Genomic DNA, 461,373 nt, shown 5'->3' with positions numbered 1-461,373 from the left:
ATTCACCAGCCATACTTCACCCCTTTGCAGGCTCATTCGGAGCGGTCTTCCCAATCCGCTGCATCCAGGCTGCTGAAGGCGTTCAATTCATTGTCGGTCTGGTAGATGCCTTGTAACTCACGTGCCGCGCGCATCAGGCTCGCATCGCTACTGGCATTCATTTTCTCGTCCACCAGTTCGCGCAGCAGGGCAGAGATACTGCGCCCGCTTTTCTTGGAAACTCGTGCCAAATAGGCTTGCTGGCGTGGTTCCAGCAGAATTTGTACGCGTTGTACTTTATGTTTGGGCATGCCGTAGTATACACAACTTGATTGTGTATACGCGTAGCCCGCATTAAACAACCTTCTTGTGTGGGTGGGGCGAGAGCGGTGCAGTACAATCGTTCTACTTATGGATTTGTTCGACCACGCGCTCAAGGAGCGCCTAGCTAGCGAAAGTCCGCTGGCTGCCCGTATGCGCCCACGCAATCTGGACGAGTACATCGGCCAGGATGACATCTTGGGTGAGGGGCGGCTGCTGCGCCGCGCCATCGCCGCGGACCGGCTGTTCTCCTCGATTCTGCTGTGGGGGCCGCCAGGCTCGGGCAAGACCACGTTGGCGATGGTGATCGCCAACCACACCCAGTCGTACTTCGTTACCCTCTCAGCGGTGATGACTGGCAAGGCCGATTTGGTAGCGGTTATCGAAGAAGCGCGCGAACGCCGCCGTTTGCATAGTGTTCGTACGATCCTATTTGTGGATGAGGTGCATCGCTGGAACAAAGCCCAGCAAGATGCCCTGCTGCCGCATGTCGAGAACGGCACGATCACGCTGATCGGCGCCACCACCGAGAATCCCTACTTTGAGGTCAACGGGGCGCTGGTTTCGCGCTCGCGCGTCTTCCAACTGCGCCCCCTCTCCGATGAGGATGTGCGCCGCGTGCTGGAACAGGCACTGCAAGACCCTGAGCGCGGCTACGGCACGCGCAAAGTCATGTTTGATGAGGAGGCGGCGCAGCACCTGATCCATGTTGCCGGCGGTGACGCGCGCAATGCGCTCAACGCGCTGGAACTAGCGGTGGAATCCACCCCTGCCGTGGATGGTGTCGTTCACGTCACACTCGCCGTGGCACAAGAGTCGATCCAGCGCCGCGCTGTCTTATACGACAAAGACGGCGACGCTCACTATGACACCATCTCTGCCTTCATCAAGTCTGTGCGCGGTTCCGACCCCGACGCGGCGCTCTATTGGCTGGCCAAGATGCTCTACGCAGGCGAGGACCCGCGCTTCATCTTTCGCCGTTTGCTGATTTTGGCCGGCGAGGATATTGGCATGGGTGACCCGATGGGTATGGTGGTGGCCAACGCCGCCGCTCAGGCCTTCGATTACATCGGCTTGCCTGAGGGCATCTTCCCGCTCGTGCACGCGGTGATCTACCTCTCCACCGCGCCCAAGTCCAACAGCAGCTTGGGCTATTTCTCGGCCTATCAGAAGATCGAGGCCGATGGCATGGTGGAAGTGCCCGACCCGCTCAAAGATAAAAACCGCGATGGCAAAGCTCTTGGCCACGGCCAGGGCTACGTCTACCCGCATGATGCGCCTGACCATTTTGCCCCGCAGCAATACTTGCCCACGGGTGTGCTTGGTACGTATTTCTACACCCCGTCTGACCAGGGGTACGAGGCTGAAGTCAAAGAACGGCTGGCGCGTTGGCGTGAAGCCCAGCGTAAGGCGCTTGGCATCACGCGCAGCGAAGAAGTGCCCACGCCTAGCAAAGAGACGGCAGATACATTGAAGTCTCGCCACAAAGCCGGAGGAAACCACTAAGCTATGCCCACTGTTTTGTTGATCCGCCATGGGGAGAATGAATACGTAGCCAAAGGCCGCCTGGCCGGGCGCCTGCCCGGCGTGCATCTGAATGCACGCGGCAAAGCTCAGGCTCAGGCGCTGGCCGCTGGCCTGCAGCACGTCAAGCTCACTGCCATCTACAGCAGCCCGCTGGAGCGCGCGGTCGAGACCGCGCAGCCGCTGGCCGCCGCCAACAAGCTCTCCATCGTCAAGCGCAAGGGTTTGTTGGAAAGCGACATTGGCCAATGGGAAGGCAAGCTGCTCAAGACGCTGCAGAAAGACAAACGTTGGGCTGTGCTGCAAAACCGCCCCTCCGTATTCCGTTTCCCTGGCGGCGAAGGCATGTTGGAGCAGCAAGCCCGTCTGGTAACCGAGATCGAAGCGTTGCGTGCGATGCACAAACCCAAAGATACGATTGCCTGCGTACTGCATGCTGACCCGATCAAGCTGATCATTGCTCACTATGCCGGCATGCCGCTCGACCAGTTCCAGCGTTTGCAGATTAGCACCGCTTCGGTCAGTACGCTGGTGCTGCATGAGGGCCGCAGTATGCTCGAGCGTTTGAACTGGACTGCACCCGAGAACTAAACTTCGATTAAGGACTATACTGCGCGCCATGTCTAGAACCATTGAACTCCGCCCGGTTGACCATATCACTACCGACGCAATTGGCCCGGCGGGCCAGCGCGTCTTCTATATTCAAGCCTGGAAGGAAGAGCGCATCGTCGCCGCCATCGTTGAGAAGGTGCAGGTGCAGAGCCTGGCCGTGGCGATTGAGCAGTTCCTGGCTGAGCTGAACACCCAGCATGCCGACCTACCCAACGCCTCTGCTGATTTTGACGAAGACCTGATGCACATTCACCCGCCGGTGGACGCACTGTTTCGCGCCGCTGAGATTGGCCTGGGCTATGACCCCGAGCAGGATCTGGTGGCCGTAGAGTTGCGCGAGGCACCGGATTCGCCGGATGCCAGCGAGGACGATCTCTACATCGCGCGCCTATGGTGCACGCGCTCGCAGATTCGTAGCATGGCCAACTGGGGTATCGAGATCGCCTCGCGCGGCCGGCCCACCTGCCCGCAATGCGGCGAGCCGATGGACCCCGCGGGTCACTTCTGTGTAAAGAAGAACGGCCACAAGCATTAGGAGCGGGCCTGCACGTTTTATCGGTCTTGCAGACGGGGGAGCTGACGCTGGAGGGCCAGTTCACCTGGGGCTCTAACTACACCTTCCTGGTGCGCGTAGGCGCCGAGCTCGAAGCCGTCTACAAGCCGGTGAAGGGTGAGCAGCCCTTGTGGGATTTCCCGCCAGAGACGCTGGCGGGCCGCGAGGTGGCTGCCTACCTGCTCAGCGAGGCGCTGGGCTGGGCGCTGGTTCCGCCCACCGTGCTGCGCGCCGATGGCCCCTTTGGCCCCGGCTCCTTGCAGTTGCGCGTCGCTCATGACCCTGAGTTGCATTACTTCACATTCGAAGATGCTGTGCGCCAGCAACTGCGCCCAGCGGCCGTGTTTGATTTGCTCGCCAATAATGCGGACCGCAAGGGTGGGCATGTTCTGCTGGGGGAGGATGGGCATCTGTGGTTGATCGATCACGGTATCTGTTTCCACGAAGAGCCCAAGCTGCGCACCGTGATTTGGGATTTTGCCGGGGAGCCGATCCCTGCAGAGTTACTGGAACCCGTGCGCCAGTTGCAGCCCGCGTTGGCCGCGGGCGGCCAGCTGCTCAGCCAGCTGGCCGCCTACCTCAGCCCAGCCGAGCTGGAGGCCTTACGCCAGCGCGCCGCGGCACTGCTGGCCGCACCCCACTTCCCGCAGCCACCCGAGGATGAGCGCTACATGCCCTGGCCGCCGGTCTAGCGGGATGGGCTAGAATGCAATCTTCATGAGCAAAGCAAAATCTACATTTCGTTGGCAATTCTGGCTGGGCATCGGCATCAGTGTGCTGTTCCTGTATCTGGTGCTGCGCAACATGCACTTTGGCGACTTTTGGCAGCAGGTGCGCCAGGCCAACTACGTGTGGCTACTGCCGGGTATCGGCGTGTATTTTCTGGCGGTGTGGGCGCGCGCTTGGCGTTGGCATTACTTGCTGCGCCCGCTGAAGTCTGTACCCACACGCACCATGTTCCCCATCGTCGCCATCGGCTACATGGGCAACAACGTCTATCCCGCCCGCGCTGGCGAAGTGTTGCGCGCTGTGATCCTTAAGCGCAAAGAAGGGGTGGCCGTATCTGCGTCACTCGCCACCATCATCGTCGAGCGTATTTTTGACGGCGTGGTCATGCTGGCGTTTATCTTTGTCAATCTTGGCGAGCTGGCCGAGATGGGCGGCGGCTTGGTGGCCGGCCTCAGCATTCAACAACTTGCCGTGTGGGGGAGCCTGCTGTTCGTCGGCGCGCTGGCCGTCTTCCTGCTGGCGGCGATGTTTCCGAGCGCCAGCCAGCGCCTGCTGGCCTGGCTCACCGCGCGGCTGGTGCCGGCGCGTTTCCGTGGCCGCGTGTTGGAGGTGGGCAACCGCTTCCTCGGCGGGCTGGAAGCGCTGCGCTCGCCCGTTGAAGTCATCATGGTGTTCATCAGCTCATTGGTGATCTGGCTGCTGGAGACGGGCAAGTATTGGTTCGTGATGCACGCCTTTAACTTTGAGGTGAGCTTCTTTGCACTCATGCTGATGAACGGCGTTGTCAATCTGGCTACCACGATCCCCTCGGCGCCTGGCTACATCGGCACCTTTGATGCGCCCGGCATTGCCATCCTCGAAGCGTATGGCGTGCCGAAAGAAGTCGCCACCAGCTATACCTTTGTGCTGCATATTGCGCTATGGCTGCCGATCACCTTGCTGGGCGCCTATTACCTGGCTAGAGAGGGCATCAAATGGGGCGAAGTGCCCGCGACGGAGAGCGCATGAAGATCGCTATCGTCGGCGCGGGCTTCGGCGGCATGGCCGCCGCGTATGACTTGGCCAGGGCTGGCCATCAGGTAACGATCTTTGAGGCGGCCGGCCATGTTGGCGGCCTGGCCTCCGGTTTCAAAGAGACACATTGGGAGTGGAGCCTGGAAAAGTTCTACCATCACTGGTTTGCCAGCGATGCGCACATGCTGGGCTTGATCGATGAGCTCGGCCTTAGTGAGAATGTCATCTTCCCGCGGCCATACACGGTGATGTATTACAACGGCAAGTTCTATCCATTTGATTCGATCCCGGCCGCGCTGCTGTACCCTGGGCTGGGCTGGGGGTTAGACAAGATTCGTTTTGGCCTGGTGGGCCTGTACCTGCGCATCACCAACAACTGGAAGCCGCTGGAGCGCAGCACCGTCGACGCGTGGATGCGCAAATGGGCGGGCACGCGCGTGTATGAAAGCATGTGGCTGCCGCTCATCGAGGGCAAGTTTGGCCCATTTGCAAAGCAGGTCAATATGGCTTGGCTGTGGGCGCGCTTGCACGCGCGCACCACGCGGCTCGGCACGTATAAGGGCGGCTTCCAGGCTTTTGCTGACCAATTTGCCAAAAAGCTAAAAGCGATCGGCGTTGGTTTTGAGCTGCGCGCCACGGTGGAGAGCGTCACGCAAGCTGGCGCCCAGCTGGAGCTGCGCGTCAACGGCAAGCCCCATCAGTTTGATCAAGTATTGGTCACCACATCCCCACAACTGCTCGCTAAACTGGCGCCCGAGCTCAGCCAGGAGTATTTGCGCGGTCTGCTCGATCTCAAGAGCATGGGCGCGGTGGTGATGACGCTCAGTATTGACCGCCAGCTCTCGGCGCAGGGCTACTACTGGTACAACATCCCCAAGAGCGCCGGCTTCCCGTTCCTGGCGCTGGTGGAGCACACCAACTATGTCTCCCCCGAGCACTTTGGCGGTGACCACATCTTGTATTGTGGCGATTATCTGGAGCTAGGCCACGAATACTTTGCACTCAGTGATGAGCAATTGCTCGAATGCTTCCTGCCGGGCATCCAACGCATCAATCCGTCCTTTGAACGCAGCTGGATCAAGAAGGTGTGGGTGCATAAGACCAATTACGCCCAGCCGGTACCGCTGGTGAACCACTCTCGCAATATCCCTGAGATTGCAACGCCCATGCCCGGCTTGTACTTTGCCAGCATGAGCCAGGTCTACCCCTGGGATCGCGGCACGAATTTTGCCGTAGAGATTGGCCGCAAGGCTGCCCGGCTCATGCAAGCATAACCCCCTGAGAGGATAGCTGGCCAGGCAGAGTGGGGGTGGCTCTAAGGGTGGAATCACATCGGGCTAAAGGGAGAGGACGAGATGGACGAAGAAATACGGCTACAAGTAACTGTCGCTACAACTCCGCAAGAGGTTTGGACCCTGTGGACAACCGAAGAGGGCATATGCTCCTTCTTCGCTCCCGCCTGCAAGGTGGACTTGCGCCCCGGTGGTGCATATGAAATCTACTTTGACCTAGAGCAGCCGCCCGGGCTGCGTGGCGGCGAGGAAATGGTGTTTCTGGCCCTGGAGCAACCCAGTATGCTTTCCTTTACATGGAACGCTCCGCCCGCGTTGGCGGAAGTGCGCAATCAGCGTACGCAAGTTGTCATCCGCATCGATGCAGTAGACGCTGGACACACCCGAGTGCGCCTTGTAGATCATGGTTTTGGTACGGGTGGGCAATGGCCTGAGCGCGTGGCCTACTTCCGCCGTGCGTGGGGGCAGATCGTTCTGCCGCTATTGGCCTACCGAGTTGAAAATGGCCCTATCGACTGGGACAACTATCCTGACTTCAGTAATTACGTTGAGCGCGTTAGTTCCTATTGAGTAGTTATTGGCACCAACTGCCGTAGCCGTAGCTTTCGAGGTTCTGCAGCAAACGGCTGCCTGCTTGCACATCCGGCTCCAGCCCACAAAAATCGGCGCGTGCCACTACGTAGCCCAGCGGCACCGCCAACGGTAGGGCGGGCAACTGCTCGGCAAAGATCGCCTGGGCAGCCTGCTGCGCCGCTGCATAGTCCGGCGTTCCGGCCAGGTGGCTGAGCGCGCTGCGGCAGGCGCTATCAAAAGCCTCATCCTGCCAGCCACTCACATTCCAGCCGCCCCAACCATAGGCGTGGGTGCTCCAATCGGTGCCAGGCACCGCGTCTCCCAGGAACAGGTAGCAGGCCGGCTGCTCGCCAAACGGCCAGGCAAATAAGGCCAGATCAAAATTACGCCCAAACACGGGGCTTTGCGGGCCGGTGGCAAATAGCTCTTCTGTGGGCAAGGCCTGCAGGTTCACCTTAACGCCGCACTCTGCCAGGTTGGCTTGCACGCGTTCAGCCGTCGCCAGGTCACTCTCGGCCACGGCCAGGTTCATTTCCAGTGCCTGGCCGAACAGCGCCCCGGCAAAGCCTTGCGCGCTGCGCCAGCCATCCGCGCCCAGGCGCCAGCCCTGCGCTTCCAGGCTGGCGGCGCCGGCCGCCGGATCGAAAGCGGGCAGCGCCGCGGCCGCAGTGGCATAGGGGCTGCTGTCTGGCAGGTAGCTATTGGCCAGGCGGCCACCCAGGCCTGCCGCAATCGCTTCACGGTCAATACATTGTGCAAAGGCCGTGCGCATGGCGGGCGCGCTAAAGAAATCGGCCCGGTCAGCATAGACGTTGTAGCCATCATCGTACGCTTGCGGCGTGATGCCAAATACCAGATGCAACCACTGGTCTTGCTCAATGGGGAAGTTTTGCCCGTCGGCCACTTCGCTGGCTCCGCTGGAGGGCAACAAAAGATCGCAGCGCCCATCGGCCAGCGCCGCTGCGGTGTTGGCATTGTGGCCGATAAACACGAAGCGCAGCTCAGCAAAGTGCGGCGCGGGGCCAGCGTAATTTGGATTGCGGCGTAGCTGGATCTGCTCCCCCGCGATCCATTGGTCGATTACATACGGCCCCCAGCCCAGCGGGCGGCGCGCCACCTGCTCCTCGCCGGCCAATGCGGCCACCGGGAGGCTACCCCAGGCATGCTGTGGCAGCGGCGACCAGAAGCGCGTGGCTGCTTGCGCATCCAGATAGCCCGGCACGCCGACCCAGGTGACCGTGCGTGCGTCACTGGCGCTGTAGCTGGCTGTGCGGCGAATGATCTCTTTGTCGGTTGGGGTCTCGGCTGCCGCAGCGACTTCAAACGCGTACACCGAGTCGGTGGCAGTGAGCGGCGCCCCGTCTGACCAGCCCAGCCCCTCACGCAGGGTAAAGGTGACCGCCAGTTGGCTTACCTGCACCTCCCCTTCGCTATAGGTCAGCAGGCAGTCGCCCTCGCGGCAATCGCCGCTGCGTAGAACCACGCCCGCTGCCAGAGTCACCAAGCGGCCCTCGGCATCCACCACCAGGTCGCCCTGGCGCACGGTCACACTTTGCGTGCGCACTTGCGGGGCGCCATCAAAGAGCACCCCCTGCGGTTGGTAGCCAACCCAGTCAAAGGGGCCATCGTAGATCGCCTGGCGCACGGCTTGGGCACTGCTGGAGTTATCGGCATACAAATAGAGCGAAGCGGGCTCGTTCCCCAGGCAGATGCTGAGTGTTTGCGGCCCTTCGGGTGTGGCGCTGGGTTGGGGCGTAGCAGTGGCGCTGGGTTGGGCTGCGCCACAAGCGGCCAGGTACAAAGTACACAGAGCGATCAGTAACCAAGGGGAACGCGGCATCAACATGCGCACGATTATACAAGGCGCACCCAGGCCGCGCCCGCATGTTAAAATCCGCGCATGCAGGCCGCCCCCGTGTATATCTGTGTCGATGTGGAAAGCGCCGGGCCCAATCCTGCCAGCTACGCCTTGCTATCGATCGGCGCCGCGCTGGTGGAAGACCCGGCGCGTTCCTTTTATGTTGAATTGCAGCCTGACAAACCCGGGCAGACGCAAGAAGCGGCGCAGATACACCAGCTCGATTGGGCGCACTTGGTTGCACACGGCCGGCCAGCGCAGCACGCCCTGCAGGATTTTGTGGCCTGGGTGCAGGCGCAATGTGGCGAACGGCCGCCGGTTTTTGTGGCCTTCAATGCGCCCTTCGATTGGATGTTCGTCAATGATTATTTGCACTACTATCTAGGCAGCAACCCCTTTGGGCACCGCGCCCTGGATATCAAGGCGGTGTACTTTGGCTTGCGCGGCGTGGCCTGGGATGCCACCAGCTTTCAGGCAGTCAGCGCCGCCTATGGCTATACCGATACACTGCAACACAATGCTGAGCAAGATGCCCGCCAGGGGGCCCAGTTGTTTGCCGCGATACTGCAGGAAATTGAGGAGCGCCATGGACAGCCAAACGAATCAGGATCTGCAACGCATTATTGAATCGGCCCAGCGCCTGGGGGTCCAGATCGATGAAGCCGAGGCGCGGCAATGGCTAACCGCCGCGGCGCTTACTTCGGATGGGGATGATGTAGTCCTGGATGCCAAAACCGGCGTGTTTGGCCACCGCCTGAGCATGCTCGATTTTAGCCCCGCCGATCTGGAACACTTTCGCAAAATTGGCCGCTTGGTTGAGTTTATGGATGTGCCCGGCAAGGTGGAAACCGCCCTGGCGCTTTCCGGCTCAGCCGCACAATCCAAAATCCAAACCTATCCGGGAGATGCCGATTACTTTGAGCGCATTAATATCCTGGCTGCAACGCGCCAGGCTGCTTGCATAACCCTGGCAGAGCTGATCCGCGCCAAGGCAGTATCTACTCTGCGCGGCCCCACCTACCAACTGATGGAAGTGAAGTTTGGCAGCTACCCGCAGCCGGTATTGCGCGAGGGCCGTGAGCTCAGCCAGGGCTCGCCGATCTCGTGGAGCCCGGCGGAGCTGCAAGCCGGCCAGTTGGACATGCAAGACCTGCAAGGCCAGCCGCTGCTCATCACGTGGGAGCAGGCCGCCGAGCAACCCGGCTGGTGCAAGCTGGATTGGGTGGTGGTAGACCCGGTGCGCAAGCAATTGGTGAACGCCAGCAACATGCTGGATGTAACCTGGGAGGCGCCGGATGGCACCTTGACGCCGTTGGATGGCTATCTGGACCCGTACTTTCAGGAGGTCTATTTAGAGGCCGAGTCGATCCCGCTCTTCACCAAGCTGGCCAAGCAGGTGGATAGCAACGCTTTGGATGAATATGTGCACCAGCTTGAAAAAGAGGTGCGCAAATACGTCACCAAAGATCGTAATTTTGGCAAGGCGGCCAAACGCATGTACAACATCTTTCGCCTCACCGGACGCTATGGCGATGCGGCGTTTTTACGCGAATTGTTTGATGAGCCGGCGACGGTGCTTTATCAAGTCTGGTCGCTGATCCGTACCATCGATGATTGCTTTCAGCCCGATTCGGCGGTGGAGTTAAGCCACCTGCTGGCGCAGACGGATCAGTTGATCTTGTCGGTGGTGCGCGTGTTGGAAGGGGCAGAGGAAGAAGAGATCGTGCGCGAGCTCTTGCAGTTGCGTGATGCGCTTTCGCGCGAACATACCGGGGCGCCCCTGTCGCAGCGCGCCGAAGCGGCGCGGGCCGAGGTGATCAACCTGGTGAACAATTTCTACTATGCGCGTCTGAGCGGTGTGCCCAGCATCAAAGCCTATATGGATGAGATGTCCAGCCCGGCAGACTAGTGCCCGCTCTTGCGCAGGCGGCTGGCGGCGCGCTTGTATTCGGGCAGGGAGAGCATCGGCGGGCGCGACTGTTCGTTGATCTCCTGTACGTCCAGGGCGTAGCGTTCGCCGGTGTAGCGAATCAGCTTCATCGTCTTGTTCACATCCTCCAGCAGCTCCAGCCCTTTGCGGCGCTCAAGCTTGTGGATCACCACCTGGATGATGGCGAAAGACATCATGCTCAGCGCTTCCAGGCTTTGATTGTGGTGGATGCGCTCCATTAAATCGCTCTGGCCAATCGCCGAGAGGCCGAACTTCTCCAGCACATCGATCAGCAGGCCTGTTTCCACTCCATAGCCTGAGTAAAACGTCAGCTTCTCCAGCGCGACGCGGCGGCCACCATATTCGCCCGAGAGCGGCTGTACCACTCCGGAGAGTTCTGGATAGAACAGATTAAGCAAGGGGCGCGCGGTAAGCTCGGTCACCCGGCCACCTTCCCCGGCACTCAGGTGGCGCCCCCGCCGTAGTGGCCGCCGATAAAAACCTTTGACGAATTGCAGTTGAGGATTGACCAGCAGCGGGCCGAGCAGGCCGTAGACAAACCGCGGATGGATGTTGACGATATCCGTATCGATCCAGGCCACAATGTCGCCGCGGGTGGCGTACAAGCTCTTCCACAGCGCTTCGCCTTTGCCACTGCGGGCGCCGTACTCCGGCAGCAAGTCCTGGTGCACATGCACCGGCACCCCCAACTCCTCGGCGATGGCGCGGGTGCGATCGGTGGAACCGGAGTCGATCAGGACCAGCTCGTCCACCAGCGGCACGCGCTGCATCAGGGCGCGCTGCACCGTGCGGATCACTTTGCCCACGGTGGCTTCTTCATTCAATGAGGGCATCGCCAGGCTGACCGTCAGCCCCTGCTGCTCTTTGAGCGCCACGAGTTGTTTGAGATTGGCAAACTCATCCGCGTGGTAGGTATTCTCCGCGAACCATTTATCCACCAGTACCGAGATGGCTCTTTGGCCGGCGCGCTCAGTGAGGCGCCCCTTGGGCACCGGCTGGCTGGAGCGCACCAGGATCACACTGCCGGCGCTTTCAGCCAGCACGCGTTGCACGGTGCGGCCAAACGAGTGGCCGCTGGCCGGCAGGTGCGCGGCCACACCCAGCAGCGTCAGGCTGCTGCGCCGTGAAGCCTGGATGATCGCACCGGCCGGGTCGCTGCTTGCGCTGTGGCGTTGCTCTACCTCAGGCAAGTTTTGCAATACTTGCTGCAAACCGCGGAAGGCGGCCTCGCGCTGGGCGATCACGCGCCGCGCGGCCGGCTGGGCGGGTGTGCGCGTGGAGCGCACGTGCAGCGATTGCACGCGGGCGCCGCTGCCGCGCGCCAGGGTGAGCGCCAGGCGTAGCGCCAGTTCGGCAAATGGCCCGCCGCGCAGCGCCACCAGAATCTTGCTGAGCTTGCGCGGCAGCGGGCCGCGCACCAGCGCCAGGTTGCAGGGCAGCTCTTGTAGCAGCGTATCCAAAGAAACGCCCAGTTGCTCCAGCGCGTGCGGCCACTCCAGGATCAGCAGATCAGGCTTTTCATCCAACACCCAGCGCAGAAGCTCTTGCCAAGGATTGTACGCCACCAGGGTGGGGAGCGGCGGCTGAGCACCCGGCAGGCTGCGCATCTGCTCGCGCAGTTGGCGTACGGCGGCGGTGGCTGTGCTGAGCGATTCGTCTGGGCTGACGCGCACGATACCGAGCCACTGCAGCGGCTCGCCGGGTAGCAAGCGCGCCAGGCTGGCCGGCAGCTCGGCAGCGCTGCCGGAAAACACAGGCAGCACGATCGAGCGCAACAGATCCGATTTTCGAATGGCTTTCATGGGCTCACCAGTGGGGCCAGATGGTGCGTGTAGATCTGTTGCCAGGTGTATTGGCTGCGCACACGGGCCCGCAGCCGCCAGGTAGCGCTGGCCTGTAGTTGGTCGTAGATCAGTGTCGCCACACTCTCGGGATTTGCATCCGGCGCAAAGTAGCTTACATCCTGGGCACCGAGTTCTTGTAGGGCCGGAATGGCGGAGCAGAACACGGGGATTTGAGCCAGGCCGGCTTCCAAAAGCGGGATGCCAAAACCCTCATCCTGGCTTGGAAAGAACAGTGCATCGGCCAGTTGGTAAAAGTCACTGATGACTTCATCCGGAATGAAGCCCTCTACGTGCTCCGCCAGGAAATGGGCGTGGGCCTGTAAGCCCAGCTCGGCGCGCAGGCGCAGTAGCGCTTCAAAATAGCTCTGGTTTGCGGGGTTGTGCGGCCCCAGTGGGCCGGTCACCAGCAGCCGTGCGGCGGGCATCTTTGTGCGCAGCGCCGCCAGAGTGTGCAAAGCAAGCTCGATGTTCTTGCGGCGCGTCAGCCGCACGGGCATCAGCAGCAGCGGGCTGGCGGCTAGCAGATCCAGCCTTTGCAATAGCCCGATGCTCGTGCGGCCCAGCTTGTAGAACAGCCGCGGGCTGACGCCGTTGGGGATCACGCGGATCTCCTCGCGGGGTAGTTGTAGCAGAGCGGCCAGCTCAGCTTGGCGCGCCGCCGAAATGGTAACGTGGGTGGCGTTGGGCCACGGTGTGTGCAATAGCTCCCACGGGGGGCCAGGATGCAGCTCAGTGTTGTAGCGCAGCGCACCCCAGGCCACATCATGGTGCCACAACACCAGGCGCCCGAAGCCGGGTTGTTGGGCTAGCTGGTACAACGCCTGAGTGAGGGCCAGATTCTTATGTAGCGAGGCCACATTGTGAGCGATGACAAGCTCTACGCCGGCCAGCGCATCCGCCAGGCGCTGCTGGATATCGTTCACCAAGCGCGCCCAGCCAGCCGGCTGGCGGCCGGCGTCCAGCGCTTGCTTAGCCGCCAGCACGCGCGAATGGCGCGAATCCATCAACGGGATCTTGAAGAGGGCAATGCGCCGGTCGGTGGGCTGGCCGCGGCCGGCCACCAGCCGCACCGTATGTCCAGCCGCGGTCAACAGGCGCGCATGGTGCTCCATGACGCTTTCCACCCCGCCGACCACAGGCGGCGCAGAATAATGAAGGAGGGCGATGGTATTCATAACGATTTGATGGCGCCCATTGCGGGCAGTCTTTGTGCCCCGTGGCAGCAAAGCGGAAGAGACTACATTTTAGGAATGCTCTTGCGAGCACAAACAAGGCAGTGAACCTGAGAAAAGTATAGCACCTGGCCGTCAGCTACCAGCCCCCGGCTGAACGATAACTAAATGATTACGAACTAAAAACCGGCAGGTGCCCCAGAGCGATCACTTGCGCCCATTTTTCAGCATCGCCCTCGGTGAAAATGGCCGCCTCAGCCGCCACCTCGGCGCCGGCTTTTTCCATCACCGCGCGCATGCCCTTCTGGGTCGAGCCTGTGCTCACGACATCATCTACCAGCACCACGCGGCGCCCGGCCACCAGGGCGCGATCCTTGGCGTCGAGGTACAGGGCTTGCGTGGCATTCGTGGTGATCGAAACCGTCTCCGCCGAGATGGCGTCACCCATGTAGGATTTGTAATTCTTGCGTAGGATCACATACGGCTTGCCAGTTTCTTCGGCCAGGCAATGCACCAGCGGAATGCTCTTGGCTTCGGCGCTTACCAGCACATCGTACGGATGTGTAGCCAAGCGTGCCGCCAGCGCCTGCGCGCAGGCGCGTACCAACTCCACATCGCCGAGGATATTGAGAATGGCGATGGTAACCCCCGGGGCCACTTCAAACAGGGGCAGTTGGCGGGTAAGCCCGGCCACTTCGACCGGATAGGTCTTGCTCATCGCCTCATTATATATAATCTCGGCCATGTCCTTCCCTTTGCGTATTGCCGCCCTCGGGCTACTGCTCCTCACTGCCTGCGCAGCCCCCGCCGCGCTGGCCCAGCTGGGGGCGCGCCCCGCGGCGCAAACCCCTGGCGAGCCTAACCCGCCAACGCCGCAGCCGGCCAACCCGCCAGCGGATTGGCTGGGTGCCTACTTCACTGACCCGTACGCCGCTGGCGCCCGCGCCGTGGAAGGCGGCCCGGATGAACTGCTGGCGGCAGCGATCGACCAGGCGCGCAGTAGCGTCGACATGGCGATCTATGATCTCAACTTGTGGAGCGTGCGCGATGCGCTGCTGGCCGCTCAGCAGCGTGGCGTCGTGGTGCGCCTGGTGGTCGAGGCCGATAACCGCGGCCGGCGTGAGTTCGACGAATTGGCCGCCGCGGGCATCCCGATCGTGGCGGATACCAGCCCCAATTACATGCACAATAAATTCACCGTCATCGATGGCTACGAGGTCTGGACCGGGTCAACCAATTACACCGTCAGCGACATGTATGGCAATCGCAACAACCTGCTGCGCCTGCGTTCTGCCGAAGTGGCCGCCAATTACACCGCCGAGTTTGAAGAGATGTTTGTGCGCGGCTACTTTGGTGAGATCACCCTCGACAATACCCCCTACCCGCAAGTGACGATTGCCGATGTGGAGATCCAAACCTACTTTTCACCGGATGATCGCGTGGCCGCCGCGTTGGTAGACGTGATCGACAGCGCCGAAGACACAGTGTACTTCCTGGCCTTCTCGATCACGCTGGATGAGATCGGCGATGCGTTGGTGGCGGCGCACCAGCGTGGCGTGGAAGTGTATGGCGTGATCGATGATGCCCAGGTGGGCAATCAGGGCGGCGAATACGAGCACCTGCGCCGCAATGGCGTGGCGGTTTACCTTGACGAGGCCGGGGTTAATCTGCACGACAAGGTGCTGATCGTGGATGATGCCATCGTGGTGATGGGCTCGTACAACTTCAGCTCGAATGCCGAACGGCGTAACGATGAAAATACGTTGATCATTTACAGCGAAGCCCTGGCCAGCCAGTATCGCGAGCACTTTCGCCAAGTCTGGAGCTTGACTGAGCGTTGATCAGGCGTTGGCCAGGCTCAATTCGGCCACAAACGTTTGCATCGCCAGCGCAGGCTCCATCTCCCCGGTTTTGATCTGCTCATCATAGGCCTGCAGGCGTGCATAAATGCGTTCCAGCGTCGCGGCCGAGAATAAGCGCGCCTGCGCGGCCAGTTTTTTGGCGCGATAGGGATGCATGTGTAGTTGCTTGGCAATGTCTGCTTCGTTGCGCCCGGCATCCAGTAGATCGCGGCTTTGCAGCAGCCCGCGGAAGTGCCCCACCATGCTGAAATACAGCAGGATCAGATCGCGCTCTTCCAGCAGGGGCAGCAGTGCTTGCATGGCGCGCGTGCCGTTGTTGGCACTGAGCGCATCTGCCAGAGCAAAGAAATCGCCGTGTTCGCCGCTGGAGAGGCACACACGCTGCACATCGTCTACGCTGATCGGGCGCTGGTAAGCGGCATAGGCCAGCAATTTATGCAGCTCGTTCTCGGCTGCCTGCCGGTCGCTGGCCTGCAACTGCGCCAGCGCCGCCGCGGCCGGCGGCAGCAATTCGCCGCCCAGCTCACGGGCGCGCACCACCAGCCAGTTGGCCAGTTGGGCGCCCTGTGGCAGATTGAATTCGCGCACAAACCCGCGCCCTTCGGCGCCATCCGTCCATTTCATTAACCAGTGCTTGTCTTCCAGCACACTATTCTCAAGCAGCACCAGCGCGGCGCTGGGGGGTAGCTCATCCAGAAATTGCACGAAAGGCTTGCGCGCCTCCGCGCTGGTGAACGCTTTGGATACCTGGCTGGCGATCACCAGACGGCGTTCGGCCAAAAAGGGCGCGGCCAACGCCGCACGGCGCAGGGCATCCAGGGAGGGGTTGCCCTCCAGCCGTGTGGTGTTCATTTCCGCCGTGGCCGGCTCGCCCAGTTTGCTGATCAGCTTGCTGACCTCGCTGCGGATGGCACTGTCATCCGCACCCATGAAGATGTATACGCGTGGTTTGGCGGCCATATCAATCTGCCGTATCGATGCGGTGCAGGGTACGCGTGCCGAGCTGGCTGCGCTGAATGCGGGTGATGTGCAGGCGCCCCGGGTCTCCCGAAGTGGTGACGTATTGTTGCAGGCGTGTGCCCAGCGGGCGCGCCAGCAGCAGGCCCGCGCTGGCCAGTACGAAGGCCAGCGGTAGCCGTTCAAGCCGCTGGCGATCATCGCGGGCAGTGCCCAGCGCCAAGGCGCTGCCCAGCCCGGCGGCCACCCCCGCGGTCACCAGGTTGGTGCCGCAATTGGGGTGGATCGCCAGTTGGCGTTCGCCGGCTTGCAGGCGGCGCAGCGCTTCCATCACCGCCGCTTGCACCGCCTCCGTGCTCAGTTCACCCAGCAGCCAAAAGCCGCCCGGGTTGGAATAGCCCGCCGTGGCCACCCGCGGCTGGCTGCGGCTGAGCACATGGATCGTGGCGTGCTCCAGGCCGTGATTGCGCCGCAGGCGCGAGATTCCGGCGGCGTCCACCCCACGCATTAGGCGCTCTTGATACGCTTGCTGGCCGGCACGGCGGTGAGCTGAGCGTAGGCCAATGTCCAGGCGGCTTGCAGGTAGCTTTGCACGATACCACCCGCCAGGATCAGGAAGGGCAGCGCCACCACCACGCAGATCAGGGCCACGCTGATGTTGCGCATGGCATCGCCGTTGATGGCGCCCAGTAGCAGCGGCACAGCAGCGATGAAGAACGGAACGGCCAGCAACAGGCTGACCAGAAAGCCACCGATGATCAGGATCAGCGCCAGCACGGCCAGTGGGCCGATATTGCCGGAGAGCACCTCCCAGCCGCGCTCCAATGAGGCGCGCACACCCAGGCGCTCTTTGATCAGCGCAATGTTGGCCAGATCGCCAAAGACGGCATAGGCCAAGCTGAGCGGTAGCGCCAGGCAGCCCAGCGGGATCAGGCACAGCAGGCCGATGCCCAAGGTAGCGATGGCGATGAAGGCGAACACCAGGCCGAGCACTACCGGCGGCAGCGCCAGCACAAAATTCAACGCCACTACCCGGTCAAACTGGCCCCAGGTTTCCTGCCAGACCGTGCGGAAGGTGACGGCGCTGCCCGCTTCGGCGCGCAGCGTGCCCACCGTCAGGCCAGCTTTGCCATACAGGCCGACCAGCCAGGTGATCACCGCCAATAGGAGCACCGCGGCCACCACCAGCAAGCCGATCAGCAGCCAGCGCTCCTGCGGAATGGTCTGGAAGCTGCGTTCAAGGTTATCAAGGTAAGGCTGCCACTCGGCCGGCGGGGTCATACCCTGGCCGCTGTTGCTGCTGCTGAAATTGCTGCCGCCACCGCCGCCGCCACTACGCGAGCCGCATGAGGCCAGAATGCCAAAGATCCACAAGACCTTGTGTGTGCGAATGATCTCCCATGCGCGTGAAAGTACTTTGCCAATATCCATGAATTGATCGCCTCCTCGGCTCTATGTGATCATACACGCGTAGAACGTCTTTGCGGGCGGGTTTGAAACGCGTTTGAATAAATTGCTACTGTATTGCGGTGAATAGCTGCGAATGCGGGCGCTATTCCCATTCGATCGTAGCGGGCGGCTTGCTGCTGATGTCGTAGACCACGCGGTTCACCCCCGGCACTTCATTCACGATGCGGCTGGAGACGCGGCGCAGCATATCCTCGGGCAGGCTGGCCCAGTCGGCAGTCATAAAATCCTGGCTGGCGACGGCGCGCAGCGCCACGGTTTCCTGGTAGGTACGCTGATCGCCCATCACGCCCACGCTGCGCACGGGCAGCAGCACTGCAAAGGCTTGTGCCAACGGCGCCTCGGGCCGGTTCACGAGGCCGGCCTGGCGCAGCTCAGTGGTGAAGATGGCATCGGCGGCGCGCAGGGCGGCCAGCCGCGGCGCGGTGACCTCACCCAGGCAGCGCACCGCCAGGCCCGGCCCGGGGAAGGGCTGGCGCCAAAGCAGCTCGGCCGGCAGGCCCAGGCTTTGGCCCACTTTGCGCACTTCATCTTTGAATAGATAGCGCAGCGGCTCAACCAGCTTGAAGCCCATGTTCTTGGGCAGCCCACCGACATTGTGATGCGTTTTGATGCGCTGGGCGTGCTGGCGTTCCGGGGCGCGCGATTCGATCACATCCGGGTAGATCGTGCCTTGCACCAAATAGGGTGGCAAGCCGAGTTGTTGCGCTTGGGCTTCAAACACGCGGATAAAGCGTTCGCCAATGCGGCGGCGCTTCTCTTCGGGGTCACTGACCCCTTGCAGATCGGCTAGGAACATTGCCGCCGCATCCACAACCACCAGCTCGATGCCCAGCCCGCTTTGCAGGGCCTGGATCACCTCTTCGCGCTCGCCTTGGCGCAGCAAGCCCGTATCCACAAACATGGCGACCAGTTGGTCGCCGATGGCGGCGTGCACCAGCGCCGATGCCACGCTCGAATCGAGCCCGCCACTGATCGCCGCCAGGGCGTTCTCGTTGCCTACCTGGTCTTGAATGGCCTGGATCGATTGCTCTACGATCACCCCCGGTGACCAATCCGGCGTGGCCCCGCAAATATCCACCGCAAAGCGGCGCAGGATCTCACTGCCACCGGGGGTGTGATGAACCTCAGGGTGGAACTGCACGCCAAAGTAGCCGCGCGCCACATTCGCCATGGCGGCCACGGGGGCATTCGCCGTGGCGCCAATGGCGGTAAAACCTTCCGGGGCGTGCTCAATACGATCCCCGTGCGACATCCACACCGTCTGCTCCCCGCTGGGCAGCAGAGGGTTGGCGGCGATGGTGCGCAATTGGGCCGAGCCGAATTCACGCTGTTGGCTGGCGGCCACGCTGCCGCCCAGGCTGTGAGTGAGCGCTTGCATGCCGTAGCAGATGCCTAGCACCGGCTTGCCGCTTTCGATCACATATTCAGGAAGCTGCGGCGCCCCGGCTTCGTACACCGAAGCCGGCCCGCCGGAGAGTACATAGCCCTGCGGTTTGAGCGCCAGGATCTCATCCGCTGGAGTATCCCAGGCGAAGAGTTGGCAAAAGATCTGCGCCTCGCGCAAGCGGCGGGCAATTAGTTGTGAGGTCTGTGAACCAAAATCCAGAACAATGATCATGGGGCAAATTCGATGCGCTCGCCATCCATGCTGCTGATGGCTACCAGGGAAACGATAGGCACATTCAGCACCGCCAGCGCGGCACGCCCCGCTTCAAACGTTTTTTCCACCAAGGTGCCCACGCCTACCACTTCGGCGCCGGCGGTTTGCGCCAGGCGCGCCAAACCCAGGATGGTAGCGCCGCTGGCGAGGAAATCATCGATGATCAGTACCTTCTCGCCGCCGGAGAGATACTCCGGTGAGACGATCAGCTCCACCATGCGCCCTTTGGTGTGCGAGGGCGCCAGCGTCAGGAAGACCTGGTCTGGCATGGTGATCGGTTTGTTCTTGCGGGCGTATACCACCGGCAGGTTCAAGTGCAACCCGGTGGTGAGGGCAGGGGCAATGCCTGAGATCTCGGCGGTGAGAATTTTGGTGGCGCCACGATCTTTGAACTGCTCGGCGAAGGCGCGGCCACAGGCTTCCATGAGTGACGGGTCGACTTGATGGTTGATGAAGCCATCCACCTTCAAGATGCCGCCACCCAGGTTGCGGCCTTCAGTACGAATGCGCTCGCGCAGCATGTCCATACGGCAGCATTTTAACGCAAAGGTGGCTGGGGGCCGCAGCGATTGGCAGCGGCTAAAATGGAGTGATGCAAAACTTGCCCTTGATCCTCGCTTCCACCTCGCCGCGGCGCAAAGAATTGCTGGGGCTTTTTGGCCAACCATTTGAAGTGATGCCCGCGGATATTAATGAGGACGTGTTGCCGGGCGAGGTGCCGAGCGACTATGTGGTGCGCCTGGCGCGCGGCAAGGCCCAGGCCATCGCCGCCCGCCTAGAGGCACGCCAGGCAATCGTCATCGCCGCCGACACCACGGTAGTGCACGCCGGCGAGATCATCGGCAAGCCACAGGATGCCGCCGACGCCGAGCGCATCCTGCGGGCCTTGCGCGGCCACGCCCATGAAGTCTATAGTGGCCTGTGCCTGCTCAACACCGCCAGCGGCGCCGAGGTGGCCGAGCTGGCTTTTAGCCCGGTGCCGATGCGCAACTATTCTGATAGCGAGATGAGCGCCTATATCGCCAGTGGCGAACCTCTGGACAAAGCTGGCGCCTATGGGATACAAAATGCCAGCTTTCATCCGGTGGAAGACTTCAGCGGATGTTTTGCCAATGTAGCTGGGCTGCCGCTGTGCCATCTGCTGCGTAACTGGCTGCGTTGGGGTATGCCCCTGGCGGTGGATGTGCCCGCGGCATGCCAGCACCATCTGCACTATGCCTGCCCTGTCAGCCAACCAATCTTGAACTGGGAGTATTAAATGCAACGCACCTTCCTGCGCCGCAGTCTGATATGCCTCACCTTCCTGGCCGTGCTGTTAAGCGCCTGCGGCTTGGGCGGCAGTGCAGATCTGCCTACTCCACAAATCAACATCAGCTCCGCGCCGGATGTGGAACAGGCGGCGCGGGCCTATTTGGATGCCTGGAACGCAGGCAACTACCCGGCGATGTATACGATGCTGGATGCCGAGAGCCGTAGCCGCATCAGCGAAGAAGATTTTGTGGCCCGCTATGCTGACGTAGCCACCCAGGCGAACCTCTTCCGCGTCGATTACGAAATTTTGCAAGCACTCACCAACCCGCAGACCGCGCAGGTGGGCTACCGCGTCACCTTGAACTCGGCGGTGATCGGCCCGATAAGCCGCGACACGGCGATGGATCTGAGCCTCGAAGGCGCCAACTGGCGCGTGCGTTGGGATGAGCGCATCATCCTGCCGGAACTGGCCGGCGGCAACACACTCAGTATGCAGCGCGCCGTGCCCACGCGTGGCCTGATCTATGACCGCAATGGCGATGTGATCGCCGGTGGCACCACTGCCGTGGCGGTGGGGGCCCTGCCCAGCTTGATCCAGGAAGAGCACGCCAACCGCGTGATTAGTGAGTTGGCCCGCGTCAGCCGCCGCCCGGTATCTGAGATCAGCCGGCTGCTGTTCCCTGAAAATAGCGAAGCGCCTTTTTATGTGCCCATTGCCGAAGTGTCTGAGGATGAATTCCAGGCGCGTGCGGGCGATTGGGGCGAGCTTTCGGGCATCCGCTTTGAGTATTACGACACGCGCCTCTATTACAACAGCGGCCTGGCGCCGCAGACGGTAGGCTACTACGCCTCCATCCCCGCGGAGCAAGTGCCCGAGTACATTCCGCGTGGCTACCACAGTGATGACCGCATTGGCCGCCTGGGGCTCGAGGCCTGGGGCGAGGAGTACCTGGCCGGCAAGCGCGGTGGCTCGTTGTATGTGCTCAACCCTGCCGGCGAAGTGGTCACCAAGCTGGCCGAGAGCGCCGCGCAACCGGCGGATTCGATCTACACCACCTTGGATGCCGAGTTGCAGCGCCGCGCCCAGGAAGCGATCAAAGATTTCCGCGGCGCCATCGTGGTGCTCGAGCGCGACACGGGCAAGATCCTGGCGATGGTTTCCTCGCCCGGCTTCAACCAAAACTGGGCCGATTTCAACGACCCGAACTCGGAGTGGAACTCCTACTTCACCGGCGGCGATGACGTTTTCTTCAATCGCGCCACTCAGGGGCAGTATCCCCCAGGCTCGATCTTCAAGCTGATCACCTACTCGGCGGCCGTCGAGAGCGGACAGTTCACCCCTGATCAAACTCTCGACTGTGTGCAAGAGTGGCACGGCCTGCCCGGCCAGCCGCTGATCGACTGGACGCTGGACAAGGACTTGCCCGCCAGCGGTACGCTGACCCTGATCGAAGGCATCATGCGTTCCTGCAATCCGTGGTTCTACCAGATCGGTATGGATCTTTACAACGCCGGCTTCAAGAACGCCGTGGCCGAGATGGCGCGCGGCTTTGGCCTGGGCAGCCCCACCGGCATCCAAACCCTCAACGAGGTCGCCGGCTCGGTGGTTGACCCTGAGGCCGCCGATGAGGAGCTGGGCCGTAGCCAGGCGGTGCAGCAGGCCTTTGGCCAGGGCACCACGCTGATCACGCCGCTGCAAGCGGCGGTGTACACCGCCGCCATCGGCAATGGCGGCACCCTGTATGTGCCCAGCCTGGTGGAGCGCGTGGTCAACGCCAACGGCGATGAAGTGCTCAGCTTCGCACCAGAAGTCAAAGGCACTTTGCCGATCAGTGAAACTACGTTGGAGACGATGCGCGAAGGTATGCGGATGGTCGTAGCCAATTCGCGCGGCACCGCCTACCGCCGCTTCACTGGCTTTGGCTTCCCCGTCTACGGCAAGACTGGCACGGCCACCGCCGGCACTGGCCTGCTGCCGCATGCCTGGTTTGTGGGCTACACCGATGCCGGCCGTGAAAACCAGCCGGATATTGCCATTGCGGTGCTGGTGGAGAACGTCGGCGATGGCTCAGATTTCGCGGCGCCGATCTTCCGCCGCGTGGCCAGCTACTACTTCCTGAACAGCCCTGGCCCCAATTACCCGTGGGAGCTGGAATTCGGCGTAGTTAACCCGATCTTCTTCAGCGCCGCGCTGCAAGCGGAGGCCACCGCCACGGCGGAGGCCTTGGCCACGCAGCAAGCCGCCGAAGAGACGCCAGAGCCTTAGCCGCCATGCAGCTCCGCGGCCTGGTTACGCGCTCGCAATCCGGTTTCTACACCGTCGAAACCGCTCAAGGAGAATTTGTGGCGCGGTTGCGCGGCCGCCTGAAGCAAGGGCGCCCCACCGGCGACATCGTTGCCATCGGTGACGAAGTGGAGCTGCTCGTGGAGGCTGGCGCCGAGCCGATGATCGAGGCCGTGGCGCCCCGCCGCCGCGCTCTGGTGCGCCAGGACCCGCGCCCCAATGGCGACTACGAGCAGGTGCTGGTGGCCAATCCTGACCAAGCCTTGTTCATCTTCGCCTGTGCTGACCCAGCGCCGCGCATGCGCATGCTCGATCGCTTTCTGGTGATCGCTGAGGCGCAAAACATCCCCGCGCACATTGTGGCCAGCAAGGTCGATCTGGTGGGGCAGGCACAGGCCGCAGCGTTGTTTGGCCACTACGCCAGCTTGGGCTACCCGCTGCACTATACGTCGGTAGCACAGGGGCTGGGCATTGATGAATTGCGCAGCACATTGCAAGGCAAGCTATCGGTTTTGGCGGGGCCTTCGGGTACCGGAAAATCCAGCCTGATGAATGCGGTGCAACCCGGCCTGAATTTACGCGTGGGCAGTGTGCAAGCCAGCTCTGGCAAGGGGCGCCACACCACGGCCGAACGGCTGATGTACAAGCTGGAAGGCGGCGGCTATGTGGCTGATACGCCGGGCATCAAGGCGCTAGCCCTGTGGGACATTCAGCCTGAAGAGTTGGATGGCTACTTTCCCGAGATCAAACCTCTGATTCACGCCTGTCATTACCGGGCTTGCCGCCACCTGGATGAGCCTGGCTGTGCGGTGACTGCCGCGGTAGCCCAGGGGCAGATCCATCCTGAGCGCTACGAATCCTATCGCCTGCTGCGCAGCGGCGCAGAATAGTACCTTCTTGCGATTGCAGACCCGGCGCCCAGATTAATCTTAAAAAGATGGGCGAAACACCAAAAATGATATACTCTCTTTTTACTGTTTGATAGTACAAGACTTGTACAAGCCCTACATGCACTCTACGTCAAAGGAGAAGCGACGATTTAAATGGCTGACATTTTGCTGAACGTCAAAGACTTGGAGACTACCTTCAAAACTGCAGAAGGTGTGATCCATGCAGTCAACGGTGTATCCTTTGATTTACATAGTGGCGAAACATTAGCGGTAGTGGGCGAGAGTGGTTCCGGTAAAAGCGTAACCATGCTGTCTGTCTTGGGTCTGGTGCCTAGCCCTCCGGGAAAAGTGGTGGCGGGCGAAGCCGTGTTTGACGGCAAAGACCTGTTGAAAATGAATAATGAGCAGTTGCGCCAGGTTCGTGGGGCGCGCATCAGCTTGGTATTCCAAGACCCCATGACCTCGCTCAACCCTGTGCTCACCATCGGCAAGCAAATTGAAGAACCGCTGCTATTGCACCTCAAGATGAGCAAGGCCGAGGCGCGCAAGCGTGCCGCTGAGCTGCTTGAGCTGGTGGGCATCCCCAACGCCGAAGCGCGCCTGGATGATTACCCGCACCAGTTCTCCGGCGGTATGCGCCAGCGCGTGATGATCGCCATGGCGCTCTCGTGCAACCCGCAGGTGCTGATCGCCGATGAGCCCACCACCGCCCTGGACGTTACCATTCAGGCGCAGATCATCGATTTGGTTAAGCGCCTGCGCCAGGAGATGGGCATGTCCATCATCTGGATCACGCATGACCTGGGCGTAGTGGCTGGTTTAGCCCACCGGGTGATGGTGATGTACGGTGGCTTCATTATTGAAGAAGCCAAAGTAGATGCGCTCTATGCCAACCCTGAGCATCCTTACACCCAGGGCCTGCTGGATAGCTTGCCGCGTATCGATAAAGATGGCCGCCGCCACCTCGAGGCGATCGAAGGGTTGCCGCCGATCCTGTACCAGAAACCCACCAGCTGCCCCTTTGCGCCGCGTTGCAAATGGGTGCAGCCCAAGTGCCGCACGGAAAACCCGCCCCTGATCACAATCGAAGAAGGCCATAAGGTGGCCTGCTGGGTAGACACCAAGACTGGGAAGTTGCGCAAATGAATCAGACGACAATGAACAACGGCAACAACGATTACTTGTTGGAAGTAGAAGATCTCGAAATGCACTTCCCCATTTACCGTGGGGTGGTGCGCCGCCAGGTAGGCGCCGTGCGCGCCGTCGACGGTGTGAGCTTCCAGGTCAAGCGTGGTGAAACGCTGGGCCTGGTGGGCGAATCCGGTTGTGGCAAATCCACCACCGGGCGCACGATCTTGCAGCTCTACAAGCCCACGGCCGGTAAGGTGATCTTCGATGGTGAGGATTTGTCCACCTTGCGCAACAATGAAATGCGCGCCATGCGCCGCAAGATGCAAATGATCTTCCAGGATCCGTATGCCAGCCTGAACCCGCGCATGACCGTGGGCGAGATCGTTGGCGAGCCGCTGGAAGTGCACAAGGTCACCCATGGCAAGCAGACGCGCGACCGCGTCAAAGAGCTGCTTGAGCTGGTGCGCCTCAACCCCTCGTTCTCTGACCGCTACCCCCACGAATTCTCGGGGGGGCAGCGCCAGCGCATCGGCATTGCGCGTGCCCTGGCCTTGAACCCGTATTTCGTGGTGTGTGATGAGCCCATCTCGGCCCTGGATGTATCCATTCAGGCCCAGGTGGTCAACTTGCTGCAGGATCTGCAGTCCAAGTTCAAGTTGACCTATCTATTCATCGCCCATGACCTTTCGATGGTGCGCCATATCAGTGACCGCGTAGCCGTGATGTACCTGGGCGTGATCGTCGAGCTGGCTGACCGCAACGAGATCTACGATAACCCCCTGCACCCCTACACCCAGGCGCTGCTCTCGGCCATCCCGGTGCCGGACCCGCGGGCGGATGCCCAGCGCCAGCGCACCATCCTCACCGGCGATGTGCCCTCCCCCGCCAATCCCCCCTCCGGTTGCCGCTTCCGCACCCGCTGCCCGATCGCCGAGCAGCGCTGCGCCGAAGAGCGCCCGGAATTCCGTGAATTAAAGCCGCACCACTTTGTAGCCTGTCATTTTGCTGACCAGTTTGTTAGCTAATGATTTAGTGGTAGACTGCTTAGTTAATAACGAAAGGAGGTGGAAACCTCGAGTAGCCTATACTTCGTTTCAAGCATTACCACAATAAAGCAAAAATGAAAGAGGAGAAGATAAATGCGTAAACTGTTTACTTTGTTTAGCCTCCTTGTCATTGCTAGCTTTGTGTTGGTGGCTTGTGGCGGCACCGCCGCCCCGGCTACCACTGCCAATACTGACTCTGGCACAAGCTCCAGCACTGACAGCGGCAGCAGCAGCAGCGCTGAGTACCACTCAGCCGACCCCACGACCTTCGTGGAAGCCACCATTGGTGACATCGACACCCTTGACCCCGCGCTCGCTTACGATACCGCCAGCGCCACGGTCATCTTCAACGTCTATGAGACGCTGGTGTTCTACGATGGCGAGAGCACGGACAAGTTCGTGCCTCAGTTGGCCGAGTCCTGGGAGCTGTCTGACGACGGCACCGTGTACACCTTCCACATCCGCCCAGGCGTCACCTTCCACGAAGGTGGCGAGCTGACTGCTTCGGACGTGGCGTACTCCTACCAGCGTGGCATTCTGCAGGGTAGCTACAGCTCCCCGCAGTGGATGCTGGCTGAGCCCTTCTTCGGCGTAGGTAACGACGACATCAGCATCATTGTTGATGGCGGCGCCTCCGCTGACGATCGTGCTGCCATGCAGGCCGCTGACCCGGCCGCTTTGGTTGCCGCCTGTGAGCAGATCAAGGCCGCCATCGTGGCTGACGACGCCGCTGGCACCGTCACCATGACCCTGGCTCAGCCTTGGGGTCCTTTCTTGCCCACCATCGCCAACGCCTGGGGTTCCATCATGGACCAGGAGTGGGTGGTAGCTAACGGTGGTTGGGATGGTTCCTGCGACACTTGGCAGAACTTCTACGCCATGACCGCCGCTGAGGATCCCTTCACTGGTATCGCCAACGGTACCGGCGCCTTCAAGTTGGAGCGCTGGACCCCGGGTGAGGAAATCGTTCTGGCCCGCAATGAGAACTACTGGCGCGAACCCGCTAAGCTGGAGCGCGTGGTAATTCAGGGCATCGACGAGTGGGGTACCCGCTTCGCCATGCTGCAGGCCGGTGACGCTGACGTCGCCGTTGTGAACCGCCAGGATGCGCCTCAGGTGGATCCGCTGGCTGGTGAGTGGTGCACCTGGAACTTGGACACCGAATCCTACGAATGCGAAGCCGTGGGTGATGGCCCCCTGCGCGTGCGTGTGGGCCGCCCGGGTCTGACCCAGGACGTGATCCTGTTCACCTTTGACATCGCCACCGCGGGCAACCCCTATGTGGGTTCCGGCGCGCTGGATGGCAATGGTGTTCCGGCTGACTTCTTTGCCGATGTCAACATCCGCAAGGGCTTTGCCTATGCCTTCGACTATCAGACCCTGATTGACGAAGTGTTCCTGGGTGAGGCTGTTCAGCCCGTCTCCCTGCCGCTGCCGGGCATGCCTGGCTACGACGCCAACGCCCCGCACTACACCTTTGACTTGGCCGCTGCTGAAGCTGCCTTCAAGGCTGCTGACCTGGATCACGACGGCATCCCCGCCGGTGACGATCCTGAGGGCGACGTTTGGACCACTGGTTTCCGCGTCCAGATGCTGTACAACCTGGGCAACACCTCCCGCCAGAACGTGGCCGAGATCATGGCCGCCAACCTGGCTGTGGTGAACCCGAACTTCCGCGTGGAAGTCTTGGGTCTGCCTTGGCCGTCCTACCTGACCGCTCAGCGTGCTTCCCAGATCCCGGTCATGACCGGTGGTTGGTTGGAAGATATCCACGACCCGCACAACTGGTACCAGCCGTACACCACGGGCACCTATGGCAACCGCCAGCGCCTGCCCGAGGCTTTGGTTGAGCAGTTCCGCGAGTACCTGAACGCAGGTGTGGCTGAGACCGATCCGGCTGCTCGCCACCAGATCTACCTGGACTTCAACCAGGCGTACTATGAGAACGTCCCCGGTGTGCCCATCGTCAACGCCACCGGTCACGGCTTCTCGCAGCGCTGGGTTCAGGGTCAGGTTCTGAACGCGATCTTCCCCGGCAACTACTACTACACCATCTACAAGGACTAGTAGTAGCGCTTAGAAGCAACTGCAACAAAAAGGGTGGGGAGCTTTGCTCCCCACCCTTCCTGTCCCTTTTTCTTTTGCCGCTGCCGGTCAAACTCCATCTTTGACCCGCAGCGGAAGAAGAACAACTGGAGAAGCGAATAAATGCTCACCTACATTATCAGACGCCTGTTGCTGGTTCCCGTACTGCTCTTCGGGGTGACCGTGCTCATCTTCGGCATGTTGCAATTCCTCAGCCCGGCTGAGCGTGCCGCGCTGTATGTGCGCGATATCCCGCGCAATGAGAAGATGGTCGACGGCATTATCAAGATCTATGGCCTGGACCAGCCGATCCATATTCAGTACTGGCGCTGGCTCACCGGCACGGTGAATGAGACCACCGGCGAGCGCACCGGTGGCATCCTCTACGGTGATTTTGGCTACTCGCGCACCGCGTCTCAGCCGGTCGCCGATCTGATCCGCCAGAAATTCCCCAATACGCTCGATCTGACGATCTGGGCGGCTGCCCCGGTGATCCTGGTGGGCATTTGGCTGGGTGTGCAAGCCGCGGTGAAACACAACAGCCTGGTGGATCAGCTGGCACGTGTCTTCAGTATTGTCGGCACCTCGCTGCCCACCTTTGTGTTTGGCCTCATGGCGCTAATGATCTTCTATGTTGGCCTGGACTGGTTTGCTCCTGGCCGTATCGCCGATGTCTCCAGCCGCGTCATCCATAGCCCTGAATTCCAGCGCTTTACGGGCTTGCTCACCTTTGACGCTTTGCTGAATGGGCGCTTTGATATCTTCTTTGATGCCCTGCGCCATATGGTGCTGCCGATCCTCACCCTCTCCTACATCAGTTGGGCTACTTTCCTGCGCGTCACGCGTGCTTCCATGCTCGAGACGCTGCGCCAGGAGTATGTGGTGACGGCGCGCGCCAAGGGCCTGCCGGAGAAGACGGTGATCAACAAGCACGCCCGCCCCAACGCCATGATCCCCGTGATCACCCTGGCCGGCTTTCAGGTCGTGGGCTTATTGGGCGGTGTGGTGATCACCGAGACCGTCTTCAATTACCCTGGCATCGGCCAGGCGGCCGCCAATGCGGCCCAACAGCTCGACGTGATCACCGTGTTGGGCTTTGCGCTCTTCAACGGCTTCATCCTTATTGCTGCCAACCTCGTGGTCGACGTGCTCTATGCAATGATCGACCCGCGTGTAAGACTCTCCTAGGAGCGAAATCAGAATGGCTGAAACGACTGTTAACTCGCCAGACGCGGCATTCCCCGCCGCTGAGCTCGGCGCCCCGGTGCGCAAGATCAGCGCCCTGGAGCGTGCTGTAGGCCCGGAGTATTACCGCGTCCTCACCGGCCTGGCCAAAACACCGGCCTCGGTGATTGGCTTTATCCTGATTGGCTTTTTTGCTTTGATCGCCCTCGGTGCCCCGTGGATCATTCCGCCGGTCAACGCCGATGACCCCTACACGATCCCGCGTGACGGCTTCAGCGCCGAGCCCAAACCGCCCGGCACCCCCTGGACCCGTAATGTGCCCGAGTTGCCCTTCTGGTGGAAGCCGATTATGGGCACCGAGGAATGGACCCATGTCCTAGGCACTTCGCAGGGTCAGTACGATATGTTCTATGGCCTGGTATGGGGCACGCGTACCGCCTTCAAGACCGGTTTCATCGTGGTGATCGTCACCTTTACCATTGGTATCGTCGTGGGCTCGGTTTCAGCCTACTACGGTGGTTCAGTTGACAACGTGATCATGCGTATTGTCGATGTCTTTTTGACCCTGCCGTTCATCTTGGCGGCATTGATCTTAGCGGCCATTCTGACGCCAAAAATAGGTAAGAGCCTGATACCGTCTATCATCGCGCTTACTTCATTTGGGTGGATGGGCTATTCACGTATCATCCGTGGCGATATTCTCTCGGTAAAAGAGCGTGATTACGTGATGGCAGCCAAAGTGATCGGCGTCAGCGATCCGCGCATCCTCTTCCGCCACATTCTGCCCAATGCCATCTTCCCCTCACTGGTGCTGGCTTCGCTGGCCATCGGTGATGTCGTGCTCTCATTTGCAGCGTTGTCCTTCCTGGGTATCGGTACCGAGGTCGGCTATGCAGACTGGGGCCAGGTGCTCAGCTTCGCCCGCAACTGGATCACCAGCCTGAATACCTACTGGTACATTGTGGCCTTCCCCGGCCTCACCCTGGTGTTGTTCGTGATGGGCTGGAACCTGGTGGGCGACGCGCTGCGCGATGTGCTTGACCCGCGTATGCGTGGCAAAGCCTAACCTCGCGAAGAACGTTGCACTCCGCGCGTTTGCAAACACTGGCAGGGTTGTTACTAGCGTTAGCGGTAACAACCTTCTTGGGCGCGTCTGCATTCCGTACCTCGGGCGCCGTCCAGGCCCAGGTGCCTACCGCCACCTTTGTTCCTAGCAGCCGCCTGGATCAGCCCACCCTGCCTGCGGCGCCCTCGCAGGCCGATGAGGGTGCGGTGGATTTTTGGCTCAATTGCATGGTGTGCCATGGAGACCGTGGCCAAGGGCTGACCGAAGAATTCCGCATGATCTATCCGCCCGAGGAGCAAAATTGCTGGCAATCGGGCTGCCACGGCAATCGCCCTTACGAGCAGGGCTTTACCCTGCCGGGCAAAGTGCCGCCGCTCATCGGCGATCAAGCCGATCTGAATAAATTCTCCACCGCTGCCGCCTTGCAAGGTTTCATCGGTGCCACCATGCCCTGGCACAATCCGGGCAGTCTTGAGCAGGATGTGTATTGGCGCTTGACGGCCTTTTTGTTGCGCGAGAATGGCTACGCTAACCCATTTCCGGTGCTGAATGCAGAGAACGCCGCCCAAGTGATCGTGGGTGGCCAGCAGCCTACCGCCACCAGTGAGCTGGCCACGCCGCAGGCGAGCACGGGCACGCCGCGGGCGGCGCGCTTGGCCGTGGTGGCTGGCTTGGCTTTGTTGCTGGGCGCGCTGTTGGTGGCGCTGCTACGCCGCGTGGCTAAAACTCGCCAGTAGGGCGGGCAGCTCACTCAGGCTGCTGATCGTGGCGCTGGGCTGAATGGTGTCTTGATGTTCGCGATTGGCCGGTGTGTCTGCTCGGCGGGTTAGCCAGATACTGTACATGCCAGCATGGTTCGCCCCAAGAATATCGGCCCCCAACGTATCCCCCACCATGGCGCTATTTGCCGCCGCCACCCCGATTTGTTCCATGGCCATCGCAAAAATACGTGGGTTGGGCTTGCGTAGCCCATAAGCGGCTGAACTGAGCACTAGATCGAAGTAGGGGCGTAGCTCGGCCTTGTCCACCAGCGTTTGCACATCCTCATCGTCGCCGGCGTTGGAGATCAGCCCCAGGGCATAGCCAGAGTGACGTAGCTGCTGCAACATGGGGATCGTGTCCTCTTCGCGCGTCCAGTGAGCTTGCGAGGCGGCATATAGTTGGCGCAGGGCCGGGCGCAGTGTATCTTCTGCCACGTTGGGATAGCCCAAGTCATGCAACAGGTTGCGCAACACGTAGGCGGTGGTGTGCTCTACGAACTCAGCTTCGCGCTGGATGTAGTAGTTGTTCAGCCGGGCACGAAATTCACTGAGGAACTGAGCTTCGTCGAGTGCAAAGCCCGCGGTGCGCAGATGGGCAAACAATTGTGCATCGGCGCGCTGCAACACCTGCGGCCAGGCACCGTCAAAATATAGCAGGGTGTTGCCCAAATCAAAGAAGACCGCGCGCAGCGGGGCGGCGGGAGGCTGATGCACGTGCATACCTATATAACGCATAACACAGGCTAACGGTTTCGCTTTTAACAAAAAAAGCCCGCATGAATTCATGCGGGCTTTTTGATTGCGCTATCGCAGCTTACGGAGTGGGGGTGACTGCCAGCGTGGGGACTGAATTGGGCACGTTGATGTCCACCCAGAACCATTCCTTGGCATTGTTGCCCACACCAAAGATCACGCCATCGCCGCGTATCATCCAGTAGCCCTTGTAGTGCCCGGACTGTTTAGGAGCACGCATGCTGACCTCAACTTCGGCGTAGCCACCCGGGGCGACTTCCTTGGTACCGATCGTGATCACGGAATCGGCACCCAGCAGATCACCCTGCACATAGATCAGCGAGAAATCATTTTTCCAGGTGCAGGAGCCCGTGTTCTTCAGGCGCCACATTTTGGTGAACGGCGTGTCGGCATTGATGTAGCTGCCGTCCAGAATGGTTTCGGATTCCAGGTTGGCCCGCAGGCACGGCACGCCCGAGGTGCTGGGCTGCTGCGGCTGCTGCGGCAAGGCCTGCTGCAGCGTAGCCGTGGGCTGGTCCCCTTCCAGGGTGGCCGTCGGGGTCGGCGGCTCTGGGGTGAAGGTGGGGGTAGGCGGAATGGGCGTATTGGTAGCCGTAGGCGGTGCCGCGGCAGCCGTTTCTGTCAGAGCCTGGAAGGCAATTTGCGCCGCCTCGGTCAGCACGGCATCGGTATTGGTTGCAGAGCCGCCGCAGGCGCTCAGGAGCACGGCGCCCAGCAGCAATACAGATACCACAACCATTTTTAGTTTGTTCACGACAACACCTCAGTTTTTAGCGTAAGCAGCCATTATATCCTCTGCGATGGGGATAGTGCACAATCAGCGGCCAGGGCTGGCAGGCGGCTGAAAGTACTCGGCGGGTTGGCTCCAGGCAGGCGCCTGCGGGCGGCTGCTGCGGCCAACAAAGACCGCATAATCGCTCAGGTGGCAATTGCGCGCATTGGCGGCGCGTTGCGGGTTGAGCACGATCAGGTAACTGCGCTCATAGTCACCTGTGTCCAGGCTGGTCTCGCCATCCTGCAGGGGGAAGACATCGCTCCAGCCATCGGCAATGCCAACCGCCACGGCGCGTAGCCCTTCGCCGTCAAGGGTGAGCGTAAGGATCTCGTCAGCGGGCAGGGCAATGTAATCCGCGCCGAGCTGTTCCACGCCGTCGGCGGGGTAAAACCACGCGTCGGGCGTGGCCACCCCCTCCAGGCGCACGGTGGGGTAGCGCAGCCCCTCTTCAAAGTTGCGCGTGAGCAAGGCTACGCTGTAATCCGTGAACACGTCCTCCAGCGTAGTGTCATATTCCGCCAACAGCGCATCCCAGGCGGCATAGCCGTTCAGATCGATGATTTGCTCCCACAGACGCACAATGATGGAATGGCCGTATTGCTCAGAGAGATAGCGCATCAGGATCCACATGCCATACCAGCGGTCAATATCTTCGTCGCCTGTTTCGCCGCCCTCCGCCAACTGGCACGAGTCGGTAGCGTCAAAAATCGAGCCCAGCGTGCTGACCGGATCGTTGACGCTATCGAACAACTCTTCCTCGATCCAGGTTGAGGTCGCTTCCCACACCCAGTCGTGCGGCTCCTCGCCGTCGTAGCCAAACTGGATCGCGTGGTGAAATTCGTGTGCGGCGGTGCTGCGCATGTAATCCAGCTCTTCTTCGGGCGGGTAGCTGGCATCCGTTTCTTCCAGGTAATCGTTGTCCAGCACGATATATGTATGCGTAGCCGCCCGCTCGACCAAGCGGGTCAGCGGGTTATCTCCGATGACTGAGGCCCCCAGATCCGATTCGGTGAAGCCGGCATAGTCCTCACCGAGGATCTCCTGAAGGTAGACGTCATAGCGATCGTCGCCACCCAGGCCACCATCGCGCGGTGACGGCGCCCAGCCAAAGTGGTCGATGGCGCCATACCAGGCGTATTCCATGGCACGCGCCACCTCGATCACATAGTCTGGCTGGCCACTGGGGTGATTGCCCTGGGCTGGCACAGCATCCACGCCATCCAGTGTGTAGTGGATGCGGAAGTGCTCGCTATCCAGCGTATAGGCTTCGCCGCTCAACTGCGGCCGGTCCGGCTCGTAGCGGCTGGCGCCCGGCGGGCCGGGGTCCAGCGTGGGCAGCAGGCTGAGCCCATCGAGGCGTTGGCTGGGCTCAGCCTGGCTGACGGTGCGCGTGGCCTTGACCGCAGGCACGCTGCCAAACGGGGCGTCTTCGGGCGCCCCCAGCAGAGTGCGGCAAGCCAGGCTGCTGAGCGTTAATGTCGCCAGGAGCAAAGCAGCGGCGAAGGTGGCGTTGCGGTTATGGGCCATCAGATTTCCTTTAGTGAGGGTGATTAATAGTGTACTGGCGCAGCTTGCGCTGCGCCAGTACACATGAAATCGAGCGAGAAGCGCTGCTTATTCGATAACGGTATTGGTCTGCTCGTGCATGTAAAGCGGCAGGTAGTAATGCCCGCCGGCGCCTTTGCCCGAGGAGCCCGAGCCCTTCCAGCCGCCGAAGGGCTGGAAGCCCGGCCAGGCGCCGGTGCTGGCGCCTTGCGGGCGGTTGGCGTAGGTTACGCCGGCCTCAATGTTTTCGAAGAACCACTTGGATTCATCGCTGTTGCCGTAGAAGCCAGCAGTGAGGCCGAAGTCCACATCATTGGCCAGCGCCATGCCTTCGTCGAGGCTTTTGATCTTGTGCAGCAGAGTGATCGGCAGGAACATCTCCTGCTTCCACAGCTTGTGGCTGGTGGGCACATCGGCTACCAGGGTTGGTTCGCAGAAGTAGCCCTTGCCGTATTCGCCCTCGGTGAGCACGCGGCCACCGGTCAAGATCGTGCCGTTCTGCGAGAGCTCTTCGCTCCAGCCCTTATAGTTGTTGTAGGCGCTCTCGTTGATCACCGGGCCCATGAAGGTTTCCTTCAGGGTCGGGTCACCGATCTTGAGCGATTGGGTGACGGTGAGGAGCTTTTCAACCAGCTCGTCGTACACGGGCTCTTCCACATAAATGCGCGAGCCGGCCGAGCATTTTTGGCCTTGCAGGCCAAAGGCCGAGCGGTACAAGCCCTGTGTGGCGCGCTCCAGGTCGGCGTTGCGCGAAACCAGGATCGGGTTCTTGCCGCCCATCTCCAGCAGGATCGGGCGCGGGTAGCGCCCGTTGGCGAAGGTACGGTAGATATGCATGCCTACGTCGTACGAGCCGGTGAAAGTCAGCCCGGCCGTACGCGGGTCGTCCACCAGCGCCTGGCCGGCCACTGCGCCGTCACCGGTGACGTAGTTGACCACGCCATCGGGGAAGCCGGCATCACGGAAGACTTCGATCAGTAGCCGCGAGGCCCACGGGGTGTCCTCGGCGGGCTTCATCACCACGGTGTTGCCCGCCACCAACGCGGTGCCGGCCGGGCCAGCAGTGAGCGCGAAGGGGAAGTTGAACGGGCTGATCACCACCCATACCCCGTAGGGGCGCAGGCGGTTGGTGTTGGTGGCCTTGTAGCCCTTGAGCGGGTCAACCCCCATGGGGCGGATGTAGCCATTGTTGGCTTCCATCTGCTCGCAGGCGAAGTAAAAGAAATCGGCGGCCTCGGAGACATCGCCCAGCGCTTCCATGCGGTTTTTGCCGACTTCGATGGAAACTACCGCGGCGATGTCAAAAATGCGCTCCGTGATCAGATCAGCCGCTTTGCGCACCAGCGCCACGCGCTCCTGCCAGGGGCGGCGGCCCCAGTCTTGGGCGGCGGCGTGGGCCGCCGCCATGGCCGGGGCCACTTCGGCGGCGCTGGCTTCCTGGAAGCTGCCCAGCAGCCAATCGGTGTTGATCGGCGAGCGGTCCTCAAAGGTGGCCGCGGCGTATACATCCTTGCCGTTGATGAACATAGGGTATTGCTTGCCCAGGTTGGCCTTTACCTTGCTGATCGCCGCCTCAAAGCGGGTGTGCAGGTCCTCTGGGGGGTCATACATGGTGGCGTAGGTGAGTCTGAACGCGCCGGATGTTGTCATTATGCTTGGCTCCTTACTTCACAAAACAGCTATATAGAGGGACGGAGCTAAGTATAGCCCAGCTCTTACGCCCCAATTAGCGCCTGTATAGCGCTTTGATTGCGGAAAGATGCACAAACGGTGCACTTGTGTTACAATCCGGTTTATATGTAAATCTGCCGCATAGTGAATCTTTTTGCGGCAAATCAGGACAAAGAGACCCAATCCGCATGGAACAAAACTGGCTTTTTATCGGCGTATTTGTTGCAATTGCAGGCGTCTTTCCCCTGCTGCCCATCATCATTGCGCGCGTCTTGGCCCCCCGCAAGCCCAACTACATTAAATTAGAAACGTATGAATGTGGTATGGAGACGGTGGGTGACACCTGGGTGCAGTTCAAGGTGCAGTACTACATCTACGGTTTGATCTTCCTGATCTTTGATATTGAGACCGCGTTCCTGTATCCGTGGGCGGTGGCTTACGATGTGCTGCCGATGTTTGCGGTGCTGGAGGGTGTGCTTTTCATCCTCATTCTCGTAGGCGGTTTGTTCTACGCATGGCGCAAAGGCGCCCTGGAATGGTCATAAAAGGCTGCAGCCCGCGCTGAAACAGCCTTTTTATTTGCGTATAGAGGATAACGAATGTCTTTTTGGAGCGACCCAATCCGTGTGATTAACGAATGGCTGACTGGCCTGCTGGCCAGTTTGCTGCCCGAGGCGTGGGCCACCCTGCTCAGTAACGTAATCGGCGTGGTGGCGGTTTCGTCTTTCGGCCTGATCCTGGTGATCTTCCTGATCTGGCTGGAGCGCAAGGTGGCCGCCCGTTTTCAAGACCGCATCGGCCCGAACCGCGCTGGCCCGTATGGTCTGTTGCAAACCATCGCCGATATCGTAAAGCTGCTTACTAAGGAAGATAGCATTCCAGAGAAGGCCGATAAGATCACCTTCAACCTGGCGCCGATCATCTCGATGATCGCCGTGTTGCTGATCTGGGCCGTGGTGCCCTTTGCGCCCGGTTGGATCGGTACCGATCTCAACGTTGGCGTGTTGTACATCGCCGCGGTGGGGTCCTTCGGTATTCTCTCGATCCTCATGGCTGGCTGGTCTTCCAATAATAAGTACGCCTTGCTGGGTGCGTTCCGTGCGGTGGCGCAGCTCATCTCGTACGAGGTGCCGATGCTGCTGACCCTGCTGGTGCCGGTGTTGCTGGCGCGTAGCATGGGCATGGTGGATGTTGTGCAAGACCAATCGGTATGGTTCATTGCCCTGGCACCGCTGGCCGGCATCATCTTCCTGGTCTCCTCGATCGCTGAGGTGGGCCGCACTCCGTTTGACCTTATCGAAGCTGAATCTGAAATCGTGGCCGGCTATCACACCGAATACACCGGTATGAAGTTCGGCTTGTTCTTCGCTGCCGAATTCCTGCATGCCTTCACCGTGGGCGTTTTGTTCGCCATCCTGTTTCTGGGTGGCTGGCGTGGCCCCGGGGCGGAGCAGTTCCCCATTCTCGGTGTGCTGTACCTGATGGCCAAATCCACCATCGGCTATTTCATTGTGATGTGGGTGCGCAGCACCTTGCCGCGCATCCGCATTGACCACATGCTGGATCTGAACTGGAAGGTGCTCACCCCGGTGGCGCTGGCCCTGCTGATCATTACCGCCGTGCTGGATAAGCTGTTCAGTGAGACCGCGCTGCGTGTGCCGGCGCTGCTGGCTGGCAACCTGGTGGTGCTGGCGCTTGCTTGGGCCATTATTCGGCTCGGCACGCGCCGTGCCCGCCGTGAGCGCAAAGCCTTCAAGGAACGTCCAGAGGCGCGCGCGGCCTAGCGCCCGCCAGCCTCTTCTGATGGAGTCGAACGCATGACTGCAATGCAAGGTGTTTTTCTGTTCGCTGCTGGCCTGATCCTATGGGCGGCTTTTATGATGGTGACACGCCAGAACCTGGTGCATGCCGCCTTCTATCTCATTCTGGCCCTGTTTGGTGTGGCCATCGTCTTTGTGCTGCTGGATGCCGGGTTCCTGGCGGTGGTGCAAGTGCTGGTGTACATCGGTGCCATTTCCATCATTATGATCTTCGCGGTGATGCTGACCCGCGGCGATGTAATTGAAGAGGCCCCGGTGAACAAGGGCTATGGCTGGGCCTTGTTGCTCAGCGCGCTGTTTGCTTTTGGCCTGATCATCCTGATCGGCCAATGGCCGGCGGTGGCCAGCCTGCCGGGCGAGATCAATACCGCCCGCGATCTGGCGGCGGAGTTGGGTGTGAGCTTGGTGTCCCCCGAGGGATTTGTGATCCCGTTCGAAGTGGCTTCGGTTTTGCTGCTGGCGGCCCTGATCGGCGCGCTGGTGGTGGCCCGCCCGCAGAAGAAAGGTAAGTAGGCAACGTATGATTCCGCTTTCCTGGTATCTGGTGCTGGCCGCGCTGCTGTTCTGCATCGGCCTGTACGGCGTGCTGGCTCGCAAGAACGCCGTGGCCATCTTGATGGGCGTTGAGCTGATGCTGAACGCGGTGAACATCAATCTGGTGGCGTTCTGGCGCTATTTCACCCCTGACAAGATCGGCGGGCACGCCTTTGCCGTGATCGTATTCGCCGTGGCCGCCGCTGAAGTGGCGGTGGGCCTGGCCCTGATTATTTCCATCTACCGTCGCCGCAAGACCGTGGCCGCGGACGAAATTAACTTGATGAAGTGGTAAGCGATGCCGACTGAAACCCTGATCTGGCTTATTCCGCTCCCGCCGCTGCTGGCGTTCTTTTTGATCTTGCTGTTCACTCGCAAGAACAACGCCCTCAGCCACACCGTAGGCGTTGCCGCGGCGGCCATCTCCTGGCTGCTGGGCATGGTGGTGTTCTTCACCGCCATCGGGGTGGAGCACCTCGGTGAGCACCCGTTCCGCTCGGCGATCAACTGGTTGCCCACGGGTGACACTTTCTTCAATATCGGCGTGTTTATTGACCCGTTGAATGCTGCGGTGCTGTTCTTCGTAGCCTGGACGGTGCTGATGATCTTCATCTACAGCATCGGCTATCACAACTTTGGTGCCCCCAAGGGCGAGCATGACAAGCCGGGCCTGCCGCCGCATGGCGCAGAGGTGCACGGCCACCATGTGCCCTCGGTGGAGCCGTTGTACGCGCGCTTCTTCGCTTTCATTGCCCTGTTCGCCTTCGGCATGTTCACGCTGGTGGTCTCCGACAACTTGCTGACCCTGTTCGTGGGCTGGGAGATCATGGGCTTGTGCTCCTACCTGCTGATCGGCTTCTGGTACGCCAAACCCTCAGCGCGCAACGCCGCCATCAAAGCCTTCCTGACCACACGTATCGGCGATGTGTTCATGCTGCTGGGTATCGTGGCGCTCTATTCCGCCACCGGCACGCTGAACTTCTACGACATCCTGCGCAACGAAGATATTCTGCACACCCTGGCCACAACGCCCAGCGGTGTGTTTGGCCTCTCGGCAGCTGGCTTGATCGGCTTGCTGCTCTTCATCGGCACGGTGGGCAAATCGGCCCAGTGGCCGCTGCACGTCTGGCTGCCGGATGCGATGGAAGGCCCCACACCGGTTTCGGCGATGATCCACGCTGCCACGATGGTTTCGGCGGGCGTGTACATGGTGCTGCGTATGTTCCCGCTGATCTCGGCGGGCTGGCACCACGGTGACCCGCTGAACACCACGATGACGGTGATGGCCTTTATCGGCGCGCTGACCGCTATCTTCGCCGCCACCATCGCTGTGACACAAAATGACATCAAGCGCGTGCTGGCGTATTCCACCATCTCGCAACTGGGCTTTATGATCGCCGCGCTGGGCATCGGCGCCTATGTGGCCGCCGCCTTCCACCTGGTGACCCATGCCTTCTTCAAGGCGCTGCTGTTCCTGGGCTCGGGCTCGGTCATTCACGGCATGGAGCACGGCGTGCTGCATACCGGCGAACACGTAGACCCGCAAGACATGTTCAACATGGGCGGCCTGCGCAAGAAGATGCCGATCACGTTCTGGACCTTTTTGATCGGTGGTTTCGCGCTGTCCGGCTTCCCGCTGATCACCTCCGGCTTTTGGTCCAAAGATGAAATTCTGGCCGATGCCTTTGCCAATGGGCACCTCGGCGTATTGATCACCCTTTCGCTGGCGGCCTTGCTGACTGCCTTCTACACCATGCGCCAGATCACGCTGACCTTCTTCGGGGCGCCGCGCACCAAGGCCGCCGAGCACGCCAGCGAGAACAAGCTGGTGATGACCGCCCCGCTGATGGTGCTGGCGGTCTTCGCCGTCATCGCCGGCTGGGTGGGCATTCCTGAGCACTTCCCCGTCATCGGCGGCCTGCTGCCCAGTTGGTTCCACGATTTCGTGGGCGGCACCCTGCTGGAGCACCCGCATGCGCCGGACTTTAGCACGATCCCCCTGGGTATCTCGCTGGGTGTAGCGTTGGGCGGCTTGGGCCTGGGGTACCTGGTGTATCGCAAGGCCGGCACGGTGGACCCGCTGCGCAAGCCGCTAGGCCCGCTGTATACCTTGCTGCAAAACAAGTATTACATTGACGAGCTGTATGAGCGCATCTTTGTGCGCCCGGCTCGCGTGATCGCCGAAAAGTTCTCGTACTGGTTCCTCGATCGCACGGTGATCGACGGGGCGCTGCACTGGGTGGCGCGCAATTCGCTGGACCTGGGCACCTTCTTCCGCTATGGCTTTGAAAACCCGGTGATCAACGGCTTCGGCAATTGGATTGCACACATGACGGCCGCAATCGGGCGTGTGTTGCGCAAAGTACAGACCGGTGCGGTGCAGCAATACATGCTGGTGGTCGCGCTGGTAGCCTTTGGCGGCCTCTTCTACTATCTATTCACTGTGCTGCGCTAACGAGATCTCATGGACTTTCTGAATTCACATCTTCTCTCGTTCATTCTGTTCAGCCCGCTGGCCGCGGCGTTGCTTGTGTTGTTGCTGCCGGGCGAGAATAAGAAACTCATCCGGCTGGTGGCCTTTGCGCTCAGCCTGGTGCCCTTTGCCCTCACGCTAGCTGCTTGGCTGGGCTTTCAGGCGGCTCCGGTGGTGGATGGCTTCCGCTACCAGGAGCAGGCTGTCTGGTACAGCGCCATCAACGCCAATTACCACCTCGGCATCGATGGCCTCTCGCTCAGCATGGTATTGCTCACCACCTTGTTGACCCCAGTAGCGATTTTGGCTTCGTTTAGTGTTGAAGAAAAGGTCAAGGCCTATATGGCTTTGTTCCTAGCGCTGGAAACCGGCATGCTGGGTGTGTTCCTCTCGCTGGATCTGTTGCTCTTCTTTGTCTTTTGGGAGATCGGCCTGGTGCCGATGTTCTTCCTGATCGACCAGTGGGGCAGCGCAGCGGGGGAGCGCACGCTATGGAACGGCATCAAGGTGCCCGCCCGCCGCTACGCCTCCTTCAAATTCATCATCTACACCATGGCAGGCTCGCTGGGCCTGTTGTTGGCGATCCAAATGATCGGTGTCGTCTCTGGCACCTTTGATCTGATCAGCATCTTCCAGAGCTGGCCAGCATTGCAAGGCACCCTGTTCGGCCTGCCGGTCGAGACAGTCAAGACGGTCGCCTTCTGGGCCTTCGTGATCGCCTTTGCCATCAAGGTGCCGGTGTGGCCCTTCCACACCTGGCTGCCGGATGCGCACACCGAAGCGCCCACTGCCGGCTCGATGGTGCTGGCTGGCGTGCTGCTCAAGCTGGGCGCCTATGGCTTCCTGCGCTTGATCTTGCCGCTCTACCCCGAGCAGGCGCACCAGTACGCCGGCGTGCTGGCCGCCCTGGCCACCGCGGCGATCGTGTTCGGCGCCCTCTCGGCCTGGGCACAGACCGATTTCAAGCGCTTGGTGGCGTATTCCTCGGTAAACCATATGGGCTTCGTGGTGCTGGGCATTGCCGCTGCGGCGCATGCCGCTGGCACGCCGGATGGCACCATCGCCATGAATGGCGCGGTATTGCAAATGTTCAACCACGGCATCTCGGCTGCGGCGATGTTCTTCCTCGTCGGCGCGATCTACGAACGCACGCACACGCGTGACCTCGAGAAGTTCGGCGGTTTGTTTGCCTTGCTGCCGGTCTACGGCGCCTTGCTGATCTTTAGCTCGATGTCCTCGCTCGGCCTGCCGGGCTTGAATGGCTTCGTATCCGAATTCCTGGTGGTGCGCGGCGCCTGGCCGGTGTTTACCGTCTATACCGCCATCAGCATGATCGGTTTGTTCTTCACCGGTGCCTATATCCTCAAGGGGATCGCCAAGACCCTGCATGGCCCGCTGAATGAGCACTGGAAGAATCATTTTGCAGATCTGAGCCGCCGCGAGTTGCTGGTGATGGCTCCGCTGGTGGTGCTGATGCTGTGGCTCGGTTTTTGGCCGGCCTGGCTGCTCAGCGTAATCAATCAGGCCGTGGTTGCTTTGTTCGGCTAAAGGTGAATTAATGGGCTTTCCTATCCTTAGTGCAATTGTCTTACTCCCCATCCTGGCTGGCGTGGTGCTGTTGTTCCTGCCGCCTGCCAACCGCAAGCTGATCTACAGCTTCGCCTTGGCGGTGGCCACAGTGACCTTCTTCTTGTCGCTGCTGGTGTTCGTGGGGTTTGATGCCAACGGTGCGCAGTTCCAGTTCATCGAGCAGTATGACTGGCTGCCGGCGCTGGGCATCAGCTACCACGTGGGCGTAGACGGCATCTCGGCCCCGCTGGTATTGCTCACCGGCGTAGTCATCTTCACCGGCGTGATCATCTCGCAGCGCATTGATGACCGCCCGCGCGAATTCTTCGCCTTCTTGTTCCTGCTGGCCAGCGGTGTCTTCGGCGTTTTTGTGGCGCTGGACCTGTTTGCCCTGTTCTTCTTCTACGAGATCGCCGTATTCCCGATGTACCTGCTGATTGCCATTTGGGGCTGGAAGCAGGCACGCGAATACGCCGCCATGAAGCTGACCCTGTATCTGTTCATTGGCTCGGTGATCGCCCTGGTGGGTGTGCTGGCGATGTATTTCACCTCCGGCCTGCACACCTTCGACTTTCTCCAATTGCAAGGCGCAAACTTCTCGCCGGAGTTTCAACGCCTGTGGTTCCCGTTTGTATTCTTTGGCTTCGCCATCCTCGGCGGCATTTTCCCCTTCCATAACTGGAGCCCGGATGGCCACGTGGCCGCCCCCACGGCGGTTTCGATGTTCCATGCCGGCGTGCTGATGAAGCTGGGCGCGTTCGCCGCGTTGCGCGTGGGCATCATGCTCATGCCTGAGGGTGCCCAGTACCACATGTGGTGGATCATTCTGCTCACCTTGGTGAACGTGGTCTACGGCGCCTTCATCGCCATGACCCAGACCGATTTCAAGTACATGATCGGTTATTCCTCCGTCTCGCATATGGGGCTGGTGGCGATGGGCTTGGCGACGCTCAACCATGATGGTTTGGTGGGCGCCGGCATCCAGATGGTTTCCCACGGGGTGATGACCGCCCTGTTCTTCGCCGTGGTCGGCATGATCTATGATCAGGCACATACGCGCCAGATCCCTGAGCTGGGCGGCATGATGAAGATCATGCCCTACGCCGGGGTGGCGTTCATCATCGCTGGTTTGGTGGGTATGGGCATGCCTGGCTTTTCTGGCTTCGTGGCCGAATTCCCCATCTTCATGGGGGTCTGGGCACGCACGCCCTGGATTGCGATTGTGGCGGCGATTTCGATTGCGGTCACCGCGGCCTACATCCTGCGCGCCATCGGCAAGGTGTTCTTTGGCGAGATGCCAGCCAATCTGGAAGGCCACATGCACGACATCCGTATTTCGGAGAAGGTGGCCCTGGCGGTGCTGGTGGTGATCATGGTGGGTATCGGTATCTTCCCCGGTGTGGTTGTTCCCATGGTTGAGCACGGCGTGAACGCGGTGCTGGCCCTGGTAGGAGGCGCATAACAGTGTTTGGCTCCATTACCCCTGACATGCTTTTGACCATTCTGCCGGAGATTGCCCTGCTGGTGGTCTTGCTGGTGGTCTTCACCTTGGATCTGGTATTGGCCGAGGCACGCCGTGGCGTGCTGGCCACGGTGACCGCCGTAGGCTTGCTGGCCAGTTTTGTGATCACCTTGCTTTACACCCACCCGGGCGCCAGCGCGACGCTGGTGTGGGGTGGCATGCTGCGCCACGATATGCTCGGCTACATTGCCAAGCTGCTCTTTATCTTCGCAGCCTTCATCACCACGCTGCTCTCGGTGGGTTGGGGCGAGCTATGGCGCAAGGGCGAGTACTACACCCTGCTGCTCACCTCCACCATCGGTATGACCCTGATGGCCGCCTCGGCGGACCTGGTGATGCTCTTCCTGGCCATCGAGACTACCTCGATCCCGCTGTATATTCTGGCTGGCTTCCTGCGTGAGGACAACAAGTCCACCGAAGCAGGCTTCAAGTACTTGCTGTTTGGGGCGATGACCACCGCAGTGATGCTGTATGGCTTTAGCTTGCTGTACGGCTTCGCCGGCAGCACGAACCTCTACAGCATGGCCGCGGCGATCACCGCCGGCGCCGTGCCCGGGCCGCTGCTGATCGGTGCCTTGGTGCTGGTAATGCTCGGCTTTGGCTTCAAAGTGGCCGTAGTGCCGATGCACTTCTGGGCGCCCGATGTGTACGAAGGGGCACCGACCCCGGTGACGGCTTTCCTCTCCACCGCCTCCAAGGCCGCAGGCTTCATGGTGCTGGTGCGCGTGATGCTGGCTAGCTTCCCGCAGATCCTGCCTGACTGGCAGATGATGCTGAGCATCCTGGCCGTGGCTTCGATGTTCATTGGCAATGTGGTGGCGCTGACGCAGAAGAACATCAAGCGTCTGCTGGCCTATTCGGGTATTGCCCACGCCGGGTACGCCATCCTGGGCGTTGTGGCGGCCTCGGAACTGGGTGTGGCCAGTGTCGTCTATTATTTGATCGTATACGTGCTCACCAACCTGGCCAGCTTTGGCATCGTTGCCGTTGTTGGCAAAGCGCTGGGCTCTGACGAAGTCGAAGAGTACTCCGGCCTCAGCCGGCGCAACCCGATGCTGGCGTTGGCGATGCTGCTGGCCTTCCTCTCGCTGGCCGGCATTCCCCCGCTGGGTGGTTTCATCGCCAAGGTGCTCGTGTTTGCCGCGGCGGTGGAGGCCAACCTGATCTGGCTGGCCGTGCTGGGTGTGCTCAACTCGATCGTGGGCCTGTACTACTACCTGGTGGTGCTCAAGGTGGTGTACCTGGATATGCCCAAGGATGAGAGCCCGCTGCCTGTGCAGCGCGCGTCGGGCATCGCCATCACACTCAGCGTGCTGCTGGTCTTGGTGCTGGGCGTAGTGATTGCCCCCTGGTATGACTGGGCTATCGCTGCGGCGCGCTCGCTGTTTTAGGCCTGTTTGACAGCCCCTTAGATTGTGATATAATTCTCGAACGATGGGCCTGCGACGAGACAAGAATCCCCGCCGCTATGCTGCTAACTTAGCGTTGGTAGGGGCGGCCTCTCTCGCCGGGTTCATCACGGTTGCTATTCTCTTTGTAGCCTTGTTCGCCGGCTTTTGGCTCGACAACTACTTTGCAACTGGAAGCCATGTGTGGAAGATGGGCTTGCTCTGTGCGAGCGTGCCCGTTACATTGCTGGCGATGCTGTGGGTGGTGAACTTCACCACGGCACGCATTCGCCCGGCGGATTCACCAAAAGATGAGGAGGACGCGGCTAGTGGCTAAAGAAGAAGCTACCCGCAAATGGAAGTACGGTGTCAGTCGCTGGATTGCTCTAGCGATTATTGTCGTCAGCGTAATTGTCTCCGGGAAAATTCCCCCGTTGCGCCCGTACATTGCACTTCCGGCGGAACATCTAACCGAAACACTTTTCCAGTTCCCGCTCACCGGTGAGGCATTTTTCCTCACCAACACGATGACGGCCGTCATCATCGCCGATATCTTCATCCTCGGCCTGGCCTTCTTCGTTCTGCGCCCGGCATTCAATTCCGGCAAGCATGTCTTCAAGGGCATTGTGGGCGCGGTGCAGGCGCTGGTGGAAGGCCTGTACAACCTGACCGAGGAAACTGCGGGCAAGTGGACACGTACTATCGTGCCGATCTTTGCCACGCTGACCCTGCTGATCCTTACCGTCAACTGGATGGAACTGATTCCGGGTGTGGACAGCATTGGCGTGATCAATGAGATCAGCCTGGAGCACGCCCACCATGTGGATCCGGCGCTACACGTTGAGACCGACTGTGACATCAACCCCCTGTTCACCCTCGGCAACACGCAGGTGGTTTCGATCGGCGGCGAGAACACCAATTGCGCCGCCGCGTTGGCGCCTTTTGTGCGTGCGGCGGCTACGGATCTGAACTTCACGCTGGGCTTGGCGATCATGTCATTCCTGATGATCCAGATCATCGGTGTGCGTGCCCAGGGCCTCAGTTACTTTGAGAAGTTCATCAATATCCGTGCCCTCGGCAAACCCGGCATCGGCAAGATCGATTTCGTCGTCGGTATCTTCGAGATCGTCTCCGAATTCTCCAAGATCATTTCGTTCTCTTTCCGTCTGTTCGGTAACATCTTTGCCGGCATGATCTTGTTGCTGGTCATTGGTACGCTCATCCCGGTGGCGGCACAAACCGGGGTGTTGATGCTTGAATTCGGCGTGGGTCTAATTCAGGCCGTGGTGTTCGGTATGCTGACCATGATCTTTATGGCGCAGGCTACCCAATCGCACCACGGTGACGAAGAGCACCACTAAAAAATAACTCATCATTGGATGGAGGTTGAAAGATATGGAAGCTGAAGCCGCAAAACTGATTGGTGCTGGGATTGCCATGATCGGCGCAATGGGCGCCGGCCTGGGTGTAGGCCTCGCCGCCCTGGGTGGCGTGCAGGGCATCGCCCGCAACCCGGATGCTGCAGGCACTATCCAGACCAGCATGATCCTGGGTATCGTGTTTACTGAAGCTATCGCCATTTATTGTCTGGTGGTAGCCATGCTTATCCTGTTCGTCTAAACGAACAGCACTGAAAGAAACACGATAGGAAGGAGCTCCGACATTGGAAGCCTTAGGAATTAATCTGGGTTTTCTGCTCGTCCAAATTTTCAACTTCCTGTTGCTGCTGGTTCTGCTGCGCAAATGGGTGTTCACGCCCATCATGAACATGCTGCAGAAGCGCCGTGAAACCATCAGCAAGGGTCTCGAAGACGCCAGCATTGCGGCGGAAGCGCGTGAGAACGCCGAGAAGGAAGCGGAGAAGCTGCTGAGCGAAGCCCGTGCCAAAGTAGCCAGCGAAGCGCGCGAGATCACTGCCCGCGCCGAAGAGCAGGCCAAAGAAATTGTCAAGGACGCCGAAGCCAAGGCGGGCAAGGCGCGTGAAGTGGCCCTGGCCGAAGTGGAACAGGAACGCGTCCGTGTGCTCGGCGAAGTGCGCGGCCAGGTGGCCGCGTTGGCTGCCGCCGCGGCGCAGAAGCTGATTGGCGAAGCGCTCGACGACAAACGCCAGCATGCGCTCATCAATGAGTTCTTCTCTGGCGTCAGCGCCGGCAAGGTGACCGTGCTCGACGGGGCCGAGGCCAATGGCCCGGCGGTCGTCACCAGCGCGCTGCCGCTGACCGCCGACGAACAGGGCGAAGTGCAGAAGGCCCTGGGCAAGGGCGCCGAAGTTACCTTCAAGGTCGACCCGAACATTTTGGGTGGCCTGGTAGTGCGCATCGGCGACAAAGTGCTCGACGGCTCGGTTTCCGGGCAGCTCGGCACCCTGCGCCAGAACCTGCGCTAAGTCAGCTGACAGCTTACAGTAGACAGTTGACAGGTAGGATGTAACTGAGAGGCGCCCGGCAACGGGCGTCTCTTTTGCTATAGAATGAGCGCCATGAAACTACGCCAATTGCTGCAAGCGCTTGCCCTGAATGCAAGCGTACCGGATGTGGACGTGACCGGCCTGGCCGTCGATTCACGCCTGGTGCAACCCGGCGATGTGTTCTTTGCCATCGTGCGCGGGGTAGACCGTTACCAGTACCTTGACGAGGTGGCGGCGCGCGGCGCAGTGGCGGTAGTGGGCGAGCGCACGGATGTGCAGTCGCCCTTGCCGCATATCCGCGTGCCCGATGCGCGTGCGGCGCTGGCGGAGGCCGCGGCCGCCTTTTACGCCTACCCGGCGCGCGAGATTGGCTTGATCGGCATCACCGGCACGGATGGCAAGACCACAACTTCGAACTTCATCTATCAGATCTTGCGCGCCGCCGGTGTGCCCACCGGCATGGTCAGCACGGTGAACGCCCAGATTGGCGAAGAGGTGCTGGATACCGGCTTCCACGTCACCACCCCGGAAGCCTTTGACACCCAGCGCTACCTGCGCCAGATGGTCGATCGCGGGCTCACCCAGGCCATCCTTGAGATGACCTCGATCGGCCTGGTGCAACAGCGGGGAGCACGCCCGCGTGAATTTGATATTGCCGTAGTGACCAACATCACGCACGAGCATTTGAATGACCACGGCACCTATGAAGCCTACTTCGACGCCAAGGCGCGCTTGTTTGAAGGGCTGCACCAGCCCTTTGAAAAGACGCGCCCGCGCGAACGCCTGGCGGTGCTCAACCGCGATGACGCTTCGTATGCGGGGCTGGCCAAACGCACGCAGGCCAGGCAAATCTCGTACGGCCTGCACCCTGAGGCCGATTTGCGGGCTAGCGAGATACGCAACCAGCCCGGCCGTTTGAGCTTTGTGGCCCACGGGCCGGGCTTCAGCTTCCCGCTAGAGACCAGGATGTTCGGCGCCTACAACGTGTCCAACTCACTGGCCGCCATTGGCGCCACCGTAGTAGGCCTGGGCTTGCCGCTGGAGGCGGCCCAGGCCGGCATCGCCGCCTTGGAGGGCGTGCCCGGGCGCATGGAGCGCATCGAGATGGGGCAAGACTTCACCACCATTGTGGATTTTGCCCACACGCCCAATGCGCTCAAAGTGGCCCTCGAATCGGCACGCCAGTTTACGCACGGGCGCGTGATCACCGTGTTCGGCTCGGCGGGCTTGCGCGATAAGGCCAAGCGGCGCATGATGCCGGAGCATGCCGCCGTGCTGGCCGATATCAGCGTGCTCACCGCCGAGGACCCGCGCACGGAGAGCCTGGACGATATCCTGGCGGAGATGGCGCAGGCCGCTGAGAGCCGCGGCGGCGTGGAAGGCCAGAGCTTCTTCCGCGTGCCCGATCGCGGCGCGGCCATCTCGTTCGCGCTGCTGCAAGCCCAACCGGGTGACGTGGTGATCGTGTTGGGCAAGGGCCACGAGCAATCGATGTGCTTCGGCGAAACCGAGTACCCGTGGGATGACCGCGTGGCGACGCGGGCGGCGCTGGCGGAGCTGCTGGGCGTGCCCGGGCCCGATATGCCGCGCTTGCCAACGGCAGGGTAACTGCCAACGACAAGATAGCCGTCAACATTAAGCAAGGCTTCAAGCTCACGGGTTCAGACGTGTTTGCGCTAAAACGTTGCCTTAACGGATTCCTCCTCACGGCTTCGCCGCTCGTTCGGAATGACAAAAACATTCCTGCCTTGAGGGATTCCTCCTCATGGCAGCGCCATTCGTCGGAATGACAAAAAACATTCCTGCCTTGAGAGATTCCTCCCCACGGCTACGCCATTCGTCGGAATGGCAAGAGCGTTTTAGTCAGACGTTGTAGCTTGTGTCACTCAGGTCAGTTGTGTCACACTTGTCGCTGTTGTCGCTGTTGTCGCTGTTGTCGCTGTTGTCGCTGTTGTCGCTGTTGTCGCTGTTGTCGCTGTGGCATCAGGCAGTTGAGCGCTCAACCGCCTGATGCCAGTTTCCACCCATCTTCCCTCCTGTATTTGCTCAGCAGCCGGCTACCTGCAGGGTAGCGAGCTGTGCTGGCGGCGCAAGCGGCCGGCCGTTGCGCGTCTGGCCGCATAGTGCCACAAGATAGTGCTAGAGGCGGAAATCGCTGAGGAAATCAAGGCGCTGGACAAATGTGGCAGCTTTGTGGGCTGATACTATATACCTAGCCTTTACTTCGATCCTCCAGGAGGAGTCTATGCCCAGCACGGATAGCGTCATCGATTGGTTGCTTGAGTCTGATCCGAGTATCCGCTGGCAAGTAATGCGTGATTTGACGCATGCACCTGCTGAGCAGGTACGTGCCGAACGGGCCAGGATTGCTACTGAAGGCTGGGGAGCGGCATTGCTTGCAGAGCAGAGCGAGATCGGCTTATGGGGCACAGATCCCAAGCTTCCCGAATCACTAACCTTGCGCACTTTGCTTTTGCTTAAAGAGATGGGGCTTGACCCCAAGAGTGAGCAAGCTCAACGGGCGCTAAGCCGTGTGCGTACCAATGTGCAGTGGCTGATGAACATCCCCGAAGAGGTTCTACCGAAAGACCAGGACATTTGGTGGTGGCACAGGCCGTTCTTTGCGGGTGAATCGGAGCCGTGTATCAATGGGCGCGTGGTGACGGTGGGCGCTTATTTCGGTGAAGATATGCAGCCTGTGGTTGAGCGGCTGCTGCTTGAGCAGATGGCAGACGGCGGCTGGAATTGCGATCAGGATGCCGGCTCCACGCGTGGATCGTTTCACTCGACCCTGGTGGTGCTTGAGGGGTTGCTGGAAGTCGAGCGTGCGGTAGGTAGCTCAGTGGCCGTCAGCGCGGCCCGTGTGCGCGGCCAGGAGTATCTGCTGGAGCGGAAGCTCTTCAAGCGCCTCTCGACAGGCGCGGCGATCGAGCACGACCGCAAAGGCGGGCCGGCGTGGAGCCAATTCTCGTTCCCGGGGGGCTGGCGCTACGACATCCTGCGCGCGCTAGACTATATGCGCGCCGCCGGGGTTGCCCCGGATGCGCGTATGGATGAGGCCGTTGCGCTGCTTGCCTCCAAGGCTGATGCGGCCGGCCGCTGGCGGCTGGGCATCGTGCATGCAGGGGAAGCCATCGCCGAGCCGGGCGTCGCCGAGGGCCAGCCCAGCCGTTGGAATACCTTGCGTGCTCTGCGCGTGCTGGAATGGTACGGCGCCTGAGCGCCAGCGCAGTTAACGAAAAAACAGCCCCGCCAATTGGCGGGGCTGTTTTTTTTGCAGTCTGGCGGGTACGCGCTTAGCGGCGCCCGCCGCGGTAACCACCGCGGTCGCCACGGTCCCGGCCGCCATCGCGGCCGCCACGGCCACGATCGCCGCGGTCACCGCCGCCGCCGCGCGGGCGGCTGCCGCCACCCTTATCCTTCTCGCGCGCTTCCTCCGCGGTCCAGCCTTCCAGCACGGCCTGGCGGCTGAGGCGGATCTTGCCGCTGGGGTCCACATCGGTCACCATCACGGTCAGCTCGTCGCCTACCTGGGCCACGCTTTCCACGCTCTCGACGTGGTTGCTGTCGAGCTGCGAGATGTGCACCATACCGTCGATGTTGGGCAGGATTTCGACAAACGCGCCGAAGTCCGTGGTGCGCACCACCTTGCCGGTGTAGATCTTGCCGATCTCGGCGGTTTCGGTGAGCGCTTCGATGCGCTCACGGGCGATACGCGCCTTCTCGCCACTGTCCGAGGCGATGAACACGGTGCCGTCGTCGGCGATATCGATCTTGGCGCCGCTCTCTTCCTGAATGGCACGGATGGTTTTGCCGCCTGGGCCAATCACCGCGCCGATCTTCTCAACCGGCACCATCACCGTGGTGATACGCGGTGCATGATCCTTGAGGTCGGCGCGTGGGGCTGCCAGCACTTCCAGCATCTTGTCGAGGATGTGCTTGCGGCCTTGCTTGGCCTGCGCCAGCGCTTCGGCCATCATCGCCGGCGTCAGGCCGGAGATCTTGATGTCCATCTGTAGGGCCGTGATGCCCTTATCGGTACCGGCAACCTTGAAGTCCATATCGCCGAGGTGATCTTCGATGCCCTGGATGTCGCTCAGGATCTGGTACTTGCTGCCATCGGTGATCAGGCCCATGGCAATACCGGAGACGGGCGCCTTGATCGGCACGCCAGCATCCATCAGCGCCAGGGTGCTACCGCACACCGAGCCCATCGAGGTGCTGCCGTTGGACGACAAACACTCCGACACCAGACGCAGCGTGTAGGGGAACTCTTTTTCAGTGGGCAGCACGGCCACCAAGGCGCGCTCGGCCAAGGCCCCGTGGCCAATCTCACGGCGCGAGGAGCCACGCAGCGGGCGCGCCTCGCCAGTGGAGTAGGGCGGGAAGTTGTAGTGATGCATGTAGCGCTTGGTATTGATCGGGGTCAGATTGTCCAACTCCTGCGCTTCCTTGGGCGTGCCCAGCGTGGTCAGGGTCAGCACCTGGGTCTCGCCGCGGGTGAACAGGCCGGAACCGTGCGCGCGTGGGCTTAGGTCCACCTCGCACCAGATCGGGCGAATCTCGGTCGGCGTGCGGCCATCCGGGCGCTTGCCGTCGTTAATGATGCGGCGGCGCACCACAACCTTTTCGGCGGCGGTGAAGGCTTCCTTCACCGGGCCGGCCAGGCTGGCGTCGTCACCGGCCACTTCGGCCACGATCGTGTCGCGCAGCGCGTCGATCGCCTCATATTGCGCGGCTTTGCCGCTGGTGTGCTCGAGGATGTTCTCCAGCTCGCTTTCGGCGCGGGCCAGCACTTGCTTCTTGAGCTCTTCGTCAATGCTGAACTTCTGATAGTCGCGCTTGGGCTTGCCCACCGCGGCGGCCATCTCCAGCTGAATATCGATCAGCGGCTGCAGGGCCTTATGGCCCAGTTCCAGCGCCGCCGCCATTGAGTCTTCGTCCACCTCGCTGGCGCCGCATTCCACCATGAGGATGGCGTCACGCGTGCCGGCGATGCGCAGGTCAAGATCGGATTCGGGGAGCTGGCTGTAGGTGGGGTTGACCACGAACTCGCCATTGATGCGGCCGACGCGCACCGCGCCGACCGGGCCGTTCCACGGGATGTCTGAGATGGTGATGGCGGCTGAAGCGGCGTTCACTGCGATCACGTCGAGCACGTTCTCGGTATCGGCCGAGAGCGCGGTCATGATCACTTGCACGTCATTGCGCAGATCCTTGGGGAACAACGGGCGCAGCGGGCGGTCGGTCAGGCGCGAGGTGAGAATGGCCACTTCGGTGGGGCGGCCTTCACGGCGGAAGAAGGAGCCGGGGATGCGCCCGCCGGCGTACATGCGCTCTTCAAAGTCCACACTCAGCGGGAAGAAGTCAATGCCGGTGCGCGGCGAGGGGCTCATTGTGGCGGTGGCCAAAATGAGCGATTCCCCAATGCGCGCCGTGACGGCACCGCCGGCCAGGCGAGCCAGCTTGCCGGTCTCCAGCGTGATCGCCTGGTTGCCCACCTGGGCGGTAAAACTGTGTACTTCAGGTTTCATAAATCTCCTATAGGCCCTGAGGGCCTAACCCACCTGTTGAGGAACTGGTACTTGCCGCCAATTGGTTTGGCGAATTGGCGGCAAGTACCAATGCCCCTAACGGGCAGGCACTAGTTGGTATTGGGGCTAGTGTATCCGTAAACCCGCCCGCCTGCCCCGCAAACGGCGAGCTAAACAAAAAACGTGGTTGGGCAGGCCCAACCACGTTTTGTTTACTTGGCCTTGCGGCGAATGTTGAGCCGATCTGCCAGCGCAACGTAGGCTTCGTAATCCTTGTTGCGTAGGTAGTTGAGCAAGCGGCGGCGCTGGCCCACCAGCTTCACCAAGCCGCGGCGGGAAGCCACGTCTTTCTTGTGGGTTTGCCCGTGAGCGGTGAGCTGCTCAATGCGCTTGGTCAGCAGGGCAATTTGCACCTGGGTGGAACCCGTGTCGCCCTCGGCGCGGCGGTATTCGCCAATGATCTGGTCTTTCTGTTCTTTTGGTAACGGCATGACGTCTGCAAGCTCCTTTTGTTTGGCAGGTCTCCTGGCCCGCAGGTAGCACTCACAGGAGTGTTTGCCGCGGGCCGGTCGAGTCAGGCCAAGATTATATCAGGTGGCGGACTGGGTGGGGACTGCAAAGGCGTTTTTAACCACAGATGAACGCAGATTGACACAGATACCCCCATAACTTTCAGAAGGAACTTGGCTGCTTAGGTTTTGCTGTCAACTGTCAACTGTGAACTGTCTACTATTTCGCCAATTCGCGCAGGCTGGCCTGCATTTCCGGGGGGAGCTGGCGTAGTACCTGGCGGGCGACCCAGCGCGAGCCCTCGCTGTGTTGCCCGGCCAGCAACTGCTGCAGGAAGAAGGCGGTTTCCTTGGGTGTGCGCTCGGCCAACTCGCTCAATACATCCGCCAGAAAAGGTTGTAGCTTGCGCGGCATGTCCTGGCTGATCGGCAACAAAGCGTTGAACAGCGCCGGCAGATTATCAAAGCCGCGACTGCTCAGCAGCGTTTGCAGGCAGCCCAGCCCCAGGATCTGTTTGCGCAGGGTCTGGCTGGCCAGCATGACACGCCCAAAGGCAAGCAATGCCTGCGGCTGCTGCTCGGCCAGCCCGCGTGCCCCGGATTGGAACAGCAGGCTGACCAACAGCTCTTCCTGGTTCTCGGCGCTCCAGGCTTCCAGCCGCGCGGTGATCTCGTGGCTGGACGCTGGGGTAGCGCCCAGCAGGCGAATGGCCAGTTGGCGCGTTTCGTAGCTGCGCCGCGCCCACAGGGCATCTGCTACCGCCAGCGCCGCGGCGGGCTGCTGGTTGGCCTGGAATTGTTGCTCAAGTTCAAGGCGGTGCAGTACCAGCGCCGGCACCTCGTAGCTGAACAGAATCGGGCGCATGCCGCGCACACGCCCGTGGCGGTGGATCGGGCTGGCGTAGCTTTCCAGCAAACGCTCCAACTGCTTGAGATAGGTTTCCGGGTCAGAAAAGTGGGTGGAAAGCTGGGCGGCCTCTTGTTGTAGCTGGCCAAGCTGTACATTGGCCATCAGGCCGCCTCGGTGTGCCCCAACGCCTGGATGGCGGCATCGATATTGGCCGCAAAGTACAGCAGCTCGCGGTGCGCCGGGCGGATGTGCTCGGCTTGCGCCTCGAGCAGGGTGGTGAAGGTGCGCTGCCAGCCGGCGCCGATCAGGATCAGGGGGCGCGTGGGCATGGCCTGGGTTTGCATCTGGCTCCACATGGTGACGATCTCGTCGAGCGTGCCGATGCCGCCGGGCAGGGCCAGCGCGGCATCACAACTATCGATCAGCGCGTAGAGGCGCTCTTGCAGGGTGACGAATTTGCGCTCCTCCAGCACCCAGGGGTTGTGGCGGGCGTTGCGCCAATCTTCGATCTGTTGGCAGGTGATGCCGATGACATGGCCACCGGCTTCCGCCGCGCCGCGCGAGGCGGCCTCCATGGTGCCCATGTAGCCGCCGGTGAGCACAGTGTGGCCGGCGCCGGCCAACTGGGCGCCCAACTGGCGCGCGTCTTCATAAGCTGGCTGGCCGGGCAAGGGAGAGGCGGATCCGAATACGGTGATGTGCATAGAATGACCCTAAGTATAATGACCCTTCGGAGTTCTTCGTGAGCCAACTTTCCCTGCCACACCGCATCCTGCGCTTCACTAACAAGCTGCGCGTGCTGGGCCCGCGCCAGGCGTTCCGCAGTGTGACGGCATTGTTCACCGCGCCGCCAGCCCAGCGCTTCCCGTTGGCCAATGCCGACCCGGATCTGATGTTGGCCTCAGGCGTCAGTGCCATTCGCGATTTTGCCCGCAAGCAAAGCCGCAGCAATCTAAAAAAAGAAGATAGCCGCAAAGACCTCACCAGTCATTTCCCGCATGTATATGATCACAGCGATGGGCGCAGCATGCGCTACGCCTTCTTCCCCGCGCTGGAACGTTCCAAGGGGTTGGTGGTGGTCTTTCATGGCTATCTGGGCTTTGAGATCTATCCCCTGCGCTATAGCTGGAAGCATTTTGATTTGCTGATCCCGTATGACAACTTCGGCTGGAAGTCGCTGGGCAGTTGGTTCTGGGGTACGGGCGGCGAGAATTACGTTGAGCAGATGACGCAGGCACTGATTCAAAAGACCCTGCAGCAACGCGGCCAGACTCGCTGGTTTTGCGTTGGCGCTTCGATGGGCGGCTTTGCCGCCCTGTATCATGGCATCAAGCACGCGGCAGACGGTGTGTATGCTATGACGCCGATCATTGACCTGAAGAGCAAGATTGATGATTACCGCAAGCGCAACATCCAAACCAGCTATACCGAAGTGGCTGCCGCCGAGGATGCGCGCTTGCAGCGCGTGCCGGATATCTATGCTGAAGCCCGCGCGGCGCAAAGCTTACCGCCCTTGTTTCTGATCCAAAACCAGTACGATCGCACGAACCCGTTTGGCAGTGCAACCTTGCCGTTATTGCAATGCTACGAAGACAAGAAGGGCTGGCTGGGGCTGCGCGTGCAACCGGCCATTGGCCACCAGGGCCACGATGGCAGCTACGAGGAAGCGCAATACTTCTTCGAGATGATCGCCAGCAAGACGCCGCCGCGCGTGGTGGATTTCTACAATCAAGACGAAGGTGGCTAGTTACTCCACCAGGCTGATCGCAAAGCCATCGTAGCCTTTGCTGCCCACGGTTTGCAGCAGCGTGCTCGGCCCAGCCTGCCTGCCCAGCAGCTCCACCAACGTGCGTGCCCCCGCACTGTTCGCATCTTCGCCTGCCAACACCTGGCCGCCGCGCACCACATTGTCACTAATGATCAAGCCGCCTTTGCGGGTCAGTTGGCGCGCCCAATCGAAATAGGCGGGCAAGTTGGCCTTGTCGGCATCCAAAAAGCACAGATCGAAACGCTGGGCAAACTCCGCCAGCAGGGTAGGCAGCGTCTCCAAGGCTGGCCCCACCAGCAGGCGAATGCGCGGCGCCAGGCCGGCGGCGGCGAAGTTGGCTTGCGCCACCTCGGCATGCGTGGCGTCCGCCTCCAGCGTGACCAGCAAACCATCCGCCCGCAGGGCGCGGGCCAGGCAGATGGCGCTGTAGCCGGCCAGCGTGCCGATTTCTAAAATGTGGCGCGCCCCAATGGCACGTGCCAGAATGTGCAGGAATTGCCCCTGCATCGCCGACACCTGGATGTTGGGCAGCTTGGCGTCTTGTGCCGCGGCGAGGGCCTGCGTCAAGGCAGGGTCATTGGGGTGGAGGTGCTGCTCGGCAAATTGATCTACGGAGTGCCACAGGCTTTCCATTTATTTTCCCTCGAGACGTTGATTGGCAAGGTGAATGTACTTTTTGTCCAGCTCGTAGCCTAGGTAGACGCGCTGCATAGTTTGGGCGGCCAGCGCCGTAGTGCCGCTGCCCATAAAAGGATCCAGCACCACTTCGCCGGGGAAGGTGTATAGCTCGATCAGGCGGCGCGGCAGCTCCAACGGAAAGGGCGCCGGATGGCCGATCTTGCGCGCCGACACCGTGGGGAAGCTCCACACGCTCTTCGTGTTCTGCAGGAAGTCATCGCGCGGCACGCTGTAGCGCTTGCTGCCCGCAGGTGCTGGGCGGCCGAAGCGCTGCTTGCTGAACACGAGGATGTATTCGTGCACATCGCGCAGCGTGGGGTTGCTGGCGCTGCGCCAGGAGCCCCAGGCCGTCGAACCGCCGGCCGAGCTGGCCTTATCCCAGATGATCTCGCCGCGCATCAGGTAGCCCAGCGAAAGCATGTCGTTGATGATGAAGGCGTGCAGCGGCAGGTAGGGCTTGCGGCCCAAATTGGCCACGTTGATGCAGGCGCGCCCGCCAGGCACCAGCACGCGCAGGGTCTCAGCCCACACGCGCCGCAGCAAGGCCAGGTATTCGCCCAGGTCCAGGTCAAGATCATATTCCTTGCCGGCGTTGTAGGGCGGTGAGGTCACCATCAGATGCACGCTATTATCAGGTAGCTCGTGCATCGCTTCACTGCTGTGGTTAAGAATACGGTTGTGTAGCTCGGCGGGCAGTTCGGCTTGAGTATAGGCGGCTGTGCTCTCTACCGGCAGCGAGGCATACAACGAGCTATTGTAGAAACTGCTGGCATCGTGATTTTCGCGACTGGAGGAGCCAAAGGCGCGGCTGCGCGTGCCTTTCTTGCGATCCGGTTTGTCTGCCGCCATAGGTTGAAATGTAACAGAAAACCGCAGCCAGCCTGCGGGTTTGGCTAGAGATAATTTGGGCGCCTAGCTGGGCCACACCGCGCCGGCACGCACCACGCCGCCATCCGGCACGTCATCTTTCACCGTGGCGCCGTTGCCGATGCGCGCCAGGCTGCCGATGCGCACGCCCAGATTGACGGTAACGCCCATGCCCACCAGCGTGCCGCGGCCCACGCGCACGTTGCCGGCCAGAATGCTGCCAGGCGAAAGATTGGTGTATTCGGCTAGCTCACAATCGTGCGAAACGATGGCGCCGGTATTGATGATGGCGCCTTGACCGATACGCGCGTCCGAGCCGATGTACGCGTGCGGAAAGACGTGTACCCCGGCGGCCAGTTGCGCACTGGGCTCCACCACGGCGCTAGGATGGATCAGGCTGGGCAGCTCAAAGCCGGCCGCCTCGAGGCGCTCAAATACGGCGATGCGGCTGCTCATTGCGCCGATGCCGCCCACCGCATTCAGCGCCAGGCGGCAGCCGGCGGCGTGCAGTGGCGCCAGGGCTGCCTCGCCAGCGATAACGGCGGCATCCAACACTAGCTCGCCCGGCTGGCGGCTGTCGTCGATCACGCCGGCCAGTGTGTAGCCACCCGCGGCGCGCAAGAGGTCGATCACTGCTTTGCCGTGGCCGCCGCCGCCGTATACGATGACCGCGTTGGGCAGCTTGGCCGCCTCCGGGACGGTGATGGCGCGGGCGCCGGCTTGTTGGGCCGCCAGCTTCGAAATCAACGCTTCTGTAACGATTGGGCCGATGGGCAGGCTCGCCAGCGGGATGTTGTGTTGCTGGGCTAATTGCAAAGCGGGCTGGGTAATGCGCAGGCCATCGGGCAGTGCGCCGCTTTCTGCGGTGGCCGGGCTGGCGGCAGGCGGCTGCCAATCGGGGCTGGGGGCGATGTACAGGAAGACTTGCCCAGCGGCCAGCATCTGGCCCTGGCGGGCTTGCAAGCCGGCCACAAAGCCTTGCGCCTCGGCGAGCAGCTCGAAGGTGGATTTGGTGGTTTCGAGGGTGGCGAGTACATCGCCTTTGGCAACCTCAGCGCCGTTGCTCACGGCCAGGTTCACCAGCCGCGCTTCGGTTTCGTTGGGGTTGATCAGGGGAACCCGGATGAGATGGGCATCAGCCATGAGGCTTTATACCATTTCCCGCGCGGTGCGGAGGATGTCTGCCACGGAGGGCAGGGCCGCCTCTTCCAGCGCACGCACCGCCGGAATGGGCGCTTCGTGCGCTGCCAGACGGCGGGCGGCCAGTAGCCGCGGCCCCAGCGCTTGGCTGGCACGTGCCAGTTGCTCCGCGCCCCAGCCAAGCGAATAGGTGCCCTCTTCGATCGTGAGCAGGCGGCCGCTGCGTTGCAGCGCGGCGGCCAAGGCCGGCTCCAGGCCGCCGCCCGCTGGCAGCGGCGCCAACTGCGTAGGCACCACCAACTCGGCGAAAATCTCGTGCTCGAAGGCCAGGCGGGTCAGCGCTTCGCGGGCCAGCTCAGCCATATAGCCGTAGGCGCTCAACGTCAGCGTAGGGGGCGGGGCGCCTTTGAGGCGCAGGGTGTGCACCGGGGCAAACTCGCCCTGCGTCTGCTCGATCTCAAAATCCTGCAGGGTTTGCGCGTCCAGCACGGGCTTGGGATACAAAACTTTGTTTTCGACGAAGAAAACTGGATCGTCCTGCTCGAGGATGGCGCGGCGCAACAACTCGCCCGGATCACTGAGCGTGTTGGGCGCCAACACCCGCAGCCCGGGCACGCCCAGATAAAGTTTCTCCAGGGTTTGGCTGTGCGTTGGACCGTAGCCACGGCGCCCGCCCATCGGCGTGCGGATGACGATCGGCACGCGCACCGTGCCGTTGAACATGGCCGGGAACTTGGTGATGCTGTTGATCAGTTGGTCGGCTATTAGCGTACTGAAATCACCGAACATCAGCTCCACCACGGGGCGCAGACCGCGCAGCGCCATACCGGCGGCCACGCCGGTGATGGCGGCCTCAGAGACTGGGCTGCTCCACACGCGCCCGGGGTATTGGCTGGAAAGCCCGCGGCTGACCTTGAACGCGCCCCCATAGGGATCGAGCAGATCTTCGCCGATCAGGTAGACGCGCCCATCCTGGGCAAAGGCGGCATGCAAGCCGCGGGTAAGCGCTTCGAGTACGCTAGTCATCGCCGCATGCCCGTAAAGCGTGAATGCTGCGCCTGGCAGATCATTGGCGGCCTGCCTGTGTGAGCGCGGGGAGGCTAGGTAACGGGTCGGCTTCGGCCTGGGCATAGGCACGCGCGATCTCCGCATCGACGGCGCTTTCGAGTGCCTGGCGGGCGGCGGGCTCCAGGCGCGCCGCTTGCAGGGTCAGCGGGTCACGCGTGGCGCGCCAACTGGCCACCAGCGCCGGATCGCGCGTATCGTCACCTTTGGAATGCGGCCCGAAGCGCGTGGTGTTGAGGATCAACGCCCGCGGGGCAGCAGTGTGCCGCAATGCGGCAAATTCGCTGGCGGCGGCGGCATAGATCACATCGACATCGTTGCTATCCAGCTCGTTGACCGGGATACCAAAGGCGGCAAAGCGTGCTGCCAGGCTGCCGGCCAGCGCCAGCTCAGTGGGCGTAGTTTGGGCGATGTGATTGTTCTCCACCACGAACAAGACCGGCGCACCCCACAGCGCCGCCAGGTTGAGGCTCTCGTAGACTACGCCTTCGCCCATGGCGCCATCGCCCAGGAAGAGGACACAGATCGCCGGGCTGCCCTTTTCTTTTTCGGCCAGGGCAGTGCCCACCGCAATCGGCGCGGTGCTGCCCAGCACTCCGTTGGAATAGAAATCCTTCCAATGCAGGTGCTGCGAGCCGCCCAGGCCGGCGCACACCCCGGTGGCCTTGCCCATTAGCTCGGCAAACAAGCCGTGGGGCTCGCCGCCATAGGCGAGGAAGTGGCCGTGGCAGCGGTGATTGCTGAAGACGATATCGCCGGGCTGCAGGTGGGCTAATACGCCCACGGCGTTGGCCTCCTGCCCGATGTAGGTATGGGTAGTGCCGTAGAATGCGCCGCTGGGGAAGGCTTCCAACAATGTTTCTTCAAAACGGCGAATGGTGTAGAGCTGCCGGTACAGCGCGGCGTGGGTAGGCATGGCGCGCATTATAACGGCGGGTGCTTTTCGGCGGCGGAGCTGCCCATGAACTCCATGGCGGTGGCGTTGCCGGGCTGGTTGATACCTTCGCGGCGCAGCACTTTGAACGGGGTAAGCAGCAGGATCTTTATATCCAGCCACAAGGACCAATGGTCTACATACCAAACATCCAGGGCGAACTTATCTTCCCAGGAAACATTGTTGCGCCCGTTGATCTGCGCCCAGCCGGTGATGCCCGGCAAGGTGAGGTGGCGGCGGAACTGCTGCGGGGTGTAGCGATCGAGGTAGCGCATCAGCAAGGGGCGCGGCCCCACCAGGCTCATTTCGCCGCGCAGCACGTTCCACAGCTCGGGCAGCTCATCCAGGCTGGTGGCGCGCAGCAGGCGCCCAAAGCCGGTGAGGCGCTGGGCATCGGGCAGCGGTTGCCCGTCGGGGCCGCTGGCCTCGCGCATCGTGCGAAACTTGTAGAGCGTGAAGGGCAGGCCGCCGATGCCCGGGCGCGGCTGGCGGAAGAGTACCGGGTGGCCGAGGAACAGGCGCACCAGCAGCGCCAGCAGCAGGATCAGCGGCAGCAGCAGGATGCCGCCGAATATGGCCAGGGCCAGATCGAGCAGGCGCTTGCTACGCGGAATGGTGAGACGCGGGGGCACGCACCGATTTTATCAGTGCGGGGCAAACATCTTTTCCACCGCCCGCGCATAGATCGCCTTGGCTAGGGCGCGGTTCTCGGGGCGGTGGCGGGCGAAGTGCTCCATCATGATGCCCGAATTCACTTCCAGCACGCGCAGCTCGCCGCTGACCTCAACAATATCGACCGAGGCAAAGCGAATGTTGATCGCCTGGGCGGCGGCCTGGGCCAGGCGCGCCAACGCGGCCAACTGCGGCCCGGCGGCCAATGGGCGCGGGGTGGCCCCGGCACCCAGGTTGTGCTTCCAGCTGATCGTGAGCGACTCGCCAGCGGCCAGCACGCGCTCCAGTTGGCCCTGGTGCTGCTCCAGCGCCTCGCTGGCCTGGGCCTGGCTGATCTGCCCGGAGAGCAGGGCGGCCGCCAGCAAGCTGCGCAGGTGGCTATGGCCATCGCCATGCAGCGCGGGGCGTTGCTTGCTATAGGCCAGTTGGCATTCGGCATCCAGCATCACCAGGCGGAATTCGTTATCAATGGGATAGAAGGGTGACAGGCTGAGCGATTGGCCGCGCTGGAAGATGGTTTGCACGGCGCGTTCCAATTGCGCCTGGGTTTGCACATGCGTCACGCCCAGCCCGCCGGTGCCGTCGTTGGGCTTGGCCACCAGTTGGTAGTGCTGCGCTTCGGCGTAGGCGAGGATGGCCGGCCAATGCCCGTGATCGGGCACATAGGCGGCCCGGCTGGGGTTGAGGAAAAAGCGATGCTCGATGTGCGCCACGCCTTGATCGGCGAGCAGGGCGGCCACGGCCGCCTTGTCGCCGGCCAGCGAGAGCGCGGTGGCCGAGTTGATCTCAAAGTTGAAGCCGAACACGTGGCGCGCCTGGCCCTGGCGCGCCAGGCGCAGGATCCAATCTTGCGAGAAGCTAGTGAAGCGATAGCCTTGTTCCGCGGCGATCTCGCGCAGCAGCGTCACCAGGATACGTTCGCGTGGGCTGGACATGCGCCATATTCTAAGCGTATGCAGCAAAACTGCTGGGCCAGTTTGCGGCCGGCGCGAGGGTTGGCGAGATAACAAAAGCCCGCGGATGGCGGGCTTTCGGGTTAGTAGGGTTGGGTGCAGGAGTAGGTTAGTTGGGGGCGGCCATCTGGCGGATGACCATGACCACTTTGCCCTGCACTTGTACGGCGCGCGGGTTATCCACAAAGATCGGCTGCATGGTGGGGTTGGCGGGCTGCAAGCGAATGCCACCGTTCTCTTTGTAGAAGTATTTCAAGGTGGTCTCGTCGCGATCGGTGAGCCACACGGCCACCATTTCGCCGTTGCGTGCATCCTGGGCCTTTTTCATTACCACGATGTCACCATCATTGACCATGGCATCGACCATCGAGTCACCCTGCACTTCAAGGGCGAAGAGGTCTTCTTCTTTGTCGCCGGGGCCGAGCAGGCTGCGGGCGATCTCAACGCCGCTATCCTGATCGTAATAGGCGAAGTCAGAGCCGGGCACCGGCATGGGCGCACCGGCCACGATGCGGCCAACCACCGGCACTTTGATCAGATCTTCGATGGCTTCGCGCACCGCAGTGGCGGCAGAGCTGATGCCCTTCACCAGGCGCACGCCGCGCGAGATCTTGCGATCGCGCTCGATGTAGCCTTCTTCTTCGAGCTGGTTGAGGTAGTAGTTGACCACCGAGGTGGAGGAGATGCCGGTCTGCTTGCCGATCTCGCGGATGGAGGGCGGGTAGCCATTTTCATCCTGGTAGCGTTCCAGCAGATCCAGGATCTTCTTGTGGCGTTCGCTCAAACCTTTGCGTCTCTTGGCCATCATCATTTGCGTACTCCCAGCACTTGACTCGCTTTGTAGGTCATTTGTGCTAATACAGAATAACATGAACAAGCGTTCTGCGTCAAGCGCCTTGAAGCCAGATTTGGTGGGGAGCGTGGTGCAGCCTTTTATAATACGCAGCGTGCGGCACCTGCCGCTCAGCGAAAACGCTAGGTTGCGATGCAGAAAAAGACGATCTTGATCACCGGCGCGGCCGGCGAAATTGGCCAGGCGCTGGTGCGCGCCCTGGCCGCGGCTGGCACGCACCGGCTGCTCACCCTGGATTTGGCGCCGATGCCGGCCGAGCTGGCCGCGCTGACTACGCATGTGCGCGGCAGCGTGGCTGACCCGGCGGTGCTGGAGCAGATTGCGGCCGAGCACCACCTCGATACTATTTTCCATCTGGCCGCCCTGCTTTCCACCCGAGCAGAGCACTCCCCAGCGCTGGCCCACGAAGTGAACGTGGAGGCCAGCGTTTTGCTGTTGGAGCTGGCCGCGGCGCAATCGGCGGCGCACGGCGAGGCGGTGAAATTTCTCTTCCCCAGTTCGATGGCGGTCTACGGCTTGCCCAGCCTGGAGGCCAAGCACGCCGCCGGTGCGCTGGCCGAAGAAGAGCACCTGCACCCCACCACGATGTACGGGGCCAATAAGCTGGCGGTGGAACTGTTGGGCAGCTACTACGCCGAGAACTATCGCCAGTTGGATGAGCAGCCCCCGGTGCGCGTGGATTTCCGCGCGTTGCGCTTTCCCGGCTTGATCAGCGCCTTCACGTTGCCCACCGGCGGCACCAGCGATTACGGGCCGGAGATGTTGCACGCCGCCGCCCAGGGCCAGGCGTATGCCTGCTTTGTGCGCCCAGATGCCACAATCCCCTTTATGGCCATGCCGGATGGCGTGCGCGCCCTGTTGCAGTTGGCCGCCGCGCCGCGTGCCGCCCTAACCCGGCACGCCTATAACGTCACCAGTTTCAGCCTCTCCGCCGAAGCCTTCCGCCAGCAGGTGCTGGCCGCCTTTCCGGCGGCGCAAATCACCTTTGCGCCGCATGCCCAGCGCCAGGGCATCGTGGATGCCTGGCCGATGGACATGCAGGATGCCGCCGCGCGCGCCGATTGGGGTTGGGCGCCCGAGTTGGACCAGGCGCGCTGTTTTGACGAATATCTCGTGCCGGCCATTCGCCAACGCTATCAGGCCGCATGAAGCCACCTGCGGCCACCCCGCGCGCCCTGGCGCGGGTGCGCCGGCTGTGCGCCGCGCTGCCAGGGAGTGTAGAGCAGGCTGCCTGGGGCGAGCCCACCTGGCGGCGCGGCGGGCGCATGTATGCCATGTTCGCCAGTGCCGCCAACCATCATGGAGCCGGGCGCAACGCGCTGTGGATCAAGGCCGAAGCGGCCGAACGCGACCTGTTGGTGCAGGCCGCGCCGCAGCGCTATTTTGTGCCACCCTATCAGGGCAGCCAGGGCTGGATCGGTGCGTATCTGGATGAAGGTACGGATTGGGATGAGCTGCAGCGCTTACTGCAGGAAGGGCACCGCTTGCTGGAGCGCAAGCCGCGCCGCGCTCACAAGTAGCGCACGAACTTGTTGTTCTCGTCCACCAGGATGAAGGTGGCTTCCACCGGCTCGGCGCTGATCTCGAAAGCCATGATGATGATTTGCTCGCCGGCTTTCACCAGGTGGGCGGCGGCGCCGTTCATCGTGATCGTGCCGCTGCCGCGCGGGCCGACGATCACATAGGTTTCCAGGCGCTGCCCGCTGGTATTGCTGACCACCAGCACTTTTTCGCCCGGCCACAGCCCGGCGCGTTCCACCAATTCTTCGTCAATCGTAATACTGCCGATGTACGCCAGATTGGCTTCGGTGACCGTGGCATTGTGGATCTTAGAGCGAACGAGGATGCGCATAGGGGCTGATTCTACTCCCTGGCTGGGGGCGCTGGCTATAATAACGCCGTGATCTTGCGCCGTTCTTTTTTGACGTTGCTGATGGGCAGCGTCTTACTGTCTGCCTGCTTTGTGCCGCTCGCCGCGCAGGAGCTGCCCACCGAGGCCTTGCTGCCCACGGCCACCGCCAGCGAAACGCCGGTGTGGTTCCCGCCGACGCCCACGCCCTCGCCGTTCCCCACGGCGGTATTGAGCCCCACGCCGGATATGCGCCCCGGCGTCACGGAGCTGCTGCTGGCGGATGATTTTAGCGATGCGAGCCTATGGAGCACCAGCCGTTCGGCCAGCGCCAGTGCGCAGATCGCCAATGGGCGCTTGACCCTGGTGCTGAAGAGCGCGCACAGTTACCTGGTGAGCACGCGCAGCGAGCCGGTGTTTCGCGATTTCTATGCAGAGTTGACCGCCACCACCAGCTATTGCCACGCTGAGGATGAATACGGCCTGGTGCTACGCGCCCAGGACGGCAACCATTTCCGCTTTTCGCTCTCGTGCGATGGCCGTGCCAAGGTGGATCGTTTTTACAACGGCGCCCTGAGCCGCCAGGCCGACTGGCTGAGCAGCGGGGCCGTGCCCTCCCTGGCGCCCAGCACTACCCGGCTGGGGGTGTGGGCGGCCGGCGGGCAGATGCATTTCTTCGTCAATGATTTTTATCTGTTCAGCGTGACCGATTCGCTCTTGTATCGCGGCACACTGGGCGCCTTTGTACACGCCGCCAGCGAAAGCGACATCTCGGTGGGGTTCTCGGATCTGAAGGTGTGGCAGGTGGAGCGTTAGCCCGCCGCCATGGCAATGTAGGAGCTGTAGTGAACGCGATCGAAGTTAGCCATTTGCGCCGGGTCTACAAGACCCACGTGGGGCACTTCCGCCGCCAGGTGAAAGAAGTGGTGGCGGTGGAAGATGTTTCTTTTGCCGTTGAGGAAGGCGAGCTGTTCGGCTTGCTGGGCCCCAATGGCGCCGGCAAGACCACCACCACCAAGATGCTCACTACGCTGCTGGCCCCCAGTGGCGGCGAGGCGCGCGTGGGCGGCTACGATGTGGTGCGCCAGGCCGAAGCCATTCGCAGCCGCATCGGCTTCATTTTCGGTGGGGAGCGCGGCCTGTATTGGCGCCTGTCTGCCTGGGATAATTTGCGCTACTTTGCCAGCTTGTACGGCGTGGATCCGGACGTGGCCGCTCGCCGTATTCCTGAACTGCTCGAAATGGTCAGCCTGCGCGAACGGGCGCACGAGAAAGTGGAAGGTTACTCGCGCGGCATGAAGCAGCGCTTGCACATCGCCCGCGCCTTGATCCATGACCCCAACATCCTCTTCCTGGATGAGCCCACCATCGGGCTTGACCCGGTGGGGGCGCGCGATCTGCGCCAGGTGGTGCGCAACCTACAGGCGCAGAAGAAGACGATCCTGCTCACCACGCACTACATGTTTGAGGCGGATGCGCTGTGCCAGCGCATCGCCGTGGTCAACAAGGGCCGCATCGTCGCGCTGGATACGCCCGCCAAGCTCAAGACCCTGGTGCAAGACCTATCGGTGATCGAAATCGAAGGCTTCGGCATTGCCGAGGAGATCGTGGCGCGCCTGCGCGCCGCAGCCTTTGTGGATAACGTTTCGATCAAGGATTACGAGCAGACGCAACTGCTCTCCATCCATACCCAGCGTGGCGCCGAAGCCATCCCGGATCTGATGCATATGCTGGAAGGCCAGCGCATCGGGCGGGTGACCTCGCGCGAGCCGACCCTGGAAGATGCTTATGTGCGCCTGGTGGGAGACACGCGTGTCACTGACTAAGTTGCGCCAATACTGGCATGCGGCCGCGCTGAGCGGTGAGATCACCATCAAGCAGGTTTTTGTGGATGCGTTCGTGATCTTCACTGTGCTGGTGCAGCCGATGATCATCGCCCTGTTGGCGTTGTGGATGCTGCAAGCGCGCGGCGGCGACCAGGCGATGTTCGTGGTGGTGGGCAGCGGCATGACCGGCCTGTGGAGCAGCCTGCTGTTCGTATGCGGCAATAGCATCACCGGCGAGCGTTGGACCGGTACGCTGGAGAATTTGGTGGCCGTGCCGATCCCGCTGCAGGTCATCGTCTTCGGCAAGAATCTGGCCAGCGTGCTGCAATCGCTGCTCTCCATGGTGGTGAGCTACACGCTGGTGGCCTGGCTGTTCCAGTTGGATGTGCGCATTGCCCAACCCGGCCTTTTTATCGCCAGCCTGGTGGTAACGGTGGTGGCTTTCATCTGTTTTGGGCTGATCATCGCCTCGCTGTTCATCATCAGCCCGGCGGTGCAGCACTGGCAGAACGGGCTGGAGTTCCCGGTGTACATCTTGTGTGGCTTTTTGTTTCCGATCGCGCTGTTGCCAGGCTGGACCACGCCATTGAGCTGGCTGCTGACTCCGTATTGGGCCGGGCGCGCCTTGCAGGCCAGCGCCGCCGGCAGCGCCACCCCGCAGGAAATGCTGCTGTGCTGGGGCATGATGCTGGGCTTCAGCGCGCTGTATCTACTGGGCAGCCGCTGGCTGTTTCGCTATGTACTCTACAAGGCGCGCGTTGAAGGCACGCTGGGAATGCAATGAGCCTACGCACACTGCGCAACAACTTCCGTCTCTTCTTTGAGGGTGCGCTGCTCTCGTATGTGGCGCTGTTCCGTTGGCTCCGCCCGATGACCTACCTGGCCTCCAAGGTGGTCAGCCCGCTCAGCTATATGCTCTTTTTTGTATTCCTGGGCAAGTACGCCAGCAATGGCAGCGAGGCCAGCTTCTATATTGTTGGCAATGCGCTCCAGATCGCCGCGAGCAGCGGCATTTACGGCGTCACCATGAGCATCGGCGGTGACCGGCGGGACGGTACTTTGCTGTATCTGTTTGGCTCGCCGGCCAATCGCCTGACCGTCTTTTTCGGGCGCGCCTTTATGCACATCATTGACGGTGCCTTCGGCGTAGTGCTGGGCTTCTTCTGGGGCGTGGTGCTGCTGGGGCTGGATCTCTCGCAGGCCAACCTGGGCGCGCTGGCGCTGGTGATCGTGATCACCACCTTCAGTACCTGCGGCCTGGGGCTGCTGTGCGGCTGCCTTAGCCTGGTGACTTTGAATGTAATGTTCGTCAACAACACGGTGTTCTTCCTGCTGCTGTTGTTCTCGGGCGCCAATGTGCAAACCGCGCTGTTGCCCGCCTGGGCGCAGGCGATCGGCCAGGCGCTGCCGCTGACCCGCGGCATTGCCGCGGCGCGCCAGATCGTGGGCGGGGCCAGCCTGGCTGAGGTCAGCCACTTGCTGGCCGGGGAGCTGTTGTTTGGCTTCGTTTATGTTGCGCTGGGTTACCTCATGTTCCGCTGGTTTGAAGCGTTTGCCAAGCGGCGCGGCACACTGGAGGCGTTTTAGCCCCCTGTTGACTTGTTTCGCACAGATGGTCTATAATTTAAGTGTCGGTGAGTGAATTTTATTTAGCACCGGGTAATCAGCCTGGGAAACGTACTCAAACGCTCATCCGAAAAGGAGCCCCACCAACGACTTAACTGAATAGCTAAAACCCTTGAGTTTTGTTAACTCTATTTTGCGTACCTATTTTGGGAACAGGAGAAAAACATGTCTTATCACAAGATCACCATCGTCGGCAATTTGGGGCGTGACCCTGAGATGCGCTATACCCCCGGGGGCCAGGCGGTCACCAACTTTAACGTAGCCAGCAATCGCCAGTACACCGGCTCAAATGGCGAGAAGATCAAAGAAACGGTGTGGTTCCGCATCTCGGCGTGGGGGCGCCAGGCGGAGATCTGCAACCAATACCTGAAGACCGGCAGCCAGGTAATGATCGAGGGGCGCATGACCCCGGATAAAGCCAGCGGTGGCCCGCGGGTGTGGACGCGCCAGGATGGCACCCCGGCCGCCTCGTATGAGGTCACCGCTGAACGCGTCGTCTTCCTCGGCGGGCGCGGCGGCGGTGGCGATATGGGCGCTGGCGGCGGCGACTACGGCGGCGTACCGGCGGAGCCGGATGGCATGCTGGGCGGCAGCGAGGACGAGATCCCCTTCTAGGCAGCCATGGCCCAGCCTACCGATCCCACCCCGCCGCGGCGCCCACGCCTGGTGATCGCACCGGGCGTAGATGCCTTGTACAGCAATGTGGTGCGCGTGGCGCATTCGCCGGCCGAATTCGTCTTCGATTTCGGCCGGCGGCTGCCCGGCGAACTGGATGTGTTCATCAAAGGTCGCGTGCTCATGTCGCCGCTCAGCGCCAAGCTGCTGCAGCGCGCCTTGCAGGAGAACCTGGCCCGCTATGAAAGCCAATTTGGGGAAGTGAAGCTGCCCGAAGGCAAGAGCCTGGCCGACGATCTGTTCGGCGCGCTGCACACTCCCGAGGAGCCGGAGACATGAGCGCGCCGCGCCTTGCCATGATCGCAGACAGCATTCGCACGGACCTGGAAGCCCAAACCGCAGCGCGCGATGCCGCCCTGGCGCAAACCCGCCAGCTCACCCGGCATTGCTCGCAAGCCATTCGCGCCATTCACCGCGACGAGCCCGACGCCGCGGCCGCCGAGCTGCAGGCGGCGGCCGATCTGGCCGCGGCGCTGCGCGCCGGCTTGCAGAACTTTCCCGATCTGTATTTTGCCGGCTACACCCAGGATGCCCTCAAAGAATATGCTGAAGCCAATCTGGTGCGCGCCCTGGTGAACAATGCCGCGCTGCCCAGCCCGCAGGAGCTACAGGTGGAATCGGCGACCTACTTGCAGGGCCTCTCCGAAGCGGTGGGCGAACTGCGCCGGCGCTGCCTGGACATCCTGCGTCACGGCCATTCCGAGGAAGCCGAGCGCCTGCTCGGCGAAATGGATGAGATCTACGCCGTATTGGTGACGATGGATTACCCCGATGCGGTCACGCGCGGGTTGCGCCGCCTGACGGACATCTGTCGCAGCCTGGTGGAGCGCACGCGTGGTGACATGACCATCAGCCTGCGCCAGCAACGCCTGGAGGCGCGCCTGCACTCGCTCGAGGAGAAGCTCAACGACGCATGAGCAGCCGCGAGTGGATCAAAGCTTCTGAGATCGGCGAGTACATCTATTGCCAGCGGGCCTGGTGGTTGCGCCGCCAGGGTGTGCCGCAGGCAAACATCGCCGAGCTGCTCGAGGGCAGCCGCCAGCATCTGCGCCACGGGCGGCGCTGGCAGGCGCTGGCCTGGCAGCGCGGGCTGGCGCTGGCCTTGCTGCTGGCAGCCGTGCTGCTGCTGGCGCGGCAGTGGGCGGGCTAGATATGTACGCTGCCTGGGCCGCGCTTCTATTTTTGCTGGCTGTGCTGCTGTGGGGCTGGAGCCAGCGCCAGCGCGCCGGCTTGGGCTTGCCCGCCGGGGCGGTGGTGTACTCCGACACGGGAGTAGAGCGCCGTGTGGAGCAGGCCTTGTTTGACGAGGCGTTGGGGCTGGTGGGGCGGCCGGATTACTTAGTGGAAAGCGCCGCCGGGTTGGTGCCGGTAGAGGTCAAAAGTGGCCGCACGCCGGCCAGGCCCTATCCTTCGCATGTGTACCAATTGGCCGCCTACTGCTTGCTGGTGGCGCGCAGCTTGCAGCGCCGGCCACCGTATGGCATTTTGCGCTATCCGCAGCGTAGCTTCCAGGTGGAGTTCACCGCCGCGTTGGAGGCCGAGGTGCTCGAGCTGCTCAGCGCCATGCGCCAGAGCATGCGCCAGGTGGAGGTGCACCGTTCGCACCAGCAGGCGGCGCGCTGCCAGTCCTGCGGTTACCGCCAGGATTGTACTGAACGGATACACTAAGAAAGATGGTACCCATGCCTGCGTTCAATCATGTCACCGTGCTGGCCAGCGCGTCCAACCCTGCAGCGATGGCGTTGTGTGCCGACGTAGTAGCTTTCTTGCAGCAGCACCAGCTGCCAGCCAGCCGCGCCGTGCTGCAGGGCGCTACCACCCAGGCCGAATTGCAGCAGCAGGGCACTGATTTGGTGGTTGCGCTGGGCGGCGATGGCACCATGTTGCGCGCCGGGCACCTGTGCGCTCCGCTGAACATTCCATTGCTGGGCATTAATTATGGCAACTTCGGCTTCCTGATCGAGCTCGGCCCGCAGGAATGGCAGCACTACCTGCCACGCTTGGCCAGCGGCGAATACAGCCTGGAAAAACGCATGCTGCTGCATGTGCAGTTGCGCCGCGGCGAAACGGTTCTGGGAACCTGGGAAGCGCTCAACGAAGCGATGGTGGGCCGCGGCCGCGTGGTGCGCCCGGTGCACCTGAGCGCCAGCGTGGATGGCACTGCGCTGACCACCTATGTGGCTGACGGCGTGATCATCGCCACGCCCACCGGCTCCACGGCCTATGCCCTGGCCGCCGGCGGGCCGATCCTGCCGCCCACGCTGCGCAATGTGCTGCTGTTGCCGGTGGCGCCGCACCTCAGCGTGGAACGCGCCCTGGTGTTGGATCAAGGCGCCAGCATTACTGTGTGCCTGGAACGCGGCGATGAAGCCGTGCTGAGCGTGGATGGCCAGGCGCCCGAGGCGATGCAGATCGGCGATTGTGTGGACGTGCGCGCCAGTGAGCACAGCCTGCATTTTCTGCGCTTCCGCGAGGCCAGCTATTTTTATCAACGGCTGTTATCTTTGATGGCCACCAATCCTTCGGCAGGAGCTGCCGCATGACGACTGCAACTTATTGTGCCAACCACCCGACGCGTGAAACTGGGCTGCGCTGCAACCAGTGTGAGAAATACATCTGTGCCCAGTGCGCCATCCACACTCCCACTGGCTACCGCTGCAGAGAGTGTGTGCGTGGCCAGCAAAAGGTGTTTGATACCAGCACCTCGCGCGATTATGTACTGGCCATCCTCGTAGCCACGCTGCTTTCGGCGTTGGGTGGCTACCTTGCGCTGCGTATCGGCTTCTTCACCCTGTTCCTGGCGCCGCTGGCGGGCAACCTGATCGCCGCGGCGGTGCGCCGCGTCACGGGGCGGCGCCGCTCGCCGCGGCTGTTTCAGTTGACCGCCCTGGCGGTGGGCCTGGGAGCGGCGCCTTTCGTGTTGCTGCCGCTGGCGTATGTCTTTGGCGGGGCAGGGTTGGGCGCCTTCCTGAGTGCGCTGTGGCCGCTGGCCTATCTTTCGCTGGCGGTCTCAACCACCTACTATCGCTTGGCAGGCATTGAGATCAATTCCTAATATGCTGACCGAACTGCGTATTCAAAACTTTGCCATCATCGAAGACCTGACCCTGGAGCTGGGCAGTGGCCTGGTGACCTTCTCGGGCGAGACCGGGGCGGGCAAATCGATCCTGATCGACGCGGTGGAAACCCTGCTGGGGGTGCGCGCCGACCTGAGCCTGATCCGCGCCGGTGACGAGCGCGCCTCGGTAGAGGGCACCTTTCGCATTCCCGATGTCACCCGCGAGCTGATCCACGCCATTTTGCAGCGCGAAGAGCTGCTGGATGATGGCGATTATGTGCAGATCGCGCGCGAGTTCCGCCGCGAGGGGCGCAATGTCGTGCGCATCAATGGCCGCCCCTCGACGCTGGCGTTGGTGCGCGAACTGGGCGAGCTGCTGATCGATCTGCACGGCCAATCTGAGCATCTCTCGCTGCTGCGCGTGCCGGCCCATCGGGTGCTGTTGGATCGCTATGCCGGGGTGGAGCGCGAGCTGGCCGCCTATCAAAAAACCTATGGCCAATTGCAGGGCCTGCGCCGTGAGCTGGCCAGCCTGCGTGAAGCCGAGGCGGATGCCGCCCGGCGCATCGAATTGCTCAGCTTTCAGGTGCAGGAGATCGAGGCGGCCAAGCTGCAGCCGGAGGAAGAAGCCAGCCTGCGCGATGAGCGCACGCGCCTGGCCAACGCCGAGAGCCTGGCCGCCAACGCCACCCTGGCGCTGGCCGCGCTGGATGAGAGCGGGGATGAAAGCCCCGCGGCCAATGACCGTATGGGCGCCGCGGTGGATGCGCTCAGCGGCCTGGCCCGCGTGGATGCCTCGCAGGCCGGGCTGCACAAGCGTGCCCAGGGCCTGCTGGATGAAATGGCGGATGTGGCGCGTGATCTGCGCAGCTATTTGGAACAGATCGAGTTCAACCCCAAGCGGCTCGAAGAAGTGGAAGAACGCCTGGCACTGCTGCAGGGCCTCAAACGCAAGTATGGTGAGGATATTCCCGCCATTTTAGAATTTGGCCAACGCGCCCGCAAAGACCTCGAGAATATCTCGAATGCGGAGGAGCGCCTGGCTGCGCTGCAACACGGCGAGGGCGAATTGCTGGCGCAATTGGCCCAGGACGCGCAGGCGCTCTCCGCCAAGCGCCATGCGGCCGCCGCCGAGCTGAGCAAGGGCATCGAAGTGGAGCTGGACGACCTCAAGATGGAGGCGGCGCGCTTCGGGGTGGATTTCCGCACTACGCCGGACGCGGCCGGCCTGGCCATCGCGGGCCAACGCTTCGCCTTTGATGCGCACGGGCACGAAACGATCGAGTTTCTGGTGGCGCCCAACCCCGGCGAGGGGTTGAAGCCACTGGTCAAGATCGCCTCAGGAGGTGAGACGGCGCGCCTGATGCTGGCGATGAAGAATGTGCTGGCGCGCGCAGACCACACCCCCACGCTGATCTTTGACGAGATCGACCAGGGCATCGGCGGGCGCGTGGGCAGTGTGGTGGGGGAGAAACTATGGCGCTTGGCACGCGCCCATCAAGTCTTGTGCGTGACGCACTTGCCGCAACTGGCCGCGTATGGGGACCAGCACTTCAAGGTGGAAAAAGTAGTGAGCGAAGGGCGCACGCAAACCCAGGCTGTGCGCTTGAAAGAAGAGGCGCGTATTCACGAGCTGGCCAACATGTTTGGCGAAGTGAGTGAAGGTACTTTGCAATCGGCGCGCGAATTAATGGACGCCGTGCGCACTACCACGAATGCGTGAAGGTGATATACAATAACGTAACGCGCTTTCAATGCTGACTTTATTGTTCGCCCCGGACGCAGACGAAGCAGCTGTACTCACTCTTATTCTTCAACGCGCTGGCTTCGAAGTCCGCCTGGTTACTGAGCTCGACCAGCTTTCGCAAGGCGATCGCCCGGCGGAGCTTTTCTTCTTCGCGTTTACTACCGAAAAAGCGATTACTTCTGAGTTCATCAGCCAGTTGCGCCTGGAGAATCAGGCGCCGATCGTGATGCTGATGGAAGCCGGCAATGAAGGCGCGCAGATCGATTTCATCGAAGCCGGCGCCGATTTGGTGTTCAGCCGCCCGTATAGCCACAAATTCATGGTGGCGCAATTGCGCGCCCTGATGCGTCGCAGCTCGGGCCTGCCTTACTTTAGCCTGCCGGCGCTGAGCCAGGCGGGCATCACGCTGGATCCTGCGAAGCGCAGTGTACAGGTGGGCAAAGACGCGCCGACGCGCCTGACGCAACTGGAGTTCCGCCTGCTGTACGCACTGATGACCCACCCGGGGCGCATCATCCCCTCCGAGAACTTGGTGGAGTACGTGTGGGGCTACGGCGGCGAGGGCAGCCAGGGCCTGGTGCGTGGTTTGATCAGCCGCTTGCGCGGCAAGATCGAGCCGGATCCCTCGAACCCGCGCTACATCATGACCGATGCGGGTATCGGCTATTACTTCGAGCCTGAGCCTGACCAGCAGCGTATGTTCAGCAAGACGGAGAAGAGCGCTAGCGAGGTTCGATAGGTTCGCTAAAATGCGGTCTGCTAGTCTTCAAGCCTCCCCCAGATAAGCTTTCTTCGGTCCCCAAAATCCAAGATAGTTTTCCTGTGCGCTTCGCTAGCAATTGCGCTACATTGCCATCCACTCTATTTGCAGCCTGCCTGTGGCTGAAAGGAAGCTTGCATGAGCGATGCTGTTTGCCCCTCGTGTGGTGCTACGGTGAAAGTAAAGGGCACCGCAAAAATCGGCATGAGTGTCACCTGTTCCTCTTGCTCAACGGAGTTGGATGTGGTCTGGCTAGACCCGCTGGAGTTGGACTGGCCGATCGAAGACGATGACGACTTTGATGCCTATGAAGATGAATGACCTGCCCGGTCGATGCACAAAAAAGCGGCTCCGAATTCGGAGCCGCTTTTGTTTCTCTATATAAGGCTAGTTGCCGCCCAGATATTCACGCAACTGGTGGCTGCGGGTGGGGTGGCGCAGTTTGCGCAGCGCCTTAGCTTCGATCTGGCGAATGCGCTCGCGCGTCACGTTGAAATGCTGGCCCACTTCTTCGAGAGTGTGGTCCTTGCCGTCCAGCAGGCCGTAGCGCATTTGCAACACATCGCGCTCGCGGTCGGTGAGGCCAGCCAGGGCGCCCTGCACCTGCTCGCGCAGCATTTCGCGGGCGGCGGCATCCATCGGGGCCAGCGCATCCTCATCGGGAATGAAATCGGCCAACTCGCTGCCGTCGCCGGCGCCTACCGGGCTCTCCAGCGACATCGGCTCCTCGGCGCTGCGCAGGGTTTGCTCCACCTTGGTGGTGGCGCGGGCCCAGCGGCGCTTGAGGTCAGGCGCCAGCGGCTGGCTGGCGGCTTGCGCCTTGCGGATGGCGGCCACATCGGCCTCGTCGAGGAAGCCGCTCTCGAGCGCCAGCTCCTCAAAGGTCGCCTCGCGGCCTAGGGTCTGCGTCATCTGGCGTTGAGCGCGCATCAGGCGCTGGATCGATTCCAACAGGTGCACGGGGATGCGAATGGTGCGTGCCTGATCGGCGATCGAGCGCGTGATCGCCTGGCGGATCCACCAGGTGGCATAGGTGCTGAACTTGAAGCCACGCGTGGGGTCAAACTTGGTGACGGCACGCAGCAGGCCGATATTGCCTTCCTGGATCAGATCCTCGAAGGTGGAGCCGCGCCCGACATAGCGCTTGGCAATGCTCACCACCAGGCGCAGGTTGGCATTGATGATGGCGATCTGCGCTTCCATGGCGCGGCTGTGCACGGCGGCCGCGGCCACCTTGAGCTCCTCGGCGGCCGGTAGCAGGTTGGCGAAGCTACGTGCGCTGGGCAGGCTGCCGCCCTCGATGGTCTTTTGCAGCTTTTCGGTCAGCTCGGCGGGGAAGAGATAAAAGCCGATGAAGATGATGAAGGTGCTGCGGGCTACTGCATCCCAGCGCGGATCACGCCCCCACATGCCGTTATCGAGGTAACTGCGCACATACGAGGGGGTTTCCATCGTCCAGGTTTTTTGCAGGCGCAGCGCTTCCTGCGCCAGGGAGAGCAATTGTGGCGGTTTGTGCCCGAATGCCTTCACTTCTTTGGCCAGGCGCAGCCAGGCCTCGTTGAGCTCGGCATAGGCGGCTTTGAACACCAGCTCCGGGTCGGGCTCGGGCTGCTTTTCGCTGGCGGCTTGCGCCTGCAAAAAGCTGAGCCGTTTTAGCGCCTCGACGCGGGTGGCCAGCCACAGCTCGCGGTCGGTATCCAGCAGGCTGACGCGGCCGATTTCCTTAAGGTAGAGGCGCACCGGGTCATCGCCCAGTTCAATGGCGCCTTCCTGGCGCACGCGTTCCTCCAGCTTGCGCAGGTCTTCACGCAGGGCATCTACGCCATCCTCGTCCTCGGAGAGTTCGTTGAGCAGGTCACCGTCTTCTTGGGCGGCGTCTTCCAGCAACTCATCCTCGTGTTCGGAGTGCTCCAGGTTGTCTTCGGGTCGTTCCACGTCGGAGTCCATCATAGCACTTGGGCTGGCCTATCGGGTGGCTGAGCGCGTTTGCGGGCCGTTGGCCAGGGCTTGATCCAGGCGTCGCAAGGTTAGGGTGTTTTGTACCATTAGCTGTTGGTACTCGCTGGCTTTTGGATCGCCCTCTTGTTGGGCTTCCTGCTGCAGGAAGCGCATTTGCTCGTTGCTCTTGTGCAGTACGCGCCGGCGCAGCAGCAGGAAGGTGCGCAGCAAATCTTCGAAGACTTTATCGTCCTGCGGGTCTAGTTTTTCGGATTGCTTGATCAGTTGCTCCACCCGGTCGAATAGCGCCGGGGGCACTTGTTGCATCACATAGCTGTTGGGCTCTTGCTCGTTTTGCTCCAAGGCTTCGCGCACCAGGCGAAATAACTCCTGATGGTCGCTGTGCTCAAACTCGCTTTGCGACAGGCGTGGCAAGCCGGCTGCCAATAGGGCCCGGTCGGCACGATACAACGATTCGGGGTGGCGAATGAGTAGGCTGAGGCAATGCGCTTCCAGCAGGGCCAGGCTGTCTTTGGCCACGGGCAGTTGCAAAGGCGGCGGCTTCGCCGCGGCCTGGCTGCGCCGGGCGCGGGGCGCAGCGCGCCGCGGGCGTTCGGCCATCAGGCTGCGTTCATCTACTTGCAGCAAGCGCGCCAATTTTTGGGTATAGCTATCGCGCTCCACCGGGCTGGGCACATCGGCGATCAGTGGCAAAATCTGCGTCGCCAGCGCTTGCTTGACCTTGGCGTCTTGCAGATCTTTGCCGGCGGCCAGGCTGTACATCACATGCTCAACGATGGGACGCGCCGCCTGCAGGATGCCGGGCCAGGCCGCCGGGTCGGCGGCGACGATCTCATCCGGATCCTTGCCCTCCGGCAAGGTAGTGACGCGGATGTCGGCTTGCAGGCGGCCCTCGTGGCGCAGCAAACCGCGCGCATCGAAGACCGGGTCGGCCTGGCGGTCGAGGCTTTTGCGGGCCACTTCCAGGCCGCGCAGCGTGGCTTTGTCGCCGGCGGCGTCAGCATCCAGCGCCAGCACAATGCGCGTGCTGAGGCGCTTGAGGGCGCGCAGCTGTTGCTCGCCGAGGGCCGTGCCCATCGGGGAGACGGCGTTGGGGTAGCCGGCCTGATGCAAGGCGATGACATCCATATAGCCTTCCACCAGCACGGCTTCATCCTGGCTACGGATGTGCTTGCGCGCTTTATCCATGCCGTAGAGCAGGTTGCCCTTGTCAAACAGCGGGTTCTGGGCGGAGTTGAGGTATTTGGGTAGCGCTTCCTCACTGAGGGCGCGGGCGCCGAAGCCGGCCATCTTGCCATTTGCATCGCGAATGGGAAACATCAAGCGATGGCGAAAGCGCGGGTAGCGGCGCCCGTCCTCGGACTGGCTGAGGACGCCTGCTTCGAGCATCTCCTCCAGCGTGAAGCCGGCGGCTTGCAGCGCGGCGCTGAGTGGCTCGAGCGCTTCGGGGGCGTAGCCGAGCTCAAAGGCGGCAATCGTTTCATCCGTAAGGCTGCGGCCATGCAGGTAGGCCAGCACGCGGGCGCCGGCGGGGGTTTGCAATTGCGCCTGGTAAAAACGCACCGTCGCTTCCAGCACGGCACGCAGGCGGCCGTGCTGTTCCTTGGCGGCTTGTTCGCCGGGGCTGGGTGCGCGCAGCTGGATACCCGCCCGGTCGGCCAGGCGGCGCAGGGCTTCTGCAAAATCGAGCCCTTCTTTTTTCATTACATATTTGAAAACATCGCCGCCCTCGTTGCACTGGCCGAAGCAACGCCAGGTGCCTGATTCAGGGAAGACGACAAAAGATGGCGTGCGCGTGTTGCTATGGAAGGGGCAGAAGCCGCTTAGATTCTTGCCGGCGCGACGGAGCTGGACACCGCTCTCCGAGACGATGTCTTCAATGGCTACGCGTGCCTTGATCTCCTCGACATTGCTCATACTGTCCGTCTGCTGGGGGCAGGATGGGCATTATACCCGCCGCCCCTTCAGCGCTTAGGGTATGCCCATCTTGGGCATGGTAGCATTTTGTGGATTTTGTGCACAGAATAGGACTTCGTATGCCGTTTAACTCACAACCCCTGTTGCAATTGGCGCTGCCTGAGCGTGTGGCTCGTCTGGCCGACCTGGCCTATAACCTATGGTGGACCTGGCAACCGGATGCGCAGGATTTGTTCCAGCGCATTGACCCGTTGCAATGGCAGGCCAGTGGGCACAACCCTGTGGTCTTTCTGCGCGATGTGCCGCCGTTGATTTTGCAGAGCGCCAGCGCTGACCTGAACTTTACCGAGCACTATGACCGCGTGGTGGCAGCCTTCGATGAGTATCTGCGCACGCCGGCTACCTGGTTCCAGCAAACCTATCCACAGCACACCCACAAGCCGATCGCCTACTTCTCCTCCGAATTTGGCTTGCACGAAACCCTGCCGATCTATGCCGGTGGCTTGGGCGTGCTGGCCGGCGATCATTTGAAAGAAGCCAGTGATCTCGGGTTGCCGCTGGTGGCGGTGGGCTTCTTGTATACCCACGGCTACTTCTTCCAACATATCAGTGAGGACGGCTGGCAAGACTCGCGCCCGGTGACGCTGAAGTTTGACGAGATGCCCGTGCTGGCGGTCAACGATGCGCAGGGCGAGCCGCTGATGGTCTCGATCGAGCTGCCTGGGCGCAGCTTGCATGCGCGTATTTGGCAAATTCGCGTGGGCCGTGTGCCACTCTACCTGCTGGATAGCAATGTAGAGCTCAACACCCCGGCCGACCGCGAGCTGACCGCGCGCCTCTACAGTAGCGATCTGGACCTGCGCATCTCGCAGGAGATGCTGCTGGGCATTGGCGGCGTGCGCGCCCTGCGCATGCTGGGCTACAACCCCACCGTGTGGCATATGAACGAAGGCCATTCGGCGTTTTTGGGGCTGGAGCAGGCACGCGAGCGCGTGCAGGGCGGCATGCCCCTGGTGGAGGCGATCCGGGCGGTGCGCGCCGGCAACGTGTTCACCACGCACACCCCCGTGCCGGCCGGCAATGATGAATTTCCGATCTGGCTGGTCGATCGCTATTTCTCACAGTACTGGCCTGATCTGGGGCTGGACCAGGCGGGGTTTGTGAAGCTGGCCTTTCAGCAAGTCAGTTGGGGCGAAGCGTTCAGTATGCCGGTGTTGGCGCTGCGCTTTTCGGCGCAGCACAACGGAGTATCTGAGCTGCACGGCCAGGTGGCCCGGCGCATGTGGCACGGCTTGTGGCCGCAGTTGGAGGAGCGCCAGGTGCCGATCGGGCATATTACCAATGGCATCCATACGCCTACCTGGCTGAGTAAGCGTATGGGCCAACTGTATCGCAAGCATCTCGGCCCGCTGAGCGAGCGGCTGGATGATGCGCAGGCCTGGCAGGCGATCCATACCATCCCCGATGCCGAGCTGTGGCGCGCCCGCCGCCATGCCAAGCGCAAGCTGGCCTTCTATGTGCGCGAACGGGTGCGCCAGCAATGGTTGCACGATGGCATTCACCCGGTGCAGGTGGTGGCCGGCGGTGCGCTGCTCGACCCGTACGCGCTGACGATCGGCTTCGCCCGTCGCTTCGCCACGTACAAGCGCGCCAACCTGGTCTTGCAGGATGTGGAGCACCTGCTGGCGCTGATCAATAAGCCTGACCGGCCGGTGCAGATCATCTTCGCCGGGAAGGCCCACCCGGCCGATGAAGGTGGCAAGCTGCTGATCCAGGAGGTCTACCGCGTGGTCAAGAAGGCCGAAGCCGGCGGGCGGCTGGTGTTCCTGGAAGGCTATGACATGGAGTTGGCGCGCTATCTGGTGCAGGGCGTGGATGTGTGGCTCAACACGCCGCGCCGCCCGCTGGAGGCCTCGGGTACTTCGGGGCAGAAGGCGGCGTTGAACGGTGCGCTCAACTTCTCGATCCTGGATGGCTGGTGGCGCGAGGGCTACAACGGCAAGAATGGCTGGGCAATTGGCACCGAGCAGGAATATGCCGATGCAAGCGAACAAGACCTGGCCGATGCGCACAGCTTGTATGACGTATTAGAGAACCAGATCATCCCGTTGTACTATGGGGAACGCTTGGGCAACCAGCCCTCAACTGGCTGGCTGCAGATGGTGAAGGAATCGATCAGCAGCCTGGCGCCGCAATTCAGCGCCCGGCGCATGGTGAAAGACTATATGAATAGCCTGTATGTGCGGGCGATGGATGCCGCCGCCGATTCAGTGGAGTTCGACTAATGGAGTTTTCGTTCACGCAACAAGAAATTCTGATGGCGCTGGGCATCTTCATGCTGCGCGTGGTCAACCAGAGCCTGGATACGCTGCGAGTGGTGATGATGTTGCGCGGCCGCCGGCTCTCCACCTGGATCCTGGGCTTTGTGGAGACGGCGATCTTTGTGGTGGCGTTGAGCTCGGTGATCTCCGGCCTCGACAATATCCTCAACATCATTGGCTATTCGGCGGGCTTTGCCACCGGCAATACCCTGGGTATGTGGGTGGAAGACCGCCTGGCGATCGGCTTTATTAATTTGCGCATCGTTAGCCCCAAGCGCGGCACCGCCATGGTGCAGCGCTTGCGCGAGGCCGGCTTTGGCGTCACCGAGATCCCCGCGCGCGGCAAAGACGGCACGGTGAGCCTGCTGAACCTGAGCGTGCGCCGCAAGGAAGTGGACGAGGTGCAGACGATCGTGGAGGCGGTGGATGGCACCGCCTTTATCACCAGCGAAGAGACGCGGCCGCTGCGGCGCGGCTTTTGGGGCTGATGCGCCGGTTTCGCCAGCGCCGGCGAGGCCCATCAAGTTGCTTTTGTGGCCCGAACTGCATGGGTGCTTCGCCTGTGCCTTGGCTGCGTGGGCATTGCAACTCGGCTGAGCCGGGTATCTCAAGCGCCGCTTCTGTTCCGCTTACGAGGCCCTAGGATGATTTGCACACAATGCAGCGCGAAAGTGCCCGATGGAGCGCAGTGCGCCGACCGATTCTGGGAGGGGCAGATATTGGAGGGCGATGACCCTGCCTATTATGCTGTTCATCATTTGAGTGTTCCCGCCTATTACCTGCAGCACAACATGTACTCACGTGAAGGCTGGCTGACGATGCACAAATTGTTAGGCGAATTTGTATATGATGGCCTAACCCCACAAGGCGCGCGCCAGAAATACAAGCATGAGGTGGATTCAGGCAGGCGTACATTCAGCATTGTGCGCGGCGAGAGGCTGCCCGGCGTGGAGCAGATAACCTGGGGCTTCACTATCGCTGGCGTGCGCCTGGACACAGCCGCGCATTATTGCGAAGATGTGCGCCGTTGGGCACGCCAGGTGTACGAAGACGCCGCCGCGCTGGTGGCAGCGGCGGGCGCAGGCTAAATTACAAACTCACCATTCTTATAGAAGAGCTCGCCGTCTACGTGGATCTCCGAGTCGGTGCGCAGATCGCAGATCATGTCCCAGTGGATGGCGCTGACGTTGGTGTTGCCTGTTTCGGGGTAGCCCATACCGAGGGCCATGTGGAAAGAGCCGCCGATCTTCTCGTCCAGTAGGATGTGGCCGGTGAAGCGGTCAATATCCTTGTTGAGGCCGATGGCAAATTCGCCCACATAGCTGGCACCGGGGTCGGTGGCTAGCATTTGTTTCAGGTGGGCTTCCTGGCTGCGCGCCGTGGCTTGCACGACCTTGCCGTCCTTGAAGTGCAGCTCGGCGCCTTCCACCACGACGCCGCCCTCCATGGCGGGGTAGGTGTAGCGCACCCAGCCGTTGAGCGAGTCTTCCACGGGGCCGGTGTAGATCTCCCCATCGGGCATGTTGTAGCGCCCGTACGAATTCTTCCACGTACGATCCTTGATCGAAAGCGTCAGATCCACATTGGGGCCACGCAACTGCACGCGGTCGTGCCCGGCCAGCGCATCCATATAGTATTGCTGCTGCTCTTTGATCTTGAGCCAATGCGCCACCGGATCGGCCTCGTGGGCGTGCACTGAGCGCAAAACGAAATCGGTGTACTCGCTCAGGCTCATTCCGGCTTGCATGGCATAGCCCTGCGTGGGGTAGATGCTGGTGACCCATTTGAATTGCCCGGCGGCCGAGCGTTTGAACTGATTTTTGAGGCTGGGCGAGAAGGCGGCCGCGGCGGCCGACTGCTTGGCCGGATCGACATTGCTGAGGGCGCGCGTGTTGGCCTCAGACCATAGGCGAATGCGCGCTTCGAACTCGCGGTAGGCCAGGGCTACGAATTCGTTCTGCATGCTGAGCAGCTCAGGCGAGGCCAACTGTAGGAACAAGGCACGCTGCTCAGGAAACTCCAGTTGCAGGTGCGGGCGGCCGCCGCGCAAAATCACCTTCTTGAATACTTCTTCAATCAGCGGTAGCGCCTCGGTGCTGGCTTCGATGATGACGCGATCGCCGGGTTGGATATCCGTAGAATATTCGACAAGGATGCGGGCAAAATTCTCAATGCGTGGGTCGGCCATGTAGATCTCCTTAGGGTGCGCGCATTATAAGCCCGCAGGTCTGGCCTCACTGCGCGGCGCGCATAATCCGCCGATGCAAAAATCGATCAGGCGCAGCGCCCGAATGGTAGAATGCGCTCAGCTTAACCTTAAAGAAAAGCCCATGAAACAATTATTGCAAAACATGCGCGCGCGCCGCCCCCACCTGGCCGAAGTGCCGGTGCCCACTCCGCCGCCTGGCTTTGTGCTGGTGCGCACTGTGGCCTCGCTGGTCTCGGCGGGCACGGAGCGCATGCTCGTGGAATTTGCCAGCGCTTCGCTGCTGGGCAAGGCGCGTTCGCGGCCCGATCTGGTGCGCCAGACCCTGGATAAGGCGCGGCGCGAAGGCGTGGTGAGCACCGCCCAGGCCGCCCTGGGGCGCCTGGGGGAGCCGGTCCCTCTCGGATATTCTAGTGCTGGAATAGTGGTTGAGCTGGGTGAGGGCGTGCAGGGGTTGCGGGTTGGGCAGCCGGTGGCCTGCGCCGGCGGCAACTATGCGGTGCATGCCGAGTATGTCAGCGTGCCGCGCAACCTGGTTGCCAGCCTGCCAAAAAACGTGAGCTTTGATGAAGCTGCCTTCACCACGCTGGGGGCGATCGCCCTGCATGGCTTTCGCCTGGCCGAAGTGCAAGTCGGCGCGCGCGTCGCCGTGGTGGGGCTGGGCTTGCTGGGCCAATTGGCCGCCAGCCTCGCCGCCGCCGCCGGCTGCCAGGTGCTGGGCATCGACCTCGACACGGAGCGCGTGGCGCTGGCGCGGGCGCGCGGCTTAGCAGCTACCGGGCGCGGCGAGGCCGCGGCGCGCGGCGCCAGTTTTACCGCCGGGCAAGGCTTTGACGCCGTGCTGATCTGCGCCGACACTGAATCGAATGACCCGGTAGCGTTGGCGGGGGAGTTGGCGCGCGATCGCGCCACGGTGGTGGCGGTGGGCGCGGTGGGCATGGATGTGCCGCGACGCAGCTACTATGCCAAGGAGCTGCGTTTCGTGGTCTCGCGCTCGTATGGCCCCGGCCGCTACGACCCGGGTTACGAAGAAGGCGGGCGCGACTACCCGATCGGCTATGTGCGTTGGAGCGAAGGGCGCAACCTGCAGGCCTTTGTGGATCTGCTGGCGGCGGGCCGTGTGGATGTTGGCAAGCTGATCAGCCACCGCTTTGCGATCGCCCAGGCGCCGGAGGCGTATGACTTGATCCAGAGCCGCAGCCCATTTTTGGGCGTGCTGATCACGTATCCTGGCACGCTGGTCCCGCGCCCGCCGCGCGCCGCCAGCCGCCGCGTCACCTTTGCAAGCCAGCCGCGCCAGCAAGGCACGCTAGGAGTGGGCATTCTGGGGGCCGGCAACTACGCGCGCAACACCTTATTGCCGGCGCTGCGCGGGCTGGCGGGCGTGGAGCGCGTGGCGATCAGCTCGGCCAGCGGGCGCGCCGCGGCCGATCTGGGGCGGCGCTTTGGCTTTCAATACGCCGCCAGCGACGAAGCCCAAGTATTGGCCGATCGCCGCGTGGCCGCGCTGGTGATCCTGACCCGGCATCATTTGCATGCCCGCCAGAGCCTGGCGGCGCTTAAGGCCGGCAAGCACGTCTTCTGTGAGAAGCCGCTGGCATTGAATGAAAAGGAACTGGCCGCGTTGGAGCGCCAGGCAGGCAAAGCGGGCAGCCCCTTGCTGATGGGTGGCTTCAACCGGCGCTTTGCCCCGCTGGGCCAGGCTACCAAACAATTCCTGGCCGGCCGCAGCCAGCCGCTGGCGGCGCACTACCGCGTCAACGCCGGGGCGCTGCCGGCCACCCACTGGCTGCACGACGCGCAGCTGGGCGGCGGGCGCATTGTGGGCGAGGCGTGCCACTTTATTGATTTTATGATCTACCTGGTGGGGCAGGCGCCGTACACGGTGTATGCCGAGGCGCTGCCGGATGACGCGCGTTACCAGCAAGATAACGTTCAGATCACGCTGCGCTTTGCCGAGGGCTCGCTGGCTACGGTGAGCTACCTGGCGAATGGCGACCGCGCGTTACCGAAGGAGCGCCTCGAAGTCTTTTGTGGCGGCAAAGTGGCCGTGCTGGATGATTTTCGCCGGCTGGAGCTGACCGCAGAGGGCCGCACGCGCACGCTGCGCGGGCGGCAAGACAAGGGCCACCGCGCCGGGCTGGAGGCGTTCTTTGGCGCCATTAGCGCCGGCGGCCCCGCGCCGATCCCCTATGAGGAGCTGTTTGGCGGGGCGCGGGCGGCTTTTGGGGCGCTGCAATCGTTGCAAACGGGCAAGCCGGTGGAGTTTTAGCCCGGCAGCTGGCCTATGCGCCCGTTTCGTTTGTGAAATTTGACACCTTTTAACCCCTGTGATAAACTGAACTTAACCTACAATCATCAGAATATTCGCTCTGGTTTAGCATTGTAGGCAACTACCTATGTTGCAAGACTACCTACCTATCGCTGTACTGTTGATTGTCGCCACGGGGTTGGCGGTGTTGATCGTGATCATCGGCAACATCATTGGCCCGCGCCGTACGGATAGCCGCAAGACGGCTCCCTACGAATCGGGTATGCGCCCGATTGGCCCAGGCACCCGGCGTATGCCGGTGCGCTTCTACTTGATCGCGGTCCTGTTCATCCTGTTTGACATTGAAGTCGTCTTTTTCCTGCCCTGGGCGGTGGTTTTTCGCCAGCTGGGTGTTTTCGGTTTGATCGAAATGTTTGTGTTCATCGCCATCCTGCTGGTTGGCTATGTGTACGCCTGGAAGAAAGGCGCGCTGGAATGGGAATAGAGCAAAAACTTGGCAATATGGGCATCGTCACCACCACCTTGGAACAGGTGGTGAACTGGAGCCGCACGCGCGCCATGTGGCCGATGCTGTTTGGTTTGGCGTGCTGCGCCATCGAGATGATGGCTTCGCAAGGCGCTGATTACGATGCCAGCCGCTTTGGTATGGAACTGATGCGTGCCTCTCCCCGCCAGGCGGATCTGATGATCGTGGCGGGCCGTTTGAGCCGCAAGATGGCGCCGGTATTGCGCCGTTTGTATGACCAGATGCCCTCGCCCAAATGGGTGATCTCGATGGGTGATTGTGCTTCCTGTGGTGGCGTATTCAACAACTACGCCATCGTGCAGGGGGTGGATGAGATCGTGCCGGTGGATGTGTATGTGGCTGGCTGCCCGCCGCGCCCGGAAGCATTGATCCACGGCATTATGACCCTGCACGAGCGCATCAAGGGCGAGACCTTTAAGGACTGGGCGTAAGCGCATGAACGCAGAACTCCAAGCGGTGATGGACGCGCTGCAACGCGCGTTCGGTGCAGAGATCAGCGAGTTTCGCGGGCAGCCGCGCGCCCTGCTGGCCGCCGAGCACATCGTGGCGGCGGCGCGCAGCCTGCGGGATACGCATGGTTTCGCCATGCTGGCTAGCCTGAGCGCGGTGGATTACTGGCCGCAGCGCCAGCCGCGCTTTCACGCGGTGTACCAGTTTAAAAATCTGACCCAGAACCTGCGCTTTGAAGTGCGCGTGCCGCTGGACGGCGATGAGCCGCAACTGCCCTCGCTGACTGAGGTGTTCCCGAATGCCAATTGGCACGAGCGTGAGCTCTGGGACATGTTTGGCATCCACATCACCGGGCACCCGGATCTGCGCCGCATTCTGATGCCGGCCGACTGGGTGGGGCACCCGCTGCGCAAGGATTACCCGCTGGGCTACGAAGAAGTGCAGTTCAGCTTCAACTTCGAAGAGATCGATCAGCGCAAGCCGCGCCCGCAGGACTAAACCCTATGAACGCTTCGCAACCGATGAACGTCTCTCAGATGGAGATCACTGCGGATGAGCTGAAACATCTGGTTTCGGCGCGTGCGCATACTGGCGAAACCCTGCTGCTCAACATGGGCCCGCAGCACCCCAGCACGCACGGCGTGCTGCGTTTGCTGCTGGAGCTGGACGGCGAAATCGTCGTCAATTGCATTCCGGATATCGGCTTTCTGCATACCGGTATCGAAAAGAATATGGAAGCCAAGACGTATGAGAAGGCCGAGGTAATGACCGACCGCCTGGATTACCTCAATACGATGGGTAACAACCTGGCTTACTGCCTGGCCGTGGAAAAGCTGGTGGATCTGGATGTGCCGGCGCGCGCCCAGACGGTGCGCGTGATCTTTGCCGAGTTGCAACGCATCGCCTCGCACCTGGTGTGGCTGGCAACCCACGCGCTGGACCTGGCGGCGATGTCGATGTTCTTCTATTGCTTCAACCAGCGCGAGCGCATCCTCGACATTATGGAAATGTGCGCCGGCCAGCGCATGATGACCACCTACTTCCGCCCCGGTGGCCTGTGGCGTGACGTCACCCCTGAGTTCACCCAGGCGGTGCGCGATTTCGTCAGCAGCTTCCCGGCCGAGATTGATCTCTACGAAGGCCTGCTGGATAAGAACCCGATCTTCCTCGATCGCACCAAGGGGATTGGCGTCTACAGCGGCGCCGAGGGCATTGCCTGGGGCATCACTGGCCCTTCGCTGCGCGGTTCGGGCGTAGCCTATGATCTGCGCAAAGCGGAGCCGTATAGCGGCTATGAGCAATATGACTTTGAGGTGTGCACCGAAGCAGAGGGCGATGTATACGCCCGCTATCGGGTGCGCATGCGTGAGCTGCGCGAATCGCTGAAGATCATTACCCAGGCGCTGGATACGCTGCCCAGTGGCCCGTTCCGCAGCAACAATCGTAAGTTTGTGCCGCCACCGCGCGCTGAACTGGGCGAGAGCATGGAAGCCGTGATCCACCACTTCAAGTTGTGGACCGAAGGCTTCCCGGCCCCCAAGAATTCGGTGTACCTGCCGGTGGAATCCCCGCGTGGGGAACTGGGCGTTTTGCTGGAAGGCGACGGCGGCCCCAAGCCGTATCGCTGCCACTGGCGCACGCCCTCGTTCGTCAATTTGCAAATTCTGCCGAAGATCTCGCAAGGCTGCTATGTGGCCGACCTGGTGGCGATCATCGGTAGCATCGATATTGTGTTGGGAGATACCGACCGGTGAATCCGCTACGCGAGCGATACGGCCAGGAGATCGATGAGATCCTGGCGAAGTACCCGCCGGAGCAAAAGCGCTCGGCGGTGATGCCTTTGCTGTATGTAGCCCAGCGCGAGCACGGCTACGTTACCCGCGAGCACCTCGGCCAGATCGGCGAGCTGCTGGCCATCTCGGCGACGGAAGTCTCTTCCATTGTTGGGTTCTATACGCTGTATCATGACAAGCCGGGCGGCAAATATCGCCTGCAGATCTGCAACGATCTGCCCTGCGCGCTGCGCGGTGCCGATGCATTTTTGGATGGCGTGTGTGATCACCTGGGCGTCAAGCCCGGCGAGACGACTGAAGATGGCGTGGTGAGCGTGGAAGCGGTGATGTGCCTGGCGGCCTGCGACAAGGCGCCGATGTTCCAGGTGCAGAGCGCGGAGGGCATCAGCTATCACGAGAACCAGACGGTGGCGAGCACGATTGCCCTGGTGGATGAATGGCGCAAGGAGGAAGGCAAATGAACGAGATCCTTCTGCGGCATCGCGAATTCCCCGAGATCGGCCAACTGGCCGGGTATCGCCAGCAGGCTGGTTTTGAGGCGATCAAGCAAGCGGTGACCGGCATGCAGCCAGACGAGCTGATTGAGCTGGTCAAGGCGTCTGGCCTGCGCGGGCGTGGTGGCGCCGGCTTCTCCACCGGCATGAAATGGTCGTTCATTGATAAGAACGCCTGGCCGCACTATGTAGTGGTCAATGCGGATGAATCTGAGCCGGGCACCTTCAAAGATCGCGAGATCATGGAGCGCAATCCGTTCCAGTTCCTGGAAGGCGTGATGCTGTGCGCCTACGCGGTGGGCGCCCACGCGGCCTATATTTATCTGCGCGGTGAGTTTTGGGAATTGGCCGCTCACCTGGATGCTTGCATTGCCGAGATGGAAAAAGACGGCTTGCTGGGCGATGGCTTGTTTGGCAGCGATTTCAACTTGCGCATCTACACCCATTTGGGCGCAGGCGCGTATATCTGCGGTGAGGAAACCGCGCTGCTCGAATCGCTGGAGGGCAAGTTGGGCCAGCCGCGGCTGCGCCCGCCGTTCCCGCCCAGCTTTGGCTTGTATGGCAAGCCAACGATCGTGAACAACGTGGAAACGCTCACCAATGTGCCGATGATCGTGCATAAGGGTGTCGATTGGTTCCGTGGCTTTGGCACCGAGAAGAGCCCGGGCAACAAGATCTTCAGCTTGTCTGGCCATGTAGTCAAGCCGGGCAACTATGAATTGCCGTTGGGCACCACCTTCCGCGAGTTGATCTATACCCACGGCGGCGGCATTCTGGATGGGCATGCGATCAAAGCGATCATGCCGGCCGGCGCCTCGTCTTCGCTGATCGTGGCGGATGACAAGGCGTTGGATACGCCGATGGATTACGAAAGCGTGCCCAGCGTGGGCGCCATGCTCGGCTCGGCTTCCATCATCGTGGTGGACGAGACGGTGAGCATGGACTGGCTGATCAACAAGACCATGCACTTCTTCCAGCACGAGTCGTGCGGCAAGTGCACCCCGTGCCGTGAAGGTACCTATTGGATGCGCCACTTGACCGAGCGCATTCACCACAACCAGGCCACCTGGGATGATGTCATCATGCTGCAGGATGTGGCCAGCAACGTAAAGGGCAAGTGTTTGTGCGCCCTGGGCGATTTTTCCACCGAAGCGGTGATCTCCAGCATCACTCGCTTCCGCAGTGATTTTGAAGCCAAGGTGGGCGCGCCGCTGAGCGCGCCGGCCCAGGCTGACCTGAAAGAGCAAGTGAGCAACTAAGATGGCCGTTGCCGATACCACCCAACAAAAATTGGTCACGCTGACCATTGATGAACAGCAGATCAGCGTAGCGCCGGGCACTCTGGTGGTGGATGCCGCCAAGCGCGCCGGCATTGATATTCCTGTCTTCTGCTACCACCCCAAGATGGAACCGGTGGGCATGTGCCGTATGTGCCTGGTGGAAGTGGGCCGCCCGGTGATCGATCGGGCCACCGGCCAACCCGCCATCGGCGAGGATGGCCTGCCGCAGATCCAGTTTGGCCCCAAGCTCGAGACCGGCTGCACCGTGCCGGTGAGCGAGGGCATGGTGGTGCGCGGCTACACCGAGAAGGTGAAAGACGCGCGCAACGAAGTGCTGGAGTTTTTGCTCACTTCGCACCCGCTGGATTGCCCGATTTGCGATAAGGGTGGTGAGTGCCCGCTGCAGAACCTGACCATGCGCTTTGGGCCGGGCCAATCGCGTTACTTGTATGACGAAAAGATTCACCTGGATAAGCACGTGCCGCTGGGTGATTTGATCTACCTCGACCGTGAGCGCTGCATCCAGTGCGCGCGCTGCACGCGCTTCCAGACTGAGATCGCCGATGACCCGGTGATCGGCTTCAACGAGCGCGGCCGCAAGCTGGAGATCGTGACTTTCTCGGACCCGGGCTTCGACTCGTACTGGTCCGGCAACACCACCGACATTTGCCCGGTGGGTGCGCTGACCACGGCGGATTTCCGCTTTGGCGCCCGCCCGTGGGAGCTCAAGCCGGTGGCTTCGATCTGCACGCACTGTCCGGTGAACTGCAACACCACGCTCAACACGCGCCGCGAGGCCAAGGCCGGCGGCAAGCCGGTGGTCAAGCGCGTGATGCCGCGCCAGAACGAAATGGTGAATGAGATCTGGCTGTGCGATAAGGGCCGCTTTGTCTACCAATATACGGAAGCGGCCAACCGCCTGACGCAGCCGCTGCTACGCAAGAACAATCAAATGGAAGCGGCCAGTTGGGATGAGGCCTTGGCGGCCGTCGCCGACAAGGTCAAGAAAGCCGGCGGCAAGCTCACCACCGTGGTGAGTGGTGGCTTGAGCAACGAAGACTACTTCAACCTCAAGGCCTTCACCGAGGCAGCCAAGGGCCAGATCGCGCTGTACAGCCACATGGCCGGCGGCGACCTGGTGAGCCAGGTTGGTTTGGGCCAGGGCAGCAACCTGTCTGCGCTGGGCAAGGGCAGTGTGATCCTGGTGGTGGCCAGCGACCTCGAAGAAGAGGCGCCGGTGTGGTGGCTACGCATCAAGCAGGCCGCCGAGCGCGGCGCTACGCTGATCGTCGCTACCCCGCGCCGCACCAAGCTGGAGCGCGAGGCCACGCATGTGGTGCGCTACAGCTACGGCGAAGAAGCCGCGGCGGTGCACGCCTTGATCGACAGCATCTCCGCCAAGCGCCCCGAGCAAACCGAAACGGTCAAGCGCTTGATGACCCAGGAAGAAATTAAGGCCGCCGCCAAGGATATTGCTGAAGCGCAAAACCTGGTGGTCTTCTACGGCAGCGAAGGCACCGATCTGGCTGCCTCCGAATCGCTGGCCGCCGCGGCTGCCAATCTGCTGATCGCTACCGGCCATGTGGGCAAGCCCAACAATGGCCTGGTGGCGGTGTGGGAGAAGGGCAACCTGCAGGGCGCCTGGGAACAGGGCTTGCGCCCGAGCGGCGATCTGGCGGCGCTGATGAAGGATGCCGAAGTGCTGTATCTGGTGGGGGTGGACCCGAGCGGCGATGACCCGCAACTGGCCGCCGCCGTGGAGAGCGCCAAGTTCGTGGTGGTGCAGGAACTGGCCGCCACGAAGACGACGCAAGCCGCCGATGTAGTGCTGCCGGCCCAGGCCTTTACCGAACGTGAGGCTACCTACACCTCGGGTGAGCGCCGCGTCCAGCGCGCCTACCCGGCGGTGCCTGCCGTCGAGGGCACGCGGGCTGACTTCACCATCGCGGCCCAGTTGGCCCAGTTGCTGGGCAGCAGTCTGGAAGCCGTGAGCGCCGGGCGCGTGTTCGCCCAGGTGGCGCAGGGCTATGCGGCCTACGCCGGGTTGAGCATGCAGCAATTGGCCGAAGTCACCGAGCAGTGGCCGATCATTGGCCGTGCCGATGTGTACTACGGTGGCACCACCTACGACAACAAGAGCGGCCTGGGCGTGCAGGTGCCCACGGCGGCCGAGCGCGGCGAAACGCCAGTGCTCTCGTTTGCACAACCCTTCGAACGCGCCCGCGCGGATGGCTTGCTGGCCGTGCCGGTAACCAAGCTGTATGACCACGGCAACATGATCTCGAAATCCACCCTGCTGCACAATCGCTTGCAGCCGGCGCAGGTGACCCTGAACCCCGAGGATGCCGAGGCGCTGGGCCTCGAGCACGGCCAGGCCACCAAGGTGACGGTGAACGGCGTGCAGGCGGCAGTGACGGCCTATGTAGACAACAGCCTGCCGCGCGGCACGGTGCTCATTCCACGCAGCCTGGGCTTGCCGATCAGCGGCCCGTATGCACTGAAAGTGGAGGCCTGAGATGGTTGTTGATTGGGCGCTGGTGCTGGAATGGGTGATCAAGAGCATAGTGCTCGTATTCATCCTGCTTACCGGCTTTGCCTACACCACGTTCTATGAACGCAAGCTGGCCGCGCTGATCCAGTTGCGCATTGGTCCCAACCGCGCCGGCCCGGGCGGCTGGCTGCAACCGGCCGCCGATGGTGTAAAGCTCATCTTCAAGGAAGAGTTCACCCCGGCGGAAGCGTATAAGTTTGTCTTTGTGTTGGCCCCGATCCTCACTGTGGTGCCCGCCCTGGTGATCATGGCGGTGGTGCCGTGGGGCGATGTGATCAACTTCTTTGGCCGCATGGTGCCGCTGCACATTGCCGATATCAATGTGGCCGTGCTGTACATTCTTTCGGTGGCCTCGATCTCGGTGTACGGCATTGTGCTGGCCGGCTGGGCCTCGAACAACAAATACTCGATGCTGGGTGGCTTGCGCTCCTCGGCGCAGATGTTGAGCTACGAACTGGCGCTGGGCCTGGCTTTCATTGGCCCGATCCTGATCGCCGGTTCGATGAGCCTGACCGATATCATCGATGCGCAGCGCAATGTGTGGTTCATCATCTATCAGCCGCTGGGCGCGATCATCTTCTACATCGCCATGTTGGCCGAAGTCAACCGGGCGCCCTTCGACATGCCTGAAGCGGAACAAGAGCTGACCGCCGGCTACCACACGGAATACTCGGGGATGAAATTCTCGCTGTTCTTCATGGGCGAGTACATCAAGATGGCCGCGGTGAGCGGCATCTTCGCCAGCTTGTTCCTGGGCGGCTACCGCGGCCCGTTCGTCGATCAGTTGCCGGTGTTGGGGCCGCTGTATTTCTTCTTGAAGATCGTGGCAAGCCTGGGCGTGATGATCTGGATCCGTGCCACCTTCCCACGTTTGCGTTATGACCGCCTGATGGCCTTTGGCTGGAAGGTTCTGTTACCGCTCGCCTTGTTTAATGTGCTCATCACCGCTGTGGTGATTGTGGCGTTGGGACTGTAAGATGCTGAGAGGAATTTTCGAAATTGCCAGGGGTATGTGGCTGACCGGCAAGCAGATCTTTAAGCGCCGCCAGACCTACCAATACCCCGAACAAAAGCGCCCGGTACGCACGCGTTTCAAAGGGCGCCACGAACTGCGCCGCTATGAGAACGGCCTGGAGCGCTGCATTGGCTGCGCCCTGTGCGCGGCAGCCTGCCCGGCGGATGCCATCTTTGTTGAGGCTTCCGAGAATACCGACGCGCAGCGCTTCTCGCCCGGTGAGCGTTATGCCAGCACCTATGAGATCAATATGCTGCGCTGCATCTTCTGCGGCTATTGCGAAGATGCCTGCCCGACGCAGGCCATCGTGCTGGGCGACAACTACGAGTTGACCTTTACCGATCGCTCGCAATCGATCTACACCCGCGAGAAGCTACTGGTGCCGGTGCCGCCGGGCGGCCAGCCGACCCCGCAGCAAGTGGAGCCGGGCACCTTCAACCGCTCGATCCCGGTGATGAAGAACCCGGAATAATGAACGAGTGCTGACATGAATGGTGAACTAATTCTCTTCTTTGTTCTGGCTGCCGTGGCGATTGGCGCGGCGCTGGGCATGTTGTTCAGCCGCAACGCAGTGTATTCGGCGTTGTTCCTGATCTTGAACTTTGCCACGGTGGCGGTGTTCTTCCTGCTGCTGGGGGCGCCGTTCATTGCCATGGCGCAGGTGACCGTGTATGCCGGCGCGATCATGGTGCTGTTCTTGTTTGTGATCATGCTGCTGGGCGCCGAGCATATCCAGCATGCCGCGCGCCGCGGCTGGCAGCGCCCGCTGGCGATGCTGCTGACGCTGGTGTTGCTGGCCGAAAGCGCCTATTTGATCTTTACGCGGAGTGACCTGCTGACGGTGCTGCAGCCGGCCGCCTCGGACTACGGCAACCCGCAGGCCATCGGCATGCTGCTGTTTAGTGAGTACCTGCTGCCGTTTGAAGTCACCTCGATCCTGCTGCTGGCAGCGATGGTGGGTGCGATTGTATTGGTCAAAGAAGACAAAAAGCGTGCAGGTGGCCAGGAATGATCCCGATCTCGTATTACTTTGCCCTTTCGGCCATTTTGTTTTCGCTGGGCGCGTTGGGTGTGTTGATCCGCCGTAATGCCATCATTGTGTTCATGTCGATCGAATTGATGTTGAATGCGGCCAATTTGCTGTTTGTGGCCTTTGCGCGCGCCAACGAGGCGATCAGTGGCCAGGTGATCGTGTTCTTCGTGATCGCCGTGGCGGCCGCCGAGGTGGCGGTGGGCCTGGCCTTGATCGTGATCATCTTCCGCAATCGCCAGAGTATCGATATTGATGAAATGAGTAACCTCAAGGGCTAATATGGATGCCTTCGCACTCGTCCCCTGGATTGTTTTTTTCCCGCTGATCGGCCTGGTGATCAATCTGGCCTTTGGCCGCCGGTTGGGGGAGCGCTTCAGCTCCGTGGTTGGCACGCTGGCGGTGCTGGCAGCGTTCGGCGTGGCGGTGCTGCAGTTCCTTAGCTTGCAGGCCCACCCGCACGGGCAGGTCGTGCCGTTGGCGGATTGGATCAGCATCGGCAGCCTGCAGATCCCGTGGGCCTTCAACGTCGATTCACTTTCGGTGACGATGATGCTGGTGGTCTCCGGCGTAGGCACGCTGATCCATATCTACGCCGCCGGCTATATGCACTATGACGTGCGTTACAAAGAAGACCCGGGAAGCTTCAACCGCTTCTTCGTGTATTTGAACCTCTTCATTGCCGCCATGATGATCCTGGTGAGCGGCAATAGCTACCTGATGCTCTTCGTCGGCTGGGAGGGCGTAGGTTTGTGCTCTTACCTGCTGATCGGGTTCTGGTATGCGCGCAACCCGGATGGCAACAAGGGCATTTTGAACTCGCAAGCGGCCAAGAAGGCGTTTGTGGCCAACCGCGTCGGCGATTTCGGCTTCTTGCTGGCCATGTTCCTGACCTTTTGGGCGTTTGGCTCGCTGACCTTTGACCAGGTGCTGCCGCAGGCCGCCAGCGTCGATCCGCGCATCATCATGGCGATCACCTTGTGCATGCTGATCGGTGTCACCGGTAAATCGGCGCAACTGCCGCTGTACATCTGGCTGCCGGACGCGATGGCCGGCCCCACGCCGGTATCGGCGCTGATCCATGCCGCCACGATGGTGACGGCCGGCGTATATCTGGTGACGCGCTCGGCGCCGCTGTTTGCTGCCGTGCCGGATGCCGGTAACGTGGTGGCGATCGTGGGGGGCATCACTGCGTTCTTCGCCGCGACGATCGCGGTGGGCCAGTACGACATCAAGAAAGTGCTGGCGTACTCCACCATTAGCCAACTGGGCTTTATGGTGGCGGCGGTCGGCATGGGCGCGTATGTGGCGGGCATGTTCCATCTGATCACGCATGCCTTCTTCAAGGCGCTGTTGTTCCTGGGCTCGGGCTCAGTGATCCTGGCAGTGGAACGTGCTCACCATCCCTTGGATGGGCATCACGACGAACACCATGATGAGCATCACGATGATCATCATGCGCCCTTTGACCCGCAAGATATGCGCAACATGGGCGGGCTGCGCAAGCAGATCCCGGCCACCTACCGCGTGTACCTCATCGGCGCGCTGGCCTTGGCCGGCCTGCCGCCGTTGGCGGGTTTCTTCTCCAAAGATGAAATTTTGACGGACGCATTGCATGCCAATCTGCCCGTATGGGTGTTGCTGACCGCGGCTGCCTTCCTGACCGCGTTCTACATGGGGCGCCAGATCTGGCTGGTGTTCTTTGGCGAGGCACGCACCAAGGCCGCCAAGGAAGCGGTTGAAAGCCCGCTGACCATGCTGATCCCGCTGGGCATTCTGGCGGCCCTTTCTATTCTGGGCGGGCTGATCAATATGCCCGTGCTGCACCCGCTGACCCACTGGCTGGAACACACCCTGGGGCATGAGTTCGCTCATCCCACCAGCTTCAACTTCGGGGTGGCAACCTTCTCCACCGTATTGGCGCTGGCGGCCATCTATCTTTCGTGGCGGCTGTATGGGCGCAAGCCCTTGGCGGCTGGCGAAGCCGACCCGCTGAAGCGGCGCCTGGGATTTGTGTTCACCGGCATGGAGCGCAAGTGGTGGGTGGATGAGCTGTACGATGCTGCCATCATCCAGCCCTACCGGCGCCTGGCCGCCTTCCTGGCGGATGTGGTGGATTGGCGCTTCTGGCACGATTGGGTGCACGATAGCTTGATCGCGCGCGGCTTCCGCGGCTTTGCACGCTTCCTGGCGGAGCCGGTGGACCTGGGCGTGGTGGATGGCATCTCGCGAGCCTTGGCCGCGTTGGCCAATGGGCTCAGCCGGGTGTTGAGCAGCGTGCAGAGCGGTTTTGTGCGCAACTATGCCCTGATGGTCTTTTTCGGTGTTGTGTTGATGATCGGATACCTGGTCTTTTCGAGCTGAGGACGAAATAATGGAATTTCTTTTACAACCCCTGAATGTGCTGACGTTTTTCCCACTTGTTGGCGTACTCGTTCTTTTGTTCTTGCGTGAACAGAAGAATGCCAGCCGCTGGGTGGCGTTGGTCACCTCATTGCTCACCTTCGGTATCTCGCTGTGGGTATTGAGCTTGTTCCGTGCCGAGGAAGCTGGCTTGCAGCTTGACTTTGCCTACAACTGGATCCAGGCTGCAGGCTGGACGATCAAATACGCCATGGGGATTGACGGCCTCAGCATTCTGCTGGTGTTGTTGACCACCTTCCTGTCGCCGATCGCCATTCTTTCCACCTGGAATGCGGTCGAAGAGCGCGTGCGCGACTTCATGGTCTTCTTCCTGCTGCTCGAGCTGGGCATGCTGGGTGTGTTCCTGGCGCAGGATCTGTTCCTCTTCTATATCTTCTGGGAATTCACGCTGGTGCCGATGTACTTCCTCATCGGTATCTGGGGTGGTGCCCAGCGCATGTACGCTGCCATCAAGTTCTTCCTCTATACGATGGCAGGTTCGATCCTGATGTTGCTGGCGATTTTGTGGCTGGGCATCAACCAGGGCACCTTCCATTTGCCGGATCTGATCGCCATGGGCGGCATTCCGGCGGAGGCGCAGTTCTGGCTGTTCCTGGCGTTCGCCGCCGCCTTTGCGATCAAGGTGCCGATGTGGCCGCTGCACTCTTGGCTGCCTGATGCTCACGTGCAGGCGCCCACCGCTGGCTCGGTGATCCTGGCCGGCGTACTGCTCAAGATGGGTACCTATGGCTTCCTGCGCTTCAACCTGCCGCTCTTCCCGCAGGCGTCGATCGAGCTGGCCCCGGCAATGGCCACGCTGGCGGTGATCGGCATTGTGTACGGCGCGATCGTGTCGTACTCCCAGAAGGATGTGAAGAAGCTGGTGGCGTATTCTTCGATCAGCCACTTGGGTTTTGTGATGCTGGGCTTGTTTGCCCTGAACGCTCAGGGTATTGAAGGCGCTATTTTGCAGATGATCAACCACGGTATCAGCACCGGTGCGTTGTTCTTGATCGTCGGGTTCATCTACGAGCGCCGCCACACGCGTGAATTCAGCGAGTTTGGCGGTCTGTGGAAGGTGATGCCGGTGTATGCGGTGTTGGCGCTGATCGTCTCGCTCTCCTCGATGGGCCTGCCTGGCCTGAACGGCTTCGTGGGTGAGTTCACCATTCTGCTGGGCGCCTGGGGCGCTGGCGAAGGCGGCGCGCTGGGCTCGATCTGGTTTACGGTATTTGCGGCGCTGGGCGTGATCCTGGCGGCGGTCTATATCCTCTACATGTTCAACAAGATGTTCCTGGGGCCGGTGACGGTGAAAGCCAACGAAGCCCTCAAAGATTTGAGCTGGCGTGAACTGGCGGTGATGATCCCGCTGTTGATTGTGATCTTCTGGATCGGCTTGTATCCCAAGCCCTTCTTTGCCCTGATGCACCCGGCGGTGGAACAACTGGTGACTTTGTTCCAGACCGCGGCAATCCACTAAGGACCTATGAGCTTCTCATCTGCTGACCTGATTACTGCGCTGCCCATCGTCTTTCTGGTGGTGTGGGCCTGCGTATTGCTGCTGGTGGCGGTGTTCGCCGGCCGGCGCCCTGGGCTGCTGCCGGCGCTCTCGCTGGCCGGCCTGCTGCTGACGGAGTACCTGCTGGTGAGCCAGATGGGCCTGCAGGCCGATGCGTTTGGGGGCATGTTCGTCACGGATGGCTTCTCCATCTTCATCAATCTGGTATTGATCCTGGGCGGCGTGCTGAGTGTGGCGCTCTCTTACGGCTACATTCAACGCATGCAGATCGCCAAGCCTGAATACTATGTGCTGATGCTGTTCTCGATCAGCGGCATGATGCTGATGGCTTCTGCCGCGGATCTGATCATTGTGTTTCTTGGGCTGGAGTTGCTGTCCATCCCGTTGTATGTGTTGGCGGCGATCGCACGGCCAGACAGCCGTTCGGAAGAAGCCGGTTTGAAATACTTCCTGCTGGGCGCGTTCGCCAGCGGTTTTCTGGTGTATGGCATTGCCCTGGTGTATGGTGCCACCGGCACCACGCTGATGAGCGGCATTGTGGCCGCGGTGGCGGCCGGGCTGGCCTACCCGATCTATCTGGTGCTCGGCGCGGGCTTGATCCTGGTCGGGCTGGGCTTCAAAGTAGCGGCGGTACCCTTCCATATGTGGACGCCGGATGTGTACGACGGCGCGCCCACCTCGGTGACGGCGTTTATGGCGGTGGGTGCCAAAGCCGCCGGGTTCGCGGCGCTGCTGCGCATCTTTGTCGTGGCGTTCCCCTCGATCAGCGAGCAGATCACCCCGGTGCTGTATGTGATGTGCACGGCCACTTTGTTGGTGGGCAACCTGCTGGCGATCAAACAAAATAATGTGAAGCGCATGCTGGCCTACTCCAGCATCTCGCATGCCGGCTTTATCTTGATGGCCGTGGTGGCCTATGGCAACGATGCGGCGCGCTTTGATGTAGTTTCCTCGGCCTTGTTTTACCTGCTGGCCTTCACCTTCGCCAGTTTCGGCTCGTGGGCGGTGGTGATGGCGGTAGAGAAAAGCCTCGGCCGCGGCTTGGAGTTCAGTGATTATGCCGGCCTGTTTCGCCGTAGCCCGGCGCTGGCCGTGGCGATGATGATCTTCATGCTCTCGTTCACCGGCGTGCCGCCCACCTTGGGCTTCGCGGGCAAATTCTATTTATTCCGCGCCGTGCTCGAGGGTGGTTACGTGTGGCTGGCGATCGTGGGTGCGCTGGCTTCGTTGATCTCGGCCTATTACTACTTGCGCCTGATCGTAGTGATGTTCATGCAGGATGGCGAGCCAGAGGTGCACAGCGAGCGTTGGCTCAACCTCACCGCCGGGGTGAGCGCACTGGCTACGGTGGGCTTGTTCATCTTCTCTGAGCCGCTGGTAGCCTGGGCCACCCAGGCGTTGCTGAGAATCTTCTAAGCGGCACTGCGCTTCTGGGTTATAGTCTTACCTTATGGCGAAGATACGCGCCCTGTTATTTGATTTCGATGGTTTGATCCTGGATACGGAGCTGCCCGATTACGAATCGTGGCAGGAGGTCTACCGCGCCCACGGCTGTGAGCTGCCCATCGAAACCTGGGGGCAGATCGTGGGCGGCAATGGCGCCACAGACTTTGACCCCTATACCTATCTGGAGCATCTCAGCGGCAAGCCAGTGGACCGCGAAGAGATCTGGGTGAACCGCCGCCAAAAATACCTGAGCAATATCAGTGAGCAACCGGTGTTGCCCGGGGTAATCGATTACCTGGACGCCGCCGAGGATCTGGGGCTGCTGCTGGCGGTGGCCTCCAGCTCGCCGGAGAACTGGGTGCGCGGCCACTTGGCGCGCCTGGGCTTGTATGATCGCTTTGATGTGGTGAAGACCGCCGACGACGTGCAGCGCACCAAACCAGACCCGGAGTTGTACACTCTGGCGATGGCAGAGCTGGGCGTTGCGCCGCACGAGGCGATTGTGTTGGAAGATTCGCCCAATGGAGTGCTGGCAGCGAATGCCGCTGGCGTGTTTGCCGTGGCGATCCCAAACCAGGTTACCGGGCAACTGACCCTGGACCATGCGGATTTGCGCCTGCCTTCGCTGGATGCGATGAGCCTGGTGGAGTTGATTGCACACGTGGAAGCACGGCGTGCATAGCCGTAAAGACTGTTGATGAAAAAGCCCGCAATCTTTGCGGGCTTTTTGTTTTTGTGAGCCTGGTTAGGCGGCGGCCTGGCCGTAGAGCTTGCGGTGCACCGCGCTGAGCGCACGCACCTGATCGGCGGCGTGGTAGCTGCTGCGCACCAGAGGGCCGCTTTCAACCCACTTGAAGCCAATGCTGAGGCCGTAGGCTTTGAAATCGGCAAATTCTTCGGGAGTGACGTAGCGCTCGATCGGCAGGTGCTGCTTGCTGGGCTGCAGGTACTGGCCGAGGGTCAGGATGTCTACGCCCCACTCACGCTGATCACGCATGACGGCTTTGACCTCTTCGTTGGTCTCACCCAGGCCGAGCATGATGCCGCTCTTGGTCAGCACTTCGGGGTCCATCTTTTTGGCGTTGCTCAGCGTGGCCGCGGCCCAGGCGTAATTGTCTTGCGGCTGCACCTTCTTGAACAGGCGCGGCACGGTTTCCACATTGTGGTTGAGGATCTCGGGGCGGGCATCCATCACGATCTTGAGCGCCTCGGGGCTGCCCTTGAAGTCAGGAATGAGCAATTCGATCGAGCAGCCGGGGTGGATCTGGCGAATGCGCTTGACCACCAAGGCCAGGATCGGCGCGCCACCATCGGCGCGCTCATCACGGTTGACGCTGGTGATGACTGCGTGGCTGAGGCCCATGTCTTTGACGGCCTGGGCCACGCGCAGCGGTTCGGCCCAGTCCATCGCATTGGGCATGCCGCGCTTGATGTCGCAGAAGCCACAGGAGCGCGTGCAGACATCGCCCAGCATCAGGAAGGTGGCGGTGCCGTCTCCCCAGCATTCCCCGATGTTGGGGCACATCGCTTCTTCGCACACGGTGTGCAGCGCTTTGCTGCGCATGAGGCGCTTGATGTTCTCGTAACTCTCGCCCATTGGGGCGCGCACGCGGATCCAATCCGGGCGGCGGCTAGGCTTGGGGGCCAACTGGATATCTTCCAGCGGGATGCGATTTCGAGTGGGAGCAACCATGTGACTATTTTACCTGTGCGGGCTGGCGGCGGTGGGCTTAGCCAGCCTTGGCAGACTGGAAATTTTCAAAGGCTTGCTGGATCATTTGGCGTGCTTCGGCGGCGTCTCCCCAGCGGAGGATCTTGACCCACTTGTCTTCTTCCAGATCTTTGTAATGGGCGAAGAAGTGCTCGATCTGTTGCAGGGTGATGGCGGGCAGATCGTGGGCTTCGAATACGTGGGCGTAGCGCTTGGTGAGTTGCGGCGCGGGTACGGCCAGGATCTTCTCGTCGGGGCCGGCTTCGTCTTGCATGATGAGTACGCCGATCGGGCGCACGCGGATCAGCGCCCCGGGGATCAGGGCGCGGGTGTTGGCCACCAGCACATCGCAGGGATCGCCATCGCCGGAGAGGGTGTTGGGGATGAAGCCATAGTTGCCCGGGTAGTGCATAGGCGTGTAGAGGAAACGGTCTACGACCAGAGCACCGATCTGCTTGTCGAATTCATACTTGATCGGCTCACCGCCGGTGGGCACTTCGATGATGACGTTGACTTCATGCGGCACATTGGGGCCGTGAGTGATGGCTTCTAAACGCATGCTAAACCCTCCCGTAGGGTGACTGGCTAGCAGCCGGGCTCGGCAAGTTCTTGCGGGAGCTGGGCATCGGGCCGCCATGTTTTCCAGGCATGGCAAAGCTTGTCTCGCGCGGCTGGCTGCTTGAGCAGTATATCCGCACTGAGCAGGCGTGCTTCTTGTTCGCGGCCGGTCATCAGCAGGGCTTCCACGGCAGGGAAACGGCCAAACTGCAGGTTGGAGGTATAGCCCTGGGCTTTACTTTCTTCCCATAACGCCAACACCTCATCCCACTCGCCTTGTTGCTGGGCCAGATCCATCTTTTGGAAGTAGTAGCACCAGGTATGCTCTGGCTCTGCACCGAAGATGGCGGGATTGGGCAATGGCCCGGGAACGGAGGAGGCGAGACTCAGCTGGCTGAGTGGGGCGATGCTGCTGATGGCGGGATCTGCCAGCCGGTTGTACTGATCCATCTCGTTTAGAAACCAGACACATTGCCCATAATTGGAATTGTCGTAAAGGATCAGCTTGTGCGCATCTGCGGTGAAGTGCAAATTGCTGATGTGAAAATCGAGCTCGATGCCGCTCTCCAGGTCTTCTTCGTGGCTAAGGAGATTGTCGTAATAATCCAGAACCCAGTAGTCAACCTGGCCTGTGGGCGAGATCGGGGCATGGTAGAGCGTATTGATCGCCGCGGCGGCTGCGTAGCTGCTGGTGTAGGCAGTCATCACTTCGGGGCCAACCAATGAGGTGCCTGCGGCCAAGCTGGGGGCGCGCCAGTAGAACTGCCAGTACATGCGTTGCTGTTCTTCCCAATCCCAGCGGTATTCATTGGCGAAGCGCAGCTGAGCGCCGGCGGCCAGCCCCACCAGCGTAGCCAGCAGCAGGATGCGCGGCAGGCGGTTGGCCACCAGGGTGTGCAACAAACCCGCGAGCAGTAGGCCAGCCCCCAGCATAGCGGGCAACGAGAACCTGTCGACAAATAGGCCGCCCAGCAGCGTGCGGCCAGTGAGTTGGATCGGCAGCAAGCTGAGCACGATGCCGGCGGCGCCAAGCCATACCGCCTGGCGGCCAGGTTGCTGGCTGGGCTGCTCTTCTGCCGGCAGGAGGCGGAAGTAGGCAAAGCACGTGGCGGCGGTGATGGCGGCCAGTGCCAGCGAGAACATGGCGGTGCGATTAGAGAAATCGATCAGTGCGGCGTTGAGGGTATTTGCCCAGGCATCCACGATCATCCTGACCCCGTTCTGCAGGGTGGCTTGAAGGAAGGCGGGGATGCCGATCCATTCCAATCGGTTGGGATCCTCAGGGATCACCAGGGTGGTACGCCAGATGAAAAAGCCCACGAGGACGGCCAGATAGGGCAGCCATTGGCGTGCTGCGCTGAGCAACGATTGCTTGAAGGAGCCATGGCGCGGATAGAACCAGACCAGTAGTAGCAACGGACGCAGCAGTTCCAAGCCGGCGAAGTATTCCATTGTGAACAGGTGGGCGATGGCGGCCAGGATGGCAAGCGCCCGCCAGAGATTGCGCCGTGGCTGCGCAGACAGTGAGCGCAGCATGGCATACAGCGAAAAGATGCACAGGTTGTATACGATGAAATGCTGGCTATAGGCCACCGCGATCGAACCTTGGCTGAAGGACGGGTAGACAAGAAATAGCAGGCTGGCCATGCCGGCCAGCTGATCTGCGCGCGGCCACAGGGTGCGCAACGTGAGCCACAATTGTGCCGCCGCCAGGATGCGCAGGCCTAGAAAGAAGAGATGCCAGTGGAGAGGGGTGACGCCCAGGATGGGCATGGTGAGCGAATAGGTCCAAAACGATAGCGGGCGAATGTAGCTGAAAAAGCCGCGCAGTAATTCGGGGGAGCCTTCCTGCGCCAGCAGGATCAGCGGCCAATCGTCCCAGTAGAAGCCGAGCCGAGGGATGAGCAGGCCAAAGGCGGCGATGGCGATCAGTACAAGGAATAGCGGGAAAGGAAGCTTTTTGAATTTCACGAGCATGTATTTATTTTATTCTTCTACAGAGAGAATTGTACGAGCGTAGGATTAAGGTGTGAGTGTGGGGCCGCGAGGTAAGCGCGGGCGAGTGGCCACAATGGAATATAATCGTGGCGAAGTTAACTGCGGGCGTCGCCAAGTGGTAAGGCATCAGCCTTCCAAGCTGACATACGCGGGTTCGAATCCCGCCGCCCGCTCTCGAATGACGATGAAGCTCACGCGTAGGGGAATGATCTTTCGGATTGTGCGCCTGGTAGGCAGCAAGCTTATCAAGGGCGAGTATAGCTACCCCAATGTGAGCGAGATCTCGGCTGAGCAATTGTTTGAGAAGCTGAGCTCGGCCAAACCGCCGTTACTTATCGACGTGCGCTCACACACCGAGTTCACTACCGCGTATGGGCATTTGCCAACCGCACGGCTGATCCCTCTAATGGAGCTGGTCGGCACTTTTCCGAGCGCAAGTAAATTCAAGCAGGCGGTCAGCATGGTGGAGGCGCAATTTGCCGAGATCGAGGCCTATAAGCCGCACGAAGTGGTCACAATCTGCCCTGGCGGCGGCTTCTCGCTGGTGGCGGCTGAGATCATGGCAGAGGTAGGCTTTGAACGGGTGACGAGCCTGGCGGGCGGCGCGGATGGCTGGTTCAAGCAGGGATACCCGACCTCTGGGCCGGTTCGTGCGGAGGAGACGTGATGAAAATTGATGCCGTGGCGGTGAGCTCTACCAACATGAAAAACACGATGGCTTTTTATAAGCTGCTTGGCTTCCAATTTGATGCATATGATGCGGATGCTCAGCATGTAGAACCGCGCACGCCGCAAGGCTCGGCGCGGCTGATGATCGATGCCGCCAGCCTGCTGGCTGACCTGTTGGGCGAAGCGCCGCGGCCGGGCAACCACGCGGTGTTTGCGCTGCAGCTTGCTAGCGCGGCCGAGGTGGATCGAGTTTCGGCGGCCGTCAAAGCGGCTGGGCACCCGCTTATAAGGGAGCCGTGGGATGCCCCGTGGGGGCAGCGCTATGCGATCGTGCAAGACCCGGATGGCTACCGTATCGATCTGTATGCGCCCCACTGAGCCGCGCCGGCCCCTCAAGTTCCCATTACAATAATTCACGCATGCGGCCGTTGCATACGGCTGCGCTACAGTTCACCGGAAGCACGGGCCCGTAGCTCAATGGCAGAGCAGGCGGCTCATAACCGCTAGGTTTCAGGTTCGAGTCCTGGCGGGCCCACACCGACTAGACAGAGGCAACGATGACAGAGAACGGTACGAGTACCAACGGATTTATCCAATCTCTGGGGGCCGTGCTATGTACGGCACTGGCGCCAATCCTCGCACTGCATAACTTCAACATCCAGTACATCCAGCCCCCTGCGGTGGTGCGTACCCTGTGGGTGGCCATAGCGCTGGCCGTGGGGCTGTTTTTGTTCGCATGGGTGATCTTGCGGCGGCCCTATACGGCAGCCGCGTTGACTATTCTGTTTCTCTTGCTTTTCTTCTTGTACGGCCACATCTTCGATCTGCTCAGCCGCTGGTTGCCCGTTCGCAATCTGCTTTTTTCGGGTGCCTGGGTGCTGCTCTTGCTGGTGGGCGCCGTATGGCTGCTGCGGCATCCTGCGCAGGCGGCGCGCTTTACCCAGATCGTGCTGGTGATGACTGCGCTGGTGGCAACCTTCAACTTTGCCAACATCCTCACGTATGAAGTGGCGCGCCGGCGTGCTAACCAGGCCAGCCTGGAACAAACCGGGGCGATCGGGGCCGCGACCAATTTTGGCCGGCCAGATATTTATTACATCATTCTGGATGCGCATACCCGGCCGGATGTGATGGCGCGCTTTGGCTATGACAGTTCTCCATTTGTGCAGAAGTTGGAAGCAATGGGCTTTTATGTCGCCAGTTGCAGCCAGGCGAACTACTGGCTCACCACATTCTCCGTGGGCGCCACGTTGCGCATGGAATACTTTGGCCCTGAGTACGACAACGAAAGCGCACTGCCTGACTGGAAGGTGAGTGCCGCGCTGCAAAATCTGCGGCAGCTTGGCTACCAGGTGGTGACCTTTGAAACGCGCGCCAACGAGATCAATAATCAAGATCTGGGCGAGGATGTGTTGCTTGCCAGCGCGCGCCAGGAAACCTTGTATGAAGACTTCTATTCTTTGGCGAGTCTGAATGATTTTGAAGCCAATGTGATCCGCACCACCTGGCTACACTCCTGGCTGCAACTGGTGGGCAATTATCGTCACTTGCTCCCCGCAGGCGCTCTGGATGCGCAGGCCGCTGCGTACTTGCGGCACTACCGCCAAACCAATTACATCCTTGAGCAACTGCCTGAATTGGCATACCTCGAATCGCCTAAGTTTGTGTATGCGCACCTTCTTGTGCCGCATGAACCCTTTATCTTCGATGCCAGCGGGGCATACGTCTATCGCAATATGCAGGATGATTTTACGGAGGGCTATCGCAACAATGCCGAGTTTATCGATCGGCGCATTGCCGAAGTCATCGAGCAAATCCTGGCAAACTCGGCCCAGCCGCCGATCATTATCTTGCAAGGAGATCACGGCCCGAATGGTTCACAGCCCGATCTGTTGCTGCCGATCTTGAATGCCTACTACTTCCCGTACGGTGGCGATGAACAGCTCTATGATCACATCACCCCAGTCAACAGCTTGCGCACACTCTTCTCGTATTACTTTGGCGCCGAGTACCCACCTCTGGAGGACCTGAGCTACTACGGGCATACCCCTAACCTGAGCGAAGGTGTGCTGACCCCGAATAGCTGCGTTCCGGCAGCTAATTGAGCTCGCGCAGGTTTTCCCAGAGGATGTAAGTGCCGGCCACGATAATGAGGCCGATCAGCAAGGGCCAGAAGAATTGGTAGAGCAGCACGAGAGTGGCAATCAGCGCCAAGGCATTGGTAAGCCGGCTGAGCAACCAGCCCAGGCGGCTGCGGAACACCGCCTCGATCACCGCCACGATGCCGAGCATGGCGACGACGCCAATCAGCAAATACTGGCGGGCAAACAGCACAATCCCCACAAAGGTCAAAAGCACCAGGCCAATGCTGGCCGCAGCCCACACTTCGGCGATGCGGCTTAGGCGCAAGCCAATGGCGCTGGCGGGGTGATGGGCGCGGTGAATGTGCGAACGCGCACCCACCTTATAGCCGCCGCCAAGACGCGCTGCATACAGGCCCAGCGCTTCGCGCAACGCGCCGTCTTGGGAGAGCTGGGCGCGCAGGCCGTCAATCTCCTGCGCTAGTTGGCGAATGCGCTCTTTGCGCTCGTGGTGCAGCGCTTGCATGTGCGGCTGCTCCAATAGTGCTTCCGCCTCGATCTCCAGGTCACGTAATTCGCGCGTTTTTTCGGCAATGCTGATCTTTAGCGCATCCTGGCGCTGCTGGATCATGTGCTGGCGGCGGCGGGCGCGATCTTGGGCGCGGTTGGGCGGCACTTGCTTATCCAGCCCGGCCCAGCCCAGCGGGTCGTACCAGGTGCGACGCACCGTGCCGTTGCGGTCATACATTGGGCCGGCGGGCGCGTTCTCGCCGGCAATCGGGTCACGCGCCCACAGGCCCCACAGGCCGCGGTAGCTGCGCACCCAGGCCGGGGCGGGGCTGAGCAGTACCGGCTCGGCCCAGGGCTGCGGCTGGCCGGGGCCGATGCACTGGCCATCGCCGCGGGCATAATCCACGAAGGGGATGCGGAACAGGGTGGCATTGGGCCGCGAGCCGTCCTCGGTGCGCAGCAGGCGCTCCCAGGTGGCACGCACGCGGCCCCAGAACGCCGAGAGCGGTGAGAGCAGTGGCAGCTCAAGCTCAGTGAGGTATTCGCCGGCCTGGTAGTAGCTGGCGTGCGAGCCGGCGCCCACATACACCACCGGGTGTTCGCCAATCTTCTCCAGCTCAGGGTCATCCCACCGCCGGCGCAGGTCATCGCCGTCAAAATCATGGCTGGCATAGCCAGACCATTCCGGTTGCCAGCTGCCGCTATCGTCTTTGTAGAGGTAGAGGCACACCATTTCCCAATCGGCCTCGTGGTCATTCACCCCTGAAAAGCCAGAGCGCCAATTGTTGAAGGCGTAAAAGTACCAGTATTGCAACACCAACCAGCCTTCTTGCTCTACCACGCGGCCATAGTATTGGTATTGCTCGGCTTCGCTTTGCAATTGCTTATAGCGCATCGCCGCGGCGGCGGCGGTATCACCGGGGACGCGGCCGCGCACGAACAAGCTCAGCGAGAACAACGCATCGAGCAGGCGCGAGCCGTAGCCCACGCGGGCCAGCCGCCCGGCGCCGGCGTGAAAGGCCTGCTCGCGCCCGGCCCGCGTCAGGGTCTGTTGGAGTTGGTAGGAGGCCAGCTCGGTGATGGTGAGCGGCTCAATAAACTTCAGAAATTGGATCGTACCGAAGGGCTCCAGCCGGCTGTGCGCCAGGCTATCCAGGCTGAGCGCCCCTTGGGCATGAATGCGCTCGAGTGGTTGGTTGGGGCGCTGCACCCAATAGCTGCAGTTTTGTAGATAGCGCTCGACATCCATCGGGTAGAAGCGCTCCCCGTGGGTGAAGCGTAGCACCGGCTCGAAGCGGCGCAACAGCGCGGTCTGCTCCAGCGGGGAAAGCGAGCTCATCGCGCCTCTTCAGCGGGTGTGGCTTCGATCAGTTCGGTGGGAAAGCTGGCGCGCAGGCTGGCCTGGTTGAGATTGACCACGATGATCACGGCCAATAGCATTTGAATATAGATGTAAAACGGGCGTTCAGCGGCGCGGTAGAGCGCCAGGGCGTGCAGCAATGCCGTGCCTTGCACTAGCATGGCCAGGTTCCAGGCCGAGGGGCGCAAACGCAGCAGCCCCAAGCCGGACCAGGCGCTGAGGAACGCCAGGGTGATGTACAGCCCGGCGCGCCAGACCTCGCGCCATTCATGGTTGGCGATCGGCGGCTCAGGCGCGGCCAGCAGGGCCAGCACGATCAGGCCGATGCTTTGCAGGCAGACCAGGCGGCCGGTAAAGGTAATCGCCGCCGGGCGAACGGAAGCCGGGTGCGCAGGGGCTGCAGAGTCCATCCGGCAGAGTCTACCATTTGGCGCCAAGTGGATTGTGCTGCGATGCCGTGCAGCTATGCGGCGATGTTTCTGCTATTATCGCCACATGTTGCGCGAAATTCTTAGCGACCGGCGCTTGATGCGCTATCTGGTGCTCAATGTCATCGTTTCGGTTGTCAGCGCACTGATCGTCATGTCGCTGTGGACGTTCTTCGTATTCCGCGACCCGCCGGAGCTGACGATCCTCAGTAGCGCGGCAGGCGGCGGCAACAGCAGCCCGTTGCGCATTGCTGCGGTAGTAGCCGCCGGTGACCTGCAGAATGAGCGCGTGACCTTGGAGCATAGCGGCGCGGAGCAATTGGCGCTGGCGGGCTGGCGGCTGCGCGACAGCAGCGGCATTGAATTTCGCTTCCCTGCGTTGGTGCTGCACCCCGGCGGGCAAGTATCCGTGTACACGCGTACGGGCGAAAACACGGCTGCCGAGTTGTTCTGGGATCGCCAAGTGGCCGTGTGGGAACGTGGCGAAGAATTGACCCTGCTGGATGCCAGCGGCACTGTGCAGGCGACCTATACGGTGCCGTAAGAAAGAATGAACAGTGAAAGAGTGAACAGTGAAGAGGTTTGTCGTTGACTGAGATAAACTCATGGAATCACTAATCACTACTCACCGTGTATCTATGCCTAATATCGACGAGATCATTCGCAAGGCAATGGACGCAGGGGCGTTTGACAACCTGCGCGGGGCGGGCAAGCCGCTTCGCCTGGAAGATAACCCGTATGTAGAGCCGGATTGGCAGTTGGCATATCACTTGCTGAAGGAGAACGGCTTTGCTCCCGCCTTCATTGAGGTGCGCCAAGCTATCGAGCAGGATCTGGCGGCCGGGCGCGCTCGCCTGGCAGAGAACTTGGCCTGGCGCACTCAGGCAGGGCAGGCGGGAATGAGCGCAGCGTTTGTGGCAGTGCAGTGGCAGCAGGCCCAGCAGCAGTTTGGGGATTTGGTGGCGCAACTCAATCAACGCATCCGTGACTACAACCTCACCGTGGGCCATGTGCAGCTCACTCGCGCCCTGATTGACGCGGCGCGGGAGGCTGCGGCCATTTGCCAACCCGGCGATGCGCGCGGCTGAGTTGTAGCTGCGCATGCGCTCTGTTACACTAGTTGAGAGCTGCTAAGCTCCCCAACGGCCCATGTCTCAATCTCTGTATCGGAAATATCGCCCCAATCATTGGTCTGATGTCGTAGGCCAGGAGCATGTGGTCAGCACGCTGCGCAACGCGGTAGCGGCTGGCCGGGTAGGGCATGCCTACTTGTTCTCCGGGCCGCGCGGCACCGGCAAAACCAGCGTGGCACGGCTGCTGGCCAAGGCAGTTAACTGCACCAACGCCAATGCCGCCGAGCGCCCGGATTGCACTTGTGAGCACTGCCTGGCCATGCAAGCCGGCAGCTTTATGGATCTGATCGAAATTGATGCTGCCTCCAACACCAGCGTGGACGACGTGCGCGACTTGCGCGACAAGATCAATTTCTCGCCCAACCAGGGCCAATACAAAGTCTATATCATTGACGAAGTGCACATGCTCTCCACTGCAGCTTTCAATGCGCTGCTAAAAACGCTGGAGGAGCCGCCGCCGCACGCCATCTTTATTCTGGCCACCACGGAGACCCACAAAGTGCCGGCTACGGTGCTCTCGCGCTGCCAACGGCATGAATTCCGTCGCCTGCCGCTCGACGAGACGGTAGCCCAACTCGAAAAGATCGCCAATGACGAGGGTGTGGATGCGGAGCGGGAAGCGCTGGAGTTGATCGCCCGCCAGGGTACTGGCAGCCTGCGCGATTCGATTTCCTTGCTGGATCAGTTGGCGGTGCCCGGCGAACGCTTGCAGTTGGCCTGGACGCAACAGGTGCTGGGCACCTCGGCCAGCGAAGCGGTATTGGCCGTGATCGATGCCATCGTGGCGGGCGATGCGGCCGCTGGGCTGGAGCAATTGGGCGCGGCGCTGGATAGCGGCAGCGATGCCCGTCAATTGGCGCGCCAGATCGTGAATACCCTGCGCGGCATCTTGTTGCTGCGCATGGGCGCCAGCGTGGGGCATGAATTTGCCGGAGACGAGATGCGCCGCATGCAAACCCAGGCCGAGCAGTTGGAGACCCGCGCCGTGTTGCGCACCCTGCACCTGTTCAACGAGGCTGCGGCTGAAGTACGCCAGGCCTGGCAACCTGGCCTGCCGTTAGAGATGGCCTTGGTCGAAGCGCTGCAGGCGCCGGCCGCCGCCGTCCCCGTTGCGCGCGCGGCCGCTGCGCCCGGCCGGGCTGCGCCTGCGCGCCCCGCGGCACCATCGCTGGCTCCTGCGGCGCCGGCTGCAGATCACGCGGCGGCCGGCCTGGATGGTAGCCAGTGGAACAAGATCAAAGAGGTGGCCAGGCAGCACAGCCCCAACCTGGCGGCGCTACTCAACTCTTCTAAAGCGCGCCAAGTGCGCGGCGAGGAATTGATGCTGGGCTTTGCCACGGATGTATTGAAAGAGAAAATGGAAAAAGCCGAAAACCTGCAGATGCTGGAAACTGTGTTGCAGCAAGTGCTGGGCGGCGCTTACAGGGTGACCTGCTTTGTGAGCAGCGCCAAAGCGTCAGACCTGCCGGCGGGTGTGGATAGCGCTGGCATCGTGGCCGCAGCGGTGCGCCTGGGCGGCGAAATTGTCGATCAAAGTGATCAAGCCACAGATGATTAGTGGCCATATCAAAACAAACGAACGGAGTTTTTAACTATGGATAAATTGCCCGGACTTGGCGACATGGGTGGCATGCTCAAACAACTGCGCCAACTGCAGAGTGACTTGGCCAAGGCACAGAAAGAGCTGGCCCGCCAGACGGTAACCGCCGAAGTGGAAGGCGGCGCCATCAAAGTGGTCATCACCGGTGATCAACGTATCACCAGCCTGGAGATCGCCCCTGAGCTGGCCGCCGATCCGCAGAAGCTCAGCAAGCTACTGATGGAAGCTACCAACCAGGCGTTGGAAGCTTCGCGCGAGATGGCGAAGGACCGGCTAGGCCCGCTCTCGCAGGGGTTTGGCCTCTAAGCCGTGTTACTGCCCGAGCCGATCCAGCGCGTCATCGAAGCATTCTCGCGCCTGCCTGGGGTGGGGCCTAAAACCGCCTCGCGCCTGACTTTCTTTTTGTTGCGAGGGGATGGCGGCTTGGCAGAAGAGATCTCGCGCGCGCTGGGCGGGCTGCGCGCCGGCACGGCGACCTGCCAGCAATGTTTTAACATCACCACCGCGGGCGAAGCGCTGTGCCCGATCTGCGCCCACCCGGAGCGCCAGCAAGAATTGTTGTGCGTTGTTGAAGAGCCGCTGGATGTGCTCGCCATCGAACGCACGCAAGGCTACCGCGGCCTGTACCATGTGCTCGGTGGTGCGCTCTCGCCGATCGAAGGCGTTGGCCCCGAAGATCTTAAGATTGCTGAGTTGTTGCAACGTTTGCAGCAAGGCACGGTACGTGAACTGATCCTGGCTACCAACCCCAGTATGGAGGGCGATGCCACCGCTATGTATCTGCAGCAGCAGGTGGTGCCATTGGGTGTGCAGGTGACGCGCTTGGCGCGCGGCCTGCCGATGGGCGGCGACCTGGAGTATGCCGATCAAAGCACCCTGCTGCGTGCCTTGGCGGGCCGGCAAAACATGTAGCTTAAAATATTCAGAATCGCTTGCTATTTGTGAAATTCTGCATATAATCTCGCTTGCATTTGGTAACGGAATATCTGTAGCGAGTACAGCATTCCCTAACAACTGAACAAGTTGAGAAGCGACGGAGGCCCCGACTGCCTTGATCGGCAGCGGGACTTTTCTTGTCTGCCAGCCTTGACAGGCCACAAAGGTGCAGGTACAATCCCGCCCCTGTGTATGCGCCGGACCTTAACATCTGAATAGTGATAAGAAGTAAAAGATAGCTTGCGTTTTCTTTTGACAAACCGCATAAGTTTGTAACTATGTGTGTCGCAAGACACACTTTTTTGCGGAGAGTTTGATCCTGGCTCAGGATGAACGCTGGCGGCGTGCCTAATACATGCAAGTCGAACGAGGCCCTTTGTATTCGTACAAGGGTGTCCTAGTGGCGAACGGGTGAGTAACGCGTTGGTGACCTGCCCCGAAGTGGGGGATAACAGTCCGAAAGGGCTGCTAATACCCCATGTGACTGTGAGAGTTAGAGGTCTCACTATCAAAGGAGTAATCCGCTTCGGGAGGGGCCTGCGTCCCATCAGCTAGTTGGTAAGGTAATGGCTTACCAAGGCTAAGACGGGTAGGGGACCTGAGAGGGTGACCCCCCACACTGGAACTGAAACACGGTCCAGACACCTACGGGTGGCAGCAGTAGGGAATATTGCACAATGGGCGAAAGCCTGATGCAGCAACGCCGCGTGCACGATGAAGGCCTTCGGGTTGTAAAGTGCTTTTATGAGGGAAGAGAAAGGACTGTACCTCATGAATAAGGATCGGCTAACTACGTGCCAGCAGCCGCGGTAACACGTAGGATCCGAGCGTTATCCGGATTTACTGGGCGTAAAGCGCGTGCAGGTGGTCTATTAAGTTGGATGTTAAATCTCCCGGCTTAACTGGGAGTTGTCGTTCAAAACTGGTAGGCTAGAGGACGGTAGAGGAAGGTGGAATTCCGGGTGTAGTGGTGAAATGCGTAGATATCCGGAGGAACATCAGTGGCGAAGGCGACCTTCTGGACCGCTCCTGACACTCCAACGCGAAAGCTAGGGGAGCAAACGGGATTAGAAACCCCGGTAGTCCTAGCTGTAAACGATGTGAACTTGGTGTCGGTGGGGTAAAACCTATCGGTGCCGAAGCCAACGCGATAAGTTCACCGCCTGGGGACTACGGCCGCAAGGTTAAAACTCAAAGGAATTGACGGGTGCCCGCACAAGCAGCGGAGCGTGTGGTTTAATTCGATGCTACACGAAGAACCTTACCTGGGTTTGACATATACGTGGTAGAGAAGGGAAACCGGATCGACCCTTCGGGGAGCGTATACAGGTGCTGCATGGCTGTCGTCAGCTCGTGTCGTGAGATGTCCGGTTAAGTCCGGTAACGAGCGCAACCCCTGCTGTATGTTACATGTGTCATACGGGACTGCCGGTATCAAGCCGGAGGAAGGTGGGGATGACGTCAAGTCAGCATGGCCTTTATATCCAGGGCTACACACACGCTACAATGGTCGGTACAACGGGTTGCAAGACCGCAAGGTGGAGCCAATCCTCAAAATCGGCCTCAGTTCAGATTGCAGGCTGCAACTCGCCTGCATGAAGTCGGAGTTGCTAGTAACCGCGCGTCAGCATTAGTGCGGTGAATACGTTCCCGGGCGTTGTACACACCGCCCGTCACGTCATGGAAGCTGATAACACCTGAAGTCGGTATCCTAACCGCAAGGAGGGAGCCGCCCAAGGTGGGATTGGTAACTGGGACGAAGTCGTAACAAGGTAGGTGTACCGGAAGGTGCGCCTGGATCACCTCCTTTCTGGAGCATTGAGTCTCCTCCAGCATCCTCGTGGTGCAGAGGAAGCACTCCACTCTCCACATCAGGCATACACTCACTGAGTGATGCCAAGTCTCACTGCGGTGGTGAGGCGAAACTGCCAATCACTTTCTCACAAGTGTGCGGCAAAAAATGCAAACTGTCTCCTTCTTATCACTATTCAGCGGTTAAGGTACCGCAGCGCTGCGTTGCGTGCCAACGCAAGGGCCTGTAGCTCAGTTGGTTAGAGCGCTGTGCTGATAACGCAGAGGTCAGAGGTTCGAATCCTCTCAGGCCCACTCTACCGGCCAGGGGCTCGGGGATGTAGCTCAGTTGGGAGAGCACCGCCTTTGCAAGGCGGGGGTCAGGGGTTCGAGCCCCCTCATCTCCACTCTCTGGAGTGGTCGCCTTCACAAGTGAAGGCGGTGCGGTATAATGCAGTGAAGTAGTACGAAACGGAGAAAGACTTCTGACTGTACAGTTGGTGGTTTCGTAAAAAACAAGCGTGTCGTAACGCAAGAGGCTTCGGTTTCGAGGGCCCGGCGTTGCGCCGGGCCCTTCTGTCTAAGGTGCCCGAGATTAACAAGTAAACGTGTATGAATATCCAGCCTGGCGCTCCTCTGGGGCCCCAGGCCGGCTATTGATGCCGGAGCATAACGGGAGCGTTTTGCGGCGTAGCAACCGTAGGGCAAGTCCCAAGGCGGGCAGCGATGCTCGTGTGCACTTTACCAACTGAATAATGATCCTAATAGCAAAAAATGTAACAAGGGTCTTATCAAACGTGAGTTTGATATTTCCTTGTTGCGGAAAATTTTCGATTTCTCCGCATTACCATATGATTAAGCTACTAAGAGCTTATGGTGGATGCCTTGGCGCGACGTGCCGATGAAGGACGCGGGACACTGCGATAATCCCCGGGGAGCCGTGAACAGGCTTCGATCCGGGGGTCTCCGAATGGGGAAACCCGCTGCGATGAACTCGCAGCACCGCCTAGTTGAACACATAGACCTGGCGGAGGGCACCTGGTGAACTGAAACATCTTAGTAACCAGAGGAACAGAAATCAACGAGATTCCCTTAGTAGTGGCGAGCGAACGGGGAACAGCCCAAACTCAAGAGGCTTGCTTCTTGAGGGTTGTAGGGTCTGGCACATGGAAGTGATCAATCATGAAGTTAGCAGAATGGTGTGGGAAAGCCTACCAAAGAGGGTAACAGTCCCGTATGCGAAAGCTTCATGACTTCCGTCAGATACCTGAGTACCACTGGACTCGTGTAATCCGGTGGGAATCTGGGGAGACCACTCTCCAAGGCTAAATACACGTTGCGACCGATAGTGAACAAGTACCGCGAGGGAAAGGTGAAAAGCACCCCGGTGAGGGGAGTGAAATAGAACCTGAAACCATAAGCTTACAAGCAGTCGAAGGGCTATGACGCGTCTGTGAACCCAGAGATGGGCATCGCGGCGTTAGGCCTGACGGCGTGCCTTTTGGAGAATGAGTCTGCGAGTTAATTTTTGTGGCAAGGTTAAGGGAGTAACACCCGAAGCCGGAGCGAAAGCGAGTCTGAATAGGGCGTGCAGTCGCAAGAATTAGACACGAAACCTGGTGAGCTACCCATGGTCAGGGTGAAGCGAGTCTAACCACTCGTGGAGGCCCGAACCTTTCAACGTTGCAAAGTTGTGGGATGAACTGTGGGTAGGGGTGATATGCCAAACGAACCAGGAGATAGCTTGTTCTCCCCGAAATAGCTTTAGGGCTAGCGTCTTGCGTTTAGTGCCGGAGGTAGAGCACTGGATGGGCACGGGGGCTTACTGCTTACCAACCCCAACCAAACTCCGAATGCCGGTACTCCAAAGCAAGGCAGTCGGACCACGGGAGATGAGTTTCGTGGTCGAGAGGGAAAGAGCCCAGACCATCGTCTAAGGTCCCAAAGTCTACGCTAAGTGGGAAACGTTGTGAGATTACTGAGACAACCAGGAGGTTTGCTTAGAAGCAGCCATCCTTTAAAGAGTGCGTAACAGCTCACTGGTCAAGTGATCTTGCGCGGAAAATGTAACGGGGCTAAGCGTAGCACCGAAGACATGGGTTTCAACGTAAGTTGGAGCCGTAGGGGAGCGTTCCATAGGCAGTGAAGGTCGACCGTAAGGACGGCTGGAGCGTATGGAAGTGAGAATGCAGACATGAGTAGCGTAAAACATGTGAGAATCATGTTCGCCGTAAATCTAAGGTTTCCGACGGCAGGTCAATCCGCGTCGGGTTAGTCGGTCCTTAGCCGAGGCCGAGAGGCGTAGGTGATGGATATCCGGTCAACATTCCGGAACTATTTGAGATGAGCGATGGGGGGACACAGCGAGGTAGGCCAGCCTGCGATTGGTTGTGCAGGTTCTAAACGTGTAGGCGTTGAGGTTCGTAGGTAAATCCGCGAGCTGAGCTGAGGCGTGATGGCGTGCCCTGAGGCTGAAGTGGTTGAGCCTTGCTGTCGAGAAAAGCCTCTAAGCGTTGACCCTCAAATAACCGTACCGCAAACCGACACTGGTAGATGGGTTGAGTATACCAAGGCGAACGGGAGAACTTTCGTTAAGGAATTAGGCAACTTAACCTCGTAACTTCGGGATAAGAGGTGCCCATAATCGTGAAAGAATTTCTTCTGTAGCGAATTTGGGTCGCAGTAAACAGGCTCTGCTGACTGGTTAACAAAACCACAGGTCTCTGCTAAGTCGTAAGACGATGTATAGGGGCTGACTCCTGCCCGGTGCTGGAAGGTTAAAGGGACGTGTTAGCGCAAGCGAAGCACTGAACTGAAGCCCCAGTGAACGGCGGCCGTAACTATAACGGTCCTAAGGTAGCGAAATTCCTTGTCGGGTAAGTTCCGACCCGCACGAACGGAGTAACAAGTGGAGCACTGTCTCAACGAAAGACCCGGTGAAATTGAAATACGAGTGAAGATGCTCGTTACCCGCATCAGGACAAAAAGACCCCGTGGAGCTTTACTGTAGTTTGGCATTGATTTGGGGCTTGACTTGTGTAGTATAGCTGGGAGGCTTTGAAGCTGGGGCGCTAGCCTCGGTGGAGCCATCAGTGAAATACCAGCCTGGTCAAGTTTCGCATCTAACCCCACGCCGTTATCCGGGTGGGGAACCGTGCCAGATAGGCAGTTTGACTGGGGCGGTCGCCTCATAAAGAGTAACTGAGGCGCTCAAAGGTTCCCTCAGGCTGAATGGAAACCAGCCGTAGAGTGTAAAGGCACAAGGGAGCTTGACTGTAAGACCAACGCGTCGAGCAGAGACGAAAGTCGGACTTAGTGATCCCACGGTACCGAGTGGAAGGGCCGTGGCTTATCGGACAAAAGCTACCCCGGGGATAACAGGCTGGTCACGCCCAAGCGTCCATAGCGACGGCGTGGCTCGGCACCTCGATGTCGGCTCGTCGCATCCTGGGGCTGTATCAGGTCCCAAGGGTTGGGCTGTTCGCCCATTAAAGCGGCACGCGAGCTGGGTTCAGACCGTCGTGAGACAGGTCGGTCTCTATCCGATGTGGGCGTAAGGGATTTGCGAGAATCTGCCCCTAGTACGAGAGGACCGGGGTGGACAGACCTCTGGTGTGCCAGTTGTCCTGCCAAGGGCATAGCTGGGTAGCCACGTCTGGCAGGGATAACCGCTGAAAGCATCTAAGTGGGAAACCCGTCTCAAGATGAGATCCCTCATCCGTTATGGAGTAAGACCGCAGGTAGACTACCTGCTTGATAGGCAGTGGGTGGAAGCGCAGCAATGTGTGGAGCTAAACTGTACTAATGGTCGAGGGCTTAATCGGTAATGTGGAGAACTCGAAGATTTTCCGTGCAGCAACCCAGGGTCATTATTCAGTTACCAGACTTGTGAAATAGTCTCTTGGTGATTTATGCAGCGAGGGTACACCCGGTCCCATCTCGAACCCGGCAGTTAAGCTCGCTAGCGCCGATGGTACTTGGGGGGCAGCCCCCTGGGAGAGTAGGTCATTGCCAAGAGACTTTTCTTTTAACTCAAAATGCCGCCAGATCCTGGCGGCATTTTTGTTTCCGCATCGCCCCCATTTATAATGCCCGCCATGCAGGGCGCGGACAGCAAACGTGTGCCGGCCTTCGTCCACTTGCCGCTCTTGTGGACCAGTCTGGCATTTCTCCTCGGTATCCTGGCCGCCAATCGCTGGCCGCACGGCGCGGCCTGGCCGTGGCTGGCCGCGCTGTGCCTACTGGCCTTACTCGCCGCGCTGTGGCGCTGGCCCCACGCGGCGGCGCGCCTGGCCTTGTTCGCCGCCTTGCTGCTCACACTGGGCGCGCTGCGCTACCAGGCGGCGCAGCCGCAGCTCACCCCCGCCGACCTGGCTTTTTACAACAATGCCGAGGGGCAGCTACAGGTGTGGGGCCATCTGACCCAGCCGGCCGTGGCGCGTGAAAACCACACCGAGCTGTGGTTCGAGGCGGAGCAGCTGGAGCTGGACGGGCAGCTATACGCCGTGCGGGGGCGCGCCCTGGCACGCGTGGCCTTGGGCCAGCAGTGGCATTATGGTGACGGCGTGCTGCTCACCGGCCGGTTGCGCACTCCAGGGGGCGATGAAGATGACACCTACGCCGAATACCTGGCGCGTCAAGGCGTACATAGTGAGATGCCTTTTGCTAACGTGCAGGCCAGCGGTCAATGGCACGGGGATCGCCTGCGCCAGTGGCTGTACAGTATTCGATCAGCCGGGGTGGAGCGCCTGCACCAGCTCTATCCTGACCCGGTGGCCGGTTTGCTGGCTGGTATTCTGCTCGGTGATGAAAGTGGCATCAGCCAGCAGCTGAAGCAGGCGTTCAACACCACCGGTACCCGTCACATCGTAGCCATCTCGGGCTTCAATATCAGCATCATTGCCGGGTTAGCGCTCAGCGTGTTCACGCGAGTGGTCGGCAAGCGCCGCGGCCTGTGGCTGGCGGGCCTGTGCATTGTGGCTTACACCGTCTTGGTCGGAGCGCAAGCCTCCGTAGTGCGCGCGGCGATCATGGGCCTGGTGGTATTGGCCGCTCAACTGGCCGGACGCGATCAGCACAGCCTGAACACGCTGGCCTTCACCGCGGCTCTGATGGCCTTGGTGAACCCTTTGATCCTGTGGGATGTTGGCTTTCAGCTCTCCTTTATGGCCACGCTGGGGCTGCTGGTGTATGCCGGCCCCTGGCGAGCCTGGTTAGAGCAGCAGCTTGAGGCGCGTCTCCCCGCAGTGTGGGCCACGCGCCTCGCCGGCCCGATCAGCGAATACTTTTTATTTACCTTGGCAGCGCAAGTACTCACCCTGCCGTTGCTGCTGTATCACTTTGGGCAATTCTCGCTAATTACTTTTCCGGCCAATCTACTGATCTTGCCATTGCAGCCGGCGCTGTTCATTCTGGGCGGTCTGTCCCTACTGGTGTCCTGGGTTTGGCGCTTACCCGGCCAGCTATTGGCGCTTTGTGCCTGGCCGCTGGGCGCGCTCACCGTGCGCAGCGCGCAGTGGCTGGCGCAGCCCGCCTGGGCCGTCTATCCTGTTGAGCATGTTAGTTTAGCTCTGGTGCTGTTGTATTACGCCGCCGTGCTGGCGGCCAGCCTGGCGCCCTTGCGCCAGGCGCTGCGCCGTTTGCAGCCGCGCCCGGCGCTGGTTGCCGGCCTGTTAGCAGGCGCGGCACTGGCCGCCTGGGGGCTGGCGGCGGCCGCACCCAGCGGGCGGTTGCAAATTACCCTGTTGGATGTGCCCGGTGAGGCAATTCTGATCCGCACACCCACCGGGCGTAATGTCTTGATCAACGGTGGGGGCAGCGCGCTCGAACTTTCCAGCCAGCTCGGCCAACATTTGCCATTCTTTGCCCGCCAGCTGGATTGGGTGCTGCTGGGCGGCAGCCGTGCCGAGCAGATCGACGGCCTGCGCAGTGGCTTTGAACGCCTACAGGCCAATGGGGTGCTATGGGGACACAGTTGGCCCACTCCACAGCTCAGCGCATTGCTGGAGAACTTGTCTACTTATGCCCCCAGTCCTTTAGCCCAAGGGCAAACGCTGGATTTAGGGGATGAGGCCTCTTTGCAAGTGCTCGGCATTGGCCCGCGTGGCGCCACCTTCCTATTGCAATGGCGCAACTTTCAGGCGCTACTGCCCACCGGCATCGATGTAGACCAACTGGCTAGGTTGCGTGCTGAGCCGGTAGCCGGGCTGGATCTGCTCTTGTTGCCTGAAGGCGGCTATCCCCCGCTGAACCCGCCGGAATGGCTTGCTGGCAGTGGCGCCCGCGTATATTGGCTCAGTGCCGAAGGCACCGCGCCGAACGCCGCGCTGCCGGGCCGGCTGCTTTCGGTGGCCGAGCACGGCTGGCTGCGCGCCGAGACCGATGGCTACCGGCTATGGCTCAGCAGCGCCACCCCGTGAGTGCCCGGGCTCTCATGCAACCTTAAACCCAGGCTCGGCGCGGCGGCGCGGCGTTCGGCTATAATCCGCGCTCCATGTTTAAGAAACCTGTGATCCGGCTGGCTGTTTTGGGAATGGCCTTGTTAGGCTCGTCCGTGGCGTGGTATTTGATTTCCCCGCTGTTTACCAGCCGGCAAGCTTACACCATGTTTCCCACGCTGGCGCTGATGGCCAGTGCTACCCCGCGCCCGGCCACGGCCACTCCATTGCCAACCGCCACCCTGGAGACGATTGACTTCAGTAGCATGCCACAAGCACAACGCGTAGCCAGTGGTAGCTTTATGGCGGTGGCCGTGGCAGGCAGCGGCAATGTGGAGATCTACGCGCTCGAGAATGGCGCCCACATTGTGGCTTTGGAGGACGTGCAGCTGGATGCGTATCCGAATCTGCACGTGGTGCTGGCCGATGGCGAGGTTGATGCCAGCAACGCTCCCGATTGGGCCACCAGTCTCGACCTGGGCTTGTTGGCGCTAGCCGAGGGCGATGCCCAACTGGCGCTGCCCGCTGACGTTGAGCTGGCCGAGTATCGCGCCGTAGTGCTTTGGTCTTACCCTGAGCAGGTGCCCTATTTGGTTGCCGAACTCGAACCCATTACCCCAACTGACTAATCAGACCACGGGGCCACTTTGCGGTCCCAGCGGTGCGCCTTAAGTTGCTCCAGCAGTTCTGCGGGCAGGGGCTTGCCATCGCTCAAGGCGATGTTCTGCTCCACATGCGCCAACTTGCGCATCCCCGGGATGGTGGTGCTGACTGCCGGGTGGGCCAATACAAAGCGCAGGGCCAGCTCCGGCAGCGGCATGCCGGCGGGCAGCAAGGCCTTCAGTGCTTCGGCGCGTTCAACCGTGGGCTTTAAATTCTCTGGCCCAAAATAGCCCGAGCGCCAGTCATCTTCGGCAAACTGGGTCTCTAGCGTGAGCTTACCGCTAAGGCCGCCTTCATCCAATGGCACGCGTGCCAATACCGCCACGCCCAACTCCTGGCACAGCGGGAAGAGTTCATCTTCGGGCGCCTGATCGAAAATGTTGTAGATCACCTGCACCGCATCTACTGCGCCGGTGCGAATTGCCTTGAGTCCATTCCAGGGCTCCCAACGGTTCAAACTCAAGCCGAAGAATTTAATCAGTCCTTCCGCCTTCAATTGTTCAGCGGCTTCGATCCACCCGGGGGCCTCGGCCCACTGGTCATCCCAGACGTGCAGTTGTTGCAAGTGCAGATGGTCAGTGCCCAAATTATCCAGGCTGCGTTTTGTGAAATCGATAATGTGCTGGGCGGGGAATACATCCTCGAGCGCATCGTTTGGATCGGCCGGCCATACGCCGTTTTTGGGCGGCACTTTGGTAGCAATGATGATCTCGCTGCCCGGGTGATTGCGGATCAACTGGCCCAGCAGGCGCTCGCTATGGCCCGCGCCATAGGCCCAGGCGGTGTCAAAGAAATTGCAGCCCAGGGCCAACGAGCGCTCCAGCGCGGCCATAGATTGTTTATCATCGGCGTCTGACCACCCGCCCATCCCCCACAAGCCGTGCCCCATCTCGCTGACGCGCAGCGCCTGTTTGCCAAATTGTCTGTATTCCATTGCCGCAGATCCTTTCCGTGCAAGTATAACGGCCAGAAACAACAACGCCGGCTCATCGCCGGCGCTGTTGTGTTGGTTCTGCGGTTTGGGGCTATTGGCTGCTTAGTTCTACGGTCATCAACTCCTTTCCTGCACGAAGTTCCTTCTCGTAGCGGGCATGCCGGCGAATCACTTGCATGCCCGCGCGTTCATACAAGCGCACCGCGCCGGTGAGGCTGCTGCCATCTACGTTGAGCTCGGCGCGTTGCCAGCCGCGCGCCTGGAAGGCGCGGAAGCCATGCTGCAGCAACGCCAAACCCAGCCCCAGCTTGCGCCAGGGGCGGCGCACGCCGAGCAAATTGACCCAGCCCAAATCGCCGCCATCGCTGCGTTTGCGCCCAACCAGGTAGCCGGCGATCTCATCGCCATCCATGGCGATGAACCACAGGCTCGGGTCGTACTCGGTGCCTTCCGCCACCAACAGATGGCGGAAGCGCTCAAGACCCTTCTCGAACTCTTCGGCCTGGTGGCCGAAGTGGTCTTCGAAGGCCTGATCGTGAGCGGCATATACCTTGCGTAGATCCCGCTCGAGATCGAAAGGCTGTAAGCGGATACCGTGCGGCCACTGCGGCGCGGGGATCTCACCGTTGAGGGCAATGCCCATCTCAAAGGTATAGCGCGTCTTGCTGAAGCCACGCTCGGCCAGCAGCGCCTCCTGCGCGGGGATATCCATCAGGCTGAAGGTGCCGATCGAGACGCGCAGGTCCTCGGGTACTTTGTCCAGCACCGCGTGGCTGCGTGCGATGGCCCAATCCAGCAGCTGCGCATGGGCTGGGCTGCCGACCAGCTCAGGCAGCACGCGCTGGTAGATGTTGGGATGCACGGGCACCTCATTCCACGCGGTGGTTTCGGCGTACCCGGCAATGCGGCCATCCGCGGCCACTAGCACGCGCAAGTCATCGGCGGGCGCTATACCGGGCGTTTTCCAAAATCCGGCCAGGCCCTCCACCGTCTCCTCGGCGAAGTTGCCAAAGGTTTGCGAGAACTGGTTGATCACCGCCACCACGGCGGCGGTGTCCTCGGGCGCTACCGGGCGCAGCGCATACTGGCTATACAATTCGTCATCCATAATGCCTCCAAAGAATAAAAAAAGGCCGCAGGCGGGCGCCCGGCGACCTTAAACAAAAAAGGCCGCAGGGCGGTGCGCCATGCGGCCGGTCACTAAACAGAATTTGTCTATTGGCCAGATGCAGGCACACTACGCCAAGGCAGAGCGAAAACGCCAGCCTTATTGGCTGCGCTCTGCTGAGCAATTGGGGTGGTGTAGAAGGTCTGCATCTTACAAACTCCTGATAGCGCATAGTGTACATCAGGTGCGCCAGGCTAGTCAAGCAGCAAGCACGTATAATCACCGCAATGAACAAGGCTGGCACCCCCTCTCCGTTTGCCTTCCTGCCCATCACCATCCTGTTGCTGGTGCTGGGTTGGGGTGGGCTGAGCTTGCTGCTCACCAGTACCCAGCCCACGCTTGTGCCGCGCTGGCTGTTCTTCTTCCTGGTGGTGATCGCGTTCAGCGGCCTGGGCCTGCCGGTGGTGTCCTTCCTCAATTACCGCTTCCCCAGCGATCCGCCGGTACGCAGCAATGGCATCGTGCGCCAGGCCTTGTGGGTCGGCGTGTATGCGGCCACCCTGGCTTGGTTGCAATATGGCCAGGTGCTCACGGGCGCGTTGGCGCTTTTGCTGGCGATTGTGTTCCTGGCGATCGAGTGGTTCTTGCGCATGCGTGAACGCAGCCAGTGGCGTTATTCTGAACCTGAGGATATATAATCACGCTAGTGACGATCCATACCGCCCTTGAAGTGCTGGAGCAAACCAGCCGCACCTTTTATCTGCCGATCATCCGCTTGCCCAATGGCTTGCAGGAAGCCGTGGCCGCGGGCTACCTGTGCATGCGCGCCATTGACGAGATCGAAGATCATCCGCACTTGCCAGCGGCGGCCAAGGCCGAGCTCCTGCAAACTATTTGCCTGCTGCTCGATTCGCAAACCTCGGCCGAGCGCTTTGACCATGCGCGTTTTAGCGCGCTCTTTGCCCCCTATACAGAGCAGTTGCCTGAGGTGACGCTGCGCCTCTCCGAATGGGCGTGCTATGCCCCGGCGTTCATCGCCCCGCGCGTCTGGGAGGCCACCTCGGCGATGGCCGGGCGCATGCGCGATTGGGTGCTCAACGGCTTCACGGTAGCTTCGCAGGCTGATCTGGATCGCTACACGTATAGCGTGGCGGGCGCGGTGGGCCTGCTGCTGTGTGACTTGTGGGCTTGGTTCGAGCACGTGCAGATCCACCGCAGTTTGGCGATCCAGTTTGGGCGCGCCCTGCAATCGGTCAACATCCTGCGCAATCGCAAGGAAGACTTGCAACGCGGTGTGGATTTTTACCCCGATGATTGGGGCGATGCTGAAATGCAGAATTACGCCCGCCACAATTTGAACGACTTTGATGCTTACATGCAAAGCCTGGCGGCCAACACCTTCTCAGACTTTGTCAATATCCCCCGGGCGCTGGCGCATGCCACCCTGGAGGCGCTGGCCGAAGGGCGCGAAAAACTTTCGCGCGCAGATGTGCTCAAGATCCTGCAAGCGCTTGAAGCGCAAAATTCCCTCGGCTCCGCGTAGCTGGCATGGCGGCGCCCTCCTATGACGTCGCGGTGATTGGCGCCGGGCCGGGAGGCTCGGCGGCTGCGTTTTACCTGGCGCGCCAAGGCCAGCGCGTGCTGCTGCTGGATAAGGCTAGCTTCCCGCGCGATAAGACCTGTGGCGATGGCCTCACCCCGCGTGCCCTGGATATCCTGGCGGATATGGGCATTCTGGCGGCGGCCGAGGCGGCGGGATGCCGTATCCATGGGGTTTCGATCTTTGCCAAACGCGGTGCGGTATTGCACTCCAGCATTCCTGCCCACCCTGATTTTCATGATTACTTATTGGTGGTGCCGCGCCTGCGCCTGGATGATCTAATCCGCCAGCGCGCCATTCAACAAGGCGCCACGTTCCAGGGCAATGCCCGCGTCACCGCCTTGCATGCCGAGACCAGCGGCGTGCAGATCCAAGCCGAGCTTGACGGCCAGCCGGCCAGCTTTCAGGCGCGTGCCGCGGTGGTGGCGGTGGGCGCCAATATGGGCTTCTTGCGCGACAACCAGATCCTCAGCTATGCCCCGCGCCCGATTGTGGCGGTGCGCGCATACTATGAGGGCTTGCACGATCTGGGCGATCATATTCAGGCGCACTTTGAACAAGTGCCCATGCCGGGCTATGGCTGGGTCTTTCCCACCGGGCCGGCTTCGGCCAATATCGGCTTGGGCATGTGGCGTGATCAGGCCACCAGCGCCGGCTCGTTGCGCACGGCTTTCGATCATTTTCTGCAAGGCCCGCGCCTGAGCCAGCTAACCGCCGGGGCCCAGCAGGTTGGCCTAGTCAAGAGCTACCCGCTGCGCATTGATTTCACCACCGCACCTACCCACGCCGAGCGTATCGTGCTGGTGGGCGAGAGCGCCGGCCTGGTGAGCCCGCTCACTGGCGAAGGCATCGACTTCGCGCTGGAGAGCGGCCGCCTGGCAGCCCAATTCCTGCATGATGCGCTGGCCTCGGATGCGCTTAGCCGCAACGCCTTGCGCGCGTATGACCGCCTGCTGCGGGCGCACTTCCAAAGCATGTTTACCTTTCTGGGGTATCTGCGCAAGGTTTACGTCAACCCGCTGCTGATGGATCGCATTGTGCGCGTGTGTGCGCGCAGCCCAGAGCTGCGCGAATTGTTTGTTAGTATCTTGATGAGTCAGCAGCACCCCGCGGCCTTATTGCGCCCGCGGATCGTACGCAAAGTATTGATAGGAGTGTAAGGATGAAATCAGATTTGCCGGCCCTGATGGACGCGCGTGGCTTGGACGCTTTATTGATCTTTGGCGATGCATTGCACAACCCTCCGATGACGTATTTCACTGGTGTGGCCCATGTTACCGAGGGGTTACTGGTGGTCAAGCGTGGTGAGGCGCCGGTGCTGTTTTGCCACAACATGGAGCGTGATGAAGCGGCCTCCACCGGCTTGGCCACGCGCTCGATCACTGATTACAACTATCGCGAGCTGTACGAGCAGGAGGGCAAAGATGCGCTGCGTGCTACCGCGCGCCTGTTCCAACACATGCTTAGCGATGTAGGTCTGACGGCTGGCAAAGTGGCGGTGTATGGCCAGCGGGATGCCGGGCAATCCTTCGGCCTGCTCTCGGCCCTGCAGGAGTTCATGCCGGGTTTGCAATTGGTTGACGAATTCCGCAATTCCGTGTTGCTGCAGGCGCGCGCCACCAAAGACGCCGCTGAAATGGTGCAGATGCGCAAAGTGGCCCAGCAGACGGTGGACGTGGTGGGCCAGGTGGCTGATTTCCTCAGCCGCCAAAAAGATGTCGACGGGGTGCTGACCGGTGAAGATGGCCAGCCGGTCACCGTGGCCAAGGTGAAATCGCTGATCAATCGTTGGCTGGCCGAGCGCGGCCTAGATAACCCGCACGGCACTATCTTTGCCCCCGGCGCCGAGGGCGGCGTGCCCCACAGCCAGGGCAGCCCGGACGCTGTGCTGCGCCTGGGCGAACCGATTGTCTTCGATATCTACCCGGTGCAAGCGGGCGGCGGCTACTTTGCCGATTTTACGCGCACCTGGTGCATCGGCTACGCCACACCCGAAGCGCAAGCGCTATATGATGACGTGCGCTCCGTATTCGATACCGTGATGGCCGAGATCAAAGCCGGCGTGCATGGCACGGTCTATCAAGAGCGCGTGTGTGAGCTCTTTGAGGCCCAGGGCCACGCCACCGTGCGCCAGGATCCGCGCATCCGCTCCGGCTATGTACATTCGCTGGCCCACGGCCTCGGCCTGGATGTGCACGAGCGCCCCTCCACCGGGCGCGATGCCTCCCCCGAAGATGTGCTGCAGCCCGGCATGGTGATCACCGTCGAGCCGGGCCTGTACTATCCCGAGCGCGGCCTGGGCGCGCGCATTGAGGACGCCGTCTACCTGCATCCCGATGGCCATCTTGAAATCCTGGCCCCGTATCCTTATGACCTGGTGATCCCGCTAAAATCGTAGCGGGAGCCTCTTTGACCAAAATCACCCTGGGGTTGATCGCCGATACGCATGTACCAGACCGCAAGCGCGGTCTGGACGCGCGTATCCTGCCCGCACTGCGCCAGGCGGGCGTCAGCGCAATCCTGCACGCCGGCGATATCTCCACCGCGCGCCTGCTGGCCCAACTGGGGGAGGTGGCCCCAGTGCTGGCGGTGCGCGGCAACACCGATTGGTTCCCCTCCGCCGATTTGCCCAATCAGCGTCATTTGCAGTATGGCGGTGTGCGCATCGGGTTGGCCCATGGGCACATCAACTGGCGCAGCTACCTGCGCGACAAACTGCACTACCTGCTGCACGGACCGCGCAGCTTCGATTACTTTGCCGAACGCATCCTGCGCCAGTTTCCGCAGGAGGATGTGATCGTCTTCGGCCATACGCATGAGCCGCTCATCCGCCGCGTGGGGCGCCAATTGCTGGTCAACCCCGGCTCGGCCTGTTACCAGGTGCTGCCCGGCAACCCCCCCAGCTTTGCTCTACTGCACCTGCAGGCCGGCCAGGCCGAGGCCGAGCTGATCGAGCTGCCCCCGCAGCCAGATGAGGACAACTTAAAAATGGACACTACCCGCCGCTAGTGGTGATAAATGCCCCTGTGGATTCGTTGCCAGCTATGTAACACTTGAACTGGAAGCGCGTGGATCAACTATCGCAGGAGGTACTATGAAAACCAAAACCAAGACCAAAGCGTCTGCCGCGGTTTTACAGGCCAAAGCGGACCTCATCGAGAGTTTGAATGAAGACCTGGCCGGTGAGCTCAGTGCCATCGTGCAGTACATCGCCTACGCCGCCAAGGTCACCGGGCCTTACCGCCCGCAATTGGTGGAGTTCTTTCTGGCCGAAGTGCCCGACGAGCAGCGCCATGCGCAGTTCCTGGCCAACAAGATCGTAGCTCTGGGCGGCGAGCCCACCACCCAGCCGCGCCCCGTGGCCACCGTCGAAAGCAACCGCGAGATGCTCGAGGCGGTGCTGGAGGCCGAGCAACGCGCCGTGCGCGATTACACCCAGCGTGCTGAAGACGCTGAAGAGTACGGTGACAAGGGTCTGGCAGTGGAGCTGGAGAACATCGTCAGTGATGAAACCCGCCACGCCGAGGAAACCGAGCGCATCCTGCGTGACTGGCCGCTCTAGCTGGCCGCGGGCTTGCGCGTGTACCAAAAGCCACCCCGTTCGGGGTGGCTTTTGGTTTCGGACTATAATTCCGCCATTCCCCCTTCTGGAGACACAATGGCAGGCAAACGCATCAAGCTCATCATCAACCCCAATGCCGATCTGGGCAATGCCTGGCGGCAAGCCACTGACCTACGAGCGATTGCGGAGCAATTTGGCGGTGCGGATTGGGCTGGCACCGTATACCCCACGCATGCCACCGAACTGGCCCGCCAGGCGGCCGAAGAAGGCTACGAGATCGTGATTGCCGTAGGCGGCGATGGCACGGCCCACGAGGTTATCAACGGCTTGATGAGCGTGCCGGCCCATCAGCGCCCCAAGTTTGGCATTGTGCCGCTGGGTTCCGGGAATGATTTTGCGCACAATCTGGGCCTGCCGGATGGCCCGCGTGATGCCCTACAGATGGCCTTGCAGGGAAACACACGCAAAATTGATCTGGCGCTGATCGAAGATGAGAACGGCCGCAAAGAATACTGGGATAACACCATGAACATCGGCTTTGGCGGCTCGGTCAACATTTATTCGCACAATTTGCCGCTGGTGCGAGGCTTCCTTATGTATTTCGCCGCCACCTTGCTCACCATCATCCGCCGCTATGACGTGATGTCGATGAAGATCAGCACGGACCAGGAAAGTTGGGATGCCGACGTGCTGATGCTGGGGGTGTGCAACGGCAAGCGTGAGGGCGGCGGCTTTATCACCGCTCCCGAAGCTGAATTCGATGATGGCTGGCTGAATTACACCCAGGTGGGCAAGGTTTCACGCCTGAGCATGTTCCGCCTGATCCCTGAGTTCCTCAAGGGCACCCAGGGCCGCTTTGATAAGCAGGTCAAGATGGGCAAGGCCAAGAGCATTGAACTCGAATCGCAGCAATCGCTCACCATTCATATTGACGGCGAGACCTTTGCGGGCTTCAATAGCAACGTGCACAAACTCAAAATTTCTGTTCTGCCCCAGGCACTGGAAGTGCTGGTGCCGCCAGCCAGCTAGTAGGCCATGCCCGGCCTTGCGCACAGCCTGGAAGGCCAGGATTTCGCCTACTTACGTAGCGTAGCCGACCTCTGGCGCATTGAGTTGGATGCGCCAGATCGCCGCGCCGCGGCGCAGCAACTGGCCAGCCACATCCAGCAACTACTGGCTGACCGTGAAGCCTTGCCCGGCCCCTGCCAGGTAGCGCTGCAGGCTTTGGCCGTCTTGGGCGGCCGCATGCCCTGGCCGCAATTTATCCGCTCCTATGGCCCCCTGCGCGAGATGGGTGCCGCCCGCCTGGAAAAAGAACGCCCCCAACGCCAGCCGGTTTCGGTGGCCGAACAGTTGTGGTACCGCGCTCTGGTGGCGCGGGCGTTCTTCGCCACGCCCGCTGGCCCCGCTGAATTTGCCTATTTGCCCGATGAAGTCTTGGCTACCCAGCCTGCCGCCGGGCAGCGCCCGGCAACGCTCGGCCGCCCGGCACGCCCAGACGAGCGCGCCGAGCTGCGCCTGGGCAGTGATGTGATCGTAGATCAGATCTGCAGCCTGCTGGCGGCCAACCGCAGCCAATTGCCTTTGGCGCAAGCCGCAGAATTGGAAGGCTGGCCCGCGGATACCAGTTTCTTGTTGGCCTTGGCGCAGGCGGCCGGGCTGCTGGAGCCCGGCGGCAAGATCAACGCCAGCGCCGCCCGGCGCTGGCTGGAGCAGGAGCGCAGGGCGGCTTGGCTGGCCCTGGTGCAGGCCGCCCTGGCGAGTGAGCAGCTCAACGAGCTGCGTTTGCTGCCCGGGCTGAGTGCCGAGGGCGGTTGGGCCAACCAGCCACAGCTCACGCGCCAACGCGTACTCGAATTGCTGCCCAACCACCTGCCGGCTGGCCCATGGTGGAGTCTTAGCGCCTTTGTAGCCGACGTGAAAAAGCATCATCCCGATTTTCAACGCAGCGCTGGCGAGTACGATGCCTGGTATCTGCGCAACCCCGCCGGGGAGTACTTGCGTGGCTTTGCCCATTGGGATGATGTAGAAGGTGCCTTGCTGCACTACATGCTTAGCGGCCCGCTGCATTGGTTAGGCTTGCTGGATCTGGCTGCGCCCAATGCAGGCGCCGCACCGCTCGCCTTCCGCTGGAGCGCCGCGGCACTGGATCTGCTCTCCGGCCGCCCGCCGGCTTTGCCTGCCGAAGCCGACGTGCTCAAGATCGATTCGATGGGCACCATCAGCGCCAGCCCGCAGGTGCCGCGTGCCATTCGTTATCAACTGGCGCGTTTCTGCAGTTGGCAACCGCGCCGCAAGCAGGTATACCGTTACCAGATTTCAGCGCGCGGCCTGCAGGCGGCGCGCCAACAAGGCTTGCAAGCCAGCCAATTGCTGGCCCTATTGAAAGCCCAGGTAGACAAGGCGCTGCCACCCAATGTGGGGCAAGCGTTGCAGCGCTGGGAGCAATACGGGGTTCAGGCGCAGTTGGCGCCGCAGCTGGTGCTGCGCCTGCCGTCGGCCGCCGCGCTCAAGGCGTTACGCGCTTCGCGGGCGGCGCGCTGGTTGGGTGAGCTGCTCGGCCCGCTGGCGATCACGGTGCAACCCGGCGCGGGCCATCAGGTCATCCAGGTTTTGCTGGAGCTTGGCTATCTAGGTGAACTGGAGGAGAGAGAATGAGTGCGATCCATTGGAGCGCGGCCAAGGTACCGCTGCGCCAGTTGCTGGCCGAGCCGCAATTTGGCCTGTTCAGTGATCTGGATGGCACGCTCGCCCCGATTGCCGCTACGCCTGAGGCCGCCGCGCTAACGCCCACCAATCGCCAGCACCTGCAAGCCCTGGCCGCAGAGCTGCCGCTGGTGGCGCTGATCTCCGGCCGCCGCGCCGCCAGCCTGCAAGCCAAAGTAGGCTTGCCTGGCCTGGTCTATGTGGGTAACCACGGCCTGGAACAATGGCTGGATGGAAACGTAGTGGGCCTGCCGCAGGCGGCCAGCTACCGCGCCGCCTTGCAGCAGGCGCATAGTGAAATTCAAGCCTTGCTGCCGCCCGGCGCCGTGGTGGAGGATAAGGATCTCACCCTGAGCATTCATTACCGCCAAACACCGGATCCGCGAGCATTCTTGCTCAGCTGGGGGGTGCAATTGCGCGCCATCGCCCAGCAACATGGCTTGGAGATGTTCACAGGGAAGATGGTGCTAGAGGTGCGCCCACCGGTGGCGGTGGACAAGGGCGTAGCCTTGCAAGCCTTGGCGGCAGAACACCAGTTGCGTGCGGCCCTATTTCTTGGCGATGATATTAGCGATCTAAGTGCTTTGCAGGCGGTGCGTACTTTGCGCGCGCAGGGCGTGCACGCCTGGGGGGTTGGGGTGCGCTCGGCGGATGCACCCGCCGAGCTTTTGGATGAAGCCGATTACCTGGCGGATGGCGTGGCGGATGTAGAAGCGTTGCTGGCCTTTATACTCGCTGCCCGCCAGGCCGCCGGCGCCTGAGCGCGCTTAGGCGCGCGGCGGGCTGCCCATGGCGTGCAGCGCATCGTCTACCTGCGCTGCAAACCACTCGCGCACATCGTTCTTGACCACGATCTCGCGCAGCGCGGCGGCCCGGCGGCTGCGCTCCTCCATTGGCATGGTGAGCGCCTGGTGCATCGCCTCGGCGGTGCCATACACATCGAACGGCGAAACGGTGAGCGCATCCTGCCCCAGCTCATAAAAAGCACCAGCAAATTCGGAGAGTAGCAGAACGCCATTCTTGCGGTTGACCAAAACCCCTTCCTTGGCCACCAGGTTCATGCCATCGGCGATGGGATTGACCAGTAAGAGGTCATACAGTTGCATCGCCGCAATCGCACGGGTGTAGTTATCCCCCACCACGATGCGCACTGGCTCCCAGATCGAATCGCTGTAATACGCATTGATCAGCCCAGCTTCGGCCATGATCTCGCTGAGGTAATTCTGGTATTGGTCCACTTCCATGCGCGAGGGCACCAGCAGGGCCAGCAACTGCACTTTGCCGCGGTGCTGCGGGTACTTGCGCAGCAGGGTGCGGTAGGCCTGCAAGCCGCGCAAATTGTTCTTGCTCGGTTCGATGCGGTCGACGCGCAGGATCACGGCGCGGTCACCGACGGTATTGAGCAGTTGCGAGCGCTCCAGCCGGGTAACCTGCTCGTCAGCCAGTTGGCGCAGCTTCTCTACATCGATCGAGATCGGGTAGGCCAGTGCGCCCACATCGCGGCCGGCATACTCCACTGCATCGCGGCGGCCGTGCGCATGCGCGCCGAGATAAAAACGGCAGCACTGCACGAAGTTGAAGGCATCCTTCTCGGTTTGAAAGCCCACTCGATCCGATTCCAACAAGCTGCTCAACAGCGCATCACGCATCGGCTGCGGCAGAATGCGCCAGGCATCCGGCCCCGGCCAGGGAATGTGTACGAAGGGCTGAATTTGCACGCGCTCGCCCACCAAGGCGCGCAGGTAGTGCGGAGTCAGATAGAGATGATAGTCTTGCGGCAGCACGATCACCGGCCGGTCTGTGTTGCCGATGGCCTCGGCGATCGCCTGTGCAAACAATTCGTTCACCGGCTTGTAGCCGTGCTCCCAGGCATTCCAGGTATCTTCGGTGATGCTGGGATCGCGCGGAATATCCCATAACTGGTGTTGGATGAACCACAGCAAGGGATTGGCGATCTCGTTGTAATAGCCTTCGTAAGCTTCCAGCGAAGGTTCCACCAACTTCAGGTGAATGCCCTCAACGGTTTGCACTTTGCCTTGATGCTGCTGTGACCACAGGCGGTCATCTTCGCTCATCGCCGCCGCCACCCACAGCACTTCGTGGCGCTCGGCCAGGGCCGCCAGCGCGGTCACCAGGCCGCCGGCGCCGCGCTCTACTGAAAATGTATTGCCCTGCTTGTGAAAAGTGAATGGCCCGCGATTCGAGGCGATGATGATCAGCGCCTTTTCGTGAGCGGATGATGCGGCCATGCTACAACACCCAGCCCGGGTCAATATCCATCGCCAGCCCGCTGGCGGCCGGGCGCTTGAGCGCATGGCGGAAGTAGCCCGCCGCGGCGATCATGGCGGCATTGTCGGTGCACAGCGCCAGGCGTGGCAGATGCACTGGCAGGGTCAGCTCGCGCTGCAGGCGCTGGCGCAGCGCCTGGTTGGCTGAGACGCCGCCAGCCACCAACACATGCTGGGCGCCAAATGTCTCACAGGCCATGCGCAGTTTGCCCACCAGCACCTCCACCACGGCCTCTTGAAAGCTGGCCGCCAGGTCGGCGGTGGGCAGCTTGGCCGGATCTTCGCCTGGATCCAGGGCGCGGATTTGGTGCAACACGGCCGTCTTCAGCCCGCTGAATGAAAAATCCCAGGTGCCGGGCAGCCAGGCGCGCGGCAATGTGAACGCGGCCGGGTTGCCTTGCTCTGCCGCCTTTTGGATGCTCGGCCCGCCGGGGTAGGCCAGGCCGAGCAGGCGCGCCACCTTGTCAAACGCCTCACCAGCGGCATCGTCCAGCGTGCTGCCCAGGCGTTGGTAGCGCAGGTGATCCTGCATCAGCACCAACTCGGTGTGCCCGCCGGAGACGATCAGCGCCACCAAGGGGAACTCGGGCGGGGCGGCCAGCTCAGTCACAGGGGCGTCTGCCGCCGCGGGCAGATGCACCCAGGCGGAGTACAAATGGCCCTCCAAGTGATTGATGCCATACAGGGGTTTGCGGCTGCCGAGGGCCAGGCCCTTGGCCATGTTGAGGCCCACCACCAGCGAGCCTGGCAAGCCCGGGCCGCGCGTCACGGCGATGGCGTCAATATCCGCCAGTTCCAGGTGCGCCTGGCTCAGCGCTTCGCTCAGTACGCGGTCGATCACCTTGATGTGTTGGCGCGAAGCAATCTCGGGGAAGACGCCGCCATACTTGGCATGCATCTCGGCCTGCGAAGCCACCACGTTGGAGAGCGCCAGACGGCCATCCTCCACCACTGCCGCGGCGGTTTCATCACAGGAGGTTTCGATGCCCAGAATGCGGGCGGGGCCTAGTTTTTTGCGCGGAGACATCGCATGTATTGTATGCGATGCGGCCCCGCTTTGCCGAGCCGATAGGCCCTGCCGGTTATTTAGTGAGATACGGTTTCAGAAACTGGCCGGTGTAACTGCTCTTGATCTTGGCTACCTGCTCGGGGGTGCCCTGCGCCAGCAGCTCACCGCCGCGCAAGCCACCTTCTGGCCCCAGGTCGATCAGGTGATCGGCCACCTTGATGATATCCATATTGTGCTCAATGATCAGCACCGTGTTGCCGCTATCCACCAGGCGTTGCAGCACCTCGATCAGCTTGTGCACATCGGCGGTGTGCAGGCCCACTGAAGGCTCGTCGAGCACGTAGATGGTTTGCCCGGTGGAACGTTTGGAGAGCTCCTTGGCCAGCTTGACGCGCTGCGCCTCGCCACCCGAGAGGGTGGGGGCGGATTGGCCCACGCGAATGTAGCCCAGGCCAACATCCTTCAGGGTCTGCAATTTGCTGGCCATACCTGGGAAGGCGGCGAACTCCTCCTGGGCGCGCTCGATCGAGAGCCCGAGCACATCGGCGATGCTCATATCCTTGAACTTGACTTGCAGCGTTTCTGAGTTGAAGCGCGCCCCGTGGCACACTTCGCAGGGCACGTAAATATCCGGCAGAAACTGCATCTCAATGCGCACTTCGCCCTGGCCCTCGCAGGCCTCGCAGCGCCCGCCGCGCACATTGAACGAGAAGCGCCCAGGCTTGTAGCCGCGTGCTTTGCTTTCCGGCAGCTCGGCGAACAGATCACGGATCAGATTGAACAGGCCGGTATAGGTGCCGGGGTTGGAGCGCGGGGTGCGCCCGATCGGCGATTGGTCGATGTTGATGATCTTATCGAGATGCTCGATGCCTTCGATCTTGTCGTGCGCGCCGGGCATCAGGTGCGCCCCGTTCAACTCGCGCGCTAGCGCCTTGTAGACGATCTCGTTCATCAGGCTGCTTTTGCCCGAGCCTGAGACGCCGGTAATGCAAATCAGCGTGCCCAGCGGAAAAGCCACATCCAGGTTCTTCAGGTTGTTCTCGCGGGCACCGCGCACCACCAGAGATTTTCCGTTGCCCTTGCGGCGCTGCCCCGGCACTTCGATCGCCTTGCGCCCGGAGAGGTACGCGCCGGTGAGCGATTGCTTGCTGGCGAGAATATCCTTGATCGGCCCGGCGGCGATCACCTCCCCGCCGTTCTCGCCGGCCCCCGGCCCCATGTCGATCACCCAATCTGCCCGGCGGATGGTTTCTTCGTCGTGCTCCACCACCAGCACCGTGTTGCCGATGTCGCGCATATTGGTCAGCGTGTGCAGCAGGCGCTCATTGTCGCGGGCGTGCAGCCCGATCGAAGGCTCATCCAGCACATACAGCACGCCCATCAGCCGCGAGCCAATTTGCGTCGCCAGGCGGATGCGCTGGGCTTCACCGCCGGAGAGGGTGCCGGCCGAACGGTCGAGCGTCAGGTAATCCAGGCCAACATCCACCATAAAGCCCAGGCGCTCGTTGATCTCTTTGATGATCGGCTTGGCGATCAGGGTTTGGCGTTGGTTAAGCGTATTGGCGGCCAGGCTGCGCGCCCATTGCAGTGTTTCCAGCACCGGGCGCTGGGTCACTTGCAGAATGTTGTCGCCCAGTACTGTCACCCCCAGCGCTTCCGGGCGCAGGCGTGCGCCGTGGCAGGCCGGGCAGGGCCGGTCGCTCATGAATTCCATAATGCGCTGGCGCATGTACTCGGAGTTGGTTTCGCGGAAACGGCGCTCCAGGTTGGGGATGATGCCCTCGAATTTGGTGCTGAAGGTGTAATCGCGCCCGCTGCTGCGCTGCTTGTATTTCACCGTTACTTCGCGCCCCTGGGTGCCATACAAGATCAGGTCGATCTGCTTCTGCGAGAGTTTCTCCACTGGCGTATTCAGATTGATCTTGTAGGCGCGCGCCGCACCCTCCAGGGTCGACCAGTAGTAGCCGCCCTCTTCACGCGGGCCGCCCCATTCCGAGGCGCTCACCGCACCTTCGGCGAAGGAGAGCTCTTTGTTGGTGATCAACAGGTTGGGATCGATCTCCAACTTGGTGCCCAGCCCCTGGCACTCCGGGCAGGCGCCGTGCGGCGTGTTGAAGGAGAAAGTGCGCGGCTCGATCTCCGGCAGAACGCTGCCATGCTCGGGGCAGGTCAGGCTCTCGGAGAACATCAGGTCTTCGCCGGCGTCTGCGGCCAGGTTCTGCACGATCAGCGTACCCTCGCCAAAACGCAGCGCCGTTTCCACTGAATCGGTCATGCGTGTGCGGGCCGCCGCGGCCTCTTCCTTGCTGGTATCTTTGTGCAGCACCAGACGGTCTACCACCGCTTCGATGGTATGCATCTTGTAGCGATCCAGCTTCACTTTGTCTGTATCGAGCTGGTAGACCTCACCGTTGATGCGGGCGCGCACAAAGCCTGCCTTGGCGATCTCTTCCAATACGTTCTCGTGCGTGCCCTTGCGGCCACGCACCACCGGCGCCAGCACCAGCAGGCGGCTGCCCTCGGGCAGCTTTTCGATGGCGTCAACAATTTCCTGAGCGGATTGGCGCGTGACTTCGCGCCCACACAGTGGGCAATGCGGCGTGCCCACGCGGGCGAACAGCAGGCGCAGATAATCGTAGATCTCGGTAACCGTGCCCACGGTAGAGCGCGGGTTGTGCGAGCTGCCCTTTTGGTCGATCGAGACCGCCGGCGAGAGCCCTTCGATGTACTCAACATCAGGCTTGTCCATCTGCCCGAGGAACTGGCGCGCATACGCCGAGAGCGACTCGACGTAGCGGCGTTGCCCCTCGGCAAAGATCGTGTCGAACGCCAATGAGGATTTGCCAGAGCCAGACAGCCCAGTGATGACCACAAACTTATCGCGCGGGATGTCTACGCTAACGTTTTTAAGATTGTGCTCCTTGGCCCCCACAACACGGATTACATTTTCTGCCATTTGGGTTGGTTCCTTCTCGACTACATGCGCACGGCATTGTAGCACAGATGTTTTAGAGTGCTTTTTACCCGATTTAAACCCAAACCGCACCCACGGTACGGGTGCGGTTCGGTAAGTGAGGAGGAGATTCTCGCTATGCCGGTAGTATGCCGCGCGCGCATAAGCGCCAAATGAAATCAATATGAGGTGCGGATAAGTGTCACTCGGCCTGCAAGGCGGCCAGGATCTGCGCGGCACTGATCGGCCCGGCCCGCAGGATCTGCGGCGGGCTCAGCGTGGTATCCACCACGGTGGAGGGCACTGCGCCCGGCGTGCGGCCGCCATCCAGCAGCAGCTCGATCCCGCCGCCGAGCTGCGCCAGCACGGCCGCGGCATCCAGCGCGTCCGGCTCGCCAGAGCGGTTGGCGGAGGTGACCGCCAGCGGCCCGCTGGCCAGCAGCAGTTGCTGGGTAAGCGCATGGGCGGGCACGCGCACGCCCACTGTAGCACTGGGCGAAAGATTTGCGGGCAGCTCCGGGCGGCGCGGCACCACCAGGGTCAGTGCCCCCGGCCAGAAGCGCGCCGCCAAGCGCTGCGCCGCGGCGCTGGGCTGCTGTGCCACTCGATCCAGTTGCTCGGCGGCGCCCAGCAACACGGCGATGGCTTTGGTGTGCTGGCGGCCTTTCACCGCATACAAGCGCTCGATGGCCTCGGGCTGGCTGATCAACGCCGCCACGCCATACACCGTATCGGTGGGCAGCGCCACCAGGCCACCGCGCTGCAGCACGGCCAGCGCCTGCGCCTGGGCATCACGGGCATCCGCGGCGATGTGCATCGTGTTCATGCTAGCTCCCCTGCCAACGCCACGCGCAGCAGCCGCGGCCGCCCGGCCAGATCAGGCAGCACGTCTACCTGAGCGCTGGGCCAGGTTTGCCGAGCGAGGTGCAGCGATGCGTCTTCCAGCTCAGGGTCAATTTCTTCCAGCAGTAGCCCGCCGGGCTGTAAGCATTGCTGCGCTTGCTGCAAGAGCGTGCGGATCAGCACCAGCCCATCCGCGCCGCCATCCAGCGCGATCTGCGGCTCCCAGGCAGCCACCGCCAGCGTGGGCACGCGTGGGCTGGGGATGTAGGGCAAGTTGGCGGTGATCAGATCCAGCGGCGTGTGCAGCGCCGCCAGCAGATCGCCACGCTGCAAGCGGATGCGCTGGCTCAGGCCGTGGCGAGCCACGTTGCTTTGCGCTACGGCCAGCGCTTCGGCGGAGAGGTCGATGGCGTGGAAATGTACATCCGCCACGTTGGCAGCGATGGCAATCGGTATGATGCCCGACCCGGTGCCCACATCGGCGGCGCGCGCCGGCGCATAGGGCTGGGCCTGGGCTTTACGCCCACGCAACCAGCCAATCGCCTCTTCCACCAATAGCTCGGTCTCCGGGCGCGGAATTAACACCGCCGGGCTGACCTGAAAGGTCAGCCCGTAAAATTCCCATTCGCCTAGTAAATAGGGCAGAGGTTCGCCGGCGGCCAGGCGCTGCAAGCCGCTGGCCCAATCACTGGCTTGCCGCTCGCTGAGCGGCTGTTCACCGTGGGCCAGCAGCCAACTGCGCTCAGCGCCCAGCACGCGTGCCAGCCACACTTCGCCATCCAGCCGGGCGGTCTCGCTGACCGAGGCCAGGGCGGTGAGGGACTGGTGTAATGCTTCAGCGATGCTGATTGCCATTCAAGAGCCCACAGCTATGCGGGATGAACACGGATCAAGGCAGGCATCGGTGTTCATCGGTAGATGATCTCCGGCGCTTACATTCCCGCCGCGGCCAGACGGTCGGCTTCGTCTTGGGTGGCCAGCTCATCAAAGAGCTCATCCAAGTCACCATCCATCAGGGCTGGCAGGTTGTGCGAGGTAAAACCGACGCGATGATCGCTGACGCGTGATTGCGGGTAGTTGTATGTGCGGATCTTCTCGGAGCGTTCGCCCGTGCCCACTTGCGAACGGCGGGCGGCCTCCTGCTCGGAGCGGCGCTTCTCTTCTTCGATCTCGTAGAGGCGGGCGCGCAGGATCGCCAGAGCGCGCAAGCGGTTTTGCAGTTGCGAGCGCTCGTCTTGGCATTGCACCACGATGCCCGTGGGCAGGTGGGTGATGCGCACGGCGGTCGAGTTCTTTTGTACGTTCTGGCCGCCGGCGCCCTGCGAGCGGTAGACATCCATCTTGATGTCAGTCTCCGGGATCTTGATCTCCACTTCGTCCACCTCGGCCAGCACGGCCACCGTGGCGGTGCTGGTATGGATGCGCCCCTGCGCTTCAGTAGCGGGCACGCGTTGCACGCGGTGCACCCCGGATTCGAATTTAAGGCGTGAAAAGGCGCCCTTCCCCTTCAGCATGAAGGTGACTTCTTTGTAGCCACCCACGCCCGTGGGGTTGGTGCTAAGCAGCTCCTGCTTCCACCCCTGGCGTTCGGCGAAGCGTGTGTACATGCGATACAAGTCAGCCGCGAAGATGCCGGCTTCATCGCCGCCAGCACCGGCGCGGATCTCAACGATCACGTTGCGCTTGTCGCGCGGATCGCTGGGCAGCAGCATGCTCTTGAGCTCCAGCTCCAACTTGGGCACCTGCTCGTCCAGCTCGGCCAGTTCCAACTCGGCCAGTTCGGCCAGCTCGGCATCTTTGCCGTAGGCCAGCTCCTTGGCCTCCGCCTGGCGCTGCAGCGCGGCACGGTAGGCGCGCGCCTTATCCACCAGTGGCTGCAAATCCGAGCGTTCTTTGGAAAGCTCGGCAACGCGCTGGTAATTGCTGGCCGCTTCGCTCAGCTCTTTTTCAATTTCGTCGTAGCGGGCTTCGATACCCGCGATTTTGTCCAGCATGTACTAGATCACCTCATAAACCTGAAGAGTATACAGAATAAGTCGATTTGTCGGTTAGTCAATTGGTCGCCCGCTGATCATTGCGGACCAGGGAACTAAGTAACCAAGCGACTGAAGTTATATGATCTTCACCTGTGAACCGCGCGGCCCCTTCTCCACTTCGATGCGTGAGGGGAAGGCATCTTTGAGCGATTCGACATGGGTGATGACCAGGATCTTGGCAAAATCTTCTTTGACCAGGTTGATGACCTCGACCAGGCGTTGGCGGCCGCCTTCGTCCTGGCTGGCAAAGCCTTCGTCGATCACCAGGGTTTGCAAGCGTGCCCCGGCGCGCTGTGCCAACACCTCGGAGAGCGCCAGGCGGATGGCGAAGTTGATGCGGAAGGCCTCGCCACCCGAGAACATCTCATATTCGCGCATACCCACACTGTCGCGGATCTGGATCTCCAGCGTTTCACGCTTGTCTTCGCGGCGGCGGTCTTTGTAGGCTTGCTGCGTGATGAACGAAATGCTCATCTCGCCATTGCTCAGGCGTTCGAGGATCTCGTTGGCCTTGGCTTCGATTTGCGGCAGGGCCTGTTCGATCAGCATGGCTGGCACACCGTCTTTGCCGAACGAGCGCTCCAGTTGGTCAAAGCGGCTGGCTTGCTGGCTGTGCAGCTCGCGCTCGGCTTCCAGCTCATCCTGCCGTTTGCGCAGCGTGTCCAGCACGGCCACGCGTTGTTGCGCCTGGCCCAGTTCCATACGCATGCGGTTTTCCTGCTCCTGCAGGGCCAACATCTCGCGCTCGGCCGCCTGCAGATCGGGCAGCCCCTGGCGGCCGGCTTGCACCGCCGCCTCGGCGCTGGCGGCGCTTTCCTGCTGGCGGGTTACCTCTTGCTCCTGCTCGGCGATCTGGGCTTGCAGCTCGCTGATTTCGCGCTCCACCGGTTTGGTGGCCCCTCGCGCGGCCTCCAGGGTGCGCAGCTCAGTTTCGGCGATGCGCACCTCGGCTTCAGCCTTGCGCACGGCATCGTGCGCGGCCGGATCATAGCCGGTGGCTTTGAGCTCCGCGTCGATGGTGGCCAGTTGGGCGCGCGCCTCCGGGGCAAAGCTGTCTTCGGCCAGCAGGCGCTGCAGCTCTTGTATGCGCGCCGCGCCGCGGGCGTCCCACTCGGCTTCCAGCTTCATCAGCTCGGCCAGGGTCAGACGCGCCTGGTCTTCAAGGCGCGTCTTTTCACGCACTTCCTGATCGGCTTCGCGGGCGGCGCTCAGGCTGGCTAGCTTCTTTTCAATAGTCTTTTCCTGAGCTTCAAGCGCCACGCGGTTCTTGCGCCACAGATCACCCATTTGTTTGCCTTCTTTTTTGAGCGAGGCAGCCGCCTGGGTGCGGTGTTCTTCGGTGAGCGCCTGGCCACAGGTCGGGCAGAAGGCTCCGCGGGCGGTTTCGATCAGATCCAGCCGTTTTTTCAGCTCCTGCATCTGGTCAGCCAGCAATTTGTTTTCTGAGGCGGCTTTGGTTTGCGCGGCCTGCTCGTGCTTCAATTCAGCTTCCAGCTCAGGTAATTGGGCTACTTTGAGGTTGAGTGTTTTGATCTGGGCCGTCAGCGTGCTGAGCTGCTTCTCGTATTCGCTGCGCTGGGCACTGGCATTCTGTACGCGCGCCTGCTCCACTTGTAGCGCGGCCAGTTCAGTCTGCAAGCGGGCGCGCTCGGCTTCGATGGTAGTGAGCGGGGTGGCACGCTGTTTTTCCTGGGCATTGAAAGTGACGGCAATCGCATCCCAACTGCGCAGCTCACTGCGCAGGGCTTCCAGTTGCGCAAAGGCCTGCTCGATCTCGGCGGCACGCGCCAGCAGCGCCTGATTTTGGGCGTGCTCGCCACTGCGCTGCTCCAGGCGCTGGCGTAGGGTGGCCAACTGCGTTTCGGCGCGCTGCAGGCTTGCCTGCTGGCTGGCTGCTGCCTTGGCCAGGGTGTCAACATTGGCGGCCAGGATGCGCATTTGCTGCACGCTGGCTTCTTGCTTGGCGCGCTGCTCAGCCAGCCCCTGCAGGCTGGTTTCCAGGTCTTGCAGGTGCGTTTTGCGGGCGGCTTCCTCGCCGAGCTCATTGGCCACTTCCTGCAGGCGGCCTTGTAACTCCACCACGTGCGCTTCGATCTGCTTGCGGCGCTCAGCAGCCACCAGGCGGTACTGCTCCCAGACTTCTAGCCCTAGGATATTACCGAGGATCTTTTTGCGTTCCGTAGGGCGCTGCTGGGTGAACTCATCTGCCTTGTCTTGCAAGAAGAACGAAGCATTGACGAAGGTTTCATAATCGAGGCGCAGCGTTTCGCGAATGCGCTTTTCAGTCTCACGCACGCTGCGCTCAGTGAGCGGCTTCCAATTGCCGTCCGCGTTGCGGATCTGGAATTCGAGCTGCGTGGTCTTATCGCGCGGCAGCAGGCGCTGGATGCGATAGACGTTGCTCTCGTATTCAAAGGTCAGGGCGACCTCGGCGGCCTGCACATCCGGGCTGAGATTGATCAGCGCTTCGCCGCGGTTGCGCGCTTCACCGAACAGCGCATAGGTAAGGCCATCCAGCAGGCTGGATTTGCCCGCGCCGTTGGCGCCGGAAATGGCGGCAATACTAAAGCGCGTGAAATCAATTTCCACCGCATCGCGGTAAGACAAAAAGCCTGAAAGCTTGAGCGATATAGGAATCATGCTGAGTTGATTTTAACTGCTATCCTCTACACTATAATCATTTGGCGGTCACGCAGCACACATTTTCGGGATGGAGGCATCATGCAAGTAGCATTGGATTGGAAAAAGGGCTTGAATTTTCGCGGCAAGGGGCTGAGTAGCAATTTTTCAGTCGATGTGGATGCGGATGCCTCGGTGGGCGGCACCGAAGAAGGCTTGCGCCCGATGGAGCTGGTGGCGCTCGGCCTGGGGGGCTGCACGGGGATGGATGTTATTTCAATTTTGCAGAAGAAACGCCAGGATGTGACCGCCTTTCAAGTCAAGGTGACCACGCAGGCGGCCAAGGAACACCCCAAAGTGTGGACGCATGTGTTGATCGAGTACTTGATCACCGGCAACGATATTGACGCCGCCGCGGTGGAGCGCGCCATTCAGCTTTCGGCGGATAAGTATTGCCCGGCGCAGAACATGCTCAAGATGGCCGTGCAGATCGAGACCGATTACGAAATCATCCCGGTCTAGCCAAGCAGGTTAGGGATTGGGCGCGGCCGTCTCGCTCGGCAGCATTTGCAGCGTAGGAAACGGCACGATGGCCGCCCGCGAAACAATGCTGCTGGCGGCATCTGAGCAGGTGCACGCCCGCACCACCTGGCCCAGGCGGGTAAGCGTGCCGGTGTAGCTGCCGCCGCTGCCTTCCCCCGCCGTCCAGCCTTCCATTACAAACGGCAGCGCGCCGGCCGCTTCGATCCACTCCCCGTTGTACTTACGCGCAATATGCACATGCGTACCGGTGGCCGAGCCGCCCTCGCACGAGGGGTGGCCCAGCGGCCAGCCGGCTTGCACTTGCTGCCCGGCCGCCGCCCGCCCGTTGGTGGCCAGGTGCAGGTAGAACAGCACCCAGCCGGTGCGCTCATCGCCATCGCCATCCAAGTCCAGCACAACCGTGCCCGGCTCCGAGCGCACCACCAAGCCATCCGCCATCGCCAGCGCCCATGAGGTGGTGCTAACGCAGCCCCGCGTCTCGCTGCCCGGGGCAAAATCCAGCGCGGCCCAGGGATTGCCAGTGCCCCACCCCGTGTGTGGGCCACCGGTGTAGGACCATAGCTCGCCCGGTGGGCTGGGCAAGCGTAATTCGGGTTGTAGCAAGCTGCCGGGGATGTGCGGCTCATCCGCTGCCCAGGGGTCACCGAATAGATCGGTATAGGTTTGGATAAAGCCCTGTGGGCCGATGGCCGTGGCAAAATCTGCTTGTGGCAATGTGGTGTTAAAGAATTCCTGCAGGCTGACGCTGGCTGCGTTCTGCCAGGGGTCAGGGCGGTAGATCGTGCCATCCGGGCGATCAAACTCGATCAGCTTGCCATTGCGCCATTGGTAGTAGGCATTATTGAGGGTGTTGGCGGCCCACACCAGTTGCAAATAGACGCCACGGTGAAACTGGTGTTCATAGCCCAACATGTAGGGGCCGATGGCATCGTCGAGCACGGGTTGGCTTAGCGCTCCGGCCTGGTATTCGAGCAGGGCCAGCAGCAGGCGCGGGCTGACGCTGAAATTTTGCGCCACCAGATCCACCAGGCCGGCGCCATCGCGGTGCTGGCCGGCGGCGTATTCGCGGTAGTTCTTCAGCCAGCCGGGCTGGGCGGCCACAAAGGCGTGGGTGTCAAAATCCAGCTGGGCCGGGCCATTGACATACAAGCTGTCAGGCAGAATTTGAAATTGCGAGCCCCAATAGGTGCGGTAATAGACCGGAATCTTCATTGGAAAGCCGGCGGGCATCGTCGTAGCCGTATCGGGGATGATCGGGTTGGCGGCGCGGATCTCGCGCACCGTGGTATTGAAGCGGGCTGCCAGGGCAATCAGGTTATCGCCGGTTTGGGCGGTGTAGTCCACCAGCGTACCGGGATCGTACAGCGGGCGCGCCGGCGGCGGCGTAGCGGTGAGCTCAGGGGTGAGGATGGCTACCTGGGCGGTACTCACCTGGGCGATGCTAGCATCCGCGGTGGCGGCGGCGGTTTGCGTGGGGGCGGGTTGGGGGCGGCAGGCCGCCAGCAGGCAGCCGCACAGCCATAGGCTGGCGAGTAAGGAGAGGGGCTGCTTAGTAGGGGTCATCACTGCTGAGGGTGATCTGGCTATCCTTGCCGCTGCAAGTGCACGCCACCACCACGCGCCCATCACGGGTCAGGTTGCCCAGATAGGCGTCTGCCCCGTATTCTACCGTCCAGCCGCTGAGCACGAAGGGCAGTGCCCCGCCGCCGCCAATCCATTCGCCGTTGTACTTGCGCGCCAGATGTACATGCGTGGCGGTGGCCGCGCCGCCTTCGCATGAAGGGTGGCCGAGGCGGTCGCCACGATCCAGCCAGGTGCCTTCGGCCGGAGTGCTGTCGCCGATCACATGCAGGTAGAGGATCACCCAGCCGGTCTGCTCATCCCCATCCGCATCCATATCTACCACGATCACCCCGGGGCTGGTGCGCACCACCAGGCCCGGGGCGGCGGCGGTGACCCAGTGGGTCGAGGCCACGCACCCGGGCTGGCTGCTGCTGGGCGCAAAATCCAGAGCGGCCCACGAGCCTTCGCGCTCCCAGGCGCCGTGCGGCCCGGCGGTGAAATACCACACCTGGCGCTCGAGGAAGGGCAGGCTGAGCGCGGGTTGCGAGAGCGCTGGCGGAAACAGCGGCTCGATCTGGGCAGCGCGCACCCAGGGATCCGGAAACATCGAAGCGTGGGTGAAGGGATAGCCGGTATGGCGGTTGATGACATCTAGCCATTCTTCGTAGTCATACAGTTGGGCGAACAGATACTGAATGGCGACACTGCCCGCATTCAGCTCCGGGGCGATACGCATGCGCACCCCGTCGCGAAAGCTGATCTCGGTGAGGCGGCCTTCGCGCCAGCCGTAGTAGCCAGTGGAGAGCTGCTTGGCTACCCAGGTGAGTTGCTGGTACAGGCCGTGGGCCTGCGGCAGGCGGTAGCCAATCGGGAAATCGATGGCGCTGTTGTTGGTGGGTTGGCCCAGCACCCAATTGCTCTGGTATTGCAGGATGGAGAGCAGCAGGCGCGGGTTGAGCGAATTCTCCTGCGCTACGCGCAGCACCACGCCGGCCCCGCTGTACCACGCGGAGGGTAGGTATTCGCGATACGTGCTCATGTAGCCGGCAAAGGGATCGCTATAGGCCTGCGGGTCAAAGCCGCTGGCCGAGGGCGAGTAAACCACTTCGCTATCCGGCACGAGTTTGTCATTGGGCGTGGTGATGCCGACGGCATGCGGAATGGTGAAGATCTGGCCGGGGGGGATCAACCCGCTGGGAATATCCCGCGGCGAGGCGATCTGGCCGGGGTCGACGCCAAAGCGCACCGCCAGCGCCGCCAGCGTATCGCCGGATTGCGCCGTGTAGATGAACGGCGGCGCCGGCGAAGGGCTCTCTTGCGGGGTGGGGCTGGGGCTGGCGGTGGCGCGCAAACTTGGGGTCAGGCTGGGCAGCTCGGTTGGCGTGGCCGAGGGCACGAAGGCGCTGGCGGTGGCGCTAAGCTGGGCCAGCAGATCCTGCGTGGCGCGCAGGCTCTGCGGGGTGATGTACCCGCTGCTGCACATCAGGCTGGCGCCCGCCAGCGCCAGGCTGAGGACGAGGAGTCGTAGCATTCGTGAAGTCATGGCTAACGCTGCACCATATTGGCGGGGAAACGGCATTCGCAGGCATCCACCTGCACGCCATCGCGCAGCAGGCTGCCATCGTAGAGCAAGCCGTTGCTCACCGAGACCCAGCCCTCGAGGGTAAAGGGCAGGTTGCCGGCAGCCGGGATCCACTCGCCATTATAGCGACGGGCAATGTGCAAATGGGTGGCGGTGGCCACGCCGCCTTCGCACGAGGGGTGGCCGATGCGTTGGCCGGCGCGCAGGTAAGTGCCCGCCGCCACGCGATCGTGCGGAGCGATGTGCATGTAGAGCAGCGTCCAGCCGGTTTGCTCGTAGCCGTCGCCATCCAGGTCTTGCACCACGGCGCCGTTATCGGCGCGCACGATCAAGCCGTCTGCGGCGGCCACGATCCAATCGTTGCTGGCATTGCAGCCGCTGATCTCGGCACTGGGGGCGAAATCGAGCGCCGCCCAGGCGGAGCCGTTGCCCCAGCCCCCGTGCGGGCCACCCGAGAAGACCCAGCGCACGCCGGGCTCAAAGGGTAGCTGCAGCGCTGGTTGGCTGAGCCCGGCAGGCAGCACGGGTTCGATGGCGTAATCGAAGGGGTAGCCATACAGGCGCAGATAGGTTTGGAAGAAGCCCGCCTCGCTCACCGCGCTGCGCCAGGCAGGTTCGGCGTGCATCAGCGCCAACAGGTTCTGCAGCGCAGCCGTGCCGGCATTGATGCTGGGGTGGGGCGGAATGGCTACGCCATCCTGCGTGCGCCAGGCGGTCACCTGGCCGGCGCGCCAATCGTAATAGCCCTTGTTGAGATTATCTGCCGCCCAAGAGAGCTGCAGGTATAGGCCACTGCGCCAGGCATCTTGCTTGCCCATCGGGAAGCTGAGGCTGGCGCCGTTGGGGCTGGGGTTGCTCAGCCAGGCACTGTGATACTCCAGCAGGGCCAGCAGCAACTTGGGGTTCACCGAGTATTCGTTAGCCACGCGTTGCACGATCGCCGCGCCGCTGAGAAACTGCTGGTCCACCTGCTCCTGATGCTGTTTGAGGTAGCCTGGCTGGTTGTTGACGAAATCGGCAACGTTGAAGACGATGGCATAGGGGCCGTTGACCAGCTCCGAATCAGGGATGAGCTTGAAATCCGGCCCGAGGCTGCTGATCTCCTGCGCGGGGATGTTGATCACCTGACCGACGTTGAGTGCATTCGGGTTGGCGATGGCGTTGACTGCCAGCAACTGCTGCAGGCTGAGGCCCATGCGCTCGGCAATCGCATTCAGCGAATCGCCGGGCTGCACGGTGTATTGGCTGGCTTCGCTGCGCAGGGCGAGTTGGGTATGCGGCGCATCCGGCGTAGGGGTGAGGATCGGGGTGTTCGGGTCACGCGTCGGCGGCAGCGTAGGCGGCGGGGCCGCGGCACCCTGTGGCGTGGCGGCAGCCAGCGCCGGGCTGGGGGCGGCCGCGGCGGGGCCGAGCGTGGTGCGCGGGTAGTTGCAGGCCAGCGCGGCCAACAGCAGCAAGAGCCAGGGGAGCCAGATCGTTCGTTGCATGGGAATGAGGCCGGAAACTGTTCCTATCAGGGTTATACAAAGATTGCAAAAAATAAGCCACCTGTTTTATTGTGCAAACAGGTGGCTTATTTTAAAAAGTGAGGGGCAGGCTTACTTTTTGCTGCTCTTCTTCGTAGCCGCTTTCTTGGCTGGCTTGGCGTTCTTGCTCTTGGCCGGTGCTTTGGCCTTGCCTGCCGCCTTGGCCGGGGCGGCTTTGGTGGGGGCGGCCTTGGCCGGGGCTGATTTTGCGGGCGCCGGCGCGGCGGGTTCGGCGGCGCTCTCGGCCGCGGCGTTGATGTTGGTTACGGGAATGCGCGCCAGCGTGGCGATGCTATCCTCGCGGGCCACGTGCATGATGCGCACGCCGCGTGTGGCGCGGCTGGCCTGTTTGATCGCCTTGACCGCGGTGCGCAACACCACGCCGGCCGCCGAGATGATGGTGACTTCGTCGTCCTCTTGCACTACGCGGGCGGCGGCGATGGGCCCGATATCCTTGAAGGCTTTGACGTCTGTGGTGAGGACGCCGCTGGTGCCGCGGCCCTTGGCCGGGTATTGGGTCAGCGGCGTGCGTTTGCCGTAGCCCAGCGTGCTGATCACCAGCAGGTCGGCGCCGGGTTCCACCACTTCCATGCTAGCCAGTTGATCATCGGCCTTCATCTTGATGGCGCGCAGGCCGCCGGCCTGGCGGCCCATCGGGCGCACCTTGTCCACCGCGAAGCGCAAGGCCTGGCCGTTGCGTGAGATCAGGATGATGTAGTCTTTGCCGCCCACCAAACCGGCCCAACCCAACTGGTCATCCTTCTCGAGGTTGATGCAGATCAGGCCTGAGGCGCGCACGCTTTCGAATTCGCTGAGCTCCATGCGCTTGATCTTGCCGTCGCGGGTGGCGACGATGCAGAAATCCACCGCCTGGAAGCTGGGCACCGCAATGGCCGCGGTGATGGTTTCGTTTTGGCCCACGCTGAGGATATTGACGATCGGCGTGCCACGCGCGGTGCGCTCCGCCTCGGGGATGCGGTAGGCCTTCTCCGAATACACCTTGCCGCGATTGGAGAAGAACAAGATCGTATCCAAGGTGCGCGCCGGCACCAGCAGCACCACTTCGTCTTCGTTCTTGGTGGCGTGGCCCTTGACGCCGGAGCCACCGCGCCCCTGGGCGCGGAAGGCTTTGGCGGCCACGCGCTTGACGTAGCCCAGGCTGGTGATGCTCACCAGGGTGGCTTCATCCGCCACCAGGCTTTCTTCGCTGACGTCGCCCTTGCCTTCGCCATCCAGCGCGGTGCGGCGTTCGTCACCATAGGTTACGGCCAGCTCCCCCAGATCGCTCTTGATCAGCGTCAGAATCTTCTTGGGGTGCTTGAGCAGGTCTTTCAAATATGCAATGCGCTCTTGGATCTGCTTGTATTCGTCTTCGATCTTCTGGCGTTCCAGCGCGGCCAGGCGGCGCAACTGCATATCCAGGATGGCCACGGCCTGCTTGTCTGACAGCTTGAAGCGCGTCATCAAGCGCTCTTTGGCGATCTCAGTGTCTTTGGCTTCCCGAATGGTGCGAATGACATCATCAATGTTGGCCAGCGCGGTGAGCAAGCCTTCAAGGATGTGAGCGCGTGCCTCGGCCTTGGCCAGCTCAAACTTGCTACGGCGCGTGATCACTTCCTGACGGTGATCGAGGAAGATTTGCAGCGCACGCTTGAGCGAGAGCAAGCGCGGTTCGCCATCCACCAGCGCCAGGATTTGCGCGGCAAAGCTGGATTGCAGCGGGGTGTATTTGTAGAGGCGGTTGAGCACCATTTTGGGCTGCGCGCCGGCCTTGAGCTCCAGCACGATGCTGAGGCCTTCGCGGTCGGACTCATCGCGCATGTCGGCGATACCTTCCAGGCGGCCTTCGCGCACCAACTCGGCGATGCGCTCGATCAGATTGGTCATGTTGACCTGGTAGGGGATGGCGCTGATCACGATGCGCATGCGCCCGCGGCGGCCTTCTTCAATGCGGGCCCGGGCGCGCACGATGAGCTGGCCCTTGCCCTTGCTGTACAGATCGCGGATGCCTTCTTCGCCCACGATGATGGCACCGGTGGGGAAGTCTGGGCCTTTGACAAAGCGGCGCAGGTCCTCGGTGGTGATGTCATCCATCTTCTCGTAGTTATCGATCATGTATTGCAGTGCGCCCACCAGCTCGCCCAGGTTGTGCGGCGGGATGTTGGTAGCCATGCCCACGGCGATGCCGGAGGAGCCGTTGAGCAGCAGATTCGGCAGGCGGGCGGGCAGGACGGTAGGCTCTTTGAGCGAGCTATCGAAGTTATCGGTGAAATCGACGGTTTCCTTGTCGATATCGGCCAACAGTTCCTCGGCCATCGAGTGCAGGCGCGCCTCGGTGTAACGCATCGCCGCTGGGGGGTCACCACCGATGGAGCCAAAGTTGCCCTGGCCGCTGACCAGGGTATAGCGCAGCGAGAAATCCTGGGCCATACGCGCCATGGCATCGTAGATGGCTACATCACTATGCGGGTGATACTTACCCAGCACTTCACCGACGATACGGGCGGATTTCTTGAAGGCGGTATTGGAACGAATGCCCATATCCAGCATGGCGTACAGAATGCGGCGGTGCACGGGCTTGAGGCCGTCACGTGCATCGGGCAGGGCGCGTGAAACGATGACGCTCATGGCGTAATCGAGGTACGCCGAGCGCATTTGATCGCCAATATCTACAGGCTTGATGGAACTATTCGCCATAAAAACCTTTCAATCCATGGGAAAAAGAAGAATTTTGTTCAGAACTTGGTCAGAGCCTTAATTATACCGTTAGGCCTTGTGAGGCTCCTCGTAAGCAGCCGGCCAATTTCCATATTTATGCTGGGAGCTTGGTAGGGTTGTACACGCGCGGAGCAGTTATGTATACTTTTCGCACAGAGATGCAGCTGCGCCGTGAGTTGACGCTGCTTTTACTCACTCGCGTAGGTTGAGGCTGATGAACTCCGATTCAATGATTCCTTCGATCTCCCGCACAGGCCCGCTATCGCCCGAAGTGCTGGTGCCGCGTCTGGGCGATAGCCTGCTGGAGAAGGGGCTGCTCACCCAGGCCGACCTACAGCAGGCCCTGGCTTACCAGAAACGCATGCGCGCCCAGGGCCAGCGCGTGCTGCTGGGGCAGGCTCTGGTGGATCTGGGCCTGATCGATCGCGCCAAGTTGGATGCGGCGGTGACCGAACAGATCGCCCACCTGCAAGAAGCGCTGCGCCAGAGCAACTTGTTTCTGGAGCAGCGCGTGGAAGAGCGCACGGCCGAATTGCAAGAGGCGCTCAACAAACTCACCGAGCTCAACCGGATGAAGAATGACTTCATCTCCAACGTCTCGCATGAGCTGCGCACGCCGCTTTCGCATATGGTTGGCTATATTGATCTGCTGGCTGCCGAAGCGCTGGGTACGTTGAGCGCGGACCAGCGTGCTGCGGTCAACGTGCTCGAAAAATCGTACAAGCGCTTGGCCGGCCTGATCGATAATTTGCTGTTCCTGTCGTTCGACACCGTGGAAACCCTGCACCTGGAAACCGGCCCGGTGCAACTGCAAAGCTTGCTGCCGCAACTGCTGGAGCCGTACCGCGCCCGTGCGGAAAATGAGCAGATCGAGCTGACCCTGGAAGTGGCCGCGGATCTGCCCCACGCGCTGGCCGACAGCAACCGCCTGGAGTGGGCCATCGGTCAGCTCATCGATAATGCCCTCAAGTTCAATGTACGTGGCGGGCGCGTGCATATCAATGCCCGCCAGCAGGGCCAACGTATCGAATTGGCGGTGGCCGATACCGGTGTAGGCATCGCGCCTGAGCGCATGCACGAGATCTTTGAGCCTTTTCACCAACTGGATAGCTCCTCGACCCGCCGGCACGCCGGTACGGGCATCGGCCTGACCCTGGCCAAACGAATTGTCGAAGGCCACGGGTCAAAACTGCTGGTTGATTCGTTACCAGGAAAGGGCAGTCGCTTCTCGTTTAGCCTGCCCATCACTGGGGCGATATGAGCGAGCAAACACGGAATACGCTTCCACTCAATGAGCTACAGGCGGTATATGCGATTAGCCGTGCCGTCACCGAGACGCTGGATGTAGACAAAGCGCTCTCTGAAATTGTGCGCCTGGCGCGGCCAGTCTTTATTTTCGATAATGCCGTCTTGTATTTGCAGAACGAAGCCAACGGCGTGCTGGAGGCAGCCTTTGCGCGTGCCATCGGGCGTGGGCGCTCCTCGGAGGCCGATTCGGCCTGGGGCGAGGCGGCCGGGTTGGCCGCCTTCCGCGAGGTGCGCACGGTGGTGACGCAGCCCGAGCTGGATGCCGACCCTGACCGCTTGCAGCAGCGCTTCTTCCTGGCCCTGCCGCTATTGGCCGGCGGCCAAGCCATCGGCGCGCTGGTGTTTGTGCGCTTTGGCGGCCCGGTGTACACCAAGGCGCAGATCAACCTGGCGCAATACATTGCCGCCCACGTCACCCAGGTGCTGGAGCACAAGCGCCTGGTGGAACGGATTGCCAGCCTGGAGGCGGAACGCCGCCTGAGCCAACTGCAATCCGATTTCATCGCCACGGTGTCACACGAACTCAAAACCCCGCTGGGTTTTATCAAGGGCTATTCCACCACCTTGCTGCGCCCCGACGCGCGCTGGACGCCTGAGGAGCAGCAGGAGTTTCTGGCGATCATTGATGAAGAGGCCGACCGCCTGGTGGAGCTGGTGGACAACCTGCTCGATTCCTCCCGCTTGCAAAGCGGCAACCTGGATATTGATTTCCGCCCGATGGATCTGACCGCCGTGCTGGAAGAAAACATCGAACGCCTGCGCGTGCGCTTCGCTGGGCTGGATATTCGCTGGCATCCGCCTTCGCAGGATGGCCTGATGGAAGGGGATGCGCGCCGCTTGGGGCAGGTGCTGGAGAACCTGGTGAGCAACGCCGCCAAATATGCCTACCAGGGGCCACTGCATATTCACCTGGAGCTCAGCGCCAGCGAAGCTACCCTCACCGTGCGCGATGCTGGCCCGGGGGTGGCCGCGGCGCACCGCGAGCGCATCTTCGAGCGCTTTTACCGCGTGCCGGCCACCCAGGAACTGGCGCGCGGTAGCGGTTTAGGGCTATATATATGTAAGCAAATTGTCCTGGCGCATGGAGGGGAGATCCGTCTGGCAAAACCGAAGGGGAAAGGGACCGAGTTTGTCATTCGCCTGCCGCGCGCGCACGCAATGCCAAATAGAGAGGGCTGAAATGAACCAACGTATATTGATTGTGGATGATGAACCGCGCTTTATCCGCCTCATTGAAGCCAACTTACAGACCGAAGGCTACCAAATTTTGCAAGCCAAAGACGGCAAGCAGGCCGTGGAGCAGGCTGCCAACGGCAAGCCTGACCTGGTGCTGCTGGATGTGATGATGCCCGAGATGGATGGCTTTCAGGCCTGCGAACGGATTCGCCAATTTTCCAACGTGCCGATCATCATGCTCACGGCGCGCGGCGAGGAAGACCAGCGCATTCGCGGCCTGAACCTCGGTGCGGATGATTACATCGTGAAGCCATTCTCCGCCGGGGAGATGCTGGCGCGGGTGCGCGCCGTATTGCGCCGGGCCCAAACCGCCGCCCCGGAGAGCGGCGAAACGCTGTTCAGCCGCGGCAGCCTGCAAATTGACTTTGCCCGGGCCGAGGTGCGCCTGGACGGCGAGCTGGTCTCGCTCTCGGCTACCGAGTACCGCCTGCTGCTGCAGTTTGCCCATTCGGCCGGCCGCATCCTGACCGCAGAGGATCTGTTGCGCAATGTGTGGGGCGAAGAATACAAGGATGAAAAAGAGATCCTGTGGGTCAGCATCTCGCGGCTGCGCCAAAAGCTGGAGAAGGACCCCAAACAACCAGAATTGATAGTTACCCATTCCGGGGAAGGGTATTCAATGCCCTAGTTGCATCGTTCTCTCCCCACGGAGGAAATCGATATGTTGCCAACGCGTGAGCGCGGCTTCAGACCGCAAGCGAGTACCTTTCAATTCCCGGTCATTATCCAAACCATCCATAACCGCATTGCCGGCAATTTGCATGCCCGTGAGAATGAGCGCATCAAAGATGCGCTCAACTCCACGGATCCGTTCCTGGCGATCACTCAGGTGCGCATCTTTGATGTGCACGGGGAGCGCCAGCTCAGTACCAGCGATTTTTTGGCGATCAATCGCGCCAATATCATCTGGGTGATCGAGAATGCCGCCGGGGGCGCAGTTCCCTGAGCGCTAGCTTTGCTATAATGCCGCTATGAGTCAGACCCAGGCAATCCAGTTGCGCTCCAAGATCATCGGCGTCTTGCTGCGTGATGCGCGGCTGGCCGCCGGCAAATCACTCAAGCAAGTGGCTGATGTGATCGGGCTCTCCAGTGGCACGCTGAGTGCTGTGGAGCGCGGCGCCAACGCCCTGTCCCTGCCGGAGCTGGAGCTGCTGGCCTTCTACCTGCGTATCCCGCTGGCGCACTTCTGGAGCGAAGACATCGTCTCGCAGGAAGTCTCGCCGGCCGAGACCCTGCAGGCCGAAGGCTTGCTGGCCCTGCGCCACCGCACCGTGGCGGCGCTGCTGCGCCAAGGGCGCAACGAAAAGAGCCTGAGCCAGAAAGAACTCTCTGACCGCACGGGCATCTCGCCCAGCCGGATTCGCCGCTACGAAAGCGGCGAAACCGCCGTGCCGCTGCCTGAGCTCGAGAGCCTGGCCGCCAGCCTGGGCTATACCCTGGATGACTTTACCGATAGCAGTGGCCCGGTGGGCGAATGGATCGTGCGCAGCAAAGCCGTGGCTGAGTTTGATGAGTTGCCGCGTGATCTGCAAGAATTCCTGGCCGCCCCCAGCAATCATTACTATCTTGAGCTGGCTCAGCGCTTGAGCAGCATCCCCGTTGAACGCCTACGTGTGTTGGTGGAAACACTCAACGCATTAATCAAATAACCTTACAACTCCGTTTCTAACAAATCTGTAAGTCAAGAGTAGCAATAGTACTTCTATACTGACCTTGCACTCTTGTAAGTGTTCTTAACGAACACAGCAACGGCCTATCCGGTAGTTCTAGCAAAGATGTGATGTTGTATGGTTTGCACAAAACACGTGGCAGAAATCCAATCGTGTGGATGGGCGCCTGATCCGCTATTTGTTCAAAGCATCCCACATCCGTATGGGGAGTTATGACACCGTCTGCCACGGGCTCGCTGCCGCCCATCAAACCCACTGAACGCAAATCCATCCGTCTGCTGTTGGTAGAAGACAACTTAGGTGACGCGCGGCTGATCCAGGAGATGCTGCGCGATGTCTCCGTGCCGGATCTACGCATGGAGCATGCCGCCACCCTCAAAGATGGCTTGCAATACTTGGGTGATCCCGAAAAGCCGCTGGATGCCGTGCTGCTCGATCTTGGGCTGCCGGATAGCCAGGGTTTTGAAACCTTTGCGCGCTTCAAAGAAAAAGCCGAAGCTTTCACCGTCATCATCCTCAGCGGCTTGAACGATGTGGATATGGCGCTGCACGCCGTGCGCAACGGCGCGCAAGACTACCTGGTGAAGGGGCAGATCAGCGGGGAGTTGTTGCTGCGTTCGATCCGCCACGCCATCGAGCGCGATGAAGCTGACCGCTTGCTACGCGAGAGCCGCGAACGCTATCAGAGCCTGGTAGACCTTATGCCCGATGCGATCCTGGTGCACCAGGAGGGCCGCATTGTCTTCGTCAATCCGGCTGCGGTGCAGATCCTCGGCGCCGGCGCACCCGATGCACTGATCGGTAGCCAGATGATCGATCTGGTCCATCCCGATTTTCGCGAGATGGCCAACGAGCGCATGCGCAAGGTGGCCACCGGGCGCAGCCAGATGGCGCTGGAAGAGAAATTTCTGTGCCGCGATGGGCGCGTGATTGATGTGGAAGTGACCGGCAGCCCCTTTGTATTTGAAGATGGCCCGGCTACTCAGGTGATCTTCCGCGATATTACCGAGCGCAAGCAGCGCGAGCGCGAAATCGAAGCGGTGGCCGCGGTGAGTAGCAGCCTGCGCCAGGCCCGTCGGGTAGAGGAGATCCTGCCCGTCATCCTGGATCAGGCCATGGTCTCGATGGATGCCGTCGTTGGCACGATCACCCTGGTGGAAGCAGAAAGCGGCGATCATGTGATCGCCATGGGCAAGGGCCGGCCGGATCTCCCCGTCGGCCAGCGCATCCCGGCCGGCATGGGGCTCACCAGCCAGGTGGTCAGCAGCGCTACTGCCTATCTCAATAATCAATTTCGCCACCAGCCAGACCCGGCCACGGTGGATCTGAACGCCACCATGGAGCGCACGCAGTCCCTGGTGATCGTGCCCATCACCGCCCAGAACGAAGTCATTGGCACGCTGGGCTTGGGGCGCCAGGCGCATGTAGAGCAAAGCGATGTACGCGTGCTCAGCGCCATTTGCGACATCGGCGGCGCCGCCATCCACCGCGCCAGCTTGTACGAACAGACTGAGCGCCGCCTGCAGCACTTGCGCAGCCTGCGCGAGATCGACAATACCATCGCCACCAGTCTCGATCTCAAGATCACCTTGAACATGATCTTGAGCCAGGGCAGCGCCGGATTACGCGTGGATGCCGCTGCGATCCTGCTGTTGGATCAGGACCAGGTGTTGCGCTATGCCGCCGGGCTCGGGTTCCACACGGATGAAATCAAACACACCGCAGTGCGCTTTGGTGATGGCCTGGCTGGCATGGCGGCGCGCACGCGCAGCTTGGTGGCCGAGAACGATCTCAGCGCGGCGCACAGCTTGTGGTCGCGCAGTTCGCTTTCGGCGGCGGAGGGCGTGGTGTGCTATTGCGCCGCGCCGCTGATCGCCAAGGGGCGCGTGATCGGCGTGCTGGAGACGTTCCACCGCAGCAACGAACCGCGCGATGCAGAATGGCGCGATTTCCTGCTCACCCTGGCCGGCCAGGCGGCCATCGCCATCGACAATGCCAGCCTGTTTAACGATCTGCAGCGCTCCAACCAGGAGTTACGCCAGGCCTATGACCGCACCATCGAAGGCTGGGCGCACGCCCTGTCCTTGCGTGACATGGAAACCATCGAACACAGCCGGCGCGTCACCGAGATGACCGTGCTGCTGGCGCGTGCCCTGGGCGTGCCCGAGGAAGAGATCGTGCATGTGCGCCGCGGGGCGCTGCTGCATGATATTGGCAAGATGGGCGTGCCAGACAATGTGCTCGGCAAGCCCGGCCCGCTGGATGCGGACGAATGGGAGATCATGCGTCGCCACCCGGTGTATGCCGGTGAGATGCTCTCCGCCATTCAATTTTTGCATCCCGCCCTGCCCATTCCCACCTACCATCACGAAAAATGGGATGGCAGCGGCTACCCGCAGGGCTTGAGTGGGCGCGAAATTCCGTTGGAGGCGCGCATCTTTGCCATCGTAGATGTGTGGGACGCGCTGACCTCGAACCGGCCCTATCGCGAGGCCTGGGATGCCGACCGCGTGGCAAATTATCTGCGCGAAGAATCCGGCAAGCATTTTGACCCGGCGATCGTAGAGGCGTTCTTCGAACACATCCTTAAGCGCCCACTGGCGTAAGTGCGCCGCCGGGTATAATCCACCCGATGGCTCCTGCCGTCTTCACCCTGCGCCCTGCAATTGAAGAGGATCGCAGCCGGTTAGCCAACCTGCTGCACTTTGAACCGCATGTACACCGCCACTTGGACTGGCGGCGTCCTCTGGAATGGCTGGGCCAATCTCCTTTCTTCGTACTCGAGGATTCCGGGCGGCTGTTGGCCGCACTGGCCTGCCCGCAAGACCCGCCGGGCCTGGCCTGGCTGCGCCTGTTCGCCGTAGTGACCCGCATCGAGATCCAGCAAGCCTGGGATGCTTTGTGGCCCCAGGCGCAGGCGCAGTTGGCTGCCGGAGGCGCCCAGTTGGCGGCCGCCATCCCGCTCAATGAATGGTTCGTTGCGCCCCTGCGTAGCAGCGGCTTCGTGCACGCCCAGAATGTGGTGGTGCTCGATTGGCCGGTGAGCGCCACGATCCTGGATGCGCCGCAGCATGCCGCCATCCGCCGCATGCGGGCTGAGGATTTGCCCGCGGTCTACTCGGTGGATAAGGCCGCCTTTGCCCCCCTGTGGCAGAACCCGTTGGGCGCGCTGGAGCATGCCTTCCAACAGGCTGGTTTTGCCACCGTGCTGGAGCAGGATGGCGAGATCGTGGCCTACCAGATCAGTACGCACAGTGCGCAGGGTTTGCACCTTGCGCGGCTGGCGACTCATCCCGCGCAGCAAGGCCGCGGCCTGGCGCTGGCGCTCACCACCCATTTGCAGCAGTATGCCCATGCGCGCCAGGAAGCCCGGCTCACCGTCAACACCCAAGACACCAACCAGCCCTCGCTGGCGCTGTATCAAAAGCTGGGTTTCCGTTTGACGCAAGAAACATTTCCGGTCTATCAGCTTGAGATCGCAGCAGATTAACCCTGCGTGAATTTGGGAGTCATCGCTAGGGCGGCGAGTTAAATTCTGCTACACTGAGGCCAGCTCGCCCTTGGGCGGTTAATTTTCGGAGGAAGAAGAGATGGATCGAAGTGCACGCCAAGCTCGCTTGGATCGTCGCCGTGGTGCGGAGCGCCGCGGACAAATGAAGGGGATTGTGTACATCGGCATCATTGCCGTAGTGATTGCGGGCCTGCTTATTTACGCCAGCCGCGTCCGCAGCGCATCTGAGCGCACCTACCTGCAGCCGGATGGCATGAGCCTGGGTGACCCTAACGCGCCGGTGAAGATCACCGAGTTCGCAGACTTTCAGTGCCCGCACTGCTACAACGTCTACCTGGGTGCGGAAGATCAGTTGATCGCCAGCTACATCGATACCGGCACGGTCTATTTCACCTACAAGCCGGTGGGCTTCCTGGGGCCGGATTCGGATAGCTCAGCGGCGGCCGCGTATTGCGCTGCCGAACAAAATGCCTTCTGGCCGTATCACGACACGCTGTTTGCCAATTTCTCGCATAGCAATGCCGGCGGGTATGCCGAGGGCAGGCTGCTTTCGATGGCGGATGCCGTAGGCATGGACCGTGACGCCTTGCAGCAATGCATTGCCGAGGGGCGCGGCGCCGCCGCCATGCAAGCGGCGATGGACGAAGCGCGTTCTATGGGCATCACGGGCACCCCGGCCTTCGTGATCAACGACACGATCGTGGGCGGCGAGAAGACCTTTGCCCAGCTTGCGGACCTGATCGAAGCGGAGTTGGCCAAGACCGGCAACTAAGCTGTTCTTACTCATATACACAAAAAAAGAGTGCCGCAAGGCACTCTTTTTGCTTTTAGCTCAGTGCTAAGGCGTCAGGCTCCACCCGAGCGCATCCAATAAGGCCACGAGCAGTGGGGCGATCAGCAAGGCGGGCAGAAAATTAGCCACGCGGATCTTTTTGATCTCCAGCAGGCTGCTGATCGCCACGCCGAGCAGCAGCACCCCGCCTACCGCGCTCAGCTCAGCGATCATGGCGCTGGTGAACACGGCCTGGGCCTGTTGCGCCAGCAGGCTGATGCCACCCTGCAGTACCAGAATCACCAACGTGGAGAACAGCACCCCTACACCCAGGCTGGAGGCGAACACCATCGCGGCGAAGCCATCCAACACCGCCTTGATCGCCAGCAGGCGGTAATCTCCGGTGAGCCCATCCTGGATCGAGCCCAGGATCGTCATCGGCCCGACACAGAAGACCAAAGAGGCCGTCAGGAAGCCGCGCACAAAGCGCGTCGTACCGCCCTCAGCCTGGGCGGCGAAACGTTGTTGCAGCCAAGCCCCCAGGGCTTCCAGGCGGTCTTCCAGCACCAGCCATTCGCCCAATATGCCGCCGCACAGCAGGCTCACCAACACCAGGATGACGTTTTGGCTATCCAGCGACATGCGCGCCCCGATCGCCAGAGTAAAGAGCCCCAGGCCGGCCACTACAGTTTGGCGCAAGCGCTCGGGAAAGCGCGCCCCAAACAGCAGGCCCATGATGCCGCCCACCAGCACGGTGGCGATGTTTAGCAAAGTTCCGATCATGCGGGGATTATACGTGCCCGCGCGCCGGAGGCTGCAGGATCAACCGTATAATTCGACGCGTATGGCCCCGCCTGAGACCCCCACGCGCTCACTCTCGCCCGCCTGGTGGCTGCTGTATGGCGTGTTGTGCGGCTTGGCCGGGGCCGGGCTGCTGGCCTATCTGATGGCGCCGCCGCGCGGCCATGCCATCGAGCTGGAGGCTGCGCCGACCTATTCGTTCGTATCGATTCCGGTCACGGCCGTCACGCGCACCCCCTGGCCCACCGAAGCGCCGCTGTGGATCAACATCAATGAAGCCACTCTGCAGGATCTGCAAAAGCTGCCCAACATCGGCCCGGCCACGGCCCAGGCGATCGTGGCCTATCGTGAACGCTATGGCTTGTTCACCGCGTTGGAAGACTTGCAAAACGTGGCCGGCATTGGCCCCAAGACCTATGCAGGCTTGCTGGGCTTTATCACACTGGAGTCCGAATGAAACCACCCTTACTGGAACGCTATCAGGCCTTGGTGGAGCTGCCTGCCCACACCCGCCAGGTTTCGCTGGGTGAGGGTGACACCCCGCTGATCCCAATGCCGCAGGTGGCCGAACACCTGGGCGGCGGGTTCGAACTCTATGTGAAGTACGAGGGCCTCAATCCCACCGGCTCCTTCAAAGATCGCGGCATGACCACCGCAGTGGGCGAGGCGGCCGGGCGCGGCATGCGCGCCGTGATCTGCGCCTCCACCGGCAACACCGCCGCCAGCGCCGCGGCCTATGCGGCGCGGGCCGGGCTGGCGGCCTATGTGCTCATTCCGCAGGGCCAGGTGGCCGCCGGCAAGCTGGCGGGCGCACGTGCCTACGGCGCGCGAGTATTGCAGATCCAAGGCTCGTTCGATGATGCCCTGGCCTTGGTATTGGAGATTTGCCAGCGCCAGCCCTTGGCCCTGGTGAATTCGCTCAACCCGTTCCGTTTGCAAGGCCAGAAGACTGCCGCGTTTGAGATTGTGGAGCAACTGGGCGCCGCACCGGATTGGCTGTGCCTGCCGGTGGGCAACGCCGGCAACATCACCGCCTACTGGCAGGGGTTTCAGCAATATCACCAGCTCCACCAGTCTGGCGTGCCGGCGCTGCTGGGTGTGCAGGCGGCCGGCGCCGCGCCGCTGGTGCACGGGACGGTGATCGCGCAGCCGGAAACGGTGGCGACCGCCATTCGCATCGGCAACCCGGCGCGCGGGCCGCAGGCCTTGGCGGCCGCCAAGGAGTCTGGCGGGCGCATCGTGGCAGCGGCAGACGAGCACATCCTGGCGATGCAACGCCGCCTGGCGGCCGAAGGCGTTTGGGTGGAGCCGGCTTCCGCGGCCGGGTTGGCCGGGCTGGCCGCCGAAGTGGCCGCCGGGCGGCTGGACCTGCGTGGCCGCCGTGTGGTGGCGGTGTGCACCGGGCACGGCCTCAAAGACGCCGAGAGCATCAGCCGTGCTACGCCCGAACCACAGCGCATTCCCGCCGCGCTGGGCGCGTTGGAAGAGGCGCTGGGGAATCTGGCGTAACCTGTGCTGAGAGTGAGCGCTGAATGAACCCACAGCATGTACGCATCCAGGTGCCGGCCAGCACGGCCAATTTGGGCCCGGCCTTCGATTGTCTGGCCTTGGCGCTGGACCTGTGGAACGTGGTCGAGTTTGAGGTCGGCGGCAACGGGCTGCAGATCGAAGTCGATGGTGAGGGTGCCGAGCGTTTGCCGCGCGACGGGCGCAACCTGGTATGGCGCGCCGTGCAGCGTTTGTATGCCGAGGTCAGCGCTCCGCCGCCGCAGAACCTGCGCCTGCGTTGCCACAATCACATTCCGCTCAGCTCAGGTTTGGGGTCCAGCGCGGCGGCCAGCCTGGCGGGCTTGCTGGGCGCCAATGCCCTGTTGGGCGCGCCGCTCAAGCCTGAATTGATCCTGCGTCTGGGCGCTGAGCTGGAAGGCCATGCGGACAACCTGGCCGCGGCGTTGTATGGCGGCCTGGTGCTGGTGAAGCACACGGATTGGCGCACCACCGCGCTCCCGTTGCCCTGCGCGGCGTGGCAGGCCGTGTACGTCTTGCCACGCATTCGCCTGAGTACGCGTGCGGCGCGAGCGGCCTTGCCGCGCCGCGTGGCGCTGGAGGATGCGGTGTTCAATATAGGCCAGGCGCTGGCCCTGCAGGCGGCGTTGGCCCAGGGCGATCTGGCCGCCCTGGCGGAGGCGATGCAAGACCGCTTGCACCAGGCGCACCGTCTGGCGCTGTTGCCGGGGGCCGCCGCCGCGCTGGCGGCAGCCCAGCGCCTGGGCGCAGCCGCCTGCCTGAGCGGCGCCGGGCCGGGGGTCATCGCCTTTACCCACACCGCCGAAGCCCCGGCGGTATTGGCGGCCATGCGCCAGGCTTTCGAGGCCGAGCAGGTGGCGACGCGCGAATATCTGCTGCACAGCACGCCGCGCGCGGCAGACGTGCAGCCCGGCTGAGCCGGCCCGCTGGCCTTGCGGTAATATCAGTGGCGGAGGCTCGATGCAACAAATCATAGAGTGCGTTCCCAATTTCTCTGAAGGCCGCCGCCCAGAAGTGATCGAGCAGATCGTGGCCGCCATCCGCTCCGTGGATGGCATTACCTTGCTGGACCAAAGCTCCGATGTGGACCACAACCGTAGCGTGATCACCTTTGTGGGTGCCGCGGGCACGGTGGAAGAAGCCGCCTATCGCGGCATAGCTAAGGCCGCCGAACTGATCGATATGGAGCAGCACCACGGGGAGCACCCGCGCATGGGCGCTACGGATGTGGTGCCCTTTATCCCTATCGCGGGTGCCAGCATGGAAGAGTGTGTGCAGATCGCCCAGCGCGTCGGCCAACGCGTCGGGGAGCTGGGCATTCCCGTCTATTTGTATGAAGATGCCGCCACGCGTGAGAGCCGCCGCAACCTGGAAGATGTGCGCCGCGGCCAGTACGAAGGCCTTCGTGAAGCGATCAAGACTCAGAAAGCGCGCAAGCCGGATTACGGCCCGGCGCACTTGGGCCGCGCCGGCGCGACCGCCATCGGGGCGCGTGCTCCGCTCATCGCCTATAACGTGTACTTGAACACCGCCGATGTGCGCGTGGCCCAGGCGATCGGCAAGGCGGTGCGCCACTCCTCAGGCGGGCTGCGCTTTGTCAAGGGCGCTGGCTTCCTGGTGGATGGCAAAGCGCAAGTCTCGATGAACCTCACCAACTTCCGCAAAACGCCGTTGGCGCGCGTCATTGAAATGATCCGCAGCGAAGCGGCGCGCTATGGCGCCTCGATCGAAAAGAGCGAGCTGATCGGCTTGATCCCCCAGGAGGCGCTGGATGATGCCGCCGCTTGGTATTTGCATTTGCACGACTTTGACCGCCAGCAGATTCTGGAGCGCCGGATCCACAGCATGGCTCCTCCGGCGGAGAATTCGTTCCTCGATGCGGTTGCATCGGCCGAGCCGGCCCCCGGTGGCGGCTCGGCGGCGGCGCACGCCGGCGCCCTGGCGGCGGGCTTGGTGGCCATGGTGGCGCGCCTCACCCTGGGCAAGAAGAAGTATGCCAATGTGCAGGATGCCATGACTGCGCTGCTGAGCGAGGCCGAGACGCTGCGTAAGCAGTTCAGCCTGGCCGTCGAGCAGGATGCGGCTGCGTTTCACGCCGTGATGGCGGCGTTCAAGTTGCCCAAGGAGCCTGAAGCCAAGGCCGCCGAGCGCCGTGCCGCCATTGAGGCTGCCACGCTGGAAGCGATGCGCTTGCCGCTGCAGGTGGCTGAGATGGCCTTGCGTACCTTGCAGTTGGCCACCCAGGCCAGCGAGCTGGGCAATACCAATGCGCTCAGTGATGCCGGCACGGCTGCGGCGCTGGCCAAAGCCAGTCTGCAGGGCGCCGCACTCAATGTGCGCATCAATGCCAATAGCTTGCCGGGCAGCAGCCAGGCGGCGGCCTATATCCAACAACTCAAAGACTTGGAACACCAGACGATTGCGCTCGAGGCCCAAGCCCACCAACACATGGCCGCCCGCGGCGGCCTGTAGTCTCGGAGCACGCATGCACACACCACCAACTTTCGCCCGGCGTTTGCTGGCCGCCCGGCGCCTGCTAGCCGCTCTTGGCCTGCTGGCCACTTTATTGGCCGGCTGCAATTTGCCTGCCCAGCCTGCCGCAGACGCACCGCCGCCCGCTGCCACCACGCTGACGCCGTTCCAACCCCAGCCGGCGGATGCGGCCGCCGAGAATCAGCCCGTGGCGCAGTGGTATTTCTCCACCAGCCTGCCTGACGGTTTCTACGCGGGCATTACGCAGGAGCGCTCGATTGCGCAAACTGATGTGATCGATTCGGCGCAATATCGGCTGGCGGTGGCGGGGGAGGGCGAACGCGTGGCCGAGTGGGTCTACGCGCTGGTGGCACCATTTCCTACGATTGCCGAAGAGGTCTCTTCGGCTGATTTGTACAATGCCTGGCAGGGCAAGGATGGCGGCCCCTTCGCTGGCCAACCCTTGCTAATGAGCGCCGAGACGCAGCAAGCGTTACAAGCCCTGTGGGGCGAACCGGCCGCCGGGGCCGTGCAGGTGGCCGCGCCCGATGAGCTGGTGGATCTGGCCTGGGCGCAGCAGCCCAGTTGGGCGATCGTGCCATTTGAGCAGCTGGCGCCGCGCTGGAAGGTGCTCGCCATCGATGGGCAATCGCCGATCTGGAAGGATTTTGACGCGGCCACCTATGCCCTGGCGTTGCCGATCACCCTGGCTCAGGATGCCAACTGGCCCCCGCTCGCCGAAACCGGGGTGAGCTTCCCGGCCAGCAACCGCGACGCGGATAAGCTCACCACTGTGATCATGACCGGGGTCACCGCACTTGTGCGCGCCACCGCCTGGGAGATGGAACGTAAGGGCATCACCTACCCGGCGGACGAGGTCGGCGCGGTGATGCGCGCCGCCGATATCGCCCACATTAGCAACGAAGTGCCCTTCGCCGAGAACTGCCCGCGGCCTGATCCCAGCCAGCGCACGCTGGTGTTTTGCAGTGATGCCAGCTATATCGCCTTGCTGGAAGCGCTGGGCACCGATGTGGTTGAGCTAACCGGCGACCACTTCAATGATTGGACGCGCGCCGCCATGGAGTACACCCTGGAGGTTTACCGCCAGCACGGCTGGCCGTATTACGGCGGCGGCGAAAACTTGCAGGAGGCAATGCAGCCGCTGCGCCTGGAGAGCAATGGCAACCGTATCGCCTTCATCGGCTGCAATGGCAAGGGCGGCGGCTACGCCTCGGCCACGGATAGCTACCCCGGCACCTGGGCCTGTGATTACGAATACATGCAGCGCACGATTGCCCAGTTGGTTGATGAAGGCTACACCGTCATCACCACCTTCCAGCACAATGAGATCTACCAGTACAAGCCCTCGGATACGCTGGTGCGCGATTTTGGCCGCGTGGCCGCGGCTGGCGCCAGCATCGTCAGCGGCAGCCAGGCGCACCAGCCGCACGGCGTGGAGTTTTACGATGCGGACACGCTGATCACCTATGGCCTGGGCAATATGTTCTTTGACCAGATCATTTTTGGCTACGACACCTCGCACGGCATGATGGTGCGTCATGTGATCTACGACAACCGCTATATCAGTTCCGAATTGTTGCCGTTTGTATTTGTAGATTTCGCCCAGCCGCGCTGGCTGGATGCAGAAGAGCGCGCAGAATTTTTAGGCCTTATTTTCGAGAACAGCCTGTGGGCGCCGCGCCCGCCTGCAGAAGGCTCTTAGCCTATTGCATTGAGATGGAGGAGTGAAGCATGGGACTAAAACCGGACCACTGGATCGAAGCGATGGCGCGTGAGCACGGTATGGTCGAGCCGTACGAGGCCAGCCAGGTGCGCCAAGGTGTCATCTCCTACGGCGTATCCTCATATGGCTACGATATTCGCGTGGCCGATGAGTTCAAGATCTTCACCAACGTACACTCGGCCGTCGTCGACCCTAAGAATTTTGACGAACGATCGATGGTCGATTTCAAGGGCGAGGTATGCATCGTGCCGCCGAATTCATTTGCCCTGGCGCGCACCGTCGAGTACTTTCGCATCCCGCGCGGCGTGCTCACCATCTGCCTGGGCAAGAGCACCTATGCGCGCTGTGGCATCATCGTCAACGTTACGCCGTTCGAGCCGGAATGGGAAGGCTATGTGACCCTGGAGATCTCCAACACCACGCCGCTGCCCGCCAAGATCTACGCCAACGAAGGCATTGCCCAGGTGCTGTTCTTTGAGGCCGATGAGGAATGCCGCGTCTCCTATGCAGACAAGAAGGGCAAGTACCAGAAGCAGCAAAGCATCGTGCTGCCCAAGCTGTAAGTAGCTGATAGCTGTCAGCTATCAGCTGGTGTGTTTGGGACAGAAATAAAAATCCCGCCGAACGGCGGGATTTTTTGTTTAGATGTGGGTGTGCGAGCTAGCCCAGCGGAATGGCGATCGAGCCAGTGATCAGCAGGAAGAAGGTGCCGATGATCAGCACCATAAAAAAGAACAGGATGGCGATGATAAAGCGCTGCCCGGCGGTCATGCCCAGGAAGCCCGTTTCGTCATCCGCCGTGGGGTTGAGCGCCGGCGTTTCTTGAATTTCATTCAAGAAACTTTCGGTATCATCGTCGCGTAAAAAATCGTCGAGCATAGATCTCCTAATCCAGTCTAGCCTAATTACTGGCGCTGTCAACCGCGGGGCGCAGCTGCACCTGGCCGGCCTGCACGTTGCGCTGGCTGCCATCGGCAGCCAGCAGACGCAGGCCGCCATCGGGCGCCAGGCCCAGCAGGGTGCCGCGCTGGGGCGTGCCGTGCTCCACAATATCCACCGCCTGGCCGCGGTAGGCCAGGCGCTGCTCCCAGGCTTGCAAAAACTCATCGCCGGCCAGGCCGGGCAGCCAAGCCAGCACCTGCTGCAACACAGCTCGCAACAGGTCGCCGGCGGCCAGTGGGCGCCCCAGCGCCTGCTCCACGCTGGTGGCCGGGAAGCTCAGCGTGGCCTCATCGGGTACGGCAGAGGCTGCAATATTGATGCCAATGCCCAGGATCACGGCTTGCAGTTGGCTGCCGTTCCATTGCGCTTCGGGCAGCACGCCACATAGCTTTTTACCGCCGGCGAGCACATCGTTGGGCCATTTGATCTCGGTAGCCAGGCCGAAGCTCTCCAAGGCCAGGTTGACGGCCAGGGCGCCCAAACCCGACACACGCCCGATCTGCGCGCTGGCAAAGCTTGGCGGCAGAGGCAGCAGCAGGCTCAGCGCCAGGGCGCTGCCGGGCGGCGTGTGCCAGTGGCGGCCGGCCCGCCCACGGCCGGCGGTTTGCTCGTCGGCGGCGGCCACGCACACTCCGGCGGGGGCCGCCGCAGCCCAGCCGGCCACGATGTCATTGGTGGAGCCGGCCTGGGCGAAGAACTCGGCGCGGGCCAGCGGCAGCCCGGCTACGGCGCGGGCGAATTCGGCAGCTTGCATGCTGCGATTGTATCAACCCGCTGGACTCTGGCGCCGCGCGCTGGTATACTCTCTGCCGCGCTCGCACTCGCGGGCGCTTGTGCTGCTCACGGCAAAGTGGCGGCACACATCTCACACGCTCACCTGACTTGGCGGTGCGTGCCCCCTAGTGGGTCACCGGCAGGGATGACGGCAGCGGACGTATAACGCAAAGGAGTATTACCTATGGCCCCCATTGATATGAAGGCCCTTCTCGAAGCGGGCGTGCACTTCGGGCATCGCACCCAGAAGTGGGATCCGCGCATGAAGCCGTACATCTTTACTGAGCGCAACGGCATCCACATCATTGACCTGCAGCAAACCGTAAAGGCACTCGAAGAAGCCTATAAGCTCGTGCGCGAAGCCGTGGCCGAGGGCAAGACGATCATGTTCGTCGGCACCAAGCGCCAGGCCGTGGAGACGATCGAGGCCGAGGCGCAGCGCGCCGGTATGCCCTACGTCACCGTGCGCTGGCTGGGTGGCATGCTCACCAACTGGAGCACGATGCGCCAGCGCATCAGTGAGCTGGACACCCTGGAGCGCATGGCGCAACAGGCCCCGGCCGAAGGGGAAGCTAGCAGCAAGCTCAAGCTCACCAAGCGTGAGATGCTGACCAATTCGCGCAAGGCGGAGAAGCTGCAAGAGCGCTTTGGTGGCATCCGCAATATGAACCGCGTGCCTGACCTGCTGTTCGTGGTCGACGTCAACCGCGAAGAAACCGCCGTGCGCGAGGCCAACATCCTCGGCATCCCGGTGGTAGGCCTGGTGGACACCAACTGCAATCCCAGCGTGATCGATTATGTGATCCCCTCGAATGATGACGCCATCCGCGCCATCAAACTGATGGTGTCTTACATTGCTGACGCCGCCCTGGAAGGCGCCTCGCTGCGTAACGATAAGCAGGATGCCGAGCCCGCCAAGGTGGAGCCCAAGACGGCCGCCCCGCGCCGCCGCGAAGACGGCGAGGTGACCGAGCTGGCGGATGATGCCCTGCTGGGCGAGGCCACGCTGGCCAAGGTAGCCGAAGAGCAGGCCAAGGAAGCCCAGAAGGCCGGGAGCGGCGAGGCCAAACCCGCCGTCAAGAAACCCGCCGCAGGCGCCCCAGCCCCCAAGGCGCGCAAGCCCAAGCTGAAGAAGTCTGACCTGCAAGGCGAGGGCGAGGACGAAGCTGAAGCTGAGGCTGAAACCGAAACCGAGAATGAGACTGAGACCGAAGCCCCGGCTGAGGCCCCAAAAGAGACTGAAGAATAAAAACGATGGAAATTACGACTGAACTGATCAAAGAATTGCGCCAGGCCACCGGCGCTGGAATTTTGGATTGCCGCGCCGCGCTCGAAGAAGCCCAAGGGGATTTCGACAAAGCGGTGGATGTGCTGCGCCAGAAGGGCCTTTCCAAGGCGGCCAAGCGTGCCGACCGCGAAGTGCTCAACGGCGTGGTGGAGCTGTACTCCCACGGTGATGGCCGCGTCGGTGTGATGGTGGAAGTCAACTGCGAGACGGACTTTGTGGCCCGTTCCGAAGCCTTCCGCAAGCTGGCGCACGAGATCGCCCTGCAGATCGCTGCCAGCAGCCCGCAATGGCTGACCGAGGAGGAAGTGGACCCGGCGGCGGTGGAGCGCGAGAAGGAAGTGGCGCGCAACACGGCCAAGGAATCGGGCAAGCCAGAGGCCTCCTGGGACAAGATCGTCGAAGGCCGCGTGCAAAAGTTCCTGGATGAGAGCGTGCTGCTGCGCCAGGGCTACATCCGCGATGACAGCAAGACCATCAAGGACATGATCAGCGAGGGCGTGGTAGCCACGGGCGAAAACATCGTCGTGCACCGCTTTGCCCGCTGGGAGCTGGGCGGCAAGTGACCTTGCGCCCGATGCGCTCCTGTTCCCCCACGGCCGCGGCCTCTGCCGCAGCGTGGGATTCACAGACGCACAAGGATGAAAAAAACGGCCAACGTTGTGTTGGCCGTTTTTGTAGATCGAGGTGATATGAGCCAATTGCAAAAATCTGTGTATTCGCGTGTGCTGCTCAAGCTGAGTGGGGAAGCCCTGGCCGGCGCGCAGGGCCTGGGGATTGATCCGCTCAAGGCCGAGGGCATCGCTGCCCAGGTCTCCGAAGTGGTGCAAATGGGGGTGCAGTTGGCCATCGTCATCGGCGCCGGCAACCTGTGGCGCGGCCGCAGCGGCATTGAGCGCGGCATGGAGCGCGCCAACGCCGACTATATGGGCATGCTCGGTACGGTGATGAACGCCCTGGCGCTAATGGATGCCATCGAGCGCGCCAAGATCGAAGTGCGTGTGCAAACCGCCATCGAAATGCGCGCCGTGGCCGAACCCTACATCCGCCGGCGCGCCATCCGCCATTTGGAGGCAGGGCGCGTGGTCATCTTCGGCGGCGGGATCGGCAACCCCTATTTCTCCACTGATACCACCGCGGCGCTACGCGCCATGGAGATCGGTGCCAACCTGGTGATCAAAGGCACCAAGGTGGACGGCGTATATGACTCCGACCCCAAGAAGAATCCGCAGGCCAAGCGTTTCGAACACCTCACCTATATCGATGCGCTCAGCCAGGGCCTGGGCGTGATGGATAGCACCGCCATTTCCCTGTGCATGGAAAACCATATGCCCATCCGCGTGCTCGATTTCTGGGAAGAAGGCGCATTGCGCAAAGCGCTGCTCGGCGAATCGGTGGGCACCCTGGTTGACGCCGGGGACTAAGCGCCGATGCGCCTCTGGTCGCTGCACCCCGGCCATCTGGATGCGCGCGGCCTGACCGCGCTATGCCGCGAGGGGTTGCTGGCGCAGCGCGTGCTGCAAGGGCGCACGCGCGGCTACACCCACCATCCCCAACTCGAGCGCTTCCGCGAGGGCGGCGAGGCAGAGGCGCTGATCGCCAGCTATTTGCTGGCGGTATGGCAGGAGGCTAGCCAGCGCGGCTACCGTTTTGATGCCAGCCGCATCGGCACGCCGCGCACCAGCCTGCAACTCCCCGTGACTGAGGGCCAGATCGAATACGAGTGGCGCCACTTGCTTGCCAAGCTGCAGCGCCGCGCCCCGGCCTGGTATGCCGCGCAGCAAGCCAGCCAACCGCGCCCGCACCCGCTGTTCTATGCCGTGCCTGGCCCGCGGGCCGCCTGGGAGCGCGAAAAGGCGGGATGAGCCAATGGTAAAATGCCCGCATTCGTCTTACCGCTTGTACCAAGCGGCCTTTAGGAGGCTTTTGTGATTGCAGACATGCTCAAAGAGTCCAAAGAGCGTATGCGCGGCGCCATTTCCGCGCTTAAGGAAGATCTGGCCGCCATCCGTACCGGGCGCGCCACCCCCGCCTTGGTGGAAAAACTCAGTGTGGAGTATTACGGCCAGCCCACCCCGCTGATGCAGATGGCCTCGATCAGCGTGCCTGAACCGCGCCAATTGCTGATCAAGCCGTTTGACCCCAGCAGCATCCGCGATATTGAAAAAGCCGTGCAAACCTCGGATCTCGGCCTGACGCCGAACTCAGACGGCAAGGTGGTGCGCCTCAACCTGCCGCCGCTCACCGAGGACCGCCGCCGTGATCTGGTCAAAGTCGTCAATGCGCGCCTTGAAGAGGCCAACGTGGCGGTGCGCAATATCCGCCGGGATGTGATCAAGGATATGCGTGAAGCCAAGGATGAGAAGCTGGTCTCGGAAGATGAGCTCAAGCGCGGCGAAGAGGACATCCAGAAGCTCACTGATGAAATCACCGCCGAGATTGTGGCGATGGGGAAGCAAAAAGAAAAAGAAGTGATGGAGGTTTAGCTTGGCACCCAGGGCGGAGCCCGCTGCCGAGCACCCCCGGCGCATCCCTCAACACATCGCCATCATTATGGATGGCAATGGCCGCTGGGCCAAAGCGCGCGGCTTGCCGCGCCTGGCCGGCCACCGTGCCGGCACCGAGAACCTGCGCAACATCGTACGCGCCTGCGGTGACCTGGGCGTGAAGTATCTAACCATCTATGCCTTCTCCACCGAAAATTGGGGCCGCCCCGAAGAAGAGGTGAGTGGCCTGATGGGCATTTTCGATGAAATGTTTGAACGCGAGCTGGCGGATCTGCATAAGCAAGGCGCGCGCCTCAATCACATCGGCAACCTGGATAAGGTGCGCGCCTCGCTGCAAGAGAAGATCCGGCGTGGCATGGAACTTACCAAGAACAATCACGGGCTGACGCTTAGCGTGGCCTTCAACTACGGCGGCCGCGATGAGATCGTGCAAGCCGTGCGCGCCATTCTGCGTGATGGCTTGACCGCGGATGAGGTCAACGAGGAAACCCTCTCGCGCTACATGTTCACCGCCGGCATTCCAGATCCTGATCTGGTGATCCGCACCTCAGGCGAGCAGCGCACCAGCAACTTCCTGCTGTGGCAGAGCGCCTATGCTGAATGGGTCTTCCCGCAGACCTACTGGCCTGATTTCGGCCCCGCAGAGTTGCAGGCCGCGGTCACAGAATTTGCGAACCGCCAGCGGCGCTTTGGTGGCCTGGTGAGTGAGGAAGCCAATGGCCGCTAAACGCATCCTGGTGGCTTTGATCGGCTTGCCGATTGGCATTACCCTGATCATGCTCGGCGGCGGCTTGTTTGCCGCGCTGTTTGCAGTGTTGTTGGGGCTGGCCGCCTGGGAATACAGCGGCCTGTTTATCAGTGGTGGCGCCCAGCCGGCGCGCCTGCTGGTTGTGGCCGGCACGCTGCTGCTGTTCCTGGCGGCGCATTGGGGCTTGCCGGATGGCGTGCTGCTGGCCGGCCTGCCCATGCTGGCGCTGGCGGTACACCTGGTGAGCTACGAGCGCGGGCGCGAGAGCGCCGGCACAGACTTCGCCATCACCCTCAGTGGCATCTTTTATATCGGCGTCTTGGGCGCCTACTTTGCCCACATGCGCAATCTGCCCTACGGTGAGTGGTGGCTGTTGCTCACTCTGCTCTCGGTATGGCTAACGGATACCGCGGCCTACGCCATCGGCACCCCGCTGGGGCGCCACCGGCTGGCGCCGCGCCTCAGCCCTAAGAAGAGCTGGGAAGGCTACCTGGCCGGCTTGGTGTTTGCCGTGGCCGGCACGCCACTGTTTGGCTGGCTGCTGGCGCAGCTGGGCTTGCCGGCGGATGCGCAATTTGCGCCGGCCCATTTGGCGCTGCTCGGCCTGGCGGTGGGGGCGCTGACCACACTGGGTGATCTCGGCGAGAGCATGATCAAGCGTCAGATGCGCGTCAAAGATGCCAGCCAGATCCTGCCTGGGCATGGCGGCATTCTCGATCGTATCGATTCGTGGCTATGGGCCGTGCCGATCGGCTTTTATCTCGTCACCCTTTTATTCTCATAAAGGAGTTGTGTTGAACGATCAGTCCCCCTCTCGTAATCTGGCGTTGGAACTGGTGCGGGTCACCGAGGCGGCGGCGTTATCCGCGGCGCGCTTTATGGGGCGCGGCGATAAGCCCGCCGGCGACCAGGCGGCCGTGGATGGTATGCGCCTGGTGCTCAACAGCATCGAGATGAGCGGAGTGGTGATTATTGGCGAGGGCGAGAAAGACGAAGCGCCCATGCTGTACAACGGCGAGAAGGTTGGCTTTGGCGGCGCCCCGGAGGTAGATCTGGCGGTGGACCCGATCGACGGTACCCGCCCGTTGGCGGAAGGGCGCCTGAACTCCATCGCCACTGTGGCAGTGGCGCCGCGCGGCACCATGTTTGACCCCGGCCCCTTCGTATACATGAACAAGATCGCAGTGGGCCCGGCGGCCAAAGGCGCTATCCATGTGGAGTGGAGCATTCAAGAGAATTTGCAAGCCATCGCCAAGGCCAGCGGCAAACGTATTCAAGACCTGGCGGTGATCATGCTGGACCGGCCACGCCATGATGAGCTGAAGGCTGAGGTACGCCGCTGCGGCGCGCGCATCCGCCTGATCGATGATGGCGATGTGGCCGCCGCGCTGATGACCGCCATGCCGGATGCCGGCATTGACGTACTGCTGGGCATTGGCGGCACGCCCGAGGGCGTGCTGGCGGCGTGCGCCCTGCGCGCCATGGGGGGCGAGATCCAGGGCAAGTTGTATGCGCGCAACGAAGACGAACTGCGCCGTGGCCGCGAAATGGGCTACGACTTTGACAAGATCCTCACTATGGATGACCTCGTGTCTTCGGAAGATGTGTTCTTTGCCGCCACGGGCATCACCGATGGTGAGCTGTTGGACGGCGTCAAGTATTCCTCGCACGGGGCGCGCACGCACAGCCTGGTGGTGCGCGGCACCACCGGCACGGTGCGCCAGGTGATCGCCACTCACAGCATCGAGAAGCTCGAAAAGATCAGCCCGATCGAGTATTAGCCCCAATGAGTATTCGCGCCGTCATTTGGGATTTTGGTGGTGTGCTGGTGCGCACGATGAGCTTCGAGCGCCGCCAGGCGTTGGCCGCCCAGGTGGGCCTTAGCCCGCAGGAGTTGGAGCGGCGCGTCTTTGATAGCGATCACCGCCGCCAGGCCCAGTTGGGCGCGGTGGATGGCGGCCAGTATCTGCGCAGCGTGGCGGCTGAACTCAACCTGGATGTGGACGAGCTGATGCGCTCGTTCTTCGGCGCCGACGAGCTGGATCTTGAGTTGATGGCGTATATTCATGGCCTGCGCCCGCAGTACAAGATTGGCCTGCTCAGCAATGCGATGTCCAGCCTGCGGCCGATGCTCACGGAGCAGTATCCGATCCTGGATGCGTTTGATGAGCTGATCATTTCCGCCGAAGTGGGGCTGGTGAAGCCAGACGCGGCGATCTACGCCTTGGCGGTGGAGCGCCTGGGCGTGCACGCCAGCGAAGCCGTATTTGTGGATGATTTCATCGAAAATGTAGAAGGTGCCCGGCGCGCCGGTTTGCACGCGGTGCACTTCCGCTCGCGCCAACAGGCTTTGGCTGAGCTGGCGGCGATCCTGAGCCCAGCCTCATAATGCTAAATTGACACTGCCTCTCGGCAGTGGTATAGTCTCGCCCGACAAACTGAATACTGCCCAGCCTGCGAACATTCGCCGGCATTTCATCCAGAGAGGTTGAGGGAATCGGCCCGTTGAAACCTCGGCAACCCCCGCTGCGCGGGATGGTGCCAATTCCGACAGAAAGTTTCTGGAAGATGAGAGGGTGCAAAATCCTGCTGGTTTGCCCTTCTCTGCTGTCTGAGGGCAAATTTTCGTTTAACGGAGGATTATTGTAATGAGTAGCACCTTTACCCAGGCAGAAAAACTGCTGTTCACTTCTGAATCTGTAACCGAAGGGCATCCTGACAAGATCTGTGATCAGGTCAGCGATGCGGTTTTGGATGCCTGCCTGGCGCAGGATAAAAATTCCCGCGTAGCCTGCGAAACGGCCGTCAAGACCGGCTTCGTGATGCTGCTGGGCGAGATCACCACCCAGGCCAACATCAACTATGACCAGTTGGTGCGCTCGGTGGTTAAGGATATTGGCTACACCAGCAGCGATTACGGCTTTGACGGCGAGAGCTGCGGCGTGCAAGTGGCGATTGCCCAGCAATCCGGCGATATCGCCATGGGTGTGGACAAGGCGCTCGAAGCCAAGTCTGGCGAGATGACCGAGGCCGAGCTGGAAGCGGTGGGTGCGGGTGACCAGGGCATGATGTTTGGCTATGCCTGCGATGAAACGCCGACCCTGCTGCCGATGCCCGTCTACCTGGCCCACAAGCTCACCCGCCGCCTGACCGAAGTACGCAAAGACGGTACGCTGAAGTGGCTGCGGCCGGATGGCAAGAGCCAGGTGACCGTGGAGTATTCCAAGGGCAAGCCCAAGCGCATTGATACCGTGCTGATCAGCACGCAGCATTCAGACGAGGTCAGCCAGGAGCAGATCCGCGAAGCGATCATCAAGCATGTGATCGAGCCGGTGCTGCCCAAGGAACTGGTGGACGGCGAGCTGAAGATCTACGTCAACCCGACCGGGCGCTTTGTGATCGGTGGCCCGATGGGTGATGCCGGCCTGACCGGGCGCAAGATCATCGTAGACACCTACGGGGGCATGGGCCGCCACGGCGGCGGTGCCTTCAGCGGTAAGGACCCCACAAAGGTGGACCGCTCCGCCGCCTACGCGGCGCGCTGGGCGGCCAAGAACGTGGTGGCGGCCGGCCTGGCCGAGCGCTGCGAGATCCAGGTGGCCTATGCCATCGGTGTCGCCCGCCCGCTGAGCGTGAACGTAGAGACCTTCGGCACCGGAAAGATTGCCGATGACAAGATCGCCGCGCTGGTGGAAGAGCACTTTGACCTGCGCCCCGGCGCGATCATCCGCGATTTGGACCTGCGCCGCCCGATCTACCGCCAGACGGCCGCCTACGGCCACTTTGGCCGCGATGACGTCAAGCTGCCCTGGGAAGATACCGGCCGCGCCGCTGCGCTGGCCAAGGCCGCTGGCCTGAGCTAACCCCAACCCGATAAAACAAAAAAGAGCGGTGCAAACGCACCGCTCTTTTTGTTTTCAGAAAGTCGATTACCTCACACAAACAACGAAACAAGCAAGGCGGCGGGCACTACAAAGACAGCACTGTTGGGGATGGCTTTTAGCAGGGAGTGGAAGTGGAAGTTCATGTCCTTCCATCCGTGTGCTCCCTCGGTACCCTTGATGGGTGGGTGGTTGGGATTAATGATCAGCGTGTGGATGAAATCGATCACTGCAAAATCATACGTATGCACAACAAGCATAACCAGGTAGAGGTGCACGAGAGCGCCCAGGAAACTGAGCTCAACGTTGGCTGATTGCGCGGCGTAGATTGTTGAGACGATAGATAGCCCGGGCAGAATGATCAGATAGGGCAGGAGTAGAAAGGTGGTGGCACGTTCTTCGGCCGGTGTTTTTGGGCCAGCCAATTTGGCTATGTCTTCGGGGAGGCTATGTAACCACAGCCGAGGCCAACCCCAGAAACTGACTACTACGAAGATGGTGAACGGAATACAAAGCAGCAGGGCGTGCGTCAAAGTGATGGCAATAGGTATCATTGTGCCCTGTTTATTTAGTTGCACCTAAATATAAACCGAAATTACGCCGGTGTCAATAACAGGCTATGTGCTTATGTGCTCAGCCTTATTACAAAAGGAGCGGTACATGTACACCGCTCCTTTTTTGATTCAGTTGGGGATTGCTGCATGCGCCTGCTGGGACTAGCTGATATGTGGCTCTACTTTGCTTTGAATTTTGTCTTTGGGCTGGTAGCCAGTCATGCGTTCAACGATCTTGCCGTTTTTGAACAGCATCACTGTGGGCACACTCAGCACCTGGTACTCCTGAGTGAGTTGGGCAGCTTCGTCAACGTCCAGCTTGGCTACGGTGACCGTATCGCCCCATTCCCCAGCCAATTCTTCGAGCACTGGCTCGAGCAGGCGGCAGGGCTGGCACCACACCGCGCCGAATTCCACCAATACGGGTTTGGGGGCCTGCAACACATCGGCGTCAAAGCAGTGGCTATCAATCGGCTTCAGTTGGCTCATCGCTCCCTCCGCTGAGAAGACCGCGCCGCGCACGGGAAGAAATACTAGCAAGCCCATCTGCCCCTGTCAAGCGCTGCGCTGCGGCTGGGCGGCGAGGCATGATAAAATCTTGCACGTTCTGGGCGCGTAGCTCAATGGCAGAGCAGTGGCCTTTTAAGCCAACGGTTGAAGGTTCGAGTCCTTCCGCGCTCATCATAAAGAAAGCCCCGCAAACATTGCGGGGCTTTTTGTTATTCGGCAACTGTTCAGCGCTTCCATCAGATCTTGCAGCAGCGCGTTCACGCCGCGGAAGCCAGGGTAGCCCAGGCGATCCAACACCGTGACCCGCCCAGCTTGCACCGCCGGAATCTGCTGCCATAGCGGGTTAGCGGAAACTTCGGCCAATGAGTCTGCTTCCCCCTCCACGCTATCGTTTTGCAGCAAGAAAAGCTGTGTGCCGGAGAGCAGATCGAGGCGCTCGAGGCTGATGAAGGCGCGGCCATCGCGGAGGCTCAAGCCTTCCTCGCTGCCATCCGGATGCAGGCTGACGCCGAGCTGGCGCAGCAGCCAGGGCACCGTGCGCGGGCGATCGGTAAAGACGGCCACGCTGTTGCCGGGGTAGATGGCCGCCACCGAAGCATCTACTGCGCTGCCCAGTTGGCTGCGCGCCGCTTGCAGCGCGGCCTCAAAGGCGGCCACCTTGCTGGTGGCTTCGTCGGCCAACCCCAAGGCGGCCAGGGTTTGCGCGTAGTTCTCCACTTCATTCTCACCGGCCACAGCAATGGTGGGGGCGATTTGGGAGAGTTTGGCATAACCGATGCGGTCCACAAAGAATGCCGTACCGATGATCACATCAGGCTCCAGGGCCGCCAGGCGCTCAAGCGATACGCTAGTGGAGGAGGAATACAACTCCACGCCGGCCACCTCTTGCGGGGCGATCAGGGCTGGCAAATAGTCAGGCAGGTTAACGATCGAGGCCAACGGGGTGATCCCTGCGTCGAGCAGATCCGCCAGCAGGCCCTCTTCGCCCAGGGCGATCACGCGCTGCGGGGCGGCGGGAATTTCGGTAGTGCCAAAGGTGTGCTCGATGGTGCGCGTGGTGGCGGTTTCACTTGTCACGCGCAGCGGCACGGTGTCCAGAGTGCTGCGGCAGGCCGACAGGGCCAAAGCCAGCAGGGTGGGGAGCAAGAGCTTTCGAATATGCATAGACGCCTTTCTGTCGCGCCTATTGTAGTGAACCATGACCCCCAGGCAAGTACCGCAGGTTCGTGCGATCTTCAAAGCGATTGATAGTTAGCGGTCTTTTACGTACAGATCGAAAAATTCGATCGTGCGCCGCATGGCAGCGGAAAAATAGGTGGAGAGGTTGTGATTATCGCCATCATAGATAAACAGCTCGGCGGTTTGCCCGGCGGCGCGGGCTTGCTCGGCCACTTGGTATGACATAAAAACCGGCACGGTGGCATCGCTGCTCCCGTGGTGCAACTGCAGCGGGCCGGAGAGTTCGTCCAGGTAGCTGTTGGCCGAGAGCGAAGCCCAGAATTCGGGGTCGGCCGTTGGCGGGCCGTAGGTTCGAGCAGGCTGCGCGTGCCAAAGCGCGGCCTGCCGCCGATATCGATCATATCGGCGTAGGCGGAGATAACCCCGGCCCAGATCACGCCCGCCTTAATGTCCGGGTCCACCACCATGGCGCGCAGGGTGATATAGCCGCCCATCGAATGGCCCCACATCCCAATGCGGTTGGGGTCCGCATCGGCATAGGCCTTCAGCGCGGCGGTGGCATTGAGTACATCGATCACGTAGTCGGGCCGGCCATAGGCACCGCGGGCGATGCCCTCCGAGCGGTCGTGCCCGCGGTAATCCGGGCGGAAGACAATATAGCCGGCGCTGGCCAGGCGATCTACGTAAGCAATATAACGCTCGGTAGTGCGGTATTCCTGCGGGGCAATATAGCCGTGGTTGAAGATGATCACGGGCCAGCCCGTGGCGGGTACTTCCCCGAAGGGAACCGTGAGCAGGCCATATTGCTTAAGCCCATCCGATAGATACGAGGCAATGTAGCGGGCGTAATTACTGCCGTTTTCCAGCACTTCTTCGATGGTGAGCTGCGTGGCCGGGTAACTGCGCTGGCGCAAGTACTCGATACTTAACGGATGCAGCGGCAGCGGGGTCGCCGTCGGGGTGAGGGTGGCGCTGGGGCTAGGGCTGGCGGTGAAGGTGGCGGTAGCGCTGCTGCGCACGATGAACGGGGTGGGCAAACCTGCCGCGCCGGCCTGCGGGAGGGTGCATGCGGCCAGCAGCACACAACAGAGGATCGCCAGGCGGATAAGGCGGAGCTTCACGCGCAGTAGTGTACCCAACCACTTACGCACGGAGCGAACAAAAAAAACCACAGCCTGCTTTGCAGGCTGTGGTTTTTTTAATAGTGAGCGCTATGCGTTAGGCCGCGGCGGGGTACAGCTCCTGCCAGATCTGATCGAGCGCCTGGCTGAAGGCTTGGGTACCTTGAGCACCGGAGACGGCGTACTTGCCGTCGAAGATAAAGAAGGGCACACCCTGGATGCCATACTGGGCTGCCTGGCCCAGATCCGCCTGCACTTCGGCAGTGTAAGCATCTGATTCCAAGGCGGCACGCGCCGCCTGCGCATCCAGCCCCACTTCGCTGGCCAACTGCACCAGCGTTTCGCTATCGGCCACGCTCAGCCCGTCTGTGAAGTACGCCTTGAACAGGCGCGCCAGCATGGCGGCCTGCTTGCCCTGGCTGGCGGCGAAGTGCACCAGCCGGTGGCCGTGCAAGGTGTTCACCATCTTGGCGGCGTGGTGGTTCATCTCCAGGCCCAGCCCGGCAAACATCTCGGCTACTTGCTGGTTCATGTGATCGGCTTGGTCCTCGCTGATGCCGCGCTTGGCCGCCAGCATGGCATTGATGCTTTGCTCGGCCACGAACGGTGCGTTGGGGTCCAACTGAAAGCTGTGATGCACGATCTCCACCTGGTCTTTGTGGGCGAAGCCAGCCAGGGCTTGGTTGAGCTGGGTAGTGCCCGCATAGCAGAAGGGGCAGGCGATGTCGCTCCAAATATCAATTTTCATGTTCACTTCCTTTGCACTGATTATATCTACTGTGCTCGATTTGAATTCCGCGCGTTGCTTAGCCAGCATTACCCCGTTTTGCTTGACAGACGCGGCAAACTTTCATAAGACGGCGACGTGTCCAACTTCACTGGCCAGCCGTGAGCTGCAATGTGCACGTGTATGCCAAAGCGATGGAGCTTCTTCGCCGCACTGGTACACACTGCCTGTTAGCCGTTACCAACGCTTCCAGACGGAGATCATGCTAATCACGGTGACCTTGCTGGTGGTGCTGGTGCAGGCAGTGCAGGGTGTGGGTAATTGGCTGGCGGCGCGTCTCTCACACCGCTAGAGCCGCCCGCGCGCTGTAATACTCGGGGGCGAGCGGCGTTGTATTGGCATAGCGTATCCGCGCGCGACAGTGCAAACTCATTGTATTGTGTAACATGTATTCCGCGCGCCAAGCAACACCGACCTAGGGAGTTACCCATGCGAAACTGGTTTCTTTTTTCAATGTTGTGTGTGGCTGTGCTGACTGGCTGCGCGTCGGGCAGTGCTGCCTCGGCGAGTGCAGAGCCTGTTTCAACGTCAGCCTCAGTAGCTGCTCAAGCTACTGAGGCGCAATCTGACCCGCTGCCGGAGCCTAGCCCCACGGCAACGCTGGCTGCTTACCGCGGCCCCAACCCGCGCCTGGCGCTGTGGGGCTATGAGGGCGAACAGTTTGTTCCCCGCGTGATTGAATTGGGCAGCGAGGAACTTGTGGCGACGATTCCCATAACGGACTCGTGGAGATTGGCGCTTTCCCCTGATGGTCGTAAATTGTTTAACGCTACGGGTTTTGGTGACCAGGGCACGATATACGATTTGGACAGTGGGGAGAGCAGCAGCATTGACCTCTCAACCCAAGTGACTGCTGGGGGCACTCTCGGGCCGGCGGTTTGGTCGCCCAGCCAGCGATGGCTGAACTTCCAAACCCACAATGGCGGCCTCGACTCACTGTGGGCCTATAGTCTGGAAACCGGCGACCTAAAACATGTTGCCGATGCGCGCGTGGTTAGCTGGTCCAGCACAGAAGACATCCTCAGTTACGTAAGCGGCAATCTGCGTGCCACCTACGACCTGACTACCGGCCAGGAGACGGTTTGGCCCAGCCCCAGGTATGAGGCACTCGAGGTTTTACTCACACACGACGGTCTTAAGCCAGACTTTAACTCCGCTTCGTGCTGGTATCTATGCGTACTTCCGGATCTGGGGCAGGTGCGCGACTACCAGTCTTCCCAGCGCAGCGCCGGCCGCTATCACTACGACCTTGTTGATAGCGAGACGATGACGCTGCTGGCGCATGTGGCCACCTTCCAGACGGAGCGCGCCCTGGAGCAGGAGTACTTCTTACCGGATGTAGCAAAACTGTTCCCATTGTGGCAGCGAGGCGATTACTTGCTTTTTGTGCAACAGATCGCAGGAGTTACCATCGAAGGATCCGAAACGGAATACTATTCCGCCTGGAGCCCATCCGGCGAGATGCCTTTCACAGTCGTGGAAGGTGAGCCGGCCTATACGCTGCCAAACGTGCTGCCCATGGCCGTCAGCCCGGATGGAAGCGCTTTTGTGGGCTTTCGATTTACGCGTCCTGACGAATATACTTTTGTGGTGGAAAGCGCCGTGGTAGTGGACTTGGCCACAGCAGAAACACTGTATGAGTATCCAATGTCATCCGAGGTCGTATACCTTTTACCTCCCTTAGAGGTGTTAGGTGCACACATCGTGTGGCCGTCACAGTAGCTGTCTCCCAGCGTGTCTAGGGCAGGAAGTTGACCCATGCGTCGTACACGGGGCGTTTGTCCCCGCTGACAGTGCGTAGAGATATGCTGCCAAATAACTGCACTTCCAACGAGTTGGGTTCGGCGGCGATAGGGTTGATGAACAACCAGTTTAGGATGCTTACGCTGGTCCCTTGAAGTATGCGCTGCAGCGCATCCACATAGGCCACCTGCGTCTGCGGGCTGGCCTGCCAAGGTGTCTGCAGCCCTTGTGTATCCGCAGGCCAGCCCGTTTCAGTGATCGCAATCGGTGTGGCGCCGGTGTGCTGTAAGAGGGGAGCCAGATAGTCATCCGGAATCTGCTGGGGAGTGGCAACGCTGAACCAGGGGTAGAGCGTAATGCCGACGACATCCACCTTGTTCAGATCGTGGGCGTCGAGCGCGCCCCAGTGGGCTTCGTTCCAGCCGTTGAGCAGGCCGAGGCCGGCCATGCGCTCATACTGAAAGATGGGGCCGACCTGGGTTGCAGGCGAGGCGGCCTTGATGGCGTCATAGGCCTGGTTGTAGACCTCGACCCAGCGCACATAGTCCTCGGGCTGGGTGATGAAGTATTCATCGTTCTCGTTACCGAGGAAGAGATAGGGCGGATGGTGCTCGGCGGCAAAGCCCACCAGCATTTGGATGAACAAGGCACGCGCCTCGGCATTGCTCCAGTTGTTGGTGGCGTTCGTGGGGAGATCCAGATGCAGCTGGGCGCCGCTGCGCCAGCCAAAGACGATGATGGGGGTGAAGCCGTATTGGGCCGCGGCCTGCATGAGACCGGCAGCTGCCTGCGGCGGCTGGCCGCGGCTGTCGATCGAATCACGCCAAGCGCCGTTGAACATGACTGCGCCGTTGGGCAGGCCGGCTACTTCTTCAAGGAATTGGGGATACTGGCTGTAATCGCCCGGGAAGCCCAGCGGCGAGATGCCGTAGCCTTTGAGTACAGCACTGCCCGCCGGAGGTGCGGGCAGTGTGGTTGGCAACGCGGTGGGGGAAGCGCACGCGGCGAACAGCAGAACTGCTGCAACCCACGCCCAAGGTTTCATTGCACTAGCGCAGCCCGGTCTCCATACGGGCGATGACCATGCGCTGAATCTCGCTGGTGCCTTCGTAGATCTCGGTGATCTTGGCGTCGCGGAAGTAGCGCTCCACCGGCAGCTCTTTGCTGTAGCCCATGCCGCCGTGAATCTGCACGGCGTGATGGGCGCAGAACATGGCGGTCTCGGAGGCGTAGAGCTTGGCCATCGAGGCTTCCAGCGTATAGCGCTCGCCGCTGTCCTTGCTGCGTTCTTTGGCCAGTGCGGCGTTGTGGATCAGGCCGCGGGCGGCCTCGATGCGGGTCTTCATGTCGGCGATCTTGAAGCTGGTGCCCTGGAACTCGCCGATCTTGGCGCCGAAGGCTTCGCGCTCGCGCACATACCCCACGCTGGCCTCGTAGGCGGCTTCGGCGATGCCGAGCGCCTGGGCGGCGATGCCGATGCGCCCAGCATCCAGCACCGTCATGGCGATCTTGAAGCCATCGCCCTCGTTACCCAGCAGGCTGCTGGCCGGGGTGCGGTAATTGTCGAAGACGATCTCGCTGGTGGCTGAGGCGCGGATGCCGAGCTTGGGCTCGGGCTTGCCGCGCTCAAAGCCGGGCTGGTCACTATCCACCAAAAAGGCGCTGATGCCCTTGGCACCCTTATCAGGATCGGTCATGGTGAAGAGCAGAATGTAATCGGCCACCGGGGCGCTGGTGACCCAGCTTTTGCGGCCGTTGATGACGTAATGATCGCCGTCTTTGACGGCGCGGCTACGCATGGTGGCAGCGTCTGAGCCAGACATGGGCTCGGTGAGCGAGTAGGCGCCAATCTTCTCGCCTGTGGCTACGCCACGGACGTATTTTTGTTTTTGCTCCTCGCTGCCAAACTTCATGATGCCATGGCAGAAGAGAGAGTTATTGACTGACATCACCGTACCGTGGGCGGCATCCGCTTTGCAGATCTCCTCCAGGGCGAGCACGTAGGCCAGCGTGTCCATTCCGGCGCCGCCGTAGTCCTCCGGCACTTCGATGCCCATGAAGCCCATCTTGCCCATCTTGCGGATGGTGGCCAGGGGGAACTCGCCGCTCTCGTCGTGTTCAGCGGCAATGGGTGCAATTTCTTTCTGTGCGAAATCGCGCGCCGCCTGGCGCAGCATCTCGTGCTCTTCAGTGATGTAGCTGGGGGTATAAGCCATTGGGGACTGCCTCCGGAGAATGTTGGAGTGTTCGATACGGTCATCACATCGATGATGCGCCTGACTACGGCTGCGATTATAGCATTTGGAGCTGGCCAGGCCTCGGATGGTATACTGCCGCGAGCGAGCGTGAAATGACCGAACAAATCTCCCCTGATCTCTTTAAACATCTCGTAGAACTGGCTGCCCTCGAGCTTTCGCCTGAGGATGGCGAATATCTGCGTGACCAGATGAACAAACAGCTCAAGTCGATTGAAGAGCTGGCGGCCATCCCCATCCCTGAGGGCACGCCCTCGGCGGCGCACGGCGTGCCGTTCCCGGCTGAGCTGCGCGCACCGCTGCGCAAGGATGCGCAGGTGCAGGCGCCGGAAGCGGCGGATATCCAGGCTGGCGCGCCGCAGACCAGCGATGGCTACTTTGTGGTGCCTGAGATTCCGCACCAGGATTTGGACTGATATGCATCTCGCTGATCTCTCTGCCCACCAGCTCGCTGAGCTTGTTAAGAAGAAGGAAGTCTCTGCACTGGAGGCTACCGAAGCTGCGTTGGAGCGCGTACGCGCCGTGGACGGCGAACCCGGCCGCTTGGACGGCCCGGCCGATGATGTGGAGAAGGTGCACGCCTTCATTACTGTGACGGATGAACGTGCCCGCCAGCAGGCCAAAGACATTGACGCCCGCCTGGCTAAAGGTGAGGTGCCCGGCCCGTTGGCCGGTGTCCCCTACACCGTCAAGGATATTTTTGCGGTCAAAGACGTACTCACCACGGCCGCCTCGCGCATCCTCTCCAACTTTGTAGCGCCCTATACGGCAACCCCGGTAGCGCGCATGGATGCGGCCGGTGCGGTGATGCTGGGCAAGGTCAATCTGGATGAGTTCACCTATGGCTCGTCCAACGAGTCATCTGCGTACCAGCCCGCCGCACGCAACCCGTGGAACCCAGCGCATGTGCCCGGCGGCTCCAGCGGTGGCAGCGCTGCCGCGGTGGCTGCGGGCGAGGGCGCGCTTTCGCTGGGCACGGACACGGCCGGCTCGATCCGCCAGCCCGCGGCGTTCTGTGGCATTGTGGGCATGAAGCCCACCTATGGCCGCGTCTCGCGCTATGGCCTGATCGCCTTCGGCTCCTCGTTGGATTGCCCAGGCCCGATGGCGCGCAACGTGCGCGATACGGCGTTGATGCTGAATGCCATCGCCGGGCCAGACCCGCGCGATAGCACCGCGGCGGCCACGCCGGCCTCGGATTACACCGCCGCGCTGGAGGAGGGCGTGAAGGGGCTGCGCATTGGCCTCTCGCCGGATTACGACAAGATTACGTTCTTCAACGCGGAGACGGGCGAGATTGACAGCCAGCCGTTGCCCAAAGAGATCGCCGCTGCGGTGCTGCGCGCCGCCGACAAGCTCTCGGACGCTGGGGCGCGCATTATTGAGAATGTGCCCATGCCGCACACGCGCTATGGCATTCCGGCCTATTTTGTGATCTCACGTGTGGAAGCCGCGTCCAACCTGCATCGCTTCGATGGCGTGAAGTACGGCTACCGCACGGCGCTGAAACCCAAGGATTTGCGGGACCTGTACCGCAAGACGCGTGCCGAAGGTTTTGGCCCGCAGCCCAAGTTGCGTATCCTGATGGGTATGTACGTCAGCGCGGCGCAATACAGCGAGCAGTACTATCACCGCGCCCTGCAAGTGCGCTCGCTGATTCGTGGTGACTTTGATACCGCCTTTGACGCCAATGGCACGCACAAGCTGGATGCCCTGCTGACCGCCACCACGCCCACCACCGCCTTCCCCGTGGGCGACATCTACGGCGACTCAGTGCTGATGCAATACGCCGACCAGTTGGCGGTGCCCGCAAACCATGCTGGTGTGCCGGCCATCTCGCTGCCCGCCGGGCTAAGTGGTGACAAGCTGCCGCTGGGTATCCAGTTGGTGGGGCCGGACTTTTCCGAGGCGACGCTGCTGCGCACCGCCCGCGCCTACGAAGCCGCCACTGAAGGCGATGCCTGGCGCAGTGAGCGGCCGCAGGTGCTGGCTAACATCTAAATCTTTGCCGCAGATAAACGCAGATGTACGCAGATAAAACCATAATCACAAAGGCATAGGGAGTTATGTATGTCCCCGAATGAAGCGAGGGGTATACATGACCTAATGAGGTTAATCCACTGATGTGTGCGGCAAATCGGACGAGAGGCTAAGAGGTCAGAATGAGCCTAAAGCAATTTCAAGAAGACATAGGAAAACTGCATCCTCAGGTACGCCGACGATTTGACAGGATATTTATGCTGTTACTGTTTTTACCCTTACTGTGTCTGCTACTTCTAATTGCGGCCATCGCGCTGGAGCTACCAAGTCATATGCGCACCAGTTTTGGATACGCGGTCGTGGTGGCAACAATCGTTTCGCGGGCTGGTTTCCTTCTGTTGAAACGGCATGTGGCTAAGATAACCGCGGAATAAGTGTGGATGAGATCACAGCGCTAACCACAAGCCATAAAGGACACAAGAAAGCATTTATTTGCGTCCATCTGCGTCCATCCGCGGCAGAATTAAACTAATAATGAGCGCTAAACTCAACGCCATTCTCAAGCAGCTCAAATCCCAAGGCACAGCCAAGAACCTGGCTGGTATGATGCGCTTTAGCATCTCAACTGAGAAAGCCTTCGGCGTGCCGCACCCGGCGTTGCACGCCATCGCCAAGCAGTACCGCCGCGACCACGCGCTGGCGCGGGAGCTCTGGGAGAGTGGCTACCACGAAGCGCGGTTGCTGGCTGCGTTTGTGGATGACCCCAAGCAGGTTACCAAGACCCAGATGGATGCCTGGGTGCGTGATTTCAACTCCTGGGACATTTGCGATACAGTGACCGGCCACCTGTTTGAGCCCACGCCACATGCCTTCGATAAGGCCTATCAGTGGACGCGCTCCAAACGTGAGTTTGTGCGCCGCGCTGGGCTGGCGATGATGGCCTGGTTGGCCGTGCATCGCAAAAAGGAGCCAGAGGACACCTTCCTGCGCTTCTTTCCGGCTATTGAAGCCGTGGCGGATGACGAGCGCAATTTTGTAAAAAAGGCCAGCAGTTGGGCGCTGCGCCAGCTGGGCAAGCGTAGCCAGTTTCTCAACAAGCACGCCGTGGCCGTGGCCACGCGTATTGCGCGTGCCGCCGAGGTCAGCGGTTCCAAGTCCGCCCGCTGGGTGGCCGCCGATGTGCTGCGCGAGATCACCAACGCCAAGACCTTGGCACGCTTGCGTTAGCGTGGCTGTGCTAAAGGCACAGCAATAGCACGCCGCCACTGGCGCAGCCGCTAGCGCCGCAGCCGCTAGCTCGCTCAGTTATACTTCCCTCTCTATGCAACATATCCGTAACTTCTGCATCATTGCCCATATTGACCACGGCAAGTCCACGCTGGCGGACCGTTTGCTGCAACTCACCGGCACGGTGTCGGCGCGAGATATGCAAGCCCAAGTGCTGGACAGCATGGACCTGGAGCGCGAAAAGGGCGTCACCATCAAGGCCTCCGCCGTGCGCATGCAGTACAAGGCCAATGACGGGCAGACCTATGAGTTGCATCTGATCGATACCCCGGGCCACGTAGATTTTGGCTACGAGGTCAGCCGCGCCCTGGAAGCCTGCGAAGGTGCCATCCTGATCGTGGATGCCACCCAGGGCGTGCAGGCGCAGACGCTGGCCAACCTGTACCTGGCGTTGGGTTCGGATCTGGAGATCATTCCGGTGATCAACAAGATCGATATGCCGGCCGCCGACCCGGTCCGCGTGACGGCTGAGATCGTTGAGCTGCTCGGCGTGCCCGAAGAGGATGTGCTGCAAATTTCCGCTAAGTCGGGCTTGAATATCGAGAGTGTGCTCGAAGCGGTGGTGCAGCGCGTACCGCCGCCCAAGGGCAACCCGGACGCGCCGCTGCGCGCCCTGATCTTTGACTCGCACTACGACACCTACAAAGGGGTTGTGGCCTATGTGCGTGTGATGGATGGCAGCGTGGTGGGCGAGGAGCCGCTGCGCTTGATGGCCACCGGTGCGGAGTTCAAGCCGATCGAAGTCGGCAGCTTCACCCCGCGGCTCACCGCCGGGGCCAGCCTCAACACCGGCGAGGTCGGCTACGTGGCGACCGGCTATAAGTCCGTGGCCGAATGCCGCGTAGGCGACACGCTTACCTATAAAGCCAACCCGGCCAGCGAACCGCTGCCCGGTTACCGCCAGGTTAAATCGATGGTCTTCGCTGGCATCTACCCAGTAGAGGGCGACGACTACCAGGAGCTCAAAGAAGCGCTGGAGAAGCTGCAGCTCAACGATGCCTCACTGGTCTACGAGCCAGAGACTTCGCAAGCGCTCAACTTCGGCTTCCGTTGTGGTTTCCTCGGTATGTTCCATATGGAGATCATTCAGGAGCGCCTGGAGCGCGAGTACGACCTGGACATCATCGTTACCGCACCCTCCGTCGCTTACGAAGTGGTGCTGCACAGTGGCGAGACGCGCCGCATTGATTCGCCCGCCGAGCTACCCGACGAGGGTGAGATCGCCGAGGTGCGTGAGCCGTGGATGGACATTCAGATATTTACGCCCACCGCCTATTACGGCCCGGTGATGGAAATGGTCAAGCGCCGCCGCGGGATTTTCACCGGGCAAGACCACCCGGGCAAAGACCGCGTGCAGCTGAGCTTTGAGATCCCGCTGGCCGAGATCATTGTCGATTTTTTCGACCAGTTGAAATCGGTGACGCGCGGCTATGCCTCGCTGGACTACCAATTCAAGGAATACCGCGCCGACCGCCTGGTGAAGCTGGAGATCCACGTCAATTATGAGCCGGTGGATGCCTTCACTACCATCGTGCACAAAGATGCCGCCTATCACAAGGGTCAGGCGCTGATCACCAAGCTCAAAGATTTGATCCCGCGCCAATTGTTTGTGGTGCCGATCCAGGCGGTTTCGCAGGGGCGCGTGATCTCGCGCGCCAATGTGCAAGCCATGCGCAAGGACGTGCTGGCTAAATGTTATGGCGGTGATATCACCCGCAAACGCAAGCTGCTCGAAAAGCAAAAGAAGGGGAAGAAGCGCATGAAGATGGTGGGCAGTGTAGAAATTCCACAAGAGGCCTTCCTGGCGGTATTGCGCCTGAGCGATGACAAAAACTAACGCCTCTACGCCCAATCCCTGGCTGCGCTTACTGCCCGGCTTGCTGGTCACCGCCGCCGCCGTGGTGGGCCTGTTCTACTTTATTGATGTTGACCAACTCGGCCCGGCTTTGCGCATTGCTGACTTTAGCTGGTTCCCGCTGGTGGTGCTGCTGTTCTTCGGCACTCTGCTGACGCGCAGCCTGGCCTGGCGTACCATCTTGCAGGAACGCGCCTCCATCAAGGAGGCGTTTCTGGTGGTCAACCAGGCCTATCTGCTCAACAATGTGCTGCCCTTCCGCCTCGGCGAGTTGGGGCGCGCCCTGCTGATCAGCAACCGCGCCAAGCTCAGCTTCTGGGAGGCGCTCTCCACCGTGGTGGTCGAGCGCGTTTTCGATCTCGGCTTGGCCGCCGCGCTGCTGCTCTTCACCCTGCCGCTGGTGGTGGGCGCGGAGTGGGCGCGTACCGCCGCCTACGTTTCGCTGGGTTTGGTGGGGATTGGCTTTGGCCTGCTGTTCTGGATGGCCAGCAACCCCAAGCAGGTACCGGCGCTGATCCAGCGCCTCACCGGCCGCTGGCCGGCGCTGCGCGAGTGGCTGGTGGATAAGGCTGGCGCCTTCACGGAAGGGCTCTCAGCCCTGCGCGATGGCAAACGCTTTTTGCAGGTGCTGTTTTGGATGGTGCTGACCTGGTTGTTCAACGTAGCCTGGTACTTCGTGCTGATGCGCGCCTTTTTCCCCATGGCGCAATGGCTATGGGCCTTCTTCAGTATTGGCGTATCCTCGTTGGGCGTGGCGTTGCCCTCATCGCCGGGCTACATCGGCGTATTTGAGGGCGTGCTGGTGGGCGCGCTAAGCTTCTTCAATGCAGACCCCGCCATCGCGCTGGCCTATGCCGTGGTGGGCCACCTCACCTATTTTGTGATCACTGGCATCATCGGTATCATTGGCTTCTGGCAACAGGGTGAATCCCTGGGTGATATTTACCGAACCTTGCTTAACCGGCAGGCCTGACCTATGGCAAAGAAAAAGTATCTGATCACCGGCGGCGCCGGATTCATCGGCTCCAACTATGCGCATGCGTTGCTGGAGCGCGGCGAACGCGTCGTCATCTTCGATAATCTCTCGCGCAAAGGCGCCGAGCGCAACCTGGCCTGGTTGCGCCAGGCCCACGGCGCCGAGTCGTTCGAGCTGGTGGTTGGCGATGTGCGCGACGCCGAGGCACTGCACGCGCCGGTGGCCGGTGCAGAGGTGATCGCGCACCTGGCCGGCCAGGTGGCGGTCACCTCCTCAGTGACCGATCCGCGCACTGATTTTGAGATCAACGCCCTCGGCACCTTCAACGTGCTTGAAGCGGCGCGGCGGGCCGGGCATGCACCCTTCATTATCTATGCCTCCACCAACAAGGTCTATGGCGAGATGCTGGAGCACCGTCTGCTCACAGGCAAGACGCGCTACCGCTACGCCAAGCTGCCCCACGGCCTGCCCGAAACGCAGCAGCTCGATTTTCACTCCCCGTATGGCTGCTCCAAAGGCGCCGCCGAGCAATACGTGCGCGATTATGCGCGCATTTACAACATCCCCTCAGTCGTCTTCCGCCAGAGCTGTATCTACGGCCCGCGCCAATTCGGCGTGGAGGACCAGGGCTGGCTGGCCTGGTTCGTGATCGCCGCCGTGCTCGGCAAGCCGATCAGCATCTATGGTGATGGCAAGCAGGTGCGCGACATGCTGCACGTGCGTGATCTGATCGCGGCCTACGATGCCGCGGTGTCGCGCCAGCGCATAGTGGCTGGCGAAGCCTTCAACATCGGCGGCGGGCCTGATTTCACGCTGTCGATCTGGAAGGAATGCGGCCCGCTGCTGGAGAAGTTGCTCGGGCGCAAGATCCCGGTGAGCTATGGGCCCACTCGTCCCGGCGACCAGAAGGTCTATATCAGCGATATCCGCAAGGTGCGCAAGGCGCTAGCCTGGAAGCCCACGATTGGCGTAGAGCAGGGCACGGCCGAGCTGGTCGCCTGGGTGCAAGCACACCGCGAGCTGTTTGATTAGTAAGTAACCGGTAACCACAAAGACAAAAGGGCACAAAGAAAGACTTTACGGTAACTTGCATCCAGGGTGGTTGGCAATGTACTTGGGATTGCTTCGTTGTTCAGCGGCTCTGCCGCTTCACGTCTTTGCGAGCGTAGCTGAAAGTCGCATAAAAATGCGACTTTCAGCCCCGAAGCAATCCCCGAGCTGGTTGCACTTATAACTTCTGCGATAAACTCACCCCGTGCGTATCCTTACGGTTCTCACCTATTATCGCCCGCACACCAGCGGGCTGACCATTTACGCCGAGCGCCTGGCCAAGGCGCTGGTGCAGCGCGGGCACGCGGTCACTGTGCTCACTTCCCAGTTTGAGAAGGACTTGCCGCTGGAAGAGATGCAGGATGGCGTGCGCATCCGCCGCGTGCCGGTGGCGCTGCGCATCAGCAAGGGCGTGATCATGCCCAGCCTCGGCCGCCTGGCCTGGCAGGAGACGCGCAAGCATGATGCGCTGCTGCTGCACCTGCCGCAGTTTGACGCCGCCGGCCTGGCGATCCGCGGCTGGCTGCTCAAGAAAGCCACCGTGATCATTTACCACTCCGATCTGATCCTTTCGTCGGGCCTGTTTAATCGTTTTGTCAACTTTGTTGTCAATTTCATGAATGACTTGGCCGCCCGCTTTACGCACCGCATCTCTTCATATACAGAAGACTTTGCCAGTCATTCGCCGTACCTGCGCCGCTTTGCGTCAAAGGTGCGCGTAATCTCCCCTGCGGTGGAGTTGCCGCAAAGCGAGCCGGAAAAAGCCTTGGCTTTTTCCGCTCGCCACAATCCTGAGCAACGCGGCCCAGTGATTGCCATGGCCACGCGCTTCGCTGCGGAAAAGGGTGTTGAAGTCTTGCTGCAAGCGCTGCCCGCGGTGCAGCAAAAGTTCCCCAACGCACTGGTGTGGTTTGCCGGGCAGTATCAGGATGTGCTGGGCGAAGAAGCCTATGCCCAGCGCCTGTTCCCGCAGATCGCCGAATACGAGAAAGCCGGCCAGTGGAGATTTTTGGGCACGCTGCCCATGGAAGACATGCCCTCGTTCTATCAGGGGCTGGATCTGCTGGTGGTGCCCAGCACCAATTCCACTGAGACCTTTGGCTTTGTACAGATTGAAGCGATGATGAATGGCAAACCTGTGGTGGCCGCCGCGCTGCCTGGCGTGCGCCAACCCGTGCGCATGAGCGGCATGGGCCTGGTCTCGCCCGTGGGCGATGCCGCCGCGCTGGCCGCCAACATGATCGAGGTGCTCTCGCACCCCGAAAAATATCGCGGCGATGCCGACGCGCTGCGTACGGAGTTCAGCCCGCAAACTTGCGCGGCGCGCCACGAAGCGCTCTTCGAAGAGATTGCGCGTGAGCTTGCCGGATGTGGGGCGTGAGCTTGCCGCCGCAATCAGCGCCCCCACCGCGCCAGGGCGAGAATAAACACTGGTGGATCCAGTTACAGGCCTTGCCGTATTTCCGTGCTTTGTTGCGCGCGGTAGAGGCTGATTTTTACAAAGATTTTGAACTCGCCGCGCCGGTGTATGACCTCGGCTGCGGGGATGGCCATTTTGCCAGCCAGGTATTTACGCAAAAGTTTGAGGTCGGGCTGGACCCGGCCTTCGTCTCCCTGCAGGAAGCCAAGCAGTGGGGCGCCTATGGCGGCCTGGTGCAGGCCCTCGGCCACCGCGCCCCGCTGGCCGGCGGCCACTTTGCCAGCGCGCTCAGTAATTCGGTGCTTGAGCACATCCCCAATTTGCAAGCGGTGCTCAATGAAACCGGCCGCCTGGTGCGCAAGGGCGGCCTGTTCCTGTTCTGCGTGCCCAATCATCGCTGGCCGCACAATCTTTCGATTGCCAATTGGCTCAGCAAGCTAGGCCTCAAGGCCCTGGCCGCCGCCTATGTGCGCCTGTTCACGCGTATCTCGCGCCATATCAACATGCTCTCGCCTGAAGAATGGGCGACGCGGCTGGACGAAGCCGGCTTTGATATAGAAGCATGGTGGCACTACTTCCCACCCGCCGCGCTGCACGCACTGGAGTGGGGGCATTACTTTGGCTTGCCCAGCTATGTGGCGCGCAAGTTGTTCGGCCGCTGGGTGCTGTGGCCCAGCCGCGCCAACTTGGGCATCACGCAACGCCTGTTTGCGGCGCACGCCAATCACGGCGCCGACCCTGAAGGCACCTATACCTGGTATGTCGCGCGCCGCCGCTAGCGCCGCGCATTAACCCTGGCGTCATCTGCACACAGGCGCGCTATCGTGCGCTACGATAAAATCAGGCGTGGCCTCAGCAGGCCATTCGCCCTATGCCCGAACCCAGTCTGCTCGATTACCTGAAAGCACTCCTGCGCGGCCAGCAGCCGCCGGCCATTCCGCCGCTGCCAAGCGGCAAGGGCCGCCGCACCCGCCTGCGCCCCGCAGCCACGTCGGCGCGCAGGCCGCGCAGCAAGGCGGCTGCACCTGCCTTCACGCTGGCTCAGCTGCCCTGGCGCAGCCTGGGCGCGGTACTGCTATTCCTGGCCGGGCAAGCCTTGCTCAGCCTGGCGGGCAGCAGCCCGGCCACGCTGGCCTTGGCCGTGCCCCTATGGGTGCTGGCGCTGGGCCTGGCTATCTGGGCCAACCGGCACGGCGAATGGGCGCTGCCGGCTTTGCAGCCCGCCGCGGCCAATAAGGCCGCGCTGAGTTTCCGGCGCACGCCGTTGATTGTAGCGGCAGTGCTGTTTGTGCTCACCTTTTTGCTCAGCGGGCACAACCGCTTCAATTTGCTCAATGTCGTGTGCTGGCTGGGTGCGCTGGGCAGCCTGCTGTATGCCTTTTGGCAGCCCGGCCCGCGGCGCCCAGGCTGGCGCACGCGCTGGGCGGCGTTTTGGGCCCAGCCCGAGTTCACCTTGCGCGTGGGGCGGCATACATTGCTGCTGTTGCTGCTCGGCGCCTTGATCCTGGCGGTGCGCTTGTACGCGCTGCGCAGCGCGCCGCCCGAAATGGTCAGTGATCATGCCGAAATGCTGCTTGATCTGCTGGATATTCGTAATGGCCAAGCGGCGATCTTCTTTGAGCGCAATACCGGGCGCGAGCCGCTGCCGTTTTATCTGGCGGCATGGGTGGGCCGCTGGTTTGGTACCGGGGTCAGCTTTCTGACGCTCAAGCTCACCAGTACGCTGGCTTCACTGGCTGGTTTGGTGTTCATGTACTTGATGGGCGAAGAGTTGGGCGGCCGCCGGGTGGGCGTATTCACCCTGGCACTGGCTGGCCTGGCGTACTGGCCCAACGTGCTCGCCCATCTCGGCTTGAACTTCTATTGGTACGCCACGCTTACTGCACCCACGCTTTACTTTTTGCTGCGCGGCATACGCCGCGGCCAGCTTAACGACTATTTGCTGGCCGGCGTGTGCCTGGGCATCGGCTTGAATGGCTACACCGCCTTTCGCATCGTGCCGCTGGTGGCCGCTGCCGCGCTAGCCATCTTCCTGCTGCATCGCAGCAGCGCCAGCCTGCGCAACCGCGCCATCACGGGTGCTTTGCTGCTCTTGGTGGTGGCGTTGGTGGCCACCACGCCGCTACTACGCTACTCCATCGATCATCTCTTGGTAGCCAACCAGCGCATTCTGACCCGGCTGGGTGAAGCCGAGCGCGCCTACCCCGGCCCGGTGGGTTTCATCCTGCTGAGCAACATGCTCAAGGGATTGGGGCTATTCAACTACTCCGGCGGCAGTCAGTGGGTGGTGGGCACTGTGCGCAGCCCGGCCTTTGACCTGTTCACTGCCACGCTGCTCTTGCTGGGGGTGTGCTTCACGGCGATGCGCTATGCACGCCAGCGCCAATGGCAGGATCTGTTTCTGCTGCTCAGCCTGCCCTTGCTCCTCTTGCCGTCTACGTTGTCCCTGGCATTTCCGGAGGAGAACCCGGCGATGAACCGCGCCAGTGGCGCCTGGGTGCCCGCCTTTGTACTCGCCGCCTTGGCGCTGGAGACTTATCTGCGCAGCCTGGGCCAGCGCCTGGCGCCCAAACGTGCCGCTGCAAGCCAGCTCGCCGCCGCCGGGCTGCTGGCGCTGGTGGCCGCCAGCAATCTGGGACTGTTCAACCAATACACGCGTGCCTATCGCGCCAATTCCTGGAACAGTGCTGAAATGGGCGCGGTGATCGCTGATTTCGCCGCTAGCTTCGGCTCATTGGAGAGCGCCTGGGTGGTGGCGTACCCGCACTGGGTGGATACGCGCCTGGTGGCGATGGAGGCCAACAACCCGGGGCGCGATTACGCCATCTGGCCCGAGCAGTTGACCCAAACGGCGAGCGTGGCCGCGCCGCGGCTATACATTCTGAAACCAGAGGATACACTGGCGCTCAGCACCCTGCAGCAATTGTTCCCGCAGGGCGTGCTGACCACGTACACCAGCCAAGTGGCCTCACGTGATTTCTATCTCTATCTGGTGGCGAACAACTAACCCATGCCCAAGCACACCTACCGCATTCCGCAATGGCTGTATCAGGCCGCCCTGGTGGCCTTGTTGCTGGCCGCCGCTACCCTGCGCCTGGCGGGGCTGGATTGGGACGAGAGCCGCCACTTGCACCCCGATGAGCGCTTTCTGACCCAGGTAGCCGCGGCGCTGCACAGTGTCCCCAGCCTCGGCGAATACTTCAACACGGCCAGCTCCACGCTGAATCCCAGCAATGCCGGGTTTAGCTTCTTTGTCTACGGCACGCTGCCAGTGGTCTTGGTGCGCTATGTCGGCGAGTGGACCCAGATGACCGGTTACGACTCCATCTATCTGGTCGGGCGCGTGCTTTCCGCCCTGGCCGATGTCGGCGTGATCGCCATGGTGTACTTCACCGCCCGGCGCCTGTTTGATCGCCGGGTCGGCTTGCTGGCGGCGGCCTTCTACAGCGTCTCCGTCATGGCGATCCAGCAATCGCATTTTTGGACAGTGGACAATTTTGTCAACCTGTTCACTGTCATCACGGTGTATTTCGCCGTGCGCGTGGCCACTCCCTCCACCAAAGCCAAGGGGCGCTTTGACCTGTGGGATTTCGTGTGGTTCGGCGTGGCGTTGGGCAGCGCCATGGCTTCCAAAGTCAGCGTGGGCCTGGTGTGCCTCACCTTGCCGATCGCCGTGATCATTCGGGTGCAGGCGATGGAGGCCGAGTGGCGCGAGGCGCAGCTTGGCAAGGGTGTGCTGTATACGCTGATGGCGGCCGGGCTGAGCCTGCTGGCCTTCCGCATTTTTCAGCCTTATGCCTTCATCGGCCTACGCCTCAACCCTGAGTGGGTTGAGACTATGCGCCAGCTTGCCGCCCAGGTGAGCGGCGATGCCGATTGGCCGCCCTCGATGCAATGGGCGCGCCGCCCGCTGTGGTTCGGCTTGCAAAACATTGTGCGCTGGGGGCTGGGTTGGCCACTGGCGATCACTAGCTGGCTGGGCTTTGGCTGGGCAGCCTGGCGCGCCCTTAAAGGCGAGTGGCTCAAGCCGTACTTTGTGGTTTTGGCTTGGGGCCTGATCTATTTTGTGCAACAGTCGCTGGCCTTCAACCCCACCATGCGCTATTTTCTGCCGCTGTACCCAATGCTGGCGATCTTGGGCGCCTGGGGCATTTTTGAGCTGTGGCGGTTGGCCGCGGCGCGCCGCGGCGCAGCGGCGCCTGCCAGCCGCTGGCTGCGTGCCGCCGCGCTGGGCCTGGGCGTGCTGGGCGTGGTGGGTGGCCTGCTATGGTCGCTGGCCTTCGTCCAGGTCTACCTGCAGCCGCACGCCCGCGTGGCCGCCACGCGCTGGATCTATGACAACATCCCTGGCCCGCTGACACTCATTGTGCAAAACGAGCAGGGCACCAGCCACCAGCCGCTCTCGCTGCCCTACAACACGCGCATCCGCGCCGAAATGCCCTTGCTCACCAGCTTCTCGGCGCGCCAGGGTGGCGTGCTGACCCAGCTGGACTTCAAGACGCTGCAAACGCCGCTGGCGCTGACGCTGCGTTCGGGCGCCAGTGGCGAGGTGCTCAACGCCGATTACGGGCAGGTGGTTGATTTTGCCAACCTGCCTGTGGGTGAGACCAGCGCAGTGGCAATGGCGGTAGGCGCCACCACCTTCGCTGACCCGTTGGCCTTGTACCAATTGCATGTGCAGTTTCCGGCGGGCACAGGCAGCCTGTGGGTGGAGCGCGTGGTGGTGAGCCACTCGCAAAGCAGTGAGCTGCCGCAACAAGACGTGCTCGACGCGCCGCTACTCACCCAACTGGGCGCGGCGTTGGATCTGCAATTTGCACTGGCACCAGGCAACTTCCCTGACCAGGTGGTGCTCTACTTGCGGCCGGAGAAGGCCTTGCGGCCGGCGCCCGTGCCGCTGCGCGTGCAGCTCAGCCTGAGCCCGGATATGGCCGAGCCCCTGCTGGATACTACGTTGGCGGTGGCGCCCGGCGCCAGCCTGGCCAACGCAGCCAGCCTGCCGCTAGAGTCGCCAGTGACCCTGCAGCAAGGCATCATCTACTACTTGCAACTCAGCACACTCAATGCAACGCAGGCGATTTTGCAAGGGAGCCCGGTGGCCAACGAAACCAGTTGGGATGACGGCCTGCCCCTGCGCATCGATAGCTACGACGGCTTTGGGGGCATCTACCAGGGCGGGCTGAACTTTGAAATGTACTGGAACGAGAACGCCGAGAAGGTGCAGCGATTTCAGAGCACGCTCGATGCGGCGGACTATGTGTTCATCTCGTCCAACCGCCAATGGGGCAGCCTGCCGCGCCTGCCGGAACGCTTTCCGCTGGCGATCACTTATTACCGCGCCCTGTTAGGCTGCCCCACGGAGCGCAGCATTGAGTGGTGCTATGCCGAAGCACAGCCCGGCCAGTTCAGCGGCCAACTGGGCTTTGAGCTGGTGCAAGTGTTTGAGAACGCCCCGCACCTGGGCGGTTGGAGCTTCAACGACCAATGGGCCGAAGAAGCCTTCACCGTCTACGACCATCCCAAGGTGCTGATCTTCAAAAAGACCGCCGCCTACGACCCGGCCGCGGTGGCCGCCATTCTGGCCAGCGCTCCGGTAGACCAGGCGGTCAACCTCACCCCGAAGCAAGCCTCGGGTGGTGTGCCGCCCACGCTGATGCTGCCCGCCGACCGGCTGGCAGAGCAGCAGGCCGGCGGCACCTGGGCGGCGTTGTTCAGCCGCCAGGCCTGGGTCAATGCTGCGCCATGGGTCAGCCTGGTGGTGTGGTATCTGGCGCTGGGCGTGCTGGGCGTGCTGGCGTATCCCTTGGTGCGCTGGGCTCTGCCCGGCCTGCGGGATGGCGGCTACCCGTTTGCGCGCTTGGCAGGGTTACTGCTGCTGGCCTATCTGGGCTGGCTGGGCGGCTCGCTGGGGCTGAGCTTCAGCCGCGCCTGGCTGGCCGTGTGCGCACTGCTGATCGGCTTGTTGGGCGTGCTGGCGGCCCGGCCACAATGGCCGCAGATCAAGGCGGAGTGGAAGAGCCAGCGTGCCATGTTCCTGCGCACCGAGGCGTTGTTCCTCGGCTTCTTCCTCATCATGCTGCTGATCCGTCTGGGCAATCCTGATTTATGGCACCCTGCCAAAGGCGGCGAGAAGCCGATGGATTTTGCCTATTTCAACGCGGTGCTCAAGAGCAGCAGCTTCCCCGCGTATGACCCGTGGTTCGCCGGCGGCTATATCAATTACTACTATTACGGCTTTGTATTGGTCGGCGCCCTGGTCAAGCTGCTCGGCATTATCCCCGCGGTGGCCTACAACCTGATCCTGCCCAGCTTGTTCGCCATGCTGGCCTTGGGGGCCTATAGCGTCGCATGGAATCTGTGGGCCGCCTGGCAGGCACGCCAGGCGGTGGCGGCGCGCGGCCCGGGTGCGCATGCCGTGGGTTTGAGCGCCGCGCTGGCCAGTGTGCTGCTGGGCAACCTGGGCAGCATTCAAATGATCTTGCAGGGCTACGCGCGGCTGGGCGGCGGCGGGGCCGCGTTGGAAGGCGTGGGCACACTAACCCAGCTGGGCTGGATGCTACGCGGGCTGGCCCTCTCGCTGACCGGGACGCCGCTGCCGTATGGCTTGGGCGAGTGGTATTGGAACCCGACGCGCATCTTCCCCGCTCCGGGCGAATCGGCGCCGATCACTGAATTCCCGTTGTTCACCTTCACCTACGCCGATCTGCACGCTCACATGATCGCCCTGCCGGTCACATTGCTGGCGCTGGCCTGGGCGCTCTCGGCGGTGCTCAGCGGCGGGTGGGGCACGGCACGCGCCCAACGCGGGCTGCGCGGCGCGCTGCAACTGGCCTGGGTCTTCGTTTTTGGCGGCATCGTCATCGGCAGCTTGCGCCCGATCAACACCTGGGATCTGCCGGTCTACGCGCTCTTGGCGGCGCTGGCTGCGGGCTATGCCTTGTGGCGTTACCTGCCGCGTAGCACGGCGCAGGGCTTGCCGCGCAGCCTGAAGATGCTGGCCGGGCCGCTGGTGCTGGCGGCGTTGTGCTACCTGGCCTATGTGCCGTTTGGCTGGTGGTATCGCCAGGGCTACAGCTCTCTGCGCGTGTGGGATGGTGTTCACGTGGCCTTTGGGCCTTACTTTACGCATTGGGGCGTGTTCCTCTTTTTCCTGGTGGCCTGGCTGGCCTGGGAGACGCGCCAATGGCTGGCCAGTACGCCGCTTTCCTCGGTGCGCAAGCTCGAGGGCTATGTGTGGGCGCTGCCCCTGGGCGCGCTAGCTATTTTCCTGATCTTGTTTGCCCTGCAGATTCTCGGCGTGGTGGTGGGCTGGTTGCTGGTGCCCCTGCTGCTGTGGATCGGTGCGCTGTTCCTGCGCCCCGGCCAGGATGAAAGCAAGCGGCTGGTGCTGTTCTTGAGTGGCACGGCGGTCTTCCTGACCTTGTTTGTGGAAGTGATGGTGCTGAAAGGCGACATCTCGCGCATGAACACGGTCTTCAAGTTTTATATGCAAGCCTGGACGTTGCTGGCGCTGTGCGCCAGCCTGGCGGCGGCTTGGTGTTGGCAGGCCCTGCCGCACTGGTCACCCAATTGGCGCGGCGTGTGGCAGGGCCTGGCCACGCTGTTGCTGGCCTGCGCGGCATTGTTCCTGCTACTGGGCGTCACCGCCAAGATCAGAGACCGCATGGCGGAGGGTAGCCCGCACACCCTCGACGGCATGGCGTATATGCAAAATGCCGTGTACTACGAAGCCGATCGCGTGCTGATGCTCAGTGAAGATTACGCCGCCATCCGCTGGATGCAAGACCACGTCAACGGTTCGCCGGTGATCATGGAAGGTTACGTCAGCGAGTACCGCTGGGGGGCGCGCTATTCCATCTATACCGGGTTGCCGGCGGTGCTGGGCTGGAACCATCACCAACGCCAGCAGCGCGAGTTTGTGCCCGGCAATGATGTCTGGGGGCGCATGGGCGATGTCAATCTATTTTACGAAACCACGGATCTGACCCAAGCCGAGAACCTGCTGGCCAAGTACGCCGTGCGCTACATTGTGGTGGGCCAGATGGAGCAAGCCGTGTATTCCGCGGAGGGTCTGACCAAGTTCGCCGCGGCCGAGGGGCGCCTGTGGCAGGAAGTTTTCCGCGTTGGCGATACGGCCATCTATGAAGTGCTGGAACGCTGATGGGTGAGTTGTGGAGCGCCCTGGCCTGGTATCTGGCGCTGGCCGGCCTGAGCTGGCTGGTGCTGCCGCTGGCCTATCGTTGGTTCCCAGCCCTGGCCGAGCGTGGCTATGGCTTTTTGCGCCCGCTGGCGCTGCTGCTGTGGGGCTTTGTGTTCTGGCTGTTGGGCAGCCTGGGCTTGCTGGCCAACGACGTGCCGAGTTTGCTCTTGGCCTTGCTGCTGCTGGCCGGCCTCAGCGCCTGGGCGGCGCGGCAACTGCCCGCGGGGCACTTGGGCGCATGGCTGCGCGAGCAGCGCAGCCAGATCGTAGCGACCGAGCTGGTGTTCCTGCTCAGCTTCGGCTTCATGTTATGGATGCGCGCCAGTTACCCGCGCATCGAAGGCACCGAGAAGCCGATGGAGCTGGCCTTCATCAATGCCATCTTGCGCTCGCCCAGCCTGCCGCCGCATGACCCGTGGCTGGCGGGATACTCCATCTCCTACTATTACTTCGGCTACCTGATGGTAGCCATGCTGGCCAAGCTGCTGGGTGTGGCCGGCGCGGTGGCCTTCAACCTGGGGATTGCCAGCGTGTTTGCCATGGGCGCCGCCGCCGCCTATGGGCTGGTGTTCAACTTGCTGGCCCAGCACGCGCCGGCGCGCTACGGCACGCTGCGCTGGCTGGCGGGCCTGGCCCCGCTGCTGATGCTGGTGATGGGCAACGCCGAAGGCTTGCTGGAGATTGCCCATGCGCGCCATCTATTTTGGCAAACCGATGCGAGCGGCCAGGCGCAGTCAGCGGTGTGGGCCTGGCTGGATGTCAAAGACCTGGTGAACCCGCCCAACGAGGCGCCGCGTTGGGCCCCACGCTACTTCGATACCTCGTACTGGTGGTGGTGGCGCGCCTCACGCGTGATCAATGACCGCAATCTCCTCGGCCAGGAGCAAGAGCTGATCGATGAGTTCCCGGCTTTTTCTTTTGTGCTGGGAGATTTGCATCCGCATGTGTTTTCGATCCCCTTTGTGCTGCTGGCCGTGGGGTTGGCTTACAACACCTATCGCGGCGGTAACGAAAGCAAGCGGCCGCTGCTGGGGCTGTATGTTGAGGATGGCGCCAACGATTGGCGCCAATTGCTCCAGCGCCACCCTGGCGCCGGCCGCCGGCCGCTGATCGATGTGTACATTCAGCCGGAGGCGATCCTGCTGGCCGCTTTGGTGATCGGCGCGCTGGCCTTCATCAATTTTTGGGATCTGCCGATCTATGCCGGTGTGCTGGCGGCGGCGTATGCCCTCCGCCGGGCGCAGGCTCACGGCTGGGCCATGGCGCGGCTGGGCGAATTTATGAGTCTGCTGCTGGTGGTGGTGGGCTTGGGCGTTTTGCTGTTTGTGCCCTTCTTTGTCGGCTTCAGTTCGCAGGCGGGCGGCATCTTGCCCAACCTGATCAACCCGACGCGCGGGGTGCAGCTTTGGATCATGTTCCTGCCCCTGTGGGCGCCGCTGCTGCTGTGGGCGCTGGTGCAGTGGCGCACCCGCCCCGCCAGCCTGTTGCTGCGGGCAGGTTTGGGGGGGCTGGGGTTTGTGCTGGCCCTGTGGGGCGCGTCGCTATTGATGGCGCGGGTGTATGCCGGCGCGCTGGGCAACACACCCCTCGGCGCGGCGATCCTCACCGGCTTTGGCGCCGCTGATCTGCCCAGCCTGTTGGCGGCGGCACTGCAACGCCGCGCCGCCGCAGCGGGGGGTTGGCTCAGCCTGGCGCTGATGCTCGGGCTGCTAGGCGGCTTGCTGGCCTGGCCCGCTAAGCCTGCTGGCCGCGGCCCGGCGCACTCCGCCAGCCAGTTTGCGTTGCTGCTGGCCTTAGTGGGCGCCTTGCTGGTGACCGCACCAGAGTTCGTTTACTTGCGCGATCAGTTTGGCACGCGCATGAACACGGTGTTCAAGTTCTACTACCAGGCCTGGCTGCTGTGGAGCGTGGCGGCCGCGTTTGCGCTCGGTAGCTTATGGTTGGCTGGGCACAAGTCACTACGCCGCACGGCGGCGTGGGCCGCCCTGCTGCTGGCGCTGGGCGCCGGGCTGGTGTTCCCACTGTATGCCTTTGCCGATCTGGCCAGCCGCCCCGAAGGCCAGGCGTTGAGCCTGGATGGCAGCGCTTACCTGCCCGCCGACGCGCGCGCGGCGATCGCCTGGTTGCAGACGGCCGATCCCGGCGTGATAGCAGAGGCGGTGGGCGGCAGCTACACCGGCTACGCGCGCTACGCCACGTTCAGTGGCCTGCCGGGTGTGCTCGGCTGGCCGGGGCACGAGAGCCAGTGGCGCGCGGGGGAGTATGAGCGCGAACGCGAAGAAGCCGTGCGCACGCTGTATGCCAGCAGCCAGTGGCCGCTGGCGGCGGAAATTCTGCAGCGCTATGACGTGCACTATGTCATCGTGGGTGATCTCGAGCGCAACGCTTACCCGGTGAACGAAGCCAAATTCCAGGCACGCTTGTCCGTGGCCTTTCAAAACGATTCAGTCACTATTTACGCGGTGCCTTAGTGAGTCGCCGCGCAGGGGCAGACAGCGCCGACTATAATCTGCGGGATATGGCGCGCCGCCCCTCCTTAACCCTTGAAGTTGCAGCCTACGTATTGATCCTTGTTGTGGCCGCCTGGCTGCGCTTCGGGCAACTGGGCAGCCTGCCGCTAAATGACTTTGAGGCCCGCGCTGCCTTGCCTGCCTTTGAGTTGGCCCAGACGGGCACAACTACTTTGGGGGCGCAACCGGGCTATAGCCTGCTGACCGCACTGACCTTCTCCCTGAGCGGTAGCAATGAATGGTTGGCACGCTTATGGCCGGCCGTGCTGGGCCTGGCGCTGGTGGCGCTGCCCTACGCGTGGCGCAACCGGCTGGGGCGGCGTACCGCCTTGGTGCTGGCGCTGGGCTTGGCCTTGGATCCGGGCCTGGTGGCGTTGTCGCGGCTGGCCTCCGGTGCCATGTTGGCCTTGGCGGGGCTGCTGTTGGCGGCTAGCGCCTGGGCGGCCGGGCGGCACAGGTTGGCTGGCGCTTTTGTGGGGCTGGGCTTGCTGGCCGCGCCGGCGGCATATATTGGCGTGCTGGTTGCCCTGCTGGTGTGGGCCTTCTTCATCAGAAGTGCACTGCCTAAGGATGCTTTGGGGCCGGCCGCGCTGAGCTTGCTGGCGGTAATGCTGTTGGGCAGCAGTCTGTTCTTTCAGTTTCCCGGCGGCTTCGCCAGTGTGGCCGCGCCGCTGACCGAATTCGTGACGGGCTGGCTGCACCCCAGTGGCGTTGCCGCGGGGCGCGTGCTGTTCGCGTTAGTTGGCTACAGCGCCCCCACCTTGCTCTTGGGCATGTGGGGGGCGCTGCTCGCCTGGCGCCAGGGGCGGCGTGAGCTGCAGGCTGCCAGTTTGTTGGCGGCGGCCGCGCTGGCGTTGATCTTGCTTTACCCTGGCCGGCAGGTGGCCGATCTGATCTGGGTATTGGTGCCCTTGTGGCTACTGGCCGCCTCCGTGATCGCCAGTAGCTTGCAACTGCCTGCTAGCGAACCGCAGGCCGCCTGGGGCCATTTCGCCTTGATGGTGGTGCTGCTCAGTTTTTGGGTGCTCTCGTTGGCGCGCATTCCGCAACTGGCCACGCTGCCAGAGGCGGTGCGGCCGGCGCTGTTTATCGCCGCCGGCGTGGTGGTGCTAGCGGCGGTGGTGACCTTGCTGGTGGCGCTGGGCTGGTCTGCCCGCGCGGCGCGTGACGGCCTGGTGTGGAGCCTGGCCGTGTTTTGCATGCTGTTCGCGCTGGCGGGGGCCACGCGCTTTGGCAACCCCGCGGCCGGCCAGGGCGCCGAGCTTTGGTCGCCAGGGGCAGCGGCGGGCCAATTGGGCTTGCTGCGCGATAGCCTGGATGCACTCTCACTACGCGCCACGGGGCAACGCCAGGCGTTGAGCCTGGAGCTGGGTAGCCCCAGCCCGGCGCTGGCCTGGCTGGGCCGCCAATTCGCGCCGCCAGCGCAGCGCGAGGAGGCAGACTTGCTGCTCCTGCCGGCCGATGTGCAGGAACCGGCGCGCCAGCGCGCCTACCGCGGGCAGAGCTTTACCCTTTCCAGCTCCCCGGCCTGGCAGATGCTGCCTACGGATGTGATCGCGTGGTGGCTCTACCGCCAGACGCCGCAGCAGCAGGAAACCATCATTCTATGGGCGGCAGCCGATGTGCTGCCGCATGACGTGCTTACTACTTCCAGTGGAGACTTTCGCTAAATGTCCAAACCGCTCACCATCGCTATCGACGGCCCGGTCGCTTCCGGCAAATCCACCCTGGCAAAAAACCTGGCCGATGCGCTGGGTTATTTGTACTTTGACACCGGGGCGATGTATCGCGCCGTCACCCTGGCGGCGCTGAAGCGCGGCGTGACACTGGATGATCAGCCGGCGGTGGAAGCCTTGGCACACGCGGTGGAGATCGATCTGCGCCCGGCCAGCGTGGCGGACCAACGCCTCTACGATGTGCTGCTGGATGGCGAGGATTGCACCTGGCAACTGCGCCAGCCGGATGTAGAGGCGCACGTCTCGCAAGTCTCGGCGTATGCCGGGGTGCGTAGTGCGCTCACCGAACAGCAGCGCCGCATTGGTCTGCGCGGTGGCGTGGTGATGGCGGGGCGCGATATTGGCACGGTGGTGCTGCCGGAGGCGGACCCCAAGATCTTCCTCACCGCCTCGCAAGAGGAGCGTGCCCGCCGCCGTTTTGAAGAATTGCACGCGCGCGGGGACAGCACGCCCTATGCAGACGTGCTAGAGTCGCTCAAGCAGCGTGATGCCTATGACACCAGCCGCGCAGTGGCCCCGTTGCGGGCGGCGGCAGATGCGATCACCCTCGTATCGGATGGGATGCAAGCCAGCGAAGTATTAGAAGAAGCGCTGGCCCTGGTGCGCACACGGCAGGCAGAGCTGGCCAACGGGACGTGAGCTACACTTTTCTGCAATTTTTTCCCTTTCTGAGCATTTTGCCTCCGCTGGGCGGCCTGGGATGGCTGGCCTGGCTGGTGATGCTGGCCGCCGCCGTGGCGCTGGCTTGGCGCCTGGAGCGCCGTCAGGTCTTGTGGACGCGTACACAGCAGTTGCGCCTGCTGGCCCTGGTGCTGGCGGTACCGCTGACGATCCTGCTGCTGACTGTGCGCCTGGCCCCAGGGGCGGCGCTGCCTATCCCAGAGCTGGGCATGCCGGCGCGGGGCGCGCTGCTGGCGCCGTTGCTGGCGCTGCCCTGGATGCTGGCGCTGGTGTGGTTCGGGGCGCGCGCCGCGCTGCCGCTGGCAGCGCTGGGCGGCTTGCTGCTGGCTACTGCGGATACGCGCAGCCCATTTACCGCGTTGGAATTTGCCTTGCTGGCCGGCGCCTTCGCCTTTTTGCGCAGCCAACGCTACAGCACTACGCTGTTCGCCTGGCTGCGTAAGCCGTGGGTGGCGGCGGCGCTGCTCTCGCTGCTGTATCCGTTTATCTATTTGGCCAGTGCCTTCTTTTGGGTCTCGCCCAGTTGGTTAGTGAGCCTGGATTTTGCGCTCTCGCGCCTGGGCGGTGCCACACTGGCTGCAGGCGTGCCGCTGTGGCTGGGAGCGCTGCTGTTGCAGTTGGCTTTGGCGCGCTGGCCGCAATGGGAGCGGCCGAACACGCACAGTGCCCAGCCGGCGCCCAGCGAACGCAGCCTGGAAGCGCGTTTTCTGTTTGCCCTGGTGCCGCTGGCCCTGATCGCCTTTGTGGCTATGGGTGCGCTGACCTGGTGGGCGGCTGGGCGCAGCGCCCAGCAATTATTCGCCGATCGTATCGATAACAATGTACAGATTGCGGCCGGCGCGGTGCCCTTTGTATTGGAAACCGGCCAAAGTTTGATGCAACAACTGGCCGCGGATGGGCGCCTGGCAGATGCGCCGCCCGCGCAGGCGCTGGATGTGTTGCAGAGCCATCTGAGCAGCATTCCCTATTTTGAGCAACTGACCCTGCTGGATAGCGGCGGCAACGTGGTGGCGGGCACGCCACTGAGCGAATACAGCCGCTTGCAGCCCAGCCCGGCCGAGCTGGATGCGGTGGGGTTGGCGCTGCAAGGCGTGAACCTGCAACTGGTCAGCGCAGCGCCCAGCAGCGCCCAGCCTGATAGCGCGCAACTGGTCTTTGTGGCCGCGGTGCGCAACAGCAATCAGCAAGTGCGCAATGTATTGGTGGGGCGCACCGTGCTGGCCAGTAATCCCTTTGCGCGTCCGGTGGCGCAAAGCCTCGAGAGCATCAATGCTTTAGGGGCTCAGGCGTTCTTGTTGGATGGACAAGGCCAGATCGTCATGGCGCCGTTCAGTGCGGCATTGTTGCAGCCTTACCAAGTGAACGCTAATGCGCCCGCATACGAAGAAGTGGCCGTTGACGGCACGCGTATGTGGGTACGCTACCAGCCTGCGGCGGGTAGCAACTGGGCGGTGCTGGTGCGCTGGCCGCTGCGGCTTTCGCAGCAGCAGGCCCTGCGCGTAGCGCTGCCGATGCTGGGCGTGCTGCTGCTGCTGGCGGCGGTGGCGTATGCCACGCTGCGCAGCCGGCTGCGCAGCGTAAGCCAATCCTTGCAGACCCTGGCCGCCGAAACGCAGCGCATCGCTGCCGGCGATTTGCGCGCCCCGCTTTCGATCACGGGCAGCGATGAGATCGGCCGGCTGGGCTCCGCCTTTGAAGTCATGCGGCGCGCCGTGCTCTCGCGCGCCGAAGAATCGCAACGCTTGCTGGCGCTCAGCCACGGCCTCTCCTCGAGCCTCGAGGTGCGCAGCCATATCGAACCCTTGCTGGAGGCCGCGCTGGCGGCCGGGGCATCCTTGGCACGGCTGGTCTTTCTCAACGAGGGCGGCGGCAGTGGCGTTAGCTTTGGCCAGGGCGAAGGGCATGAGCGCTATGAAGCGCTGGATGCACAGATCCTGGCGCTTACCCGCGCTCAGGATCAAGTGCTCTTGAGCAACCCGGCACGGGCACGCTTGAAAGTGGAGAAGGGTACGCCCTATCCCGGCTCGGTGGCGGCCTTTGCCCTTAAAGATGGCCGCAAGCAACTGGGCGCCTTGTGGCTGGCCTACGATCAGCCGCAACGCTTTGAAGACAGCACGCGCCACTATCTGGAGAGCTTGGCTGCCCAGGCTTCGGCGGCGGCCAGCAATGCCGGCCAATACCTGCAGGCACGCCTGGGCCAGCAACGCCTGGAGGCGGTGCTGGCGGCGGACGGGCAGCCATTGCTGTTGCTGGATGCTGGCCAGCGGCTGGTGTTCGCCAACCCGGCGGCCAGCCGCGTACTGCGGCTGCGGGCCGGGCTGGCCGCGGGAACGGCGATGGAGCAGGCCATCACTCACCCGGAACTCCAGCGCTTTTTGCGCCTGGCCGGTGCCCGGCCGCAGAGCGCGCAGCTGCGCATTGAGCAAGCTGCTTATCACGCCGAGTTGAACCCGCTATGGGATGGCGCAGAGCTGCTGGGCTTTGTGTGCCGCTTGGAGGATGTCACCCGCAGCCAGCAGCAGAAGGCCGCCGAACGCGAGGTGCTGAGCACCGTGGGGCATGATCTGCAAGACCCGTTGCAAATGGTGGCTGGCTACCTCACCATGGTGCGCATGTTAGGCCCACTGAACGAGCAGCAAGAGGGCTATGTGCACAAGATCGAGGCCAGCGTGGAGCAGATCACGCGCCTGGCGGCCAGCCTGCTGGCTGTCGATCGCATCCAGGAAGCCGAAGGCTTGCGCGTGGAAGAATTTGCCCTGGCGGGCCTGCTGCAGGCGGCGGCGGGCGAAGTGGAGGCGCAAGCCCGCCAGAAGCAGATCGAGCTGGTGTTGGATCCGGTGGAGGGCCACGAACGCCTGCTGGGCGCCGACCGTACCCTGTTGCAGCGTGCCCTGGTGAACCTGCTCGACAATGCCATTCGCTTTAGTGCGCGCGGCCGCACAGTGCGCCTGGCAGCGAAGTACTCCACCAGCAAAGTGACCTTGAGCGTCAAGGATAGTGGGGTGGGTATTGCACCGGTAGATCTGCCGCTGATCTTTACACGCCGCGAGGGCCAACCTGCCTCCGGCCTTTCAATTGCCCATTCCATCGTCGAGCGCCATAAGGGCCGCGCCTGGGCCGAAAGTGAGCTCGGCCTGGGCAGCACCTTCTATATTGAATTGCCCTTAAGTTAGGTGTACAATGAATCGAGCGAGTTGCCAGGCGCTGGCGCTTGACTCTGCAAATCCCATTGGTATAATTCTTCACGATATAAAATCGAATACTGTGCTAGACGAGCAAGCGCTTTGAGAAATGTCTCTAAGCGCTTGCTTTGGTTTGTCTCTAAAATAGCACAATTGTTCGATTATTCAAACTAAACAGCAAAGCGAGTAGTGGTGTACCTGGCTGGGTCACAGGTCTAAATCCAGGGGGCGAGGAAGACGCCAGATACGCTGCCGCTACGCTTTTCGCCGTAATCAAACCGTTTTTGGAGGCCGCACATATGGAAACAAAGGGATTGCGTGCATTGCGCATTAGCTTGGCCTCGCCCGAGACCATTCGCAGTTGGTCCTATGGCGAAGTGCTCAAGCCGGAGACGATCAACTACCGCCGCTTGCGCCCGGAGAAGGATGGCCTCTTTGATGAAGCCATCTTTGGCCCCACGCGTGACTGGCAGTGTTACTGCGGCAAGTACAAGAACATCCGCTACAAAGGCATCATTTGTGACAAGTGTGGCGTAGAAGTTACCCGCTCCTCGGTGCGCCGTGAGCGCATGGGCCACATCTCGCTGGCCGCCCCGGTGGCGCATGTGTGGTACACGCGCCGCGTACCCTCTTACCTCGGCTTGCTGCTCGATATTTCGCGCCGCAACCTGGACCGCGTGCTGTACTTTGCGCAATATGTCGTCACCTATGTAGACGAAGACGCGCGCCAGAAGGCTTTGGCCCGCCTGGACGAAGAGATCAGCTCGGCAGAGAAAGAGCACGCCGCGCAGATCAACGCTCAGATCGCCGCTGCCAAGCAGCAACGCGACGAGAAACTGGGCAAGCTGGAAGAGCGTACCAAGGAAATCGAAGGCCGCTATGACGAAGAGCTGGCCGCCAAGATCGACCCGGTGATCAAAGAAGGCCAACGCGTCGAGACCAAGCTGCAAGAGCAGATGGGCACGGCGGTGAAGGCCGCCATCACCTTCAGCGCCATCAAGGGCAACTTGGTGAAGGCTGGTGAGGTGGTGGAGAACAAGCACCTCGCCCGCGTGCAGGAGATCGTCAAAGACTTCCTGGAAGACAACGAAAAGAAGATCGGCGAGAAGAAGCAAGCCGAACTGGAACGCATTGCAGTGGAGAAGGCCAGCATCAAGGCTGAATCCGAACTGGCGATGAACAACCTGCGTGACTCGCTGGATGAAAAAGTCTCCAGCAATGAGCACGAAGACCAGGTGCGCACCCGCGAAGAGCTGGAAGACCTGCGCCCGATGACCTTCATGGGCGAGAACCGCTACCGCGAGCTGCGCGCCCGCTACGGCCAGGTGTTCCGCGCCGACATGGGCGCCGAGGCCTTCTATGACATCCTCGAACGTCTCGACCTCGACCGCCTGAGCGAAGAACTCTGGAAGGAACTGCGCACCTCGCGCAGCAAGCAGCGCCGCCGCAAGGCCACCAACCGCCTGCGCGTGGTGGAGGCCTTCCGCCGCTCGAGCAACCGCCCGGAGTGGATGATCCTCACCGTATTGCCGGTCATCCCGCCCGACCTGCGCCCGATGGTGCAGTTGGACGGTGGCCGCTTTGCGACCTCTGACCTGAATGACCTGTATCGCCGCGTGATCAACCGCAACAACCGCCTCAAGCGTCTGCTCGAGCTGGGTGCGCCGGACGTGATCGTGCGCAACGAGAAGCGCATGCTGCAGGAAGCGGTCGACTCGCTGATCGATAACTCGCAGCGCGGCAAGGCGCTCTCGCGCCGTGGCCGCCGCGAACTAAAATCCCTGAGCGATCTGCTCAAGGGCAAGAAGGGCCGCTTCCGCCGCAACCTGTTGGGTAAGCGTGTGGATTACTCCGGCCGTTCCGTGATCGTGGTTGGCCCGCAGCTCAAGCTGTACCAGTGCGGTCTGCCCAAGAGCATGGCGCTGGAGCTGTACAAGCCCTTCGTCATCTCGCGTTTGGTGAGCGCCAACTACGCTGCTAACGTCAAGGGCGCCAAGCGCATCATTGACCGCAATCGCCCCGAAGTGTACGAAGTGCTCGAGGAGGTCATCAAAGACCGCCCCGTACTGCTCAACCGTGCGCCAACCCTGCACCGCCTCGGCATCCAGGCTTTCGAGCCGATCCTGATCGAAGGTAGCGCCATCCAACTGCACCCGCTGGTGACCACCGCCTTCAACGCGGACTTTGACGGTGACCAGATGGCCGTGCACGTACCGCTTTCACAGAAAGCGGTGTGGGAAGCGCGCGAACTGATGCTCTCCACCAAAAACTTGCTCAAGCCCGCCGACGGCGAGCCGATCATTGGCCCCTCCAAGGACATGGTCTTGGGCGTGTACTACCTCAGCATGCAGCCCAAGCCGCTGCCCGGCAAGCAACAGCCGCGCGTGTTTGGCGATATGGACGAAGTGTTGATGGTCTACCAGCTCGGCCAGTTGGACGTGCATTCGCCGATCCGCCTGCGCGCCGAGACCTGGTATGGCGAGGACAACAAGCGCTTGCCGGCGGCCGAGACGCGCTTCCTGGATACCACGGTTGGCCGCGTGTTGCTCAACCTGGAATTGGAGCCTGAGATCCGCTTTGTCAACAAAGTGATTGACAAGGGGGGGATCAAGGACCTGATCGCTGAGCTGCTCGAAGTGACCGGTGACGAAAAGCGCACCACCGATGTGGCTGACCGGGTGAAGGACATTGGCTTCCGCTATGCCACGCGCTCGGGTACCACCATCGCCATTTCTGACATCACCATCCCCGATGAGAAAGAGGGCATCGTGGCGGCGGCGATGGAGCGCGAGCAGGCCGTGGAGGAAGACTTCCGCCGTGGCTTGCTGACCGAGCAAGAGCAGAACGAACGAGTGATTGAGATCTGGCAGGAAACCACCAATACGGTGGCGAGCGCCGTGCGCAAGAGCATGGACGAGAACGGCAACCTGGCCACCATGGCCAACTCCGGCGCCACCAAGGGTGGCTTCAGCTCCATCTCGCAGTTGGCCGGTATGCGCGGCATGATGGCTGACCCTTCGGGGCGCATTATCCCGCTGCCGATCCGTTCCAACTTCCGCGAGGGCTTGACCACGCTGGAATACTTCATCTCCACCCACGGTTCGCGCAAGGGTCTGGCGGATACCGCGCTGCGTACGGCGGATGCCGGTTACCTCACCCGCCGTCTGGTGGATGTGGCGCAGGACGTCATCACCACCATCGAAGACTGTGGCACCGACGAAGGCATCTGGATGCGCTCGGCGGATGACGTCGCTGACCAATCGCTGGCCAGCCGCATCTTTGGCCGCGTGGCCGCCCACAACATCGCTGACCCGAACACCGGCGAGGTGCTGGTGGAGAAGGGCCAACTGCTCGACCATGACCAGACCCGCAAGGTGGCTGCTTCTGGCGTGCAGGATGTGTACGTCTACTCGCCGATGACCTGTGAAGCAGAGCAGGGCATCTGTGTCAAATGCTACGGGATGGATATGGGCCGCGGCCGTGAAGTGGCGCTGGGCGCCGCCATCGGTATCGTGGCGGCCCAATCCATCGGTGAGCCCGGTACGCAGTTGACGCTGCGTACCTTCCACACCGGTGGTGTCGCCGCCGAGTCGGACATCACCACGGGTCTGCCGCGCGTGGAGGAGCTCTTCGAAGCCCGCCGCCAACCCAAGGGTGAAGCTGTGGTGGCCGAACTGAGCGGCACGGTGGAAGTGGCGCAATCGGAGCGCTTTAGCGATCTGCGCGTCATCCGCATTCTGCATGCGGAGATGGTGCATGACGAATACGAGCTGCCCAAGGGCTACCGCATTGCGGTAGAGGATGGCAGCAAGGTGGAAGCGGGCGATGTGATCGCCTCGCTGAAGGAAGCCGAGTTGAAGGCCGAGAACGGTGGCAAAGTGCGCGTTGAGGATCGCAAGATCTTCGTTTCCTACGAGCACAAAGACTCGATCGAGTATGAAGTGCCCAACACCACGCGCATGTTGATCCCCAACGGCGCCAAGGTGGAAGCTGGCCAGGCGTTGACCGAAGGTTCGCTCAACCCGCATTCGATCCTGCGCATTCAGGGCCGTGAAGCCTGCTACATGTACTTGCTCACCGAAGTGCAGCAGGTATATCGTTCGCAAGGCCAGAACATTCACGATAAACACTTTGAAGTCATCATCCGCAAGATGATGTCCAAGGTGCAGGTCACCCGCCCGGGTGACACCGGCATGCTGCCGGGCGACTACGTCAGCCGCCTGGAGCTGCGCCACAAGAATGAGGCGCTGCTGGCTGAAGGCAAAGAGCCGGCCAAGTTTGTGGACGTGTTGCTGGGCATCACCAAGGCCTCGCTGAGCACGGACTCGTTCCTTTCGGCGGCTTCGTTCCAGCACACCATCAAGGTGTTGGCGGGCGCGGCCATCGGTGGGCAGGAAGATCCGCTGACGGGCCTGAAGGAGAACGTCATCCTCGGCAAGCTGATCCCGGCGGGCACTGGCCACGAGGCCAACGCTCACCTGCTGCCACAGCCTGAGCCGCGCAAAGAAGAATTTGCCGCGGTGGTGGCCCCGGTGGGTGAGATGGGCATCGCTGGCGATGGCTTTGGCCTGGGCGACGGGCTGACCGCATCGCCGGAGGCTCCGGCTGACCCGCTGCCCCCGAGCAGCGAAGAGTAACCAAGCATCAAAAAACGGCCTGCACATTGTGCAGGCCGTTTTTTTTATGCTGTCGGTTTGACCTAAAGGATTCCTCGCTCACGTTGTTCGCTCGGAATGACGATATGTGTGAGCTGTCATTCCGAACGAGGCCGCAGGCTGAGGAGAAATCCTTTAGGCTGCAGCGTTTAGGCTGCGAAGAATCTTTATGAATGGGTAGATGGGTGGTGCGTGTTTTGACCTAAGGGATTCCTCGCTCACGTTGTTCGTTCGGAATGACGATATGTGTGAGCTGTCATTCCGAACGAGGCCGCAGGCCGAGGAGGAATCCTTTAGGCCACAGCCTAAAGCGTACTTTAATGAACTAGAGGTTTTATCTGCGTGTATCCGCGTTTCTCTGCGGCAAAAAAAGCCGTTCACTCAATCATCAAGCACAGCATCCAGCGGCGGCAGCTCCCCGCCACAGTTTTGCGCAAACCATGCCGCCTCCGCGGCATAATTTTCACGCGCAAACTGCCGGGCAGCGTCGCCGCTGTCGGCGGCTTGCTGCAGGTTGAATACCGCGGCCGAATCCCAGTAGCGTGGCAGGGTCAGCAGCGGGTGGCCGGCGGCCAGCTCTTGCTCGCCCTGCGGGATCCAGTTGAACAGCACGGGGCCGCGTGAGTAGATCGTGAACCCCAGGCGGTAGCCGAGCTCGCTGGCCATCGCCACACCCTCGGGCGTGAAATTGCCGCCAGCCCACACGTGCGTGATCGGGCGTTGGCCGAAGTGCTCTACCAGGATGGGGATGTTGTCGCCCAACTCGCTGCGTAGGAAATCGGCGCTCAGGCCCGGGGTGATCGGAATGTGATTCAGCCCGTGGGACTGAATATCAAACACCCCGGTGGCGTTAAGGCGCTCCATCCATTCCCAAAGGCTTTCACCACTGTGCTCGCCCGGGCGGATATCCGTATCGCCAATGATCCAGGCCAGCGTAGTACCCCAGCCATACTGCTCATGCAGGGGCAGGAAGTATTCCTGGGCGGTGCCGGGGCGGCGATCATCCAGAATGAGTAACATGCTGCGCGCCGGGATGGCGGCGTTGCTTTCCAGGAAGGCGAGCAGTTGCTGGCTGGTGATGGTTTCAAAGCCCAGTTGGCGCGCCTTATCTACGATCTGGTAGAAAGTCACTTGGTTAATGTCTTGCGCCAGGCTGGGAGTGGCATCGCCGCGCAAAATGCTGTGATACATCAGCGCCGCAACCACCGTGCCGGGCTGGCTGTTGGCTGGGTTCCACCGTGCGGCCAAATACTGGCATTGATCGGCAATGTAGCTCACCGGCTGCACTCCGCTCAGCAGGCTACTGCTGCTGAAGCTGGCGGGCGGCGGGGCGGGCGTAGGCGTGATCGTGGGCGTGTGGGTGGCCTGCGGCGTGGGGCTGCTGGACGGGGTCAGGCTGGCCGCCGCGGTGGCGCTGGCAGCTTGGGTGGCCTGCGCCGCCGGGCCGCTGGGCAGCGTACAGGCCGCCAGCAGGCCGGCAGCCAGCGCGAGGGCAAACGTGCGGGTACTCACCCCTAAATAGTAATTGGTAAGACGCGAAGTGAATAGTGAGCAGCAATCGGGAAATCTCTACTCACCAATCCTGATATTCCCGTACCGATTACCGGGGCAACTAGCTACTGCTCACCAATCACTGCTCACGCGCTTACTTCACCGTGAAATACGTGTAATGATAGGTGATCTTGTCATTTTGAATGGCCAGCGAATCTTTACCATCCAGCACGCGGCCCTTGTTCGAGGTTGCCGTCCAGGTCAGGATGCGCAGGTTCTTCTGGGTGGTGCTGCCGGTGATCTCAAAGCGCGCCCCGGGCAAAGTGTCGCGCAGCAGCGCGTTGTACCAACGTAAGATGCCTTCGCTGCCCTGCACGGTACGTTTGGCGTTGACATGCACCCCGGCCGTGCCGTATAGCGCGGCAACCTTTACCGGGTCTTGCGAATTGAGCGCATCCAGGAAACGGATACTGATATCCGGCGTGGGCGCTGGGCCAGTGGGCCAGGGGTAGTCTTTCACCGCGTCCCACACGCCGGAGATGCGCCGGGCGTAATACCATTCCCAGAAGTTGGCGCCGCTGAGCCCGTTGTCTTTGCAGGCCTGCATGAAATCGGTGATCTGCCCGGGCGTCGGGTTCCAACTGCCATCCGGGTAGGCGGAACCGGTGGGCAGGATCGGGCGCCACACGCTGAGCGCCTGGTGCTCGCGGACCGAGCGCAGCAGTTGCGCCGCCGGGTTGCTGGCCTGGATCCAGTACACCTGCGGCATATTGATGTCGCTATATTCCAGGAAGGTTTCGAAGGGTAGCGGGCGGTGCAGCGTGGGGTAGCGATAGCTGCTGAAGCCGATGGGCGTGTTGGGCAGGCCGGCGCGCAGCGCTTGCATGTACTGGCGGGCGGGTGTTTCCATGCCCTTCTGCTTGAACTCCACCTCGGCGTTGACCACGAAACCATCCAGGCTGAACTGTTTGACGCGTTGGATCGCCATGGCCGCCTCGGCGGCCGGGTTGGTGCCGTAGATGTATTGCCAGCCCCACGGCTGGATGCCGCGAGCGCGCAATGCTGAAACTACCCCGGGCACATGGTCGAAGCCCGTGTTATCCACGTTGTATTTGTAGTTGCGGTCGGCCACCTTAATGAGTACATGGCTAAGCCCGGCTTGTTGGGCCAACTCAGCGATCTTTTGCGGATCGCCACCTTCCACCCGGCTGATGATCCAAAGGTACATCCCTTTTCCGCTAAGAATGCTCATTTCGTCACCTGCTTCCCGCGAGTGTATGCAAGGCTATTCAAGTAGACCGCACGGCGAATGGGCCTGCCGTGGCCATACCCAAATCTGGAATCAATAGTGTGTGCGTTTTGCCGCATCATCTCCCCCTCAGGTTTGCAAGTACTGTGCCAACTCTGCCCTTATGGGCGTGGGTATAGATACCAAAAAGCCCGCACCTGCGGGCTTTTTGGGTCTTTGCGTCAAGCCAGTGGATGGCGGGGAAGTTGGCCTCAGCCCTCGCCACCAGCGGCCTCGGGGTTGCCCACCAGGCCCAGCTCAGCGGCATTGGCCTGCATGGCGGCCAATACGTTGCCGGCATGCTCCCACAGCTCGATACCCAGCTCACGCGCGCCGTCTTCCATCTCTTCGCGGTTGGCTCCGGCGGCAAAGGCGCGGTCCTTCCATTTGTTCTTGATGGACTTGACTTTGACATCCAGAATGGAGCGCGAGGGGCGCACCAGCGCCACGGCGGTGATCAGGCCGGTGAGCTCATCACAGGCATACAGCGCCTTTTGCATCAGCGTGGTGCGTGGGATGTTGCTGTGGTTGGCGTGGCTGAGCACGGCTTGCACGATCTCCTCGGGCACGCCGCGTTCACGCAGGATCGGCGCACCGGCCTGCGGGTGCTGCTCCAGGGTGGGGTGGATCTCCCAGTCGAAGTCGTGCAGCAACCCGGCCACGCCCCACAGCTCAGCATCCTCGCCGTACATGGCGGCGTAGTGGCGCATGGCGGTTTCCACGCTGAGCATGTGGCGCACCAGCCCCTCGTTCTTTACATGTTCGTGCACAATCGCAAGTGCTTCGTCTCGAGTGGTCATTGGTCTGCCTTTCAATTTACTGGATTCATTCTATTACAATTTAGGTATGGCCTTTCGATTTGGAACTGTAGGGTCGCCGATCTCGGCGCCCAAGAAACCCGGCGGCAGCGTGGGCGCCGTGCAGCATATCCGCACGCTTGGGTTGGGCGCCCTGGAGTTGGGCTGGGTGCAGTCTGTGCGCGTCAGCGAGGAGACCTGCGCCGCCATTCGCCAGCAAGCCAAGCAATCAGACGTGCTGCTCAGCGTGCATGCGCCGTATTACATCAACTTGAACGCCACGTTTGAAGAGTGGCCCAATGCTCGCCGCCGTCTGATGGATGCGGCGCACTATGGCAACCTGGCCGGCGCTACCGAGATCATTTTCCATCCCGGCAGCTGCAGCGGCAAGCCGCCTGAGGAGGCGATGAAGCTGGCCAAAGCGCGCCTGCAAGATTGCGTGGCCGAGCTGCGCCGCAACCGCAACCCGGTAACCTTGCGCCCGGAGACGATGGGCAAAGGCGGCCAACTGGGCACGCTGGAAGAGAATCTGGAGATGGCCAAGGACATTCCCGGCGTGTTGCCGTGCATCGACTTTGCTCATTTGCACGCCCGCGCCGGCGATGGCAGCATGAATAGCTACGATGAGTGGATGGTGGCGTTGGGCAAGTACCGCGACGCATTGGGTGCTGAAGCGCTCAAAAACCTGAGCTGCCACCTCTCTGGCATTGCCTACACGGAGAAGGGTGAAAAGAATCATCTCACCATCGCCGAATCCGATTTCAAGCTTGAGGAACTGTTCCGCGCCCTCAAGGATATGGATTGTGGCGGGCGCATCCTGAGTGAAAGCCCGATCCTCGAAGAAGACGCGCTGCTCTACCAACGTACCTGGCAAGCGCTGGGCGGTGAAGTAATCACGGGCGAGCCAGCCGCTTGAAACTGGCCGAACGCCAGGCGCGCTTTGAGCAGCTTCAGCTTGCCATGCGCGCCTGCCGCCTATGTTTGCAGGCGGGCTACTACATCGAGCCGCCAGCGGTGACGCATGGCAGCGTAAAGGCACGCATCATGACCGTAGGCCAGGCACCCGGCGTGACCGAAGTAGTGGCCAAGCGGCCCTTCAATGCCAGTAGCGGCAAACGCCTGTTTCAGTGGCTGGGCGAGGCGGGCATCGACGAAGCCTGGTTCCGCCGCACCCAGTACATGACCTCGGTCACCAAGTGCTTCCCCGGCAAGAACAAATCCGGCGGCGGCGACCGTGCCCCTTCGCTCACCGAACAGCAAATGTGCCGCCCGTTTCTTGATGAGGAACTGGCGTTGGTGCGCCCCAAGCTCATCATCCCCATCGGCAAGATGGCCATCGAGACCTTTTACGGCCGCGGCATCGTGCTGGAGCAGGTCATCGGTACCCAGATGGAGTTGGATGGCGTGTGGTACGTGCCCCTGCCGCATCCTTCCGGCGCCAGCCGCTGGCACCAGATCGCCGAGAACCGCGAGCGTATTCAACAAGCGATTGGCTTGATCGCGGCACAGTATCGCAGGTTGTTTCCTAAAGTCAATAGCCGCAGATGAACGCGGATACACGCAGATGATGTCATTGCGAGCGCAGCGAAGCAGCCCCAAGCTAAACTGCATACTGACATGGGGATTGCTTCGTCGGCGCAGCAAAGCTGCGCACTCCTCGCAATGACGAAGTACAGCGCTCGATACAACCGCCCGACTAAAAGACCAATAGACGATTTCGATTAACTGATTAATGACTTTAAAAAAGACTACTGCTCTGAGCGCACTTGCGCCTGCGTCTGGCGGCGGCCACGCCAGCGCATGGCTGCGATCAGGCGCGGCAACACTTGCGTGTACATACTGTACACGGCGGGCTGCATCGGCAGATCCCAGGCGCCGATGTGGCGTGCTTCGTAGGCGCCTAGGCTGAGCTTGAAGCGGTACACGCCCCACATCGCGTCGGCCTCGTTGAACTCATCCGGCGCGCCCCACAGGTCATACACCTTGCAGCCGGCCTCGCGGCTGGCGCGGATAGCTTCCCATTGCAATAGATAGTTGGGCATGGTTTCGCGGTGCAGCGCACGCGACATGCCGTAGATGTACCAGGATTGCTCGCCGTAGATGAACAGCATCAGCCCGGCCACCACTTCGCCTTCCACCTCGGCCAGCAGGGGAACCAGCAGGCCGGCGTTGTAGAACTTATCCCACACGGCGCGGTAGTACTCTTCGCTGCGGATGACAAAGCCATCGCGCACCGAGGTCTCGGCGTACATTTTGTAGAAGGTGGCAAAGTCGGCCGGGGTGCCGCGGCGCACCGTGACGCCCTTTTTCTGTGAGAGACGCAAGTTATAGCGGCCCTTTTGTTTCATGGCCGCCAAGATGTCTTCTTCGCTCTTGTCGATGTCGATCAACATCGTATTGGGCATCTGCACTTGCTCGTTGGAATAGCGCCAGCCCGCCGATTTCAGCTCGGCTACAAAATCTGCTGCGGCGGGCACCACGCGCTCATCCTCAGCGCCGGGCAGGCCATACCCGTAGGCTAAATCCGGATCAATCTTGATGAAGAAGGCGCCCAGCTCCTTGGCGGTCTCGCGCAAGCCAGCCAGCACGCGGGCACGCAAGGCGGCATCGTTCCAGTCGGCCAACAGCGGCCCCTTAGGCACATACAGCATGCACAGCTCTTTGCCAATCAGCGGCAAGCGCACGCTGCGCTGCAGGATCTGGGCCGCGGCAACTAGCTTGCCATCTTGCTCCCAGGTCTTGTAATGCGCCGTCCAGCCAAAAGGCTCTTTGGCGCGCGCCCACTGCCCGGTCTGCAACAGATGCGGGCGCGGCAATTGGGAGATGAGGGCGTTCCAGGTTGCTGTATCCATTACGAGAGCGAGGTGAAGGCTGGCGGCGGCGCCTGGCCCACTTCGGAGCCGGGCAGCAGCTCGCCGAGCAGCTGTAGGATACCAGAGCTGTCGTTGGCCTCGGCCATGGCCAGCAGCTGGCTGAGTGCGGCGTGCAACTGCTCGCGGCTAGGCGCCTGTGGCTCCTGCACGCGGCGAATGTCAGGGTGGGTGGTGGCCGAGTACTCGGCGCCAGCTTCCCACAACTGCTCGCTGAGCTTCTCGCCCGGGCGCAGGCCGCTGAATTCGATTTGAATGTCCTCGCCGGGGGTCAGGCCGGAAAGGCGAATAAGGTCTTCGGCCAGATCCACAATGCGCACCGGCTGGCCCATGTCCAACATGTACAGCTCGCCTTGGCCTTCAAAGGCGGCCGCCTGCAACACCAGGTGCACTGCCTCCGGAATGGTCATGAAATAGCGCTCCATCTCCGGATGGGTGATGGTGAGCGGGCCGCCCTGGGCGATCTGGTGCTTGAACAGCGGCACTACACTGCCGCGGCTGCCGAGCACATTGCCAAAGCGCACCACGGAGTAGTTGCGCCCCAGACTACGCGCCGCGTCCAGCACGGCCCATTCGGCCACGCGTTTGGTAGCGCCCATTACGCTGCTGGGGCGCACGGCCTTGTCGGTAGAGATCATCACCAGACGCTGCACCCCTGCGGCACCCGCAGCCTGCACGACGTTGAGCGTGCCTTGCACGTTATTCGCCACGGCTTCGGCGATATTGGCTTCCATCAGCGGCACGTGCTTGTGCGCAGCGGCGTGGAAGACGATGTCTGGCTTGTAAGTCTGTAGCGCGGCGGTGATGCGCCCCGCGTCACGCACATCCGCAATGACAGGAATAATCTCAAGCTGCGGATACTCGTTGTGCAGCTCAAGCAGGATTTCAAAGATGCTGTTCTCGCCATGACCCAGCAGCACGAGCATGGCGGGCTCCCAGCGCGCGATCTGGCGGCCGAGCTCACTGGCGATGGAGCCGCCCGCGCCGGTAATGAGCACGCGCTTGCCGCGTAGGCTGTCACCTACACGTGCCCGATCGATCTGGGCGGGCTGGCGGCGCAGCAAATCGGTAATGTCTACTTCGCGCAACCGGCTGACGCTGACCTTGCCGCCAATCAGCTCGTACAGGCCGGGCATGGTGCGGTAGGGCACTCCGGCTTGGCGGCTGAGATCGGCCGCCTGGCGCAGCACGCTGCCCGGCGCACTGGGGATGGCCATAATGATTTCTTCCGCATGCAAAGCAGCGGCCTGGGCCGGCAGGTCTTTCAGCGTGCCTACCACGGGAATGTCATGCAGGCGTTGGCCCTGCTTATCCGGGTCGTCATCCAAGAAGGCCAGCGGGTTGAGGCCGAGCTGCTGGTTCTTTTGCAATTCACGCGCCACCAGCGCGCCCGCATCGCCGGCGCCGAGGATGATGGCGCGGCGCAGCTTGACGCCACTGGCCTGCTCGATCACCTTGCGGTTCTCAGCCAGCAAGCGCAAGCCAAAGCGCAAGCCGCCCACCGCGGCCAGCGAGAGCAGCCAGTCAATCGCCACCAACGAGCGCGCAAAGTTGGTGAAGGCGCCCAGCCAATCCAGCAGGAAGATGATGGGCGTGAAGATCAGTGAAGCAATGGTTACTGCACGCACGATGAGCTTCATCTCAGCCATGGAGGCGTACGCCCACACGCGCTCATACAGGCCGCTGCGTTTGTAAATGACAGGCTTGATGACCAGCGCTACCACCAGCATCCAAAAGAAGGTGGGCAAATAGTCCAGAATGAGTTGTTCGGGCGTCAGACGCAGGATGAAGGCCCCCAGCACGCTGGCAGCCACCAAGACCATGTCTGCAAACAGCAGGCGGTTAGCACCCAGACGCAGGTTGGTGCGCAGCCAGGCGCTCATGCCGCCTCCACGATCTGGCGCAAGCCCTCGGCCAGCGGCGTCTCGGCGCGGAAGCCCAATGCGGCGTGGGCCGCCTGCGGGTCACCCAGGCTGCGCGGCACATCGCCAAGGCGCGGGGCGGCGTGGCTGGCGTGCGGGGCATTGGGGAACAGCGGATACAACGCCGCCAGCAGGTCCAGCAGCGTAGTCTCTTGCCCGGTGCACACGTTGTATACGCCGCCCGCGTTGGCCTCGGCGGCCAGCAGGTTAGCGCGCACCACATCGCCCACGAAGATGAAATCACGCCCTTGCGTGCCGTCACCGAACACGGTCGGCGCTTGGCCCGCCGCCAAGGCGGCGATGAACTTGGGCACCGCGGCAGCATAGGCCGAGTTGGGCGACTGCCCAGGGCCAAACACGTTGAAATAGCGCAACGCCGTCACTGGCAAACCATAGGTCAGCGTATACAGCTGGGCTAGGGTTTCATTGAAGTATTTAGAAGCCGCATAAGGAGACAGGCACTTGGCCGGGGCATCCTCGGCCAGTGGCAAGGCCTGGCTGTCACCGTAGACCGCGGCACTGGAGGCCAGCACTATGCCGCGGCAGCCTGCCTTATGGGCGGCGGCCAGGACGGCGATTGTGCCGTCTACATTGCTGGCCCAGCAGGCGCTTGGGTTCTCTATTGATTCAGGCACGGAGATAAAGGCCGCCTCATGAAAGACAAACTCCACATCGGCAACGGCCTTGGCCGCCGCGGCGGGGTCTTGTACTTTGCCTTCGATGAGCTCTACATCTGTGGGGATGTTGCTGCGGGTGCTGCTGGAGAAATTATCCAGCACGCGCACGCTGTCGCCGCGCTGCAACAACGCCTTGACGAGATGCGAGCCAATGAAGCCCGCTCCGCCGGTAACCAGTACCTTGGCCACGTTAGCGCCCCCGGAAGCCGAAGACGGTGGCCAGGGTGCGCAAAATAATGATCAGATCGAGGATGGGGCCGCGATGCTTGATGTAGTACAGGTCGTACTCCAGCTTAATGCTCATCTCTTCAATGGTGGCGGCATAACCATAGTTCACCTGCGCCCAGCCGGTGATGCCAGGGCGTTCGAGCAAACGCGCACGGTAGAACGGAATGCGGCGCTCGAAGTGCTCCATCAGCTCGGGGCGCTCTGGGCGCGGGCCAACCAGGCTCATGTCGCCGCGCAGTACGTTGATGAACTGCGGCCATTCGTCGATACGCGTCTTGCGCAGGATCTTGCCCAGGCGCGTGGTGCGGTCATCATCTTCTTTGGCCAGTTGCGGGTTGCCATCCTTCTCAGCGTCCACGCGCATGGTGCGGAACTTGATGATGCGATAAGGCTTGCCGCCTTTGCCGGCGCGCGTCTGTGAGAAGATCAGCGGCCAGCCAGTGTCGATCAGGGTGAGTACGGCAACGATCGGCGTGAGCACGATCAGGATCGCCACGCCCACCAGGCCGCCCACAATATCAAACAAGCGTTTGCCCAACTGGTAGAAGCGATTGACGCGGGTGTCATCCACAAAGGAGCGCACCATCCAATCTGCTTCCAGATAGTTGATGGGCACGCGGCCCAGCAGCTCTTCGTATGCGGTGGGCATACGCATGATCTCAGCGCTGCCTTCTTGTGCGTCCAGCAGGGCGTGGAAGGTGTTCTCACGCATCTGGCCGGAGATCGCTACCAGGATGTCAGTGACGCCCTGTTCTTCGATCAAGCCTGAGAGCAGCTCGCTGCCGCCCATGACCTCGTGCCCGCTGATCGTGCTGCCCTTTTTGTCAGGGTCGTCGTCCAGCAGGGCAACGATCTGGTAGGGGGCGGGGCGCATTTCGCCGATGACGCGCAGCAGCGCCTCACCGGCGCGTCCGGCGCCTACCACCACGGCACGGCGCGCAAACTGCAATGAGGTAAAGATGCGAATGTAGAGCAGGCGCCACAGGGTGGTGAGCAGCAACGCCGTGCCGGCGAAAATAGCGATGGCACGGCGCGGCAAGGTGCCCGGGTCGGCCGCAAAGTAATAAATGACGTAGATGCTCATGCCCAGCGCTGCCGCAATCAGCAAGCTGTTGCGGGTGTGCTGCCAGCTGGAGGCACGGTGGGGGTCGTAGGTTTCGAAGAGTAGCAGCACCCAGATGAGGGGCAGGAAATAGAACCAGTCAGGCGGGCGCTCTTGCAGGAATTCAATCACTTCCAGTGTGTTGAGCGAACCAATGCCAATGACCCAGAAATACAGGGCGGCGGCCAGCGCGATGGCGGCCATGAACAGATCGCCAAAGGCCAGCAGTACACGGCGTTCGCTAAGGCCTAGGCGCAGGCTGGTGGAGTCTTTAGATCGCAGTTGTGCCATTTACGTGTGTGCGTGGAGTATTGACCAACGATGTCAGCAGGCTCCACAGAAAGGCGCTGCCCCAGCTCAGGTGCATGGTTATCATGGCCAGGGGCATGCCAACTAGCAGGCTGGGCTGCCGCAGGTGCCGCGCTTTTTGCGCCGCAGCCGCCAGTAAGAGCAGTGCGTATGATACCACCACGGCCCCCAGCAGCCACACGCCGGGCGCCCATAGCAGGCTGAGGGCGCCCAGCCCGAGCAGGCCGAGCACGAACAGCGGCGGGATGGCCTGGCGCGGGCGCAGCGTGCCCGGGTAGCGGCGCAGCATGCGCCACTTCCAGTACCCGTAGCGCCAATACTGGCGTGCCAGCGCCGCCAGCGTGGGGCGGGCATAGTAGACCGAGCGAATGGCCGGGTCCAGCCACACTGTGCCGCCGGCCAGGCGGATGCGGGCGTTGAACTCGTAGTCTTCGTTGGTTTCCAGGGTCTCGTCGAAGCCGCCAATGCTATCGATCAGCTCACGGCGGAAGCTGCCGAACGGCACGGTGTCCACCGCGCCGGCCACCGTGGTGTAGCGGTAGCGCGCGTCGCCCACGCCAAAGGGGTGGCTGGCCGCCTGGGCAATGGCGGCTGCCAGCCACGTAGGTTGGCCGGGGCGCACTTGCCACACGCCGCCCACGTTCCAGCCCCTGCCCTCATCCAGCGCTTGCAGGCTGCGTGCTACGTACTCGTGGTCTGGGCTGGAGTGGGCATCCAGGCGCAGCAGCGTGCGGCCGTGTGCCGCGGCAATGGCCAGGTTGAGCCCGTGCGGAATGCGGCGGGCGTGATTGTCCACCACGCGCACGGCCAGCTGCGGGTGCTGCTGGCTGAAAGCGGCGATGCGCTCACGCGTCGCATCCGTAGACAGGCCATCGGCGATGATCACTTCCATCTGCTCGGCGGGCGTGCTCTGCGCCAGGATGGCTTCAAGAAGGCCACCGATGGTGGCCTCTTCATTGAAGCACGGGACGATGATGCTGACTAGCGGTGTCATATCGCAATAGCCGTGGAGGAGAGGACTTGCCTTTGCACTGCTCCTAGTTACTGCTCACGGAAACGATGGCCTCAATTTCCACCAAGGCGCCACCGGGCAGCGCGGCTACCTGAATGGTGGAGCGGGCGGGCGGCTCACTGGCGAAGTAGGTGGCGTAGATTTCATTCACGCTAGCAAAATCGGCCATGTTGGTGAGGAACATGGTGGTCTTCAGCACCTTGTCCATCGAGCTACCGCCGGCCTCTACCAGGCCTTTGAGATTCTCGAGCACTTGCTTGGCTTGGGCGGCTACGCCGCCCTCAACGAACTGGCCGCTTTCAGGGTCAATGCCCACCTGGCCGGAGATAAAGAGCAGCTCGCCCATGCGAATGGCGGGGGTGTAGGGGCCCATCGGCTTGATACCTTTGGGGGCGTAAACGGTTTGTTTAGACATAGCACCTCGCTTTAAGTAGAAGTGCCTTGATTTTACCTACAAGGATGCTGATCACCCGCCTTACTTAGCCGCTGGGAAAGCGTAGTATGAGGGTGCTGCCTTCGCCTGGGGTGCTTTGCATCTCAATCTGGCCGCCCTGCTTCTCCATCAGAGTCTTTGCAATGGCTAAGCCCAACCCAAACCCAGGCGAGTGCGCTTGTGCCTGTTCGCCGCGATAAAAGCGCCCAAAAATATGGGGCAGTTGTTCGGGAGGAATGCCGGGACCGCGGTCTTGCACGCGAATCTCAACCTGCTGCCCCTGCGGCTCGGCGTGGATAGTGACTTCGGCCTGGGAATGTTTAATGGCGTTCTCTAGAGCGATGATCAGGATTTGCTTGAACGCATCACGATCGCAACGCACCTGTAGCCCGGCAGGGGCGGTCAAGGTCAGCGTGCGCTGCGGGTCGAGCACTTGGGTTTGGCGGGCCACCTCTTGCAACAGCTCGGTGGCGGGCAACGGTTCGTTGGCCAACTGGCGGCCGGCGTCGGCGCGGGCCAACAGCAGTAGGTCGTTCACCAGGCGGATCAGGCGGTCATTCTCATCAATCAGATCGTTTAGGATATCCTCGCGCTCCTCCGCGGGCATCGGCGCATTGCGGCGCAGCAAGCTAAGGTTGCCGCGCAGGGTAGTGAGCGGCGTGCGCAACTCGTGTGAGATATCAGCCACAAAGTCACGTTGCATGCTTAGTGAATGTTCTACCCGCTGGAAAGCACTTTGCAGGCGCGCCAGCATCGAATTAAAGGTGCTGGCCAGTTGGCCCACCTCGTCTGCTGGCCCCTGATAAACGACGCGGTGTGAGAAATCTTGCTCATCGCCGATCGCTTGGGCGGTGCGGGTGATACGGTGAATGGGCGCCAACATCACCCCAGCGAATACCCAACCCACGCCAAAGGCCACCAGCACCATAAACAAGCCCGCCGCGATGACGGTGGTGGCCAGGCTGTTCAGTGATTGGCTGCGCTCACCCAAGCTGCGCGCCACCTGGATGATGGACATAAACTCATCCCCGACAACGATAGGCCGGCTATAGATGAGCATGGACTCGCCAGCCACTTCGCCCGTTTCCCACCATGCCTCGCCATGCTGCAAGGCTTGCAGGCCGGCTGCACTGAGCGGCAGCGCATCTCCGGCGCGCCCGAACGGGCTGGCCACCAGATTGCCCTGTGTATCCAGCACGCGGGCAATTTCGTGCTCGGGGAAGCTTTGGAAGGCTTGCTCGGAGGAAAATTCGCCAAAAGGCAGTGGCGGCACCTGGCCGCTAAAAGGCGGCTGGCTGCCGCCATACGGGGTGGTGCGCGCCACGGCTTCTGCCAGGCGGTTGGAGCTGTTGGTCAGATCGCGACGCAATGAATCGAGGGTGGACTGAGATTGGATCGTGTAGAGCGCCACACCAAAAATGCACAGGGTCAGGGCCAGGATCAGCGTATACAGAATGGTGATGCGCAGGCGGATCGACATTTACTCCTCGCGTAAAACATAGCCCACGCCGCGCACGGTGTGGATCACGCGCGGGCGGCCATCCGCTTCCAGCTTTTTGCGCAGGTAGCCAATGTAGATTTCAAGCACATTGTCATTGCCTCCGAAATCGTAGCCCCATATCTCGCTCAGGATGCGGCTGCGCTCCAGCACCTGGCGCGGGTGGCGCAACAGCAGGTGCAACAGATTGAACTCCGTCAGGGTCAGGCTGAGCTCACTGTCACCGCGGCGCGCCTCACGGGTCAGCGGGTCGAGGGTGATGTCTGCATAGCTGGCGGGTTGGTTGTGCGGCTCGGCCTGCACGCGGCGCAGCAGGGCGTGCACGCGCGCCATCAGTTCGCTGGGGGCGAAGGGTTTGGCCAGATAGTCGTCGGCGCCACCTTCCAAACCTTCTACGCGGTCCTCGATCGCGTCACGGGCGGTGAGCATGAGCACCATGGTTTTATTGTCCTCGGCGCGCAGGCGCTGTACAAAGCTCAACCCGTCCAGTTTGGGCATCATCCAATCCACAATGATCAGGCTGGGTTTGTGTACCTGCACCAGTGGCAAGGCTTCCAATCCATTGGTGGCAGTCAATACGGTCAGGCTCTCATAGGTCAGCGTGCGCTGCAGCATCTTGAGCAGCTTGGGGTCATCATCAATGATCAGCACAGCAGACATGGCATTCACCTTTCCCTAGTTTGCCCTGAAACGCACCGCCGCGCCGCGTTTGGCGGTCGTTCTCAGCAGATTCACAGTCAGCCCTTCACAGCCAACTCACAGCCCTTTTTTGGCTTGTTCACAGCCGCGATTTTTAGACTGTGGCCATACCTTTTTAGGAGACTGTATGACCAATACCCTCAGCCATACCCTACGCCGGTTTAATCGTTTTGAGCTCAAGTATTTAGTGAGCTTGCCGCAAGCGGAGGCCTTTAAAGCGGCCTTGCGCCGCTACCTGCACAGTGATGAGCACAGCGCCGGCCGCTACGACTTGGGCAGCCTGTACTACGACTCGCCGGATCTACGCTGCTATTGGGAGAAGGTGGATGGTTTGCGTTTTCGACGCAAGCTGCGCATCCGTCACTATGCCCTTGGCGCACCCCTGCGCGCGCAAACCCCAGTGTTTGTGGAGATCAAGCAACGCCTCGATCGCGTCACCCAAAAGCGGCGCATCCAGTTGCCGTTTGAGACAGCCTTGCGCCTGTGCAACCAGCGCGAGCTGCCGGCTACGATGGCGGACGAGGATCGCCCGTTCCTCGAGGAGGTCTACGCCTACTTGTGGGAGTACAACCTGCGCCCGGTGAGCATTGTGCGCTATCAGCGCCAAGCCTTCATCGGGGCAGCCTATGATCTCGGCCTGCGTGTAACCTTTGATACGCAACTGAAGTATCAGGTGCATCCATTGCGCTTGGAGGATGCCGCCGGCCTGCCGCTGATCTCGCCCGACCGCTGCGTGATGGAGATCAAGGTCAACGAGCGCCTGCCTTACTGGCTGGCAGAGATGATCGCCAGCCATAACTTAAAGACCGTGCGGGTAAGTAAATACTGCCGCAGCATCGATCTGGCCCAGGCCAGTTTGCCGGCCTTCACGCAACTTTCTTTGATCGCACCCGAACGGGTGTGATCTGCCCAGGAGAAAAATGGACATTTTTAACTTTCAAGATCTAACCGGAGAATTTTCTGTATTGGATGTTGTGCTGGTGCTTGGGTTGAGCTTCTTGCTTAGCGCATTTATTGGCTGGGTCTACAAGCTCACCCATCGGGGCACGTCGTATACCCAAAGTTTCGTCTTTACGCTGGTGTTGAACGGCATGGTGGTGGCGCTGGTGATGATGATCGTTGGCTCCAACATCGCGCGGGCCTTCTCGCTGGTCGGTGCCTTGTCGATCATCCGCTTTCGGAATGCGGTCAAGGAAACGCGGGATGTGGGCTTTATCTTCTTCACCATGGCGGTCGGTATGGCGATCGGCACGCGCTTCTACCTGTTGGCGGTAGTGGCCGCGCTGGTGATCAGCGCGGTGATCGTACTGATGATGCGCTTCAACTGGTTCGCCCGTGAGGCGGCAAGCCAGATCTTGCGCATCCAGGTGCCTAGTGGCTTGTCATTTGACAAGCTGTTCGATGCGCTGTTTCTCAAATACAGCTACAGCTCAGAACTGATCAGTGTAGACACCCTGGCAGAAGGGGCCTTGGTGGAGCTTACCTACAGCATCGGCCTGAAGCAGGCCAATCGCATTGAGGAGTTTGTGGCCGAGCTGCGCAAACTCAACAGCAACAACAAAGTGTCGTTGATCGCCGGCTACAACACGACCGATTTGTAGCCAGCGACCCAACAGGAGGCTGCGATGAGTATGAAATGGAAACGCAATTTACCACTGGTTGGCGTGCTGCTGGTGTTGCTGGCCGGGCTGGTGTTCGTGCTGGGGCGTCAGCGCATCATTGCCTATAGCAGCACCAGTACGCCACGCGCCGCCAGTGCTGGGCAAAGCGAGGTGAACAATCAGGTGGAGGTGTTTGACGATAATCTGGTGCATGCGGTGCAGGTGTTGATGTCTGATGCCGATTACGACAGCATGATCACCACCTACCAGGAGACCGGGCTGAAGGAATACTTCCAGGCCGATGTGATCATCGATGGCGTGCGCATCAACGATGTCGGCATCCGGCTGCGCGGCAACGCTTCCCTGCGCACCGCGCTGGGTGGCGGCGGGGGCGAAGGCGCAGGGTTTGGCGCCTTCACTGGCGGCGGGCCCCCAGAGGGGATGCAAATGCCCGAAGGGGGCATGCCGCCGTTTGCTAACGGCCAGGCGCCCGAAGGGATGCAGGGGTTTGTGCCGCCCGAGCGGGGACAAGCGCCAATGGAAGGCCAGCCAGAGCAGCAAGCTCCCCAGGGCCAGGAAATGCAAGCGCGTGGGCCAGGAGGGGAGATGCCAGGCAATTTCCCCGGTGGAATGGGCCAGGGGCGTGAAGCGATCGCAGAAGACCTGGTGAAGATCCCCTTCATGATCAAGTTTGACGAATATGTGGATGGGCAGACCTATCAAGGCTACGCGGCGCTGGCCATTCGCAACTATGGCACTTCCTACGATGAAGCCCAGTTGCAAGAGCCGCTGAGCAATGAGGCGGCTCAACAGCTCGGGCTACCCGCCAGCCAGACGGCGTTCACCGGATTTCGTATCAACGATGGCGATGCCAAGTTGTATGTGCTCGCCGAACTGATCAACGAAGAGTACCTGGCCAAGCATTTCCCTGACTCCCAGGGGGTGCTCTACAAAGCAGATGTGGGCGCTACGCTGAGCTATGACGGGGAGGAGCCCAGCCGTTATGCCGAGCGCTTTACGCAGGAAACACGCGTGAATGACGCCGATATGAAGCCGCTGATCGATTTCATGCGTTTTCTGGATCAAGCCGATGATGCCACCTTCGAGGCAGAGCTGCCTGAATGGCTGGATGTGGAGGCATTTGCAAAATACCTTGCACTGAATGCGGTGCTGGCCAACAACGACTCGATGATTGGCATGAACAATAACTACTATCTGTACTTTAACGAAGACACCCAGCAAATGACTGTTTTGCTGTGGGACACCAATGAAAGCCTGGGCAAACTGGGACGCAACACCAACTTCGACCTCACCCTTGCGCAGCAACAAGGGGTGGGCCGCATGGGCGGGGGCAGCAATGTGTTGCTAACCCGGTTCATCGCCAATGACACGTTTAGGGCGTTGTACGAGCAAGCCCTGCAAGCGGTGTATGCCGTGGTATGGGGCAGCCCGGGGCTGGCGGAGAAGGCGCAAGGCTATGCGGAGCTGGTCTTGGCGGCCAACGCGCAGAGCGCTCTGGTGGATGAAGAGCGTTACCAGGCAGCCGTGGAGAGTGTGCTTAGCTTCCTGGAGCAACGTAAGTTGGCCGTTGAATCCAGCCTGACGTTAGACGACTAACTTGCCTGGTGGCGGTCTTAGATCGCCAGCCGTGCCCGGTACTGTAGCGCCTCAGCCAAATGCTGGGGCGCTACGTTTTGTGCGCCGGCCAGGTCAGCGATGGTGCGCGCCAGTTTGAGCACGCGGTGGTAGGCGCGGGCGGTGAGCTGCATCTGCGCCATGGCGGCGCGCACCAGGGCGCGGCCATCGGCATCCAGCTCGCAGAAGCGGCGCACCTCGGCCACGCCCATATCGGCGTTGGTGTGCGCGGGCAGCCCAGCAAAGCGGGCGTGCTGGATGCGGCGGGCGGTCTCTACACGCGCACGCACGGCGGCGGACGATTCGCCTAAGCGTTCATCGCTGAGCTTCTCATAGTCCACACGTGGCACTTCGACATGGATGTCGATACGGTCCAGCAGCGGGCCGGAGAGCCGCTTTTGGTAACGGGTGACCGTGCCGGGAGCGCAAGTGCAGGCGCGCAGCGGGTCACCGTAGTAGCCACACGGGCACGGGTTCATGGCGCCGACGAGTTGAAAGTTTGCCGGAAAGGTTAACGCGCCCTGGGCACGGCTGATGGTAACCACTTTGTCTTCGATGGGCTGGCGCAGCACTTCCAGCACGCGCGGCGCAAACTCCACCAGCTCATCGAGGAACAGCACGCCGCGGTGCGCCAGCGAGATCTCGCCGGGCTGCGGCCAGGTGCCGCCGCCCACCAAGCCAGCGTGCGAAATGGTGTGGTGCGGGGCGCGGAAGGGGCGCGTGCGAATGAGCGGGCTGTTGTCGTTGAGCTTGTCGGAGACGGAATAGATGCGCGTCACATCTAGCGCTTCGTCTAAGTTGAGTTCAGGCAGGATGCCGGGCAGGGCACGCGCCATCAGCGTTTTGCCTGCACCCGGGGCACCCGTCATGAGCAGGTTGTGGCCACCCGCCGCGGCCACTTCCAAGGCGCGCTTGACCTGCTCCTGGCCTTTGACCTCGCGCAGGTCGGTGTAAGCAGGCGGCGCGTCGCTTTCAGCGCTGTGTGGCTCGGCAGTGAAGGGTAGTAAGGCGTGCTCGCCGCGCAGATGGGCGGCCAACTGACTGAGCGAGGTGACGGGGAAGACGGTTACATCCGGCACCAGGGCTGCTTCGGCCGCGTCCACCGCGGGCACATACAGCGTGCGGATGCCCTGCTGGCGCGCCAGTGCCGCCATGGGCAGCACGCCGCGTACATGGCGCACGGCGCCATCCAGCGAGAGCTCGCCCAGCGTCAGCGCGCCCTGCAGCCCGGCGGCCGGGATCTGGCCGTTAGCAGCGAGGATGCCGAGGGCGATGGGCAGGTCATACACTGGGCCGGCTTTGCGCACGCTGGCGGGGGCGAGGTTGATGGTGATGTGATTGCGAGGAAATTCGAAACCAGAATTCTTGATGGCCGAGGCGACGCGCTCACGGCTTTCCTGGATAGCCGCGTCAGGCAAGCCCACCACGACCACTTTGGGGAGCCCAGGATGTGTATCCACCTCTACTTCTACTACTACGCCATCCAAACCCACCACCGCGCAGGAGTAGACCCTGGCTAACATAAGAGCTAGTTTACATTAATAGTCCGTATTGGCTCATCAAAAGCAATCATTAGTCGGTTAATCAAATGCGGATTAATCGATTAATGAATTGTCTTTGATTAGTAGATAAAATTATTCTGATGTCTTCCCTCTCTCGTCGTGACTTCCTAAAGCTCAGTGGGCTCTCGTTGGCGGCCTTGGCTGCCGGGCGCTTGCCCGCGCTGGGCCAGGCGTCGGGGCTACTGGGCCGCGTCACGTATGACTCGAGCGTGTTCGCTCAGCCGCGCATCAACCTAAGTTCGCTGCGCACACTGTTTCGTGATGAGCTGGTGGACATCGAATATGCGCTGCATCCTTTCAGTGGCCCGGCTTACAACCCCACCTGGTTCAAGATTGCTGCTGGGTACGTGCACAGTAGCTTTGTGCAAATTGTGGAAGACATCAGTAACACCCCTGTAAATGAAGTACCTGCGGAAGGCATGCTGTGCCGTATCAGCGTGCCGATTAGCCAGCCCTACACTTACTCGCGGCAGGGCGGTTGGCAGCTACAGAACCAGTTCTTGCTGTACTTCGACAGCATGCACTGGGTCACCGCTAAGGTAGACGGACCGGACGGTTCGCCGTGGTATCAGATCACCGAGTCGTGGACCCAAGTGCAGTACTACGCCAAGGCCGAGCATCTGCAGCCCATTCCGGCTGAGGAGCTGACTCCCATCAGTCCAGATGTGCCCGCCGCTCAAAAGCGCGTCGAGATTTCGCTGCTGGCGCAGCAGCTCACCGCCTTCGAGAATGGCGCGGTAGTGCTGCGCGTGCCCATCTCCTCCGGTGTGCGCAACACCAGCGCTACTGGTCTGCCCACGCAGACGCCCACCGGCAATTTCAACCTGTATGCCAAAATGCCCAGCCAGTACATGGGCGATAACCGCCTGACGGATACTCTGGGTGACCGTTACCTGCCGGGCGTGCCCTGGGCGTGCTTCTTTGCCGAGGGCGGCTATGCCATCCACGGGGCGTACTGGCACAACAACTTTGGCGCGCCGATGAGCAAGGGCTGCATCAACATGCGCCCGCAGCATGCCGCCTGGCTGTATCGCTGGGTCACGCCCGCCAGCCAACCCAGCCAGCGCGAGGTTACCGGCCGCGGCACACAGGTCGTCGTCTTTTAGTCAGCCCTCTCCAAAAACGAAACGAAAGCAACGCGCGGGGTTAATTCACTTGTGCTGAAACCTACACCCGTATCTGCCCCCAAGAATGGCTACGCTCAGATCTCGCTGAGCTATTTCTTTGTATTTGCAGCCTGGGCCTGCGTCACACCTTTCTTTGTGCTCTATCTGCAATCGCTGGGCTTTAGCGGTGAACAGATCGGCTTGGTCACCGGCATCAGCCCGTTGATCAGCCTGGCGGCCAAACCCTTCTGGACCGGCTTGGCGGATGCTACCAATCGCCATCGCATGATCCTGCTGATGGGCGTGGTGGCGGCGATTGCGCTCAACCTGCTCTTTCCTGTGTTGCGCGCCTTTGCGCCTATTTTTGCAGTGCAAATTTTGATCTCGGTGCTCACCTCGCATACGTTGCCGCTGATCGATAGCGCCACCATCCACATGATGGGCAACAACAAAGACCGCTACGGCAGTGTGCGCGTGTGGGGCACGGTGTCGTGGGGCATCGTAACCGCCATCGTCGGCCTGGTGCTGGAGAACATTGGTCTGGTGTACATGTTCTGGATCTTTGCCGTGCTGATGAGTGTGAACCTGCTGTTCCTGCGCTCGCTGCGCTTTGAAGAGAACCCCGAACGTGGCACTTATTTTGCTCAGGTGGGGCGCCTGTTGCGTGAGCCGCAGTGGCTGCTGTTCTTCGGCATTGCACTAGTGGCCGGCATTGGCTCCACCGCGCACGATTATTTCCCGCTGCTGATCCAGGCGTTGCCAGGCACCAGCCAGTGGCTGCCGCTCGCCATTTCGGGCGTGGCGCTGGTAGGTTTGGCGGTGACTATTTCCACGGTGTCTGAGCTGCCGGTGATGGCGGCTTCGCACTGGTTTTTACGCAGCCTGGGCAGCCGCGGCGCGCTGTATGTTGCACTGTTGGCGATGGCGCTGCGCTGCTTCATGTACGCCAACATCCGCACGCCGGATCAAGCGCTGCTGATTCAACTCTTCCACGGCCTCACCTATCCGCTACTGTGGGTGGCCGGTATCAAGTTTGTGGGTGAGATGGCGCCGCGCGGCCTGGGATCTACCGCCCAAGGTTTGTTCTCCGCCATGTTCATGGGCATTGGTACCGCTTTGGGGTTTTACCTGTGTGGCCTGCTAATTGACAAAGTGGGCGTGTTCTCCATGTTCAACATCACTGGCGGGTTTGTGCTGCTTGCCTTGCTGGTGGCGATCCTGCTCTCCGCCTTTATTCGCCCGGCAGGCAAAGTGCCTGCGGCGAAGTGATCGCCGGCGGCGCACTTTACAAAGCTTAAGGGGACAGGTACAATCGGGTCTGTTGTGAAATCGGTAACAAGCCCGGAGTTGTGAAATGTCTGAAGCAAATATTGAAGGGGCCGCCGCTCAAGAGACTGGCCTCAAAAAGAAAGACCCTGTTAAAGGTAAAGTGATTAAGGCCACCTTGGCCGGCGCGGTAGTGGATATTGGCCAAGCCAAGCCGGCTGTGATTCCTATTTCACAACTGCGTAAAGAGCCTGTCCGCAAGGTGGAAGAAGTGCTCAAAGAAGGCGATGAAGTTGAAGCCTGGGTGCGCCGCATCGGTACTGACGGCCACATTGAGCTCACCCTGATCCAGCCACTGCTGCTGGAATGGCGCGAGATCAAGAAAGACAGCGTGCTCAAGGGTACGGTGACCAAGTTGGAGAAGTTTGGCGCCTTTGTGGAAGTTGGCGCCGAGCGCCCCGGCCTGGTACACATCAGCGAGATGTCGCACGACTATGTGCGCTCTGCCGATGAAGCTGTGAAGGTTGGCGATGAGATCGAAGTCAAGGTCTTGGATGTAGACCGCCGCAAGAAGCAGATCAAGCTGAGCATCAAAGCCCTACTGGCCGAGCCCGAAGCGGAAGTGGAAGAGTTCGAAGAAGAAGACAACACGCCGATCCCTACCGCCATGGAAATTGCCTGGCGCAAGGCACAGGAAGCGCAATCGAACCAGTCCGGCAAGGCGCGCAAGGCTAAGGCCAGCTCCAATGAGATGGATGACATCCTGGAGCGTACCCTGGGCAGCCGCGAAAACTCCTAGGCTTACATAGACCAATAAAAAAACCCCGCCACTAGGCGGGGTTTTTGTTTTCCAGTTGTTGCAGTGCCGCCAACGCATCCGCCGCCAGGCGCTGGTCGCCGGCGCCTTCGCTCAGGCGCACGGCGCTGCTCAGGTAACGAATACCGGCGGCCACTTCGCCGCGGCGCGTGTACACGCGCCCCAGCCAGCCTTCCCACTCCGCGCGGGCGCTGGCGGGCAGCTCAGCCTGGCTGAGCCAATCGGCGGCGCGCAGCAGCGCTGCTACGGCGGGCTGCAGGCGCACCTGCTGGCCGCGGCTGGTCTGATAGTAGTGCGCTGTGGCGCGCAACAGCTCAAGGCGCGCCATCAGCCGCGCCGGCGCGTGGTAGCGCGGCAACAGCTGCGCGGCGGCATTGTATTGCTTGAGGGCGGCTTGCGGTTGGTGTTGCGCCTGGGCACACAAGCCGCGTAGGATGTGCAATTGGCCGCGCGCCAGGCTGGCCGGGCTGGCGCGCAGGGCAGCCTCCAGATCGGCGGCAGCGCGGGCATAGTCCTTCTGCAAGAAGGCCAGGCTGCCCAGCACCGCCCAGGCTTGCGCTTGCAGGGCCGGGTTGCGCACCCCCGGCAGGGCTTGGCGCAGTGCACTGGCGGAGGGTGGGCTGGCTTGCGGTTGCATCAGGGCACACAAGCACAGGCCGATGTGATGGCGCAACACCAGGCCGCCCAGGCTGTGTTGCTGGGCAAAGCGCAGGCCGCGCCGGAACTGGCTGGCCGCCAGCCCGCTCTCGCCGGCCAGCCAGTGCAGCACACCGAGTTGGTATTGCAAGGTGCTGCGTAGCCGCAGCGGGAGGTGGCTATCACCCAGGGCGCTTTGGTAGTGCGGGCGCCAGGCTGCCGCGTGCCGTTGGGCAAGCTGGAAACTTTGCGCCAGCAGGCGCGCCGCCGGCGTGCGCGTGGAGGGCAACTGCAGCCCGTAGCGCACTGCCGCCAGCACGTTATCGCCCTCGTTAAGCAATGCACTCTGTGGCTGGGCAGACCAAAAACGCAGGTTAGCTTGCACAGCTTCGCGTAGTTGGTTCTGCACCCAGGTGCGTTCGCTGCGTTTCATTTATTCGCTGGCGAACGGGGCCGGCAGAATGTGTTGGCGCAAAAAGGTGTGGGTGAGCTGGTGGATCGAGTAGCGCCGCTGGTTGGCATCTCCGCTGGCTTCGAGCAGGCTGCGCAGATGCAGCTCCTGCACCGCATTGCGCAGCGCGGCGGCGGGCAGCCCGCTCAGGGCGCGCAGCTGGCCGAGGCTGGCGCCCTCGTTGCCTACCAGCGGCATCGCTAGCAGCACGCGACGTGCCGGCTCGCTGAGCGCCTGCCAGCTGGCCTGGTAGATCGTTGTATACAGCGCGTCTACATCGGCGTGCTGGCGCTCGTGCAGCGCCGCCAGCACGTCCGGCAGCGGCCAACTGTGCAGCAAGCCCACGGTGAGTTTGAGCGCCAAGGGGTTGCCGCCGGTGCGTGCATAGATGGCGCTGGTCTGCTTGCGCAGTGCCGGCCCAAGTGCCTCCAGCCCCACTTCTTCGGCGCGCGCCTGTAGCAAGGCGCGGCTGGCGTTGAGCGAGAGCTCCTTCAATGGCACTACATAAGCGCGCGCCAGGGCGGCGGGGTGCTGGCGGCTGCACAGCAGGAAGCGGCTGGGGCCAGCCAGTGCCTGTAGCCAATCCACCCAGGCAGGGTCACGCACTTCTTCGTCCAGGTAATCGAGCACGATCAAGTGGGGCCGCGCCTTCAGGGTTTGCAGTAGGGCGGCTGGGCGTTCACTGGCGGGGAGCGCAAGCGGCAGCAGGCGGCGGCTCAGCGTTTCCAACAGGCGCGCCGGCGCCAGCGGCTGATCCGGCGTGGCGGCCAGCCACAGCACCTGCGCATAGGCCAGCTCGGCCACCAGGGCGCGCAGCGCGGCTTGTGCCAGGGCGGTTTTGCCGATCCCACCGATGCCGGTGAGCGCGATCACCCACGGCGCCTGGCCGCGGCGCAGAAGCTGCCCCAGGCGTGCTTGCTCGGCGCGCACGCCGAGCAACTCGCCAAAGCTGGCCGGCGGCAAGCTGGCCAGCAGCTCGGCCTGGCGTTGCTGGCGCAGCGCGGCCTCCTGCGCCAGTAGCCAATCGGCAAAACGTTGCAAGGCGCGTTGCTGGTTGCGATTGACCGTCTCCACACTAATGGAAAGTTGGTGGGCGATCTCTTTGGTGGTTTCGTGCTCCAGGAAGCGCCGCACCAGCAAGCTGGCCTGCGCCGGTTGCTCGTGGCGAAATTCGCGCAGGCTGCGGCGCAAGAAGCCCTCCAGCGAGGGCGCGCTGTGGCGGCCGTTGCGGCTGGGTTGCGCGCTGAGCTGCGCATACAGCAGCAAGCCCTCCAGCGCCGGCACAGGCTGTGGGCGCGTGCCAAGGCTTTGCAGGGCGCGGTGCACATGCTGCTTAAATTGAGCGGGAGTAAGGTGTTTGGGCAAAGCAAAACCCCTGAAGTGGTTTCTAATCTTACTGCACAAGCGCCAGATGGCATTTGGTAGAATGACGGCCAAGGCAGTTGCTTGCCTGGGAGGTAGTTATGTTCAGTGGATGGGAATGGATCGTAATTCTTTTTATCGTGCTGCTGGTGTTCGGGGTGGGGCGCATCGGTAAACTGGGCGAGGAGTTGGGCGCCGGCATTCGCGCCTTCCGCAAAGGGCTGTCGGGCGAAGATGAGCCCAAAGACGAGGAAAAGAAAGCGTAGCGCGCCGGCCCAAACCATAGGGCTGCCTAACGCGGCCTATATTGCGTGACTGCGTTTTTCAGAGTACATTTACTCTATTCCGTATCTTTTCACAAGTTCCCTAAGGAGGAACAACATGCAGAAAGTTCGCTTTATTCTTTTTGCCCTCATTGTCGGCGCGCTGGTACTGAGTGCGTGTGGCGGTGGGGACCCCACGGTGCGCGGCGGTGAGTGTCTCGGTTCCGCCTCAGAGGCCATTGTGGATCTGGGTTGCCGCGAGGTGACCGTTGCGATTGAGAACGCCTACCTGCCCTTCAACTACGTTGACGCTGAAACCGGCGTTCCGGGTGGTTGGGACTATGACGCTTGGGATGAGATCTGCACCCGTTTGCACTGCACCCCGGTGTACACCGAGGCTGCCTGGGACGGCATGATCCAGGCTGTGGCGGATGGCCAGTTTGACGCCGCGGCTGACGGTATCACCATCACCGCCGATCGCGCCGAAGTGGTCGATTTCTCCATCGGCTACGTCAACATTGACGTGCGCCTGCTGGTTCGCCAGGATGAGACCCGCATCAACAGCATCGAAGACATCGTCGCCGACGAGAGCCTGAAGCTGGGCACGCAGACCGGCACCACCAACTACGAAATTGCCACCACCTTCCTGCCGGAAGAGCGCATCCAGGCCTTCGAGCAGTTCCCGTTTGCGGTGCAGGCGTTGGTGGCCGGCGACATTGACGCCGTGATCATCGACGAGACCGCCGGCCAGGGGTACCTGGGCGAGAACGCGGATGTGCTTAAGCTCATCGGCCCCTCGATGTCCAGCGATCAGTTGGCCTTCATCTTCCCCAAGGGCAGCGATCTGGTAGAGCCCGTCAACCAGGCCATCCAGGCCATGATGGCGGACGGCACGCTCTCCGCGCTGAACACCAAGTACTTCGGCCCCGACTTCAATGTCACCTACGATGACATTGGCCCCGGCGCCTACGGCGAAGACAGCGAATAATTCGCTGCGCCTGATTTCTAGAGTATAAATAGCCGGTGTGCAGCAATGCACACCGGCTATTTTTTCTACTGGAGGCCCATGACCCAATCCTCAGGCATTGACCCACTCCCAGCAGAAGCGCCGCTGGCAGTGGTGCCGCGCAAGAAAACCCTGCAAGAACGCATTGATGAATTCCCCTGGTGGGTTGGCGGTATCTTCGTCATCGCCCTGGGGTCCATCTATCTTGTCACCACCCAAACCAGTTTTGGCGAGGCGATGGCGTTCATTCGCATCGGTATCGGCGTCACCATCACCACCACGCTATATGCGTACAGCATCGCCCTGGTGCTGGGCCTGATCGCCGGCCTGGGGCGCATCTCGCGTAATGTGGTGGTGCGCAACCTGGCTACGCTGTATGTAGAGCTGGTGCGCGGCATCCCCATCCTGGTATTGATCTTCTACATTGCTTTGGTCGCCGTGCCCGATTCGCTGGGCCTGTTCAAGACCTTTGGAGACTGGCTGAGCTCGATTGGGCTGGGCTTCATTGGCGGCCCGCTGGCCAGCACCAACAATGACAGCATTTCCCTCAATGTGCGTGCCATCATCGCCCTCTCGGTGACCTATGGCGCCTTCCTGGCGGAGATCTTCCGGGCCGGTATTCAATCCATCGGCAAAGGCCAGATGGAAGCGGCGCGCTCGCTGGGCATGAGCTATGCCCAGGCCATGCGCCACATCATCCTGCCGCAGGCCATCCGCAATGTGTTGCCGGCGCTGGGCAATGATTTTGTAGCCATGGTGAAAGACTCCTCCCTGGTTTCGGTGCTGGCGGTGCGCGATATCACTCAGGTAGCACGCTTGTACGCCGGGCGCACCTTCCGCTTTCGTGAGGCCTATACCATTCTGGCGATCCTGTACCTGGGGATGACGCTGATCCTATCGTTCCTGGTGCGCATCTTAGAGAGGCGTTTGCATGACGGCAGCCGAAAATAAAGCCATTATTGAAATTCGCAACCTGCACAAATACTTTGGCAGCGTGCAGGCGTTGCGCGGCGTCAGCCTGACGGTGGAGCGCGGCAAAGTGGTGGTGATCGTCGGGCCGAGCGGCTCCGGCAAGAGCACGCTGTTGCGCTGCATCAATCACCTGGAAGTAGAAACCGAAGGCGAAGTGTGGGTGGATGGCAAGCGCCTGAATGAAAAGAATAAAGACATCAACAGCATCCGCGCTGAGATCGGCATGGTGTTTCAGTTGTTCAACCTCTTCCCGCACCTTTCCGTGCTGGATAACGTGGTGATGGCGCAGCGCGTGGTGCGTGGCCGCCAGAAGGACGAGGCGGTGCGCATTGCCCATGAGCAGTTGCGCCGCGTGGGCATCCAGGACAAGGCGGATAAGTTTCCGGCGCAGCTATCCGGCGGCCAGCAGCAGCGCGTGGCGATCGCCCGCGCCCTAGCGATGAACCCCAAGATCATGCTCTTCGATGAGCCCACCAGCGCCCTCGATCCCGAAATGATCAAAGAAGTGCTGGATGTGATGCTGACCCTGGCCAAAGAAGGCATGACGATGGTCTGCGTAACCCATGAAATGGGCTTTGCGCGTGCCGCCGCGGATGAAGTGATCTTTATGGATCACGGCCTGATCGTGGAATCAGGCACCCCGCAGCAGGTGTTCAGCTCGCCCAAGGAAGAGCGCACCAAGCTGTTCCTCTCCCAAATTTTGTCTCACTAACTGTCGCGCCAGGGGTGCGGGGCGTTGACCTGTATCCCCAAAGGGTACTATAATCAATAATTCTACCTTCAGCACGGTAGTGGAAGGAGGTGAGCCGACGAGCCACAGGTCCACCCAAACGTATAAATTTTTTTGGACGGAGAAGTAACTTTAGGAGATTATGACTATGAAGAAATTGAGCACGTTATTTGCTCTGCTCGTGGCGCTGAGCCTCGTGCTGGTTGCTTGCGGCGGCGCTACCGCTCCCGCAGCCACCACTGAGGACACCGCGACCGGTGGCGACACCGGTGCGGCTCAGGATGAATTTGCCGCCATGGCAGAGTTTGAAGGCCTGAAGCTGGATGCCGGCAGCTGTGATTACGGCGGCAAGGTGCTCTCCATCGAAGCGGTGGATGAGCTGACCGTTGTGTTCACCCTGTGCAAGCCGGACCCGGCGTTCGAGGCCAAGATCGCCTTTACGCCGTTTGGTATTCAGCCGCAGGAGCACATCGCCCGCACGGGCGGCAGCGGCGACTTGCTGGAGAACCCGATCGGTACTGGCCCCTTCAAGGTGGCCCAGTGGGATCGTGGCAACCAGATCGTCTACACCCGCTTTGACGACTATTGGGGTCAGAAGAGCGCAGCCAGCACGGTAACCCTGCGCTGGTTGACCGAAGGCGCCGCCCGCTTGCAGGAACTGCAGGCCGGCACGGCGGACTTCATCTCCAACGTCAGCCCGTCTGACTACGCTACCATCGAGAGCGACCCCAACCTGCAGCTGATCAACCAGGACAATCCCAACGTCTTCTACGTGGGCTTCACCAACACGGCTGCCCCGTTTGACAATGTGGATGTGCGCCGCGCCATCGCCATGGGCCTGGACTACCAGCGCATTGTGGATAACTTCTACCCGGCTGGCTCCGAAGTCGCCACCCACTTCACCCCCTGCGGTATCCCCAACGGTTGTGAGGGCGAGGACTGGTACACCTTCGACGCCGAAGCTGGCCGCGCCCTGTTGGCCGAGGCCGGTTACCCGGATGGTTTCACCACCAAGCTGTACTACCGCGATGTGTTCCGCGTCTACCTGCCCGAGCCGGCTCGTGTAGCCACTGAGATCCAGGCGCAACTGCAGGAAAACCTGGGCATCACCGTGGAAGTCGTGCCGATGGAATCCGGTGAGTTCATCGATGCGTCCACCTCCGGCACTCTGACCGACGGTATGCACCTGTTGGGTTGGGGCGCGGACTACCCGCACGTCACCAACTTCCTGGACTTCCACTTTGCGGCCAACAACCCGCAGTTTGGTACGGCCCACGCTGAGATCTACGAAGCCCTGCAAGAGGCCTCCTCGATCTCTGACCTGGCCACCGCCGCTCCGCTGTATGCCCAGGCCAACAACGCCATCAAGGAGCTGGTGCCCTTGATCCCGGTGGCGCACGGCTCTGCTTCGCACGCCGCCTCCACCGCGCTGCAAGGCGCTTACTACCCGCCCTTCGGTGCTCCGCAGTTCAACTTCTTTGACAACGGCACCGACAGCATCGTGGTCATCCAGAACGCCGAGCCGATCAGCTTGGACTGCGCGGATGAGACCGATGGTGAGTCCCTGACCGCCTGCCAGCAGGTCGTTGAGACCCTGTTGGAATACGGCCAGGACTCCGGCGAAACCTTCCCTGAGTTGGCTACCGCATGTGTCGCCAATGACGAATCCACCGTGTGGACCTGCAGCCTGCGTGAAGGCGTCAAGTTCCATGACGGTTCCGCCCTCGATGCGGATGACGTGGTGGCCTCTTGGGCCCGCGGTCTGGATGCATCCAGCCCGTACCACGTCGGTAACACTGGTAGCTTCGACTACTACGGTTACCTGTGGGATAGCTTCATCAACGCCCAGTAATCTGCAAACGAGTTCTAGTACCTAGACTCTGAGCAACCGCGCGGGGTGGGTGAGGCGAGTTCTTCGCCAAGCCCATCCCGCGTTGGCTCAAAGAGACCAGGCCAATGGCAAAGTACATTCTGAGACGTATCCTCCTCACCATCCCGGTGATCCTTGGCATCCTTGTGGTGACCTTTGTCATCGCGCGGGCCATCCCCGGTGATCCCTGCCGCTCCGCCCTGGGCGAACGCGCCAGCGAAGCCACCTGCAACGCGTTCAATGAGCGCATGGGGCTGGATAAGCCTATGGTGGTGCAACTGGGCATCTACATGCAGGAGATCCTGCTGCGTGGCAACTTCGGCGATTCGATCCGCTACAGCCGCCCGGTATCGCAAATGATCATTGAGCGCCTGCCCGTGACGCTGGAGCTGGGCTTCTCGGCCTTGGTGATCTCCATCCTGGTGGGGGTGCCTATGGGCATCCTCTCCGCTGTGCGGCGCAACTCCTCGGTGGATGTGGCCACCATGGTGGGCGCCAACATCGGCGTCTCCATGCCGGTGTATTGGCTCGGCTTGATGTTGGCCTATGTGTTTGCCATCCTGCTCAAAGATACGCCGCTGTGGCTGGCGCCCACCGGGCGGCTGACCGCTGGTGTGATCCCCACGCCGTTTTACGAAGCCTGGGGCTGGGCCCTGACGCGTGGCACCACGGCGTACATGGCCGCCGATTTCTTCTCGAACTTTGTTTTCTTCAATGCACTAATTACCGGGCAATGGTCAGTGTTTGTCGATGCGTTCCGCCATATGATCCTGCCGGCGGTGGCGCTCAGCACCATTCCGCTGGCCATTATTGCCCGCATCACCCGCTCCAGCATGCTGGATGTGCTCGGCCGTGAGTATGTGCGCGCCGCCCGCGCCAAAGGCGTGGCCGAGCGCCTGGTCATCCTCAAACATGCCCTGCGCAACGCCTTGTTGCCAGTGATCACCGTCATCGGTATTCAGGTCGGCACCTTGTTTGCCGGCGCGGTGCTTACCGAAACTACCTTTGGCATCTCGGGCGTGGGGCGCGCCTTGTTTGACGCCATCACCGGGCGCGATTACCCCATCATCCAGGGCTTTACCGTTGTGGTCGCCCTCGGCTATGTGGTCGTGAACATGCTGGTGGATATTTCCTACGCCTATATTGATCCACGCATTCGATTGAGATAGCCATGTCGAGCAATACCACTATCGAATCCCTTGTCCCCGCGCCAACCGATGCGTTGCGCTCCCGCAGCCTGGCGGCGCTCACCTGGCGCCGCCTGTTCCAGCAACGCAATGCGATTGCCGGCATGATCATCCTGGCGTTTCTGACCCTGGTGGCGATCCTGGCGCCGGTGTTGGCGCCCTACGACCCCGTGCAATCCTTGCTGGGGGTAGAGACGCTCAAAGAGCGTGAGGCGCCCTGCATCCATTTGTTGGGCTGCCCGGAGGATAAGCCCGAGCACATCATGGGCATTGATGCCAACTATCGCGATGTATACAGCCGCATCCTCTACGGTACGCGTGTTTCGCTATTCATCGGCTTCTCCACCATCGGCATGGCGGTCATCGTCGGCGCGGTGATTGGCGCCTTCTCGGGCTATGTCGGCGGTTGGGTGGACAACCTGATCATGCGCATGATGGATGTAGTTTTAGCCTTCCCCAGCTTTTTGCTGGCGATTGCCATCATCACCGTGATCGGCCGTGGCCTACAGAACGCGTTGTATGCGATTGCCATCGTCAATATCCCCGTGTTTGCTCGCCTGGTGCGCGCCTCGGTGCTCTCGATTAAAGAGCAGGAGTTCGTTTCAGCCTCACGCGCCCTGGGCGCCAACCCGCTGCGCCTGCTGTTCATTCGTATCTTCCCCAACGCCTTGCCCACCCTGGTGGTGCAGGCTACGCTGAGCATTGCCGCGGCGATCCTCGAAGCTGCCGCGCTCTCCTTCTTAGGCCTGGGGGCCCAGCCGCCCACGCCGGAGTGGGGCACCATGCTGGGCAGCGAGCGCAACCAGGTTTTCACCGCTCCGCATCTAGTCTTCTTCCCCGGCCTGGCGATCATGCTCACCGTGCTGGCCTTCAACCTGCTGGGGGATGGCGTGCGCGATGCGATGGACCCGCGCCTGGCACAGGTGGCCAAGAAATAGGTAGCCATGGCTAAAAACAACACCCTTGCGGCCGCACAGCAGCCCCTGCTGGCGGTCAATCATCTCAAGACATATTTTTTCACCGAGGACGGTGTGCTCACCGCGGTGGATGACGTCAGCTTTGAGGTTGCCCCCGGCGAGATCTTTGGCCTGGTGGGCGAATCAGGCTGCGGCAAGAGCGTAACTTCGCTGTCTGTGCTGCGCCTGGTGGATGCCCCCGGCAAGATCGTCTCCGGCGAGATCGTTCTGGAAGGCGAAGACCTGCTACTGAAGAGCGGCCGGGAAATGAACCGCATTCGCGGCCAGCACGTCTCGATGATCTTTCAGCAGCCCAAGAGCAGCCTCAACCCGGTGTTCACGATTGGCGCGCAACTGGTCGAAGTCTTTGATATCCACGAGAAGCTGGATAAGAAAGAGGCTTGGGCGCGCGCCGTGGATCTGCTGCGCCAGGTGGGCATTCCTGACCCTGAGCGCCGCGCCAAAGCCTACCCGCACCAACTCTCCGGTGGGCAAGCGCAACGCGTAATGATCGCCATGGCCTTGGCGCTCAAGCCCAAGCTGCTCATCGCCGATGAGCCCACCACCGCGCTGGACGTTACCATCCAGGCGCAGATCCTGGATCTGCTGCGCGAGCTCAGCGCCGAAACCGGCACCTCGGTCATCCTCATCACGCATGATCTAGGCGTGGTGGCCGAGATGGCTGACCGCGTGGCGGTGATGTATGCCGGCCAGATCGTCGAGCAGACCGATACGCGCCGCTTGTTCAAGCAGCCCTTGCATCCGTACACCGTCGGTCTGCAGGAATCGATCCCGGTCTTGGGGGATGTCAAAGAGCGCCTCGAAACCATTCCCGGCGCGGTGCCTAACCTGATCGGCTTGCAACCCAGTTGCCGTTTTGCCCCGCGCTGCAAAGCGCGCGAGCAGTATGGCCTGGAGATCTGCAACCATGCCGAACCCAGCCTGCAGGAAGTGGCCCCCGGCCACCTGGTGCGCTGCTGGTTATATGAGAACGCCGAGGGCCACACGGCCCCGATCACGCTGGCGGGTGTATGAGTGCAAAACAAGCTCACGATTTGGTGCGCGTAGAGAACCTGCGCAAATACTACACAGTCAATGATGGCTTCCTGTCCAATCAGGTGGCCGAAGTCAAAGCGGTAGACGATGTCAGCTTCAGCATCAAGCAGGGCGAAACGCTCGGCTTGGTGGGCGAATCCGGCTGCGGCAAGACCACGGTGAGCCAAACCATGCTGCGCCTGGATAGCGCCACCGGCGGCAACGTCTTCTTCCGCGAGCAAGACGTCTTCGCCGCGCGTGGCGAAGAGCTCAAGCAGTTGCGCCGCAAGATGCAGATCGTCTTTCAGGATCCGTACGCTTCGCTCGATCCGCGGTTGCCCGTGGGCGATGCGATTGCCGAAGGCCTGGTGATCCATAAGCTTGGCAGTGTAGATGAACGCTATGCGCGCGTACTCAAGGCGCTCAAGATGGTGGGGCTGGAGGAATACCATGCCAGCCGCTACCCGCACGAATTCTCCGGCGGCCAGCGCCAACGCATCGGCATTGCGCGTGCTCTCGTGCTGGATCCCGAATTCATTATTCTCGATGAGCCGGTATCGGCTCTGGATGTGTCGATTCAGGCCCAGGTGCTCAATATCCTCAAGGATTTGCAAGATGAGCTTGGGCTGACCTATCTGTTCGTGGCGCACAACCTGGCGGTGGTCGAACATATTTCCGACCGCGTCGCCGTGATGTATCTGGGCAAAATTGTCGAGGTAGCCACCCGCGATGAGCTCTTCGCCAAGCCGTTGCACCCCTACACCCAGGCGCTCATGTCGGCCATCCCCATGCCCGATCCGGAGCGCAAGCGCACGCGCGCCGTGCTCACTGGCGATGTGCCCAGCCCGCTGAATCCGCCCAGCGGTTGCCGCTTCCACCCGCGCTGCCCGATCGCCCGCCTGGAACGCTGTGCGGCCGAAGAGCCACAGCTGCGTGAGCTGCGCCCGGGGCACCAGGTGGCCTGCCATTTTGCTGAGGACTTCCTGGCCTGAGCGGCCGCTCCTTAGCTCCGGCGAACCATCGCATGCAAAGCGCCACCGCACTGGCTCACCCGAATATCGCCTTCATCAAGTATTGGGGCAATCGCGACGATGCGTTGCGTTTGCCTGCCAACAGCTCGCTTTCGATGAACCTGGCGGGCTTGGAGACGCGCACCACCGTGCGCTTTGACGATGCGTTGGCGGCCGATACCCTGCAGCTCAACGCCGCGCCGGCCAGCCCGCCGCAGGTGGCGCGCGTGGCCGCCGTGCTGGATATTGTGCGCAGCATGGCGGGCATTCAGCACTTCGCCAGCGTAGAAAGCAGCAACAATTTTCCCAGCGGCTCAGGCATTGCTTCATCTTCTTCAGCATTTGCTGCCCTGGCCTTGGCCGCCAGCCGCGCCGCCGGCCTGCAATTGGACGAGCGCGCCCTCTCGCGCCTGGCCCGCCGCGGCTCAGGCTCAGCCAGCCGCTCCGTGCCGGATGGCTTTGTAGAATGGCGCGCCGCCGAGAGCGATGAGGCCAGCTTCGCCTACTCCGTGGCCCCGCGCCAGCATTGGGAGCTGGTCGACAACATTGCCGTGATCAGCGAAGAGCACAAGGCGGTCGGCTCCAGCGCCGGCCACCCGCTGGCGGAGACCAGCCCGCTGCAGGCCGCCCGCTTGCACGGCGCCGAGCAGCGCCTGGCGCAGGCGCGCGCCGCCATCGAGGCGCAAGACCTGGCCGCGCTGGCGGCGGTGATGGAGCTCGACAATCACCTGATGCACGCGGTGATGATGACCTCGCAGCCGCCCTTGTTGTATTGGCAGCCGCCCAGCCTGGCAGTGATGCGCGCCGTGGCGGCTTGGCGCGCCGAAGGGCTGCAGGCCGGCTACACACTGGATGCCGGGCCTAACGTGCATGTGCTCACCCACGCCGCCGATTCCACCGAAGTGGCCCTGCGCCTGGCGGAGATCCCCGGCGTGCAGCGCGTCTTGCGCGCCAGCCCGGGCGGCCCGGCGCAGCTCATCGGCACCTAAGCCTCATCTGCTTTTTAGCTGCGCACTGCGCCGCGCTCCGCCGCCAGTGGATATAATCCCTGCATGAATGCAATCATTGCCTTGCTGCAATTTGTCGGCGCGATCGCCGCGCTGATCGTGGTGCATGAGTTGGGCCACTACCTGGCGGCCAAGGCCTGCGGCATTCCGGTGCAAGAATTCGGCATCGGTTTCCCGCCGCGGCTGGTGCGCCTGTTCAAAATTCAGGAAACCGAGTTCACCCTCAACGCCATTCCCCTGGGCGGCTTTGCCATGCCGGCTGGCGAGAATGACCCCAACGTGCCCGGTGGCTTTTCGGCGGCCAGCCCCTGGAAACGCATCTTTATCTTCATTGCCGGGCCGGCGATGAACTTGCTGGCTGCCCTGTTGCTGTACGCGCTGATCTTTGTGCAGCTGGGCCAGCCGGATACCAGCCGCGTGCTGGTGATGAGCGTATCCGCCGGATCGCCCGCCGAGCAGGCCGGCTTGCAAGTGGGCGATGAGTTGCGCCGCGTCAATGGGGAAGTAGTGACCAGCAGCGAGGTTTTGCGCGAGGCGATCTATGCCAACCTGGGGCGTGAGATCCTGCTGGAGTACGCCCGCGACGGGCAGATCGAGCGCACCACCCTAGTGCCGCGTGACCCCGCGCCCGAAGATGGCGCCATCGGCATCTCGATGGGCCACCCCTCGGTGCCCGTGGGCGTTGCGCAGGCGCTGGTGGAAGGCGGCCGGGCGATTTACGATCAGGCCGATATTTTGCTGAGCCTGCCGGGGCGCATTGCCCGCGGCGAGCTCGATTCGAGCCAGGGGCGCCTGGTGGGCTATAAGGGCATGTACGATATCTACACGGAAGTGCGTGAGGCGGATTCCGCTCCGGATAGCCCGCTGCCCTCCGGTGTAAACACGCTCTCCTTCTTCGCCTCGATCTCGGTGTCGCTCGGCCTGCTGAATTTGCTGCCGGTGCCGGCGCTGGATGGCGGCCGTATTCTGTTCACCTTGCCGGAAGTGATCTTTGGCCGCCGGATCCCGCAGGCCTATCAAAATGCGGTCAATCTGGTGGGCCTGGCCTTCTTGCTAATGGCGATGGTCTATATCAATCTGCAAGATTTTCTCAACCCTTTGGTGCTGCCTTAATATGACAAACGAAATTCCAATGGATGATTTTGACGCTGGCGCGCAGAGCGAAGTAGATTTTCGCCAAGTGCTGGCGGCGCTGCAAGATGAACACACCCCGCTGGCCATGCGCACCCTCTACCGCCTCTCGGCGTTGGAGGCAGAGGATCTGGCCGCGCTGAAGACGCTGTGGCCGCAACTGCCCCTGGCGCGCCGCCGCGCCGTGCTCGAGGAGAGCGAAGGCTTGGCTGAGAGCAACCAGGTGATGCACTTCGATTCCCTGAACGAGATGGCGTTGAGTGACGCCGATGCAGGGGTGCGCACGCTGGCCGCCCGCGGCTTGTGGATCACCGAGCAGGCACGTCTGGTGACGCCACTGGTGCACATGCTCCAGCATGACCCGGATAGCGAAGCCCGCGCCCAGGCGGCCGATACCCTCGGGCGCTTCGTCTACCTGGGCGAAGTTGGCGATATTCCCGCTGCGGCGCACCAGGCCGCCGAAAGCGCCTTGTTGGACGTGCTGCACGGCAGCGAAGACCCGCTGATCCAGCGCCGCGCCCTGGAAGCGATGGGCTTCTCCAGCCGCCCCGAAATTGCCGAGATGATCGAAGAAGCCTTTGAAGGCGGCGAAGAGGAATGGGTCAGCACGGCTTTGTTTGCCATGGGGCGCTCGGCAGATGAACGCTGGAGCCCGATGGTGATCCAAAGCCTGAGCGACCCCAACCGTGAGATCAGCCGCGAGGCCGCCCGTGCCGCCGGCGAACTGGAGCTCAGTGAGGCGCGCCCCGGCTTGTTTGACCTGTTGCAAGATGAAGAGAGCGAAGTGCGCCTGGCGGCCGCCTGGGCCCTCTCGCAGATCGGTGGCAATGGCATCTCGGATGTGCTCGAAGAGATGATCGAGCGCAGTGAGGATGATGACGAGATCGAATTGTTGGAAAGCGCCATCGAAAATCTGGCCTTTACCAATGAGATGGACGAGCTTAGCCTGCTGGATTTCTCCCCCGAAGACCTGGATGATTTTGCCAATCCCGATCTGCCCGACGACACAGACGAAGACAGTGACGAGTAAGGCTGAGTGGCTGGCCGCATAGGGCGCGGCCGCAGCTTTCGTATAATGAGCCCTAATGCAACGCATCGGCCAATGGTGCCTGGCGCTTCTCATAGGGTGTTTGCTGGGCGTGCAGAATGCCCGGGCTCAAAGCGCGATTGAATTCACTGCCCAATCCGTAGAGTATTACTTTGGCGAAAGCTTAGACTTCAGCGCCAGCTTCACCAGCCGCCCGGTGATCCTGGAAGGCTATGTTTTTTACCAAGTTGGTGATGACCCGCGCACCTGGGTATATGAGGGCGAGATCACCCCAGGCCAGTTGGACGTCCATGTGGCCCTCGATAACCAGAATCAACCTCAGGCTTTTCGCCCAATTCGTTATTGGTTTCGCATTGCCTCAGATCACGGCGACTTTTTTGAAAGCCCGGTGTATCACTTTACCTACGAAGACAATCGCTTCACCTGGCAGCAGGCGCAGCTAGCGCCCTTCACGTTGCTCTGGCACAGCGGCCAACCCGCCGATGCCACGCGCCTGCTGGCCGCGGCCCGCGCCAGCGTGCTGCGCCTGCAGGCGCTGCTGCCGCTGCGCGAGCCGCAGCCGCTCACGCTGCGCGTCTACAACCAGCCGGCTGATCTTGAGCGGGCGGCCACGCTGGCGCACTATCCCTGGGCGGCCGGCCACATGCCGCCCGGTCAGGGGGTGCTGCTGTTTGCGTTGGGGCCAGACGTGGAGGCGCAGGTGCAGCAGGAGGTGGCACACCAGGTGCTCTACGATGGCCTGGGCGCCAGCGGCTACGCCAACCTGCCGGCTTGGTTGCGGGCCGGGATTGCCTACGGGCTGGCCAGCGATGGCCCGGCGGCCACGGCAGAGTTGCAAACCGCGGCGGCGGCCGGCAGCCTGCTGCCGTTGTATACGCTGTGTCAGGCATTGCCCGGCGAGGGCGCGCAGGCCCAGTTGGCGCTGCAGCAATCGGCGGCCTTGGTACGCTATCTGCTGCAGCGCTTTAACACCGCAGGTTTTGGCGTGCTGGTAGAGGCGTATGCGCGCAGCGGCGATTGTATCAACGCCACCCAGGCGGCCTTTGGCGTCGATCTCTTGCAACTGGAGCAGGATTGGTATCAGGCCAGTTTTGCAAGCCACAGTGTATGGCCACAGGTGCAATGGCGTGCGCTGGCCGCGGCCGCCGGGGTGGCTGCGCTCTTATGGGGCCTGATGCGCCTGGCGGCACGCGGGGGCGCCCAGCATGGCTAACGCGGAACGCTTGCACGCCGAGGTGAGCGGCGGCGTGCAAGGCGTGGGTTTTCGCTATTTTGTGTGGCAGACGGCGCGCCAGCTTGGGCTCACGGGTTGGGTACGCAACCTGCCCAATGGCACGGTGGAGCTGCTGGCCGAAGGGCCGCGCCCGCAGTTGGAGCAGTTGGCCCGCGCCGTAGGCAGCGGGCCGCCCGCGGCTGATGTGCACTCCTGCGCACTCAGCTGGCAGCCGGCCAGCAGCGAATTCACCAGCTTTGAGATCACGTTCTAGGCGCTTGCCGCGCTAAAAACCCAAGCGTTTTTCTTTCAACGAGACAAAACGCCCCTGGCCGATCACTACATGGTCAAGCAGCTCCACTCCTAACAATACACCCGCTTCACGAATCGCTTTGGTGAGTGCAACATCATCTGGGCTGGGCGTTGGGTCGCCGCTGGGGTGGTTGTGCGCCAGAATGAGCGCCGCGGCGTTCTTGCGGATGGCAGGCTTGAACACATCGGCGATGCGCACCGGGGCGCTGTTCAGCGAGCCGCGGTAGATCTCTACCACTTCGATGACTTCGTTGCGCGTGCTCAGCAGGATGGCGCGCAGGTGTTCCTGCTCCAGCGCGCTCATTTCGTATTGCAGCAGCGCCGCGGCGTCGGCTGGGCTGCTGATGCGCAGGCGTTGCTGCGGATCCTGGGTGTGCAGGCGGCGGCCCAGTTCGATGGCCGCCTTGATCGTGGCAGTTTTCGCTTCGCCCAGGCCCAGCGTAGCTTCCATCTCGGCAAAATCGGCGCGTTGCAGGCCAGGCAACCCGCCGAAGCTTTGCAACAAACGCTGGGCCAGCGCCACGGCGTTCTCGCCTTGCAGCCCGGTGCGCAGCAAAACCGCCAGCAGCTCCGCCGTGCTGAGCGCTGCCGCGCCCTGTGCTTTCAGGCGCTCACGCGGGCGTTCATTGCTGGCCAGATCGGAGATGCGGTAGCGGTGCTCGGTAGCCCCCATGCGCCTAAGTGTACTCAAAAAATGAGGCCACTATGAGGCAGCTGCCTCTGGAATCGTTTTACGGTATAGTGGCTGGCATGCCCCGTCGAGCCATCCTCCTCACTGTGCTCGCCCTGACGCTGAGTAGCCTGGCGTGCAATCTGCAACGCGTGCTCGATCCTTCGTTGCCCACGTCTACTCTGCCCAGTGTGCAGATCCTGCCCTCCGCCACCGCCCAGCCCGCGGCCACACCCACGCTCACCAATCAGGCGCGGGTGCAATCGGCGGATCAGCTCTTTTTCTATGGAGACTGGGAAGCGGCACTGGCGGAGTATCAGCGCGTCCTGCAAAGCGATGAAACCTCGCTGCATGCCGCGGCGCAATTGGGGATTGGGCGCGCGTATGCCAAGCTGGGGCGTGCTAGCGAAGCCAGCCGTGCGCTGAATGCGGTGCTTGAGCAATACCCTGGCAGTAGTGAGGCTGCCGGAGCGCATTTTGCCCTGGCGGAGTTGTATGCTGCCGCCAATAACTCCGCCGCGGCGGATGCCGAGTATCAAGCCTACCTGGCGCTGCGGCCCGAGCTGCTGGCCGCCTACGTACACGAGCAGCGCGGCGATGTGCTGCAGGCCGGCGGGGACCTGGCCGGCGCTCAGGCGGCGTATGAACAGGCCCTGGCAGCCCCGCGCCTGGGCGATACGCTGGCTTTGCAGGTCAAGCTGGGCAAACTGCATACCGCCCGCGGTGACCATCAGGCCGCCATTCTGGCCTATCAAAATGTATACACAACCACCGCCAATGATTACCTCAAGGCGGATATGGATTTGCTGATGGGGCGCGCCTACCTGGCGCTGGGCGATAGTGCCCAGGCCTATGCGCTGTTCAATGACGCCGTCGCCAAATTTCCGCTGTCCTACTCGTCGTATGCCGCCCTGGTGGAATTGGTCAATGCCAACCAACCGGTGGATGAATTGCAGCGCGGGCTGGTGGATTACTATGCCGGCGTTAACAGCAGTGGCAGCACGGCTAACGAGCTCTACCTGGTGGCGATTGCCGCCTTTGACCGTTACCTGGCCAGCGCCCCGGCTGACCATGCGGACACCGCCCATTACTTCCGCGCCCTGGCGCTGCGCAACACGGAGGACTATGCCGCCGCGATCAGCGAACTGGATAGTATGCTGGCCGAGCACCCGTTGGGCGAGCACTGGGTGGATGGGTATTGGCAGAAGGCTGACATCCAGTGGCGCTACATGGACAACTACGATGCGGCCATCGCCACGCTGGAGGGCTTTGTGGTGGCCCACGCCGGCGAACCGAATGCGGCGCGCCTGCTCAACCAGGCCGGCCTGATTGCCGAGATTGGCGGGCGGCTGACCCGCGCGGCGGAGATCTTGCCGCGCGTAGCCAACGAGTACCCCGCCTCAGAATACGCCTACGATGCGCTATTCATGGCGGGCATCACCCGCTATCGCCTGGGCGAATACGTGGCCGCCCAAAGCTTGTTCGCCCGCAGCAACCAGGCCAGCCTGAGCCTGGAGCAGCAGGCGCAAAGCCAATTCTGGATCGGCAAAGCACAGCAGGCGCAGGGCGACTCTGCCGCCGCCGAAACCACCTGGCGTACCACGGCCCAAATTGACCCGACTGGCTATTACAGTGAGCGCGCTGCCGACATCCTGGCCGGCCTGGCGCCCTTCTCGCCGCCTGCCGATTACCACCGCCAGGTGGACCTGGTGACCGAGCGCAACCAGGCCGAGGCCTGGCTGCGCAGCACCTTCAACATCCCCAACGATGTAGACCTCAGCCAGCCTGGCCCGTTGTGGCAGGATGTGCGCTTTGTGCGCGGCACCGAGCTGTGGCAACTGGGCCGCTACCAGCAAGCCCGGGTGGAGTTCGAGAGCCTGCGGGCGGATTTGGCGACTGATGCGGCCAATTCGTATCGCCTGGCCAATCACTTGGTGGAGCTGGGGCTGTATCGCAGCGCGGTCTTCGCCGCCCGCGAGGTGTTGAACATGGCCGGGCTCAGTGATGCCGAAACCATGCAAGCCCCGATGTACTTCAACCGTATTCGCTTTGGCTTGTACTATCAGAACCTGGTGGAGACAGATAGCGCACGGCGCAGCATCGACCCGCTGTTCGTTTATAGCATGATGCGCCAGGAGAGCTTGTACGAGGGCTTTGTCACCTCGTCGGCTGGGGCGCGCGGCTTGCTGCAAATTGTGCCTGTCACCGGACAGGAGATGGCAACGCTGAGTGGCTGGCCGCCCAATTACAGCGACGAGGATCTCTACCGTGCCAATGTAAGCATCCGCCTGGGCGTTGAGTACTTGGCGCGCCAATTGAATGCCTTCGATGGCGATATTTACGTTGCTTTGGCGGCCTACAACGCCGGGGCCGGTAATGCGATCTATTGGCAGGAGCAGGCCAAGGGGGATGCGGATCTCTTCGTGGAGATCATCCAGTTCACTGAGACGCGCGAGCATTTGCGCAGCATCTACGAGATCTACGATATCTACCGCCGGCTGTACGCGGCGCAATGAAAACGCCCTGATGGGCGTTTTTATTGCTGTGGGCTATCGCTGGCCGGTGTTTCGCTATCCGGTTGCTGCGGCTGGGCGGTAGGCTCCAGCTCATCCAATTGGCTGCGGGCTACTAGGAACCATTCGGACAGAGTTGCAAAGCGATCGCTGGTTTGGAACAGCGGCCCCATCGAAACCCCGCGCACCAATGGGGAGACCCCGTAGCTATACACGGGGAAGTACAGCGGCACGGCTGGCACTTCATTGATGAAGTGATTTTGGAAGTTGCGATACAAGCGTATCCGCTTCAGCGTATCCACCGAGACGCGTGCTTCTTCCAGGTATTCGCTGGCGCGGCGATCATCCCAGCGGGCGTAATTTTGCCCACCCGAGATGGCCGCTTGGTGCCAGAAGGGGTACGGGTCAGGATCCGGGTAGCTGGAGAGGTTCAAATCTACCAGTGCGGCCTGGTAGGTACGCGGCTCAAGATAATTGCTGATCAAGTCAGCATACGGCACGGCCAACAGGCGCACATCCATCCCCAGGGCGGCCAGATCGCTCTGGATGCTGGCAGCAATTTGCGCATGCAGCGGCGTATCAGGGTAGACCAATTGGAAGCTGAGGCTGATGCCGTCCTTGCTGCGGATCTCGCCGCCGCTGGCCGGGATGGAGTAGCCAGCCTGGCGCAACTCCGTCAGCGCGGCGTCACGGTCATAGGCGATGCGCGGCAGGTTCTCGTTGTAGGCCCAGGTGCCGGGAAGGATCGGCCCCTCGGCCAGGAAAGCCTGGCCGCCGAGGAACTGGTCAACAATCCATTGGCGGTTAATCCCAGCAAAGATCGCTTTACGCACCGCCTGCTCTTCGAAGAACGGCACTTCATTGCTGCCCAAGTTGAACAGCAGCAGGGTCAGCCGCGGCAAGCGGCTGGAATAAATGCTGATATTGGGGTCGTTGAGCGCTTCGTTGAGCACCTGCGGGCTGAGGTAACTGACTCCCATCACATCCCCGCGCTGGTAGGCCGCATACGCGTCTTCGGAGCTATCGTACAGGTTGAAGATCACCTGATCGAGGAAGGGGCGCCCGGCATAGTAGCCGTCCCAGGCTCGCAGGCTCACCCCGGCGATCTGGCCCTCCTCCGAGAGCAATTCTTCGAAGCGGAAGGGGCCAGAGCCCACTGGTTGAAGGTTGTAAGGTGCGTTGAGCAGCTCGGTGGGGCTGAGGTTGCCCAGAATGTGCTGCGGCAGCACGCCAAAGCTTAGATAATCCGTAAAGGGCGCAAACGCGCTGGGCAGAACGAACTGCATATTGCGCTCATCCAGCACGATCACCTCCACCTTGGCCCATAGCGCGCGCAGATCGGCGGCGATGGGCAGCTCGGCATTGCGCATCAGGTCAATCGTGAAGGCGACGTCTTGGGTGGTGAGCGCTGCGCCGTCATGCCAGGTGAGGTTGGGGCGCAAGGTGATGTTGTAGGTTTCCCCGGTGATCGAAACGCCCCAGGCCTCGGCGAGATCGGGCTGCGGGTTGCCGCGCTCGTCGTAGCGCAGCAAGCCACTGAAGATCAGGCGGTCAATGTCCTGATCGGCCGGGTTGGCATCGTCGAGCAGCGGGTTCAGGCGGCCGATCGTGCCCACCAGGCCTTCGATATAGGTGCCGCCTTGGCCGGGCTCGGCGCCCAGGCCGCGCAGCAGCGGTTGGCGCGCCAGCAGCAGGATGGCGATGGCCGCCAGGGCCAGCCCCACCAGAATGAGCTGCCAACGAAGCTTACGCATGATGAGTGGGCGGGGCTACCCGAAGGCAGAAATTAGCCCGAAACGTAGACCGTGTAAATGGCCAGCAGGAAGAAAACCACGCTCAAAACGATGGTGACGCGGAACAGGGTCTTTTCCAAGCCGCGGCGCGTGGAGAACGAGGTGGTCATTTCAGCCCCGCCCAAGCCGCCCAGGCCAGCCTGTTTGCTCTGCAGCACAATGGTGGCAACCAGGGCCACGGAGACAATCAAAATTGCAATATCGAGAAGAGATTCCATTTAAGTACACCAGTCCTATGAGGGTTAAACGTGAGGATTATACGTTGGCGTAGGGGCTTCGTCAATTCAGCGCATTGAATCCACAGCAACTATTCATTTGGAAACCGATGTTCTATAATAGACGGATGGCAGCCCTCTTTGACCTTCAAGCTCCCTTCAAACCCACTGGCGATCAGCCCGAAGCCATCGAGAAGTTGTTGGCCGGCTACAAGCAGGGTCAGCGTCAACAGGTGTTGCTAGGCGCCACGGGCACCGGCAAAACTTTCAGCATGGCCAACATCATCCAGGCGGTGCAAAAGCCCACCTTGGTGCTGGCGCATAACAAAACGCTGGTGGCACAACTCTACGCTGAGTTCAAAGAATTCTTTCCCAACAACGCGGTGGAGTTCTTTACCTCGTACTACGACTATTACCAGCCGGAAGCGTACGTGCCGCGCAGTGACCTCTATATAGAAAAAGAGACCGACATCAATGAGGAGATCGAGCGTCTGCGCCTGGCTGCCACCACCTCCCTGATGTCGCGCTCCGACACGATCGTGGTGGCTTCGGTGTCGTGCATCTATGGTTTGGGCAACCCGGAGGCCTACGGCCGCGTGGTGCTGAATCTGGAAAGCGGCAAGGTCTACCGCCGTGATAATTTGTTGCGCCACCTGGTGGATATTCACTACGAGCGCAAGGATACGGATCTCTCGCCCGGCGCTTTTCGCGTGCGCGGCGACACGCTGGAAGTGGTGCCAGCCTATCAGGATAAACTGGCCTACCGCATCACCTTCTTCGGTGATGAGGTGGAACGCCTTACCGAGATCCACACCGTGACCGGAGAAATTCGCCGGGAGATGCAAACCATTGCCATCTTTCCGGCCAAGCACTTCATCACCGACGAAGACAAGCTGGCCGCGGCGATCATCGGCATCGAGCAGGAGCTGGTTGAACGCCTGGCCTTCCTTAAATCGCACGACAAGCTGTTGGAGGCCCAGCGCCTGGAGCAACGCACACGCTACGACCTGGAGATGCTGCGCCAGGTGGGCTATTGCAGCGGCATCGAGAATTACTCGCGCCATATGGACCAGCGCGCCCCGGGCACGCCGCCCTGGACGCTGATCGATTACTTCCCCGCCGATTTTCTGATGATCATCGACGAGTCGCACATGACCATTCCACAAGTGCGTGGGATGTACAACGGGGACCGCGCCCGCAAAGAAGTGCTGGTGGAGTACGGCTTCCGCCTGCCCTCGGCGGTGGATAACCGCCCGCTGACCTTTGACGAATTTGAAGAGCGCCTGGGCTATGTGATGTACACCTCGGCCACCCCGGCGGAGTATGAGCTTAAGCACGCCCAGCAAGTGGTGGAGCAGATCATCCGCCCCACGGGGCTGGTGGACCCGCAGGTGGAGGTGCGCCCGATTGCCGGCCAGGTGGATGACCTGATCGGCGAGATCAATAAGCGCATTGCCGAAGGCGAACGCGTCCTGGTCACCACGCTCACCAAACGCATGGCCGAAGACCTCTCCGAGTATTTGCTCGAGCTGGGCATCAAAGTACATTACCTGCATTCCGAGGTGGATACCCTCGATCGCATCAGCATCCTGCGCGATCTGCGCCTGGGCGTGTTTGACGTCGTGGTGGGGATCAACCTGCTGCGCGAGGGCCTCGACCTGCCCGAGGTCTCGTTGGTGGCGATCCTGGATGCGGACAAAGAGGGCTTCTTGCGTTCAGAGACGGCCCTGATCCAGACCATTGGCCGGGCGGCGCGCCACGTGCGCGGCCGCGTGATCATGTATGCCGACAAAATGACCGATTCGATGCGCTACGCCATTCAGGAAACCGAGCGCCGTCGCGAGAAGCAAGTGGCTTACAACCAGGCACATGGCATCGAGCCGGTGGGCATTATCAAGGCCGTGCGCGATCTGACTGACCAGATCCGCGTGCATTCGATGGCCGAGAGCCAGGCCGACTACAAGACCAGCGCGGACAAGGACATGTCGCGCAAGGAGATGGAGCGCCTGATCAGCGAGTTGGAGGCGCGCATGCGCGCCGCGGCCAAGAACCTGGAGTTTGAGCAGGCCGCCCTGCTGCGCGACCAGCTCTACGATGTGCGCACCTTGCTGGCGGAAAGCGCCGATCTGAAGCCATGGGAGAAGATCCGCATTATTGCTGGGCGAGGGGAGGAATAACATGAGCTTGGTAAACAACGTTACGCGTATGTTGGCTGCCAAGGGGATAGCGTACCAAGCACATGCCCTGCCTGCTGAGAAGCTCAGCGGCCTTGAAGCCGCGGCCTATTTAGGCATTGACCCAGCCCAGATGTACAAGACGATTGTGGCCATTCGCCCCGAAGGCGGCAAGCCGGTGCTGGGGGTTGTGCCCGCCGCTGCGCAGATCGAGCTCAAGGCGCTGGGCCGCGCCCTGGGCGGCAAGAAGCTGCAGTTAGCCTCTCAGGCGCAGGCCGAGAAATTGACCGGCTTGCAAACCGGTGGCATCTCGCCGCTGGCACTGGTAGCCAAAGGCTTCGAAGTCGTGCTGGATCGTAGCGCCCTGGCGTTTGCACAGATCTATGTATCCGGCGGGCAGCGCGGCTTGAACATCTCCTTGCCGCCGGCCAGCTTGATCGAGCTAACCCATGCAAAAACCGCTGAAATTGCGGCTATGATGTAACCCGAATTTATATGAAGATTGCGCACATTTGCCAGTCCTATCCGCCTATGGTCAGCGGGCAATCCTTTATGGTGGAGCGCTTGGCGCGTGGCGCCGTGGGCTTGGGCCATGCGGTGATGGTGATTAGTGCGTCTGACCGCAAAGAAGCCTACCAAGCCGAAAGCCATGGGGTGCAGTTGGTGCGCCTGACCTCGTGGCGCAACCCACTACGCGTAGGCCAGCGGCTCACCGTGTGGGGCGCCGGGGAAATGAAAGCCGCCCTGCAGGAATTCCAGGCCGATATTGTCCATTTGCATGATCCCACCAATTCCGGCCTGGCCGGCATTGCCGCGGCACGCGCCCTGCGCATTCCCGTGCTGCTCACCGCCCACGCCATGCCCTGGCTGATCAATGCCTATTTGCCCGATATGCCCGCGGTGGCACGCACCGTCGAATCGATCTCATGGGCCTATGCGCGTGGTGTGATCCGGCGCTGCGATCTGGTCGTAGCGCCCTCGCTGCGCGCCGCGCGGGAGATCCACGAAGAGACCAAGGTGGATGTGCGCGTAGTGAGCAACGGCGCTGACCTCAGCCGCTTCACCGCCGAGCCGCTGCCCGCGGAGGAAGAAGCCGCCTTGCGCCAGAAGTTTGGCTTGCCGGCAGGGGCGGCGGTGATCCTGCATGCTGGGCGCCTGGATAGCGAAAAGAACGTGCCCGCGGTGGTGCGCGCCGCCGCGCAGGCCATGCGCCAGAACCCGCAGGCGCACCTGCTGATCGCCGGTGACGGCGTGGAGCGCCAGGAGCTGATTGCCCTGTGTGCTGAGCTGGGCATCGCCGAGCGCAGCCACTTCCCGGGCTTCGTGGACGCCAAGAGCGAGCTGCCCAAAGTGTTCCGGATGGCTGACCTGTTCGTCACCGCCAGCGAGATGGAAGTGCAGAGCCTAGTGCTGTTGGAGGCGATTGCCAGCGGGCTGCCGGTCGTGGCGGTGGATGCCACCTCGGTATCGGAGATGGTTGAGCACGGCAAGAGCGGCTACCTGGTGCGCTCGGGCGATGAGCGCGGCATGACCGCCGCGATCATCAAATTGCTCAACAACCAGTCGGCCAGCTCGTTCAGCGCCCGCGCCCGTGAGATCGCCGAGCAGCACACCCTGGAGCGCACCTTCAAGGGCTACGATGAGCTCTACCGCGAAGTGCTGGCCAAGCGTGCCGCCCGCCAGCGTCTGCGCGACACCCCGGCCTAACGCCGATTCTTACGCTGCATCTACGCAGCGCCTACGCACGGATGCTAGAATATCTGTGCGATGTTTCCCCCCGAACACATTCAGGCCCAGCTAAGCACACTGCCGGATCGCACGGGCTGCTATCTCATGAAAGATGAGAGCGGCAAGGTGATCTATATTGGCAAGGCGCTCAGTTTGCGCAGCCGGGTGCGCTCGTACTTCCATGCCGGCGCGCAACACCACCCGCGCACCGAGCACATGGTGCAACGCGTGCGTGACATCGAATGGATCGTGGTCGATTCAGAGCTTGAGGCGCTCATCCTTGAGATGAACCTAATCAAAAAGCACCGGCCGCACTACAACATCCGCCTCAAAGACGACAAGCGCTATCCCTATATCAAGGTGCACTGGGCGGATCCTTTCCCCAAGGTGACGGTGACGCGCCAGATGGTCAGTGACGGCTCGCGCTATTTCGGCCCGTATACCAGCGTGTGGGCGGTGCACAAAACTCTGGATGTGCTGCGCAAGATCTTCCCTTATCTCACGTGTGATCGCGAGATCACCGGCACAGATACGCGCGCCTGCCTGTACTATGACATCAAGTTGTGCACCGCCCCGTGCATCGGCAAGATCGATCAGGCCAATTACCGCCAGATGATCTCGGACCTGTGTGAGTTCCTCAACGGGCGCACCGAGCCGATCGCCAACCGCCTCACCGCCGAGATGCAACTGGCCTCGGCCAAGCTGCAATATGAAAAAGCCGCCAGCCTGCGCGACCAGTTGCAGGCGATCGAAAGCATTGTCGAACGTCAAAAGGTGATCTCCAGCGATTATGTCGATAGTGATGTGATTGCCATGGCGCGCGCCGAGCGCGAGGCTTGCGTACAGGTGTTCTTCATTCGCGGTGGCAAGCTCATCGGGCGTGAATTCTTCATGATGGAAAATACCGCCGAGAGCCCGGATGCGGACGTGATGGCTGAGTTCATCAAGCAGTATTACGAGCAGGCCGCCAGCGTGCCGCCCGAAGTCTTGCTGCCACAAGAGGTGGAGGAGGCCCAGGTGATCCGCCAGTGGCTTAGCCAGCGGCGCGGCGAAGGCGGTGTGGAGATCAAAATTCCACGCCAGGGCCCCAAGCACGATCTGATCCAGATGGCCGCCGAGAACGCCGCCGAGACCCTGGCGGCCTTGCAGACGCAGTGGAGGGCGGATGCCCACCGCCAAACCGAAGCGCTGAGCGATCTGCAGGAAGCGCTGGGCTTGCCGCGCGCCCCGGAGCGTATTGAGTGCTACGACATTTCCAACACACAGGGGACCGCGGCGGTAAGCAGCATGGTGGTGTTCTCCCGCGGCGTACCCAACACCAAGCTGTACCGGCGCTTCAACATCAAGAGCGTTGAAGGCCCGGATGATTTCGCCAGCATGCAAGAGGTGCTGACCCGGCGCTTCAAACGCTGGGCCGCCGCAGAGCAGCTGGCCGAGCAGCCGGGTGAAGTGCCCGGCAAGGCGCCCGATGCCGCCTTTGCCAACCTGCCCGACCTGCTGATCGTGGATGGCGGCCGCGGCCAATTGGCGCGGGCCGTGGCGGTGCTCGAGGAATTCAACCTGCTTGACCGCGTGCCATTGATTTCACTGGCCAAGCAAAATGAAGAGGTCTTCCGCCCGGGGCACGCCCAGGGGCTGCTTTTGCCGCGCAATGCCCCCGGCCTGTTCCTGCTGCAACGCATTCGTGATGAGGCGCACCGCTTCGCCATCACCGCCCACCGCAACCGCCGCGGCAAGAGCAGCCTGGTTTCACAGCTCGATAGCATTCCTGGCATCGGCCCGCAGCGTCGCCGCGCCCTGCTCAAAGCCTTCGGCTCGCTGGAGGCGTTGCGCCAGGCAGATCTAGCGCAGTTGACCGCGGTGAGTGGCATCACCTCCAGCCTGGCGGCCAGCATCAAGGAGCACCTTGAATAAGCCGCGCCTGGCCTGGCTGGTGGATGATGACGCCGAGATGGCGGCCGCCATCGCCCTGATGCTCAAGCTGCTGGATTTTCAGACGCGCAGCTTCCTGGATGCACCCAGTGCCGCCCAGGCGCTGCTGGCGCAGCAACCCTGCGATCTGATCCTGCTGGATCTGAACATGCCTCAGGTGAGTGGGCAGGATTTCCTGGAGTTCATGCGCCAGCGGGCGGAGTTCGCCACGGTGCCGGTGCTGATCCTCAGCTCCGAGTTCAACGAGCGCACCATGCAGGCGTTGCTGCAAGCAGGCGCCAATGGCTACATCACCAAGCCCGTCTCGCTGGCCGAGCTGTCCGCTGCGATCCAGAAAGTGTTTCCTGACCGGGCTACTGAGGTATAGTTCCCCCTCGAGGAAACTATGGCCAAGAAACAAGAGAAACCCAAAATGTCGTTCAGCCAGGTGGCCTTTGCCATCCTGGCGCTGCTCATGATCATTACGATGATTTTGAGTTCCATTCGGATAGGTTGAGATAGCTTTTGATAGGCAGGGTAGGGGGTAATAGCACACAACCTTTGCACTGAGGAGGCCCTATGGCCCGTTTGTCGCGCCCTGCGTTTTTTATTCCCGTCTGTATTGCCCTTGGTTTGGCGTTTGATCAATTGTTTTGGGATCAGCGCTGGGGGTTCTCGTTCACCCTGTTCATCAGCCTGCTGCTGGCGGCTGGCCTGTGGCTGGCGACGCAAGTGCGCCTGCACGCTGCCCGGCGCAGTTGGCCGCTGGCCCTGGCGTCGTTTGGTTTCGCCGCGGTAAGCAGCTTCCTGACGGAAGAGTACACCCTGCTGTTTACGCGCGGCTTTGCGCTGCTGTTGCTGCTGCTCTTCGCTGCCGATTTCCTGGCGGGCGATTGGCTGAACTATCGCTTTAGCGATTTCGCCGTCAAGCTGGCCAGCCTGCTGCCGGCTGGCTGGCTGGCCAGTGCTGAGCTCAAGCCGGCGGCGCGGCGTGGCAAAGCCGTGCCGCGCCCCTGGGCCGCCTGGCTGCGTGGCGTGCTGCTGGCATTGCCGGTAGTGTTTGTTTTGGGGGCCTTGCTGGCCTCGGCCGATAGCTACTTTGCCGAAGGGCTGCAGCAGACCTTCAGCTTTCTGCGCATCGAACGCCTGCCGGAGTATCTCTTCCGGCTGGTGCTGGTGGGGCTGGTGGCCATTCTGGTGTACGGCGCGTATCACTACGCCTTCCTGCGCAGCCAGCACGGCGCGGCCAAAACCGGGCCACTTAAGCCCTTCATCGGCTTCACTGAGGCAGGCGTCGTGCTGGCCAGTGTGGCCCTGTTGCTGGCTGCTTTCGTCGTTGTCCAGTTTCGCTACTTTTTCGGCGGGGCCGAGAACGTGCTCGGCAGCCTGAGTACCGCCACGTATGCTGAGTATGCACGCCGTGGCTTCGCTGAGTTGTGCCTGGTAGCCGCCTTGGTGCTGGCCTTGTTCGTGCTGCTCAGCAGCCTGACGCGGCGCAGCACCCGCCAGCAAGGCTACTTTTCTGCCCTGGGCGTGCTGCTGCTGGCGCTCATCGCGGTGGTGTTGGTATCTGCCTTTCAGCGCCTGCAGTTGTACGAAGCCGCCTATGGCTTCACCAGCATGCGCTTGCTGCCTCATCTGTTTATGATCTGGCTGGGCCTGTTGTTGCTGGCGCTGGTGATCCTGGAGCTCAGCGGGCGGCAACGCTGGTTTGCCGCCACGGTGTTGCTGGCCGCCTGCGGCTTTGTGGCCAGCTTGCCCGTGGTGAATCTGGATGCTTTCACCACGCGTGCCAACATCGCCCATGGGTTGCAGACGGCCAGCAGCTCCACGCGCCAGGCGGTGGATTATGTCCACCTGGCCGGCCTGTCGCCGGATGCACTGCCCGCTTTGGTGGAGGGCTACTACACTCAGCGTGCCGCCGGAAACCAGGCGCTGGCCGATCAGTTGGCCGTCGCCATCGCCTGTAATGCCTACTTTGAGGATGGCTATGGGCAAAGCTGGCGGGAGTGGACGCTGTCACGCCAGCGGGCTGCTGCCGCCTGGCAACAGGTCAGCGCGGAGCCTGGCTTCCCCCGCGTGTCTGCCCAGAGCGATGGCCAGGTATTGGCCCAGCAGGCCGGCCAAACCTTTTCCTGCTATGCGCCTTAACCCGTTGCCACTGGTATGATTTCCTTGCGTGACCACAACTGACCTACATATCCGTAGCAATCAGGACTGGCTGCAGGACTTGCGGGCCTCTTCTCCGGAGGCGATCGAAGCCCTGCGGTCGGTCCTGTTGCGCGGTTTGCGTGCCGCCCTGGCTGGCCGCGTCAGCGGCGATCTGGAAGCCATCAGTGAGGACTTTGTGCAGGATGCGCTGCTAAAGGTGCTCGCCAGTTTGGATAGCTTCCGCGGTGAGAGCCGCTTTCTCACCTGGGCGCAAAAAATTGCCATCCATGTTGCCCTCTCGGATCTGCGCCGTAAACGCTGGCGCGATGTGTCGCTGCAGGCCTATACCGAGACGCCCGAGGGCGAAGAATACACGCCGCGGCTGCTGAGCGACCCGGCGGCTTCGCCGGAGCGCCAGGCCGCCCGCCAGGAGCTGTTGCGCAACGTAGAGCGCCTGATCTTTGAGGAGCTCACCGAACGCCAGCGCACCGCCATGCTGGCCATTCTGCAAGACGGCGTGCCGCTACAGGTGGTGGCCGAACGCATGGACACCAACCGCAACGCGCTGTACAAACTGCTGCATGATGCCCGCCAGCGCATGAAACAGCGCCTGGAAGAGCAGGTTGGCTTCTCCGCTCAGGAAGCCTTGGGCTTATTTGAAGGTGGATAAATGAGTAATATTGTCCGGCTTTGCGCCGTCTAGGAGACGTACTTATGGCACGCGTGCATACATCCACCCTGAAAGAGCTCTTGCAGCGCATCCTCACTACGCACAAGGAGGAGATCGGCTGCGAGAGTTGCTATGAGAGCCTGGACCGCTTTGTTGAGCTGGAGCTGGACGGCAAGAACGCCGAACAGGCGCTGCCCTTGATCAAGCGCCACCTTGAGCTATGCTCTGGCTGTGGCGAGGAGTATCAGGCGCTGCTGGCCGCGGTGGAAAGCCTGCAGGCTGATCAGACCGCCGATTAGCTGGCGATGAGGGGCGGCGCGAGCCTTAAAAAGCTACAGGTATAATCGCCTTCATGCCAGAGTCTGACAATATCGAGAACACCGTTCCCAGTTCTCCCAAAAAACGCACCAGCAAAACGCACACTCCCCCGGCCGCCAGTAGCGAGCCAGCGGCTGACGCCTCGTTGGCTGAGACGCAAGCTACCCCTAGCCTGCCGGAGGCTTCGCCTACCCAGGCGCCCGCAGGTTCCCCCGCGGCCCCTGCGCCCAAGCGCAGCCGCCGCTGGATCTTCGCTGTCGTGGCCGGCTTCGTGTTGGTGGTGGTCCTGGCGGTGCTGATCGGCGTACAGGCGGGCATTGCTTCGCGCACCGGGGCCGAAAGCCTGACGCGGGCCATCGAGGCCGAGACCCAGTTTCAGCTTGCCCAGGCGGATTTTCAAGCCGGGCGCTGTGAGTTGGCGCGCGAACGTTTCGTCTATGTCAGTGAGCTTAATCCGCAATACCCCGGCATCCTCGATAGCTTGTCGCAGGCGCTGCTGTGTGTAAGCGCCACCGCCACCCCGCAGCCCGATCAGGCCGGCCCCACGCCCACGCCTGATCTGCGCGGTCAGGACCAGGCCTATGCGGATGCCCAGGCCCAACTGGCCGCCAAGGATTGGGATGCACTGCTGCTCACCCTGGATACTTTGCGCACTAACTTCCCCAGCTTTAACCCGATCGAGATTGACGGCATGTACTACACCGCACTGCGCAACCGCGGCGTGCGGCGCATTCTGCCGCCGGTGGGTGACCTGGAAGGCGGCATCTATGATCTGAATCGCGCCGCGCAAATTGGCCCGCTGGATGCCGACGCGGTGATGTACCGCCAATGGGCGGTGAATTACATCGTGGGCCAGAGCTTCTGGGAAGTGGATTGGGAGCAGGCCGTGCAATACTTTCAGCCACTGGTGGCGGCCGCCCCCAATTTGCATGACATCAACTTCTTTACCGTACAAGACCGCTTGGCGACGGCCTCAGCCTTCTATTCGTTGGATTTGATTGACCGGGCCGAACGCCTGACCCGCGAAGAGAAGTGGTGCTCGGCCAATGAGTTGATGCTGCAGGCCGCCAGCTTTGCCCCGCTCTCGCCCGAGGATCAGGCCACCGCCGATAGCTACGCCAGTGCGTGCGCGGAACGCGGCGACGGGTAACCGGCCGGCATGAGCATCCCTCCCTGGGCATTGCTACTCTCTTTTTGGCTGCACATGCTGGCCACGGTGGCCTGGCTGGGCGGCCTGGCGGCGCTGGCGCTGTTCGTGCTGCCCAGCATGCGCCGCACCCTCAAACCGAAACAATTTGCCACCTGGGCAGATGCGCTCAATCGCCGCCTTGACCCGTTGGGCTGGTTTAGCCTGGGTTTGCTTACCTTCACTGGCCTGCTGCAGATGGATGGCAACGCCAACTATGAAGGCTTCCTCACGCTATCCAATCCGTGGGCCGTGGCGATTTGCCTTAAGCACATTGCCTTCTTTGGCATGCTGGCGGTATCCGGCTACCTGACCTGGAGCGTCACCCCGGCGTTGAGCCGGGCGGCTTTGCAGCGCGCCCAGGGGCGCAGCGACCGCCAGGAGGCGGCGCTGCTGCGCCGCTTCCAGCGTCTGATCGCGCTCAACCTGGCGCTCGGCGCGCTGGTGTTGGTATTCACCGCCATGGCGCGCATCGCCTAGCCGGCGAAATGCGTCACCCGGCTGGCGCGCAACAGTGGCTCCACCGCTTCGCGCCCGAGCTCCAAACGCCCCTCGACCATAAGTACCCTCTCGCCCTGAAAGCTGGCGCGGCCCTGGCGATAGACCTCAGCCGGGATGACCACGCGCAGCGTACCCTCTAAGTCTGCCAGATCCATGAAGTATAGATAGCCGCCGGCGCTGGTGCGTACCCGCCGCCAGCTTTGGCGCATGCCCGCCACGCGTATGATCTGGTTTGGCCGGGCCTGTGCCTCCAGCGTGCTGAGCGCCCCCGCGTGCTGGATGCGCGCGGCGTATACGTCGAGCGGGTGGGCTGCCAGGTTGGCGCCCAGCAGGCGCAGTTGGGCGGCAGCTTTTTGCGCCGCGGGCCAATCTGGCTGGTCGCTGGGCGTGCTATCAAACAAGGGCAACTGGCCGGGCAGCCAACTGCCGTTTTCCAGCGCATGGAGCAGGCTGGGAATGCTGCCCAGCCCCTCCAGCGCACCGGCTTCGATCAGATTGCGCGCCTCGGCGCGGCGTGGGGCGGCGCGCACCAGCAGATCGCTGAGCGAATGGAAGGGGCGCAGGGCGATCAGGCGCGCCTGGGTGTTGCGGGTGAGCTCGCGCAGTTGGGCCAGCCCCATGTAGAGGTGCGGCTGGCCGGCGTGGTAGCTGACGCTGAATTGCTCTTGCGAATGGTTGATGTGTGGCGCGTGCAGCGGCAGCCCCAGCCGGCGCGCTTCCAGCAGGTAGGTGTTTTGATCATAGTAGCCGCCCCAATTGGCCAGCACTGCCGCCATGAACTCCGCCGGGAAGTGGGTCTTGCACCAGGCCGAGCGCCAGGCGGTCAGCGCGTAGGAGGCGGCGTGCGCCTTGGGGAAACCGTAGCCAGCGAAGGCGGCCATCATGTCCCAGATGCGCTGGGCCTGTGCGGCAGGCACGCCGTGGCGTTGGGCGGCGCCGGCGATGAACTTCTCTTTGAGGGTTTGCATCTGCTTGCCAGGATCAAAATGGCTCATCGCCCGGCGCAGCAGATCAGAGTCTGCCAGGCTGAAGCCGGCCAATTCATGGGCCACGCGCAGCACTTGTTCCTGGTAGAGGAATACGCCGTGCGTCTCTTCCAACAATGGCTTGAGCGCGGGGTGGACGTGCTGCACGGGCTCTTGGCCCAGGTGGCGGCGCACGAAGGCATCCTTCAGGCCGCCGGTGAGCGGCCCGGGGCGAAACAGCGCCAGGGCCACCATAATGTTATCGATCGTATCGGATTGCACTTCTTTCAGAGTGGCGCGCATGCCGGGGCTTTCGATTTGAAAGCAGCCGATGGTGCGCCCATTGCGCACTGTTTCGGCGGTGGCCGGGTCACCATCGGGAATGTTGTCCAGCACCTCCAGGCGCGTACGGCCAAAGTGGGGATGGTGCTGGGCAATGTGCTGGGCGACATCACCCAACACGGTCAGACCGCGCGTGGCCAACAGGTCCATCTTCACCAGCCCCACTTTTTGCACGCCGCTCAGATCGTACTGGGTGACGGCGCGCCCGCTGGCGGCATGCTGCACAGGCACACTGTCAGTGAGCGAGCCGGTGGCGATGACGATGCCACCGGGGTGCAGCGAGAGATGGTGGGGCATATCCAGAATGGCACTTGCCTCCTGCAAGACGGCTTGCTGGCGCGGGCTGGTGAACTGGGTGTGCAGCTCGGCGTAGGGCTCGGCGGCGTCTTGTGGCTGGCCGGGCTGCCACCAGCGGTGGGGCAACTGGGCGGCCATACGCTTGATCTCCTCAGCGTTTAGGCCGTGCGCCTTGGCCACTTCGCGCAAAGCGGAGCGCAGCCGGAAGCGGTTGATGGTGGCTACCAGTGCCACGCGGGTAGGCCCGTACTCCTGGTAGACATGTTTAATGATCTCGTGGCGGCGCGCGGAGCAGATATCTGTGTCAATGTCCGGCGGGGTGGGGCGGGCCGGATTGAGGAAGCGCTCGAAGTACAGGTTCAGCCGCAAGGGGTCGGGCGTTGTGATGCCCAGGCAATGCGCCACCAGTGAAGAAGCCGCCGAGCCGCGCGAGGAGAGCGGCACATCTGCCCGGCGCGCAAAAGCCACGATCTCGGCCATGATCAGGAACAAGCTGGTGTAACCGCTGGCTTCGATGCTGGCCAGTTCGTGCTCCATGCGGGCGGTGAAGGCCGCGCTGCGCTCCGGGTAGTAGCGCGCAGCGCCTTGCAGGGTTTGCTGGCGCAGCGCTTCGATCGGCGTTTGCCCGGCGGGCAAGCGCAGTTCAGGGTAATTGGGGCGGTTAAGCTCGAGGCGGAAGTGACAGCGCGCCGCCACCGCGTGGGTAGCCTCCAACAGGGAGGGGTGCTGGGCGTAGGCGGCGTGCATCTCGGCCGGGCTGGGAAACCAGGCCTGGGGCGGCGCCGTGGCGCCAGCCGGCAGGCGCTGGCGGGGGGTGTTGAGCCGCATCGCCGTCAGGGTGCGTTGCAGCTCGGCTTGTTCGGGCTGTAGGTAGTAGACCGGCCAGCAGGCCACGGCGGGCAGCCCCAGCTGGCGCGCCAGGGCCAGGCTGGGCTCCACCGCCGTGGGCGGCGCTTGTAGGTAGCCGCGCCCGGCGAACAGTTGCGCTACGGCGGTCAGCTCTGCTGTGGGCATCAAGGGATCTGCTACGGCGGGTGAGCCCGCCAGGCACAGCAGCCCGGCGTGATTGCGCTGGAGCTCGGCCAACGACAACGGGCGGCGCTCGTCATTCTCTTCGTGTAGTAGCGCGCTGCTTAGGCGGCATAGGTTGGCCCACCCGCGCGCGTCTTCGGCCAGCAGCACCAGGGGCAGGCCGCCCGGCAGCACGACGTGCAGGCCGAAGAGCGGCTGGATGTTGTAGCTGGCACAGGCTTCGGCAAACTCCACCACGCCGCTCAAGCGGTTGTGATCGGTGAGGGCCAGGGCGGGCTGCCCGGCGGCGGCGGCCGCGGCGGCTAGCTCGGCGGGCGCTGGCACACCGGCCAGCAGCGAGAAATGTGAGTGGGCGTTGAGGTGCACAACCATGGGAACGTATGTTCTATTCTACTATGGGAATAGCTTCGGGCTGGATTTGCGACCTGGCCGCCGGGCGAAATAGTTTTGGTATAATTCCGCCTCTCTGGTCCCGTAGCTCAATGGTAGAGCAGTTGACTCTTAATCAATTGGTTGAAGGTTCGAGTCCTTCCGGGATCACAAAGACGGCCAACGGCCGTCTTTTTTGTTTCCTGGCGTAAAATTGCAGCCACTATGGCCGAAGCCCACGCGCCCGCTCGCACCCTGCCTGACCAAGCCGCCCTGGATGCCAAGCTGGCACGCCTGCAGCGCGGCAAGCAGGCCTGGGCGCAGTTGGCGGTGGCCGAGCGCATCGCCGTGATCGACCGGCTGTTCGCCGAGCTGCCTGCCATCGAGGAGCGCTGGATCGCCGCCAGCCTGGCGGCCAAGGGCGCCGCTCCGCACAGCCTGGCCGAAGGCGAGGAAACCTTCACGCTCACCGTCACCTACCGCCTGCTGCGCTATCTGCGCAAAGCACTGGTGGATATTCAGCAGGTGGGCCAGCCACGCCTGCCGGGCAAGGTGTGCTGGAAGCATGCCGGCGAGTGGCGCCTGGATGTGTTCCCGCAGACCCTGGCTGACCGCATTGCGATGCCCTTCATCCAGGCTGAGGTGCGCGTGCACGACAGCCTACAAGGTGATGAGCCGCCGCGGGCCGCCTTCTACCGCCAAACCGATCCGCCGGCCAAGACCTGCCTGGTGCTGGCCGCCGGCAACATTGCCTCCACCGTCAACTATGACTTTTTGCACAAGCTCTTCGTAGAAGGGCACGCAGTTATGCTCAAGATCAACCCGGTGAATGCCTACCTGGCTCCGTTGATCGAGGAGGGCTTCCGCGCCTTAGTGGAGCCGGGCTATATGCAAGTAGTAGAGGGCGATGCCGAGGTGGCCGCTTACTTGGTGGGGCATGCCGAGATCGATGAGTTACACCTCACTGGCTCTGACCGTACCTACGAGGCGATTGTGTTCGGTCCAGGAGAACAAGGCCAGCAGCGCAAGCGCAATCGCCAGCCCCTGGTGACCAAACCCTTCAGCGCGGAACTCGGCAACATTTCCCCGGTGATCGTGGTGCCCGGCCCGTGGAGCGCCGGCGATGTGCGCAAGCAAGCCGCCAAGATCGGCGGCTGGCTAGTGCGCAACGCCGGCTTCAATTGCATCACGCCGCGCATGCTGATCCAGCATGCGAGCTGGGGGCAGCGCCAAGCGCTCAACGAGGGCATCGCTAGCTATTTGGATGGCTTGGAGACGCGGACAGCCTATTACCCCGGCGCGGCGCGCCTGCACGCCAAGTTCCTGGCTGCCTACCCGGCGGCGCGCCAGCTCGGCCAGCCGGCGCCCGGCCACCTGCCGTGGACCTATGTGCCGGGCCTTGACCCAGCCGATCTGGATCAACTGGCCTTTTGCGAGGAGCCCTTCATCGGCCTGTTTTCGGAAACCGCGCTGGATGCGCAGGATACGGTGGAGTTCATCGCCAAAGCGGTGGAATTTGCCAACCAGCAATTGTGGGGCACCCTCTCCGCCTCGATTATCGTGCACCCCAAGAGCCTGCAAGACCCGCTGGTAGCGGCGGCCGTGGAGCAGGCGGTGGATGATCTGCACTACGGCACGGTGGTGGTGAACCATTGGGGCGCGCTGGGCTACTACATGTGCATCACCCCGTGGGGCGCCCCGCCGGGGCACGATAGGTATGACATCCAGTCGGGCATTGGATTCGTAAACAACCCGCTGATGTTCGAGCGCCCGTTGAAGTCAGTGGTGCGCGCTCCATTCGTCTCGTTCCCGGATCCGTATGATGCCCAGGCCAAGCACAGCTATCGCTATTTTCGCCAGGATACGCGCTATCACGCCAAGCCCAGCCTATGGAATTTAGTTAAGTTGCTGTGGCACGCGGTATTCAGTTGGTAGGGTGAATAGTGAGGAGTGAACAGTGAGCAGGAGTGCGATCCTGCAATCACGGCTCACGCTAGCTTATTCTCTTTGATGATCTGGGTGTACAGGCGCCCGCTATCTTTGATGATACGCGTCTGGGTTTCAAAGTCTACGTAGATCAACCCAAAGCGGCGGCTGTAGCCCCAGGCCCATTCAAAATTATCCAGCAGGCTCCAGGCGAAGTAGCCTTTGAGCGGCACACCCGCTTGGATGGCGCGCTGCGTGTGGTGGAGATAGGCGCGCAGATACTCCACGCGCGGCGCATCGTGCACGTGGCCGTCCTCGCTGACCTCGTCGGCGAAGGCGGCACCGTTCTCGGTGATGTAGTAGGCCGGGAAGGGATACTCGCGGTGCAGGCGCACCAGAATCTCCTCAATGCCCGGGGGATAGACTTCCCAGCCCATCTCGGTTTTGTGGCTGCCCACGGGTACGGTGATTGCCTCGGCTGGCGTGCTTTCGCTGCGGTGCACAGTACGGAAGTAGTGATTGACGCCCAGGAAATCCACTGGCGCAGCAATCGCTTCCAGATCGCCAGCGTGAACTACGGTGCGCAGGGTTTCTTCGTCCAGCGCAACGAATTCTTGAGGGTAGCCGCGGCCGGCAAGCGGATCGAGGAAGCGGCGGTTCTGCAGAGCATCGCCGATGCGTGCCGCCTGCACGTCTTCAGGCCGCGCGGATGCGGCGGTGTGTGGCTGCAGGTTGAGCACGATGCCCACCTGCGCCTGCGGCGCGTTGCGGCGCAGCACGGGCACGGCCAGGCCATGAGCTAACAAGAGATGATGTGTAGTGGCCACTTGCTCGGCGACGCTGGTGTGGCCTGGGGCGTGGCGGCCCTGCAAGTAGCCAGCATCCGCGCTCACCTGCGGCTCGTTGAGCGTAGCCCAACTAGCCACGCGGTCACCGAGGTGCTGGCTGGCCAGCTCGGCAAATTCTACAAAGGCTTCGGCAGTACTGCGCGCCGGCCAGCCGCCGCGGTCTTGCAGCGCTTGCGGCAGATCCCAATGGTAGAGCGTGGCATAGGGTTGGATGCCGGCTTCGAGCAGGCCATCCACCAGGCGGCTATAAAAATCCAGCCCCTTGGCGTTTACGCGGCCATAGCCTTCGGGCAGAATGCGGCTCCAGGCAATCGAGAAGCGATAGGCCTGCAAGCCCAACTGCTGCATCAGGCGGATATCGTCGCGCCAGCGATGGTAATGGTCACAGGCGCGATCGCCCGTGTGGCCGCCGAAGACTTTGCCCGGCGTGTGCGCGAAGCGATCCCAAATGCTCTCGCCGCGCCCATCTTCGCTGGCGGCGCCTTCGATTTGAAAGGCGGCCGTAGCAGCGCCCCATAGGAAATTGTCAGGGAAATGCTCCGTCATCGCCGGGCAGTATAAACGAGAAGCGTGGCGCGCCGCGATAAAATCAGAGCATGAGCCCATCGGACTCTTCGCAGGCCCATCGCCAACTGGCCGCCCAGCGTGGCCCGCTGGCCCTGGCGATCATCACCGTCAGCGATAGCCGCCGCGCCGAAACGGATACCAACGCGCACTACCTGCGCCCACAGATCGAGGCGTTAGGCCATCAGGTGGCTGCTTACCACATCGTGCCTGACGAGCCAGCCGAGATTCAAGCCGTATTGGATGCGCTGGCCGCTGGCCCGGCACAGCTGCTGCTGTTCAATGGCGGCACGGGCATCTCGCGGCGGGATACCACCTTTGATGTGCTGAGCCGCAATCTGGAGAAAACCTTGCCGGGTTTTGGTGAGTTGTTTCGTATGCTGAGCTATGCGCAGGTGGGGGCGGCGGCCATGTTTTCACGCGCCACTGCCGGAGTCTACCGCGGCAAGGTGGTTATCTCCACCCCGGGCAGCCCGGCGGCGGTGCAACTGGCCTGGGAGCAGCTGATTGCCCCCGAACTGGAGCACCTGGCCTGGGAAGTGGCGCGCTAAGGCTTTCGGGGCGGTGGCGCTGCAGCTCATTTTCCAAATTGCCCTTTCATTGGTATAATGTCCCGCTGCTAAGGAGTTTTTTCATGTCCAAACGATCATCCATCACCGGCAAGGGCCCCAGCTACGGCAACAATGTGCCTTTCTCCAAGAAGCGCAGTCGCCGCCGCTGGGATGTGAACTTGCAGGAGCGCCGCATTTGGGTGCCCGAGCTGAAGCGCTTTGTGAAGCTGCGCGTGACCACGCGTGATTTGCGCAGCATTGACGCGCACGGCTTGCTGGCCTACTTGCGCTCCAACGGCAAGACCCTGGCCGACGTTAGCTAACCCCCCAGGTAGAAGCCATGACGGTAAGCGAGCACATCGCATACAAGCAACAGCAACAGAGCCAGGCGCTGGCACGGCTGCAAGCCAACGAGCGCGTGGAGCTGGTGCGGGTGGCTGGGCCGGAGGATTGCAGCACGGCTCAGACGGTGCAAGGCGTCTACAACAAATTTGAAGTTCCCGTATTGCCGGTGGAAGGCTGCTCGCGTGCGGGCGGTTGCATCTGCAATTACGAACCTGTGTTGAAAGAAATTTATCCTTAGGAAGAGAAGTACGCATGGCATACCGAGACAATCGTGAAGACCGAGTAGAAGGCGAAGAGAGCAGCGAAGAGCGCAGTGGCGGCGGTCGTGGCCGCTTCTTCCGCAAGCCCAAGGTGGATCCGTTTGAGGCCGATAAGAACCTCAAGATCGACTACAAGGATGTGGATCTGCTCAAGCGCTTCCTGACCCCCGAGGGCAAGATCCGCCCGCGCCGCCAGACGGGTGTGATCGCCCGCAACCAGCGCAAGCTGGCCCGCGCCATCAAGCGTGCCCGCCACCTGGCGCTGCTGTCCTACACCGACCAATCGTCTGACTAAGCTGGCCACCATTACCAACGAACAGCCCCGCACTGCGGGGCTGTTTTTGTTGCTGGAGGAGCCACGGTTATAATCCCCTTGGGAGCATACATGACCGAAGAGAAGAAAATTCGTGTATTGGTGGGCAAGCCGGGGCTGGATGGGCACGACCGCGGCGCCAAGGTGATTGCGCGCGCCTTGCGCGATGCCGGCATGGAAGTGATCTACACTGGCCTGCGCCAGACCCCCGAAATGATCGCCGAAGCCACCCTGCAGGAAGATGTGGACGCAGTGGGGCTCTCGATCCTCTCCGGTGCGCACCTCACCCTGGTGCCGCGTATCATCGAACTCATTCGCGCCAACGGTCAAGACGATGTGCGTATTTTTGTGGGCGGCATCATCCCCGATGAAGACGTAACCAAGCTCAAAGAAATGGGCGTGGATGGCGTCTACGGCCCGGGCTCCCCGACCCACGCCATCATTGACGATATTCGCCGCCTCATCCCTAAGGCCAGCTAACGAGGCTGCGTGAGCGCCACTGACGCCGTCCTCCAGGGCGAACGCCTGGCCATCTCGCGCTTGTTGACCGAGGTGGAAAACGATACCCTCGCCGGCCAAACCGCGCTCAATCAATTGTTCATGCACACCGGCCGGGCGCATCTGATCGGTATTACCGGTGCGCCGGGCACCGGCAAATCCTCACTGGTTAATCAAATCGCCCTGCAGTATCGCCAGGCGCCCCAACCGCTAAAAGTTGCCATCGTTGCCGTTGACCCGAGCAGCCCGTTTACCGGCGGCGCCGTGCTGGGTGACCGTGTGCGCATGCGCGAGCTCTCCGGCGATCGCGGCGTCTTCATCCGCTCGATGGCCACGCGCGGCTCGCTGGGCGGCCTGGCGGCGGCCACCGCCGGCATGGCGCAGGTGTTGGACGCCGCCGGCTTTGATGTGATCCTCATCGAGACCGTAGGCGCCGGGCAATCTGAAGTGGAAGTGGCCAAGCTGGCGCATACCGTGCTGGTGGTAGATGTGCCCGGCCTGGGGGATGATGTGCAGGCGATCAAAGCGGGCATTTTGGAGATCGCCGATATTCTCGTGCTTAACAAGGCGGATCGCCCAGGTGTGGAGGCGGCCGAACGTGCCCTGTTGGGCATGCTCAAGCTGGGCCATCCTACTAAGCACTTAGTGCAACATCACGGGCATGTAGAAGAAGTGCTGGCGCCCGCAGATGCCGCAGTAGACGATTGGCTGATCCCGATCCGGCGCACGGTGGCCACCGACGGCAGCGGCCTGCCAGAACTGTTGGCAGCGCTCGCCCAGCACAAAGCGCACTTGCAGGCCAGCGGCGATTGGCAGCGGCGTGAACGCGCCCGCTTGCACACCCAGTTGGAAGACCTGGTGGGGCGCACCCTAATGAGCCGTTGGCGCAGCCAGTTGGCGCCGGGCGCTTACGCCGCCGTGCTGGAGCAACTGGTGGCGCGCCAGCTCTCGCCGCGCCAGGCCTTGCAGTCCTTGCTGGCCGAATAGATTTTTTGTGCGCACGCCTATTCGGCAGTATCATGTGAGCTGACCCGGTTTCGCCTGATTGGAGTTCGCTTGTGATCCTTGGCAAACGTATCCGCCTGCGCGGCGTGGAACGCGAAGACTTGCCGCTGTTTCTCAGTTGGCTGAATGACCGCGAGGTGCGCCGCAACTTGGCCGGTGACTGGCCGCTCTCCATGGCGCAGGAAGAGCGCTGGTTCGCACAACTGCCCAACCGCTCGCTGCACGAGCAGCCGCTGGTGATCGAAATTCCGCATGAAGGGGGCTGGTTGCCGATCGGCAATTGCAGCTTCCATAATCTCAACTGGCTGGATCGCAACGCTGAACTGGGGCTGATGATCGGCGTTAAGGCGCACTGGAACCAGGGCTATGGCACCGAGGCGATGCAACTGATGCAGGCCGTGGGTTTTGAAACCCTGAACCTGCACCGCTTGTATCTGCAGGTGTATGAGCGCAACCTGGCGGGCATCCGCGCCTATGAGAAAGCGGGCTTCGTGCATGAAGGCCGCCAGCGCCAGGGGCGGTACAATGAAGGCATGTACTTGGACGTGCTCATCATGAGTATTTTGCGCCCCGAATGGGACGCGCGCAACGAGGGCGCACAATGACCGCGGCGGCACGCAGCAACAAAGGCCTGTACGGCGATATCAAGTTGTTCACCGGCAGCGGCAACCCTGAGTTGGCGCAGAAAATTGCCGAATACCTCCACGTTCCGCTCAGCGGGCGCGACATCATCGAATTCTCCAATGAAAACATCATGGTGCGTTTGCACGGCAGCGTGCGAGGCCAGGATGTGTATGTGATCCAATCCACCGGGCGGCCGGTGCAGCGCAACTGGATGGAGCTGCTGATCATGCTGCAAACGCTGCGCCTCGATTCGGCGGCGCGCATTACGGCGGTGATCCCGTATATGAGCTACGCGCGCTCCGACAAGAAGGACCAGCCGCGCGTGCCGATCGTGGCGCGCTTGATGGCCGATATGGTGCAGATCGCCGGGGCCGATCGTTACATGACGCTGGACCTGCACGCGGGCCAGATCCAGGGCTTCTTCTCCATCCCGGGCGATGTGCTCACCGCCTTCCACATTCTTTCCAAGCATGTCGGTGATCTGTGCAAGACGCTGAAAGACCCGGTGGTGGTGAGCACGGATCTGGGCTTCGCCAAGCGGGCGCGCAACTTTGCGGAGCGCATCAACGTGCCGCTGGCAATTATTGAGAAGCGCCGCACCCCACACGACGCGCGTACCGAGGCGATGAGCGTGGTGGGTGACGTGGTGGATAAGGATGTGATCCTGCTGGATGATGAGGTGGATACCGCCGGTTCGGTTTCCAATGCCATTCAGTTGTTGAAAAAGACCGGCGCTCGCGATGTGTATCTGGTGTTTGTGCACGCGGTGCTTTCCGGGCCGGCCATCGAGCGCCTCTCGAGCCAGCCACTGGCCGGCATCATCACCACGGATACCGTGCCGATCGCCGAGGAAGACAAACGCAAACTGGGCGATAAGCTCACCATCCTCTCGGTCAACGAATTGCTCGGCGAAGTGATCGACCGTGCCCACAAGGGGGTGAGTGTGGGCCAGATGTTCAATGAGTAAGAGTTGACAGCTTACAGCGTACAGTTGACAGTTTACGGTTTACAGCCGACAGTAAGAGCAACCACAAGAAAATGAATAGTACTCGCTACAGTTGTGGCTGTTTTCTCTGTCATCAGTAGACTGCCAACTGTAAACTAAAAACATGCCCGAACTTCCCGAAGTTGAAACTGTTGCGCGCTCGCTGGTAAGCGGGCACCCCGAAGGCCTCAGCGTGCTGGGCCGCCGTTTCCGCGGCGCCCAGGTGAGCTGGAGCCGCAGCATTGCCGCGCCCAGTGCGCGCCGCTTTGCGGCGCAGCTCGCCGGGCGCCAGGTGCTGGCCGTGGGGCGGCGCGGCAAGTACATTCGCCTGGATCTTTCGCAAGGCAGCTTGCTGGTGCACCTGCGCATGAGTGGGGACCTGCTGCTGGGGCGCGGCGAAGCACCGCTCAGCCGCTTTGCCCGCGTGCAAATGTTCTTTGATGATGATGTGCAGTTGAGCTTTGATGATGCCCGCAAATTTGGGCGTATTTGGCTGCTGGATGACCCCGAAGTGGTGCTGAGCAAGCTTGGCCCTGAGCCGTTCGATGTGGCCCTGACGCCAGCGGTGTTTCAGCGCATGCTGGCCGAGCGCAATCGCCAGCTAAAGCCGCTGCTGTTGGATCAGGCGTTTCTCGCCGGGTTGGGCAACATCTATGTAGATGAGGCGTTGTGGACGGCGCAGTTGCACCCACTGCAGGCTAGCCAGAGTGTGGATGCGGCGGGCGCCGGGCGGCTGTTGCGCGCCATTCGCAAAGTGCTGCGCGAAGGCATCCGGCGCAATGGCGCCAGCATCGATTGGGTCTATCGTGGCGGCCAGTTTCAGAATTACTTCAAGGCCTACCAGCAAACTGGTGAGCCGTGCCCACGTTGTGGCACTCCGATCACTCGCATGGTGGTGGGCCAGCGCGGCACCCACTACTGCCCCAATTGCCAGCGGCTTTAGCCGAGCTTATGAGCCTAGATACGCTTGCAGCACCACCGCCTGGTTATGCTGTGTATCTTTAGCGCCGTAAAGCAAGGTGATCGTTTTGTGCTCTTTGGCGAGCTGGCGCAAACTCTTGAGGGCCGGGTTGGTTTTTAGCTCGCTTTTGTAGCGCCGGCTGAATTCGGGAAATTTCTCAGGGTCGTGGCCGAACCAGGTGCGTAGCTCCGCGGAGGGGGCGATGTCTTTGAGCCACAGATCGACTGCGGCCACTTCTTTTTTGACGCCGCGCGGCCACAGGCGATCCACCAGGACGCGATAGCCATCGCTGGCCTGGGCTTTCTCATAGATGCGCTTGATTTTGAACGTGCTCATTCCTGCCACCTAACTACTAAAGACAGTTTGCTGGGATAGGGGCCAACCTAGGGGGGGCCTAGCTAGCGTGGGCTCCATTTCATTTTCATGTACACCCCGCCGCGCTGCAACTCATCCAGCATTTGCTCCAGGCGCTTTTGGCGCGTAGCTGGCCGCACTGCCCGTCCGATCCAGGCGAGATAGTCATTCTGTTGGTAGGCGGGGCGCTGGAGGTAGGCGGTTTGCAGGCCGCGAGCGCGCAAGGCAGCCTGCACATCGGCGGGCATGGATACACGTGGGCGTTGCAGCCGAGAGAAATCGCTAGCCATCAATCCTCCGTGGGGGCGCTGGCCGCGGCCAGCACTTTTAGTTTGCCTTCGCTGGTGCGAGTGAGCGTGCCGACCGGCATGGTGGTGTCGTGCTCAAAGACCAGGGTGGCTTGCGTTTCCAGCGCCCAGTCTTGCCAGTAGCCTTTGGTGCGAATGGTCTCGAGCGGCTCTACATCGTAGGCGGTGACCCAAGCGCGGCGCTCCATGTGCACCGCGTAACTGGTCAGGTCGGCCACGTACAGCAGCGGGCGCGGGTCGCCTTCGTAGAGGATGCACTGCATGGCACGTGTGTGCCCAGGGGTGACTACGCAGCGCACCTCTTTGGTGACCTGGGTATCGCCATGCAGCAGGCGCAGCTTGCCTTGCTCCCACAGTGGCACATAGTTCTCGGGTAGGTAGGTGGCCCGCGTGCGCTCGTTGGTGTGCATCGCATCCGCAAATTCGAGGCGCTGCACCCAGTATTCGGCTTTGGGGAAGGTGGCGGCCAACTGGCCGTCGATCAGGGTGGTATTGCCGCTGCAGTGATCACCGTGCAAATGGGTATCCAGCACGATGTCAACATCTTGCGGGCGCACGCCGTGGGCGGCCAGGTTCTCGAGCAGGCGGCCTTGCGGATACTCCAGGTTCCACTGGCGCACGCCCTTCTCGTCCAGCTTGTCGCCCAACCCGGTATCCACCAGGATGGTCTTGCCCTCTGAGAAGATCAGCATGCAGGTGAGGTCCATCGGCACCAGGCCGTGCTCGTTGGCCTGCTGGGTGCGGCCCCACAGGGCGCGCGGCACCAGGCCGAACGGGCCGCCGGGGTCTACCCATACGCGGCCGGAAGGGATCAGGTGCCATTCAGCCATGCGGTGTGCTCCTTACTTCTTTTTGCGGCGGCGGCGCTTGTTGTTTTTGGCGTCACCGGGCGCTTCGGTGGCCGGTGCGGCTTCGGTGGGTGCGGCCGCGGCAACGGCCGGTGACGCCGTGCGTGCCAGGCTGGGGGCGGCGGCTGGCCCAAAGGTGAACATGCGATTGACCAAGCTGCTGCGCATATCAGCGAACAGGGTCTGGAACATCTTGAAGGCTTGCGCCTTGTACTCCACCAGCGGATCGCGCTGGGCGTAGGCTTCCAAGCGAACTGAGATGCGCAACGCTTCCATGCGCGTGAGGTAATCCACCCACAGTTCGGAGATCACGCGCAGCAGCACCTGGCGATAGCTCTCATTCAGGGCGCGGCGGCCGAGCTCGGCTACGGTCTTGACGCGCGCCTCAGCGGGCAGCGTGCTGAGTGGCTGGCTGCCCAGCGCGGCGGCAGCCTCAGCGCCGATGGCGCGGCGCACGCTGTCGGCCGCTTGCGGGGTCAGCTCGCCCAGGCTGCGGCTAGCCACCGCGTCCCAGGCGCCCTCGCCCCAGACCGCTTCGGTGGCGCGGCGGGCGTTTTTGAGGTGGCTGAGGATGCGGTCACTGGCTTGTTGTTCGCTAAAGCCATCCACAAAGCTGGCGGCATAGTAGGCCAGGCTCAGGCGCCGGCGGCGTTGCACCACCTGTTGGTGATTGCGTTTATCGAAGCTAGTCACGCGGCTTTCCGGCATGGCCAGCAGGGCGCTGAGTAGCTTCAGCTCGCTGAGTGCGGCGTCTCCCTGGCTGAGAATTTGAGCGACTTCGCGCGCAATTTGGCCATCGCCACTGCCGATCAGACGTTCCTGGCGGGCGGCGAACTCGCTGCGAATGGTTTCTTCCAGTTGGGTGCTGATCTGCGGCCAATCCTGCGTGGCCAGTTCGGCCGCCTTCAGGCCGAGGTCGGTTTCCAGGCGGCGTTCCACTGCGCCCAGCACCCGCAGCACGGTTTGCTCAGTGAGATTGCTGGCCACCTGTTCGTAGATCTGGTCGGCGGCGGCTTCGGGGTTGTCGCGCAGCAACTTCTGCATGGTGCCATCGAGCTTTAGGGGTACGTGCAGCAGGTTGCTCAACTCGGCGCTGATCTCGGCAGCGCTGCGCGGGGCTTCCTCTTCGTTGAGGCGCAGCCCCTGCTTGAAGGTCTCGATCGTCTCCAGGCGCTCATCGAGCTGCTGGTCCAGGCGCGCCTGGTGCGTCTCCACCAGGCCGGCCAGGCTGCTGAGCAGGTGGTCGCGCTCGGCATCGAGGGCACGGCGGGCAATCTCGTTGAGGGCTTGCTGTGCTTCGGCGGTGGTGGTTAGGCCCTTGCTGTTCAACTCGTCGAGCAACAGTTGAAAAGTGAATGAAGGCACCGGGATGCTGTTGATGATCAGAGTAGGCTGGATCTGCTCCAGCCAGGCCAGCAACTTCCACGCCCCGTCGCTATCCGCTAGGGCGGCAGGCACCCGCTGGCTGATCTCCTCTTCCAGCATTTGCAGCACATCGTCGGTGAGATCATCCTTGGACATGATCAGATCGCGCTGGGCGTAGACCGTAGCACGCTGCGAGTTGAGCACATCGTCGTATTCCAGCAGGTGCTTGCGCGCGTCAAAGTTGGCGCCTTCCACGCGGGTTTGCGACTGCTCAATGATGCGGCTGACCAGCCCATACTCCAGCGGCAGGGAATCATCCATGCGCATGCGCTTCATGGCAGTTTCCACCTGCTCGCCGCCAAACAAGCGCATCAGGTCATCTTGCAGGGAGAGATAAAAGCGCGAGGAGCCGGGATCGCCCTGGCGGGCGGCGCGGCCGCGCAGCTGATTGTCAATGCGGCGCGCATCGTGGCGCTCGCTGCCGATGACGTGCAGGCCGCCGAGCGTCTTGACCTTGCTCATCTCCTCCACCGATTGGAGGAAGTACTCCACTTCCGCGCGGTAGATGCCAAAATCATCGGGCTGCATCTGTAGCAGCAGGGCACGCTGCTCGTCGTAGCTGAGCGCGTAGGCATGGCTGTGCCCGGCGCGGCGCAGCACGCGCTGCACGGCGCTGGTCACTTCTTCGGCAATTTCACCGCCCAGCTTGATATCCACGCCACGGCCGGCCATGTTGGTGGCAATCGTCACCGCGCCGAAGGCGCCCGCGCCGGCGATGATCTGGCTCTCTTCGGTGTGCTTGCGGGCATTGAGCACCTGGTGCGGCACGCCGCCCTGGATCACGTTGACCAGGCGCGGGGCATCTTCGGCGCTCAGGCCCAGCAGCTTCAACAGCACCGGCAGGTTTTCTTCGTTCTGCAGGTTGAGCTGTACGTTCAGATCGCGCCCAAACTGGCGCAACTGGGCCACGTTGAGCTTTTCCAGCGGTTCATACAGGAATTGAAGCTCAGGGATCACGAAACCTTCATCGGTCTTGTTGTTCTTTCTCAACCAGGCTTGGCGCAGCAGCATGGCTTGCAATAGGCGCTGGATCGGCTCGGCGCGCAGGCGGCCGGAAAGCTGGTCGGAGCGTTCTACTGAGGTGGTGCCCACCAGGATCGGACGCCCGATGACATGCACGCCAATGATCTCCTGCACGATCGAGCGCAATTTAGCTTCCTCGGTGCGGTAGACCACGTCAGGGTAATCTTTGCGGCGCCACAGCACCGGCATCTTTTCTGCATCGTCACGGCGGGCAAAGTAGGTGAAGCGATAGCCTTGCTCGTCTTTGCTTTCCACTTCCTGCAGCGCGGAATCCTTGCGTGAGGCGGCGTATTCCACCTGCGGCGGCAGAGCCACCACTTCCAGGTTGTAGATCTTGGTGAATTCTTCGGCTTCGGTGAGGGCCGTACCGGTCATCCCGGCCAGCTTGGTGTACATGCGGAAATAGTTTTGGATGGTGATGGTGGCGTAGGTGACGTTCTCACTCTCCACCTTTACGCCTTCTTTGGCCTCGACCGCCTGGTGCAAACCATCGGACCAGCGCCGGCCGGGCATCAGGCGCCCGGTGTGCTCGTCAATGATCACCACCTGGCCGCCCTGCACCAAATAATCCTTATTGCGCTTGAAGAGGAACTGGGCGCGCATGGCTTGCTCGATGAAGCCCATGCTGCGCGCCTGCTCAGGGGTGACGTCCTCCGGGCGTTCGGGGTCGCTCAGCGGCGTGCCAAGCAGTTGCTCGAGATGCACGGTGCCCACTTCGGTGAGCGTGACGGTGCGGTCTTTCTCGTTGACTTCGTAGTCTTCGGGGTTGAGGCGCTTGACCACCTGGGCCATCTTGACGTAATGCTCGGCCTCATCGTGCGCCGGGCCAGAGATGATCAACGGGGTGCGCGCTTCATCGATGAGTACGTTATCCACCTCATCGATCACGGCGTAGTTATGGCCGCGCTGCACCTTCTCTTCCATGCTCATGCGCATGTTGTCACGCAGGTAATCGAAGCCGAACTCGCTGTTGGTGCCATAGGTGATATCGGCTTGATAGGCCTCACTGCGCTCCACCAGGCGCAGTTGGTGCTGGTCTTCGTGAGGGGATTCTTTTTCCAGATCCACTAGATAGGCCCAGCGGCCGCTATCGGTGCGCGTGCCCATTTGCAGCACGCCGATGCGAATGCCCAACAGGGCGAAGATTGGCCCCATCCAGCGCGCATCGCGGCGCGCCAGGTAATCGTTGACGGTGATCAGGTGCACCCCGGCGCCGCTCAGCGCGTTGAGGTACAGCGGCAGAGTGGCCACCAGGGTTTTGCCCTCGCCGGTGCGCATTTCGGCAATGTGGCCATCGTGTAGCGCCATGCCGCCCATGAGTTGCACATCGTAGGGGCGCAGCCCCAACGTGCGCTTGCTGGCCTCGCGCACGGTGGCGAAGGCCTCGGGCAGCAGCTCATCCAGGCTTTCACCGGCGGCCAGCCGCTGGCGAAATTCGGCGGTCTTGGCGCTGAGCTGCGCCTCAGTAAGAGCCTCAAACTGAGGCTCCATGGCGTTAATTTTTTCGACAGATTTGGTGTAGGCCTCGAGGACCTGCTTGTTGGGGTCACCAGCAATGATTTTGGCTATGTTTTTGAACATATTGGGGCTAATACTCCATGAAACGCGATTATAACCCCCGATATTTTGCGTCTGTTGGCCGCTCAAAAGTTCCTATGCAGGTCTTATACTTGCGCGCATGCGCCCCAATCGTTCGATGCCCAGCAGCGAGGTGATCCCCACCTTGGCCTACCCGGATGTGCTGGCGGCGGCCGATTGGCTGTGCACCGCCTTTGGCTTTCGCCCGCGGCTGCGCATCGCTAGCCATCGCATCCAGCTCAGCATCGGGGACACCGGCAGCGTGGTGCTGACGCAAGGCGCGTTGCCGATCGGTGCGCTGGATAGCCATAGCCTGATGGTGCGCGTGGCTGATGTGCACGCCCACCATGCGCAGGCCCGCGCGGCCGGGGCGCAGATTCTGGCTGCCCCGCAGGATTTTCCCTATGGCGAGTGCCAATACCGCGTGGCTGACCTGGCGGGGCATGTGTGGACCTTCTCCGAGACCCGGCGCGACAGCGATCCGGCGGAGTGGGGCGGAATTTTGTCCGCTAGCTAAGCCTGCCACGCGCCCCAATCTTAAAATCCCGCAAATTTAAGCTTCATGGGTAGTTTCGTTCTGCTCAGAATGCTAGAATCACTGTGTTAACGCGTTGCCTGGCCTTGCGATCAGCGCATCAACACTCGGCAATCCAAAATCTCAAATGACCTCCTCCTTCGTCCACCTGCATGTCCACACCGAGTACTCGCTGCTGGACGGATTCAGCAAGATCCCCAAGCTGGTGGCGCGCGCCAAGGAGTTGGAGATGCCCGCCCTGGCGATCACCGACCATGGCGCGTTGTATGGCGTGATCGATTTCTTCAATGCCGCCAACAATGTCGGCGTCAAGCCCATCATTGGCATTGAAACCTACCTGGCGCAGCGCAGCATGCAGCAGCGCGACCCGGAGCTGGACAAGAAATCCTTCCATATGTTGCTGCTGGCCGAGAATGCCACCGGTTACCAAAACCTGCTCAAGATTGCCTCCGCCTCGCAACTGGACGGTTTCTACTACTTCCCGCGTATCGATCGTGAATTCTTGGCGGCCCATTCCGAAGGGCTGATCGCGACCTCTGGCTGTCTGTCAGGCGAGGTGCCACGCGCCATCCAAAAGGAGAACCTGGCCGAGGCGCGTGCCAAGCTGGATTGGTACTACGAAGTCTTTGGCCCCGAACGCTTCTTCCTTGAGTTGCAGCCGCACGAAATGGAAGACCAGAAGCGCGTCAACCGCGTCCTGCGTGAGCTCGGCCCGCGCTACCAGAGCCGCTACATCGCCACCAATGACGTGCACTACATCAATAAAGAAGATGCACGTTTGCAAGACGTGCTGCTGTGTGTACAAACCAGTTCGCTGCTCAGCGATGCGCGCCGCATGCGCATGAACGGTGAGTTTTACCTGCGCAGTAGCCAGGAAATGGAGCAACTGTTTGGCGAGGTGCCCGAGGCGCTAAGCAATACGCTGCTGATCGCCGAGCGCTGCAATGTGGACCTGAGCACCCGTGGCTACCGCTTGCCGCAGTTTGACGTGCCCTCTGGCCACACGCCGGAGAGTTACCTGCGCAGCCTGTGCGAGCAGGGCCTGCCGCGTCTGTACCCGGGCCGCGAACAGGCCGCCGATGTGCAGGCGCGCCTGGAGCACGAGCTCAGTACGATCATTCAGATGGGCTTTGCCGCGTACTTCCTGATCGTGTGGGATCTGTGCAAATATGCCAAAGAGCAGGGCATTTGGTACAACGCCCGCGGCTCGGCGGCCGGTTCGATCGTGGCTTATCTGCTGGGCATCACCCTGGTGGACCCTCTGGCTCACGGGTTGATCTTCGAGCGCTTCCTTAATGTAGACCGCATCAGCATGCCCGATATTGACCTGGACTTCCAGGACGATAAGCGGGCGCGCATGCTGGAGTACGCTGCCCACCGCTACGGCGATGACCGTGTGGCGGCGATCATCACTTTCAACAAGCTCAAGGCGCGGGCTGCGGTGCGTGATGTGGGCCGCGTGATGAATGTGCCGCTCAGCGATGTGGACCGCGTGGCCAAGCTGATCCCCAACATCCCCGGCAAACCCGTCACGATCACCGAGGCCCTGGAAGAGATTCGCGAGCTCAAGGCCGAATACAACAGCAACCCCACGTCCAAGGAGTTGCTCAACACCGCGATACAGATGGAGGGCGTGATCCGCGGTGCGGGCACACACGCCGCCGGTGTGGTGATTGCCGACGATGAGATCGTGAACTATGTGCCGCTGCATCGCCCCACTGGCGCGGCAACCGACGATACGCCGATCAAGAAGCTGACCCAGTTTGAGATGGCCACGCTTGAATCGCTGGGCCTGCTCAAGGTGGACTTCCTGGGTTTGGCGACGCTCACCATCATGCAGCGCGCCTGCGCGCTGATCAATGCCCGCCACGGGGTAGAGCTCAACCTGTACAACATCCCCATCGATGATCCGGCTACGTATGAGCTCTTAGGGCGCGGCGAAACCGCTGGCGTCTTCCAGTTTGAAGGTTCGGGCATGCGCCGCTGGATGGTGGCGATGAAACCCAAGATGCTGGAGAACGCCGTGGCAATGGTGGCGCTGTTCCGCCCCGGGCCGATGGATTTCATCCCCACCTATATTGCGCGTATGCACGGCAAGGAAGACGTAAAATACGCGCACCCTAAGCTCGAAAGTATCTTTGCCGAGACCTATGGCATTCCGGTGTACCAAGAGCAGCTAATGTTCGCGGTGATGCAGGTGGCTGGCTACACCCCCTCCGAAGCCGATGATCTGCGCAAAGCGATTGCCAAGAAGATCGAAGCCAAACTGCACAAGCACCGCAAAAAATTCATTGATGGCGCCGTCAAGCAGGGCATTGCTGAAAAGACCGCCGAAGGCATTTTTGCGGACTGGGAGAACTTTGCCCGCTATGGCTTCAACAAGGCCCACGCTGCCGATTATGGGCTGATCGCCGTGCAAACCGCGTACCTCAAAGCGCACTACGCGGTGGAGTACATGACCGCCTTGCTCTCGGTCACCCAGGGCGATACGGATAAAGTGGCCGCCTACATTGCGGATTGCCAGCGCATGGGCATTGACGTCCTGCCCCCGGATATTAACTACAGTGTGTGGGATTTTGCGGTCGAGGATCGCCAGACGCAAGCCGCCATCCGCTTTGGCTTGGGCGCGGTGAAGAACGTGGGCCGCGGCGCGATCGAAGCGATTATTGCCGGGCGCGAGCAGGGCGGGCACTCACAACCCTTCGAAAACCTGAGCGAGTTTGCCCACCGCGTCGACCTGCGCCATGTGGGCAAGCGCCCGCTGGAGAGTTTAGTGAAGGCCGGCGCGTTGGATGCGTTTGGTGACCGGCATGCCTTGCTGGCGGTGGTGGACCAGGTGGTAGCTACCAGCACGGCGCATTTTGCCGCCAAAGAGGCTGGCCAGTTGAGCATGTTTGACGCCAGCAGCGGCATGCAGCAGGCGATCAGCTTGGCGCCGGCAAACCATGCCGATGAAGAATTTGCCCGGCGCGAACGCTTGGGTTGGGAACGCGAAGTCATCGGCTTGTATGTTTCGGACCATCCGCTGAGCCAGATGATGAGCACCATCGCCGAGGTGGTGACACATAAATCCAGCGAGCTGGGCGAGGCCCAGCACGAAGAACGCGTGCGCGTGGCCGGGCAGGTGAAGACCTTCCGTAGCTTCCAGACCAAGCGCGGCAAGGATATGGCCTTCGTCACCCTGGATGATGGCCTCGGGTTAATTGAGCTTGTCGTCTTTCCCGAAACCTGGAAGCGCTTTGCCAACCTGGTGCAACTGGATAACCTGGTGCTGGTAGAGGGCAAGGTAGATGCTGAAAACGCTGAGCCCAAAGTGCTGGTGGATAAGATCGATACCAACTTCAACCTGGTGAAGCCACTGGAGCCGGCGCCGGCCGCCATTCCGCCGGCCCAGCCGGTGGCGGCGGCAGCCAGCCCGGCGCCCCAAGCGGCGGGCATAGAGGAGCCCGAGGTTGAGATGGACATGCCCGAGATGCCGGCCGAGCCGGAGACCTTTGCTGACGATTGGTGGGACGTGCAGGCGCAGGACCATGCCCCGATGGCCAGCGTGCCGCTTGAGGGCGGCGACGAGCACACCATCGCCATGGATCTCAGCGAGCCGGTGTATACCGCCGAGCTGCCGGCGGAAGCGCCGCTGGTACAAGACCCAGCCGCTCCGGCTGCCCGCACGGCGGCCAGCGAGCTTGGCGCCAGCGTCAGTCCGGCAATCGCCGGGCTACCCGCCCAGCCGCGCCCGGCGCCCCTGCCGCCGATGGTGGCGCTGCCCCCCGGCGGCGCCGAGCACCCGCCGCGCATCGCCACGCTGTATCTGCGCAGCCTGGGCGATAAGCTGCGCGATATCTTGCATATTCGCCGGGTGCATGGCGAGATCATCAGCTACCCGGGCAAAGATCGCTTCAATTTCTATGTCTTTGAGGGCCGGCGTAGTTACCTAATCGAGTTCCCCAATGACACTACGGACCTTAACGAGGAGCTGCTGGCGCGCCTGGAAGGGTTGCTTGGCCCCAACAACGTGCTGGTGGAAGATTTACAGATCCATTAGTTCGCTAATCAAAACCAATCGATTAATCGATTAACAGATTTGCTTGATTGGTTTTACAATCCACACGATTTATCATGACTAATATCAAACGCATCGCTGTGCTTACCTCCGGTGGGGATGCCCCCGGCATGAACACCTGCATCCGCGCCGTAGTGCGCACCGCCCTGTATAACGGGTGCGATGTCTTTGGCATCCGTGATGGCTACGAGGGCTTGTTACGCAACGACATGGCCTTGCTGGAAGCGCGCGAGGTGGGCGGCATCATTCAGCGTGGCGGCACGATTCTAGGCACCGCGCGCAGTGATGAGTTCCGCACGCTTGCGGGCCAGCAAAAGGGCTTGGAGATCTTGCAATCGCACAACATCGATGCGCTGGTCGTCATCGGTGGCGATGGCTCGATGCGCGGGGCGCGCGCTTTGGTGGCGCAGGGCTTGCCGGTAGTGGGCGTGCCCGCCACGATCGATAACGACATGTGGGGCACCAACATGGCCATCGGCGTCGATACGGCGCTGAATACGATCAGTGATGCCATCGACAAACTGCGCGATACCGCCTCTTCGCATCGCCGCGCCTTCCTCATTGAGACGATGGGGCGCAACTGCGGCTACCTGGCCGTGATGGCCGGCGTGATCGGTGGCGCCGAAGTGGTTTTGATCCCCGAGGCGCCCGTCACCATCGAAGAGGTTGCCGGTAAGGTTGAGAGTGCCTATAAGCGCGGCAAGACCCACTCCATCGTCATCGTTTCTGAAGGCGCCAACATTCTTACCACGGAGCTGGCCAGCGCCCTCGAAAAGATGGATGTCGGCTTCAGCACGCGCATCACCATCCTCGGGCACATTCAACGCGGCGGGCGGCCCACCGCCTTCGACCGCCTGCTGGCTAGCCGCATGGGCGTCAAAGCCGTCGAGGCGTTGCTGGCGGGCCAGAGCGATGTGATGATGGGCCTGCGCGGCCGCGAAGTGGAGCCCGTGCCACTCGAGCAGGTCATCACCCGCCAGCGTGAAGCCAATCTCGACTATTACGAGATGGCTAAGATGTTGGCCTTTTAGCAAGCGCAGCCTTACCGAGCCTTGATTCTCGGGGCGTGAGTTAGTACTATAGGGGCCATATCTCACTAAAGGAACCTGATTAATGTCCAACAACCAGATCGATCTCGGCCCTCTGTTCTCACAGGTGGTCAAAACCCTCGCTCAGCAGCAGAGCCAGCTCAACAAGGCAGACACGCAGAACCATGACCATGGCGACAACATGGTGCAGGTTTTCAAGACCATTACCGATGCTATTGAGCAGAAGCAGGGCAGCTCACAGACCAGCCAGCTGGACTACGCTGCCGAATTGCTGACCCAACAGAACAGCGGCTCCGCCCAGCTGTACGCCAAGGGTTTGCAGCAGGCCGCCAGCCAGTTTAAAGGTCAGAACATTGACGCTGGCAACATCTTGCAGCTCATCCAGCTGCTGCTGGGCGGCGGCCAGGCTGCGCCGTCTGCCGCGCCCTCAGGCGCTGGCGCGCTTGGTACCCTGCTGACCCAGCTTGCTGGCGGCCAGTCTGCTTCCAGCGCCGATGACGACAAGATCAATATGCAAGACATCCTCAATGCTGGCCTCACCTACATGACCGCCAAGAATCAAGGCGCCAGCACGGGCGAGGCGCTCATCAAGGCGCTCGTCGCCGACAGCGCCATGGCCCCCACACCCCACCGCGCCCAATCCAGCGAGCTGGTGCTCAAGACCCTGCTGGATGTGGTGAGCCGGATGGGCGGGAAGTAGCCCGCCTCCAGTACTTGATATCAAAAAAGCGCAGCGGGTACCCGCTGCGCTTTTATGTGTAGTTTCGCTAGCTTTCAAGGCTAGCTTGATTCTCAAATACTCGCCCTTTATACTCCTTGCGGCTGAGCACCGTATCGTATAAGCCTACATCCTCGCCCTCGTGCTTGTTGATGCCGGTGTATTCCAGGCTGGCGTCTTCGTAACGCTTGAACTTGTAAATCGCGTCGTTCATCAGGGCACTATTGAACACACCCAGGCTTACCAGTAGTTCAAAATCTCTTACTTCCAACCCTGTTACCTTTCTGAAGAGGCCAGGCTCCAGCTGCGTGATGACGTCCTTCAGCGCGCGCTCGCGATGGTCGGTTAGGTACATGAAGACTGGGATGCGCGTGGCGAACTTGATGAGCTTCTCCTGAATCTGCTTGCGTTTGCTCTTGTACTCCTTCTCCGCCTCTGTCATCTCCCGTTTTTGTTTTTCAGTTAGCTCTTTGTCTTTGGCTTGGCGCTTGAGTTTCTGCACGCCCTCAGACTTATTGATGATGGTTTCAATGTCCTGGTTCAGGCTACGAAAGCCCTCGATACTCATCAGTGCCTGCATGGCCTTGGCGTTGCTCATCAGACGCGATAGCGTGCCGTTGTCCACGTTTACCAATAGCGCGCTCTCCCAACGTCGCGCCAGCAGCGTGGCCGTGGTGCCACTCATCGCCATCTCCAGCACGCCGGCGGCATCCACTTGCTTCATGGAGCTGCCGTCAAATGCCAGGATGGGCAAGAAGCTGATGAACTCTCCGACTTTCTTTTCCAAATTGCTTTCGTTGACGTTGAGGCGGTTGCTGTACTCTGCAATCTGTCGCAGTGCCCGCTCGGGTGCAAAGTCAAAAATATAGCACTCTTCTTTGAGGATTTGCTCCTCGCCTGGCTTGTCTGGCACGGGTACAGTCCAAGGAGATTGCACGCGGAAGGCGGCTTGGAAATAGGTCTCCGGGCTGGAGGAGTTGCGCAGCATGAGGATGCCCGTCCACGGCTTGACCGTGACGCCGGTAGTGAGCTTGCCACAGGAAAGCGTGATGGTTTTGGTCTTGAGTGGGTCGGGGTCGTCCATGGCGGCGTAGACCGGCCCGAGCGCTTCTACACCCATGCCAGCGTCGCTACCGGCTGCCACGACCACCTTATAGTCACGGTAAAAGTTATTCTGCTTCTGTATCAACAGGTTGCGCATGGCGTGGCAGGCGGCTACGCTGGGCAGGAACCAGAAGGTGTGCGAGAGCACATTCAGCAGGCGCACATCCGAGAAGGGCATAGGGGGTGGCTTTCGTTTTAGGTCGTCCACCGTGGTTTCCATCAGACCGCCGCGAATCAAGTCGAGCCATTTTTGCACTTCATTTGGATACTGAAACTTAGCCTTGGCACCGCGGCCGCTGGCTGCGAAGAACGCGTTCAGGTCAAATTCGTTGAATTCACCCTGCTGGGCAATCTCCCGAATGGCATCCGGCAGGCGGTAGGTCAGCAGCACGATGCGCGGCAGGGCCGCATAAACATTGCGCCCCGGCCCCTTCCAGCCTGCCTTGGCGCGCTGTTCATCTGAATAGGTCCAGTTGTAGATTTGCTCTTCGATGAATTCGCCCGTGGTGATGGCGCGGAAGGGTGTGCCAGAGAGATACAGATAGGCGCCGGTGGTGACAGGCATGATTTGCTCAAACTCGTCCACCGGGTCTTCGCTCCGCTGCAGGCTTTCTACCTGCTGCTCGTACTCATACTCGTCTTCGCCCTCAAACAGCCCCTTGGCGCGCTCACGCCAGGCGCCGAAATGGTATTCGTCGAGGATCACGCAATCCCAGGGGATGGTATGCACCCATTCGTTCTTGGGTTTGATCCCGCCCGTGCTGCGGTCTCGCCCCAGATAATCCTGAAAAGAGCCGAAGCACACAAAGGGCTTTTTCTTGTCAGCATCTTCGTAACGCAGGCCGGTGCGGGAGATGAACTGCCAACCCTTGAAATCGACATGGGCGGTGAGGTCTTCCTCCCATGCGCTTTGCACAGCAGGCTTAAAGGTGAGCACCAGCACGCGCTTCCAACCCATGCGCCTGGCCAGCTGGTAGGCGGCAAAGGTTTTGCCAAAGCGCATTTTGGCGTTCCATAGAAAGTGCGGAGTCTTACCGGGGTTTTGTTTGGCGTAACTTTTAAAGTAGGCTGCAGCGCGCGCCACGGCTTCTTCCTGCTCCGGGCGCATGCCAAAATCCAGCGTGCGGTTCTCTTCGTTGCTCTCGCCGCTGCGCAGCGCCACCAGAGCGGCGGCTACATCCTTGACCGTGCAGCGAAACCACTCGCCCTCAACGTTTTTGAATCCCCTCGCTTTCAGGTAGCGGTGTACATCACGGTCAGAGAAGGCCATGCCGTCTGCCCGCATAGCGCTCTCATCCAGCAGGATGCGATAGGTTTGCTCGGGGCGCACGATGGGGTATTGCTGGGCCACACGCTCAGCTACGCTGCCGGTGGTATAGCCGACCTTAAGCAAGCCCTTGAAGTCCGGGTGGGTTTCCTCATAGGCATAGATGCGCGGGTTGCCCGCTGGCCGCGGCGGGAAGAAATCTTTAGGCATGCACGCTATTCCATTGGACGAATTACTGATTCAACATAGGAAATTTCATCTTTGCTGAGACCATATTTCCTAAAAAGCTGTTCGTCTGTCCAGGACTCTTTGAAATCCTCGTAGGGAACAAATCTGAAACAATCTTTTGTTACATTAACTGATGAAATTGCCTGTCTGAGCAGAAACCTCGGAAACCGCAACTTTATAAAGCCATCGAAATTTTTGGCTTCCTTCAAAGTTTTGAAAGCTCCAATCAGTAAGTATGATTCGGTGTGGATTTCGCCTGGCTTTAATATTCGTGTATTGGTAATCACGCGGTACCCATCAGCAGGGTTTACATCTAGTTCACCATTACTGGGTACTAAACGCCCAATTATGATTTTGTACTTATCAATTAGCTCAATGTTTTTAACAACCTCACTTCTTTTTACAAATCCAAACCCTTGACTGCTGAGTAGTCTTACCGATTCACTAGATGATTTTGTTCTGCCTCTGTAATTTGTTGCAAAACCAAATGGATTCCTTGGGTAGTTATGGTTGTCCCATGTGTCTGTTGCTGTGGAGACAACCTTCTTGACTATAGAAACAGCTCTGTTTGCTCGGATAAAGATTGGAAATTCATCCAGTGGCCTCATCGCGCTATAGTGTCTCGTTTGCTGCACGTTGATTACTTCGCAATCACCGAAATGGCTCTTTTGCCATAGAAAATAGCAAATTCCCCCAGCAATGTTCACGCCATCAAAGGAGTCTTTGCTCGATTCATAATCAACTAGGACCTTCATTCTTTTGTCATTTAGCATGGCATCTCTAAAGTCATCAAGCCCCTTTCCGCCCGCGTACCACCTTGCAGGAATAATCATTGAGAGATATGAGGGGTTCAGTTTTTTAGCCTGTTGGACAAATAACTGAAATAGAGGTTTTGCGCTGATGCCGTGCCCCGCATCGCTTAGGTGATATGGCGGATTTCCAATAATCACATCAAATTTCATATCAAAAATCTCCTCGGGCTTGAGGGTATGTATAAATCTATAGGCGTGTGTCTCAAGTTCTTCGCCGCGCTCATATTCTTCTTCGCTCGCCCCACAATATGTGCAGCGGCCGTTTTGCCAAGTGTGCTCAATACGCTCATAGCGAATGTTGCCTTGCTCATCTGCAAAGCCGTCTGCCACCGAATACTTGCCGTCTGCATACTTGGAGCAGTACAGGCTACGGCGGCTCATCAGGGCGGTCAGTTCGGTGACCGGGATGCCAAAAAGTTGCTTGGTAAAGATGTGGTTGATGCGCGCCTGGCGGTCTGGTATCTGCTGCTGCAGGCCAGCATCCAGGCGCTTGGCCGCCTCGCGCAAAAACACCCCGGTCTTGCAGGCCGGGTCCAGGAACGTGGCGTTCTTGTCCTGCCAAATCTCGGCTGGCAGCAGGTCCAGCATTTGGTTGGCCAGCTGGGGTGGGGTGAAGACCTCGTCGTTGCTTAGGTTGGCCAGGCAACTGAGCACATCCGGGTTGAAGGTTGCGTTAGATAGCATCGGCCACCTTTAGAAAGTGCACCAGTGGGTATTCGCGCACAGGCTGGGGAATAAAAACTTCCTCGCCCAAATCAGAAAATAGCGGCAATTCTTGCATACTGGCCTGGCTGATGAGTTCTTTGAATGAGAAATCCCGCCGCTTCAGGTGTCCGTTGATGGCTGACCACTCAGGAAAAATGATGGGCTGTGGGTCGTCCCCCACGGTCTTTAGGGTCAAGGCATCCCCCCACACAATATTGCAGGCCAGTATATAGCGCACCGCACGGCGAAAGTCTTCCTTAGTGTCGTTCTTATATAGCTCAGAATACTCGCGGTCAACGATGCCGAACAGGCGCTCTCGGCAGGCTTCTACATTGTCTTGCAAAATATCTATGCCGTACACGGAGGAAACAGCCAACACCGCATAGCGTTCGTAGGCCAACTGGCTGTTCATGTAATCTCGCCTGACCACGCGCAGCTTGCGCTCCATCACTTCGGCCAGAAAATTGCCTGTGCCACACGCCGGCTCCAAAAAGCGCGAGTCGATGCGCTCGGTCTCCTGCTTCACCAAATCCAGCATGGCATTGACCTCGCGCGGGTTGGTGAACACCTCGCCGTGGTCTACGACACGCTGTTTAGAAACAACCTGCTTTTCCTTCATCGGATTCAGTATAACTCTCAGACTCTATCTAAGTGCAGCCACAGTATGTGTTTATGTTGAGTAGAAGCTTGACAGCGGACGCCAAGAACACCAAAACCCACAGGTTCGTAGTATCAACCTGGTATGAAATCTATCTGCAGGCTTTCATCGCATTCCCGCCCACACTATGTCAAGTGCCTTGAACTTTTAACGGTCAGCAGCCTGCCCCCAACCATGATGATGATTAAAACTTGCCCGCAGCGTGGAGTTTCGTTGCTCGGCTTGCGCCGAGCAGAAACTCCAAAGCGTGCCGAAGGCACGCTAGATTTCCGTACTCTCCTCGTACACACCGAACTCCACCTTCATCAGGCTCATAATTTCGCCCAGGGTGGCGTAGGCGCGCACCGCATCCAGCAGGTACGGCATCGTATTCTCGGTGCCTTGGCAGGCGATGCGCAGGCGGTCCAGCGCTTGGCCCAGCGCGCCGGGGTCGCGCTCGGCGCGCAGCGTGCGCAGGCGTTCCAGCTGGCGGCGCTCGCCCTCAGGGTCCATTTGCAGGATCGGGATGTTGTAGCCGCCCTGGTCTGCATATGCGTTCACGCCTACGATGAGGCGCTCGTTGGAATCAATCTCGCGCTGGTATTGGTAGGCCGCTTCGGCAATCTCGCTTTGGAAGAAGCCGCGCTCGATGGCCGGCAGCACCCCGCCCAGGTCTTCGATCTGGCGGAAGTAGTCCAACGCCTGCTGCTCCATACGATCGGTCATCGCCTCTACAAAGAAGCTGCCACCCAGCGGGTCTACGGTGTTGGTCACGCCGCTTTCCTCGGCAATGATCTGCTGCGTGCGCAGCGCCACCTTCACGGCGTGCTCGCTGGGCAGCGCCAGCGCCTCGTCCATGCTGTTGGTGTGCAGGCTCTGCGTGCCGCCCAACACGGCGGCCAGCGCCTGGATGGCCACGCGCACCACGTTGTTTTCAGGTTGTTGCGCGGTCAGCGAGACGCCCGCCGTCTGCGTGTGAAAGCGCATCAGCCAGCTGCGCGGGTTCTTGGCGCCAAAAGTCTCGCGCATCTCGCGGGCCCAAATGCGGCGGGCGGCGCGGTATTTGGCAATCTCTTCGAAGAAGTCATTGTGCGCGTTGAAGAAGAAGCTCAGCCGCGGCGCAAAATCGTCGATGTCCAGCCCACGGGCGATGCCCCAGCGCACGTATTCCAAGCCATCCGCCAGCGTGAAAGCCAACTCTTGCGCCGCCGTGCTGCCCGCCTCGCGGATGTGGTAGCCGGAGATGCTGATGGGGTTCCACTGCGGCAAATGCTGCGCGGCGTATTCCACCGTGTCGGTCACCAAGCGCATCGAAGGCTCCGGCGGGAAGATGTATTCCTTCTGGGCAATGTATTCTTTCAAAATGTCGTTCTGCAGCGTACCGCGCAGCTGGTCTGGGCGCACGCCCTGTTTCTCGGCTGCGGCGATGTACATCGCCCAAATAATGGAGGCCGGCGAGTTAATCGTCATGCTCGTCGAAACCTTGTCGAGCGGGATGCCGTCGAACAAGATTTCCATATCCTTGAGGGAGGAAACCGCCACCCCGCACACGCCGAATTCGCCCTCGGCTTCAGGTTGGTCGGTGTCGTAGCCCATCAGCGTCGCCAGGTCGAAGGCGGTCGAGAGCCCCGTCTGGCCTTGCTCCAACAGGTACTTGAAGCGCTTGTTGGTCTCCTCGGCCGAGCCAAAGCCGGCAAACATACGCATCGTCCACAGTTTGCTGCGGTGCAGTGTGGGGTGCACGCCGCGTGTGAAGGGATACTCACCCGGCATGCCCAAATCCTTCTCGTAATCGATGTGGGCTACATCTAATGGGGTGTAGATGCGGTTGATGGGCTCAGAGGACGTGGTGAGGAACTGTTTTTTGCGCTCAGGTAAGCGGCTGCTGCCTTGTTGCAGGGTGTTATCTTCCCAATTGTCCACCTGGTCACGCAGTTGCTTCATCTTTTCGGGATCGTACACAGCAGCCTCCTGGGGGCGAATATGGAAATTATAGCGTACCCACCTGCCGGCCCCGCCACGGTAAGATTGGGCATGGACCTCTTCTGGAGCACCTTTCTAACTATCGGCATCTGCCTGCTGCCCTTGGTCACCTTGTGGTGGCTGCTGAGTTTGCGGCTTGAAGACTCCAGCATCGTAGACATCTTCTGGGGCAGCGGCTTTGTTACCGCCGCCTGGCTGTATGTTGCGCTGACACCGGGGGAGGGTTTGCCGGCACGCCGTGCCCTACTGCTGGCGTTGGTCACAGTATGGGGCTTGCGGCTCATGCTGCACATCGCCCGCCGCAACGCGGGCAAAGGCGAAGACTTCCGCTATCAGCAGATGCGCCAGCAAGCTGGCGCCAGCTGGTGGTGGGTGAGTTTCTTTAAGGTGTTCGTTTTGCAAAGTGCGCTGATGTGGCTCATCAGCTTGCCGCTGCTGGCCGCTGCGCTTGGCACCCGCCCGCTGGGCTGGTTGGATGTGCTGGCCGCTGCGTTGTGGCTGCTGGGCTTCTACTTTGAAGCCGTGGGCGATCTGCAGCTCGAGCGCTTCAAAGCGGACCCTGCCAACAAAGGCAAAGTGTTGGATAGCGGTCTATGGAGCTTGACGCGCCATCCCAACTACTTTGGTGATGCGGTGCAGTGGTGGGCGTTCTGGTTGCTGGCCGCAGCCGGCGGCTTAGCCTTCGGCTTGGCGGCTGTGCTCAGCCTGCTCAGCCCAGTAGTGATGACCTGGTTGCTGCGCTACGTCTCCGGCGTAGACCTGCTCGACGGTGCGCTCGCGGCCCGCAAGCCCGGCTACACGGCCTACATGAAGCGCACACCTGCTTTCATCCCCTGGCCGCGAAAATCAAGCTGATTTTACAGAGATAACTGGTAAAATTTCGGCTCAGATTCAATCTGGCCTTGGAGTATTCTGGATGTTGCGCAGGAATGCGCAGCAGACCAAGCAACTCCAACGCGAACGGCGCAAGGGCTCCTTTTTACAAGGAACATTTGCGCCGTTCGCAAGCCCTCATCGTCTAGTGGCCTAGGACGTGGCCCTCTCAAGGCCAAAACCGGGGTTCGACTCCCCGTGGGGGCACCTTCTAAGATGCATCATGAACCATTTCCATTTTCTCTGGGGAGTCTTTGATTGTGACTGTAGAATAAGATTAGATACCCTATTGCAGCTTAGAAGTGGAAAGGGGATGAATATTGGACAATCAAAACAAGAGCGAGGAAAAAATTAGAAGTCAAGAATATTCTATACTCGAGAAAGGAGCACCGAAGGCGGCGCGCATTTACCTTCAAGAGTATCTAAATTATCAAGAACCAATATACGAAGATATTCGATTGGTTGCGGAAGCAATTCGAGTATTGACCACGACAAAAAATAAAAGGGCTAAAAAACATCGTCTAGCGGTATCAGCCATTAGTTGGATTTTGAAAGAGATTCCAGACGACGAGCCTGCGAAGGCTAGTTTTATCCAATGGCTAATCACTACCATGCAAAAGTTGGTTTAGTTTAAAGTCATTTTCGCAATGATTCCTCCACAGGTTTTCGATTCTATAGCTTATGTTTCAGTGCTTGAGGAAAACTATTACAAGCCAATAGGAACTTGCTTTTTTATTCATGGAGAGGAAGAGCAAGGGGCAGTCTATGTGGTTACATGTAGACATGTAATACGCGAAGCTTTAATCAATGATGTCCCTTTGTATATAAGGATGAATAGAAGTGATACAAAAGGGGTGTATAACGTCCCGATTCAATCTGATTGGGAATGGCAGTATCCTGATTCAGAGGATGAGGGCTTAGTCGATCTTGCAATTTTAAAAATAGAGGGCTCGTCTTTTACTGATTCTCAATATGAGGCGGAGACTAAGGCAACCACTTTTGCTCCAGGTTGGGTTTTAGGCGAAGTTCATTTTGAATTTGCTAACTGGAGGCCCTTAGACGTGGGTGATGAGGTTGTATACGTGGGCATGTTCGAGAACTTTACAGGAAGCCATCGAAATTATCCTGTAGCTCGATTTGGCAAAATTGCATTAAGGCCTTCGGAGAAGATGCCAGGAGTTGAAAGGTGGCTGGGCGATTCGGAGTATTACTTGGTGGAATGTCAGGCCTATCCAGGTGTTAGTGGATCGCCAGTTTTCGTCAAGAGAAAATTCCCAGATAAAGAGCGCCTATTTCTTGTGGGGGTAATGGTAGGTTTCTTTAAAGAAGATCAGGTGCTTGATAGAAAATTTACTCATTATGGCCTCTCGCTTATGATACCGGGCCGAAAACTGGCTGAAGCTGTTTTGGGTCGGACTCATGTTGAGGTTGAGCAAAATAAGTCTAGTGAATTAGCAAGCCAAATGCGAAATTTCTCGGAACGCGTCGAAAGAGAAACAGGTGAAGTGTTGACGCCAGACTTGTTCTGGCCCCGGTTCAAGGGATTTTCATCCTTGATGAAAAAGGAGCAAGAAGATTCTCCAAGAAGAAATGACAATAGTATCAGCTGATTAGCTCAGTCAAAAACTATAGCTGCTTTCATTTTCCGCAAGCTTCTTGGATAATTTCTTTGTGTGGACGTGTAAAGTGCTAGCGCCATGCTATACTTTCTACACTAGCTACATATTGCGGTTAACTGGTGAAGTCCGGTGAAAGTCCGGCACTGTCGCGCAACGGTAAAGTCCGATCCCAGTTATGTGCCTCTGGCCCGCGCACCGGCTCGCGTCTGGCTCTTTGGCTTTGCTTCAAATCACCTGGCGCACGCTAGGTGATTTTTGTTTCTACCAAGGAGCTGACATGGCAGTTCGAACAGCAAATTTGGGGTACCCGCGTTTTGGCGCCAAGCGTGAACTTAAGCAGGCGATGGAGAGCTATTGGAAAGGCAAACTGAGCCAAGCTGATTTCTTGCAGGTAGGCAAAGAACTGCGTGCTGCCAACTGGCAGACCCAGCAAGCCGCGGGGGTGGATTTCATCCCCTCCAATGATTACTCCAGCTATGACCAGATGCTGGATACAGCCGTCATGCTGGGCGCCGTGCCACCGCGCTATGGCTGGCAGGGCGCCAGCGTAGACCTGGAGACCTACTTTGCCATGGCACGCGGCTCGCAGGGCGCGGCTGGCAATGTGCCCGCCATGGAGATGACCAAGTGGTTCGATACCAACTACCACTACATCGTGCCGGAGTTCTCGGCCGGGCAGGTGTTCAAGTTGGCCTCCAGCAAGGCGGTGGATGAATTCGAAGAAGCGTTGGCGCTGGGTATCCGCACCCGCCCGGTGCTGATTGGCCCGGTAACCTTCCTGATGCTGGGCAAGAGCCTGACCCCCGGCTTCGATCCGCTGGAGCTGCTGCACGCCGTGCTGCCGGTGTATGCCGAAGTGCTGGCCCAGTTGCACGCCGCCGGCGCCGACTGGGTGCAGATTGATGAGCCCTGCCTGGTGCTGGACCTCACCCCGGCGCAACGCGAGGCCTACAAGAGCGCCTACCAGCGCCTGGCCAGCGCCGCCGGCCCCAAACTGATGCTGGCCACCTACTTTGGTGACTTGCGCGACAACCTGGCCCTGGCGGCCAGCTTGCCCGTGGCCGGGCTGCATGTAGACCTGGTGCGTGCCCCCGGCCAGCTGGATGAGGTGCTGGCGGCGTTGCCGGCCAAGATGCTGCTCTCTGCAGGTGTGCTGGATGGGCGCAACGTGTGGCGCGCTGATTTGGATGCTGCCCTCGGCTTCGTGCAGCGAGCCAGTGCCAAATTGGGCACAGAGCACGTGCTAATTGCGCCCTCATGCTCGCTGCTGTTTTGCCCCTACGACCTGGCTCTGGAGACGCAGCTAGATGAGGAGCTCAAATCGTGGCTGGCCTTCGCGCGCCAAAAGATCGATGAGCTGGCGGTGCTCAAAGATGTTGCCAATGGCAAAGCCAACCCCGGCTTGGAGGCCAGCCGCGCCGCGTTGTGCAGCCGCCACGAATCGGCACGCACGCATGATGCCGCCGTGCGCCAGCGCATGGCGGCCCTGGATGCTAGCATGACCCGCCGCCACAGCCCGCATGCGCAGCGCAAGCAGGCGCAAGCGCTCAGCATCCCGCTGCCGCCGTTCCCCACCACCACGATTGGCTCCTTCCCGCAAACCAAAGAGGTGCGTGCCCAGCGTGCCGCCTTCCGCAAGGGCGATATCAGCGAAGCGCAATACAACCAATTCCTGAAAGAGGAAACCGAGCGCACCATCCGCTTTCAGGAGGAACTGGGCATCGATGTGCTTGTGCATGGCGAATTTGAGCGCACCGACATGGTGGAATACTTTGGTGAACAGCTCAGCGGTTTTGCCTTCACTCAGCACGGCTGGGTGCAGAGCTACGGCTCGCGCGGCGTGCGCCCACCGATCATCTATGGTGATGTCTCGCGGCCCCATGCCATGACAGTGGAATGGGCAGTCTATGCGCAATCGCTGACCCAGCACTACATGAAAGGCATGCTCACTGGCCCGGTCACCATCCTTGAGTGGTCGTTTGTACGTGATGATCAGCCGCGCGCCGATACCTGCCGCCAGATCGCCCTCGCCATCCGGGATGAGGTGCAAGACCTGGAGGCGCATGGCATCCGCATCATCCAGATTGACGAGCCTGCCTTCCGCGAAGGGTTGCCGCTGCGCCGTGCCGATTGGGATGCCTACTTAGCCTGGGCGGTGGAGTGTTTCTTGCTCTCCTCGGCGGGCGTTAAGGATGACACCCAGATCCATACGCACATGTGCTATTCGGAGTTCAACGACATCATCGAGGCCATTGGCCAGATGGATGCAGATGTCATCTCCATCGAAGCCTCGCGTTCCAAGATGGAATTGCTGGAAGCGTTCGAGCGCTACCACTATCCGAATGATATTGGCCCCGGCGTGTACGACATTCACTCGCCGCTGGTGCCCACGCAAGCCGATATGGAAGACCTGATGCGCAAGGCTCTGGGCGTACTACAACCCAGCCAGTTGTGGGTCAATCCCGACTGTGGCTTGAAAACGCGTGGCTGGAAAGAAGTTGAGCCCTCGCTGCGGCGCATGGTGCAGGCTGCCGAGAGTTTGCGCAAGAGTGCTTGATAAAAAAAGACCGCTGCAAAAGCAGCGGTCTTTTTTAGTCAGCGTCTATCCGCCAGCATTGTACGCGCCAGGCCGCGGCCGGCTTCGGTAAGGTGCAGGCTACCATTTTCCAGCTGCACCAGGCCGCGTTCATCGGCGCGTTGCACTACGCCGTGCGCAAAGGCTGGGGCCCAGCGTAAGTGGTCGTGCAAATGGTCGAGGCGGTTTTCCACCTTGGCCTCGGGCGTACCCTCGTGGTGCAGCAGGTGGATGGTAAGCATCGTCTGGGCAAACTCCCAGCGCTGGCGCCGGCGGCGCGTACTGCTGGCTAGCAGGCCACGCTGCGGGGCAAACAACAGGCATAGCAGGAACAGAATGCCGATGATGGTCGCCATGCTGCCAGCAATATTGGCATCCAGTAGATGGGCCATCCAGTAGCCACCCAGCGCACCCAACGCGCCCAGCGCCACGCTGTAGGCCAACATGCGCTTCAGCTTGTCGGTGAGTAGGTAGGCGCCGGCGGCGGGCGCCACCATGAAGGCCACCACCAAAATTGAGCCCACTGCGTCAAACGCCCCGACGGCGGTGAAGGACACCAGCCCCATCAAGCCATAATGGATCAGTGCCGGCGAGAAACCCAGCGCCGCTGCCAAGCCGGCATCAAAGGTGGCCAGCTTGAGCTCTTTGTAGAACGCGGTGATAAACACCAAATTGATCAGCAAGATAGTCCCCATCACCACCAGCGAGCGCGGCAGCAGGGTGCCAAACAACATCAAGCGGTCAAACGGTGCGAAAGCCAACTCGCCGAGCAGCACGGCGTCATTATCCAGGTGGACACCGCGCGCAAAGCGGGAGATCAGGATCACGGCCAGGCTGAACAGCGCGGGGAAGACCAGGCCAATGGCGGCATCATGCTTGACCAGCTTGGTGCGGTTGAGCAGCTCAGTCAGGCTCACGGTGACCAAGCCCATCGCCGCCGCACCCAGGATCAACCAGGGCGACTCTAGATCATCTAAAACAAAGAAGCTAAGCACAATGCCCAGCAGTACCGTGTGGCTGATGGCATCGCTCATCATCGCCATACCGCGCAACACCAGGAAAACCCCGGGCAGTGCGCAGGCCGCGGCGACAACCATGCCGATTAGCTGAATTTCGATCTGGGCGCTAGTCATGACGGCGCTCCTCGGCGGGCTTGGCCGCCTGTTGTTGTCGTTGGGCCAGGGCAACCCCTTGTGGGGTCAGTGCCCATTGACCATTGGCGTGCGGGGCGACCAGGCCGCGGTGCTGCAGATCCTGTAGCGAGCGGCGTACCGCGCCGCTCCCGCTCACGGCTTCCAGCGCGGCGACGGCATGCGGGTGGGTGGGGTCGGCATGTTGCGAGCTCATCTGGTACAGGTTTTCCAGCACCACATCGCTGCGCAGCCGGCGGCGTGTACGCCATTGGCGCAGGCTGTTCCATAACAGGCCGCGGTTGGGTGCCAGCGTCAGCGAGATCAGTACGATCAGGCTGATGCACAGCACGATCACCGGCCCGGTGGAAAGCCCGCTGCCCAGGCTGCTCACCAGCGCACCGGCCACGCCGGCCACCGCGCCGAACAAGGCCGAGAGCAGGGTCATGCGGCCCAGGTTGTCCGTCCATTGGCGCGCCGCGGCTCCGGGGGCCACCAGCATGGCACTCATCAGCACTACGCCCACGGCTTGCAGGCCGATCACCACGGCCACCACCAGTAGGGTAGTGAGCAAAATGTCCATCGCTCCCATGGGCAAGCCCAGGCTGGCGCCGAAATCACGATCAAAACTAAGTAGCTTGAATTCTTTCCAGAATGCCAGCGCTAACAGCAGTGCCAGCCCACCAAAGACTGCCATCGTGAGCACATCGCGGGTCAACAGGGTGGCGGCCTGCCCGAAGAGGAAGGTGTTCAGCCCAGCTTGGCGCGCATCCGGGTTACGTTGCAGAAATGTGAGTAGCATCAAGCCCAGGCCAAAAAATACCGAGAGCACGATGCCCAGCACACTATCTTCTTTGAGGGGCGTACGGGTGGTGATGCCCACCAGCAGCAGGATTGCCAGCACGCCAGCCACACCGGCACCCAGCATCAGCACCAGGCTCGATTTGCTGCCGGTGAGCATATAGGCCAGCGCCACGCCGGGCAGGGCCGCATGCGAGAGCGCATCCCCCAGCAGGCTCTGCTTGCGCAACACGGCGAAGCTGCCCAGTACGCCGCTGACTATGCCGAGCGTAGCCGTGCCGAGCGCGACCGTGCGGATTGTGTGGTCAAACAGCAGGCTGGCGAGAAGGTCGAGGATGTTCATGCGTCGGGCCTCGCTTTTGGCGCCAGCACGCTAACCCGGCCGCCATAGGCGGCGCGTAGGTTCTCCTCGGTGAAGACTTGCGCCACTGGGCCGCTGGCAATGCGGCGCACGTTGAGCAGCACGGCCCAGTCAAAATACTCGGGCACAGTTTGCAGGTCATGGTGAACCGCCAGCACGGTCTTGCCCTGGGCGCGCAGCTCCTTGAGCAGCTCAACGATCGCCCGTTCGGTGGTGGCGTCTACACCTTGGAAGGGCTCATCCATAAAATAGATCTGCGCGTCCTGCATCAGGGCGCGCGCCAGGAAGGTGCGTTGTTGCTGCCCGCCGGAGAGTTGGCTGATCTGGCGGTTGGCGTAATCGGCCAGGCCCACTTTCTCCAGGGCTTGTTCCGCGGCGCGCCGGTCGGCTGCGCCAGGGCGGCGCAGCCAGCCGAGCTTCCCGTAGTTGCCCATCATCACCACGTCCAGCACGCTGGTTGGGAAATCCCAATCCACACTGCCGCGTTGCGGTACGTAGCCCACCAGGCTGCGCTGCTCTTTGTAGGGTTTGCCAAAAATCGATACCTGCCCGGCCGCCGGGGTAAGCAGGCCGAGGATCGCTTTAAGCATGGTGGTTTTGCCGGCGCCATTCGGCCCAACAATCGCCATCAAAACGCCTTGTGGGACGTCGAGATCGACGTCCCACAAAACGGGCTTCTCCTGATACGCCACCGTAAGGTCAGCGACTTGAACGGCAAAAGGTTTTGCTTGCATAGCTGCCTCACTTCTCGTTTAGGAGTGCGCCCACAATGGTTTGGATGTTGTAGCGTACCATGCCAATGTAGGTGCCCTCGGGCGTATCGGCGTTGCCCATCGCGTCGGAGAAGAGTTGCCCGCCGATGGCCACTTCGTGGCCCTGGGCGCGCACCGCCTCTTGCAAGGCTTCCACCGTGCGCACCGGCACCGAGGATTCAATGAACACCGCCGGCACCTGGCGGGCCACGATCAGCGCGGCCAGATCCTGCACATCGGCCGTGCTGGCTTCGGATTGCGTACTGATGCCCTGCAAGCCCATGACTTCAAAGCCGTAGGCGCGCCCGAAATAGTTGAAAGCATCGTGCGCGGTGATGAGGATGCGCTGCCCTGCCGGCAGCCGCTCTGCCTCTGTGCGCACGTACGCGTCCAGCGCATCCAGCTCGGCCAGGTAGGCAGCCGCGTTGGCTTCAAAGGCGGCGGCGTTGGCCGGGTCAGCCGCCATCAGCGCGTCGCGTACCGCCTCTACCGCATAGCGCCACAGTTGCACGTCGAACCACACATGCGGGTCGTGCTCATCCGGGTAGATCGGCGAGGCCAGCAGTCGCTCGGCGGGGATGTTCTCGGCGACGGGCACCACGGTCTTGTACTCGCTGATCTGCTCGAGGATGTTGTCCATCTGAGCCTCGAGGAACAAGCCGTTGTAAAGGATCACATCGGCATTTTGCAAAGTGCTGACATCGCCCTCGGAGGCCACATAGAGGTGCGGATCCACCCCCGGCCCCATCAGGGCATGTACTTCGATCAGATCGCCACCGATGACGCGTGCCGCGTCACCGATCTGGCCGATCGTAGTTACGACTTGCAGCTTGCCACTATCCGGGGTGGGGGCGGCACAGGCCGCCAGTAGCACGGCCAAGGAAACTAAAAGGATTCTTTTCACGTTCGATACCCTCCATATTTAGGGGTGCCTAATTATATGATATGTCTCCACAAAGTCAAGGGATTAGAGTTGGATATTCCACCATTGACAGCGTTCTCAGACTCCTCTTAGAATGGGAACGCTCCCAATATCTGCCAATCGAGAGTTGATCCCCCGCCGGCTTTTTTGTCCACAGAGCTGGGAACGCTCTCAGAAAGTTACGGATTTGAGCACGATTGAAGAGATTGCAAAGCAGGCTGGCGTATCCCGTTCCACGGTCTCACGCGTGATCAATGATGACCCGAACGTGAATGCCGCCACGCGGGAACGCGTGCTGGCCGTGGTTAGCTCCAACAACTATGTGCCCAACCGCGCCGCGCGCAAGCTGGCGGGTGGGCGCACGGGGGTGATGGGGCTGGTGATCCCGATCGGCGTCTCACGCCTGTTCGTGGAGCCCTTCTTCCCGATCCTGATCCAGAGCGTCACCAATCACTGCAATCATCTCAATCGTTCCGTGATGTTCTGGCTGGGCGAGCCAGAGCATGAGCGCCGAAGCATTACCCAGATTCTCAGCAATGACCTCCTTGACGGGGTCATTGTTTCGTCTCTGCAGGATCGCGATCCAATCGTCGAGGCGCTGCACCATTCGCGCATCCCGTTTGTGCTCATTGGGCGTTACCGCGGCAATCTGCCGGTCAGCTTTGTAGACATCGACAATGAGCAATGCACCCAGATGGCAGTCAATCATCTGATCCGTAGCGGCCACAAGCGCATTGCCACCATCACTGGAGTGAATAGCACGCTAGTTACCCGTGAACGCCTTGAGGCGTACCGCACCACGCTGCAAAACGCCGGGCTGGAGGTAAGCGAAGACCTGATCGCCGAGGGCGGCTTTGTGGAAGAGGGTGGTTATGCCGCCATGAGCAAGCTCTGGCCGCATCGCCCAGATGCGGTGTTCGCCACCAACGATGCCATGGCGGTGGGCGCCATTCGCTACCTGTTGGAACAGGGCGTGCGCGTGCCGGAAGATATTGCCATCGTCGGTTTTGATGATGCCCCCTTCGCCGCCAGCTATAAGCCGGCCCTCACCACCGTCGGGCAGCCGATCGCCGAGCTTGGCCGCCATGCGGTGGAGATGCTGGTGACGTTGATCGACGGGCCTGACCAGGGCCGCATGACCCAGGTGTTGCCATCTGAATTAATTATCCGGGAATCGGCCTGAAGGATGCAAGGGCCGGTTCTTTTTTGTTTTGCTGGTTACAGCGTATGCGTGGAGGAGGTGGTTGCCCTATTTGCGAAAGTTAGCTATTCGCTCACAAGTGTTACAACTTAACCCTTTTTAGAGGAGAAGTGCACATGAAGAAGCAGTTACTCGCTTTACTCTCGCTGCTGATGGTTGCCACGTTTATCCTGGCGGCCTGTGGCGGCGGAGCTGCCACCCCGGCGGCCACGGCCGATGACGGGGCGGAAACGCAAGACGATGGCGTCCTGAGCGATGCCGTTGACGTGCAGACCGACCGCGTGCAGATCTACTGGTACATCGGTTTGGGCGCAGGCGCGCAGGCGCAGCAGATCCCCCTGGAGAAGGAATGGGTGGACAAGTTCAATGCCTCCCAGGATCACATCCAGCTGATTGCCATCATCGTGGACAACAAGTTCGCTCGCGACAACCTGACCGCACAGATCGCGGCCGGTAACGCCCCCGACATTGTTGGCCCTGTGGGCACCGAAGGCCGTGGCTTCTTCCCCGGCGCCTTCCTGGACCTGCAGCCCTTGGTGGATCAGTTCGGCTACGACACCAGCGACATCGACCCGGCCTTCCTGGAGTTCTACAAGGACCAGGGCGAGTTGATCGGTCTGCCGTTCGCCATCTTCCCCTCGGCGCTGTTCTACAACCGCGAGCTGTTTGACGAAGCCGGCCTGGCGTACCCGCCGCACGAAGTGGGCGAGAAGTACGTGTTGGATGGCGCAGAAGTGGAATGGAGCTTCGACACCATGGCTGAAGTGGCCCGCCGCCTGACGGTGGACGCGGCCGGTAACGATGCCTCCAGCCCGGACTTTGACAAGAGCAACATCGTGCAGTACGGCTTCGACTTCCAGTGGACCAAGGACTCCCCGCGCTGGTTCAGCGCTTACTTCGAGCCCTTCTACCCTGTGGCCGACGATGGCAGCGCGGTGCTGTCTGACGGGCAGATCGACGCGATCAAGTGGTACTACGATGCCATGTGGGGCGATGCGCCCTTCCTGCCCACCCAGGCCGCCATGGATAGCGACCTGATCAGCGGCAACTCCTTCAGCTCCGGCAAGGTAGCCATGGGTCTTACCCACCTGTGGTACACCTGCTGCATCGACAAAGAATCGGTGCCCAGCTGGGACGTGGCCGTGGTGCCTTCCTACAACGGCAACACCACTGCCAAGATGCATGGTGACACCTTCGCCATCATGAAGGACTCCCAGCATCCCGAAGAGGCCTTCGAAGTCTACGCCTACATGTTGGGTGAAGGCGCTGCGGAGCTGTACACCATCTATGGTGGTCTGCCCGCGCGCACCTCGCAGCAGGCGGCTTTCTACGATGCGCAGGCAGCCAACTTCGCTCCCAATGAAGTCGATTGGGATGTCTTCACCAAGATGATTGGTTACCTGGAAGTGCCCGGCCACGAGCTGGCTCTGCCCAACGTAGCCAAGGCGCACGATGCTTTCCTGCAGTTTGGTAGCGCGTTGCGCAGCAACCCTGACTTGGATCTGGACGCCTACATCCAGCAGTTCCTGGCGGATGAGACGGCCATTTACAAGGAAGCCGAATAACTTTCACCCCACACTCTCTGGCGGGCCGCGGTTTGGCCCGCCAGAGAGTAGTTTCGCAACGAGGTTTTTTTCATGGCTGCCAAAAAAACTGACGGCAAGAAAAAATCAGGCAATAACATCCAGAAGCGCGAAACGCGCTGGGGATTGCTGTTTCTTAGCCCCTGGCTGGTTGGCTTTCTGCTGTTTACATTGCTGCCCACCCTGGCCTCGCTGGCCTTCTCATTCACCAACTACAACCCGCTCGAACCGGAAAATATCAGTTTCGCCGGGCTCAACAACTATGCGCGCCTGCTGACTGATCCTTTCTTCCGCCAGGCGATGGCCGTGACCATTCGCTTCGTCCTTATTTCCATTCCGTTTGCACTCATCATCCCGTTGGGATTGGCCCTGCTGGTAAATTCACCTAACTTGCTGGGCAAAAATATCTATCGCGCCTTGTTCTTCCTGCCCTCGATGATCCCTTTGGTGGTCAATGTGATGGTATGGCGCGGCATTATGAACTCCGAATCGGGGTGGCTTAACAAAGCGCTGGTTGCCTTGTTCGGCATTCAGGGGCCCAACTGGTTCCAGGATGAAAAATGGGTCATCCCTGGGCTGACCATTATGGGCATCTGGGGCGCCGGCAACGCCATGATCATTATGTTGGCCGGCTTGCAGAATGTGCCCACGGAGTTGTACGATGCCGCCAAGGTGGATGGCGCCAGCGGCTTGCAGCGTTTTCGCCACGTCACCCTGCCGATCATCTCGCCGATCATTTTCTACCAGTTGGTCTTGGCGCTGATCGGCTCCTTTCAGTACTTTACGCAGGCCTACATTGTCAGCAACGGGCGTGGTGACCCCAACGGGGCTACCATGTTCTACAACCTGTATTTGTATCGCACCGCGTTCAACTTCCTCGATATGGGCTACGGTGCCACCCTGGCCTGGGTGATGTTTGTCATCGTTTTGCTCATCACCATCTTTTTGTTCCGCACGCAGCAGCGCTGGGTGTATTACGCCGGAGGCGAATGATGGCATCACAGGTGATCTCCACTCCACCGCGCTCGTGGTCGGGCAAGCTGCGCCGCAGCCTGCCTTATATCGGCATGAGCCTGCTCGGCCTTACCGTCTTGTTGCTCTTCCTGGCGCCGTTAGGTTACATGACCCTGACCTCTTTCAAGACCCTCAACCAGATCCGCGATGCCAATTCGCAGTTCCTGCCCGCCAGCCCGATCAACTTCACCTATGAGGGCAAAGAATATCCACTGCTGGAAGTGCCCACCGAGGATGGCGTGCGTGAGCTGGCACTGGTAAAACCCGGCCGCGAAGCCAGCGAATATGTTGACCCGCAGGCACCCGAAGCTGGGCTGTTCACCGTGCCCGGGCGCTGGCGTACCTTCACCCCGGTGTATGCCTTCAACCCCACTACCGATAACTTCCCCACCTCCTGGAACCAGATCAACCTCGGGCGCCTGTTCCGCAACACCATCTTTATCGCGGTGGCTGGCACCGTGGGCACGCTGCTCTCCTCCATCGTGGTGGCATATGGCTTCGCCCGTTTCCGCGTGCCAGGCATTGGCGTGCTGTTCATCATCCTGATCTCCACCATCATCCTGCCGCGCCAGGTAACCCTGATCCCCACCTACATCTTCTTCCGCGCCATCGGCTGGGGCGGCACCTGGCTGCCGCTGATCGTGCCGCACTTCTTTGCCAACGCCTACAACGTCTTCCTGCTGCGCCAATACTTCCGCGCCATCCCGCGCGATCTGGATGAGGCGGCCACCTTGGATGGCGCTACGCCCTGGCAGGTGTTGCTGCACGTCATTCTGCCGCAGTCGTACCCGGCGATCGTCGCCGTGGGCTTGTTCCACTTCTTTTACGCCTGGAACGATTTCTTCGAACCGCTGGTCTACCTGCAAGGCCGCGAAGAGCTCTACACCATTTCGATCGGCATGACGCAGTTCAACAACATTTTCACTACTCAGCCCGGCCTGGCGATGGCGGCCTCGATGATGGCGATTGCTCTGCCGATGGTGATGTTCTTCCTGGCGCAGCGCGTCTTTGTTCAAGGCATCGTCATCACCGGTGTAGAGAAATGAGCCTTCGGCACCCGGCGCGCCGCGCGTGGCGCCGCGGCCTGGCCGTGAGCCTGGCGGCCCTGGCCTTGGCCGCCTGCCAGGCCAGCCCCGCCGCGCCCAGCGCAGACGCGCTGGCCCCGGCTAGCCCGCCGCCCTTGCCCACGCTCACGCCGACTGTGGCCGTCAGCCACGCCGGCTTGTTCGTGGATGCTGGCCAGCCGGCTGGCCCGGTGAGCCCGTGGGTGTATGGCACCAACTATGGCCCGTGGCTGTTCGTGCCGCTGCAAATGCAGCCGGCGGCTGAGGCGGCCAACCTTAGCGTATTGCGCTACCCCGGCGGCAACTGGGGTGACCGCAACGATATGGATGAATGGAACCTGGATCAGTACATTCAGCTCGCCCGCCAATTCGGCGCTGAGCCGTATGTACATGTGCGTCTGCTGAACGGCACTCCGGAAAAGGCCGCCGAGATCGTGCGTTTGCTCAATGTGCAAAAGCAGTATGGCGTACGCTTCTGGTCGATCGGCAATGAGCCCAACCTATTTGGGGATGGCTACGACACGGACCAGTACGTGCGTGAGTGGCGCCAATGGGCCGAGGCAATGAAGGCCGTAGACCCCAGCATCGTGCTCATTGGCCCGGAGATCAACCAGTTTTATGCCAACCCCAGCCAGGCGCACCAACTGGAGCTGGAGCGTTGGATGGTGGCCTTCCTCGAGGCCAATGGCGATTTGGTTGACGTGGTTTCGTTCCATCGCTACCCGTTTCCCAGCTCACAGTTGGCCGGCCCACCCAGCGCCGATGAGTTGCGGCACGCCTCCGCCGAATGGGATGCGCTCATTCCCTATGCGCGCGCCTTGGTGCGCCAGCACACCGGGCGGGACCTGCCCATCGCCGTGACCGAAGTCAATTCCAGTTGGGCGGCCAGTAGTGGCGGGGAAACCACCATGGATTCGCACCTCAACGCCATCTGGTGGGGCGATGCGCTCGGGCGCATGATCCGCAATGGCGTCTACATGGTCAATCAATTTGCCATCATTGGCGAATTTGGGCTGATGAACAATTACGATGTCAACCCGATCTACAACGTCTACTTAATGTACAAGGAATTCGGCCAGCAGCGCCTGCAAGCCAGTTCCGACCAGGCGCTGGTATCGGTATTTGCCTCGTTGCGCGAGGATGGCCGCCTGGCGCTGATCATCGTCAACCTCAGCGCCGAGGCGCAGCAGGTGCCGCTGACCATTGCCGGCTGGCAGCTGCCCGCCCAGGCAGAGGTGCTGCTGTTCGACAAAGACCACGCCGCCGTGCCGCAGCCGGCGCTGAGCCTCAACCCGCAAAGCGAGCTGCAGCTCAGCCCCGAATCGATGCTGCTGTTGGTGGTTCCTGCTCCCTAATACCGTCATGGCCGAAACTGCACAACCTTTCATTTTAGGGGCCAATTATTGGCCGCGCCGCAAAGCGATGTACTGGTGGGGCCAGTTCGACGCCGCCGAGGTCAAGGAAGAGTTCGCGCTGATGGGTGAGCTCGGCTTGAATGTGGCGCGCATCTTCCTTTTATGGGATGACTTTCAGCCTCAGCCCGATGCGGTCTCCGCGGACGCGCTGGCGCACCTCGAAACGGTGTGCAACACCGCCGCCGATGCCGGCCTGCAACTCGATGTGACCTTTTTCACCGGCCACATGAGCGGCCCCAACTGGGCGCCGCGCTGGCTGCTGGGCGGGCCATTGCCGCACCACCAGTGGATCCGCCAGGTGGTGAGCCAGGGCCAGGTGCAAACCCAGGGTTACCGCAATATGTTTGCCGACCCTGTGGCGCTGGCTGCCGAGCGGCTGCTACTGCGCACCGTTGTCACGCGCTTCAAGGATCATCCGGCGATCTGGATGTGGAACCTGGGCAACGAGCCTGACTTGTTCGCCTGGCCGGCCAACGCCGCGGCCGGCCGCGCTTGGACCCGCGAGATGACCCAGCTGATTGGCGAGATCGACCCCGTGCACCCCGTTACCCTCGGGCTGCACGGCGGCAGCCTGCACGAGCGCAACGGCTTGATGGTCAGCGATGTGTACGCCGAGACCGATGTGGCTGTGATGCACTCCTACCCGATGTATGTCGATTGGTCACGCCACCCGCTCGATCCGGATTTTGTGCCGTATACCTGCGCCCTCACTGCGGCCTTGTGTGGCAAGCCGGTGCTGATGGAAGAGTTCGGTGGCTGCACCGCGGCACCCGGCCAGGCTTCCTATCATTGGGAGTGGGATGCGCTCGGCCAGCACTATCGCCGCTTCATGGCTTCCGAAGAAGACTTGGCCGAATATTTTCGCCAGGTGCTGCCTAAATTGGTCGAGGTCGGCACCACCGGGGCGATCACCTGGTGCTTTGCCGATTACGTCGAAGCACTATGGGATCAGCCGCCCTGTGATGCCAGCCGGCACGAACGCTTCTTCGGCCTGGTGCGGCCGGATGGCAGCCTGAAGCCGCATGCCGAAGTGATCCGCCAGTTTGCCGCCAGCCAGCCGCGCGTCCAGCCCATTCCGGCCTGGGCGCAACTGGCGGTGGAGCCAGCGGCGTTCAACGCCGACCCCAATACCCAGGTTCGCCAGCTCTACCCGCGCTATCTGCAAGCCATGGCAGCTGCGCACAAAAACCAGTAAATGCTTAATTGAGGAGATTCATGCAACCTGCACAACCCACTACCTTGCACACTCGTGTGGAGGACTTGCTACGCCAGATGACCCTGGCTGAAAAGATCGGCCAGATGACCCTGGTGGAGAAAAACAGCATCACCCCCGAGGAGGTGGAAACCTACTTTATCGGTGGGTTGCTCAGCGGGGGCGGCGGTTACCCCAACCCCAACACCGCCGAGAACTGGCGCAGCATGGTAGATGGCTTTCAACGCTATGCCATGCGCACCCGCCTGTCCATCCCGATGATCTATGGGGTGGATGCGGTGCATGGGCACAACAACGTTTTCGGCACCACCATCTTCCCGCACAACATTGGCCTGGGCGCCACGCGCAACCCTGAGCTGGTGCGCCGTATTGCGCGCGCCACCGCGGTGGAGATGGCCGCCACTGGCATCTACTGGAACTATGCTCCGGCGCTCTCCGTTCCGCAGGACATTCGCTGGGGGCGCACTTTTGAGGGCTTCAGCGAACGCACCGAGTTGGTCACTGAGTTGAGTGTGGCCTATCTGCAAGGCTTGCAAAACCCGCAGGGGGAGCCGCAGTTGGATGCGCCCACCGCGGTGCTCGGCACGCCCAAGCATTTTGTCGGTGATGGCGGCACCAGCTTTGGCAGCTCCACCACGTTTATCGAAGTGCAGTACCTGCTCGATCAAGGCGTCACCGAAGGCGATGAAGCCACCTTGCGCCGCCTGCACCTGGCGCCATACCTCGACGCGCTGGCTGCGGGGGCGCGCTGCGTGATGGCCTCCTTCTCCAGTTGGGGCGGCATGAAGATGCACGCCCAGCGCTACCTGCTCACCGAGGTGCTCAAGACCGAACTGGGCTTCAGTGGCTTCGTCGTCACCGATTGGGAGGCGATCAACCAGATCACCCCGGATTACTACCAGGCGGTGGTTACTTCGGTGAATGCCGGCATCGATATGAACATGGTGCCCTTTGACTTCAAGAAGTTCATCCACACACTTACCACCGCCGTAGAGAACGGGGCGGTGCCGATCGAGCGCATTGATGATGCCGTGCGCCGCATCCTGCGCGTCAAGACCGAAATGGGCTTGTTTGAGCGCCCCTATGCCGATCCAGCCCTGCTGCCGCAAGTGGGCTGCGAGGAACACCGCCAACTGGCGCGCGAAGCGGTGGCCCAATCCGCCGTGTTGCTCAAGAACGAGGAGGCGCTGCTGCCGCTAAGCAAGGATACGCGCTTGATCTTCGTGGCGGGCGAGGCCAACAATATCGGCTTGCAATCCGGCGGCTGGACGATCGAGTGGCAGGGCAAGAATGGCCCGATCACGCGCGGCGAGACCTTGCTGGAGGCTATGAAAGCACACCCTTCCAGTGACAGCGCGATTGTGTTTGATCGCTTCGGCCATTTTGATGATCAGCGTACCAAGGACGGCCAGCCCATCGAGGCCGATGTGGCCGTGGTGGTGATCGCCGAGCCGCCCTATGCCGAAGGCAAGGGTGACCGCGTTGACCTTACGCTGCCCAAAGCAGACCGCGAGCTGATTGCCCGCGTCAAGGCGCGCGCCAGGCGCGTCATCATTCTGCTGTATTCGGGGCGCCCACTGATCATTACCGACGAGCTCGCCCAGGCGGATGCCTTCGTGGCGGCTTTCTGGCCCGGCAGCGAAGCCGCCGGCCTGAGCGACCTGCTGTTTGGCGATAAGCCCTTCACCGGCACCCTCTCGTATACCTGGCCGCGCAGCATGCAACAAATTCCGCTCAAGTCCGCCATCCAATCCGGGGACCCGCTCTTTCCGTTTGGCTTTGGCCTGACCACCTAGCTCAACGCGCGGCGCGCACCCCATAGCTCCTATTGAAGCACAGCGGGCGGGCATGATAGACTGTAGCACCTATCCTGCCCGCCCGAGTGAATCCCTATGACCGCAACTGAAGACTTTAGCCTGCCGTATCCCAATTCGTGGCTGTCTCCCAAGCTGGAGATCCGCCAGGAAGCTACGATCGAGGGCCGTGGCATGTTTGCCACCCAGCCGATCGCCAAAGGCGAGATCGTCACCATCTGGGGCGGCGATGTAGTGCCCACCGCCATCTTTAAGGAATTGCCGGAGCATCAAAAGCGCCAGAGCGCTCAGGTGGCCGATGGCTTTTACCTGGTGTCCAGCAAGCCCGGGCCGGGCGATTTCATCAACCACAGTTGCGATGCCAACGCCGGCCTGCAGGGCCAGATCGTGATTGTGGCACTACGTGAGATTGCGGCGGGCGAAGAAGTGTGTATTGACTACGCCATGTGCGATAGCACCCCGGGCGAGGACTTCACCTGCTCGTGTGGCACGGCGCAATGCCGCGGCACGATAACCAGCGCAGATTGGCAGTTGCCCGAATTGCAACAACGCTATGCCGGGCACTTTTCAACCTATCTGCAACAGAAAATTGACGCATCTGCTTAGGAGGAAATGATGTTTAAGGAGTTCAAAGAATTTGCAACCCGCGGCAACGCCATGGATCTGGCGATTGGTTTGATCCTGGGCACCGCTTTCACGGGAATCGTCAACACCCTGGTGAATGGGGTGCTTATGCCCCCGCTGGGTTTGTTGCTGGGCGGCGCCGATTTTAAAGATCTGTTCGTGCTGCTCAAGCCGGGTGAACCGGCTGGCCCCTATGTCAGCCTGGAGGCCGCCAAGGCGGCCGGCGCAGTCACGCTCAACTACGGTGAATTTGCCAATGCGCTGATTCACTTCCTGATCGTGGCCGTAGCCTTGTTCTTCTTGGTCAAGAGCCTCAACCGCTTGTATAGCATGGGCCGCCAGGCGCCGGCGGCGCCCAAGAGCAAGGCCGCCAAAAAGAAGTGAGCGCCTGCGGCGAATCGCTATAATCTGATTATGTGGCGTAGATTGCGGCAACACCTTCCCGCTGGCCGGGGCCAGGGCATGGTGGAATTTGCTCTCACCATCCCAGTCCTGTTGCTGATCATTGTGGGCATCTTTGAGGCCGGCCGCATGCTGTATGTCTACCAGTCGATCAGTAGCGCCAGCCGTGAGGCGGCGCGCTTGGGCTCCGGCGCCAGCGAAGCGGTCACTACCACGCCGTATCTCGATTGCGCCGCCATTCGCGCCCGTGCAGTGGAATTGGGGCGGCCGGGCAATGTGCTCCCCGCCAATGTACTGATTTGGTATGAACGCACGGTGCCACCGCCCACACCGCAACCGCCAACTGGAACGCCGGAGTTGGGCTACTGCTCTGCCTCGGCTACCCTGGAAACAGGCGATCGCATTGTGGTTCAAGTGATGGGAACGTTCACGCCCGGTGCGCCGATGCCTATCTTTAAGTTCCCATCATTAACATTTACCAGCATCACGCGCCGCACCATCGTTAAAGGCGTTGATCTCACTGGCTGGTTGCCCATGCTGGCTGACCTGCAGATCAATGTGGCCGCAGAGGCTGAGTAGCATGCGCACTCCCAATTGTCCGCGTGAACGTGGCCAAAGTTTGACCGAGCTAGCCATTTCTTTTGTGGTGCTGGTGCTGGTGTTGGCCGTAGGGGTAGACCTCGGGCGCGCCTACTTTGCTATGATCTCGCTGCGCGAAGCTGCGGAAGAGGGCGCTATCTTCGGCTCCTTTTGCCCCACTACCGATACGCCCATCGCCAATCGAGCCCGCAGTAGCTCAGAGAATCTGAACATTACTGTCAATGTAGCCCGGCCGGGCGGAAATGTGGCCGGCCAGTCGCTGACGGTTACCGTAACCCAGCAGTTCCAACTCACCATGCCATTTGTTGGGGCTATCCTGGGCACCCAAACCATACCCCTTTCGGCTTCATCCACGAGCACAATACTGCGCGCCACCTGCCCATAAAAAAAGCCCGCCAGAATGGCGGGCTTTCTTGTACGTAGCACAGGGCTAGGCCTTGAGGTTGACGTACTCCTCAATTTGCTGGCCGATCACCGCCAGGCTGTCTTGCCAGAATTTCTTCTCGCGAATGTTGATGCCAAAGCGTTGTGCCAAGGTGGCCGCATCCCCCAGGCCGGTGCTGGCCAGCAGGTCGCGGTAATCCTTGGTGAATTCGGCGCCACGCTGCTGGTAAATTGCATACAGCCCGGTGCCGAACAGCAGGCCAAAGGCATAGGGGTAGTTGTAGAACGAGAAACCCGCATAGTAGTAGTGCGGTTTCCAGGTCCACATGTACTTATGCAGTTGCTTCGGGTCCAGGCCATCGCCATAGGTGGCCAACTGGGCACGTTCCATGATCTCGCACAGCTCATCGGCGGAGAGTTCAGCTTTGGCGCGGCGTTCGAAAACTTCCTTCTCGAACAGGAAGCGCGAGGTGATATCCACCACCACCTGCGAAGCGTTGAGCAGTTGGTTCTCAAGGATCGCCAGCTTCTCGCCCGGGGTTTGCGCCAGCTTGAGCGAAGCGTTATTGATGATCGTCTCGCACATGATCGAAGCGGTTTCGGCCAGCGTCATCGGGGTGGTCGCCTGCAGGTAGGTCTTGCCCACCAGGCATTCGTTGTGATAGGCGTGCCCCAGCTCGTGGGCCAGGGTGCTCAGTTGGTCCATCGAGCCATCAAAGTTGGCCAGAATGCGTGATTCATCCACACCGGGCACTTCCATGCAGAAGGCGCCTGCGCTCTTGCCCTCACGCATCTCGGCGTCGATCCAGTTGTTGTCAAAGGCGCGTTGGGCCAGCGCCTGCAGATCGGGGGAGAAGTTGCCAAACTGCTCGAGGATGAAATCACGCGCCTGCTGATAGGTATAGGTGCGATCCATGCTGCCCATCGGCGCGAACAGATCCCACCAGGCCAGCGATTTTTTGCCCAGGCGCTTGGCCTTGGCCTTGAAGTAGCGCCGGAAGGTGGGGAAGCTGTCTTGCATCGCTTCCATCATGGCGTCCAGGGTCTGGCGATCGATGCGGGACGTATCGATCGAGGCATGCAGGGCATCACTGCGCCCGCGGCGCTGGTTAAGCGTATTCACTTCGCCTTTAACGCCGTTCATCGCCGCGGCATACACTTCCTTCACCGTGTCAAACGCGGCAATCTCCGCTTCGTAGCCGCGGCGGCGTACTTCAGGGTCTGCATGGCTGCGCAGGTTGATCAGCGCCGGCATGGGCAGCTTTTGCAGTCTGCCATCCAGCTTGAATTCCACGCTCAGTTGCGAATTGGTGGTGTTCTGCAGCTTGCCCCACGCGTTGGAGCCGCTGAGCGAGAGCTCAGCCGCCAGGGCTTCCTCTTTGGCGTCCATCAGGTAGCCGCTCTGGGCGTGCATCTCTTGCAGGTAGAAGCTGTGCTCCGCCAACGTGCCGGGGCGGCGGGTCAGCTCGGCCAGTTGGCCGGCGCTCAGGCTGCCTACCCAGCCGCGCACACTCACATCGATCTTGCGTAACCGCACGCCGTATTGCTCCACCTCGGATTCGATGCGGCGGGCGGTCTGGTTGAACGAATCGGTGGTGGTGAACGAGGCGATGTAGGCGTTCAGCGTGCCGTACAGGCGCATGGCCGCGTTCATCTTGTCCAGTACCGCGGCCAGCACCTGCGCTTGCGCGTCGCTGCTGGTTTGCAGCGGCCCGGCGGCGTGCTTTTCGATGCGCTGCTCCACCAGATAGGCGTCAATGCCATCCAGTTGCGCCGAGAGCTCTGTCACCGCCGCCTGGAAGGCGGCGCTTTCCAGGCCAGGGTAGACATTGCTCAGATCCCAGCGCGGCACACTGCCCAGATTGGCTTTGCGCTTGGCAGCGGCCTTGGGTTTGCTGGCCGCCTTGCGGATCATTTTCTTGGGCGCTTTCGCCTTAGGCTTGGGGGCAGCTTTCTTGGCGGTCTTTTTGGTGACTTTTTTCTTGGGGGCCATAGGTTTCCTTTTTACAGTACCGATAGTGGACGGATTGTATCAGAACGAAAAAACTCGCCAGTAAGGCGAGTTTTTTCGTGCATAACGGGCGCGGCTACTGCCAACTGGAAAAGTTGGCCCCGGTGGGGTTTTGAAAGACGCGCAACCCAAACTGCGGCACGATGGCCAGCAGATGATCAAAAATACTGGCCTGAATAGCTTCGTATGCCTCCCAGGCGGTGGTGGTGGTGAAGACGTAGATCTCGATCGGCAGGCCAGTCGGCCCGGGGTCGAGCTGGCGCACCAGAATGGTCTGATCCTTTTTTACATCCGGCCGTTGGCGCAGGTAACGGTCCACATATGCCATAAACACGGAGACATTGGTGAGCTGGCCTGGTTGGTTGGAAAAGAAATCACGCAGCAGGTCAATCTGCTGAAGCTGGATCTTTTCTTCATCGGTGCAGAAGCGTACGCTTTGAATACCCAGCGAGATGGCACGTTTCACCCGGCGGCCACCGCTCTGGCTCATGCCGCGCCAGTTCTTGAACGAAACATCCAGTAGCTTGTGGGTGGGGATGACCGTAAAGGTCATATCGAAGTTCTGGATCTTGATGGTATGCAACGACATGTTGGCCACATCGCCATCGGCGTCAAAGGCGGGCACTTCGATCCAATCGCCTTCTTTAACCAGATCGTTGGCAGCGATCTGTACGCTGGCTACCAGGGCCAGGATCGTATCCTGGAAGATGAGTAAGAGAATGGCGGTCAGCGCACCCAGCCCGCCCAGCAGCAGCAGAGGCGAGCGCCCGGTAAATATGGAGAGGCTGAGGATCACGCCAACGCCCATGAAAACGATCTTGCCCAGGTCGAGATAGCCCTGGATCGGCACGCCAGAGTAATTGGCGCGGCTTTCGTAGATGGCGTTGGCCGCCGAGAGCACGGCATTCAAGGTCAGCACCAGGATCCACAGCATGAGGAACAGGCTGCCCATTTGCAGGCCGTCGGCTAGCTGCGGCCACAGGTAGGCGAAGGCATACACCACAGCCAAGGGAGCAACCCAGGCCAGGCGATTGGGGCGCATGTGCTGCACCAGCACGTCATCCCATTGGTTTTGCGTGTGGCGAGTAAGCCACACCAGGCCGCGCCCGACGATATAGCGCGCAAAGAGGAAACTGAAGATCACTGCACCCAGCACCACCCAAGGGGCGCTGCTGGCATGGGTATCCATCCAGAGTCTGATGCTATCGATAAGGGTCATGGCTTGCTCACAAGTTGAGAGGGTGGGCGCTGCATGTCAAAGGTATCCGTGGTGCGGGTATAGCCGAAGCCAGACAGGCGGCCAATGGCGCGCAGCTTCTGAGCGTCGATGTAGAACTTCTCGTTGATGATCTCATCGGCAATGTGGATGTGCACCACCTCGCCGAGGATGATCCACGAGGAGCCCGGCGTCCCATCCCCCACGGGCACCACCTGGCTTAGCACACATTCAAAGCTGGCCGGGCTCTCCGCCACGCGCGGGGCACGCACGCGCACGCTGGGCGCAGGCGTCAGCCCGGCGAGTGCGAACTCATCGCCCTCGGGGGGCAGTTCGGTGGAGCTCAGGTTCATGGCCTCGGCCAGGTCTTCGTTGACGATGTTGATCGCGTACTCTTTGGTGGCCAAAATGTTGTTGTAGGTGTCCTTGACGCCGCCATCCGTGCCGCGCACCTCGGCGCAAAAAAGCAGGGTGGGCGGGTTATGGGCAGCTACGTTGAAGAACGAAAAAGGCGCCAAATTGTGTATGCCCGCCGCATCTACGCTGGACACCCAGGCAATCGGGCGCGGTACAACGCAGCCGTTGATGACTTTACTCAGCGCGCCGGCGGGCGCGGTCTTTGGATCGATATGCATACAGGCTACTTCTTGGCGCGCTGATGGAAGGTCCACGCCAGCATGAACAGGCCGAAGAGCATGAAGAAGAAGCGTGCCAGCTCAAACCACGGGCTGGGGAAGGCGTAGACCAAAATGCCGGCGGGCACATAGCCCAGCCACAGCCCCCAGCGCAGCACGCGCTCCCACACAGTCTTATCCGGCAGTACGAAGGCAAACAGGAAGAAGCTCAGGTAGCTGCTCTGGAACTTGACCGCGCTCCACAAGGCCCGCGAATGGATCATCTCCACGCTGGGGGGTATGCCTTGCCCAGCCATACGCAAGAACACGAGCAGCTCATTGTTCTCGTGAATATCCAGGTAACTGGTGACCAGCAACGCTACCAAGCCTGCCGCTACCAGCCATACGTTATCCGCATTTTTAAGCGCAATTGCCAGCAGAATGAACAGCGCGCTGTAAAACAACACAAAAAAGCTGTCGATGGCTACATAGGTGCGTACGCTGGCCTCGTTGGCCAGCAGCATGTCGGCGTAGTGCGCAGGAGCCTGGAAGCCTTCATATGATTGATCAGCCGAGCCCTGCAGAATGCTGGCGAGCAGCAGCGCTACCAGCGCAAGCCCGGCGGCCAGCGCCAGGTGCGCAATGTTGCGAGTGAGGGTGTTGCCTTTCATTTACTCTCCGTCTCCGTCCATCCAACTGTCTTGATACTCTGGCTTTTCCATCTCGAGTGCATCCGTGGTGAGGTGCAGCGGGTGGAAGGTATCCACCATCACGGCCAGCTCATCCGTGCGCTTCTTGCCGATCGAAGCCTCGGTGGCGCCGGGCTGCGGGCCGTGCGGCAGGCCGAAGGGGTGCATAGAAATATCACAGCGGTCAATGCCCTTGCGAGACATGAACTCGCCCTCGGCGTAGTAAATCACCTCGTCCGATTGCACGTTCGAGTGGTTGTAGGGCGCCGGAATCGCATCCGGGTGGAAGTCGTACAGGCGTGGCACAAACGAGCACAATACAAAATTGCGCCCCTGAAAGGTCTGGTGCGTAGGCGGGGGCAAATGCAGCGCGCCTACATGCGGCTCGTAGTCGTTGATGTTGAAGATCCACGGGTACAAGTAGCCATCCCAGCCCACAACATCATGCGGGTGATGGTCAAGTACATGGCGGCTGATCGTGTCACGCACTTTGACGCGCACTTCAAATTCGCCGCGGTCCGTGTGCGTATCCAGATGGGTTGGTACGCGGATGTCGCGCTCGGTGTAGGGGGCGTGCTCCAGCAGTTGGCCGTATTCGTTGCGGTAGCGGCGCGGCGGCTCAATGTGCGATGGCGTTTCGATGACGAAGAAGCGTGCCTCCGGCCCAGAGATTTCCAGCTTCCAGGTGGTGCCGAAGGGAATGACCACGTAATCGCCAGCCTTGAACTCCAGTACACCAAACTGGCTGCGCAGCACGCCGCTGCCCTCGTGCACGAACCAGCACTCATAAGCCTGCGCGTTGCGATAGAAATAGTCCATGCTCTTGGTGGGGCGGCTGAGGCTCATGGTGACGTCATTGTTGCCCAGCACTACACGGCGCGCCGCTACCGGGTCGCCGCCCGCCGGGATATCGGCGGTGCGGAAGGCGCGGTGGCGAATGGCGCCAAAGTCGACATATTCGGGCTTGGCACTGCCGAGAAGCTCTACGTTTTTGATGCGCGGGGGCAAGAAGTGGTGATACAGCAGGGATTGGATGCCAGAAAAGCCCTCCAAACCCATTACTTCTTCACGATACAGGTTGCCATTGGGCTTGCGGAACTGGGTATGGCGCTTTTGCGGAAATTCACCGAGGGAGTGGTAGAAGGGCATTTTTAAGTCCTTTCAGCAATCAGCTGTCAGCCTTCAGCTTGCGAATGAGCGAACTGAGCATCTTCTTGACTTCGGTTATGTCTTGATTGAGCAGCGTATGTTGCTCACTATTAAGGAATTTTAGCTCAAATGCAAGCAGCAGCTGATACTCGATCTCACTGGCTGATCCAAAGGCTATCTGCAAGAACCGACGCATATCAGCATCACTGCCGCGCCCCACGCCCTCGGCGATATTCGAGGGAACAGACACAGCGGCTCGCCTAAGCTGGCTGGTAAGTCCGTATAGTTCTGCGGCTGGAAACTGTGCGGTGGCCTTGTAAACGTGAAGCGCGAATAGATGAGATTTCTCCCATACTTGCAACTTGCGAAAATCTTTCACTCACCCTCCTTAAGCTGAAAGCTGACCGCTGATAGCTGTTAGCTAGATCACTCGATTTGCTAGCACTCCCATCCCCTCCACCTCCAGCTCCACTACATCGCCCGCCTTCAGCCACGGGCCTTCGGCCTTGGTCAGCTCCAGCAGGCAGCCGGTGCCCACTGTGCCCGAGGCGATCACATCGCCGGGCTGTAGAGTTACCCCCTGCGAGGCGCGCGCCACGATTTCGCCGAAGGAATAGTGAATGTCGCCCCAGTTGCCCTGCGAGAGTTGCTGGCCGTTCACGCGCGCCTTCATCGCCAGGGAGTACACTCCCGGCCGCCCGCTGGCATGTGCGGCCAGCTCGTCTGGCGTCACGATCACGGGGCCTAGGCTGGTGGCAAAGTCCTTGCCTTTGGCTGGGCCAAGCCCCACCTTCATTTCCTTGCGCTGGATATCGCGGGCCGACCAATCGTTCATGATGGTGAAGCCAAAGATGTGCTCCACGGCCTGCTCCGGGGCGATATCGCGCCCCGGCTTGCCGATGATGGCTGCCACTTCCAGCTCATAGTCCATCGCCTGCGTATAGCTGGGGATTTGGATTTCATCGCCTGGCCCAAACACTGTGGTGGGGTTGGTGAAGTAAAAGACGGGGAACTCGTACCACTCCGCCGGCACTTCGCGCCCGCGGTTCTGGTTGGCGGTGCGCACATGCTGCTCAAAGGCATACGCATCACGAATGCTGGGTGGGTTGCTCAGCGGCGCTAGCAGGCGCACCTCGCTCAGCGGCCACACCGATTGTGTCTGACGCGCAATCTGCGCCGCCAGCGCCCAGGTATCCGCCCCAGAGCGAATGAAGCTCAGCATATCCTGCGGCAGGTCGCCGCGCCCCAGCGAGACCACGCGGTCTTCAGCAATGAGCGCCCCCAATCGGGGGCGCTCATCATTCGGTGCAGTAAAGGTCAGGTAACGCATCGGCCTACAGATTGCCGCGGCGGTCTTGCTCCGCTTCCAGCGCTTCGAACAGAGCCTTGAAGTTGCCTTTGCCGAAGCCGCGGCTGCCGCGGCGCTGAATTACCTCAATAAATGAAGTGGGGCGGTCCTGAATGGGGCGCGAGAAGACTTGCAGCAGGTAACCTTCGTCATCATGGTCCACCAGGATGCCGAGTTCATTGATCTTGTCCAGCGGTTCCTTGACGATGTCACCGACGCGCTCCGGCAACTGGGCGTAGTACTCATCCGGCACGCGCAGGAATTCAATGCCATTCTCTTTGAGCTGCGTCATCGTCTCGATGATGTCGCCGGTGGACAGCGCCAGGTGCTGCACGCCCGGGCCGTAGTAGTAGTCCAAGTATTCTTCGATCTGGCTGCGGCGCTTGCCATCTGCCGGCTCGTTGATGGGCAGCTTAATGCGCCCGTTGCCGTTCTCCATCACTTTAGACATCAAAGCTGAATACTCCGTGCTGATGTCCTGGTCATCAAAGTGCTGCAACTGGCGGAAACCCATCACGCGGTGATAGAAATTCACCCAGTAGTTCATCTTGCCCAGCTGCACGTTGCCCACAATATGGTCCACCGCAGCCAGGCCGGCGTTATTGGCTTCTTTTTCCAGCGGCTGGTAGCCGGGCGCATAGGGGCCTTTGTACTCGCTGCGGTCGACGAACATATGCAGCACTTCGCCGTAGGTGCGAATGGCTGAGGTGCGCAGGATGCCAAACTCGTCCTTCTGCTCGCGCGGCGCCCAGGCGCTCACACCGCCACGGGAGGTGGTCTCTTTGTAGGCCTTCTCTACATCTTCCACTTGCAGCGCTACCACTTTCACGCCGTCGCCGTGCGCCAGCTGGTGGCCGGCAATCTCGTGGCTGGGGCCATAGGCCGCCGACACCACTACGCGGATCTTGCCAGACTCCAAAACGTAGGAGGCAAAGTCACGGTTGCCAGTTTCCAGGCCGGAATATGCCACCGGCTTGAAGCCGAGGCCCTTCCACCAGTAGTGCATGGCGTGCTTGGCATTGCCTACGTAAAAATGTATATGGTCTATGCCTTGAATGGGCAGAAAATCGCCTTCCTCGGTCATGGGGCGTGTTTCGGTTTGAGATTGCGCTTGAGCCATGGGCCACTCCTGTACGTAGGGGTTTGTTTCATTATATTACTTTCGCCCGTGCGCTCGCAAAGGGCGAAAAGTATCGGCATGTTAAAATCATTTGTACTCTCTCAAAATGCACCGGCGCGTATTCTTTTATCTGTGGCTTGTTATGGGGTTGTTGTTGGCAGCCTGCTCGGGCACACGCGCCGTGGCACAAACCACCCCCAGCCCGTACACGCTTGAGCCGGTCTTTGCAGATTTCTATGCCTTCCTTGGCGGGCCGCAGCAAGCGGGCGCCATCCTTTCGCCCGGCATCGTTGAGGGCAACATCCAGAAGCAGTACATCGAAGCCGGGCTGATGGTCTACGACCCGGCTCTGTCGGCCAGCGAACGCGTCAGTCTCGCCCCGCTAGGCCAGCAGCTGGGCCAATGGGATGCGCCACTGCCGGATGGCAACCTGCAGGGTGCGCTGTTCGTGGATGGCTACATCATCTACTCAGGCTTTGAGCAACTCTACCAGCAACTGGGCGGTGGGCGCTATGTGGGCCGCCCGCTCACCGGCATGCGTTACATCGAGGAGCAGGGGCGCGTTGAGCAGTACTTCGAGAACCTGGGCTTCTACATGAACTTGGAGGATCCCCAGCCCGTAGCGCGGCTGATGGACTACGGCCGCCAGGTGTGCGGCCAGAGCTGCGCCGCGCCGGCCAGCGGCCCGGCCGTTGTGCAAACGGAGCTGACCTACGGCGAGCCCTTCGCCAGCGTGGCCGCTGCGCTTAACCCGGCCGTGCTCGGGCCGCGGCTGGCTGGGCCATACCAACTGGCCGATGGCAGCATCGAAGTGATCTACCAGAATTTAGTGCTGTACACCGCCACCGGCCAGCCGCAGACCGTGCTGCCGCGCTCGCTTACCGCGCTGCTCAGCATCCTGCCTGAGCCGCGCACCACCCAGCTCAATAATCCCAATGTGGTCTTCTATGCACTCGATGGCGCCTTTGGCTACAACGTGCTGAGCTTGTTCGATGACTACATCCGCCAGTCTGGCGGCTATGAGCTTTTCGGCGTGCCTATCCAAGAGCTACAAGCGGTAAGCGGCGGTGCCAGCCAGTGCTTTGTCAACGCCTGCTTGCAATACCAGGGCGGCCAGGTCAACGTGCTGCCACTGGGCGCCGAATACAATACGCGCTTCTACGCGCAGCCCTCACCCTTGGTGCAAGAAGCCTTTGACCAGATCCGTATCGAGGTGTGGGAGGCGCGTGCCCAAGTCTCCTCCACCGAAGGGCAGACCATCTACGCCAGCCTGCACGCCAATGGCCAACTGTTGCAGGGCTTACAGCCCTATCTCACACTCACGCTGCCCAGCGGTGAGACGGTGGAGTACATCTTCCCGCTCACCGATGGCAACGGGCAGACGCTGCTCAACATCCCGCCGGTGCAGGGTCAGAATCAGGACCTGGTGATCTACCAGGTATGTCTGGATGGGCTGCATGACACTAGCAAGTGCATGACCGACTCGTATCGTATTTGGGGCAACCCCTAGGAGGCTGTATGGAAAATCAAGACATTGCCGCGCTGATGACACAGTACCTTGAGCTCAAGACGCAAGCTGCAAACTTGGAAGCAGATAAACGCAAGCTCGTGCAAGAGGCTATGCCGCCCGAAGTGCGCCAGCGCGTAGAAGAGATCGAAGCGGAGTTTGCCGGCAAGGGTGAGCAAGCCGAGGCGGCACTCGCCGAGCTGGAAGAGAAGATCAAAGACGCGGTGGTCTCGGCACGCAGCAATGTGGCCGTAGACGGCATGAAGGCGTCTTTCTATGCTGGCCGCGTTACCTGGGATTCCAAAGGGTTGGAAGACGCCATGAGTACCAATCCGCAAGTGGCCGAGGCGATTGCTCAGTATAAGAAGCAGGGCAAAGACTATGCCTCGTTCACATTCCCGAAAGCCTGAGCGCGGTTAGCGCAGGACGTGATACAGCCAAATCCCCGCAGCGACTGACAGGTTGAGCGAGGTCACCCGCCCGCGCATCGGCAGGCTCACCACCTGCGTGCAGGCCGCCAGTTGCTCGGGGCTCAGCCCCTCGCGCTCGCTGCCCAGCAGCAGCGCTGCTGGGCGCTGGTAGGCCGCCTGGCGGAAGTCCTGCGCAGCTTTGGCCGAGCTGCCGTAGATCAAAACGCCCTCGGCGGCCGCCCATACAACAAGATCTGCAAAACTCGCCTGCACCACAGGCTTGGTAAAGTGCGCCCCCATGCCGGCCCGCACAGCCTGCGGATGCCACGGGTCGGTGCCGCCGTCAAGCAATAGCAACCCGGTGCCGCCAGCCGCGTCGAGCGTGCGCAACAGGCTACCCAGGTTGCCTGGGTCCTGCGGCGCCACCGCGGCCAGGTATACGGCCGCCGCGTCTACGGGCAGGCTGGCAAGGCTCACCGCCTGCTGCCGCGCTACGGCCAGAATGCCCTGCGGGTTGTCCTTCTCGCTCAGGCTGGCCATAATTTCGGCGCTGGCCTCCAGCGTTTCCACCCCTACCTGCTGCAGCCGCTGTGGCAGCCCCTGGGCAAACTCGCCGCGCAGCAGGCTGGGAGCATACAGCGCCAACTGCAGTCCTGCGCTCGCCTCCAACGCAGCGCCGATATGAAACACCCCCTCGACCAAAAACAAGCCGCTTTCCTGGCGCGCCTTGCGCTCATGCAGGCTGCGGGCAAGTTTCACTTTGGGGTTCGTGCGGCTGGTGATGGCGCTCATGCGCTGATTATACGGGGCCGTACGGCAAAATAAAAAACGCTGGCCGTTCGGCCAGCGTTTTTTATCTGTTGTGTGCTTACATGCCCAGGCAGTTGAACGCGCCTTGGATCGGGAAAGTGCTGCCATCCGGGCGGCGACCTTCGCCATAGTAGGAGCCCGACAGTTGGTCTGGGTTGATGGTGACGTTGAGCCAGTTGGTGCCGTACTCCACGCCGCCCACGCGCCAGCTCAAGCCGCCCCGAGCCACACTGCCGGGCGATGCGCCAGGTTCTACAGTGAACAGAGCGGCATTCTCGCCGCTGCGCCCACTGCTGATGACGATCTGTGGAACAGTTTCGCATTGTGAGCCAGTCATATCCACCGGATGCTCGCCGTACACGCGCAGCAAGCCTGCGATGCAATTGAACACTCCGTGGACTTCGATGACTTCCTGCACTGGCACACCTTCCACCACGCGATGGGCCGTGCCGTCGAAACGACCGGAAAAATGGTCATCATTGAGCGTGATCACGAACAAGTCCTGGGTTGATACCAGCGCGCTGTCCGTTGCCGCATCGCTGGATGCCCATACAAGATAGCCGCCGCGCAAGTTGCCCTCGTCTGAAGCCGCGTAGATGACCAGCGAGGCATACGGAGGCGGCGCATCAAAGACAGGCGGAGCGCTGATATACGTCTCGCCCTCCAGCGTGGAGCACGACCCGCCAGTCACCGTCAGTGGTAGCCCGCCGGAGATGGCAATGGTGGCGGTGTTCTCCGCCAGGGCTTCGCTAGGCGCCGCACCGCTGGGCCGGCTGGCCGGCGCAGCCACCCCGCTGGGGGCCGTGCCGAACGCAGGTGCGCCCAATCCAGTGGCCGCATCCACGCCGCCACTGGCTGTCTCTCCACCGGTTGCGCTGCCCTCACTTCCGCCGCCGCTGGGCAAGGTGGGGGTGGCGGTTGGCGCAACGCTCCCAGCTCCGCAGCCTGCCAGCAGCAGCGCCAGCAGGATGGCAATCACTCCGTTTTTAGATAATAGCTTTGTGAAATGCATTTCGCTCTCCCAATAGTGGCGTGTATGCCTATTAGACTTCAATTTCCTTCTAGCCACCCAGGCAGTTGAACGCGCCATCTACCGGGAAAGCCGTGCCGTCTGGGCCGACGCCTTCACCAAAGTAGGAGCCTGAGAAGCCATCTGCGTTGATGCGCAAGACCAGCCAGTTAGTCGTGTAGTTCACTCCGCCAACTCGCCAGGATAGGCCGCCTTCAACCGTAGAGCCCGCCGTTGCGCCATCCTAGGCGATCAGCAGGGCCGCGTCGCTGCCCGGATTGCCTACGCGCAGCGTGAACGGGTCGGCGCTGCACTCCACGCCAGTAAGGTCCACCGGGTGGGCGCCGCCCACGCGCATCAAATGGGAAATGCACGTGAAGTTGCCGCTCACTGCGATCTCGGTGGCCACGCCACCCGTGCCACCCACGCGGTAGGCCAGCCCCTCAAAACTGCCAGAGAAACCGTCTTCGTTTAGCGTGATGATCAGTGGGTTCTCAGCCGAAACGCCGGCATTGTCCTGTGGTCGCCCGCTGGTGGCCCACACCAGAGTGCCCTGGCGAGTCGTGCCGCTGCCCGGGAAGATTACCAAGCTGGCTCCCGGGATTGCCCCTGGAGGAATGGTCAAGTAGGTTTCATCGCCAATCATGTCGCAATCACCACCCGTGTGGGTGATGGGCAGATCGCCGTTGATCACCAGCACAGCAGAGCCGTGGGCGGCATTGTTTGCAGGCTCCGCTTGCACCGCGCCGCTGGGGGCAGGCGCCACCAGCGGGATGCTCAGGCCGGTGAGCCCGTCACTGCTGCCCGCCGCGCCGCCAGCCTCAGCTTCGCTGCCGGCCTCGCTGCCGGTGGCGGCTTCAGCCTCACTGCCTGTTCCGCCGGCCAGGGCGGTGGGGGTAGGCGCTCCGCCCCCGGGCGCCATTCCGCAGGCGGCCAATAACAGAACACACACGCTTACCAGTACAAGGGAAAAGCCGTTGATGGATTTCATGCGTTGTCTCCTGAGGCAGGATTGTTGCAGAGCAGCGAATTTTCGGCCTGTTTTTTACTTGATAGCTTTTGCAAGTAGACCTACGTATTAATTAGGGTGTATGAATTCGCCAATTGAAAACACCTCTCGCATTCCCGGTTTTTACGACCTGTCTATAGAAGAGCGCCACCAGCGCCTGCGGGCGCTTGGCATCCTCTCCGAGGAGCAGCTCGGCGCCCTGGCACAGGGCGGCATTCACGCCGAGGCGGCTGACCACATGGTGGAGAATGCCATCGGCGTGCATAGCCTGCCGCTGGGGCTGGGGCTCAACTTCATGGTCAACGGCCGTGAGGTGCTGGTACCGATGGCCGTTGAAGAGCCTTCCGTCGTAGCCGGCGCATCCTTCATGGCCAAGCTGGCCCGCGCTGCTGGCGGTTTCACCGCCAGCACAGACGCGCCGCTCATGATCGGCCAGATGCAGCTGCTGGATGTGGCCGATTTGGATGCGGCGGCCGCCGCCCTGCAGGCCTCCACACCCGACCTGCTGGCCGAGGCGGCGCAGATCGACCCGATCCTCCTCAAGCTGGGCGGCGGCCCGCGCGAGCTGGTCATCCGCCGCATTGACGATTCGCCCATTGGCCCCTTCCTGGTGCTGCACCTCATCTACGATGTGCGCGATGCGATGGGCGCCAATGCCATCAACACCGCCTGCGAGCGCCTCGCGCCGCGCATTGAAGCGCTCAGCGGCGGCCGCGTGCACCTGCGCATTCTCAGCAACCTGGCCGACCGCCGCCTGGCGCGCGCCGCTTGCACCATCAAACGCAGTGAGCTCGCCTTTGGCGATTTCAGCACCGAGCAGGTACGCGATGGCATCGTGGAAGCCTGGGCCTTCGCCGCGGCCGACCCGTACCGCGCCGCTACGCACAACAAAGGCATCATGAACGGTATTGACGCCGTGGTCATCGCCACCGGCAATGACTGGCGCGCCGTGGAAGCGGGCGCGCATGCTTATGCGGCGCGTGATGGCCGCTATACCTCGCTTAGCACCTGGGGCGTATCGCCCGAGGGTGATCTGGTCGGCAGCCTGGAGCTGCCGATGGCAGTCGGTATCGTCGGCGGGGCCACCAAAGTGCACCCCACCGCCCAGGCCGCCCTCAAGCTGATGGGCGTGACCAGCGCCGCGCAGCTTGCCGAGATCATCACTGCCGTTGGCTTGGCGCAGAACCTGGCCGCCTTGCGCGCCCTCGCCACCGAGGGCATCCAGCGCGGTCACATGGGTCTGCACGCCCGCCAGGTGGCGATTGCCGCTGGGGCGCATGGCGAAATGGTCGAGAAGCTGGCCGCTCAGTTAGTAGCAGAAAAGACCGTGCGCGTAGACCGCGCCGAAGAACTATTGAAGGAATGGTCGCAATGACAGAGCATATCCACGAACACGAAACCGCCCGGCTGCTCAAGCCGGAACATGCCGTTGGCATCGTAGGTTATGGTGCTTATGTGCCGCGCTACCGCCTGCCCGCCAAAGAAGTAGCGCGCGTCTGGACGGACGGCACTGCGGGGTTGCCTATCGTTGAAAAATCCGTGCCGGGGTTGGATGAAGACGTCATCACGATGTCTATCGAAGCGGCGCGCAACGCGGTTGCGCGTGCCCAGGTGCCGGTCAAAGACCTGCGTGCTATCTGGGTGGGCTCTGAGTCGCACCCCTATGCCGTCAAGCCCAGCTCCACGCTAGTGGCCGAGGCCATCGGCGCCTCCACCAGCATCCAGGCGGCCGATTGGGAATTTGCCTGCAAAGCCGGCACCGAGGCGATGGTAGCGGCGATGGGCTTCGTAGGCTCGCGCATGGCGCGCTACGCCATGGCCATTGGCATGGACACCGCCCAGGGCCGCCCAGGCGACGCCCTCGAATACACCGCCGGGGCGGGTGGGGCCGCCTTCATCATTGGCCCGGCCGAAGAATCCGTGGCCGAGATCGAGTGCACTTACTCTTTCGTCACCGACACGCCCGATTTTTGGCGTCGCCAGTACGCCAAGTACCCAGAGCATGGGCAGCGTTTCACTGGTGAGCCGGCCTATTTCAAGCACATCACCACCGCGGGCCAAGCCATGTTCGAGGCCACCGGCACCAAGCCGGAGGATTACACCTTCGCCGTGTTCCACCAGCCCAACGCCAAGTTCCCCCAGCGCGCCGGGCAGATGCTGGGCTTCACGCCCGAGCAAATTCAAACCGGCCTGCTCGTGCCGCGCATCGGCAACACCTATTCCGGCGCGGCCATCATCGGCCTTACCGCCATTCTGGATATTGCCAAGCCGGGTGACCGCATCATGCTGGTTTCCTTCGGCTCTGGCGCCGGCTCAGACGCGATGGTGCTGCGCGTGACCGACAAGATTGCGGGCAAGCCGCAGTTAGCGCCCACCACTGAGCAGTACATCCAACGCCGCACCGAGATCGACTATGCCGCTTACGTACGCATGCGCGGCAAGTTGGCGATGAAGTAATCGATAGTTGACTAGTTGCTTGGTCAACTAGTCGACTAATGGACTAACCGACTGCTTTTGACTAAGGAATTTATGACGAACGTAATCATCGCAGGTATCGGGCAGACGCCCGTCAACGAACACTGGGACACTTCGCTGCGTGAGTTGGCCTTTCACGCAATGGAGGCCGCCATGCAGGATGCTGACGGCCTGCGCCCTACGGCGCTGTACGTGGGCAACATGCTGGCTGGCCAGCTTTCCAAGCAGACCCAGCTGGCCACCTTGCTGGCTGATTTTGCCGGCCTGACCGGTATCGAAGCCGCCACGGTGGAAGCCGCCGGCGCCTCAGCCGCCATGGCGCTGCGCGCCGGCACAATGGCCGTCTCCAGCGGCATGGTGGATTTCGCCATGGTGCTGGGCGTCGAGAAGCTCAGCGAGCAAGTGCCCGCCGAGGTCGAAGCCGCCCTGGCGATGAGCTCGGATACGGACTACGAAGCGGAGCAGGGCATGACCCTGACCGCGCAAGCCGCCATGCTGGCGCAACGCTACGTCTACGAGCATAAAGTGCCTGAGCACGCGCTGGCTGGGTTCGCGGTTACCGCGCATGCCAACGGCGCGCATAACCCCAATGCCATGTTCCGCAAAGCCATCAAGCCCGAGACGTATGCCAAGGCGGGCCTGGTCAGCGCGCCGCTCAACCTGTTTGACGTTGCTCCCAATGCGGATGGCGCTGCGGCGCTCATCCTCACCCGCCGTGAGCTGTTGCCGCCCAAGTTTTCGCACCCTCTGGTCGAGATCACCGGCTCCAGCGCGGTCACTGACACGCTAGCGCTGCATGACCGCCCCGATCCGCTCATCTTCAACGCCGCACGCCTCTCCATCGAACGTGCTTGCGCCCAGGCGGGCATTCTGCCTAAGGATGCTGATTTCTTCGAGCTCTTCGATGCCTTTTCCATCTATAGTGCCCTCACGCTGGAAGCTGCTGGCCTGGCTGCCCGCGGCGAAGGCTGGAAGCTGGCCCAGAACGGCGCCATCTCGCTGACTGGCGAGATGCCCATTACCACCCTGGGCGGCCTGAAAGCGCGCGGCTTCCCCGGCGGCGCCACGGGCGCCTACCAGGCGGCCGAGGCTGCGCTGCAACTGCGCGGCCAGGCGGGTGGGGCGCAGATCGCTGGCGCCAAGACTGCCCTGGTACAGAGCCTGGGCGGCCCGGCATCCACCGCCGTGACGCACGTCTTAAAAACTGTTTAGTGCGCGGTGAGTCATTGCGAGGAGTGCGCTGCGTAGCAGCGCCGACGAAGCAATTCTCAAGCATCTTTATTATTGCTCAGTTGGATCGGGGTTTAGATCCGCCCAACAAAAAGCCCGCTGCATAGCAGCGGGCTTTTTTACTCAGGCTTGGGTCAGGATGATGGGCTTGCCCTTGGTGACCACGATGGTGTGCTCAAACTGGGCCGCGATGGCACGATCACGCGTGCGCAAAGACCAGCCATCGCGCTCCTCGGCGATGCGCCCGCTGCCCGGCGTCAGGAACGGCTCCAGTGCCAGCACCAGCCCCTCTTGTATGCGGCGGGCATCGTTGGGATTGTAGACATTGATCACATCGGTGGGCTCTTCGTGCAGTTTGCGGCCAATGCCGTGGCTGGCCAACTCAACGATCGTATTAAACCCGTGCCGCTGCGCCTCGCTCTGCATGCTGCGCCCGAGCTCATTGAGACGATTGCCAGCCTTGGCGGCGAGCAGCGTCTTTTTGAGCGTGGCCTGCGTAGCTTTCAGCAGAGCGCTCACCTCAGGGCTGGCTTTGCCAATGGCGAGTGAGGCACCCGTATCGGCGTAGAAGCCACCTTTTTCGGCTGAGACATCAATATGGATCAGATCACCCGCCGCCAACACGTGCCCGCCGGGGATGCCGTGGGCGATCACTGGCGAAACGCTGATACAGGTCGCCCCGGGGAACTGGTACATCGCCTGCGGCGCCGAGTGCGCACCCTGGCGCTCCAGGTATTCGCGGCCCAGCGTATCCAGCTCCAGCGTGGTCATGCCCGGCTCGGCCGCCGCCAGCATGTGTTGCAGGGTAGCGGCGCAGATCTTGCCGATGGCGCGCAGCCCTTGCAGTTCGCTATCTTTGCTTACGATCATAACGGCCCGATTATAGGGGATTGTAGCCCGCTGGCGGCGCAGGCAATTTGATAGGTTCTGAGAGTCTTGTGCGGCTACATTAAGCTCAACAGGAGACTAAAAGATGGATATCCCGCGCCATTGGAGACTCAAGAAACAACGCTACGCCCTCACTGGTGAGGTCTGTACGCACTGCGATGCCAAGCTGTTCCCGCCGCGTGACATCTGCCCCGAATGCGGCGAGGAAGCCAAGACCCTCTTCCAGTTCAGCGGCAAGGGTGAGGTTTACTCCTACACCACCGTCTACGACGCGCCCGAAGGCTACGCCGAGCAGGCGCCGTATACCCTGGCCATGGTCAAGCTCGAGGAAGGCCCCTTGGTCACCGCCCAATTGACCGACCTTGGCGAACAGCCGCCTGCCATCGGCATGCCGGTGGAGATGGTCACTCGTCTGCTGCGTTCCGCCACCGATGAGCGCGGTATGCTCATCTACGGTTACAAGTTCCGCCCGGCCGTAGCCTAATTCACTACAGCACACTCAAAGACCGCCCAGCAAGGGCGGTCTTTTGTTTTGCCCATATAATCTCGTCTACCTATGGCAATTTCCATCACTGAACGCTGGGCGGCTTTGCCGCCAGGCGCCCAGGCCGCCCTGCACGAGCAATGGCTCGGCCTGGCTGCCGGCGGCCTGCCGTGTGGCGCTGCCATCACCACTGCCGCCGGCGAGGTGGTCGCCCGCGGGCGCAACTATAGCTATGATGCCCCCGGCGAGCTGGCCACGCGTCAGCAGTATCCCTTGCAGCACAACCGCTTGGCGCACGCCGAGATGAACGCGCTGGCGCTGCTCACCACCGAGACCGAACATAACGCACTCACTCTATGGGCCACCCAAAACCCCTGCGCCATGTGCGCTGCCGCCATTGCTTTCACTGATATTGGCAAGGTGGTGTATCTGGCCGATGACCCTTCGGATGACTCGTCGCTTGAAATGCGTCTGGGCCGCCGTGATGGCATTGCCTACCAGGCGTTTGGCGACCCCTTCTGGTGGGCAGTGTCCAACCTGCTCTTTCTCTACATGCCCACCGCGCTGCATGGCGTGCATAGCAGCCTCATTCGCATGAACACGGCTCGTTATCCGGCGCTGGTCCAGCTTACGCTGCAGTTGGCGCAGGGCAAGGCCTTTGATGAGCCAGCCCAAGCTGACGCATCGTTGCCCGAAGCGTTGCAACCCTTCGCCGCCGAGCTTGAAGCCGCGGCCGCGGCGGTGCCGCAGGAGTAGGTCTCCATGGAACAGTTCATCAAAGACCGCTTTAACGACACTATTTTGCAAGAGGCGGCCCAACGCTACGGTGTTGAAGCAGGCGATGTCAAAGTGCTGGATAGTTTTGAAAGCTTTATCTTTGAGTTTGCGCGGGATGGCAAAGAATACATCCTGCGCATTGGTCACAGCCACCGCCGCAACCAGACCCTGATTGAAGGCGAGACCGAATGGATTAACTACCTGGTGGCCGGTGGCGTATCGGCGGCGCAGGCCATCCAGTCGCTCAACAACAAGCTGGTGGAGCCTATCCCGGATGGGCACGGCGGCGATTTTCTCGCCGTGGCCTTCGTCAAAGCAGCCGGCGGCCCACCACGCGGCCGCTGGACGCCCGCCCTGTACGAAACCTATGGCGAGACGATTGGCCGCATGCATGCGCTCACAACCCAGTACGCTGGTGAACGCAAACGCCCGGAGTGGGATGACCCAGTCTTTGAGTTCGTCAACAGCTTCCTGCCCGATAACGAGACGGCCATAAAGCAGGCTTATCGAGACGTGTGTGATTATGTGCGCACACTGCCCAAGGACAGCCAGTCGTATGGCCTCACCCATCAGGATGCGCATGGCGGCAACCTGTTTGTGGATGATTCAGGGCGTATTACCTTGTTTGATTTTGATGATTGTGGCTACAACTGGCTGGTGAATGACATCGCCATGGTGCTGTTTTACATCGCCAGCACGGAGCAGGGCAAAGCCGCCTTCACGGCGCAATTCATGCCGCACTTCCTGCGCGGCTACGCGCAGGAAATGCCCCTGGCGCCGCAATGGCTGCGCGAGATTCCGCACTTCATGAAGATTCGCGAAATCGAACTCTTTGCCGTCATTCATCGGGATTTTGATATAGACAACATCGGAGACGGCTGGATTGCTAACTTCATGCGCGGCCGCAGGGAGCGCATTGAGGCGGGTGAGCCATATATTGAGTTTGACTTTAGCACTCTGGAGCCGCTACTGGCTTGAAATCTCCACCCAGGCGGAACAATTTGCCCACTGCGGCTTGAACATACCATTGCCGCCTCAGCAACTTTGCAATAACCCGCATACCTAGAATTGCGGGCGGCTGTATCGGATACTGCTTCCATCTTTGCACTCTATAGGAGCAGTACATGTTCAAACGCAGTTTCGTAGTTTCATTACTCTTCATCCTGGCGTTGTTGGCCGCTGCCTGCGGCGCACCGGCGCCAGCTGCAACCCCCGCGCCGGTCACTGAGGCCGCGGTTGAGGAAGCCGCCACCGAGGCGCCCACCGCTGAGGCCGCATTCCCCGTCTCCATCGAGCACAAGTATGGCAGCACCACCATTGAAGCCGCGCCCGAGCGCATTGTGCTCGTTGGCCTTAATGAGCAGGATGCCCTGCTGGCCCTCGGCGTAGTGCCGGTGGCCACGCGGGAGTGGTATGGCGAACGCCCCGGCGCCATTTTTGAATGGGCGCAGGACGAGCTGGCCGCGCTGGACGGCGCAACCCCAGTAGTCTTGAGCAGCGGTCAACTCAACTTTGAGGAGATCGCCGCGCTGGAGCCGGACGTGATCGTGGGCCTGTATGCCGGGATCACCCAGGAGGAGTACACCACCCTGAGCCAAATCGCCCCCACCGTGGCGCAACCCGCCGAGTATGTCGATTGGGGCGTGCCCTGGCAGGAAGTGACCCGCACGATGGGTCAGATCGTCGGCAAGGCCGCTGAGGCGGAAAACCTGATTGCCGGCGTTGAAAGCGCTTTCGCCGAAGCGCGTGCCCAGTTCCCCAACATTCAGGGTGCCGAGGCGGTGGTCGCCACGCCGTGGGGCTACCCCACCAGCTACTACGTCTATGGCTCACAAGACTCGCGCGGCCGCTTTATGACCTCGCTGGGCTTCAGCTATCCCCCCGTGATCGATGAGTTGGCCGGTGAGGAGTTTGGCGCCTCGATCTCGCTGGAGCGCTTCGACATCATTGACATCGATTTCCTGATCTGGATCGATTCGCTGCCTGAGGAAATGCGCAATAACCCGCTCTACGCCAATCTGGACATTGTGAAGGATGGCCGCGTGGTCTACCTTTCCAACACCAGCCCGATCTACGATGCACTCAATTTCTCCACGGTGCTCAGCATCCCCTTTGCCATTGAGCAGCTCAGCCCCGATTTTGCGCAGTTGAACCAAACCCTGCAGACCCCCTAGGGCCTGTGTTTTGCCCCCCACAGCCCGCCGCGCAAGCGGCGGGCTGTTTTGCTTTGCGCAGCCGCACATTGGCTGGCGGCTGCGCTTGACGCTGATTCTTGGCTATGCTAGTATCCGAATCGACTGGAATGGATGTTCGCAAACCCATGAGAAAAAACCGCTTGTCCCTGCTGATCTTCGTGCTGTTGGCGCTGTTGCTGGCGGCCTGCACGCGCTCTGCTTCCACCGATCCGGTGACGGTCGCTACCGAGGACCCACTGGTGTCGATCTTCAACACGATGGCCACCCAAACCGCCCTGGCCGGCCAGGATAAAACCGGTGTGCAGCCCACGCTGGACGTAAGCGCCACCCCGCTGTTCGGCAACACCGCCACCGTGGCGCCCAGCGCTACCCCCGAAGCCACGGCCACCACCACGCCGGCCCCGATCACCCAGCTGGCCGTGCCGAGTAGCTACACGCTGCACGAAGGGGAATGGCCGTATTGCCTGGCGCGCCGTTTTGACATCAATCCGGATGCTTTGCTCTCCGCCAATGGGCTGAACGCCAACAACGCCAACAGCCTCAGCGTTGGCACCACCATCAGCATTCCCAGTGGGGTGGGTGGCTATGGTGGCGAGCGTGCTCTGCGTGCGCACCCCACCACCTACGTGGCCAGCGGCGCGGATAGCTTCTATAGTATTGCCTGCGCTTTCGGCGATGTATGGCCGGAGCACATTGCCGAAGCCAATGGCCTCAGCCTTGACCAGAACATTCCTGGTGGCACGCAGCTACACATTCCCTAGCCTGCATACCCTTGCGGCCTTCCAGAGGGCTGGGCAAATCCCAGCCCTTTTGTTTTGCCAACTATGTTAAAAACAGAGGATATGAATACATCTCCCACTCGCTGGTTGGCCCGCTGGCTGCTGCTCAGTGCCCTGGGCGCGGTTGCGGCCGCCGGCTTGGTGTTCTCGCAACCCAGCCAGGCCAGCACGGCTGTGCTGGGGCTTTCTCCAGCGCGCTGGGCCTTGCTGCTGGCGCTGCTGGGCCTGGCGGCCGGCGCTGCCTGGCTGGCGCGCCGCGAAGCCTGGCTGGCGCGCGCGGCGGCCTGGATGCTGGCCCGGCCGGCGTGGCATAACGCCTGGATCGGGCTGGCCGCGCTGGGCTTTGTTCTCGCATTGTATTTGGTGTTATTCAGCTTGCGCATTAGCGATGCTTTTGCGCAAGCGCGCTTGCTGCGCCTGCTGCCGTTGAGTGTCTGGGCATGTTGGGCTTGCGCCGCGGCCCTGCTGTGCTGGCCGCGCCTGCGCCCCGCCAGCACCGGGGCGCAGGCGCGCGGCGTGCTGCGCCCGGCCGCGCTGGCGGGGCTGGTCTTGCTGCTGGCGGTGGGCGCAGTAGTGCTCAGCGGCCTGGGCCTGCAGCCCGATCGCACCGGCTGGGATACGCCCGGTGCGCCGGTCTTGAACACGCAGGTGTTGCTGGCCTGGTGCGCGGCGTGGCTGATCGCCAGCTTGATGGGCTGGGCGGCGCGCCGTTTGAACTGGCGGCCCACCCGCGTAGACCTGCTGGCGGCGCTAGGCATCTGGCTGCTGGCCGCAGTATTGTGGAGTGCCCAGCCACCACGCACCACCCATTTCTCGCTGGCCCCGGCGGCGCCCAACTGGGAGTATTACCCAAATTCAGATGCTGCCACCCTGGATATTGCCGCCCAGCGCTTTCTCACTGGTAATGGCTTCTCCGATGTGATCGAGAAGCCACTGTATGCTTTCCTGCTGGTCGTCCTGCACAGCCTGGTGGGGCAGGAGTATGCCCAGGTGGTCAATGCCCAGATCTGGCTGCTGGCGCTGTTTCCGGTGGTGCTGTACTTCCTGGCGGCCCGTTTGCACCAGCGTTTCTCCGGCCTGCTGCTGGCCCTGGTGATCATCCTGCGCGAGCTGAATACGCTGGCGCTCTCCAACCGCATTCTGGTCTCGCATTCCAAACTATTGATGACGGATCTGCCCACCGCTGTGGCGCTGGCCGCCTTCACCCTGCTGGTGCTGGATTGGTTGCAGCACCGCGCAGAGCAACCGCGCCGTGCCCTGTGGGTGGGGGCCGCACTGGGCCTCTTGCTGTTGCTGCGTTCACAAACGCTGATCTTTTTGCCGTTCCTGGTGCTGTTGGTGCTGCTGCGCGCCAAAGGGCCGTGGCGGGTGCGGCTGCCGCTGGCAGGCCTGGTACTGCTGGGCTTTGCCCTCACCGCGCTTCCCTGGATGGTGCGCAATGCTGTGCGCACCGGCGAGTTCGGCTACTCGCAGCCGTTTCAGGCGCTCTACATGGCGCGCCAATACAGCCTGGCCCCCGAAAGCAACGATCCTGGCTTTGATATCGCCACCACGCCCGCCAGCGACTATGTGGCGTTGGGTTTTGCCAATGTGCGCCAATTTGTGTTGGCGCATCCCGGCGAGGTGGCGCGCTTCATCACTGCGCACTTCTTGCACAACGAAGTGGCCTCGTTTCTGGCATTGCCGGCCCGCTTTGATCTAACCGCGCGCCTGGTGGAGTTTTATAACCTGCAGCCGTATTGGCCGCAGCGCCAGGCCCAACTATGGGCGCAGTGTTGCTCATTGGATGCGTACATTGCCAGCACGCCCTATTGGGTCACTGGCCAGGCGGCGCAGGGGTGGGATGGGCAGATCCCGCCGGACTGGGTGGCCCCGCTGGCGTTGAACGTGGCCCTGGTGGCGCTGGGCTTGGGGGCGGCCTGGCGCAAGCTCGGCTGGCTTAGCCTGGTGCCGGTGGGCATGCATCTTCTGTACAGTGCCAGCACGGCCTTGGCGCGCGTCTCCGGCTGGCGGTTGATCCTGCCCGCCGATTGGGTCATTTTGCTCTTCTATTGTCTGGGTATCGGCCAGTTCAGCGTGTGGGCGGCGCGCTATCTGTTCGGCTACTCACCGCCGGTGGCTGCGCCGCAGCCCGCGGCCACGCCGGCGACGCCGGGCTTGCGCGGCCTGGCGGCCGCTGCCGGCCTGGCCTTGCTGGCGGGCTTGTTCATTCCACTGGCTGAGCTGGCCGTGCCGCAACGCTATGCGGGCTGGGATGAGGCCAGCGCGCTGCAGCAGATCCAGGCGGCGCCGCAGGTGGCGGCCAGCGGCCTGGATGTGGCCGCTTTCATCGCCCAGCCAGGCGCCGAAGTCTACTGGGGGCGTGCGTTATACCCGCGTGTCTACCCTGGCGGCGAAAACGAAAATGAGGCGCTGGATTTCCTGCGCGTGCAGTTTGAGTTGGTTGGCCCGGTGGGCCACATGCGCTCGGCCATCCCCGGGCCTGTGCGGGCGCTACCCAATGCCGCCGATGTAGTCGTGCTGGGTTGCCAGCAGCGCGAGTATTTGCATGTCGTCGCCCTGGTCTACTTGCAGGCGGCGCGCCCCGCCATCCTGGCGCCAGGCGCAGCCAGCCTGCAGTGTGCTGCCTTGCCCTGAGCGCCTATGGCGGCTGGGTATAATTTGAGTGCGCTTCGCGAAAGAGGCGCACTTTTATGTCTGTGCTGCTTATCAATCCCAATCTGGTTGCCCAACGCAACGATCCGCTGACCACCGGCATCGTCTACATGCCGATCAGCCTGGCGTATTTGGCGGCCAGCTTGCGCGCCGCCGGCCACGCCGTCAGCGTGCTGGATGCGTATGCCGCCACGCCGCGCCAAGCACGCAATGACGGCAATTTTTACGTCTACGGGCTCGACCCGGCTGAAGTGCTGGCCCAGATCCCGGCCGACACGCAAACCGTCTTCGTCTACGCCATCAATCTCACCAATCACATGTCCACGTTGGAGATGGTGCGTGCCGCCCGCCAGGCCGCCCCGCAGGCCACGGTCATCGTGGTTGAGAACACGCAGGCGGTGACGGCCTACGCGCTCACGCATGTAGCCGCGGAGTTTTATGCTGCCGGGGCGCATTACATCCTCACCGGGGAACCGGAGCGCCGCGCCCAGCGCCTGCTGGCAGCGCTGCAAGCGGGCGATGCGCAGGCTATCCGCGCCATCGATGGGGTGGGCGGGCCAGATTTCTATAACTTGCCTGCGGGCTTCATGGATGAAGCCGAGCTGAGCGCATTGCCTTTCCCAGCGTGGGATCTGTTCCCGCTGCAAAACTACTGGCAGCTAGGCTTTGCCCACGGCCCGCTCTCGGCGGAGCGCTACCTGCCGCTGCTCACCTCGCGCGGTTGCCCATACCCGTGTGGTTTCTGCGTCGTGCCGGCCACCAACCGCCAGCGCTGGCGCCCGCGCACGCCACTCAACGTGGTGGACGAGATCGAGCACTTCCAGCGCGCACTGGGTGTAAGCGAGTTCCACATCGAGGACCTTGACCCCACCATCTCAGATGAGCGTATCCGCGCCATCTGCGCCGAGATCCTGCGCCGCGGCCTCAAGATCACCTGGAAGATCGCCGCCGGCACCAAGGTCGAGACGATGCAGGATGAAGACACCATTGACCAGATGGCCGCCGCAGGCTGCCGCTATATTTCGATTTCGCCCGAAACGGGCTCACCACGGCTGCTTAAGCTGATGCGTAAGCCGTTCAACCTCAAGCATGCCGTGCGCCTGGTCAAGCGCATGAACCAGGTGGGCATTCGTTCGCAAGCCTGCTTTGTGCTCGGCTACCCGGGTGAAACCCCTGAAGATTTGCAAATGACCTGGGACTTGGTGCGTGATCTCACCCGCGTGGGCGTAGACGAAGTGGCGCTCTTCATCGTCACACCGGTACCGGGCTCTTCTATATATGACCAGTTCCAGGGCTATGGCAATTTGTCTGAGCTCAATTTCAGCCCCACCTGGCGCCAAGACTATCAGGCGCTGGCCTCCTTCCGCTTCCGTCTGTATGCTAGTTTCCTGCTGTGGAAACTGCGTTATCATCCTTTCAAGCTTTTGTCGCAGCCGTTCAACTTCTTGCGCCGCAAGTTCCAAACCAAGATGGAGATGGTGCCCTACCGGGCGCTGGCTCTGCGCTGGTTTGCACGCTAACCCATGCCCACCAAACGTCCCTCTGCCCGTACTGCTCGCATCGCTGTGGCGATTCCCTGCCACAATGAAGCTGCCACGATTGCCAAGGTGGTGGGCGATTTCCGCAAAAATCTGCCGCGCGCCAAGGTGTACGTGTTTGACAACGCCTCCACAGACACCAGCGCCGCGCTGGCGCGCAAGGCGCGTGCCGAAGTGCGCCATGTGGGCCAGCTGGGCAAGGGCAACGTCATCCGCGCTATTTTTGACCAGCTGGATGAAGACATCATTGTCATGGCCGACGGCGATGACACCTATTACGCCGAAGATGTTCATACTGTGCTGGCCCCGGTGCTGGACGGCACGGCGGATATGTCGGTGGGCCACCGTATGGACGGCGCCAGCGACGCCAACATGAAACGCCTCAATCAGCTGGGCAACCGCATGATCGTGGCCTATATCAACCGTCTCTTTGCTACAAAATTTGAGGATGTGCTCTCCGGCTACCGTGCCTTCAACCGCCGCTTCATTGAAGGAGTGCCGGTGCTGACCAGCGGTTTCGAAGTCGAGACCGAGATCACCATCCAAGCCCTAGCCGAGGGTCTGCACATCGTCGAAGTGCCCACGCGTTACCGCAGCCGCCCCGCGGATAGCAGCTCCAAGCTGCGCCCGTTTGCTGATGGCTACCGCATCGTGCTCACTGCCGCCATTCTGTTGCGTGACCACCGCCCGCTGCGCCTCTTTGGCGCCATCGCACTGCTGTTCTGGGCGCTGGCGCTGGTAGCGGGTATCCTGCGCCTGTTCAGTTTTGTGGGGCAGGGCAGCCTGCCTGACAGCATCCTGGGCGGTGTGGTGTTGCTGGGGGTACCCACCGGCCTGATGGCGCTCGGCATCGGCCTTTCACTCAACGCGATCAACACCCGTTTTGCGGGTATCAAGACCTACCTAAGGCGAAGTAAATAATGCAAAACAACGTAGAAGCCTACAAAGCGCTGCTGGAGCATGTGAAATGCAACCTGTGCGGTGCCGATGATTACGAAGTGGTTTACCCGCCGCGCTACGAGGACGCCAAGCCCGAGGAGATTGCCAATACCTTCCGCTCCTCTGGGGATGAAGTGCTGCTGGACCAACTGGTGCGCTGCAAGCAGTGCGGCCTGATGTACCTCACCCCGCGCCTGCGCGCCGATGTGGTGATTGACGGCTACAGCGCTGGCACGGATGAGATGTTCGTCTCACAGGCCGCCGGCCGTGAGCGCACCTTTGCCGGTTCGCTCAAGCTGATTGAGCGCATGCGCCCGCAGCGCGGTACGCTGCTGGATGTTGGCACCGCCGGTGGCTCCTTCATGGCCGTGGCGCAGCGCGCCGGCTGGCAGGTAGCGGGCTGCGAGCCTAACCGCTGGATGTCTGACTGGGCCAAGCAGCACTACAGCCTCGACGTGGTGCCCGGCACGATCGAAGATATGAAACTGGCCGATGCCAGCTTTGATGTCGTCAGCCTGTGGGATGTGCTGGAGCACACGCCGGACCCCAAGGCCACGCTACGCGAGTGCATCCGTGTGCTGAAACCGGGCGGCCTGCTGGTGGTCAACTATCCCGACATTCATTCCCTCGTAGCGCGCCTGATGGGCCGCCGCTGGGTATTCCTGCTTTCAGTGCACCTGTACTACTTCACCATCCCCACGCTCACCCGCCTGCTCAATGAGCTCGGCCTGGAGCTGCGCGTGCAGCGCGCTCACTGGCAGAGCCTGGAGCTGGGCTATGTCCTCTTCCGTATGGAAGCCTATGTGCGCCCTGTTGCTCGCGCCGCGGGTTGGGTGGTGAAGCGCCTGGGCATGCAGCACTGGCAGATCCCGTATTGGATGGGCCAGATGCTGGTTGTGGCGGAGAAGAAATAATTCAGCGTATCAGGCTGTCTAGGTTATGGAGTAAGACCTTGTCTAATAAAGAAAAGATCGTTGTGCTGGGCGCCGGTGTCGGCGGCCTGGCGGCTGGTTACTTCCTGGCGCGTACAGGTAAATATGATGTCACTGTGCTGGAAAAAGAAGCCGTGATCGGCGGCCTGTGCGGCAGCTTTGAGCACGATGGCTTCGTGCTCGATTATGGCGCGCATAAGCTCTACTCCATTATCCCCGGCGTGCTGGACGAAGCCACATCCTTGATGGGTGACCGACTGATCCAGCTGCCCAAAAAGAACCGCTTGTACCTTGAAGGCAAGCTGCTCGATTATCCGCTCAAGCTAGGTAATCTCGCTCAGGCTTTAGGCCCGGTGCGCTTCCTGCAGATTGGCTTTGGCTATGGCATTGAGGTGCTTAAGGGCATCTTCAACCGCAAGGCGCCGGGTTCTTACAAAGACTACATCATTCGCCGCTTTGGCCGCCCAACCTACGAGCTGGTCTTTGAACCACTGGCAGACAAAGTATGGGGCGATCCAGCCACCTTGCATCCCGAGATGGCGCGCACGCGCTTGCCCGCCTCGGGTGGCATGGAGCTGGTGCTCAAGCTGCTCGGCTTGAAAAAGGAGACCGCAGACACCAACGCCGAGTTTTTCTACTACCCTAAAGCCGGCTTCGGTGACTGGCCGCAGGCGCTGGCCGAAGGCATTGCGGCCCACGGCGGCCGCGTGCTCACCGGCGTAGACGTGCAAGGGCTGGAGATGCAAGATGGCCGCGTGCGCAGCGTCAAGACCGCCATCGCTGGCACAGCGCAAACCATTGCCAGCGACTACCTGGTGTCCTCGCTGCCGCTGCCGCTCATCGGCCGTATGGTCTTTGGCAACACAGACGAAACCTTCAACCAGGCTGTGACAGGCCTGCAGTTCCGCCATCTCATCATGGTGTATGTGTGGGTTAAGCGCCCGCTGGTGATGGAAGACCAGTGGGTCTTCTTCCCGCAGCGCAATGTGGTCTTCAGCCGCCTGTTCGAGCAGAAGCAGATGAACCCGGCGCTCGGCCCGGCGGACCGCACCGTGGTGACGGCTGACTTCACCGCTGCCGAAGGCAGCGCCTTGTGGCAAGCCAGCGATGCTGAGCTCACTCAGCAGGTCATCGATGGCATGGTCAAGACCGGCCTCATCCGTGCAGACGAAGTCACCAACAGCCTGGTGATCCGCAAGCACAACTTCTACCCGCGCTATGACCTCGGCTATGCTGAGCGCATGAAGCTAGTGAGCGATAAGCTGCGCCAAGTACCCAACCTGCTCACCACGGGCCGCATTGGTATGTACAACTACAACAATTCCGACCACTGTGCAGACATGGGGCGCTTCATTGCCGAGCATCTGGCGGCGGGTGAAGCCGCGCCAGATATCTGGCGTGCGTTGGAGCAGCGCGTGGCTGACTACAAGATCGTAGACTAATGGCCACATACAAAACCATCAGCAGTGAGCTTGCCTACCGCGGCCAGAAATTCTCGGTGCGCCGAGACATTCTTGAGACCAGTGATGGCCGCGAGGCCATCTACGACACGGTCGTGCACATCGGCGCGGTGTCGATGGTGCCGGTGGATGCGGATGGCAAGATCCTGCTGGTGCGCCAGTACCGCCACTCCACCGGCAAGCAGCTCTTGGAGCTGCCTGCCGGGACGCTGGAGCCGGGTGAGGCCACCGAGGTGACCGCTCAACGTGAGCTGCGCGAGGAAGTGGGCATGGGCGCAGGCTCGCTGACCCTGCTGGCCGAGTTTTATCTTGCGCCCGGTTACTCCACCGAACGTATGTGGATCTACCTGGCGCAGGACCTGCAGCCGGATGCGCTACCGCCAGACCAGGATGAAGATTTGGAAGTGGTGCGCCTGAGTTTGGAAGAGTGCCTGGCGGCGATTGGCAGCGGCGAGATCGAAGATGCCAAGACCATGCTGGGGCTCTTGCTGGCGCACCAGGTGCTGGCAGCGCAGTAAGCCTTGTACGCAGGACAAATTTCCTGCTTGTGAGCGCGGGGGAATTCCGTTATAATTCTGTGCGAATTTCCCCTGCACTCTCTTTGGTTACAACTTTTATATTCCTTTGCACTTGCAGACTCACCTAGTCCTGTACTGCCCGGGCGTTAGGCAGCCACCCTCCGCGTACTTATATCCTCCCATTCTATAGAGACACACACCATGGACATTCTTGAATTAGAAAAAACTTCCCTCGCAGATTTGCGCAAGCAAGCGAAAGATCTCGGCGTGGAACGCGCCGCGCGCCTCAAGCGCGAAGATCTGGTGATCACGATTGCGCAGATGATGGCCAGCAAGCAGGGCCGCGAGGTGCGCGGCGGCATTCTCGAGATCATGAACGAGGGCGTGGGCTTCCTGCGCTCTGAGCACTACCAGGGCGGCCCCGGCGATGTGTATGTCTCGCAGACCCAGATCCGCCGCTATGGCCTGCGTAACGGTGACCTGATCATCGGTGAAGCCCGCCCGCCGCGTGAATCCGAGAAGCACTATGGCCTGGTGAAAGTCGAGTCCGTCAATGGTATGGACCCTGAGAAGGCTAAGACCCGCCCCCGTTTCGAAAACCTGACCCCCATCTTCCCTGATAGCCGTTTTGACCTCGAGACCGACAAGCGTGGCCTGGCCATGCGCATGATCAACCTGGTCTCGCCCGTGGGCCGTGGCCAGCGTGGTCTGATCGTATCGCCGCCAAAGTCTGGTAAGACCACCATCCTCAAAGAGATGGCCAACTCTATCTCCACCAATTACAAAGATGTGCATCTTGTCGTGGCCCTCATTGGTGAGCGCCCCGAAGAAGTGACCGATATGGATCGCTCGGTGGACGCCGAAGTGATCTCGTCCACCTTTGATGAGCCGGTCACCTCGCACGTGCGCGCCGCTGAAATGGTGCTGGAGCGCTCCAAGCGCCTGGTCGAGATCGGCCGGGATGTGGTGATCCTGATGGACTCGATCACCCGTCTGGCGCGGGCCTACAACCTCGTCGTCACGCCTTCCGGGCGTACACTCTCCGGCGGTATTGACCCTTCGGCTTTGTATCCGCCCAAGCGCTTCTTCGGCGCGGCGCGCAACATTGAAGAGGGCGGTTCGCTGACCATCATCGCCACCTGCCTGGTCGACACCGGCTCGCGCATGGATGATGTCGTTTACGAAGAATTCAAGGGCACTGGCAATATGGAGCTGCACCTCTCGCGCAAGATGCAGGAGCGCCGTATCTTCCCCGCTATCGACATCGAGCGTTCGTCCACCCGCCGTGAAGAGCTGCTGCTCGGGCCGGATATTACCCAGCGTGTTTGGCTGATGCGCCGTATGTACGGCACCATGATCGCCGAGCCGCCACACGGCGCGGGCATGGACACCACCAACGCCACCGAAGCGATGTTGCAACGCATGGCCAAGACCGACAGCAATCAGGAATTCCTGGAAACTCTGATCGACGCCTAGCCGTCTATAGCGCGTACTATGAACGTCTCTACCCAGCAGGCTCGGCTACTTCTCAGCACGGGCCTGCTGTTGTTTATCGCCGCTTGCAGCAGCCCGGCACCGCAGGCTACGCTTGTGCCCAGCGAGATTGCCCAGCCCAGCGCAACCGCACAGACGCCCACGCCGCAACCGAGCGCTACCCCGCAACCGCGCAGTGAGATCGAAACCTACACGGTGCAACCCGGTGACACGCTGAGCCGCATTGCCGCCGCCTACAACCTGCAGCCGGAGACGGTGCTGTGGGCCAACTACGATGCCTTGGCCGATATCGCCGATTTCCTGCTGGAGGGCATGCCGCTCACTATCCTGCCGGTGGATGGCGTCTATCACCAGGTGGGCGGCGGCGATACCGTCAATACCATTGCCGCCTTCTTTGCCGCGGACCCGCAAGCCATGCTCAATTGGCCCGGCAACAAGCTCGATGCCAACAATCCCGTCATTCAACCCGGACAGTGGCTGTTGGTGCCCGGCGGCCAGCGGGCCTTGCGCCGCCGCACCCTGCCGGACCTGCCGCGCGCCGCGATGGCGGTTGATTTCCTTGAATTTGGTGCCGGCGCCTGCCCGCGCAACGTGGATGGCGGCGCAGTGGGCGCGGGCCGCTATGCCTGGCCGCTGGCTGGCGGCACGCTGGCCGGCGATGGTTACTCCGGCGTGCACCCGGCCGCCGATCTGGCCGCGCAGCCCGGCGAAGCTGTGCTGGCCGCCGATGCTGGCGTGGTTACATTTTCCGGCTGGTCGAACTTTGGCTATGGCTACGCGGTGATGCTCGATCACGGTAACGGCCAATTCAGCCTGTACGCGGGCCTGGCCGAGGTGCAGGCGTTGTGCGGTGCCTCGCTACAAGCCGGCGAGCCGCTAGGCGTGGCGGGCTACAGTGCCCACCCCGCAGGCGCATTTGTGCATTTTGAGATTCGCCAGGGTGGGGTAGCTATCGATCCGTTAACCGTGCTGCCCTAAGTAACTTTTGCAATCGCTTTCTCATCCTGCCCCAATTTGGCTGGGAACCTTTCATGCCATACTTCGTTAACCCAGTAGCAGGCATTTCTGCCTGAATACTAAAGGAATGGTGAATAATGGTTAAGAAGAGTGTTTTGTTCCTGGCTTTGACGGGCTTGCTGCTGGCCGCGTGTGGCGCCGCCACCGCGCCCGCCCCGCTGGCCAACCCGGCGCAGCCCAGCAATGGGCTCACCGTCTCCGGCCGCGGTGATATCCGCCTGGTGCCGAACATTGCCACGGTAACGATTGGCGTGCGCACCACCGGCACCAACGTCTCCGAAGTTGTGGCTGCCAATGCCACCCAGGTGGCCTCGGTAATGGATGCGCTCGCCTCCCTGGGCATTGCTGCCGAGGACATGCAGACCGCCAATTTCAATGTGTACGCCAACCAGAGCTATGACCCGGTGACCGGCCTGCCCAGCGAGATCAGCAGCTACTCGGTGGAGAACACCGTTACCGTGATCGCGCGTGATCTGGCCAAGCTCGGCCAGCTGCTGGACCAGGCCGTTTCGGCCGGGGCCAACTCCATCTGGGGTGTTACCTTTGATGTGGACGACAAGAGCGATGCGCAGAATCAGGCGCGCGATCTGGCCGTGCAGAACGCCATCGAACAGGCCAAGGCACTGGCTACCGCGGCTGGCGTGCAACTGGGCGACATTGTGGCGATCAACTATGCGCCCACCGGCTACTACTACGGCCCGATGTATGCGATGGGTGGCGGCGGTGCCGCGGCGGATGCCAGCACCAGCATCGTGCCTGGCCAAATCACCGTCGGCGCGGATGTCAGCATCACCTTCGCCATCAAGTAAGCGCTGCTTTGACCCCGAGTACAAAAAAAGCCTCGCAACTGCGGGGCTTTTTTTTTCTTGGCTCGATGCAACAGGAATTGCGATTTATTTATATCTTGCAACAAGATTTGCTGAAAATTATTTAACAGAAAGCCCGTCCAGCGTGATGATGTTGCGGCTGGTATCCACCACGCCGCTCAAGTCATACGGCATCGCCCCAGTAATCCGCACCGGCACGATCTCGCCCACCGGGGCGCCGCCTTCTACGAAGACCAGCCCGTCAATCTCGGGCGCATCGCGGTAGCTGCGCCCCACGGCAATCGGCTCATCGCTGCCGTCCACTTCGCCTGTGCCCTCAACCAGCACATCCAGCGTCTGGCCCACCAGCGCCTGGTTATTCTCGAGTGAGATGCGCTGTTGCAGCTCCATCAGGCGGCCCTTGCGTTCTTCTTTCACTTCTTCGGGTATCGGGTCGCCGAGTGGTTCGCTGCTGGTGCCCGGCTCGAACGAAAAGGTGAACACGCCCACGCGGTCAAAACGAATCTCTTCCACGAAGTCCATCAGGGCTTGGAACTCTTCTTCGGTCTCGCCCGGGTAGCCCACAATGAAGGTGGAGCGCAGCGCCAGGCCGGGCAAGTTGGCGCGCATCTTGGCCAACGTGCGGTGCACCCAGTCCATATTGGCCGGGCGGCGCATGCGTTTGAGGGTGGCCGGGTGGGCGTGTTGCAGCGGCATATCCAAATACGGGATGAGCTGCTTGTGCGCCGCCATCGTCTCGATCTGGCGATCGGTCACTGAGCCGGGGAAGTTGTAGAGGATCCGAATCCAGTCCACGTGCGGCACGGCGTTGACCAGTGTTTCCAGCAGAGTGGCCAGACCATCCTTGACGCCCAGCTCGTGGCCCCAATCGGTGATGTCTTGGGCGATCAGATTGATCTCGCGCACGCCGGCGGCTTGCAGCGCCTGGGCCTCGGTCACGATGGCGTCGAGCGGGCGGCTGACCAGCGTACCCTTGATCAGCGGGATGGCGCAGAACGCACACGGGCGGCGGCAACCATCGGCAATCTTCAGGTAGGCGCTATAGCCCTGCTTGGAGACGCGCAGCACGTCATGCTCATCGCGGCCCACAGTGAGCGCCTCATCCGGCAGGTGATAGAGCGGCTCCGGGCTGGTACGGCGGCGCAGCTTGTCGATCAGTTGCAGCACATCCATCCAGCGCCGCGTGCCCAGCAAGGCATCGATGCCCGGCACCTGCTCGATCACCTCCGCGCCGTAACGTTGGCTCAGGCAGCCGGCGGCGATCAGCCATTGGCCGTCGCGCTTGTTGGCGGCCAGTTCGCTGAGCACCTGGTACGACTCCTCCTTGGCCGGGCCGATGAAGCCACAGGTGTTAACGATCAGCACCTCGGCCGCCTCGGGCGAGAGGCTGGGTTGGTAGCCCTCGCGCTGTAACAGTTGCGCCATCGATTCGGAATCGACGGTGTTCTTGGCGCAGCCTAATGAAACCAGATGGAAGTTTTTAGTATCCATAGCGAAAGAGGATTGTAACGCTGGCGCTGGCTTCGTGCTTAGGGCGCGTCAGGCGTTTCGGTGGGCGTGGGGCTGGGTGTGGCCTGCGCCGTGGCGGTCAGTTGCGCCGGGTCCGTGGTCGGCGTGGGCGAGGGGGTTGGCGTCACCGCGCCCTCGGCGCTGAACACTACGCTGGAGACTTCGCCCAGCAGGCCAATGCTGCCCAGATCCTGCTCGTTGAAGAAGGCGCGCAGTCCAGCGGCGTTACCCGTCAGCACTACGATCTGGCCGTTGGCGCTGTAGGAATAGTTCTGGCCGGGTACTGTGCGCCCCTCGAACTGGATCTGCCCGTCGACGGTAACGCGCATCCACACCCGCTGGGTGGCCAGCAGGCGCAGGTTGATGTTGCCTGCGTTGGCCTGCACCGTGGCCTGGCCAAGCATGCCCGGCGTGAGCGTGGCGGTGGGGCTGCCCAGCAGGTTGATCGATTCGTTGCCGCTGGCTACGGCCCCCAGATCAGGCGTGGCGCTGGGCAAGCCCAGGCTGCCCAGCGGTGGGGCGGTGGGCTCGATGCTTTGGTTGGCCCGCGTGGAGAGCACCCGGCTGATGCTGAATGTAATGAAGGTCAGCAAGACCAGGCCCATCAGAGCGCCGAAGGCAATATCCCGCGTCAGCAAAGGTTGCGCCCACTCGGGCAGGCGAAACTTCAGTGGCGGCAAGCTGGGGCGGGCGGGCTTAGGCTTGGCGGGTTTGGTCTTGGCGGCCTGTTCTGCGGCGCGCTGTTGGAAGCGTGCTTGCAGCACTTCGGCATATTGCAGCAACAGGGCTTCGCTTTCCAGCCCGAGAAATTCGGCGTAATTGCCCAGCATGCCGCGCGCCTGGGTGGGCGAGGGGAAGCTGTCATAGTCGCCGGCTTCGAGGCGGCGCAAATAGTGCTCAGGGATGTGGGTGTTTTGCTCCACTTCCGCCAGGGTGAGCTGCACCTGCTCACGCCGCCCGCGCAACTGTTCGGCAATATGCGCAAAATCACCACTGGCCGCAGGGGGGGCGGGCTCGGCGCGGGCGGCCGCCGGCTCTGGGGCTGGGCGGGTGGGCTGCGCCGCGGCGGGCGGGGCGCCTGCCGCGGGCGCCGGGTCACTGGCGCTGGGCTGGCGTAATTGCGCCAGCAAGGCTTCGCCATCCAGATCGAGGTAGCTGGCATAGGCGCGCAGGAAGCCGCGCACCTGGGCGGCGGAGGGCAGGGCGCCAAAGTCGCCTGCTTCCAGCGCCTGCAAATAATGCCTGCGGATGTGAGTGGCTTCGGAAGCCTGTTCAAGGGTGAGGCCGCGTTGCTGGCGTTGTTGGCTCAGCGCGTGGCCGACGGTTTGCGGTGTCATCAGTTAAAAAAATCAGCCTGCCTATTGTATCGGCAGGCTGATGCTTTCTGCAGGGGGTTTATTCGGCGTCGCCAGCCTCTTCGCTGTCGTCCACGTCTTCAGCGCTGCCGGTCTCTTCGGCATCGTCAGCTTCTCCGGCATCGCCAGCCTCTCCGGCGCCTTCGTCCAACTCGGGTTCCGCGGCGGCGATCTCGTCTACCGGCTTGGGCTGCACGCCTTCCGCGGCAGCGGCCAGTTGGCTGGCATCCACCATGTAGTTCTCGGGGTTCTCGCCTTCGCGATACACCACCGCATCCAGTTCAGGGATGACGTCCAGGGTCAGGCGCACGGCGATCTTGTGCATACCCAGCAAGCGCAGCGGCTGCACGTGGATCTGGCGGCGATCCAGCGTGGCGCCCAGCTTCTCGCTGAGCTGGTCAGCGATCATCTGGGTCGTGATCGAGCCGTACAGCTTACCGGTCTCACCGGCGCGGGCCGGGAAGAGCAGTTGCATGCCTTTGAGCTTCTCGGCCAGGGCGTGTGCCTCCGTGTTGCGCGTGTTGCGCTCTTTGTCGGCATTGGCGGCGATCTTCTCTGCCATCTTGATGGCGTTGGCAGTGGCCGGGATGGCCAAGCCCTGCGGAATCAGATAGTTGCGGCCATAGCCGTTGGCTACCTTCTTGATCTGGCCGGCGCGGCCGAGCTTGTAGACATCTTGCAACAGTAAAACTTGCATACTTCACATCCTTATATATAGTAGGGCAGAATTCTGCCCGGCAAGGTTACCGGGCAGAGGCGCATTGTACCAGAACAACGCAGGCTAAGGGCGCGGCGTGGGTGTGGCTAGCAGGTTCTGCAGGATCCAGCCGCTCAACTCGCGGCCGGGCAGGCGCACATGCAGCCATAGCTGCCCGCCGGCTTCGCGGGGCGCTTCGGGCAGCAGCTCCACCGCCTGGCCGTTCAAGATCGTCGTGATCGCCAAGCCGGCCGGCTCCTCACGAATGAACACGCCACTGCCTTCGGCTTTGATGATCACCAGCACCGGCGTGGGGCTGGGGCTGGGGGTTAGCGTAGCGGTGCGCGTGGGAGTGCGCGAGGGGGTGAGGCTGGGCCGGGGCGTGGGGGTGACCGAAGCGGTCAGCGTGGCACTGGCGGTGAGCGTGGCGCTCGGCGTCAGCGTCGGCAGGCCGATGCGCGCCCCAAAGGCTGCGCCCGCCCCGGTGAAGCCGATGAAGGCCAGCACGCCCACCAGCAGCAAGGCCGCACTGAACGAATAGCCATACCAAGCCGGCGGGCGGAAGCCGGCCGCCGCCAGGGCAATCGCCCCGCTAAGCGTAGCCACGGCCAGGTGAATGGCAAACACCACCAGGCCGTGCGGCCACAGACCTGGCTGCCCACTGCTCAGGCCGAAGCCAGCCACCGCCAGCGGGATGTACAAGCCATAACTGAGCAGCAGGCTGGGCGCCTGGGCGGGCTGCTGGCGAATCAGCAACGCGGTAGTGAACGCGCCTGCCAGGGCCATGCTTAGCACGCCCGGCCAACTGAGTAGGGCATGCAGGCCGGCCACGTTGTGCCCATTGCCCGCAGCCGGCAGCCAGCCCGCCAGCAGGCCGGCCAGGAAGACAAAGCTACCGGCGATCAGGAGCGCGCTCAGATTGCGCACGAAATGTTTGCTTGAACCGAGCGCCGCGCCCAGCGCCACCCCGGCAGCCGGCGCCATCAGCGGGGCTAGCAAGGCGGCCAGCACCAGCAGGTAAGGCGAATCAAGCACCACGCCGAGGCCGATCAGCAGCCCGGCCAGCAATGAGTACAGAAAGAAATCAAAGGTGGGCGTGGTTTTACGCGCCAGCGCTTCCAGTGCCTGGCTGCGTTCATCCACGCCCAGCGGGCCGAACAGGCTGCGGCGCGCATGGCGGCGGCGCGCCGCCGGCAGTTGCGGATCGTCTTCGGGTTGTGTTTGCGTTGGAGGCAGGGTCATTGTTTTGCGTCAAACTGCATCTGGCGGTTATTATACAGGAGTGAAAATTCGGATTGTTTTCCTGGCGTTGCTGTTAAGCGCCTGTTCGTTTGGTGGGGCGCAGCCCACCCCCACGCTGGCTTTGCCCACTGCGCTGCCCGCCAGCCCTACGCCGCCACCCGGCATCGTCTTACTGGTGGCCCCGGATGCAGCTGACGCCAACTTGGCCGAAGTGAATCAGGCCGCGGCCAGCTTTGCCGCCGCGCAGGGTCTGGTGGTGGAGACGCGCAGCGCCATTACCGCCGCCGAGCTGCCGGCCAACCTGGTGGCCCTGCTGCTGATGGCGCCGGACCCGGGGGCAGAGGCGCTGGCCGCCGCGGCGCCCCAGGCGCGCGTGGTGGCGATTGGCTTTAGCCCGCAGACGGCACTGGCCAACCTGGCCAGTGTGACCGCTGGTGGCACGGCCGGCAGCCAGGATGCGGCGTTCATTGCCGGTTACATGGCGGCGCTCAGCGCGCCGGATTGGCGCAGCGGCATCTTGTATAGCGCAGCCAGCAGCGACCTTGTCGACGCGTACCGCGCCGGCGCCACTTACTTCTGTGGCGCCTGTGTACCTTCCGGCCCGCCTAACAGCCGCTATCCGATCGCCGCCCAGGCTGCCGCAGCGGATAACTGGCAGGCGGCGGTGGACCAATTGATGATCGAGTTTGTGCGCGTGGTGTACCTGGCGCCTGAGATGGAAAACAGCGGCGCGGCTCAGTATCTGGCCACCTATGGGGTCACGCTGCTGGGCAGCGGCGCCCCGCCGCCCGAAGTGGCGGGCAGTTGGATCGCTTCGCTGAACGCCCAGAGCGGCGCCAGCCTGCAAACCCAGGTGGAGCAAGCCCTGGCCGGGCAGGTGCCCAGCGCGCCGGCGGGCGTAACCGTGGAGCAGCTCAACACCAGCCTGTTCAGCACCGCCCGCCTTGAGACGGTGCAAACGGTGATCGCCGACCTGCTCAGTGGGGCGATTCGCTGGGAAGGGCTACCCTAAAAGGTTAAAAAATTCCGCGCCCTTCCGCTCGTCATTTACACTCGATTTGCTTAATGATAGACTCGCGCGCAACCCTAAGAACTGAGGTGTTGCGCTCACGCGCCAATGCCTCGCTAGACCCTTCCAGGAGGAAGAGAGTATATGAACAAGAAGCTTTATTCTTTGTTCGGCCTGCTGACCGTGGCCGCCCTCGTGTTGGCTGCCTGTGGCGCTGGCGCCCCGGCGGCTACCGAAGCTCCGATGGTGGAAGCTCCGGCTGACACCGAAGCCCCGGCGGACACTGAAGCCCCGGCTGAGACCACGGCCCTGATCTGTCAGGTAACTGACACGGGCGGCATTGATGACAAGTCCTTCAACGCCACGGCGTACAAGGGTGTTACCGATGCGGTCACTGGCCTGGGTGTCGAAGGTGCCTACCTCGAATCGCAGGAGCAGTCTGACTACGAGACCAACCTCAACGCGTTCATTGAGCGTGGTTGTGACTTAATCGTCAGCGTTGGTTTCCTGCTGGGTGATGCCACCTACGCCGCTGCCGATGCCAACCCCGAGCAGAAGTTCACCATCGTGGACTACCCCTACACTGTGGACGAGTCCGCTCGCCCGAACCTGTCGGGCCTGCTGTTCGCCACTGACCAGGCCGCCTTCTTGGCGGGCTACGTCGCCGCGGCCAACAGCCAGACCGGCAAGGTTGCTACCTTCGGTGGTCTGCAGATCCCCTCGGTGACTGCGTTCATGGACGGTTTCTGGTACGGTGTGCAGTACTACAACGAACAGCACGGCACCAGCGTGCAGGTTTTGGGTTGGGACGCCACCACCCAGACCGGTGACTTCGTGGGCAACTTCGAAAGCACCGATGACGGCCGCACCCGTGGTGAGACCTACCTGGACGAAGGCGCGGACATCATCATGCCCGTGGCTGGCCCCGTGGGTCTGGGCACCGCCGCTGCCGTGCAGGAACGTGGCAACGCCTGGATCGTCGGCGTGGACACCGACTGGACCGTCAGCGCCGCCAACTACACTGACATCATCCTCACCTCTGTGTTGAAGAACATGGACGTGGCGGTGTATGGCCAGGTTGAGGCTGTGCTCAATGGCACCTTCGCCGGTGGTTCCAACTACATCGGTACGCTGGCCAATGAAGGCGTCGGCATTGCTGGCAGCTTCACTGACCTGCAGGCTGAGCTGGATGCGATTGTTGCTGGTATCAACGACGGCAGCATTCAGACCGCCCCGGCCGCTCAGTAATTCGCGAGCCTAACGCAAGTAATAAAAAAGCCCCGGCAACTGCCGGGGCTTTTTTATTAGCCGCGGGCCACCAAAGGAAGCATGTTAGAATCGCGGCGCTTTTCCCAGCCCATCCAAACGTTGAGGTATGCATGACTCCAGTGCTAGAGCTGCGCGGGATTACCAAACGCTTTCCCGGAGTATTGGCAAACGATCGGATTGACCTTTCCCTGAACGCCGGGGAGATCCACGCCTTGTTGGGCGAAAACGGGGCCGGTAAATCGACCCTGATGAACATCCTCTATGGTCTGTATCAGCCGGATGAAGGCGAAATCTTCATCCGCGGCCAGCAATTGGCGCTTCATTCACCCACGGATGCCATTCGCGCCGGGGTGGGCATGGTGCACCAGCACTTTATGCTCATCCCCGTCTTCACCGTCACCGAGAATGTGATGCTGGGAGACGAAACCACGCGCTACGGCGGCGTGCTGGACCGTGAGGCCGCGGCGCAACGTATCCGCGAGATCTCCGAGACCTACCAACTGGCCGTTGACCCCGATGCCTATGTGGCGGATCTCTCGGTGGGTGTGCAGCAGCGTGTGGAGATCATCAAGCTGCTCTACCGCAACGCCGATATCCTGATTTTGGATGAGCCCACCGCGGTGCTCACGCCGCAAGAAGCGGACGAGCTGTTCAAGATCCTCAAAACGCTGACCGAACGTGGCAAATCGATCATCTTTATCTCGCACAAGCTGCGTGAAGTGCTGCAAACCGCTGACCGCATCACCGTCATCCGCCTCGGCAAAGTGGTGGGCGCCACCACCCCCAAGCAGGCGGATGAGGCCAAACTGGCGGCGATGATGGTGGGCCGCGCGGTGGATTTGCAGCTCGATAAACGGCCGGCCAAACCCGGCCCGGTGCAGCTCAAGGTGGCTGATCTGCAAGTGCAGGATGACCGCAACCACCTGATGGTGGATGGCGTCAGCTTTGAATTGCACCAGGGTGAGGTGCTGGGTATTGCCGGCGTACAGGGCAATGGCCAGACCGAGCTGGTGGAAGCGATCACCGGCTTGCGCCCTGCGCTTTCCGGGCAGATCACCTTTGCCGGCGAGCACGACATTACGCGTGCCACGCCGCGCCAATTCACCGAGATGGGCAGCGCCCACATCCCCGAAGACCGCCAGCAGGATGGCCTGGTGCTGGATTTCTCGGTGGCCGATAATCTGGTGCTCAACACCTACTACCAGCCCCCGTATGCCAAGGGCATCATGCTGCAGGAGAAGCCCATGCAGGCCAATGCCGAGCAGATGATCGCCGATTTCGACATCCGCACCCCCGGTGCGCAAACTTCGGTGGGCTCGCTTTCCGGCGGCAACCAGCAGAAGGTGATCGTGGCGCGTGAACTCTCTCGCCCGGTTAGCCTGGTAGTGGCCTCACAGCCCACCCGCGGCTTGGATGTTGGCTCGATCGAGTACATTCACGGCAAGCTGCTCGAGAAGCGTGATGCCGGCGCGGCCGTGCTGTTGGTCTCCTCGGAGTTGGATGAGATCATGCAGTTATCTGACCGTATCGCGGTGATGTACCGCGGCAAGATCGTTGATATTGTTGACGCCAAGACCACTGACAAGACCCACATTGGCTTGTTGATGGCTGGCGTGCGCGCGCAGGCCAGGAGCTAAACACAGGCATGGCACAGAAGAAGAAAACCACGCGTACCTCGAAGACGGCCAAGCAAACCGCGGCGGCTAAAGGCAAAGCGGTGAAGAAGACCGCCAAGCAATCCGCGGCGGCCAAGGGCAAAGCGGTGAAGAAGACCGCCAAGCAAGCCGCGGCGGCCAAGGGCAAAGCCGTCAAGCAGACGCCCGGCCGCCCTCAAACTACCCCGCCGGCAGCGGTCAGCCCGCAGCCCAAACCAGGTGGCTTTGCCATCTTCCTGCAGGAGCTCAGCGCATCGTCCTGGCTGGTGACCGCCCTGGCGATCATCACTGGCTTGCTGCTGGGCGGCCTGATCGTGGCGCTGACCACTGAGGCGATGTATACCGCCTGGGCCAGTTCCCCGATCGAAGCGATCAAGGTCGGCTGGCAGGCGGCCTGGAGCTCATATGCCGCCCTGTTCAGCGGCGCCATCGGCAGCCCCAAGGCCATGCTGCAGGCGTTGTTCAGTGGCGACGGTGCGGCCCTGATGGTCTCGTTGCGCCCGCTGCTGGAGAGCCTCACCAAGTCAGTACCGTACATTTTTGCTGGCCTCTCTGTAGCGCTCGGCTTCCGGGCCGGGTTGTTCAACATCGGCGCCGAAGGGCAGTTGTTCATCGGCGCGGCTGCCGCGGTGTGGGTCGGCTTTGGCGTGACTGGGCTGCCGGCCTATATTCACCTGCCGCTCGCATTGGTGGCTGGTGCCCTGGGCGGCGCGTTGTGGGGCTTTATCCCCGGCTTGCTTAAGGCCAAGACCGGTGGGCATGAAGTCATCAACACGATCATGATGAACTACATCGCTTTTCGTCTGAGCGATTATTTGCTGCGTGGCCCATTGCAACGCCCCGATTCATCCAACCCGATCAGCCCCTTCATTCTCGATACGGCTAAGCTGCCGCGTTTGTTTGAGAGCCCCATTCGCTTCCATCTCGGCTTCTTTGTCGCCCTGGGCGTTGCCTACCTTGTGTGGGTCTTGCTGTTCAAGACCCGCTGGGGCTTCGATCTGCGCACGGTGGGCGCCAATCCGGATGCGGCGCGCTATGCTGGTATGAACATCGTATGGGTCACCATCGCCGCCATGAGCCTGGCAGGGGGCCTGGCTGGACTGGCAGGCGCCAACGAGGTGCTGGGCGTCAACTACAACCTGGCCGCCGCATTTTCCTCAGGCTACGGCTTCGATAGTATCGCCCTGGCGCTGCTCGGCAAGAGCCACCCCCTGGGCGTAGTGCTGGCAGCCCTGCTGTTTGGTACTCTGCGCAATGGCGCCATCCAGATGCAGCTATTCGCAGGCATTCCCATCGATATTATTTCGGTGATGCAGGCCATCATTCTGGCCTTCATCGCGGCACCGGCCATCATCCGCACTGTGTATCGCCTACGCCAACCCAGCGAGGCTGACCAGAGCCTGCGGGTACGCGGCTGGGGAGGTTAACGTGACGGCGCAAACTGCAACCATGAATAAAAGCGGAGTGCATGTCTCCAACACCCGCCGCATCGTGATGGGCCTGATCTTCCTCGGGCTGGCGGCGATCATTTGGTTTTTCTTTGGCAGCGGGCTGGATACAGATACGGTGACCACCTTCGGGCTCAACTCCGGCGGTGCCACGGCCCAATTGCCTGATTGGGTGTTCAACACCCTGGGCACGCTGCATGTGCTGGCCGGCGTAAGCGCCGCGATTGGCGCCTTCCAGTTGGCGCGTGGGTTCGGCAAGCGCACCAACCTGGTGCTCGGCCTGGTGGTGGGCCTGTTCCTGTTCGCCTTCCTCTCCTGGGCGGCCGCCGGCGCTTCGCTCAACCTGGCCGGGCTGCTGCGCACTACTTTGCAGCGCGCCGTGCCGATCACGCTGGGCGCCCTCTCGGGCATTCTGTGTGAGCGCGCCGGCGTGGTCAACATCGCCATCGAAGGCATGATGTTGGCCGGGGCCATGATGGGCGCCCTGGTGGGCAGCCTGGCCAACAACTGGGCCGGCCTGGCCGCTGGCATGCTCACTGGCGCCTTCCTGGCCCTGATCCATGGCGTGCTTTCCATCAAATACAAAACCGATCAGATCGTCTCCGGCACGGTGATCAACATCTTCTCCACCGGCATGACCTCGTTCATTTCGGCCAAGTTCTTGCAAAAGTATCAGGATCTGAACAACCCGGCGATCTTCAAGCCGATCGAAATTCCGCTGCTGTCCAAGATCCCCTTCATTGGGCCGATCCTGTTCACGCACAACATGTTCATGTACGCCATGTTCATTTTCCTGTTCGTATTGCAATTTGCCCTGTTTTACACGCGCTGGGGCTTGCGCATGCGCTCGGTGGGTGAGCACCCCAAGGCGGCAGACACGCTGGGCATCAATGTGATTCGCACGCGCTACATGGCGGTATTGCTGGGCGGCTTGATGGCAGGTTTCGCCGGTGCCTACTTCACGCTCGGCTCGGTGGGGCGCTTTGACGAAGTGATGACCGCCGGGCGCGGGTTCATTGGCCTGGCGGCGATGATCTTCGGCAACTGGAACCCGTTCGGCGCGTTTGGCGCCGGGCTGCTGTTTGGCTTTGCCGATATGCTCGCCTCACGTCTGGCCATTTTGGGGGTGCGCATTCCGTCCGAATTTATGCTGATGGCTCCCTACATCGCCACCATGGTGGTGCTGGCCGGCGTGGTTGGCCGCAGCCAGGCGCCCGCCGCCGACGGCAAACCGTACGACAAAGAATAGCCGCTGCCTTGCACTCGAAACGAAGAGAGGCGCTACGGCGCCTCTCTTTTTTTGCAGCGCATAGGCCAGATATAATCCCCCGCTGAGGTTGCCATGCGATACCTACTTAAACTTGAAGAAGCGGCACTTTTTGCATTGATGCTGTTCGTCTATGCTGGCATGGGTTTGCCGTGGTGGTGGTTTGGCGCCTTACTTTTCGTGCCGGATCTTTCGGCGATCGCCTACCTGGCCGGGCCGCGCATCGGCGCTTTTGCCTATAACCTGTTCCATCATCGTGCGCTGGCCGTGTTGCTGTTGATGCTGAGTGTGCCGCTGGACTCGCTGCCGCTGCGCCTGGCCGGGCTGATCCTGTTTGGGCATGCCAGCCTGGATCGCGTGCTGGGGTACGGGCTCAAGTATCCGGATTCCTTTCAAAATACGCACCTGGGGTGGATCGGCGGCCAGGCCGGCACGCGGAGGCAGCCATAATCGGTTTCAGTCTTGACCAGGTGACGGTTACCTACAATGCCGAGCCGGTCTTTAGCAACCTCTCGTGGGAGATCCACAAAGATCGCTGTGTGGGCCTGATCGGCATCAATGGCAGCGGTAAAAGTACCCTGTTACGCCTGATCGCCGGAGAGCTGACCACCGAGACGGGCTATGCCAACATGCGCGGCAAGCTGAGCATTGGCTACCTGCCGCAGGAGCCGCGTTTCGACCCGCAGCACACCCTGCTGCAGGAAGCGCTGACCGCACACACGCGCCTGTTCGCGCTGGAGCGCTCGCTGGCCCTGGTGGAGGAGCAACTCGGCCAGCCGGAGGTGTATGGTGACGAGAAGCGCCTGAGCCGCAAGCTGGAAGAGCATGCCCAACTGCTCGAGGAGCACACGCGCATCGGTGGTCCCGGCTATGCCGGCCAGGTGCGTGCCACCTTGCTGAGCCTGGGCTTTGCCGAGCACGAGCTTGACCTGCCGGTCAGCAATCTGAGCGGCGGCCAGAAGAAATTGCTCGGCCTCACCAAGCTGCTGGTGACCCGGCCGGATATTTTGCTCTTGGATGAGCCGGATAATCACCTGGATATGGCCGGCAAGGAATTTTTGGAGCAATACATCCGCAGCTATCCCGGCGGCGTGGTGTTGATCTCGCATGATCGCTTTATGCTCGACGTGGTGGCCGATGAAATTGCCGAGCTGCGCGATGGCAAGGTAACGGTCTACGAAGGTAACTACTCGGAATATGTGGCCCTCAAAGAGGCCAAGCTGCTGGAACAGCAGCGCCAGTTCAAAGTGCAGCAGAACGAGATCGGCCGCCTGGAGCAATCGGCCAAGCGTATGTTGATTTGGGGGCGCTCGCACGACAACGAGAAGCTCATCCGCCGCGCCAAATCGATGATGAAGCGCATCGAGAAGATGGAGAAGGTGGAGAAGCCCAAGGCGGATCCACGTGCAATGAACTTGCAGCTCAAAGGCTGGCGCGGCAGCAACAAAGTGTTGGAGCTTAACGCCATCGCCAAGGGCTTTGATGGCCCGGGGGGCTGGAACCAGGTGCTGCAAGGCTTGGACCTGACCCTGTGGCATGGCGAGCGCGTGGGGCTGGTGGGGCCGAACGGGGCGGGCAAATCGGTGCTGTTTCGTTTGCTGCTGGGCCGCGAGGCTCAAGATGCCGGCGAGATCAAGCTCGGCCCCAGCATCCAGACCGGTTACTACGCACAGGAGCACGAAGTGCTCGACCATTCGATGAGCCTGATGGAGACGGTGCGGCGCGCCGCCAACCTCTCGGAGGCCAACGCGGTCAAGCTGCTGGATAAGTTCGTGTATGACTACCAGCGTATGAACAACCCGGTGGGCACGCTTTCGGGCGGCGAGCGCAGCCGCTTGCAGCTCATCCTGATCATGCTCAGCGGGGCCAATTTTCTGCTGCTGGATGAGCCTACCAACAATCTGGACATTCGCTCGGCCGAAGTACTCGAAGACGCGCTGGCCGAGTTTGGCGGCAGCGTACTGGCCATCTCACATGATCGCTATTTTCTGGATCGGGTGGCCACGCGCATCGTTGAGCTGGAAGATGGCAAGCTGGTGGAATATCCGGGCGGCTATAGCGATTACCAGGCGGCCAAAGCCAAGCTGGAATTGTAGTCAACCCGTCATTGCGAGCGAGTGCAGCGAGCGTGGCAATCTGGTTTTAAAAAAAGCAGATTGCTTCGCTGCACTCGCAATGACGATTGTTTGGATAGTATGTGGTTTCTTCTTTGTATCCTGCTGCTAGACATTTTCTTGCAGTTATGCAAGCGGGGTGAATCCAAAGCACACCCAATCTCCACTGATGCACACAGATATTTAAGGGATAAATAGGATAAGAAATCTGCTTTTATCAGCAGTTAGGCATCTGTGTTTATCTGTGGCTTCTTCGTGTCTGTGCTGCTGGCGAGCTGGGCGAATAGCTTGAGATCCGGCCACAGTACCGCCAACGCCAGCAGCATGCCCAGCAGCATCCCTGCCAGCGCCGCCAGGAAGCCGGGCAGCGGCGCCCATTGCATCACCGCATATAGCGCGGCGGCGCCCAGCAGGCTGCCGGCTGCGGTGCGCAGCAGCGTGCTGCGCGTCTCGCCCAGGCCGGGGTACTGCCGTGCCAGTAGCCACAGCAGCACCAGCGCTTCAAGCGTGAAGGCGACCGTGCCCGCCAGCGCAATGCCGCCGGCGCCCATGCGCCCGGTGAGCAGCGCGGCCAAACCCACGAAGACGAGCGAGTTGATCCCCGCGGCCCACATCGGCGTGCGTGCTTCTTGTTGGGCGTAGAAGGCTCGTGAGCCAATCTCCAGCAGGGCGTGGCCGCTGATCCCCGCCAGGTAGAGGCGCGTGATCCATACGATCAGATCAAGCTCGGCCGGGGTGTAGACCGGAAAGGCGCGCTGCAGCAGCGGGCGCAGGCCGATGCCCAGCAGCAGCGCCGCCGGAAGGGTGAGGGCCAAGATGGTGCGCACTGCGCCGTTGACCGTGTGGGTGAAGCCCGCCTTATCGCCACGCGAAAACAGCTCGGCGATACTGGGCAGCAGGGCGATCGCCAGCGCGCTGCCGATCAGCGTTTCTGGCACCTGCATGATAAACCAGCCCAGGTTGAGCGCGGTGATCGAGCCTTCGGCCAGGCCAGAGGCCAGGTTGTCGCGGGCGACGAAATAGACATGGATGAACAGCATGGTCAGTACGCGCGGCGCCATCAGCACCAGCACCTTGCGCACACCCTCGTTGCGCAACCCCACGATGGGGCGCCAGCGAAAGCCGTAGCGCAGCAAGCCGGGCACCTGAATGCCCAGGTGTAGCAGCGCTCCCAGGATCACGCCCCATACCAAGCCGTGAATGCCCATGTTGAAATGCGGCAAGGCCAGCCCGCCAACATGGAAGGAGCTGCTGGGCGCCAGGATCAGGGCGCCGATGATCTGCCCGATGTTGTACAGGCCAGGCGCCAACGCGGGCAGCAGGAAATGCTTATTGGCCTGCAAGCCGGCCATGGCCAGCCCACTGATCGAAAAAATAATGATGGCGATCAGGTCAAGCCGCATCAGCTCGACCGCCAGGGTCTTTTGCTCGGCGGGAAAGCCCGGTGCGATCAGCATATCGATCAGCCAGGGCGCCAGCAGGGCGATGACGACCGCCAGGCCGGCGGTGACCAAAAATGCCAGGTTGAGGATACGTACAAACAGCTCCCAGGCGCCAGAGCGGCCGCGGGTTTCCAGGTATTCGGCCAGCACGGGGATCAGCGCCACGCCCAAGGCGCCGCCGCTGATCAGCGCCGAGAGCAGATCAGGAATGTTGTTGGCCGCATTGAACACATCCAGTTCATACGAGAGGCCAAACTGGTTGTTGACGATCAACTGGCGCACGAAGGCCAGCAGCTTATCCACCCCAAAAAAGGCGGCGATCAGCAGGGTGGAGCGGGCAAAGTGGCTGAGTTTTCGGTTCATAGGGGCTCAAAATGGATTGTATCGCATGAAGAATTTGACGAAACCTTTTGTTTGGTATAGACTTGTCAGCGTTGGTTCTGCCGGTGGCTCTGCCACTTGGCGGCTTCTGGCTGCGGCTCGCCCCCACCTAACCCTATCCATTCGATAGTTGTTTTCGTTCATCCTATACACGGATGCAGTTTTCGTGACTCGCTGCATCAGGAGCTATATGCGTGGTTACACAAGTTAATCCCGACAATTCGTTAGACCTCAAGCAAGTGGTCAGCCAGAAGCGCCTCCAGGGCGTGATTGGCCTGTTGCAAGGCAATTATGGGGCCTACGCCGTTGCGGTGGTCAGCCTGGCGATCTCAGCCATTGGCCGCTCTGGCGTGTACTTACTTTTGGCCTACTTTGTAGATGATGTGCTCGGCAAGCCCGGCTTTGAGCGCCAGGTGCCCCTGGTGGCCTTGGGCTTTCTGGGCCTGGCTTTGGTGCAGGGCTTCTTTACCTATGTCAGCGGCACGCTGTCTGGGCGCACGGGTGAGCATGTGGCCCAGCGCATCCGCAACTTTTTGTATGATCAGTTGCAGCGCCTGAGCTTTGGCTTTCACGATCGCACCAAGACCGGTGAGCTGATCCAAAAGGTCACCTCAGATGTGGATGCGGTGCGGCGCTTTATCGCCCAGGAAACCATCCAGTTTGGGCGCATCGTCAGCCTGTTTGTGGTGAACTTTGCGTTGCTGCTGTACATCAACACGCGCCTGGCCTGGCTTTCGATCCTGTGCGTGCCGATTACGGTGGGCATGTCGATCTACTTCTTTGGGCGCATCTCGCAGGCCTATGAAGCCTTCCAAAATCAGGATGGGGTGCTCTCGGCCGTGCTGCAGGAGAACCTCAGCGGTGTGCGTGTGGTGAAGGCCTTTGCCCGCCAGCACTATGAGATCGACAAGTTTGAGAAAGAGAACTGGAGCAAATACCTGTTGGGCCGCAAGCTGTTGGTCTGGCACTCGGTCTTCTGGCCGATCTCTGACATCATCACCGGCGCGCAGATGCTATTTGGCTTTTACCTTGGCGCACAGATGACGATCGAGGGCATTTTGACGCTGGGCGATTACATTGCCTACGTCAGCGTGCTGGTCTGGCTGCTGTGGCCCATCCGCAACCTGGGCCGCGTGATCGTACAGATGAGCCAGGGCCTGGTGTCGTTTGACCGCCTGGCCGGCATCATCAAAGAGGATCGCGAGCCGTTGGATGAGGGCGATTACCAGCCTGAGGCGCGGCCGCGCGGCGAGATCGTCTTCGACAATGTGGGCTTTGAATACGAGCCAGGCCAACCGGTGCTGAGCGGCGTGAGTTTCCGCGTGCAGCCCGGCCAAACCGTGGCACTGTTGGGCTCCACCGGGTCGGGCAAATCCAGCCTGGTCAGCCTGCTGCCGCGCTTTTACGATTACACCAGCGGGCGCATCCTGCTGGATGGCGTGGAGCTCAAGCGCTACCCGCGCCGCTACCTGCGCGAGAACATCGGCATCGTGCTGCAGGAGCCCTTCCTGTTCTCGCGTAGCATTCGCGAGAACATTCGCTACAGCGTCTCAGACGATATCCCTGATACGGAGATCGAGCAGGCCGCCCGCGCCGCCGCAGTGCACGACGTGATCCAAACCTTCCCCAAGCAGTATGAGACGCTGGTGGGCGAGCGCGGCGTGACCCTCTCCGGTGGGCAGAAGCAGCGCATCACCTTGGCGCGCACCTTGCTGAAGAACCCCTCCATCCTCGTTTTGGATGATGCCACCTCCTCGGTGGATACCGAAACCGAAGCGGAGATCCGGGCGGCGCTCAAGCAACTGATGGAAAACCGCACCACGTTCCTGATCGCGCATCGCATCCAGAGCGTGATGACCGCTGACCTGATCCTGGTGTTTGATGAGGGCAAGATCGTACAGCAGGGCCAACATGCAGAATTGCTGGCCCAAGACGGTATCTACCGCAAGGTCTTTGACATTCAGACCCAAATCGAAGAAGAAGTCCAACGGGAAGTTGCTTCGGCAACTGAGTAGGAAATCGTATGGAAGATTACACAGAATTTCAAGAAGAAGAATTTTCAACCCGTTTCAACGGGAGCACGATCCTACGCATCCTCGGCCAGTTGAAACCGCACTGGCCGTGGGTGCTGGGCTTCCTGCTGGCGATCAGCGTGGTCTCTGGCCTCGATTCGTACTTCACCTACCTCAACAAGCGCATCATCGATGAGGGTGTGGCACAGAAGAACATTGGCATCGTCATCGAGCTGATGAAGCCTTACGCAGCGTTGCTGCTGGTGCAGGCGGCCGGGGTGTTTAGCTTCGTCTACCTCACCGGCGTGCTGGGGGAGCGCGTGCGCTATGACCTGCGCAAGAAGATGTTCGAGCACTTGCAGAACCTCTCGCTCTCCTACTACAACCGTACCCCGGTGGGCTGGATCATCTCACGCGTCACCTCGGATTCGGACCGTGTGGCCGAATTGGTGACCTGGGGCATGCTGGATACCACCTGGGGCATCATGAACATCATCACCGCCACGTACTTCATGATGGTTATCAACTGGCAGTTGGCGCTGATCGTGTTTGCCTGCATCCCTGTGTTGCTGGTGGTGGCCTCCTGGTTCCAGAAGCGCATCATCAAGGAGTACCGTGAGGTGCGCAAGATCAACTCGCGCATCACCGGCGCCTATAACGAGAACATCACCGGTGTGCGTGTGGTGAAATCGCTGGGGCGTGAGGTAGCCAACCTGCAGGAATTCAGCGGCACCACCGGCGAGATGTACCGCGCCGGCTTCCGCGCCGCCTGGCTCTCGGCCTTGTTCCTGCCCGTGGTGCAGATCATCACTGCCATTTCGCTGGGCAGCATCATCTGGTACGGCGGCATCCAGACCGAGTTTGGCGGCATGACCCTGGGCGGTATCCAGGCCTTCATCGCCTACATGACCTTTATGCTGTTCCCGATCCAGGAAATGGCGCGCGTCTATGCAGAATTGCAGCAGGCCGTGGCCTCGGCGGAGCGCATCTTCTCGATGATCGACGCCCAGCCCACCGTGGTGGATCTGCCGGGGGCGCAAGACCCGGGTAGCCTGCGCGGCGACATTGTCTTTGACAATGTGCGCTTCGCCTACGACGATGCCCCCGACGATGCGGTGCTGAGCGACTTCAACCTGCACGTCAAGCAGGGTGAGAACATTGCCCTCGTCGGGCCGACCGGCGGCGGTAAGAGCACCATCGTCAATCTGATCTGCCGCTTCTACGAGCCCTCGCAGGGCCGCGTGCTGATCGCCGGGCGTGATTACACCGAGTTCAGCCTGCACGGCATCCAGTCGCGCATTGGCATCGTGCTGCAAACGCCGCATCTGTTCTCGGGCACCATTCGCGAGAACATCCGCTATGGGCGCCTGGAGGCCAGCGATGCGGAAGTGGAAGCGGCGGCCACATTGGCCGGCGCGCACCACTTCATCATGGAGTTGGACGGCGGCTACAACGGCCAGGTGGGCGAGGGCGGTACGCTGCTTTCGGTGGGGCAGAAGCAGCTCATCAGCCTGGCGCGCGCCGTGCTGGCCGATCCCGAGATCTTTGTGATGGATGAGGCCACCAGCTCGGTGGATACGCTCACCGAAGCGCTGATCCAGCAGGGCATGGAAACAATGATGAAAGACCGCACCAGCTTCATCATCGCCCACCGTCTTTCCACAATCAAGCGTGCAGATCGCATTCTGGTGATCGAAGGCGGGCACATTGCGGAGATGGGCACCCATGCTGAGTTAATGCGCCAGAAGGGCCACTACTACAATCTCTACACGCAGCAGTTCCGCGAGGAGCTGACGGGCAAGCAAGATCCGTTCCTGGCGGGTAAGCTGGCAACAGCACCCTAAGTGGAACAAAAAACGCCGCACCTGTGAAGGTGCGGCGTTTTTTGTTGGCTAGCGCGAGGCAGCTTACAGCGCCTTGATTGTCTCGGTAAACTCACAAAACATTTAGCTGCTGGATTCGCTTTTGTTACTTCGCACGGCATAATAATCATCTATCCCGTCGCTAAATTCCTGCTCACTCACATCAAAATATGGACCCTTACGAAAATTACGAGCCCCCCGTACCGCCTGAACCCAGCCCCTCGCAGGCGGCTCCCCTGGTGCCTACCCGCCCGCAGCGCGTGGTAACGGCGCCACCCATCACCTCGCGCCAATTGACCGATGCGCCGCGTGGCGCCCGGCGGCCGGCGCCCTTGCCGGCGCCGGAGCGGCCGCGCCGCGGCCTGCGTAGCCTGCTGTTGATCCTGGTGGCTGTGGCCGCCTACTTGTTGGTGCCGTTGCCCAACAACCTGCTGATTCTGGGCATCGACCGCACGCCCGAGGGTACTGACATCGGGCGCAGCGACACGATGATCCTGGTCAGCGCGCGCCCGCTCTCTGGGCGCATCGAGATGCTGTCCATCCCGCGCGATCTGTGGGTCCCTATCCCCGGCTATGGCGAGAACCGCGTCAACGCCGCCCACGCCTTTGGCGAGGGCGCCGCAGCCGGCGGCGGGCCGCGCCTGGCGCTGGAGACGCTGCGCGCCAACCTGGGCGTAGGCATCAACCACTATGTACGCATCCGCCTGGCCGGCTTCCCAGCTGTGATCGATGCCTTGGGTGGCATCAAGATCACGCTGGATGCGCCCACCGCCGGCTATGCGCCCGGCACCTATGTGCTGGATGGTACGCAAGCGCTGGCGTTTGTGCGTGATCGCAGCGGCGATGATTTTTTTCGTATGGCGCACGGACAATTGTTCATTGTGGCCATGGGTAAGAAGATGCTCAATCCGGTGGAGTGGTTGCGTATTCCTGCAGCGTTGGTGGCGCTGCATCAAGCCGTGGATACCAATCTGCCGCTGTGGTTGTGGCCGCGCCTTGCTGTAGTGTTTTTGCGTGCCATCGTGTTTGATGGCTTGCATGCCGTTACTTTGCCGCGTGAAGCAGTGACGCCGTGGGTTACCAGTGGTGGCGCGCAAGTATTGCTGCCCAATTGGGAATTGATTCTGCCTATCGTGCGTGAGATGTTTGGAATTTTTTAATCGCGCGTGCAACAAAGAAAAAATCACTGCGCGTTAAATTTTTTCGCAGAAAAAATAAAAAAATTTGAATGCAGTGCACTTTTTGACATTTTTTGCACACTGAAAACATTTTTCGTACATTTTTGAACGCAGTTTTGCACACGATTTATACATGCAACACCCTATACTTTTCTCTATAACCCTAACTGTTCACACAGTTAGTGCAACCGTGGAAGGAGAAATACACGATGGCTGTTGCAAAGAAGAAAGTCGCAAAGAAGAAGGTTGCCAAGAAGGCCGTTAAGAAGACCATGAAGAAGACGGCCAAGAAGGCGGTAAAGAAGACGACCAAGAAGGCCGTCAAGAAGACTGCCAAGAAGGCCGTCAAGAAAGCCACCAAGCGCTAGGCTTTCCTCAACGGAACAAAGAAGCGGTGCCTAGGCACCGCTTCTTTGTTTAACATGCGTAATAATACGAGCATGAGCCATATTGACCCGCATCTCCCGTTAATTGATCTGCACCGCCATCTCGATGGCAGTGTGCGTTTGCAAACCATCCTCGAGCTCGGCCAGCAGCACCATCTGGATCTGCCCGCCTGGACCCTGGAAGGCCTGCGCCTGCATGTTCAAGTAGCCGATATCCAGCCAGACATTATGGAATTCATCGCTCGCTTCAAATGGATGATCGGCGTGATGGTGGATTACCCCGCCGTAGAACGCATTGCCTATGAGAATGTGCTCGACGCCCAGGCCGAAGGCATTGATTACATTGAGTTGCGTTTCAGCCCGGCCTTCATGGCCAGCGCACACGCGCTGGAACCGGCCGGCGTGTGCGCCGCGGTGGCGGCTGGCGTGCAGCGCGGCGTAGCCGAGACCGGCGTAAAAGCTAACCTGATCGGCATTATCAGCCGTCATTTAGGGGTGGAGCAGGGCATGCATGAGCTGCAGGCCCTGCTGGCGCACCGTCAGCATTTCGTCGCCTTGGATCTGGCTGGCGACGAGGCCAATTTCCCGGCCCAGTGGTTCAGCGAGCACTTCCGCCTGGCGCGTGAGGCCGGCTGGCAGGTGACCGTGCACGCGGGCGAGGCGGCCGGGGCCGAGAGCATCTGGCAGGCCGTACAGCAGCTCGGTGCCACGCGCATCGGGCATGCTGCCCGCACACTGGACGATCCTGCCCTGGTGGCTCACATGCTGGAGCAGCGCATCGGCATCGAGGCCAACCTCACCAGCAACGTACAGACCAGCACCGTCCCCAGCTATGCAGCGCACCCCTTGAAAGCCCAGTTGGAAGCCGGCCTGCTGGCGACGATCAATTCGGATGACCCAGGAATCAGCGCCATTACCCTGCCGTATGAGTACGAGGTCGCCGCTCCGCAAGCCGGCCTGTCTGATACGCTGATCCACCAAGCCCAGCGCAATGCCCTCGAACTGGCCTTCCTCTCCGCAGAGGAGAAGGCCGGCCTCTTGCAAAAGAAGGAGCTTGTGCAATGAAGATCCTCATTCCCGGCGGCAGCGGCCTGCTTGGCCAGGCCCTGGCCGCCCATCTGGCGGCTAGCGGCCATGCCGTCACGATCCTCAGCCGCGCCCCGCAGCGCTTGAAGCAACTGCCCGCCGGCGTGCAAGCTGCCGCCTGGGACGGGCGTACTGCCGCCGGCTGGCAGCCCTTGGCAGATGCCGCCGATGCTATCGTCAATTTGGCCGGCGCCAGCATCAAGGGCGAGGGCTTTCTGCCCAGCCGCTGGACCCCGCGCCGTAAGCAACTGATCCTGAGCAGCCGCGTCCAGGCGGGCCAGGCGGTATTGGCGGCGCTGCAGGCCGCCCCGCCCAAACCACGCGTGCTGTTGCAAGCCTCGGCAGTGGGCTACTACGGCCCGCGCGGCGATGAGCCCATTACTGAAGAGGCCGCGGCCGGCAACGACTTCCTGGCGCAGGTTTGCCAGCAGTGGGAGGCCAGCACGACCCCAGCCGATGCGCTCGGTGTGCGCCGCGTAGTGTTGCGCACCGGCTTGCCACTCACTATGCAGGGTGGCGCGCTGCCCTTGCTGGTCTTGCCCTTCCGCCTGTTCGCCGGCGGCTGGTTTGGCGATGGGCGCCAGTACTATCCGTGGATCCATGTGGATGACTATGTGGCCGCGCTCAGCTTCTTGCTGACCGATCCGCACGCCCAGGGTGTCTACAATCTCAGTGCGCCGCACCCGCTGCCCAACCGCCTGTTCGCTGCCGCGCTCGGCCGCGTGCTGCGCCGCCCCACTTGGCTGCCCACGCCGCGCATCGCCATGCAATTGGCGCTCGGCGAAGTGGCGACGGTCGTGCTGGATGGGCAGCGCGCCGTGCCGGCACGTTTGCAGGCGGCCGGCTTCGAATTTCGCTATGCCGAGCTTGAGCCCGCCTTGCGTGACTTGTTGGCCTGAGCTGCTTTGACTGGCTCACTAATCAGACGAATTGTTGATACACGTTGAAGATGGGGTTCGCCTGCTGTCCTAGATTATTGTCCGCGCGGCTTCTACACTATGCGTGATTCTTCACAACATACAGGAGCAGCATGGCTACGATTGGTTTGTTTTTTGGTTCTTCCACCGGCAACACCGAAACTGCCGCAGAGCGCATTCAACAGCTTTTGCAGGCCGCCGGGCACGAAGTGAATCTGTTCAACGTGTACTCTGAAGCCGTTAGCAGCATGGAGCAGTTCGATTATCTCGTGCTGGGCATCCCCACCTGGGATATCGGCGAAATTCAAGAGGATTGGAAGAACGTCTGGGATGAGCTCGATGCGCTCAACCTGGCCGGCAAGAAAGTGGCCTGCTTCGGCCAGGGGGACCAGCGCGGCTACCCGGCTACCTTCCAAGACTGCATCGGCCTGCTGGGCCGCAAGGTGCGCGAGCGCGGCGCGACCCTGGTGGGCTTCACTTCTACCGAGGGCTTTGATTTCGACGAATCGCTCGGCGTGGAGGATGGCAAGTTCATGGGCCTCTCGCTGGATGATGACAATCAGCGTGAGCAAACTGAAGGGCGCATTGCTGCCTGGGTGCCGCAGGTGATCGCCGAGTTTGGCATCTAAACGTATACGCACATAAAAAAAAGCCGCCAGCATTGCTGGCGGCTTTTTTGTTTTGCAGGCTTGCTTTGGCTAACGGCGCCGGTTGCCCATGCCCATCACCAGCGATGCGTAATACAGCAATTGCATCACGGCAGAGAACAGCGCGGCAACGTAGGTAAGTGCTGCGGCGTTGAGCACATTGTTCACGCCGCCTTGCTCGTCGGCGCTGGTGATAATGCCGGCCGTGGTGAGCAACTGACGGGCACGCGCCGAGGCGTTGAGCTCGACCGGCAGGGTGGCCAGGGCGAACAGCGCCCCGCCGGCAAACACGATCACGCCCAGCCAGGCCAGCTCAGTAAAGTTGAGCGCAAAACCGATCATCAGCAGGATCCAGCCCAGCCACGAGCCGATGTTGACCATGGGCACGAGGGCGGCGCGTAGGCGCAGCGGGGTATAGTCTTCCTGGTCTTGCACCGCATGGCCGAGCTCGTGGGCGGCGATTGCCAGCGCTGCCACCGAAGTGCTCTGCGCCACGCCCTGCGAGAGGCGCAGCGTCTTGCTGCGCGGGTCGTAGTGGTCGCTCAGGCGGCCAGCCACCTGCTCTACGCGAACGTTCAGCCCACCGCGCTGCGCCAGTTTCTCGGCGGCCTGCGCCCCGGTGAGCCCGCTGCGGCTGGGCACGCGGCTCCAGCGATTGTAGGCCGAGTTGACATACCATTGAGCCAGCATCATCACCAGGAAGGCTGGCAGCATGAAAATCAGGTAGCCTGAGTTAAAGTACATTCTCTCCTCCTTAGTTGGCGCTCAGCAGGCGAATGGCTTCATCCAACTGTGGGTCTTGCTGTGCATCGGCATCGGCTTGGGTGAAAGGCACGGCGTAATCCGGCTCCAGGCCGATGCCGTGGATCTGGCGTTCTTCTGGGGTGAGCCAGCGGGCGATGGTGACGCGCAGGGCACCCTGGCCATTGCTAAGCAGGCGCGTGATCTGCACGGACCCTTTGCCGTAGGTGGTTTGGCCCACCAGCGCGGCGCGGCCATAATCTTGCAGGGCACCGGCGAGGATCTCCGACGCGGAGGCCGAGCCTTCGTTCACCAGCACGATCATGGGGAGCTCAGTGGCCAGCCCGCCGGATTTGACGTCATAGGTATAGCGCGAGCCGTCGTTGTAATCTTCGTAGAGTACGACACCCTCCTTCAAAAATTCAGAGGTGATGTCTACGGCAGTATCCAGGTAGCCGCCGCCGTTGTTACGCAGATCGAGGATCAGGCCGCGCGGGTTCTCCGCCAGCAGGTTTTGCAATGCGGCGTGCAAGTCTTCACTGGTATCCGCACCAAAGTTGAACAGTTGAATATAGGCAATGCCTTCGGGCAGCATTTCGCTTTCGACGCTCGGCACCACAATGCGGCTGCGCACGATAGTGACATCAAAGGGCTCCTCGCCCTCGCGCCCGATCGTGATAGTGACCGGGGTGCCGGCTGGCCCGAGGATGCGGTTGAGCACCAGATCGCCGTTGATGCCGGTCATGTCTTCCCCATCGATGGCCAGCACCGTGTCACCGGCACGCAGGCCAGCCGCCTCGGCCGGTGAGCCTTGCATCGGGGCGATGATGACCACATAGTCGCCGCCAGTATCCACCCAGGCGCCAATACCTTCGTAGTTTCCTTGCAGCTCTACATCGGCTTGGCGCATCTGCACCGGGTCCATGAAGCTGGTGTGCTTGTCGCCCAGGGCGCTCACCGCGTTATGCAGGGCGGAGCGCATCAGCGTTTCGTAGCTAGTATCCAGTGCCGGGCGGCTGTATTGCACCGCGCGCCAGGTTTCCCAGAAGGGTTGCATGGCATCCGCCAGGCGATCCGGGGTGCGTGCCGCCTCGGCCAGTTGGCTGGCGCTGGGGGCATCGGCCGCCGTGTGCAACTCTGCCGGGTCTACGCCCAGGCGCTCCAGCTCAGCCAGCAGCCCTTCCTGGGCCCCACTGGCAAACGCGGCATCGTTGACTGGCTGATCGTAAAACTCCTCATGCAGGATCTCGTTGGTCTCCCACATCGGGGCGAACAGGCGCTCCAACTCCACGGCTTGACCTACCGGGGTGAGTACCTCCGGGGTGCTGGTGGGGCGGCTCGAATCGATGAAGGCGGCGGGGTCACGCAAGACCTCGCTGATCTCGTCGCGCAGGGTGAAGCCGAACAAGGCCACCGTGGCTACACAGGCGCACAGGGCAACCAGAATCAAAGCCACAAGTATGGCAACCAGGGGTTTATTTGATTTCATTGTCGTATCCGTTCTAGCGGGGTCAATAGGATTAATTTCGTCTAGCGTATCACGGGCGGATTAGAGCGGTATAAACATTTCACTTGGGCTTGGTGAGTGCTTCCACCTTCTTGGCCAGCTCTTCCACTTGCTCGTCTTCGCGCTTCCAGGGGTTTTTGCTGTTCTTCAGCATGCGCCGCGCCATATCAATTTGTTCCCCCAGCGCGCCACGGCGCCGGGCGCCGGCGTAGATCACCAATAAAAGGCCGCCCGCGCCCAACACGGTGAGGCAAATGATCAGGATTGCCTTCTCACTCATGTGCAAATTCTACCAGCGCGGGCATGGCTTCGATCAGCTGCTCGGGGCGCGCAATGCACACGCTCACCGCCGGGTCAGGCTCGGCCAGCGTGCCCAGCAGGGCGGTTTGGGCGCCCAGAGCGTGTGCCGGGCGCAGGTTGGCGGGCATATCGTCCACAAACAGCGCGGCGGGTGCGGCCACCTGGCCGCGTGCCAGGGCCACCTGGTAGGCAAACGGGTCCGGCTTGCTGCGAAACTCCATGGCGCGCACGTCAATGATGCCTGCAAAGGCCGCCTGCACCCCTAGCGCCGCCAGGACGCGCTCGGCATGAAAGCTGACCGAGTTGGTAAAGATAAACTTCTCCTGCGGCAGGGCGGCCAGCATGGCAGCCAAGGCCGGGTTGGGGGCGATCAGGCTTTCGATGGGCACATCGTGCACATAGCGCAAATAGTCATCGGCATCGATGGCGAAATCATGCTGCAAGCCGCGCAAAGTCGTGCCGTACTTCTTTAGGTAGCCCTCGCGCACTTGGGCTGCCTCGGCGGCAGGAATGCCGACGACTTGCTGCATATACGCGCCTATGCGGGCGCGCATTGCCTGCCAGACCCCGCTGTCTTTGGGGTATAGCGTGTCATCCAGATCAAAGAAGATCGTGCGAATCATGCAGGCAGGGTTACTTGCGCGTTGTTTTGCGCGTGGTTTTTACGCTGGGCAGGTGAAGCTCCACCATGTCGCGCGGGGCACGGCGCGGCATTTTCAAGGCGCGCTCGTATTGAGCAAACAAAGTATCGAATGAATTCTGCCAGCTTTGCGTCTGCGCCTTCTGGTAGCCGGCCTTGCCCATTTGCTTGAGCAGGCGCGGATCACTGGCTAGCTTGCGCACCGCTTGGAAGAGCTTCTCCGGGCTTTCGGAGGGGTAGCGCAGGCCGGTCTTGCCATTCTCCACCAAATCCACCACGCCGCCGGAGTTGGGGGCGATCACCGGCAGGCCGGAGGCCATCGCTTCCACCACCACGTTGCCGTAGGTTTCCTCGGCGCCGGTAAAAACAAACAAATCGCCGGAGGCATAGGCTTGGGCCAGCGCTTCACCTTTGAGGTAGCCAGTAAACACGGTTGGCGTATTTTTGAAGATGCGCTCTAAGCGCTTGCGGTCTGGCCCGTCGCCTACGATGGCCAGGCGCAAGCCAGGAATGTCGCGGGCGATCGGCAGGAGCAGCTCCACGCGCTTTTCGCGCGACAGACGGCTGACGAAGAGCGCCAATACTTCGCCGGAGGCGCCGTTGGTCAGCTTCTGGCGCCATTCACTGCTGCGCTTCTTGGGTGAGAAGCGCTCCAGATCCACCCCGCCCGGCCATACGGTGAGGCGCTTGAAGCCCTTGGCCAGCAATTGCTTACGCGTGAAATTGGAAGGCACCAAGTTGATATCGGCGCGGTTATGGATGAAGCGATAGAAGTGAAACACCGGCTCAGACACTACGCCCATTTTCCAACGCCGCGCAAAGCCGGAAACATCGGTTTGGTACGAGGCCACCACCGGGATGGAGTGACGCAACGCCACGCGCAAGCCGGCGATACCCAGCGAGGTGGGATTGACCAGATGGATCAGATCGGGCTTGAAGTCGAGCACCTTCTTTTCGACGCGGGCCACCGGGGTGGCGATGCGCAGCTCCGGGTAGAAGGGGGTCTTGACGCTGCGATGGCGCGAGATCGGCGTGGCGGCGTAATGCTCGATCGAGCCGCGCGGCGCGAACAGCAGGCTCTCGTGGCCCTGCTCGGCCAGATAGTCAAACAGTTGTGTCAGAGTAATGACAATGCCGTCAATCTTGGGCAGAAAGGTTTCAGTAAAGTAAGCAATTCGCATCGCGCCGGCTCATGCAGAAGCCGCCCGCGGGCGGCTTGGAGGATGGCCCCATTCTAACCTGCTTGGCTGGCGGGGCTAGAGCGTTTCTACGTATACCTGGCCGGTGATGCTGGGGCCAAGTACCAGTTCCTCGCTGCGGCCGCGTAGCTTGAGGCGCAGGTTGCCATCAAATTCGGAGAAGGCGCTTACGCTGAGCTCGGCGCCGGGCACCAGCCCCAGCTCGCTCAGATGTAGCAGTAGCTCGGAGCGGGTATCACGCACGCGCGTGACGCGGGCGTGCTGCCCCGGGCGCAGTGCGCTCAGCGGCACCTCGTCGCTCTCCGGCAGGCTCAGATCGACGCGCGGGATCGGATCGCCATGTGGATCGTGGCGGGGGTCCCCCAAGGCTTCGGCAATGCGCTGCTCAAACTGCTCGCTGATCACATGCTCCAACCGGTCGGCCTCTTCGTGCACCTCATGCCATTCGTAGCCCAGCATCTGGTGCAAAAACAGCTCCAGCAGGCGGTGGTGGCGCAAAGTCTCCAGCGCTACGCGTTCGCCTTGCTCGGTGAGCAGCACGCCACGGTGCTTCTGGTACTCCACCAGGGCGGGCTGGGTGCCGGCCAATTTTTGCAACATGCCGGTCACGGAGGCGGGCGCCACGTTGAGATATTCTGCTAGCGCATTGGTGGAGGCGCGGCCCTCGCCGCGGGTGAGCTCATAAATTGCCTTGAGATAGTCCTCGATCGATTGGGACAGCGGCTCTTTCGCATGCGCAGCAGGCTTAGGCATACGGGAAGTGTATACGCCGCGTATCCAAGTGTCAATGAATGCACTATACTGCACCCATTCTCATGGAAAACGCGATCATTTGCCCCTGGTGCGGCACACAATACCTGGAGTTTCAGTCCAACTGCCGCAATTGCGGGGGCACTCTGCCGGCGCCCAGGCGCACGCCGGCGCCCCCAGCGCAGGCGCCGCGTCAGGCACGCTTGGCCTGGCCGCCGCCTGCACCGCGCACGGTGGCGCCTACCTACGTGTGGAAGCTGCTGCGCGAGGACGCGTGGGTGGTGGCGATGTTGGTGTTTGTGCTGATTGGGGCCATCTTTACCCTGACTGGGTTCGGGCTCACGTTGGGGATCGTTACGGCCTTCGTTGGCCTACCCTTCCTGGGTTTAGGCTTGCTATTCCTGGGAGGAGGGGGTGCGGTGCTGTATTGGCGCTATCAGGAGGCATTACAAACTGTAGCGATCCTGCAGAGCGGCGAAGCGATCGAAGGCGAGATCACCGCGTTGGAGCCGAATTACAGCGTGCGCGTCAATGGGCGTATGCCGTGGACGATTTCGTATCGGTTCGTGCTGGATGGCCAATCCTTCTACGGCACGGCCAGTACCATGAATGACCCGCAGAGCACCCATGCCCCTGGCCCGGCGGTGGTGCTGTATTTGCCCGAGAGGCCCGAAAAGCACCAGCTGTATCCACATCCATAAGCATTTGTGCCTGCCCGGTAGTACTTTTACCCCCATAACACCGCCAAACAATTTGTGTTAACATTTTTATCTGGTACGCAGTAGTCCGAAGTACTAGGGGGCAGCCCCAAAGATTTGGACCCTGTAGTCCGAAATCTGCAAGAAAGGAGTTCCAAATCCAAAATGGCTGAACGCGAGCAAGGAACCGTTAAGTGGTTCAATGGCTCTAAGGGCTTTGGCTTTATCTCCCGCGACGGCGCTGATGATGTGTTTGTTCATTTCAGTGCTATTCGTGGCGATGGCTTCCGCAACTTGGAAGAAGGCCAGAAGGTGGAGTTCACCGTGGTCCACGGCGATAAGGGCCTCCAGGCTCAAGACGTTATCGCTCTGTAATCCCAGACCGCACTAACGAGATCCGGCTGAGAGTAGCTCTCAGCCGGATTTTTTGTTTCATAGAAGAGTAAACAGTGAGCTGTAAACAGTGAGCAGGGAAACAGTTTCCTGCTCACCAATCACTGCTCACTTCTTACGGATGCTGCGGCCAAGGCACGTCTACGAAGGGGGTGTAGCCGTGTTTTTCGGCGGCGGCGATGCGCGCATAGCTGGCTTGAGAACAACTGCCATCGTCCAGGATGTCTACTGCGGTGCCCCAGGCGCCCGCCGCCGTGAATACGTATTCGCCGCCCTGGCACACCCAAGCTTCGACTATATAGGGCGTCTGCTCCGAGTCATCGCCGGCGTTAAGTTGAATGCCGTACCAGCTTACCGTCACCACGTCACCGTTGCGTACGGCATTCACTCCGCTCAGCCCATAGGTGTAGATGTAAGACCAGGCTAGCACGATGTGCGGGTCTAGCGGGGCCAACGAATTGCGATCGGCGCTGAATTGCAAGAATTCCTCGCCACCGTTGACCCAGCAGCGGTTGTTGCCGCCAATGGCTTGCGCCAACACCCAGTTGCTGTGTTCCATGCGGCCAACGACTTCAATGTTGCTGCCGCCGGCAAAAGTGAATTTGAATAAATAATCCGGGCCGGGGCCGAAGCGGCAGGCCAGGCGCCCGTCCACGATCACCTTGGCGCGCAGCGAAGCGACATAGGTGGGCACGGGAGTGGGAGTATCGGTTGTGCTGGGGACCGGTGTCGGCGTCTCGGTAGGGGTGGTGGTAGCGCTGGGCTGCGGCGTGTGTGAGGAAGTGGGGTTGGCCGGTACTGGTGGCGCAGTCTGCGTGGCGGCTGGGGTTGCTGTGCCACAGGCCGTGAGCAGCAAGGTGAGCAGAGTGAGGGCGGCGCAGCGTTTCATAGTGTTTGCATTATACTTTCCTAGACATTGCCCATTGTTTGGAGGCGCGTGCATGAAAGAACCCGGTTTTTTCAATAATTACGATAGCAGCGTAGTCATCGGCATTTTGATGGCGATTGGCCTGGTGGTCACGCTGATTGTTGTTGGCCCTGGTGAAGCCACCCGCAGCTTCCTGGCGGAAGCGATCATCCTGGCGGCTACGTTTGCGGTGGCACGCCAATACCTGCCCTGGAAAGATGCCCCCAAAGAGCGCGTTAAGGGCCCGCGTCGTGAGCTGATCATGGGCTTGATCGGCTACGCTTTGCTGGTCTTCGGCGCTGCCGAGGGCTTCCGCGGCAACATCAGTTGGCCGTGGCTGCTGGGCGCCATGCTGCTGCCCGTCATCGCCATGGTGTCGGCGGGCTACGGCCCGCGCGCCTGGGGCCTGCGTACCCCCAAGCCCGCCGAGATTGGCGTACTGGCGGTGGTGATCCTGCTGGTCTACGGCCTGAGCCGCGGCCTGAGCGCCATCCTGCCGCCGCGCGAGCTGGCCGGTGCTCCGGGCGAGAACGCCATTGCCGGCGCGCTGAGCTTTATGGGCAACCACGCAATCATGCTGGTGGTGGCCGCGGCTCTGGTAGAGATTTTCTTCCGTGTCTATTTGCAGCCGCGCCTGGCTGCGTACTTGCCCGGCCGGTGGGCGGTGGTGGTGCAGGCCGCGTTGTATAGCGCCTCGTTCCTGCCGTTGTATCTCATCGGCAACCGCTACCCGGCGACCTACGCTGCCGCGTTGGTACTGGTGCTCACCAATGGTGTGCTCGGTGGTTACTTCTGGCGCAAGACCGGCAACCTGTGGCTGCTGATCCTGCTGCACTTGTTTGCGTTTGGGAGATATGGGCTGTAAGGCCAATCGTTAATCGATTAATCAAAAAGTCGCTTGGTCTATTGGTCAAACTGGTCGGCATACGCTGACCAATCGACTAAAGGACTAAGCGACTTTTTTTGATGTCGTTGATTGTTTTTTGCCCTACGGCCAGGGTACGCCTACCCAGCCGGTGTAGCCGTGCTTGTCCGAGCCGAAGGCGCGGGCGTGCGAGGGCTCACTGCAGGTTTGCTCATCTTGAATATCAATTGACGTGTTGTTGGTGCCATAGGCACGGAAGACAAACTGGCCGCCCTGGCATACCCAGGCTTCGACCAAGTATTTGTTTTGCAACGAATCGTCGCCAGGCAGGTAATCGAAGGGTTGCCAGGATACCGTGACCAGTGTGCCGTTGCGGCTGGCCCGCACGCCTTGCAGTGGTTGGTACGGCTGCGTGGTCCAGGGCAGCACGGCATGGGGGTTATCTAGCGGGTAGACGAGGCTGCGGTCTACGCCCAGCGTGATTAGCTCCTGGCTTACCCAGCACTTGCGCTGCGGCTTGTATTCCACCAGGTTCACCAGCCACCAGTTCTCGTTCAGCTCCATGTGGCCGAGCACTTCTACTGTATTGCCCTTATACAGGGTAGTGGCCAGCAGGTAGCCGCCGCCCGGCCCGAAGCGGCAGCTGGCCATCTCGACGTTGATGGTGCCCCAGGTAAAGCTGGGCGTCGGCGGCAGCGTGGGGCTGGGGGTTGGCGTGACGCTCGGTGTCAAGGTGATCGTCGCGGTCGGCGTGCGGCTGGGCGTAGCCGTAGCGGTGGCGGTGAGAGAAGGGGTAAGCGTGGGCGTGGCGGTGGGCTCGGGCGCCAGGGTGCTGCAGCCGGCCAGCAGGGCGGCGGTTGTAAGCAATGAAATCAGTAAGATTGTTTTGCGCATAGCCAGATTATACAGGCGGAGCTATTGGGCTGTAAGCCATAAGCTGTAAGCGGTTAGCTCTTAGCGATTAGCTTGATCCATTATCAACATAAGGGCGTTAGCGAAATTAGTCTATAGCCTAAGCCTGATTTGGCCTTGTTTTTGCCTTTAGCTGACAGCTAATAGCTTATAGCTAAAAGCTAGTTTCATATATACATCTTACAAATTTCGTGATATATTCTCAGGCGTAGGTTAGCAGTGGTTTTTCAAGGTTTTCCCCCCACAGTCATTACAACTGTCCTTGAATGTACAGGTGTGAATTCAGCCATGCTGGGTTCCGGTCTGTCGCGCCGCCATGGCGTAAGAACGCTCTACCTAACTCTGCAAGAAAGGAGTTAATAGATCGCAATGGCAGAACGCATTCAAGGCACCGTGAAGTGGTTCAATGGCACCAAGGGCTTCGGTTTCATCACCCGTGAGGGTGGCCCGGACGTCTTCGTCCACTTCAGCGCCATCAGCGGCGAAGGCTTCCGTAACCTGGAAGAAGGTCAGAAGGTGGAATTCACCGTGACCCAGGGCCAGAAGGGCCCCCAGGCTCAGGACGTCGTCGTCGTAGGTTAATTAGTTAACCTATAACGCTGTAAACAAAAACACCGCCCAGCGCAAGCCGGGCGGTGTTTTTTGTTATTCCCAGGACCTCCTATAAAATATACAATATGTATATTATAATTACTTACACTTTCGTAACCTAGGGGATATCTGATGGTTGCACAAAAACCAGATTTGCTTAAGTCTCGACTGACCACGCGTATTGTATTTGCCCTCCTCATTTGTGCCACCTTGATCTCAGCTTTCACACTGCCTCGATCCCGGAGCGGAGATGCTCTGTATCAACAAGAGGGCTGTGGGTACTCGGATGAGTCAAAACCCCTATATGATGCCTACAATATCTTTATCGCTTTAGATACCTCATTATCGATAGAAAACTCGCCTGAGATGAAAAGAATGCGCAATGAACAGGCGCGTGCGATTCTCGAAACACTGGCCGTGGGGGTTTTGGCCGATGGGATGGATGTGCGCTTTACCGTAGTGTCGTTTGACGCAGACGTTTCAGTAATAGGCGACGAAATTCAAGCGTGGAACACCTCTGATTTTCAAAGTTTTCAGATTTTGGAACATGAATTAGCCAGCTACCTGAGTGAAATTGTTCAAGCTAAAGGAGAGAAACAGGATACTGATTTTGAGCGACTTTTTGAGCATGTAAGAAATGACTCAAAATTGTTTTTGCGGGTCGATGGCTCACATAGCCGCAATATAGTCATAGTAGTATCTGACCTTTTGCCTACACCAAATCGCGAGGAGCAGGTAAGCGCAATAAAAGCGGCGTGGATTAACCCAGAAAACAATGTTAAAGATGATATTGAATTGTTCTTATTTGCCTTAGATTCCTCAGACCAAGTAGGGGATCAACTCTATAGCACTGTAATGAGCTGGTGGCAGGATTCATTTATCTCAGAATTTGAGATCGATCCATTGGCTACTATTTTTGAGATCGATGCCAAGAATTCCAGCTCTGCTACCCACGTATTTTCGTTACTACCTGAAGATGTTAAGACAATTCCCTTTGGCCAACCAGTTCATGTTCCTTTGATTTCGAGAGAGCCTGGATTGGTCATATTGAAAGCACAGCCCAATCTAAGCGTTGTATCTACGGACAGGGCGCGTGACACCTTGGCAAAAATTGCTGAGGGGCTTCGATTGAACCCATACCATCTTCTAGGGCTCAATGGCCCCTTGTTAAATTTCAACGCACTAACTGAAGAAGCCCAGATTCATGAGCAACTTCCTATAGGCACAAGGATTTATCTTCCTAAATTCGGCTTGAATCCGGACGAACTGGATTTCTCGTTAACTTCACAAGCAACTAGCAATGAAAGTTACTTTGAGGTGTGGAAACTAGATCCAGACGAAAAGAACATTACATTTTCACCGGCCCTTTCGAGGCAAATGGTGATGGAACAAGGTAGGTACTTATTCAGTGGAGAACGAACAGAATTTGATGTAAAACTCAGTTCGCTGACCTTTGATTTTGGGGCAACGATTACTGTCACTGTTATTCCTGATGGGTTTGATCCCAAGATGAATGAGCGCTATGAGATTGACTTCACCCCTGAGGACCTTGATAACGACTCGGTGCCGAATGGGCTTATGACCTATGATGCTGCTGGGAATACTTTTTCAGGACAATTTGTGCCCTCCAACCTCACAAGGCGGGACCGCTTGGAATTTGAAGTCCAGCGCTATCAAGACGGAGCCTTACTAGATTCGGTGCCTTGTTCGCTTGTTTTAGTTCAGCCAGCAGAATTTGCAGAAGAACTAAAGACGGTGTATGACGTCGTACCCGGGCAAACATTTGACGTGGTTGTGCCAATTCGCATGTCCGCCGAACAGGATCCGGCCTCCTTGATTGTCAGAGGTGGATTGGAAGAGCATTTACATATTTTGTCTAGTAGCGCGTCTCTTGCGCAGCCTTCAGATATATTTACGGCCACCGCTCAGACTGAAAGTGGCTGGGAATTTACCAAGGCTTATAGCTGTGGTTCCATTGAAGAGCGCGGGCAGCTAACAGTGTTTTTGAATCAGCCTTCATTTCCTACTGACAATGAACCTATTCAGATAAATTGTCTCTGTCAAAACTCTGGTTTTTACAAGATTCTTCTTGCTGCTGTGACAATTATCGCTTTGGTTGTAATAGCGAAAGGCTCTGTGAGATCCTCTTTTATTGTCTTTTCGATATGGAGTGAGGTTTTGGCAGTCGTACTGCTACCTTACCTTCCTTGGACAGTTATTGAATATGTACTGCTTCCCCTTGCTACCCTATCTGTGGCAGGAGCAACTGCAACTGCAACTGCAGAATCTGTGGCTGCAGAATCTGTGACCGCAGCGCTTGTGGGTTCGTTATTCAGGAAAATTGATATAGCGGACCCCGCCAAGCCCGCCAGGATAAGGGGCCAACTAATCTTTTTGGGGATGGGCGTTGCTTTGTTCGGAATTTCGCTTTGGGCCATTACGAACTGCAAATTCCCGGCCCTGTAAGATGTATAAACGCTTTGTTTGCCTACTAGGCGCTCTACTGGCTGTGGTTTTAGCTTCGTGTGTTGGAGCACCTATAGCTGAGGTTGCAGAGAGCACTTCAACCCCAATTGTGTTTGGCTGCTCTTTCCCTGAGCGCCAGTACAAGATGATTGTGGTGCTATTTGATCCAGGTGCGGCGCGTGCCAGGCCGCTTACCAATGTCAATGGAGACAAGACGGAGGACATTCTTGGCTTCTTGATAGATATCCTTCCCGAAACTATGAACGCCGGCGATCAGATTAGTATTTTCCAGCTGGGATATCGAGCTTATGAGTCGGCTAGGGTAGCACGAGTATATACCTACGATACCTATGCAAGTGTTGCGCCTAGCTGGTTTACATCTGAAAAACTTTGCAAGAGTGGCAGAATCCCTATTGGATTTGACATAGGACGCAATGGATCAGATGTTGCAAAAAGTGTCAGGGAGCGACTTCAAGCGCAGATTGCAAACTACAGCCCTTCAAATTCACGAGGTGAACAACCCTATGCCTCGGATGTAGTTTATGAAGGTCTGTGGCATGCATCATTGGATTTCAAAGCAGATTGCCCTGATTACGACACGTGCCTTTTGGTGATTGTAGATGACTTGTATACCTGGCCTGGGGTTGATTCTCAAGACTACGAGGTCAATCTGGTGGGTGTTGATGTGCTTGTGGTGATTCCAGATTGTGAGAACATCAATACAAAGGGCTGTGTGATTCGACGAGATTACTGGAATAAAGAATTTGCAAGATTCGGTGCTCAAAAGGTGAATTATGTTACTGGGGATATTGTGGATCGTGCGATCGTGAAGCACATAAAGCGCTGATAAAACACTGTGCAAGCCCTGTATCCTAAGGCAGCTTACCTCCGCGCCCCGGCTCCTTATGTTCCTAACTCTATGGCATAATTTGCACACCTCAGAGCCGAGTACGCCACGTACCTGCTGCTAGCGAGCCCGGGATAGTGCAAGCCGGGCCAGCGCACGTGGCCGAACATCCCTCTGTTGTACGCAACCTGAACATGGATAGCTTCTGTCAACTGTAGACTGTAAGCTGTCCACCACTAAGTGCGCCGGGCTCGTACCCCGTTACCAAGACGACTAAGTTGCCTGCGGCTAGCTGAGCGCAGGAACATGGGTGGTACCGCGGGCTAGCGCTCGTCCCATGTGTTGCTTGGCAACACATGGGGCGAGCGCTTTTTTGTTTCCGCTCAGCAGCAATTGACACGGATTAATGGACTAACCGATTAATCAATTGCATCTAGGAGAAACATGGCATTCAAAGAAGTACCCAACAAAGTAGATTTCATCGCCCAGGAGCACGAGACGCTGGCTTTCTGGCAGCAAGACCGCTCGCTCACCAAGCTGCGTGCCCTGCGCGCCGGCGCCAAGCCGTGGAGCTTCATTGACGGCCCCATCACCGCCAACAACCCCATGGGCGTGCATCACGGCTGGGGCCGCACCTATAAGGATCTCTACAACCGCTACTACGCCATGCAGGGCCGCCAACTGCGTTACCAGCAGGGCTTTGACTGCCAGGGCCTGTGGGTCGAGGTCGAGGTCGAGAAGGAGCTCAAGTTCGCCAGCAAGCGCGACATCGAGGCCTACGGGCTCGACCAGTTCGTCTTGCGTTGCAAAGAACGCGTGCTGCGCTTCGCCGCCGTGCAGACCGAGCAGTCCATCCGCCTGGGCTATTGGATGGAGTGGGATGACCCCAACCAGTTGCGCTGGTTAGCTGACCAGCTCGCCGCTGACCCCAAGCAAGAGATCGCCTACGCCGGCCCCGCCGGTGGAGCGGCCGGCAACGTCGAGCAGGTCGTCGGCCACCTCGGCCTGCCTGAGCTCGGCGGCAGCTACTTCACCTTCAGCGATGAGAACAACTACATGATCTGGGCCTTCCTCAAGAAGTGCTGGGAGAAGGGCTGGCTCTACCGCGGTGCAGACTCCATGCCGTGGTGCCCGCGTTGCGCCACCGGCATCAGCCAGCACGAGATTGAGAGCGATGGCTACAAAGAAGTCACGCACAAGTCCATCACCTTCCGCATGCCGCTGCGTGGCCGCCAGAGCGAATACCTGCTGGCTTGGACCACCACTCCGTGGACGCTGACCAGCAACGTCGCCGCCGCCGTCGGCCCGGAACTGGATTATGTGAAGGTGCGCCAGGGCGAGGACGTCTACTATCTCTCCAAGGGCACGCTGTCCATGCTCAAGGGCGAGCACGAAGTCCTCGCAGAGCTCAAGGGCAGCGACATGGAAGGCTGGGCCTACGACGGCCCCTTCGATGACCTGCCCGCCGCCAACGAGCCCGGCGGCCACCTGGAGCTGCGCGACCTGGTGAAGGGCGTCACCCAATCCGCCAAGGAGGCCCACCGCGTCATCCTCTGGGATGAGGTCGGCGAGGCTGAGGGTACCGGCATCGTGCACATCGCCCCCGGCGCTGGCGCCGAGGACTACCAGCTCGGCCTGCAGAACAAGCTGCCCATCATCGTGCCCATTGACGACGAAGCCCGCATCGTGGACGGTTTCGGTCAGCTCACCGGAATGACCACCGCTGAAGTGCCTGACACGGTTGCCAAGCTGCTTGAAGAAAAGGGCCTTCTATATAAGTACGAGCCATACACGCACCGCTATCCTACCTGCTGGCGTTGCAAGACCGAGCTGGTCTGGCGCGTAGTAGACGAGTGGTTCATCAGCATGGGGCAGAGCTTCGACAAGCCGCGTGAAGAGCTGACCGCCGAAGAGAAGGCCAACAATCTGCGCTATCAGATCATGGATGTGGTCGACCAGATCCGCTGGGTGCCGGAGTTCGGCCACGCGCGTGAGATGGACTGGCTACGCAACATGCACGACTGGATGATTAGCAAGAAGCGCTACTGGGGCCTGGCGCTGCCCATCTGGGTATGCGATACCTGCAAAGAGCACACCGTGGTCGGCAGCGAGGATGAGCTGGCCGAGCGCGCCAGCGCCGGCTACGAAACCTTCGCCGGGCACACGCCGCACCGCCCGTACATCGATGCCGTTAAGCTCACCTGCGAATGCGGCGGCAGCATGAGCCGCATCCCCGACGTGGGCAACCCCTGGCTGGATGCCGGCATCGTCAGCATGAGCACCCTGCGCTACCGCAGCGAGCCTGAGTACTGGCAGCAGTGGTTCCCCGCCGATTGGATCAGCGAGAGCTTCCCTGGCCAGTTCCGCAACTGGTTCTACAGCATGCTCGCCATGGGTACCGTGGTGGCCGAGACCGCGCCGTTCAAGAATCTGTTCAGCTACAGCACCTTGCTGGATGAGCAGGGCGAGTCGATGCACAAGAGCAAGGGCAACTCTATTGAGTTCAGCCAGGCCGCCGACATCATGGGCGTGGATGTGATGCGCTGGATGTACTGCGCCCAGAAGCCGGAGAACAACCTGCTCTTTGGCTACAACAAGGCCGACGATGTGCGCCGCCGCTTCCTGATCCCACTGTGGAACATCTACAGCTTCTTCGTCACCTACGCCCGCCTGGATGGCTGGACGCCGAGCTTCGCCGCCTTCGACCCCAATCACCCCGAAGGGCCCACGCCCGCGTCCGATAACCCATTGGATAAATGGATTTTGGCCCGCCTCAATCAGACCGTTGACCAGTCGACCAATCGACTAAACAACTGGGATGCCTTCGGCGTCACCCTGGCCGTCGAATCCCTGATTGATGATATGTCCAACTGGTACGTGCGCCGCAGCCGCCGCCGCTTCTGGCGCAGCGAGCAGGACGGTGACAAGCAGGCTGCCTACACCACCCTGTGGCATGTGCTGGTCAAGCTCATCCGCACCATCGCGCCGCTGACCCCCTTCGTGGTGGAGGAGATGTACCAGAACCTGGTCGCCGCCCACACCGAGGCCGCCTACAGCAGTGTGCACATGACCCTGTATCCGCAGGCCGACACCGCCGCCATCGACGAGACTCTCATCACTGAGATGGGTCTCGCCCGCCAGGTGGCCAGCCTCGGCCTCAGCGCCCGCGGCGCCGCGAATTTGAAAGTGCGCCAGCCGCTGTCTGCCGCGCTTGTACACTCGTCCAGCGGGATTAATCGATTAACAGATTATTTGATTGAGATTGTCAAAGACGAGCTCAATGTCAAAGAAATCACATTCGTTGAACAAGCCGGCCAGCTGGTTACCTACAGCTTGCAGCCCAACAACGCCAAGCTCGGCCCACGCTTTGGGGCAGATTTCCCCAAGCTGCGCGGCGCGCTGAACGCGCTCGACGCGGCGGCCGTCGCCGCCCGCGTGGCGGCTGGCGAACCTGTGCAACTCATGCTGGACGGCAGCGAGATTGAGCTCGCCGCCGACGAGGTCATTGTCAACAGCCAGCCCGCCGAGGGCTTGGCCGTTGCCGCTGACAAGGGCGTAACAGTGGGGCTGGATACCGCCCTCACGCCGGAGCTGCGCGCCGAAGGCACCGCCCGCGAGCTGGTGCGCCGCATTCAAGACATGCGCAAGAAGGCGGACTTCAACATCGAAGACCGTATCCGCACCTACTACAGCGTGGATGGCGAGCTGGCAACTGTGCTGGCCGATTGGGCCGAGACGATCAAGTCTGAGACGCTCAGCCTGGAGCTGACCGCCGGCCCGGCACCGGCGGGTGCCTACACTGAGGAGCACAAAGTGGATGGCGCTACGGTAACCTTGGCGGTAGTGAAAGCCTGAGGTGAAAGATGAAACTGAATCCACTTACGCCCGAAGAGCAGCGCATCATCCTCCGCAAGGGCACCGAGATGCCCTTCACCGGCGAGTACGACCGCCACTACGCCGCCGGCACCTACGTCTGCCGCCAGTGTGACGCGCCGCTGTTTGGCTCGGAAACCAAGTTTGACGCTCACTGCGGCTGGCCCGCCTTCGACGCGGAGATCCCCGGCGCCGTGGCCCGCCACCCAGACCCAGATGGCTACCGTGTCGAGATCACCTGCGCCAACTGCGGCGGCCACCTAGGCCACGTCTTCGAAGGCGAGGGCTTCACGCCCACCAACACGCGCCACTGCGTCAACTCCATCTCAATGAAGTTCGTACCCGCGGAACCGAAATAATGCCTGCGGTGCAACGCATCTTTATCAAGGGCCGCCTGGTCTATTACCGCCAGGCGGCTACCGCGCAGCACTGGGATGCCGTATGGAAGACCCAGGATACCGAGCGCTTGTTTGCTGGAGCCGCTAAGGGCGAGCTCGACTATTACACTGAGATCTTCCCGCGCCACTTGCCCAAAAACGGCAAAATTCTGGAGGCAGGCTGTGGCCTGGGCCAATATGTCATCGCCCTGCGTCAGCGTGGCTTCGATGCCGAAGGGGTCGATTATGCCGAAGATACGATTCGTTTCCTCAACGAACGCTTCCCAGAGTAGCCCTTTCGCGTGGCCGATGTTACCGCCATGGACGTGCCGGATGGCTATTACCGCGGCTATATCTCACTCGGCGTAATGGAGCACCTGCCTGAAGGGCCGCAGCTCTTTTTGAAAGAATGTCATCGCATCCTCGCCCAGGATGGCGTGGCGTGCATTTCCGTGCCCTATCTCAACTTCCTGCGCCGCCTGAAGGTGCGCTTGGGTCTTTACGGCCGCCCGGGTAGCGAGAACATGCCGTTCTATCAGTACGTCTACTCCGCCAAAGAGTTCACCCAGCTGCTCAAGCAACACAGCTTTGAAGTGATTGCCCGATACCAGTATGGCGGCTACAAGGGCGTCAAGGATGAGCTGTCTTGGCTCAGTAAAGTTTTTGAATGGCCGCAGGGCTGGCGCCTACGCAAATGGCTGATGAACTCCAAATGGCTCAATGCCCACAACGGCCACATGATGATGTATGTGGTTCGCAAGGCGCAGACGTAAAAGAAAAACGGCTCCCGTATGGGAGCCGTTTTTTACTTGTAGGAAGCCAGCCGCTTGGCGTACTGGTCGTTCTCGCGGTGTTTGCGCGCCGAGCGTGAACGGCCCGGGCGGTTCTGCGGGGCGGGGCTCGGCTTGCGTCCCTGTGGCGCCGGGCTGGGCCGGCGGCCTTGCGGGGCGGCGCTGGGCTTGACGCGCGGCTGATTGGCGGCCACCACTTCGGGGGCGGCCTTGGCGCTGTAATCGAAGCCATCCAGCTTGCGGGTCTCGATCTTGCCCATCACGCGCTCCAGGGCGCGCAGCATGTCACGGTCATCCTCATTTACTACCAGCGTAAAGGCTTCGCCGGTGCGCTGAGCGCGGCCGGTGCGGCCGATACGGTGGATGTAGGCATCCGTAGTATCCGGCATGTCATAATTGACCACCAGCTTGATGCTCTCGATATCCAGGCCGCGGGCGGCAATATCAGTCGCTACCATTACCTGGTAGCGGCCATCGCGGAAGCCCTTAAGCGCTGACTGGCGCTGGCTCTGCGTGCGGTTACCGTGCAGCGCGGTGGCCATGAAGCCTTCGCGCTCCAGTTGGCGCGTTACTTTCTGTGCGCGGTGCTTGGTGCGCGTGAATACCAGCACTGACTCGGCATCCGAGCGCTTGAGCATCTCCAGCAGCATTTGCGTCTTCAAGTGGCGCGGCAGCGGGTACAGCGAATGGGCTACCGTGTTGGCCGGGGCACTGATGCCCACAGCCACACGCTTGGGATTGTGCAGCAAGCTCTTTGCCAGGTCCTCGACCTCTTTGGGGAAGGTGGCCGAGAACAGCATGTTCTGGCGCTTGGGTGGCAAGAGCTGGATGATGCGCTTCACATCTGGTAGAAAGCCCATATCAAACATGCGATCGGCTTCATCCAGCACCAGCATCTCGATGCGGTTCAGGCGCGCCGCGTTCTGGTTGGCCAGATCGAGCAGGCGGCCGGGGCAGGCCACGATGATCTCAGCGCCGCGGCGCAGCGCTTCGATCTGTGGGCGCGAACCCACGCCGCCATACACCGTGACGCAGCGCAGGCTGGTGCCGCTGGCCAGGGTGACGATGGTTTCGCGAATTTGTTCGGCCAGCTCACGCGTCGGCGTCACGATCAGGGCGCGCGATTGGTTGCGCGGCCCATCCAGCAGCTTGTTCAGGATCGGCAGCACGAAGGCTGCGGTCTTGCCGGTGCCGGTTTGCGCCGTGCCGATGATGTCGTAGCCTTCAAGCGCTACGGGGATGGCCTGTTCCTGGATCGGCGTGGGCTGCGTGTAGCCGGCGCGTTGAATGCCCTTCGACAGGCGCGAATCAAGGTTGAACTCAGAAAATTTCACAGTATTCCTTTGTGTATTCAGAAGTCTATGGGGTGTCCCGCCACGGACGTGGCGGCTTCCAGACTGAGTTCAAAGACAACGTTGCCAGGTGTTGGCGCAGAACAGCAGCGACTGCCGAATAACGATAGTTGAATAAGACCGTGAGAGCATACAGGGGAAGTGCCCGAATGTCAAGCAGACTGGTGTATAGTTCGCCATCTTTTAGCAAGGAATCATCATGCGCTCATTTTTCAATACTCCCGCTCATCGCACCGTGGCCTGGATCTGGGCCGGTTGGGTTTTTGCAATGCTCGCCTTCCAGGCCTATCTGCCCGCCCGGCTGGAGCTGGCGCGGCCGGACTATGCTATTGAATGGACGCCGCAAGAGACGCGCGCCGGTGCCCAGGCTGATAAGCTCTACCTGAACGAACCTTTTCTGAATACCCATGTATCCTGGGATTCAGAGTTTTATCTGGCGATTGCCAACGAGGGCTACCATTCCAGCAATATCCGCCAGGTGGATGGCTACTTTGATAGCGCCAATGCACAACTGCCATTCTGGCCCTTCAGCCCGCCGGCCAGCGTGGCGCCTGGCGAACGCCTCTCGATGAGCCTGGCCTTCTTCCCCTTGTACCCGCTGAGCATGCGCGCCCTTAGCGCGCCGCTTAGTTTGCTGGGTATGAACCCGGTCGCCACCGCCAGCCTGGCCGGCGTCACCATCTCGCTGCTGGGCGCGCTGGCGGGCATGCTGGCCTTGTATCAGTTGGCCAAAGATGAGCTGGGCGAAGAGGGTGGGTTGCGGGCGGCTTTCTATTTGGTCATCTTCCCCAGCGGGTTCTTCCTCGCACAGGTGTATACCGAGGGCTTGTTTGTGGGGCTGGCCTTCTGGTCGCTCGTGATGGCGCGGCGCAAGCGGTTCGCCTGGGCGGCTGCACTGGCTGTGCTGGCTACCTATGCGCGTGCGGTGGGCGTTTTGCTGGTGCTGCCGCTGCTGTATCACTGGGTGCAAAGTGGGGCATGGAAACAGTTGCAGCCTAAGCAATTCTCCTGGCGGGCGCTAGCTGGCCTGCTGACGGTCTCTGCACCCGTGCTGGCCTTTGGCCTGTGGCGTATCTCGTACTATGGGCAGGCCTTCACCATTGTGGAAGATGTGTGGTTTGGCCGCGGTTTGCTGGAATGGGGTAAGACCGTTTACAACTGGGGCGTGGTGCTCGAGACTCTGCGTGCCGGCGTGTCGCAATCCTCGGCGTACTACGCGCTGGAGCTAGCCGGCATCCTCTCCGGCTTTGTGGCCTGCCTGCTCGGTTTGCGCCGCCATCCGGATCTGGCTTTGTTCGGCCTGGCGGTGGTGTTCGTCTCCTTCACCAGTGGTCAGGCGCAGGGGATGTATCGTTACATTCTCGTGGCGCCTTCGGTATTCCTGTTGTTGGCGCGTGCCGGCAAGCATGCCGCCTTTGACCGCTCCTGGAGCATGGTTAGCCTGCTCTTGATGAGCATCATGGCAGCGCTGTTTAGCTTTGATATGTGGGCGGGATAGGTAACTGCTAGGAACCAATCAGTTACTGAGTTACCGGTTCCTTATTACTGATTACTCATCACTGATCACTGGTGTTTACAACTGCCAGCTCTCGCCCCAGTTAGCCGCGCCGCTGGTAGCTAGCATCTTGGTAGCGCGCTAGGGCATAGTCTAGGAGCTAGGTTTTTGTGCCTGCTGCCATTTGCCAATCTCTAAGGCGAGCTGCTGGCGGTCAATCAGTAAACACTGGGTCCCCCTCGCCAACTCTTTGGCGGGTCTAGTGAAGTGGCTACTCGTAATCACTACGGCGCGATCACAGTGGTGATAAGCCATGCCTGCAATGGCGGCGCGCACCGCCTCTATGCTTACCGGTTGCTTCCAACGTTTGGCTTGTATGGCGTGTTTGCGGCCACCGCGGCTGGCGATCAGGTCAACACCATAATCATCAAGCCCACCAATGCACCTAACCTCATATCCTTGGTAGGCTAATAACTTTGCAATAAAGCGCTCAAATTCTGGCCCGCTCATCTCGTCGACCTGGGCGATGTTCAATGGACGGGTGAACTTGAAGTAGCGTACCAGCCGCCAAATTACTACCACTACCCCAGCGCCGATCAAGACATAGGCCAGGGAACGCAGCCAGGGCAGGGTGCCAAACAAACCCAGCAAGATAAGCCATGCCATGTTCCAAACAAGCTCAGCTGCGTCAGATGTGTTGCGTTTTCGCCTAGGCATACTCTCCCTCCTGCCTGTCGTTGATCACTTGCTATCTACAACTGCCAGCTCTCGCCCCAGTTGGCTAGTAACGCTTGGTAGCTAGCATCCTCATAACGTTGCAGGCTAAATAGCGGGGCATAGCCGGGTAGCTCGCCCCCGCTAATGTGCCCAGCCACCAGCTCCGCCAGGCCGGCGGCGGCCATGATGCCGTAGCCAGACGCCGCGCCGATGATATAGGCGCCCTGCACGCCCAGCGGCCCGGCCAGCGGGCGGTTCTCCTGCGTTTTGGTGTAGTAGCCGCCATCCACGCTGGGGCGCGGCATGCGCTCCAGGTAGCCGCGCATGCCGGGCAGAATGCGCCCTAGGCCGCGGATCGCCGTTTCGGCGTACAGCGGGTCGTCTGCGATCGGGAAGCTGGGCTCTACTTTCTCGTTGTGCACATCCCACAGGATCAGGATACTTTGTGCGGCGGCATCGCCTTCTGGGCGCGTGTGGGCGCCGGAAGGCAAGCGGCCGAGCAGCCAGGCCGTCTCAGGATCCTCGGCCAGCATGGCGCGCTCGTCCTCGCCCCAGGGCAACTCCTGCTCATCGGCACAGATCACCAGCGGCGCATCTCGCCCCACCGCCGCCAAGTTGTCGTTAAAGGCCGCCTTGAGGTGCAGTTCGTTATAGACGGGCACTTCAATACCCAGCAGCTTGCCCACTGAGGCAATGTGCGGCCCGGCGGCATTTACAAAGGTGCTGGTCTCAATGACGGTGCCATCGGCCAAACGCACCGCACTCACCGCACCGTTTTGGATGTCTACGCCCACCACGCAGCCTGTGATCAGCTTAACGCCAGCCGCACGCGCTTGCTCCCACATCCACATGCCATAACTCTGCGCGCTCAGCCAGCCAGCCCGGCGCACATGCAACACGCCTGCCGTCTCCGGTGCCAGGTAGGGAAAGTGTTGCTGGATCAGTGCCGGGTCTGTGATCAGGTCTGAGCCGTCAGGCCCTTCATAGCCCTCGGCATGCTGCGGCTGGTAGCTGGCGCTGCCCGCGGCGTGCTCACGCAGGGCGCCGGCGCCCAATTGCGCGGCCTCCGCGGCCGCGGCGCGCAAACCCGCGATCTGCTGCGCATCGGTGGTGACGTAGAGGTAACCGCGCCGGTTGAGCTTGAACATGTTGTTGCAGGCCGCGGCGCGTGCTTCCATCAGTGTGATGCTGCGGTTCATCAACTGCACCATCGCATCGCCCGGGCCAGGCCACCAGTTGCGGTAGCACTCGCTGGATTTATCCGAGGTGAGCGTCAGTGGCGGGCGCTCGTCGATCATGACGATATCTTTTATGCCCTGCTGTGCCAGGGCATAGGCCGTGCTAACGCCCAAAATCCCGGCGCCACAAATCACGATCTCGGCAGATTGTTTGCTCATTGGACGATTCAACCACAAGTTGCCGGGGGTGTAAGCGTTATAATTTTTGTGCACACCCGATCATCACTATGTACCTTGGCTGGGGAGGCAATGAGCAGGATTGAAGAAATCGCCAGACAAGCAGGGGTTTCGCGTTCCACCGTTTCTCGGGTGATCAACAATGACCCCAATGTCAAGGACAGTACGCGCCAGCGTGTGCTCGAGGTAGTTTCTTCAAATAACTACGTGCCCAATCGCGCCGCCCGCAAGCTGGCTGGCGGCCGCACCAGCGTAATTGGCCTGGTGATTCCCATTCGCGTCTCCAGCCTGTTCGGCGAGCCCTTCTTCCCAATTCTGGTGCAAAGTGTCACCCATCACAGCAATCAGCTCAATCACTCGGTGATGCTTTGGTTGGGCGAGCCAGAACACGAACGCAGAAGCATTACCCAGATCCTGAGCAACGACCTTCTTGACGGGGTGATTGTCTCCTCCCTACAAGACCGTGATCCGATCGTCGCCGCACTGCACCAGTCGCAGATCCCTTTTGTCCTCATTGGCCGTTATCCGGGCACACTGCCGGTTAACTATGTGGATATTGATAATGAAGAGGGCACCCGCCGGGCCATCAACTACCTCATCGCAACTGGCCATAAGCGGATTGCCACCATCACCGGCGTGGAGGGCACTCTGGTTCAGCGCCAGCGCCTCGAGGCTTACCGTGCCGCGCTGGGCGAGGCAGGCATAACGGTGGACGAGAACCTGATTGCCGCGGGTGGTTTTGTAGAAGAGGGCGGGTATACGGCCATGCAAAAGATCGCGCCCTACAGGCCAGATGCGGTCTTTGCCACTAACGATGCCATGGCCGCCGGAGCCATCCGTTACCTACACGAGCAGGGCATGCGTGTGCCACAGGATGTGGCCATCGTGGGTTTTGATGACGCGCCCTTTGCAGCCAACCACAAGCCAGCGCTCACCACCATTGCGCAGCCGATTGCTGAGTTGGGGCGCCACGCGGTGGATATGCTCATGCAGCTGATCGGGCGCCAGCCAACACAGCCGCTCTCAAAGATACTTCCTTCCGAACTGGTGATCCGCGAATCTGCCTAGCGCGCGGGGCTATTGCACCTGCTCGGCAGAGAAGTTACGCAGCGGGCTGCGCACTGGCCAGTGCGGCAGGCCGTGTTGCGTGTGCAGCATCGCCTTGAGGTAGGCCGGCGCTGGCGGCATGGCGTCCATCGCCGCACGCGCCGCGTCCAGCGTGGCCTGGTGCTCGCTGGCATCCGTGTTCCACAAGAAGCCCTCGTAAACCGCGCGCAGTTCACCGCAGCGCAGGTTGGCCAGCGCCGTGATCGCCCCGGCCGCACCGGCTTGCAGGCCGCTGGTCATCAGCTTGTCGTTGCCCACCAGCACCGCGCAGCCCGGCAGCCCCGCGGCATACGCCGCGGCGGAAGCCAGATCGCCTGTGGAGTCTTTCAAGCCGGCAAAGCGCGTAGGGTAGGCGGCGTGCAGGCGCTGCAGCAGGCTGAGCGGCAGCGGCACGCCGCTCAGCGCAGGGATGTGATAACCCAGCAGCCAGCGGCCCTCAGGCACACTGCGTTCGATCACTTGGCTATACCAATCAAACAAGCCGTCTTCGCTGGCGTTGCGCACAAAATAGGGCGGCAGCACTACCGTCGCCTCAAAGCCTAGTTCGTAGGCCGTCTGGTTGAGCGCAATCGTCTCACTCAGGCTAGGCGTGCCCGTGCCCGCTAGCAGGCGAAACTCCTCGGGGCGGGCCGCCGCGGCCGCCTTGAAGATCGCCACGCGCTCCGCGGCCGAGAAGCTGGTGCCCTCGCCGGTGGTGCCGAGCAGCAGCGCTCCGTGGGCGCCGCGCTCGGCCAAGAAGCCTAGCAGCGCTGGCCAGGCGGCCAGATCCGGCGTATCGTCAGGGTGCAGTGGAGTGACCGCCGCGGCGTACACGCCGGATAATGGATGGGTGAGGTTTGGGGAGGGCATGGCCTGATTATAAGGTCATGCGAGGAACAAGATGCCTACTCCCGCCAATGCCAGCAGCGTGCCAGCAATCCCGCGCACGCTCAGCTTCTCCTTGAAGACGAAATAGCCGATCGGCAGCAGGAAGATCGGCACCATGGCGATCAGCGTGCTGGCAACGCCCACCTCCGTATTCTGGATCGAAACCAAGGAGAGCCATACCCCGCTGATCGGGCCGAACAGCGCACCGATCAGCAGCAGCCCCAAAGCTTTGGGCTGGCTGCGCAGTGTGCGCAGCGTAGGCCTAACTTGGCGGCGCAGGATGGCAAACAGCCAAATGCTGCCCGTGGCCGCCAGCATGCGCATCACTTGTGCCGAAAGCGCCGGGAACTCACCCGCCAGGCCAAACTTGGCTGTGATCGTGCCCAGCGCCTGCCCCAGCGCCGCCAGGAAGGCGAAGCCGAGCCCGGCCAGATACACACGCCGCTCGGCATGGCCGCGCTCGCCGCCTTCTTGCTCCGAGACGACCCACAGTACACCGCCCAGACTCAGCAGCATGCCCAGCAATTGCAGCGCGCCGAGGGTTTCGCCGAAGAGGAAATAGCCCAGGATGGCCGCCACTACAGGGGCGGTGCTGAAGACCAGCATGGTGAGGCGCGCTCCCAACTGCACGAAGGCCTGGAACAACGCCGCATCGCCCAAGGTCAGGCCGATCACACCGGAGAGGCCCAGCCAGATCCAGCGCGTGTCCTCCGCCTGCGGGATCGGGCCACCATACAGCAGGGAGTGGATCATTAGCAGGATCAGGGTGGCCGCCAGCAAGCGCGTGCGGTTGACCACTTGTGAGCCCGCCAGGCGCGAGCTCAATGTAAAGAAGCTGGCGCCACCAGCAAAGAAAATCGCCGTCGCCAGCCCGGCCAACTCACCAATGAATCGCATGGGCATAGAAATCTCCGAAGCTGCAAGTATACGCTAGGGATAATTTATACTTGGGGGTCTATGCGCCCCAAAGATAGCCTGGTTTCCATCATTGTCCCTACCTATAACGAGAAAGAGCACATCACTGCCCTGATCGAAGCGTTGTATGCCGCCATCCCGGCCCCGCTGGAAGTCATCGTGGTGGATGATGCCTCACCGGATGGCACTGCCGATCTGGTGGCGGCGCTGCAGCATCCCAACCTGCGCCTGATCCGCCGCAAAGCGCGCGGCCTGGCCGCCGCTTTCCATCGCGGCATCCTTGAGGCGCGTGGCGATATTCTCGGCTGGATGGATGCCGACATGACCATGCCCGCGGCGGTGATGAACCAGCTGATCGAGCAGTTGGATCACGATCACATTGCTATCGGCTCGCGCTATGTGGAAGGCGGCAGCGATAACCGCCACCCCGTGCGCACCCTGGCCAGCCGCGCGATCAACGCCTTGGCGCGTATCGTGCTCAACAATGCGGTGCGCGATTACGACAGCGGTTTCATTGCCATTCGCCGAGAAGTGTTCGATTACGTCACCTTGATTCCTTTTGGGTACGGCGATTATTTCATTGAGTTTATCTACGATGCCCATCGCGCCGGCCTGCGCATCAAAGAGGTCGGCTATGCCTTTCGCGATCGCAGCGTGGGTGTGTCCAAATCGGCCCCTTCGCTGATCAGCTTTTTTATCACCGGGTTGCGCTATATCCTGCGGATCTTTAGCCTGCGCCTGCGTTTCCTCACCGGGCGAGATTAATGCAGGCGGCTGAATACCAGTATCTGCATGCTGCCGAGCAGCGCTTGTGGTGGCTGCGCGCGGTTCACTTGGCGGTGCGGCGCTTGCTGCCCACGCCTTCCGGCCAGCGCCTGCTGGAGCTGGGCTGTGGCACCGGCGGCCTGCTCAGCGCGCTGCAGCGTGCCGGCTACCAGGTCACCGGCTTGGATTACGCCAGCGAAGCCGTGCGCTTCAGCCAGGCGCGCCAGGTTGGCCCAGTGCTGCGCGCCAGCGGCAACCAGTTGCCCTTTGCCGCCAATAGCTTCGATCTGCTCACTTGCATTGATGTGCTCGAGGTCGGTTCGGTGAATCCGCACGAGTTGGTTGCGAATGCTCTGCGCGTGCTACGCCCCGGCGGCCAGGCCCTGTTCCTGATGGCCGCCCACCAGTGGCTCTACAGTGAGCACGACCGCGCGGTCAACTCCGTACGCCGCTTCAATCTCACGCAACTGCGCAGCCTGTTCGCCGGCCAGCCGGTGCAGTTTCTGCGGGGCAGCTATCTCTTCTTCCTTTTATTTCCTTTGATGGCCCTGCGCAAGCTGTTTAACAAACCCGGTCAAGGCGTCAGTCGCTCCGATGTGCGCCTTTTCCCTGGCCTAATCAATGAACCCTTATACTGGCTCTCGTGGTTGGAAATGCAAGTGCTGCGCTGGGTAAACTTACCCATCGGCACTTCCGTATTGGTGGTGGTGAGAAAAAATGACTGAACGAATCTGGTTGGATGCCCTGGAAGCTACGCGCCCCTACCAATGGCTGCGTTTGCAAATGAACCGTGGTCTGGTGAGCTTCCTGCAGCGCGCCGTGCTGGAAGGGCGCCAGGGGTTGCGCCTGGCCGAAGTAGCCTGCGGCAGCGGCTTTGCCGCGCACTTGCTCAGCCAGTTTCCGCAGGTGGGCCTGAGCATCGCCGCCGATCTAAACCTTGAGGATTACCGCCAGGCACACATTCCCGCGTTTCAGGCCGCCTTCCTGCTGACCGATCTATTCCGCCCGGCGATTCAACCCGAGTCGTTGGATTTAGTGTGGAACTCCTCTTCGATCGAGGAGATTGATAACCCCGAGCAGGCCGTGGCCTGCATGGCGCGCCTGGCCAAGCCTGGCGGCATGGTCTTCGTCGGGGTGCCTAGCCGGTACGGGCTGGCCGGGCTGCTGCGCCTGCTGCCCTCTGCGCGCACGCGCGCCTGGCTGGGGCGCGTGTACAGCCTGGCACAATTGCGCAGCCTGCTGGCCGGCGCCGGGCTGCAGCCGGTGCGCCACACCTCGTACCTGTTCGGTACATTTATTGGCGTACTGGCACAGAAAACCCGCTAGCATAGTGCACCATCAATTAGCCGTTAGAATTGCCCTATGACCCACCAAAATGAAGCAGTGATCATTGACGGCGTGCGCACCCCTATTGGCGCGCTCGGCGGCGTGCTGGCTGCGGTGCGCCCCGATGATATGGCTGCCTTGGTATTACAAGCCTTGGTGGCGCGCACCGGGGTGAACCCCGCTGAAGTGGAAGAAGTCTATATGGGCTGCGCCAACCAGGCCGGCGAAGACAACCGCAACGTGGCCCGCATGGCGGTGCTCCTGGCTAACTTCCCGGTAGAGGTGCCTGCGGTGACGCTTAACCGCCTGTGCGCCTCCGGCCTGAGCGCAGTCAACGCCGCGGCACGCGCCATCAAAGCCGGCGATGGCGATATGTACATCGCCGCCGGCGTGGAAAGCATGACGCGCTCACCCTATGCGGTGGCCAAGGCCGCCCAAGGCTACGAATATGGCAATGTGACCATGTGGGATACCACGCTGGGCTGGCGTTTCCCCAATGCCAAACTCAAAGAGATGTTCGGCAACGACTCGATGGGGGAGACGGCCGAAAATATCTACGATGCCACGCCGATCTCGCGTGAAGAGCAGGATCGCTTCGCCTTGCAAAGCCACCAGCGCGCCATCGCCGCGATGGATGCCGGGCGCTTCACAGATGAAATTGTGCCCGTGCCGGTGCCGCAGCGTAAGGGCGATCCGATTCTGGTGGCTACCGACGAGCGCCCACGCCGCGATACCAGCCTGGAGAGCCTGGCCAAGCTGCGCCCGGCCTTCCGCAAAGATGGCACGGTCACCGCAGGCAACTCCTCCGGCCTGAACGATGGCGCTTCGGCTCTCTTGCTCACCAGCGCTGAGAAGGCCGCCGCCCTCGGGCTCAAGCCGATGGCACGCATCGTCGCCTCGGCCGCCGCTGGCGTGCCGCCGCGCACCATGGGCATGGGCCCGGTGCCCGCCGTGCGCAAGGCGCTGGCTCGCGCCGGCCTGACCGTCAGCGACATCGGCCTGGTTGAGCTCAACGAAGCGTTCGCGGTGCAATCGCTGGCCGTGTTGCGCGAACTGGGCATCAGCGAAGAGATCACTAACGTGAATGGCGGCGCGATCGCCCTCGGACATCCACTGGGCTGCTCCGGGGCGCGCATTCTCACCACCTTGCTGCACGAAATGCGCCGCCGTGCCCCCAGCATGCCGCGGCCCTTCTATGGCCTGGCTACGTTGTGCGTCGGCGTGGGGCAGGGCGAAGCCACGATCGTGGAGTGGCTCGAGAGCTAATGGCGGCTGTGTTCAAGCTGCGAGATTCATTTTGGTTTCGGGCAGGCTTGACCGGTTTGGGGTTGATTGGCCTGGCAGCGGCTCTCGGCATCGTGCCGCGCTATCTGTTTGGCGAAGAATTTCTGCTCTTCCGCTATGCCGATGGCTACAATCACGAGCTTGCCTGGCAAATGTATTATCAAGACAACGGGCGCGCCATCGAAGCCCTGTATTGGAACTATCTCTATAAGCTGGTCGGCTACCAGCCTTTGCTCATCCATACACTGTCCTTCGTACTGCTGCTGGTGGTGGCTTTGCTGGCCACCCGGCTGCTGAGCCGCGTCTGGCCCAATGAGCGTCGCCCGAAGTACCTATTCGCATTGCTGGCTTTTGTGTTGTTCACCAATTGGATCTCGCTCCCCTTGGCCTTCAAGGTGTCCACCGATAATGGGCGCATCTCGCTGATCTTCTTCTTTTTGGCGGGCTTGGCGCTGCAAAACTGGGCGGCCGGCAAAAAAGTGCGCTGGCTGATTGCCAGCTTCTTGCTCTTCGTGCTTTCGATCATCACCTACGAGAATGCCTTGTTGCTCTTCCCCGGCCTGCTCTTGCTCGCTTGGCCGCTGGAGCGCGACAAGCGCCGCGGCCGTGCCTGGCAATATCTGGGTTTGGCCGTGTTCTCGGGCGTCTTCGGGCTGCTGCTGTTTCGCTTCTACGCCGCCCAGGCGGCCCAGGCCAGTGAGGCAATGGCCCACCCGGCCGTGAATTTGGGCGCAGCCTGGGAGATTGTGCAGCGCATTGCCGAGCGGCTGCCCGGCTATTTCTTCGGTATCCGCACTCCCTCGTGGTCAGCACCGCAGGCTATCTGGTTGGCGCTGATGCTCGCTGCGGTGATCCTGCTGCAACTGTTTGGCCTGGGGTTGCTGCTCAGCCAAGCCCGGCGCGGCGTGCCTCAGCCACGGCGCTTCTTCCTCGCCGCGGCGCTGATTTGGTTCTTTATTTTTGGCTTTGTTCCTTACGCCGCGGCGGGCTACGGCCCGGTGGGGCGCGTGTTCTCCTCCTCCGTCTTTGGGTTGATGCCCTTAGGGGTGCTGGCCTATCATCTGGCGAAGCCGGGGGTTTGGCGGGTGCTAGCCGCGGCCGTACTCGCCGTGCTGGTTTCATATAGCGGCGTAGAGAGCACGGCTCGTTACCAGTTTCTGGCCGAGCGCGAGCTGCCGGAAAATGTGCTCTATCGCGGCCTGCTGGAGGTTGTGCCGCAGGTGCAGCCGGGCACGGTGTTCATCTTTATCGATCGCGTGCTGAGCAATTCGGGCTGTGGCCCCAGCCTCGAAATGCTGTATGGCCAGCCTGATCTGCTGTGCGCGTTTCTCAGTACCGATCTGGCAGAATACTGGGCCATCCGCCATGAAGGCTATTTGGAAGCCAACCGCGGTGGCAATCTGCGCAAAGACAATTGGATCCTGATCGCATTGGATGCGCAGGGCCTGCCCTATGTAGTAGAGCAACTGACCCCAGGTGCTGACCGTGGCCTGCAGATCACCTGGGAGGACCCCACGCCGATCCGCACCAACCGCGAGCACATCGTGCCGGGGCCGAAACCTGCCAGCCGCTTCTACTTGAACCTGCTGCAGCGCGCCCCCCAGTTGGGCGCGCGGCCCTAAGCCGGGCTAGTGCCCGCCGGCCAGCGCCTCGAGGCCCAGCTTGGCAATGCAGCTGGGGCGCGGGTGCACCGCGTCGTAGAATTCGCTGGCATCGCAACCCAGCGCCGCTGGGTCATACGAACCCACCACCGTGATGCCGTGTCGAGCCGCGAAGCTATGCAAGTATTGCTCAACTGCTTGTGCGCCGGGCTGCATGGCGTCTGCTGCGTACATCGCAGGCGGATAGGGGGCTAAGAAGAACACCACCTCCACGCCTTCGGCTTGCAAGCCGGCCACAAAAGTTTCGAACACCTGCATAAAGAACGGATCGAGCTGGTTGAATGGGCTCAGATTATCTACCGCCGTGCTCACTAGCTTCTGCAGTTCAGCCGCGCTGCGCTTCTCTTCTTCGTCTCCATAGACGCGCGAGCCATCGCTAAGCTTGAGCACCTCGCCGGTATGGCTGCGCTCGGTGAAGTAATAGCTGTTTTCTCGATTGGCCCAGCGAAGCGACTCTTGCAAATACGGCAGCGAAAACAAGGCGGAGTATTTCTCCACGTCCAGGCTGCGCCAGTACTCGTCCAGGCCATGGTCGATCCCCAGGCGGTCTAGCGCTTGGAAGTATTCGCTGGCCAGGCTGCGCCAGCGTGTTTGCCCATTCTGGCGGTTAAACACCCAGGGGCTGATATCCAGGATCACTGTTTTCGGCCTGTGCCCATTGTTGCGCATCACTTGATCGATGGCGAGGAAATCTTCCACGCTGCCTCCGGCCACCGCGGCGTTGTACAGGCGCTGGCCGGGGAAATAGCTTGCCCGCACCAGCATGCTGCGGCTGGAGCCTAAGACAACCATGTCCGGCGTTTGTTGCAGGCCGGCAAAGTAGAATTTTTGCAACAAGCGATGATCATAATTCAAGATATTGGCAATGTTTTGCTCGTTGAGCATGGCCTGCGCCATCTCGCGCTCCACGCGGCCGGTGCCAAACAGCAGCGAGGGGTCCACTACATAATTCACCAGGCCTACCAACAGGAAGACGGGCACAAATAACAAGGCGAGTTTGCTGAGCAGACGTTTCATGGCTAAAACTGAAAGTAAATGAATCCGGATGCGCCGTACATGCCCAAAAAGGCAATCGCCACCACCAGCAAGTAATACACTGCCCAGCGCGGCACCCGGCCGAGCCGGTTCAGGCGCTCCAACAGATCCTGCTGGCTTTGCATGCGATCCAGCAGCCAAAGTAAGGGCAGGCTGATCAGCACGATCACCAGGCTGGAGAGGCTAAAGCCCATGTGCACCAACGCGTCTTTGAAAAAGGCCGGCGAGGTGAGGTTGGCGGCCCAGGCTGGCAGGTTGCTGAACAGATGGGTGACGATATATCCGGCGTCGTTCAGATCAGCGGCACGGAAGAAGATCCACGCAAAGCTCACCGCGGTGAAGGTGGCGATGGTCTTGGCTGCCTCCAGCCAGGGCGAGGAAGGCGCCGGCGCCCCAGGGCGCTTGAGCCACAATTCCACGATCATGAATAGGCCATGCAAAGCACCCCACACCGCAAAGGTCCACGCCGCGCCATGCCACAGCCCGCTGATCGCGAAGGTGGTGAAGAGCGCTAGCCAGCGCCAGCGCGGCGAGCGCAGTTTGCGCGCCAGTGGGAAATATAAATAATCGCGTAGCCAGGTGGAGAGCGAGATGTGCCAGCGTTGCCAGAACTCGGTCACTGAACGTGAGAAGTACGGCTGTTTGAAATTCTCGCTCAGGCGGATGCCAAAGAGCTGCGCCGTGCCGAGGGCAATATCCGTATAGCCGGAGAAGTCGTAATAAATTTGCCAGGCGTACAGCAGCGTGGCCAGCATCAACTGCGGCCCGTCAAAGGCGCGCACATTGCCATACACCGTGCCCACGATCACGGCCAGGCGGTCGGCAACCACCAGCTTCTTGAAGAAACCAAACGCCATGCGCTTTAAACCGTCTGTCACGCGGGCGTAGTCAAAACCTTGCCCGGCTTCGAACTGCGGCATGGTGTGCTGCGGGCGCTCGATCGGCCCGGCCAGTAGCTGCGGGAAGAACAACAGGTACAGCGCCACAGTGTGCAGCTTGCGCGCCGCCGGGAAGCGCCCCGCATGCACTTCGCTCAGATAGCTGATCGACATCAGCGTCTGGTACGAGAGGCCCACCGGCGCCAGCCAGCCGGACGCCGTGAAGTCGCGGCCCAGCAGGCTGCTCAGATTTTCACCGAGGAAGTTGTTGTACTTGAGCCACAGTAAGGCCAGCAGGTGTATCGCGATCAGGCTCAGGTACAGCCCGCGCCGCTTGGCCACCGGGCTGCGTTCCAGCGCCAGCGCACCCCAATAGTCCAGCAGGCTGAGCGCTAGCGCCAGCAACACATACACTGGGATAAAGCTCATGTAAAAATACACGCTCGCCAGCAGCAGGGCCGCCCAGCGATGGCGCGGGGGCAATGCAAAGTAGACCAGCGCTAACAGCGGTATGAAGACGGCGAACTGCAGTGAAGCAAACTGCATGTACTTTTAACCGGCCATCGCTTGCTTGAACGCCGCCAGGGCCGGCACCGGGGTGGGGTCGTAGCCATAGCCCATCGCCAGATAGAAGCTGACGTAATCGCCATAGTGCAGCGCCGTCCACAGGTTGGCCATGCGCGTGTCCCCTTGTGCGCGGATCATGTCGGTGTTCTGGCCCTCCACCATCACCGCGTTGCGGGTAAGCTCGGTGCGCTTGCGGTTGCGTGCATCATCCTGCGCGGCCAGCAGGAACAGCGCCATGCTGGCGTTGAATTGCGCTTCGGGCTGCATTAGCCCTTGCAAAGCGTTGTGATTGGTCTCAGGAATGACTTCAAAGCTGGCGGCGGCCTTTGAATTCTCGTTGAGCTGCGCCTTCCAGCGGCGCGCCACCGGCGCCATCAGGCCGGCGCCGTATATCGTGACCCAGCGGCCGATCAGTTGGCCGCCCATGCGTTTTGCAGGGTTTTGCGTGTCGGGCACCTCGGGGAGGAAGGCGGCCTGTTGCGCCTGCATCGCCGCCACCGCGCCAGCCAGCTCGGCGCCTGGGTCAGGCAACAGGCCCAGCCGCGCCACCAGCGCCAGCAGCAAGCCGAACGAGTAGCCCACGGCGGTGCGCGGCTGGCCCTTGTGCTCGAACTGCCACAGGGGGTGGCCATCTTGCTGGGCCAGGGCAGCTAACTTGCCGCCGGTGCACACCACCAGAATTTTGCTGCCGGCGGCCTTGGCGGCCGTGTAGGCAGCCAAGGTTTCCTCGGTGTTGCCGGAGTGTGAAGAGCACACCACCAACGTATCGGCGTTCACCCAGGCCGGCAGGCCATAGTCACGATGGGTGACCAGGCTGGCCTGCAACTGCGGCTCGGCGTAGGCCGCCAGCAGATCGGCGCCGATGGCCGAGCCACCCATGCCTGCCACCACGATCTGGCGGATGCCCGCCCACGCCGGCAGGGCCAGGCGTTGGCCCAGCGCCCAGGCGGCCGCCAACTGCTCGGGCAGGCCGTTGATATGGCCGATCATGTTCTCGGGGTCTTGCTGCTTCATCAAGTCAAGGTCATTCAGATTCATCGTCAATACGTTCCTTGCGGAGTTGTTCGAGGAGGGTATACACCTGGCTGCGCGGCCAACCGCTCTCGGCGGCCACCTGCTTGGCCAATTGGGAGGGCGGCGTAGTGGCCAGCCCGGCCTGCAGCAGTGATTTTACTTGCTCTTCGCCCCAGGCTTGTGGCTGCGTTTCGGCGCCTGCCACCACCAGGGTGAATTCGCCGCGGGCCGGCTGCTTGGCGTAGAATGCCGCGGCTTCGCTCAGCGTGCCGCGGAAGAAGCGCTCGTATAGCTTGGTGAGTTCGGCGGCCACCGCCACGTGGCGTTCACCCAGCACGCGCTGCAGGTCGGCCAATGCGGCGCTCAAGCGGTGCGGGCTCTCCAGCCAGATCAGCGTGTAGGGCAGGGCGGCCACCTGCTCGATCGCGGCGCGGCGCTCGCTGGCTTTGGCCGGCAGGTAGCCGAGATATACGAAGTGATCGCTGGGCAGGCCGCTGGCCGCCAGCGCCGCCACCGGGGCGCTGGGCCCGGGCACCGGGCTGACCTGGTGCCCGGCCTGCAAGGCCGCCCGCACCAGCAGGTAGCCGGGGTCGTTGATGCCGGGCATGCCCGCATCGGAGATCAGGGCTACATCGCCGGCGGCCAGCGCGGCCAGCACGCGCTCCAGCTTGCTAAGCTGGTTGTGCTCGTAATAGCTGGTCAGCGGGGTGTGGATCTCAAAATGGGTCAGTAGCTTGCGGCTATGGCGGGTATCTTCGGCGGCGATGAGTTGCACTTCGCGCAGCACACGTATCGCCCGCGGGCTCATATCTTCAAGGTTGCCGATGGGCGTGGCGACAAGAAATAAAATCGACATAGATCGAAACCACTACCGATTCGGTCAAGCACTTTCGTCTGACGAGGGGCTGACCGATCGATCGATGGATCACTTTTCTTCTTCGCTGAGGATCTTTTTCATACGGTGGGCCAGTTTGCGCCGCTCCAGCAGGACGCGGCGGCCACAGCCCAGGCACACCAGGCCAATATCTGCACCCAGGCGCACCACCTTCCAATCGGTGCTGCCGCACGGGTGTACTTTGTGCAAACGTACTACATCGTCGAGCTTGAGTTCCGGCAGCATGGTGTGCGGGGTATGGTATCACGGCGTGCGGGCTGGTTATAATCCTGCCATGTTCGGTCTCAGCCCCTCAGAATTGATCGCGCGGGCCATCGTATTGGTGGTGGCCTTCACTGTGCATGAATTTGCGCACGCCTTTGCCGCAGATCGCCTCGGCGACGATACCCCGCGCTCGCAAGGGCGTCTGACGCTCAACCCGCTGGCGCACCTTGATCCGATCGGCTCGCTGTTACTATTGATCGCCGGCATCGGCTGGGCCAAGCCGGTGATGGTCAACCCCGCCGCCCTCGAGCGCCGCCACCCCGCCGCGCCGATGCTGGTGGCGCTGGCCGGCCCGCTGAGCAACTTCCTGCTGGCGCTGCTGGCGGCGATTCCTTTTCAGATGAATTGGGTGGTGATGGATCTGCGTGCCGGCGCGTTGCTGCCTACGGCCTTCCAGTTGCTCGATGCGTTCGTCTATATCAACTTGCTGTTGATGCTGTTCAACCTGATCCCGGTGTTTCCTCTGGATGGCGAGAAGATCTTCACCTTCTTTCTGCCGCCCAGCGGCAAAGCCTTCATGGAACGCATCCGCCCCTATGGCTCGCTGATCTTGTTGGCGGCGATCTTCCTGTTGCCGCGCTTGGGCATCGATGTGCTGGGCTATTTGGTGTGGCAGCCGATGATCCAGCTCTACCGCGTGCTAATGGGCGGCTAGCCCGCTAGGGCAGTAGCAGCACTTCCACTGCAATAAAACGGGTCGGCATTTCCCCTGCAGCGGCGTACTCACTGAGCGCAATTTGCACCCAGGTAGGCTCGCTTACCGTCAGGGCCAGGCTGGTTGCGAAGGCATTCGCGCCGCTGGCCGTGGGCTGCGGGTAGACGCTGCCGGCCGCCAGCACGCGGCCATTGCGCCCAATCGCCGTGATGCTCAGTGGCTGCGTGCCGGCGCTATCGCCCTGGATTAGGATGCGCCCACTGCTCAGGCTTTGGCCTGCGCTGGGCTGGCTCAGTTGCAGCGCGGGGCGCTCTTCCGGCGCGTGCAGGCTGGGGCTGCCTTCGGCCAGCAGGGTCACCGCCAGCGAGCGCAGCGCCTGGGTGCGGCCGTAGGCGTCTTGTGTGCGCAGCACCAGGCGTGCCGGCTGCGGGCTGCGGCTGATCTCAAACGGCAGGCTCACATGTAGGGAGCTATCCACCACTGGCAGCACCTGGCGTGCCAGAATGCGGCCGCTGGCGTCCAGCAGGCTCACTTCGGCATGGTCCATTGCCCCGCCGGCCAGCGTAGCGTGCAGTTGGATGGGGGAGGTGAGCACCGAATCCGGCCCCGGGCTGCGTACATCGATAGTATCAATATCTATTGCAATAGTTCCTGTTTTTGCAATAAAAATTGTTTGCGTGGCAGCGACGGCCGGTGCCAGGCTGGCCGTGGGTAGCGCGGCGGGCGGTGTTAACGCGGCTGGCTGCCCGCAGCGTGCTACCAACAGCAGACTGAGGGCAGCCAGAAAAATGCGCATAGCGGGCCGGGCCGTGACGCTAGGCGAGGGCAGACCACACTTCGAGTTTGGTGCCGACGCGTTGGATGATCTCATCGGTGAAGGCTTTGGTGCCCAGGTGCCCGCCCAGATCGGTGGTGGCGTGCCCGCTGTGGATCGCTTCGAAGACGGCTTCGTAGATCGCCCGTGAGGCTTGTTCGTAGGCCTTGCCCGGCGCATAGCTGAGCAGCGCGCCCAGCGCCAGGATCATGCCCATCGGGTTGGCGATGTCTTTGCCTTCCAGCGCAGGGGCGGTGCCGTGCGGCGCTTCGGCCATCACCGCTTTCACACTCTGTGTCGCGCTATCCACCGCCAGCACCAGGCTCTCTGAGCCGGCAATGCTGCCAAACATCTGCAGGATCAGATCGGAGAGCAGATCGCCATCGCGGTTGAGCGCCGGGATCACCAGCGCCTGGCCGTTGGCCTGCAACAGCAAGGCCAGCGTGGCGTCGATCAGCAAGGGGCGGTACTCCACCTCTGGATGGCGCTGGGCGGCGGCGTCCATCTCTTCTTTGAACATGCCTTCATAGATCGGGCTGACGGTAAACTTCGGCCCGCCGAACACGGTGGCGCCGTTCTTCTTGGCGTACAAGAAGGCAAACTCGGCCACCGCCTGGCAGGTGGAGCGGTGGATCTGCGAAGTGCGGTAGGCCACCTCGTCACCATCCACGCTCTCGCGCCATTCTTTGGCGCCATAGGCATCTTCCACCGCCATGCGCGCCACGGCGATCGGGGCGTGCACACCGGCCACCGGCAGCACATTGGGGATGCGCCGGCCGGTGCGCAGGATCACCTGTGCCTTCATCGTGTTGCGCAGGATCGCATTCGGGCTGCCCAGGCTGCCGCTCTCCGGGGTGATCGTCGCAGCCTTGAGGCCGTAGCGGCCCGCCACCATCGCTTCTCCGGCGGCGTGCACCACTGCGTTCTGCGTGGCTTCGCGGTTCTGCAGGCTCAGATCGAAATGTTGAAAATCAAAGGTGACGCCCAGCGCATCGGCTACGCGCAGGGTTTCTTGCAATAATTCCTCGCCAGTCTGGTCCCCATGCATGACAACCAAGGGGAGGGGTTCATTTTTTTGGAGCGTACTCACCAATTACCTCTAACAATGCTTGCAGACGAATGGGTTTTTCCAGCGAGGCCACCGCGCCACTGGCGCGTGCCTCGGACTGGATTTCGCTTAAATTCAGGGCCGAAAGCGTAACGATCGGAATGTTACGCGTATCGGGCGCCGTGTGCAGCTGCTGGATCATTTCCAGGCTGCGCCGGCCGTTCAGATTCACATCGGTAACGATCAGATCCGGGCGCGCCTCCTGCGCCAGGCGCAGGGCCTCCTCTTCGCTGGCGGCGGTAATCGCCTGGTGGCCCATGATGGTAGCTGCCTGGGTGAGCAGCTTACGTGTCAACGGCTCATCGTCAACGAAGAGGATATTTGCCATAAGGCACCAATGATACCTGATAGGGCCAGCCCGCTGGCCGCCGGCAACAAAAAGAGCCGGCATTTTGCCGGCTCTTTTTTGTATGCTGGTGCGCTATAGGCCGTAGATGTCGCTGAACTTGCTTTCCAGATAGCGAATGTAGGTATCGCCGTTGATCTTCTCGCCGGTGATGCGCTGCACCATCTCTTGCGGTTCAAACTTGGCCCCCGGGGCGTGGATGTGCTGGTTGAGCCAGTGCAGCAGGGGGGCAAACTCGGCGCTGCGAATCTTGTCGTCCAGGCCGGGGATGTCGCGATGGGCTACTTCCCACAGTTGCGCCGAGACAAGGTTGCCCAGCGCATAGGTGGAGAAATAGCCCATCAGCCCGAACGACCAGTGCACGTCTTGCAGCACGCCTTCCCGGTCATTCGGCGGGGTCACCCCCAGATACTGCTGGAACATTTCGTTCCAGTACATCGGCAGCTTGTGCACTTCGGCTTCGCCTTCCATCAAGGCGATCTCCAGCTCGAGGCGCAGCATGATGTGCAGGTTGTAGGTGGCTTCGTCGGCCTCGACGCGAATATACGAAGGCGCCACTTTGTTGATCGCCTTGTAGAAGCTTTCCATCTGCACCCCCTTAAGCTGCTGCGGGAAGACCTGCTGCAGTTTGGGGAAGTAGTGCTCCCAGAAGGGTTTGGAACGGCCCACCAGGTTCTCCCACAGGCGCGATTGTGATTCGCCGATCGCCAGCGAGGGGCTGTTGTACAGCGGCGTGCGCTTCAGGCTCTCTGCCATGCCTTGGGCGTGCATGGCGTGCCCCGCTTCGTGCAGGGTGCCGAAGAAAAAGGGATTGAAGAAATCGGGATACACCCGCGTGGTGATGCGGTGATCGCCCCAGCCCAGCGTGGTTTGGAAGGGGTGGGTGGTTTTGGAGAGATTGCCCTGCGCCCAGTCGTAACCGAAATCGGTGATGACGTTGACGCCAAACGCCCACTGGTCAGGCTCGGCGAAGGGTTGGTGCAACACGGAGTCATCCACCTGCTGGGCCGCGGCGATGCGCTTGATCAGCTCAACCTGCTTGGGGCGGATATCGCTGAAGATTGCCTTGACGTCAGCCGTCTTCATCCCCGGCTCGTATTCATCCAGCACCGGGTCATAGACGTGCTCGTAGGGGGCGAACAGCTCGGCGTAGCGCCGTGACCAATCGACCAGCTTCTCCAGGTGCGGCTCAAAGATGGCGAATTGCGATGTGCTGCGCGCTTCCATCCAGGCCTGGTTGCCCATCGTGGTCAGCTCGGCGCGTTCCACCACCATCGCTGACGGCAGCTTGGTGGCCTTGTCGAAGCTGCGCCGCGTCACCTTCACCAGGCGCGCTTCATCTGAATCCGGGTCCCAACTGCCGGCTTGCTTCTCCAGCGCCTCCAGCAGCGTGCCCACCTGTGCGGCGGTGAACTTTTCATGGGCCAGCTTGTCCAGCGTGCCCTGCGCCTGGCCGCGTGCTTCGGCGCCCTTGGGCGGCATATAGGTCTGCTGGTCCCAGCTCAGCACGGCGCTGGCATTTTGCAGATCATTGACCTCGGCCAGAATATCTTTCAACGCTTGCAATTCTTTGCTCATCGTTCTCTCCGTAACCCCGGTAGGGGAATCAGTGCACTTGCCAGCGGATCGGCTGGCCCAGCAGCACATTGGCTACTTCGTCAGCCACATCTGCGGCGGCGCGGGTCTGCGCCTCGGCGGTTTGGGCGCCCATGTGGGGCGTGGCGATCACTTGCGGGTGGGTGACCAGGGCGCTGGCGCCCGGCGGCTCGGTGGCAAACACATCCAGCGCCGCTCCGGCCACCTGGCCGCGCGCCAGCGCGTTCAGCAGCGCGTCCTCGTCGATCACGCCGCCGCGCGCCGCGCAGATCAGGTACACGCCGCGCTTCATCTGTGCGAAGGTGCTTTCGTTTAGCATGCCGCGCGTTTCAGGCAGCAGTGGCAGGTGCAGGGTGAGCACATCGCTCTCGGCATACACCGCCTCCAGCTTGGCGGCCAGGGCACCGCGCGTCGTGATCGTGGCGTCATCCAAAAAGGGGTCGTAGGCCATCACGCGCATATCAAACGCCGCGGCACGCCGCGCCACCTGGGCCCCGATGTTGCCCATGCCCAGCACGCCCAGCGTCTTGCCCGCCAGCTCGGCGCCCTCAAAGGATTTTTTATCCCAGGCCCCGGCCTTCATGCTGGCATCGGCGCGCGGGATGCTGCGCAGCAGCGCCAGCATCAGCGCCAGGGTCAGCTCGGCTACCGCCACGCTGGTGGAAACCGGCGTATTCACCACCACCACGCCCTGCGCCTTGGCAGCCGCCAGATCGATATTGTCTACGCCTACGCCGGCACGGCCTACCACTTTGAGCGCCGGGGCGGCGGCCAGCAGGGCCGCGGTGACCTTGGTGCGGCTGCGCACGATCAGCCCGGCATACTGCGGCAGGAGTGCTTGCAACTCCTCGGCGGAGATGCCCGCCCGGTCATCCGCCTGCAGGCCGGCGGCCTCCAGGCGCGCCAGTGCTTGCGGGGCGAGTGAATCGGCGATGAGTACTTTCATAACCATACACTTCCTTGAATAGTGGCGAAGATAGAGGGATTGTAAGCGCGTTTAGCGGCGGGCTTGTTTGGCGCAGGCTCAGTGTAGAATCAGCGCACTTCGCTCATCTCTGGAGTTCTATGCCACGCTCACTTCACTCTGCTTTGTTGGTGCTCGCCCTGGCGGTTTTGGCCTGTTCGCTGGGCGGCGTGCTGCCCAGTGCCGCGGCGCAAAGCACCCCGGCCCCCAGCGCCGCCTCCGCCTTCAGCCCGGCGCCGCTGCAAAACGACGAGGGCGGCGTGGTGACGATCAGCGGCTCGCTGGCCTACTCGTACCCCTTCTTTACCGATGGCGTGGCCGAGCCACTGGTGATCCTCGAAGACCAGGCAGGCTTCATTGATCGCGACCGCGGCTACCTGATGCCGGTGGCCTCACAAGTGATGGGCCAGATCACCTCCGATTTTTACGCCTCCCCGTTCACCTACAGCCTCTCGCTGCCCATCGAGCCGCAAGGCGGTTGGCGCGATGTGGACCAGGACGGCGAAGCCGACCCGGGCGTGCTGGTCTTCGCCACCGCCTACTGGACCAATAGTTTTGGCGATCCGTTTCTGGAGAAGCGCGATCTGGCAGGCGGCGGCTGGTCCACCGCCTACGCCTCCACGCGCACCAGCGAAGAGGCCGCCACCGAACGCGAATACATTGGCGGCAAGCTATTGGTGTACGCCGGCGATGATCAGCAGGGCTTCCCCGCAGGCTTCGGCGCGGATGGCAAGCTGTTCACTGCCGATGACCCGATCGTAGGCCTGCCGCGGGGCTATACCCTGGTGGATATGGATACGGCGCCGTTTACGTTTGACCGTTCGCGTGCGGTGGTGATGGACCTGCTCGAACCGGCCGGTGCCGCCCTGGACGATTTCTCGGATCTGGGCTTTCTGGATGCCTTCGATGAAATGCTGCTGATGATGCGCCAGGAGTATGCTTTCACCGAGCTCAAGGGCCTGGATTGGGACGCGCTCAACGCCAGCTTCCGGCCGCGCTTTGAACAGGCCCAGCAAGCCAATGACCTGGATGCTTACTACTTCGCCATGCGCGATTTTCTTTGGTCGATCCCCGATGGCCACATCGGCTTCACGTTCCCGGATACGCTGAACCGCCAGTTCAACCGTGAGATCGCTACCGGGCTGGGCCTCTCGCTGCGTGACACCAGCGATGGCCGCGTGCTGGTGACCTATCTAACCCCCGGCGGGCCGGCTGAGCAGGCCGGCATTCAGCTCGGCGCAGAGGTCACCCGCCTGAATGGCCTGCCGATCGACGAGGCGATTGACCAGGCGGTTGCCTGGTCGGCCCCGTTCAGCACGCCGCACACCCAGCGCCTGCAGCAGCTGCGCTATGCCGTGCGCTTTCCAGACATCATGGATGTTGAGCTGGGCTACCAGAACCCCGGCGGGCAGCCGGAAACCACCACCCTGCGCACCATGCAGGAGTACACCAGCTTCAACCAATCCTCGCTCAGCAGCCAGCTCAGCGGTTTTGAATTGCCGGTCGAATTCACCATACTGGAGAATGGCTATGGCTATGTGGCGATTTACTCCTTCTTCGATAATGAGCTGCTCACCGTACAGTTATGGGAGCGCATGATCAACGTGCTCAATGCCAATGCCGTGCCCGGCTTGATCATCGATCTGCGCAATAACGGTGGCGGTTTCGGCTTCCTGGCTGATCAAATGTCGGCTTACTTCTTCCGTGAGGAGATGGCGATTGGCTACGGCGCCGCCTGGGATGAGAGCCTGGGTGATTTTTACACCGACCCGAATACGCCGCAGATGCTCTATCCGCCCAGTGCAGATATGCAATACGACGGCCGCATCGCCGTGCTGGTCTCACCCAACTGTGCCAGCGCCTGCGAATTCTTTGCCCACAACATGACCCTGCAGCAGCGTGCTGTCATTGTGGGCCAGTACCCCACCGCCGGGCTTGGCGGCGGCGTGAAAGATTTTGAAATGCCCGGCAATATGACCGTGCGCTTCCCCATCGCCCGCCCGCTGGATTTGGATGGCCATGTCATCATCGAGAATGTGGGCGTGGTGCCGGATGTGCTGGTGCCAGTCGATGAGGCCACACTGTTCAGCACGGGTGACCCCGTGCTGGAAGCGGGCATCGAAGCGCTACAACGCTAAGCGCGATAACAAAAGAGCGGCATAGCCGCTCTTTTTATTTGCTGCGGCCCGCAGCGAGGCCCGCGTCCAGCGCACGTACTTCGGCCAGGCAGGCATCATCATTGGGGTTTGGTTGGTAGCGCGTGCCATACCAGATGTGCAGAATTTCGCTGGCCAGCGCCGGCGTGGTGGTGCGCAGCGCCAGGCAGAGGATATTGGCATCGTTCCACAGCCGCGCCCCGCGGGCCGTCTCGGCATCCGCACACAAAGCGGCCCGGATGCCGGCTACTTTGTTGGCGGCGATACTCACCCCGGTGCCCGTCCAGCACAGCAGAATGCCCTCATCGGCCTGGCCGCTGGCTACCGCTTCGGCTACCCGGCGGGCAGCCTGCGGCCACAACGCCGCCGGCAGCAGCTCGGCCTGGTGGCCGTGTTGCTGCAACCACGCCGCCAGATGCGCCAGCAGCGGGCTGGCTTCGTCACTGCCCACGAATACTTTCATCACAGAGATTCTAACCCGGTCAGTTTCTCAGCTAGTCGAACAGTCGAAGCGACTCGCTGGGTGACCAATCGGCTAGTCAATTTTTGTTCCCTCTAACTTCAACAACCAGCGTTTCGTCTCCAGCCCGCCAAAGCCACCGTAGCCCGCCAGGCGGCCATCGCTGCCGATGATGCGATGGCAGGGGATGATGAACGAGATTGGGTTGCGGGCCTGCACGCCGCCCACGGCGCGGGCGGCCAGGGGCCGGCCCACCGCCGCGGCAATCTCGCCATAGGACGCGGTCTGGCCAAACGGCACCGTCATCACCGCTTGGCGCACCGCGATCTGAAAGGCGCTCATGCCGTGCCAGTCCACCGCCAGCTCAAATTGCTGGCGCTGGCCATCCAGGAATTCGGCGATTTGTTGCAGCACCGCCGCCACCGCCGCCGCATCGGGCACCAGGTGGGCCGGCCCGCGCTCCACGGCATGGGCGCAAAACTCAGCTTCGTCCATCCCGTAGGCGGCGGCCCACACCCCGCTGACGCTGGCCGCGGCCCACAGCAGGCCGAACCGGCGATGGGGGCGGGCGGCGTAATACACCAGCGGGCCAGGTGTCGAAGTCTGCATATGTAGTAGTTAACTCGCTAGCGGCAAATTTGTGAAGGGCTATCTAGCCCCAGGGTACTAGCGCCAAGTGCGCAGTGGGAGTAGGGTAATCGTAGGGTAAGCGTCAAGCACGGCCGCGCGTGATTATCTATCATGTAGGGCGTAAGGGCGATTTTCTCTCTTCTTCTCCTCCTTAGTGAGAGCCGGGCGGCGTACCCGGCTCTTTCACTTTTAAAGGCAGAGTGGGCAGGGAGCAGGGAGCAGTGACCAGCAACCAGTAATCGAGTAATCACTAGTCCCTAATCCCTAATCCCTAATCCCTGATCCCTAATCCCTGATCACTCATCACTGGTGACTGGTCACTCCTCACTTCCTCACCCCTCACTTGACCTTCCCCACTTCCCCGTACCGAAAACAATCCACCAAATGATCGTTCACCATGCCGGTGGCCTGCATATAGGCATAGCAGATCGTGGGGCCAACAAAGCGAAAGCCGCGTGTTTTGAGGTCCTTGCTCATCGCTTGCGATTGTGCCGTTTCGGCGGGAATATCCTTGAGCGTCTTGCGTTGGTTTTGTAGTGGCTCGCCGCCCACAAATTGCCAGATGTACTCATCAAAGCTGCCGAATTCATCCTGCACAGCCAGGAAGGCCTGGGCGTTGCCGATCGCCGCGTTGATCTTGGCCCGGTTGCGGATGATGCCTGGGTTGGCCAGCAGCTCGGCTACTTTGGCTTCGCCGTAGGCGGCCACCTTCTTGGCGTCAAAGTTGTCAAAGGCGGCGCGGTAGGCTTCGCGCTTGCGCAATACTGTGATCCAGCTCAACCCGGCCTGGGCGCCTTCGAGGATGAGCATCTCGAACAGGCGGCGCTCGTCGTGCAGGGGAGCGCCCCATTCTTCGTCATGGTACTGGATATACTGCGGGTCATCGCCGTGCCAGCCACAGCGCGTCTGCGCGCTCACTTGGGGCGCAACTCGTCTAGCGTGACCTGCAACTCGTCTTGGCGCACAAAGGAGGCGGTGGGGAACTGGCTGCGCAGCTTGTGGCGCAGGTCCTCGCTCCCGCCCACGAACACCATGGGGATGTAGCGCGTGGCCTTGATCTGCGCCAGGTATTCGGCGGTGGCGCGGCTGTGGGAGGGCTTGTGCTCCAGATCGAAGACGAGCACATGCGGCGGCGCGGCCTTGACCGCCTGGCTGCCGCGCCCGCCGTCCAGCCATTCCAGCGCCACATCCCAGCCCCAATCGCTGATGGTCTGAGCGGTGGCCTCGGCTTCCGCCTGGCTCCATACGAAGACGAAAACACTGCCTGTAGTCATGGCTTGAATCATAATCCACAAGACCAACCACAAAGACACGAAGATCACAAAGAAACCCCAATCGTAGAAATCTTTATCTCTCAAACTTTGTGTCCTTTGTGCCTTTGTGGTTCGCGCTTTTTGCGGCGCGCCGTATAATCCTGCCCATGTCCAACGCCACGCGCCAGATCGCTCGCGGCGCCGCCAGCGTCATGGCGGCGTTTGTGCTCAATAGCCTGATGGGCTTGCTGCGCCAGGTGCTTATCACCCGCGCCTTTGGCACCGATGCCGCCCTGGATGCTTTTTACGCCGCCTCGCGCCTGCCCGAGATCTTGTTCAACCTCGTTGCCGGCGGGGCGCTGGCTTCGGCTTTCATCCCTACCTTCACCGGCTTGCTCGAGAATAAAAAGCAAGCCGAAGCCTGGCAACTGGCCTCGGCAATTGCCAACCTGCTCTTGCTGGTGATGGTAGCCCTCTCGCTGTTGGCCTGGCTGTTCGCCCCTCAACTGGTCAGCCAGGTGTTGGTGCCCAGTTTTGACCCGGCCCAGCAAGCGCTCACCGTCCAGCTTTTGCGCATCCAGCTGCTTACCCCGGTGATCTTCGGCCTGAGTGGCTTGTTGATGGGGGTGCTCAACGCCCATCAAAGCTTCTTCCTACCCACCATCGCCCCCAGCATGCTGTGGCTGGGCATTATCGTCAGCATTTTTGCTTTCGTGCCGCGCCTGGGCATTCACGGCCTGGCCTGGGGTGCGGTGCTCGGCGCGCTGCTGCACCTGGGCGTGCAGCTGCCGGCCTTGCTGCGCCTCAAACCGAGCTACTCCCCCCAACTGGGGCTGCACTTGGCGCAGGTGCGCCAGGTGGGCCGCCTGATGGCGCCGCGCCTGCTCGGCGTGGCGGTGGTGCAGCTCAATTTCCTGGTGAATACGATCATGGCCTCGGGGATGGCTGCCGGCAGCCTGGCGGCGATCACCGTGGCTTTCTCGGTGATGCTGATGCCGCAGCAAGCCATTGGCCAGGCGATCGCCATCGCCGCCTTGCCCACCTTCTCGGCCCAGTATGCGCGCGGCGATATGGCCGGGCTGCGGAGTGCCCTGGCCAGCGCCCTGCGCAGCATGCTCTTTCTGGCTCTGCCGGCCAGCATTGGCCTCATCGTGCTGCGTGTGCCGGTCGTGGCGCTGCTGTTCCAGCGCGGCGCCTTTGGCTCCCACGATACGCAGTTGGTGGCCTGGGCGCTGCTGTGGTACGCGGCGGGTTTGGTGGGCCACTGCATGGTGGAGATTGCCTCGCGTGCGTTTTACGCCCTGCAAGATACGCGCACCCCGGTGCTGGTGGGCATGGGCGCCATGGGCCTCAACGTGGTGTTCAGCTTGCTGCTGCCCGGCGCGTTTGCCCGCACCGGCTGGATGCCGCACGGCGGCCTGGCGCTGGCCAACTCCATCGCCACTGCTATCGAGATGCTGGTGCTGCTGTGGCTGCTGCGCAGCCGCCTGCGCGGGCTGGAAGCGGGGCGCCTGCTGCGCGGCCTGGGCCAATCGCTACTTTCCAGCCTGATCATGCTCGGTGCGCTGTGGGCCTGGCTGGGCGCGGCTAACCTGCAGCCGGTGTGGCTACAGGCCTTGGGCGGCATCGTGGTGGGGGCGGCGGGCTATGCGCTCACTGCCTGGCTGCTGCGCGTGCCCGAGCTGACCTGGCTGTCTGGCCGCCTGCTGCAGCGCCTGCGCAGCGCCTTCAAACGTTAAGGCAGCACCGCATCCAAAACGAACGCATAACTGCCCAGCAGCTCAATCCCAGGCACGGGCGTGGTGCCTTCGGCGAACGACACATAGCATGGCTTACCCAGCCGTAAAATTGGAGTACTATCCGAGTACTTTGCATCGTTTGAATCAATATGGCCGACGCTAAACAAAACACCGTAGATATTCGCCTGTCGGAAGTGCTTTCTGCCCTTACCTATGCGCTGGACCTCACCGAGGACCAGCCCGAAGGCCATGCGATACGCAACTGTATGATCGGCATGGCCCTGGCGGACCATATGCGCCTCTCCTCTGCCCAGCGCTCCGCCCTGTTCTACGCGCTGCTGCTCAGCGATCTGGGCTGCTCCAGCAACGCCGCCACAGTTACGCAGCTCTTCGGGGCGGATGATCGCACCACCAAACTGGAACTCAAACGCATCGACTCTTCCAGCCTGCTGCAAAGCGGCCTGTACCTGTTGCGCAGCGCCGGGCGCGGCGAGCCGTTCTTCCAGCGCCTGCGCCGCCTGCTGGGGCTCAGCCTGCAAGCCACCACGCTCTCCAGCGGCCTGATCCGCACGCGCTGTGAGCGCGGCGCTGAGATCGCCCGCCAACTCGGCTTCCCCGAAGATACCGCCCAGGCGATCCTGGATCTTGACGAGCTGTGGAACGGCAAGGGCAACCCGCTGGGCAAGAAGGGCCAGCAGATCTCACTGCTTGGCCGGGTGCTCGGCTTTGCCCAAACGGTGGAGATCTTCTACAGTGCCTATGGGCCTGAAGAGGCGCGCCGCGTGGCGCGCAAACGCCGCGGTAGCTGGTTTGACCCCTCGCTGGTGGATCTGTTCTTTGACACCTTCGCTTATGACGATACGTTTTGGCAGAAGCTCGCCTCCAAAGAGCTGATCACCGATATCGGTGCCTACGAACCCACCGATCGCATTCTGCATGCCGATCAGGACAAGTTGGATCAGATCGCCGAGGCGTTTGCGCGCGTGATCGACGCCAAGTCGCCCTATACCAGCCGCCACTCGGCGCGCGTGGCCGAGATCGTGCGCCTGATGGCGGCGGAACTCAATCTGCCGCCGGAAGAACGCCGTGACCTCTCGCGGGCGGCTCTGCTGCATGATATTGGCAAGCTGGCCGTCTCCAATACGATCTTGGATAAGCCCGAGCAGCTCAACGATGCCGAGTGGGCGCAGATGCGCTCGCACACCGAATACACCTATCGCATTCTGCAACGCGTGCGTGGCTTCAGCGAGCTGGCCGCGGTAGCCAGTGCCCATCATGAGCGCCTGGATGGCCGCGGCTACCACCGCGGCCTGCCCGGCGGCGAAGTCTCGGCCGGCGCACGCCTGCTGGCCGTGGCGGACCAGTACGAAGCGCTCACCGCGGCGCGCCCCTATCGCCAGCCGCTCACCCCGCAAGAGGCGCTGGCGCTGCTGCGCGGCCAAGTGGGCACCGGCATCGATCCGCGCGCCTTCCAGGCGCTGCAGGCAGCGGTGGAGAAGGGCGCCGTGCCGCCTGCTCCGGCGCCGGCCGCCCACTGACTTGACAACCTTTCCCGCCCACGGGTATAGTCTTGCCTGTTAACAACTGAATAGAGAGAACAAGCGGCTGGGCCTTACGCTCTGCGGGTGACTACGTCCCCCTGGAGCGTTTAAGGCTACGAGGTGGAGGTTCTTGCGCCCGAAAGGCGCTGGTGTTGTGCAAACAATGCCACCGGTGAAAGTCCGGAGCTAAGCTGGCAGCCGTGCCAGCGAACATCGAGCGATGTTGTTGTGACTTGGCTTCGCCAAGCACAACGGCACAAATCAGCGGATGCCTCTGAAGCCCTACCACGGGCTTCGTTTCTCCCTTCCAACACAAGCGACGCAAGAAAACTGCCTGGTGACAGGTGGCACAGAGCGCGGCGCACTGGTGCAACCCGCCCGCGCGGGTGTGTTGCGTAGTTTCCCTATGGAAGGGTGTGACCTCGATGGATTTAATGGGCACGCCCTGCGTGCCCATTTTTATTTGGGCAGAAAGGTTCTTTGCTATGCCTGAACACCGAGACACAGCCGCTACCTATCATCGCTATCACATTCCCACGCAGCCGGCGCCGGACATTGAGAAGTGGCCCAGCCGCTTCAAGGTCAAGGTGCGCCGTGCCGGCCTGGCCAAGCTCCTGATTTCTGAAGTACTGCACTACGGCCCGCGCAAGGATGTCATCCTCAGCCGCCCGTGCATGTATGGCGTCTTCTCCGGCCCGGTGGGCGGCTTCATGCCGCGCGAGGAGCACTGCGTAGGCTGCCTGCGCTGCACCACCGAGTTTCCCGAGTTCGTGCGCATTGAGCACAACCCTGAGCGCCGCAGCCTGGGCGACTCCTACTTCACGTTCAACTATGTAGACCAAATCGCCTACGAGGCTTCCAGCGGCCTGGTGCCGGTGCGCGGCGCCGGCTACCGCGGCAAGTTTGGCGGCGAGGGCTGGGATGGCATGTGGACCGACATGTCTGAGATCGTGCGCCCCACGCGTGACGGCATCCACGGCCGTGAGACCATCTCCACCGTGGTGGATATTGGCTACACCCCCAACTTCCTGCAATTTGACGCCGCTGGCCAGCCCATTGGCAACACGCCGCACACCCTCTCGATCCAGTTGCCCATCGTGCTGGATGGCCCACAGAATGAGCTGGCCGCAGGCGTAGCCCAGATGTACGCGCGTGCCGCCGCCGAGCTCGACACGCTGGCCGTGCTGCCCTTCGATTACGCTGTGGGTCTGGCCGCATACGGCGCAGCAGTGGTGCCTGTGCTGCGCCCTGAGCACGCCCGCCGCCTCAGCCAGCTCGGCTTTACGCCGCGCATGGTGGAGATGCAAGGTTGGGACGAGGCGTTGTACAGCGCCATCACCGCCACTTTCCCTGATGCCATCGTGGCGCTGCGCACCGGCTTTGAAGAGACGGGTGCGCTGGTTAGCTATGCCCAACGCGGCATCAAAGTTTTCCACCTGCTGGCCGATTTCCACGGCCGCAGCGCGGATGGATCCTTTGTGCTTGACCTGATCCGTGAGGCGCACAAAGCCTTTGTAGACGCAGGCATCCGTGAAGAAGTGACCCTGTTAGCCAGCGGCGGCATGATTGCCGCTGAGCACCTGCCCAAGGCGATGATTTGCGGGCTGGACGCGGTAGCCGTGGATACGCCACTGCTCGTGGCCTTGCAAGCCCGCTTCGGTGGCGAGTGCAGCGCCCGCGGCGCCAGCAGCTTCCGCCTGCCCGGTAACCTCAATGCAACCTGGGGCGTGCAACGCCTCAAGAACCTGTGCGCCTCGTGGCGCGATCAGCTGCTTGAAATCCTCGGCGCGATGGGGCTGCGTGAAGTGCGCCGCCTGCGCGGCGAGATGGGCCGCGCCATGTTCATGAAGACTTTGGAAGCAGATGCCTTTGCCGGCCTGCTGGGCTACACGGAGGCCAAGAATGGCTAGCATCGCCAACAAGACCGACGAACAACTCATCGTCGAGAAGCACATTAGCAATCTGCACAACGGCTTCGCCCACTGGCCGCGCGCCGAAGAGGCGCCGCCCGCCCTGGGCGACAGCCGCTGGACGCAAGACCTCATCCTCGCTACCTGGCTGATGGCCGAAACGGGTCAGGTGCCGGACAACGGCCTGGAGTACAAAATCGGCGCCTCCGGCGGCGGTTTTGATGTGCTTGATTTCAACATTCCCAACCAAGACCAATGGCTGTCTGAGGACACCGAGATTGACCTCTCGTTGCCGCTCAACCGCCGCGATGACGGCGCCCAACTCAAGATCAACATTCCCATGTATGGCGGCGGCATGTCCTACGGCTCGATCAGCGAGCATGTCATGCAAGCCCGTGCTCGCGCCGCCCAACATTTGGGCACCTTCACCAGCACGGGGGAGGGTGGTTACCCGCCATCGCTGGTGCCCTACAAAGACCACATCATCACCCAGGTAGCCACGGGCATGTTTGGCGTGCGCGAGGAGACCATCCAGTACGCGCCGATTGTGGAGTTCAAGTACGCCCAGGGTGCCAAACCCGGCCTGGGCGGCCACTTGCTGGGTGACAAGGCCACCAGCGCCGTCGCCGCCATGCGTGAGAGCGTGCCCTGGGTCAGCCTGTTCTCGCCGTTCCCCTTCCACTCGGTGTATTCGGTGGAAGACCACCGCAAGCATGTGGATTGGATCCGCACCACCAACCCGCGTGCGCTGGTCTCGGTCAAAGTGTCCACGCCTACGGATGTGGACATGGTGGCGGTGGGCTCATACTTTGCCGGAGCGCACATTGTGCATCTGGATGGCTCGTACGGCGGTACGGGTGCCGCCCCTGAAATTGCCAAGAAGAACATCGCCATGCCGATCGAGTTCGCCATCCCCAAGGTGCACAAGTACCTGGTGAGCGAGAACGTGCGTGAAGAAGTGACCCTGATGGCCAGCGGCGGTGTGCGCACTGCCTATGATGTCGCCAAGGCCATTGCCCTCGGCGCGGATGGCTGCGTGATGGGCACCGCCGAACTCATCGCCATCGGTTGCACGCGCTGCAGCAACTGCGAGCGCGGCCGCGGTTGCCCCTTCGGCCTGACCACTACCGACCCGTTGCTGCAGCAACTTATGCCCGCTGACTGGGGCCAGCAGCGCATCATCAACATGTACAACGCCTACGCCATCCAATTGCGTGATTTGTTGCGCAAGCTGGGTTTGCGCAGCATTCGTGAGCTGCGCGGCCGCCGTGATCTGCTGAAGTATGTGGGCTAGGAGACTGAGATGAAAAACGAACTAACTCGCATGCTCACCAGCCGCGGCAAACTGCCGCGCACGGACCTGACCCAATTCAACCGCGACGAAGCCGCCGAGGGTGGCTGCGGCGTCATCGGCATGGCCAGTAGCGAGCGCATCGCCGCCCGCCACATGCTGGCCGCCTTGGCGCAGATGAGCAACCGCGGCAACGGCAAGGGCGGCGGCATTGCGGCCGTTGGCCTGGACGCAGCTGAATTCGGTGTCAGCCCAGACGTGCTGCACAATGACTACTTGCTGGCCATGGCTTACATGGACCCGGCGGCGCGCGCCGAGGTGGAAGCGCAATACATCCACCCCATGTTTGAGATTGACCACACGCGCGAACAGCCGCAGATGGCGGACTACACCCAGATTGCCGGCCTGGATGTGCGCCCGCCGGATGTGGTGCAGTACTTCGTGCGCCCCAAAGCCGCCGCGCTGGCCGCCTTCCGCGCCGAACATGATTTCATGAATCTGCCCGAGCGTGCCGTCGAAGATGAGTACGTCTACCAAAACAGCTTCAAAATCAACACTACCTACTACGCCTCACTGGGTGAGAAGCGCGCCTTTGTGCTCTCGCATGCCAAGAACCTGCTCGTGCTCAAGATGGTGGGCTATGGCGATGATGTCATTCGCTACTACCAACTGGAAGACATGCACGCCCATGTCTGGATTGGGCATCATCGCTATCCCACCAAGGGCCGCGTGTGGCACCCGGGTGGCGCCCATCCCTTCATCGGCATGAACGAGGCCCTGGTACACAATGGCGATTTTGCCAACCATGCCTCCATCAGCGAGTATTTGGCGCAGCGCAACATCTACCCGCTGTATCTCACGGATACCGAGGTAGCGGTGCAGGTCTTTGACCTGCTGTATCGCACCTACAACTATCCGCTGGAGTACGTCATCGAGGCGCTGGCTCCCACTACCGAGCGTGACTACACCTTGCTGCCGGCAGACAAGCAGCGCATCTACTCCATGCTGCAGAGCAGCCACATCCACTCCTCGCCAGATGGGCCGTGGTTCTTCCTCATCGCTCAGTCTGATGAAGGCACGCAGGGCGAGGCCGTCTACCGCCTCACCGGCATCACCGATACCAGCATGCTGCGCCCGCAAGTCTTCGCCTGGCAGGAGAGTACGGTAGACGGCGAAACCGTCTCGATTGCGATGGCCGCCTCCGAGAAGCAGGGTATTGACGCCGCCATGATTAGCCTGGCCGCTGAGGACTCGCGCTTCTGGTCACGTGCGGACCGTTACTGGAACGCCCGCGGCGGCAGCCACACCGATGGCGGCGCGTTCTTGTTCAGCGTGCATGACGACTATAAGACCAAGCCCAAACTGGTGCTCACCAACAAATTTGGCCAGCCCGTGAAGCAGCCCACCAGCCGCACGGCTTACGACCGCGCCGCGTACACGCCCCGCGCCATGGCGGTACCGCAAGGTGACGCTATGACGCAGTACGCCTGGGCGCTGAGCCAGCTGCCGGGCTGGAGCTACCAGCAGGCACAAGACTTCCTGGCCGGCATCGAGGCTAGCGCCAGCGACGATGCTGGCCGCGCCCGTGCCATCGAGTTGCTCTCGCTGCTCATGGACCGTCGCTATCCCACCGGCAGCTTGCGCCGTAGCAGCCTGGTCTCGCTAGTGGACGCCAGCCTGGAGCGCGTGATGGCAGCCATCAAAGCCGCACCCAGTGCAGGCTTTGTCTATCATGTCTATGGGGCCAGCCTGCCCAAAGCCGCCAGCCTGACGCAAACGCTCATCCTCGACGCGCAAGGCTACCCGCCGCAAGGCGAAGACTCGGTGGGCCGTGAAGTGCAGCGCATCGTCGAAGCTGGCTTCCGCCACATCATCGTCATTCACCTGCGCGGCCAGCGCTTCATCGGCAACGGCATCGGCACCAACACGCAGGATGTGCACATTCACACTTACGGTTCGGCGGGCGACTATCTCGCTTCCGGCCTGGATGGCGCCACCATCACTGTGCACAACAATGGGCAAGACCAGTTGGCGCAAATCATGAAAGCGGGCCGCCTGGTCGTGCATGGCGATGTTGGCCAAACGTTTATGTACGGCGCCAAGGGCGGCAGCGCCTTGATCCTGGGTAACGCCGCTGGCCGCCCGCTCATCAACGCAGTCGGCAAGCCACGCGTCGTCATCAATGGCACTTGCCTTGACTATCTGGCTGAGTCGTTCATGGCGGGTGACCCGCTCAACGGCGGCGGCTTCGTGGTGCTCAACGGCATCCTATTTGACGAAGACGGCCAAATCGCTGAGCTGGAGACGCCGTACCCGGGCAGCAACCTGTTCTCGCTGGCCTCCGGCGGTGCCATCTACGTGCGTGACCCGCACCAGCGCGTGGTGGCCGAGCAGCTCAACGGCGGCGAGTTCGTGCCGCTCAGTGAAGCGGACTGGGCGCTGATCCTGCCCTATCTCGAGGAGAATGAGCGCCTGTTTGGCATCCCGCTCGCTCGCCTGCTGGAAGTGGACGGCACGCCCCGTGCCCCGCACGAGGTCTACCGTAAGATTCAGCCCGGCTCCGTACGCGCCCTGCAGGCCGAGGAAGCCTGGGTCACCAAGGCGAAGACGCCTTCGGCAAGTGGCGGGCATTAGCCAACAGTAGGGGGATGGTATGCGGCCGTCCCCTCACTTTTTGTGTAAACCAAAAGAGCCGCCCTACGGGCGGCTCTTTTTACACCATGTGTCATTCCGACCGGGTGCCTAGATCACCGCCCGCACGCCGAACCCACATCAGGGAGGAATCCTTATTGGCTTATCTTCGGAAATAGCGCCATTTTTAAACTGGCCCGCAGAGGATCCTTCGCTTCGCTCAGGATGACACAATGGTAGGCTATGCCACGTGTCATTCCGACCGGGTGCCTAAGTCACCACCCGCACGCCGAACCCGCTTCAGGGAGGAATCCTTATAGGCATATCTTCCAAAATGTGTGCATTTTTAACAGGCCCCACAAGGATTCCTTGCTTCGCTCAGGATGACACAATGTCAGGCTGTACCCATGTGTCATTCCGACTGGGTATTAAAACCAACACCAGACCGCCGAACCCAGACTAGGGAGGAATCCTTATAGGCCTGTCTTCCGAAACAGCATCATTTTTAACAGGACCCACAAGGATCCTTCGCTTCACTCAGGATGCACAGTTAGTTTTGTCCATGTGTCATTCCGACCGGGTGCTGAAATCATCACCCGCACGCCGAACCCGCTTAAGGGAGGAATCCTTATAAGCACGTCTTCCAAAGTAGCGTGTGTTTATAACTCGCCAGCAAGGATCCTTCGCTTTGCTCAGGATGCACAGTTTAGGTTTCGCTGCTGTGCGCGGCTTTTGCTTAGCGTCCATTCCCTTTCATTCAAGTCAATTGCAAGTCATCACAACTTGCGGCGCAGGACCCTCAGAAGTTGCCTAGGGTTGCACAACCCGGGCCGAACGCTTTGCGGAGGGGGTCAGGGGGAACCAACTTTGGTTCACCCTGCGGGGTCATAGGGGTGGAGCCCCTAAGAAATAAAAAGAGAAGGGGCGTAAAAAACAGGGTCTATAATTGACCCATGGCCACCAAGCAAGAAACCCTCAGCACCGAAACTCCGCCGCTGGCTGCCTACGGCAGCACCGTGCTCGGCATCCCCATTATCCTCACCGCCATTCGCTGCACGTTGCAATACATCATCGTGCCGCTGCTCGTGCCGCTGCTCGGCTGGGGCGATACCTTCTCACCGCTGGTCAATATCGGCGCAGGGGTGTTGGCTATCGGCGTCATCGGCTACAACCTGGTCACCTTGTGGAACACCAACTGGCGCAAGCGCTATCTGCTCATCGCCGCCATTTTCGTGCCTTTCATCGTCATCTCGGCCTACTTCGATTACATCAAGTACATTGGCGGCTAGGCGCCGCACGGATGCAGAATCAAAACAGCCAGGCAATTGCCTGGCTGTTTTACTTTGGTGCCGAAGGTGGGAGTCGAACCCACACGAGCTTTCGCCCACTACGCCCTGAACGTAGCGCGTCTGCCAGTTCCGCCACTTCGGCATAAATCCTGCTTGCGGACTGAGGCCGTATTCTAACTGGAAACTGCGCCGTGTCAACGGCCAACTGGTTTGCCCGCGCTGGCTGCGCAGCCCTGCGCCCTCATTTATAATCGCAGTATTCACATGTTGGCCATTTTAGATAGCCCTCTGGGTGGTATTTTCTACAGTCTGCTCTGCCTGCTGCTGGCCTCGGCTGCCAGCCTGTGGCTGTACAGCCGTGCGGCCGTGCGCCCAGCCCGCATGCGTAATGGGCTGATCCTGCTCATGGCGGCCCATCTGCTGGCCCTGTTGGTGCATGGCCTGGCGTGGTGGGGGCTGCCGCTGGCCCAGGCGGCCAGTGCGCCGCTGCAGCGCGGCATGCTGGCGCTGGCGCTGGTGGCGGTGGCGATGCTGTGGCAACCAGCGGATGCCGCCGCGCCGCGCCGCAGCTTCCTGTTTGGCCTGCAAATTTCTGGCGTACTGATCTTCACCGGCTTGATCCTCTTGCTGTGGTTGCCGGTACCAGCCGGCAGCAGCTTCAATTACACCGATAGCGATTACGCCTGGAGCGCCGCCAGCGGCTTGCTGGCGCTGCTGGGCCTGTTCCAGATCGCCCGCGCCACCAGCGCCCCTGGCCGCCGCCGCGGCCTGCTGCACATGGCGCTGCTGCTACTGGCGCAGGTGGCGCACGTCTTCCTGGCCGAGCCTTACGGCAACTTGCCGCTGCTGGTGCAGACGGGCGCCTTGCTGGCTCTGCCGCTGCTGTTCACACTGCCTAGCACGCCGGCAATCCCAGCGGAAGCGGATCTGGATGCCGAAGACAGCGCCGATGCGCCCAACGAGCTGCTGGAGTTGCTGAATGAGGACGCCGCAGCACTAGACGAGCCGGAAGAAGAATGGCAAACCGCCGAGGAGCTGGAAGAAGAGCTGCCGGGCTATTTTGACCTCTCGCCGCATAGCGAAAGCGAGCCGCACGATCCGCTATACGATGATTCGTACGATGCCGAACCGCCCGCGGCCACACCGGCCTTTGTGGCGCAGGACGATATGGCAGAAGCTACCCCGATCGTTGAACTCAACCCCGCGGATGAATTGGCCGCCGAGCTGGCGGGGCAGCTGGGTGCCGAGATTTGTGTGCTGGCTACCTACAACGATGCCCAACTCCAGTTGGAATTTGAATATGGCTACAACGTGCTGCGCTCCGCCGCGGTAGCACCATTGCGTCTCGCCCTGCCTGAGGTGCCGCGCATCGCTTCCGCCTTGCAGCGCCGCCGCAGCCTGCGCCTGCAAACCGAAGATGCTCCGCAAGAGCTGACTGCGCTGTCGCAGGCCTTGCGCTTGTCCTTCCCCGCCAATTTGCTGCTGGTGCCCTTTGATTATCCGCAAGACTTGCGCCAGTGGGCTGCGCTGGCACTGCACACGGATGCAGGCTGGCAGGCCGGCGATGAGCTGCTGCTCGAACAACGCGCCCAAACCCTCGGCGCGCAGCTTGCCACGGCGCTCGGCGTGGTGGACCGGCCCACGGTGGCTACGCCGTTCACGCAGGAGCTAGAGCAAACCCGCGCCGAGCTGGAAAGTGTGCAGGCCGAGAACGCGCGCTACCGCGCCGATGTGGAGCGCCTGCTGGCGCATATCGATACCCTGCAAGACCCCCACGCCGACGCAGCGCACAGCGCAGCAGACCAACCCTGGAGTACGCTGCTACACGAGAACCAGCGCCTGAAACAATCCCTGGCCGAGCTGCAGGCTCCCGCGGCGTCACCCGCCACCACGCCGCCTGCCACGCCCAGTGAAGTCAGCGCTGAGCAGGCCAAAGAAGAGCTGCGCCTGGCGCTCGAAGAGGTGGCTGCTTTGCAGGCGCGCCTGGAGACGGCCCAGCAAGCCATTGTGGATACGGTGCAGCAGCAGCCTGGCGCCCAGATCCCCGCCGAGCAAGTCGAGCTGGTCACCTCCATCGCACAGGAGTTGCGCCAGCCGCTCTCCTCGGTGATGGGCTACACCGATTTGTTGCTCGGCGAGTCCGTTGGCCTGCTGGGCGCGCTACAACGTAAGTTCCTTGAACGCGTGCGTAGCTCCACCGAACGCATGAACCTGCTGATCGACAACCTGATCCGCGTGGCTGCGCTGGATCCTGAAGGTGCCTCGGTGCCGCGCAGCCTGGTGGACCTGGGCAGCGTGATCGATGATGCCATTCGCCTCTTGCGCCAACCCCTGCAGGAAAAGCAGATCGCATTGCGCGTGGATTTGCCGCGCCAATTGCCGGCGCTCAACACAGATCGCGACGCGCTGCAGCAAGTGCTTTACCATCTGTTGCAAAACGCGGATGCCGCCACCCCCGCTGGCGGCGCCATCAGTTTGCGGGCCGCCCAGCAGACCCAGGCGGATCTGGGCGAATACATCCTCGTCCAGGTCAGCGATAGCGGTGGCGGCATTCCTGAGGAAGCTCTGCCGCGCGTCTTCTCGCGCGTCTACCGCGCCCAAAATCCCGTTATCCCCGGGGTGGGCGATAGCGGCGTAGGCCTCACGATCGCCGAGACGCTCACCAAGGCGCTGGGTGGCCGCATCTGGGTCGAAAGCCAGCCTGGCGCCGGCGCTACCTTCAGTGTGTTGCTGCCGCTGGCTCCGGCGGCCTAGTACTCAGGAACAAATCACATCATGCAACGTTAACTCAGTGGCCGTCAAAAACGGCTATGCTAGTGCCGTGTGGCGGCACAACTCTTGCACCCACGGATACACATGAAATCTGCCTGGCTCTCCTTCCTGCTTCTGCCCGCGCTGCTGCTCGGCGCCTGCGCCCCCGGCCGCGCCACCGCCACGGCGGCCTTGGGCACCCCCACGCCCACGCCGTTCCTGCCGGCTGGCCCGGCTGGCGAGCTGCCCACTCCCTGGGTGGATAAAGGCGGCGAGGCCGAGCCGCACCTGGAGGATGTGGGCTTTGGTGATTTCCCTGGCCCCACCGAGGCCTCAGATATCGAGATCCCGCCGCAGATGGGCAAGCTGCCCCAACCGGAAGGCCAGATCAATATCCTCATCCTGGGCAGTGATCAGCGCCCCAGTGACGGCGGCTTTCGTACAGATGTGATCGAGTTGCTCACCATCAACAGCGCCGATAAGACTGTTACGCTCACCTCCTTCCCGCGTGATCTCTACGTCTATCACCCGGGCTGGCGTATCACGCGCATCAATGCCGGCATGCAGCGCGGTGGCTTTGAGATGATGGCGAATACCTTCGCCTACAATTTTGGCGTCAAGCCCGACTATTACATTTTGATCAACTTCAGTGGCTTTGAGCGCATGATCGACACCCTGGGTGGCGTGGATGTGCAAGTGGGCCGCGCCCTGTGGGATGAACGTGAAGGCCCCGGCGATTACAGCGTGCCCTCGGGGCGCGTGCACATGGATGGCGAAACCGCCCTGTGGTACGTGCGCTCACGCGGCACCACCAGTGACTACGATCGCGGCCGCCGCCATCAGGAAATGATCGCGGCGATCTTCGAGCGCCTGGTCAGCCTCAACGCGCTCACGCGCATTCCTGAGCTGCATACGCAATACAAAGATATGGTGCAAACCAACATTGGCCTGGCGCAGATCCTCGGCTGGGTGCCGGTGGCCAGCGCCGTGCGCGACACGCAGGCGATCCAGCGCTACTCAGTAGGGCCGGATGATGTCACCCCGTTCCGCAACAGTGTGGGCAGCGCCGTGCTCATCCCCAATGCCGAGCGCGTGCGCCGCATTTTGCTGCAAGCGCTTAGCTCGCCAGAATCCAGCGCGGCCGGCGCGCCCTAGCGCTTGCATGTGCTGCACCCAGTGGGTACACTGCACTCATGCTGCCTCCCCTTGATGGCACAACCCGGCGCGTAGCGCTGGGCGTGGGCATCCTCGCCCTGTTTATCGTGCTGTTCGGCTTTAGCCGCCGCATCGCCGAATACTCGCGCCTGACCGAGCAACTGGAACGCGAGCGCGGCTACATCACCGAGTTGGCGGCCACCGAGCAATATCTGCAAGAGCGCATTGCCTTTGCCAACTCCGATGCGGCGGTGGAGCAGTGGGCGCGTGAAAACGGGCGCTGGGCACGGCCCGGTGATTTCCCGGTGATCCCTTTGCCACCCGCCGATTTCACGCCGCAGCCCGTTACGCCGGAGGCGCAATTCTCTTCCTCGGCCAGCAATTTCGAAACCTGGTGGAACTGGTTTTTTTATCGTGGGCCTTGACGTTGCCGCGCGCAAGCGGTATCATCTCTGTTCATCGCGGGGTGGAGCAGTGGCAGCTCGTCGGGCTCATAACCCGAAGGTCCCAGGTTCGAGTCCTGGCCCCGCTACTCAAAACCATATTGTGCGCAAAAAGCCGGTAGCCACTGGCTTTTTGCTTTAAGCAGCTGTAGTAGATTCTGCATATAGAATGAGCCGTATGCCTCCTTCCACCGCCACGCCCCCCTTGGTCAGTGTCATCATCCCCACCTACAACCGGGCGGCGATGGTGCAGCAGGCGATTGCCAGCGTGCTGGCGCAAACCTTCACAGACTTTGAGTGCATCGTGGTGGATGATGGCTCGCCGGATGACACCGCCGCGGCCTTGCAGCCGTTGGTCGCCGCGGGCCGCATCCGCTATGTGCGCCAGGCTAATGCTGGGCTCTCCGCGGCGCGCAATCACGGCATCCGCGAGGCACGCGGCGCCTACATCACCTTCCTGGATGATGACGATCTCTATGAGCCGGGCAAGCTTGCCCAGCAGGCCGCTTATCTGGACGCGCACCCCGATGCCATGCTGGTGCACTGTTGGTTTACCAAGTTTAGTGAGCAAGAAGCCAATCTCGGCTTGCGCAAGCCGGATTGGTTCCAAGGCCAGCTCTATCCCGCCATCCTTTCGTATTGGCGCATGCTCATGGCCACCCCGTGTGTCATGCTGCGCCGTGAAGTCTTCGATGTCATCGGCGGCTTTGATGAAAGCCTGCGCTACGCTGAAGATCTAGATATGTGGCGGCGCGTGGCGCGGCATTATGCTTTTTACATCGTGCCGGCCAGCCTGGTGCGTATCCGCCAGCAGGTCAGCAGCATGTCCAGCGATAAAACCCAGTCTGCGGCGCACTTCCGCATCATGCTGGAAAAAGCCTTTGCCGATGACCCGGCGCTATCCGCCGCCACCCGCCGCCAGGCGCTGGCCGCCATGTACATCTCCGTAGCCCAGAACCTGCTGGGCGAGGGCGGGCGCGCCGAAATTGGCATTGCGCGCCAACACCTGCGCAGCGCCATCGGGCTGCGCCCGTGGGCGCCGGCGGCTTGGCTCACCTTGGCCGCCAGCCTGATGCCGCGCGGCGTACGCGCCGCCTTGGCGGACACGCTGCGCCGTTTGCGTTTCAGCCGGGCTTCGTAATGACGCGCAGCATCGTGGTGATGGGCGTGTCTGGCGCGGGCAAGAGCCACATTGGGCGCGCGCTGGCTCAGGCGTGCGGGCTGCCATTCTTGGAAGGCGATAACTTCCACCCCGCAGACAATATTGCCAAAATGCAAAGCGGCCACGCGCTGACGGATGCCGACCGTGCCCCGTGGCTGGCGGCATTGAATCAGGCACTGCAAGAGCACCACGCCCGCGGCCAGGCGGTGGTGCTGGCCTGCTCAGCCTTGAAAGCAGCCTACCGCCAACAACTGCAGCAGGGTGGGGTGCAGCTGCGTTTGGTTTACCTGCAGGCCAGCCCAGAGCGGTTGCGCCAGCGCGTAGAGGGCCGCCGCACCCACTTCATGCCCGCCAGCCTGCTGCAAAGCCAGTTTGATGCACTTGAAGAGCCTAGTGACGCCATCGTGGTGGATGCGCTCTTGCCGGCGGATGACATCATCGCCACCCTGCTCGCTCAACTCCCCAGCTAACCTATCCTGCCCAAAAAACAGTTACATTTGCCCCTACAAGTGTGCAGGGCGGCCTTCTATACTTTCAACAAGGAGACAACTATGAAAATTCAAGGCAAAGTGTTTGTCGTAACGGGGGCGGGCAGCGGTATTGGGCGCTCCCTCACCTTGGCCATGCTCAAAGGCGGCGCCAAGGTGGCTGCGGTAGACATTAACGAGGCCAACCTGAAGGAAACCGCTAGCCTGGCCAACGCGGGCACTTCGCTCTCCACGCATGTGGTCGATATCTCAAACCGCCAGCAGATCGAAGCGCTGCGCCCCGCGGTGGTTGAGGCGCACGGCGTGGTGGATGGTGTCGTCAACAATGCCGGTATCATCCAGCCCTTTATTCCTCTGCAGGACCTAGACTACGGTGCCATTGAGCGTGTGCTCAACATCAACCTGTACGGCACCATCTACATGGTCAAAACCTTCCTGCCCGAGCTGCTCAAGCGCCCCGAAGCGCACATCGTCAATGTGTCCAGCATGGGTGGCTTCTTCCCCTTCCCGGGCCAGACGCTCTACGGAGCCTCGAAAGCGGCCGTGAAGTTGCTGACCGAAGGCTTGTATGCGGAACTGCTGGATACGCAAGTCAACGTCTCGGTGGTATTCCCTGGGGCGATTGCCACCAACATCACCAAGAATTCCGGCGTGGGCAACCTCGGTGCCGAGGAGGCAGGTGACTCCAAGCTGCCGATGACCTCGCCTGAGGTGGCCGCCCAAACCATCATCGGCGCCATTGAGAAGAACAAATTCCAAGCCTATATTGGCAAGGATGCCGCTTTGATGAACATTCTGTACAAGTTCAATCCGCGCGGCGCCACGCACTTCATCCAGAAGCAAATGAAGGGCATGCTGCCGAAGTAAAAAGCAGCATTCACAGTGGATTCACAGAAAGCGCCCCTTAAAAGGGCGCTTTCTTCATAAGGGCTTAATCCAGGGCCTGTATAGTCAGGCCACTAAATGATCATTGGGAGAAACATGAATCGTCGAACAACAATTGTGATTGCTGCTATGGCCGTGGGTGCGCTGATATTCTTTGGCGCATTGGCTGTCTATGTGTTGCGCCCCTCGGCCGCGCCGAGCGGTGAGCTTACCGCCATCCCGGTGTTGGTTTCGCCGCAGGTGCAGGCCGCCGAGACGCAACCCAGCGCGGCTGCCGGCGGCCAGCCCGCGGTGGCCGAAGGCAGCCTCGTTTTTGAGCTTGCCGCCGATGAAAGCCAGGCGCGCTTTATCATCAACGAGGTGCTCAATGGCGCCGACAAGACGGTGGTGGGCGTGACCAATGCGGTGGCCGCCCAGATCCTGATCGACCCGGCCAGCCCGGCGGGCGTGCAGTTGGGCACCGTACAGGTCAATGCGCGCACCTTCCTTACCGATAGCGGTAGCCGCAACCGGGCCATCCAGAACTTCATCCTGCAGACCGATCGCTACGAATTGGTGACTTTTGTGCCGCACACCTATAGCGGGCTGCCAGCCAGCATTGCGGTTGGCGATAGCTTCAGCTTTCAGATCAGCGGCGACTTGACCATTCGTGACATCACCACCCCGGTCACCTTTGATGTCAGCGTGACGGTCGAATCGGAGAACCGCATCAGCGGCCTGGCCAGCACCACCATCAACCGGGCCAGCTACGACCTGGTGATCCCGAACGCGCCTGGCGTGGCTTCGGTGGAGGAAACCGTAATCCTCGAGCTTGAGTTCGTAGCGCTGGTACAATAGCGCTACAGATAGGCAATAAAAAAGACGGCCCCCGGCCGTCTTTTTTTATTGCGCTTGTTCGTGCGGCTCTTGGCGCACCAGCGCCCGCAGAGCGTGCTGCTCCACCAGCGCCTCCAGCAGGCTCAGCAAGCGCTGCCGCCAATCTACCGAGTCCAGGTTGTTGAGCCACACCGTGTTCTTGCTGGTGCGCGTGCCCGCGGGCAGCGCGCCGAATTCCATCGGTTTATCTTTTTTGCGTGGCGGCGGGAAGCGCAGCGCCAGCTGTTTGTTTTCAACGTTAATTGTCGTAAGCCCGGTGCGCTCCGCCAGTACGCGCACCTGCAGTTGGAACAGCAGGTTCTGCACTTCTGCGGGTGGCGGGCCAAAGCGGTCACGGAACTCTTCCTTCAGCGCCTCGATCTCGCTCACATCGTGAATATCGGCCAGGCGGCGGTACAGCTTTAGGCGCATGGCCTTATCGCTGACATAGTTGGCCGGAATGCCCACCTCGATGGGCAGGTCTACGTTGATCAGCGGGTGATACAAAGTCACGCTCAGTGCACCGGCCTCAGCGCCAAAGCCGCCAGCACGTTTAATGTCATCCACCGCCTTGGAGAGCAGGCGCGTATACAAATGGAAGCCCACCGAGGCGATCAGCCCGTGCTGGCGCACGCCCAGCAGGTCGCCGGCGCCACGAATTTCGAGGTCACGCATCGCCACGGAGAAGCCCGCGCCGTGCTGCGTATTCTCGGCAATCGTTTCCAGGCGCTGGCGGCCTTCGTCGGTCAGCCCGTTCTCCGCATGGCGGAAGAAGTAGGCATAGGCGCGTTGCGCGCCGCGGCCCACGCGCCCGCGCAGCTGGTACAGCTGCGCCAGGCCGAAGGCATCCGCCCGGTCTACGATGAGCGTGTTGGCGTTGGGAATATCCAGACCGGATTCGATGATGGTGGTGGTCAGCAGCAGATCGATCTCGCCGCGCGAGAACTCGTTCATGCGCGCCGCCAGTTGGCCCTCGGCCATCTGGCCGTGCGCCACGCCAATACGCACTTCAGGCACTACGCGCTGCAAATGTGCGCGCATCGCCTCAATACTGTGCACACGGTTGTGCACAAAGAAGATCTGGCCGCCGCGGTCCAGCTCACGCAACACGGCGCGCCGCACCAGTTGCTCAGAGTACGGGCCAACGTGGGTGACGATCGGCAGGCGCTCCTCTGGCGGGGTGCTGATGGTCGAGATGTCACGTACCCCGGTTAGCGCCATGTACAGCGTGCGTGGGATGGGTGTTGCTGTCATCGTCAGCACGTCCACTTCGGTACGCAGCTTCTTGAGGTGCTCCTTGTGCGCCACGCCGAAGCGTTGCTCTTCATCGATGATGACCAGGCCGAGGTCTTTGAACTTGACGTCGGCCTGCACCAGGCGGTGCGTGCCGATGACAATGTCCATCTCGCCCGCTGCCAGTTTGCGAATGGTGTCCTGCTGCTGCTTGGCATCTCTAAAGCGCGAGAGCATCTCGATGCGCACCGGGAAGGCCGCCAACCGTTGGCGGAAGGTCTCGTAGTGTTGCTGTGCCAGCACGGTAGTGGGCACCAGCATGGCCACCTGCTTGCCGTCCATCACCGCCTTGAAGGCCGCCCGCAGCGCAATCTCGGTCTTGCCGTAGCCTGCATCACCGCACACCAGGCGGTCCATCGGGCGCAGGTTTTGCATATCTTCCTTCACCTCGGCCAGCACACGCAGTTGGTCTTCAGTTTCCACGTAGGGGAAGCTGGCTTCCAACTCATACTGCCAGGGTGAATCCGGCGGGAAGGCGTGTCCTTGCGCCATCTCGCGCTTGGCGTACAGCTCCAGCAAGTCTTCGGCGATGGCTTCCACCGCCCGGCGCACGCGTGATTTGGTGGTGCGCCATTCCTGGCCGCCCAGGCGGTTCAACGTGGGCGTCTCGCCGCGTGAGCCAATGTAGCGGCTCAGCCGGTCAGCCTGGTGTACGGGTACATACAGCTGATCCCCGCCGGCGTATTCCACGCGCAAGAATTCACGCGTGTTGCCTTCGATCTTGGCTTCCACCAGTCCGCGGAAGATACCGATGCCGTGGTCAATGTGCACCACCAGCTCTTCATTCTGCAGGTCTACATAGCCAGCCTCAGGCGCCTGGCTCTCGGCGCGCGGCTGGCGGCGCGCTTGCGGGCGCTCCCAGCCAAAGATCTCGCCATCTGTGAGCAGGTGCAGGCGCGGCTCCTTCGCTCCCGCCGCACCCAGGCTCCAGCCTGGTGCCTCCAGGCTCCAGCCCTCGGCCAGGCTGCCCTCGGCAAACTGCGGGTCGGCCAGGTTGCCGGTGCCGTAGTTGCGCTCGGCCCACATATCGTTGAGGCGCGGCGTTTGGCGTGAGACGATGAGCACCTCATCGCCCGCGTCCAGGTAGCGTTCCACCTGATCCAGCATCGGCTTGAGCTGGCCGCCAAAGCGTGGCCCGGGGCGGAACATGCCGCTCACCGTATGTGCGTCTTCGATGGGCAGGGTGGGGCCGAGCTCGATCAGGGTGCGCTCAGCCAGCAGCTCTTCCAGCTCAGAGAGTGAGAGATACGGGGCAGGGTAGTCCACCGCCAGCGTGCCAGCGGCCAGGTTCTCGGTGCGCAACTGTAGCGCCTGGGTCTCCAGCTCGCTGATCTGCTCGCGCAGCGCGTCCAGATCATCCACAAGGATCAGCGCATCCGCGGGCAGATAGTCCAGCAGGCCAGCGGGTTCAGGGTGCAGTAGCGGAAGATGAAACTCGGTGAGGGCGCGCGCTTCCAGCCCCTCAGGCAGGCTTTCGCCGAGAACGAACTCGCGCGCCGGCGGGATCAGCAGCTCGTCAATTGCGTTGATCGTGCGCTGCGTGGCCGGGTCGAAACGGCGCAGGCTGTCCAGCTCATCGCCAAAGTATTCCAGGCGCGCCGGCAGCTCGTCTTGCATCGGCCACAGATCCAAGATGCCACCGCGGCGTGCAAACTGCCCGGGGGCGATCACGTTCTGTGCCGCCTCGTAGCCCAGGCGCGCCAACTGCGCCGCCAGCTCGGCTGGCTGGCTACGCGCCCCGCGCTGCAGGCGTTGCGCCGCCGCGGCAAACTCGGCGGGTGGCAGCGTGCGTGACATCAGCGCGCGTGCGCTGACCGTTAGAAAGACGGGCGCGCCCTCTGCCGGCAAGGCCAAGCGCGCCAGCGCGGCCAGGCGTTCGCGCCGCGCTGTTTCGCTCCACGGTGCATTCTCATAGAACAGCGAGCTGGGTTCGGGGAAGTACAGGCGTTCCAGTGTGGGCACCCAGAAAGCGAGTTCCTCAAAGTGGGCTAGGGCGCGGTCACGCCGGTGGGTCAGCAGCAGCACCGTGCGCCCGCTGGCCGCTGCCAAGGCGGCCGCCAGCGGCAGGCGCGCCGAACGCATCAGCCCCAGTTGTAGCGGGCTGTTGCCCGCTAGGGGGCCGCCGTCACGGCTATTCGCCAGCAGCTGCTGGAAAGCCGGCTGGCGTTGGATGCGCTGCAGCAATTCGCTCATTCGCCGCCGTTGAACTTGTTCATCGCCGTCACAATGCCTTCGCTCACGAAGGTTTGCATGGCGTCACTGGCGCGCTTGAGCACGAAGGGCAACGCCTGCTGCTCGCTGCGCGAGAAGTCTTGCAGTACATGGTTGGGCGTGCTCATGCGCCCCTTGGGGCGGCCGACGCCAATGCGCAGACGCGCAAACTCCTGCGAGCCCAATTTTTGGATGATCGACTTCATGCCGTTCTGTCCTCCGGAGCTGCCTTCCGCTCGCAGACGCAGCGTTTCAAAGGGCAGGTCTACATCGTCGAAAGCCACCAGCAGCTTTTCGAGCGGCACCTTGTAGAAGCGCACCAACTGGCTTACCGAGACGCCGGAGTTATTCATAAAGGTGCGCGGCTTGGCCAGCACAATGCGCCCTTCGCCAGTGCCAGCCTGCGCCACCATCGCCTCGTTCTGCACCTTGGCAAACTTGACGCCCAGATCCTCGGCCAGCTTCTCCACCGCCATGAAACCGGCATTGTGGCGGTTTTCGCGGTACTCCGGCCCGGGGTTCCCCAAACCGACGATCAAGAAGGGCGGGTTGCCGCTCTCTGTGTCTTTTGTGCGCTTTCGAAACATGTATCCTCGTTTTGCGGGCGTTTCTACCTGCTCTTTACAATCAAAAGCACATCAAAACGCCTAAAAGCCGCATTTTAAATGCGGCTTACCACCGCAGCCTATGCTGGGGTGGTTGTGAATGACGCTATTTTAGCATTTTTGTTCTCAAATCCGCGCTTGCCTGAATTCGCCTATAGGATTTCCTGGCAATAGGCTTATAGGGCCGCAGCATGCTGCGCCCTTTTGTCATTCCGAACGAGCCGCGTAGCGGCGAGGAGGAATCCGTTAAGGATGGCTACTAGGTGCTCATCTATGTGGCACTAAGAACTAGTGAATACGGATTCCTCGCTACGCTCGGAATGACAAGTTGTATCAGTAATCTTGCTCTTGTTTTTAAAGTTGCCCTTTTTCGCATCGAATATTCGAGTAGGGGCGCAACATGCTACGCCGTCATGATTATCCGGGTCTCTTTGTCATCCCGAACGAGGCCGTAAGGCCGAGGAGGGATCCGTTAAAGATCTGTTCCAAACATTACACATCTGGCAGAAGGGCGATACTTCTTTGTGCACATCAGGTAGCCAATGAATAGGCGCAGCACGCCTGCATCTGTCATTGCGAGGACGTGAAGCGGCTGGCTGCTGAACGACGAAGCAATCTGGTGTAAAGCAAAAGCCCAGCCATGTGGCTGGGCTTTTTTGTTGCCAAGACAGGGCTAGATGCCCTTGAAAGCGGTGGCTATTGCCAACAGCACAAAGCCGATCAATACCAGGCCAAAGGCCGAAATGCCTACTGACAGCACGCCGAGCTGGGTCAGGATCCCCAAACTGCCAATGATCACTGCAATTACCCAGGTCACTTCCTTCGGCGCAGACAGCACGAGACCCTTGTTGCTTGAACGTTTCTTCTTTGCCATAGCTCCTCCGTAGGTCAATCTATAGCGCTATTGTAGCGGTGTTCACTCCAGCATGCGCGCCGGGAAGCGATAGCGGCTGTGCTTGTCTTTGAGCCAATCAATCAGGCCAAAAATTCCTAGGATGTTCAATACCAGCCCCAAGCTAAGGCCAATCAGCCAGTCACTGGCACTGGCCGCGGCGTGCGCAACGATGCGCTGGCCAAATACGGCCACCAGCGGGCCGAACAAGACCAGTGCGCTAAGCATGCCGGGGTTGTAGAAGCGCTTGCCGCGTAGATTGAACAATATGCCATGCGCCAGCAGGTTGCCCAACGAGACCAGCATGGTAGCAATGCCCAGCCAGATGGCGCGCTCGGCCGCCAGGGCGGCTAGCAGATAGCTTGTCCAGCCCACGCCCACGTTAATAATCATGGCAGAGTTGGCGTTGAGCGGATACCGGTCGGGTTGCTGGCTGGCGAACATGACCGTGTTGAGCATCCCAGGGAATGTGCCCGGCCAGCGGTACTCCTCAAACTGGTGCAAAAACAAAGCCACTAGGTTGAGCCACAACAGCTTCGCCAGCGGGCTCGCCACGCGGCTTGCCGCGGTAAACGCAGCAAGCGCCAGCCCCAGGCCAAGCTCAAACCAGTGCTTGCGCAAAAATGCCAACATGCGCGGATTGTAATCCTTTAGAATGCGGGCATGCAACTACACCTGGTGGATGGCACCTACGAGCTATACCGCAACTACTTCGGCGCGCCGCCACGCAAAGCGCCAGACGGCCGCGAGGTTGGCGCCGCCATCGGCCTGCTGCGCAGCCTGATGGCCATGCTCGAGCAGCCCGGCGTGACGCATGTGGCCTATGCCTTCGACCACGTCATCGAATCCTTCCGCAATGACCTCTATACCGGCTACAAAACCGGCGAGGGCATCGAGCCGGACCTGTGGAACCAGTTCCAGATCGCTGAGGACCTCGTGGCCGCCCTCGGCGTAACGGTATGGTCCATGATCGAATTCGAGGCAGACGATGCCCTGGCTGCCGGCGCCGCCCGCTGGGCGCCCGAGCCAAGCGTCGAACGCATCCTGCTCTGCTCGCCGGATAAGGATTTGATGCAAATGGTGGGCGGCAACATCGCCGCCTGGGATCGCCGCCGTGATCTCATTCTGGATACCGAAGCCGTGCACGCCAAGTTTGGCGTGCTACCCGCCAGCATCCCCGATTATCTTGCCCTCGTCGGCGACTCGGCCGATGGCTATCCCGGCCTGCCGGGGTGGGGCGCTAAATCCGCCGCCAGCGTGCTGGCGGCTTACGGCAACATCGACAACATTCCGGCAGACTCCGCCGCCTGGCAGGTGCCAGGGCTCAGCGCAACTCGTGCTGCCAAGCTGGCCGCCACGCTGCACGCCCAGCATGCCGATGCGCTGCTCTTCCGCACGCTGGCTACCCTGCGCACCGATGTACCGCTGCCGCAGACCCTGGCTGACCTCGAATGGCGCGGCGCACACCCGCAGCTACGCGAACTGCTCGCCGAGCTCGGTGCCGAAACCATCGCCGAGCGCGTCACGCGCTGGCAGTAGTTAATCAAAGACAATCGATTAATTGATTAATCAATTGCCTTTGATTGCCAATCCTCATCCCTCCTGCTTCATACTTTATGTCTCATATGGTATATTGTTTACAACTGTTGCTATGTCTGATTCTCGCTCGACCCAAATTGTGAACCGCCTTCGGGATCTGCAAGCTTCAGCTCCAGACATCATCGCCTCGGCCGTCGTCACTGCAGACGGCCTTTCGCTTGCCTCTAATCTCCCCTCCAACGTAGAAGAAGAACGCGTGGCCGCCATGAGCGCCGCCATGCTCAGCCTGGGTGAACGCATTGCCCAGGAGTTGCAGCGCGGCAACATGGAGGAAGTCTACATTCGCGGCGAGGAGGGCCTCGTACTGCTCACCGCCATTGGGCGGGATGCGGTGCTCACCACCCTGGCGCGCAGCGAGGCCAAGCTGGGCCTCATGCTGCTGGAGATGCGGCGCACCGCCGCCGAACTGGAGCCTTATGTCGCATAGCGCGTGCACCCCGCCCGCGATTGCATCGCCACTCAACGGAGAGAGGCTCTTTCAAGACCCCTCTCCGTTTCGTTTAACACCCCCGTGTCATTCTGACCGGGTTTGTACATCTACACCAGAATCGCCGGCGCTCGACCAGGGAAGAATCTTTCTCACCACATCTTCCACTTTGCGTCACTTTATTAGCCCTGCCTCACACCTAGCCACATCCATCCGTTAGCTTGAATACACTTACCAGAGGAGTCGTGTCATGACGATTAAGTACATATTTGTTACCGGGGGCGTAGTAAGCTCCGTTGGCAAAGGCGTCACCACTGCCGCCATTGGGCGCCTCCTCAAAGAGCGTGGCTTCAGTGTCGCCGTGCAGAAGCTCGACCCCTACATCAACGTAGACCCCGGGACGATGAGCCCCTACCAGCACGGCGAAGTCTTTGTGCTCAATGACGGCTCCGAGACCGATCTCGACCTCGGCCATTACGAGCGCTTCGTAGATATCAACCTCTCCAAGGTCAGCACCCTCACCACCGGCCAGGTGTATGCCGAAGTCATCGCCAAGGAACGCCGCGGCGACTACCTGGGCGGCACCATCCAGGTCATCCCACAGATCACGGATGAGATCAAGCGCCGCGTCGGCATGGTGCCTGAGAGCACCGGAGCCGAAATCGTCCTTGTCGAGGTCGGCGGCACCGTCGGCGACATCGAGTCGCTGCCCTTCATCGAAGCGCTGCGCCAAATCCGCTCCGATGTCGGACGCGAGAACGTCTTCTACATCCACACCACTTGGCTGCCACACATCGGCGCCACCAACGAGCTCAAGACCAAGCCCACCCAGCACTCCGTGCGTGAGCTGCGTTCGCTCGGTATCTCGCCGCAAATGATTATCGCCCGCGCCGACAAGACCATCACGCCGGACCTCACCGAGAAGATTGCCAAGTTCTGCGATGTCGACCGCCGCGGCGTGGTGCCGGTGCCCACCATTGACGTCATGTACGAGATTCCGCTGCTGCTTGAGCGCCTGGGCGTGGCCGACTACATCGTCGATACGCTCGGCTTGCAAGCGCGCCACAAGCCAGACCTCACCGCCTGGGAGGCCATCAGCAAGTCGGCCCACAAAGACAAGCCCACCGTGCGCATCGCCCTGGTGGGCAAGTACGTGGAGCTGCATGATGCCTACCTCAGCGTCAAAGAGGCCCTCGTGCACGCCGGCCTCGCCCTCGGTGTTGAGGTTGAAATTGACTGGGTGCATGCCAGTGAAGTAGAGAAGGGCCGCGGCTGGGATGAGATCCATGCCGCTGACGGCATCCTGGTGCCCGGAGGCTTCGACAGCCGCGGCATCGAGGGCAAGATTGCCGCTGCCAAGTACGCCCGCGAAAACAACGTGCCGTACTTCGGCCTGTGCCTCGGCATGCAAATCATGGCCATTGAGTTTGCCCGCAACGTGCTCGGCTACAGCGAGGCCAATTCGACCGAGTTTGACCCGGCCTCGCCGTATCCTGTGATCGACCTCATGCCTGACCAGCGTGGCATCGCCGAAAAGGGCGCCACCATGCGCCTCGGCGTGTACCCCTGCCAGCTGCAGCCCGGCAGCGTGGCCGCCGCCGCCTACGGCCAGCCGGTCGTCGAGGAGCGCCACCGCCACCGCTATGAGTTCAACAACACCGCCCGCGAAGCCTTTGCCGAGCACGGCATGCGCTTCTCCGGCACCTCGCCGGATGACCGCCTCGTCGAGATCATCGAGGTCGCCGAGCACCCGTATATGCTCGGCACCCAGTTCCATCCTGAGTTCCTCTCGCGCCCCACGCGCCCACATCCGCTGTTCGCCGCCTTCGTGCGCGCCGCCGCCGAAAAGTCCGGCGCTACGTTGGAGCTGGCCGCGGACATCCTCACTAAGTAGCGCAGTATGTCAGCTTCGAAAGAGACATTTACCCCTGAGATTACGGCCAAGCTTAGATACTACGTATACCGCTTGATTGACCCGCGCAATGGTGAGACCTTCTATGTGGGCAAGGGCAAAGGAAACCGCGTCTTTGCCCACATCGAGTTAGCCAGCTCGCTGGAAGGTGATGACGTGGATAACAAGGTGCGCCGTATTCGCGAGATTCAGCTTGCAGGATTTGAAGTAGCACACGTGATTCATCGCCATGGAATGGATGAGAAGACTGCTTTTGAAGTGGAGTGCGCACTAATGGATGCTTACCCTGGGCTCACCAACGCGGTGGGGGGAGTGCATGGCAGTGACTTTGGTGCCATGCATGCCAGAGAGATCATGCGTCGGTATTCAGCGAAACCTGCGGTTTTTGTACACAAAGCCTTGTTGATCAGCGTCAACAAGAGTGCTGTGGAGCGCTCTTTGTATGAAGCTACACGCTTTGCCTGGCGGTTGAACGTATCCAAAGCGCGGCAGGCTGAAGTGATACTGGCAACTATGCAAGGTTTGATCGTAGGCGCCTTCGAAGCTCAGGAGTGGTTGCCTGCCACACGGGATAATTTTCCCGCCTTGCCTGAAGATAATCCTAAGCGTTGGGGTTTCGTTGGGCGGGAAGCCACTGCCGAGATCAAGCAAGCGTATGTTGGCAGACGCCTGCCAGAAGGTATGCGTAAGCGCGGCAATGCCAATCCTATACTGTATAGCTGGTAAGTTCGCTAACCGCTAACCGCTAACCGCTAATTGCTAATCGCTGGTTTACAATTGATTTTTTAGATTCGGAGACTTTCAAAAATGACAAAGATTACCTCCATCCACGCACGCCAAATCCTCGACTCGCGCGGCAATCCCACCGTCGAAGTCGATGTTCGCCTCGCCGACGGCAGCCTCGGCCGCGCTGCCGTTCCTTCCGGCGCCTCCACCGGCATCCATGAGGCGCTGGAGCTGCGGGATGGGGACAAGAGCCGCTACCTTGGCAAATCCGTCACCCAGGCCGTGGCCAACGTCAACGGCCCCATCGCTGGCGCCCTCATGGGCCACGATGCCAGTGACCAGGCCGCCCTCGATGCGGCCATGTTCGCTCTAGACGGCACGCCCAACAAAGCCAAGCTCGGCGCCAACGCCATCCTCGGCGTCAGCCTCGCCGCTGCCAAAGCGGCCGCCGCCAGCAGCGGCCAGCCGCTATATCGCTACCTGGGCGGCGACGACGCCATCCTGCTGCCCGTGCCCATGCTCAACATCCTCAACGGTGGCGCGCACACTGGCTGGGAGTCCACCGATTTTCAAGAATTCATGGTGATGCCCTTCGGCGCACCGACCTATAGCGAAGGCCTGCGCTGGGGCGTTGAGGTCTATCACAGCTTGCGCGCCCTGCTCAAAGAGAAGGGCTACGGCACGCTGGTGGGCGACGAGGGCGGCTTCGCCCCGGCCCTCAAGAGCAACGTCGAAGCCATCGAACTGGTCTTGCAGGCCATCGAGAAGGCCGGCTACCAGCCTGGCGAGCAGATCAGTATCGCCCTCGACCCCGCCACCAGCGAGCTGTTCGATGACGCCAAGCAAGACTATTACCTACGCAAAGAGAACCGCCGCCTGAGCAGCGACGAGATGGTCGCCTTCTGGGCTGACTGGGCCGCCAAGTACCCCATCGTTTCCATTGAAGATGGCATGGCGCAGGAAGACTGGGCCGGCTGGAAATCTCTCACCACTGCCATCGGCGACAAGGTGCAGTTGGTAGGTGATGACCTCGTCGTCACCAACCCCGCGCTCATTCGCAAAGCCATCGAGGAGAAGGCCGCCAACGCCTTGTTGGCCAAGGTCAACCAAATCGGCTCGCTCAGCGAGACGGTGGAAGCCGTGCGCCTGTGCCAGGCGGCCGGCTGGGGCACCGTCTGTTCGCACCGCTCCGGCGAAACAGAGGACAGCACCATCGCCGATCTGGCCGTCGCCTACCGCTTCGGCCAGATCAAAACTGGCGCCCCCGCCCGCGCCGACCGCACCGCCAAGTTCAACCAGCTCCTGCGCATCGAGGAGGAGCTGGGGGATAAGGCTACTTATGCAGGGTGGGCGGTGATGGGGCGGTAGAGGATATGCAGCGCTACCTGATTGTCATCGAGAAAGCAGTTAATGGTTACTCAGCCTACGCGCCCGATATAGACGGCTGTGTAGCTGCGGGCGAAACCAGCGAAGAAGTTATCAAGAATATGCAGGAAGCTATACAGTTCCATTTCGATGGGATGCGAGAAGATGGCCTACCTCTGCCAGAAGGTTACGCCAGCGCCGAATACGTGGCGGTTTAGCAAGCCTACTTAGCCCGCCGAAGTTTCACAAGCGAAGCGTGCAACTCCTACGCATAGAGGAGGAGCTGGGTGCCACCGCCCAGTACGCAGGATGGGCGGCGCTGGGGCGGTAGAATGGAGCGACGCTACTTAATTGTCATTGAGAAAACGGAACATGGCTTCTCTGCCTACGCACCCGATATAGACGGCTGTGTAGCGGTGGGCGAAACGCGTGAAGAGGCCATCAAGAACATTCAGGGGAAGCCATCCAGTTTCATTTCGATGGAATACGAGAAGACGGCTTACCTCTGCTTGAAGGCTATGCGACGAATACACAGCCTTAGTTGATAACTCTGACCTTTAGTGAACGGTGTTTGCACTAATCTGGAACTTGCTTAGATTTGTGTGTCGTTGACACAGATTAGACCAAAGCATATACTTGCCGAATGGTTCTAATTTGGGGGTCTAAAGGTAAGGCAAAAGAAATTGGCGCTGGAATCTTTTATTGCCCAAACTGCAATTCGTCGCAAAACTATAAGCACTATGAGTTAGGCAAATACTTTACTCTCTATTTCATTCCCTTGTTTCAGACCAGTAAGATTACTGAATACATTGATTGTCAGAGATGCAAAACTAGCTTCAAGACTGAAGTGTTGAACTATAATCTAGGCGCGCAGCAACGTATTCGTGAGATGCTTGGGGGAATTAAGCGAGAGCTTGATAATGGTGTCTCGGCAAATATACTTTATCAGTTCCTACTTACAAAGGGTCTGTCGCAAGGGGAAGCAGAGAATCTAATTAGCATGGCTGCGGGAGGCTCCTTTTCCACTTGCGATAATTGTAAGCAGGTTTATTCAGCACATATGAATTTTTGTTCAAATTGTGGAAGCGCTCTTTCGGCTTCAATTTAAAAGGTTGAGCTTACTACAATGCCCGGGGATACAAGAGCCTGTCAAAATTGCGGTTTTGAAAGTCGAAGTGGCCTTAATTTTTGTCCTAGCTGTGGGGCAAATTTAAACAGAACTGAACCACAAAACGAAAGCCGTAACCCATATCAAGTTTTGCAAATATCAAACAATGCTGAGGTAGAAGTTATATTAGCCGCATATAAATCTCTGGCTAAGAAATACCATCCTGATCAAAACAAATCTTCGCAAGCGGAAACTAAGATGCGAGATTTGAATTGGGCATATCATCTGCTGTCTGATCCAGCTCGTCGCAAAGCCTGGGATCAGAGAAATGCTTCTGATCAAAATAGGCGAGAGGGGCAAGGTAGCGCATTTAGGCAGCAGGCTTCGCGACAGAAGAGGGGTAGTGCTCAAACGCCAGACCCTAAGCCGTCAGAACATTTGAGACGAAAGAATAAAGGATCGAATGCCCTAAGTATTCTGGCCTTTCTTTTTGTTCTTGTATTCCTCGCCTTTGTTTGCGCAGATACTAGCCAGCCGGCTCGACAAACGAATTCAAGCTCTGCTTCGAGCTTCATCGCTCCAACTTCAACCCGCATTCCAACTGCTAGGCCAACATCTAGCCCGGTTGTTAGCTATAAGGATCCTACTTGTCTTAGTGCGTTTGCTGTTACTCAAACTTACGTTGGCAGAACAATCTGTGTTTATGGGGTTGTTGATAAAGTGAATCAAACGCCTGAGTACTCAACAATCATCAGATTGAGAAATTCTGGCACTGGTCAAAATGAAATTCTTTTTCTTAGTCAATCTTGGGTGTGGCCTGACTTAAAACGAGGCGATTGTATTCAGGCTACTGGGCGCGTTTTTCTTACAGCTTCCTATATGTACATCTCATTACAAGACTTGTATCTTTCAAACTCTTGCTAAAGCACTTATACACTATTTTGACTAGATTCCATGTTGAGTGTTTCGTCTCCTTGACACCGCGCCCAATCCGCGCCGCCGCCCCGCCATCCGTGATACATAGTCCCCGCAAGCCGCTGCCTAGCTGCCTGTAGCCTAGCCGCGGGCTGTTGGTGCCACCGGCTCGCGGGCAGCCACAAATGTTTTAACTATTCACACTTGGGGTGGGGGAACCATGATGATGATTAAAACTTCAATCAGAAATCAACGCTCAGCAATCAAAAATCTAACTTGCCTTTGCCCCGCTTCTACCCATGTTTCCGTTCGCTTTCCTCAATCGCCCGCAGCAGCGCCTCTTCTTCCAGTGTCAGCAGGTACTCCTCCTCCAGTGTGCGCTGTGGGCGCAGCAGCAGGTAAATGAGCACGCCGGGAATGAACAAAATTACCGAGAGCAGCACCGCCAGCAGCCGGCGGCTGGGCTCCCTCAGCCGGGCCGCCGCGTCCCGGTGCGTCCAGTACACCAGGCTGGCCCACAGGGCCAGCAAGAAAACGCCGCCCCAGATCGTCAGGGCGGTGGCAAGCGTCTGCAATGTATTCGCATCCATGCCGGTCATTATAGGGATTTCGCCGCGCTGCGCTGAAAACTGGCACCATGTGGAAGCTCAGGCTACAAGGATTCCTCGCTGGTCGGGGTTCGGCGTTCTGGTGTTGCTTTCAAAACCCGCTCGGAATGACACGGAGATTTGGTTTCTTTGTGGCCTTTGTGCCTTTGTGGTTGCTTCTCCCTCATCCTTCCATCCTCATCCTTCATCCTTGTCATTCCTCTGCCCGCATGCTAAACTTGCTCACGCCACGCGCGGGAGAACGCTCTCGATACCCGAGGGCGTTTTTGTGTGTATTCGCCACAAACTCCACCCCCGCCGTGGGCGAGGCACACAATGGATGTACTCATCACCGGCTCCGTAGCCTACGATTACCTTATGACCTTCCCAGGGCTCTTCAAAGAGCACCTGCTGGCCGAACACCTCGAGAAGATATCCCTCTCCTTCCTGGTCGAGAAGCTGGACCGCCGCCGCGGCGGTATCGCCCCCAACATCGCCTACACCATGGCACTGCTCGGCGGTACCCCCCGCGTCATGGCTGCCGTGGGCGAAGATTTTGCCGATTACCGCGCCTTCCTTAAGACCCACGGCGTAGACACCACCAATATGGAAGTCATCGAGGGCACTTTCACTGCCTCGTTCTTCGCCACCACAGACCGCTCCAACGCTCAGGTCGCCAGCTTCTACCCCGGCGCCATGGCCCACGCCAGCGAGCTCTCCCTCAAGAACGTCAAAGGTGGCACGCCCCAGCTGGTCATCATCTCTCCCAATGATCCTGCCGCCATGCAGCAATATGTCGCCGAGTGCCAGGAGCTCAACATCCCCTACGTCTACGACCCCAGCCAGCAGATCGTGCGCTTTGACGGCAGCATTCTGCGCACCGGGGTGGAGGCCGCCCACGCCATGTTCATGAACGAGTACGAGTTTGAGCTCGTCAAAGACAAGACCGGTATGGATGATCAGGCCATTCTCTCGCACCTCGAATACATGGTCGTCACCCTCGGCCCGAAGGGCGCCGATATCTACACCAAAGACGGCAAGACCTGGGTCGAGGCCGTGCCCACTGACACCATCGTAGACCCCACCGGCGGCGGTGATGCCTTCCGCGCCGGCTTCCTCACCGGCGTCAGCCTCGGCCTCGATTGGGAGACCTGCGGCCGCATCGGCTCCCTGGCCGCCACTTACTGCCTGGAGCAGGCCGGCCCGCAAACGCACCACTTCTCCCCGCCCGATTTCGTCACCCGCTATCGTGAACACTATGACGATGCGGGCAAGCTGGATGGTTTAGGGCAAAATTGATTAACCGATTATCGGATTAATCGATTAATCTGTTAATCGATTAACCGTTTCGAAACAAACTTAGGAATGGAGTTCTAAAGAAGTATGGAAAACTTCGACATCAAAGACATTAACCAAGCGGAAGGCGGCCGCCGCCGTATCCAATGGGCCGAGCGTGAAATGCCCGTGCTGCGCACCATCCACGAGCGCTTCGCCAAAGACCGCCCCCTAAAGGGCCTGCGCCTCGCCGCTTGCCTGCACGTAACCGCCGAGACCGCCAACCTCATGCGCACCCTGCAAGCCGGCGGCGCCGAGGTGATGCTGGTGGCTTCCAACCCGCTCTCCACCCAGGATGATGTCGCCGCCTCCCTCGTCTCCCATGACGAGATTCCCGTCTACGCCATCAAGGGTGAAGACAACGCCACCTACTACAAGCACCTCAACGTCGCCCTGGATTTCAAACCCCACATGACCATGGACGATGGCGCCGACCTCGTCAGCGAGCTGCACAAGAACCGCCGTGAGCTGCTCGAGACCGTCATCGGTGGCACCGAGGAAACCACCACCGGCGTCATCCGCCTCAAGGCCATGGCCGCCGATGGCAAGCTGGAATTCCCCGTCATCGCCGTCAATGACGCCATGACCAAGCACTTCTTCGATAACCGCTATGGCACCGGCCAATCCACTGTGGATGGCATCGTGCGCGCCACCAACATCTTGCTGGCCGGCAAGACCTTTGTGGTCGCCGGCTACGGCTGGTGTGGCCGCGGCCTGGCTGACCGTGCGCGCGGCATGGGTGCCAACGTCATCGTCACCGAGGTCAACCCCATGGCCGCTCTCGAAGCCGTGATGAACGGCTTCCGCGTCATGCCCATGATCGACGCCGCCAAAGTCGGTGACATCTTCGTCACCGTCACGGGTGACATCAACGTGCTCGACGAGCATCACTTCGCCGCCATGAAAGACGGCGCCATCGTCGCCAACTCCGGCCACTTCAATGTCGAGATCAACATCCCCTCGCTGGACGCCATGTCCACCGAGAAGCGCCTGGTGCGCCCCTTCGTGGAAGCCTACTACACCAAGGATGGCCGCACCATCCACATCCTGGGCGATGGCCGCCTCATCAACCTCGCCTCCGCCGAGGGTCACCCGGCCAGCGTAATGGACATGTCCTTCGCCAACCAGGCCCTGGGCGCCGAGTACATGGCCAAGAACGCCGACAAGCTCCAGAACCAGGTCTACTCCATTCCTGAGGATATCGACCGCGAGATTGCCCGCATCAAGCTCGAAGCCATGGGCGTCAAGCTGGATAAGCTCACGCCCCAGCAAGAGAAGTATCTCAACTCGTGGGAAGAAGGCACCATCTAAGAAGCAAAAACGACCGGCGAAAGCCGGTCTTTTTATATCGTTTGTCATTGCGAGGAGTGCTGAAAGTTGCATGTTCATGCAACTTTCAGCCGACGAAGCAATCTAGCCATGTCATCCCGAACGAGGCCGGAGGCCGAGGAGGAATCCGTTTGGGGCTGGTTTGTACGTCAATGAGTCTGAGTGAATTCGGAAGAAATGCCAGCACGGATTCCTCGCTGGTGCGGGTTTGGCGGTCTGATGCTGGCTTATTCATCCGCTCGGAATGACAAGTTGAGTAAATTTGTCATTCCGAACGAGGCCGGAGGGCCGAGGAGGGATCCGTTTGGGGCTGGTTTGTACGTCAATGAGTCTGAGTGAATTCGGAAGAAATGCCAGCACGGATTCCTCGCTGGTGCGGGTTTGGCGGTCTGATGCTGGCTTATTCATCCGCTCGGAATGACAAGTTGAGTAAATTTGTCATCCCGAAGAGCCGCATAGCGGCGAGGAGGGATCCGTTAAGGGCAAAGGTAGTGCTGGCAAGATCTGAGCCAATTCGGAAGATGTGCCAGCACGGATTCCTCGCTGGTTTGGGTTTGGCGTTCTGATGCTGGCTTATTCACCCGCTCGGAATGACAAGCTACGTAAATTTGTCATTCCGAACGAGACTGCAGACCGAGGAGGAATCCGTTTGGGGCAAAGGTAGTGCTGGCAAGATCTGAGCCAATTCGGAAGATGCGCCAGCAGGGATTCCTGGCGGGTGCGGGCTCGGCGGTCTAACGCTGGCTTATTCACTCGCTCGGAATGACAAGTTGAGTAAATTTGTCATCCCGAAGAGCCGCATAGCGGCGAGGAGGGATCCGTTAAGGGCAGAGGTAGTGCTGGCAAGATCTGAGTCAATTCGGAAGATATGCCAGCACGGATTCCTCGCTGGTTTGGGTTTGGCGGTCTGATGCTGGCTTATTCACCCGCTCGGAATGACAAGTTGAGTAATCTGTCATCCCGAACGAGACCGGAGGCCGAGGAGGAATCCGTTAAGGGCAAAGGTAGTGCTGGCAAGATCTGAGCCAATTCGGAAGATGCGCCAGCACGGATTCCTCGCTGGTGCGGATTCGGCGGTCTGATGTTGGCTTATTCACCCGCTCGGAATGTCAAATCAGTGGTCTGTCATTGCGAGCGCAGCGAAGCAATCCCTACGCCTGTTACCCGTGCACCCGAATCACCTTGCCGCCACTGATGCGTAACAACGCATCCGGCGGCAGCGGGAACACCGCGTGCGGCGTGCCAGCCGCCGCCCATACTTCGGCGTACTGCAGCAAATCCTCGTCAATGTAGGTGTGGGCCGGCTGCTGGTGACCAAAAGGCGGCACCCCGCCGATGGCGAAGCCGGTCAGCGTGCGCACAAAATCGGCATCGGCCTTGCCCAGCGTCTCACCGGTGGCCTCGGCCACCAGGGCCTCGTCCACCCGGTTGCTGCCGCTGGTCAGGATGATCACGCCCTCACCTTCCGCATTGCGGAAGATCAGCGATTTTACGATCTGGCCCAACTGGCAGCCGATGGCGGCCGCCGCATCGGCTGCGGTGCGCGTGGGGATCTCGAACTCCACTACGTCGCCCGGCAAATCGTGCTGGCGAAGGGTGTCTTGAAAAGCGATGGCGGTTGGGTTGGTGGGGGTGCGCATAACTACTCCGAAACAGTGATGTCGACGTAAAAGCCCACGCCGAAGGGGTTGCCGTCAAAATCGTGCGCCTTCCACAGGCTGCGATAGGTACCCGGCTCGCTGGGCGCGGTAAATTGGATCGTGAGCACCACACTTTCACCGGGCTGCGCCGGCGGCAGCGGGTGGCGGGGCACCGCCCCCAGGCCAATGCTGCCAGCTTGCAACTCAACGTTGTAACCTTGCACCCAGGCGCAGCTGCCATCGTTGCGCAGCTCCCAGCTCTTCTCTACCGGGGCGCCGGGCGCAAAGCGTGTGCCATCCGGCACGTTAATATCGCGCAGGAAGACCAGGTTGTTTTCGCAATCCGGAGTGGGGCTGGGAGGCAGCGAGGTGGGCGTCTCAAGCACGATGGCTTGCGAGTTGCCCGCCAGGGTAGGGGCGATGAAGAAGCCTTGATCGGCAGGCAGCACGCTGCGGCTGCATGCGGCAACAAACAACGCGCCGATCAAGAGCAAAGCAGCTCTTGATGCGGCGCGTTGCGTAGCAAAGCTGTGAGACGTTGTTTGCGTATTAGGCTTCCACTGCCGCCAACTCGGCGTCTTCTGATTCAAGGATGGCACTCTCTTCAGTTTCCATGTAGCCAGTGGGTTCCTGCGTGAGCACCTTTTCACGGATCTGCTGCTCGATGACATCGGCAACTTCGGGGTGATCGCGCAGGTAATCCTTGGCGGTTTCACGGCCCTGGCCCAAGCGCTCTTCGCCATAGTTGTAGAAGGAGCCGCGCTTGGCAATGATCTCGTAATTTACTGCCAGGTCCAGCAAATCTCCACTCTTGGAGATGCCTTCATTATACATAATGTCAAATTCAGCCACTTGGAAGGGGGCCGCTACCTTGTTTTTCACCACGCGCACTCGCGTGCGGTTGCCCACCACATCCTGCCCGGTCTTGATCGATTGCACGCGGCGCACATCCATGCGCACGGAGGCGTAGAACTTGAGCGCCATACCGCCGGTGGTGGTTTCCGGGTTGCCGAACATCACGCCGATCTTCTGGCGCAACTGGTTGGTGAATACCACTGCCGTGTTGGTCTGCTTGATCACGCCAGACATCTTGCGCAGCGCCTGCGACATCAGGCGGGCCTGCATACCCATTGTCGCATCGCCCATGTCGCCTTCGATCTCGGAGCGCGGCACCAGGGCGGCGACTGAGTCGATCACCACCAGGTCCACTGCGCCAGAGCGCACCAGCGCCTCAGCGATCTCCAGGGCCTGCTCGCCGGTGTCCGGTTGGGCCACCAGCAGCTTTTCAATATCTACGCCGCATTTGGCCGCATAGTTCGGGTCGAGGGCGTGCTCCATGTCAATGAAAGCGGCCGTGCCACCGCGCTTCTGCACTTCGGCCACGATGTGCTGGCACAGCGTCGTTTTACCGGAGGATTCCGGCCCGTAAATCTCAGTGACGCGGCCACGCGGAATGCCGCCGACACCCAGGGCAATATCCAACGAGAGGGCGCTGGTGGGGATGGCTTCGATCGCCATGCCGTGCGCTTCGCCCAGGCGCATGATGCTGCCTTCGCCGTAGCGTTTGGTGATCTCGCCCAGGGTCTTCTGCAAAACCTTGATCTTTTCGTCGTTGTGTCCGTTTTCAGCAGCCATAGCTCTCCTGTAGTACAAGCGTTCTATAAGTGTTCTAAATATAGAACACTTGTTTCCGCTTGTCAAGGTGTTGCCGGCCGCATTTTTGCCTGACCTGGGCGCCGATTTGCACCCTAGCCAAAACGGGTAAGTGCATGTATCATCGTGCGGCGCTGCTGCCCCTTTCAGCATGCGGCGCATTTGTTCAGGCTGTCCGTGCGCTCCGCGGCAAACTGGCAGCTAAGTACAAACATAAGGAAGCAGAATGAAGGAATCGAAGGTAAAACGCTCTCGGGCGCTCGGCATTCCCCTGACCCCGAAGGCTATTAAAGTCATGGAGCGCCGGCCGAACCCGCCCGGCCAGCACGGCAGCCAGAACCAGTGGCGCCGCAGCTCTGACTATAAGCAGCAGTTGCTGCAGAAGCAACGCCTGCGCTACCAGTACAACATCCGCGAGAAGCAGATGCTGGGCTACATGCAGAAGGCGCTCAAGGGTTCTGGCCTGACGTCTGAGCATTTGATCGCGCTGCTCGAATCGCGCTTGGATGCGTTGGTGCTGCGCGCCGGCTTCGCCCGCACGATCTATGCGGCGCGCCAGTTCGTCGCCCACCGTCACGTTACCGTCAACGGGGAGCGCATCAACATCCCTTCCTACTCCGTGCAGCCTGGCGATGTGATCGCCATTCACGAGAAGAGCCGCAAGATCGCGGCCTTCACCGAGGCGCTGGAGAGCGTGGGCAACGTGCCCCCGTATTTGGAAGTGGACAAGAAGAACATGTCTGCCAAGTATGTGCGCCTGCCCGAACTGCAGGAAGTGCCGATCATCTGTGAGCTCAACCAGGTGGTGGAGTACTACTCCCGCTAGTTTGCAAGACGATCAAACAAAAACGGCCAGCCCTTGCTGGCCGTTTTGTTTTACACATATAATGCGGATATGGGTGGAATTAGAATGTGGTTCCGGGCGCAAAGCCGCCTGGTTAAATTCCTGATTGGCTTGGTCTTGTTACTAGCCTGCCGTATCTGCAGTCTGCCAGCCTCGCTCAGCGAGGCCGAGCGTGACGCGACGGCTACGGTGCAAATGGAGACCGCGCTAAGCGCGGCGTTCGAGCAGGTGGCGCAGACGCTCAGCGCCCAGCCCAGCCTGACACCCAGTGCTACGCCCGTTCCGACAGATACCGCCACGCCGAGCGCAACCCCGCCGCCCAGCGCAACGCACACCCTTAGCCCCACGCCAACCCGCCAAGCCAGCGCCACGCCAGTCGTCTTCAATCAGGGCAATCTAGCAGGCGGAGGAGGAGGGGATGGCGGCACTGGAAGTAGCAGCGGTAGCGGCGGCGGGGGTGGTAGCACAGCTTGCCACCCTGCCTATCCCACGGTGTGCATTCCGCCGCCTCCGCCGGATCTGAACTGCCCGGATATTCCTTTTCGACGTTTCACTGTGCTTAGCCCTGATCCGCATAACTTTGATGGGAACAATGACGGGGTGGGCTGCGAACGCTAAGGCTTAGTCGGGCAGGCCCACCAGCGGGGCTGCGGCGGGCAGCTCAAACGAGTAGCCATCCGTGCCGCGGAATTGAAAGTAGGTCACCGTGCCGGGGATGACCTCGACCTCGGCCCGCCACCAGGTGGACTGGTAGGGAATGGATATCTCATAGCGGCCAGCCGGCAGGTTGCTCAGCACCAGGTTCTCTTTGTAATAGGGGTCAGGCAGGATGCGGCTGTTGGCAATGTAGGTATACAGCGTCCACAATTGCTCGCTGCCCACGGCGCGTACTTCCACCAATTTGTTGACCAATACTTGATTGCGCTGGGTGCCCACCCGGCCGGCCAAGATGCCATAGCCCTGGGGCGGCGCCAGCCATAGCTCCGGGTTTGAAGTGTGGCTGGTGTTGTTCTGCCCGCTGCGGACTTCAAAATGCAGATGCGGGCCGGTGGAGAGCCCGGTATTGCCCGAAAGGGCGATCACTTCGCCTTGCTCAACTCGCTGGCCCACTAGCACGCTGGTTTCGCTTAAGTGCGCATACACGGTCCAGATGCGGTTGCCGGCGAAGCCAAAATCATGGCGAATGACGATCGAGATGCCGTAGGGATCATCTAGGAAGAAACGC

411 protein-coding genes, 9 tRNA genes, 3 rRNA genes and 2 riboswitches (2 of these 425 running past the window's edge) are annotated in these 461,373 nt (G+C 61.3%); of the genes, 280 read left to right on the top strand and 143 right to left on the bottom strand.

Going from position 1 to position 461,373, the window contains the following annotated elements:
- Both KF821_05575 and KF821_05570 read right to left on the bottom strand, forming a co-directional pair.
- Nucleotides 1-30: the 5' end (the start) of a type II toxin-antitoxin system PemK/MazF family toxin gene (locus KF821_05575; protein ID MBX3005280.1), read on the bottom strand. It extends 309 nt beyond the left edge of the window; 30 of the gene's 339 nt are visible here — the first part of the coding sequence; the start codon lies at nt 28-30; its stop codon lies beyond the left edge, outside the window.
- A gap of 2 nt (nt 31-32) precedes the next feature.
- Complete coding sequence (locus tag KF821_05570; GenBank protein MBX3005279.1) at nt 33-290, bottom strand: hypothetical protein; 258 nt, start codon at nt 288-290, stop codon at nt 33-35.
- 100 nt (nt 291-390) lie between these two features.
- Here KF821_05570 and KF821_05565 point away from each other — a divergent pair, with 100 nt between their 5' ends.
- The 7 genes from KF821_05565 to KF821_05535 all read left to right on the top strand — a co-directional run bounded on the left by KF821_05565 (nt 391) and on the right by KF821_05535 (nt 6,594).
- Nucleotides 391-1,806 (top strand): AAA family ATPase, encoded by a 1,416-nt coding sequence (locus KF821_05565; GenBank protein MBX3005278.1) that lies wholly within the window; start codon nt 391-393, stop codon nt 1,804-1,806.
- 3 nt (nt 1,807-1,809) lie between these two features.
- On the top strand, nt 1,810-2,415 hold the full coding sequence (locus KF821_05560) for a histidine phosphatase family protein (protein ID MBX3005277.1): 606 nt from the start codon (nt 1,810-1,812) through the stop codon (nt 2,413-2,415).
- Nucleotides 2,416-2,443: 28 nt separating this feature from the next.
- Nucleotides 2,444-2,971: a DUF3090 domain-containing protein gene (locus tag KF821_05555; GenBank protein MBX3005276.1), complete on the top strand. Its 528-nt coding sequence runs from the start codon at nt 2,444-2,446 to the stop codon at nt 2,969-2,971.
- Between the two features lie 26 nt (nt 2,972-2,997).
- Nucleotides 2,998-3,681, top strand: a complete 684-nt coding sequence (locus KF821_05550; protein MBX3005275.1) for an SCO1664 family protein — start codon at nt 2,998-3,000, stop codon at nt 3,679-3,681.
- Nucleotides 3,682-3,706: 25 nt separating this feature from the next.
- Nucleotides 3,707-4,726: a flippase-like domain-containing protein gene (locus KF821_05545; protein MBX3005274.1), complete on the top strand. Its 1,020-nt coding sequence runs from the start codon at nt 3,707-3,709 to the stop codon at nt 4,724-4,726.
- On the top strand, nt 4,723-6,006 hold the full coding sequence (locus KF821_05540; GenBank protein MBX3005273.1) for an NAD(P)/FAD-dependent oxidoreductase: 1,284 nt from the start codon (nt 4,723-4,725) through the stop codon (nt 6,004-6,006). Before KF821_05545 ends, KF821_05540 begins: the two co-directional genes overlap by 4 nt.
- 81 nt (nt 6,007-6,087) lie before the next feature.
- Nucleotides 6,088-6,594 carry an SRPBCC domain-containing protein gene (locus KF821_05535; GenBank protein ID MBX3005272.1) on the top strand — a complete coding sequence of 169 codons (507 nt, stop codon included), beginning with the start codon at nt 6,088-6,090 and terminating at the stop codon, nt 6,592-6,594.
- Nucleotides 6,595-6,598: 4 nt separating this feature from the next.
- Here the strand turns inward: KF821_05535 and KF821_05530 are convergent, their stop codons facing one another.
- Nucleotides 6,599-8,437, bottom strand: a complete 1,839-nt coding sequence (locus KF821_05530) for a hypothetical protein (protein MBX3005271.1) — start codon at nt 8,435-8,437, stop codon at nt 6,599-6,601.
- Between the two features lie 60 nt (nt 8,438-8,497).
- Here KF821_05530 and KF821_05525 point away from each other — a divergent pair, with 60 nt between their 5' ends.
- Both KF821_05525 and KF821_05520 read left to right on the top strand, forming a co-directional pair.
- Nucleotides 8,498-9,082: a 3'-5' exonuclease gene (locus tag KF821_05525; protein MBX3005270.1), complete on the top strand. Its 585-nt coding sequence runs from the start codon at nt 8,498-8,500 to the stop codon at nt 9,080-9,082.
- Nucleotides 9,042-10,364, top strand: coding sequence for a hypothetical protein (locus tag KF821_05520; GenBank protein ID MBX3005269.1), 1,323 nt, complete (start codon nt 9,042-9,044; stop codon nt 10,362-10,364). The genes KF821_05525 and KF821_05520 overlap by 41 nt, the downstream gene beginning before the upstream one ends.
- Here the strand turns inward: KF821_05520 and KF821_05515 are convergent.
- The 3 genes from KF821_05515 to KF821_05505 all read right to left on the bottom strand — a co-directional run bounded on the left by KF821_05515 (nt 10,361) and on the right by KF821_05505 (nt 14,140).
- A complete protein-coding gene (locus tag KF821_05515; protein ID MBX3005268.1) occupies nt 10,361-12,208 on the bottom strand; it encodes a glucosyl-3-phosphoglycerate synthase in 1,848 nt (615 codons plus the stop codon). The genes KF821_05520 and KF821_05515 overlap by 4 nt on opposite strands.
- Complete coding sequence (locus KF821_05510) at nt 12,205-13,425, bottom strand: glycosyltransferase family 4 protein (GenBank protein MBX3005267.1); 1,221 nt, start codon at nt 13,423-13,425, stop codon at nt 12,205-12,207. The genes KF821_05515 and KF821_05510 overlap by 4 nt, the downstream gene beginning before the upstream one ends.
- Before the next feature lie 169 nt (nt 13,426-13,594).
- The gene (locus tag KF821_05505; GenBank protein ID MBX3005266.1) at nt 13,595-14,140 is read right to left on the bottom strand and encodes an adenine phosphoribosyltransferase; all 546 of its coding nucleotides are present in this window, start codon (nt 14,138-14,140) and stop codon (nt 13,595-13,597) included.
- 25 nt (nt 14,141-14,165) lie between these two features.
- Here KF821_05505 and KF821_05500 point away from each other — a divergent pair, with 25 nt between their 5' ends.
- Nucleotides 14,166-15,263, top strand: coding sequence for a hypothetical protein (locus KF821_05500; GenBank protein MBX3005265.1), 1,098 nt, complete (start codon nt 14,166-14,168; stop codon nt 15,261-15,263).
- Here KF821_05500 and holA read toward each other — a convergent pair whose 3' ends face one another.
- The 5 genes from holA to xpt all read right to left on the bottom strand — a co-directional run bounded on the left by holA (nt 15,264) and on the right by xpt (nt 19,898).
- Entirely contained in the window at nt 15,264-16,244 is a 981-nt protein-coding gene (gene holA, locus KF821_05495; GenBank protein ID MBX3005264.1) for a DNA polymerase III subunit delta, read from the bottom strand.
- A 1-nt stretch (nt 16,245) separates the two neighbouring features.
- On the bottom strand, nt 16,246-16,749 hold the full coding sequence (locus KF821_05490; GenBank protein MBX3005263.1) for a hypothetical protein: 504 nt from the start codon (nt 16,747-16,749) through the stop codon (nt 16,246-16,248).
- Entirely contained in the window at nt 16,749-17,672 is a 924-nt protein-coding gene (locus tag KF821_05485; protein MBX3005262.1) for a hypothetical protein, read from the bottom strand. Before KF821_05485 ends, KF821_05490 begins: the two co-directional genes overlap by 1 nt.
- Before the next feature lie 121 nt (nt 17,673-17,793).
- Complete coding sequence (guaA, locus tag KF821_05480; GenBank protein ID MBX3005261.1) at nt 17,794-19,329, bottom strand: glutamine-hydrolyzing GMP synthase; 1,536 nt, start codon at nt 19,327-19,329, stop codon at nt 17,794-17,796.
- A complete protein-coding gene (xpt, locus tag KF821_05475) occupies nt 19,326-19,898 on the bottom strand; it encodes a xanthine phosphoribosyltransferase (GenBank protein ID MBX3005260.1) in 573 nt (190 codons plus the stop codon). Before xpt ends, guaA begins: the two co-directional genes overlap by 4 nt.
- A 65-nt stretch (nt 19,899-19,963) precedes the next feature.
- Here xpt and maf point away from each other — a divergent pair, with 65 nt between their 5' ends.
- The 9 genes from maf (at nt 19,964) to KF821_05430 (ending at nt 31,046) form a co-directional block, all read left to right on the top strand.
- Nucleotides 19,964-20,629: a septum formation protein Maf gene (gene maf, locus KF821_05470; protein MBX3005259.1), complete on the top strand. Its 666-nt coding sequence runs from the start codon at nt 19,964-19,966 to the stop codon at nt 20,627-20,629.
- Nucleotides 20,630-22,888, top strand: a complete 2,259-nt coding sequence (locus KF821_05465; GenBank protein ID MBX3005258.1) for a hypothetical protein — start codon at nt 20,630-20,632, stop codon at nt 22,886-22,888.
- Nucleotides 22,889-22,893: 5 nt separating this feature from the next.
- Nucleotides 22,894-23,796, top strand: coding sequence for a ribosome small subunit-dependent GTPase A (gene rsgA, locus KF821_05460; protein ID MBX3005257.1), 903 nt, complete (start codon nt 22,894-22,896; stop codon nt 23,794-23,796).
- A 153-nt stretch (nt 23,797-23,949) separates the two neighbouring features.
- On the top strand, nt 23,950-24,942 hold the full coding sequence (locus KF821_05455) for an ABC transporter ATP-binding protein (GenBank protein ID MBX3005256.1): 993 nt from the start codon (nt 23,950-23,952) through the stop codon (nt 24,940-24,942).
- Nucleotides 24,943-24,953: 11 nt separating this feature from the next.
- Entirely contained in the window at nt 24,954-25,952 is a 999-nt protein-coding gene (locus KF821_05450) for a dipeptide ABC transporter ATP-binding protein (GenBank protein MBX3005255.1), read from the top strand.
- Nucleotides 25,953-26,066: 114 nt separating this feature from the next.
- Nucleotides 26,067-28,040: an ABC transporter substrate-binding protein gene (locus tag KF821_05445; protein MBX3005254.1), complete on the top strand. Its 1,974-nt coding sequence runs from the start codon at nt 26,067-26,069 to the stop codon at nt 28,038-28,040.
- Between the two features lie 141 nt (nt 28,041-28,181).
- Nucleotides 28,182-29,246, top strand: coding sequence for an ABC transporter permease (locus KF821_05440; GenBank protein MBX3005253.1), 1,065 nt, complete (start codon nt 28,182-28,184; stop codon nt 29,244-29,246).
- 13 nt (nt 29,247-29,259) lie between these two features.
- Complete coding sequence (locus KF821_05435; GenBank protein MBX3005252.1) at nt 29,260-30,309, top strand: ABC transporter permease; 1,050 nt, start codon at nt 29,260-29,262, stop codon at nt 30,307-30,309.
- Between the two features lie 77 nt (nt 30,310-30,386).
- Complete coding sequence (locus KF821_05430) at nt 30,387-31,046, top strand: hypothetical protein (protein ID MBX3005251.1); 660 nt, start codon at nt 30,387-30,389, stop codon at nt 31,044-31,046.
- On the opposite strand, the gene KF821_05425 is transcribed toward KF821_05430, so the two are convergent.
- From KF821_05425 to KF821_05410, 4 genes are all read right to left on the bottom strand, one after another.
- Nucleotides 31,017-31,784, bottom strand: coding sequence for an HAD family hydrolase (locus KF821_05425; GenBank protein MBX3005250.1), 768 nt, complete (start codon nt 31,782-31,784; stop codon nt 31,017-31,019). The two genes, KF821_05430 and KF821_05425, sit on opposite strands and share 30 nt — an antisense overlap.
- A gap of 100 nt (nt 31,785-31,884) precedes the next feature.
- On the bottom strand, nt 31,885-32,577 hold the full coding sequence (locus tag KF821_05420; GenBank protein MBX3005249.1) for a hypothetical protein: 693 nt from the start codon (nt 32,575-32,577) through the stop codon (nt 31,885-31,887).
- 63 nt (nt 32,578-32,640) lie between these two features.
- The gene (locus KF821_05415; GenBank protein MBX3005248.1) at nt 32,641-34,125 is read right to left on the bottom strand and encodes a hypothetical protein; all 1,485 of its coding nucleotides are present in this window, start codon (nt 34,123-34,125) and stop codon (nt 32,641-32,643) included.
- Between the two features lie 87 nt (nt 34,126-34,212).
- Nucleotides 34,213-35,793, bottom strand: a complete 1,581-nt coding sequence (locus tag KF821_05410) for an aldehyde dehydrogenase family protein (GenBank protein ID MBX3005247.1) — start codon at nt 35,791-35,793, stop codon at nt 34,213-34,215.
- Nucleotides 35,794-36,002: 209 nt separating this feature from the next.
- Here KF821_05410 and KF821_05405 point away from each other — a divergent pair, with 209 nt between their 5' ends.
- The 14 genes from KF821_05405 (at nt 36,003) to KF821_05340 (ending at nt 50,747) form a co-directional block, all read left to right on the top strand.
- Nucleotides 36,003-36,359 (top strand): NADH-quinone oxidoreductase subunit A, encoded by a 357-nt coding sequence (locus KF821_05405; GenBank protein ID MBX3005246.1) that lies wholly within the window; start codon nt 36,003-36,005, stop codon nt 36,357-36,359.
- Between the two features lie 54 nt (nt 36,360-36,413).
- A complete protein-coding gene (gene nuoH / locus KF821_05400; GenBank protein MBX3005245.1) occupies nt 36,414-37,598 on the top strand; it encodes an NADH-quinone oxidoreductase subunit NuoH in 1,185 nt (394 codons plus the stop codon).
- Between the two features lie 33 nt (nt 37,599-37,631).
- Entirely contained in the window at nt 37,632-38,147 is a 516-nt protein-coding gene (locus KF821_05395) for an NADH-quinone oxidoreductase subunit J (protein ID MBX3005244.1), read from the top strand.
- A gap of 10 nt (nt 38,148-38,157) precedes the next feature.
- A complete protein-coding gene (gene nuoK / locus KF821_05390) occupies nt 38,158-38,463 on the top strand; it encodes an NADH-quinone oxidoreductase subunit NuoK (protein MBX3005243.1) in 306 nt (101 codons plus the stop codon).
- Nucleotides 38,464-38,466: 3 nt separating this feature from the next.
- On the top strand, nt 38,467-40,623 hold the full coding sequence (gene nuoL / locus KF821_05385) for an NADH-quinone oxidoreductase subunit L (GenBank protein MBX3005242.1): 2,157 nt from the start codon (nt 38,467-38,469) through the stop codon (nt 40,621-40,623).
- A 9-nt stretch (nt 40,624-40,632) separates the two neighbouring features.
- Nucleotides 40,633-42,189, top strand: a complete 1,557-nt coding sequence (locus KF821_05380) for an NADH-quinone oxidoreductase subunit M (protein ID MBX3005241.1) — start codon at nt 40,633-40,635, stop codon at nt 42,187-42,189.
- 10 nt (nt 42,190-42,199) lie between these two features.
- On the top strand, nt 42,200-43,672 hold the full coding sequence (locus KF821_05375) for an NADH-quinone oxidoreductase subunit M (protein MBX3005240.1): 1,473 nt from the start codon (nt 42,200-42,202) through the stop codon (nt 43,670-43,672).
- A gap of 2 nt (nt 43,673-43,674) precedes the next feature.
- Nucleotides 43,675-45,123 carry an NADH-quinone oxidoreductase subunit N gene (locus tag KF821_05370; protein MBX3005239.1) on the top strand — a complete coding sequence of 483 codons (1,449 nt, stop codon included), beginning with the start codon at nt 43,675-43,677 and terminating at the stop codon, nt 45,121-45,123.
- A gap of 43 nt (nt 45,124-45,166) precedes the next feature.
- Nucleotides 45,167-45,457 (top strand): hypothetical protein, encoded by a 291-nt coding sequence (locus KF821_05365; GenBank protein ID MBX3005238.1) that lies wholly within the window; start codon nt 45,167-45,169, stop codon nt 45,455-45,457.
- A complete protein-coding gene (locus tag KF821_05360) occupies nt 45,450-46,481 on the top strand; it encodes a F0F1 ATP synthase subunit A (GenBank protein ID MBX3005237.1) in 1,032 nt (343 codons plus the stop codon). Before KF821_05365 ends, KF821_05360 begins: the two co-directional genes overlap by 8 nt.
- Before the next feature lie 34 nt (nt 46,482-46,515).
- Nucleotides 46,516-46,740, top strand: coding sequence for a F0F1 ATP synthase subunit C (locus tag KF821_05355; GenBank protein MBX3005236.1), 225 nt, complete (start codon nt 46,516-46,518; stop codon nt 46,738-46,740).
- 43 nt (nt 46,741-46,783) lie between these two features.
- Nucleotides 46,784-47,506: a F0F1 ATP synthase subunit B gene (gene atpF / locus KF821_05350; protein MBX3005235.1), complete on the top strand. Its 723-nt coding sequence runs from the start codon at nt 46,784-46,786 to the stop codon at nt 47,504-47,506.
- Nucleotides 47,507-47,599: 93 nt separating this feature from the next.
- The gene (locus tag KF821_05345) at nt 47,600-49,135 is read left to right on the top strand and encodes a UDP-N-acetylmuramoyl-L-alanyl-D-glutamate--2,6-diaminopimelate ligase (protein ID MBX3005234.1); all 1,536 of its coding nucleotides are present in this window, start codon (nt 47,600-47,602) and stop codon (nt 49,133-49,135) included.
- 637 nt (nt 49,136-49,772) lie between these two features.
- A complete protein-coding gene (locus KF821_05340; GenBank protein ID MBX3005233.1) occupies nt 49,773-50,747 on the top strand; it encodes a hypothetical protein in 975 nt (324 codons plus the stop codon).
- Between the two features lie 76 nt (nt 50,748-50,823).
- Here the strand turns inward: KF821_05340 and KF821_05335 are convergent, their stop codons facing one another.
- The 4 genes from KF821_05335 to KF821_05320 form a co-directional block, all read right to left on the bottom strand.
- Nucleotides 50,824-53,061, bottom strand: a complete 2,238-nt coding sequence (locus tag KF821_05335) for a polyribonucleotide nucleotidyltransferase (GenBank protein MBX3005232.1) — start codon at nt 53,059-53,061, stop codon at nt 50,824-50,826.
- Nucleotides 53,062-53,273: 212 nt separating this feature from the next.
- On the bottom strand, nt 53,274-53,552 hold the full coding sequence (gene rpsO / locus KF821_05330) for a 30S ribosomal protein S15 (GenBank protein ID MBX3005231.1): 279 nt from the start codon (nt 53,550-53,552) through the stop codon (nt 53,274-53,276).
- Between the two features lie 238 nt (nt 53,553-53,790).
- Nucleotides 53,791-54,582, bottom strand: a complete 792-nt coding sequence (locus KF821_05325) for a hypothetical protein (protein ID MBX3005230.1) — start codon at nt 54,580-54,582, stop codon at nt 53,791-53,793.
- Nucleotides 54,582-55,124, bottom strand: a complete 543-nt coding sequence (locus KF821_05320) for an LOG family protein (GenBank protein ID MBX3005229.1) — start codon at nt 55,122-55,124, stop codon at nt 54,582-54,584. Before KF821_05320 ends, KF821_05325 begins: the two co-directional genes overlap by 1 nt.
- 38 nt (nt 55,125-55,162) lie before the next feature.
- Between KF821_05320 and KF821_05315 the strand changes: the two genes are divergently transcribed.
- A complete protein-coding gene (locus KF821_05315; protein ID MBX3005228.1) occupies nt 55,163-56,167 on the top strand; it encodes a hypothetical protein in 1,005 nt (334 codons plus the stop codon).
- Here KF821_05315 and KF821_05310 read toward each other — a convergent pair whose 3' ends face one another.
- The 8 genes from KF821_05310 to lexA form a co-directional block, all read right to left on the bottom strand.
- On the bottom strand, nt 56,168-56,821 hold the full coding sequence (locus tag KF821_05310; protein MBX3005227.1) for an O-methyltransferase: 654 nt from the start codon (nt 56,819-56,821) through the stop codon (nt 56,168-56,170). It abuts the gene before it with no gap.
- Nucleotides 56,822-57,715, bottom strand: a complete 894-nt coding sequence (locus tag KF821_05305; GenBank protein ID MBX3005226.1) for a site-specific DNA-methyltransferase — start codon at nt 57,713-57,715, stop codon at nt 56,822-56,824. It lies immediately after the preceding gene.
- 63 nt (nt 57,716-57,778) lie between these two features.
- On the bottom strand, nt 57,779-58,876 hold the full coding sequence (locus KF821_05300) for a NeuD/PglB/VioB family sugar acetyltransferase (protein MBX3005225.1): 1,098 nt from the start codon (nt 58,874-58,876) through the stop codon (nt 57,779-57,781).
- A 6-nt stretch (nt 58,877-58,882) separates the two neighbouring features.
- Nucleotides 58,883-59,899 (bottom strand): hypothetical protein, encoded by a 1,017-nt coding sequence (locus KF821_05295; GenBank protein MBX3005224.1) that lies wholly within the window; start codon nt 59,897-59,899, stop codon nt 58,883-58,885.
- Nucleotides 59,900-59,939: 40 nt separating this feature from the next.
- Nucleotides 59,940-60,854 (bottom strand): thiamine pyrophosphate-dependent dehydrogenase E1 component subunit alpha, encoded by a 915-nt coding sequence (locus tag KF821_05290; protein MBX3005223.1) that lies wholly within the window; start codon nt 60,852-60,854, stop codon nt 59,940-59,942.
- 8 nt (nt 60,855-60,862) lie between these two features.
- The gene (locus tag KF821_05285; GenBank protein ID MBX3005222.1) at nt 60,863-61,486 is read right to left on the bottom strand and encodes a sugar transferase; all 624 of its coding nucleotides are present in this window, start codon (nt 61,484-61,486) and stop codon (nt 60,863-60,865) included.
- 30 nt (nt 61,487-61,516) lie between these two features.
- Nucleotides 61,517-62,479, bottom strand: a complete 963-nt coding sequence (locus tag KF821_05280; protein MBX3005221.1) for a hypothetical protein — start codon at nt 62,477-62,479, stop codon at nt 61,517-61,519.
- 127 nt (nt 62,480-62,606) lie between these two features.
- The gene (gene lexA, locus KF821_05275; GenBank protein ID MBX3005220.1) at nt 62,607-63,305 is read right to left on the bottom strand and encodes a transcriptional repressor LexA; all 699 of its coding nucleotides are present in this window, start codon (nt 63,303-63,305) and stop codon (nt 62,607-62,609) included.
- Between the two features lie 177 nt (nt 63,306-63,482).
- Here lexA and KF821_05270 point away from each other — a divergent pair, with 177 nt between their 5' ends.
- Together KF821_05270 and KF821_05265 are read left to right on the top strand one after the other, a co-directional pair.
- Nucleotides 63,483-64,499, top strand: coding sequence for an NAD-dependent epimerase/dehydratase family protein (locus KF821_05270; GenBank protein MBX3005219.1), 1,017 nt, complete (start codon nt 63,483-63,485; stop codon nt 64,497-64,499).
- Nucleotides 64,496-64,870: an MmcQ/YjbR family DNA-binding protein gene (locus KF821_05265; GenBank protein MBX3005218.1), complete on the top strand. Its 375-nt coding sequence runs from the start codon at nt 64,496-64,498 to the stop codon at nt 64,868-64,870. Before KF821_05270 ends, KF821_05265 begins: the two co-directional genes overlap by 4 nt.
- Here KF821_05265 and KF821_05260 read toward each other — a convergent pair.
- Nucleotides 64,861-65,202, bottom strand: coding sequence for an aspartate 1-decarboxylase (locus KF821_05260; protein ID MBX3005217.1), 342 nt, complete (start codon nt 65,200-65,202; stop codon nt 64,861-64,863). The genes KF821_05265 and KF821_05260 overlap by 10 nt on opposite strands.
- A gap of 48 nt (nt 65,203-65,250) precedes the next feature.
- Here KF821_05260 and KF821_05255 point away from each other — a divergent pair, with 48 nt between their 5' ends.
- The 14 genes from KF821_05255 (at nt 65,251) to KF821_05190 (ending at nt 75,212) form a co-directional block, all read left to right on the top strand.
- On the top strand, nt 65,251-66,015 hold the full coding sequence (locus tag KF821_05255; GenBank protein MBX3005216.1) for a hypothetical protein: 765 nt from the start codon (nt 65,251-65,253) through the stop codon (nt 66,013-66,015).
- Between the two features lie 29 nt (nt 66,016-66,044).
- Nucleotides 66,045-67,025: an ABC transporter ATP-binding protein gene (locus tag KF821_05250; GenBank protein ID MBX3005215.1), complete on the top strand. Its 981-nt coding sequence runs from the start codon at nt 66,045-66,047 to the stop codon at nt 67,023-67,025.
- Nucleotides 67,012-67,809, top strand: coding sequence for an ABC transporter permease (locus KF821_05245; GenBank protein MBX3005214.1), 798 nt, complete (start codon nt 67,012-67,014; stop codon nt 67,807-67,809). The genes KF821_05250 and KF821_05245 overlap by 14 nt, the downstream gene beginning before the upstream one ends.
- On the top strand, nt 67,806-68,612 hold the full coding sequence (locus KF821_05240; GenBank protein ID MBX3005213.1) for an ABC transporter permease: 807 nt from the start codon (nt 67,806-67,808) through the stop codon (nt 68,610-68,612). Before KF821_05245 ends, KF821_05240 begins: the two co-directional genes overlap by 4 nt.
- A 204-nt stretch (nt 68,613-68,816) precedes the next feature.
- Entirely contained in the window at nt 68,817-69,266 is a 450-nt protein-coding gene (locus tag KF821_05235; protein MBX3005212.1) for a single-stranded DNA-binding protein, read from the top strand.
- Nucleotides 69,267-69,272: 6 nt separating this feature from the next.
- Nucleotides 69,273-69,605 carry a DUF3467 domain-containing protein gene (locus tag KF821_05230; protein ID MBX3005211.1) on the top strand — a complete coding sequence of 111 codons (333 nt, stop codon included), beginning with the start codon at nt 69,273-69,275 and terminating at the stop codon, nt 69,603-69,605.
- A 17-nt stretch (nt 69,606-69,622) separates the two neighbouring features.
- On the top strand, nt 69,623-70,243 hold the full coding sequence (locus tag KF821_05225) for a haloacid dehalogenase (protein ID MBX3005210.1): 621 nt from the start codon (nt 69,623-69,625) through the stop codon (nt 70,241-70,243).
- Nucleotides 70,240-70,476: a hypothetical protein gene (locus KF821_05220; protein MBX3005209.1), complete on the top strand. Its 237-nt coding sequence runs from the start codon at nt 70,240-70,242 to the stop codon at nt 70,474-70,476. The genes KF821_05225 and KF821_05220 overlap by 4 nt, the downstream gene beginning before the upstream one ends.
- A 2-nt stretch (nt 70,477-70,478) precedes the next feature.
- Nucleotides 70,479-70,994, top strand: a complete 516-nt coding sequence (locus KF821_05215) for a Dna2/Cas4 domain-containing protein (protein MBX3005208.1) — start codon at nt 70,479-70,481, stop codon at nt 70,992-70,994.
- A gap of 5 nt (nt 70,995-70,999) precedes the next feature.
- On the top strand, nt 71,000-71,869 hold the full coding sequence (locus KF821_05210) for an NAD(+)/NADH kinase (protein ID MBX3005207.1): 870 nt from the start codon (nt 71,000-71,002) through the stop codon (nt 71,867-71,869).
- Entirely contained in the window at nt 71,866-72,381 is a 516-nt protein-coding gene (locus KF821_05205) for a B-box zinc finger protein (GenBank protein ID MBX3005206.1), read from the top strand. The genes KF821_05210 and KF821_05205 overlap by 4 nt, the downstream gene beginning before the upstream one ends.
- Nucleotide 72,382: 1 nt before the next feature.
- A complete protein-coding gene (gene recN, locus KF821_05200; protein MBX3005205.1) occupies nt 72,383-74,107 on the top strand; it encodes a DNA repair protein RecN in 1,725 nt (574 codons plus the stop codon).
- A 31-nt stretch (nt 74,108-74,138) separates the two neighbouring features.
- On the top strand, nt 74,139-74,870 hold the full coding sequence (locus tag KF821_05195; GenBank protein MBX3005204.1) for a response regulator transcription factor: 732 nt from the start codon (nt 74,139-74,141) through the stop codon (nt 74,868-74,870).
- Between the two features lie 159 nt (nt 74,871-75,029).
- Nucleotides 75,030-75,212, top strand: a complete 183-nt coding sequence (locus KF821_05190; protein ID MBX3005203.1) for a hypothetical protein — start codon at nt 75,030-75,032, stop codon at nt 75,210-75,212.
- A gap of 66 nt (nt 75,213-75,278) precedes the next feature.
- On the opposite strand, the gene KF821_05185 is transcribed toward KF821_05190, so the two are convergent.
- Both KF821_05185 and dnaG read right to left on the bottom strand, forming a co-directional pair.
- Complete coding sequence (locus KF821_05185; GenBank protein ID MBX3005202.1) at nt 75,279-76,838, bottom strand: sigma-70 family RNA polymerase sigma factor; 1,560 nt, start codon at nt 76,836-76,838, stop codon at nt 75,279-75,281.
- 18 nt (nt 76,839-76,856) lie between these two features.
- Entirely contained in the window at nt 76,857-78,767 is a 1,911-nt protein-coding gene (gene dnaG / locus KF821_05180) for a DNA primase (protein MBX3005201.1), read from the bottom strand.
- A gap of 119 nt (nt 78,768-78,886) precedes the next feature.
- Between dnaG and glgP the strand changes: the two genes are divergently transcribed.
- From glgP to KF821_05165, 3 genes are all read left to right on the top strand, one after another.
- On the top strand, nt 78,887-81,052 hold the full coding sequence (gene glgP / locus KF821_05175; protein MBX3005200.1) for an alpha-glucan family phosphorylase: 2,166 nt from the start codon (nt 78,887-78,889) through the stop codon (nt 81,050-81,052).
- Entirely contained in the window at nt 81,052-81,576 is a 525-nt protein-coding gene (locus KF821_05170; protein ID MBX3005199.1) for a DUF2179 domain-containing protein, read from the top strand. The genes glgP and KF821_05170 overlap by 1 nt, the downstream gene beginning before the upstream one ends.
- A 270-nt stretch (nt 81,577-81,846) precedes the next feature.
- Entirely contained in the window at nt 81,847-82,176 is a 330-nt protein-coding gene (locus tag KF821_05165) for a hypothetical protein (protein ID MBX3005198.1), read from the top strand.
- On the opposite strand, the gene KF821_05160 is transcribed toward KF821_05165, so the two are convergent.
- Nucleotides 82,173-83,276 carry an aminopeptidase gene (locus tag KF821_05160; GenBank protein MBX3005197.1) on the bottom strand — a complete coding sequence of 368 codons (1,104 nt, stop codon included), beginning with the start codon at nt 83,274-83,276 and terminating at the stop codon, nt 82,173-82,175. The genes KF821_05165 and KF821_05160 overlap by 4 nt on opposite strands.
- Nucleotides 83,277-83,418: 142 nt before the next feature.
- On the opposite strand from KF821_05160, the gene KF821_05155 reads away from it, so the two are divergent.
- The 16 genes from KF821_05155 to KF821_05080 all read left to right on the top strand — a co-directional run bounded on the left by KF821_05155 (nt 83,419) and on the right by KF821_05080 (nt 100,755).
- Nucleotides 83,419-85,566, top strand: a complete 2,148-nt coding sequence (locus tag KF821_05155) for a bi-domain-containing oxidoreductase (protein MBX3005196.1) — start codon at nt 83,419-83,421, stop codon at nt 85,564-85,566.
- 127 nt (nt 85,567-85,693) lie between these two features.
- Nucleotides 85,694-86,050: an NADH-quinone oxidoreductase subunit A gene (ndhC, locus tag KF821_05150; GenBank protein MBX3005195.1), complete on the top strand. Its 357-nt coding sequence runs from the start codon at nt 85,694-85,696 to the stop codon at nt 86,048-86,050.
- Nucleotides 86,041-86,523 carry an NADH-quinone oxidoreductase subunit B gene (locus KF821_05145; GenBank protein ID MBX3005194.1) on the top strand — a complete coding sequence of 161 codons (483 nt, stop codon included), beginning with the start codon at nt 86,041-86,043 and terminating at the stop codon, nt 86,521-86,523. The genes ndhC and KF821_05145 overlap by 10 nt, the downstream gene beginning before the upstream one ends.
- Nucleotides 86,524-86,527: 4 nt before the next feature.
- Entirely contained in the window at nt 86,528-87,040 is a 513-nt protein-coding gene (locus tag KF821_05140) for an NADH-quinone oxidoreductase subunit C (GenBank protein ID MBX3005193.1), read from the top strand.
- A gap of 5 nt (nt 87,041-87,045) precedes the next feature.
- Nucleotides 87,046-88,296: an NADH dehydrogenase (quinone) subunit D gene (nuoD, locus tag KF821_05135; GenBank protein MBX3005192.1), complete on the top strand. Its 1,251-nt coding sequence runs from the start codon at nt 87,046-87,048 to the stop codon at nt 88,294-88,296.
- Nucleotides 88,293-88,796, top strand: a complete 504-nt coding sequence (locus KF821_05130; protein ID MBX3005191.1) for an NAD(P)H-dependent oxidoreductase subunit E — start codon at nt 88,293-88,295, stop codon at nt 88,794-88,796. The genes nuoD and KF821_05130 overlap by 4 nt, the downstream gene beginning before the upstream one ends.
- On the top strand, nt 88,793-90,088 hold the full coding sequence (gene nuoF / locus KF821_05125) for an NADH-quinone oxidoreductase subunit NuoF (protein ID MBX3005190.1): 1,296 nt from the start codon (nt 88,793-88,795) through the stop codon (nt 90,086-90,088). The genes KF821_05130 and nuoF overlap by 4 nt, the downstream gene beginning before the upstream one ends.
- 1 nt (nt 90,089) lies before the next feature.
- Nucleotides 90,090-92,624, top strand: coding sequence for an NADH-quinone oxidoreductase subunit NuoG (gene nuoG / locus KF821_05120; protein MBX3005189.1), 2,535 nt, complete (start codon nt 90,090-90,092; stop codon nt 92,622-92,624).
- A 1-nt stretch (nt 92,625) separates the two neighbouring features.
- On the top strand, nt 92,626-93,636 hold the full coding sequence (gene nuoH / locus KF821_05115; protein MBX3005188.1) for an NADH-quinone oxidoreductase subunit NuoH: 1,011 nt from the start codon (nt 92,626-92,628) through the stop codon (nt 93,634-93,636).
- Between the two features lies 1 nt (nt 93,637).
- Entirely contained in the window at nt 93,638-94,147 is a 510-nt protein-coding gene (nuoI, locus tag KF821_05110; protein MBX3005187.1) for an NADH-quinone oxidoreductase subunit NuoI, read from the top strand.
- 15 nt (nt 94,148-94,162) lie between these two features.
- Nucleotides 94,163-94,687, top strand: a complete 525-nt coding sequence (locus KF821_05105) for an NADH-quinone oxidoreductase subunit J (protein ID MBX3005186.1) — start codon at nt 94,163-94,165, stop codon at nt 94,685-94,687.
- Nucleotides 94,684-94,986 carry an NADH-quinone oxidoreductase subunit NuoK gene (gene nuoK, locus KF821_05100; protein MBX3005185.1) on the top strand — a complete coding sequence of 101 codons (303 nt, stop codon included), beginning with the start codon at nt 94,684-94,686 and terminating at the stop codon, nt 94,984-94,986. Before KF821_05105 ends, nuoK (KF821_05100) begins: the two co-directional genes overlap by 4 nt.
- A 1-nt stretch (nt 94,987) precedes the next feature.
- On the top strand, nt 94,988-97,069 hold the full coding sequence (locus tag KF821_05095; protein ID MBX3005184.1) for an NADH-quinone oxidoreductase subunit L: 2,082 nt from the start codon (nt 94,988-94,990) through the stop codon (nt 97,067-97,069).
- A gap of 10 nt (nt 97,070-97,079) precedes the next feature.
- Entirely contained in the window at nt 97,080-98,588 is a 1,509-nt protein-coding gene (locus KF821_05090; GenBank protein MBX3005183.1) for an NADH-quinone oxidoreductase subunit M, read from the top strand.
- Nucleotides 98,589-98,594: 6 nt separating this feature from the next.
- On the top strand, nt 98,595-100,043 hold the full coding sequence (locus KF821_05085; protein ID MBX3005182.1) for an NADH-quinone oxidoreductase subunit N: 1,449 nt from the start codon (nt 98,595-98,597) through the stop codon (nt 100,041-100,043).
- Between the two features lie 34 nt (nt 100,044-100,077).
- On the top strand, nt 100,078-100,755 hold the full coding sequence (locus tag KF821_05080; protein ID MBX3005181.1) for an HAD family hydrolase: 678 nt from the start codon (nt 100,078-100,080) through the stop codon (nt 100,753-100,755).
- A gap of 63 nt (nt 100,756-100,818) precedes the next feature.
- Here KF821_05080 and lipA read toward each other — a convergent pair whose 3' ends face one another.
- Genes lipA through KF821_05065 form a run of 3 tightly spaced genes read right to left on the bottom strand, consistent with a single transcriptional unit; the run spans nt 100,819 to nt 104,319 of the window.
- Nucleotides 100,819-101,766 (bottom strand): lipoyl synthase, encoded by a 948-nt coding sequence (gene lipA / locus KF821_05075; protein ID MBX3005180.1) that lies wholly within the window; start codon nt 101,764-101,766, stop codon nt 100,819-100,821.
- Nucleotides 101,767-101,803: 37 nt separating this feature from the next.
- Nucleotides 101,804-102,343, bottom strand: coding sequence for an inorganic diphosphatase (gene ppa / locus KF821_05070; protein ID MBX3005179.1), 540 nt, complete (start codon nt 102,341-102,343; stop codon nt 101,804-101,806).
- 26 nt (nt 102,344-102,369) lie between these two features.
- Nucleotides 102,370-104,319 (bottom strand): hypothetical protein, encoded by a 1,950-nt coding sequence (locus KF821_05065; protein MBX3005178.1) that lies wholly within the window; start codon nt 104,317-104,319, stop codon nt 102,370-102,372.
- Nucleotides 104,320-104,441: 122 nt separating this feature from the next.
- On the opposite strand from KF821_05065, the gene KF821_05060 reads away from it, so the two are divergent.
- From KF821_05060 to KF821_05040, 5 genes are all read left to right on the top strand, one after another.
- Nucleotides 104,442-104,513, top strand: a tRNA-Gly gene (locus KF821_05060).
- 32 nt (nt 104,514-104,545) lie between these two features.
- The gene (locus KF821_05055; protein ID MBX3005177.1) at nt 104,546-105,007 is read left to right on the top strand and encodes a rhodanese-like domain-containing protein; all 462 of its coding nucleotides are present in this window, start codon (nt 104,546-104,548) and stop codon (nt 105,005-105,007) included.
- Complete coding sequence (locus tag KF821_05050; protein ID MBX3005176.1) at nt 105,007-105,387, top strand: VOC family protein; 381 nt, start codon at nt 105,007-105,009, stop codon at nt 105,385-105,387. Before KF821_05055 ends, KF821_05050 begins: the two co-directional genes overlap by 1 nt.
- 85 nt (nt 105,388-105,472) lie before the next feature.
- Nucleotides 105,473-105,544 (top strand) — tRNA-Ile (locus tag KF821_05045).
- A 22-nt stretch (nt 105,545-105,566) separates the two neighbouring features.
- Nucleotides 105,567-107,114, top strand: coding sequence for a sulfatase-like hydrolase/transferase (locus KF821_05040; GenBank protein MBX3005175.1), 1,548 nt, complete (start codon nt 105,567-105,569; stop codon nt 107,112-107,114).
- Here the strand turns inward: KF821_05040 and KF821_05035 are convergent.
- Nucleotides 107,107-108,939: a hypothetical protein gene (locus KF821_05035; protein ID MBX3005174.1), complete on the bottom strand. Its 1,833-nt coding sequence runs from the start codon at nt 108,937-108,939 to the stop codon at nt 107,107-107,109. The two genes, KF821_05040 and KF821_05035, sit on opposite strands and share 8 nt — an antisense overlap.
- Nucleotides 108,936-109,370, bottom strand: a complete 435-nt coding sequence (locus KF821_05030) for a hypothetical protein (GenBank protein MBX3005173.1) — start codon at nt 109,368-109,370, stop codon at nt 108,936-108,938. The genes KF821_05035 and KF821_05030 overlap by 4 nt, the downstream gene beginning before the upstream one ends.
- An 85-nt stretch (nt 109,371-109,455) precedes the next feature.
- On the opposite strand from KF821_05030, the gene KF821_05025 reads away from it, so the two are divergent.
- The 12 genes from KF821_05025 to KF821_04970 all read left to right on the top strand — a co-directional run bounded on the left by KF821_05025 (nt 109,456) and on the right by KF821_04970 (nt 121,914).
- Complete coding sequence (locus KF821_05025; protein MBX3005172.1) at nt 109,456-109,932, top strand: lamin tail domain-containing protein; 477 nt, start codon at nt 109,456-109,458, stop codon at nt 109,930-109,932.
- A gap of 94 nt (nt 109,933-110,026) precedes the next feature.
- Nucleotides 110,027-110,476: a DUF1992 domain-containing protein gene (locus KF821_05020; GenBank protein ID MBX3005171.1), complete on the top strand. Its 450-nt coding sequence runs from the start codon at nt 110,027-110,029 to the stop codon at nt 110,474-110,476.
- A 61-nt stretch (nt 110,477-110,537) separates the two neighbouring features.
- Nucleotides 110,538-112,079 (top strand): DNA polymerase III subunit gamma/tau, encoded by a 1,542-nt coding sequence (gene dnaX / locus KF821_05015; GenBank protein MBX3005170.1) that lies wholly within the window; start codon nt 110,538-110,540, stop codon nt 112,077-112,079.
- Between the two features lie 36 nt (nt 112,080-112,115).
- Complete coding sequence (locus KF821_05010; GenBank protein MBX3005169.1) at nt 112,116-112,427, top strand: YbaB/EbfC family nucleoid-associated protein; 312 nt, start codon at nt 112,116-112,118, stop codon at nt 112,425-112,427.
- Between the two features lie 3 nt (nt 112,428-112,430).
- Nucleotides 112,431-113,033, top strand: coding sequence for a recombination mediator RecR (gene recR, locus KF821_05005; protein MBX3005168.1), 603 nt, complete (start codon nt 112,431-112,433; stop codon nt 113,031-113,033).
- A 325-nt stretch (nt 113,034-113,358) separates the two neighbouring features.
- A 16S ribosomal RNA gene (locus KF821_05000) occupies nt 113,359-114,867 on the top strand.
- Between the two features lie 222 nt (nt 114,868-115,089).
- Nucleotides 115,090-115,163: transfer RNA gene (locus KF821_04995), tRNA-Ile, on the top strand.
- A gap of 19 nt (nt 115,164-115,182) precedes the next feature.
- Nucleotides 115,183-115,255, top strand: a tRNA-Ala gene (locus tag KF821_04990).
- 446 nt (nt 115,256-115,701) lie between these two features.
- Nucleotides 115,702-118,672 (top strand): 23S ribosomal RNA (locus tag KF821_04985).
- Between the two features lie 76 nt (nt 118,673-118,748).
- Nucleotides 118,749-118,865: ribosomal RNA gene (rrf, locus tag KF821_04980) — 5S ribosomal RNA — on the top strand.
- The 16S, 23S and 5S rRNA genes sit together here with 2 tRNA genes alongside, the layout of an rRNA operon.
- Nucleotides 118,866-118,945: 80 nt before the next feature.
- The gene (locus tag KF821_04975) at nt 118,946-121,267 is read left to right on the top strand and encodes a ComEC/Rec2 family competence protein (GenBank protein MBX3005167.1); all 2,322 of its coding nucleotides are present in this window, start codon (nt 118,946-118,948) and stop codon (nt 121,265-121,267) included.
- Nucleotides 121,268-121,341: 74 nt separating this feature from the next.
- Nucleotides 121,342-121,914 (top strand): hypothetical protein, encoded by a 573-nt coding sequence (locus KF821_04970; protein ID MBX3005166.1) that lies wholly within the window; start codon nt 121,342-121,344, stop codon nt 121,912-121,914.
- On the opposite strand, the gene KF821_04965 is transcribed toward KF821_04970, so the two are convergent.
- Together KF821_04965 and KF821_04960 are read right to left on the bottom strand one after the other, a co-directional pair.
- Nucleotides 121,911-122,882 carry an aldo/keto reductase gene (locus tag KF821_04965; protein MBX3005165.1) on the bottom strand — a complete coding sequence of 324 codons (972 nt, stop codon included), beginning with the start codon at nt 122,880-122,882 and terminating at the stop codon, nt 121,911-121,913. The genes KF821_04970 and KF821_04965 overlap by 4 nt on opposite strands.
- A gap of 91 nt (nt 122,883-122,973) precedes the next feature.
- The gene (locus KF821_04960; protein ID MBX3005164.1) at nt 122,974-123,990 is read right to left on the bottom strand and encodes a GNAT family N-acetyltransferase; all 1,017 of its coding nucleotides are present in this window, start codon (nt 123,988-123,990) and stop codon (nt 122,974-122,976) included.
- 287 nt (nt 123,991-124,277) lie between these two features.
- Between KF821_04960 and KF821_04955 the strand changes: the two genes are divergently transcribed.
- The 9 genes from KF821_04955 to otsB all read left to right on the top strand — a co-directional run bounded on the left by KF821_04955 (nt 124,278) and on the right by otsB (nt 132,619).
- Complete coding sequence (locus KF821_04955; GenBank protein ID MBX3005163.1) at nt 124,278-124,688, top strand: hypothetical protein; 411 nt, start codon at nt 124,278-124,280, stop codon at nt 124,686-124,688.
- A gap of 8 nt (nt 124,689-124,696) precedes the next feature.
- The gene (locus KF821_04950; protein MBX3005162.1) at nt 124,697-125,533 is read left to right on the top strand and encodes a phytoene/squalene synthase family protein; all 837 of its coding nucleotides are present in this window, start codon (nt 124,697-124,699) and stop codon (nt 125,531-125,533) included.
- A 5-nt stretch (nt 125,534-125,538) separates the two neighbouring features.
- Nucleotides 125,539-126,750: a geranylgeranyl reductase family protein gene (locus KF821_04945; protein ID MBX3005161.1), complete on the top strand. Its 1,212-nt coding sequence runs from the start codon at nt 125,539-125,541 to the stop codon at nt 126,748-126,750.
- 2 nt (nt 126,751-126,752) lie between these two features.
- The gene (locus KF821_04940) at nt 126,753-127,988 is read left to right on the top strand and encodes an aminopeptidase P family protein (GenBank protein MBX3005160.1); all 1,236 of its coding nucleotides are present in this window, start codon (nt 126,753-126,755) and stop codon (nt 127,986-127,988) included.
- Nucleotides 127,989-127,999: 11 nt separating this feature from the next.
- The gene (locus tag KF821_04935; GenBank protein ID MBX3005159.1) at nt 128,000-128,599 is read left to right on the top strand and encodes a metallophosphoesterase family protein; all 600 of its coding nucleotides are present in this window, start codon (nt 128,000-128,002) and stop codon (nt 128,597-128,599) included.
- Between the two features lie 85 nt (nt 128,600-128,684).
- A complete protein-coding gene (locus KF821_04930) occupies nt 128,685-129,152 on the top strand; it encodes a ferritin-like domain-containing protein (protein MBX3005158.1) in 468 nt (155 codons plus the stop codon).
- Nucleotides 129,153-129,248: 96 nt separating this feature from the next.
- Nucleotides 129,249-130,181, top strand: a complete 933-nt coding sequence (locus KF821_04925) for a diacylglycerol kinase family lipid kinase (protein MBX3005157.1) — start codon at nt 129,249-129,251, stop codon at nt 130,179-130,181.
- A 6-nt stretch (nt 130,182-130,187) separates the two neighbouring features.
- Nucleotides 130,188-131,810, top strand: coding sequence for a hypothetical protein (locus tag KF821_04920; protein MBX3005156.1), 1,623 nt, complete (start codon nt 130,188-130,190; stop codon nt 131,808-131,810).
- A complete protein-coding gene (gene otsB, locus KF821_04915) occupies nt 131,807-132,619 on the top strand; it encodes a trehalose-phosphatase (protein ID MBX3005155.1) in 813 nt (270 codons plus the stop codon). Before KF821_04920 ends, otsB begins: the two co-directional genes overlap by 4 nt.
- A 6-nt stretch (nt 132,620-132,625) precedes the next feature.
- Here otsB and KF821_04910 read toward each other — a convergent pair whose 3' ends face one another.
- From KF821_04910 to KF821_04880, 7 genes are all read right to left on the bottom strand, one after another.
- On the bottom strand, nt 132,626-134,107 hold the full coding sequence (locus KF821_04910) for a trehalose-6-phosphate synthase (GenBank protein ID MBX3005154.1): 1,482 nt from the start codon (nt 134,105-134,107) through the stop codon (nt 132,626-132,628).
- Nucleotide 134,108: 1 nt separating this feature from the next.
- On the bottom strand, nt 134,109-135,173 hold the full coding sequence (gene tsaD / locus KF821_04905; protein ID MBX3005153.1) for a tRNA (adenosine(37)-N6)-threonylcarbamoyltransferase complex transferase subunit TsaD: 1,065 nt from the start codon (nt 135,171-135,173) through the stop codon (nt 134,109-134,111).
- 55 nt (nt 135,174-135,228) lie between these two features.
- Nucleotides 135,229-138,111, bottom strand: coding sequence for an excinuclease ABC subunit UvrA (gene uvrA / locus KF821_04900; GenBank protein MBX3005152.1), 2,883 nt, complete (start codon nt 138,109-138,111; stop codon nt 135,229-135,231).
- A gap of 199 nt (nt 138,112-138,310) precedes the next feature.
- Entirely contained in the window at nt 138,311-138,934 is a 624-nt protein-coding gene (locus tag KF821_04895) for a threonylcarbamoyl-AMP synthase (protein MBX3005151.1), read from the bottom strand.
- On the bottom strand, nt 138,931-139,806 hold the full coding sequence (prmC, locus tag KF821_04890; protein ID MBX3005150.1) for a peptide chain release factor N(5)-glutamine methyltransferase: 876 nt from the start codon (nt 139,804-139,806) through the stop codon (nt 138,931-138,933). The genes KF821_04895 and prmC overlap by 4 nt, the downstream gene beginning before the upstream one ends.
- 77 nt (nt 139,807-139,883) lie before the next feature.
- On the bottom strand, nt 139,884-140,945 hold the full coding sequence (gene prfA / locus KF821_04885; protein ID MBX3005149.1) for a peptide chain release factor 1: 1,062 nt from the start codon (nt 140,943-140,945) through the stop codon (nt 139,884-139,886).
- A gap of 117 nt (nt 140,946-141,062) precedes the next feature.
- Nucleotides 141,063-143,627 carry an SMC family ATPase gene (locus tag KF821_04880; protein ID MBX3005148.1) on the bottom strand — a complete coding sequence of 855 codons (2,565 nt, stop codon included), beginning with the start codon at nt 143,625-143,627 and terminating at the stop codon, nt 141,063-141,065.
- Between the two features lie 81 nt (nt 143,628-143,708).
- On the opposite strand from KF821_04880, the gene KF821_04875 reads away from it, so the two are divergent.
- Nucleotides 143,709-144,128 (top strand): OsmC family protein, encoded by a 420-nt coding sequence (locus KF821_04875; GenBank protein MBX3005147.1) that lies wholly within the window; start codon nt 143,709-143,711, stop codon nt 144,126-144,128.
- Between the two features lie 9 nt (nt 144,129-144,137).
- Here the strand turns inward: KF821_04875 and KF821_04870 are convergent, their stop codons facing one another.
- From KF821_04870 to gyrA, 4 genes are all read right to left on the bottom strand, one after another.
- On the bottom strand, nt 144,138-145,712 hold the full coding sequence (locus KF821_04870; protein MBX3005146.1) for a LysM peptidoglycan-binding domain-containing protein: 1,575 nt from the start codon (nt 145,710-145,712) through the stop codon (nt 144,138-144,140).
- Nucleotides 145,699-147,255, bottom strand: a complete 1,557-nt coding sequence (locus tag KF821_04865; GenBank protein MBX3005145.1) for a LysM peptidoglycan-binding domain-containing protein — start codon at nt 147,253-147,255, stop codon at nt 145,699-145,701. The genes KF821_04870 and KF821_04865 overlap by 14 nt, the downstream gene beginning before the upstream one ends.
- A 2-nt stretch (nt 147,256-147,257) precedes the next feature.
- Nucleotides 147,258-148,781, bottom strand: coding sequence for a LysM peptidoglycan-binding domain-containing protein (locus tag KF821_04860; protein ID MBX3005144.1), 1,524 nt, complete (start codon nt 148,779-148,781; stop codon nt 147,258-147,260).
- 111 nt (nt 148,782-148,892) lie between these two features.
- On the bottom strand, nt 148,893-151,517 hold the full coding sequence (gyrA, locus tag KF821_04855) for a DNA gyrase subunit A (GenBank protein ID MBX3005143.1): 2,625 nt from the start codon (nt 151,515-151,517) through the stop codon (nt 148,893-148,895).
- A 235-nt stretch (nt 151,518-151,752) separates the two neighbouring features.
- Here gyrA and KF821_04850 point away from each other — a divergent pair, with 235 nt between their 5' ends.
- From KF821_04850 to KF821_04815, 8 genes are all read left to right on the top strand, one after another.
- Nucleotides 151,753-152,799, top strand: coding sequence for a hypothetical protein (locus KF821_04850; GenBank protein MBX3005142.1), 1,047 nt, complete (start codon nt 151,753-151,755; stop codon nt 152,797-152,799).
- Complete coding sequence (locus KF821_04845) at nt 152,796-154,025, top strand: GAF domain-containing protein (GenBank protein MBX3005141.1); 1,230 nt, start codon at nt 152,796-152,798, stop codon at nt 154,023-154,025. Before KF821_04850 ends, KF821_04845 begins: the two co-directional genes overlap by 4 nt.
- 1 nt (nt 154,026) lies before the next feature.
- Complete coding sequence (locus KF821_04840) at nt 154,027-154,710, top strand: response regulator transcription factor (protein MBX3005140.1); 684 nt, start codon at nt 154,027-154,029, stop codon at nt 154,708-154,710.
- Nucleotides 154,711-154,743: 33 nt separating this feature from the next.
- Nucleotides 154,744-155,028 (top strand): hypothetical protein, encoded by a 285-nt coding sequence (locus KF821_04835; GenBank protein ID MBX3005139.1) that lies wholly within the window; start codon nt 154,744-154,746, stop codon nt 155,026-155,028.
- Nucleotides 155,029-155,053: 25 nt separating this feature from the next.
- On the top strand, nt 155,054-155,731 hold the full coding sequence (locus KF821_04830; protein MBX3005138.1) for a helix-turn-helix domain-containing protein: 678 nt from the start codon (nt 155,054-155,056) through the stop codon (nt 155,729-155,731).
- 233 nt (nt 155,732-155,964) lie between these two features.
- Complete coding sequence (locus KF821_04825; protein ID MBX3005137.1) at nt 155,965-158,358, top strand: GAF domain-containing protein; 2,394 nt, start codon at nt 155,965-155,967, stop codon at nt 158,356-158,358.
- A gap of 26 nt (nt 158,359-158,384) precedes the next feature.
- Nucleotides 158,385-159,242, top strand: coding sequence for a GNAT family N-acetyltransferase (locus KF821_04820; protein MBX3005136.1), 858 nt, complete (start codon nt 158,385-158,387; stop codon nt 159,240-159,242).
- A 100-nt stretch (nt 159,243-159,342) separates the two neighbouring features.
- A complete protein-coding gene (locus tag KF821_04815; protein ID MBX3005135.1) occupies nt 159,343-160,035 on the top strand; it encodes a DsbA family protein in 693 nt (230 codons plus the stop codon).
- 66 nt (nt 160,036-160,101) lie between these two features.
- On the opposite strand, the gene KF821_04810 is transcribed toward KF821_04815, so the two are convergent.
- Complete coding sequence (locus tag KF821_04810; GenBank protein ID MBX3005134.1) at nt 160,102-160,818, bottom strand: DUF554 domain-containing protein; 717 nt, start codon at nt 160,816-160,818, stop codon at nt 160,102-160,104.
- 61 nt (nt 160,819-160,879) lie between these two features.
- Here KF821_04810 and KF821_04805 point away from each other — a divergent pair, with 61 nt between their 5' ends.
- The 6 genes from KF821_04805 to KF821_04780 are packed head-to-tail and all read left to right on the top strand — an operon-like array spanning nt 160,880 to nt 167,142.
- On the top strand, nt 160,880-161,293 hold the full coding sequence (locus tag KF821_04805) for a ComEA family DNA-binding protein (protein MBX3005133.1): 414 nt from the start codon (nt 160,880-160,882) through the stop codon (nt 161,291-161,293).
- Nucleotides 161,290-162,345 carry a threonine synthase gene (locus tag KF821_04800; protein ID MBX3005132.1) on the top strand — a complete coding sequence of 352 codons (1,056 nt, stop codon included), beginning with the start codon at nt 161,290-161,292 and terminating at the stop codon, nt 162,343-162,345. Before KF821_04805 ends, KF821_04800 begins: the two co-directional genes overlap by 4 nt.
- 23 nt (nt 162,346-162,368) lie before the next feature.
- On the top strand, nt 162,369-163,280 hold the full coding sequence (gene thrB / locus KF821_04795; GenBank protein MBX3005131.1) for a homoserine kinase: 912 nt from the start codon (nt 162,369-162,371) through the stop codon (nt 163,278-163,280).
- Between the two features lie 43 nt (nt 163,281-163,323).
- Nucleotides 163,324-164,835, top strand: a complete 1,512-nt coding sequence (gene ftcD, locus KF821_04790) for a glutamate formimidoyltransferase (protein MBX3005130.1) — start codon at nt 163,324-163,326, stop codon at nt 164,833-164,835.
- A 13-nt stretch (nt 164,836-164,848) separates the two neighbouring features.
- The gene (locus KF821_04785; GenBank protein ID MBX3005129.1) at nt 164,849-166,558 is read left to right on the top strand and encodes a CapA family protein; all 1,710 of its coding nucleotides are present in this window, start codon (nt 164,849-164,851) and stop codon (nt 166,556-166,558) included.
- Between the two features lie 29 nt (nt 166,559-166,587).
- Nucleotides 166,588-167,142, top strand: coding sequence for a dCTP deaminase (locus KF821_04780; GenBank protein ID MBX3005128.1), 555 nt, complete (start codon nt 166,588-166,590; stop codon nt 167,140-167,142).
- A gap of 97 nt (nt 167,143-167,239) precedes the next feature.
- On the opposite strand, the gene KF821_04775 is transcribed toward KF821_04780, so the two are convergent.
- Together KF821_04775 and KF821_04770 are read right to left on the bottom strand one after the other, a co-directional pair.
- Nucleotides 167,240-167,458: a hypothetical protein gene (locus tag KF821_04775; GenBank protein ID MBX3005127.1), complete on the bottom strand. Its 219-nt coding sequence runs from the start codon at nt 167,456-167,458 to the stop codon at nt 167,240-167,242.
- A 22-nt stretch (nt 167,459-167,480) separates the two neighbouring features.
- On the bottom strand, nt 167,481-168,275 hold the full coding sequence (locus tag KF821_04770) for a biotin--[acetyl-CoA-carboxylase] ligase (protein ID MBX3005126.1): 795 nt from the start codon (nt 168,273-168,275) through the stop codon (nt 167,481-167,483).
- Nucleotides 168,276-168,479: 204 nt separating this feature from the next.
- Here KF821_04770 and rpsB point away from each other — a divergent pair, with 204 nt between their 5' ends.
- From rpsB to metK, 10 genes are all read left to right on the top strand, one after another.
- Nucleotides 168,480-169,544, top strand: a complete 1,065-nt coding sequence (gene rpsB / locus KF821_04765) for a 30S ribosomal protein S2 (protein MBX3005125.1) — start codon at nt 168,480-168,482, stop codon at nt 169,542-169,544.
- 5 nt (nt 169,545-169,549) lie between these two features.
- Nucleotides 169,550-170,146, top strand: a complete 597-nt coding sequence (gene tsf, locus KF821_04760) for a translation elongation factor Ts (protein ID MBX3005124.1) — start codon at nt 169,550-169,552, stop codon at nt 170,144-170,146.
- Nucleotides 170,147-170,272: 126 nt separating this feature from the next.
- Entirely contained in the window at nt 170,273-171,004 is a 732-nt protein-coding gene (gene pyrH, locus KF821_04755) for a UMP kinase (GenBank protein ID MBX3005123.1), read from the top strand.
- Between the two features lie 6 nt (nt 171,005-171,010).
- Complete coding sequence (locus tag KF821_04750; protein ID MBX3005122.1) at nt 171,011-171,445, top strand: DNA lyase; 435 nt, start codon at nt 171,011-171,013, stop codon at nt 171,443-171,445.
- Nucleotides 171,446-171,508: 63 nt separating this feature from the next.
- Nucleotides 171,509-172,066, top strand: coding sequence for a ribosome recycling factor (gene frr / locus KF821_04745; GenBank protein ID MBX3005121.1), 558 nt, complete (start codon nt 171,509-171,511; stop codon nt 172,064-172,066).
- A gap of 67 nt (nt 172,067-172,133) precedes the next feature.
- The gene (gene uppS, locus KF821_04740; protein MBX3005120.1) at nt 172,134-172,814 is read left to right on the top strand and encodes a di-trans,poly-cis-decaprenylcistransferase; all 681 of its coding nucleotides are present in this window, start codon (nt 172,134-172,136) and stop codon (nt 172,812-172,814) included.
- A complete protein-coding gene (locus KF821_04735; GenBank protein MBX3005119.1) occupies nt 172,804-173,619 on the top strand; it encodes a phosphatidate cytidylyltransferase in 816 nt (271 codons plus the stop codon). Before uppS ends, KF821_04735 begins: the two co-directional genes overlap by 11 nt.
- Nucleotides 173,537-174,616: a class II fructose-bisphosphatase gene (glpX, locus tag KF821_04730; GenBank protein MBX3005118.1), complete on the top strand. Its 1,080-nt coding sequence runs from the start codon at nt 173,537-173,539 to the stop codon at nt 174,614-174,616. Before KF821_04735 ends, glpX begins: the two co-directional genes overlap by 83 nt.
- Nucleotides 174,617-174,621: 5 nt before the next feature.
- Entirely contained in the window at nt 174,622-175,224 is a 603-nt protein-coding gene (locus KF821_04725) for an HAD family phosphatase (protein ID MBX3005117.1), read from the top strand.
- An 83-nt stretch (nt 175,225-175,307) separates the two neighbouring features.
- Nucleotides 175,308-175,410, top strand: a riboswitch (SAM riboswitch).
- A gap of 73 nt (nt 175,411-175,483) precedes the next feature.
- Nucleotides 175,484-176,698, top strand: a complete 1,215-nt coding sequence (metK, locus tag KF821_04720) for a methionine adenosyltransferase (GenBank protein ID MBX3005116.1) — start codon at nt 175,484-175,486, stop codon at nt 176,696-176,698.
- A 71-nt stretch (nt 176,699-176,769) separates the two neighbouring features.
- Here the strand turns inward: metK and KF821_04715 are convergent, their stop codons facing one another.
- Complete coding sequence (locus KF821_04715) at nt 176,770-177,141, bottom strand: hypothetical protein (GenBank protein MBX3005115.1); 372 nt, start codon at nt 177,139-177,141, stop codon at nt 176,770-176,772.
- Nucleotides 177,142-177,432: 291 nt separating this feature from the next.
- Nucleotides 177,433-177,759: a thioredoxin gene (gene trxA, locus KF821_04710; GenBank protein MBX3005114.1), complete on the bottom strand. Its 327-nt coding sequence runs from the start codon at nt 177,757-177,759 to the stop codon at nt 177,433-177,435.
- A 120-nt stretch (nt 177,760-177,879) separates the two neighbouring features.
- Between trxA and KF821_04705 the strand changes: the two genes are divergently transcribed.
- Nucleotides 177,880-177,951, top strand: a tRNA-Lys gene (locus KF821_04705).
- Here KF821_04705 and KF821_04700 read toward each other — a convergent pair.
- The 3 genes from KF821_04700 to KF821_04690 all read right to left on the bottom strand — a co-directional run bounded on the left by KF821_04700 (nt 177,952) and on the right by KF821_04690 (nt 180,828).
- Entirely contained in the window at nt 177,952-178,944 is a 993-nt protein-coding gene (locus KF821_04700; protein MBX3005113.1) for an ABC transporter substrate-binding protein, read from the bottom strand.
- Nucleotides 178,945-179,042: 98 nt separating this feature from the next.
- Nucleotides 179,043-180,080 carry an alpha/beta fold hydrolase gene (locus KF821_04695; GenBank protein ID MBX3005112.1) on the bottom strand — a complete coding sequence of 346 codons (1,038 nt, stop codon included), beginning with the start codon at nt 180,078-180,080 and terminating at the stop codon, nt 179,043-179,045.
- Nucleotides 180,081-180,177: 97 nt separating this feature from the next.
- Nucleotides 180,178-180,828, bottom strand: coding sequence for a DsbA family oxidoreductase (locus KF821_04690; GenBank protein ID MBX3005111.1), 651 nt, complete (start codon nt 180,826-180,828; stop codon nt 180,178-180,180).
- Between the two features lie 468 nt (nt 180,829-181,296).
- Here KF821_04690 and KF821_04685 point away from each other — a divergent pair, with 468 nt between their 5' ends.
- Complete coding sequence (locus KF821_04685; GenBank protein ID MBX3005110.1) at nt 181,297-182,589, top strand: hypothetical protein; 1,293 nt, start codon at nt 181,297-181,299, stop codon at nt 182,587-182,589.
- Between the two features lie 16 nt (nt 182,590-182,605).
- Here KF821_04685 and KF821_04680 read toward each other — a convergent pair whose 3' ends face one another.
- Nucleotides 182,606-183,592, bottom strand: a complete 987-nt coding sequence (locus tag KF821_04680) for a glycosyl hydrolase 53 family protein (GenBank protein ID MBX3005109.1) — start codon at nt 183,590-183,592, stop codon at nt 182,606-182,608.
- Between the two features lie 67 nt (nt 183,593-183,659).
- Nucleotides 183,660-184,826 carry an acyl-CoA dehydrogenase gene (locus tag KF821_04675; GenBank protein ID MBX3005108.1) on the bottom strand — a complete coding sequence of 389 codons (1,167 nt, stop codon included), beginning with the start codon at nt 184,824-184,826 and terminating at the stop codon, nt 183,660-183,662.
- Between the two features lie 134 nt (nt 184,827-184,960).
- Here KF821_04675 and KF821_04670 point away from each other — a divergent pair, with 134 nt between their 5' ends.
- From KF821_04670 to rpoC, 15 genes are all read left to right on the top strand, one after another.
- Complete coding sequence (locus tag KF821_04670; protein MBX3005107.1) at nt 184,961-185,281, top strand: hypothetical protein; 321 nt, start codon at nt 184,961-184,963, stop codon at nt 185,279-185,281.
- 1 nt (nt 185,282) lies between these two features.
- On the top strand, nt 185,283-186,866 hold the full coding sequence (locus KF821_04665) for an aspartyl/glutamyl-tRNA amidotransferase subunit A (GenBank protein MBX3005106.1): 1,584 nt from the start codon (nt 185,283-185,285) through the stop codon (nt 186,864-186,866).
- Between the two features lie 513 nt (nt 186,867-187,379).
- The gene (locus KF821_04660; GenBank protein ID MBX3005105.1) at nt 187,380-188,072 is read left to right on the top strand and encodes a DNA alkylation repair protein; all 693 of its coding nucleotides are present in this window, start codon (nt 187,380-187,382) and stop codon (nt 188,070-188,072) included.
- Between the two features lie 94 nt (nt 188,073-188,166).
- On the top strand, nt 188,167-189,969 hold the full coding sequence (gene lepA / locus KF821_04655; protein ID MBX3005104.1) for a translation elongation factor 4: 1,803 nt from the start codon (nt 188,167-188,169) through the stop codon (nt 189,967-189,969).
- The gene (locus tag KF821_04650; protein ID MBX3005103.1) at nt 189,956-190,960 is read left to right on the top strand and encodes a flippase-like domain-containing protein; all 1,005 of its coding nucleotides are present in this window, start codon (nt 189,956-189,958) and stop codon (nt 190,958-190,960) included. The genes lepA and KF821_04650 overlap by 14 nt, the downstream gene beginning before the upstream one ends.
- Nucleotides 190,961-190,963: 3 nt before the next feature.
- Complete coding sequence (locus tag KF821_04645; protein MBX3005102.1) at nt 190,964-191,995, top strand: GDP-mannose 4,6-dehydratase; 1,032 nt, start codon at nt 190,964-190,966, stop codon at nt 191,993-191,995.
- 223 nt (nt 191,996-192,218) lie between these two features.
- Nucleotides 192,219-193,394, top strand: a complete 1,176-nt coding sequence (locus KF821_04640; GenBank protein MBX3005101.1) for a glycosyltransferase family 4 protein — start codon at nt 192,219-192,221, stop codon at nt 193,392-193,394.
- 2 nt (nt 193,395-193,396) lie between these two features.
- On the top strand, nt 193,397-194,212 hold the full coding sequence (locus KF821_04635; protein MBX3005100.1) for a class I SAM-dependent methyltransferase: 816 nt from the start codon (nt 193,397-193,399) through the stop codon (nt 194,210-194,212).
- Between the two features lie 92 nt (nt 194,213-194,304).
- Nucleotides 194,305-196,440, top strand: a complete 2,136-nt coding sequence (locus tag KF821_04630) for a glycosyltransferase family 39 protein (GenBank protein ID MBX3005099.1) — start codon at nt 194,305-194,307, stop codon at nt 196,438-196,440.
- Between the two features lie 3 nt (nt 196,441-196,443).
- On the top strand, nt 196,444-201,594 hold the full coding sequence (locus tag KF821_04625) for a glycosyltransferase family 39 protein (protein MBX3005098.1): 5,151 nt from the start codon (nt 196,444-196,446) through the stop codon (nt 201,592-201,594).
- Nucleotides 201,594-204,104, top strand: a complete 2,511-nt coding sequence (locus KF821_04620) for a hypothetical protein (protein ID MBX3005097.1) — start codon at nt 201,594-201,596, stop codon at nt 204,102-204,104. The genes KF821_04625 and KF821_04620 overlap by 1 nt, the downstream gene beginning before the upstream one ends.
- A gap of 47 nt (nt 204,105-204,151) precedes the next feature.
- Entirely contained in the window at nt 204,152-205,813 is a 1,662-nt protein-coding gene (locus tag KF821_04615) for a glycosyltransferase family 39 protein (protein MBX3005096.1), read from the top strand.
- Nucleotides 205,814-206,518 carry a (d)CMP kinase gene (gene cmk, locus KF821_04610; GenBank protein ID MBX3005095.1) on the top strand — a complete coding sequence of 235 codons (705 nt, stop codon included), beginning with the start codon at nt 205,814-205,816 and terminating at the stop codon, nt 206,516-206,518. It abuts the gene before it with no gap.
- Entirely contained in the window at nt 206,515-209,733 is a 3,219-nt protein-coding gene (locus KF821_04605; protein MBX3005094.1) for a HAMP domain-containing protein, read from the top strand. Before cmk ends, KF821_04605 begins: the two co-directional genes overlap by 4 nt.
- Nucleotides 209,734-210,041: 308 nt before the next feature.
- Nucleotides 210,042-214,379 carry a DNA-directed RNA polymerase subunit beta' gene (gene rpoC, locus KF821_04600; GenBank protein ID MBX3005093.1) on the top strand — a complete coding sequence of 1,446 codons (4,338 nt, stop codon included), beginning with the start codon at nt 210,042-210,044 and terminating at the stop codon, nt 214,377-214,379.
- A 399-nt stretch (nt 214,380-214,778) separates the two neighbouring features.
- Here rpoC and KF821_04595 read toward each other — a convergent pair whose 3' ends face one another.
- From KF821_04595 to KF821_04585, 3 genes are all read right to left on the bottom strand, one after another.
- The gene (locus KF821_04595) at nt 214,779-215,909 is read right to left on the bottom strand and encodes a polysaccharide deacetylase family protein (GenBank protein ID MBX3005092.1); all 1,131 of its coding nucleotides are present in this window, start codon (nt 215,907-215,909) and stop codon (nt 214,779-214,781) included.
- A gap of 133 nt (nt 215,910-216,042) precedes the next feature.
- A complete protein-coding gene (locus KF821_04590) occupies nt 216,043-217,140 on the bottom strand; it encodes a nuclear transport factor 2 family protein (GenBank protein MBX3005091.1) in 1,098 nt (365 codons plus the stop codon).
- Nucleotides 217,141-217,388: 248 nt separating this feature from the next.
- Nucleotides 217,389-217,976, bottom strand: coding sequence for an HDIG domain-containing protein (locus KF821_04585; GenBank protein MBX3005090.1), 588 nt, complete (start codon nt 217,974-217,976; stop codon nt 217,389-217,391).
- Nucleotides 217,977-218,022: 46 nt separating this feature from the next.
- On the opposite strand from KF821_04585, the gene KF821_04580 reads away from it, so the two are divergent.
- Both KF821_04580 and KF821_04575 read left to right on the top strand, forming a co-directional pair.
- The gene (locus KF821_04580; GenBank protein MBX3005089.1) at nt 218,023-218,889 is read left to right on the top strand and encodes a TIM barrel protein; all 867 of its coding nucleotides are present in this window, start codon (nt 218,023-218,025) and stop codon (nt 218,887-218,889) included.
- Nucleotides 218,886-219,521, top strand: a complete 636-nt coding sequence (locus KF821_04575; protein MBX3005088.1) for a uracil-DNA glycosylase family protein — start codon at nt 218,886-218,888, stop codon at nt 219,519-219,521. Before KF821_04580 ends, KF821_04575 begins: the two co-directional genes overlap by 4 nt.
- 200 nt (nt 219,522-219,721) lie before the next feature.
- Here the strand turns inward: KF821_04575 and KF821_04570 are convergent, their stop codons facing one another.
- From KF821_04570 to KF821_04535, 8 genes are all read right to left on the bottom strand, one after another.
- Nucleotides 219,722-220,825: a peptidoglycan bridge formation glycyltransferase FemA/FemB family protein gene (locus KF821_04570; GenBank protein MBX3005087.1), complete on the bottom strand. Its 1,104-nt coding sequence runs from the start codon at nt 220,823-220,825 to the stop codon at nt 219,722-219,724.
- Nucleotides 220,825-222,726, bottom strand: a complete 1,902-nt coding sequence (locus KF821_04565) for a polysaccharide biosynthesis protein (GenBank protein MBX3005086.1) — start codon at nt 222,724-222,726, stop codon at nt 220,825-220,827. Before KF821_04565 ends, KF821_04570 begins: the two co-directional genes overlap by 1 nt.
- Nucleotides 222,723-223,631: an NAD-dependent epimerase/dehydratase family protein gene (locus KF821_04560; protein MBX3005085.1), complete on the bottom strand. Its 909-nt coding sequence runs from the start codon at nt 223,629-223,631 to the stop codon at nt 222,723-222,725. The genes KF821_04565 and KF821_04560 overlap by 4 nt, the downstream gene beginning before the upstream one ends.
- Nucleotide 223,632: 1 nt before the next feature.
- The gene (locus KF821_04555) at nt 223,633-225,063 is read right to left on the bottom strand and encodes a sugar transferase (protein MBX3005084.1); all 1,431 of its coding nucleotides are present in this window, start codon (nt 225,061-225,063) and stop codon (nt 223,633-223,635) included.
- A complete protein-coding gene (locus KF821_04550; protein ID MBX3005083.1) occupies nt 225,044-226,075 on the bottom strand; it encodes a glycosyltransferase family 2 protein in 1,032 nt (343 codons plus the stop codon). Before KF821_04550 ends, KF821_04555 begins: the two co-directional genes overlap by 20 nt.
- A 43-nt stretch (nt 226,076-226,118) precedes the next feature.
- Nucleotides 226,119-226,508: a Rid family detoxifying hydrolase gene (locus tag KF821_04545; protein ID MBX3005082.1), complete on the bottom strand. Its 390-nt coding sequence runs from the start codon at nt 226,506-226,508 to the stop codon at nt 226,119-226,121.
- Nucleotides 226,509-226,572: 64 nt separating this feature from the next.
- On the bottom strand, nt 226,573-228,006 hold the full coding sequence (locus tag KF821_04540; protein ID MBX3005081.1) for a HAMP domain-containing protein: 1,434 nt from the start codon (nt 228,004-228,006) through the stop codon (nt 226,573-226,575).
- The gene (locus tag KF821_04535; GenBank protein ID MBX3005080.1) at nt 228,007-228,684 is read right to left on the bottom strand and encodes a response regulator transcription factor; all 678 of its coding nucleotides are present in this window, start codon (nt 228,682-228,684) and stop codon (nt 228,007-228,009) included.
- A gap of 166 nt (nt 228,685-228,850) precedes the next feature.
- Between KF821_04535 and KF821_04530 the strand changes: the two genes are divergently transcribed.
- Genes KF821_04530 through KF821_04520 form a run of 3 tightly spaced genes read left to right on the top strand, consistent with a single transcriptional unit; the run spans nt 228,851 to nt 231,941 of the window.
- Nucleotides 228,851-229,627, top strand: a complete 777-nt coding sequence (locus KF821_04530) for a polyphosphate polymerase domain-containing protein (protein MBX3005079.1) — start codon at nt 228,851-228,853, stop codon at nt 229,625-229,627.
- 16 nt (nt 229,628-229,643) lie between these two features.
- Nucleotides 229,644-230,324, top strand: coding sequence for a DUF4956 domain-containing protein (locus KF821_04525; protein ID MBX3005078.1), 681 nt, complete (start codon nt 229,644-229,646; stop codon nt 230,322-230,324).
- A 30-nt stretch (nt 230,325-230,354) separates the two neighbouring features.
- Nucleotides 230,355-231,941: a CotH kinase family protein gene (locus KF821_04520; protein ID MBX3005077.1), complete on the top strand. Its 1,587-nt coding sequence runs from the start codon at nt 230,355-230,357 to the stop codon at nt 231,939-231,941.
- 17 nt (nt 231,942-231,958) lie between these two features.
- On the opposite strand, the gene KF821_04515 is transcribed toward KF821_04520, so the two are convergent.
- The gene (locus KF821_04515) at nt 231,959-233,482 is read right to left on the bottom strand and encodes a YifB family Mg chelatase-like AAA ATPase (protein MBX3005076.1); all 1,524 of its coding nucleotides are present in this window, start codon (nt 233,480-233,482) and stop codon (nt 231,959-231,961) included.
- A gap of 119 nt (nt 233,483-233,601) precedes the next feature.
- Between KF821_04515 and KF821_04510 the strand changes: the two genes are divergently transcribed.
- From KF821_04510 to KF821_04500, 3 genes are all read left to right on the top strand, one after another.
- Entirely contained in the window at nt 233,602-234,627 is a 1,026-nt protein-coding gene (locus tag KF821_04510) for a L,D-transpeptidase (protein ID MBX3005075.1), read from the top strand.
- Nucleotides 234,628-234,678: 51 nt separating this feature from the next.
- A complete protein-coding gene (locus KF821_04505; protein MBX3005074.1) occupies nt 234,679-235,896 on the top strand; it encodes an MFS transporter in 1,218 nt (405 codons plus the stop codon).
- Nucleotides 235,897-235,981: 85 nt separating this feature from the next.
- Nucleotides 235,982-236,692 carry a 30S ribosomal protein S1 gene (locus KF821_04500; GenBank protein MBX3005073.1) on the top strand — a complete coding sequence of 237 codons (711 nt, stop codon included), beginning with the start codon at nt 235,982-235,984 and terminating at the stop codon, nt 236,690-236,692.
- A gap of 31 nt (nt 236,693-236,723) precedes the next feature.
- Here the strand turns inward: KF821_04500 and KF821_04495 are convergent, their stop codons facing one another.
- Nucleotides 236,724-237,779 carry a hypothetical protein gene (locus tag KF821_04495; protein MBX3005072.1) on the bottom strand — a complete coding sequence of 352 codons (1,056 nt, stop codon included), beginning with the start codon at nt 237,777-237,779 and terminating at the stop codon, nt 236,724-236,726.
- Nucleotides 237,780-239,162 (bottom strand): sigma-70 family RNA polymerase sigma factor, encoded by a 1,383-nt coding sequence (locus tag KF821_04490; protein ID MBX3005071.1) that lies wholly within the window; start codon nt 239,160-239,162, stop codon nt 237,780-237,782.
- A gap of 98 nt (nt 239,163-239,260) precedes the next feature.
- Between KF821_04490 and KF821_04485 the strand changes: the two genes are divergently transcribed.
- The 14 genes from KF821_04485 to KF821_04420 all read left to right on the top strand — a co-directional run bounded on the left by KF821_04485 (nt 239,261) and on the right by KF821_04420 (nt 252,861).
- Nucleotides 239,261-239,425, top strand: a complete 165-nt coding sequence (locus tag KF821_04485) for a twin-arginine translocase TatA/TatE family subunit (protein MBX3005070.1) — start codon at nt 239,261-239,263, stop codon at nt 239,423-239,425.
- Between the two features lie 115 nt (nt 239,426-239,540).
- A complete protein-coding gene (locus KF821_04480; GenBank protein MBX3005069.1) occupies nt 239,541-240,410 on the top strand; it encodes an amino acid ABC transporter substrate-binding protein in 870 nt (289 codons plus the stop codon).
- Between the two features lie 78 nt (nt 240,411-240,488).
- Nucleotides 240,489-241,379: an amino acid ABC transporter permease gene (locus tag KF821_04475; GenBank protein ID MBX3005068.1), complete on the top strand. Its 891-nt coding sequence runs from the start codon at nt 240,489-240,491 to the stop codon at nt 241,377-241,379.
- Nucleotides 241,380-241,383: 4 nt separating this feature from the next.
- Nucleotides 241,384-242,112, top strand: a complete 729-nt coding sequence (locus KF821_04470; protein MBX3005067.1) for an amino acid ABC transporter ATP-binding protein — start codon at nt 241,384-241,386, stop codon at nt 242,110-242,112.
- Nucleotides 242,113-242,278: 166 nt separating this feature from the next.
- Nucleotides 242,279-243,982, top strand: a complete 1,704-nt coding sequence (locus KF821_04465; protein MBX3005066.1) for a hypothetical protein — start codon at nt 242,279-242,281, stop codon at nt 243,980-243,982.
- A gap of 104 nt (nt 243,983-244,086) precedes the next feature.
- Entirely contained in the window at nt 244,087-245,169 is a 1,083-nt protein-coding gene (locus tag KF821_04460; GenBank protein MBX3005065.1) for an ABC transporter permease, read from the top strand.
- Between the two features lie 2 nt (nt 245,170-245,171).
- Complete coding sequence (locus tag KF821_04455) at nt 245,172-246,125, top strand: ABC transporter permease (GenBank protein ID MBX3005064.1); 954 nt, start codon at nt 245,172-245,174, stop codon at nt 246,123-246,125.
- 6 nt (nt 246,126-246,131) lie between these two features.
- A complete protein-coding gene (locus KF821_04450) occupies nt 246,132-247,178 on the top strand; it encodes an ABC transporter ATP-binding protein (protein MBX3005063.1) in 1,047 nt (348 codons plus the stop codon).
- Complete coding sequence (locus KF821_04445) at nt 247,175-248,170, top strand: dipeptide ABC transporter ATP-binding protein (GenBank protein ID MBX3005062.1); 996 nt, start codon at nt 247,175-247,177, stop codon at nt 248,168-248,170. The genes KF821_04450 and KF821_04445 overlap by 4 nt, the downstream gene beginning before the upstream one ends.
- A 32-nt stretch (nt 248,171-248,202) precedes the next feature.
- Nucleotides 248,203-249,177 (top strand): diphosphomevalonate decarboxylase, encoded by a 975-nt coding sequence (mvaD, locus tag KF821_04440; GenBank protein MBX3005061.1) that lies wholly within the window; start codon nt 248,203-248,205, stop codon nt 249,175-249,177.
- Between the two features lie 63 nt (nt 249,178-249,240).
- The gene (locus tag KF821_04435; GenBank protein MBX3005060.1) at nt 249,241-250,308 is read left to right on the top strand and encodes a site-2 protease family protein; all 1,068 of its coding nucleotides are present in this window, start codon (nt 249,241-249,243) and stop codon (nt 250,306-250,308) included.
- 1 nt (nt 250,309) lies between these two features.
- Nucleotides 250,310-251,356, top strand: coding sequence for a HEAT repeat domain-containing protein (locus tag KF821_04430; GenBank protein MBX3005059.1), 1,047 nt, complete (start codon nt 250,310-250,312; stop codon nt 251,354-251,356).
- Nucleotides 251,357-251,411: 55 nt separating this feature from the next.
- On the top strand, nt 251,412-252,587 hold the full coding sequence (locus KF821_04425; protein ID MBX3005058.1) for a hypothetical protein: 1,176 nt from the start codon (nt 251,412-251,414) through the stop codon (nt 252,585-252,587).
- Nucleotides 252,580-252,861, top strand: coding sequence for an acylphosphatase (locus KF821_04420; protein ID MBX3005057.1), 282 nt, complete (start codon nt 252,580-252,582; stop codon nt 252,859-252,861). The genes KF821_04425 and KF821_04420 overlap by 8 nt, the downstream gene beginning before the upstream one ends.
- Before the next feature lie 12 nt (nt 252,862-252,873).
- Here KF821_04420 and radC read toward each other — a convergent pair whose 3' ends face one another.
- Nucleotides 252,874-253,572, bottom strand: coding sequence for a DNA repair protein RadC (gene radC, locus KF821_04415; GenBank protein MBX3005056.1), 699 nt, complete (start codon nt 253,570-253,572; stop codon nt 252,874-252,876).
- A 77-nt stretch (nt 253,573-253,649) separates the two neighbouring features.
- On the opposite strand from radC, the gene KF821_04410 reads away from it, so the two are divergent.
- Nucleotides 253,650-256,085, top strand: coding sequence for a tetratricopeptide repeat protein (locus KF821_04410; GenBank protein MBX3005055.1), 2,436 nt, complete (start codon nt 253,650-253,652; stop codon nt 256,083-256,085).
- A 20-nt stretch (nt 256,086-256,105) separates the two neighbouring features.
- Here KF821_04410 and KF821_04405 read toward each other — a convergent pair whose 3' ends face one another.
- Together KF821_04405 and secG are read right to left on the bottom strand one after the other, a co-directional pair.
- Entirely contained in the window at nt 256,106-257,836 is a 1,731-nt protein-coding gene (locus KF821_04405) for a peptide ABC transporter substrate-binding protein (protein MBX3005054.1), read from the bottom strand.
- 32 nt (nt 257,837-257,868) lie between these two features.
- A complete protein-coding gene (gene secG, locus KF821_04400; GenBank protein ID MBX3005053.1) occupies nt 257,869-258,093 on the bottom strand; it encodes a preprotein translocase subunit SecG in 225 nt (74 codons plus the stop codon).
- A gap of 125 nt (nt 258,094-258,218) precedes the next feature.
- Here secG and uvrB point away from each other — a divergent pair, with 125 nt between their 5' ends.
- The 10 genes from uvrB (at nt 258,219) to KF821_04350 (ending at nt 268,708) form a co-directional block, all read left to right on the top strand.
- Complete coding sequence (gene uvrB / locus KF821_04395; GenBank protein MBX3005052.1) at nt 258,219-260,267, top strand: excinuclease ABC subunit UvrB; 2,049 nt, start codon at nt 258,219-258,221, stop codon at nt 260,265-260,267.
- 1 nt (nt 260,268) lies between these two features.
- Nucleotides 260,269-260,748: a hypothetical protein gene (locus KF821_04390; GenBank protein MBX3005051.1), complete on the top strand. Its 480-nt coding sequence runs from the start codon at nt 260,269-260,271 to the stop codon at nt 260,746-260,748.
- 47 nt (nt 260,749-260,795) lie between these two features.
- Entirely contained in the window at nt 260,796-261,971 is a 1,176-nt protein-coding gene (locus KF821_04385; GenBank protein MBX3005050.1) for a glycosyltransferase, read from the top strand.
- Nucleotides 261,972-262,031: 60 nt separating this feature from the next.
- Complete coding sequence (gene uvrC, locus KF821_04380; protein ID MBX3005049.1) at nt 262,032-263,906, top strand: excinuclease ABC subunit UvrC; 1,875 nt, start codon at nt 262,032-262,034, stop codon at nt 263,904-263,906.
- Nucleotides 263,899-264,291 (top strand): response regulator, encoded by a 393-nt coding sequence (locus tag KF821_04375; GenBank protein MBX3005048.1) that lies wholly within the window; start codon nt 263,899-263,901, stop codon nt 264,289-264,291. The genes uvrC and KF821_04375 overlap by 8 nt, the downstream gene beginning before the upstream one ends.
- A 191-nt stretch (nt 264,292-264,482) precedes the next feature.
- On the top strand, nt 264,483-266,054 hold the full coding sequence (locus KF821_04370; protein ID MBX3005047.1) for a DUF4173 domain-containing protein: 1,572 nt from the start codon (nt 264,483-264,485) through the stop codon (nt 266,052-266,054).
- Between the two features lie 28 nt (nt 266,055-266,082).
- A complete protein-coding gene (locus KF821_04365) occupies nt 266,083-266,724 on the top strand; it encodes a sigma-70 family RNA polymerase sigma factor (protein ID MBX3005046.1) in 642 nt (213 codons plus the stop codon).
- Nucleotides 266,725-266,768: 44 nt separating this feature from the next.
- Entirely contained in the window at nt 266,769-267,023 is a 255-nt protein-coding gene (locus KF821_04360) for a hypothetical protein (protein MBX3005045.1), read from the top strand.
- Between the two features lie 53 nt (nt 267,024-267,076).
- Nucleotides 267,077-268,192, top strand: a complete 1,116-nt coding sequence (locus KF821_04355; GenBank protein MBX3005044.1) for a hypothetical protein — start codon at nt 267,077-267,079, stop codon at nt 268,190-268,192.
- Nucleotides 268,193-268,201: 9 nt separating this feature from the next.
- Nucleotides 268,202-268,708 carry a CopD family protein gene (locus KF821_04350; protein MBX3005043.1) on the top strand — a complete coding sequence of 169 codons (507 nt, stop codon included), beginning with the start codon at nt 268,202-268,204 and terminating at the stop codon, nt 268,706-268,708.
- On the opposite strand, the gene KF821_04345 is transcribed toward KF821_04350, so the two are convergent.
- Entirely contained in the window at nt 268,705-271,737 is a 3,033-nt protein-coding gene (locus KF821_04345) for a DNA polymerase III subunit alpha (GenBank protein ID MBX3005042.1), read from the bottom strand. The two genes, KF821_04350 and KF821_04345, sit on opposite strands and share 4 nt — an antisense overlap.
- Nucleotides 271,738-271,833: 96 nt before the next feature.
- Between KF821_04345 and KF821_04340 the strand changes: the two genes are divergently transcribed.
- Nucleotides 271,834-271,905: transfer RNA gene (locus KF821_04340), tRNA-Lys, on the top strand.
- 54 nt (nt 271,906-271,959) lie between these two features.
- Nucleotides 271,960-273,669 carry an aldehyde dehydrogenase gene (locus KF821_04335; protein MBX3005041.1) on the top strand — a complete coding sequence of 570 codons (1,710 nt, stop codon included), beginning with the start codon at nt 271,960-271,962 and terminating at the stop codon, nt 273,667-273,669.
- A gap of 53 nt (nt 273,670-273,722) precedes the next feature.
- Here KF821_04335 and KF821_04330 read toward each other — a convergent pair whose 3' ends face one another.
- Complete coding sequence (locus tag KF821_04330; GenBank protein MBX3005040.1) at nt 273,723-275,054, bottom strand: beta-glucosidase; 1,332 nt, start codon at nt 275,052-275,054, stop codon at nt 273,723-273,725.
- A gap of 50 nt (nt 275,055-275,104) precedes the next feature.
- Between KF821_04330 and KF821_04325 the strand changes: the two genes are divergently transcribed.
- The 9 genes from KF821_04325 (at nt 275,105) to mutM (ending at nt 280,596) form a co-directional block, all read left to right on the top strand.
- Nucleotides 275,105-275,623, top strand: coding sequence for a molybdenum cofactor biosynthesis protein MoaB (locus KF821_04325; protein MBX3005039.1), 519 nt, complete (start codon nt 275,105-275,107; stop codon nt 275,621-275,623).
- Nucleotides 275,624-275,706: 83 nt separating this feature from the next.
- Entirely contained in the window at nt 275,707-275,946 is a 240-nt protein-coding gene (rpmB, locus tag KF821_04320) for a 50S ribosomal protein L28 (protein MBX3005038.1), read from the top strand.
- Nucleotides 275,947-275,963: 17 nt separating this feature from the next.
- A complete protein-coding gene (locus KF821_04315) occupies nt 275,964-276,206 on the top strand; it encodes a hypothetical protein (protein MBX3005037.1) in 243 nt (80 codons plus the stop codon).
- Nucleotides 276,207-276,220: 14 nt separating this feature from the next.
- Complete coding sequence (gene rpsR / locus KF821_04310) at nt 276,221-276,523, top strand: 30S ribosomal protein S18 (GenBank protein MBX3005036.1); 303 nt, start codon at nt 276,221-276,223, stop codon at nt 276,521-276,523.
- A 90-nt stretch (nt 276,524-276,613) separates the two neighbouring features.
- Nucleotides 276,614-277,021, top strand: coding sequence for a cobalamin B12-binding domain-containing protein (locus KF821_04305; GenBank protein MBX3005035.1), 408 nt, complete (start codon nt 276,614-276,616; stop codon nt 277,019-277,021).
- Nucleotides 277,022-277,030: 9 nt separating this feature from the next.
- The gene (gene meaB, locus KF821_04300) at nt 277,031-278,026 is read left to right on the top strand and encodes a methylmalonyl Co-A mutase-associated GTPase MeaB (protein ID MBX3005034.1); all 996 of its coding nucleotides are present in this window, start codon (nt 277,031-277,033) and stop codon (nt 278,024-278,026) included.
- A 71-nt stretch (nt 278,027-278,097) separates the two neighbouring features.
- A complete protein-coding gene (locus KF821_04295; protein MBX3005033.1) occupies nt 278,098-278,649 on the top strand; it encodes a GNAT family N-acetyltransferase in 552 nt (183 codons plus the stop codon).
- 26 nt (nt 278,650-278,675) lie between these two features.
- Nucleotides 278,676-279,635: a ribose-phosphate diphosphokinase gene (locus tag KF821_04290; GenBank protein ID MBX3005032.1), complete on the top strand. Its 960-nt coding sequence runs from the start codon at nt 278,676-278,678 to the stop codon at nt 279,633-279,635.
- Between the two features lie 142 nt (nt 279,636-279,777).
- Nucleotides 279,778-280,596: a bifunctional DNA-formamidopyrimidine glycosylase/DNA-(apurinic or apyrimidinic site) lyase gene (mutM, locus tag KF821_04285; protein MBX3005031.1), complete on the top strand. Its 819-nt coding sequence runs from the start codon at nt 279,778-279,780 to the stop codon at nt 280,594-280,596.
- Between the two features lie 6 nt (nt 280,597-280,602).
- Here the strand turns inward: mutM and KF821_04280 are convergent, their stop codons facing one another.
- The 4 genes from KF821_04280 to KF821_04265 form a co-directional block, all read right to left on the bottom strand.
- A complete protein-coding gene (locus KF821_04280; GenBank protein ID MBX3005030.1) occupies nt 280,603-280,950 on the bottom strand; it encodes a DUF488 domain-containing protein in 348 nt (115 codons plus the stop codon).
- 62 nt (nt 280,951-281,012) lie between these two features.
- A complete protein-coding gene (locus tag KF821_04275; protein MBX3005029.1) occupies nt 281,013-281,258 on the bottom strand; it encodes a YdeI/OmpD-associated family protein in 246 nt (81 codons plus the stop codon).
- Nucleotides 281,258-282,106 carry an MBL fold metallo-hydrolase gene (locus KF821_04270; protein MBX3005028.1) on the bottom strand — a complete coding sequence of 283 codons (849 nt, stop codon included), beginning with the start codon at nt 282,104-282,106 and terminating at the stop codon, nt 281,258-281,260. The genes KF821_04275 and KF821_04270 overlap by 1 nt, the downstream gene beginning before the upstream one ends.
- Before the next feature lie 12 nt (nt 282,107-282,118).
- Nucleotides 282,119-286,153 carry a hypothetical protein gene (locus KF821_04265; GenBank protein MBX3005027.1) on the bottom strand — a complete coding sequence of 1,345 codons (4,035 nt, stop codon included), beginning with the start codon at nt 286,151-286,153 and terminating at the stop codon, nt 282,119-282,121.
- A gap of 97 nt (nt 286,154-286,250) precedes the next feature.
- Between KF821_04265 and KF821_04260 the strand changes: the two genes are divergently transcribed.
- The 4 genes from KF821_04260 (at nt 286,251) to KF821_04245 (ending at nt 292,494) form a co-directional block, all read left to right on the top strand.
- Nucleotides 286,251-286,667: a hypothetical protein gene (locus tag KF821_04260; GenBank protein ID MBX3005026.1), complete on the top strand. Its 417-nt coding sequence runs from the start codon at nt 286,251-286,253 to the stop codon at nt 286,665-286,667.
- 145 nt (nt 286,668-286,812) lie between these two features.
- Entirely contained in the window at nt 286,813-290,727 is a 3,915-nt protein-coding gene (locus KF821_04255; protein ID MBX3005025.1) for a DNA polymerase III subunit alpha, read from the top strand.
- Between the two features lie 74 nt (nt 290,728-290,801).
- Nucleotides 290,802-291,776, top strand: a complete 975-nt coding sequence (pfkA, locus tag KF821_04250; protein ID MBX3005024.1) for a 6-phosphofructokinase — start codon at nt 290,802-290,804, stop codon at nt 291,774-291,776.
- 82 nt (nt 291,777-291,858) lie between these two features.
- Nucleotides 291,859-292,494 carry a hypothetical protein gene (locus tag KF821_04245; GenBank protein MBX3005023.1) on the top strand — a complete coding sequence of 212 codons (636 nt, stop codon included), beginning with the start codon at nt 291,859-291,861 and terminating at the stop codon, nt 292,492-292,494.
- Between the two features lie 67 nt (nt 292,495-292,561).
- Here KF821_04245 and KF821_04240 read toward each other — a convergent pair whose 3' ends face one another.
- The 4 genes from KF821_04240 to KF821_04225 form a co-directional block, all read right to left on the bottom strand.
- Complete coding sequence (locus tag KF821_04240; protein ID MBX3005022.1) at nt 292,562-295,093, bottom strand: GIY-YIG nuclease family protein; 2,532 nt, start codon at nt 295,091-295,093, stop codon at nt 292,562-292,564.
- 5 nt (nt 295,094-295,098) lie between these two features.
- On the bottom strand, nt 295,099-296,607 hold the full coding sequence (locus KF821_04235; protein ID MBX3005021.1) for an Eco57I restriction-modification methylase domain-containing protein: 1,509 nt from the start codon (nt 296,605-296,607) through the stop codon (nt 295,099-295,101).
- Nucleotides 296,597-297,247: an SAM-dependent DNA methyltransferase gene (locus KF821_04230; GenBank protein ID MBX3005020.1), complete on the bottom strand. Its 651-nt coding sequence runs from the start codon at nt 297,245-297,247 to the stop codon at nt 296,597-296,599. Before KF821_04230 ends, KF821_04235 begins: the two co-directional genes overlap by 11 nt.
- Nucleotides 297,248-297,547: 300 nt before the next feature.
- A complete protein-coding gene (locus tag KF821_04225; protein MBX3005019.1) occupies nt 297,548-299,209 on the bottom strand; it encodes a methylmalonyl-CoA mutase family protein in 1,662 nt (553 codons plus the stop codon).
- Between the two features lie 39 nt (nt 299,210-299,248).
- On the opposite strand from KF821_04225, the gene KF821_04220 reads away from it, so the two are divergent.
- The 5 genes from KF821_04220 (at nt 299,249) to metE (ending at nt 304,297) form a co-directional block, all read left to right on the top strand.
- A complete protein-coding gene (locus KF821_04220; GenBank protein MBX3005018.1) occupies nt 299,249-300,103 on the top strand; it encodes a DUF1295 domain-containing protein in 855 nt (284 codons plus the stop codon).
- Nucleotides 300,104-300,255: 152 nt separating this feature from the next.
- Nucleotides 300,256-300,328: transfer RNA gene (locus KF821_04215), tRNA-Glu, on the top strand.
- A gap of 113 nt (nt 300,329-300,441) precedes the next feature.
- Nucleotides 300,442-300,750 carry a hypothetical protein gene (locus KF821_04210; GenBank protein MBX3005017.1) on the top strand — a complete coding sequence of 103 codons (309 nt, stop codon included), beginning with the start codon at nt 300,442-300,444 and terminating at the stop codon, nt 300,748-300,750.
- 18 nt (nt 300,751-300,768) lie between these two features.
- Nucleotides 300,769-301,731, top strand: coding sequence for a trypsin-like peptidase domain-containing protein (locus KF821_04205; GenBank protein MBX3005016.1), 963 nt, complete (start codon nt 300,769-300,771; stop codon nt 301,729-301,731).
- A gap of 96 nt (nt 301,732-301,827) precedes the next feature.
- Nucleotides 301,828-301,933: riboswitch (cobalamin riboswitch) on the top strand.
- Between the two features lie 84 nt (nt 301,934-302,017).
- Nucleotides 302,018-304,297, top strand: a complete 2,280-nt coding sequence (gene metE / locus KF821_04200; GenBank protein MBX3005015.1) for a 5-methyltetrahydropteroyltriglutamate--homocysteine S-methyltransferase — start codon at nt 302,018-302,020, stop codon at nt 304,295-304,297.
- Nucleotides 304,298-304,335: 38 nt separating this feature from the next.
- On the opposite strand, the gene KF821_04195 is transcribed toward metE, so the two are convergent.
- Genes KF821_04195 through KF821_04180 form a run of 4 tightly spaced genes read right to left on the bottom strand, consistent with a single transcriptional unit; the run spans nt 304,336 to nt 308,263 of the window.
- On the bottom strand, nt 304,336-305,448 hold the full coding sequence (locus tag KF821_04195) for a metal ABC transporter permease (protein MBX3005014.1): 1,113 nt from the start codon (nt 305,446-305,448) through the stop codon (nt 304,336-304,338).
- Nucleotides 305,441-306,589 carry a metal ABC transporter permease gene (locus KF821_04190; GenBank protein MBX3005013.1) on the bottom strand — a complete coding sequence of 383 codons (1,149 nt, stop codon included), beginning with the start codon at nt 306,587-306,589 and terminating at the stop codon, nt 305,441-305,443. The genes KF821_04195 and KF821_04190 overlap by 8 nt, the downstream gene beginning before the upstream one ends.
- Nucleotides 306,586-307,341, bottom strand: a complete 756-nt coding sequence (locus tag KF821_04185; protein ID MBX3005012.1) for a metal ABC transporter ATP-binding protein — start codon at nt 307,339-307,341, stop codon at nt 306,586-306,588. The genes KF821_04190 and KF821_04185 overlap by 4 nt, the downstream gene beginning before the upstream one ends.
- Before the next feature lie 7 nt (nt 307,342-307,348).
- Complete coding sequence (locus KF821_04180; GenBank protein MBX3005011.1) at nt 307,349-308,263, bottom strand: zinc ABC transporter substrate-binding protein; 915 nt, start codon at nt 308,261-308,263, stop codon at nt 307,349-307,351.
- A 205-nt stretch (nt 308,264-308,468) separates the two neighbouring features.
- On the opposite strand from KF821_04180, the gene KF821_04175 reads away from it, so the two are divergent.
- From KF821_04175 to KF821_04125, 11 genes are all read left to right on the top strand, one after another.
- The gene (locus KF821_04175) at nt 308,469-309,464 is read left to right on the top strand and encodes a LacI family DNA-binding transcriptional regulator (protein ID MBX3005010.1); all 996 of its coding nucleotides are present in this window, start codon (nt 308,469-308,471) and stop codon (nt 309,462-309,464) included.
- 134 nt (nt 309,465-309,598) lie between these two features.
- Nucleotides 309,599-311,047, top strand: coding sequence for an extracellular solute-binding protein (locus KF821_04170; GenBank protein MBX3005009.1), 1,449 nt, complete (start codon nt 309,599-309,601; stop codon nt 311,045-311,047).
- Between the two features lie 72 nt (nt 311,048-311,119).
- The gene (locus tag KF821_04165) at nt 311,120-312,058 is read left to right on the top strand and encodes a sugar ABC transporter permease (GenBank protein ID MBX3005008.1); all 939 of its coding nucleotides are present in this window, start codon (nt 311,120-311,122) and stop codon (nt 312,056-312,058) included.
- Nucleotides 312,055-313,125, top strand: a complete 1,071-nt coding sequence (locus KF821_04160) for a carbohydrate ABC transporter permease (GenBank protein ID MBX3005007.1) — start codon at nt 312,055-312,057, stop codon at nt 313,123-313,125. Before KF821_04165 ends, KF821_04160 begins: the two co-directional genes overlap by 4 nt.
- On the top strand, nt 313,122-314,498 hold the full coding sequence (locus KF821_04155) for a hypothetical protein (protein MBX3005006.1): 1,377 nt from the start codon (nt 313,122-313,124) through the stop codon (nt 314,496-314,498). Before KF821_04160 ends, KF821_04155 begins: the two co-directional genes overlap by 4 nt.
- 7 nt (nt 314,499-314,505) lie before the next feature.
- Entirely contained in the window at nt 314,506-315,753 is a 1,248-nt protein-coding gene (locus tag KF821_04150; protein ID MBX3005005.1) for a beta-galactosidase, read from the top strand.
- Nucleotides 315,754-315,773: 20 nt separating this feature from the next.
- Nucleotides 315,774-317,567, top strand: coding sequence for a glycoside hydrolase family 3 C-terminal domain-containing protein (locus KF821_04145; protein ID MBX3005004.1), 1,794 nt, complete (start codon nt 315,774-315,776; stop codon nt 317,565-317,567).
- A gap of 96 nt (nt 317,568-317,663) precedes the next feature.
- On the top strand, nt 317,664-318,191 hold the full coding sequence (locus KF821_04140) for an SET domain-containing protein (GenBank protein ID MBX3005003.1): 528 nt from the start codon (nt 317,664-317,666) through the stop codon (nt 318,189-318,191).
- A 6-nt stretch (nt 318,192-318,197) separates the two neighbouring features.
- The gene (gene mscL / locus KF821_04135) at nt 318,198-318,593 is read left to right on the top strand and encodes a large conductance mechanosensitive channel protein MscL (protein ID MBX3005002.1); all 396 of its coding nucleotides are present in this window, start codon (nt 318,198-318,200) and stop codon (nt 318,591-318,593) included.
- 30 nt (nt 318,594-318,623) lie between these two features.
- Complete coding sequence (locus tag KF821_04130; protein MBX3005001.1) at nt 318,624-319,190, top strand: pilus assembly protein; 567 nt, start codon at nt 318,624-318,626, stop codon at nt 319,188-319,190.
- A 1-nt stretch (nt 319,191) separates the two neighbouring features.
- A complete protein-coding gene (locus tag KF821_04125; protein ID MBX3005000.1) occupies nt 319,192-319,596 on the top strand; it encodes a pilus assembly protein in 405 nt (134 codons plus the stop codon).
- Between the two features lie 45 nt (nt 319,597-319,641).
- Here KF821_04125 and KF821_04120 read toward each other — a convergent pair whose 3' ends face one another.
- From KF821_04120 to hppD, 8 genes are all read right to left on the bottom strand, one after another.
- Nucleotides 319,642-321,588 (bottom strand): M3 family oligoendopeptidase, encoded by a 1,947-nt coding sequence (locus tag KF821_04120; GenBank protein ID MBX3004999.1) that lies wholly within the window; start codon nt 321,586-321,588, stop codon nt 319,642-319,644.
- A 94-nt stretch (nt 321,589-321,682) separates the two neighbouring features.
- On the bottom strand, nt 321,683-322,825 hold the full coding sequence (locus KF821_04115) for a mechanosensitive ion channel (protein MBX3004998.1): 1,143 nt from the start codon (nt 322,823-322,825) through the stop codon (nt 321,683-321,685).
- Complete coding sequence (locus tag KF821_04110) at nt 322,822-323,457, bottom strand: flavin reductase family protein (GenBank protein ID MBX3004997.1); 636 nt, start codon at nt 323,455-323,457, stop codon at nt 322,822-322,824. Before KF821_04110 ends, KF821_04115 begins: the two co-directional genes overlap by 4 nt.
- 5 nt (nt 323,458-323,462) lie before the next feature.
- On the bottom strand, nt 323,463-324,107 hold the full coding sequence (locus KF821_04105) for a hypothetical protein (protein ID MBX3004996.1): 645 nt from the start codon (nt 324,105-324,107) through the stop codon (nt 323,463-323,465).
- Nucleotides 324,108-325,274: a homogentisate 1,2-dioxygenase gene (locus KF821_04100; GenBank protein MBX3004995.1), complete on the bottom strand. Its 1,167-nt coding sequence runs from the start codon at nt 325,272-325,274 to the stop codon at nt 324,108-324,110.
- Nucleotides 325,275-325,293: 19 nt separating this feature from the next.
- A complete protein-coding gene (locus KF821_04095) occupies nt 325,294-325,653 on the bottom strand; it encodes a four helix bundle protein (protein ID MBX3004994.1) in 360 nt (119 codons plus the stop codon).
- Between the two features lie 42 nt (nt 325,654-325,695).
- A complete protein-coding gene (locus KF821_04090; protein MBX3004993.1) occupies nt 325,696-326,604 on the bottom strand; it encodes a fumarylacetoacetate hydrolase family protein in 909 nt (302 codons plus the stop codon).
- 4 nt (nt 326,605-326,608) lie between these two features.
- Nucleotides 326,609-327,742, bottom strand: a complete 1,134-nt coding sequence (gene hppD / locus KF821_04085) for a 4-hydroxyphenylpyruvate dioxygenase (protein ID MBX3004992.1) — start codon at nt 327,740-327,742, stop codon at nt 326,609-326,611.
- A 106-nt stretch (nt 327,743-327,848) separates the two neighbouring features.
- Here hppD and KF821_04080 point away from each other — a divergent pair, with 106 nt between their 5' ends.
- Together KF821_04080 and KF821_04075 are read left to right on the top strand one after the other, a co-directional pair.
- Nucleotides 327,849-329,252 carry a hypothetical protein gene (locus KF821_04080; protein MBX3004991.1) on the top strand — a complete coding sequence of 468 codons (1,404 nt, stop codon included), beginning with the start codon at nt 327,849-327,851 and terminating at the stop codon, nt 329,250-329,252.
- 8 nt (nt 329,253-329,260) lie between these two features.
- Nucleotides 329,261-329,659, top strand: a complete 399-nt coding sequence (locus tag KF821_04075) for a hypothetical protein (protein ID MBX3004990.1) — start codon at nt 329,261-329,263, stop codon at nt 329,657-329,659.
- A gap of 6 nt (nt 329,660-329,665) precedes the next feature.
- Here KF821_04075 and KF821_04070 read toward each other — a convergent pair whose 3' ends face one another.
- From KF821_04070 to KF821_04060, 3 genes are all read right to left on the bottom strand, one after another.
- A complete protein-coding gene (locus KF821_04070) occupies nt 329,666-330,451 on the bottom strand; it encodes an RNA methyltransferase (GenBank protein ID MBX3004989.1) in 786 nt (261 codons plus the stop codon).
- Between the two features lie 76 nt (nt 330,452-330,527).
- Complete coding sequence (locus tag KF821_04065) at nt 330,528-331,481, bottom strand: hypothetical protein (GenBank protein MBX3004988.1); 954 nt, start codon at nt 331,479-331,481, stop codon at nt 330,528-330,530.
- Between the two features lie 241 nt (nt 331,482-331,722).
- Nucleotides 331,723-332,469: a hypothetical protein gene (locus KF821_04060; protein ID MBX3004987.1), complete on the bottom strand. Its 747-nt coding sequence runs from the start codon at nt 332,467-332,469 to the stop codon at nt 331,723-331,725.
- A gap of 100 nt (nt 332,470-332,569) precedes the next feature.
- Between KF821_04060 and KF821_04055 the strand changes: the two genes are divergently transcribed.
- From KF821_04055 to KF821_04045, 3 genes are all read left to right on the top strand, one after another.
- Nucleotides 332,570-333,862 (top strand): hydroxymethylglutaryl-CoA reductase, degradative, encoded by a 1,293-nt coding sequence (locus tag KF821_04055; protein ID MBX3004986.1) that lies wholly within the window; start codon nt 332,570-332,572, stop codon nt 333,860-333,862.
- Nucleotides 333,859-334,944 (top strand): hydroxymethylglutaryl-CoA synthase, encoded by a 1,086-nt coding sequence (locus KF821_04050; GenBank protein MBX3004985.1) that lies wholly within the window; start codon nt 333,859-333,861, stop codon nt 334,942-334,944. Before KF821_04055 ends, KF821_04050 begins: the two co-directional genes overlap by 4 nt.
- A 72-nt stretch (nt 334,945-335,016) precedes the next feature.
- The gene (locus KF821_04045; GenBank protein ID MBX3004984.1) at nt 335,017-336,174 is read left to right on the top strand and encodes a thiolase domain-containing protein; all 1,158 of its coding nucleotides are present in this window, start codon (nt 335,017-335,019) and stop codon (nt 336,172-336,174) included.
- A 141-nt stretch (nt 336,175-336,315) separates the two neighbouring features.
- Here KF821_04045 and map read toward each other — a convergent pair whose 3' ends face one another.
- On the bottom strand, nt 336,316-337,062 hold the full coding sequence (gene map / locus KF821_04040) for a type I methionyl aminopeptidase (protein ID MBX3004983.1): 747 nt from the start codon (nt 337,060-337,062) through the stop codon (nt 336,316-336,318).
- Nucleotides 337,063-337,165: 103 nt separating this feature from the next.
- Here map and KF821_04035 point away from each other — a divergent pair, with 103 nt between their 5' ends.
- From KF821_04035 to KF821_03970, 14 genes are all read left to right on the top strand, one after another.
- Nucleotides 337,166-337,564: a Zn-ribbon domain-containing OB-fold protein gene (locus KF821_04035; protein ID MBX3004982.1), complete on the top strand. Its 399-nt coding sequence runs from the start codon at nt 337,166-337,168 to the stop codon at nt 337,562-337,564.
- A 72-nt stretch (nt 337,565-337,636) separates the two neighbouring features.
- A complete protein-coding gene (locus tag KF821_04030; GenBank protein MBX3004981.1) occupies nt 337,637-338,320 on the top strand; it encodes a nucleoside deaminase in 684 nt (227 codons plus the stop codon).
- Nucleotides 338,321-338,326: 6 nt separating this feature from the next.
- Complete coding sequence (locus tag KF821_04025) at nt 338,327-339,319, top strand: phosphotransferase (GenBank protein MBX3004980.1); 993 nt, start codon at nt 338,327-338,329, stop codon at nt 339,317-339,319.
- Nucleotides 339,320-339,465: 146 nt separating this feature from the next.
- Complete coding sequence (locus KF821_04020; GenBank protein ID MBX3004979.1) at nt 339,466-340,515, top strand: iron-siderophore ABC transporter substrate-binding protein; 1,050 nt, start codon at nt 339,466-339,468, stop codon at nt 340,513-340,515.
- A gap of 146 nt (nt 340,516-340,661) precedes the next feature.
- Nucleotides 340,662-341,297: a LysM peptidoglycan-binding domain-containing protein gene (locus KF821_04015; GenBank protein MBX3004978.1), complete on the top strand. Its 636-nt coding sequence runs from the start codon at nt 340,662-340,664 to the stop codon at nt 341,295-341,297.
- 81 nt (nt 341,298-341,378) lie between these two features.
- A complete protein-coding gene (locus tag KF821_04010) occupies nt 341,379-343,952 on the top strand; it encodes a hypothetical protein (GenBank protein MBX3004977.1) in 2,574 nt (857 codons plus the stop codon).
- Nucleotides 343,953-344,008: 56 nt separating this feature from the next.
- Nucleotides 344,009-345,490: a B12-binding domain-containing radical SAM protein gene (locus KF821_04005; protein MBX3004976.1), complete on the top strand. Its 1,482-nt coding sequence runs from the start codon at nt 344,009-344,011 to the stop codon at nt 345,488-345,490.
- Between the two features lie 3 nt (nt 345,491-345,493).
- Nucleotides 345,494-346,429 carry a glycosyltransferase gene (locus KF821_04000; GenBank protein ID MBX3004975.1) on the top strand — a complete coding sequence of 312 codons (936 nt, stop codon included), beginning with the start codon at nt 345,494-345,496 and terminating at the stop codon, nt 346,427-346,429.
- Entirely contained in the window at nt 346,429-347,361 is a 933-nt protein-coding gene (locus KF821_03995) for a class I SAM-dependent methyltransferase (GenBank protein MBX3004974.1), read from the top strand. Before KF821_04000 ends, KF821_03995 begins: the two co-directional genes overlap by 1 nt.
- Before the next feature lie 38 nt (nt 347,362-347,399).
- Nucleotides 347,400-348,821 (top strand): FAD-dependent oxidoreductase, encoded by a 1,422-nt coding sequence (locus KF821_03990; protein MBX3004973.1) that lies wholly within the window; start codon nt 347,400-347,402, stop codon nt 348,819-348,821.
- A complete protein-coding gene (locus KF821_03985) occupies nt 348,821-349,357 on the top strand; it encodes an NUDIX hydrolase (GenBank protein ID MBX3004972.1) in 537 nt (178 codons plus the stop codon). The genes KF821_03990 and KF821_03985 overlap by 1 nt, the downstream gene beginning before the upstream one ends.
- 201 nt (nt 349,358-349,558) lie before the next feature.
- A complete protein-coding gene (gene rho / locus KF821_03980; protein MBX3004971.1) occupies nt 349,559-350,833 on the top strand; it encodes a transcription termination factor Rho in 1,275 nt (424 codons plus the stop codon).
- A gap of 18 nt (nt 350,834-350,851) precedes the next feature.
- Nucleotides 350,852-351,829: a peptidoglycan DD-metalloendopeptidase family protein gene (locus KF821_03975; GenBank protein ID MBX3004970.1), complete on the top strand. Its 978-nt coding sequence runs from the start codon at nt 350,852-350,854 to the stop codon at nt 351,827-351,829.
- 116 nt (nt 351,830-351,945) lie between these two features.
- Nucleotides 351,946-352,677: an SIMPL domain-containing protein gene (locus KF821_03970; protein MBX3004969.1), complete on the top strand. Its 732-nt coding sequence runs from the start codon at nt 351,946-351,948 to the stop codon at nt 352,675-352,677.
- 117 nt (nt 352,678-352,794) lie between these two features.
- On the opposite strand, the gene rimO is transcribed toward KF821_03970, so the two are convergent.
- The 4 genes from rimO to KF821_03950 form a co-directional block, all read right to left on the bottom strand.
- Entirely contained in the window at nt 352,795-354,186 is a 1,392-nt protein-coding gene (rimO, locus tag KF821_03965) for a 30S ribosomal protein S12 methylthiotransferase RimO (protein MBX3004968.1), read from the bottom strand.
- 38 nt (nt 354,187-354,224) lie between these two features.
- Nucleotides 354,225-355,541: a DUF4115 domain-containing protein gene (locus KF821_03960; GenBank protein MBX3004967.1), complete on the bottom strand. Its 1,317-nt coding sequence runs from the start codon at nt 355,539-355,541 to the stop codon at nt 354,225-354,227.
- A gap of 58 nt (nt 355,542-355,599) precedes the next feature.
- A complete protein-coding gene (rplI, locus tag KF821_03955) occupies nt 355,600-356,256 on the bottom strand; it encodes a 50S ribosomal protein L9 (protein ID MBX3004966.1) in 657 nt (218 codons plus the stop codon).
- An 84-nt stretch (nt 356,257-356,340) separates the two neighbouring features.
- A complete protein-coding gene (locus KF821_03950; GenBank protein MBX3004965.1) occupies nt 356,341-357,498 on the bottom strand; it encodes a hypothetical protein in 1,158 nt (385 codons plus the stop codon).
- Between the two features lie 40 nt (nt 357,499-357,538).
- Between KF821_03950 and KF821_03945 the strand changes: the two genes are divergently transcribed.
- From KF821_03945 to KF821_03915, 7 genes are all read left to right on the top strand, one after another.
- A complete protein-coding gene (locus tag KF821_03945; GenBank protein MBX3004964.1) occupies nt 357,539-358,510 on the top strand; it encodes a hypothetical protein in 972 nt (323 codons plus the stop codon).
- A gap of 240 nt (nt 358,511-358,750) precedes the next feature.
- Nucleotides 358,751-359,755 (top strand): BMP family ABC transporter substrate-binding protein, encoded by a 1,005-nt coding sequence (locus KF821_03940; protein MBX3004963.1) that lies wholly within the window; start codon nt 358,751-358,753, stop codon nt 359,753-359,755.
- 131 nt (nt 359,756-359,886) lie between these two features.
- Complete coding sequence (locus tag KF821_03935; protein MBX3004962.1) at nt 359,887-361,413, top strand: ABC transporter ATP-binding protein; 1,527 nt, start codon at nt 359,887-359,889, stop codon at nt 361,411-361,413.
- A gap of 8 nt (nt 361,414-361,421) precedes the next feature.
- Nucleotides 361,422-362,858, top strand: a complete 1,437-nt coding sequence (locus KF821_03930; GenBank protein MBX3004961.1) for an ABC transporter permease — start codon at nt 361,422-361,424, stop codon at nt 362,856-362,858.
- A gap of 22 nt (nt 362,859-362,880) precedes the next feature.
- The gene (locus tag KF821_03925; GenBank protein MBX3004960.1) at nt 362,881-364,128 is read left to right on the top strand and encodes an ABC transporter permease; all 1,248 of its coding nucleotides are present in this window, start codon (nt 362,881-362,883) and stop codon (nt 364,126-364,128) included.
- Nucleotides 364,129-364,221: 93 nt separating this feature from the next.
- The gene (locus KF821_03920; GenBank protein MBX3004959.1) at nt 364,222-364,596 is read left to right on the top strand and encodes a DUF4260 domain-containing protein; all 375 of its coding nucleotides are present in this window, start codon (nt 364,222-364,224) and stop codon (nt 364,594-364,596) included.
- 20 nt (nt 364,597-364,616) lie between these two features.
- Nucleotides 364,617-366,242 carry an ABC-F family ATP-binding cassette domain-containing protein gene (locus KF821_03915; protein ID MBX3004958.1) on the top strand — a complete coding sequence of 542 codons (1,626 nt, stop codon included), beginning with the start codon at nt 364,617-364,619 and terminating at the stop codon, nt 366,240-366,242.
- Between the two features lie 242 nt (nt 366,243-366,484).
- Here the strand turns inward: KF821_03915 and murJ (KF821_03910) are convergent, their stop codons facing one another.
- Nucleotides 366,485-368,065, bottom strand: coding sequence for a murein biosynthesis integral membrane protein MurJ (gene murJ, locus KF821_03910; protein ID MBX3004957.1), 1,581 nt, complete (start codon nt 368,063-368,065; stop codon nt 366,485-366,487).
- 212 nt (nt 368,066-368,277) lie between these two features.
- Here murJ (KF821_03910) and KF821_03905 point away from each other — a divergent pair, with 212 nt between their 5' ends.
- From KF821_03905 to KF821_03875, 7 genes are all read left to right on the top strand, one after another.
- Nucleotides 368,278-370,098: an ABC transporter ATP-binding protein gene (locus KF821_03905; protein ID MBX3004956.1), complete on the top strand. Its 1,821-nt coding sequence runs from the start codon at nt 368,278-368,280 to the stop codon at nt 370,096-370,098.
- A gap of 8 nt (nt 370,099-370,106) precedes the next feature.
- Nucleotides 370,107-371,939, top strand: a complete 1,833-nt coding sequence (locus KF821_03900) for an ABC transporter ATP-binding protein (GenBank protein ID MBX3004955.1) — start codon at nt 370,107-370,109, stop codon at nt 371,937-371,939.
- 188 nt (nt 371,940-372,127) lie between these two features.
- Nucleotides 372,128-373,117, top strand: coding sequence for an LCP family protein (locus KF821_03895; protein MBX3004954.1), 990 nt, complete (start codon nt 372,128-372,130; stop codon nt 373,115-373,117).
- A gap of 227 nt (nt 373,118-373,344) precedes the next feature.
- Nucleotides 373,345-373,503 carry a hypothetical protein gene (locus KF821_03890; GenBank protein MBX3004953.1) on the top strand — a complete coding sequence of 53 codons (159 nt, stop codon included), beginning with the start codon at nt 373,345-373,347 and terminating at the stop codon, nt 373,501-373,503.
- Nucleotides 373,504-373,575: 72 nt separating this feature from the next.
- The gene (gene add / locus KF821_03885; protein MBX3004952.1) at nt 373,576-374,586 is read left to right on the top strand and encodes an adenosine deaminase; all 1,011 of its coding nucleotides are present in this window, start codon (nt 373,576-373,578) and stop codon (nt 374,584-374,586) included.
- Nucleotides 374,583-375,506: a TIGR01777 family oxidoreductase gene (locus tag KF821_03880; GenBank protein ID MBX3004951.1), complete on the top strand. Its 924-nt coding sequence runs from the start codon at nt 374,583-374,585 to the stop codon at nt 375,504-375,506. The genes add and KF821_03880 overlap by 4 nt, the downstream gene beginning before the upstream one ends.
- A gap of 131 nt (nt 375,507-375,637) precedes the next feature.
- Nucleotides 375,638-376,153, top strand: coding sequence for a flavodoxin (locus KF821_03875; GenBank protein MBX3004950.1), 516 nt, complete (start codon nt 375,638-375,640; stop codon nt 376,151-376,153).
- 69 nt (nt 376,154-376,222) lie between these two features.
- Here KF821_03875 and KF821_03870 read toward each other — a convergent pair whose 3' ends face one another.
- The 6 genes from KF821_03870 to KF821_03845 form a co-directional block, all read right to left on the bottom strand.
- A complete protein-coding gene (locus KF821_03870; protein MBX3004949.1) occupies nt 376,223-376,915 on the bottom strand; it encodes a zinc metallopeptidase in 693 nt (230 codons plus the stop codon).
- Between the two features lie 10 nt (nt 376,916-376,925).
- Nucleotides 376,926-378,362, bottom strand: coding sequence for a S41 family peptidase (locus tag KF821_03865; GenBank protein ID MBX3004948.1), 1,437 nt, complete (start codon nt 378,360-378,362; stop codon nt 376,926-376,928).
- A 118-nt stretch (nt 378,363-378,480) separates the two neighbouring features.
- Nucleotides 378,481-378,699 (bottom strand): hypothetical protein, encoded by a 219-nt coding sequence (locus KF821_03860; protein MBX3004947.1) that lies wholly within the window; start codon nt 378,697-378,699, stop codon nt 378,481-378,483.
- Nucleotides 378,692-379,342, bottom strand: a complete 651-nt coding sequence (locus KF821_03855; protein ID MBX3004946.1) for a pyrimidine 5'-nucleotidase — start codon at nt 379,340-379,342, stop codon at nt 378,692-378,694. Before KF821_03855 ends, KF821_03860 begins: the two co-directional genes overlap by 8 nt.
- A gap of 10 nt (nt 379,343-379,352) precedes the next feature.
- Nucleotides 379,353-380,540 carry a glycosyltransferase family 1 protein gene (locus tag KF821_03850; protein ID MBX3004945.1) on the bottom strand — a complete coding sequence of 396 codons (1,188 nt, stop codon included), beginning with the start codon at nt 380,538-380,540 and terminating at the stop codon, nt 379,353-379,355.
- Nucleotides 380,541-380,615: 75 nt separating this feature from the next.
- The gene (locus KF821_03845) at nt 380,616-381,311 is read right to left on the bottom strand and encodes a metal-dependent transcriptional regulator (GenBank protein ID MBX3004944.1); all 696 of its coding nucleotides are present in this window, start codon (nt 381,309-381,311) and stop codon (nt 380,616-380,618) included.
- A 62-nt stretch (nt 381,312-381,373) separates the two neighbouring features.
- On the opposite strand from KF821_03845, the gene KF821_03840 reads away from it, so the two are divergent.
- Nucleotides 381,374-382,009, top strand: coding sequence for a hypothetical protein (locus KF821_03840; GenBank protein ID MBX3004943.1), 636 nt, complete (start codon nt 381,374-381,376; stop codon nt 382,007-382,009).
- A 162-nt stretch (nt 382,010-382,171) separates the two neighbouring features.
- Nucleotides 382,172-382,381: a cold-shock protein gene (locus tag KF821_03835; GenBank protein ID MBX3004942.1), complete on the top strand. Its 210-nt coding sequence runs from the start codon at nt 382,172-382,174 to the stop codon at nt 382,379-382,381.
- 133 nt (nt 382,382-382,514) lie between these two features.
- Here KF821_03835 and KF821_03830 read toward each other — a convergent pair whose 3' ends face one another.
- Nucleotides 382,515-383,288, bottom strand: coding sequence for a hypothetical protein (locus KF821_03830; GenBank protein ID MBX3004941.1), 774 nt, complete (start codon nt 383,286-383,288; stop codon nt 382,515-382,517).
- Nucleotides 383,289-383,340: 52 nt separating this feature from the next.
- On the opposite strand from KF821_03830, the gene KF821_03825 reads away from it, so the two are divergent.
- Nucleotides 383,341-384,171, top strand: coding sequence for a CPBP family intramembrane metalloprotease (locus tag KF821_03825; GenBank protein ID MBX3004940.1), 831 nt, complete (start codon nt 383,341-383,343; stop codon nt 384,169-384,171).
- A 123-nt stretch (nt 384,172-384,294) separates the two neighbouring features.
- Here the strand turns inward: KF821_03825 and KF821_03820 are convergent, their stop codons facing one another.
- On the bottom strand, nt 384,295-385,065 hold the full coding sequence (locus tag KF821_03820) for a hypothetical protein (GenBank protein MBX3004939.1): 771 nt from the start codon (nt 385,063-385,065) through the stop codon (nt 384,295-384,297).
- Nucleotides 385,066-385,452: 387 nt separating this feature from the next.
- On the opposite strand from KF821_03820, the gene KF821_03815 reads away from it, so the two are divergent.
- The 7 genes from KF821_03815 (at nt 385,453) to KF821_03785 (ending at nt 394,010) form a co-directional block, all read left to right on the top strand.
- The gene (locus tag KF821_03815; GenBank protein ID MBX3004938.1) at nt 385,453-385,665 is read left to right on the top strand and encodes a cold-shock protein; all 213 of its coding nucleotides are present in this window, start codon (nt 385,453-385,455) and stop codon (nt 385,663-385,665) included.
- Between the two features lie 141 nt (nt 385,666-385,806).
- Nucleotides 385,807-388,140: a VWA domain-containing protein gene (locus KF821_03810; protein ID MBX3004937.1), complete on the top strand. Its 2,334-nt coding sequence runs from the start codon at nt 385,807-385,809 to the stop codon at nt 388,138-388,140.
- A gap of 1 nt (nt 388,141) precedes the next feature.
- Nucleotides 388,142-388,987, top strand: a complete 846-nt coding sequence (locus KF821_03805) for a hypothetical protein (GenBank protein MBX3004936.1) — start codon at nt 388,142-388,144, stop codon at nt 388,985-388,987.
- 444 nt (nt 388,988-389,431) lie between these two features.
- A complete protein-coding gene (locus KF821_03800) occupies nt 389,432-392,842 on the top strand; it encodes a class I tRNA ligase family protein (protein MBX3004935.1) in 3,411 nt (1,136 codons plus the stop codon).
- A gap of 8 nt (nt 392,843-392,850) precedes the next feature.
- Nucleotides 392,851-393,219 (top strand): methionine-R-sulfoxide reductase, encoded by a 369-nt coding sequence (locus KF821_03795; protein MBX3004934.1) that lies wholly within the window; start codon nt 392,851-392,853, stop codon nt 393,217-393,219.
- A gap of 8 nt (nt 393,220-393,227) precedes the next feature.
- Nucleotides 393,228-393,530: a hypothetical protein gene (locus KF821_03790; protein MBX3004933.1), complete on the top strand. Its 303-nt coding sequence runs from the start codon at nt 393,228-393,230 to the stop codon at nt 393,528-393,530.
- Nucleotides 393,531-393,539: 9 nt separating this feature from the next.
- The gene (locus KF821_03785) at nt 393,540-394,010 is read left to right on the top strand and encodes a hypothetical protein (protein MBX3004932.1); all 471 of its coding nucleotides are present in this window, start codon (nt 393,540-393,542) and stop codon (nt 394,008-394,010) included.
- Between the two features lie 32 nt (nt 394,011-394,042).
- Here KF821_03785 and KF821_03780 read toward each other — a convergent pair whose 3' ends face one another.
- Entirely contained in the window at nt 394,043-395,362 is a 1,320-nt protein-coding gene (locus tag KF821_03780; GenBank protein MBX3004931.1) for a DEAD/DEAH box helicase, read from the bottom strand.
- 217 nt (nt 395,363-395,579) lie between these two features.
- Here KF821_03780 and KF821_03775 point away from each other — a divergent pair, with 217 nt between their 5' ends.
- A complete protein-coding gene (locus KF821_03775) occupies nt 395,580-396,878 on the top strand; it encodes a hypothetical protein (protein MBX3004930.1) in 1,299 nt (432 codons plus the stop codon).
- A 150-nt stretch (nt 396,879-397,028) separates the two neighbouring features.
- Here KF821_03775 and KF821_03770 read toward each other — a convergent pair whose 3' ends face one another.
- The gene (locus KF821_03770; protein MBX3004929.1) at nt 397,029-397,592 is read right to left on the bottom strand and encodes a restriction endonuclease; all 564 of its coding nucleotides are present in this window, start codon (nt 397,590-397,592) and stop codon (nt 397,029-397,031) included.
- Nucleotides 397,593-397,627: 35 nt separating this feature from the next.
- Complete coding sequence (locus KF821_03765; GenBank protein MBX3004928.1) at nt 397,628-398,989, bottom strand: FAD-binding oxidoreductase; 1,362 nt, start codon at nt 398,987-398,989, stop codon at nt 397,628-397,630.
- A 90-nt stretch (nt 398,990-399,079) separates the two neighbouring features.
- Between KF821_03765 and KF821_03760 the strand changes: the two genes are divergently transcribed.
- Nucleotides 399,080-400,075 (top strand): LacI family DNA-binding transcriptional regulator, encoded by a 996-nt coding sequence (locus KF821_03760; GenBank protein MBX3004927.1) that lies wholly within the window; start codon nt 399,080-399,082, stop codon nt 400,073-400,075.
- A gap of 9 nt (nt 400,076-400,084) precedes the next feature.
- Here the strand turns inward: KF821_03760 and KF821_03755 are convergent, their stop codons facing one another.
- Together KF821_03755 and KF821_03750 are read right to left on the bottom strand one after the other, a co-directional pair.
- The gene (locus KF821_03755; protein ID MBX3004926.1) at nt 400,085-400,963 is read right to left on the bottom strand and encodes a dihydrodipicolinate synthase family protein; all 879 of its coding nucleotides are present in this window, start codon (nt 400,961-400,963) and stop codon (nt 400,085-400,087) included.
- A gap of 15 nt (nt 400,964-400,978) precedes the next feature.
- Complete coding sequence (locus KF821_03750; GenBank protein ID MBX3004925.1) at nt 400,979-401,884, bottom strand: DMT family transporter; 906 nt, start codon at nt 401,882-401,884, stop codon at nt 400,979-400,981.
- A 54-nt stretch (nt 401,885-401,938) separates the two neighbouring features.
- On the opposite strand from KF821_03750, the gene KF821_03745 reads away from it, so the two are divergent.
- The 5 genes from KF821_03745 to KF821_03725 are packed head-to-tail and all read left to right on the top strand — an operon-like array spanning nt 401,939 to nt 406,893.
- Nucleotides 401,939-402,661 (top strand): glycosyltransferase, encoded by a 723-nt coding sequence (locus tag KF821_03745; protein MBX3004924.1) that lies wholly within the window; start codon nt 401,939-401,941, stop codon nt 402,659-402,661.
- Nucleotides 402,661-403,386 carry a methyltransferase domain-containing protein gene (locus tag KF821_03740; GenBank protein ID MBX3004923.1) on the top strand — a complete coding sequence of 242 codons (726 nt, stop codon included), beginning with the start codon at nt 402,661-402,663 and terminating at the stop codon, nt 403,384-403,386. The genes KF821_03745 and KF821_03740 overlap by 1 nt, the downstream gene beginning before the upstream one ends.
- Nucleotides 403,379-403,987 carry a methyltransferase domain-containing protein gene (locus KF821_03735; protein ID MBX3004922.1) on the top strand — a complete coding sequence of 203 codons (609 nt, stop codon included), beginning with the start codon at nt 403,379-403,381 and terminating at the stop codon, nt 403,985-403,987. Before KF821_03740 ends, KF821_03735 begins: the two co-directional genes overlap by 8 nt.
- 36 nt (nt 403,988-404,023) lie before the next feature.
- Entirely contained in the window at nt 404,024-405,253 is a 1,230-nt protein-coding gene (locus KF821_03730) for an acetyl-CoA C-acetyltransferase (GenBank protein ID MBX3004921.1), read from the top strand.
- Nucleotides 405,253-406,893 (top strand): hypothetical protein, encoded by a 1,641-nt coding sequence (locus tag KF821_03725; protein ID MBX3004920.1) that lies wholly within the window; start codon nt 405,253-405,255, stop codon nt 406,891-406,893. The genes KF821_03730 and KF821_03725 overlap by 1 nt, the downstream gene beginning before the upstream one ends.
- 6 nt (nt 406,894-406,899) lie before the next feature.
- Here the strand turns inward: KF821_03725 and KF821_03720 are convergent, their stop codons facing one another.
- The 5 genes from KF821_03720 to KF821_03700 all read right to left on the bottom strand — a co-directional run bounded on the left by KF821_03720 (nt 406,900) and on the right by KF821_03700 (nt 411,546).
- Nucleotides 406,900-407,949, bottom strand: a complete 1,050-nt coding sequence (locus KF821_03720) for a DUF1574 family protein (GenBank protein ID MBX3004919.1) — start codon at nt 407,947-407,949, stop codon at nt 406,900-406,902.
- Between the two features lie 2 nt (nt 407,950-407,951).
- Nucleotides 407,952-409,391, bottom strand: a complete 1,440-nt coding sequence (locus KF821_03715) for an MBOAT family protein (protein ID MBX3004918.1) — start codon at nt 409,389-409,391, stop codon at nt 407,952-407,954.
- A gap of 6 nt (nt 409,392-409,397) precedes the next feature.
- On the bottom strand, nt 409,398-410,450 hold the full coding sequence (locus tag KF821_03710; protein ID MBX3004917.1) for a bifunctional phosphoglucose/phosphomannose isomerase: 1,053 nt from the start codon (nt 410,448-410,450) through the stop codon (nt 409,398-409,400).
- Nucleotides 410,437-411,282: a 16S rRNA (cytidine(1402)-2'-O)-methyltransferase gene (gene rsmI / locus KF821_03705; GenBank protein ID MBX3004916.1), complete on the bottom strand. Its 846-nt coding sequence runs from the start codon at nt 411,280-411,282 to the stop codon at nt 410,437-410,439. Before rsmI ends, KF821_03710 begins: the two co-directional genes overlap by 14 nt.
- 69 nt (nt 411,283-411,351) lie before the next feature.
- Complete coding sequence (locus KF821_03700) at nt 411,352-411,546, bottom strand: DUF951 domain-containing protein (protein ID MBX3004915.1); 195 nt, start codon at nt 411,544-411,546, stop codon at nt 411,352-411,354.
- A 49-nt stretch (nt 411,547-411,595) separates the two neighbouring features.
- Here KF821_03700 and KF821_03695 point away from each other — a divergent pair, with 49 nt between their 5' ends.
- Nucleotides 411,596-412,240, top strand: a complete 645-nt coding sequence (locus KF821_03695) for a site-2 protease family protein (protein ID MBX3004914.1) — start codon at nt 411,596-411,598, stop codon at nt 412,238-412,240.
- Nucleotides 412,241-412,244: 4 nt separating this feature from the next.
- On the opposite strand, the gene KF821_03690 is transcribed toward KF821_03695, so the two are convergent.
- From KF821_03690 to KF821_03670, 5 genes are all read right to left on the bottom strand, one after another.
- Nucleotides 412,245-413,036, bottom strand: a complete 792-nt coding sequence (locus KF821_03690; GenBank protein ID MBX3004913.1) for a hypothetical protein — start codon at nt 413,034-413,036, stop codon at nt 412,245-412,247.
- 19 nt (nt 413,037-413,055) lie between these two features.
- Nucleotides 413,056-414,072 carry a hypothetical protein gene (locus tag KF821_03685; protein ID MBX3004912.1) on the bottom strand — a complete coding sequence of 339 codons (1,017 nt, stop codon included), beginning with the start codon at nt 414,070-414,072 and terminating at the stop codon, nt 413,056-413,058.
- Between the two features lie 49 nt (nt 414,073-414,121).
- Nucleotides 414,122-414,490 carry a response regulator gene (locus tag KF821_03680; GenBank protein MBX3004911.1) on the bottom strand — a complete coding sequence of 123 codons (369 nt, stop codon included), beginning with the start codon at nt 414,488-414,490 and terminating at the stop codon, nt 414,122-414,124.
- A 93-nt stretch (nt 414,491-414,583) separates the two neighbouring features.
- On the bottom strand, nt 414,584-416,086 hold the full coding sequence (locus tag KF821_03675) for a carboxypeptidase M32 (GenBank protein ID MBX3004910.1): 1,503 nt from the start codon (nt 416,084-416,086) through the stop codon (nt 414,584-414,586).
- A 28-nt stretch (nt 416,087-416,114) separates the two neighbouring features.
- Nucleotides 416,115-417,050 (bottom strand): hydroxyacid dehydrogenase, encoded by a 936-nt coding sequence (locus KF821_03670; GenBank protein MBX3004909.1) that lies wholly within the window; start codon nt 417,048-417,050, stop codon nt 416,115-416,117.
- A gap of 119 nt (nt 417,051-417,169) precedes the next feature.
- Between KF821_03670 and KF821_03665 the strand changes: the two genes are divergently transcribed.
- Nucleotides 417,170-419,206: a hypothetical protein gene (locus KF821_03665; protein ID MBX3004908.1), complete on the top strand. Its 2,037-nt coding sequence runs from the start codon at nt 417,170-417,172 to the stop codon at nt 419,204-419,206.
- 34 nt (nt 419,207-419,240) lie between these two features.
- On the opposite strand, the gene KF821_03660 is transcribed toward KF821_03665, so the two are convergent.
- From KF821_03660 to KF821_03650, 3 genes are all read right to left on the bottom strand, one after another.
- Complete coding sequence (locus KF821_03660) at nt 419,241-419,687, bottom strand: RpiB/LacA/LacB family sugar-phosphate isomerase (GenBank protein MBX3004907.1); 447 nt, start codon at nt 419,685-419,687, stop codon at nt 419,241-419,243.
- A 72-nt stretch (nt 419,688-419,759) separates the two neighbouring features.
- On the bottom strand, nt 419,760-420,293 hold the full coding sequence (locus KF821_03655) for a methylated-DNA--[protein]-cysteine S-methyltransferase (protein ID MBX3004906.1): 534 nt from the start codon (nt 420,291-420,293) through the stop codon (nt 419,760-419,762).
- Between the two features lie 360 nt (nt 420,294-420,653).
- A complete protein-coding gene (locus KF821_03650; protein ID MBX3004905.1) occupies nt 420,654-421,490 on the bottom strand; it encodes a DNA-3-methyladenine glycosylase I in 837 nt (278 codons plus the stop codon).
- 244 nt (nt 421,491-421,734) lie between these two features.
- Here KF821_03650 and murJ (KF821_03645) point away from each other — a divergent pair, with 244 nt between their 5' ends.
- The 6 genes from murJ (KF821_03645) (at nt 421,735) to KF821_03620 (ending at nt 431,968) form a co-directional block, all read left to right on the top strand.
- On the top strand, nt 421,735-423,306 hold the full coding sequence (gene murJ, locus KF821_03645; GenBank protein ID MBX3004904.1) for a murein biosynthesis integral membrane protein MurJ: 1,572 nt from the start codon (nt 421,735-421,737) through the stop codon (nt 423,304-423,306).
- Nucleotides 423,307-423,455: 149 nt separating this feature from the next.
- Complete coding sequence (locus KF821_03640; GenBank protein ID MBX3004903.1) at nt 423,456-424,844, top strand: HD domain-containing protein; 1,389 nt, start codon at nt 423,456-423,458, stop codon at nt 424,842-424,844.
- Nucleotides 424,845-425,332: 488 nt separating this feature from the next.
- Nucleotides 425,333-426,757: a hypothetical protein gene (locus tag KF821_03635; protein ID MBX3004902.1), complete on the top strand. Its 1,425-nt coding sequence runs from the start codon at nt 425,333-425,335 to the stop codon at nt 426,755-426,757.
- A complete protein-coding gene (locus tag KF821_03630) occupies nt 426,750-428,051 on the top strand; it encodes an alpha-hydroxy-acid oxidizing protein (protein ID MBX3004901.1) in 1,302 nt (433 codons plus the stop codon). Before KF821_03635 ends, KF821_03630 begins: the two co-directional genes overlap by 8 nt.
- Nucleotides 428,052-428,060: 9 nt before the next feature.
- Nucleotides 428,061-430,682, top strand: coding sequence for a hypothetical protein (locus tag KF821_03625; GenBank protein MBX3004900.1), 2,622 nt, complete (start codon nt 428,061-428,063; stop codon nt 430,680-430,682).
- A gap of 950 nt (nt 430,683-431,632) precedes the next feature.
- The gene (locus KF821_03620) at nt 431,633-431,968 is read left to right on the top strand and encodes a hypothetical protein (GenBank protein ID MBX3004899.1); all 336 of its coding nucleotides are present in this window, start codon (nt 431,633-431,635) and stop codon (nt 431,966-431,968) included.
- A 55-nt stretch (nt 431,969-432,023) separates the two neighbouring features.
- On the opposite strand, the gene KF821_03615 is transcribed toward KF821_03620, so the two are convergent.
- A tRNA-Leu gene (locus KF821_03615) sits at nt 432,024-432,110 on the bottom strand.
- Between the two features lie 122 nt (nt 432,111-432,232).
- On the opposite strand from KF821_03615, the gene KF821_03610 reads away from it, so the two are divergent.
- The 8 genes from KF821_03610 to KF821_03575 all read left to right on the top strand — a co-directional run bounded on the left by KF821_03610 (nt 432,233) and on the right by KF821_03575 (nt 439,689).
- The gene (locus KF821_03610; GenBank protein MBX3004898.1) at nt 432,233-434,722 is read left to right on the top strand and encodes a HAMP domain-containing histidine kinase; all 2,490 of its coding nucleotides are present in this window, start codon (nt 432,233-432,235) and stop codon (nt 434,720-434,722) included.
- A 102-nt stretch (nt 434,723-434,824) separates the two neighbouring features.
- Complete coding sequence (locus tag KF821_03605) at nt 434,825-435,874, top strand: LCP family protein (GenBank protein MBX3004897.1); 1,050 nt, start codon at nt 434,825-434,827, stop codon at nt 435,872-435,874.
- 38 nt (nt 435,875-435,912) lie between these two features.
- Nucleotides 435,913-436,299, top strand: a complete 387-nt coding sequence (locus KF821_03600; protein MBX3004896.1) for a hypothetical protein — start codon at nt 435,913-435,915, stop codon at nt 436,297-436,299.
- A 35-nt stretch (nt 436,300-436,334) separates the two neighbouring features.
- A tRNA-Met gene (locus tag KF821_03595) sits at nt 436,335-436,406 on the top strand.
- A gap of 89 nt (nt 436,407-436,495) precedes the next feature.
- Nucleotides 436,496-437,458, top strand: a complete 963-nt coding sequence (locus KF821_03590; protein MBX3004895.1) for a glycosyltransferase family 2 protein — start codon at nt 436,496-436,498, stop codon at nt 437,456-437,458.
- Nucleotides 437,458-437,949 (top strand): AAA family ATPase, encoded by a 492-nt coding sequence (locus KF821_03585; GenBank protein MBX3004894.1) that lies wholly within the window; start codon nt 437,458-437,460, stop codon nt 437,947-437,949. Before KF821_03590 ends, KF821_03585 begins: the two co-directional genes overlap by 1 nt.
- Before the next feature lie 81 nt (nt 437,950-438,030).
- On the top strand, nt 438,031-438,834 hold the full coding sequence (locus tag KF821_03580; GenBank protein ID MBX3004893.1) for an SDR family oxidoreductase: 804 nt from the start codon (nt 438,031-438,033) through the stop codon (nt 438,832-438,834).
- 114 nt (nt 438,835-438,948) lie between these two features.
- Nucleotides 438,949-439,689: a YceI family protein gene (locus KF821_03575; protein ID MBX3004892.1), complete on the top strand. Its 741-nt coding sequence runs from the start codon at nt 438,949-438,951 to the stop codon at nt 439,687-439,689.
- A gap of 45 nt (nt 439,690-439,734) precedes the next feature.
- Here KF821_03575 and mfd read toward each other — a convergent pair whose 3' ends face one another.
- From mfd to KF821_03555, 4 genes are all read right to left on the bottom strand, one after another.
- The gene (mfd, locus tag KF821_03570; protein ID MBX3004891.1) at nt 439,735-443,193 is read right to left on the bottom strand and encodes a transcription-repair coupling factor; all 3,459 of its coding nucleotides are present in this window, start codon (nt 443,191-443,193) and stop codon (nt 439,735-439,737) included.
- On the bottom strand, nt 443,190-443,798 hold the full coding sequence (gene pth, locus KF821_03565) for an aminoacyl-tRNA hydrolase (protein ID MBX3004890.1): 609 nt from the start codon (nt 443,796-443,798) through the stop codon (nt 443,190-443,192). The genes mfd and pth overlap by 4 nt, the downstream gene beginning before the upstream one ends.
- A 691-nt stretch (nt 443,799-444,489) precedes the next feature.
- The gene (locus KF821_03560) at nt 444,490-444,690 is read right to left on the bottom strand and encodes a hypothetical protein (GenBank protein MBX3004889.1); all 201 of its coding nucleotides are present in this window, start codon (nt 444,688-444,690) and stop codon (nt 444,490-444,492) included.
- 42 nt (nt 444,691-444,732) lie between these two features.
- Complete coding sequence (locus KF821_03555) at nt 444,733-445,341, bottom strand: HXXEE domain-containing protein (GenBank protein ID MBX3004888.1); 609 nt, start codon at nt 445,339-445,341, stop codon at nt 444,733-444,735.
- Nucleotides 445,342-445,371: 30 nt separating this feature from the next.
- Between KF821_03555 and KF821_03550 the strand changes: the two genes are divergently transcribed.
- From KF821_03550 to KF821_03510, 9 genes are all read left to right on the top strand, one after another.
- Nucleotides 445,372-446,247, top strand: coding sequence for a hypothetical protein (locus tag KF821_03550; protein ID MBX3004887.1), 876 nt, complete (start codon nt 445,372-445,374; stop codon nt 446,245-446,247).
- 112 nt (nt 446,248-446,359) lie between these two features.
- Nucleotides 446,360-446,734 carry a roadblock/LC7 domain-containing protein gene (locus tag KF821_03545; GenBank protein ID MBX3004886.1) on the top strand — a complete coding sequence of 125 codons (375 nt, stop codon included), beginning with the start codon at nt 446,360-446,362 and terminating at the stop codon, nt 446,732-446,734.
- Between the two features lie 250 nt (nt 446,735-446,984).
- Complete coding sequence (locus tag KF821_03540) at nt 446,985-448,628, top strand: CTP synthase (GenBank protein MBX3004885.1); 1,644 nt, start codon at nt 446,985-446,987, stop codon at nt 448,626-448,628.
- Between the two features lie 6 nt (nt 448,629-448,634).
- Complete coding sequence (locus tag KF821_03535; GenBank protein MBX3004884.1) at nt 448,635-449,372, top strand: hypothetical protein; 738 nt, start codon at nt 448,635-448,637, stop codon at nt 449,370-449,372.
- A gap of 81 nt (nt 449,373-449,453) precedes the next feature.
- Entirely contained in the window at nt 449,454-450,740 is a 1,287-nt protein-coding gene (gene eno / locus KF821_03530) for a phosphopyruvate hydratase (protein ID MBX3004883.1), read from the top strand.
- 5 nt (nt 450,741-450,745) lie between these two features.
- Nucleotides 450,746-450,955, top strand: coding sequence for a type II toxin-antitoxin system HicB family antitoxin (locus KF821_03525; GenBank protein ID MBX3004882.1), 210 nt, complete (start codon nt 450,746-450,748; stop codon nt 450,953-450,955).
- A 114-nt stretch (nt 450,956-451,069) separates the two neighbouring features.
- Entirely contained in the window at nt 451,070-451,282 is a 213-nt protein-coding gene (locus KF821_03520) for a type II toxin-antitoxin system HicB family antitoxin (protein ID MBX3004881.1), read from the top strand.
- 98 nt (nt 451,283-451,380) lie between these two features.
- Nucleotides 451,381-451,845 carry a zinc-ribbon domain-containing protein gene (locus KF821_03515; GenBank protein MBX3004880.1) on the top strand — a complete coding sequence of 155 codons (465 nt, stop codon included), beginning with the start codon at nt 451,381-451,383 and terminating at the stop codon, nt 451,843-451,845.
- Between the two features lie 18 nt (nt 451,846-451,863).
- Complete coding sequence (locus KF821_03510; GenBank protein ID MBX3004879.1) at nt 451,864-452,769, top strand: DnaJ domain-containing protein; 906 nt, start codon at nt 451,864-451,866, stop codon at nt 452,767-452,769.
- Nucleotides 452,770-453,053: 284 nt separating this feature from the next.
- Here the strand turns inward: KF821_03510 and KF821_03505 are convergent, their stop codons facing one another.
- Nucleotides 453,054-453,350 carry a hypothetical protein gene (locus KF821_03505; protein ID MBX3004878.1) on the bottom strand — a complete coding sequence of 99 codons (297 nt, stop codon included), beginning with the start codon at nt 453,348-453,350 and terminating at the stop codon, nt 453,054-453,056.
- 333 nt (nt 453,351-453,683) lie between these two features.
- On the opposite strand from KF821_03505, the gene KF821_03500 reads away from it, so the two are divergent.
- A complete protein-coding gene (locus KF821_03500; GenBank protein MBX3004877.1) occupies nt 453,684-454,646 on the top strand; it encodes a carbohydrate kinase family protein in 963 nt (320 codons plus the stop codon).
- A gap of 84 nt (nt 454,647-454,730) precedes the next feature.
- Nucleotides 454,731-455,993 carry an adenosylhomocysteinase gene (gene ahcY, locus KF821_03495; protein ID MBX3004876.1) on the top strand — a complete coding sequence of 421 codons (1,263 nt, stop codon included), beginning with the start codon at nt 454,731-454,733 and terminating at the stop codon, nt 455,991-455,993.
- A 1,178-nt stretch (nt 455,994-457,171) separates the two neighbouring features.
- Here ahcY and KF821_03490 read toward each other — a convergent pair.
- The 3 genes from KF821_03490 to recA are packed head-to-tail and all read right to left on the bottom strand — an operon-like array spanning nt 457,172 to nt 459,286.
- Nucleotides 457,172-457,651 (bottom strand): YbaK/EbsC family protein, encoded by a 480-nt coding sequence (locus KF821_03490; protein MBX3004875.1) that lies wholly within the window; start codon nt 457,649-457,651, stop codon nt 457,172-457,174.
- 2 nt (nt 457,652-457,653) lie between these two features.
- The gene (locus KF821_03485; protein MBX3004874.1) at nt 457,654-458,145 is read right to left on the bottom strand and encodes a hypothetical protein; all 492 of its coding nucleotides are present in this window, start codon (nt 458,143-458,145) and stop codon (nt 457,654-457,656) included.
- A gap of 55 nt (nt 458,146-458,200) precedes the next feature.
- Entirely contained in the window at nt 458,201-459,286 is a 1,086-nt protein-coding gene (recA, locus tag KF821_03480; GenBank protein MBX3004873.1) for a recombinase RecA, read from the bottom strand.
- A 244-nt stretch (nt 459,287-459,530) separates the two neighbouring features.
- Between recA and rpsD the strand changes: the two genes are divergently transcribed.
- Entirely contained in the window at nt 459,531-460,130 is a 600-nt protein-coding gene (gene rpsD / locus KF821_03475; GenBank protein ID MBX3004872.1) for a 30S ribosomal protein S4, read from the top strand.
- Between the two features lie 69 nt (nt 460,131-460,199).
- The gene (locus KF821_03470) at nt 460,200-460,766 is read left to right on the top strand and encodes a hypothetical protein (protein ID MBX3004871.1); all 567 of its coding nucleotides are present in this window, start codon (nt 460,200-460,202) and stop codon (nt 460,764-460,766) included.
- A 3-nt stretch (nt 460,767-460,769) separates the two neighbouring features.
- Here KF821_03470 and KF821_03465 read toward each other — a convergent pair whose 3' ends face one another.
- On the bottom strand, nt 460,770-461,373 hold the 3' portion of the coding sequence (locus tag KF821_03465; protein ID MBX3004870.1) for a M23 family metallopeptidase. 512 nt of this gene lie beyond the right edge of the window; the window shows 604 of its 1,116 coding nt (coding positions 513-1,116); the start codon falls outside the window, past its right edge — the gene reads right to left on this strand; it ends in the stop codon at nt 460,770-460,772.

The organism is Anaerolineales bacterium, assembly GCA_019637755.1.
Lineage (GTDB): Bacteria > Chloroflexota > Anaerolineae > Anaerolineales > UBA11579 > JAMCZK01.
The sequence above is the reverse complement of the archived record's forward strand: the minus strand, read 5'-3'. Positions and strand labels throughout refer to the sequence as shown.

What these genes read in the sequence shown, in the direction of transcription:
- KF821_05570 (MBX3005279.1), bottom strand. Translation starts at nt 290, where the DNA reads ATGCCCAAACATAAAGTACAACGCGTACAAATTCTGCTGGAACCACGC.
- KF821_05565 (MBX3005278.1), top strand. Translation starts at nt 391, where the DNA reads ATGGATTTGTTCGACCACGCGCTCAAGGAGCGCCTAGCTAGCGAAAGT.
- KF821_05560 (MBX3005277.1), top strand. Translation starts at nt 1,810, where the DNA reads ATGCCCACTGTTTTGTTGATCCGCCATGGGGAGAATGAATACGTAGCC.
- KF821_05555 (MBX3005276.1), top strand. Translation starts at nt 2,444, where the DNA reads ATGTCTAGAACCATTGAACTCCGCCCGGTTGACCATATCACTACCGAC.
- KF821_05545 (MBX3005274.1), top strand. Translation starts at nt 3,707, where the DNA reads ATGAGCAAAGCAAAATCTACATTTCGTTGGCAATTCTGGCTGGGCATC.
- KF821_05540 (MBX3005273.1), top strand. Translation starts at nt 4,723, where the DNA reads ATGAAGATCGCTATCGTCGGCGCGGGCTTCGGCGGCATGGCCGCCGCG.
- KF821_05535 (MBX3005272.1), top strand. Translation starts at nt 6,088, where the DNA reads ATGGACGAAGAAATACGGCTACAAGTAACTGTCGCTACAACTCCGCAA.
- KF821_05530 (MBX3005271.1), bottom strand. Translation starts at nt 8,437, where the DNA reads ATGCCGCGTTCCCCTTGGTTACTGATCGCTCTGTGTACTTTGTACCTG.
- KF821_05525 (MBX3005270.1), top strand. Translation starts at nt 8,498, where the DNA reads ATGCAGGCCGCCCCCGTGTATATCTGTGTCGATGTGGAAAGCGCCGGG.
- KF821_05520 (MBX3005269.1), top strand. Translation starts at nt 9,042, where the DNA reads ATGGACAGCCAAACGAATCAGGATCTGCAACGCATTATTGAATCGGCC.
- KF821_05515 (MBX3005268.1), bottom strand. Translation starts at nt 12,208, where the DNA reads ATGAAAGCCATTCGAAAATCGGATCTGTTGCGCTCGATCGTGCTGCCT.
- KF821_05510 (MBX3005267.1), bottom strand. Translation starts at nt 13,425, where the DNA reads ATGAATACCATCGCCCTCCTTCATTATTCTGCGCCGCCTGTGGTCGGC.
- KF821_05505 (MBX3005266.1), bottom strand. Translation starts at nt 14,140, where the DNA reads ATGAGCAAGACCTATCCGGTCGAAGTGGCCGGGCTTACCCGCCAACTG.
- KF821_05500 (MBX3005265.1), top strand. Translation starts at nt 14,166, where the DNA reads ATGTCCTTCCCTTTGCGTATTGCCGCCCTCGGGCTACTGCTCCTCACT.
- holA (MBX3005264.1), bottom strand. Translation starts at nt 16,244, where the DNA reads ATGGCCGCCAAACCACGCGTATACATCTTCATGGGTGCGGATGACAGT.
- KF821_05490 (MBX3005263.1), bottom strand. Translation starts at nt 16,749, where the DNA reads ATGCGTGGGGTGGACGCCGCCGGAATCTCGCGCCTGCGGCGCAATCAC.
- KF821_05485 (MBX3005262.1), bottom strand. Translation starts at nt 17,672, where the DNA reads ATGGATATTGGCAAAGTACTTTCACGCGCATGGGAGATCATTCGCACA.
- guaA (MBX3005261.1), bottom strand. Translation starts at nt 19,329, where the DNA reads ATGATCATTGTTCTGGATTTTGGTTCACAGACCTCACAACTAATTGCC.
- xpt (MBX3005260.1), bottom strand. Translation starts at nt 19,898, where the DNA reads ATGGACATGCTGCGCGAGCGCATTCGTACTGAAGGCCGCAACCTGGGT.
- maf (MBX3005259.1), top strand. Translation starts at nt 19,964, where the DNA reads ATGCAAAACTTGCCCTTGATCCTCGCTTCCACCTCGCCGCGGCGCAAA.
- KF821_05465 (MBX3005258.1), top strand. Translation starts at nt 20,630, where the DNA reads ATGCAACGCACCTTCCTGCGCCGCAGTCTGATATGCCTCACCTTCCTG.
- rsgA (MBX3005257.1), top strand. Translation starts at nt 22,894, where the DNA reads ATGCAGCTCCGCGGCCTGGTTACGCGCTCGCAATCCGGTTTCTACACC.
- KF821_05455 (MBX3005256.1), top strand. Translation starts at nt 23,950, where the DNA reads ATGGCTGACATTTTGCTGAACGTCAAAGACTTGGAGACTACCTTCAAA.
- KF821_05450 (MBX3005255.1), top strand. Translation starts at nt 24,954, where the DNA reads ATGAACAACGGCAACAACGATTACTTGTTGGAAGTAGAAGATCTCGAA.
- KF821_05445 (MBX3005254.1), top strand. Translation starts at nt 26,067, where the DNA reads ATGCGTAAACTGTTTACTTTGTTTAGCCTCCTTGTCATTGCTAGCTTT.
- KF821_05440 (MBX3005253.1), top strand. Translation starts at nt 28,182, where the DNA reads ATGCTCACCTACATTATCAGACGCCTGTTGCTGGTTCCCGTACTGCTC.
- KF821_05435 (MBX3005252.1), top strand. Translation starts at nt 29,260, where the DNA reads ATGGCTGAAACGACTGTTAACTCGCCAGACGCGGCATTCCCCGCCGCT.
- KF821_05415 (MBX3005248.1), bottom strand. Translation starts at nt 34,125, where the DNA reads ATGGCCCATAACCGCAACGCCACCTTCGCCGCTGCTTTGCTCCTGGCG.
- KF821_05410 (MBX3005247.1), bottom strand. Translation starts at nt 35,793, where the DNA reads ATGACAACATCCGGCGCGTTCAGACTCACCTACGCCACCATGTATGAC.
- KF821_05405 (MBX3005246.1), top strand. Translation starts at nt 36,003, where the DNA reads ATGGAACAAAACTGGCTTTTTATCGGCGTATTTGTTGCAATTGCAGGC.
- nuoH (MBX3005245.1), top strand. Translation starts at nt 36,414, where the DNA reads ATGTCTTTTTGGAGCGACCCAATCCGTGTGATTAACGAATGGCTGACT.
- KF821_05395 (MBX3005244.1), top strand. Translation starts at nt 37,632, where the DNA reads ATGACTGCAATGCAAGGTGTTTTTCTGTTCGCTGCTGGCCTGATCCTA.
- nuoL (MBX3005242.1), top strand. Translation starts at nt 38,467, where the DNA reads ATGCCGACTGAAACCCTGATCTGGCTTATTCCGCTCCCGCCGCTGCTG.
- KF821_05380 (MBX3005241.1), top strand. Translation starts at nt 40,633, where the DNA reads ATGGACTTTCTGAATTCACATCTTCTCTCGTTCATTCTGTTCAGCCCG.
- KF821_05375 (MBX3005240.1), top strand. Translation starts at nt 42,200, where the DNA reads ATGGGCTTTCCTATCCTTAGTGCAATTGTCTTACTCCCCATCCTGGCT.
- KF821_05365 (MBX3005238.1), top strand. Translation starts at nt 45,167, where the DNA reads ATGGGCCTGCGACGAGACAAGAATCCCCGCCGCTATGCTGCTAACTTA.
- KF821_05355 (MBX3005236.1), top strand. Translation starts at nt 46,516, where the DNA reads ATGGAAGCTGAAGCCGCAAAACTGATTGGTGCTGGGATTGCCATGATC.
- KF821_05345 (MBX3005234.1), top strand. Translation starts at nt 47,600, where the DNA reads ATGAAACTACGCCAATTGCTGCAAGCGCTTGCCCTGAATGCAAGCGTA.
- KF821_05340 (MBX3005233.1), top strand. Translation starts at nt 49,773, where the DNA reads ATGCCCAGCACGGATAGCGTCATCGATTGGTTGCTTGAGTCTGATCCG.
- KF821_05335 (MBX3005232.1), bottom strand. Translation starts at nt 53,061, where the DNA reads ATGAAACCTGAAGTACACAGTTTTACCGCCCAGGTGGGCAACCAGGCG.
- rpsO (MBX3005231.1), bottom strand. Translation starts at nt 53,552, where the DNA reads ATGCCGTTACCAAAAGAACAGAAAGACCAGATCATTGGCGAATACCGC.
- KF821_05325 (MBX3005230.1), bottom strand. Translation starts at nt 54,582, where the DNA reads ATGGCCAATGTACAGCTTGGCCAGCTACAACAAGAGGCCGCCCAGCTT.
- KF821_05320 (MBX3005229.1), bottom strand. Translation starts at nt 55,124, where the DNA reads ATGCACATCACCGTATTCGGATCCGCCTCTCCCTTGCCCGGCCAGCCA.
- KF821_05310 (MBX3005227.1), bottom strand. Translation starts at nt 56,821, where the DNA reads ATGGAAAGCCTGTGGCACTCCGTAGATCAATTTGCCGAGCAGCACCTC.
- KF821_05305 (MBX3005226.1), bottom strand. Translation starts at nt 57,715, where the DNA reads ATGGCGGCAGACAAACCGGATCGCAAGAAAGGCACGCGCAGCCGCGCC.
- KF821_05300 (MBX3005225.1), bottom strand. Translation starts at nt 58,876, where the DNA reads ATGGCTGATGCCCATCTCATCCGGGTTCCCCTGATCAACCCCAACGAA.
- KF821_05295 (MBX3005224.1), bottom strand. Translation starts at nt 59,899, where the DNA reads ATGACTAGCGTACTCGAAGCGCTTACCCGCGGCTTGCATGCCGCCTTT.
- KF821_05290 (MBX3005223.1), bottom strand. Translation starts at nt 60,854, where the DNA reads ATGCCTACCCACGCCGCGCTGTACCGGCAGCTCTACACCATTCGCCGT.
- KF821_05280 (MBX3005221.1), bottom strand. Translation starts at nt 62,479, where the DNA reads ATGTCCAGCCCACGCGAACGTATCCTGGTGACGCTGCTGCGCGAGATC.
- lexA (MBX3005220.1), bottom strand. Translation starts at nt 63,305, where the DNA reads ATGATGGCCAAGAGACGCAAAGGTTTGAGCGAACGCCACAAGAAGATC.
- KF821_05270 (MBX3005219.1), top strand. Translation starts at nt 63,483, where the DNA reads ATGCAGAAAAAGACGATCTTGATCACCGGCGCGGCCGGCGAAATTGGC.
- KF821_05265 (MBX3005218.1), top strand. Translation starts at nt 64,496, where the DNA reads ATGAAGCCACCTGCGGCCACCCCGCGCGCCCTGGCGCGGGTGCGCCGG.
- KF821_05260 (MBX3005217.1), bottom strand. Translation starts at nt 65,202, where the DNA reads ATGCGCATCCTCGTTCGCTCTAAGATCCACAATGCCACGGTCACCGAA.
- KF821_05240 (MBX3005213.1), top strand. Translation starts at nt 67,806, where the DNA reads ATGAGCCTACGCACACTGCGCAACAACTTCCGTCTCTTCTTTGAGGGT.
- KF821_05235 (MBX3005212.1), top strand. Translation starts at nt 68,817, where the DNA reads ATGTCTTATCACAAGATCACCATCGTCGGCAATTTGGGGCGTGACCCT.
- KF821_05230 (MBX3005211.1), top strand. Translation starts at nt 69,273, where the DNA reads ATGGCCCAGCCTACCGATCCCACCCCGCCGCGGCGCCCACGCCTGGTG.
- KF821_05225 (MBX3005210.1), top strand. Translation starts at nt 69,623, where the DNA reads ATGATCGCAGACAGCATTCGCACGGACCTGGAAGCCCAAACCGCAGCG.
- KF821_05220 (MBX3005209.1), top strand. Translation starts at nt 70,240, where the DNA reads ATGAGCAGCCGCGAGTGGATCAAAGCTTCTGAGATCGGCGAGTACATC.
- KF821_05215 (MBX3005208.1), top strand. Translation starts at nt 70,479, where the DNA reads ATGTACGCTGCCTGGGCCGCGCTTCTATTTTTGCTGGCTGTGCTGCTG.
- KF821_05210 (MBX3005207.1), top strand. Translation starts at nt 71,000, where the DNA reads ATGGTACCCATGCCTGCGTTCAATCATGTCACCGTGCTGGCCAGCGCG.
- KF821_05205 (MBX3005206.1), top strand. Translation starts at nt 71,866, where the DNA reads ATGACGACTGCAACTTATTGTGCCAACCACCCGACGCGTGAAACTGGG.
- recN (MBX3005205.1), top strand. Translation starts at nt 72,383, where the DNA reads ATGCTGACCGAACTGCGTATTCAAAACTTTGCCATCATCGAAGACCTG.
- KF821_05195 (MBX3005204.1), top strand. Translation starts at nt 74,139, where the DNA reads ATGCTGACTTTATTGTTCGCCCCGGACGCAGACGAAGCAGCTGTACTC.
- KF821_05190 (MBX3005203.1), top strand. Translation starts at nt 75,030, where the DNA reads ATGAGCGATGCTGTTTGCCCCTCGTGTGGTGCTACGGTGAAAGTAAAG.
- KF821_05185 (MBX3005202.1), bottom strand. Translation starts at nt 76,838, where the DNA reads ATGGACTCCGACGTGGAACGACCCGAAGACAACCTGGAGCACTCCGAA.
- dnaG (MBX3005201.1), bottom strand. Translation starts at nt 78,767, where the DNA reads ATGAGCAATGTCGAGGAGATCAAGGCACGCGTAGCCATTGAAGACATC.
- glgP (MBX3005200.1), top strand. Translation starts at nt 78,887, where the DNA reads ATGCCGTTTAACTCACAACCCCTGTTGCAATTGGCGCTGCCTGAGCGT.
- KF821_05170 (MBX3005199.1), top strand. Translation starts at nt 81,052, where the DNA reads ATGGAGTTTTCGTTCACGCAACAAGAAATTCTGATGGCGCTGGGCATC.
- KF821_05160 (MBX3005197.1), bottom strand. Translation starts at nt 83,276, where the DNA reads ATGGCCGACCCACGCATTGAGAATTTTGCCCGCATCCTTGTCGAATAT.
- KF821_05155 (MBX3005196.1), top strand. Translation starts at nt 83,419, where the DNA reads ATGAAACAATTATTGCAAAACATGCGCGCGCGCCGCCCCCACCTGGCC.
- ndhC (MBX3005195.1), top strand. Translation starts at nt 85,694, where the DNA reads ATGTTGCAAGACTACCTACCTATCGCTGTACTGTTGATTGTCGCCACG.
- KF821_05145 (MBX3005194.1), top strand. Translation starts at nt 86,041, where the DNA reads ATGGGAATAGAGCAAAAACTTGGCAATATGGGCATCGTCACCACCACC.
- KF821_05140 (MBX3005193.1), top strand. Translation starts at nt 86,528, where the DNA reads ATGAACGCAGAACTCCAAGCGGTGATGGACGCGCTGCAACGCGCGTTC.
- nuoD (MBX3005192.1), top strand. Translation starts at nt 87,046, where the DNA reads ATGAACGCTTCGCAACCGATGAACGTCTCTCAGATGGAGATCACTGCG.
- nuoF (MBX3005190.1), top strand. Translation starts at nt 88,793, where the DNA reads ATGAACGAGATCCTTCTGCGGCATCGCGAATTCCCCGAGATCGGCCAA.
- nuoG (MBX3005189.1), top strand. Translation starts at nt 90,090, where the DNA reads ATGGCCGTTGCCGATACCACCCAACAAAAATTGGTCACGCTGACCATT.
- nuoH (MBX3005188.1), top strand. Translation starts at nt 92,626, where the DNA reads ATGGTTGTTGATTGGGCGCTGGTGCTGGAATGGGTGATCAAGAGCATA.
- nuoI (MBX3005187.1), top strand. Translation starts at nt 93,638, where the DNA reads ATGCTGAGAGGAATTTTCGAAATTGCCAGGGGTATGTGGCTGACCGGC.
- KF821_05105 (MBX3005186.1), top strand. Translation starts at nt 94,163, where the DNA reads ATGAATGGTGAACTAATTCTCTTCTTTGTTCTGGCTGCCGTGGCGATT.
- nuoK (MBX3005185.1), top strand. Translation starts at nt 94,684, where the DNA reads ATGATCCCGATCTCGTATTACTTTGCCCTTTCGGCCATTTTGTTTTCG.
- KF821_05095 (MBX3005184.1), top strand. Translation starts at nt 94,988, where the DNA reads ATGGATGCCTTCGCACTCGTCCCCTGGATTGTTTTTTTCCCGCTGATC.
- KF821_05090 (MBX3005183.1), top strand. Translation starts at nt 97,080, where the DNA reads ATGGAATTTCTTTTACAACCCCTGAATGTGCTGACGTTTTTCCCACTT.
- KF821_05085 (MBX3005182.1), top strand. Translation starts at nt 98,595, where the DNA reads ATGAGCTTCTCATCTGCTGACCTGATTACTGCGCTGCCCATCGTCTTT.
- KF821_05080 (MBX3005181.1), top strand. Translation starts at nt 100,078, where the DNA reads ATGGCGAAGATACGCGCCCTGTTATTTGATTTCGATGGTTTGATCCTG.
- lipA (MBX3005180.1), bottom strand. Translation starts at nt 101,766, where the DNA reads ATGGTTGCTCCCACTCGAAATCGCATCCCGCTGGAAGATATCCAGTTG.
- ppa (MBX3005179.1), bottom strand. Translation starts at nt 102,343, where the DNA reads ATGCGTTTAGAAGCCATCACTCACGGCCCCAATGTGCCGCATGAAGTC.
- KF821_05065 (MBX3005178.1), bottom strand. Translation starts at nt 104,319, where the DNA reads ATGCTCGTGAAATTCAAAAAGCTTCCTTTCCCGCTATTCCTTGTACTG.
- KF821_05055 (MBX3005177.1), top strand. Translation starts at nt 104,546, where the DNA reads ATGATCTTTCGGATTGTGCGCCTGGTAGGCAGCAAGCTTATCAAGGGC.
- KF821_05050 (MBX3005176.1), top strand. Translation starts at nt 105,007, where the DNA reads ATGAAAATTGATGCCGTGGCGGTGAGCTCTACCAACATGAAAAACACG.
- KF821_05040 (MBX3005175.1), top strand. Translation starts at nt 105,567, where the DNA reads ATGACAGAGAACGGTACGAGTACCAACGGATTTATCCAATCTCTGGGG.
- KF821_05035 (MBX3005174.1), bottom strand. Translation starts at nt 108,939, where the DNA reads ATGAGCTCGCTTTCCCCGCTGGAGCAGACCGCGCTGTTGCGCCGCTTC.
- KF821_05030 (MBX3005173.1), bottom strand. Translation starts at nt 109,370, where the DNA reads ATGGACTCTGCAGCCCCTGCGCACCCGGCTTCCGTTCGCCCGGCGGCG.
- KF821_05025 (MBX3005172.1), top strand. Translation starts at nt 109,456, where the DNA reads ATGTTGCGCGAAATTCTTAGCGACCGGCGCTTGATGCGCTATCTGGTG.
- KF821_05020 (MBX3005171.1), top strand. Translation starts at nt 110,027, where the DNA reads ATGCCTAATATCGACGAGATCATTCGCAAGGCAATGGACGCAGGGGCG.
- dnaX (MBX3005170.1), top strand. Translation starts at nt 110,538, where the DNA reads ATGTCTCAATCTCTGTATCGGAAATATCGCCCCAATCATTGGTCTGAT.
- KF821_05010 (MBX3005169.1), top strand. Translation starts at nt 112,116, where the DNA reads ATGGATAAATTGCCCGGACTTGGCGACATGGGTGGCATGCTCAAACAA.
- KF821_04975 (MBX3005167.1), top strand. Translation starts at nt 118,946, where the DNA reads ATGCAGGGCGCGGACAGCAAACGTGTGCCGGCCTTCGTCCACTTGCCG.
- KF821_04970 (MBX3005166.1), top strand. Translation starts at nt 121,342, where the DNA reads ATGTTTAAGAAACCTGTGATCCGGCTGGCTGTTTTGGGAATGGCCTTG.
- KF821_04965 (MBX3005165.1), bottom strand. Translation starts at nt 122,882, where the DNA reads ATGGAATACAGACAATTTGGCAAACAGGCGCTGCGCGTCAGCGAGATG.
- KF821_04960 (MBX3005164.1), bottom strand. Translation starts at nt 123,990, where the DNA reads ATGGATGACGAATTGTATAGCCAGTATGCGCTGCGCCCGGTAGCGCCC.
- KF821_04955 (MBX3005163.1), top strand. Translation starts at nt 124,278, where the DNA reads ATGAACAAGGCTGGCACCCCCTCTCCGTTTGCCTTCCTGCCCATCACC.
- KF821_04945 (MBX3005161.1), top strand. Translation starts at nt 125,539, where the DNA reads ATGGCGGCGCCCTCCTATGACGTCGCGGTGATTGGCGCCGGGCCGGGA.
- KF821_04940 (MBX3005160.1), top strand. Translation starts at nt 126,753, where the DNA reads ATGAAATCAGATTTGCCGGCCCTGATGGACGCGCGTGGCTTGGACGCT.
- KF821_04930 (MBX3005158.1), top strand. Translation starts at nt 128,685, where the DNA reads ATGAAAACCAAAACCAAGACCAAAGCGTCTGCCGCGGTTTTACAGGCC.
- KF821_04925 (MBX3005157.1), top strand. Translation starts at nt 129,249, where the DNA reads ATGGCAGGCAAACGCATCAAGCTCATCATCAACCCCAATGCCGATCTG.
- KF821_04920 (MBX3005156.1), top strand. Translation starts at nt 130,188, where the DNA reads ATGCCCGGCCTTGCGCACAGCCTGGAAGGCCAGGATTTCGCCTACTTA.
- otsB (MBX3005155.1), top strand. Translation starts at nt 131,807, where the DNA reads ATGAGTGCGATCCATTGGAGCGCGGCCAAGGTACCGCTGCGCCAGTTG.
- KF821_04910 (MBX3005154.1), bottom strand. Translation starts at nt 134,107, where the DNA reads ATGGCCGCATCATCCGCTCACGAAAAGGCGCTGATCATCATCGCCTCG.
- tsaD (MBX3005153.1), bottom strand. Translation starts at nt 135,173, where the DNA reads ATGTCTCCGCGCAAAAAACTAGGCCCCGCCCGCATTCTGGGCATCGAA.
- uvrA (MBX3005152.1), bottom strand. Translation starts at nt 138,111, where the DNA reads ATGGCAGAAAATGTAATCCGTGTTGTGGGGGCCAAGGAGCACAATCTT.
- KF821_04895 (MBX3005151.1), bottom strand. Translation starts at nt 138,934, where the DNA reads ATGAACACGATGCACATCGCCGCGGATGCCCGTGATGCCCAGGCGCAG.
- prmC (MBX3005150.1), bottom strand. Translation starts at nt 139,806, where the DNA reads ATGGCAATCAGCATCGCTGAAGCATTACACCAGTCCCTCACCGCCCTG.
- prfA (MBX3005149.1), bottom strand. Translation starts at nt 140,945, where the DNA reads ATGCTGGACAAAATCGCGGGTATCGAAGCCCGCTACGACGAAATTGAA.
- KF821_04880 (MBX3005148.1), bottom strand. Translation starts at nt 143,627, where the DNA reads ATGATTCCTATATCGCTCAAGCTTTCAGGCTTTTTGTCTTACCGCGAT.
- KF821_04875 (MBX3005147.1), top strand. Translation starts at nt 143,709, where the DNA reads ATGCAAGTAGCATTGGATTGGAAAAAGGGCTTGAATTTTCGCGGCAAG.
- KF821_04870 (MBX3005146.1), bottom strand. Translation starts at nt 145,712, where the DNA reads ATGACCCCTACTAAGCAGCCCCTCTCCTTACTCGCCAGCCTATGGCTG.
- KF821_04865 (MBX3005145.1), bottom strand. Translation starts at nt 147,255, where the DNA reads ATGACTTCACGAATGCTACGACTCCTCGTCCTCAGCCTGGCGCTGGCG.
- KF821_04860 (MBX3005144.1), bottom strand. Translation starts at nt 148,781, where the DNA reads ATGCAACGAACGATCTGGCTCCCCTGGCTCTTGCTGCTGTTGGCCGCG.
- gyrA (MBX3005143.1), bottom strand. Translation starts at nt 151,517, where the DNA reads ATGGCGAATAGTTCCATCAAGCCTGTAGATATTGGCGATCAAATGCGC.
- KF821_04850 (MBX3005142.1), top strand. Translation starts at nt 151,753, where the DNA reads ATGAACTCCGATTCAATGATTCCTTCGATCTCCCGCACAGGCCCGCTA.
- KF821_04845 (MBX3005141.1), top strand. Translation starts at nt 152,796, where the DNA reads ATGAGCGAGCAAACACGGAATACGCTTCCACTCAATGAGCTACAGGCG.
- KF821_04840 (MBX3005140.1), top strand. Translation starts at nt 154,027, where the DNA reads ATGAACCAACGTATATTGATTGTGGATGATGAACCGCGCTTTATCCGC.
- KF821_04835 (MBX3005139.1), top strand. Translation starts at nt 154,744, where the DNA reads ATGTTGCCAACGCGTGAGCGCGGCTTCAGACCGCAAGCGAGTACCTTT.
- KF821_04830 (MBX3005138.1), top strand. Translation starts at nt 155,054, where the DNA reads ATGAGTCAGACCCAGGCAATCCAGTTGCGCTCCAAGATCATCGGCGTC.
- KF821_04825 (MBX3005137.1), top strand. Translation starts at nt 155,965, where the DNA reads ATGACACCGTCTGCCACGGGCTCGCTGCCGCCCATCAAACCCACTGAA.
- KF821_04820 (MBX3005136.1), top strand. Translation starts at nt 158,385, where the DNA reads ATGGCTCCTGCCGTCTTCACCCTGCGCCCTGCAATTGAAGAGGATCGC.
- KF821_04815 (MBX3005135.1), top strand. Translation starts at nt 159,343, where the DNA reads ATGGATCGAAGTGCACGCCAAGCTCGCTTGGATCGTCGCCGTGGTGCG.
- KF821_04810 (MBX3005134.1), bottom strand. Translation starts at nt 160,818, where the DNA reads ATGATCGGAACTTTGCTAAACATCGCCACCGTGCTGGTGGGCGGCATC.
- KF821_04805 (MBX3005133.1), top strand. Translation starts at nt 160,880, where the DNA reads ATGGCCCCGCCTGAGACCCCCACGCGCTCACTCTCGCCCGCCTGGTGG.
- KF821_04800 (MBX3005132.1), top strand. Translation starts at nt 161,290, where the DNA reads ATGAAACCACCCTTACTGGAACGCTATCAGGCCTTGGTGGAGCTGCCT.
- thrB (MBX3005131.1), top strand. Translation starts at nt 162,369, where the DNA reads ATGAACCCACAGCATGTACGCATCCAGGTGCCGGCCAGCACGGCCAAT.
- ftcD (MBX3005130.1), top strand. Translation starts at nt 163,324, where the DNA reads ATGCAACAAATCATAGAGTGCGTTCCCAATTTCTCTGAAGGCCGCCGC.
- KF821_04785 (MBX3005129.1), top strand. Translation starts at nt 164,849, where the DNA reads ATGCACACACCACCAACTTTCGCCCGGCGTTTGCTGGCCGCCCGGCGC.
- KF821_04780 (MBX3005128.1), top strand. Translation starts at nt 166,588, where the DNA reads ATGGGACTAAAACCGGACCACTGGATCGAAGCGATGGCGCGTGAGCAC.
- KF821_04775 (MBX3005127.1), bottom strand. Translation starts at nt 167,458, where the DNA reads ATGCTCGACGATTTTTTACGCGACGATGATACCGAAAGTTTCTTGAAT.
- KF821_04770 (MBX3005126.1), bottom strand. Translation starts at nt 168,275, where the DNA reads ATGCAAGCTGCCGAATTCGCCCGCGCCGTAGCCGGGCTGCCGCTGGCC.
- rpsB (MBX3005125.1), top strand. Translation starts at nt 168,480, where the DNA reads ATGGCCCCCATTGATATGAAGGCCCTTCTCGAAGCGGGCGTGCACTTC.
- tsf (MBX3005124.1), top strand. Translation starts at nt 169,550, where the DNA reads ATGGAAATTACGACTGAACTGATCAAAGAATTGCGCCAGGCCACCGGC.
- pyrH (MBX3005123.1), top strand. Translation starts at nt 170,273, where the DNA reads ATGAGCCAATTGCAAAAATCTGTGTATTCGCGTGTGCTGCTCAAGCTG.
- KF821_04750 (MBX3005122.1), top strand. Translation starts at nt 171,011, where the DNA reads ATGCGCCTCTGGTCGCTGCACCCCGGCCATCTGGATGCGCGCGGCCTG.
- uppS (MBX3005120.1), top strand. Translation starts at nt 172,134, where the DNA reads ATGGATGGCAATGGCCGCTGGGCCAAAGCGCGCGGCTTGCCGCGCCTG.
- KF821_04735 (MBX3005119.1), top strand. Translation starts at nt 172,804, where the DNA reads ATGGCCGCTAAACGCATCCTGGTGGCTTTGATCGGCTTGCCGATTGGC.
- glpX (MBX3005118.1), top strand. Translation starts at nt 173,537, where the DNA reads ATGGCGGCATTCTCGATCGTATCGATTCGTGGCTATGGGCCGTGCCGA.
- KF821_04725 (MBX3005117.1), top strand. Translation starts at nt 174,622, where the DNA reads ATGAGTATTCGCGCCGTCATTTGGGATTTTGGTGGTGTGCTGGTGCGC.
- metK (MBX3005116.1), top strand. Translation starts at nt 175,484, where the DNA reads ATGAGTAGCACCTTTACCCAGGCAGAAAAACTGCTGTTCACTTCTGAA.
- trxA (MBX3005114.1), bottom strand. Translation starts at nt 177,759, where the DNA reads ATGAGCCAACTGAAGCCGATTGATAGCCACTGCTTTGACGCCGATGTG.
- KF821_04700 (MBX3005113.1), bottom strand. Translation starts at nt 178,944, where the DNA reads ATGCATATTCGAAAGCTCTTGCTCCCCACCCTGCTGGCTTTGGCCCTG.
- KF821_04690 (MBX3005111.1), bottom strand. Translation starts at nt 180,828, where the DNA reads ATGAAAATTGATATTTGGAGCGACATCGCCTGCCCCTTCTGCTATGCG.
- KF821_04685 (MBX3005110.1), top strand. Translation starts at nt 181,297, where the DNA reads ATGCGAAACTGGTTTCTTTTTTCAATGTTGTGTGTGGCTGTGCTGACT.
- KF821_04675 (MBX3005108.1), bottom strand. Translation starts at nt 184,826, where the DNA reads ATGGCTTATACCCCCAGCTACATCACTGAAGAGCACGAGATGCTGCGC.
- KF821_04670 (MBX3005107.1), top strand. Translation starts at nt 184,961, where the DNA reads ATGACCGAACAAATCTCCCCTGATCTCTTTAAACATCTCGTAGAACTG.
- KF821_04665 (MBX3005106.1), top strand. Translation starts at nt 185,283, where the DNA reads ATGCATCTCGCTGATCTCTCTGCCCACCAGCTCGCTGAGCTTGTTAAG.
- KF821_04660 (MBX3005105.1), top strand. Translation starts at nt 187,380, where the DNA reads ATGAGCGCTAAACTCAACGCCATTCTCAAGCAGCTCAAATCCCAAGGC.
- lepA (MBX3005104.1), top strand. Translation starts at nt 188,167, where the DNA reads ATGCAACATATCCGTAACTTCTGCATCATTGCCCATATTGACCACGGC.
- KF821_04650 (MBX3005103.1), top strand. Translation starts at nt 189,956, where the DNA reads ATGACAAAAACTAACGCCTCTACGCCCAATCCCTGGCTGCGCTTACTG.
- KF821_04645 (MBX3005102.1), top strand. Translation starts at nt 190,964, where the DNA reads ATGGCAAAGAAAAAGTATCTGATCACCGGCGGCGCCGGATTCATCGGC.
- KF821_04630 (MBX3005099.1), top strand. Translation starts at nt 194,305, where the DNA reads ATGCCCGAACCCAGTCTGCTCGATTACCTGAAAGCACTCCTGCGCGGC.
- KF821_04625 (MBX3005098.1), top strand. Translation starts at nt 196,444, where the DNA reads ATGCCCAAGCACACCTACCGCATTCCGCAATGGCTGTATCAGGCCGCC.
- KF821_04620 (MBX3005097.1), top strand. Translation starts at nt 201,594, where the DNA reads ATGGGTGAGTTGTGGAGCGCCCTGGCCTGGTATCTGGCGCTGGCCGGC.
- KF821_04615 (MBX3005096.1), top strand. Translation starts at nt 204,152, where the DNA reads ATGGCGCGCCGCCCCTCCTTAACCCTTGAAGTTGCAGCCTACGTATTG.
- cmk (MBX3005095.1), top strand. Translation starts at nt 205,814, where the DNA reads ATGTCCAAACCGCTCACCATCGCTATCGACGGCCCGGTCGCTTCCGGC.
- rpoC (MBX3005093.1), top strand. Translation starts at nt 210,042, where the DNA reads ATGGAAACAAAGGGATTGCGTGCATTGCGCATTAGCTTGGCCTCGCCC.
- KF821_04590 (MBX3005091.1), bottom strand. Translation starts at nt 217,140, where the DNA reads ATGAGCATTCTTAGCGGAAAAGGGATGTACCTTTGGATCATCAGCCGG.
- KF821_04585 (MBX3005090.1), bottom strand. Translation starts at nt 217,976, where the DNA reads ATGACCACTCGAGACGAAGCACTTGCGATTGTGCACGAACATGTAAAG.
- KF821_04580 (MBX3005089.1), top strand. Translation starts at nt 218,023, where the DNA reads ATGGCCTTTCGATTTGGAACTGTAGGGTCGCCGATCTCGGCGCCCAAG.
- KF821_04570 (MBX3005087.1), bottom strand. Translation starts at nt 220,825, where the DNA reads ATGGATACAGCAACCTGGAACGCCCTCATCTCCCAATTGCCGCGCCCG.
- KF821_04565 (MBX3005086.1), bottom strand. Translation starts at nt 222,726, where the DNA reads ATGAGCGCCTGGCTGCGCACCAACCTGCGTCTGGGTGCTAACCGCCTG.
- KF821_04555 (MBX3005084.1), bottom strand. Translation starts at nt 225,063, where the DNA reads ATGGCACAACTGCGATCTAAAGACTCCACCAGCCTGCGCCTAGGCCTT.
- KF821_04550 (MBX3005083.1), bottom strand. Translation starts at nt 226,075, where the DNA reads ATGACACCGCTAGTCAGCATCATCGTCCCGTGCTTCAATGAAGAGGCC.
- KF821_04545 (MBX3005082.1), bottom strand. Translation starts at nt 226,508, where the DNA reads ATGTCTAAACAAACCGTTTACGCCCCCAAAGGTATCAAGCCGATGGGC.
- KF821_04540 (MBX3005081.1), bottom strand. Translation starts at nt 228,006, where the DNA reads ATGTCGATCCGCCTGCGCATCACCATTCTGTATACGCTGATCCTGGCC.
- KF821_04535 (MBX3005080.1), bottom strand. Translation starts at nt 228,684, where the DNA reads ATGTCTGCTGTGCTGATCATTGATGATGACCCCAAGCTGCTCAAGATG.
- KF821_04530 (MBX3005079.1), top strand. Translation starts at nt 228,851, where the DNA reads ATGACCAATACCCTCAGCCATACCCTACGCCGGTTTAATCGTTTTGAG.
- KF821_04525 (MBX3005078.1), top strand. Translation starts at nt 229,644, where the DNA reads ATGGACATTTTTAACTTTCAAGATCTAACCGGAGAATTTTCTGTATTG.
- KF821_04520 (MBX3005077.1), top strand. Translation starts at nt 230,355, where the DNA reads ATGAAATGGAAACGCAATTTACCACTGGTTGGCGTGCTGCTGGTGTTG.
- KF821_04515 (MBX3005076.1), bottom strand. Translation starts at nt 233,482, where the DNA reads ATGTTAGCCAGGGTCTACTCCTGCGCGGTGGTGGGTTTGGATGGCGTA.
- KF821_04510 (MBX3005075.1), top strand. Translation starts at nt 233,602, where the DNA reads ATGTCTTCCCTCTCTCGTCGTGACTTCCTAAAGCTCAGTGGGCTCTCG.
- KF821_04500 (MBX3005073.1), top strand. Translation starts at nt 235,982, where the DNA reads ATGTCTGAAGCAAATATTGAAGGGGCCGCCGCTCAAGAGACTGGCCTC.
- KF821_04495 (MBX3005072.1), bottom strand. Translation starts at nt 237,779, where the DNA reads ATGAAACGCAGCGAACGCACCTGGGTGCAGAACCAACTACGCGAAGCT.
- KF821_04485 (MBX3005070.1), top strand. Translation starts at nt 239,261, where the DNA reads ATGTTCAGTGGATGGGAATGGATCGTAATTCTTTTTATCGTGCTGCTG.
- KF821_04480 (MBX3005069.1), top strand. Translation starts at nt 239,541, where the DNA reads ATGCAGAAAGTTCGCTTTATTCTTTTTGCCCTCATTGTCGGCGCGCTG.
- KF821_04475 (MBX3005068.1), top strand. Translation starts at nt 240,489, where the DNA reads ATGACCCAATCCTCAGGCATTGACCCACTCCCAGCAGAAGCGCCGCTG.
- KF821_04465 (MBX3005066.1), top strand. Translation starts at nt 242,279, where the DNA reads ATGAAGAAATTGAGCACGTTATTTGCTCTGCTCGTGGCGCTGAGCCTC.
- KF821_04460 (MBX3005065.1), top strand. Translation starts at nt 244,087, where the DNA reads ATGGCAAAGTACATTCTGAGACGTATCCTCCTCACCATCCCGGTGATC.
- KF821_04455 (MBX3005064.1), top strand. Translation starts at nt 245,172, where the DNA reads ATGTCGAGCAATACCACTATCGAATCCCTTGTCCCCGCGCCAACCGAT.
- KF821_04450 (MBX3005063.1), top strand. Translation starts at nt 246,132, where the DNA reads ATGGCTAAAAACAACACCCTTGCGGCCGCACAGCAGCCCCTGCTGGCG.
- KF821_04445 (MBX3005062.1), top strand. Translation starts at nt 247,175, where the DNA reads ATGAGTGCAAAACAAGCTCACGATTTGGTGCGCGTAGAGAACCTGCGC.
- mvaD (MBX3005061.1), top strand. Translation starts at nt 248,203, where the DNA reads ATGCAAAGCGCCACCGCACTGGCTCACCCGAATATCGCCTTCATCAAG.
- KF821_04435 (MBX3005060.1), top strand. Translation starts at nt 249,241, where the DNA reads ATGAATGCAATCATTGCCTTGCTGCAATTTGTCGGCGCGATCGCCGCG.
- KF821_04430 (MBX3005059.1), top strand. Translation starts at nt 250,310, where the DNA reads ATGACAAACGAAATTCCAATGGATGATTTTGACGCTGGCGCGCAGAGC.
- KF821_04425 (MBX3005058.1), top strand. Translation starts at nt 251,412, where the DNA reads ATGCAACGCATCGGCCAATGGTGCCTGGCGCTTCTCATAGGGTGTTTG.
- KF821_04420 (MBX3005057.1), top strand. Translation starts at nt 252,580, where the DNA reads ATGGCTAACGCGGAACGCTTGCACGCCGAGGTGAGCGGCGGCGTGCAA.
- radC (MBX3005056.1), bottom strand. Translation starts at nt 253,572, where the DNA reads ATGGGGGCTACCGAGCACCGCTACCGCATCTCCGATCTGGCCAGCAAT.
- KF821_04410 (MBX3005055.1), top strand. Translation starts at nt 253,650, where the DNA reads ATGCCCCGTCGAGCCATCCTCCTCACTGTGCTCGCCCTGACGCTGAGT.
- KF821_04405 (MBX3005054.1), bottom strand. Translation starts at nt 257,836, where the DNA reads ATGCGTAAGCTTCGTTGGCAGCTCATTCTGGTGGGGCTGGCCCTGGCG.
- secG (MBX3005053.1), bottom strand. Translation starts at nt 258,093, where the DNA reads ATGGAATCTCTTCTCGATATTGCAATTTTGATTGTCTCCGTGGCCCTG.
- uvrB (MBX3005052.1), top strand. Translation starts at nt 258,219, where the DNA reads ATGGCAGCCCTCTTTGACCTTCAAGCTCCCTTCAAACCCACTGGCGAT.
- KF821_04390 (MBX3005051.1), top strand. Translation starts at nt 260,269, where the DNA reads ATGAGCTTGGTAAACAACGTTACGCGTATGTTGGCTGCCAAGGGGATA.
- KF821_04385 (MBX3005050.1), top strand. Translation starts at nt 260,796, where the DNA reads ATGGTCAGCGGGCAATCCTTTATGGTGGAGCGCTTGGCGCGTGGCGCC.
- uvrC (MBX3005049.1), top strand. Translation starts at nt 262,032, where the DNA reads ATGTTTCCCCCCGAACACATTCAGGCCCAGCTAAGCACACTGCCGGAT.
- KF821_04370 (MBX3005047.1), top strand. Translation starts at nt 264,483, where the DNA reads ATGGCCCGTTTGTCGCGCCCTGCGTTTTTTATTCCCGTCTGTATTGCC.
- KF821_04360 (MBX3005045.1), top strand. Translation starts at nt 266,769, where the DNA reads ATGGCACGCGTGCATACATCCACCCTGAAAGAGCTCTTGCAGCGCATC.
- KF821_04355 (MBX3005044.1), top strand. Translation starts at nt 267,077, where the DNA reads ATGCCAGAGTCTGACAATATCGAGAACACCGTTCCCAGTTCTCCCAAA.
- KF821_04350 (MBX3005043.1), top strand. Translation starts at nt 268,202, where the DNA reads ATGAGCATCCCTCCCTGGGCATTGCTACTCTCTTTTTGGCTGCACATG.
- KF821_04345 (MBX3005042.1), bottom strand. Translation starts at nt 271,737, where the DNA reads ATGGTTGTGCACCTCAACGCCCACTCACATTTCTCGCTGCTGGCCGGT.
- KF821_04335 (MBX3005041.1), top strand. Translation starts at nt 271,960, where the DNA reads ATGGCCGAAGCCCACGCGCCCGCTCGCACCCTGCCTGACCAAGCCGCC.
- KF821_04330 (MBX3005040.1), bottom strand. Translation starts at nt 275,054, where the DNA reads ATGACGGAGCATTTCCCTGACAATTTCCTATGGGGCGCTGCTACGGCC.
- KF821_04325 (MBX3005039.1), top strand. Translation starts at nt 275,105, where the DNA reads ATGAGCCCATCGGACTCTTCGCAGGCCCATCGCCAACTGGCCGCCCAG.
- rpmB (MBX3005038.1), top strand. Translation starts at nt 275,707, where the DNA reads ATGTCCAAACGATCATCCATCACCGGCAAGGGCCCCAGCTACGGCAAC.
- KF821_04315 (MBX3005037.1), top strand. Translation starts at nt 275,964, where the DNA reads ATGACGGTAAGCGAGCACATCGCATACAAGCAACAGCAACAGAGCCAG.
- rpsR (MBX3005036.1), top strand. Translation starts at nt 276,221, where the DNA reads ATGGCATACCGAGACAATCGTGAAGACCGAGTAGAAGGCGAAGAGAGC.
- KF821_04305 (MBX3005035.1), top strand. Translation starts at nt 276,614, where the DNA reads ATGACCGAAGAGAAGAAAATTCGTGTATTGGTGGGCAAGCCGGGGCTG.
- mutM (MBX3005031.1), top strand. Translation starts at nt 279,778, where the DNA reads ATGCCCGAACTTCCCGAAGTTGAAACTGTTGCGCGCTCGCTGGTAAGC.
- KF821_04280 (MBX3005030.1), bottom strand. Translation starts at nt 280,950, where the DNA reads ATGAGCACGTTCAAAATCAAGCGCATCTATGAGAAAGCCCAGGCCAGC.
- KF821_04275 (MBX3005029.1), bottom strand. Translation starts at nt 281,258, where the DNA reads ATGGCTAGCGATTTCTCTCGGCTGCAACGCCCACGTGTATCCATGCCC.
- KF821_04270 (MBX3005028.1), bottom strand. Translation starts at nt 282,106, where the DNA reads ATGGCTGAATGGCACCTGATCCCTTCCGGCCGCGTATGGGTAGACCCC.
- KF821_04265 (MBX3005027.1), bottom strand. Translation starts at nt 286,153, where the DNA reads ATGTTCAAAAACATAGCCAAAATCATTGCTGGTGACCCCAACAAGCAG.
- KF821_04260 (MBX3005026.1), top strand. Translation starts at nt 286,251, where the DNA reads ATGCGCCCCAATCGTTCGATGCCCAGCAGCGAGGTGATCCCCACCTTG.
- KF821_04255 (MBX3005025.1), top strand. Translation starts at nt 286,813, where the DNA reads ATGACCTCCTCCTTCGTCCACCTGCATGTCCACACCGAGTACTCGCTG.
- pfkA (MBX3005024.1), top strand. Translation starts at nt 290,802, where the DNA reads ATGACTAATATCAAACGCATCGCTGTGCTTACCTCCGGTGGGGATGCC.
- KF821_04245 (MBX3005023.1), top strand. Translation starts at nt 291,859, where the DNA reads ATGTCCAACAACCAGATCGATCTCGGCCCTCTGTTCTCACAGGTGGTC.
- KF821_04240 (MBX3005022.1), bottom strand. Translation starts at nt 295,093, where the DNA reads ATGCCTAAAGATTTCTTCCCGCCGCGGCCAGCGGGCAACCCGCGCATC.
- KF821_04235 (MBX3005021.1), bottom strand. Translation starts at nt 296,607, where the DNA reads ATGCTATCTAACGCAACCTTCAACCCGGATGTGCTCAGTTGCCTGGCC.
- KF821_04230 (MBX3005020.1), bottom strand. Translation starts at nt 297,247, where the DNA reads ATGAAGGAAAAGCAGGTTGTTTCTAAACAGCGTGTCGTAGACCACGGC.
- KF821_04225 (MBX3005019.1), bottom strand. Translation starts at nt 299,209, where the DNA reads ATGAAGCAACTGCGTGACCAGGTGGACAATTGGGAAGATAACACCCTG.
- KF821_04220 (MBX3005018.1), top strand. Translation starts at nt 299,249, where the DNA reads ATGGAAATTATAGCGTACCCACCTGCCGGCCCCGCCACGGTAAGATTG.
- KF821_04205 (MBX3005016.1), top strand. Translation starts at nt 300,769, where the DNA reads ATGATTCCTCCACAGGTTTTCGATTCTATAGCTTATGTTTCAGTGCTT.
- metE (MBX3005015.1), top strand. Translation starts at nt 302,018, where the DNA reads ATGGCAGTTCGAACAGCAAATTTGGGGTACCCGCGTTTTGGCGCCAAG.
- KF821_04195 (MBX3005014.1), bottom strand. Translation starts at nt 305,448, where the DNA reads ATGACTAGCGCCCAGATCGAAATTCAGCTAATCGGCATGGTTGTCGCC.
- KF821_04190 (MBX3005013.1), bottom strand. Translation starts at nt 306,589, where the DNA reads ATGAACATCCTCGACCTTCTCGCCAGCCTGCTGTTTGACCACACAATC.
- KF821_04185 (MBX3005012.1), bottom strand. Translation starts at nt 307,341, where the DNA reads ATGCAAGCAAAACCTTTTGCCGTTCAAGTCGCTGACCTTACGGTGGCG.
- KF821_04170 (MBX3005009.1), top strand. Translation starts at nt 309,599, where the DNA reads ATGAAGAAGCAGTTACTCGCTTTACTCTCGCTGCTGATGGTTGCCACG.
- KF821_04165 (MBX3005008.1), top strand. Translation starts at nt 311,120, where the DNA reads ATGGCTGCCAAAAAAACTGACGGCAAGAAAAAATCAGGCAATAACATC.
- KF821_04160 (MBX3005007.1), top strand. Translation starts at nt 312,055, where the DNA reads ATGATGGCATCACAGGTGATCTCCACTCCACCGCGCTCGTGGTCGGGC.
- KF821_04155 (MBX3005006.1), top strand. Translation starts at nt 313,122, where the DNA reads ATGAGCCTTCGGCACCCGGCGCGCCGCGCGTGGCGCCGCGGCCTGGCC.
- KF821_04150 (MBX3005005.1), top strand. Translation starts at nt 314,506, where the DNA reads ATGGCCGAAACTGCACAACCTTTCATTTTAGGGGCCAATTATTGGCCG.
- KF821_04145 (MBX3005004.1), top strand. Translation starts at nt 315,774, where the DNA reads ATGCAACCTGCACAACCCACTACCTTGCACACTCGTGTGGAGGACTTG.
- KF821_04140 (MBX3005003.1), top strand. Translation starts at nt 317,664, where the DNA reads ATGACCGCAACTGAAGACTTTAGCCTGCCGTATCCCAATTCGTGGCTG.
- mscL (MBX3005002.1), top strand. Translation starts at nt 318,198, where the DNA reads ATGATGTTTAAGGAGTTCAAAGAATTTGCAACCCGCGGCAACGCCATG.
- KF821_04130 (MBX3005001.1), top strand. Translation starts at nt 318,624, where the DNA reads ATGTGGCGTAGATTGCGGCAACACCTTCCCGCTGGCCGGGGCCAGGGC.
- KF821_04125 (MBX3005000.1), top strand. Translation starts at nt 319,192, where the DNA reads ATGCGCACTCCCAATTGTCCGCGTGAACGTGGCCAAAGTTTGACCGAG.
- KF821_04120 (MBX3004999.1), bottom strand. Translation starts at nt 321,588, where the DNA reads ATGGCCCCCAAGAAAAAAGTCACCAAAAAGACCGCCAAGAAAGCTGCC.
- KF821_04115 (MBX3004998.1), bottom strand. Translation starts at nt 322,825, where the DNA reads ATGACCCTTATCGATAGCATCAGACTCTGGATGGATACCCATGCCAGC.
- KF821_04110 (MBX3004997.1), bottom strand. Translation starts at nt 323,457, where the DNA reads ATGCATATCGATCCAAAGACCGCGCCCGCCGGCGCGCTGAGTAAAGTC.
- KF821_04105 (MBX3004996.1), bottom strand. Translation starts at nt 324,107, where the DNA reads ATGAAAGGCAACACCCTCACTCGCAACATTGCGCACCTGGCGCTGGCC.
- KF821_04100 (MBX3004995.1), bottom strand. Translation starts at nt 325,274, where the DNA reads ATGCCCTTCTACCACTCCCTCGGTGAATTTCCGCAAAAGCGCCATACC.
- KF821_04090 (MBX3004993.1), bottom strand. Translation starts at nt 326,604, where the DNA reads ATGCGTTACCTGACCTTTACTGCACCGAATGATGAGCGCCCCCGATTG.
- hppD (MBX3004992.1), bottom strand. Translation starts at nt 327,742, where the DNA reads ATGGCTCAAGCGCAATCTCAAACCGAAACACGCCCCATGACCGAGGAA.
- KF821_04080 (MBX3004991.1), top strand. Translation starts at nt 327,849, where the DNA reads ATGCACCGGCGCGTATTCTTTTATCTGTGGCTTGTTATGGGGTTGTTG.
- KF821_04075 (MBX3004990.1), top strand. Translation starts at nt 329,261, where the DNA reads ATGGAAAATCAAGACATTGCCGCGCTGATGACACAGTACCTTGAGCTC.
- KF821_04070 (MBX3004989.1), bottom strand. Translation starts at nt 330,451, where the DNA reads ATGAGCGCCATCACCAGCCGCACGAACCCCAAAGTGAAACTTGCCCGC.
- KF821_04065 (MBX3004988.1), bottom strand. Translation starts at nt 331,481, where the DNA reads ATGCATTTCACAAAGCTATTATCTAAAAACGGAGTGATTGCCATCCTG.
- KF821_04060 (MBX3004987.1), bottom strand. Translation starts at nt 332,469, where the DNA reads ATGAAATCCATCAACGGCTTTTCCCTTGTACTGGTAAGCGTGTGTGTT.
- KF821_04055 (MBX3004986.1), top strand. Translation starts at nt 332,570, where the DNA reads ATGAATTCGCCAATTGAAAACACCTCTCGCATTCCCGGTTTTTACGAC.
- KF821_04050 (MBX3004985.1), top strand. Translation starts at nt 333,859, where the DNA reads ATGACAGAGCATATCCACGAACACGAAACCGCCCGGCTGCTCAAGCCG.
- KF821_04045 (MBX3004984.1), top strand. Translation starts at nt 335,017, where the DNA reads ATGACGAACGTAATCATCGCAGGTATCGGGCAGACGCCCGTCAACGAA.
- map (MBX3004983.1), bottom strand. Translation starts at nt 337,062, where the DNA reads ATGATCGTAAGCAAAGATAGCGAACTGCAAGGGCTGCGCGCCATCGGC.
- KF821_04035 (MBX3004982.1), top strand. Translation starts at nt 337,166, where the DNA reads ATGGATATCCCGCGCCATTGGAGACTCAAGAAACAACGCTACGCCCTC.
- KF821_04030 (MBX3004981.1), top strand. Translation starts at nt 337,637, where the DNA reads ATGGCAATTTCCATCACTGAACGCTGGGCGGCTTTGCCGCCAGGCGCC.
- KF821_04025 (MBX3004980.1), top strand. Translation starts at nt 338,327, where the DNA reads ATGGAACAGTTCATCAAAGACCGCTTTAACGACACTATTTTGCAAGAG.
- KF821_04020 (MBX3004979.1), top strand. Translation starts at nt 339,466, where the DNA reads ATGTTCAAACGCAGTTTCGTAGTTTCATTACTCTTCATCCTGGCGTTG.
- KF821_04015 (MBX3004978.1), top strand. Translation starts at nt 340,662, where the DNA reads ATGAGAAAAAACCGCTTGTCCCTGCTGATCTTCGTGCTGTTGGCGCTG.
- KF821_04010 (MBX3004977.1), top strand. Translation starts at nt 341,379, where the DNA reads ATGAATACATCTCCCACTCGCTGGTTGGCCCGCTGGCTGCTGCTCAGT.
- KF821_04005 (MBX3004976.1), top strand. Translation starts at nt 344,009, where the DNA reads ATGTCTGTGCTGCTTATCAATCCCAATCTGGTTGCCCAACGCAACGAT.
- KF821_04000 (MBX3004975.1), top strand. Translation starts at nt 345,494, where the DNA reads ATGCCCACCAAACGTCCCTCTGCCCGTACTGCTCGCATCGCTGTGGCG.
- KF821_03995 (MBX3004974.1), top strand. Translation starts at nt 346,429, where the DNA reads ATGCAAAACAACGTAGAAGCCTACAAAGCGCTGCTGGAGCATGTGAAA.
- KF821_03985 (MBX3004972.1), top strand. Translation starts at nt 348,821, where the DNA reads ATGGCCACATACAAAACCATCAGCAGTGAGCTTGCCTACCGCGGCCAG.
- rho (MBX3004971.1), top strand. Translation starts at nt 349,559, where the DNA reads ATGGACATTCTTGAATTAGAAAAAACTTCCCTCGCAGATTTGCGCAAG.
- KF821_03975 (MBX3004970.1), top strand. Translation starts at nt 350,852, where the DNA reads ATGAACGTCTCTACCCAGCAGGCTCGGCTACTTCTCAGCACGGGCCTG.
- KF821_03970 (MBX3004969.1), top strand. Translation starts at nt 351,946, where the DNA reads ATGGTTAAGAAGAGTGTTTTGTTCCTGGCTTTGACGGGCTTGCTGCTG.
- rimO (MBX3004968.1), bottom strand. Translation starts at nt 354,186, where the DNA reads ATGGATACTAAAAACTTCCATCTGGTTTCATTAGGCTGCGCCAAGAAC.
- KF821_03960 (MBX3004967.1), bottom strand. Translation starts at nt 355,541, where the DNA reads ATGACACCGCAAACCGTCGGCCACGCGCTGAGCCAACAACGCCAGCAA.
- rplI (MBX3004966.1), bottom strand. Translation starts at nt 356,256, where the DNA reads ATGCAAGTTTTACTGTTGCAAGATGTCTACAAGCTCGGCCGCGCCGGC.
- KF821_03950 (MBX3004965.1), bottom strand. Translation starts at nt 357,498, where the DNA reads ATGACCCTGCCTCCAACGCAAACACAACCCGAAGACGATCCGCAACTG.
- KF821_03940 (MBX3004963.1), top strand. Translation starts at nt 358,751, where the DNA reads ATGGTGGAAGCTCCGGCTGACACCGAAGCCCCGGCGGACACTGAAGCC.
- KF821_03935 (MBX3004962.1), top strand. Translation starts at nt 359,887, where the DNA reads ATGACTCCAGTGCTAGAGCTGCGCGGGATTACCAAACGCTTTCCCGGA.
- KF821_03930 (MBX3004961.1), top strand. Translation starts at nt 361,422, where the DNA reads ATGGCACAGAAGAAGAAAACCACGCGTACCTCGAAGACGGCCAAGCAA.
- KF821_03925 (MBX3004960.1), top strand. Translation starts at nt 362,881, where the DNA reads ATGAATAAAAGCGGAGTGCATGTCTCCAACACCCGCCGCATCGTGATG.
- KF821_03920 (MBX3004959.1), top strand. Translation starts at nt 364,222, where the DNA reads ATGCGATACCTACTTAAACTTGAAGAAGCGGCACTTTTTGCATTGATG.
- murJ (MBX3004957.1), bottom strand. Translation starts at nt 368,065, where the DNA reads ATGAACCGAAAACTCAGCCACTTTGCCCGCTCCACCCTGCTGATCGCC.
- KF821_03900 (MBX3004955.1), top strand. Translation starts at nt 370,107, where the DNA reads ATGGAAGATTACACAGAATTTCAAGAAGAAGAATTTTCAACCCGTTTC.
- KF821_03895 (MBX3004954.1), top strand. Translation starts at nt 372,128, where the DNA reads ATGGACCCTTACGAAAATTACGAGCCCCCCGTACCGCCTGAACCCAGC.
- KF821_03890 (MBX3004953.1), top strand. Translation starts at nt 373,345, where the DNA reads ATGGCTGTTGCAAAGAAGAAAGTCGCAAAGAAGAAGGTTGCCAAGAAG.
- add (MBX3004952.1), top strand. Translation starts at nt 373,576, where the DNA reads ATGAGCCATATTGACCCGCATCTCCCGTTAATTGATCTGCACCGCCAT.
- KF821_03880 (MBX3004951.1), top strand. Translation starts at nt 374,583, where the DNA reads ATGAAGATCCTCATTCCCGGCGGCAGCGGCCTGCTTGGCCAGGCCCTG.
- KF821_03875 (MBX3004950.1), top strand. Translation starts at nt 375,638, where the DNA reads ATGGCTACGATTGGTTTGTTTTTTGGTTCTTCCACCGGCAACACCGAA.
- KF821_03870 (MBX3004949.1), bottom strand. Translation starts at nt 376,915, where the DNA reads ATGTACTTTAACTCAGGCTACCTGATTTTCATGCTGCCAGCCTTCCTG.
- KF821_03860 (MBX3004947.1), bottom strand. Translation starts at nt 378,699, where the DNA reads ATGAGTGAGAAGGCAATCCTGATCATTTGCCTCACCGTGTTGGGCGCG.
- KF821_03855 (MBX3004946.1), bottom strand. Translation starts at nt 379,342, where the DNA reads ATGATTCGCACGATCTTCTTTGATCTGGATGACACGCTATACCCCAAA.
- KF821_03850 (MBX3004945.1), bottom strand. Translation starts at nt 380,540, where the DNA reads ATGCGAATTGCTTACTTTACTGAAACCTTTCTGCCCAAGATTGACGGC.
- KF821_03845 (MBX3004944.1), bottom strand. Translation starts at nt 381,311, where the DNA reads ATGCCTAAGCCTGCTGCGCATGCGAAAGAGCCGCTGTCCCAATCGATC.
- KF821_03840 (MBX3004943.1), top strand. Translation starts at nt 381,374, where the DNA reads ATGGAAAACGCGATCATTTGCCCCTGGTGCGGCACACAATACCTGGAG.
- KF821_03835 (MBX3004942.1), top strand. Translation starts at nt 382,172, where the DNA reads ATGGCTGAACGCGAGCAAGGAACCGTTAAGTGGTTCAATGGCTCTAAG.
- KF821_03830 (MBX3004941.1), bottom strand. Translation starts at nt 383,288, where the DNA reads ATGAAACGCTGCGCCGCCCTCACTCTGCTCACCTTGCTGCTCACGGCC.
- KF821_03825 (MBX3004940.1), top strand. Translation starts at nt 383,341, where the DNA reads ATGAAAGAACCCGGTTTTTTCAATAATTACGATAGCAGCGTAGTCATC.
- KF821_03820 (MBX3004939.1), bottom strand. Translation starts at nt 385,065, where the DNA reads ATGCGCAAAACAATCTTACTGATTTCATTGCTTACAACCGCCGCCCTG.
- KF821_03815 (MBX3004938.1), top strand. Translation starts at nt 385,453, where the DNA reads ATGGCAGAACGCATTCAAGGCACCGTGAAGTGGTTCAATGGCACCAAG.
- KF821_03810 (MBX3004937.1), top strand. Translation starts at nt 385,807, where the DNA reads ATGGTTGCACAAAAACCAGATTTGCTTAAGTCTCGACTGACCACGCGT.
- KF821_03805 (MBX3004936.1), top strand. Translation starts at nt 388,142, where the DNA reads ATGTATAAACGCTTTGTTTGCCTACTAGGCGCTCTACTGGCTGTGGTT.
- KF821_03800 (MBX3004935.1), top strand. Translation starts at nt 389,432, where the DNA reads ATGGCATTCAAAGAAGTACCCAACAAAGTAGATTTCATCGCCCAGGAG.
- KF821_03795 (MBX3004934.1), top strand. Translation starts at nt 392,851, where the DNA reads ATGAAACTGAATCCACTTACGCCCGAAGAGCAGCGCATCATCCTCCGC.
- KF821_03775 (MBX3004930.1), top strand. Translation starts at nt 395,580, where the DNA reads ATGCGCTCATTTTTCAATACTCCCGCTCATCGCACCGTGGCCTGGATC.
- KF821_03770 (MBX3004929.1), bottom strand. Translation starts at nt 397,592, where the DNA reads ATGCCTAGGCGAAAACGCAACACATCTGACGCAGCTGAGCTTGTTTGG.
- KF821_03765 (MBX3004928.1), bottom strand. Translation starts at nt 398,989, where the DNA reads ATGAGCAAACAATCTGCCGAGATCGTGATTTGTGGCGCCGGGATTTTG.
- KF821_03760 (MBX3004927.1), top strand. Translation starts at nt 399,080, where the DNA reads ATGAGCAGGATTGAAGAAATCGCCAGACAAGCAGGGGTTTCGCGTTCC.
- KF821_03755 (MBX3004926.1), bottom strand. Translation starts at nt 400,963, where the DNA reads ATGCCCTCCCCAAACCTCACCCATCCATTATCCGGCGTGTACGCCGCG.
- KF821_03750 (MBX3004925.1), bottom strand. Translation starts at nt 401,884, where the DNA reads ATGCCCATGCGATTCATTGGTGAGTTGGCCGGGCTGGCGACGGCGATT.
- KF821_03745 (MBX3004924.1), top strand. Translation starts at nt 401,939, where the DNA reads ATGCGCCCCAAAGATAGCCTGGTTTCCATCATTGTCCCTACCTATAAC.
- KF821_03740 (MBX3004923.1), top strand. Translation starts at nt 402,661, where the DNA reads ATGCAGGCGGCTGAATACCAGTATCTGCATGCTGCCGAGCAGCGCTTG.
- KF821_03735 (MBX3004922.1), top strand. Translation starts at nt 403,379, where the DNA reads ATGACTGAACGAATCTGGTTGGATGCCCTGGAAGCTACGCGCCCCTAC.
- KF821_03730 (MBX3004921.1), top strand. Translation starts at nt 404,024, where the DNA reads ATGACCCACCAAAATGAAGCAGTGATCATTGACGGCGTGCGCACCCCT.
- KF821_03725 (MBX3004920.1), top strand. Translation starts at nt 405,253, where the DNA reads ATGGCGGCTGTGTTCAAGCTGCGAGATTCATTTTGGTTTCGGGCAGGC.
- KF821_03720 (MBX3004919.1), bottom strand. Translation starts at nt 407,949, where the DNA reads ATGAAACGTCTGCTCAGCAAACTCGCCTTGTTATTTGTGCCCGTCTTC.
- KF821_03715 (MBX3004918.1), bottom strand. Translation starts at nt 409,391, where the DNA reads ATGCAGTTTGCTTCACTGCAGTTCGCCGTCTTCATACCGCTGTTAGCG.
- KF821_03710 (MBX3004917.1), bottom strand. Translation starts at nt 410,450, where the DNA reads ATGAATCTGAATGACCTTGACTTGATGAAGCAGCAAGACCCCGAGAAC.
- rsmI (MBX3004916.1), bottom strand. Translation starts at nt 411,282, where the DNA reads ATGTCGATTTTATTTCTTGTCGCCACGCCCATCGGCAACCTTGAAGAT.
- KF821_03700 (MBX3004915.1), bottom strand. Translation starts at nt 411,546, where the DNA reads ATGCTGCCGGAACTCAAGCTCGACGATGTAGTACGTTTGCACAAAGTA.
- KF821_03695 (MBX3004914.1), top strand. Translation starts at nt 411,596, where the DNA reads ATGTTCGGTCTCAGCCCCTCAGAATTGATCGCGCGGGCCATCGTATTG.
- KF821_03690 (MBX3004913.1), bottom strand. Translation starts at nt 413,036, where the DNA reads ATGCGCATTTTTCTGGCTGCCCTCAGTCTGCTGTTGGTAGCACGCTGC.
- KF821_03680 (MBX3004911.1), bottom strand. Translation starts at nt 414,490, where the DNA reads ATGGCAAATATCCTCTTCGTTGACGATGAGCCGTTGACACGTAAGCTG.
- KF821_03675 (MBX3004910.1), bottom strand. Translation starts at nt 416,086, where the DNA reads ATGAGCAAAGAATTGCAAGCGTTGAAAGATATTCTGGCCGAGGTCAAT.
- KF821_03670 (MBX3004909.1), bottom strand. Translation starts at nt 417,050, where the DNA reads ATGAAAGTACTCATCGCCGATTCACTCGCCCCGCAAGCACTGGCGCGC.
- KF821_03665 (MBX3004908.1), top strand. Translation starts at nt 417,170, where the DNA reads ATGCCACGCTCACTTCACTCTGCTTTGTTGGTGCTCGCCCTGGCGGTT.
- KF821_03660 (MBX3004907.1), bottom strand. Translation starts at nt 419,687, where the DNA reads ATGAAAGTATTCGTGGGCAGTGACGAAGCCAGCCCGCTGCTGGCGCAT.
- KF821_03655 (MBX3004906.1), bottom strand. Translation starts at nt 420,293, where the DNA reads ATGCAGACTTCGACACCTGGCCCGCTGGTGTATTACGCCGCCCGCCCC.
- KF821_03650 (MBX3004905.1), bottom strand. Translation starts at nt 421,490, where the DNA reads ATGGCTGGACGGCGGGCGCGGCAGCCAGGCGGTCAAGGCCGCGCCGCC.
- murJ (MBX3004904.1), top strand. Translation starts at nt 421,735, where the DNA reads ATGTCCAACGCCACGCGCCAGATCGCTCGCGGCGCCGCCAGCGTCATG.
- KF821_03640 (MBX3004903.1), top strand. Translation starts at nt 423,456, where the DNA reads ATGGCCGACGCTAAACAAAACACCGTAGATATTCGCCTGTCGGAAGTG.
- KF821_03635 (MBX3004902.1), top strand. Translation starts at nt 425,333, where the DNA reads ATGCCTGAACACCGAGACACAGCCGCTACCTATCATCGCTATCACATT.
- KF821_03630 (MBX3004901.1), top strand. Translation starts at nt 426,750, where the DNA reads ATGGCTAGCATCGCCAACAAGACCGACGAACAACTCATCGTCGAGAAG.
- KF821_03625 (MBX3004900.1), top strand. Translation starts at nt 428,061, where the DNA reads ATGAAAAACGAACTAACTCGCATGCTCACCAGCCGCGGCAAACTGCCG.
- KF821_03620 (MBX3004899.1), top strand. Translation starts at nt 431,633, where the DNA reads ATGGCCACCAAGCAAGAAACCCTCAGCACCGAAACTCCGCCGCTGGCT.
- KF821_03610 (MBX3004898.1), top strand. Translation starts at nt 432,233, where the DNA reads ATGTTGGCCATTTTAGATAGCCCTCTGGGTGGTATTTTCTACAGTCTG.
- KF821_03605 (MBX3004897.1), top strand. Translation starts at nt 434,825, where the DNA reads ATGAAATCTGCCTGGCTCTCCTTCCTGCTTCTGCCCGCGCTGCTGCTC.
- KF821_03600 (MBX3004896.1), top strand. Translation starts at nt 435,913, where the DNA reads ATGCTGCCTCCCCTTGATGGCACAACCCGGCGCGTAGCGCTGGGCGTG.
- KF821_03590 (MBX3004895.1), top strand. Translation starts at nt 436,496, where the DNA reads ATGCCTCCTTCCACCGCCACGCCCCCCTTGGTCAGTGTCATCATCCCC.
- KF821_03585 (MBX3004894.1), top strand. Translation starts at nt 437,458, where the DNA reads ATGACGCGCAGCATCGTGGTGATGGGCGTGTCTGGCGCGGGCAAGAGC.
- KF821_03580 (MBX3004893.1), top strand. Translation starts at nt 438,031, where the DNA reads ATGAAAATTCAAGGCAAAGTGTTTGTCGTAACGGGGGCGGGCAGCGGT.
- KF821_03575 (MBX3004892.1), top strand. Translation starts at nt 438,949, where the DNA reads ATGAATCGTCGAACAACAATTGTGATTGCTGCTATGGCCGTGGGTGCG.
- mfd (MBX3004891.1), bottom strand. Translation starts at nt 443,193, where the DNA reads ATGAGCGAATTGCTGCAGCGCATCCAACGCCAGCCGGCTTTCCAGCAG.
- pth (MBX3004890.1), bottom strand. Translation starts at nt 443,798, where the DNA reads ATGTTTCGAAAGCGCACAAAAGACACAGAGAGCGGCAACCCGCCCTTC.
- KF821_03560 (MBX3004889.1), bottom strand. Translation starts at nt 444,690, where the DNA reads ATGGCAAAGAAGAAACGTTCAAGCAACAAGGGTCTCGTGCTGTCTGCG.
- KF821_03555 (MBX3004888.1), bottom strand. Translation starts at nt 445,341, where the DNA reads ATGTTGGCATTTTTGCGCAAGCACTGGTTTGAGCTTGGCCTGGGGCTG.
- KF821_03550 (MBX3004887.1), top strand. Translation starts at nt 445,372, where the DNA reads ATGCAACTACACCTGGTGGATGGCACCTACGAGCTATACCGCAACTAC.
- KF821_03545 (MBX3004886.1), top strand. Translation starts at nt 446,360, where the DNA reads ATGTCTGATTCTCGCTCGACCCAAATTGTGAACCGCCTTCGGGATCTG.
- KF821_03540 (MBX3004885.1), top strand. Translation starts at nt 446,985, where the DNA reads ATGACGATTAAGTACATATTTGTTACCGGGGGCGTAGTAAGCTCCGTT.
- KF821_03535 (MBX3004884.1), top strand. Translation starts at nt 448,635, where the DNA reads ATGTCAGCTTCGAAAGAGACATTTACCCCTGAGATTACGGCCAAGCTT.
- eno (MBX3004883.1), top strand. Translation starts at nt 449,454, where the DNA reads ATGACAAAGATTACCTCCATCCACGCACGCCAAATCCTCGACTCGCGC.
- KF821_03525 (MBX3004882.1), top strand. Translation starts at nt 450,746, where the DNA reads ATGCAGCGCTACCTGATTGTCATCGAGAAAGCAGTTAATGGTTACTCA.
- KF821_03520 (MBX3004881.1), top strand. Translation starts at nt 451,070, where the DNA reads ATGGAGCGACGCTACTTAATTGTCATTGAGAAAACGGAACATGGCTTC.
- KF821_03515 (MBX3004880.1), top strand. Translation starts at nt 451,381, where the DNA reads ATGGTTCTAATTTGGGGGTCTAAAGGTAAGGCAAAAGAAATTGGCGCT.
- KF821_03510 (MBX3004879.1), top strand. Translation starts at nt 451,864, where the DNA reads ATGCCCGGGGATACAAGAGCCTGTCAAAATTGCGGTTTTGAAAGTCGA.
- KF821_03505 (MBX3004878.1), bottom strand. Translation starts at nt 453,350, where the DNA reads ATGGATGCGAATACATTGCAGACGCTTGCCACCGCCCTGACGATCTGG.
- KF821_03500 (MBX3004877.1), top strand. Translation starts at nt 453,684, where the DNA reads ATGGATGTACTCATCACCGGCTCCGTAGCCTACGATTACCTTATGACC.
- ahcY (MBX3004876.1), top strand. Translation starts at nt 454,731, where the DNA reads ATGGAAAACTTCGACATCAAAGACATTAACCAAGCGGAAGGCGGCCGC.
- KF821_03490 (MBX3004875.1), bottom strand. Translation starts at nt 457,651, where the DNA reads ATGCGCACCCCCACCAACCCAACCGCCATCGCTTTTCAAGACACCCTT.
- recA (MBX3004873.1), bottom strand. Translation starts at nt 459,286, where the DNA reads ATGGCTGCTGAAAACGGACACAACGACGAAAAGATCAAGGTTTTGCAG.
- rpsD (MBX3004872.1), top strand. Translation starts at nt 459,531, where the DNA reads ATGAAGGAATCGAAGGTAAAACGCTCTCGGGCGCTCGGCATTCCCCTG.
- KF821_03470 (MBX3004871.1), top strand. Translation starts at nt 460,200, where the DNA reads ATGGGTGGAATTAGAATGTGGTTCCGGGCGCAAAGCCGCCTGGTTAAA.